The sequence below is a fragment of the Streptomyces sp. NBC_01077 genome (assembly GCF_045162855.1).
Lineage (GTDB): Bacteria > Actinomycetota > Actinomycetes > Streptomycetales > Streptomycetaceae > Streptomyces.
Map to the genome: position 1 here is coordinate 1,094,748 of NZ_CP108669.1, position 458,230 is coordinate 1,552,977.

Genomic DNA, 458,230 nt, shown 5'->3' on the forward strand with positions numbered 1-458,230 from the left:
TCTAGCTAGGCGCGAGGCGACCGGCCGTAGCGGCTAATCAGAACATGCGTCTCGACACGGACCGATCAGGCCCAGGATGGCCGTCGTGTCAGCTGTGCCTGTCACCACGACGTCGGCGCAGGTCCTGCGGGCTCAGCAGCCCGGACAGATGTCGGCGTACTCGTTTCTCTCACGTGTACGCCATAACAGGACGGCCTCGAAGTGCCGGCGGCCGATTGCTACGATGTCCGGCTGGCGCTTCACCCGGTCGAGCGCGGGCTGGTGTAGCCGCTCAGGCATCACCAGCGTTCACAATATCCTCCAGTATCGGGGCGAGGCGTGCCGACATGCGAGGTGCCAGCGTCAGCATGTCCTGTGCGATCCGTGCCACGTTCTTCGCTTCGGCGCCCTTTCCAGCGTCAACGAGGGCACCCGCTGCGTTGGTCTCAGCGGTCACGACCTCCTCCCACAGCCCCACGGACTCCCACTCCGCACAGGCCCGAAGATAGTAGTCAGCCGCCTGCTCCGCGGTGCCGGTAACCTGCATCAGAAGGCCAAGATTATTGAGAGCAGATGCCCGGATATTGGGGTTATTTGCTCCCGCACTGCTCGCTAAGAACAGGGAGGCTCGCGCTTCATCGACGCGCCTTCTATCCAAGGGCGCACCATCTCTCAGCTGCTCGACAATTGCAGTGCCGATACTTAGCTTACATTGAAAGACGAGCGAATCCTCCATAAAGCCGAATTCCGACAGACTGCTCAGGGCGGCCCGAGCATATTCCTCACATTTCGAAAGGTTGCGCATCTCCGGAACATTGAAGTACGCTTGCGCGATTGCGAGTTGCACGTCCACAAGTCGGAGTTTGTCGGACATGCTGTGGGCCATATCGCAGGCCTCTAGGTAGAATCCGAGACAGGTTGGCGACCCGTCATACGCCGCCTCATCACCCTTCTGGACAAGTGCCGAGTACCGCCTGTTAGTGGAAATCCGATAGGCCGTGGCATGACTGGAGTCGGTGTCGGGCTCGCCAGCCGGCTCCATGGCTGCATGTTCGCTGAACGAGATTCGTGCAGCGATGGCATAAAGCCGCGAAGCCAAGGCGTGGTCGCCCTGACGCTCTGCCTCCAAGGCAAGGATCCTCGTAATGTGAAGCGGAGCACTCTCCGGCCCCATATCTTGTTCCTCCGGCGGGAAAGCGTGAAGCGCTGCCAGGGCACGCTGCAGGAAAGCCGACCACTCCTCGGGGCGCTGTTCGGCGAGGAGATCGTCCCGCAGCACTTGCATCGCTGGTAGGGCCAAGCCCCAGACAGCCCCGCTCAGGAGCAGTTCCATTGCATGCCACAAGTTCTGGCGCTCCAGCAGTCTCGGGCCGACGGACCGCTCTAGGTTGCCAAGAAATGACCGAGTCCTCTGCGAGACAGTGATCGCCTGCGAGTAGACCAGCCAAAGTAGCTTGAAGAGCTGGGCACGTGCCTCCGAATCCCGCCCGCTGAGCGCTGCGACGGTGATGTCGAAACCATCTCGTAGGGCCAGTGGTGCGAGCGGGTGAATCATGTACGCGCCATCAGCACGCAAGGATGCGAGTCCGGCAGACGCTGCTGGTCGAAGCTCCCGGGCCAAGGTGTCCAGGGGCGCATCGCCGCCGATATGTAGCCCCTTGAGATCCAGAAGCCCACAGAACAATTGCCAGTCAAAGGCAGAAATGAATCCCTGAAACAGGCCCAGAGCAATTGGAAGCGCCGGAGCGGTCGTCAACCGGACATCATAGGTAGAAATTCTCGATGAGCCAAGAAGTTGGGCGCCGAGCCGATCGCTTCCGACAGACCCCATACGCAACTCGTCCAGGAGTTCATGGACGTCATTGATAGTCGCCGAGTTTATGGCGGCCACGATGGTCGGCAGTTGCAGCACGACGGCTGGAAGGCCCTGCGTCCATTCCAATAGTGCAGCTGCTGCTGGAAAAGCCTCTGAATTCAAACCGGCGACTGCTGCAAGGGATTTTCTTTCTTCGGCGTCGAGCCCGTCAAGTAGAATGATGTCCAAGTTCGGAAGGTCGATCGGCGAGCGCCCTGTCAACAGCACTCGCGCCTGGCCTTCGCCCAGCAAATTCAACAGGCGCAGCAACTCGCGCCGGTTCTTCTCGTCCCATCGCGCATCGGAGTTCTCACTGAAGGCCCCATCAATGTCCTCGAAGATCCACAGGACATTTTTGCCTGGCGTCGGCTGTACTTGGCAATCCTGCGTAGACATGCGCACTCGATCTTTAATCATTCTCTTTAGCGCGGTGTAGGACGAGCACTCCCGCATGTCCACAATCACAGCAGACCGAACCAATTTGGTCGCTGTAGCCCACCGGGCAAACTCTCCCACCATCGCGCTCTTTCCGACACCAGCGAGTCCCGCAATTTCAACGTACGTGTGATTTCGGAATGCTCGTTCAAGGTACAGAAAGACATGGTCGTAGCCAACGAAAGGCCTCTTGGCAGATCGCGGCCCATCGCCCCCGGCCGGATCCACGACCCAAGCGTTGGCCGGCGTGGCTGTGCTCACTCCGATGTCCAGTGCTGGAACCTCTGAACTGCTGCCGAGGATTGGATTGTCCTCAAACCCGTAGACCACCGGCACAGCCCAGGCCAAGTCGCTAGGGCTACTCCCTCGACCTGCCTCTCTTCGGCGCGCGTACGACACGGACTCACCGATCGATCGGCCCGCTGCCAGAGCGGCGTAGGTATCTGTGATCAACCGACTGGCGTTGGCCACGTAGATGTTGTAGCTCATCGCCAGCACATTCTGAACGCCGGCGTCGAGAACATCGGTTGCAACAGATCCGAAGGCGTTCGTGGTCGGCTGCCCAGAGGCATCGCCAGGCACCCGTTCCCCGTAACCTGACCGGCAGGCGTTGAGAAGAAGAAAGCGGACTCCGCAGTCAGCCAGTAGATTACCGACTTCACGCCCTGTCCTTTCATCAGCCCCGCCGGTCTCACCCTCGAAACGCAGATAGCCTCTCTTCGCACCGTGAGAGAAGATCGAGGCGCGATATGAGCCATGCCCATCAAAATGGACTGCGTCGTAGGGCTGCCCCGCGGACACCGCCCGCCTGAGGGTAACTTCAAGAGAACTGAACGTAGGGGGCCGCAGCACGGACACCTGCAAGACCGGCGTTGATGCCGCGGCGTTCATGATGCAGGTGGCGACCGAGCGAAACGGTACGTCTTCCTCCCCTGAGGGTCGGGCAATAACGAGTAGGAGGCGTAGACGCTCGGTCACTCGCGTGGTTCCTGTGTCGGTGGTGGCCTGCCCCGCCAAGCGGACGAAGGATGCCACACGCAGCGACAGTGGCTGTTCCTGCTCAGGCTCGAGAAGAAGCTCCCATGGCGTCCAGCCAGGAAACGCCGTATCGTTGATGCGGACATGCAGGCCTGCGACAAGGGCCGAGTCGGCGAGCGCCGTGCGAATCGCAGATGCTTCCCGAGAGCCAAATAGGGCAGACCCCAACGAGCGCCCTACATCCCGAGAGCGGGAGCTGGCCAGTACGGCCATGGCATCCGCCGCAGAGCTGCGCAGCTTCGGATAGTCCTCGATAAGCCACCTCACGTCGGCAAGGTCAGCATCTACGCCCGGCATCACAACGACGAAGTCAGCAGTTAGAGCCCGTCCCGGTGTCTCAAGTGTGAGTTCGCAGCGCGATAATCCCAAGCCCGTACGGGTTACCAGCATCGTCAGCTTATCGGTCGATCCCATCATTTCTCCCTTCTCGGATGACCTCAAGGCTTCCAGACGTTAAGCCATCATCAACCGCTCGCGAACGGGATGCCACTGCAGTAGAAAATGAAGCACGCGGGAGGACGGTGAGGTGCGATGCGCGATGAGCAAACGGTGGCATGGTTTGGGCAGGATCCCCCCATTGGGGATTGGAAAGTCGATGCGGCAGTCACTCTGCTTCGCGATCTAGATGATGGCGTGCTGGCTGACGAACTGGCAGCGGAAAGTGCCGGATCGTTGGTCGACACGTTTGCCGGCGACCGACTCTTCGGGCGGCGCCTATTCAGCCGGTTCATGAGGACGACGCATCTGTGTGGATTCCTCCCTGAAAGCGGCGCAGGTCAGATCCTTCCTGCATCGGCAGCACTGCCCGATCAGAGTCTGCAGACCAAGCGGCTGAAAATCACACTCGACGGACTGCACGTTGCGCGCTATCCAGGCCGGGGCACCCACGAACTATTGTTTGACTTTGTTGTTCAGTATCAGCCCTCCACTAGAGGAACATCTGGGTTTCATTATAATTCCCGCTTTCAGGCAAAGAACGGTGAAACCGTCCCGGTCCACAATTTTCCGATCTTTCATGGACTCGAGCCGCGCGTCGATGGAATTTCTTTTGGGTTTCAGACCATCAATCTTTCCAGCACTTTTGATCAAGGGGTCCTCGACTTCCTTGCGGCCGACGAATTCAAGCTTGGCCTGTCGCTTCTCGGAGCGACAAATTCTCTGCTCGGTCAGCTGTCAGAAATAGCTTCAAGCCTGACCAGGTGGATAGCCAGCCAGAGTAAGAATGTGAAAGTGCAGGAGTTTCGCCAGGGCCTCGATTTCTCGCCCGGACGTCTTGGCGCCGGCCTCGCCGAGGGCTCATATATCATTGTCCAAGTGCCGCAGGAAAACGCAAATGAATGGGACTGGAGTGAATGGTCGGTGGACGGCACGCTCATGAGACTGGTGCACCGCGGCCACCCGTCAACCACTTTGGACTTCAATCACCTCGTTTTCGGAGTTCGCGCGATGGCGGGGTAGGGGCCCTGGCGGTACGAGCAGAGGCGGGAACAACTGGAGGAGCTGTTCACCGACACAGCGCTCGGGCCGCCGTGGACGCTTGCCCGATGACCATGGACAGGGATGAAGCAGCACGGTGGATGACGGAATGGGCGGCCGTCGGCATGGAAGGCATCGTCGCCAAGCCGCTGAACCGACGGTACGAACCGTGGGCCAGAGGGTGGCGCAAGATCAGGCTCCGGCACTCTACGGAGGCGATCGTCGGGGCCGTCACGGGCACCCTGCGACGACCGACGGGCCCGCCTGGATGACACCGGGCACCTCCGGTAGGTGGGCCGCAGCACGGTCCTCTCGAACCACTTGAGCCAGGACATCGGAAGCCAGCTGACCCCGGCAACCGGCACCACGAGCTGGTGTGGCTCCGGCAGCGAGTCGCACTGATCGCGCACTTACGCCACCGCTACCCCGAACCCGCCGCCCGTGTCTCCGACCTGATCTTCGGCTACGAAAATCTTGCCAGAGCCACGTTCACGTGTATGCCGATACCACCCTCCACGACGACACCAACGCCGTGGCCGCCCCGAGGACACTCCCCGCCTCCGGCGTCGGCTGGCCAGCGAGCGCGACGGCAGCACCTCCAACCCCAGGACCCGCCGGGCTGCGCCGCCTGGGTCCAGGTCCGCACCGAGTCCCTCGACCCGGACCAGCTCCTGGCCGCGCTCAAGGCCGGGCACTACTACTCGTCCACCGGCCCCGAACTGCTCGACGTCAGCCTGACGAGCGGGCACATCACCGTCCGCTGCTCCCCCGTCCGCAAGGTACTGATCACCGGCGGTGCCCCCGGGGCACAGGTCGTACAGGGCAAGGACCTGATGGACTGCACCCTCCCGCTGACGATGTTCCGCGGCGGATTCTGCCGGGTCACGATCGAGGACGACACCGGCGGACGAGCCTGGAGCAACCCCATCCACCTGGCGCCCACCGCGGCCGCCGACACGCGATGACTCCCGTCATGCCTCCTGCCCACCTGACGAAGGCAACCCCTGCAATACTCTGGCCCGCCCTGCGCGCACTCGCCTACGGGCACATGGAGAACGACCAGCCGACCTGGCTGCTCGACGACCTCAGCCTCACCAAGAACGTCCGAGCCGAGGGCCCCGGCGCTGCGCAGAGCATCGCCCACCGCCCCTTCGTCGACGAGGAGGGCACCCCCCTTGGTCCTCGACCTTGCCCGGACCGGGGACTCCGGCTGGGTCTTCACCCTCTTCCACACCGGCCAGCACCCACTCCGTCCCGGCCGGCGCCGGATCGGGCTCGACGGGCAGGCCCAAGCCGCGGCGGGCCGTGGACGTCGCGGCCTTCACCGCGGCCAGCACCTCGGCGATCTCCGGCCTGATCTCGCCGACGGCGTCGGCCAGGGTGTCGATCGCGGTGAGTGCGTCGTCGGCAGCCGCAGCGCTCCACCCGCCGCCGCTCGCGACGTCCGCGAGCCGGCAGGCGGCGTCGGCCGCCTGGCCCGCGTGCTCCTCCACGCCGGGCCGCGCCCGCTCCGCCAGTTCCACGACGACTCCAACGCCAACCGCCGCCGCCAGGACACTCACTGTCCCGGCGCTGACCCGTCGGCTACTTGCTCTGTGTGCAGGATCCGTTCGGCGCACTGGAGAAATGTCCAGGCAGCGGGTGGAGCATGCCGGACAGCAGCTGACGGCTACCCCATGTCCGGTGCCTGACGGCGGTCGGCGAGTGGGCGAGTCTCGGCATCGGCCTCAGCCGCGTCGGCGAGGGCCTCGGCCGCAGCTTCCGCGGCCTGCGCAGCGTCGTGGGCGGCCTGGGCGGCTGCCTTGTCCTCCGAGGACGTCTCTCGGGTGGCCGGAGACTGGGGCAGCACCTCGCTGAAGGCGCGCGACACCCCCTGGAGCGCGGAGGTGACCTCGCTGGGGATCACCCAGAAGGTGCTGCCGGCGCCTTGGGCGAGCTGGGGCAGCATCTGCATGTACTGGTAGGCGAGCAGCTTGGGGTCCGGGTCGTTGCGGTGCACGGCCTGGAAAACCTCGTCGATGGCCCGGGACTGGCCCTCGGCCTTGAGGATCTCGGCGGTACGGTTTCCCTCCGCCCGCAGGACGGCGGACTGCTTGTCACCTTCCGCGGTGAGAATCTGCGACTGCCGTTGCCCCTCGGCCCCCAGAATCGCCGCTCGCTTGTCGCGTTCGGCACGCATCTGCTTCTCCATCGCATCCTTGATGGACTGCGGAGGGTCGATGGCCTTGATCTCCACCCGGTTGACCCTCAGACCCCATTTTCCGGTGGCCTCGTCCAGAACGCCCCGGAGTTGGTTGTTGATGGTGTCGCGCGAGGTGAGGGTCTTCTCCAGATCCATCGAACCCACGACGTTGCGCAAGGTGGTGACGGTAAGCTGTTCGACACCCTGGAGGAAATCGGCGATCTCGTAGGCGGCCGCTCGTGGATCCGTGACCTGGAAATACAGGACGGTATCGATCTCGACGACGAGATTGTCCTCGGTGATGACCGGTTGCGGCTTGAAAGAGACGACCTGTTCACGCAGGTCGATCACCGGATAGACCCGGTCGACATAGGGGATGACGAGGTTGAGCCCCGGCCTCAGTGTTCGCCGGTAGCGACCGAGTCGTTCGACATTGCGAGCGCGCGCCTGCGGCACGATGCGTACCGCCCGCATCACGGTGAACACGGCGATCAGCGCGACGATCACGCCGGCTATGAGAAAGCCCGAGACTTCCATCGCTCACTCCCGGGGGTAGACGAGGGCGGTGGCGCCATTGATTTCCATGACGTCGACGGTCGCTCCCGGAGGAATCACCAGTGTTTCGTCATAGGCGCGCGCCGTCCATTCCTCGCCGCCGATGCGAACCCTGCCACCCAGGCCGGTCACCTCCGAGACGACATAGGCAGACCTCCCCACCAGCGCATCCACGCCGAATCGCTCAGTCTGAGGCTTGAGCAGGTGACGCGCCGCGATGGGGCGCACGAAGAGCACGCTGACCGTAGCCAACATGGTGAAGAGCAAGAACTGGAAGGGCAACGGGAGCCCCAGTGCCGCGGCCCCCGCTGTGACCAACGCGGCCGCACTCAGGATCCCGAGCGCGGCAGTGAGAGTGAAGATCTCCGCCACAGCCAGCGCCCCTGCGGCGATCAACCAGATCAACCAAAGATCCATGACACCTCCTGGCCACTGCGGCTCTACGGAGGCCGGGAAAGGAATACCACCTCTTTGACATTTTCACCCCTTCCGTCCGATCTCACCCCTTGTCGCCCTGCTCAGCCTCGTCGACGTCGGCACTGCCGTCGCCCGCGCCCTGCAGCTCTACGACAGCGAACGCACCCACCCCTTCGACCTCGCCCAAGCCACTGCGGCCCCGCGCCCGCCGCCGACTGCGTTGACACTCTGCGCCTCTACGCCGGGCGGCATCCCGACGGCCCAGCTCACCAAGCTGATCGGCGAGCGGTCCCTGCACAGCGACACCCTCCGCAGCCTGTGGCCCGACCACGACTTTCTTGCCCGCACCACTGGCGGATCTAGGCTGCCGCGGGGGCCGCCCGGTGTCACGATGGAGTGGAAGGGTCTTCGTCGCCCGGCGATTCAGGAGGCGATTCATGGGCCGCGAGTATCACTTTCATTGCGAGCACGCCGGTTGCTCGGTCACCGTGGGCCTGCGGATGGGTGGGACGCGGGAGCTGGAGCTCCTCGTGGACGGGAAGCAGGTCGCCGCCGCCATCGCCCATGGCCACCACGCCCAGACGACGGTGCTGACCACGATCCTGCCCACCGACCCGCCTCGCGACATCCAGGTTGAGGTGACGCTCCCGGGCGCGCTCAGCGGCGATCCGGCAAGCACCCTGCTCGCAGGTGGCGAACGCAGGCCCATGCCCGCCCGGGAGGTGCCCCGGCGGGCGCGGCCGACGGAGGCCGACTGGTACGTCTGACCGTGTAGGGGTGCCCGACACGTCGTGTCCGTGACGCCACGGCCGCCGGAGACATCCGTAGCGGGGTGACCCGGGGGTGGATTGCCACGGATCGCTCGCCAATGATGCTGTCACCGCGAGGCTCTGGGTGCGGTGCGCGCAGAGCCGTGGCGGTCGGGGCGACGTCGTTGACCGCCCCGCCGACCGACCCCAGGTGCATCATCGGTGCCGCCGCGACGACGGACGCGAGCGCCTCGGCGCCGGCCGGGGTGAGCTCGCCGAGCAGGCCGGACCGGGAGACGGTGGGCGACTACTGTGCGTGCTGGGGCTCGTGGGTCGCGGGCACCAGCCGGTGGTACGCCGTCTGGACGACCTGGTGCTGCGGTACGGGTCCCACGGCGAGCAGCGGGGCGAACTCGGCCCGGGCAGCGCTGCCGTCGGGCCCCGCGTACACGGCCATCGCCTGCATGCCCGGCCGTCCCGTCGGCCCCCCGAACACCGTGAGGAAGGCGGTGACCGTACGCGGCGCCGCAGCGATCGCGGCCGCCCACCGCATGAGGAACCCGGCGGTGTCCGCGGCGTCGAACGTGCACAGCAGGGCGGTGACCGGATCGGCGCTGGACCGGATCGAGGCCCTGGCACGCACGAGCGGCACCGACTGGGCCGTCGCCACCCACCTCCTCGCGCAGGCGCTCCTGGATCCGGCGTCGCCGCGCACGGAGCGTCGCTACCGGGAAGCCATCGACCTGCTCGCGCAGACGAACGTGCGGGCCTACCACGCCCGCGCGCGACTGACGTACGGGGAATGGCTGCGCCGGGAAGGCCGCCGGGCCGAGGCGCGGGGCGAACTCCGGGCCGCGCACGAGACGCTGAGCACGACCGGAGCCGACGCCCTCGCGAATCGCGCGGCGCGCGAGCTGGCTGCCACGGGCGAACGTCCGCGCCGCGAGGGGACGGACCCGCTCGGGCTGCTCACCGCTCAGGAACGGCTCATCGCCGGGAAGGTCGCCGCCGGCGCGACGTCCAAGGAGGTGGCCGCGACGTTGTTCCTCAGCCCCCGCACGATCGACACCCACCTGCGCAACATCTACGGCAAGCTCGGCATCTCATCCCGGCGCCAGCTCCGCGGCCTCTCGCTCTGAACGCTGGAACCGTGCTGCGCTCCGATCTGCGCATCTACGTAATTCTCACAGACGCAGCCACCCGCGTCGTCGCGGGAAGGTCGACCCGTCCCCGAATCGTCGACCGGACGCAACAGGAGTTCGTGATGCCCCTCCCCACCCCGCGCCGCCGCGTTGCGGTCGCTCGGCCTGCTGTGAGCATGTGCGACCCCACGGCCGTCTCGACGACCTGACGGCAGCGCTCCTGGCCGTCCTGAGTGAGGTGGCCGTATCGGTCCACCGTGACCTTGATCGAACGATGTCCGAGCCGGCGCGATACCTCGTGAATGGACACGCCGTTCGTGAGGGCCACGGTGGTCCACTTGTGGCGCTACTGAACTTGATTGAGTGATGTCGGGGCCGGCCGCCTGGCAGGAGTCGTGAGTCTCGCGGGCCTGTGGGTGTTGCCGAGCTGTCCGTCGGGAGAGGATCCTCCCGTGAACCAGCCCCTGCCGCAGCTGCCGAAACCCGAGTTCGTCTTGATTCCTATCGAGGCCCCACCCGAGGTGCCCACCCAGGTTGCTGTCGATCTCGGGAAGACGGGCATCCCAGGCGGGCTGATCGGATACGAGTACCGACCGCTGAGCGAGCCGGTGTACTTCGCGGGGCTCGGTGAGCGGGGGCTGGTAGGTATCGCGATGAGTGGCCTGTTCGGACGTATCGCCATTGACGTGGCCAGCGGTCACGTGGTGCAGACTCCCGCGATCGAGTCAGCGGCGGTCAGTCACGTGAACAGGGACCTCGCCTCGTTCAACCGATGCGTCGCGGCCGTGATCGCACGCTTCCCGTTCTACGCCGAGGGCGCCGAGGAGACATACGACGTGGCGAAAGAGTTGCGCGACCTCCTCACCGGCATCGACGAGACCGCGCTCGTGCCCGATGGGTTCTGGGAAACCTTCTGCGACGACGTGGAGATGGGGGACTACGCGGACTGGGATGCGTGATCCGGTACTGGTCCCCGGTTACGGTCAGCCATCCAGACTCAAGCCGCTGGCGGCGATGCAGCCGTCGACGAGGGCAGGGCGGTACTGGATCTGCTTGAGGTTGCGCTTCACGGCCCTGGCCATCTGGTCGAGATTCGCGGCGGCGAGGTTGCCGATGGTCCGCTTGACGAGGGCCCAGATGCCTTCCTGCGGGTTGAGATCCGGCGCGTACGAAGGAAGCTGGAAGACGGTCAGCCAGTCGGCGTTCGCCTCGATGAACGCTCTCATCTGCGGCATCAGGTGAGCGCGCAGGTTGTCCCAGACCAGGACGATCGGGCCGCCGAGCTGGATGTGCGCCCTCACGAACGGCGCGAGACTCTACCTTGATCGTTCTCGCGGCCCTCAGCAAGGTTGAGGGGGCATGCGGGCGAACCGGGCAGGATCAGTCGGAATCGGCGGGGGTACGCGGCCGGCGGCCTCTTGTGCGGCCTGGGCGAAGGCGCGGACGGCGGGGGTGTTGTTCGACTTGAGCCAGACCGGTGCCCAGTCGAGCGGCGCGGCATCGGTCAACGGGATGTAGGCGATGTCGGGCCGGGCGTAGAAGCGCGTGACCTGCGCACCCGCGATGGATCCTCCGCAGCCCGAAGCGATCAGCTGCAGGGCTTCCAGGGACGTCTCGTACTCGGGACCGGCGGGGATCGGCCGACCTTGCGGCGTGCGGTCGGGTCGGCGATCGGAGATCCAGTCGCCGGGCTTCACGCCGGCGACGCGCAGGAGCGGGATGTCGGCGAGGTCCTCCATGGACACGCTCTTGCGGCGGGCCAGGGGGTGGTCGGCGGGGGCCACGAGCACTCTCGGTTCGGAGATGATCAACGGGCCGATGACGAGGTCGGGTCCGGGCACCGGCAGAGGCAGGAACAGCACGTCCACGTCGCCTTCGCGCAACCTCGCGACGGCGTCCACGACCTGCACTTCGCGGAGGTGCCCGCGCCAGCCGGGCATGCGTGCGGGAAACAGCTGTTGGGCCTGGTGGGCAACCTGTCCGGCGGCGGCGCCGACGAAACCGACCCGCAGCTCGCCGGCCGTCGGCCGGGCGCTGCTGATCGCGCGGTCGAGGCCGGCCTGGATCTGTTCGTAGCCAGGCCGCACGTCCTCGTACAGGCAGTGGCCCAGCGGCGTGAGACTCACGCTGCGGTTGGTCCGCAGGAACAGCGGTGCCCCGATGCGTCGTTCCAGCTTCTTGATGGTCTGGCTGATCCGCCCAGTTGTCACGTGCAGGCGCTCGGCGGTACGTCCGAAGTGCAATTCCTCGGCGAGCGTGAGGAACGCCTCCATCTCCAGGCGCTCGAGCACCCTGCCTCCTTGTGTTGAGTCTCGCTAAACGTGACTTCCAGTATCAGGCGTTGTTCGACGGATTCTCCAGAGGCAGCCTGGTCAGGGACCGTCCGGCGATCCGGTTCCTGTCTCCACGAACTTCAGCAGCGGCGTACTTCTCCTTGACCTCCGCCCTGCCCACCTTCAGCAAGGACTGGACGACGCAGCGCGTCGTGTCCGGAAGCCCGACCAACTCGACCACGAGAGTCATCACCTTGACCAAGCACGCACATGTCCATCCGCTCCAGCTCCTACTGGTGCACCCGCGAGTTCCAGCTCGACCTGCACGACCTGAGAGCGACTGACACCTCCGGCTCGTCCGCCCATCGCACACCAGCCAAGGAGCTGCCGTGAACGTTTCCCACTCCAGCCTGTCCCTGGCCGTCGCCGACGTCGACGCCTCCCATGACTTCCTCTGCACCCACCTCGGCTACGAAGTGGCCATGGCCGACGACGGCTTCGCCTCCCTGACCCGCGAGGACGCCGCCGTCGACATCGTCCTGCTCCGCAAGGGCACCGAGGTCCTGCCCGCCGAGCAGCGGGACCGGGAGGCGGGCGGCCTGATCATCGCGCTCACGGTCATCGGCATCGACGCCGAGGAGGCCCGGCTGCGTGTGGCCAGCGCCCCTATCACCATGCCGCTGCGCGACGAGCCTTGGGGCGAGCGCCTGTTCCAGATGACCGACCCCCACGGTGTCGTCGTCCAGCTCGTCGAGTGGGCCGTCCCCGGTCACTCCGCCGAACCGAACGCCGACACCGCCGTGCACGTGATCACCCCCGCGGCCGAGCACGTCACTGTCTCCCCGAACGCCACCATGACCGGCCTGGCGGCTCCCAGCCGTGGCAGCACCGAACTGAGCACCTGGACGGTCGGCATGGACGCGGGGGCAACCGGACCCGAGCACTCCGTCACGCGTGAGCAGGTTTGGACGGTCACCAAGGGCGCCCTGGTAGTGACCTGCGGCGGCCACACCCACAAGGTCCTGGCCGGCCAGAGCCTGATCCTCCCGCCCGGCCTCGTCCGTCGGATCCACGCCCTGGAGCGGGCTGAGGCCCACGTCTCTATGCGCTCCGACGGGGTCGCTTCCGTTCCCGGCACCGAGGGCACCCGCGAACTGCCGTGGGCACGATGACCGCGCTTACCGCGAACGGCCCTGCCCCCTGCCCCCTCGAGGTTTCGGCAACGACCCGATCCCTCCCTCAAAAGTCGCCAGCCGAGGCCGGCATCCACAAGGAATGAGAGACACGACATGCGTGTGCTGTTGATGGCGTACGGATCGCGCGGCGATATCGCGCCGCTTGCGGGTCTGGCGGCGCAGTTGCGGAAACTTGGCGCGGAGGTACGCGTGTGCGCTCCGCCGGACGAGGAGTTCGCGGAACTGCTGGCCGGTGTGGGTGCGGAGCTGGTGCCCTTCGGGCGGGACGTGCGCGCGCTGCGGACGGGAGCGCCGCCGTCGGACGCCGCCTCGTTCGCGGCCGAGCTGGTCGCCGCGCACTTCGACACGGTCGGCAAGGCGGCCGAGGACTGCGACGTGATCGTGGCGAGCGGTCTGATGCCGGCCGGCGTCCGCTCGGTGGCGGAGAAACTGGGCATCCGTTACGTGTACGCGGGCTTCCACCCGTTCGAGATGCCCTCCGCGCACTATCGGCCGTCGTCACGGCCCGGCCCGTCGGCTCCGCCCGCCATGACCGACAACCAGGCCCTGTGGGACTTCGACGCCCAGAAGGTCAACGCCCTGTACCTCCAGCCCCTCAACGCCCACCGCTCGGCGCTGGGACTCGCGCCGGTGGACAACGTCCGCGACCACGTCTTCACCGAACGGCCGTGGCTGGCGGTGGACCCGGTCCTCGGACCGTGGGAGCAGCTGACGAACCTCGACGTCGTGCAGACCGGCGCGTGGATCCTGCCCGACGAACGCCCGCTGCCCGCCGACCTGGAGACGTTCCTGGACTCCGGCACCCCACCGGTATACGTCGGCTTCGGCAGCATGCCGATGAGCACGGCCGACGACATCGCCCGGACCACCGTCGAGGCGGCCCGCGCGCAGGGCCGCCGCGTGCTCGTCTCCCGCGGCTGGGCGGACCTGGGCCTGGTGGACGACGCGGACGACTGCTTCGCCGTCGGCGACGTCAACCACCAGGCCCTGTTCCCCCGGGTCGCCGCCGTCGTCCACCACGGCGGCGCGGGCACCACGACCACAGCCGCCCGAGCCGGTGCACCCCAGGTGGTGGTACCCCAGTTCGTCGACCAGCCGCACTGGGCCGCCCGCGTGGCCGACCTGGGCATCGGCGCGGCACACGACCGCCCGACGCCGACCTTCGCGTCCCTGTCGGCCGCGCTCAGGAAGGCCCTGACCCCCGAGACGGAAGCACGGGCGAAGGCCGTCGCCGGCACGATCCGCACCGACGGGGTGGTGGTGGCCGCGAGGCTGCTCCTCGACACGGAGCACGCCGCGTCGATGAGCCGCGAACAGATTTCCAAGATCGCCCATGCCGACCACCCGATCAAATCTCCGCTCGACGACGACTCGGTCGACCGGCTGCTCGAACGCGCCCTGCCGCGGGGCGACGAGCGTGTGCTCGACCTTGGATGCGGCACAGCGGAGTGGCTCCTGCGCGCCCTGGCGACCCGACCGCACCTGTACGCCGAGGGTGTCGACGTCTCCGAAGTCGCCCTGACGCAGGCCCGCCAGGCAGCGAGCAAGCTCGGGGTCGATGAACGCCTGGTCCTCCACCACCAGGAGGCCGCGGCCTTTGGCTCTTCAGAGCCCTTCGGCCTGGTGATCAGCGTCGGCGCCACGCATGCCTTCGGCGGTCTCCTCCCCACCCTCGCAGCGGCCCGCAAGCACCTGGCTCCCGGCGGCCGCGTCCTGATCGGCGAGTCGTTCTGGGACCGCGCCCCTTCGCCAGCAGCCGTCGAGATGTTCGGTGACCTCGCCGACCTGGCGACCACGGTGGACCTGGTCGTCGCCGACGGATGGACCCCTGTCCACGGCCACGTCAGCACCCGCGCTGAGCTGGACGCCTACGAATGGGCCTGCTGGGGTTCGTTGGCCGCATGGGCTCTGGACCATCCTGCCGATTCGGCCGCCGTGCAGGTGCTGGAAACGGCCAACGCCCAGCGTTCGCATTGGCTGGGCGGCTACCGGGACAGCTTCGGCTTCGTCTGCCTGGTGTTGCGTCGGACCTCGGAGTGATCGCGTAGGCCGCCGGTAAGCCCACGTACCCCACACATCCCCCGCACCCGGGGGACCGCCATGGCCGCCGCCGCTCCGCGGTGGTCGGAAAGTGAAGAATGGAATCATGCAACCGACGTTCGTATTCGTGCACGGAGCTTTCGCGAACTCCTTCTCCTTCGCGCCCCTTCAGGCCGAACTCGGCCTCCTCGGGCACCGCTCTGCGGCCGTCGACCTGCCCGGCCACGGGTTCCAGGCGACCTTCACCCACGCCTATCAGGCGCCGCAGGACCCCACGAGTCTCGCGAGCGCGCCCGGCTCGATCAAGGGCGTCACGCTCGCCGACAACGTCGCGCACCTGATCGGGATCCTCGAACGGGCCAAGCGGAACGGACCCGTGATCCTCGTTGCCCACAGCCGCGGCGGTGCGGCGGTCACGGCCGCGGCCAACGCTCGTCCGGACCTGATCGACCGCCTCGTGTACGTCTCGGCCTGGGCCCCGGTCGACCTCGACGTCAACGACTACTATGCCGAGCCGGAGATGGCCACGGTCGACCCTGCAGCCTTCGCCGCGGCGCTGGCCGGGAACCCCGCCGACCTCGGCCTGCTCCGCGTCAACTTCCGTACTGCGGACCCGGACGCGATCGCGGCGTTCAAGCTGGCCTTCTTCGCCGACGGCACCGACGAGCAGTTCCTCACGTTCCTCAACACCTTCCAGCCCGACGAGAACCTGGACGTCGGCGGCTCCGCCGACCGGGCACAGGCCGCGACCTGGGGCCGCATCCCCAAGACCTACATCCGCTTGGCCGACGACACGAGCCTGCCGCTCGCCCTGCAGGACCGTCTGATCCGCGAGGGCAACCAGTTGACGCCCGACAACCCGTACGACGTCCGCACACTGGAGGGCAGCCACCTGAAGTGGCTGGTCGACCCCGCGCCGGCGGCTCGCATCCTGGGCGAACTTGCCATGCTCCCGCCCCGTCTGCTCAGGGCGTGATCGGAATGGGGTGAACGGTTCGGTGGTGGTGGGACGAGGAACGAGAGTGTCCATGTGGGTGCATCAACGATCCCTCCGGCACTGAGATCGGACGCCGACCGGGTGACAGCCTTCGCCACGGCGTCACCCGGGCTTCACGCTGGCCCAGGGTGGTCGGCCACTTCTCGGACCGCGAGGAGTTCCGGAGCTGAGGGCAGGCGAGAGGGGCCGCGGCCTGGTTGGTCTCCACGCGGATACGGCGGTTCCCGAGCAGCAGGACGGCCGTGCCGGAGAGGACGACGAGCCACTCGCGGCCCGGGGGGGGCGCAGGGGTGCGGTGCTTCCGGCGGAGGTTCCGTCATCCGCTGGCATACGACGGTCATGCCCGGTTCCGCCTTGATGGGCCAGCGCATCAGCCCGTGGGCACCGTCAATCATCGGGCTGGTGACGACGTCGTCGGTGGCCGTCTCGACCAGCTGGTCGAGGGAGGTGTCCAGGGCTCGGGCGAGGGTGACGAGCTGGTCAAGCGCCAGGCGGCACCGGCCGTTCTCGATGCGGCTGAGGAAGGACTGGCTGAGGTTCGCACGGGTGGCCAAGTTCTTCGAGGGACCAGCCCCTGAGCGTGGTACACGGACGGCCATGCCCAGCTGTCACATGCCCACCCGTCAAGGCGTGTTCGCGGTGTGCGGGATTGCCGCGGCCCTGCGTTCCCGCCCGCGCAGCAGCGGGGTGAGGCTCTTCTGGACGATGAAGTACTCCGTGACCACGGCGCAGACGAGGATCGAAGCCCAGACGCTGGTCGTGTAGATGTCGTCGAAGGTCAGCCACAGAAGCGACCCTTGCAGGGCCACACCCAGACCCAGGAGGCCGCGCAGCACGACGGCGGCGAAGGACAGCGCGTAGTTGCGGATCATCCAGATGCGGTGCATCTGGACCTGGCCAATGCCTGATGGCGAAGTCCCCCTTGACGAGGGTGTACAGCCACGCGGCCGTGAGCAGGTAGAACGCGTCCTGGACGGAGATTCCGTCGACGGAGAAGGTGGCCGCCACGAGCGAAGCGACCGAGGCGACGAGCATGCTGATCACGTAGACACGGCCGAGTGCGCGGTGGAGTGCCGGCCGGCGTGCGCGCAGGGTGGCCGCGAACTGGAACGGCCCGATCAGCAGCACCAGGCACGCGGGCAGCGCGTGCACCACGATGGACAGGTAGTGCAGTGCGACGTCCGGGTCGATGGGGATCCGGCTCGCCGACCGGTCGCCGGTGAGGTACGCGGGTGCCGAGAAGACGGCGATCCCGACGGCGGACACCGCAAGCAGGGCCCAGTTGATCCTCTTGTCACTGGGCACCTGCGGGCGACCGTACGGAACCCCCTGCCAGCACGAGCACGCCTGCATCCGCTGCCCCGTCCTCCAGATGGATCCTCGCCAAGGGCCACGCCTCATCGAGATCATCCAAAACCTCCGCGAGCGCATCCGCGAGGCCCGCGCCAACGGCTGGCTCGGCGAGGTCGAAGAACTTCAAGTCAGCTTCGACGCCGCGATGGCCAAGCTCAACAGCCTCAAACGGGCTCCGACCGATGGCCGGCCGCAGCTGGTTGACCTTGGCATGCCGGTCTTCACCGACCACGCACCACTGCTTCAGCCAGGATCGGGAGAGCCCGGATACCGGCCCTGATCCTGTCAAGGAGCGAGTTCGGCCTGGAGAAGCCTGCGGAACACCGCCGGGGTCGTCCATCCGCGCAGCGTGGCGTGGATCGACGAGCGGAATGCGGCCTCGGCCGTGGCGGCGTCGAGCGCCCCTGCCAGTTCGAGAGTCACGAGGCCGTGCAGGGTCGCCCAGATCGACAGAGCGATCGCCGTTGCGTCGCCAGTGAAGACGGACGCCGTCAAGGCGCGATCGATCGCCGCGAGGAGCGGACGGATCGGGTCACTGGCACCGACCTCTCCCGACGGGTCGAAGGACTGCACACCACCGAACAGCACCGTGTACAGGTGGCTGTGTCCGCACCCCCAACGACGGTAGGCGACGGCCAGTGCGTAGAGGTCGGCGAGAGGGTCCGCGGAGGTCTGTACCGCCGACAGGTCCTGGAACAGGCCGGCGACGGCTCTGTCGCGCACCGCACCGATCAGCCCGTCCTTGCCGCCGAACAAGGAGTACACCGCCGTCGTCGACGCCTCGGCGGCAGCGGCCACGGCGCGGACCGTGACGGACTCCCGCGGACGGGTGGCGAGCATCTCGGTCGTGCACTCCACAAGCCGCTCTTTGACGGCCTCGTCGTTTGTTCTGGGCCTACCCACGGTCAGCAGCCTACCCTCTCTGATAACGTCGTTTTGAAACAGCGTTCTGGAACTGTCGGAGGTCCGCCGTGCCCACGTCCGCCATACGTCTCGTCCGCTTCACCGGACGCTTACTGCCGGCCCTGGCCGCCGTCGCGGCGCTGGTCGTCGCCTTTCTCGCACTGATCGCCCTCACGGACGGGGCAGGTTCGGGGCTCGCCGCGTGGTTGACGACCCTCGGGGCCGGGACTGTCCTCGCGCTGTGGCGGGGCCGTCACCGCACCTGGCCGGCGCGGCTCGTGCCGTTCCTGCCGGTGGTCGTCGCGGCGGCGTTGACGGCGACGGTCTGCATCCCGACCGTGCCGACGACCCGGCGGTACCCGCCCGCGCTGTCGTTCGTGTCCACTCAGGGCTGGAAATTGGCCACGGGCAGCCGGGTCGCGGTGTATCACTACCCGCCCGCGAACCCCGGCCCCCGGCATCCCGTCCCGTTCGTGTACCTCCACGGAGGACCCGTCCGCGGCATCTCGGTGCAAGACCACCGGTTCCTGGGACTTCTGGCACGCCAGGGCTACGACGTCTACGCCTACGAACAGGCCGGTGGCGGACGAAGCGACCTGCTCTCCATGGACCAGTACACGATCTCCAGGTCGGTCCGTGACCTCGCCGCCTTCGTCGACCGCCTGGACAAGGGCAAGGTCGACATCCTCGGATTCTCCGGAGGCGGAGTCGTGCTCACCCGAGCCCTGGCCGACCCCGGCGTCGCCGCACGCCTGCACCGGGCGATCATCGCCGAGCCCGGGCCCATGGACGGCCCCACCGCACACATCACCGGGAACAAGGGCCGAGCATCCGCACGAGGCCTCGCGCCCGCCCCGACCGGACCGCGATCGACACACGTCCCCCGGTACGCCGTGGCATTCGGCCTCATGCGACTCGGACTCCTCACCCCCGACACCGGACTGATCGGACAGGCCGAAGGCGACAACGCCTTCACCGCCGCAGACCTCGGCAGCGACACCGCATCCGCCTACTGCGCGCGCGACGCGCACCGCATCCCCACCGAGGACACCGCACAGAACTTCTCCTTCAGCCCCGCCGCCAGCCTCCGCGTCCAGCAGACAGTCAAGGACTCGCCCTCCATCGCACCGCTACTGAGGCAGTCCCGGACCCCCGCGATGCTCATGATCGCCGAATGCTCCTCCCAGGTCCGTCAATGGGCGACCGCCATCCTTGCCGATGACCCCGCCATCCAGCGCACGCAGTACATGCCTGGAGTCGGACACCACATGTGGAACGGCCTCGACGACAACAACGACCGGGCCGTCGCCGTCATCACTGCGTTCCTTCAGGACAAGCCAGCCCCCCTGCCGAACTACCCGACCCGCGACGAGATCCCGACCTTCCTGCGCGACCACAAATGAAGACGTTGCAGCCCAGCACCGGCAAAGGCGGGCGAAACCGCGAAGCCGCCTGGGCCCTGCGCGAAGTACAGCCAAGGACGAGCTCTTTAAAGGCCCTAACAGAGGCGCCGGACGTGTCGGTGGGGGATGAGGCAGGTGGCCAGGCCGAGGAAGGCTCCATGGATATCGCCGCGTCGTTCCCATCGGATCCTGAGTCGCCGGAAGCCGTGGAACCAGGCGATGGTCCGCTCGACCACCCAGCGGTGGACTCCTGGTCCCGACCCATGAGGGACACCCCGTCGGGCAATGACGGGCTTGATGCCCATCGCCCAGACCAGGCGGCGGTACTTGTCGTGGTCATAGCCGCGGTCACCAAGCCGACTGTCGGGCCGCTTCCGCAGCCGTCCGACCAGGCCGGCAATCGGCGGGATCTTTTCCAGCAGGGGGATCATGGCATGTCGACCAGCTGAGTCTCAGGCGAGAAGATCCTGCGAGGGGGAGGGCTCAGTGTGCGTGGGAACCGTGGCAGGGAGCTCCGGCTCGCGCAGCGACTCCCGTTGCCGCCAGGCTCCGGGCGGTTCGCCGTGGTGGCGGCGGAAGGCGGCGGCGAACGCGTAGGGCGAGCTGTAACCGATCGTGCGGGCGATGGTCGCCATGCCGAGTTCACCGTTGCGCAGGTGGTCGCAGGCGAGGGCCATGCGCCAGTCGGTCAGGTACCGCATGGGGGTCTGGCCAAGCGCGTCGCGGAAGGTCCGGGCGAAGGCTGCCCGGGACAGGCCACTGATCGCGGCGAGTTCGGGGACCGACCAGTCGCGGCCGGCGTCCCCGTGCATGGCCTGTAGTGCGGCGTTCAGGCGGGGGTCGGCCAGGGCCCGGTACGAGCGGGGAGCAGTGGGGCTGCGGCGGAAGTCGCTGCGGATGGCGAGGACGAGCGGGACGTCGAGGAGCCGGTCGAGCACCGTGGGCTGGCCCGGCTCGGGGGCTGCCAGCTCGTGGGAGAGCAGCGCGATCACGTCCCGCAGCGGGTCGCCGACCCCCGCCTGAAGGGTGAGGACCTGTGGCAGCGCCTCCAGCAGCCCGTTGCCGATGTCGCCGGTGAACCGGTAGGCGCCGCAGAGGAACACGGTCGCCCGGGGGTTCTCGGCCTGCGCATCGTGGGCGTGCCGGGCCCGGAATTCTTCCGGTTCGAGGCAGTCGGTGCCCGGCTCGTGCCCGATGTGGTGGTCCGTTCCGCCGCGTACCAGCGTCACCTCCCCGGGCACGAGTTCCACCGCGCGGCCCGGGTCGGTGAGCCACAGCCATCCCCGGCCGCGGACCACCGTGTGCACGGCCAACTGGATCGAGCCGGCAAGCCGCAGCCCCCACGGCGGCTCGGCGACCGTCCGGGCGAAGGCCGCGCCGCCGGCACGCGCCCGCGGCCTGGTCGCCCGCACCGCAGCACGCCACGGCGCCGACGTCCCCTTCGATTGGGACAACCCCACGACCCACCCCGATGCCCTGACCGGGGTCGACCGCCTCTACCTCGTCACCCCCGTCATGCGCGTCACCTACGCCGACCAGGTCGCCGCCTTCCTCGACCTCGCCGAAGCCGCAGGCGTCCGCCACGTCACCTACCTCAGCATCTACGGCGCCGACCAGGCACCGCCCCAGGTCGACATCAAGGCCGTCGAGGCCGGCCTCGCCGCCCGCGCGGCATCACCCACTCGTTCCTCCGCCCCTCCTGGGTGATGCAGTACTTCGCCGACGCCCACCTGCCGGTCATCGACGGGGCCATCACGGTCCCCACCGGCGGCGGCAGCGAGGCCTTCGTCGACGCGGACGACATCGCCGCCGTCGCGGCCGAGACGCTGCTCGCCCCCACCGCCCCCACCGCCCACTACGCGCCCACCGGCCCGCAGGCCCTCACCGTCGCAGAGGTCGCCGACAGCATCACCGCCGTGACCGGCCGAACCGTCGCGCACCACGACCTCGACCCCGAGGTGTGGATCGAAAGCGCCATCGCCGCCGGCCTCGTCCCCGCCGACTACGCGGTGATGATGCGCTGGCTGACCGGCGCCATCTCGTCCGGCAACGGCTCCACGCCCAACGACGACGTCGAGAAGGTCACCGGCCGGCCCCCGACCGCCTTCCTCGACTTCGCCCGACGCAACGCCCACGCCTGGACGGCGGATCGGTGACCGGGCCCGTGGACGACATCACCGACTCCGCGGCGCTGAACCCGTTCTTCCGCATCATCCACGAGGGCCTGGCGGGCCTGGTCGACGGCGAGCACTTCTTCGACCTCCTGGCCGAGGACGTGGTCGTCGAGTACGTGGTCTCCGTCCCCGGCTACCCGCGCCGCATCCAGGGGCGGCGGGCGGTCGCCGACCCGTACCGCGGCTACGGCGACATCGTGGTCCTGCACAGCGCGGACGGACTCGCCGTCCACCACGACCCCGCAACGTCCATCGTCGTGTTGGAGTACGCCGTGCACGGGAAGGCGGTCCACACGGGACGCGCCTACGACAACCACTTCGTCTCCGTGATCACCATCGAGAACCGTCAGGTGACGCACTGGCGGGACTACCGCGACCCCGTCGCCGTCTTCCAGGCCATCGGGTGGCCCGCCGGGCCTCGCTAGGGGTCTGACCGTGCAGGTTCGCCGGGTTGACGGTGATATTTGATCTCCTCACCCTGGCTGAAGATGGCCTCGGAGTTGCTCGCCTTGAGTCCTCGGACGCGCACGTGCTGATCCCGAACCAGAGGCCCGGCCCGGTGGTTGAGTGGCTGGGCACGACGGCCTGGAAAAGCGGTTCGGGGCGAGCGGGGCCTCTCGCATGAGGCGGCAACGGGTGGCGTGGGAGGGACTCAGGGTTCGATGACGAGGCGTTCGATGAGGTCTTCGCGCAGTGTGAACTGGTAGCGCAGATCGATGGTGCCGCCGGGGAAGTTGCCTTCGAGGTGGTGGGTGGCGATGTAGTGGGTCGCGTCGGTCCGCTGGGCGCGGGTGAGGTGGATGGTGTACATGAATTCGGTGGCGGATCGGTCGAGCCACTCCCCGATCGCCTGGGTGCCCTCGTAGGTGTTGCCGTCGTCGATCACCGTGGCTTCGCGGGTGAATGCCGCGATTGCGGTGGCGGTGTCGTGGGTGCGATGCGCTGCCAGGTAGCGGGTGATCACTTCGGGCAGGGTGTCCGGGGTGGTGGTTCGGGGCTGGTTGTCGTGCATGACGGTCCTTGGGGTGGTGGCGGGTTCAGACGGTGGGGGTGGTGCCGCCGTCGATGACGTGTTCGGCGCCGACGATGGCCGAGGCGCGGTCGGAGACGAGGAAGGCGACGAGCTCGGCGACTTCCTCGGGGCGGTTGGGGCGACCGAGCGGGATGCCGCCCAGGGACTCCATGAGCCGGCCCAGCGCCGCTTCCTGGGTGATGTCCGCGTCGTGGGCGATCCGGGCGACGAGGTTGTCGGCGGCCGAGGTCTGCACGAAGCCGGGCGAGACGGTGTTGACGCGGACGCCGTGCGGGGCGACCTCGTTGGCCAGGCCCTTGCTGTAGGTGGTCAGGGCGGCCTTGGCGGCGGCGTAGGCCAGGGTCCCGTTCCACAGTGGCATGCGGCGCTGGATCGAGGTGACGTGCACGATCGCACCCTTACCCTTGGCGATCATGTGCGGGAGGAGTGCGCGGTCCAGGCGGACGGCGGCCAGCAGGTTCGTGTTCAGCTCCCTGGCCCAGTCGTCCTCGCCGAGCGCCGCGAACCCTCCGGCCGGCGCCTCGGACCCTCCGAGGGTGTTGACCAGGATGTCGACGCCTCCCACACGGGCGTCCACCTCGGCGGCTACGCGGGCTGCCCCCTGGGCGGTGGACAGGTCGGCGGTGATGAACGTCTTCTCCTCGACGCCGTCGGGGCGGCTGCGGGCGGTGACCAGCACGGTCGCGCCGGCCTCTGCGAGACGGCGGGCGATGGCCATCCCGGTGCCCTTGGTGCCGCCGGTCACCAGAGCGCGTCGGCCTTCGAGGGATTCACTGATGGATGTGGTCACGGTGTGCTCCGTTCCCGGACGCGGGCACAGAAGGCACCGCTCCCGTCGTTACTGCTAAAATAGAAGCTAGTAACTTCGACTTTAGCAGTAACAAAAGGGAGATGGTCGCCGTGGCAAGCCGGATCAGGCTGGAGGACCGAGAGTGCCCGCTGTCCACGACGGTGGAACACGTGGGCGAGTGGTGGACGCTGCTGATCCTCCACGACGCCTTCGACGGCTACACACGCTTCGACCAGTTCCAGGAGAGCCTGGGCATCTCCTCCAGCATGCTCACCACCCGGCTGAAGACCCTCGTCGCGGACGGACTGCTGGAGCGCCGGCCCTACCAGACCAACCCCGTACGCCACGAGTACGTCCTCACCGAACTCGGGCACTCCCTCCGGCCGGTGATCATTGCCCTGGCCGCATGGGGCAACTCCCGCCTCACACCGGCCGAACGCAGCATGATCCTCATCGACGCCCACAACGGCGAGGAAGTCGAACCCGTCGTCGTCGACGCCAAGACCGGCCGCCGACTCGACGACAGCGGGACTTACGTCTTCGCCGCAGGCCCCGCAGCCAGCGACGCCATGCGCCACCGTTACGCGACACGACCGACCACCCCCGCGGAGGCGTAGGGCTGCCCCGAACAGGCACCGAACGAGCTTGAGCAGGGCCGGGACGCACAGGTCGCACCCGATCGACCAGGCAACACCGGCTCGCCACCAGCATCACGCATGCGAAGCCCCTGGACCTTGTGGTCCGGGGGCTTCGCGGCCATGACTGGTGTCGGGCCTGCGGACGCCACCGTCACAAGGTGTGTCCGGTCACCGGTCGATGACGGCCATGTTCCCTTCGTCGTGGCGCTCGCCAGCAGCCGGGGTGAGGTTGTTCAGCCTCTCGACCTGCGCGTCGGTCAGCTCGATGGCGTCGGCAGCGGTGTTCTCCTCGACGCGGGCGACGCGCTTGGTACCGGGAATGGGGGCGATGTCGTCGCCCTGGACGAGCAGCCAGGCCAGGGCGATCTGTGCCGGGCTCGCGTCGGCTTCGGCGGCGACGGCCTTGACCTCGTCGACGATGCGCAGGTTGCGCTGGAAGTTCTCGCCCGTGAAGCGCGGGTTGGTCTTGCGCCAGTCGTCGTCGGTGATGTCGTCGGTGGAGCGGATCTGGCCGGTGAGGAAGCCGTGGCCGAGCGGCGAATAGGGCACGAGGCCGATGTTCAGCTCGCGCAGCAGCGGCAGGATCTGCGCCTCGACGTCCCGGGTCCATAGGGAGTACTCGGTCTGCAGCGCGGTGACCGGGTGCACGGTGTGGGCGCGGCGGATGGTGTCGGGGCCGGCTTCGGACAGGCCGATGTGGCGGACCTTGCCCTCGGCGACCAGCTCGGCCAGTGCCCCGACGGTGTCCTCGATGGGAGTGCTCGGGTCGACCCGGTGCTGGTAGTACAGGTCGATGTGGTCGGTGCCGAGGCGCTTGAGGGAGCCCTCGACGGCGGTGCGGACGTTCGCCGGGCTGCTGTCGAGGACGCCAGGACCGCCACCGGAGTGCTGCACAAAGCCGAACTTGGTCGCCAGCACGACCTGGTCGCGGCGCCCCTTGAGAGCCTGGCCGACCAGCTCCTCGTTGGTGTAGGGGCCGTAGATCTCGGCGGTGTCGAGGTGGGTGACGCCCAGGTCCAGTGCACGGTGGATGGTGCGGATCGACTCGGCGTCGCTGCCCTCTCCGACGTTGTAGTAGCCGGACATCGACATGGCGCCCAGACCGATCCGGGAGACGTCCAGACCACCCAGTGAGATGTGCTTCATCAGAAAGTTCCGTTCCTCAGTTTCCGGTTCCCGGGCGATCTCATGCCCGGAGGCGGAGCAGCCGCTCACGGTCGACGCCCGCCGGGCCGACCGTCGAGCGCCATGATCAGCGCGACGCAGTGAGCCCGCCATCCAGGCAACCACCCGCAGCCACCGCGTGAGCCGCCGTACGGGGCACCCTTGTTCCGGGGGTCTGCCAGTACCCCCTTCCAGGACATCCGCGGGCCCGGGCCCGCCGTACGGTGGATGCATGGACCGCAGCGCCGAGATCCGTGAGTTCCTGCGCACCCGCCGAGCCCGGATCACCCCCGAGCAGGCCGGCCTCACCCCGCATCCCGGCGCCCGCCGGGTACCGGGGCTGCGCCGCGAGGAAGTCGCCCAGCTCGCCGGGGTCAGCGTCGACTACTACGTCCGCCTGGAGCGGGGCCGCACTCAGAACGTCTCCGAAACCGTCCTGGACGCCGTCGCCCGCGCCCTTCAGCTGGACCAGACCGAACGCGCCCACCTCTTCGACCTCGCCCAGCCCACCGCTGCCCGCACCCGCAGTAAGCGGCCGCTCAGCCCGCAGCGGGTCCGCCCCGTCCTGTACCGGGCCCTGGACGCCCTCGCCGTCCCCGCGATGGTCCTGGGACGGCGCATGGACATCCTGGCCGCCAACCGGCTCGGCTCCGCCGTCTTCACCGACTTCCAGGCCCGACCCCACCGCGATCGGAACTTCGCCCGCTACGTCTTCCTCGACGAAGCGGCCCACAGCCTGTACGCCGACTGGGAGAAGGCCGCCGGCGACTGCGTGGCCACGCTGCACCTGTACGCAGGACGCCACTCGGACGACCCACAGCTCACCGAGTTGATCGGCGAGCTCTCCCTGCACAGCGATGCCTTCCGCCGCATGTGGGCCGACCACGACGTCCTCGCTCACACCACCGGCACGAAACACCTGCACCACCCGCTCGTCGGCGACCTCACCCTCGACTACGTGGCCCTGTCCGTCGAGGGCGACCCCGACCAGACCCTCATCGTCCTGACCCCCGAGCCGGCCTCCCCTTCCGCCGAAGCCCTCGGCATACTCGCCAGCTGGACCGGCACGCCCACCATCAGGCCGCACACCCCCGAAGAGACACACACCCCAGCCAGCTGACACCCGCAAAGCACTCGTGCTCAGGCGGTTGCACGGCGGCTGCCTGTCCTGGACGCGGCCATCCTTCTGGCGTAGTCATCACGGAAGGGCGGTCAGAACCGTTTCCAAGTATCGCCATCAGCTTCGGGTCGTGCATGCAGCGGTCGCCGACGAGGGCACGCAGAACGGCCATGTTGCCCCGCTGACGGGCGCATTGCCCGGCGGAGAGCGCCATCGGGAAGTCGAGGCATCCGGCGCATGGTGGCCGCGTCGAAGCTGACGTCCAGTGCCCCCGCCCGGTGACGGTCGTCGTGGGGTCCAACACGGGGTGGCCGCGATCGCCACGAGCACGACGGAGGCCGGATCCACCAGCCGCCCGAACCGCGTTCGGGTACTGGCACTACTTGCTCTCCGTCTCCGATGTCGGGTTCTCGGGCAGGGTGGACTCGCGCTGCTGCAGTTGCATGGACAGCGGGTGCGGTGCGCGGACTGCTTGGCCGATGGGGCGGATGGTTTGGCCCGGGGTGGGGCGCAGTTGCCAGCGGGCTGCGATGGTGGCGAGTGCGAGCGTGGCCTGAGTGCGGACGAATGCGTCGGCGATGCATTTGCGCGGGCCGGCTCCGAAGGGTACCCAGGTGCCTGGTGCGGGTCTGCCGATGTCTTCCCAGCGGTCCGGAGCGAAGTGGTCCGGGTCGGAGTAGATGTCAGGGCGTCGGTGGAGCTGGTAGGGACTGAAGGCGATCGTGGTGCCGGCCGGCAGAGAATGCCCGCCGAGTTCCGTGTCGGTGGAGGTGGTCCTGGTGAGCAGGAGGGAGTCCGGCGGATAGAGGCGCAGGGTTTCGGTGACGATGTGGCCGGTAAGTTCGAGGGAGTCCAGGTCGGTGAACTGAGCGGGACGGCCGGCGAGCACGGTGTCGACCTCGGCGTGAAGACGTGTCTGGATCTCGGGGTGTGCGCCGACCAGGTGCCAGGCCCAGCTCAGTGTGATTGCACTGCTTCCGACCCCGGCCAGGAGGAAAGTGACGACCTGGTCGTGTACTTCGGTGTCACTCAGGGACACACCGTCCGTGCCGGGAGCCATCAACAAGGACATCAGGTTGTCGTGGTCGGCTGCGGTGGAGCAGAGGCCGCCGATCAGGCTGTCCGTGAGGTGGCGCACATGCAAGCGTGCCCGCTCGTAACGGCGGTTTGCCGGTGTGGGGAGGCGGTGGAGCAGCGTCACCGGCCACGTCATCCGTCGGGTGATGCCCTCGACGAGGGCGTCAATGCTCGACTGCAGAGCGGGTACTCCGGAAGTGTCGGTGCTGGGGTTGAACAGGCACCGGACGATGACAGCCGTGGCGAGCTGGTGCATTGCGTCGGGCACGTCGAGGACCTGGCCGTGTCGCCACCGCGAGGTGAGGGCGGCGACCTCCTGGGCCATCACCTTTGTATAGGCGGGCATCCGGGCTTGGTGAAAGGCGGGCTGGACCAGTCGGCGTTGTTCCCGGTGCATTGCGGCGGGGCAGGTTCCGACACCGTTGCCCGCGATGTCCCGCAGCTTGTCGTAGAACGGGCCGCCCTTGTCGAATGTGCGGTCGGCCAGGAGCAGCTGGTGGACCAGGGCGGGGTGGCAGACCACGTACGCCGTGAGGGGACCCAGCTTGACGCGTACGAGGTCACCGTGGCCGGAGAGTGACGCGAGGAAGTCGAGCGGCCTCAGAGCGAACCGTGGCGCGTGGCCCAGAAGGGGCAGCGCACCGGGGAGGGCCCCCAGAGTGTAGGAGGGTGACGCTGCCGTCGTCGTCCGGGGTGCGGCGCCGCCTGCAGCGGCCGCGCTGTCGCTTCTCATACGGGGCTCTCAGTTGGGACGCCGGGGCGGCGTCGTGTAGGTGGTCAGGTGCCGTCGGCTGGGAACGCATTGACCCCGACGAGCATGGGGCGGGGGGGGCGGGCACCTGCAGTCTCGGTAGTTCGTCGGCCGTGACCGCGGCGGCGTGTGGGAGTCGCGCGTTGACCAACGTGGTGGCGTCGGCCATGTCACGCCTTGCGGCCTGACGTCACACGCACGGGCGCGGCGCCCGGCGGCCCTTGGCGCCTGATGGAGCCGCTGGGTGCCACAACTGCGATGCGGGTGCCGGGACGTGACCTTTGCCTGCGGCGATCGGTTAGCCCCGCGTACTGGCCCTGGTGGACAGTCATACCGTCGCGGGGCGCTGCCATACGCCTTCGTTCCCCCGTTCGTTTGGTGGCCACGATGATGCAACGCCTGAATCCGGTCGACGGCTGTTTCATCAGGTATGAGGGGGACCAGCCGGGGTTCCGTCCCAACATCGGAATGGTCATGCATGCGAGGGGTGCGGCGCCGGAACTGAGCCGGGTACAGGAACAGGTCGCCGGCCGGATCGAGCGGATGCCGACGCTGACGTGCACCGTGACCAGGCGCGGTGGCCGTACGGTGTGGGAGGCGGACCCTGCCTTCGATCCGCACGACCACGTTCACGAGATCCGGATCCCACCCGGTCCCCATGCCCTGAACGAGGCGGTCGACGGGCTCCTCCGTGCCCCGCTGGACGAGGACTCGCCCCGCTGGGGGGTCTGGCTCATTCACGGCTACTCGGATCACGAGTACGTGCTGTTCTATCGCGCTCACCACGCCGCGCAAGACGGCCAGGCGATGATGGACGCGCTGACCGCCCTGTTCGGTACACAGCCACCCGTCTCCGTCTCCCCGGCTGTCGGCGTACCAGGAGCAGGGAGGGGAACAGGGACAGGCTGGTGGCAGCGGAGCACGGCGCGGGCGGTCACCTGGCTGCTGGCCGATGCGCTGAAGAGCCTGCGCCCTGCGCTGGGCTGGTCGACGCCGCACACCCTGAGCGGCGAGGTCCAAGTGGTTTCGGCAGCCGTGCCCGAGTCTTGGCTGCGCGAAACCGGCCGGGCGCTGGGAGCCAGCCCCAACGACGTATGCCTGGCCGCTCTGGCGGAAGCGGTGCGGAACTGGATGCCGGAGAGCTGGATCGCGCCCGAGCAGCGGGGCCGCGACCTGTATGTGAATCTGCCCATCTCCGTGCGTGCACCGGAGGAGCGGTTCATGATGGGCAACAGGATCTCTGCCGTCCGCATCCCCGTGTCGTTCTGGGAGGAGTCCCCGACCGCACGCGTTGCCGCCATCGCCCGCGCGACTCGTCCAGTCAAGACCGAGGGCATGCGGCGGGCACTGCGGGCACAGCTGAGTCTTCCCGAACCCCTCGTCTACCAGATCTTTCGGAGTGTCGCCGCCAAGGCCGAGGGCAGCCTTGCCACATCTGGTCTGATGCGCCTGCCCGGGCGCCTGGCGATGGGGAAGGACCCGATCGAGACGGTGGTGACGACCGCCTTCCTGGACAAGGATCCGTTCGAGATGGTGTTCCTCGCCTACAGAGGCCAGGCCGTCGCCAGCGTCACCATCGACCGCGCCGTGGTCGAGGTCGGCAATCTCGTCGCCCTGTGGGCGGACGCCGTTGAGCGCCTGCACCGCGAAAGCGTGGCGGGCATGGATGAGCAGCTGCCGGTGACTGCCCCCTCGTGACGGCAGCCCCCGCCGGGATACGCACACATCCATCAGTTACAGCTGCGGAAGTAGCCGGCAGGGCCGGCTGCGGCTTGAGGAGGACGTTCATGTCCAAGGCATTGGTCACTGGCGCGAGTTACGGGATCGGCGCGGACATCGCCCGCACGCTCGCCGCACGCGGCCACGACCTCGTCCTTGCCGCGCGCGGTGGTGAGGCTCTCGACCAGCTCGCCGCCGGCCTCGAAGCCGAGCACGGCATCACCGCGCGGGCCCTGCACGCCGACCTGACCGTTGAAGCCGACCTGGAGCGGGTGGCTGAGGCAGCCTGCGAAGTCGACATTCTGGTCAACAACGCCGGCGCCGGCCTGGGGATTTCCTTCGAGCGCACCGCGTGGGCCGAGGAGCAACGGATGCTGCAGCTCAATGTCGTCGCACCCGCCAGACTGCTGCACGCCGCCTTGCCCCCGATGCTGCAGCGGGGCAGCGGGCGGATCCTGAACGTCTCGTCGGTGGCCGCCGCAGCGCCGGTGTGGCAGGGCACGACCTATGGCGCGTCAAAGGCGTTCGGTCTGGCACTGACCGAGTCGCTGGCCTACTCCCGCCGCCTGCGTGCTTCGCCCGTCGCCATGACGGCGCTGGTGCTGGGGCACACCACCTCGCGCTTCCACGAACTGGCCGGGATCGCCCCGTCACCGCCATTGCTGACCCTCCCGTCGCCGTACGTAGCGGAGCGGGCCGTGCGGGCGATCCACCGGCGCCGCCCGCCCGTCGTCTGCGTACCGAGTCTGCGCTACAAGCTCCTGGCCGGGCTGCTGCGGCACCTTCCCCCCCGGCTCCTGACCCTGCCCGGTCTGGCCGACGACTTCACCACCATCAGGTCGCACGCCCCCAGCACGGCTGCCCGCCGACCCGAGTCAGGCGGGGCCGATGGCGAGCACGGCATTCTGGCCGCCGAAGCCGGTGGACACCGAGAGCGCCAGCTGTAGCGGCATCTCCCGGCACTTGGTCGGGAGGTCGAGGGCCACGGTCGGATCGAGGTCGTCCACATTGGCGGTGGGCGGCACGATGCCCTGCTCGACCGCCAGGACGGTCAAGGCCGCCTCCACCGCACCCGCCGCGCCCATCAGATGTCCGGTCACCGCCTTGGTCGACGTCACCGGGGGACGGTGCGGGAACAACGCGGCCAGCACAGCCGCTTCCACTCTGTCCCCGAGCGGCGTCCCAGTGCCATGGGCATTGACGTGCGAAACGTCTTCCGCTGCCGCGCCGGCCCGGGCGAGTGCCTCGCGCAGGGCCACCGCGAGCCCCGCCCCGTCGGGACTGGGCTTCACCACGTGGTGGGCGTCCGAAGAGGCACCGAACCCCCGGATACGGGCCCGCGCCCTCGCCCCGCGGGTCCGTGCATCGCCGGCGCGCTCCAGCACCAGCATCCCGGCACCCTCACCCATGACGAACCCGTCACGCTGCGCGTCGAAGGGACGCAACGCACCAGCCGGGTCATCGAAACGGTGCGACAGCGCACCGACGCGGTCGAATCCCGCGATGTTGAAGGGCGTGATCGCGGCATCCGCGCCACCCACCAGAGCAATGTCACAGTGCCCCAGGGCCAGCAGATCCAGCGCCGTTCCGATGGCGGTCGCCCCAGACGCACAGGCGGTGTTGACCGTATGACTGGGGCCCGTTGCGCCGAACTCGATCGTCAGCTGCGCCGACACCGAGTTACTCAGAGAAGTCGGCACCGCGTATGGCGATACATCCTGCGCGCCTTTCTCCAGCAGCGCGCGGTGCTCCGACTCCAGCGTTGCAGCCCCTCCGCTGCCGGATCCCACAACGACCGCGACGCGGGCTCCGTCCCACTGCACTGGGTCCAGCCCGGCATCGCTCAGGGCCTCGCGAGCGGCAAGCAGCGCCAGCTGAGTGCATCGATCGGGCCGTCGGGAGCGGGCCCGCCCCAGGCGTACCGGGTCGAAGTCCGCCACCGAGCAAGCGATGTGAGGAACGGGCATCGGCGGCCCCAGCGTCGCGGTCGGCGCTCCCTCGCACACCCGGTCCCAGGTGGCATAGCAGCCGTCGCCAGCCGGCGTCACCATGCCAAGACCCGTCACGCACACATCCGGAACAGCCAGACGGAATGTCATCGCGCGGCCACGAGCGCAGCGACGTCCGCGACCGTCGCAGTGGCCCCGATCTCCTCCTCCGTCACCGCCAGGCCCTTCTCACGGCGCAGGACCAGAGCCAGCTCCACCACGGCGATGGAGTCGAGACCGACGTCCTCGCGCGTGGCGTCCAACCGGATATCCGACTCGGAAATCCCAATAGAGATCATAATATTCTTCAGTTCATCGAATGACATTGTTTTCACCGGCTTCGTAAGGCGGGATGGGCGCGCCAAAATATCACGCATTCCAGCAGTGTGGATCTTCGGCTGGAGTGAACTGGCGCTCCGAAGCGCGGAGATGACATATTGCGGCAGACGCGGCAGCCCGCCTGCCGTTCTGGGGCGTACCGCCCCTGAGCCAACCTGGAGATCGCGCAGATGGACGTGCTGGAGAAATGCCGCTCGTGGACGGCAGAACATCTGCGCGCTCCGGGAAGCGACTGCTACTACCCGGCGATCACCGACACGTTCGGCGGCACAGAAGTCGACTTCCAGGGAAGGCGGGTGATCATGGCCGCCTCCCACGACTACCTCGGACTCTCCGCCGAGCCCCGGGTGAGAGAGGCCGCCGTCGCCGCAGTGAGGCGCTTCGGCACCTCGCTGGGCGGGTCACGCGCGGTCAGCGGATCCCTCGACCTCCACGAGGAGCTCGAGAACCGACTGGCCCGCTTCCTGGGGCAGGAGGCAGCGGCCGTACTCCCCTCCGGATACCAGGCGAACTTGATGCTGGCTCCGCTGCTTACGAAAGACTGCTACGTATTCAATGACCTTTCGAATCACGCCTCACTGGATGAGGTAATCCGTCTGGGTGACGCCGAAGAGCACAAATTCCTGCACGGTGACATGTCCCACCTCGAGGAACTACTCGCATCCGCCGCCGAGACGGCCGGAAAGCTGGTCCTCACCGACGGAATCTTCTCGGTCGACGGAGACATCTGCAAACTCCCCGACCTGATGAAGCTGGCCGACAGATACGGCGCACACGTCGTCGTCGACAGCTCCCACGACCTCGGGGTACTCGGACCCACCGGTGCCGGGGCCGCGGACCACTTCGGACTGCAGCCCCTACTGATCACCAGCGCCCTCTCCAAGAGCCTGGCCTCCGTCGGTGGAGTCATCGCCGGACCAGCCGACGTCATTCACTACCTCCGCTACCACGCCCGCACATCGCTCTTCACCGCAGCAGCCTCACCGGCCAACGTCGCCGCCGCACTCGCCGCACTCGACATCCTGCAGACCGAACCGGAGCACCGTGCGCGGGTGCTCGACCTCGCCGAGCAACTCCACAACGGCCTGAGGGCACTCGGATACGACACCGGCGCCTCCGTCACCCCCATCGTCCCCGTCCTCGCCCGCGGCCGCGAACGGTGCCTGCGCATGTGGCGGGAGCTGCTCCAGGCGGGAGTATTCACCGCACCCATGACCTATCCCGGCGTCAGAACGGGCCGCGAGGTACTGCGCATCACGCTGACAGCCGCACACACGGACCAGCAGCTGGCCGACGTGCTGACCGCGTTCGAGGAGGTCGGCCGGAAGGAGAGCCTCATCCCCCAGACCCCGCACGGCGCACACACCGCGGTCCGGGTCGTCCGACCGGCAGGGATCCCGGCCACCGCCACTGCAGCGTCCACCAGCTAACGAGCTCGTGCACGGTAGGCGGTGAGACGTCGAGCCTTGGGTGGTTGATCATGGTCGGGTGGTAGGGAATGCGTGCGGGATGACGTGCGCCACAGCGAGCGTGGAAGGCAGGTCGTGCACTTCCGTACGCAGTGACCTCTCTGGTAGACGTGTCGGCGTACGTGTTCGATTCATCCCGAAGGCTCCCGCCATGAACCACGGCCCCGGCCCCCGTTCCGCCCTGATCGACTTCAGTATCGACCTCACCGTCGAGGAGGCACGTCGGCGTGCCGAAGTCGTGGCAGCCCTTGGGTCCGACTGGGACCCCGTGGCCGTTCTGCGTGAGGAAGAGGCGGCGCACGCCCTGTTGTACTCGGGCTTGGACGAGGAGCAGCGGCGGCTGTACGCGATGCTGGTCGCGGCCGGTGTGCTGCCCGGGGAGGAGCCGGGCCGTACGTCTTCCGCTTGATCCCCACGCCGATCCGGCTCGGCGGGCCTGGGTCGCGTGCCCCGGCTGCGACGACGCCCGCGGCTGCGGGACCTGCCTGGAGCGCCGAAACTGCCGGAGCCACTGGCGCTATCTGATCCGGAACAACGGGTCCCGGGTCCACCTGCAGTGTCCGAACTGCACTCACACGTGGACCCTCGACACCTCCCGTGAGCGTCACGGCCGCCGGGCCTGAGCTCAGCAGATCCGCGGCAGCTGCTCTCCGAGCGGCATGTCCACGACGCGGGTGCCGCCGAGTCCGGTGCGAGCCACCACCATGCCTGGATGGGTCTCGACCGCCTCGCCGATCACCGCTGCTTCGGTACCCGAGGGGTGGGCACGCATCGCGGCGAGTACGGCGTCTGCGTGGTCTCGCGGGACGAAGGCCACGAGCTTGCCCTCGTTCGCCACGTACATGGGGTCGAGTCCGAGCACCGCGCAGGCGTTGCCGACCGCTTCGGGGACCGGAACGGCACGCTCCTGGATGACGACACCCGTGCCCGACGCCGCCGCGATCTCGTTCAGCGAGGCGGCCAGGCCCCCGCGTGTGGGGTCGCGCAGCACGTGCAGGTCCCGTGTGACGGCGAGCATCGCCTCGACAAGGCCGCCGAGCGGTGCGCAGTCGCTGGTGATCTCGACACCGAATTCGAGGCCCTCCCGCACGCTCATGATCGCCACGCCGTGCATGCCGATCGGGCCGCTCACGATCACCACGTCCCCGGGCACCACTCGTTGCGGCCTCAGGTCGACTCCGTCGGGGATCAGTCCGACCCCCGAGGTGTTGATGTAGATGCCGTCGCCGTGACCGGCCTCCACGACCTTGGTGTCACCGGTGACGACCTGGACGCCGGCCACGCGCGCCGCCGCACCGAGGGCCTGCGCGACGCGGGCGACCACCTGGGTCTCGACGCCTTCCTCCAGGATGAACCCGCAGGACAGGTGGCTCGCCCGGGCGCCGCTCATGGCGAGGTCGTTCACGGTGCCGTTGACGGCGAGGTCGCCGATGCTGCCGCCGGGGAAGAACAGGGGGCGCACCACGAAGGAGTCCGTGGAGAACGCCAGACGGGCGCCGCCGATGCGGATCTCGGCCGCGTCGGCGGTGTGCGCGAGGGCCGGTCCGCCGTAGGCGGGCGCGAAGACGTGCTCGATCAGCTCCGCGGACAGCGCACCTCCGCCGCCGTGGCCCATGACGATGCGCGTTTGGTCGCGCAGTGGCGCCGGGCAGGTCCAGGCGAGCATGTCGGGTGCAGGCTGTGCGGCGTCGACCGCCGGCGTGGTGCTGACGGTGTCAGGCAAGGGTGCTGCCCTCCAGAGAAGCGGTGACCGGGGACGGGGTTCCGGAGGCCACGCGGGCCGCCGCGGGCGGCCGCTGTCCCGGGGTTCCGCCGTCGAGCCGCCGGTAGAGGTAGTAGGCGGCGCAGGCGCCCTCGCTGGACACCATCGTGGCGCCGAGCGGGGAGCGGGGTGTGCAGGTGGTGCCGAACGCCTCGCATTCGTTGGGTTTCAGCAGGCCCTGGAGGACTTCGCCGCTGCGGCACTCGGCGGGCTCGCGGGTGTCGATTCCCTCGACGGAGAAGCGGTACTCGGCGTCGTGGTCACGGTAGCGTTCGGACAGGCGCCAGCCGCTGTCCGGGATGACACCGATGCCGCGCCAGGCCCGGTCGGTGATCTCGAAGACATCGCTCAGCATCGCCTGCGCCGCCGGATTGCCCTCGGCCGTCACGGCGCGCTGATAGGCGTTCTCGACCGTGTGCTCACCCCTCTCCAGCTGGAGCACGGTCCTGCGCACGCCTTCCAGGATGTCCAGCGGCTCGAATCCGGTGACCACGATCGGCACCTGGTGGCGTTGTACGAGCTCGGGGTACTCGTTCGTGCCCATCACGCTGCAGACGTGGCCGGCCGCGAGGAAACCCTGGACGCGGCAGTCCGGGGACCGCATGATCGCGTCGATGGCCGGGGGGACCCGGACGTGGGACACGAGGAGACTGAAGTTGCGGATGTTCCGCTTGCGCGCCTGATGGACGGTCATCGCGTTGGGGGGCGCTGTCGTCTCGAAACCGATGCCGAAGAAGACCACCTCCCGGTCCGGGTTCTGCTCGGCGATCCGCAGCGCGTCCAGCGGGGAGTAGACCACCCTGACGTCGCCGCCCTGCCCGCGGACCTGGAACAGGTCGCGGCCCGTGCCGGGGACACGAAGCATGTCGCCGAACGAGCAGAAGATCACCCCCGGCCGGGAGGCGATCTCCAGGGCCTTGTCGATCATCTCCAGCGGCGTGACGCAGACCGGACAGCCCGGGCCGTGGATCAGCTCGATCTCTGAGGGCAGAAGCTGGTCGATGCCGTGCCGGATGATGCTGTGGGTCTGTCCGCCGCATACCTCCATCAGGGCCCAGGGGCGCGTCACCGTCGCCCGGATCTCGTCGAGCAGCCGACGTGCCAGGTCAGGGTTCTGGAACTCGTCGATGTACTTCACGGCCGTACCTCTCCGTGGACGTCGTCCTGCGTCTGCCACTCGCTCACCGCGGCCTCGGCGGCCTCCCACGGGTCTCCGAACTCCTCCTGGAGCAGGCCGAGGGTCTCGAACAGCTCCAACGTCCGCTTGGCCGACTCCTCGTCGAGCTTCTGGAGGGCGAATCCCACGTGCACGATGGCGTACTCGCCGGGTTTCAGGTCCGGCAGGTACTCCAGGCACACCTCCTTGACCACACCTCCGAAGTCGACCGTGGCCATCCGGGTGCCGTCCCGGTCCTCGACGTCCAGCACTCTTCCGGGTACCGCCAGGCACATGGGTGTCTCCTCACTGTCGCTCTCGTCGCGGCACGGCGGTGGCCGCTCGGTCCGTCGTCCGGGCGGCCACGACGAGTTGGCCGAGGGCCAGACCGCCGTCGTTCGGTGGAATCCGGCCGTGGCGCAGCACGGTGAAGCCGTCCTCCCGCAGCCCTTCGGCGCAGGCCGAGGAGAGCAGCGTGTTGGCGAACACTCCGCCGGTCAGGGCGACGCTCTCCACGCCGGTCTCGCCGCGCGCGGCGGCGCAGACGCTGCGCACCAGTCGGGCCACGGCATGGTGGAACCGCGCCGCGACGACGGCTGCCGGGGTCCCGTCCAGCACGTCGGCGACCACCGCCGTCAGAAGGGGTGTGGGGTCTGCGGTGAGCGGGGCGCCGGACTGCGGCGAACCGAGCCGGAAGACATAGCGTTCGTCCTCGGCCACGCCGGGTGCGCGCAGGGCCGCGGCCTCCAGCTCGATCGCGGCCTGCGCCTCGTATCCCGCGTGCTGGCAGATCCCCGCCAGGGACGAGACGGCATCGAAGAGGCGCCCCATGCTCGACGTGGGAGCGCAGTTCAGCTCTCGCGCCAACTGCCTTTCCAATACAGTCAGTTCACCGGGCGCACAGGCCTGCGTGCAGGGCAGATCCCGGTCGGCGTCGAGGCCCGCGGCCCGCAGGTGGGACAGAGCTATGCGGTAGGGCCGTCGTACGGCCGCGTCACCGCCCGGCAGGGGTACGTAGGCGAGGTGCGCGAACCGCTCGAACCCGGCGTAGTCCGCGAGCAGGAACTCACCGCCCCACACGGCGCCGTCGAGACCGTAGCCGGTGCCGTCGAAGGCAACGCCGATCACGGGATCCGTGCCGTCGAGGCCGTTCTCGGCCATCGCCGCCGCGACGTGCGCGTGGTGATGCTGTACGGGGACGACGGGCCGTCCCGAAGCGTGTTCGCGGGCCCAGCGGGTGGACCGGTAGGCGGGGTGGCGGTCGGCGGCGATCAGTCCGGGGCGTACCCCCGTGACGGACTCCAGCTGCCGTTCGGCGGAGGCGAGGGCGAGCTGGGTGGCAAGGTCGTCCATGTCGCCGATGTGGGCGGAGAGCCAGGCCTGGCGTCCGTCGCCGAGGCAGAAGGTGTTCTTCAGGTCCCCTCCGACGGCGAGGGCGGGCGCGACCTCCACGGGCAGCGAGACCGGCAGCGGCGCATAGCCCCGGGAGCGGCGCAGCGTCAGCTGCTCGCCGTCGCAGACGCGGACGACGGAGTCGTCGCAGGGGACATGGATCGGCCGGTCGTGCAGGAGCCAGGCGTCCGCCAGGCCGGTGAGTCTGGTCAGTGCCTCCTCGTCGTCCGTGACGATGGGCTCGCCCGCGAGGTTGCCACTGGTCATCACGAGGAGCCGGGGCCCCTTCCCGTCCGCCCTGCCGAGGCCGAGGAGGAGATGGTGCACCGGGGTGTACGGAAGCATGAAGCCGAGGTCCGGGCTGCCCGGAGCCACCGCCCGCGCCGGCGCGGCCCCGTGGCGCGGGCGGGCGTCGTCGCGGCGGCGGCGCAGCAGGACGACGGGCCGGGCGCCGCTGGTGAGGAGTTCACGTTCGAGCGTGCCGAGGTGCACGAGGGGCTCGATGTCGGCGAGGTCCGCGGTCATCATCGCGAACGGTTTGTCACCGCGCGCCTTGCGGCGGCGCAGTTCGGCCACCGCGTCGGGGTTCGTCGCGTCGCAGGCCAGGTGGTAGCCGCCGAGGCCTTTGACGGCGAGGATCGCGCCGGAAACGAGCATCCCGCGTGCGGCGGCGACCGGGTCGGCACCGGGTTCGCGACCGGGGTCGGCCCAGCCGGAGTCGGGGGCCGGATCGGAACCGTGGGGGGCGGGGCGGCCGGGTGCCGTGACCAGCCGCAGCCGGGGGCCGCAGTGGGGGCAGGCGACGGGCTGCGCGTGGAAGCGCCGGTCGGTGGGGTCCTCGTACTCCCGGGCACAGTCCGGACACATCGGGAAGCCGGCCATGGTGGTGTGGACCCGGTCGTAGGGCAGTCCCGTGACGATCGTGAACCGCGGGCCGCAGTTGGTGCATGTGATGAAGGGGTGCAGATACCGCCGGTCGGCCGGGTCTGCGAGCTCCGCGAGGCAGTCGTCGCAGGTGGCGGTGTCCGGCGGGACAAGGGTGCGGACGGCGTCGCTCTGGCTGGAGGGCACGATCGTGAATCCGTTGCCGCCGCTCGCGGTCACCTCGGCCGCCTCGACCGACTCCACCCGGGCCAGGGGTGGGGCGTCGGGCGCGAGGCGGGCGCAGAAGGACGCGACGTCTGCGGGGTCTCCCTCGACCTCCGCGACGACTCCGTCCGCCGTGTTGGTGACGTGTCCGGACAGGCGCAGCCCGGTGGCGAGGGCGTAGACGAAGGGCCGGAAGCCCACACCCTGCACGACGCCGCGGACGACCACACGGCTGCGCCGCGGGGCCATGGCGAGGGCGGGTCCGGGCCGCGCCGTGGTCACGCGCCGGCCTGGGCCATCACCGGGGTGTGGACACGGTTGCCCTCGGCCGTCGCGAGGGCCCGGTCAAGGAGGACGCCGGATCCTCGGCCGTCACGTACCGAGCTGAGAACGACCTCGACGCCGGGGTTGACCTGCTGCACGTTGGCGCGGAACGCCGTCTCGTCGAACTCCGCGGCCTCGGCCATGTCGGTCTTGGTGACGATCACCAGCTGGGCGAGACCGAACGCGGTGGGGTACTTGAGCGGCTTGTCCTCCCCCTCGGTGACCGAGGCGAGCACGACGCGGAGGGACTCCCCCAGGTCGTAGCCGGCGGGGCAGACGAGGTTGCCGACGTTCTCGACGAACAGCAGCCGGGTGGACTCCGGCAGCCAGTCGTGCAGGTGCCGGGCGACCATGTCGGCCTCCAGATGGCAGAGGCCGTCGGTGAGCACCTGCTTGACGGGGACGCCCGAGCGGGCAAGGCGGCGGGCGTCGTTCTCGGTGGCGAGGTCGGCGGTGAGCGCGGCGGCGCTGACGCCCCGCTCGCCGGCGAGGCGCAGTTCGCGCTCAAGGAGGGCGGTCTTGCCGCTGCCGGGGCTGGAGAGCAGGTTGATCACGGTGGTGCCGCGGGCGTTCAGCTCGGTGCGCAGGATGTGTGCCGCGGCCTCGTTCTTGGCGAGGACTGCGCGCTGGAGATCGACGGCTCGGCACATGCTCAGTTCTCCTCGGTGATCGGTTGGCGATGTTCCTCGCGCGGCGCCTCCGGATCGGCCCAGCGGACCTCCCGGATCTGGAGTTCGCGGCCGGAGACGAGTCCGTCGGCCGCGGCGCCGCAGCCGGGGCAGAGCAGCCGGGGCGGCATGCCGACCGCCCAGTCCTCGGCGCACGCAGCGCAGCGCGCGGTGCCCGGTACGGTACGGGTGATCAGCTCGGCGCCCTCGACGACGGTTCCGGCGCAGGCGAGTTCGAAGCAGAAGGCGAGGGCGTCGGCGACGACACCGGCCAGTTCGCCCACGTCCAGCTCGATGCTGCTGACCCCGACGGCCCCGCGGGCCTTCGCCGCGGTCTCGACCTGGTCGACGACGGCGACCGCGAGGGACATCTCGTGCATCGGTCTCCGTCCTGGGCACCGGGGTGGGTCTCGGGCGCCATTAGAGAACGGGGGGTGGCGGGCCAACGCCCGGCGCGCCGGGACCGGACGGCTGTGTCGTCCATTCGGTGCAGCCGCCACCGAGCAGGCGGGGGGTCACATCCTGCTGATGCGCAGGTAGCGCCGGAGGTCGGGAAGGACTCCGACGACGACGGCCGCGACGGCCAGGGCGGCGATGGCGGCGGCTGCGGCGCCGAGGACGTTCCTGTGCATGGTGCTCTCCGTTTCGGTCTTCATACGACGGCTTCCTGGCGGACCAGTTCGGTCACCATGCGCACGGCCTCGGGAACGGCCGCGGCGACCTGCGGGCTGAGCCCGATGCCCTCGTCGAGGCAGGCCGGTTCGCAGCCGACGACGAGGATCCGCCGTGGCGGCGCGGCTCCGGTTCCCGCGCACAGGGTGTCGAGCAGGGCGAGGACGGCGTCGGGCGTCATCCGGTGGCCGTCGAGCGGCGCGGGCTCGGTACCGCGGCCTCGGTCGCCGGCCGCCGAGGCGTCGATCAGATAGAGCGTCCCCGGTGCGCCGCCGCGGGCCGTGACGTCGACGAGGACGAGGGTGTCCCAGCCGTCGAGGAGTTCGTAGGCGAGGTGGACGCCCCGGACGCCGACGTCGGCCAGCTCGACGGAGGCGGGGAGTTCCTCGCGGGTGAGTCTCCGCAGGGTCTCCACGCCGAAGCCGTCGTCGCCGAGGAAGATGTTGCCCACCCCTGCCACGAGGGTGCGGGCCGTACCGGGCTCTCCGGCCTCGGGCGCCGGGCCGTTCACATGTCCTCCAGGGCTTCGACCTCGTCGGGCTGGAAGTAGAGGAACCGGCCCTGTTCGCGGCGGATGTCGGCGCCCGGGTCGTCCTCCACGGTGACCGCGATGTGGACTCCTCCGTCGACGTCGTGGAGGACCGCCTCGACCAGAGCGCTGCGCCCGTCGAGGAACAGGTCCTGGGCGTCCGTGTGGCGGAGCCGAGGGCGCAGGACGACCCTGCTGCCCGCGCGGACGGCGCGTCCGTCGACGAGAACATGGTCGTTGCCCGGATCGACGCCGGTGTCGCCGCCCGGGTCCCACCAGGGCGTCTCCGGTTCGAGGATGTTGCCGGCCGGCTTCGGGGTTCCGGTGACGCTCTGGAGGCTCCGGACCGCTCCGTGCAGACGTTCGAGGACTTCGGGCGGCATGGTGTCCGCCAGTTCGATCACCGCCGCCGCGCGGGCGTCGGTCCCCCTGGCCTCGCGCTTCTCCTCGTCGGTGAGGGCCGCCGTGCGCAGGGCGAGGATCTCGTCGATCTCGGTCGCGTCGTAGAGGGCGCCGGGGCTCTCGGGCGCGATGGCCGGATGATCCTCCAGGATGATCGGCGAGGACAGCATCAGGTCGTCACGGCCGGGTTCGCCAGCAAGCACGGGCCAGGTGTGCAGGTTGCGGCAGGCGGCGACGGCGCCCCTGGCCCATTCCGGCGGGTCGGTCATCGACAGGAACGCACCGCCGTCGAGGCGGAGCAGGGTGTGGGTGGCGACGAGGGAGTACGGCAGTGCCGCGTGACGGTCGGTGTCCGGCTCGGCGGTCCAGGCGCTGGTGTTCTCCACCGTGACCGAGAGGCGCTCGACACGGTACGGGCCGTCGAGTTCTGCCGCCGAGATCCGTACGGTGCCGCTGATCTCCTCGCGGCGGCGTACGAGTCGGCCGAGGGCACGTCCGTCGGCGTCGGTGACCTCCTCGGTCTCCTCGGCGGCGGGGCGGGTGAAGGGCAGGGCGAGGCCGTCGCCCCGCAGTTCGGCGACGGGGACGACGAGGGTGACGCGCTCCTCGACGCCCTCGTCCCAGGCCACCAGAACCCGGTCGGGCAGACGGAGTTCGCCGGTCGGAGCGAAGGTCCCGTCTCTGCGGAGTTCCTCGACGGTACGCCGCTGGGCGCACAGGAATCGGACCTCCACGGCGAGTTCGGCGCCGGTCCTGGGCTCCATGAGGCACTCGGTGAGCTGGAAGTCGTGCTCCTCGGCGGAGGCGCTCCAGGACGGCGGGACCAGGACTCCGAACTGCCAGCGGAGCCGGTTCTTCGCTGCGGAAGCACGGTACGGGTAGAGGACGTACCCCTCGAAGAGGACGGCGTCGGCGACGTGTCGGGCGACGGCGAACCGCGCCTCGGTGCCGGGGGTGAAGGCGACGGTGGTCATGCTGTCCTCTCCCCCGCCGCTTCGAGCAGGGACTCGACGGTGGCCTCCCACGACGGGAGGGCCAGGCGCGAGCGGTAGGCGAGCAGGGCGTCCATCGCGTCGCCCGGGAGCCGGATCCATCCGCAGCCGGGGAAGTGCTGGTCGATCATCTCGCGCCACACCTTCACGGGCATGCGGTGGGAGACCTCCCTGTCCCAGGGAACGGGCTCGACGTGGAAGCCGCCGGCGCCGGTGAACGCGGTGCCGGAGAAGAGCAGCAGCAGCGGGACGTCACCGTCGGAGAGCGCCCGGAAGTACCTGGACGCGGCGATGTCGGTGTCGTAGGTGCACGGCACGACGAGGTCGGTCTCGACCTCGCCGGTGAAGCCGGGCACCATGACGGAGACCTGGGCGAACTGCACCGGGTTGAGGCTGCTGCCCCACCGGGAGCGTTCGCCGAAGAGGTCACCCAGGGCCGCGGCCTCGTGGTCGTCGTAGCCGCGTCGGGCGGGTTCGATACGGATCTGGCAGCGCAGGGCCATGGCGTGGACCCGGGTGCCGCCGGTGGCGGTGATCCTCAGCCGGAACACGAGCGTGGGTCCGGCCGCGTAGGGATCGGCGCGGACGTCGGTGCAGCCGAAGGAGAACTCGGTCACGGCCGGCTCTCCTGCGGCTCGCGTGCCAGGCCGCGTACGTGCGTGAAGAGGGCGTCGAGGTCGGCCCGCGCCTCCGCACCCCCGTCGAACCCCTGCCAATGCAGTCGCATGCGGCCCACCAGTTCGTAGCAGAGGTCGATCGGTACGAGGAAGCACTCGGTGCGGCCCTCGTGGCGGCGGAGCAACAGGGCCTCCACGTCGGGTTCGATGTGGGCGGCCAGCCGGGTGGCGTCGAGGACGGACCGCCAGGCGTCGTCCTCCAGCTCGCTCTCGGTGGCGCCGGCGGGGCTCGGGTAGAGCGCCACCGGGCGGTCGAGGGCGGAGTTACGGAAAAAGAACGCGACGGAGACCGGGATCCGCAGCGACTCCCACGCCTGGTCGTCGATCCGGTGCCCCGGGTCGCTCAGGAAGCGGCCGGGTACCGTCCGGAAGCGGCCCGGGGAGGCGGCGGAGCGGTCCATCAGCTGCGCGCACGGGCCGCATGCGCAGACCAGGGCCCGCTTGTCCGTGTCGACGAGGTGCGGGTGACGCACCTCGGCCGCAAGTGCCGCCCCACACAGTTCGCACCGTTCCTCGCGGGGCGGACGCGGGGTGGTGAACCGGCGCAGGCCCGTGGGCCGCGGGGGCCGCACGGCGCCGTTCGGCGGCCCGTTCACAGGGCCGCCGACGAGCGGCCGTCCGCGCCCGCGAGGGACGGACGGGTGCCGATCTGGAGCAGCGCCGGTTCGCGCGGGGCGCCGGTCTCCAGCTCCACCCCGGTGACCTCGGGGGCGAAGCAGGCGAGGGCGTCCACGGCCGCCTGGCGGAGGGACTCCTGGGTGCCGGAGCAGCCGCAGCCGGTCGAGGCGGTGACCCGCAGCCGCAGCACGCCCGTCGCCGTGTCGAACCCGGCGTTCTCCACGGGCTGTGGCAGGGCGGACAAGGCGCGGTCGATACGGGTCGGCGCGTCCTCGGGGTGCAGTCCGTGCAGGTTCAGGAGGCTCGCGACGAGTTCGTCCGCGAGCAGCGGGTCCAGCGGGTCGGCGGGCGGACGGGCGGCGGGGCTTCCGAGGAGCTCGACCATGCGGGAGATGCCACTGCCGTAGAACTCCATGAGGACGCGTACGACTTCCTCCGCGGCCGCGGAGGCCTCGGCGTCACCGTTGTCGGCCAGCCGGTCCAGGACCTCCTCGACGCGTCGGCCCGCCTGTTCGGCGGTGGTCGTGCTCATCCGGCCAGACCGCTCAGGCCGGTGGGCACGTGCATCTGCTTCACGGTCCTGCCGTTGCCCGTGTACATGTGGACGCCGCACGGCAGGCAGGGGTCGAAGCTGCGCACGGCGCGCATGATGTCGATGCCCTTGAAGTTCTCGGGCGTGTTCTCCTCGAAGATCGGGGTGTTCTGCACCGCGTCCTCGTACGGGCCGGGGGTCCCGAACGTGTCCCGTGTGGAGGCGTTCCACGGCGTCGGCGGATAGGGGTGGTAGTTGGCGATCTTGCCGTCCCTGATGACCATGTGGTGCGAGAGGACGCCTCGTACGGCCTCGGTGAAGCCGACGCCGATGGACTCGTCCGGTACTTCGAACTTCTCCCACGTCTGCGTGCGTCCGGCGCGGACCTCCTCCAGGCCCTTCTCGGCGCAGTGCAGGGCGACGGCGGCCGCGTACGCCTGGAAGTAGGTCCGGGCGCGGTTGCGCTCCAGGGCGTTGCTCCACTTCGGGATCTTCCACTCGAAGGTGGTCTCCGGCTTGGTCATCGTCCGGGGGAGGTTGATGACGACGCTGTGCCCGGTGGCCTTGATGTAGCCGATGTCGACGAGGCCGGAGAGCGCGGTGGACCACAGGCGCGCGAGGGGGCCGCCCCCGGTGTCCAGTGCCAGGTGGTCCTTGCCGTCGAACCAGCGTGGGGACATGACCCAGCTGTACTTGTCGTCGAAGTTCCGCTTCTGCGGGGCCGGGATCGTGTGCTGGTTCCACGGGTGGCGCGGGTCGACCGGGTTGCCCATCGGATCGTGGGTGACGAACTGTTCCTGCCCCTCCCAGTCCTCGTAGTACGAGCTGCCGAGCAGGATGCGGATGCCGAGGTTGATCTCGGTGAGGTCGTTGGTCACCAACTTGCCGTCGACGACGACACCGGGGGTGACGAACATCCGGCGGCCCCAGTCGCTCATGTTGGCGTAGGTGAAGTCGCAGTGCTCGGGATCGTTGAGAGCGCCCCAGCAGCCGAGCAGCACACGGCGGCGGCCGACCTCCTCGTAGCCGGGCAGTGCCTCGTAGAAGAAGTCGAAGAGGTCGTCGTGGAGCGGGACGACCCGCTTCATGAACTCCACGTACCGCATGAGGCGGCTCATGTAGTCGGTGAACAGCTGCACGGACGCGACCGTGCCGACACCGCCGGGGTAGAGGGTGGAGGGGTGGACGTGCCGCCCCTCCATGAGACAGAACATCTCCCGGGTGTAGCGGCTGACCTGGAGCGCCTCTCGGTAGAACTCCCCTTCGAGGGGGTTGAGGGAACGCATGATGTCCGCGATCGTGCGGTAGCCGTGCTCGGCGGCGTGCGGCGCCTCGGTGCGCTCGGCAAGTTCCAGGACGCCGGGGTTGGTCTCGCGGACCATCTTCTCGCAGTAGTCGACCCCGACCAGGTTCTCCTGGAAGATGTTGTGGTCGAACATGTACTCCGCGGACTCGCCGAGGTTGATGATCCACTCACCTAGGTGCGGGGGCTTCACGCCGTACGCCATGTTCTGCGCGTACACGGAGCAGGTCGCGTGGTTGTCACCGCAGATGCCGCAGATGCGGCTGGTGATGAAGTGCGCGTCGCGGGGGTCCTTGCCCCGCATGAAGACGCTGTAGCCGCGGAAGACGGAGGACGTGCTGTAGCACTCCGCGACGCGCTTCTGCTTGAAATCGATCTTCGTGTGGATGCCGAGGCTGCCCACGATCCGGGTGATGGGGTCCCAGGCCATCTCCACAAGGCCGGAGCCGTCACCCGTCGTCTTCGCCGGAGATGCCATGGTCGCTGTGGTGCCCTTCGTCAACTCTTCGACTTCGCGAACAGTGGGATGGATGGGAGGTCCTGCGGGGATGGCGCGATGGCGTCACGGTCACCAGGGCGGCCGGTAGCCGGTGGTGATGCGCTCGCCGGTGTGCCGCCACTTCGGCTCCTTGTCCACGGTCTTGGCCGTGATGGTCCGCAGGCGGCGGATGACGGAGCCGTACACGCCGCTGGCGGTGCTGGAGACCTTGCCGCCGGGAGGTTCGTCCATGAACGGCATGAACTTGTCCGGGAATCCGGGCATCGTGCACGCGATGCAGATGCCGCCGACGTTCGGACAGCCGCCGATGCCGTTCATCCAGCCGCGCTTGGGGACGTTGCACTTGACGACCGGGCCCCAGCAGCCGAGCTTGACCAGGCACTTGGGTGAGTCGTACGTCGAGGCGAACTGGCCCTGCTCGTAGTAGCCGGCCCGGTCGCAGCCCTCGTGCACGGTCGCCCCGAACAGCCAGGTCGGGCGGAGCTTGTCGTCCAGCGGGATCATGGGCGCGGAGCCGACCGCCTGATAGAGCAGGTAGGTCAGCGTCTCCGCGAAGTTGTCCGGCTGGATGGGGCAGCCGGGCACGCACACGATGGGGATGCCGGCATGCGACTTCCAGTCCCAGCCGAGGTAGTCCGGGAGACCCATCGCACCGGTCGGGTTCCCCGCCATGGCGTGAATGCCGCCGTACGTGGCGCAGGTGCCGATCGCGACCACGGCGAGGGCCTTGGGTGCCAGCCGGTCGATCCACTCGCTGGTCGTGATGGGCTGACCGGTCTCCGGGTTGTCGCCGAAGCCGCTCCAGTAGCCCTCCTGCTTGATGGCCTCGTTCGGGATGGATCCCTCGACGACCAGTACGAACGGGTCGATCTCGCCCCGCTCCCCCTTGAAGAACCACTCGATGAACGTGTCGGCGCCGCCCACCGGACCGCACTCGAAGTCGATCAGCGGCCAGTGGACCGCGATCCTGGGCAGCCCAGGCAGCCCCGCGAGGGCGATCTCCTCGATGCTGGGCTGCATGGCGGCGGTCAGGGCCACCGAGTCGCCGTCGCAGCTCAGACCCGCGTTAATCCAGAGGATGTGGATCGGCTTCTCTTCGCTGCCGGGTGCGGCACCCTGGGCCTGGTCCTGGACCGGGGCCGGGGCCGGCTTTGCTGCGCTCATGGGTCGCCTCCTGAGGAGGGGTGGGGCGAAGGCCTCATGTCAGGCCTAGGTCTTGCTCAACAGTCGGCCGATCTGCCCCCGCCCGCACCTGGGCCGTCCGGGAGCTCCGCTCGGGGGCCTCCTTCCGGACGAAGGCCCGGCGCCGTGCGTGGTAGCTCGCAGCGGGGTCGTCGAAGATCGACCGCATCCGGGAGAGCTCCTGCTCACGACAGGCCGCAAGGGGAACGACGGACTCCAGGCGCTCGAGCTCCGCCTTCTTCGCCGCGATCCGCGGCTGAAGCCCGCTACGGGATGCCAGACGGAGGGCCAATCGGGTGATCTCGGCAGTGAACTCCCCGGGTCCGCAGTCGACAACCCGGTCGACCAGGCCCATGTCCAGCGATGCCGCGGCGGACACCGGCCGCGCCTCTTCGGTGAGGCGCGCGGCCAGGGCCTCGCCCACCTTTCCGGGCAGGGTGCGGGTCCAGTACTCCGATCCGTACAGACCCATGCGCCGGTAGTGCGGATTGAGCACCGACCCCGAACGGCACCAGACCTCGTCGGCGGCGAGGGCAAGCATCACCCCGCCGGCGGCGGCGTTGCCGCCGATCGCGCTCACGACCAGCCGGTCGGTCGTGGTGAGAACCGCCTCGACCAGGTCGTTCATGGCATTGATGTTGGCCCAGGACTCTGCGGCAGGGTCGGCGGAGGCCTCGATGACGTTCAGATGGATGCCGTTGGAGAAGAAGTCGCGCTGCCCTCCGAGTACCAGGACGGAAGTGGGACGCCCGAGGGCGGTCTCGTACGCGTCCAACAGGCGGCGACACTGGTCGGTGCTCATCGCCCCGCCGGGGAACGCGAAGGACAGAACGCCGACCGGTCCCTGCTCGCGGTACCGGATGTCGGACCAGGTACTCCGGCCCGGCGCCGGGTCGGCGGGCGCCGGCAGTTCGGGGAGCTCCGGCAGCCGGCCGGCGAGGGCCCGGGTGGCGGGGAGCTTGCATGCACGCGGCCTGCCACGGCCGGTGCGGGCACGGAGCTCGGGGATCCAGACCGCTCCGTCCACGGTGGCGCGGCAGACCGCGCCCGCCCGGGTCGCAAGCAGGGCACCGGGCCGACCATGCAGACCGTCCTCCGCGTGGCCGCCGTGCAGGAACCACTCGGCGCCGAGCAGCCGGTCCGGCACACCGGGCTGCGAGTCGGCGGCCCGCAGGGTGCGCAGCACGGTCTCGGTGGTGTCCTCGCCCCACGAGATCCGACGCTCCTCCTGACGGAGTGCGGGACGGGCGCGGATCTCGCCGGTCTGCGGACGCGGTGTCGCCCCGGCGGCGACCCTCTCGACGGCGAGCAGTACGGCGGCCACGGCGGCGTCGGACAGCTCGTTGCGGTACAGATCGCTCTTGCCGACCTCCGGGACGCGGAAGGCGGCGGTCGCCCAGACGTCGCCCGCGTCCATCTCCTCGTCGGCCTGGAGGACGGTGACGCCCCACTCCTCGACCCCGTCGTGGATCGCGTGGTCAAGCGAGGACGGGCCGCGGTCGCCCACGGGCCCCGGGTGCACGATCAGACAACGGTGCGCCGTCCACACGTCACGGGGCACGACAGCCTTCAGCAGGGGGGCCACGACCAGGTCGGGCGCGTGGCGCGCCACGGCCTCGCGCACGGCAGCCCCGTCGGGGGTGACCTCTACGGGAACGGTGTGCCCGCGGTCGCCCAGCTCGACCAGGACGCGCTGGGTGAGGCTGTTGAAGCTGCTGGCGACGAGCAGGATGCGCATGGATGGCCCCTCCGGATTGCAGTGGATGGAACGGCCCTGGAAGGGCCGTCCACCGACCGCCTGCGATCCTCGGACACCGCAGGCCGGGGAGGAGGGCGACGGGGCCCTTACCTCACCCGTTAGAGGCGCGCGTCCGACCGATTGGCGGCCATCCCAGCGGTGCGACGCCCAGGTGACGCGCCACGCGGCTCGTGGAAGAACGGAACTCCAACAGGTACGCGGATGCGCACGCACCGGGGCGCGGCAAGGGACGGAAGGTTGCCGAGGAGGGGCCGACCACAGCGCCCTAGCGGCACGAGGGCGAGGTCTGCTGCGCCATGCGGGTGGCATCCGCTGGGGGCACCTGTCCTTTGCGGCGGCGGTGACTAACCCCTCACAAGCCCAAGGCCGCCTTGGCCGAGGCACTGGCAGACCGTTGCCGTGCAGGAGGGCAGCGTTACTTACGCATGTGGCCCCGGCGGCGAGCCGGGGCCACCAGCAGTGGCCCCCCACTCACCCTCCCTGCCCCCTATGGCTCCCAGAACCCACCCGATCCCCGCCGCTCCGGGCACCGCACTCACCAAGATCCGGACCATTCCCGGACCAGCCGTCTCCAAAGAGTCGCGCGTGCCGCCGTATCCCCTGATCATCGTGGGTGTCACTGCTGTACCACCAGCAGACGAAGAAGCTGCTGGCACCCAGTAGATCACCATGCCATGAGTGACACCGGGCGAGCCCAAGCCGCAACTTGGCAACCCGTCAGTAGAGCCAGCATGCAATGTGCCACCTCCCAACACCGCACCAGCAGCCCCTGCTTTGCCGAAGCAGAGGTGGTCATACAGCCTCGCGGTAGGCCCTGCGACCTCCTGTGTACGTGCGACCCAAGAAGTTCCGCCACACCGGCGGGGAACGCCATTTCCGCATGGAAGCACCCCTTCTTCAAGGCGATGGTGACCCCCGGATTAGGCCATGCTCTCGGAAGAGCCGACCGACAGCCCGGGGCGCAAGGTGACGGCGGGGTGGCACCGGGCGGGTTCCGCCCTGTGGCGGGGGCTTGTAAGCGGCCGCCGCCCCGTCCACCGAAACGGTCGACGACGGCGACGGCCGGCCCGTATTCGGGGCTGGCATGACCGAGTCACGCGAGGCCAAGACGACCGAGCACGAACCTCTGCCTCGATCACCTTCGGTGTCTTACGCACTGATCGGCCGCACCGAGGCCGCACGCGGGGCCTGCTCGTTGCGACGGTGGAGGCCATGCGCCTCACCCTCCTTGCGCCAGCAGTGCCGACCGGCCCCGACATCGCACCGGGACCCGGATTCTTCCACCACGCGCCGAGACGCCGGAACGTCGGCGCCGCCCGCTGGGTATGCAATCACCGCCATCCCGAGCACACCGACTAGCCGCGATTGCATCTATAGCGCGTATGCAACTATTGTGGAGGCGCGTAAAGAGCCTACTCAAGCAATCACAGAAGGGATGAGCCATGCCGCTCGCACTCCTCGCCCTAGCAGTTGGGGCCTTCGGGGTCGGAACGACTGAGTTCGTCGTCATGGGCCTGCTGCCCGAGATCGCCGCCGACTACGGCGTCTCCATCCCCACCGCAGGCCTCCTGGTCACCGGCTACGCACTCGGCGTCGTCATCGGCGCACCGCTGCTGACCGTCCTCGGCAACAAGGTCAGCCGCAAGCGGATGCTCATGCTGCTGATGGGCCTGTTCGTGCTCGGCAACCTGGTCTCCGCCCTCGCCCCGAGTTTCGGGATGATGCTGACCGGCCGCGTGATCGCCTCCCTCGCCCACGGCTCGTTCTTCGGCATCGGATCCGTCGTCGCCGCCGACCTCGTCGCCCCGGACAAGAAGGCCGGCGCCATCGCCACCATGTTCACCGGCCTCACCGTCGCCAACATCGTCGGCGTGCCGCTCGGCACCTTCATCGGGCAGGCGGTCGGCTGGCGCACCACCTTCGCCGTCGTCGCCGCACTCGGTGTGGTCGGTCTGCTCGGCATCGCCAAGCTCGTCCCCGCCATGCCCCGTCCCGAGGCCTCCCATCTGCGCCGGGAGCTGAAGGCGTTCCGCAATCCGCAGGTGCTGCTCGCGATGGCGATGACCGTGCTCGGCTTCGGCGGTGTCTTCGCCGCGATCACCTACATCGCACCGATGATGACCGAGGTCGCCGGCTACTCCGACGGCGCGGTCACCTGGCTCCTCGTCCTCTTCGGCGTGGGGATGTTCCTCGGCAACCTGCTCGGCGGCCGGTTCGCCGACCGCGCGCTGATGCCCCTGCTGTACGCCGCACTCGGCGGGCTCGCGATCGTCCTCGCCCTCTTCACCGTGGTCGCCCACGACAAGGTCCTCGCCGCGATCACCATCTTCCTCGTCGGAGCGCTCGGCTTCGCCACCGTCCCGCCGCTGCAGAAGCGCGTCCTCGACCAGGCGCACGGCGCACCGACGCTGGCATCCGCCGTCAACATCGGCGCCTTCAACCTCGGCAACGCGCTGGCCGCCTGGCTCGGCGGCCTCGTCATCGCCGCCGGCCTCGGCTACACCGCACCCAACTGGGTCGGCGCCATCCTCGCCGCCTCCGCACTCGGCCTCGCCCTCTGGTCTGCCGCACTGGAGCGCCGGGCCCCGGCGACCGACGACGCCCCCACCGTCGACACCGACGCCCGCATCCCCGTACACCACTGACCCTTCCTCCCCCATCCCCCATCCCCCACTACAAGGAAAGCGCCCTCATGAGCCTCACCATCCACGACGCCGAGACCCTGATCACCGCCGTCCGTCACGCAGCCGACGCCGCCGGGGTGACGGTCAGTGTCACCGTCCTCGATGCCGGCGGACACCTGCTCGCCTTCCGCCGCGACGACCGGGCCGTGCTGATCTCCGGCGAGACCAGCACCCGCAAGGCGTACACCGCCCTCCAGCTCGACGCCCCCACGGCCGACCTGGTCGACCTCGTCAAGCCCGACGGCCCGTTCCACTCACTGCCGACCGCCCTCGACCGGCCGCTGCTCTTCATCGCCGGCGGCGTGCCCGTGCACCGCGACGGACGTCTCGTCGGCGCCGTCGGCGTGGGCGGTGGCGCCCCGGAACAGGACCACTCCATCGCCACCACCGCGCTCCAAGAGCTGTCCCGATCCCGATGACGCCCCGCAGGAGGTCTTGCCGACCAGGGCACGCCTGGTCGGCCGGCGTCCTCGACCCGATCAGCCTCAACTACGCCACCGATGTGGTCTCTGTCCGCGATCACGGCTCGTGTTGTTCGTTTGCGCAGGTCAGGTAGCCAATGCGATCTCGAATCGAAATGTCATCTGGCCGAACCGGCCCCTTCGGTATCGGCACCACCGAATTCCTGATCATGGGTGTCCTGCCCCAGGTCGCGGGCGATTTCGGCGTCTCGATCCCACCGCCGGCTGGCTGGTGACCGGCTACACCCTCGGTGTCGTGTTCGGTGCCCCGCTCCTGACCGTGCTGGGCACCAAGGTGTCCCGGAAGAAGATGCTGCTCTCCCTGATGTTCATGGGACTGACCGTCGCCAACATCGTCGGCGTCCCGCTCGGCACCAACATCGGTCAGGACGCCGGCTGACGCGTCACCTTCACCATCGTCGCCGCCCTCGGCGTGATCGGCTTCCTCGGCGTGGCCAAGCTGATCCCCGAGGAGGGCACGCCCGAGACGCAGGACGTCCGCACCGAGTTCGCCGCGTTCAAGAACGTCCAGGTCTGGCTCGCCATGGCGATGACCGTGCTCGGCTACGGCGGAATGTTCGCCGCGATCACCTACATCACCCCGATGATGACCGAGGTCTCCGGCTACACGGAGGGCGCCGTGACCTGGCTGCTCGTCCTCTTCGGCATCGGCATGTTCCTGGGCAACCTGCTCGGCGGCAGGTTCGCCGACCGGCGCCTGATGCCCATGCTGCTCCTCACCCTCGGTGCGCTCTCGCTCACGCTCCTCGCCTTCACCGCCACCGCGCACAACAAGGTGCCCGCCGCGATCACCCTCACCCTGATCGGCGCGCTCGGCTTCGCCACCGTCCCGCCGCTGCAGAAGTGGGTCCTCGACCAGGCCTCCGCAGCCCCCACCCTGGCCTCCGCCGCCAACATCGGCGCCTTCAACCTCGGCAACGCCCTCGCCGCCTGGCTCGGCGGCGCGGTCATCGCCGGAGGCCTCGGCTGGACCGCCCCCAACTGGGTCGGCGCCCTCCTCTCCGCAGGCGCCCTGCTCCTGGCCTTCCTGGCGTCCCGCCTCGACAGGCGCACCCGCGCCGAGGTGTCCGCGACCGAGGCAACGGCCGACCGGTCGCTCGCCGTCGCCGGCCGCCGCTGACACCGGCCGGCACTCCGCCCATCCCCCACCACCGAACGCAGAGAAAGCAGTCCACCCATGTCGCACCTCCCCACCCTCACGCTCAACAACGGCGTGGAGATCCCGAAGCTCGGCTTCGGCGTCTTCCAGGTCCCCGACGACGAGACCACCGCCGCCGTCGGCCACGCTCTCCAGGCCGGCTACCGTTCCGTGGACACCGCCGCGATCTACGGCAACGAGGCCGGCGTCGGACGGGCGCTCGCCGACTCCGGTATCGCCCGCGACGAGCTCTTCGTGACCACCAAGCTCTGGAACGCCGACCAGGGGTACGACTCCACCCTGCGGGCCTTCGACGACAGCCTCGCCAAGCTCGGCCTCGACCACGTGGACCTGTACCTGATCCACTGGCCCACTCCGGCGCGAGACCTGTACGTCCACACCTGGCGTGCCATCGAGACGCTGGTCGCCGACGGGCGGGTCCGCACCGCCGGAGTCTCCAACTTCCAGCCCGCACACCTGAAGCGGCTGCTCGACAGCAGCGACCTCGTGCCGGCCGTCAACCAGATCGAGCTCCACCCCGCGCTCCAGCAGCGGGAACTCCGCGAACTGCACGCCGCCCACTCCATCGCCACCGAGGCGTGGAGCCCGCTCGCCCAGGGTGCCGTTCTCGCCGACCCGGCCATCGCGGAGATCGCCGCCCGGCACGGGAAGTCCCCCGCCCAGGTGGTGCTGCGCTGGCACCTCCAGCTCGGGAACATCGTGATTCCGAAGTCCGTCACCCCCGCCCGTATCCGCGAGAACATCGACGTCTTCGACTTCGACCTCTCCGCACAGGAGATGAGCGCGCTCGGCGGCCTCGACCGCGGGCTGCGCACCGGGCCGGACCCCGACACCCTCAACTGAGCAGCCCGCCCCGGCATCTGCGCTTCCTCGACGTCATTGCGGGCGGACGGCGCGCAGGGCGCCGTCCGCGCGGAGGTCGGCGAGGGTCGGGTAGCCGTCGACCGCCATGATCAGGTCGGCCTCGGCGAGGAGGGAGCGGAGGACGTGGACGATGCCGTCCGTGCCGCCGAGGGCGAGTCCGTACGCGTAGGGACGGCCGACGCCCACCGCCGTGGCCCCGAGGGCGAGTGCCTTGACGATGTCGGCGCCGCTGCGGACCCCGGAGTCGAAGAGCACGGGAAGTCCTTCGGCGGCGGCGACCACGCCGGGCAGGGCATCCAGGGCGGGCAGGCCTCCGTTGGCCTGACGGCCGCCGTGGTTGGAGCAGTAGATGCCGTCCACGCCGCCGTCCCTGGCGCGCCGGACGTCCTCGGGGTGGCAGATGCCCTTGAGGACGATCGGCAGGTCGGTGAGTGAGCGCAGCCAGGCCAGGTCGTCCCAGACGAGCGGCTTGCCGAAGACGCCGACCCACTCCAGGACGGCGGCGCGCGGATCCTCCTCGGGGCTTTTGGCGAGGCGGGCGCGGAAGACGGGGTCGGAGGTGTAGTTCGCGAGCGCGTGTCCGCGCAGCTGGGGGAAGTTGCTGGTGGCGAGGTCACGCGGCCGCCAGCCGGTGATCCAGGTGTCGAGCGTGACGACGATGCCCTTGAATCCGGCGGCCTCGGCCCGGCGTACGAGGCTCTCCGCGAGGTCGCGGTCCGTGGGCGTGTAGAGCTGGAAGAAGCCCGGTGTGTCGCCGAACTCGGCGGCGACGTCCTCCATCGGGTCGACGGTGAGCGTGGAGGCGATCATCGGCACGCCGGTGCGGGCGGCGGCGCGGGCGGTCGCCAGGTCGCCGTGCCCGTCCTGGGCGCAGAGGCCGATCACCCCGACCGGCGCCATGAACAGCGGGGACGGCAGCTTCATCCCGAACAGATCGACGGACAGATCGCGTTGGGCCGCGCCGACCATCATGCGCGGCACGAGCCCCCACGTGCGGAAGGCCGTGACATTGGCCTCCTGAGTGTACTCGTCACCCGCGCCGCCCGCCACGTACGACCACAGCGAGGGCGGGAGCGCCGCCCTCGCCTTCGTCTCCAGTTCGGCGAAGGTCATCGGCTGCGTGGGGAGGACGCCGAAGAGCCCGTCGAAGTAGATCTCGTGCTGGTAGTCGCCGTAGTGCTGGGGCATGGGCGTGACGTGTCCCTTCCGGTTCCTGTCGGCGCGCCCCTCCTGCTGGGAGAGGGTCGCCGCGCTGTGGTGGCCACCATCGTGCCCGCCACCTGCCTCCGTGACCATGGAACGACGGCCGGGAATGTGCGGGAGGTCCAGGCGGGACTTTCCGGACACGACCTAGGAACGCGTCGCGGTCCTGCACCCGCCGTCCGGGCTCCCCGTCCCGTCGGGCATCGACGCACTGCGGTCGTACGGGTCGACGGCCTCGCCGCCGGTCGCGCCGGTGGCCGACCCGTCCGCACCGAACTCCGGGGTGAAGTAGCCGGTGTGGGTGTCGCAGCCGCCGTTGGTCATGTCGACCTTGTACGAGACGAGGGAGAAGGTGCCCGGCTCGGTGATGATCTTCGAGGGGTCGTCCCAGTTCAGCACGACCTCGCGCCGCACGATGGTGCGCACGACCTCGTCGCTGCCCGCCTCCGCCTGCACGACGGGGTAGACGTAGGTGACGTCGGTGGTCACCTGAAGGGCGCCGCGATCGCCTTCCCGGAACGTCATCCGACCGCGGGTCTTGACGGTGTCGCCGACCACGCGCGCGTACGACGTGTCGAAACGGCTGAAGAGGAGGAGCGGGTCGTTCGCCTCGGTCGGGGTGGTACGGAACGCGGCGGCCAGATAGTCCTTGACGTCCTTCTGGTGCGGGTTGATCAGGGCGATCGCCTTCGTGGGGCGCTCGCCGCGCAGCACGGCCGGGTCCAGGCTGGACGCGGCGAGGAAGTCACGGGTCTGCCGGAGCGCCTTCTCCACCTGTGCCTTGCTCATCCATCCGGTCGCCCGTGCGGCAGGGACCGTGATCCCGGCCGTGCCGTCCGCCCAGCGCGCGGCGGGTGAGCCCCTGAACGGCTCGTCGAGCGTGGGGAGTCGGGCCGGCTCCACGGGCGGCGCGCCGGTCGGACGCTCCGACTCCTGGGCGAGCGGCGGTCCGGACTTCCCGTCCCCGTCGGACGAGCCGATCATTTCCCACGGGTCGAACGCCACGACCAGCAGCGCCACGGCGGCAAGGAGCCCGACCAGGTACCGGCCCTTCTTCCGCCGGGGCGGGGCGGGCGTGTACGTACGCCATCCCTCGCCCCCCGCAGGCTCGTCGCGGAGCCGCTCCGTCACGACCCGGGCCCGCGCGGACGGCTCCTTGGGCGCGTCCGCGACACCCTCCACGGAGTCCCGTAGGAACCGCTCCCACTCGTCGTCCGGCACGGACGAATCGCCCGGCCCCCTACCCGCGTTCACACTGCGCTCCTTGCATCGAACACCGATTCCCGGCCCGCCCCAGGGCCTCCGAATGATCGCATGACGGTGATCGCATGACCGCAGCTGGGGGCGGGGCGCTGAGGCCCGGGGGCTATGAGTTCCAGGAGGGCGGCGGGGGTTGTCAGCCCGTCGTCGGGGTCCAGTCGCCCAGCCAATGGGCCGTGTCCTGGGCGGCTGCCTCCGTCGCGGTGAGGTGGGGGCGGTCCGTGTGGGCGGGGCCGGCGCCGGGGCCGGTGTTGCGGAATTCCGCGAAGCGGTCCGCCTTCCAGGAGAAGCCGCTCATGTCCGTCCAGGGAGTGCTTTTCACGGCGCTGCTGAGGACGCTTTCGCGGAACGTCGCCTGGGGAGAGAGCGTCGCGTCTCCGCCCGCGTGCCAGGGGCGGCCGAGGAAGAAGCTTGCTTCGGTGACGTCCCCGTTCACCGTGGAGCGGGTGATCAGGAAGCCCTTGCGGCCCGCCGGGGTGCTCGGGGCCGTCACATAACCCGCCGACGTGCCGTCCCAGCGCTTCTTCAGGGTGAGGACCGACCTGTCGATCACCGCCGTGGCCCGCCCGAAGACGAAGTCGACGTTGCCGATGACGTAGGAGTTGGTGACGTACACCCGGCCGAGTCTGTCCTTCGCGGCGGTGTCGAGCAGGAGGGTGTCCTGGTCGCCGCTGACGATGAGGCCGTCGAGGAGGATCCGGTCGGCTGCCGTGCGCAGGGCGACGGCCTGGTGCCCGCTCAGGTTCCGGTTCGCGGCCTCGTCGAAGTCGTTGGAGACGGTCAGGTTCCGCGCCTGGAAGTCGTCGGCCTCGACCGCGACGGTGGCGCTGCCGCCCGTCCCGTACGTCCCGGAGCCGTCCGGCCTGGTCATTCCGGAGGCGTGGCCCTCGACGATGACGGTGTCCTTGCGGCTGCCGCCCGTGCCTTCGATGGTGACCCGGGGCTTGTTCGCGGGGACCTTCACCGTCTCGCGGTAGACCCCGGGCGCGACCCGGATCACCACCCGCGCGTTGTTGCCCGCCGGTACGGCGTCGACGGCCTTCTGGACGCTCGTGAAGCGGCCGCTGCCGTCCTTGGCCACGGTGAGGACGGTCGGCGCGGCGGCCGGCGCGGCAGTCGGCATCGTGCTCGCCGTGCCGATCGAGGAGCGCGGCCCCGTACCGGACTTGAGCAGCGCCGGCACTTCGGCCGTCGGGTCGAGCGTGTACGAGTAGTACGTCTTCGGGTCGAAGGCCGCGCCGCCGCTCTCGTTGCGGCCCGTCGTACCGGAGAAGACGTTGCCGCGCTGTACCAGCGCCGCCGTCCCGTCCTTGATGACCGGGTTGTTCACGCCCTGGAAGACGCTGTTCTCCAGGACCATCCGCGTCCTTCCGCGCGCGTAGTTCCCGTACGACGACGTGATGTCCGTACCCGGGTCGTCCTGGAGGAGGTTGTTGTAGAGGTGCGCGTGGGCGACGTTGTCGGTGGACGGGTTGCGCTGCTCGGTCTCGCGGAACCAGTTGTGGTGGATCGTGAGGTCGGCCGTGACGTTCTCGGTCCAACCGATGCCGAAGGTCTTGTTGTTGTGGCCGAGCCTGTTCCAGGACACGGTCACGTACGTCGTGTCCTTGCGGCTGTCGATGAGGCCGTCGGCCATGTTCCGCAGGTCGTTGTGGTCGATCCACACGTGGTGCGCGCCGTCCATCTGGACGGCGTCGAAGTCGTGTTCCTTGTCGTTCCAGATGCCCTGGTACGCGTCACGGATCGTCAGGTTCCGGATGATGACGTTGTGGACGCCCTGTCCGAGGAGGAAGCCGCCGCCGACGATGTGGCCGGACGTCCCCGAGCCGACGATGGTCTTGTCGGAGGCGACCTTGATCTCCTTGCCCGTGGGGTTCACCGTGATCGTCCCGGCCACGACGATGACGTACGGCTCCGGGGCGGTCGCGTACTTCTCGAGGTCGGCGAGGTTCCGGACCGTGACCGTCGCCCCGTCCCGCCCGCCGTACGTGCCCTGCTGCCCCAGCGCGTCGACGGACGCGAAGCCGTCGGCGACGGCACGCGCCCAGGCGGGCGCCTCCGCGGCCGTCGCCTCCGCGGCCGTCGCGCCTGCCCGCGCGTCCGCGCCGAACACGCCGAAGGCCGTGCCGTACGCCAGTACCCCCGCCACGGCGAGCACCGCCGGGACACCGATCACCAGCGTCTGGCGCGTCTGCGGTGCCTCGCCCTGCCTCGTACCTCGGTCATGTCGCACGTCCTTCCGCGTGGGGGTGCCCGCCGGGAAGGCGGGCAGACGCTAGTCGCCACGGGGAGGGGAAAGGTTGCCGTCGTGCGATCGATCTCGGTATCGGTATCGGTTTCGGTTCGGTGATCGATCTCGGTTTCGGTGATCGGTTTCGGTGATCGGGCCATCTGCGGCTGAACTACCGGCCGCCCGCCGGCACTCGGGGTGACGTCGGGTCAGGCGTACGGGTCGAAGGGGATGCCGGCGGGCTTGGCCTTGGCCAGGTGGGGGGCGAAGTTGCCGTCCTTCAGGCCGAACACCGCGCTGCCGAAGTTGGCCTGGCTGAGCTTGTCGCGCAGGCCCGCGGGGTAGCCGTTCCAGCCGACGAGGCTCGGGAACTGCCAGCTGTGCTGGTGGTTCTCCGGCGGCTCGTCGTTGGAGTTGGCGGGACGGAAGCAGTGCGTGCCGATGCCGTCCTTGTGGTAGACGACCTTCGGGTGGGTGCCGTCCCAGCGGATCGCGTCCCGGCCGTAGGTGTTGAAGTTGCCGTGGGCGGACGTGGAGACGTACTGCGCCTGGTTGTTCTGCACCCACACCACGACGTGTTCCCAGTCGTGGCGGTGTCCCCCGAGGCCGCTGCCGGCCACGGCCTGGTCCTTCTCGAAGTACAGGCCGTAGATGATCGCGCACCAGCCGTTGTTGCACTTCGCGCGGGAGTATCCGTTGGTCTGGGTGAGGTCCCAGGAGTCACGGCACTGGCCGTTGAGGGCGCCGGACGGGTTGAGCCCGCCGTTGATCGTGCCGTCGGGTCCGATCGCGGGCGTGGAGTAGCAGCCGTCCGTGTCGTAGTCGTAGGCCGGCTGGAAGGTCTGTTCCAGGCCGTCGGCGTTGGGAGGCAGGGCGCCGGGCGGTGCGGCGAACGCGCTGCTGGGCAGGGCGATGATCATCGTGAGGGCGCCGGCGAGGGCGAGCGCGCTCCTGGTGGCGTACACCTGTGTCTTCACTGTGTCCCCTGGGTCGGGCGGCATGACTCGACAGGCGACATCTTGGCATGGACAGCTCACGATAAGTGGGGTTCGATCATGAATTCAGCGGGTCGCGGCCGCGACCAACCGCCCCACCTCCCCGACCGAGACGGATCCCCCGTTGACCAGCCGGTCGAAGACCAGTCCGTCCACGCAGGTCAGCAAGGTGACGGTACGTTCGTCGGCGTCCGCGAGGCCGCGCGCGGCCAGGAAGGCCTGGACGACCCGGCGGCCGGCGTTGTCGCGCGGCACGAGAATCTCCCGCAACTCGGGCTGGTGCACGCTCTCCAGAGCGCAGGCGTAACGCGCGAGGGATCGACGCCGCCCGTCCCCGGTCAGCCGACGCTCGGCGAACGCGGCGAGCCCCGCGGCGAGTTCCTCGGCATCGAGTGGCACCGGGGTGCGCTCCCCCGCCTCCTGGAGCTCCTCCTGATCGAGCGCGACCAGTCGCTGGACGAGCGCGGTGAGCAGCGCCTGCCGCGTGCGGTAGTACGCGGACGTGGTGCCCGGCGGCAGATCGGCGGCCCGGTCCACGGCGCGGTGCGTGAGCCCTCGCATGCCGTGTTCGGCGAGGACGTCGATGGCCGTGTCGGCGAGGAGCATGCGTCTGGTGGCGGACATCCCCCCTTTCTACACCTGTAGAGAGGAGGTGTACGTTTTCCCCGCGACGCTTCTACAGATGTAGAAGCATCGAGGTGCGGCCGACAGGCGGCCGCCGGAAGGGGGTTGAGCATGGGCGGCAACGCCGTGGTGGTCGGAGGCGGCATCGGCGGACTGGCCGCCGCGATCGGACTGCGCCGGATCGGATGGGAGGTGACGGTCCTCGAACGCGCCCCCGTCCTCGACGACGTCGGCGCCGGCATCTCCCTGCACGCCAACGGCATCCGCGCCCTGGACGCCCTCGGAGTCGGCGAGGCGGTGCGCGAAGCCGCCCGGCCGCAGTACACCGGAGGCACGCGCGTCCCGGGCGGCGGCTGGCTGGCCCGGATGGACGGTGCCGCGCTCGAAAGGGAACTCGGCACGCCGATCGTCGGCATCCCACGCGCCGCGCTGCACCGGACACTGCGAGCGGCGCTGCCTGCCGAGTCCGTCGTCGTCGGGGCCGAGGTGACATCGGTGGACCTCACCGATCCGCACCTGATGAGGGTGTTCACCGGGGAGAAGGACACGGACGGCGTACGGGAAGCAGACCTCGTCGTGGCCGCCGACGGCGTGAACAGCCGCCTCCGCACCCGGCTGTTCCCCGGCCATCCCGGCCCCGTCTACAGCGGATCCACCGTGTTGCGCGCGATCACCGACACTCCCGTCCCGCTCACGTCCGACTTCGAACTCACCTGGGGCAGGGGCGCCGAGTTCGGGCACATCGCGCTCACCGGCGGGCGCGCCGAGTGGCACGCCGTGCTCAACTCGCGCCCCGGCGTACGACACGCGGACCCGCTGAACGAAATGCACCGCCGCTTCGGCGACTGGCACGACCCGATCCCCGCACTGCTCGCCGCCACGCACCCCGACGCCGTGCTGCACCACGACATCCACGAACTCACCGCTCCCCTGCCCACGTTCGTCTCCAGCCGGGTCGCCCTGCTCGGCGACGCGGCCCACGCCATGACTCCGAACCTCGGCCAGGGCGCCTGCCAGGCGCTGGAGGACGCGGTGACACTGGCGGCCGCGCTCGCGAGCGGCACCGACTCCCGTGCGACGCCGCCCCCCATCGACTCCCGTACGACGCCGTCCGGCAGCGAGTCCCGAACGGCGACCGCCGACATCGACGCGGCACTCGCCCGGTACGACGCCGAGCGGCGGCCCCGCAGTCAGGCCGTCGCGCGCGCGGCCCGCCGGGCCGGCCGCATGGGCCAGCAGCTCACCCACCCCGTCGCCGTCTCCCTGCGCAACACCGCGCTCCGAGCGGCTCCGTCCGGCGCCACCGTCCGCGCGATCCTGCGGCACGCCGACTGGACCGCCCCGAGCCTGGAACCGGAGAATCAAATAGACGAGACGTCTCGTCTCATCTAGAGTGGCCGTCATGACCGCCACCCCGCCCCCCGCACACATCGCCATGTTCTCCATCGCCGCACACGGCCACGTGAACCCGAGCCTGGACGTCATCCGTGAGCTCGTCGCGCGTGGCCACCGTGTCAGCTACGCCATCCCCGCGTCCTTCGCCGACAAGGTCGCGGAGACGGGGGCCACTCCCGTCGTCCACACCTCGACCCTGCCGACCGACGACGACCCGGACGCCTGGGGAACGGAGCTGATCGACAACCTCGAACCCTTCCTGAGCGATGGCATGCAGGCACTGCCGCAGCTCGCCGAGGCCTTCGACAAGGACCGGCCGGACCTCGTCCTGCACGACATCACCGCCTACCCGGCCCGCATCCTCGCCCACACCTGGGGAGTGCCGGCGGTCTCGCTGTGGCCGAACCTCGTGCCGTGGGAGGGATACGAGGAGGAGGTCGCCGAGCCGATGTTCGCCGAGCTCAAGGCCTCACAGCGCGGCAAGGCGTACTACGCGCGGTTCGAGGCCTGGCTCGCCGGGCACGGCCTCGACACCGACCCGGACAGGTTCGTCGCCCGCCCGCGCCGCGCGCTCGTGCTCATCCCGAAGGCGCTCCAGCCGCAGGCCGACCGGGTCGACGAGTCCGTGTACACCTTCGTCGGCGCGTGCCAGGGCGAGCGCGCCGAGCAGGGCGGCTGGCAGCGGCCGGTGGACGCGGAGAAGGTGGTCCTGGTCTCGCTCGGCTCCGCCTTCACCAAGCTGCCGGGCTTCTACCGGGACTGTGTCGAGGCGTTCGCCGGGCTTCCCGGCTGGCATGTCGTCCTGCAGATCGGGAAGTTCGTCGACCCGGCCGAGCTCGGCGACGTGCCCTCCAACGTCGAAGTGCACTCCTGGGTACCCCAGTTGGCGATCCTGCGGCAGGCCGACGCCTTCGTGACCCACGCGGGCGCTGGAGGCAGCCAGGAGGGCCTGGCCACGGCGACCCCGATGGTCGCCGTGCCTCAGGCCGTCGACCAGTTCGGGAACGCCGACATGCTCCAGGCCCTGGGCGTGGCGCGGCATCTGCCGATGGACGAGGTCACCCCGGAGCGGCTGAGGGAGGACCTGCTCGCGCTCGTCGGCGATCCCGAAGTGGCCCACCGTGCACGGGAGATCCAGGAGTCGATGGCCCGCGAGGGCGGCACGCGCCGGGCCGCCGACCTGATCGAGGCCGAACTCGCGGGCTCGTGACCGGGAGGCCTGCCCGTTTCACCCCTCGTACGGAGTGGGGCGACGGGCAGGCACCGGCCGGGTCAGACCACGGCGCCCGAGCGCTCCCGGTCGCCGGCGCCGCCCGCCCGCCGGCCTGCCCCGGAGCCACTGCCGCTGCCGGAGGCCGCGACCGCCGCCGGGTTCCTGGTCTCCAGGGCGACGGCCAACGGCATCGCCGTGAACACCGTGGACGCCATGCCGAGCACGACCCCCGCGAGCAGTGCGATGGAGAAGTCGGTGAGCGAGTCGCCGCCCAGGGCGGCGAGCGCCACCAGGACGAAGAGCGCCCCCATACCGGTGTTGACCGTACGGGGCAGGGTCTGGGCGACGGCCCGGTCGGCGAGGTCCGCCAGCGGAACACCTCCGCCGCGGCGCCGCAGTTCCCGCAGCCGGTCGAGGACGACCACGGAGTCGTTGACCGAGTAGCCGACGACGGTCAGGAGCGCGGCGAGGAAGACGCTGTCCACCGGCTTGCCGAGCCAGGCGAACAGGCCGATCACGAGCAGCACGTCCTGTGTCATCGCGGCCACCGCCGCCGTCGCGTACGTCCAGCGGAACCGTACGGTCAGATAGAGGAGTTGGGCCGCGACCGCGAGACCGAGCGCGAGCAGGGCGTGGGTGCGCAGCTCCCCTCCCAGGCTGGGGCCGATCAGGTCGTCGCGCTCCACGTCCACCGGGCCCGCGACCCGGGTGAGGGCCTCCCGGATCTCCCCCTGTTCGGCGTCCCCGCTCTCCCGGACGCGTACCGACACGTCGCTGTCGCCGGTCGTCTGCACGACGGCGTCGGGGAATCCGGCGGCCGCGACGGCCTCGCGCGCCGCGTCGGCGTCGACGGGCCGTTCGGCCGTGTACTGGACGACCCGGCCGCCGGTGAACTCGACGCCGAACTCCACGCCCCGGACCCCGATTCCGGCGAGGGCCACCATCAGGAGCCCGGCGCAGGAGAGCAGCCAGCGGCGCCGGTGGGCCATCAGGCGCGGCACCCGGCGGGTCAGCCGGGTCCGCAGCCGGCCGAGTCCCGCCATGCCCGTGACGGCGGGTCGCCGGCGCACCACGGGCAGGCGCAGCGTCAGATCGGCGAGGAGGCGGGTGATCACCATCGCGGTGAGGAGCGAGGTCACGACGCCGATCGCGAGGGTCACACCGAAGCCCTTGACGGGTCCTGTGGCGAAGACGAACAGCAGGCCCGCCGCGAGCAGGGTGGTGACGTGGGAGTCCGCGACCGCGCTCCACACCTTGCCGAACGCCGTCGTCAGCGGCCGCCGCAGATCACGCCCGGTCGCGGCCCGGCCCAGTGCCGCGTACTCCTCCCTCGCGCGTTCGAAGACGAGGACGTTCGCGTCGACGGCGATGCCGATGGCCAGGACGAATCCGGCGAGGCCCGGCAGTGTGAGCGTGGCCCCGAGGGCGACCACCGCGGCGTACGAGATCAGCCCGTAGAGCAGGAGCGCGATCGTCGCGAGGACGCCGAGGAGCCGGTAGATCACCATCACGAAGACTCCGGTGCAGGCGAGTCCGATCAGCGCGGCCAGGGCGCTGGCCCGGATCGCCTCGGCGCCGAGCGTCGGTCCCACGGTGCTCTGCTCGATCGTCGTCACGGGAACCGGCAGGGCTCCGCCCTCGACGAGGGCCGCGAGATCGCGTGCCTCCTGCCCGGAGAATCCGCCGGTGATCTGTGCGGAGCCGCCGCCGATGCCCGAGCCGCACGGGACGCCGCTCTGCATGGCGGGCGCGGAGACGATGCGTCCGTCGAGCACGATCGCGACCCTGCGGGCCGGCTCCCCGGGCGCCGCGCAGGCGGCGGCGCCGGTCAGCCGGGCCCAGGTGTCGGCGGCGCGGTCGCGGAAGGTGAGGTCGACCGTCCAGCCCCGGCCGCTCGTGGTGTCGAGCACGGCCTCGGCGCTCTTGACGCCGTCGCCGGTGAGCGCGGGTGCGGCGAGGCCGAGGAATCGGCCGGGCGCGTCGGGGTCGGCGAGGACGCGTGGCCCGTTCGCCGCAGCCGGTCCGGCGGGATCCCGGGCCTCGCCGGTGACGGCGTGGAAGGTGAGCTGGGCCGTACGGCCGATGACTTCGGCGGCCTGGCGCGGGTCGCGCAGTCCGGGGAGTTCGACGACGATGCGCCGTTCACCGGAGCGGGCGAGCGAGGCTTCGGCGACGCCGAGACCGTCGACGCGCTTGCGGAGCACCTCCAGGGCACGGTCGGTGGACGCGGCGTCGGCTCGGGCGGCGGGTCCGTCCTCGGTCTGGAGGACGATACGGGTCCCCCCTCGGAGGTCGAGTCCGAGGCGGGGCGGGGTGGTGAGGGTGATCCAGAGGGACAGTGCGACGACGGCGAGCGCGAGCAGCGCACGCCACAGCGCGGAACGAGAGGACACGGTTACTCCACGGGCGGCGCACGGCGACGGCGCGCGTCCACGCGGAAGGCGGGAGCGCGCGTCGGCCGTGCCGGACGTACGGGTGGACACGCGTCGTGGTCCGGTCCGAGGACATGCCGATGTCCCGGACGGCGACGCGGGGGAACGTCAGCTGTGCCGGGTGGAGGGAGGGCCGCGAGGGGCCCGTGGGTCGTGAACCGCGCCGGGCGGTGCGCGCTCCCGGCGGGGGTCGCCGGCGAGGACGCCGCGCGCGGGTACGGAGAGGTCGGCGGGAACGGCGGCCGTGGCCGGGGGCGCTACCGGGATCCGTACGGGGTTCTCGACGGCGGCGGGGAGTCGTACGACGGCGGTGGGCGCGAAGTGCGGTTCGGGGGCGGAGGCGCGGTGGGCCGGAGCGGGCGTCACGTTCATGGCCGAGGCCGGGACCGTGTGGCTCGTCGCCCCCGTCGCCGGTGCCGCCGCCGATGCCGGGAGCACCAGGAGGGACCAGATCGCGCAGAGGATCGCGGGCAGAAGGGTCGCAAGTCGTCGCGCCGAACGTCCCACCGCCCCGCCCCCCTCCCCGGTCCCCGCAGGCACGGTGTCACCGCGTGCCGGCCTGTGTCCTGCCGGGCCCAGCGTAGACCGCCCCGAAAAGACCCTGCCACTGCGCCCCTCACCCAGGAGGGTTGGGTACGGGAGCTGAGTACGCGTGCTCATGTGAGGTGTCGCACGGTCTCGCACGATGGGTGGGTCAGCGCCTCGTCCTCGGAACCAGGGGGCCCTTCCGTGCTCAGCCGTCTCGCCGCCCATGTCGTGCCGTTCTTCGGGCGACTGACCGTCACCACCGACCCCGGGGCCCGGCTCGAACCCGGCAGCATCCTGGTCGTGAACCACACGTCGACCGCCGACCCCGCACTCGTCCTCGCCGCGCTCCGCAAGCGGCTCGCCGTCGAGCCCGTACTGCTCGCCACCGCCGGGCTGTGGCGGATCCCCCTGCTCGGCCGGGCCCTGACCCGCGAGGGCCATGTGCCCGTCCACCGCAACTCGGCCCGCGCTGCCGCCGCCCTCGACCACGCGGCCGTCGCGCTCGCCTCGGGGCGGCACGTGATGCTGTACGCGGAGGGCCGCATCCCGCCGAGGCCGGACTCCGCCGAGAATCCGCCGGAGGCGTTCCGCACCGGGCTCGCGCGGCTCGCCGAGGCCACCGGGGCGCCGGTCGTGCCGATCGGTCAGGCGGGTGCCCGCCGGATCACGTCGGGCGGGCGCGTGAAGCAGATCGCCGGGGTGCTCACGTCGCCCGTCCGGAGGCCGGGGCTCCACGTCCACATCGGGGCGCCGCTGCGGCTGCCCGCCGATGTGACCGCCGCGACGGAGCTGGCCCACGGTGCCGTCACGGCGGCGTGGCGGACGGCGGCCGGGGCGCTCGGAGAACCGGCGGCCTCGACGGAACGAAGGCACTGACCGCCGGGCCAGGGGCGCGTCGGAGGACGTGGCGTTCACCTCCGGCCCCCTTGAGAGTTCCTCCGAGGACTCCCGCTGTCACCGAACAGCGCTTTACGATGCGGTGGTTGTGCGTGAGCACGTACAACGGGCGTCAGGGGGAGGCGCGATGGCGGTACGACCCGTACGAGCGCAGGGCCGGATACCGGAGGACATACCGGACCGGGTCGCGCGAGATCTGCCCGGTGGTGTGGAGCTGTACCACCTGAGGCCCGACGGCGGCATTCTGCTCGCCGACCGGGAGGGAAGCCGGGAGCTCGGACCGGAGCGGGAGTTCCTGCGGTTCATCGACGACGGGCAGTTCGCCCACTACCTGGTCGGGGACGCGGCGACCTCGCCCGAACGGCCGTCCAACGCGACCGTCAAACTCGGGGTCGTGGGACCGCGCAGCGCCTTCACGCCGCACGCGCACGGCGGCGAGCACTTCGTCCTCAGCCTCGGCCATGCCGCCTGCGGGCTGTACGACGAGGCCCGCGGGCGCGTCACCGACATCCCGCTCGCGCCGGGGATGCTGATCCGGATCCCGGAGATGATGCCGCACTCCTTCGCCAACCGCGGCGACGTCCCGCTGACCATCCTCGCCGCGAACACCGGGTACGGGATCGACCACGAGGACTACGCGATCACCGCGGCCGAGGCCGAGCGGCGGGCGAAAGCGCCCGCAGGCGGCCCGAGCGGCGGGACCGCTCTGGCCACGGGAGCCCCCTCCGGCCACCGGACCCTGGCCGCCGAACCTGTCACCGACTACCGGGCGCTGGCCGCCGAGCTCCGCGACATCGAGCGCGCCCAGCGGGTCCACGGCATCGCCGCCACCACGGTCCGCGAGCGGCTTGCGGCCCGGCTGCGCCGGGTGGCGGCCGGGCTGGAGGTGCCCCGGTGATCTGTCCGCACTGCGAACGCAACCTGCTCCGCAAGGAACGCACCGGCAACCGCTGCACCCATTGCAACCGCTCCTACGCACTGGACCCGAAGACCAACCCGCTCCGTCTCAACGACCTCCGGGTACGCCGGATCACCGCCGCCCTCAGCGACGAGGGCCGGATCGGGATCGTCCCCGAACAGCTGTGGTACGCCCTCTCCCGCAAGCGTCTCCGGGACAGCGAGTTCGGGCAGGGCTGCCTGGGCGGGGCGTTCGTGGTGGCCGGTTTCGTCACCGTCGTGGCCTTCGTCGCCGAGACTCCGGTCCTCCTGATCGCCTCCGCCGCTCTGCTGCTCGCCGGCCTGGTCATCGTCGTGGCCAGGGCCATGGGCGCGGGCAGGGGGATCCCGCCGGTCGCCCGGGAGGCCTTCCCCACACAGGTGCTCGGCGCCTGGCGGGAGGTGTACGGGACGCTGCCGCCCGGCGTGCTCGACACCTCGGAGCCCGCCGGCGGCACCTCGGAGCCCGCCGGGGGAACGGCGGCCGTCACCGGTGCGGCCGACACGACCGGGGTGCTGGTCTGCCCCGACCGCGCCGTCGTCGCGTTCCTCGTCGCCGACGGCCTGCCCGCCCGCCACGGCCTGGCCGTGGTCCGGAGCGCCGAGGAGGCCCGCGCCGTACCGTCGAACGGTCCGGTGCTCGTGCTCCACGACTCCGACGCGGACGGCGAACTGCTCGTACGGCGGCTCCGGGACGCCCTGCCGGGCCGCACGGTCATCGACGCGGGACCGCCGCTGCGCACCGTACGGGCCCTGCCGCAGGCCGTTCCGTACCGGGACCCGAGGCGGAAGCCCGGCCCGGCGGAGATGCGTCTCCTCACCGAGCCGGGTACGTACACCCCCGAGGAGCTGAAGTGGCTCGGGCAGGGCTGGCGGTTCCCGCTCGTGGGGCTGCCGCCGGCCCGGCTGCTCACCGTCGTCGACCGGATCGCCGGCCAGGTCACGCGCGGTGTCGACGCCGACCGGCGGCGCGCCGCCGACCTGGGTTTCCTCACCTGGCCGGAGACGGCCGGACCGGACCCGGTGGGTGGCCGGTGATCTGCCCCCGGTGCACCGCCGTCCTGGCGGCCAAGGAACGGACCGGGCAGGTGTGTTCGCGCTGCGACCGGCCGTTCGCGATGGACCCGAAGATCCACGGCCGGGGCATGCACGATCTGCGGATCCGGCGGATCGCCGAGCGCGCCACCGACCGCGGCCGTCTGAAGGTGACCGTCACCCAGCTCTGGTACCTCTCCCGCACGTCCAACCATGTCTGGGAGGCGAAGCCCGCACGCGGGATCCGGCCCGTCGTCCGGTGGCTGGTCGCCGCACCCCTCGCCCTTCTCCTCCTGGTCGTCGGCAATCTCACCCACGGCGTGCCGGGGGCGGTCGGCGTCACCGCCGCCGTCGCTGTCGTGGTGGCGGCCTCGGTGATGCGGTACACGGCCGCGAGCTCCGCCTGGTGGACCATCGCCCCCTCGGAGTCCACGTTCCGGCAGCTGATGGGCTCCTGGCGGACCGCCTACGAGGAGCTGCCACCGGGTGTGGTGGACGACGGGCCGCGCGCCCCGGCACCCCGGGAGTCCCTCGCCGGCCGCCCCGCAGCCGTCATCCTCTGCACAGATCACGCGGTCGCCGTGTTCCTCCGGGGCAACGGCATCCCCGCGAAGTTGAAGGCGCGGCTCGTCGAGGCCGCACCTGCCGCCGCGCACGAGGCGCTCGTGGACGTTCCCGACGGGCTCCCGGTGGTGGTGCTCCACGACGCCGACGCCCTGGGGGCCCTGCTCGCCCCACTGCTGCGCCTCGCCCACCCGGACAGGGTCGTGGTGGACGCCGGCCTCCCGGTCGCCGCGGTCCGGACCCGCCGGAGTGCCGTGCACCGGGTCTCGACCGCGTCCACGGTGGACGCCGCGGACCTCCGCTCCGTCGCGGACCTGTCGGCGGACGACGCCGAGTGGCTGGCCCAGGGCCACTGGAGCCCGCTCGCCGCCGTCCCCCCGCCCCGCCTGAAGTCGGTCGTCACGGCGGCCGTGGAACGGGCCCTGTCAGCCCGTCCCGCCGAACTCCGCTCCACCGACGGCTTCCTGACCTGGCCGGCCGAGGTGCCGGCGGACGGCCCGTCCCGTACGAAAGGCGCCCCGGCCGGATGAGCCAGCGACACCTCCCGCCCCCGCGCACCGGCCGGGCCACGGACGCCGGACGGCGTCCCGCCCTCGGGGTCGCCGCCCGGACGATGGCCGGGGTGACCGACCGTGCGATCACCGCGGCCGCGGCCCGCGCCGGCGCACCCGGCGGGCTGCGCTTCACCGAACGCCAGCTGTACTACGAGACCTGCCGCGTCCTGAGCCCCGGCTCGGCCCTCTTCCGCCGGATCCCGGGCACCCCTGCCCCGGTCATGCGGCTGCCCGCGTTCGCCCGCGCCCTGGAGGCACGCGGCCGGGCGACCGTACCGGGACTGCTTCCGCCGCTGCCCGCGCCGCGGCACCGGTCCGACACCCCGGGGGCGGCACCGTCGGAGCCGGACCTCTACGACTACGGGCTGCCCCGCCTGCTGCTCTGCCAGGACCGCTCCATCGCCGGGATGCTGCTCTCCAATCACGTCCACCTGGAGGCGGCCTGCCCGGTGCTCGCCGCCACCGACGCCCTGCCGCTCGACCCGCGGCTGCTCGCCGCCCTGGAACGCGCCGACGGTGCCACCGTGTACGTCCTGCACGACGCGAGCCCGTCCGGGGTCGCGCTTCCGGCCCGGGTCCGGGCCGGACTGGGGCCGGTGCCCGGAGTCCGGGTGGTCTCCCTCGGCCTGGTGCCCCGGCACGCGGCCGCCCTGCGGCTGCCCACCGGCCGGGGCCCCGCACCCGGCTCGGCCGACCTCGCCGCCCTGCCCGCCGCGCTGCGGCCGCGGGAGGCCGACTGGCTGGCGGGCGGACGGTTCACCCAGGTGGCGGCCGTGCCCCCGGACCGGCTGGTGCGCACGGTACTGCGCCTGACCCGGGGGCCGCGGCCGCCCCGCGACTCCCTGTGGAGCGGTCTGCGCGGACTGCGCGGAACCGGCTTCATGACCTGGCCCGCCGCGTGACCCGTCCCGGCGCTCCCTCCCACCGACCCGAGGTACGCACACCATGAACCGTCCCGAAGAGATCGGCTACGCGGACGAACTGCTCGCCGACGGCACCGTCCACCGCCGCTACGAGAACGGTCTGGAGGAGTGGCGGCGCCGCACCTCCGGCCACCCGCACCTCGTGCACTGGCACGACAACCGCGGCGCCTCCGGCACCGACGAGCTGCTCGGCGACCGCATCATCAAGCGCACCCTCGCCGACGGCACCGCCACCTACGCCCGGGACATCGGCTACGGCCGCACCCTGTGGGCGCGCGGCGAGAAGGTCCTGGTCAACCGGAGTTCCTTCGGCGGGCGGATGGGCGTCCTGCTCGCCGGCCTCGGAGTGGCGACCCTCGCCATCACCGCTGCCCAGCTGCCGCCGCTGAGCATGTCCCCCGAGCAGGAGGAGGCGCTGCGGCAGCAACAGGCGCAGGCCCAGCAGTCCTCCGGCGGTGGCGGCGACAGCGGCGGCTCGGCCTCCGTCGACGACGGGTCCGACGGATCCGGGGACGGGTCGGGGGACGGATCCGGGGACGGGAACGACTGGAACGCGAACTGGGACGGTGACGGGGACGCCTGGAGCGACGACGACTTCGGCTGATCCGCGCCCCCGGCGCCACCGTACGAGGAGAACACAAGGAGAAGGAGCAGTTCGTGGCACGTCTGTGCGCCTGTCTGGCCGCCACCACCGGGCAGGCCCGCGCCCATCTCGACGCGATGGGCGCCCTCGGCCCCGGCCATGTCCCGGCCGAGGTCCCCGGCGCCGACCTCGCGCTGATCCCCGGTGAACACGGCCGCGCCGAGGGCCCGTTCACCGCGTACGGGCGGACAGCGGTCGGGGAGGTCACCCTGCACAACCGGCCGGCGCTCCTCGCCGCCCTCGCGGCGCGGGCCGCGGCCCCACCGCCCGACTGCTCGGACGGCGAACTGCTGCTTCGTTGCTGGGCGTTGCTCGGGGACGCGGGGGTGGCACCGGCCGAGGGGATGTTCGTCCTGGCCGTGCTCGACGGTCCCGACCTGGTCCTGATCCGCGACCACGTCGGTGCCCGCACCCTGTTCTACGCGCGCGCCGACACCGCCTGGGCCGCCTCCACGTCGCTGCGCGCGCTGCGCCGCTGGCCCGCGCTCGGCACCTCGATGAACCTGTCCGCGGTCCGTTCCTTCCTCACCTTCGCCTATCTGCCCGGCGAGGAGACCCTGCTGACCGGCGTACGGGAGGTGCTGCCCGGCCGGGTGCTCCGGCTGCGCCGGGACGGGACGTCCACCGAGACCGTCCACTGGGAGCCCCGGGAACGGATCGAGGAGCCTGTGCCGGAGGACCCGAGCGGTCATGTCCTCGCGCTGCGGGCCCTGTTGGAGCGGGCGACGGCGAGCCGCCTGCCCGTCGCCGAGCCGGCCGCCGTGCTCCTCTCCGGCGGGATCGACAGCTCCCTGGTCACGGCCCTGGCGGCGAAGCTCCACGGCCACCCGGTGCACACCTACTCCATCAGCTTCGGCGACGACCTGCCGAACGAGCTGGGCTACTCGGGCCTGGTGGCCGCGCACTGCCACACCCGCCACCGGGTCCTGAACGTCTCGGGCGCGGCCGTGGCCGCCCGCCTCGCCGAGGCGGCCGCGCTGCTCGACAGTCCCGTCGGCGATCCGCTGACCGTGCCGAACCTGATGCTCGCCGAGGCCGTCGCGGCGGACGGCGCCTCCGTCGTCCTCAACGGCGAGGGCGGGGACCCCGTCTTCGGCGGGCCGAAGAACCTCCCCATGCTGGTCCAGGAGATGCACCGGACACCGGGCGCGCCCTGGGACGAGGACCGGGCGACCGCGTACCTGCGCTCGTACCGCAAGTGCTGGACGGACGTTCCGGACCTCCTGACGGCGCCGGCTCTGGAAGCCCTGCGGGGCGCCCCGGATCCGCGGCGCCACGTGGCGCCCTATCTGACGGCCGACGGCGCCGGCCCGTACCGGATGGGACACCTCCTCAACCAGCTGCTCCACTGCAACCTGCGGACCAAGGGCGCCCACCACATCCTCACCAAGGTGGAGCGGCTGACCTCGTCCCAGGGCGTGGAGGGCCGCTCCCCGCTCTTCGACCGGTCGGTCGTCGACCACGCCTTCGCGACCCCGCCCTCGTTCAAGCTCCGGGGTACGGCGGAGAAGTGGATCCTCAAGGAGGCGGTACGGGACCTGCTCCCGGGCACGGTGGTCGACCGGCCGAAGAGCGGAATGCGGGTGCCGGTCCAGCAGTGGCTGACGGGCCCGCTCCGCGACCTCGGCCAGGACCTCCTCCTCGGCCCCAGGTCCCGGCAGCGTGGACTGTTCCGGCCGGAGACCGTCCGCGGCTGGCTGCGGGGTGAGGGCGCCCTGCTGCCCCGGCAGGGCGGCAAGTTGTGGCTGGTGCTCACCCTGGAGCTCTGGCTGAGGTCGTACGACGTCTGACCGGAACCGATCGTGATCCGGAACCGCGCGTGAACCAGGATCGCGTGTGAAGCAGAACCGCCCCGATCCACGAAAGGCCCCTGCCATGACCAGCGACGCGGCCGGCTCCACCGGCGTCACCGGACTGACCGACCCCCGCACCGGGGCGCCGCGCGGTTCGGCCGTGCTCTCGCGGCTCCCCGAGGTGCGGACCGCCGTGACGGGCGCGCGGACCGCGCTGCCCGGCTGGAGTGCCCTCACCCCCAAGGAGCGCGGTCGGCGCCTCGACCGGCTCGCCGGCCTGGTCGAGGTGCACGCGGCCGAGTTCGCGGCCCGCGAGCGGGCCGGGACGGGCAAGCCGGAGGCGGAGACGACAGGAGAGATCGAGCAGGTCGCGGACCTGTTCCGGTTCTTCGCGACGGCGGCCAGAACCCGGACCGCACCGGCCGCGGGCCTCCTCGTGGCGGGCCACGAGAGCTGGGTGCGCTGGGAGCCGGTCGGTGTGGTGGGTGTGGTCGTGCCCTGGAACTATCCGCTGCTGATGGCGGCCTGGCGCTGTGCGCCGGCCCTTGCGGCCGGGAACACGGTGGTGGCGAAGCCCGCCGAGACGACCCCCGACAGCCTCGAACTCCTCACGGAGCACGCGGTGTCGGCGCTGGGCGCCGATGTGCTGCGGTGTCTCCCCGGCGACCGGGAGACGGGCCGGCTGCTCGTCGAGTCGGCGGTGGACATGGTGGCGTTCACCGGCAGCGGTCGGGCCGGGGCCGACGTGGCGGTCCGCGCGGGGACCCGGCGAGTGAGTCTGGAGCTGGGCGGCAACGCCCCGGCGATCGTCCTCCCGGACGCGCCCGCCGACACCTGGGAGTCCCTCGCGGAGGCCGTCACCTACAACGCCGGGCAGAGCTGCGCCGCTCCGGCGCGGGTCATCACGCTGGCCGAGAACTACGAGGCCGCCGTCGCCGGGCTGGCAGCGGCGATGGCCGCCCGCGTGGCCGGCCGGGACTTCGGCCCGCTGAACAACCCCGACCAGGCGGAGCGTTACGACCGACTGGTCGCCGCCTCCGATGCCAAGCGGAACCTCGCTTCGGACATCGCCCCGGCACCGGGCGAGGCGGCGGGGCACTGGCGTCCGGCGCGGCTGCTCGCCGACCTCCCGGACGACGACCCGGCCGTCACCGAGGAGGTGTTCGGCCCGCTCCTCACCGTGCAGCGGGCCGAAGGGGTCGCGGCCGCCCTCGCCATGGCGAACAGCGTCCCGCAGGCCCTCGCCGCGAGCGTGTGGACCACCGACCTCACGACCGCCCTGGAACTGACGGCAGCCCTGGACGCGGGCGAGACCTGGGTCAACTGCCATCTCGTGCAGACGGCGGAACTCCCGCACGGCGGCCGCGGCGCCTCCGGCCACGGCACCGACCTGAGCACGCTGGCGCTCCAGGAGTACCAGCGGCCCAAGACGGTCACGATCCGGCTGGGGCGCCAGGTCTAGGCTTGTCTGCCGATCACGCCGCGAGCCCGGCCTGGTCCACAGGACACCCCTAGCGTTCCAGGTAGGCCGCCCTGGGGGTGGCGCCGGACACCAGGGGGGCCAGGTGGGCGCGGTAGCGGGGCGAGAGGGATTCGAGGGAGGCGATCTTTTCGAGCGGGACCCAGTCGAGGCCGATCTGGTCGACGTCCTGCTCGGCTCCGCCGACGAGCTCGGCGCTGCCGTCCACGGTGCACAGGAAGACGACCTCGACGCGGTGGAAGTTCTCCGTCGCCAGGGGTCCCGGATGGTCCATCCAGCCTTCCAGGACCCAGAGAAGCGGGCCGACCTCCACGGTCAGGCCGGTCTCCTCGCATACTTCTCGGCGGACCGTGTCGGGCAGCAGTTCGCCGGTCTCCTGACCGCCGCCGGGGAGGAAGTGGCCCTCTCTGCCGTTCCAGATGTTCCGGGTGAGGAGCACGTTTCCCTCGTGGAGGACGACGGCCTTCGCGGAGGTGCGGATGCGGGTGGGAGCGGTCATACGGAGGTCTCCTCGGTCCGGGCGGGTCGGCCACCCCGGCAGCATGCCCACGGCGCCCGACGGCATGCCCAGCGCGCTGGCGGCATGCCCACCACGCCGACGCATGCCCCCTCCCTCGCCGGCGAAGGAGGTCAGAAGACCGACAGGCCCGTGATGGTCGTGAAGCGGTCGAGGGCGGTCACGCCCGCCACCGAGTTGCCCCGGTCGTCGAGACCGGGGCTCCAGACGCAGAGGGTGCAGCGGCCTGGCACGACGGCGACGACCGCTCCGCCGACGCCGCTCTTGCCCGGGAGGCCCACGCGGTAGGCGAAGTCGCCGGCCGCGTCGTAGGTGCCGCAGGTGAGCATCACGGCGTTGACCTGCTTGGCCTGACTGCGGGTCAGCAGCCGTGAGCCGTCGGCACGGAGGCCGTGGCGGGCCAGGAAGCCGGTGGCCAGGGCCAGGTCGGCGCAGGACGCTTCGAGGGAGCACTGGCGGAAGTACTCGCGCAGCAGGTCGGGGACGGGACCCGTGATGTTGCCGTACGAGGCCATGAAGTGGGCGAGGGCCGCGTTGCGGTCGCCGTGGGCGGCTTCCGACGCGGCCACGTCGGCGTCGAAGGCGAGGTCCAGGTTGCCGCTCTCGGCGCGCAGGAAGGCGAGCAGGCAGTCCGAGGCGTCGCCGGTCAGCCGGTGCAGGCGGTCGGTGACGACGAGGGCGCCTGCGTTGATGAAGGGGTTGCGCGGGATGCCGTTCTCGTACTCCAGCTGGACGAGGGAGTTGAACGGGTCGCCGGAGGGTTCCCGGCCGACGTGGGCCCAGAGCGCGTCGCCCTCGCCGGCGAGCGCGAGCGCGAGGGTGAAGACCTTGGTGACCGACTGGGTGGAGAAGGGCCGCCGCCAGTCCCCCACCCCGTAGACGGTGCCGTCGAGTTCGGCCACGGCCATGCCGAAGTCGGCGGGGTCGCCGGCCGCGAGGGCCGGGATGTAGTCGGCCGGGGTGCCCCGGTCGCCGAGTTCGGCGATCTCCTCGGCGATGCGGTCGAGGACGGGCTGGAAGGAGGTGGTGGCGTTCGTGGTCACACGCGGTCCCCGGATCCCCGCTCCGCTACGGCCTGCCCGGTGGCGGGAAGGTCCTCAACGGCCTGCCGGGTGGCGGGAAGGTCCTCAGCGGCCTGCCGGGTGGTGGGAAGGCCCTCGGCTGCCTGCCGGGCCGCGGCGAGGCCGAGGTCGCCGCCGGTCGGTGCGGTGAAGAAGCGGGCGACGGACTCGTCCGTGACCTCGGGGAGCGTGGGCGGGGTCCAGCGGGGGTTGCGGTCCTTGTCGACGACCTGGGCGCGGATGCCCTCGACGAGGTCGGGGGTGGTCAGGGCGGCGCAGGAGACGCGGAACTCCAGGTCCAGGACCTCCTCCAGGGTCGCGAGGGCCCGTGAGCGGCGCAGGGTGGCCAGGGTCGCCTTGAGGGCGGTCGGGGACTTCGCGAGGAGGGTGGTGGCCGCCTCCTTGGCGGCGGGCACGCCGGTGTCGAAGAGGCGCTCGACGACGGTCTCGACGGTCTCGGCCGGGTAGCAGGCGTCGATCCACTCCCGCTGCTCGGCGAGGACGCCGGGCAGAGCCGTGGCGGTGTGCCGGGCGACGGCCTCCACGACCGGTAGCCGGGTCAGGTCCCGGACCAGGGCGGGCAGTTCGGCGGAGGGAACGAAGTGGTCGGCGAGGCCGGTGAGGATCGCGTCGGCGGCGCCGACGTGGCCGCCGGTGAGGGCGAGATGGGTGCCGAGCTCGCCGGGGGCGCGGCCGAGGAGGTAGGTACCGCCGACGTCGGGGACGAATCCGATGCCGGTCTCCGGCATGGCGACCCGGGAGCGTTCGGTGACGACACGGACGGAGCCGTGTGCGGAGACGCCGACGCCGCCGCCCATGACGATGCCGTCCATGAGGGCGACGAACGGCTTCGGGAAGCGGGCGATACGGGCGTTGAGCCGGTACTCGTCGCGCCAGAAGCCCTCGGACGCGGAGCCGCCGGCGCGCGCGTCGTCGTGGATGGCGCGGATGTCGCCGCCGGCGCAGAGACCGCGCTCCCCCGCGCCCTCGATGACGACGGTCGTGACGGCCGCGTCGTGCTCCCACTCCGTGAGGGCCGCGTCGACGGCGAGGACCATGGAGTGGGTGAGCGCGTTGATGGCGCGGGGGCGGTTCAGGGTGATGAAACCGGCCCGGCCCTCCGTCCGGAGGAGTACGTCGGCGGTTCCGGTCGGCACGATCACTCGGTCCCTTCGGGTGGCGCTGCTCACTGTCCCGATCACCGTACCGGGCACGTCCGGATGTGCTCGATGCGGATCCGCAGAGCGGTACCGGCCAGTAGGACGAGGAGCTCACCGGGGCCGGAGCGACTGGGCAGCCGGACGCGGTGGACGCGGGTGCCGGCGAAGTCGGCACCACATGCCTTGACGTTGATCATGCGGGCCACTGCGGGCAGGGGGAGATGCCGCGGGCGGGAGGACCGACGGCGCCCCGGACGTGGGGCGGGAAGGACTCATCCGCTTCTCGCGGATCCTGATTGCACGGTGCACGGTCCTGTTACGGCCGCTACCCCGCATCCTCACGTGTCGAGTCCTTCCCGTCCCTTCCATGGAACCACCGCTCCGGCGGGGGCGCGAGCGCCCGCCGGAGCGGTGCGGGAAGGGCTCAGGCCGGGAGCAGATCCTGGGGGACGCGCACCTGGCGGGGTGTGGACAGACGGATTTCGATGATGTCGCGGACGGTCGGCCATTCCTCGTCGAGGATCGAGTAGAAGGCCGTGTCGCGGACGGCTCCGTCGAGACCGCGGGAGTGGGCGCGACGGACGCCTTCGCAGCTCGCGCCGAGGCGTTCGATCGCGATTCTGGAGCGGGTGTTGCGGGCGTCGGCGCGCATGGTGATGCGGCGGACGCCCCAGGCTTCGAAGGCATGCCGGAGCATGAGGTATTTGGCCTCGGTGTTGATGCCGGTCCCCCGGGCGTCGCCCGCGATCCAGGTGTTGCCGATCTCGGCGGCGTCCGGCACGGAGGTCAGCGGATCTCCGTGGGGCATGCCGGGGACGGGCGGCCAGATCAGCGGCCCCCGCCAGTAGTCGAGTTCGAGGAACCGGGTCGAGCCGATGACTCGCTCGTCGGCTGTACTGACCATTGCGAAGGGCAGGCATCGTCCTGCCGCCCGCTCGGTCAGGGCACGGGCGATGTAATCGAGGGCCGATTCGAGGCCGTCGGGTACGGGGGTGAAGGCGTAGGCCGATCGGTCCGCCCCGCCGGCCCGGGCGAGGGCTTCGGCGTGCCGCATCGCCAGCGGCTCCAGGCGCACGGAGCGCCCGGTCAGGAGAACAGGTACTGGCACGGAACCTCGGGTCTTTCACGGGCAGGGAAAGCTTCCGCCGAGAGGTGACCGCGGCGGCAGCAAGGGGGAGGTTCTCGCCGGTGCCGACCACGTCGTGAGAGCGACGAACAAGCAGGTAAAACGGTTCGTCACCGGTGCGAGGAGGACAGTATGCAGCCACAAGCGCTCGGAGAACAGAACCCCCGGCGAACCCGGGTACACGCCTGGGTGAAGGCTGGCGCGCGCCCGGGTGGACCGGTCTCAGACAACGGACGGAGCCGCCCGCCAGTCGGACGGGCGGAGGGATCGGACAGGGTTCAGACGCAGGTGGGATGGCCCCAGCCGTCGGGGTTCTTCGCGATGGTCTCGCCCTTGTCGTAGGCCTTGCCGCAGCGGCAGCGGCCGGAGAATCTCGCCTTCAGCGTGCCGCCGGACGGGCGACTCCGGCCCGTGGCGGAACCACCGGAGGAACCGGCGGAGGAAGCACCCGGGGAGCCGGACGGCGCTGAGGAGCGCGCACGGGGCGCGGAGGCGCGTGTCGGGGCTTCCGGAGGCGGCAGCGGGGCACCGGCGGCGGAGCCCGTGGGCTCCTGCGTACGGGCGGTGTGGCTGGCCGCGCGGTCGGCCGCGTCATTGAGGGGGTCGCCGTCGACCTGGTGCGCGGGCACGTAGACGAAGTCGACGTGCCGGCCGCTCAGGAGCGCGTCGATCCGGACGACCAGGTCCTTGTTGGCGACGGGGCTGCCGGAAGACGTCTTCCAGCCCTTGCGACGCCAGCCGGGGAGCCAGGTCGTGACGGCCTTCATGGCGTACTGGGAGTCCATGCGGACCTCGACCGGCGCCGCCGGGTCGATCGCCTCCAGCAGGCGTTCCAGCGCCGTCAGTTCGGCCACGTTGTTCGTCGCCCGGCCGAGCGGGCCCGCCTCCCAGCGGTCGATCGCTCCGTCGGAGCGGCCGATGACCCATGCCCAGGCCGCGGGGCCGGGGTTTCCCTTCGACGCGCCGTCGCACGCCGCGATGATCTTTTCCACCATCCCACGATCCTGACACGGCCGCGGGGGTGGGCGGTCCCACCCCCGCGGCGCCGGCCGCCGCGGTCAGAAATCGCCGTAGCTGACCTGCCAGGTGGGGAGGCCCATCCGGCGCCAGAGGGCGACGACGCGGTCGCGGTCGTCGAGCGAGACGCGGACGGCGTACCGGTGGCGTACATGGGCGTCGAAGAGCTCGGCCTTCACGAGATCGTCGCCACGGCCGTCGCCGGACGCCCGCATCCACAGTTCGTCGTACGGCACCTCGTGGTGGGCGAGCCAGCTCTCGGTGAGCGCGCGGTGGTCCTCGCTCCGGCCGGACAGCAGGACGATCCGGTCCCGCTCGGCGTGCCGGAAGGCGCGCAGGGCGTCCCGCACCGACACGTTGAGCAGGTCGCGGTCGCACCGCGTGAAGTCGTACGGGCCCCGGTCGACGCGCAGGGCCAGGGTGCCGTCGATGTCGCACATGACAGCGGTGGGGAGGCTCGGGTCGGGGACGTAGGGCTCCCCGACGGTGGGGCGGTCGTTGAGCCAGTCCGCGGTGAGCCGCCAGCCGCCCCGGGTGGCCTTGGCGTGCTTGGCGGCGAGGATGCGGATGATCTCCTCGCCGACGGGCCGCTCACGGGCGGCGTCGCGGCGGACGCATTCGTCGACGGGCACGGCGGTGAAGTCGTGGACGGCGAAGGTGGCGAGGCCCCCCACGGCGGCCTTCAGCCGCTTGGGGACGTGCGGGGTCAGATGGGTGTTGTCGACGACGACGTCGAAGCCGTCGTCGACTGCCGCGCGGACGGCGGCGTCCTGGATGCCGAGCACGGTCTGCTCGTGCCCGTGGGAGCGGCCGCGGTCCTTCGAAGGGATGTCGAGCATGGAACGGAGGTCGTCGAGGTTGACGCGGCGTACGCGTCCGTCGGCGGCGGCCTGGAGGGCGCGGGCGGCCGTCGTCTTCCCGGAGGCCGGGAGGCCGGTCATGACATGGACGACGGGCACGGTCAGTTCTCCTGGTCGTGGGCGAAGGGGTCGGCGGCCTCGGGGCGCAACTGGCGCCAGACGAGGAGGTCGGTGGGGCGCCCGTCGAGGCGCAGGAAGAGGGCGGCGCGCAGGCCGCGGTCGGACACCCCGGCGGCGGCGCGGGCGAAGGCGCCCCGGTCGTCGGCGAGGTGGGCCAGGCGCGCGTACGCCTCGTCGACGGCCCTCTCGCGCTCGGCGGCCGCCGCTTCGAGGCCGCCGATCACCTCGCGTACCCAGGCGTCGAACTCGTCCGGCACCTGTTCGAGGAGGGCGTCGAGCGGCTTGCCGCCGTCGGCCTCGACCTCGGTCACGGAGCAGCCGAGGCCCTTGGCGAGTTCGCCGGCCGGGAGGGCGGCGAAGCGCTGGATGCCGTGGCCGCGCCAGATGTCGCGCTCGGTGACACCGGTCAGCACCTTGTGGAGGCGTACGTACTCGGCGAGCTTGGCCTTGGCGCGCAGGCCGGAGGCGAAGCGCAGCACGAAGCCCTCGGCGTCGGTGCCGGTGGCCCGGTGGCCGCCGGGGAGGGTGTTGGACTCGGTCAGGGCGACGAGCTCGGCGACGCTCATGGCGGGCCAGGTACGGACGACCGAGCCGACGGGCTGCCAGCCGGTGGCGGCCTCGGCGAGCGGGATCTCGGTGCCGTCCCGGTCGAAGGCGGCGAGCAGGACGAGGTCACGGCGCTCGCCGTAGTTCACGACGATGCGGTTGCCCGGGTAGAGGATCTCGGCGAGGTACGTGACACCCGGCGTCAGGCCCGTCGTGTCGGCCGCGTCGAGCCGGCGCTGCGCCCAGGTGGCCTGGGCGCTGGTGAAGGAGCCCTTGGAGGCGACGTGCCAGCGGCCGTCGTAGTGGAAGACCACGGCGAGGCTGCCGTCGACCTTGTCGTACACCTCGAAGGGCTCGTCGGGGAGCGGCGGCGCGTAGGGGCGGCCGATGGCGTGCTCGGCGATGTTGAAGAACTTGGGGAGGGGGAGCGCGACGATCCGTCCGGTGGCGTCGTCGGCGACGAGTCCGCGGCAGCGTGTGGTCGCCCGGTTCCAGTGCTGGGCGTACTGGCACGCGCGCGTGTACGTGTAGATCGACAGCGGCAGCTCGGGGTGCCGCTTGCGCGTGACGTGCCCGTCCGTGAGTGCGGCGGCGAGCTCGTCGGACGGCATCAGGTCGTGCAGAGTCAGGGTCGCCTGGCTCATGGGGTCCCTCCCGGGTGTTCGGTGATCCATTCTCTGCGGTCGGAGGCGTGGGGGACAGCGAATATCCGGCGCGGCGGGGGTGTGCCGGGGGTGATGTGCGGGGACTCGCTCCGGGGCGTGTCGGTGGTGCCCCGTAGACTCGCCGTCTCCCCGTCGGTGACGTCACCGACGCAGACGAAGGAAGCGAGCCCCATGAACCACGCGGACGGCACGGCACCGATCTACGCCGAGCTCATACGGGAGCGGGGGGATGTTCCGGGTGACGTCCGCCAGGTCGCGGAGGAGGTTCTGCGGGACCTGAGCCGGGTCATCCAGGTGCCGCCGCAGGGCGTCCAGGGACCGCAGCAGGGCGTCGTCGCGCACGCGGGTGTGGGCGCACACCCGGGGGCACACCAGGGCGCGGTCGCGCACCAGGGCATCGTCGCGCACCAGGGCATCGTCGCGCACCAGGGCATCGTCGCGCACCAGGGCGTCGGCGGCCCGATGGGCGTCGGCGGACCCACGGGTGTCGTGGGCCAGGCGGGCGCCGTCCTGCCGCACCGGCCGATGCGCTAGCCGAACGCTTCGGGCCGGCCACGCTTCCGGTCGGCCTCGGGCGTCCGTCACGCCTCCCGTCGGTTCCGGACCGTCGTCCGCCCTTTCCGGGCGTTGTCAGTGCCGTACGCGATGCTGCTTCCCGAACGGCCCGCGCCGCAGTGGGGCGGGCCCCGTACGGACACCTGGGGATGACGACATGGCCGAGGTTCTGCTCTTCCACCACGCGCTCGGGCTGACGGACGGCGTCGGCGCGTTCGCCGAGGAGCTGCGTCGGGCGGGGCACACGGTGCACACACCCGACCTGTACGAGGGGCGTACGTTCACCGACCTGGAGGCCGGCGCGGGGTACGCCCAGGAGATCGGTTTCGACACGCTCGTGGCGCGCGGCGAGCGAGCGGCCGCGAAGCTGCCCCAGGAGATCGTCTACGCCGGGTTCTCGCTCGGTGTGCTGCCCGCCCAGAAGCTGGCGCAGACCCGGGCCGGAGCGCTCGGCGCCCTGCTGTTCAGCGCCTGCGTGCCGGTGACGGAGTTCGGCGCGGTCTGGCCCGAGGGCGTCCCCGCGCAGGTGCACGGAATGGACGCCGATCCCTTCTTCGTCGACGAGGGAGATCTCGCGGCCGCCCGCGCCCTGGTGGCGGACGCGGCGGACCGGAGGCTGTTCCTGTACCCGGGGAGCGCGCACCTGTTCGCGGAGCGCGGTGCGTCGTCCTTCGTGCCGGAGGCGGCCGCGCTGTGCGCGGAGCGGGCGGTCTGCTTCCTGGACGGCGTCAAGCGCTGAAGCGGCGGACGTAGCGGCGCTGCCAGGGTGTCTCCACGGCGTGCCGGTCGTAGTGGCGGCGTACGTGGTCGACGGCCTCTCGGGCCGGGATCCCGTCGAGGACGGCGAGGCAGGCCAGAGCCGTGCCGGTGCGGCCCCGCCCGCCTCCGCAGGCGATCTCGACCCGTTCGTCCGCGGCGCGTTCCCAGGCGTCGGTGAGGACGGCACGGGCCGCGTCGCGGTCCGAGGGGAGACGGAAGTCCGGCCAGCGGAGCCACACCGACTCCCACGGGACCTCGGGCGGCCTCTTGCCGAGCAGGTGGACGGCGTAGGTCGGGCGGGTCCCCCCGGGGAGCGGGCGGCGCAGGGCGCGGCCGCGCACCAGCCGTCCGGAGGGAAGTCTCAGGACGCCGGGGGCCGAGTCCTGCCAGGGTTCGGTCATCCCGTCACGGTAATGGCCGGTGGGGGCCTGGGGACGATATCGGGGTCACTTCGGGGTCACTTCGGGGTCATCCGATCGGTCGACCCCGGTGTCGTCCGTCCCGCCGCCGGGCGGGGGCCGGCTGTCGGACCGTGCGGGGCCCTGCGCGGGCAGAGGATCGGTGCAGAGTGCGGGCCGTCCTCCGACGGGGCCGCGCGAGTTCGCCGTACCGAGGAGTCCGTCATGACGAAGTACCGCCGTGCGTCCCGTACCGCCCGGGTGCTCCTGCCCGGAGCAGTGGCCGTGGTCCTGCTCTCCGGGTGCGCGCAGGGGTCCGGCGGGGCGGCCTCCGCGGCGGGTTCGACGCCTCCGGCCGGGGTCTCCCCCGGCAGCGTGCCGTCCTCGTCCGGTTCCTCCGTCACCGTGGCGCCCGCCCCGACCGGCAAGCCCGCGCCGGGCACGCTCCTGGTCGGCGACTTCGGCTCCGACACGGTCACCTTCGTCGGCCCCGCGCGGGGTGCCACCGGCTCGGTGAAGGTCGGCACCGCGCCCTACGGTCTGGTCGTCGGCGAGGACGGGCGGGCCTGGGTGGCGACCGCCGAGGGCGTGGCCGTCGTGGACACCACGACCCGGCAGCGGCTCGCCCTCGTCCCGTACGAGACGGACACCGGGCCCGTGACCACGGGCGAGTACCGGGGCGGCGGCATGGGCATCGCGCTCGCGCCGGACGGGCGCCGGGTGTACGTGAGCGTCAACGTGCCCGGGGGGAACGGCACCCTGGAAGTGATCGACACGACGGCCCTGCGGGTCACGGACACGGTGCCGGTCGGCCGGCGCCCCTTCGACGTGGACGTGTCTCGTGACGGCGCCGAGGTGTACGCGACGAACCACGACTCCTTCGACGTCACGGTCGTCTCCGCGGGGACGCTGAAGCCGCGCCGGGTGGAGGTCGCCCCGTACGGCACGGAGGGCGGGCTCGGTTCCTGGCTGAAGCCGCACTACACGGCCGTTCGGCCCTCGGACGGAAAGCTGCTGCTGCCCTTCGAGGGCGAGCGGCTCGTGGTCGTCGACCCGCGGACGGGCCGGACGACCATCGAGCCGATGACCGCGAACACCCACCAGCACGGCGCCACGGTGACCGCCGACGGCACGTTCCTCACGGTGGGCACGGGGCCGATCGACCCGGACGAGGACCGCGGGCCCTCGCTGACGGTCCGGACCCCCGGCGGCGCCGAGCGGGTCTACCCCCTGGAGGGACCGCACGAGGACGTGGCCGTCTCCGAGGACGGGCGCACCGCCTATGTGACCGGCGGGTTCACCCGGGACGGGTACTGGGACGGCCTGAGCATCGTCGACCTGGACACCGGCGACACCCGTCGGCTGGAGGCGGGCTCGCGGCCGCTGGGGATCGCGGTCCTGTGACGCGCGGCCGTTCGGGGATCGTCAGCGCTGGGGCAGGACCGTCAGGACGCGCTCGACGAAGACCTTGAAGTCGGCCATGTAGTCCGTGAGGAACTGCAGTGTCGTCGGGTCGGTGACCTCGCCGTCGTCTCCGAACAGCCCCGGAGTGAACTGGATGTACGCCTCCGGGGCGTTCATCTGCGGCGAGTTGCAGAAGCTCAGCACCGAGCGGAGGCTCTGCTGGGCGACGGCGGTGCCGATCTTGCCGGGCGAGGCGCCGATGACGGCCGACGGCTTGTGGGTGAAGGAGTTGGTGCCCCAGGGGCGGCTGGCCCAGTCGATGGCGTTCTTGAGGCCGCCGGGGATGGACCGGTTGTACTCGGGGGTGACGAAGAGGACGGCGTCGACGGACGCGATGGCGTCCTTGAGGGCCTGGCCCTCGGGCGGGTAGTCCGCGTCGAAGTCGTGGTTGTAGAGCGGGAGGTCCTTGATGGGGATCTCCCGGAACTCGAGCCCGGCGGGAGCGACGCGGATCAGGGCCCGGGAGAGGATCCGGTTGATGGACTTCGTCGAGAGGCTGCCGACGAAGTAGCCGACCTTGTACGTGGTCATGCGGGCGGTCCTGCCTTCCGCGAAGGGTGCATGAGGACGCGGGGCGGTCCGGGCGCACTTCGGCGGCCGGGGTCCCCGAGGCAACGTATCCCCGTCGCCGCACCCCGGCGACCGGAGGACTCGGGGGCCGATCGGCGAGCCGTGGCGACCCTGGGTGTCCGGAGCGGACCGGGCCGAAGAGCGATCCCGCCGCAATGACGATAAAAAGGGTGAACCACGGATAGTCGGCGAGAACTGCCATATGCGGCCCACTCGGCCATATCCGTTGGTTTCTTGCACGCTCATACGGAAGGGCGGACAGCGTGACGCGACCGAGGATTCTCGTGGTGGGCGCCGGATTCGCCGGAGTCGCCTGCGTACGGAGGCTCGAACGACGCCTCGCCGAGCGGGAGGCGCAGCTCGCGCTCCTTTCACCGTTCTCGTACCAGCTGTACCTGCCGCTGCTCCCCCAGGTGGCGGCGGGGGTGCTGACCCCGCAGTCGGTCGCGCTGTCGTTGCGGCGCAGTGAACGGCACCGCACCCGGATCGTGCCGGGTGGCGTGGTCGGGGTGGACACGGCGGCGAAGGTCTGTGTGGTGCGGACGATCTCGGGCGAGTACGTGACCGAGCCGTACGACCATCTCGTGCTCGCGCCCGGCAGCGTGACCCGCAGCTTCGACATCCCCGGTCTCGCCGAGTACGCGCGCGGGATGAAGACGCTCGCGGAGGCCGTGTACATCCGCGACCACGTCATCGCGCAGCTGGACCTTGCGGACGCGAGCAACGACGAGGAGGAGCGGGCCGCGCGGCTGCGGTTCGTGGTGGTCGGCGGCGGCTACGCGGGGACGGAGACGGCGGCCTGTCTGCAGCTGCTCACCCACAACGCGGTCAAGCGGTATCCGCGGATCGACCCGAAACTCATCAAGTGGCATCTGGTGGACATCGCACCGAAGCTGATGCCCGAGCTGGGCGACAAGCTGGGCGCCGCCGCCATGGACATCCTGACGAAGCGCGGCATCGAGGTGTCGCTCGGGGTGTCGGTGGCCTCGGTGGACGAGGAGGCGGTGACGCTCACGGACGGGCGGGTGCTGCCGAGCCGGACGCTGATCTGGACGGCCGGGGTGGCGGCGAGTCCGCTGATCGGCACGCTCGGTGCGGAAACGTTCCGGGGGCGGCTCGTGGTCTCGGCCGAGATGACGGTGCCGGGGCTCGACGGGGTGTGGGCCCTGGGAGACGCGGCGGCGGTGCCCGATCTCGCGAAGGGCGAGGAGGGCGCGATCTGTCCGCCGACGGCACAGCACGCGATGCGCCAGGGCAAGGCGCTCGCCGACAACCTGGTCTCGACGCTGCGCGGCGAGCCGACCCATCCGTACACGCACAAGGATCTGGGTCTGGTGGTGGACCTCGGGGGGATGGACGGGGTCTCGAAGCCGCTCGGTGTGGAGTTGCACGGGGCGCCGGCGCAGGCCGTGGCCCGCGCCTACCACTGGGCGGCGCTGCGGACCAACGTGGCCAAGACCCGGGTGATGACGAACTGGCTGCTGAACGCCGTGGCCGGGGACGACTTCGTACGGACCGGGTTCCTGGCGTCGAAGTCGGGCACGCTGCGGGACTTCGAGTACACCGACGCGTATCTGACGCCGGAGCAGGTCCTCAGCCACACGGGTGCGTTCCGCGGGGCGGTCGGGACCGGTGGGGGGAACTGACTCCACGCGCGTACGGGGGACCGCCTCCACGCGCGCGGACGGGGGCCGGACGCCGAGACCTTCGTCCGGCCCCCGTCCGCGCGCGGGACCAGCGTCAGCGCCCGACGGGCCGAGTCGGCGGCTCCCGGTGCTCAGCGGGCCAGTTCGGATGCCGGCCCCATGACCACGACGGGCTCCTTGGCCGGGTCGAGGGCGCGGATCAGTTCGCGCAGCGGCTCGCGTTCGAGGGCGATGCAGGCCTGGGTGGGGCCGCCGTGGTCGACATGGATCCAGACGCCGCCGCCCTTCTCGTCGCCGAGCGGGCGTTCCCTGTCGAGCGGGGTCCGGCCGGGGACGCGGTTGTAGTCGATGGCGATCACATGGTCGAAGGAGCCTTCGAGGGGCTCGCCGGAGAAGCCGGTGCCACTGATCTCGAACTCGTCGTCCTGGTCGTACGGGAGCCGGCTGCCCGGGTCGGGCAGCCGGCCGCCCGCGTCGCCGAGCCGGAAGACCCCGATGGGAGTGCGCAGGTCACCGGCGGTGTGGTCGGCGGTCCAGCCCCGCAGCGCGTTGTGGGCCGGCCACGACCCGGCCACCTCGGACCAGCGGCCTGCGGGGTCCCGCTCGTACAGCGTCGCGGTGGAGGTGTTGTCGTCGGCGGTGGCGCCGGTGACGACGAGGGCCTGGGTGGTGCCGTCCGGGACGAAGGCCTGGGTGGCGGGGCCGACGCCGGGGAGCCGGGGGGCGGGTACGGGCGCGGAGGCGAGGCTGTTCGCCGGCTCCCCCGGCGGGCCGCCCTCCCCTGCCGCGCCGGGTGGGACACCTTCGGGGCGCGAGTCACCGGCGGGCGGGGCCGCGGCGGCCGTCCCGGCGGGTGGTGCGGCGGGGGCGGGAGGCGCGCTGCTCGCGCAGCCGCTGAGCAACAGGGCCGCGCACAGCGTGCCGGCGCTCAGCAGCGCGGGGGCGCCCTTGCGTACGGACATGGACGGATCCTCCTGGGCGGGGGCAGTGCTGCGATCCGTACCCGTTCGGCGGGCGGCGCTGCGGCGGCGCCGGTGCCCTCACCCGTACGGCTGCGTCCGGCGGGGTTGCCGTCGCACGCCCGAATGCGGTTGACCGGCCGGGCCGGGCGCGGTTTCCTGCTCGGATGAACGATCTTCGCATCGAGCCGGCCAGGAGCGCGGCCCAGCTCGCGGACTGGCGGGCGGTCCACAACACGATCATCCCCACGGCCGTCCTCTCCCCCGACGAGGTGCGGGAGCGCGCGGGCCGGAACCGGCTGGACGTCGCGTATCTCGGGGAGGTGGCGGTGGGCTGTTCGACGGTGCGGCCGCCGGACGAGGAGACCGCGGCGGCGACCGTCATCGCGCGGACGCTGCCCGGATTCCGGAGGCGGGGCTTCGGGACCGCGCTGTACGAGCGGGGGCTCGCGCACGCGCGGTCACTGAGCGACGAGGGCGTGGAGACGGTGGTCCTCGCGTCGAACGAGGAGGGGCTCCGGTTCGCGCTCGCGCGCGGCTTCGTCGAGGTGGAGCGGTACGTCCTGCCGGGCGACACGGTGCCGTTCGTGACGCTGCGGCTGACCTGACACACTCCGGCCCCGATCAGCAATCTGACGATTCGTCAGATCATGGCGTCACGGGTCTGGGAACCTTCGGGGCCCGGCGCTACCCTCCGCGCATGATTCGGACGGTGGTGTGGGGTACCGGAAATGTCGGGCGCGCGGCGATCCGCGCCGTGGACGCCCATCCAGGGCTCGAGCTCGCGGCCGTGCTGGTCTCCGATCCGGCGAAGGTCGGGCGGGACGCGGGCCGGCTCGCGGGGCTCGGTCACGACCTCGGGGTCGCGGCCGTCGACGATGTCGGCGCGGTGCTCGACGGGCGGCCGGGGGCGGTGGTGTACGCGGCTTCCGGCGACACCCGCCCCGACGGGGCGCTCGACGACGTGGCACGCGCGGTGCGGACGGGCGCGGTGGTGGTCACCCCCGCGCTGTATCCGCTGTACGACCAGCGCAACGCACCGCCCGAGTTCCGGGATCCGGTGCTCGCGGCGGTCGCCGAGGGCGGCGGTTCGCTGTTCGTGTCGGGGGTGGACCCGGGCTGGGGCAACGACGTCCTGCCGCTGCTCGTGAGCGGGCTCGGCAGTACGGTGGACGTGATCCGCTGTCAGGAGATCTTCGACTACTCGACGTACGAGCAGGAGGAGTCGGTCCGCGACCTGATCGGGATGGGCCGGCCACTGGAGTACGAGCCGCCGATGCTGCTGCCGTCGGTGCCGACCATGGTGTGGGGCGGGCAGATACGCCTGATGGCCCGCGCGCTCGGCGCCGAGCTCGACGAGATCCGCGAGACGGTGGACCGGCGTCCGCTGGAGACGACGGTGAAGACCCGGACGATGGGGGTCTTCGAGGCGGGCACGCAGGGCGCGATCCGCTTCGAGGTGCAGGGGATCGTCGACGGGGAGCCCCGCATCGTGATCGAGCACGTGACCCGTATCCATCCCTCGTGCGCGCCGGACTGGCCGGTGCCGCCGGACGGGGCGGGGGCGCACCGGGTGATCGTCGAGGGCAGTCCCCGGATCGAGGTGACGGTGGCGGCCACGGCCGAGGGCGAGAACCGGTCGGCGGGCGGGAACGCGACGGCGGTCGGCCGGCTGGTCGGTGCGATCGACTGGCTGGTGGCGGCGGAGCCGGGACTGTACGACGCGCTGGACGTGCCGTTGCGGCCGGCGGTCGGGAAGCTGGGAAGGAGACCGCGGTGATCATCGACATACCCGAGGGCCAGGAGCCGATCGGACACGTGTGGGGCGACATGGTCCCGGAGATCGGGACGGCGGCGGCGAACTTCTCGCTGTCGGTGTACGCCCATACGACGCTGGGGCTGCGCGAGTTCGAGGCGGCGCGGCTGCGGATCGCGCAGATCAACGGCTGCGGCTTCTGTCTGGACTGGCGTACCGACCGGGACGGGGTGAAGGTCGAGGAGGGCTTCGACGAGGTCGTCGCGGCGTGGCGGGAGACGGAGGTCTCGGAGACCTTCGACGAGCGGACGCGGCTGGCGGCCGAGTACGCGGAGCGGTACGCGCTGGACCATCACGGCCTGGACGAGGAGTTCTGGGAACGGATGACGGCCCGGTACAGCCAGGCGGAGATCGTGGAGCTGACGATGAGTCTGGGCTCGTGGCTGGCGTTCGGGCGGCTCAACCGGGTGCTGGGGCTCGACGAGGTGTGCGTGCTGCCGACGCACTGAACCGGGACGCAGGAGGGGCCGGCCGGGATTTTGGCCGGCCCCTCCTCGTCACGGTCGGTCAGAAGTCCTCGGCGACGATCCGTTCGATGTTGCGTTCGGCGAGGGCCGTGATGGTGACGAACGGGTTGACGCTGGCGTTGCCGGGGATCAGGGATCCGTCGATGACGTACAGCCCGGAGTAGCCGTGGAGGCGTCCGTGGTTGTCGGTCGCCCGGCCCAGGACCGCGCCGCCGAGCGGATGGTACGTGAGGTGGTCGCCCCAGATCTTGTACACACCGAAGAGGTCGGTGCGGTAGATCGTGCCCTCCTTGGCGTTGATCTTGTCGAAGATGGTCTTCGCGGCGTCGATGGAGGTCTGCTTCCAGGCCCTGTCCCAGCTCAGGTCGACCGTGCCGGTGGCCGGGTTCCAGGTGAACTCGGCCCGGTGGGGGGTCTTGGTGATGGAGAGGTAGAAGGAGGCGTAGGTCTCGATTCCGGTGGGCAGCGGGGCGACCTCGGCGAAGGCGCCGCCCGCGTCCCAGTTGTCGATGCCCGCGGTGGGCATGGACGACTGGAGCTTGCCGGTCGGGTCCCACATGTGGTTGGCGCGGCCGCACATGACGTTGCCGTTGTCGCCCCAGCCCTTGCCGATCTCGCCGTTGAGGGCGGGGAGCGCGCCGGTGGCCTTGAGACGGGTGAGGAGCTTGCTCGTGCCGATGCTGCCGGCGGCGAAGAAGACCTTGTCGGCGGTGACGGTCTTGCTCGCGAGGGTGGCGCCCGTCGTGTCGATCTGGTCGATGGCGACGGTGTAGCCGCCGCCGGCCGCCGGGGTGACGGAGGTGACCTTGTGCAGCGCGGAGACGGTGACGCGGCCGGTGGCGGCGGCCTGGGCCAGGTAGGTCTTCTGGAGGGTCTTCTTGCCGGCGTTGTTGCCGTAGATGACTTCTCCGTCGAGGGCCGACTTCGGGACGGCCCCGGCGGCCTCCTGCTTCATGTAGTCCCAGTCGTAGACGTTCGGGACGAAGACGAAGGGGAAGCCGGAGCGCTGGGCGTGCTTGCGGCCGACGCGCGCGTACTGGTAGCAGGCGGTGCTCTCCCACCAGGCCTGGTCCACCTCGGTGACGCCGAGTCCCGCGTTGGCGCGCGGGTAGTAGGTGGAGTACATCTCGGCGGCGTCGACGGTGGGGAGGATGGCCGCGAAGTTCTCGCGGCGCGGGGTGACGGCCATGCCGCCGTTGACGAGGGAGCCGCCGCCGACGCCGCGGCCCTGGTAGACGGTGATGCCGGCGAAGTCCTCGGCGTCGAGGATGCCCGTGTGACGGGGGACGTCCTTGTCGAGGGGGAAGCCGAGGAAGTTGCTCAGGGGCTGCTTGGTGCGGGTCCGCAGCCAGAAGGAGCGGTAGTCGGGCCGGGTGGTGTTGGCGAAGATCTTGCCGTCGGGTCCGGGGGTGTCCCAGGCCATGCCCATCTCGACCATGTGGACGGCGACGCCCGCGCGGGCGAGCCGGAGGGCGGCGACGGAGCCGCCGTATCCGGTGCCGATGACAAGGGCGGGCACGTGGGCACCGGTGGGGAGCGGGGTGTCGGTGAGGCGGGCTTCGGCGTGGGCCGGGGTGCTGTGGCCGACGAGGGCGGCGGCACCGAGAACAGAACCTGTTCCCGCGAGGAATCGACGGCGACTGACGCCGCCGATTCCCCTTGCGGGCAGGGGGTGTTCGCTCATGTGATGTTCCTCACTCAAGGGCGAATGGGAACATGTTCTACTGTCGGCCATCGGGGAAGTCACGAGAAACCGACGGGTAACTTCCGTGCGGCTCCCCTTCTCGAACGAACCCTGCCCGGTTCCGGGTCAGGCGAGGGCGGGCCCCGGGGCGCCGGTGAGACGCTCGGGCGTGAGCAGTTCGGCGAGCCGTTCGGCGGGCAGCAGGCCCTTCTCCAGGGTGAGTTCGACGACCCCGCGCCCGGTGGCGAGCGCCTCCTGCGCGATGGCGGTGGCGGCGGTGTAGCCGAGGTGCGGGTTGAGCGCGGTGGCGAGGCCGATGGAGTTCTCCACGGCGGCCCGGAGCGCCTCGGTGTTGGCGGTGATGCCGCTGACGCAGCGCTCGGCGAGGGTCAGGCAGGCGGCGCGCAGGGAGAGCAGGCTCTTCGACAGCGCGTGGAAGATGACCGGCTCGAAGGCATTGAGCTGGAGCTGCCCCGCCTCGGCGGCCATGGTGATGGTGATGTCGTTGCCGATCACCTCGAAGGCGACCTGGTTGACGACCTCGGGGATCACCGGGTTGACCTTGCCGGGCATGATGCTGGAACCGGCCTGGACCGGCGGCAGGTTGATCTCGTTCAGACCGGCGCGCGGGCCCGAGGAGAGCAGCCGCAGGTCGTTGCAGGTCTTGGAGAGCTTGACCGCGATGCGCTTGAGGACCCCGGAGAGCTGGACGAAGGCACCGCAGTCCTGGGTGGCCTCGATCAGGTTGGCGGAGGTGACGAGCGGCAGACCGGTCAGTTCGGCGAGGTTGCGGCGGGCGGTCTCGGCGTAACCGGGGGCGGCGTTGAGGCCGGTGCCGATGGCGGTGGCCCCGAGGTTGATCTCGTGGATGAGCTCGACGGCCTCGGCGAGCCGGCTGCGGTCCTCCTCCAGCATCACGGCGTACGTGGAGAACTCCTGGCCCAGCGTCATGGGCACCGCGTCCTGGAGCTGGGTGCGGCCCATCTTGACGACCTCGCGGAACTCCAGGGCCTTGGCGGCGAAGGCGTCCTGGAGCACGGCCATGGCGAGGAGGAGTTCGCGGGCGGCGCCGATCGCCGCGATGCGGATGGCGGTGGGGTAGACGTCGTTGGTGGACTGGCCGAGGTTGACGTCCTCGTTGGGGTGGAGGCGGTCGTAGTCGCCCTTGGCGTGGCCGAGGAGCTCCAGGGCACGGTTGGCGACGACCTCGTTGGCGTTCATGTTGGTGGAGGTGCCGGCACCGCCCTGGACGACGTCCACGACGAACTGGTCGTGGAGCTGTCCCGTACGGATCTCCCGGCAGGCGCCGGCGATCGCGGCGGCCTTGTCGGCGGGCAGCAGCCCCAGCTCCTCGTTGGCGCGGGCCGCGGCCTCCTTGACGGCGGCGAGCGCGTCGATCAGGAGCGGGTAGACGGAGATCGGCATGCCGGTGACGGTGAAGTTCTCGGTGGCGCGCAGGGTGTGAACGCCCCAGTAGGCGTCGGCGGGAACGTCCCGGTCGCCGAGCAGATCGTGCTCGCGACGGACGGGAACGGGGAGCGGGGCCGGTGCGGGAACCATGACGTCCTAGAGGTCTTGGCGCGCCCAGGGGGCAGCGGGGTTGCGGTGGGGTGGGGTGTCGCCCGTGGGGGCTGGGCGAGGGGGCGTCCGGAAGCGGTGGGGCGGTGCGGCCCGTGGGGCCGCGGGGCGGTGGGGCCGTGGGGCCGTGGACGTCGCGAACGGCCATGGGGCGTCGCGGCGGGCGCACGGCGGAGGCGGCCGGGTGTACGCGGACCCGTGCGGGCGCCGGTGTCCGCGGGCAAGGTGGGGCGTCCGGCTCAGGGCCGGACAGGCCCCACGGCACCACGGCCGCAGGGGGGCGCTGAGAGGTTGGCTCCGGCTCGCGGGAGGGCGGGGGGGTGCGCCGCCCGCGAGCCGGGGTTCTGGGGTGCGCCGGGTCAGGCGCGGGCGGCGACGGCCGAGGCCGAGCGGGAGCCGCCGGTGGCGAGGGCCGGTTCCGCGCGGACGGGCCCGTCGAGGAGGCGCCGCAGCAGGACGGTGCTGCGGGCGGGGTCGCCCGCGCCGCTGCCACCCTCGGCGAGGAGCGTCGCGAGGAGGGCGATCCGTGCCTGCGCGGCGCGGAGCGTGCCGGTGAGCAGTGCTCCGGCGGCGACGAGGTCGACGGCCCCGCCGCCGGTGTAGATCTCGGCGAGCGGCCCGGCGGGCACGCGGGTGGTCACCGCGACGAGAACGCCCTGGGCGACCGCGTCGGCCACGGCGGCGGCGATCTCGGGGGTGGCGTTGCCCGCGCCGGTGGCGACGAGGACGATGCCCCGGGCGCCGGCGCCGACGGCCGCGTTCAGGAGGAAGGGGTCGCCGTCGGAGTGGTGCGTGACGATGGCGACCCGGGGCAGCGGGACGGCGTCGGGAGCGTCGGGGTTCGCCTTGTACGCGGCGACGGGCAGCGGCAGGGGCGTCGGACGCTCCGGCCGGCGCTCGATGTCGACGCGGGAGAAGCCGACGCGGCCCAGGCGCTCGGCCGAGGGGTCGGAGAAGGCGTCGGCGGCGAGCGTCTGGGTCTTGACGGTGCCGCGGGCGGCGTGGACGCGTCCGTCGAAGACGACGAGGACGCCGAGGTCGCTGACGGTGGAGGCGACCTGGAGCGCGTCGTACAGGTTGCCGGGGCCGTCCCCGTCGCCGGTGCCGAAGGGGCGCTGGGCGCCGGTGAGGACGACCGGGCGGGGGTCGGTGTGGTGGAGGTCCAGGAGGAAGGCGGTCTCCTCCAGGGTGTCGGTGCCGTGGGTGATCACGATGCCGTCGACGCCGGGGTCGGCGAGGGTCTCGTGGACGGTCCGCAGGAGGGCGAGCTGGTGGGCCGCGGTCACGCGGGAGCTGTTGACGTTGAAGAGGTCGACGACCTCGACGGTGACGCCCTCGGGAAGCGGGGCGGTGGCCAGGACGTCGTTGCCGGAGGCGTCGGCCGCGTAGCCGGTGCCCTGCCAGCGGCTGGCGATCGTGCCGCCCGTGCTGATGACGACGATCCGGCGCGCTCCCCCGTCGTTCGTCCGCTTCATGCCTGCCGTCCTTACTCCGTACCGAAATCGCCCTGCGCCGCAACGATAGGACAGAAGGCGCGCAAGGCGATTGCGAAATCAGCCGCCGTGCCGTTTCAGCGTGGTAGATAATTGCGCCATGGACCGAATCGATCTCCACATCTTGCGCGAGCTTCAGGACGACGGCCGGCTGAGCAACCAGGAGCTGGCCCAGCGGGTGGGGCTGAGCCCGTCGCCGTGCCTCCGCCGGGTGCGTCAGCTGGAGCAGGACGGGGTGATCCAGGGCTACCGGGCGATCATCGATCCGGAGGCGGTGGGACGTGGTTTCGAGGTGCTCGTCTCGGTGGAGGTACGGCGGGACCGGGAGACGGTGGAGGCCTTCGAGGAGGCGCTCCAGGACGTGCCGGACGTCATCGAGGCGTACCGGCTGTTCGGCAGCCCGGGTTGTCTGCTGCGCATCGCGGTGGCCGATCTCGCCGCGTACGAGCGGCTGTGGATCGAGCGACTGACGACCCTGACCGGGGTCACCGAGGTCAACTCGCAGATCATCATGAAGCGGATCAAGGAGCCGAAGGGCATGCCGGTGGGCGTCCGGGGCGTCTGAGCACTCCCGAGGCGCCGCAGGCGGATCCCTCGGGGCCGTTCGATGCCGGTTCGGGGGCCATTCGGTTCCGCCATATGCGAACTCGTCATGGAACAGCCTTCTCCCCGTTACATGACAGGTACCTGCCGTGTGCCACTCTCCCGATGACACGAAGTCAACACGCGTAGACAGCGGGATCGTTGAGCCGAGGCCCGCCGCTCCACGCGTACCGTCCCCGGGAAAGGTCCCCCCATGTCCGTTGTGCGGATCGGCAGATGGAAGGTGTGGGCGGCGGCCGTCGCCGCCACCCTCGTCGGCGTCACGCTCCCCACGGTCGCCGCCACCCCCGCAGGCGCCACGACCACCGCGTACGACAGCACCTACTACAAGAACGCGGTCGGCAAGACCGGCACGAGCCTCAAGTCCTCGCTGCACACCATCATCAGCAGCCAAAGCAAGATCTCGTACGACGCAGTCTGGAACGCGCTGAAGGTCGCCGACCAGGACCCCGGCAACACCAACAACGTCATCCTGCTCTACAGCGGCACCTCGCGGAGCAAGAGCCTCAACGGCGGTGACGTCGGAGACTGGAACCGCGAGCACACCTGGGCCCAGTCCCACGGCAACTTCGGCACCTCGGCCGGCCCGGGCACCGATCTGCACCACCTGCGTGCGGCGGACGTCCAGGTCAACAGCATCCGCGGCAACAAGGACTTCGACAACGGCGGCAGCCCGGTCAGCGGTGCGCCCGGCAGCTACACGGACAGCAACTCGTTCGAGCCGCGCGACGCCGACAAGGGCGACGTGGCCCGCATGATCCTCTACATGGCCGTCCGCTACGAGGGCGACGACGCCTGGGCCGACCTGGAGCCCAACGAGTCGACCACCAACGGCAGCGTCCGCTTCCACGGCCGCCTCTCGATCCTGAAGCAGTGGAACGAGCAGGACCCGCCGAGCGCCTTCGAGGAGCGTCGCAACGACGTCATCTACACCACGTACCAGGGCAACCGGAACCCCTTCATCGACCACCCGGAGTGGGTCGAGGCGATCTGGTAGGCCGAGCACCACAGCAGTGAACGGAGCCGGGCCGGGCTCGTCGTACCCGGCCCGGCTCCGACGCGTTCCGAGGAGGGCGGGACGAGACCTTCCCTGGGGGCGGCGGACATCGACCCGTACGCCTGACCGCTCAGGCCGCGTTCAAACGTCGAGCGGCGGATGTTCTCACGCTCTTTGCGCAGGTGGGGGCCCTCCACAGGAGGCGTTACCCACCCGTTATAAACGGTGATTTCGCCCCGTTCTGTTTGTCTTTGCCGTGCAGTGAAGGATCAATTCCCGCCACGAAGGCCGTCGGTGCATCTATCACGTACCGGCGGCGTCGAACAAGCCCTCCGGCCCAGGAAGTTCCGAGATCCACTGGGTAGCTTCGGCGCCCATGACCCCGTTGACCACTGCCCGTACGACGACCACTGTCCGCACGACGCCCCCGACGATCGCGGACGGCGCCGAACTCTGGCGGATCGCACGCGGCTCGGGCGAACTCGACCTCAACTCGCCGTACAGCTATCTGCTGTGGTGCCGCGACTTCGCCGACACGACCGCCGTCGCCCGTGACGCCTCCGGACGCCCGATCGGCTTCGTGACCGGCTATCTGCGACCCGACGCTCCGGAGACCCTCTTCGTCTGGCAGATCGCCGTCGAGGGTTCGCACCGCGGAAGCGGGGTAGCCGGGACCCTGCTCGACGCTCTGTCCGCACAGGTGGCGGCCGAGCACGGGATCAGCCGTGTCGAGGCGACCGTCACCCCGGGAAACCTGGCCTCCGACCGGCTGTTCCGGTCGTTCGCGCGCCGTCACGGCGCGGAGGTGACGCAGGAGGTGCTCTTCCCGTCTGCCGCCTTCCCGTCGGTGGGACACGAGTCCGAGGTGCTGTACCGCATCGGCCCCCTCGGCCACCCGGCGTCCCCGGTGTCCCCGGCATCCCCGGTGTCCTGAGCGTCCGTCCGCCCCCGAACCACGCCCCCCACTCTGGAGAAGAGACTTCGTGACCCTGACCGACATCGCCACGCCCTCCGTCTTCGAGACCGTCGAATCGGAGGTCCGCAGCTACTGCCGCGCCTGGCCCGTCGTCTTCGAACGCGCCAGTGGCAGCAGGCTGTACGACGAGGACGGGCGTCCGTACCTCGACTTCTTCGCCGGCGCGGGCTCGCTGAACTACGGCCACAACAATCCCGTGCTGAAGCGTGCCCTTCTCGAATACCTCGGCAACGACGGCGTCACCCATGGCCTCGACATGTCGACGACCGCCAAACGCGACTTCCTGGAGACCTTCCGCACGACGGTCCTGGAGCCCCGGGCGCTGCCCTACAAGGTGATGTTCCCCGGCCCCACGGGCACCAACGCCGTGGAGGCGGCGCTGAAACTCGCCCGCAAGGTCACCGGACGGCAGACGGTCGTCTCCTTCACCAACGCGTTCCACGGGATGTCGCTCGGCTCGCTCGCCGTCACCGGGAACGCCGCCAAGCGCGCCGGTGCGGGCGTCCCGCTGCACCACGCCATCCGCATGCCCTTCGACGACTACCTCGACGGGCAGCTCCCCGACTTCCTCTGGTTCGAGCGGCTCCTCAACGACGCCGGCTCCGGCCTCGACCACCCGGCGGCCGTGATCGTCGAGACCGTGCAGGGCGAGGGCGGCATCAACGTGGCGCGAGCCGAGTGGCTGCGCGCGCTCGCGGAGCTCTGCCGCCGGCACGACATGCTCCTCATCGTGGACGACATCCAGATGGGCTGCGGCCGCACCGGCGACTTCTTCTCCTTCGAGGAGGCGGGCATCACGCCCGACATCGTCACCCTGTCCAAGTCCATCAGCGGCTACGGCCTGCCCATGGCCCTCTGCCTGTTCCGGCCCGAGCTCGACGTCTGGCAGCCCGGCGAGCACAACGGGACCTTCCGCGGCAACAACCCCGCCTTCGTCACCGCCACGGCCGCCCTCGACGCCTACTGGCGCGACGGCGCCCTGCGCGAGCGCACCCTGAGCCGGGCGGGCCGGGTGGAGCGCGCCCTTCTCGACCTGTGCGGGGGCGACGGTCGCACGGGCCTGTCGGTCCGCGGGCGCGGACTGGTGTGGGGCCTGGAGTTCGCCGACGGGGAGCGCGCCGAGGCCGTGTGCAGGCGCGCCTTCGAGACCGGCCTCCTGGTGGAGACCTCGGGCCCGCGCGGCGAGGTGGTCAAACTGCTGCCGCCGCTGACCGCGACGGACGACGAACTCGACGAGGGCCTCGGCATCCTGGCCCGCTCCGTCCGCCATACCGCCTGACCCACGCGACCCGGACCAGAAAGGCACTACCCATGATCGTCCGTTCCTTCGACGAGCTGGAGAACACCGAGCGGCATGTGAGGGCCGCGTCGGGCACCTGGGAGAGCAAGCGCATCGTCCTGGCCCGTGAGCGGGTCGGCTTCTCCCTCCACGAGACGGTGCTGTACGCCGGCACCGAGACCGCCATGTGGTACGCGAACCACGTCGAGGCCGTGGTCTGCACGGCCGGGGAGGCCGAGCTCACCGACCACGAGACGGGCCGCACGTACACGATCGTGCCCGGAACGATGTACCTGCTCGACGGGCACGAGCGCCACACCCTCAAGGTCAAGGCCGACTTCCGCTGCCTGTGCGTCTTCAACCCGCCCGTCACCGGGCGCGAGGACCACGACGAGAACGGCGTCTACCCCCTGCTCACCGAGCCCGAGCCCGCATCCGGGCCCAAGCCCGGACCCAAGCCCGACACGACCGCTCGCGACGACGTCTGAGCCCGGCACGAAACCGAAGAAGACACCCGTACGAGAAGGGAAGCACGCTCACTCATGCCCTCCGCACCCACTCGCCCCGTCGACCTCTACCCCACCCGCGGCCCCAAGGAGGAACTGATCGGCCGCAAGGACCCCGTCGTGTGGTCCGAGCCCGGCACGGCGGGCCCCTTCTGGGCCCGCGAACTGGAGGAGTACGACCGCGACGGATTCGTCACGGTGGACGAGATCGTCACCCCGGACGAGGTCGACGTGCTCCGGGCGGAGCTGGACCGGCTCGTCTCCGACCCGGCCGTGCGGGCGGACGAACGGGCGGTCGTCGAGCCCCGCTCCCAGGAGATCCGTTCCGTCTTCGAGGTGCACCGGATGAGCGAGGTCTTCGGCCGGCTGGCCGAGGATCCGCGGATCGTCGGACGCGCCCGCCAGATCCTCGGCTCCGACGTCTACATCCACCAGTCGCGGGTCAACGTCAAGCCCGGCTTCGGGGCCAGCGGCTTCTACTGGCACTCCGACTTCGAGACCTGGCACGCGGAGGACGGCCTGCCGAGGATGCGGACCGTGTCGGTCTCGATCGCGCTCACGCCGAACCACACCACCAACGGCAGCCTGATGATCATGCCGGGCTCGCACCGCACCTTCCTCGGCTGCGCCGGAGCGACCCCGAAGGACAACTACAAGAAGTCGCTCCAGATGCAGGACGCCGGCACCCCGTCCCACGAGGCGCTGACCACCTTCGCCGACGCCTGCGGCATCCGCCACTTCACGGGTCCCGCCGGATCGGCCACCTGGTTCGACTGCAACGCCCTGCACGGTTCGGGCGACAACATCACCCCGTACCCCCGGAGCAATGTGTTCCTCGTCTTCAACAGCGTCGAGAACCAGCCGGAGGCCCCCTTCGCCGCCCCGGTGCGGCGGCCCTCCTTCATCGCCGCGCGCGCGTGGGACCGGTCATGACCGGCCCGGCCCGCCTGGACCGGCGCGGTTTCCTCGGCAGAACGGCGCTCCTCGGCGGACTCGCCCTGACCCCCGGCCTGCTGTCGGCCTGCACCCGCACCCAGGTCGGTTCGGGGGCTCCCGAGGACGACGGCGCGCTCCTGGCGAAGCTGCGGAAACAGGGCTTCGTGCGCGTCGGATTCGCCGGTGAGGCGCCGTACGGCTTCCAGGACGGCGACGAGCTGGCCGGCGAGGCCCCGACGCTGCACCGCGAGATCTTCACGGCACTCGGGGTGCGTGAACTGCGCCCGACGCTGACCGAGTTCGGGGCGCTGATACCCGGGCTCCTCGCCGACCGCTTCGACGTGGTGAGCGCGGGCATGTCGATCACGCCCGAGCGCTGCGCCAAGGTGGTCTTCTCCGAGCCGGAGTTCGTCTCCCCCACCGCTCTGATGGTCCGCAAGGGCAATCCGAAGGGGCTCAGCGACCTGCCGTCCTGCGCGGCGAAGGACGCCACCGTCGGTGTGTTGACGGCCGCGGTGGAGGCGTCCTTCGCCCAGGCGGCGGGCGTCCCCGACGGGTCGGTGAAGACGCTCGCCAAGCAGCAGGACGGCCTCGACGCCCTCCTGGCAGGCCGGATCGACGCCTTCGCCCTGACCGCCATCTCCCTGCGCTGGCTCGCGCGGACGAACCGCGACGCCGCGGTGGAGGTGACCGAGGCGTTCGTCCCGGTGGTCGACGGAGTACGGCAGCTCGGCGCGGGCGGAGCCGTGTTCCGGCCGGGCGCGACCGGGCTGCGGGACGCCTTCGACAAGGAACTCCTGAAGATAACCGGCGCTCCGGACCGGTTCGTGGAGCTCGTCGGGCGCTACGGCTTCACCGCGCGCGAGGTGCCGCCCCGTTCCCTGCGGACCGCCGACCTGTGTGCCGGGTGAGGGGCGGCCGGGATGGCTGACTTCCTCCCCGAGCTCCGCCGGACAGTGCCCCGGCTCGCCGAGGGGCTCCTGGTCACGGTGGAGGCCACCGTACTCGGCGCCGTACTCGCCCTGTTCCTCGCGTACGCCCTCGGCCTGCTGTCCCGGTCGGCGCGGCTGCCGGTGCGCGGAGCGACGCGGCTCGTCGTGGAGTTCTTCCGGGGCACCTCGCTGTACGTGCAGCTCTTCTGGCTGTTCTTCGCGCTGCCCATGGTCGGTTTCCGACTGGAACCGCTGGCCTGCGGCGTACTCGCGCTCGGACTGAACTTCGGGGCGTACGGCTCCGAGGTCGTGCGGGGCGCGGTGGCCGCGGTGCCGCGCGCCCAGACCGAGGCGGCGGTCGCGCTCGGCATGGGTCCGGTGCTGCGTCTGCGGCGGGTCGTCCTGCCGCAGGCGCACGCCCTGATGGTCGCGCCGTTCAAGAACCTGCTCGTCCAGCTGCTCAAGGCGACGCCGCTGCTCTCGCTGGTCACGGTCCCGGATCTCACCTTCCAGATCGACCAGTTGCGCTCGTCGACGGGTGCGACGGCGGCCTCGTATCTGCTGCTCCTGGGGCTCTACTTCGGCCTGGCCGTCGTCCTGAGCCTCCTCATGAACGCCCTGGAGCGGGCCGCGAAGGCCCGTCTCGGGCAGGAAGGAGGCGCCTGATGTGGGACGGGGAGGCGGCCCGGGCCGCTCTGCCGACCGTGCTGGAGGGCTTCGGCGTCACCCTGGTCGCGACCGTGCTCGCGTTCGCCGTCGCGGCGGTCCTGGGTCTCGCGCTCGCCCTCGTGCAGCGCGCGGGTCCCGCGTGGCTGGCGCTTCCGGTGCGCGGGGTGACCGGGTTCGTCCGCTCGACCCCGCTCCTGGTGCAGCTGTTCGCGGCCTGGGTGCTGATCCCGGGGCTCGACGCGCCGGCGCTCGGCGTCCTGGTCCTGGGCGTGCACTACGCCACGTACCTCTCCGAGGTGTACCGGACGGGCATCGACGCCGTGCCGAAGGGGCAGTGGGAGGCGTGCACGGCGCTGTCGCTGCCGCGCCGGCGGGTGTGGCGGGCGGTGGTGCTGCCGCAGGCCGTGCGCAACGTACTGCCGCCGCTGGGCAACTACGCGGTCTCCATGTTCAAGGAGACGCCCCTGCTCTCGGTGATCACGGTGCACGAGATGGTCCACGAGGCGAACACCTTCGGCAGCACCCACTTCGCCTATCTGGAGAGCTTCACCCTGGCCGCCGTGGTGTTCCTGCTCGCGAGCTGGCCGACGTCGGTGCTGATACGACGACTGGAGGCACGCCTTGCTCACTGACGACACTGCGAACACCGTGGATGCCGTGGCCACCGAGGTCACCAAGGGCCGTGCGGACCCGGCGGTCCGCTTCGACCGGGTCACGAAGCGGTACGGGGACCACACCGTGCTCGACGGCCTCGACCTGGAGGTCGCCCGCGGGGAGCGCGTGACGCTGATCGGCCCGAGCGGCTCGGGGAAGACCACGATCCTCCGGCTGCTGATGACGCTGGAACGGGTGACCGACGGCGTCATCCACGTGGACGGGAAGCCCTTCTCCCACATGCCGGGCCGAGCGCCCGGGAAGCTGGCGCCGGCGAGCGAGCGTCATCTGGCCGCGCGACGGCGGCGGATCGGCATGGTCTTCCAGCAGTTCAATCTCTTCCCCCACATGAGCGTCCTCGAGAACGTCGTCGAGGCGCCCGTGCACGTGCTCGGCGAGAGCCGGGAGGAGGCCGGGCTCAGGGCCCGGGACCTGCTCGACCTGGTGGGGCTCTCCGACAAGGTCGACGCACGGCCGACGCGGCTCTCCGGCGGCCAGCAGCAGCGGGTGGCCATCGCCCGCGCGCTCGCGATGCGGCCGGAGATCCTGCTCCTGGACGAGGTGACCTCGGCGCTGGACCCTGAGCTGGTGGCGGAGGTGCTGGACGTGCTGCGGGACATCGCCCGGCGGACCGACATCACGCTGCTGTGCGTGACGCACGAGATGGGCTTCGCCCGGGACGTCTCCGACCGGATCATGATGTTCGACCGCGGCCGGATCATCGAGTCGGGACCCGCCGACGAACTCCTGGACGCGCCCGCTGAGGAGCGCACCCGCACGTTCCTGAGTTCGGTCCGCTGAGAGGGCGGTGCGGCCCGGCGCGGGCCGGGCCGCAGCGTCCTCTCAGCTGTCACCCTCCTGCTCGACCATGCCTTTCCGCAGCCGGTCGAGGCTTCGGGCGAGCAGGCGCGAGACATGCATCTGGGAGACGCCGATCCGTTCACCGATCTGCGTCTGGGTGAGTTCCTCCACGAAGCGGAGGTGCAGCAGCAGCCGGTCGCGCGGGGCGAGGGCCTCCAGGAGCGGGGCGAGGGTGTGGAACTCCTCGAAGAGCGCGAGCGCCGGGTCCTCCTGGCCGATCAGGTCGCCCAGGGCGGCGTCCTCGTCCTCGCTGTCGCCGCCGGCGAACGTGGCGTCCAGGGACGTCGAGTGGTAGCCGTTGGCGGCGACCTGGGCCTCGACCACCTCGTCCTCGGACAGGTCCATGACCGGCGCCAGCTCCGCGATCCGCGGGGCCCGGCCGAGCCGCGAACTCAGCTCGTCGGTCGCCTTCGCCAGCTCGACCCGGGCCTCCTGGAGCCGGCGCGGGACGTGCACCGCCCAGGTGGTGTCGCGGAAGAACCGTTTGATCTCGCCCACGATGTACGGCACGGCGAAGGTGGCGAACTCCACCTCGCGCGACAGGTCGAAGCGGTCGATCGCCTTGATCAGACCGACCATGCCGACCTGGAGGATGTCCTCCCTCTCGTCGCCACGCGCGCGGAACCGCCCCGCCGCGTACACCACCAGTGACATGTTCATCTCGATGAGCGTGTTCCGGACGTACTGGTGCCCCTCGGTGCCCTCCTCCCGCGCCGCCAGTTCGCGGAAGAACACCTTCGACAGGGCACGCGCGTCCCGGGGTGGAACCGCGTGCGGGACCTCGGGACAGGGCAGGTCCTCGCCCGTGCCGTTCGTCGCGTACGTCGTCGTCGCCTCGGCCGGATCGGTCCGCACGGGAACAACCTCCTCTGGCTCGCGGTCCGTTCAGCGGTCCCGGTTCTCGTACCCCCGCTTCCCGAAGGCACTCCTCGTCCGCGCCCGGCCTCTTCCGCACGGGAGGGACGCATCACCCCGCTTCGAACGGGCAGGCGAAACCCATCAGCTGTTGATGAACCGGCTGGAACAGGAAGAAAGGGATCCGCCATGAAGACCCGGAGCGACACCCGGTCCCCGGCCCCCGGGGCGGACCCGCTCGGCGCCCGGAACGCCGGATCGCCCCCGGTCCGTACCCCGGCTCAGGCACGACAGCTCGTACGCCATACGCTCGCGGCGCTCGGCCCGCTGCGGCCCTCCCAGGTCGAGGACCTGCTGCTGGTCACCTCGGAGCTGGTCACGAACGCGCACCGCCACGGGGGCGGCGTCACCGGTTTCGGCATCGGGATCGGACGCGACCGGGTGACGGTGTCCGTGTCCGACGCCAGTGCGGAGTCCCCGCTGTACGAGCTCCGCGAGGAGCTGCGTCCCGGCGGCTTCGGCTGGCCGATCGTGCTGCGGTTGTGCCGTGAGGTGACCGTGGACACGGGCCCGGACGGCAAGACCATCCACGCGGCGGTGACGTTCGACCGGTGACCCGCCCCCGGTGAGCCGTGCACGCCGCGGCGGGCACGGCCTGTGGAAGGGTGGGCCGATGACCTCACGCTCGTACGACGTCCTCACCGGCGCCCCGGACTCCCCCGTCCTCCTCCATGTGCCGCACTCCTCCCGGGTGATACCCCCGGACGTGCGTGACGGCATCCTGCTCGGCGACGAGGAGTTGGACCGTGAGCTGGACCACATCACCGACGCCCACACGGCGGAGGTCGCCGCCGTCGCCGCCGCGACCGCCGGCGCGGCGCCCTGGCGGTTCGTCAACCGGCTCTCCCGGCTCGTCGTCGACCCCGAGCGCTTCCCCGACGAGCGCGAGGAGATGCTCGCCGTCGGGATGGGCGCGGTGTACACCCGGACCACGCACCGCGCCGCGCTCCGGCCTGCCGGGTTCGACCCGGCGCCGCTGATCGACCGCTACTTCACGCCGTACGCCGAGGGCATGGCCGACGCCGTGGCCGGGCGGCTCGCCGCGACGGGGCGTGCGGTGATCGTCGACGTCCACTCGTACCCGACCGAGCCGCTGCCGTACGAGCTGCACGGCGAGGGGCCCCGTCCCCCGGTCTGCCTCGGCACGGACGCCTTCCACACCCCGCCGGCCCTGCTCGACGCGGCGCGGGAGGCGTTCGGCGGGTTCGGGGGCCTGGCGACGGACACGCCCTTCGCCGGGACGTACGTACCGCTGCCGTACTACGGCAAGGATCCGCGGGTGAGCGCGCTCATGATCGAGATCCGCCGTGATGTCTACATGAGCGAGCCGGGCGGGCCGGCAGGAGCGGGAGTGCGGGCCCTCGGCGCCGCCCTGGCGGCACTCGTCGACGCCGTGCCGTCGCACCTGTCGGCGTAGAAGCGACGGGGCCGGCCCTTCGTGGTCATGCGTTCGGTCGCCGCCGAGTGGCCCCGGGGCGGGGGTTTGCCCAGGCTGGGAGTGGTCCCGGGAGGGGCCGCCCCAGCATGAGGGCGGTCCCGGGAGGGCCGCCCCCCCGTGTGCGAGGAGACCGTCGATGGCCGTGCCCGATTCCGACCCGTACCGGTACGACGATCTCAGCGCGCTCTCTCTCCACTGCACCCTCAAGCGCTCCCCCGAGGTGAGCAACACCGAGGGCCTGATCGGGCGCAGCCGGTCGGTGGTGGAGGGCCAGGGAGTGACCACCTCACTGGTGCGGGCCGTCGACCTCGACATCGCGACAGGTGTGTGGCCCGACATGACCGAGCACGGGTGGGCGTCGGACGCCTGGCCCGAGCTGTACGAACGGGTGATGGCCGCCGACATCCTCGTGCTGTGCGGGCCGATCTGATTCGGCGATACATGTCATGGCTGTGAGGCCACGCGGGTGATCGGGTAGCCGACTCCGTCAGCACTGCCGTGGCGTTCGGTCATTCCGTCCCACGAGGCGAGAGAGTGGACGGGAATTTCGGCCGGCCCAACCCGGAGCCCCATCGACGTCGGCAACCGGGCGTGTTTCGCCGCCCGACCCGCCCACTCGTCCGCAGGGGAACGCATCCATGACCGACACTGGCACGTCCTACCGTGGTCTCCGCGCCCTGGTGATCAATTGCACGCTCAAGCGTTCGCCGGAGCGGAGCCACACTCAGGGGCTGATCGACATCAGTAGCGGGATCATGGAGCGCCAGGGCGTCGAGGTCGAGGTGCTGCGAGCGGTTGATCTCGACATCGCGACCGGTGTGTGGCCCGACATGACGGAGCACGGCTGGGAGACCGACGAGTGGCCGGTGATCTACTCGCAGGTGATGGCCGCCGACATCCTGACCCTAGCGGGGCCTGTGTGGCTGGGAGACAACTCCTCCATCATGAAGAAGGTGATCGAGCGTCTGTACGCCTGCTCGTCGATCCTCAACGAGCGCGGCCAGTACGCCTACTACGGTCGCGTGGGCGGCTGCCTGATCACCGGCAACGAGGACGGCGCCAAGCACTGCGCGATGAACGTCCTCTACAGCCTCCAGCACCTCGGATACGTCATTCCGCCGCAGGCGGACGCGGGCTGGGTCGGCGAGGCCGGCCCGGGCCCGTCGTACCTCGACCCCGGCTCCGGCGGCCCGGAGAACGACTTCACGAACCGCAACACCACCTTCATGACTTGGAACCAGCTCCACCTGGCCCGCATGCTCAAGGACGCCGGCGGCATCCCGGCCCACGGCAACCAGCGCTCCGAGTGGGACGCCGGCTGCCGCTTCGACTTCGAGAACCCCGAGCACCGTTGAGTGCGGGCCGGAACGGTCGGAGGTCCGGTGGAAGTCAGCTCCGGATCAAGCAGGTCCATCGCGCGGCAGTACCCGCGACGACAGCGGCCTCGGCCTGACGTCCTGCCTCGAAGCCGCGCCGAACAGCTTCCGTCCCGTGCACCATCAGGAAGTGCACGGCGCTGAAGATCTAGCAGCAACACAAGAGGCGCCTGAACTGGACCTTGCCCGTCAGGCGCCTCCCGTCAGCCGCGGAGGGCTTCGGCTGGTTGTACTGAGGAGGCGCGGCGGGCGGGGTAGATTCCGGCCACGACTCCGGTTGCCAGACCGATGAGTGGGGCGGTGGCCAGGATCACCGGGTGCATGACCGGCGTCCAGTCCCTGATCAGTGCCACCGCCAGGACGGCCAGCGTGCCGATGGCCGTACCGACGAGTCCACCGAACGCGCCCAGCGTGCCCGACTCGGCGAGGAACTGGGCGGTGACGTGCCGCCTCTGCGCGCCGAGTGCGCGGCGCAGGCCGATCTCCCCGGTGCGTTCCAGGACTGCCACCAGGGTGGTGTTGGCGATCCCGACCGCTCCGATGACCAGGCACACAGCGGCGAGCAGCAGAAAGAGCTGTTCGAGGTCGGAGGTCACCGAGGACCGCAGGCTCTTCGGGTCGGGCGGTGGAACCGCCTTGAAGTACTCCGGGTGGTCGGGGCGCAGCGCCGTCGCGGCTTCCCCGGCCACCTGACGGGCCGCGCCCAGGTCGGTGGCGATGAGCATCCTGGCGCCCTGGGCGGGCCGCCCCCAGAGCTCCACGGCGGTGGTTTCCGGCACGAGGACGGAGAGCAGCAGATCCGGCTGGCGCTGGACGTCCTCGACGATGCCGGCGACGGTGAACGGCTGCCCCCCGATGAAGATCGCCGGTTTGGTCTCCAGGGTGGTGATCCCCAGGCGTGCGGCGATGCCCGAGCTGATCACGGTGACACGCTGGCGGGTGTCGGTGTGGAAGTCGTCGTACAGCCTGCCCTGCGAGAGCCGGGGCTCGGCCGCCAGCAGGGCACCGGGGGCGGCGGCCACGACGTTGAGAGGTTCCCCCGCGGCGTCGCCCACCGGGGCGGCGGCGACGGTGAGTTCGGCGGTGCTCTGCCGGGACTGCACCGTCCACAGGACGCCGGCGTGCCGCACCCCGTTGAGCCGCTCCACACGGTCCGAGGCGTCGTCCGGGAACGCCGCGCCGGCGAACTCGTCCTGCTCGCGGGCGATGTCCTCGACCGTCACCTCGGTCGCGGACAGCACGTTGAAGCGGGAGTCGATCTGCGAGGAAGCGGTGGCCGTGAGGCCGAGTACGGCGACGAAGGCACCGACACCCAAGACGGTGCCCAGCATGGTGAGCGCGGAGCGGGCGGGGCGCTGCAGCATGCCGGCCAGCGCTTCGGCCAACAGGTCCCGTGGCACGAATGCGGAGCGCCCGATGGGCGGTGGGGGCGCGGCCTGCGTCGCCTCTCGGTGCCGGGTCAGCATGCGCGTGCCTGCTCGCTCTCGCTCAGGATGCCGTCCCGGATGGTGACGGTCCGTCGGCCGCGGGCGGCCACGGCCAGGTCGTGCGTGATGAGGACGATCGTGATGCCCTCGGTGTTGAGGGCCTCCAGGAGCTGGAGCACCGCCTCGGCGTTGCCGGTGTCGAGGTTTCCCGTCGGCTCGTCACACAGGAGCAGCGAGGGCCGGGCGACCAGGGCGCGCGCGATGGCCACCCGCTGGCGTTCGCCGCCGGACATCCGGGTGGGAAACGCGTCGGTCCGGTGACCGAGGCCGACCCGAGCCAGCGCCTCGCGGGCTCTCTGGGAGCGCTCGTTGCGCGGGACGCCGCTGTAGACCATGGCGAGTTCGACGTTCTCGCGGGCGCTGCGGTGCGGCAGCAGGTGGAAGGCCTGGAAGACGAACCCGATACGGCGGCCGCGCAATGTGGTGCGCTCGGTGTCCCTGAGCCGGCCGGTGTCGATGCCGTCGAGGAGAAAGCTGCCCGTCGTGGGGGTGTCGAGGAGCCCGGCGATGTTCAGGAACGTGGACTTGCCCGATCCGGAGGGGCCGACGACGGTGATGAACTCGCCCCTGTGGACCCCGAGGTCGCTGGGTCGCAACGCCTGCATGGGCGGGGGCCCCGGGTAGGTGAGGCCGACCTGCCGGAATTCGATGACGGGTGGTTCGGACGGGGGCGGGGACGCGGTCATCCGGTTGACTCCTGTGCGGCGGCATCCGCCGGGACGCCGGTCACCACCCGGTCCCCCTCGCCGAGGGTCCCGCTGTCCAGGGGGATGACCTCGACATTCCCGTCGCCGGAGGTGCCCGGCTTCACCCGGACGCGGCGCTGCCTGCCGTCGTCCTCGAGCACGGTGACCGCGGTGGAGCCGTCGGCGCCGGCCGACACCGCCGTGACGGGTACGACCAGGACCTTGCCACCGGTCGTTGCGGCCTGGACGGTCAGGCGGACGTTCTGCCCGGTCCATTCGGCCTCCAGCGGTCGGCCCGGCGCCAGAGTCATCAGATAGCCGTCCGCGTCGGCCTGCCCACCGGCGGACTGCCCCTCCTGCGTGTCGCCATCGGGACGCGGCATCGTACGGGTGGTGGCGATGGACCGTACGGAGGCCGTGGCGCCGGCGCCGTTGACCTCGGAGAGGATCTCCGCCTTCTGGCCTGCCCTGATCAGGCCCTTCTGGTGGTCGGGCACGTAACCGTGCACCACCAGCGGACCTGCGGCGACGGTCATCACGGCTCCCTGTACCTTCGCTCCGAGCCGTACGGGGAGGTCCTGCACCCGTGCCGGGAAGCTCTCCAGGAACGCGACTTCGCCGGAGGGGACCATGGGGCCCGCGGCCGCCCGCGCGGCGACGAGGCCCTCGCGTGCGGTGGCCAGGTCCTCGCGGGTACGTGCGACGGCCTTGCGCAGGCCCTCCAGATCGCGGCCGCCGCCCTCCGCCTCCCCGGCCGTCCCCGCGGTCGAGCCGGCCGTCTTGCCCGAGTCCGTTCCGGAGCTACCGGAGCCGGAGCCGCCGGCCCCGGAGCGAGAGCCGGCCTCGGCGGTCTTCAGTGCGTCCTCGGCGTCGTCCAGGGCTCGTTCGGCCGAGGTCATCTGTGCTTCGGCCGAGGTGACGGTGGCCGAGCCCTCGACGCCGCCGACCGGGAGGGGCTCGTACCCGAGCGCGTCGTAGAGCGCGGTGACCGCCGACTTCGTACCCTCGCCGAACCGCCCCCGGTTGTCCGGGGAGGTGGAGTGGCCGAGCCGACGGAGCGCGTCCTGGAGCCGGCCCACGTCACTGCCCTGGGCGCCGGGCTTGAGGTCTCGGTAGAGCGGGACGGTGCCCTGGAGTGCGATCACCGGACGGCCGGAGATCTCGACCAGCAGCCGCCCCGCGCGTACCTGGTCCCCTGCTTTCAGCGGCAGCTTGGAGACCGTGGGGCTGCCTCCCTCGGTCGTGCCGCCGGGCGTGATCTCCACGCTCTGGCCGGCGACCACGGTGCCGCGAAGGATCACCGACGAGGCCAGTGTCCGGTACTCGACCGGCGCGGTGATCACGGACGGTGCGGGGGGCCGGGAGTCCGCAGCAGCCTGGGCGGGCGACTTGATCAGCAGGGAGGCACCGAAGCCCGCCCCCGTGAGCGCGACCGCGCCCGCCGCGATCAGGGCGAGCCAGCGCGGCCTGCCCCGTACACCGTCACCCGCGTTGCCACGGGGCGTCACGGCCACGTCCGTGGAGGGCTGTTCGTCGTTCGGCATTCAGTTCGCCAATGCCTTGTTGGCCGACTTGATGACCGCGCCCTGATCCTTCTTGATCTCGGCGAAACCGGCGGCGTTCCGCTCGATGTAGTCGTTCTGGATCTGCGTTTCGAGGCGGAGCAGCACGGTGGCGAGCTTCGCGTCCTGCTTGCACGTCACATCGGCCTTGGCCACGGCCTTCTCCTGCGAGGACGCGGAGTCCCCCTGGAGGGTGTACTTCTCACCGGGCTGCAGGAAGGCCGTGTGCTGGTAGCCGGCCTTCTTCATGCAGGACACCCAGGCATCCTGCGCCTTGATGAATTCCGGCATCTTCTGGGCCTGCTCGAAGCTGGAGAAGTCGATGCTGAGCAGTCCGATCTTGCCCTTCTTGGGGTTCTGCACCTTCTCGAGCCCCAGCTTGCGCTCGGCCTCCTTCCTGCAGCCGCCCTCGGGGATGTCCTTGCCCCGGTAGCTGCCCGAGCCCGCCTGGGCGCCCTTGGGGCCCTTGGCGCCGAAGACCAAGTACGCCTCGGGCGGAAGCTTGGCCCTGCCGGACGGCGCGCCTCGGGCGTGGTCGTCGCCTGCCAACGGGATCATGTGGTAACCGTGCTCGGCGGCGACCTTCTCGCTGACCACGCCGTAGCGACGGCTCACGACCTCGACGGGCTCGGCCTTCGTGACCGGCCAGTCGAACCCGAACCGCTTCATGCAGTCGGAAGCCAGGGTGGAGTGCGCGGTGTCCACCAGCGCCTGCTGCTCGGGGGTGAAGAAATAGGCGGACACCGGGAGGACGATGTCGGCCTCCGTGACGACCTCCCGGGCCACGGAAGCGCCGGCGTCGGCGCCTTCCGGGGCGTCTTCCGCGCACCCGGTGAGCAGCAGCGTGCCGACCCCGGCGGCGATGACAAGACGTGTGTAACGCAAGGGGATCCCCTGGATAGAGTGGATGTGCTGTGGTGGGGCGGAATTGGCCTCCGCCCCACCACGGTCATGGGCCGGGGATCACGAGTCGTAGACGACGCCCGAGCAGTTGTTGCCGAAGAGGTGCGAGTCCATCACGTCGTTGGCGTTCTGGCCGCCGCTCAGGGTGATGTAGGCCAGGTTGGTCACAGAGCCGTAATTCGCGATCTTGAAGCAAGGACCCATGTGGTAGGGGCTGCGGTACACCGAGATCCTGGTGTCCACGTCCCAGTTGTCGATGGAGCTGACGTTGAAGATGTAGTTGTCACCCGCGTAGAGCGGAATGTTGGGGGATCCGGGGTAGGTGATGATCTCCCAGTTGTGGCGGGAGTTGTAGTCGTCCCGCTTGTATCCGGTGAAGTCGGAGTCCGAGTAGAGACAAGCGTTGTCGGGGGTGCAGGAAGCCGCCTGTGCGGGCGCGGCCATGGTGACTCCCGCGCCGAACAGGGATGCCACGGCGACGAGCATCGCCGAAGTGCGTCGTATCATGAGTGTTCCTCTTTTCGATCCTTGCCGAAATGACGGCTGTTGAGGGTTGATCGACATGCTGCGGCGGGGCGGAATTGGCCTCCGCCCCACCACGATCATGGGCCGGGGATCAGGAGTCGTAGACGATCCCCGAGCAGTTGTTGCCGAAGAGGTGCGAGGCCATCACGTCGTTGGCGTTCTTGCCGCTTTTCAGGGTGATGTACGCGAAATTGGTCACAGAGCCGTAGTTCGCGATCTTGAAGCAGGGACCCAGCCACTGGGAGTTGTAATACACCGAGATCCTGGTGTCCACATCCCAGTTGTCGAGCGAGCTGACGTTGAGCGGATGGTTCTCACTCCAGTAGAGAAAGGCGTCGGGGAATCCGTCGTAGTTGATGGACGCCCATGAGGACTGGGAGTTGTAGTCGTCCCGCTTCAAGCCCGTGAAGTCGGAGGACGAGTAGAGACAGGCGTTGTCGGGGGTACAGGAGGCCGCCTGTGCGGGCGCGGCCGTGGTGACTCCCGCGGTGAACAGGGATGCCGCGGCGACGAGCATCGCCGAAGTACGTCGAATCATCGAGTGTTCCTCTTCTTTCGATCCATGCCGATATGGCGGCCGGTGAACGGTGAGGGACTTGTGCGGTGCGGCGCGATCGGTTCAGCGGGGTATATCGGCGTGCTAGGGAATGTCGCCGGCGTACCAGAGCTGGTTGTCCCCGTAGTGGCAGTCCCACTGGCGGGCCGGAGCACCGTTGGCTCGACTCCAGTCCGCGATCTCGAGGCACTTACCGCTGTTCACGTTGATGAGAGCGATCACGTCGAGTCCGTCGTAGGTGGTGGTGCCGGCCCACTCCCACTGCTGGTTGGCCCCGCCGTGGCAGTCCCACTGCCGGGCCGGAGCACCGTTCGCCCTGCTCCAGTCCGCGATCTCGAGGCACTTGCCGCTCTTGGCGTTGATCAACGTGCCGTTGCCGGCGAACCACCATTGCTGGTTGTACCCCAGATGGCAGTCCCACTGCCGGGCCGCGGCGCCGTTCGCCGTGCTCCAGTCCGCGACCTCAAGACACTTGGTGGCGTTCAGGTTGGTGAGCCTCTGCCAGTCGCTGCCGATCGCCGCGGACGCAGGCGAAGCGGGCAGGCACAGGAACACCAGCACACTCGTCGCGATCAACCCGACAGCGCGGCGAAAGAATCCGCCAGGTCCAGTCGGCATACGCATTCTGTTCTCCTTTCGTCTCAGGGGGTCAGGGGCTGGGTCAGGAGTAGACGGTCGTCCAGTCACCGCTCTGCTCGGCGGGGACCCACACGATCTCGTCGCCGTAATACGTGGCGAAGGAGCAGGAGTTGTTCCTGTAGAAGGTGACGCTGACCTCTCCCTTCCACCACCAGCCGCTGATCCAGGTGTCCCTGCTCGGCGTGATGAAGCATCCCGACACCGATTCGCCGTCCTGGTTGTAGCCCTGGATACGGATGGAGTAGACGACGGTGCTGGTGTCGTGGAAGCGGATCTGCTGGCCGTTCGATCCGGCGAACGACTGGCCCGCGGAGCCCAACACCCCGGCGAAGGCCAGGGCAGCGGCCGCGACGGTGGTGGCAGCCTTCTTGCGCACGCTCATTCTTGTCCCCCATGAGATGGATCTCGGACGCCTCCTCGCGGGAGGGCGAGGGGCATGGAGACGCGAATGACACAGGCCGATGCCACTGTCGATGGCATGCCGGGCGTCGGGCCGGGATTGTTGTCCCGTGGCTCCGTTCACGCTGTGGCGCTGTCCCCAGCGGAAAATGTAGGCCCGAGCAGCGCGCGGTGGTGTGCATGGCCTGCCGGTTCTCTGTCCTCTGCGTGCCACGGGGCGGCCAGGGAGAGGGCGCGGTGTTCGACAGGGGTGATTCCGTAGGCCTCGCGGAACGCCCGGCTGAACCCGGTCGCGCTGGAGAAGCCCCAGCGAGCCGCGATCGTCTGAACGGGCTGACCGCTCAGTTCCCCGCGGGCGAGGTCGGTGTGGGCGTGCTCAAGGCGGCTCTGGCGGATGTGTGCCGCGACGGTCCGGGGCTGGTCGCCGAACAGGCGGTAGAGACCCCGCACGGACATGTTGTGCCGATCGGCGATCAGCTCGGGAGTCAGGCCCGGGTCGCCGAGATTGCTCTCGATGAAGCGGTAGATCCGCTGCAGCGTCTCCTGCGCGCGCGCCTCGGCGGGCGCCTCACCGGGGTCACCGAGCTGCCGCGCGAGAAACGCCGTGGCCAGGTCGAGGGCGACGGACCCCATGGCGCGCAGCTCCTCAGGGCGACATTGCGGGCCTCGTGAGTGCAGCGCCTTCAGGAAGTCGGCGAGGATCGCCCCTGACCCGGCGTCCGTGGCCAGGCTCCGTGCGAGGAGGCGGTTCACCCGGTCGGGTCTCAGCGCCAGCGCCTGGCGGGGGATCTGCAGGACCACCGACTCGATCTGCCGCGCTGTGCACGCCCCCTCGCTCGGCCGTGAGGTGTCCGTGAGCACGAGTCCCCCCGCGACCACCGATTCGTTGCCGTGCTGGGAGATCCACACTTCGCCCTGAGTGACGAGTGCCAGCTGCAAGTGCTCCGGATCGGCACGCCGGACGTGCGTCGGGGTGCGGCGCGAGAGCACGGGCGAGCAGGACACGGCGGACAGCCGCACCGTGCCGAGATCCAGGTACGTCATGCTCGCCCGGAAGTCGGCTGCATGCCGTGTGCTGAGCATGACAGGCATGACGGCACGGGAGACCGTCTCGCAAAACCAGTCGAACCTGTCCTCCCCCGCCCCGGCGGTATCGGTCAAAGCCAGCAAACCCACGCGTTTCCCCAACACTTCTGCGCGCCGCCACCAGCCTCTCACCCGGCTGTCGCACAGCCGCGCTCCACCCCACCGGTGCGCGAGCCCCTGACAGGCTGCCGTGAGGCCGAGTTCGTCAAGGAGACAGCGGACGCGCCGCTCGGTCCGGTCGCGGAGGGGCCGGATCGCGGCGACGCCTTGCCCGACGGGGTCGTCGAGGCTCCAATCGAGCCTCCTCAACGGCGCCGGGCAGTACGCGTACTTGGCCGGCGGCTGTCTGATCACCGGCAACGAGGACGGTGTGAAGCACTGCGCGATGAACGTCCTCTACAGCCTCCAGCACCTCGGGTACACGGTGCCGCCGCAGGCGGACGCGGGCTGGATCGGGGAGGCCGGACCCGGCCCCTCCCATCTGGACCCCGGCTCGGGCGGACCCGAGAACGACTTCACCAACCGCAACACCAGTTTCATGGCCTGGAACCTGATGCATCTGGCCGGGCTGCTCAAGCGGGCGGGCGGGATCCCGGCGCACGGCAACCAGCGCCCGGTGTGGGACGCCGGCTGCAAGCCCGAGTTCCCGAACCCCGAGCACTGCTGACCGGACGTCAAGGGCCCTGGAGGGCGCAGAGGTCACCCCCCGTTTTGGATTGTCGGAGGATCATCAATACGATCCGGCGATGATCACGAGAAAACGGCTGGCGACCGGGGCCTGCGCGCTGCTCGCCGCCCTGAGCGTCGCGCTCCTGCCGACAGGCGCGAGCGCCGACGCGCCGGTGGCGAAGGAATCCCCCAAGGTCGAGCTGGTCCTCGACGTGAGCGGCTCCATGCGGGCCAAGGACATCGACGGCAAGTCCCGGATGGCCGCGGCCAAGCAGGCCTTCAACGAGGTCCTCGACGCGGTGCCCGAAGAGGTCCAGCTCGGCATCCGCACGCTGGGCGCCGACTACCCCGGGCCGGACCGCAAGCGGGGCTGCAAGGACACCCGGCAGCTCTACCCGGTGGGCCCGCTCGACCGGACCGAGGCCAAGACCGCCGTGGCCACCCTGGCCCCGACGGGCTGGACCCCGATCGGCCCGGCCCTGTTGGGCGCGGCCGATGACCTGGAGGGCGGTGACGCCACCCGGCGGATCGTGCTCATCACGGACGGCGAGGACACCTGCGCCCCGCTCGACCCGTGCCAGGTGGCGCGCGAGATCGCGGCGAAGGGCATCCACCTCGTCATCGACACCCTGGGCCTGGTCCCGGACGCCAAGACCCGGCAGCAGCTCACCTGTATCGCGGAGGCCACCGGAGGCACGTACACCTCCATCCACCGCACCGAGGACCTCTCCCGACGGGTTCGGCAGCTGGTCGACCGCGCCGCCGACCCGGTCGTCACCCCGGTGGCCACCGAGGGCGCCCTGCGCTGCGCCGACGCGCCGCAGCTCAAGCCCGGCCTGTACACCGACCGCGAGGCCTTCGGCCAGCACCGCTGGTACCGGGTGGACCTGCTGCCCGGTCAGGAACTGCGCGCCTCCGTCAGCGTGTCGGCGGACCGTGCCGTCAACAACGACTACGGCGTGCTGCTGCGCGCCGTCACCCGTCACGGCCGGGAGATCGTCCGCGGCTCCGAGGCCGGCGACGGACGCACCGACGTGATCTCGACGGGGCTCCGCTACCCGAAGCCGGAGCTCGACGACGAGACCGAGGACGGCAAGCCGGCCGCGGAGACGGTCTGTCTCCAGGTCAGCAACTCGTTCTCCGCTCCCCCGTCGGTGAAGACGACGCCGGGCATGCCGATCGAGCTGACGGTCGACGTCGTCGACGGCCCGTCGGCCGCGTCGGACGTGGCCTCGTTCGGTCTCGGCCGCGGCTGGTGGCTGCTCGGCGCGCTGGCCCTCGTCGGCTTCGTGGCCGGTCTGCTCTGGGGCTGGCTGTCCCGCTGGCGCGTCGCTGTCTGGAGGACCCACTGATGCGTACCGTACGTATGCTCGCCACGGCCGCGCTCACGGGCGCCGCTCTCCTCGGTCTCGCGGCCCCGGCCGCCCTGGCCGACTCCCCCTCCGCCACGGCGGACCCCGAAAACACCCGCTCCACGGCCGGGCCGACGGAGGCGGGCACCACGTTCCGTACCGCCGCGCGGTTCCTCCCCGGGCAGCAGGCCACCGCGCAGGCCGCCACGGGTGACTACCTGTACTGGGTGTTCCCGGCGGACACCGGGCAGCGGCCGACGGTGAACGCCACCGTCACCCTGCCCGACGCGGCCCTGCGGCACGGGCCCGCCACCTGGCGGGTCGACGTGTACGACGGGCTCCGGCGGCGCCAGCCGTGCATGTACGGGACCCAGTCCCGCGCCGCGGCGAAGGAGACCGCGACCGTGCGGCTCACCTGTGTGCTGCGGCCGGTCCGCGCCTCTGCCGACACCTGGTCGAACGACCCGCTGCCGGGCAGCTACTACGTGCGGCTGACCGCCGTATCCCTGCCGGACGACGACCTCGGCCAACCGTTCACCGCCCGGGTCGAGGTGAGCACCGTCGACAAGGGCGGCGCCTACGCCACCGACGGCTCGCTCGCCGCGCCGCTCGTGCCCGGGGCGACGACGGCCGACCAGGCGGAGGCCGACGCGGACGCAGGCCGGCCCTCCGCCGTCGAGGCCGCGGCCCCGGAGGACGGCTGGTCGTCCGGCTGGTGGTCCGACCGCTGGCTCTGGACCGCGGCGGGCGGCATCCTCGCGGCGCTCGCGGGCGTCGGCGGCTATGTGCTGACGCGCGGCGCGGGACGCCCGTCCCGGGTCCCGCCGGCCGCCTGACCGGCCACTGGAACCGACGAAGGCCCCCACCGCGCCGATGCGGTGGGGGCCTTCGCACGCTCCGGACGGACACGGTCCGGAGTCGGTCCCGTTCACCGGCGGGCCGGGAAACCGTGGGCGCGGGCCCCCGCCACGATCGCCACCACCGGAACGAGCAGGACCAGCACGCTCCAGGACAGGGCACCCGCGCCGAGGACATCGAGCAGGACACCGCCGGCGATGCCGCCCGCCGCCATGGCGGCGTTCCAGAGGCTGACCAGCAGCGTCTGGGCGGTGTCGGCGTGCTCGCCGCCCGCGTCGGCGGCAGCCGTCTGGAGGAGGGTGGGCGCACCGCCCCAGCCGAACCCCCAGAGCACGGCGGCCGTCAGGACGAGCCCGGTGCTGCCGGCCGGGACGGCGAGCACGGCGGCCGCCACGGCGACGAGGATCGCGCCGGCGAGGGTGAGGGTCCGGAGCCTGCGGTCGATGTGCCGTCCGGTGAACCAGATCCCCGCGAGCGAGGCGGCGCCGAAGACCAGCAGGACGAGGCCCGTGGAGCCGGCGAGGCCGAGATGGCCGAGGTAGGCGGCGACATAGGTGTAGAGGACGGTGTGGGCCAGGACGAGGGTGAACGTGGCGGCCAGGACCGGGAGGACGCCGGGCACCTTCAGGGTCCGGGCGACCGGGGCGCGCCCGCCGTGCGCCTCGCCCGGCAGGTCCGGGACGGCGAGGGCGATCCAGCCGAGGAGCCCGACGGCGATGACGGTCATGGCGGTGAAGGCGACGCGCCAGCCCACGGCCTCGCCGAGGAAGGTGCCGGCCGGCACGCCGAGGGAGAGCGCCAGGGGGATGCCGGTCATGGCGACGGCGACGGCCCGGCCCTGGAGGTGCGGTGGGGCGATGCGCCGGGCGTATCCGGCGAGCAGGGCCCAGGCGACGCCCGCGGCGACCCCGGCGAGGAACCGGGCGCCCATGGTGAGGGCGTACGAGGAGGAGACGGCCGTGACGGTGTTGGCGGCGGCGAATCCGGCGACCGAGGTGAGCAGCAGGCGCTTGCGGCGCCATCCGGCGGTGCGGGCTGCCAGGGGTACGGCGGTGAGGGCGGTGCCGAGGGCGTAGACGGTGACCGCCTGGCCCATGGCGGCCTCGCCGACGCCGAGGTCGGCGCTCATGCCGGGCAGGACGCCGGCGGGGAGGGTCTCGGTGAGGCTGGTGACGAAGACCGCGGTGGCGAGGGCGAGCAGCGCGAGGAGCGGCAGCCGGCCGGCGGGGGTCTCGGGGGTGGCGGGGCTCTTGGGGGCGGGGGTCTCGGGAGCGGTGGGCGCGTCGGAACGGGCCGCCGCTGTCGTGTGGTTGGCCATGGACCTATGCTCGAACCCTCACATTGATGTGAAGGTCAAGCGAGTCCCTGGAGGGGGCGTCCATGCGGATCGGGGAACTGTCGGAGCGCACCGGAACACCGCGCCGACTGCTGCGCTACTACGAGGAGCAGGCTCTCATCGTCGCGGACCGGCTGCCGAACGGCTACCGGGTCTACGACGAGTCGAACCTGGACCGGGTCATGCAGATCCGCGGCCTTCTGGACGCGGGTCTGCCGACCCGGATCATCAAGCAGATCCTGCCGTGCCTGAACAAACCGCGGATCATCCACTTCCCGGACGCCACCCCTGAGATGCTGGCCACCCTGGAGGACGAACGGGACCGGATGACCGAGCGGATCCGCTGCCTCACCCGGAACCGGGACGCGGTGGCGGAGTATCTGGACGCGGTACGGAAGAAGCCGGCGCCGTCCCTCTGACCGCTGCCCTCAGGTCATCCGGCCGGCGCCCTCCAGGACGGCCTGCCGGATGCGGTGGTAGGTCCCGCAGCGGCAGATGTTGCGGATGGTGTCCAGGTCCGCCTCGGTGATCTCGCGCCCGGCCTCCCGGGCCCGGCGGACCTCCGCGACCGCGGTCATGATCTGGCCCGGCTGGCAGTAGCCGCACTGGGCGACGTCGAGGTCGAGCCAGGCCTCCTGCATGGGGTGGAGGTCGCTCCCGACGGTGTCCGGGAGCCCCTCGATGGTGGTGACCTCGTCGTCCGGGGCGAGGTCCTCGACGGGCACGGCGCAGGGCGTGAACGCCTTGCCGTTGAGGTGGCTCGTACAGGCCCGGCAGACGCCGACCCCACAGCCGTACTTGGGCCCGGTGACGCCCAGGACGTCACGGAGGACCCAGAGCAGACGGACGTCGCCCTCGACGTCGGCGGTGACGGCCTTGCCGTTCAGGATGAAGGTGTGCTGTGGCACGGGTGCTCCAGGTCTCTACAGGGCGCGGTCGCGGCCGTCGGTCGGCGAGGCGGGGACGGGCGGGACGGTCGGCAGGGGGGTGAAGGCGAGCGGCTCGGCGTGGTTGACGGGGAAGACCGTCGGCATCGTGCCGGTGGCCCGGCCGTAGGCGCAGGCGACGGCCGCCATGGCGCCGGCGACCGCGAGTTCGCCCGCGCCGCCCGGCTTCTCGCCGGTCGAGGGCATCACGATGATCTCCAGCTCGGGCGGGGTGTTCCACTGCCGGGTGTAGAAGTACTGGTCCCAGCTGCCTTCGAGGAAGTGCCCGTCGCGGAGATGGAGGCCGGACGTCAGGGTGATGGCGATGGCGTCGGAGATGCCGCCCATCATCTGGGCCTCCAGGCCGCGCGGGTTGACGGCGAGGCCGACGTCGACGGCGCAGACCACCTTGGTCACCCGCGGCCCGGTGACCGCGCCGGGGATCTTCCGCCCGGTGGTCTCGGGGCGGCAGTCGATCTCGGCGAGGACGGCGACGAAGGAGTGGTACTCGGCGTGGACCGCGATGCCCTGGGCCGTGCCGGGTGCCATCGTCCGCCCCCAGTCCCCCGCTTCGGCGACCTTGTCGAGGACGGCGCGGGCCCGCGGGTCCTTCATGAGCCCACGTCGCAGCGCGTACGGGTCCTTGCCCATGCGGCGGGCCAGCTCGTCCATGACGAGCTCCTGGGCGCAGCGCACGTTGGGCGAGTAGATGCCGCGCATGGAACCGGTGTTGAAGCCCTTGTCGGTCTCGGAGAGCAGCTGGGTGGTGACGCCGAGGTGGTAAGGGCTCACCTGGGTGAGCTGGAACATCGTCTCGGAGAAGGCCAGATCGCCGACGGGCAGACGGGCCACCTCCGCCGTGAGGAGCTCGCCGATGCCGTGCCCGAAGTCGGTGGCCACGGAGGTGTGGCGCTGCTCGTAGGTGAGGACCTCGCCGAGCGTGTACGTGGCGCGGACCCGTGAGGTGGACATCGGGTGCGTACGGCCCTGACGGAAGTCGTCGGTGCGGTGCCACATCAGTTTGACGGGCCTGCCCATGGCGCGGGAGATCTCGGCGGCCTCGTGGGCGGCGTCGTGGAAGAGCTTGCGGCCGAAGGAACCGCCGCCCTCGGTGACATGGACGCGGACGGCGGACACCGGCAGACCGAGCTCGATCGCGATCTGCTCCTGGGCGACGATCGGGGCCTTGAGCGAGGCCCAGATCTCCGCGGAGTCCTCGCGCACGTCGGCGATCGCGCAGTTGGTCTCCAGTGCGGCGTTGCTGGCGAAGTGAAAGGTGAAACGGGCGTCGACCGCCTTGGTGAGCAGCGGCAGCGGCGGCACCACCAGCGGGAGTTCGGCCCGGCGGAGCTTCGCGAGCACGGTGGCGTCGGAGGCGCCCTCGGCGGTGCCGGGCCCCCAGTCGACCCGGAGGGCGCGCACCGCGTCGATGCACTGGCCGAAGGTGCGGCCCCGGACGGCGACGCCGGTGGAGACGGTGACGACGTCGGTGACACCGGGCATGGCCCGGACCTCGGCGAGATTGGCGACGGACCGCACGGTGCCGTTGATGGTGGGCGGACGGCAGACCATGGTGGGCAGGGCGTCCGGGACCTGGAGGTCCATCGCGAACCTCTTGCGGCCGGTGACCGCTTCGAGGGCGTCCACGCGGCGCTGCCCGGTGCCGATGACGCGGAAGCGGTCCGGGTCCTTGAGGGTGACCGCGACGGCGGTGTCGGACAGCGCGGCGGCCCGCACGGCGAGTTCGCCGTAGCCGAGCAGCGCGCCGGCCGGGGAGAGGACGGCGCCGGCCTTGGTGGTGAGGGTGCCGACGGCCTCGCCGAGGACGAGGGAGGCGGCGTGCAGGAGCCGGCCACGGGCGACGGCGGCGGCGACGCGGAGCGGGTGGTAGGTGGAGTACGTCGTGTTGGAGCCGCCGGTCAGCTGGTTGAAGAGCAGCTCGGGCCGGGCGTCGGCGAGCGTCGCCTTCACCTTGTCCAGGGGCAGGTCGAGTTCCTCGGCGACGATCATGGCGCTGGAGGTGGTGATGCCCTGGCCGACCTCGGCGCGGGGCAGGTCGAAGTGGGCCGTGCCGTCGCTGTCGAGGCGGATGGTGATGAGGTGGCTGGTGGGGAGGGCCGCGAGGGTGAGCAGCTCGTTGAGGTCGAGGAGTTCGGCGGGCCCCGGGAGCGAGGGGATGAGTGCCGGGGCCGCCGCTGCGGCCTGCCGTGGCGCGAGGGCCTCGGCGCCGAGCTGGGCGGCGACGGTGAGGGTGGGCGCGGCGAGGACGTAACCGAGGAACCGGCGCCGGGAGGTGCCGCGCGTCGCGTCGCCACCGTGCGCACCCTCGGGATGCGCGGTTCCGTCCCCGGTGCCGCTCGTGGGGTGGTCGTCCCGCGCGGGGTGCCGCCTCGCCATTCGTGGTGCCCTTCGTCATGGCCCGGCGCTGCGTCCGGTGCCTCCTCGGATGTGTTGATCATCGCTCATGTGGGTGACCCCCGAGGCCCGTTCTGACGGATGGCTGTCAGGTCACCGTCAAGTCGGGTCCCTCCTCGCCGCCACCGCTGCCCGGAGGGCAGGGCCCGCGGCGACTGGTGCGTGAGCCGAACTCCCAGGAGCAGACGCCGCAGGGCTTCCTCCTTGCGCGCAAACCGCGCGGCTGACCCGGCCGGGCGAGGCAGTGGGGCCGTACGGGAACGGGGGAACGGAGTCGTAAGGGAGGAGCGCGGGAGCGGGGCCGTACGCGCGCGGCCGGTCGGGCGGGCAGCCCTCCGCGTCGCCCGGGAGCGGAGTCGCGCGCCCGAGCGGAGCTGGGTGGACGAGATCCGGGCGCGCTGGCCGCCGCCCGCGATCAGGGCGTTGACGGATGCCATCGGGTCGCCGCCCACCGACCGGGCGAGCAACGCACCGACGACCACCGGGCCGAGGGCGACGGCGAGGGCCGTGCCGGTGGCGGTGACGTGCTGGAGGGGGCGGGTGCGCCGGACGTCGAAGGTCATGGTCACAGTCCAGCAGGGCGCCGGCGTCGGCGTATCGGTCCAGGTACTCAGACCGGCGTACGCGGCTACTCAGGCGTGATCGTGCGAGCGCCCCGAGGGGTCCCGCACGGACGTTTCTTCCGCGATCCTCGGGGATCTGCGAACGCGACGAGGCGTTCCCGGGCCGACCATGGGAGGCGGACCAACCGTGACGACGGAGACGACGTCAGAAACGACGGGGACAACAGGGGCGGCGGAAGCGGCCGGGAGCCAGGTCCCGGTCGGTACCCCGCCCGCACCCCCGCCCGCACCCGCCGCCGTACTCGTGGTGCAGCACGAGGAGGACGCGGGGTCGGGGCTCGTCGGTGAGCACCTCGTACGGACCGGCCTCCGGCTCGACGTGGTGCGCGCCTGGGAGGGCGAGGTGCTACCGGCCGATCTGGGCGGCCACGCGGGGCTGCTGGTCCTCGGCGGGGCGGTGAACTGCGAGGACGACGAGGCCGCTCCCTGGCTGCCCGGGGTCCGGTCGCTCGTCCGCGAGGCCGTGGCCGAGGGGATACCGCTGCTCGGGATCTGCCTGGGCGGCCAGATCGTCGCGCAGACCCTGGGCGGGTCGGTCACCACACGCGCCCAGGGCCCGGAGTTGGGAGCCGTGCCGCTCCGGAGGCTGCCGGCCGTGACGGAGGATCCCGTGCTCGGCGAGGTGCCGGACGGCGCCCTGGCGGCGCAGTGGCACTGGGACGACGTGGACCGACTGCCGCCCGGCGCGGTCCCGTTGCTGACGGGCGACGACTGTCCGTACCAGGCGTTCCGGGTCGGGTGCGCCGCATGGGCGGTGCAGTTCCATCCGGAGGCGGATGGGGACACGGTCGCGGAGTGGGCCGCCGTGGACGGCGAGCGGATACGAGAGACGGGCACCGCCCCGGAGGCCACGGTGGCCGCGGTGCGGGACGCGGAGCCCGAACTCCGCACGGTCTGGGGCGCGGTGGCGAAAGCCTGGGGTGCGGTGGTCCGGGCTCACGCGGTCGCGAGGCCGCGGCGATAGCCTCACGCTCATCGCCGCCCTGTCCTCACCGCGCATCCGTGCGGGAAAGGGCGCGCTCATGTGCTCCTGCCAGCCGCAGGCGATCGTCTGCGGACCCGGTGGTTCTCCTCACGGGGCTCATCATCCTGCGACGTCGGACCCGCACGCTAATTTGTTCGCATGACCTACGGAGAGAGCGGGACCGAGCGCATCAGGCCGCACCAGTTCCACGAGACCGTCGGCGTGGAGGACTGGCGCGTCGTCGGCGAGGGAGCATGTGCGTACTTCAGCACCGGTTCGTTCGCGATCAGCGCCCAGTTCGTACAGGCCGTCAGCGAAATGCCGGGAGTCGGGGACGAGTACCCGGACGTCGACGTGCGGCAGAAGGGCGTGCTCGTACGGCTGATCACGGTCAAGGACGACTACTACGGGCTGACCGAACGGCACGTCGAGCTGGCCCGGCAGATCTCGGCGGTGGCCCGCGCGCTGGACATACCGGCCGACCCTTCCGCCGTGCAGACCGTCCAGATCACCATCGATGCCCTCGCGCGTCCTGGCGTGGTGGCGTTCTGGCGCGCACTGCTCAACTACGAGTACCGCGCGAACAGCGACGAGGACCTGCTGGACCCGCACCGCCGCGGGGCACCGTTCTACTTCCAGCGGATGGATGCACCGCGCCCGCAGCGCAACCGGGTCCACGTCGATGTGTGGGTGCCCTACGACCAGGCCGAGGCCCGGATCGCCGCGGCGCTCGCCGCCGGCGGTCGCCTGGTGAACGACGCGGACGCGCCGTCGAACTGGGTGCTGGCCGACCCCGAGGGGAACGAGGCATGCCTCGGCGTGGCCGGTGCGCCTTCGCATCCGGAACCGCTCGCCTAGGTCGTGTCAGGCGCCGCGGGCCAGGCGGGACTCTCCGGCACCCCCTAGGGCCAGTCGACGAGCCCCAGGAAGAGGAGAGAGAGCAGGACGACGGAGACCGGCGCGAGGGCGGCGATCGTGCAGCGCCGGACCGTGTGGCGGCGGCGCCACGGCAGGGCCCAGCTCGTGACGAGCAGGCCGAGCGGCAGCACCAGGCCGACGAGGAAGGTCCAGAAGGCCGGCATGTAGTCCGCGCTGAACTCGGCGCTCCTCGCCCCGGAGCAGGGGTCGCAGGCCATCGGGGAGAGTGCCACGCAGATGAACGCGACGAACGCGAGCGGCAGGGTGAGGACGGTGGCGACGGTCGGGGCGATCCAGGCACTCGGGGCCGGGTCGTCACCGGTGGGACCGGGGCCGGTGGCGACACGGGTGGTGGTGACGGGAAGAGTGCGGTGGGGCATGCGCCCATCACATCCCCGGGGCCGCGCCGCGCACATGAGTCCGCGTACTCACGTCTGCGGTGAGTGCCTGCCCGGCGCGTCCGCTTGGCCGGGCGGGGGCGGTGGGGTTGCTTGGGCGGGCGGCCGTACCGTACGAGCACGCACCCCAGAACGAAGGAGACCGCCGCCATGGCCGACTACCGGATCGAGACCGTCCGCACCGGGTACCGGAACTGGACCGCCCGCAACGACCGGGGCGCGGAGGTCCGGATGGCCGCCGCCGACGACGCCGACGCGCAGCCCTCGTTCACGCCGGTCGAGTTGCTGCTCGCGGCGATGGGCGGCTGCGGCGGGCTCGTCGTGGACCGGACCGCGCGGGCGGTGGACCACGACGACCTGAAGATCGTGGTGGAGTCGGTCTCCGGGCCCGAGGACGACGGCCGGGTGGGCCGTATCCGGGTCAGCTACGAGTTCGAGCTGCCGGACAACAACCCGAAGGCCGCCGAGGTGTTCGCCCGCGGGGTACGTCTGACGCACGAGAAGTTCTGCACGGTGAGCCGGACCGTGGAGCACGGCGCGCGTGTGGAGGCGATCCTGCCGGACGGCACGGTCGGCTTCGAGGGCTGATCCCCGCCGCACGCCGGGGCGGCGCCCGCCTCCGCGCCGCCGCGCTCAGGCCTTCACTCCTCGATCGCGCCGCCGATCCGGCGCAGATGCTGCCGGAAGGTGTACGCGGGGTCCTCGGCCCGGCCCGCCAGAAAGGCGTCGAACCGGGTCTGGGCGCGGAGCGTCTCCCCCGCCCTGATACGCCGGGCCTGTTCCCGCTCCGTACGGAACAGCGTGCGGGCCACCTGGAGGACGGCGGCCACCCGGGCGGCCGGCACGAAGAGCACGCCGTCGTCGTCGGCGAAGACGACATCGGCGGCGGTCACCTGGTGCTCGCCGATCCGGGCCGTGGTCAGCGCGTCGGGGTCCCGGGGGTCGAGACGTACGGGGCCTGGCGCGTGCCGCCCGTACGAGAAGACGGGCAGCCCGATCTCGACGAGGTCGGGGGTGTCCCGGTGCAGGCCCCAGACGACGACCCCGGCGACGCCCGCCGATTCCGCCTCCAGGACGGCGAGGTCACCGATGCAGGCCTCGTCGCGGCGGCCCGCGTTGTCGATGACGAGGACGTCACCGGGCCCGGCCCGGGTGAAGGCCTCCAGGAAGACGTCGACGCTGCCGTAGTGCCGTACGGGCAGCGCCCGCCCGGCGACCCGCTGCCCGGCGACGACGGGCAGAACCCCGGCGGGCGCGGCGCGCAGCGGTTCCCCGAGGCGCACGCAGGCGTCGGCGACGAGAGGGGTGGAGAGGTCCGCGAAGTCGGCGAGATCCTTCAACATCGGCATCAGGCGTTCCGTTCGGTGACGAGTACGGACGGCGGGCTGCGCGATGCTATCGGGCGACGGTGTGTGACCGGCTGACGTCGGCCGGGTGCTCCTGGCGTGCAGCCCTGGCCCGGCCTCCCTACGATGAAGGCATACCGATCCAGAGCGAGGGACCATGGCCCCAGAGGATGTCGCCTCGCCCGCCGGCCGCCCCGCGGGTCTGAAGGCAAACGCGATCGGGTTCGTCGACGCCCTCGTCATCGGGCTCAACTCCACCTCCCCCGCGTACTCCCTCGCCGCCGTCATCGGCCCGATCGTCGCGCTCGCCGGGATCTACGCGCCCGGCGTGATGTTCGCGTCCTTCGTCCCGATGCTGCTCATCGCGTCGGCCTTCTACTACCTGAACAAGGTCGACCAGGACTGCGGCACGACGTTCTCCTGGGTCACGCGCGCGATGGGCCCGTGGGCCGGCTGGCTCGGTGGCTGGGCCATCGCGATGACCGGCGTCCTGGTCGTCGGCTCGCTCGCCGATGTGGCCGTGAGCTTCGCGCTGCTCTCCGTCGGCCTGGACAGCTGGGTGGACAACGCCTTCGTACGCCAGTCCCTCACCGTGCTCCTGATCCTGGTGATGACGGCCGTCTGCGTCATCGGCACCGAGCTGTCGGCCCACGTGCAGAACGTCCTCATCCTGGCGCAGGTCGCCTTCCTGCTGATCTTCGTGGGTGTGGCGCTGTACAAGGTGTACGACGGCACGAGCGCGTACGACTCCGTCGAACCCTCCCTCAGCTGGCTGAACCCCTTCGGCGCCGGAGGCGCGGCGCTGACCGGCGGCCTGCTGCTCGGCGTGTTCATCTACTGGGGCTGGGAGTCGGCGGTCAATCTCACCGAGGAGGTCGAGAACTCCGCGACCGCCCCGGGCAAGGCGGGCCTCTGGTCGACCGTCATCCTGCTGGTCACATACGTGTCGGTGGGGTTCGCGGTCGTCGCCTACGCCGGTCCGGCGTTCCTCTCGGAGAACGCGGGCGAGGAGGAGTTCATCTTCGCCCAGCTCGCCACCGATGTGCTCGGCGGCTGGGACTGGGTCCTGCTCCTGGCCGTCTCCACCTCCGCCATCGCCTCCACCCAGACGACGATCATCCCGGCCTCTCGCACCGCGCTCTCCATGGCCCGCCGTCGTGCGCTGCCATCGCACTACGGCCACATCAGCCCCCGCTTCCGCACCCCCGACGTGAGTACGTGGTGGGTCGCCGGCATCGCCATCGCCTGGTACCTGGTGGTCAACCAGATCAGTACGAACGCCCTCTTCGACTCGCTGACCGCGCTGTCGCTCCTGATCGCCTTCTACTACGCGCTCACCGGTGTCGCCTGTGCGGTCTACTACCGGCGCCATCTCTTCGAGAGCGTCCACAACTTCCTGCTGATCGGGCTCGGCCCGCTCGTCGGTGCCGGGCTCCTGACCTGGCTCCTGGTGAGGTCGGTCTCCGACATGTCCGATCCCGCGAACTCGTACAGCGGCACCTCGTGGTTCGGTCTCGGGCCGCCGCTGGTCATCGGTATCGGCATCGCCCTCACCGGGGTGCTCGTCATGATCGTGTGGCGGCTGCGGTCGCCGGCCTTCTGGGAGGAGCGCCCGGGCGTGGCCGACCCCGACCTGGTGCACGGGAAGGGGCGCTGAGATGTCGGTCGTGCTCGGTTACGACGAATCCCCCGGCGCGGCCCGCGCGTTGCGCATCGCGGTCGAGGTGGCCACCGCGTTCGACGAGACACTGGTGCTGGTCTACGGCGCGGCGGCGCCCGGCCCGCTGGGCGAGGAGTACCGGTCCCACTACGAGGCGATCCGTCAGACCGGGCGCGCGGGCCTGGAGCACGCGGTCACGGAGGCCGACCGGGCGGGTGTCCCGACCGTGGTCGAGGTGCTCGACGAGAAGCCGGCGCAGGCCCTGATCGACGCGGCGACCCGCCACGCGGCCCGCGTCATCGTGGTGGGCAGCTGGGGGGAGAGTCCGATGCGTGGCGCGCTGCTCGGCTCCACACCCCACAAACTCCTCCACATGTCGACCGTGCCGGTGCTCTGCGTGCCGCCGGACGACGTCTGACGGGCCGGGTCCACAGCTCCGGTGCCGCGGTCGTCCTCCTCAGTCGAGCCAGAGGGCGCGCACCGGGCTCAGCGGGTCCGCCGCGATCCGGGGTTCCGCGTCCCAGATCATCGTGGCGCGCTCCTCGGCCGTGTAGCGCGGCCAGTCGGCGCCCGGGTCCTGGTCCGTCACGAAGGCGACCCAGGCACGGTGCATGGCGTCGGCCAGCCTGCGCGGCGGCGCGTCCCCGGCGACGGCCGGGACTCCCTCGGCGTCGAGGAGGTCGAAGGCGAACGGCAGGTCCACGCAGTGGAAGGCGAGCCCGACGGCCGGTGAGCACCAGGCGAACTCGTAGAGCCAGGTGGGTCGTCCGTGTGCGGCGCGGGCGTCGGCGACGGCGAGGTTCGGGGCGCGGAAGGTCGCGTCGGTCAGCGCCTGGCCGAAGAGCTGCTCCGGGCCGCGCTCCGCGTACGCCTCCGTGAGGGCATCGGTCCGCGCCGGGTCGAGGCCGAGGCCGCCGAGGAGGACGGGAAGCGGCGGGCCCTCCGGGCCGGGCGCGGGGAACATCGTGAACTCGTGTTCGGTGAAGCCGAGCATCAGGGGGACGTCCGCGCCCGCCTCGCCCGTCGCGAGCGCGTCGAGGACGGGCAGGGGGATCAGCTCGCCGTCGGCGAACGGGGCGAGGGCCAGCATCGGCGGCAGGCCCTCGCGGTCGGGGCCCGGCTCGGCCAGGCGGTCCTGGAGGGCGAGGATCTCGTCGTCGGTCAGGTCGCGGAGGGCGGTGACGGTGGCCGGGACGCCGGTGCGGGCGGTGAGGAGGCGGGAGGCGGCGCGGGCGACCTCCGGACCGTCGGGTCGCGGGACGGCGCCCGAGACGGAGAGCGCGCCCCGGAACAGGCCCTTGGCGGCGGGGACGGCGAGGAGGGTCTGGACGGCGCCGCCGCCCGCCGACTGCCCGGCGACGGTGACCTTGGCGGGGTCGCCGCCGAAGGCCGCGATGTTGTCCCGTACCCATTCCAGGGCGGCGATCCAGTCCCGTACGCCCCTGTTGTCGGGGGCGTCCTCCAGGTGCAGGAAGCCCTCGATGCCGAGCCGGTAGCCGACGGAGACGAGGACGACGCCGTCCCGGTTGAACGCGGCCCCGTCGTACCAGGGGCTGGCCGCCGAGCCGGCGACGTAGCCGCCGCCGTGGATCCAGACGAGGACGGGCAGCGCGGCGGTGGGGGCGGTGTCGGGGGTGAAGACGTTGAGGTTGAGGATTCCGGCGCCCGGGACGGTGGGCTCGGGGATGGTGGTGATCTCGGCGAAGGGGCGGCGCTGTGCCGTCGGGCCGTACGCGGTGGCGTCGAGCGGCTCCGTCCACGGCTCCGGCGGTACGGGCGCGGCGAACCGCAGGTCGCCGACGGGCGGCTGCGCGTACGGGATGCCGAGGAAGCGCATGCTGCCGTCGGCGCGGCGCTCGCCGCCGACGGGCCCGCGGTCGGTGGTCACGGTGGTGCCGGTCGTGCCAGTGGTGCCGGTGGTGCTCATGGGGTGCTGCTCCTTCTGCGCGGGGGCACACGAAGCCCGGGGAAGGAGCCTGTCACCGGTTACTTACACGTGTCAATCCCTGTCGTGGCCCGCGCCTCCTCCCTGGGCAGCAGCAGCGGTGTCGCGAGCAGGAGGACGCCCGCCAGGCCGATCGCCGCGCGGGGTCCGACGGCGACCGCGAGGAGTCCCCACAGCGCCGTGAGGGCCGCGATGGAGGCCTTGGCGGTGACGGACCAGGCGGTGAGGGTACGGACGACCCGGTCGGTCGCGGTCAGGTCGAGGCGGTGGGCGGCGAGCACCGGGTTGAACACGGCCGAGCAGGTGATCAGCGCCAGCTCGACCCCCATCACCAGCACCATCCCGGTGACACCGGGATGGACGAAGACCAGCCCCACGGGCCAGCATGCGCGGACCACGCCCGAGGTCCGCAGGACCCGGTGCCGGCCGTACCGCGCGACGAGCGGGCGGGAGAGGCGTGAGCCGATGAGCCCGCCGATGCAGGGAACGGCGAAGGCGATCCCGTACTGCCAGGGGGCGAAGCCGAGGGACCCCAGCATGAGGACGGCGAGGAGAGGCGCGGTCGCCATGATCAGACCGTTGACCAGGACGGCGTTGAGGAACAGCGGGCGCAGAACGGGGTGGGCGAGGATGTGCCGCCACCCTTCGAGGAGGTCACCGGCCCTCATCCGCTGCCCCTCCCTGGGTACGGGACGGGGCTCGCTCCCCCTGATCGCGCGGATGCCGGACGCCGAGAGCAGATAACTCACGGCGTCGACCAGCACCGTCGCCACCGGGCCGAGCAGCGCCAGCAGGGCACTTCCGAGCGGCGGCCCGAGCACGGTCGCGGTCCAGGTCGTGGATTCGAGCCGGGCCTGGGCGACCAGCCGGCCCTCCGGCGGGACGAGCGCCTTCAGACAGGCGCCGGAGGCCGCGCCGAAGGTGATGTCGGCCGACGCGACGACGACGGAGGCGACCACGAGCTGGGTGAAGCCGAGCACGTCCAGCACGTACGCGACGGCGACGCTCAGCATCGCCGCGCACCGGATGAGGTCCATGGCGATCATCACGGGCCGCTTGCGGCGGAACTCCACCCAGGGGCCGAGCGGCAGCGCGACCGCCGCGCCCACGGCGGCCCCCACGGCGGCCAGCGCGGCCACCTCGGCGGAGCCCTTGTGCAGCACGGTGATCGCGAGCAGCGGGAAGGCGTTGAAGGCGACCCAGGTGCCCAGCGTTCCGGCCGCGTACGCCGCCCACAGCCATCCGAAGTCCCGCCCGAGGGACACCCTGCCCGCCATGCCGTACCCCTCTCGCCGACGGGCCACACAATCACGCACCGCCCGCCGGCACCAAAGCGAGCCGGGGTCCGCCGGCCCGAGTGCCGACATCAGGACACCCGCCCGGGCGCGGCCACATGATCACCCTGCCGCGCCCTAGACTCGGAACGCCCGGGGGACGGGCAGGTCCAGGGGAAGGCGGCCGGTGATGCAGTGGAAGGCCGATGCCGTGGTGGGGGTGCTCGTCGTCCTGCTCGGTGCGGGGCTCATGACCGCCGGAGTGCTCTGGAACGGGCGGGCGGTGCGGCCGTTCGCCGCCTCCCGCGCGCGTTCCGCGGCCCAGCGGGAGTACGCGCGCGATCTGCAACGGGCGGCCGACCAGGTGATCGCGGTGGCCCGGCGGTCCGCCGGCGAGGGCGAACCGGCGATCGTCACCGTCGAGGCCGTGGTGCGGACGACACAGGAGCGTTACGGGTACGCCGGGGTGGAGCGGCGGCACGCGGCGGCGGCGCTGCGCCGGCGGTACGAGCAGGGGCGCTGCGCCGTCGACTGTGTGACCGACGCCTACGGCTGAACGTCCGTGCCGGGGACGGGCGTTCCCTGGTGGTAGTACATCCGCAGGCCCGTTCCGACCGGCGCGGCGGGGTCGCGTCGCCAGAGCGAGCTTCGCCGCACCCGGCGCCCGTCGCGGAGCGTCTCGTACGTGAGGTGGACGAGACCCGGGGCGAGCAGCGTCCCGGTGAAGGCGGTGGGCACGTACCGCGATGCGTCCTCGGTGTTGCCTGCCATCTCGGGCAGGTCGGCGAGCATCTCCTCGTACGTCCAGCGCCGGCCGGAGGCGCCGACCTCGACGAACTCCGGGTCGAGCAGTTCGGCGGCAAGCTCCCGGGAGACGCGTACGGCCGGGTCCATGAGGCTCAGTTCACCGGCGAGGGCCGCGGCGACATCAGGGTTCTGGGGAGCGTTCACCCGCGTCACTCCCCCGTCGTTCCGTCGAGGCGTTCGCGCAGCAGGTCGGCGTGGCCGTTGTGCCGCGCGTACTCCTCGATCATGTGGGCGAGGACGTAGCGCACGGAGTACGTCTCCCCCTCGTGGGTTCCGGTGACGTCGAGGGAGTCGGCCGCGGCCACGATCGCACGGGCGCGGGCGCACTCCTCCCGCCAGATGGTGAACGCCTCGTCGACGTCGGCCTCGTCCACGTCGAAGTCGGCCCAGTCGGTGGAGCCGGGCGGTGTCCAGGGACTGCGGCTCCGCTCGCCGTTGAGGGTGTTCCGGAACCAGCCGCGCTCGACCTCGGCGGCATGGCGGACGAGTCCGAGCAGGGAGAGGCCCGAGGGGGTGACCGCCCGCTCCTTCAGCTGGTCGGGGGTGAGCCCCTCGCACTTCAGGGCGAGGGTGTCGCGCTGGAAGTCGAGCATGGCCGTGAGAACGGCGCGTTCGTCCCCGGTGTACGGCACGGACGTGCGGTGATGCTGGATCGTCATGGAGGCATTGTGCCGTCGCCCCGGGCGGGTGGCCCGGGAGTTTCCCGGGCCACCCGCGCGCGGACGCGTCTACTCGAAGGCCGCCGCGGCCTCCTTCAGCGCGGCGGCGACGGCCTCGGGCGCGTCGGGGCCGGGGGCTCCGGGCCGGTAGGTGACGGACTTCAGGCGGCCGGTGAAGCGGAAGGACCGGTGGCGCTCGAAGAGCGGCCAGGAGACGGGGGACTTGCGGTCGACGCCGACGCTGATGCCCTGGAACGGGGCCATGCCGATGAGCTGGTGCACGCTGTCGGGGGCGGCGCGGTGCTCGCCGTTCACGGTGATCGCGAACCGCCAGCGCAGCCCTTCCTCGGCCGTGGCGTCGAGGAGGATCTCGTGCGGGCCGGGGCCGAGGGGGCCGGCGTCGGTCTCGTGGAGGGTTCCGTACTCGTTGTACGCGAGGGCCAGCCGGCCGTTCTCGACGTACAGGCTGTAGCCGCCGCCCTGGTCGCCGTGGGAGACGAGGACACCGTCCCCGGTCTCGTCGACGGCCACGGCGATCTGGAAGGAGCGCAGGGAGACGAGCCGCGAGGAGCGGTAGCGCTCCAGCTCCGGGGTGCCGGGCAGCAGGGCGAGGGGGCGGGTGAGGCGCTCGTCGGCGGGGTTGCGGCGGGCGAGGGCTCCGCTGTGGTCGGGCAGGGGGAAGACGCCGTTGCGCCAGGCGGCGTCCTCCCAGGCCGTGGAGAGTTCCTTGACGAGTTCGGGGTGTGCGGCGGCGAGGTCGTGGATCTCGGTGGGGTCGGTACGGATGTCGTACAGGGCCCATTCGGAGTCGTCGTAGGGGGTGCCGGGCCGGTGGAGGGTGACGAGCTTGTGGCCGTCGCGGTAGTGGCTGCGGTTGCCGGTCATCTCGCAGTACTGCTCGGGGTGGGTGGAGTCGTGGGCGGTGTCGGCGAGGACGGGGGTGAAGCTGATGCCGTCCGGTTCCTGGAGCGGGACACCCCTGCGGCTCTCGGGCCGGGCGAGACCGGCGAGTTCGAGGAGAGTGGGAGCGATGTCGGTGACGTACTGGTACTGGGGGCGGAGGCCGTTGGCGAGCCGGCCGTCCCTGGCGCCCGCGGGCCAGGAGAGGACGAAGGGCACGCGGACGCCGCCCGCGTAGGTGTGGCCCTTGTAGAGGCGGAACGGAGTGTTGGAGGCCATGCCCCAGCCGCGGGGGTAGTGGACGAGGCTTCGGGGGCCGCCGATGAGCTCCGGGTCGCGGTCGACGTCGGGGTCCCAGTCGCCGGGGAGGCGGGGATGGTGGACGAAGCGGCTGAAGTAGGAGCGGGTGCCCTCGGCGCCGCCCTCGCCGGTGCCGCCGTTGTCGGAGGTGAAGACGATGACGGTGTTGTCGAGTTCGCCCAGGGCGGCGAGGGTGTCGGTGAGCCGGCCGAGGTTCTGGTCGATGTTGTCGACGAGGGCCGCGTACACCTCCATATAGCGGGCGTAGAGCCGCGTCTGATCTTCCGTCAGGGAGTCCCAGGCGGGGACGTCGAGTCCGGCCTCGCTGTTGCGGGCGGGGAGTTCGGTGCCGGGCGGGAAGAGGCCGGCGGCGAGCTGGGCGGCGAAGCGCCGCTCGCGCAGCACGTCCCAGCCCTCGTCGTAGCGGCCGCGGTGGCGGGCGATGTCCTCGGCCTTGGCCTGGAGGGGTCCGTGGACGGCGTTGTGGGCGAGGTAGAGGAAGAAGGGCTTGTCCGGCTCGTGGGCGCGCAGCGACTTCACCATCGAGATCGCCTGGTCGGTGATGTCGTCGGTGTAGTAGTAGTCGTCGGGGAACTCGTCGATGTCGAGGGGGCTGTTGTCCCGGACGAGCTGGTGCGGGTGGAAGAGGCTGGTGAGGCCCTCCAGGACGCCGTAGTACTGGTCGAAGCCCTTCTGCAGGGGCCAGTTGCCCCGGTGGTCGGCCGCGTTGGAGGCGGAGTCGCGGACGAGGTGCCATTTGCCGACGGCGTAGGTCGCGTATCCGGCGTCGTGGAGGAGTTCCGCGAGGGTGGGGATGTCGTCGGCTATCTCCATGCCGTAACCGGGGAAGCCGGGGTCGGAGTTGGCAACCATGGCGTACCCGACGCGGTGCGGGTTGAGACCGGTGAGCAGGGCGGCACGGGCCGGTGAACAGAGCGGCATGGTGTGGTAGTTGGTGAGCCGGACGCCCTCGTCGGCCAGTCCGTCGAGGACCGGTGTGGGGATCTCGGACCCGAAGGGGCCGATGTCGCTGAAGCCCATGTCGTCGACGAGGACGACGACGATGTTGGGGGCCTTGGCGGGTGGGGTGGTGCGGGTGGGCCAGGCGGGTTCGGACTCGGCGAAGGTACGGCCGACGCGGCCGGGGAAGCCTTCGTAGGGGTCGCGGCGGGGTGCGGTGCTCATGCGGGGGCGGGTCCTTCCGAGGGCAGCGAGCGGGCGCAGCGGAATCCGCCGTGGCCGGTCGAGGAGTCGGGGGTGTTGTGGGAGCGGGCGGCGACCCGGTAGCGGTTGCAGTAGGAGGTGTGGCAGAGGTAGGAGCCGCCCCGGATGACACGCTCCCCCGGGCCGAAGGCGTCCTGGCACCACTCCCAGACGTTGCCGGAGGTGTTGTACAGGCCGTGGCCGTTGGGTTCGTACGCGGTGACGGGCACGGTGCCGATGTGTCCGCCGGGCCGGTCGGAGCGATGCGGGAAGTCGCCGGTCCAGGTGTTGCACATCTCCTTGCCGCCGGGGGTGAAGTCGTCGCCCCACGGATAGCGGGCGCCGTCGAGGCCGCCGCGGGCCGCGTACTCCCACTCGGCCTCGGTGGGCAGCCGGACGCCCGCCCAGGCGCAGTAGGCGAGGGCGTCGTCATGACTGATGTGGACGACCGGGTGGTCGGCGCGGTCTTCAACGTCGGAGCCGGGGCCCTCCGGGGTGTGCCAGGCGGCGCCGCTGACGCCGAGCCACCAGGGGGCCTGCGGAACGGCGCCGAGGACGTGGCGTTCGGCGACGGGGTGGAGCAGCAGGTGGAAGACGAAGGAGGAGCCGAAGCGTTCGGCGTCGGTGCGGTACCCGGTGGCCCCGACGAACTCCGCGTACCGGGCGTTGGTGACGGCGGTGGCGTCGATCGCGAAGGGCGCGACGGTGACCTCCCGTACAGGTCCCTCGCGGTCGGCCGGGTACCCCTCGCCGAAGGCGTCGCCCATGCGGAAGGTGCCGCCGGGCAGCTCCACCATGGGGTGGGGCGGCCGGGCGGTCCGTACGGTCGGCAGGGGGAGCAGATCGACGGCTCGGGCAGCGCCGGCGTCTCCCGTGCAGCGGCGTCCGGGGGTGCAGCAGGCGTTCACACGGACACCGCCCCGGCGGGTACCCGTACCGGTACGGGGTCGGGCGCGGCGGCGAGCAGCGCGCGCGTGTAGGGGTCGCGGGGGCGCTCGCACAGCTCGTCGGCGCCACCGGTCTCGACGATCCGGCCCTCGTGCATCACGGCGATGCGGTGGCTCACCTGGCGGACGACGGCCAGGTCGTGGGCGATGAAGACGAGGGCGAGGCCCAGGTCGCGCTGGAGGTCGGTGAGGAGGCCGACGATCTGGGCCTGGACGGAGACGTCGAGCGCCGAGACGGGTTCGTCGCAGATGAGGACGTCCGGTTCGGGGGCGAGGGCGCGGGCGATGCCGATGCGCTGCCGCTGGCCGCCGGAGAAGGAGCGGGGGTGCCGGTCGCCGGCGGCCGGGTCGAGGCCGACGAGACGGAGGAGTTCCGCGACGCGGGCGGGGCGCTCCCCGGGGGCTCCGATGCCGAAGGCGCGCAGGGGTTCGGCGACGATCTCCCCGACGGTCATGCGGGGGTTGAGGGAGGCGTACGGGTCCTGGAAGACCATCTGGACGCGGCGGCGCACGGAGTGCAGCTCGGCGCGGCCGGGGCGGGTGACGTCCCGGCCGTCGAGGAGGATCCGGCCCGCGTCGGCGGGGTGGGCGTGGGCGAGGACCCGGGCCAGGGTCGACTTGCCGGAACCGGACTCGCCGACGATCCCGAGGGTCTCCCCGGCCGCGAGGGTGATCGAGACGTCGTCGAGGGCGGTGAAGCGGCGACGGCGGCTCTTGAACGTCTTGTGGAGGCCCTCGGCGGCCAGGACGACGGCTCCGGGTGCGGGGCGGTCGATCCGGGCGGGCGGCGGGGGCGGCGGCAGCGGTTCGGTGCGTTCGGCGGCGGGCAGGCAGGCGGCGCGGACGGGGCCGCCGACGGTTCCGCCGAGGGTTCCGCCGAGGGTTCCGCCGAGGGCGACGAGCGGTGGGGTGGTGGTGAGGCAGCGATCCTCGGCCAGGGTGCAGCGGGCGGCGAAGGCGCAGCCGGTGAGCGGGAGGTTCAGGTCGGGCGGGGTGCCGGGGATGCCGGTCAGACGGGTGCCGGACGGCGCGGAGAGCCGGGGCACGGCGGCGAGGAGTCCGGCGGTGTAGGGGTGGCGGGGCTGGGTGAGGACCTCGGCGGTGGGGCCGTCCTCGACGACCGTGCCGCCGTACATGACGAGGACGCGCTCGCAGGCGCGGGCGACGACGCCCATGTTGTGGGTGATGAGGACGAGCGCGGTACCGGTGGTACGGGTGAGCTCGCCGAGAAGGGTGAGGATCTGGTCCTGGACGGTGGCGTCGAGGGCGGTGGTGGGCTCGTCGGCGAGGAGGACGTCGGGTTCGCCGGCGAGGGCCATGGCGATGAGGACGCGCTGGCGCTGGCCGCCGGAGAACTGGTGCGGGTGGTCGTCGAGCCGGCGCTCGGGGTCGGGGATGCCGACGAGGCGGAGCAGCTCGACGGCCCGGGCGCGCCGGGCGGCCTTGTCGCGTCGGGGACGGGGGGCGACCTTGTCGCGTCCCGCGCGGGGTGTGGCGTTGTCGCGTCCCTCGTGGACGCGTCCCGCAGGAGCGCGTCCCTCGTGGGCGCGGAGGACCTCGTCGAGGTGGCGGCCGATCGTGAGGACGGGGTTCAGGGCCGTCATCGGGTCCTGGAAGATCATGCCGATGCGGACGCCGCGCACGGCCCGCAGCCGCTCCTCCCCGGCCGTGACGAGGTCCTCTCCGTCGAGCCGGACGGAGCCGCCGGCGATCCGGCCGGTGCCGGGCAGCATCCCGAGCAGGGCGAGCGCCGTGGTGGACTTGCCGGAGCCGGACTCACCGACGACGGCGAGCGTCTCTCCCCGGCGGAGCGTGAACGACACGTCCCGGACGGCATGCAGCGTCCCGCCGTCGGGAGTGGTGAACTCCACGTCGAGCCCCTGGACTTCGAGGAGCGGTGGGGTGGTCATCGGCGTATCTCCCGGTTCAGTGCCTCGGCGGTCAAGGAGAGACCCAGGACGAGCGCGGTCACGGTCACGAGCGGTCCGGCGGCGAAGTGCGGGGCCTGGGCGAGATAGGGCATCGACTGACTGAGGACGGCTCCGAGGGTGGGCTCGGGGGGCCGGACGCCCACACCGAGGAAGCTCATCGCGCCTTCGATGAAGACGGCGACGGTGAGGGAGACGGCGATCTGGACGACGAGCGGGTCGGCGGCGTTGGGCAGGATGTGACGCGTGAGGATCCGGCCGCCCGAGGTGCCGCCGACGCGGGCGGCCGTCACGTACTCCCGGCCGCGCTGGACGAGGATGCCGGTGCGCAGCAGCCGTCCGAAGACGGGGATCTCGGCGAGCGCGATGACGAGGATCACGGGGAGCCGGCCGGGGCCGAGGACGGCGGTGACGGCGAGCGCGAGGATCAGTCCGGGGAAGGCGAGGATCAGGTCGAACGTGCGCTGGACGACGGTGTCGGCGATCGGGTGGACGGCGGCGGCCAGGGCGAGGAGGCAGCCGAGGGCGGCACCGAGCGGCACGGCGACGACGATGATGCCGAGGTCCGCGCGGATGCCGTGGAGGAGCCGGGCGAGGAGGTCACGGCCGAGGTCGTCGGTGCCGAGCGGGTGGCCGGGGGTGCCGGGGCCGGCGAGTGCGAGGGCGCTCTGGTCGGTGGGGCCGTGTCCGGCGAGGAGCGGCGCGAGGAGTCCGGCGAGGACGACCAGGCCGACGAGGGCGAGTCCGGTGCGGCCGCGGGCGGTGGCGAGGGCGGCCCGGTAGGGGTGGCGGGGCCTGCGGGTTCGGGCCGTTTCGGCGGTGGCTGGGGACGGTGTGGCAGCGAGGGTGGTCATGGTCACTCCCACCTGATCCGGGGGTCGAGCCAGGCGTGGACGAGGTCGGTGAGCAGCTGGACGAGGACGAAGACGGTGACGAGGAGGAGCAGGAGGTCCTGGACGACGGGGTAGTCGCGGCGGACCAGGGCCTGTTCGGCGAGCTGGCCGAGGCCGGGCCAGGCGAAGATCGCCTCGATGAGGACGGCGCCGCCGAGGAGGTGCCCGGTCTGCATGCCGAGGAGGGTGACGACGGGCGGGAGGGCGTTCGGCAGGGCGTGCCGCCAGAGCAGGCGGCGGGGGGCGATGCCGGCGGCGGTGGCGGTACGGACGTAGTCCTCGGCGAGGGCGCGTTCGATGCCGTCCTTGAGGTAGCGGCCGAGGACGGCGGCGCTGGGCAGGGCGAGGCACAGGGCGGGCAGCAGCAGGTACTGGACGGCGAGGTCGGGTGCGGTGAGGAGCGGGACGCGTCCGCCCGGGGGCAGGACGCCGAGGATGACGGCGAAGAGGAGGACGAGGAGCACGCCGGTGACGAAGGGCGGCACGGCGAGCGCGACGGTGGTGAGGGCCCGTACGGCTCCCTGGACCCAGCGGTTGCGGGAGGTGGCGCCGAGGATGCCGAAGGCGGCTCCGAGGACGACGACGAACAGCAGGGCTCCGAGGGTGAGTTCGACGGTGGCTCCGAGTCCGTCCCCGATGAGGTCGGCGGTCTGTCCGCCGATCGCGTAGGACGGTCCGAGGTCGCCGGTGAGGAGGTCGCCGATCCAGCGGAGGTACTGGGTGTGCAGCGGGGCGTCGAGTCCGAGGCGGGCCCTGATGGCGGCCTCGGTCTCGGGGCTCGCGTCGGGCCCCGCGAGGACGGCCGCGGGGTCGCCGGGGACGAGCCGGAGGACGGCGAAGGCGACGAACGACGCGACGAGGAGGACGAGGAGGGCGGAGGGAAGTCTCCGCAGCAGGTAGCCGCGCATCTCATACCGCCAGGTAGGCGTCGTCGAGGTTGAGGTAGGAGAACTTGTTGAGGGTGACGCCGCGCAGCTTCTTCGCGGAGACCTGGACGGCGCCGCGGATGACGAGGTCGATGATGAACGCCTCGTCGAGGAGGGTGTCGGTGATCTGCTGCCGGAGGGCGTTGGCGCGGGCGCCCGACTCCGGAGTGGTCCAGGCTTCGCGTACGACCTTCGTGTAGGCGGCGGAGCGGAACTTCGAGGTGTTCTTGGCCTCGTTGAAGGGGTACGCGCTGACGGCGAGGGTGGAGGGCTGGACCTGGGCGAAGCCGTGGCTCATGGACCAGAGACCCGGCATCTTCTGGGAGATGAGGTTCTTCTGCGCGGTGGCCGGGTCGGTGGGCTCGAGGGTGACCTGTACGCCGATCTGCTTGAGGTCGTACTGGATCGCCTCGGCGACCGCGGTGTCGCCGGGCAGGTTGATGTGGAGGAGCGGCAGGTCGAGCCGGGTGTGGCCGGCCGACTTGAGGAGCTCGCGGGCCTTGCCGGGGTCGTACGTGTAGTGGGTGCGGCCGGCCTCGGTGAAGGCGGGTGAGGACTTGGGCCAGGGGGTGGCGGAGGCGAGTCCGTAGCCGCCGAGCACCTGCTTGAGGATCCGTTCGCGGTCGATGGCCCGGGCGAGGGCCTGCCGGACGGTCTTGTCGTTCAGCGGGGCCACGGTGGTGTTGACGCCGAGGTAGTAGGCCCCGCCTCCGGTGGTGTACTCGCTGATGGCGAGCTCGGGGGTGGAGGCGACGGCGGCGAGGTTCTTGCCGGGGACGCTGAACGAGAGCTGCGACTGGCCGGTGCGGAGGGAGGACAGCAGGGCGTCGGCCTGGGGTACGACACGGAGTTCGACGCCGTCGAGGTAGGGGCGGCCGGGCTGCCAGTACTTCTCGTGGCGGGTGAAACTGAGGCCGGTGCCGGGGCTCCACTTGGTCAGCTCGAAGGGCCCGGTGCCGTTGAGCTTCTTGCCGGTGACGGCGTCCTCGATGCTGTGCCGGTCGGTGATGATCATGAATTCGAAGAGGTCGAAGAGGTTGTTCACCGGATGGGCGAGCCGGAGGACGAGTTCGTGGTCGCCGCGCTTCTCGAAGCCGGTGACGGCGGCTGCGGTGGCCCTCAACTGGGCGGCTCGGAGCGGGTTCTGAAGGTTCTTCACCGCGAAGACCACATCGTCGGCGGTGAAGGGCCGGCCGTCGTGGTAGGTGACATCAGTGCGGAGCTTGAGGGCGATGCTGCGGCCGTCCTCGGCGTACTCCCAGGAGGTGGCGAGCTCGGGCTGCGGCTTCAGCTGGTCGTCGTAACGGGTGAGGGTGTTGTAGATCAGCCGCTGCTGGAGCGACTGGCCGCTCTGGGCGAAGAGCAGGCTGGGGGTGAAGTCGCTGTTGACGGCGACGGTGACGGTGCCGCCGCGACGGGGCCCCGCACCGGCCTTTCCGGCGGGCGCCTCGGCCTCGGAGACCGCCGAGCGGCAGCCGGCGAGTCCGAGACCGAGCAGCAGGGTGCCGCCGCCCGCGGCGCGCAGGGTGGTGCGCCGGGAGGGGGTGGAGGGCGTGGAGGAGTACAGCTCGGTCATCGATGCCTGCCTGTGGAGGAGAGCGGGGGCGCGCGGACGCACAGATTCGTTCCGCTGCGGAAGGAAGGGGGCGAGGGAAGAGCGGGATACGGGAGGTCCCCGCAGGCGCGGGGCACGCGGCACGGCATACGGCAGTGCGGCGATGCGGTGCGGGAGTACTGCTACCGGTTCGGCGGCCGGGACGCCAGGGGGCGCGATGCGTCAGCGGAGCGACGCCGGGCGACCCGCCGTCGGCAGGTCCGGAGCAGAACGGGTGGGGCCGGCGCGGTGGCCGCCGCCTGGGTCAGACGCGGACGGCACAGACCGCGCTGGCCTGTCGACAGAGGTCGACGTGCCTGCGGGAGATGAGGCTCATGTCCGGATTCACGGGAGCAATATGACAGTGGCTTCGCGGGGCGGTCAACCGCACTTGACCGCATTCTGAGACGACATCAGCTCGCACCCTCGGCGGGAAACAGCTCGCCGATGGTCTCAATAGGCCTCCTGAACAGGGGATTCAACAGAACCGTGCCCGCCGCGACGGGCAGCGTGGCCGGTCCGGCATGTGGACTGACGATCCGTTCGGGATCGTCGCAGACGTGCGAGAGGTCGATCGCGGCCCCACGGATCTCCTCCAGATACTCCGGTTCGAGGACGCTCGCCTGCTCGGTCACGACGACCAGGTCGGGGTTGAGGACGTCGAGGAGGAGGGCGGTGGCGCGGCCCACCGCCCGGGCCCGCTCGCGCAGCAGCCGGTCGGCGCGCCGGTCGCCCGCCGCCGCCGCGTCCACCACGAGGGAGGTGTCGGGTTCGGGAACGATCCCGCGGCGTACGGCGGTGCGGCCGAGCGCGGTGTTCGAGGCGGTCGCCTCCAGACAGCCGGAACGCCCGCACGGGCAGGGGACGGTGGAGTCCGGCACGGGCAGGTGCGCCACATCGCCGGCCGCCGACCCGGGTCCCTGGTGGACGACCCCGGCGAGCCCGACGGCCGCGTCGACGACATTGCCGATGAACAGGTGGACCAGGCTCCGCCGGGCGGCGGGCCGGCCGAAGAGGATCTCCGACTGGGCGATGGAACGGGCGTGGTTGTCCAGGCGTACGGTTCCCCCGCCGAGGCCACGGGCGAGTTCGGCGGCGAGCGGCCGGCGGCGCCAGCCCAGGGCCTGGTGGCGGACGACCACTCCCTCGGCGGGGTCCACCCAGCCGCCGACCGCGGCGCCGACGCCGAGCAGCGGGCGGCCTCGCGTGTGCGCGTCGAGGAAGACGCGGAGTTCGCGGGCGACGGCACCGGGCAGCCCGTCCGGCGTGAGGCCGTCGTGGGGGTAGGTGCGGTGGGCCAGGACCTGTCCCCGCAGGTCGACCAGGGCGAAGGTCGAACTGGGGACGCCGAGATGGACGCCGCCGGCGACCGGCCCGCCGGAGGCACCGATGTGCAGGTCGACGGGGATCTGGGGCCGTCCCACTCCTCCGCCGCCGACCGGTTCGGGCAGCTCACGCAGGAGACCGAGCCGGGTGAGGTCGGTGGCCTGACGCGAGACGGCGGCGGGGCTGAGGCCGGTGAGCCGGGCGACGGCGCTGCGGGCCACCGGTCCGTGGTCGAGGACGGTCCGCAGGACGGTGGCGGCGTTGGCCTCGCGCCGTCCGTCGCCCGCCATCCGGGGACCGTGCGGGGTGTTCCGCGTCATGGGTGCCTCTCTGTTCACTGTTGCGGTGGTGTGAAATCCCGGAGCGGCCCCCGCGGGCACCGCCGACCTCCCGCCCGCGTCGGCCCCGCCCCTTGCCAGGACGGGAAGAGGTCGCAGGTCAACGGCGGTTCGACGGGGCGCGCCAGGTCGGTCCGACGGCGCCGGGCAGGCGCCGATTCAACCATCGGGGGCGGCCGTTCGGGGAGGGGAAGGGCGCTTGACGTACGGCGGCGGCCGCTGCGAGTCTCCGGGACATGTTCGCGACCTCCTCCTGTCCCGCCGTCTCCGGCGTCTGATCCTCGCGACCCTCTGTTGTGAGCGGTACGCCGCTCCAGCTCTCGCACGTCTCGCCCTGCCCCGAGGCCCGTCGGCCGCCGCTCGGCCCGTTGCGGCGCTCGCACGACGCATGAGAACCCGTAGGAACTCACCACCTCTCTCCGGCACTTCTCATCGGCTCATTACTTCCGCTCCGAGATTAATTCCGTCCGGAACCTGTCCGAGACCGTCCGGGACTCGCCCGAGACCGGTCCCGGACCCACGAAAGGACCCACCATGTCGACCGCGACCACCACCGTCACCGTCCAGAAGGTCGGCGGCCGCCTCGGCGCCGTCATCTCCGGCGTCCGCCTCGGCGGCGAACTCCCCGCCGGGACCGTGACCGAGATCCGCGCCGCACTCCTCGCGCACAAGGTCGTCTTCTTCCGTGGCCAGGACCACCTCGACGAGGAGGCCCACGAGGCCTTCGGCCGACTCCTCGGCACGCCCGTCGCCCACCCCACCGTCCCCTCCGCCGACGGCCGTTACTCCTTCCCGATCGACTCGGACTACGGCGGCCGCGCCAACCAGTGGCACACCGACGTGACGTTCGTGCCCGCCTACCCCGCCTTCTCGATCCTGCGCGCGGTGGTCATCCCGCCGTACGGCGGCAACACCCTGTGGGCCAACACGGCCACCGCGTACGAGAACCTCCCCGAGCCGCTGCGCGCCCTGGCCGACAGCCTGCGCGCGGTGCACTCCAACGACTACGACTACGCGGCCCTGCGTCCCGGCGCCCTGCCCGAGCAGCTCGCCCGCTTCCGCGAGATCTTCGCCTCCACGAAGTTCCTCACGGAGCACCCGGTGGTACGGGTCCACCCCGAGACCGGCGAGAGGACGCTGCTCCTCGGCAACTTCGTCCAGCGGATCAGCGGTCTGACGGGAGCCGACTCCCGCGCCCTGCTCGGCCTCTTCCAGTCGCACGTCGAGCGCCCCGAGAACACCGTGCGCTGGCAGTGGCAGGTCGGCGACGTGGCCATCTGGGACAACCGCGCCACCCAGCACTACGGCGTGGACGACTCCGACGACCACGTGCGCAAGCTGCGCCGCGTGACGATCGACGGCGACGTACCGATCGGCGTGGACGGCCGCTCCTCGGTCCTCCTCGCGCCCGAGTCCGTCCCGGACCCCGCGTTCGGCATCGCCTCCGGCGACGCCGCGGAGGAGCCCGCCGCCGTATGACCAGCGTCCTGCCCCGGGTGATCGTGGTGCTCACCGACCAGCAGCGGTGGGACACCACGGGCACCCACGGCAATCCGGCGGGGGTGACGCCCGAGTTCGACCGGCTGGCCCGCGAGGGCACGCTGGTCGAGCAGGCGATCACCCCCAACCCGGTCTGCGCGCCGGCCCGTTCGGCACTGCAGTCCGGCCGCTGGCCGACCTCCACCGGGGTCTTCCGCAACGGCCTCCCGCTTCCGGCGGACACGCCCACCCTCGCCTCGGTCCTCGGTGCGGCGGGCTATGTCACGGGGTACATCGGCAAGTGGCACCTGGCGGGCGAGGACGGGCCCGACGGGCCGGTGCCGCCCGGGCGGCGGGGTGGCTACAGCCACTGGCTGGCCTCGGACCGACTGGAGTTCACCTCGGACGCCCACCGCACGGTGGTGTTCGACGGGGAGGGGGAGCCGGTCCGGTTGCCGGGTTACCGCTCGGACGCCCTCGTCGACGCGGCGATCCGGTTCGTCGCCGACCATCACGACAGGCCGTTCCTCCTCTTCCTCTCCCTGCTCGAACCACACCACCAGAACGCGACGGACGACTACCCGGCCCCCGCCGGGTACCGGGAGCGGTACGAGGGCCGGTGGCTGCCGCCGGACCTCGCCGCACTGAGCCCGTCCGCGCCACAGGGCGGAGCCCACCGCCACCTGGGCGGCTACCTGGGACAGATCAAGCGGGTGGACGAGGGCGTGGGGCGCCTCCGCGACGCCCTCCGCAGCCTGGGCATCGAGGACGACACCGTGCTCGCCTGGACCGCCGACCACGGCTCACATTTCCGCACCCGCAACTCCGAGTACAAGCGCTCGGCGCACGACGCCTCGGTACGGGTGCCGTGGGCCCTGACCGGTCCGGGCTTCCGGGGCGGCGGGCTCGTCCGGCAGCCCGTGTCCACGGTCGACCTGATGCCGACCCTGGTCGAGGCCGTGGGGCTCGACGTACCGGACGGTGTGCAGGGCCGGTCGCTGCTGCCGCTCGTCGGCGGTGGGACGGACCCGGGCCGGCCGGCATCGGTCTTCGTCCAGATCAGCGAGGACCAGGTGGGGCGGGCGGTGCGCACCGAGCGGTGGAAGTACGTGGTGTCGGCGCCGCCCGGGGTGGACCCCTGGCGGGAGGCGGCCGCCGCAATCTACCGGGAGACGGAGTTGTACGACCTGGCCGCCGATCCCTACGAGCTGGAGAACCTGGTGGGTCTCACCTCTCATCGCGAGGTGGCCGACGGGCTGCGCGACGCGCTGGCCGCGTGGCTGCTGCGGGTCGAGGGGGCGAGGCCGGTGATCGAGGCCGCGCCCTCCCGGACCCTCGACCAGCGGCGTCCCGAGTCGTTTCCGGAGGACCGCGTCCCGTGGAAGGGGGTGAAGTTCGGACACCGCTGACCTGGGGCGGCGCCAGGGGGCTCGGCGGCACCGCCAAGGGCAAGGGGTGCGGGTTCGGGCTACGGGGGGCCGGAGCGTCAGGAGCCGGACGGCTTCGCGTAGTCGCCGAAGCCCGTCCAGTCCAGCGCGACGCAGGCCTCGTCACCGAGGACCCAGGCATCGTGGCCGGGCTTGACCTCCATGTAGTCCCCGCCCCCGTACTCGGTCGACTCACCGTCGTCCATGACGACCTTCATCCGGCCGCTGACGATGTATCCCACATGGGACGCCTGGCAACTGTCGGTGCCGGCGATCGGTTTGACGTGCTTGGACCACTTCCAGCCCGGCTCGAACACGGCACGGCCGACCGCGCCACGCTCACCGGTGACCAGGTCAAGCCTGCCCTTGCCGTCCTCGAAGGGACGGGTCTCGTCCGCTGCGTCGAAACTCTTCTTCACGATGCCGGCCATCATCCGCTCCCGGCGGTGGAGAGGTGGAGTCCCCGAGTCCACTTCCAGGCTACGCCGGGGTTCCGGCGGGCACCTCGCATACCGATACGACAGGTGGTTCGCTTTTGCATTGAATTTTTGTTGAACAGGGATCCCCGTTTGGTGGTTCCGCGCATATCCGCAGCTCAAATTCTGTGCGCATCCCTTATCGGGCAGACCTACACATAAAGGCCAGATAAGCGCACAATGAAGCAGCGACAGCATTTGCCGCAAGCTCGGTCAGACGTGCATGACGCCAGAAGGAGGCGAGTCGTATGGCCGACGTCTCTCACCGTCCTGGTGATATCGCAGGACACCCCGATGCGCCGGAAATGCGGGACCGATATGCCCGTATGCTCCAGACCCGGGGTGTCGCGGCGGTCGAGGAGCTCGTGATCCTCGCCGGTATCTACGCCGCGATCTCCGCGTGGACGGTCCACTTCTCCGCCACCCAGCCCGCACTCGCCATCACCAACCTGGTCGTCGGCATCGCCCTCGCGGTCCTCGGCCTGTGCATGTCGATGGTTCCGGAGCGGTCGCAGGACCTCAACTTCGTGGTCCTGTTGATGGGCGCGTGGCTGATCATCGCCCCGTGGGTGGTCGGGCAGAGCCCCGACACCGGCACCATCCTCAGCAACGTGATCACCGGCGCGTGCGTCTGCCTGTTCTCCCTCACCGCCGGCGGACTGCTCATGACCAAGCAAAGGACGTGACGTTCTGATCCTCTCCCGGAACGGCGGCCCCTCCACTCCCGGAAGTGCCGCCGTTCACTGTTTTCCGCCCCGGAACGGCAACTGCCCGGTAACGAATTGACCCATGAGGTTTCAGCCACCTAAGTTCTGCGTAAAGCTTGCTCCACAGGGACAGGCTCTCCCGCTCGCATACCCAGTCCTTGGGGGGACAAAGTGAACTGGTACCTCGAAGTCATCAAGAAGTACGCCGTCTTCAACGGCCGGGCGCGCCGCCAGGAATTCTGGATGTTCGAGCTGTTCAACTTCATCATCGCGATCGTGCTCGCCATCGTCGCCGTGGCGCTCGACTTCTCGCTGCTGAGCACGTTGTACACGCTGGCCGTCCTCCTGCCGTCCCTCGGCGTGACCGTCCGCCGTCTGCACGACACCGGCCGCTCGGGCTGGTGGATCCTCATCGGCCTGGTGCCGCTCGTCGGCTTCATCGTCCTCATCGTCTTCGCCGCCACCGAGGGCGACCAGCACGAGAACGCGCACGGCCCGAACCCGAAGCTGGCCCCGGCCTACTGACGGTCCCGGCCTGCCGAAGGCCCCGCACGCGCACGCACGCGGCCCCTGGGAGGAACACCTTCCGGGGGCCTTCTGCGTACCCGGCCTCGTACCCGACCGCGTACCCGCCTTCGCCGCGCGGCGAACTGCCGCATAGAGCCGGTACGGCGCGTTCGCCCGTACCGGCTTGTGCAGGATGGCGCACGACCGGTGTCCCGGACCCCGCCTAGCCTCGCCGCAACGGCACCAACGAGGGGCGGTACCACCGGTGAACTGGCACATCCACGACTACCGCGAGAGCGATCTCGCCGCCGTCGTCCATCTGATCGACACGACCGCCGAACTCGGTCAGGAGTCCGTGTTCTCGCTGGCCGAGTGCATCAGCGCCCTGACCACCCGCCAGCCCGCCGTGGTGGCCGTCCATCAGGGCGTACCGATCGGGGCCGCGCTCGCCTGTGTCTCCGGCGAGCGGGCGTGGGTCATGCGCATCGCGATCTCCTCGGCCTGGCGCGGCCGCGGTCTCGCCAGCGCACTCCTCGTGGAACTGGAGCGGCGGCTCGTGGCGGCCCGGGTCGGGCGGATCGCGTACGTCCTGCCGGAGGAGGAGCTCCTCGGAGAGGGTCTCCTCAACGCCGGGTACACGCGCCAGCCGGCCGTCGCATACTTCGAGAAGGTGGAGCCGCTGCACGGTCCGGCCGCCGGGCTCCTCGACGATCTGGGCGGCCGGCTCCTCCCTGGCGACCTGTGGGCCAAGGTCGCCGGGATGGAGCGGGAGAAGGACCTGATCGAGCGCCGGGTGGTGCTGCCGCTCGCCGAGCCGGAGCGGGCCGGCCGGCACGGGGTGCGACCGCCGCGCGCGGTCTGCCTGTTCGGCCCGCCGGGCACCGGGAAGACGACGTTCGCACGCGGGATCGCCTCGCGGCTCGGCTGGCCTTTCGTGGAGATCCTGCCGTCCCGCCTGGCCGACGAGGGGAACCTCGCCGCCGCCCTGCGGTCCGCGTTCGCGCGGATCGCAGAGCTGGAGCGGGTGCTCGTCTTCATCGACGAGGTCGAGGAGATCGCGCCCGTACGCTCGGAGCCCGCGCAGCCCGGCGGGATGCACGGGGTGACGAACGAACTCCTCAAGCTGATACCGGGGTTCAGGGAGCGGGACGAGCGGCTGCTCGTCTGTGCCACCAACTCGATCCGCTCCCTCGACCCGGCGTTCCTGCGGCCCGGCCGGTTCGACTACCTCATCCCGATCGGAACGCCGGACAAGGCCGCGCGTGCGGCGATCTGGGCCCGGTACACCGACGGCAGGACGGACGTCGACATCGACGAACTGGTCCTGGCGAGCGACCTGTTCACACCCGCCGACATCGAGCACGCGGCCCGGATCGCCGCCCAGTCCTCCTTCGAGCGGGATCTGCTCGCCGTCGCAGAGCGGGGCGGGGACAGTCCGGTGCCCGGGGCGAGCACCGCGGACTATCTGGCGGCGATCGGGGAGTGCCGGCCGACGGTCACCCCGGAAATGGTCGAGCAGTTCGCCTCGGACATCACCACACACGCCCGGACCTGATGGCGAACTCCTCCCGGGCGGCGTCGAGTTCGGCCCGGTCGGGCGGCTGGGCCCCGGCCCGGGAGACGGTGAGGGCCGCCGCCGTGCCCGCTCTCCGCAGGAGCTCCGCGAGGCACTCGGGGCCGAGTGCGCCCAGGGCGTCCCGCCCCCGCCCGGCGAGCGTGTCGAGGACGGCGGACATGAAGGAGTCACCCGCGCCGACGGTGTCGACGACCGTGACCGGGGTCGCCTCGGCGGCGACCGTGTCGTGCCGGGTGACGGCGAGCGAGCCGGCCGCGCCCCGGGTGACGAGAACAACGGCGGGACCGAGGGCGATCCAGCGGGCGGCGACCGTCCTCGGGTCCTCGCCCGGGTACAGCCAGGCCAGGTCCTCGTCGCTCGCCTTGACCAGGTCGCTGAGCGCGACGCAGCGCTCGACGCGGGCGACGGCCTCGTCGTGCTCCCCCATCAGCTCGGGCCGTACGTTGGGGTCGTAGCTGACGGTGGCGTGCGCACGGAGCCGCCGGGTCTCGGCGAGAACGGTGGCCGCGCCGGGTGCGGTGACGGCCGCGATCGAGCCGATGTGCACATGCGCGGGCGCCAGGTCGGTCGGCGCGCCGGCCTTCAGCGTCCAGGCGATGTCGAAGGTGTACGAGGCCTGGCCGTGCGCGTCGAGACCGACGACCGCCGAGGGCGTGCGTGCGGGCACGTCGCCGGCCTCCACCCGTACGCCCGCGCCCTTGAGGTGCGCCTCGATGAGCCGCCCGGTGGTGTCGTCGGCGAGCTGGGTGAGCAGGGTGACGTCCCTGCCGAGACGGCCCAGACCGTAGGCGACGTTGGCGGGGCTGCCGCCCGGGTGGACGCGGTCGGCGGCGCCTGAACCGGCCGGGGCGCGGACGATGTCGGCGACGCACTCGCCGATCACCAGGAAGGACATGGGTCAGAGCTCCTTGGCGTAGATGTCCTGGTAGCCGGCCCGACCCCCGCATACGGGTGCCCCGGTGGACGATCCGCAGATCGTACGTGGCTCCGCGCTGTACGAGGGCGGGCACCCGGGCGAGCGCGGCCGCATCGTCGGGGGATCCGCCGCGCCTTACGACGAGCCGGACGACCCTCAGGGCGAGCCGGGCGATGTCAATATCCTGGTCACGAGCGCTCCGGACGGCGTCCGCGGGCGACGGTCGACGCGGACCGGCGAAGACCGACGAAGACAGGGGGACCGGCCCGGTGGAGCAGTACGAGGGACTCGAACTGATGACCGTCACGGAGACGGCCGAGCTGGAGGCGTGGCTGGAAAACCACCATGCCGACCGGCCCGGCGTCTGGCTGAGGATCGCCAAGAAGGACAAGGGGGGCGAGTCGCTGACGAACCCGGAGATCCTCGACTGCATGCTCTGCTTCGGCTGGATCGACGGGCAGCGCAAGGGCGGGGACGGGGCCTACTACTTCCAGAAGTACACGCCCCGGCGGTCGCGGAGCCTCTGGTCGCAGGTGAACGTCCGCAAGGTCGCGGTGCTCACCTCGGCGGGCCGGATGCGTGAGCCGGGCCTCGCCGAGGTGCGGGCCGCGCAGGCGGACGGCCGGTGGGAGTCCGCGTACCCGTCGCAGGCGGAGGCGACCGTACCGGACGACCTTGCGGCGGCACTGGCGGCCGACGCGGGGGCGCGGGCCTTCTACGAGGGGCTCGGGAAGACCGATCAGTACCTCGTGATCATGCGACTGTGGCAGGCCCGCACCGAGAAGGGCCGGGCGCAGCGGCTCGAGCGGATGGTGGCGAAGCTGGCGTCCGGCGAGAAGGTCCGGTGAGTCCCGGGAGGTGAGGGGTCAGCGGCGGCGGCGGTAGAGGACCTGATGGGCGTCGTACTCGACGAAGGACGAGACGTGGGTCATGCCGACGGCTTCGAGGAGCCGCCGGGAGCGGTGGTTCGCCTCCTGCGTCAGCGCGACCACGCTGGGGGTGTCGACGAGCGTGGCCTGGACGACGACGGCGACGGCCTCGCGCGCGTAGCCGTGCCCCCAGTACTCGGGCAGGAACTGGTACGAGACCTCCGTCTCCCCCTCCCGCGCCCCGGGCTCCACCGTCACAAGGCCGAGCAGGGCCTCGTCGGCCGCCCGCACCACCGCGTGCACGCCGGGCGCCCCGACGACCCGACGCTGTCGGATCCGTACGACCTGCTCGGTGACCGGCCCGCCCAGATGACGTCTGACCTCGGGGTCCGTCCACAGCCGGGTGACGGCGGGCACGTCGGCCGCCCGCACGGGGCGCAGCAGGAGCCGGTCCGTGGCGAGGGCGTCGTGCGGGTCCGGAGTCGGGTCCGGTGTCGGTGCCGAGGTCGGTGCCGAGGTCGGGGAGGCGGGCATACCTCCGATCATCTCAGCCCCGGCCGGTCGCCGGGAAGATCCTTCTCGACGTCGGCGTCGACTTCGCCCTGCTCTTCATGGGGATCGCACGGGCGACCGGCACCTACGAGTTCGGCATCCGGGTCGTCCTCCCCACCTCGGGCGGGAGCGGCCTCGACCACCAGGGATCCCGGCCAAGGGCCCGCGGGGGGCCCGTCGCATGGACTCACACCACCAGCGGAACAGGACCGACCGCCTCAGAACCCCTGCGCGCCCTTCAGGGCCGCCTCGATCGTGGACCAGTCCGGGGCCATCGGCGCGTACGTCTCCCTCGCTGTGGCCACGTCCTTGTAGCCGCCGGAGGTGACCACGCACACCACCGGGCCGTCGTTCTCACGCGGCCCGTGGGCGCGCAGACCGGCGAGACCGGCGGCCGCCGAGGTCTCGCACCAGAGCCCCTGTGCGGACAACTCCGCTCGTGCAGCCGCCAGGTGATCGTCCGTCACCGTACGGGCCGCTCCCCCGGTGTCGCGGACCGCGACCACTCCGCGATAACTGTTGAACTCGCAGTCGATGGCGTACGCGGTGGTCGGACCCACGGGAACCCGTGCGACGGGCCGGCCGGTGCGGAGCGCCTCGGTGAGAGCGCCGGCCGCGGCGGGCTCGGTGGCGTACATCCGGGGGACGGAGTGGGTGACCCCGAGCCGTACGAGTTCCTGGAAACCTTTGGCCACACCGAAGAGCAGCTCTCCGTAACCCGTGGGGAGATGGACCGCCGCCGGCGCGCGTCCGAGGGCGAGGGCGATCTCGTACGCGAGGGTCTTGTAGCCCTCGGGACCGAAGGGATGCCCGGTGTGGCCCGCATCCGTGACGCTGCTGACGCTCTGGAAGCCGAGTTCCTCGACGATCCGACGCATCAGGGGCCGTACCGACGCGTACGGGACGGTCAGCACCGTCGCCCCGTAGGCGCGGAGGTGGGAGGCGACCGCGGGAGGGGCGTCCGGGGAGGTGAACACGGCGCAGGGCAGTCCGGCGCGGGCCGCGTACGCGGCGGCGGCCGCGCCGTGGTTTCCCGAGGAGGAGACGACGATGCCCCGAGCGCCGGAGGCGACCGCGGCGCTGACGGCGACCCGGTTGAGGCGGTCCTTGTGGCTCCAGGTCGGGTTGCGGGACTCGTCCTTGATCCACACGCCGTCCGGGAGTTCGACCAGCGGGGTGTTGCCTTCGCCGAGGCCGGGGGCGGCGAGCGGCGGGAGGAGCGGCGCCCACCGTTCGAGCCCGTGGGCGGCGGGGCGGGTGAAGAGGTCGGCGGGGACCTCGTCGTAGGCGTAGTCGATGTCGAGGGGGTACGCGACCTCGTCGGTCGAGGTGACCGGGCAGCCCTGGGTGAGCGGGGGCCAGAGCGGGTGGCGCACGGACGGGTCGGCGAGCGAACGCTGGGCGGTGGCGAGCGAGGTCACATGCGGCCTTTCGGGAAGGGCGGGAAGGGGTGAACGCGGGCTCGGTACGGGAGTCCCCGTACGGGGACTCCCGTATGGGCACTCCGTACGGGGACTCCCGTACGAGGGCTCCGCATATGGGCTCCCGCACATACCCTCCGTACGCGGGCTCCCTTACGCAGGCTCAGTCGGCCATGCGGCGCGTCAGGGCGGCCAGGGCTCCGGGCTGGCGGCCCGGGACCCGCTGCCGGAGGGAGACGAGCAGGGGGCCGAGGGCGCGGGCCCGGGCCCGGTCGCCGATCTGCTCCCACTGGTGGTGCGCCCGGTCCACGGCCCCTTCGACATCTGGGTCGTCCGTCCGCTGGCGCAGGGCGAGCCGGGCTTCGGCGGCCGTGAGCCACAGTTCGCAGCTGCGGGCGGGTTCCCCGGCGAGGCGGGCGAGGTCGGCCCGCACCTCCGTCCAGTGGACGGCCTCCGCGGACCGGGGCCCGTGCCGGCGCAGGGCCTCGGACTCCCAGGCCGCGGCCACCGCCGCCGCCTCGCCGTGGCGTCCGGCCATCGCGGCGGCCAGGATCGCGGGGTGCGGGTCCTGCTCCGCTGCCGGCGCGGGAGCGGGGGCGGGTGCCAGGAGGAACGACTCCGGCGCGGTCGAGGCTGCGTGGGCGGCGGACTCCGCGTGGAGCGTGGCGTGCGGGAGGCGGGCTCCGGATCGCCAGAGTTCCGCCCAGGACCGCAGATAGTCGGGTGCCATGGGCTCGCCCCGGCGCGGGGCGGGAGTGACCCTCCCGTAGAGGGTCGGTCCGGGTCCCAGGTGCAGGAGGTCGGGTGTGGTGGCCAGGCGTTCCCATACGGCGGCGTCCGCCGCGAAGTCCGCGACGACGGTCGTGGTGCCGGGTGCCCGGGCGGCGAGTTCGCCGGCGAGCCAGTGCCAGGGCAGGGCCGTGTAGCGAAGGGTCGCCGGGGTGGTGCGCGCGAGGGCGAGGTGGGGCAGCTGTTGCCTGCGGTCGAGATGGAGCTGCCCCGCGAGGCAGAGGACGAGTGGCCCCGGGCTCGCCGCGGCGGCGCGCAGGCGGGTGAGGACGGTCTGCGGGTCGAGCGGATCGGCGAGTTCGACGACCGTGGCCGTGCTGGTGCCGGTGAGGACGCCGGGTGGCACGGCGGCGAGGGCCGGCAGCACGGAGGTGGCATCCATTGCGCGCCCTCGCCCGGCGGGTGCGGCGGCGAGCAGGAAGGCGGTACCGGTGGCGGCGATTCCCGTCCCGCCCGCGACCCCCGTCCCTCCCGTCACGGCCGAAGGCGACGCTGCTCCCGTCACGCCCGAAGGCGACGCTGCTCCCGTCGCTTCCGCCCGACCCGTACGCGCCCCGCCCGTCACTCCCGTAACTGCCGTACCAGAGGCTCCCGTCGCGCCCGTTCCCGTCGTCGCACCCGCCCCGCCCGTGACCGCCGTGCGCGTGCTCACCGTGCCGATTCCGTCGTCGTTCACCACCCCAGCACCGTAACCCGTCGTGCCCTGGCCAATAATCGCTGGGCCTTTGACATATGCCAGAAGCACCACCGGATCGAGTGTTGCCAAATCCCTTACGGGCTGTCGCGGGCTGTGCAACAGTCGTATGCGGGCCTCACTTTCACACCTGGCCTGGCCGTGCCGCGCCTGTATCGGAGTACCACATGCCGTCCCCTCTGTTCGCGGACCGCCCCGCCCAGCAGCCGGAACCGGGCGCGGTGGACGCGCTGATCTCACAGACCCGCCGCCTGCGCGGCGAGCTCGTCGCCGTGCGCCGGGAAGCCGTGGTGAACGACGACGACCCCCAGCAGCGCTGGCAGCGCGCCCTCTGCGACCTGGCCGTTCACCAACTCGACGACCTCGGAGCCCACTTGGGTCAGCTCCGGGCGGGCGTCCCGGAGGAGGTCGCCCCCGAGGAGACCGCGGACGCGGTCCTCGACACGGCACTGTCGACCGACCCCGGCACCGCCTACGGCGAGATCGCCCCGCAGCGCACCGGCTCCCTGCTCTCCCGCGTGGGCAGCGCCGAGTGGAACCTCCTCACCGACGAGGTCAGCTGGTCCGAAGAGCTGTTCCAGATCTTCGGACGCACGCGCGAGAGCGGCCCGATGTCGCTGGACGAGATGCCCACGATGGTCTTCGCCGAGGACCAGTCCGTCCTCCAGGGCATGGTGACGGACTGCCTGATCGACGGGAAGCCGATCGACGGCGAGTTCCGGATCGTGCGGACCGATGGCTGCGTGCGCACCGTGCACATGACGGGCGAGCCGGTCCTCGACGCCGACGGCTGCACCGCCTCGATGTGGGCCGTGCTCCGCGATGTCAGCGAACTGCGGCGCAGTCAGCGGGCGGTCCGGGAGAGCCGGGACAGCCTGGAGCGCAGCCGTCACATCGAGCAGACCGAGCGACGGGTCGCCGTCGAGCTCCAGGAAGCGGTGCTCCCGCCCTGGCGCGGCTCGCTCCGCTTCGCCCACGACGGCCCCGCCCCGCTCGACGTGGCCGCCCACTACCTCCCGGCCGCCAGTACCGGTCTCATCGGCGGCGACTGGTACGACGCGCTGGCCCTGCCCCACGGGGACGCGCTGCTCACCGTCGGTGATCTGACGGGCCACGGGGTCGCCGCGACCTCCTCGATGGCCATGCTCCTCGGCGCGCTGCGCGGTATGGCCGTGGCCGGGATCCGGCCGGCCGCCCTGATGGGCCACCTCAACCAGCTCCTGGAGACCTCCGTACAGCCCGCGCTCGGCAGCGCGATGTGCTGCCGCTACGACCCGGTCGCCCAGACGCTGACCTGGGCGCAGGCCGGACACCCCGCCCCGCTGCTGTTCCGCGACGGGACGGGGCACGTCCTCCGGCGGCCCGAGGGTGTCCTCCTCGGGGCCACGACCGGGGCTGTGTACGGCGAGGCCGAGACCCGGCTGCTCCCCGGTGACCTGCTCGTCCTGCACACCGACGGTCTCACCCGTGGCAGCGGTCCGGACGACGACACGGGCACGCGACGACTGCTCGCGCTCGGTCGGCGGCTCATCTCGGCGCGGGACGCCCAGGACGGTGTCCGTGCGGTGGTCGAGGAGTTCGGCGAGGAGCAGCGCGAGGACGACGCCTGTGTGATGGTGGTCCGGGTCGGACGCTGAACCGCCGGGCACGGGGCGGCCGTTCGGCCTCGGCCGGACGCACCGGGGCAGCCCGGCGCACCATCACGGCCCGACGCGCCACGACGCTGTGGCACGACAGCCCGGTCATCGACTGCCGCTCAGCGACAGCCCGTTGACAGCAGTAGGTGGAGCTCCTCGACCGTGGCCCCGTCGTTCGACCTCGTCGTCCGACCTCTCCTTCGGCCCCCTCAGGCCTGCCCCGTCCTCGGTCGGTTGACCGGTGACCTCGGCAGGGCCAGTTCGATCTCCTCGCGCAGGTGCTCGATCCTCGCGTATCCGGCGTACTGCCCGGTGAGCCGGTACATCTCGCGGAGCCGGTCCCAGGTCCGGTGGGACGAGGTCTCCCCCATGGACATCAGGGCGAGCCGGGCGTACCGGTCGGCCTGCTCGGGGTCGTCGGCGATGAAGCAGGCCGAGGCGAGTGAGATGTGGTCGAAGAGCTTCGAGCGGTCGTGACCACCGCGCCGCAGTTCGATCGCCAGCTTGGCATGGCGCTGGGCGGGGACCGCCGCGGCCGGGTCGTGATCGGCGAGGGTGCGGTAGGCGAGGGCCTGCATGCCGTGCATGTCGGCCTCGTCGAAGTTCTGCATCCAGCTGGGATTCTTCTCGTCGCGCCGGTCTGACACGAACAGGTCCTCGGCCTCGCCGAGGGTGCGGCGCATGGCCTGCCCCCGGCCCATCGAGGCCTGCGCCCAGGCCTCGATCGTGTGGAACATGGCCCGGGTCCGGGGCAGCACGCGTTCGCCCGAGCCGTCCTTGGCGAGCTTCATCAGGTCGAGGGCGTCGTCGGGCCTGCCCAGATGCACCATCTGGCGGGCGGCCCGGGACAGCGCCTCGCCGGCCCGGGGCCGGTCGCCACCTTCGCGGGCCGCGTGGGCGGCGATCACGAAGTACTTCTGCGCCGTGGGTTCGAGGCCGACGTCGTGGGACATCCAGCCGGCCAGGACGGCCAGGTTGGCGGCGACGCCCCAGAGGCGCCGCTGGAGGTGGTCGGCGTGGCGGTAGGCGAGCATGCCGCCCACCTCGTTGAGCTGGCCCACCACGGCCTTGCGCTGGAGACCGCCACCCCGGGAGGCGTCCCAGGCACGGAACACCTCCACCGAGTGCTCCAGAGCCTCGATCTCCTCCGACCCGATGGGGGCGGCCTCGTAGCGGTCGAACCCAGCGGGGTCGGCGTGGAGGGGATCGACGGCCCGCTGGGGGCCGGCCTGGCGGTTGGGGTCGGTCTGCAGCCAGTCGTGCATGGCATTGCTGAGTACGGAGCCGGCGGCAAGCGCGGCACCCGCGCCCACCAGGCCGCGTCGGTTGAGCATGAGGTCCATTCCCGTGAATTCGGTGAGGACCGCCGCCGTACGATCGGGTGCCCAGGGCAGCCCGTCAGGGTTCTCCGTCTTCCTGACGTCCTGCTGCTTTCCGCTGCGCCCGTGTCGTACGAACCCGAGGTCCTCGATGGTCACGACACGGCCGAGTCGCTCGGTGAACAGTGCTGCCAGCACCCGGGGGACGGGATCGCGCGGGGTCTCGCCCCGGTCGATCCACCGCCGCACCCGCGAGGTGTCGGTCGCCAGCTGGGGGTGGCCCATGGCCGCCGCCTGCCGGTTGACGAGTCTCGCGAGTTCGCCCTTGGACCATCCGGCCAGGCCGAACAGGTCTGCCAGGCGGGTGTTGGTTTGTCCGGTCACGTCTAAGCCCCCAGGTTCTCGGCTGAGTTGAATGTAGCCCTCTGTCATAGGCCTGGCGACAATTCGCCAGGGTTCGCCAGGGCACGCTCGATGTTCCGCCACCCGCACGCGGGTGTCAGGTAGGAACGCGCCACCCCGCCCCGCCGACCGGCCCTCATTCCCCAGGGTGCGGACCGGGGGCGGGCGGGGCGACGCACGCAACTCGTCGGCACACGAAGGGATCTGTCACCTCCATGTACACAGCATCGTCCTCCGTGTCCGCCCCGCCCCGGCCTCAGCACCGCATCGTCCCGGCCGGCGCCGGACCCTACCTCGCCCCCGCCCCGCAGGCCGTCCGGCCGAGACGCTGGGCGGCCGGCACGGGTACCCAGCCGATCAGCGGGAGAATCGATCTGTCCGGCCCTCAGGGGGCGCAGCTGAAGATGGCGATCGCCTCGGTCCACCGCATCTGCCCGGAGTTCAACCCGGTCCAGGTGCTGCGGCGCAGCGGGCGTTCCGTACTGATCGTCGGAACGACCGGACGGACCACGGCGGTCGCGAAGTGTTTACTGGACCACTCCCCCGCGTGGGTCGAGCGGTTCCGGCACGAGATAGCTTCCTACCGCTCCTTCGTCCGCCACCGGCCGCCGGTGCGGGCGCCCCGGCTGATCGCGGCCGACCCGGAGAACTGCACGCTGGTGATCGAGCGGATGCCCGGACGGGCGGCCGCGCTCTCGCGCCACCCCGTCGAGGCTCCGCCCCGCGCCGACGTGCGGGCCGCGCTCGGCTCGATCGCCCGGCTCAACGCCTGGCGGCCGCCGGCCGGGACGTTCGACGCACCGCTGGACTACGGCACCCGGATCGCGCGCTACCACGAGCTCGGCCTCTTCACGGACCGGGACCGGGACGACCTGCAGAAGCTGCTGCACGGTCTGGCGCACGCGGGCGGCCGCCAGGGCATGGGGCAGTTCTGTCACGGTGACGCTCTGCTCTCCAACATCCTCCTCTCCCCCGCCGGACCGGTCCTCGTCGACTGGGAGCACGCCGGCTGGTACCTGCCCGGCTACGACCTGGCGACCCTCTGGGCGGTTCTCGGTGACGCGCCGCTGGCCCGGCGCCAGATCAGTCAGCTCGCCCAGCAGGCGGGACCGGCCTCCCGGGACGCCTTCCTGGTGAACCTGATGATCGTGCTGACGCGGGAGATCCGTACCTACGAGACGGCGGTGCAGCGCACCATGAAGGAGGCCCCGCCTGCCGGTTCCGTACCGGTGCCCACGGGCGCGCTCGCCCCCGGTGAGGAACAGCGGCTGCTCCTGAGGCGGCTGCACGACGACTGCGCCATGGCACGGCGGGCCGTGCGCGCGGCGGTCGGGACGCGCTGAGACGGGCGGGCCCGACCGACGACACGGGGGGTGCGCCGTGCGCCCGGTGCCGACACACCGGGACGCGGCGCACCGGCCTCACCGCCACCGCACCGCCGAGCGACTCCGGATCGCCTTCAGGATCCGAGCCAATGGTCCACTCCACTGACGCGTCCCAGGCCCGGGACCCGTCTCCGCGAAACTCCGCCAGATGGCCTCCATTCCCACTCTGACGTGGGAACTTCCTTTCGCGTGCGCGTGATTGACGGATCGTCCGGGAGCCGATACCCCTGTACGGGTTCGGCCCCGCACGCCCCGGTGTCACCCCCCGCCCCTGGAGGCTGCCTTGCTCCGTTCCGTGTCCCTCAGACGTACGCCGTCGCGTCGTCTGCCGAAGACCATGGGCGCCCTCGCGTCCGCCGCCCTGCTGCTCCCCCTGTTGTCCGCCGCCCCGCCGGCCGGTGCCGAGGTGCCCGAGGCTGGTGCCCTGCAGGAGCAGTTCGCGCGGGCGGCCGCGCGGCACGGCGTACCCGAGAGTGTGCTGCTCGCCGTCTCGTACCTCCAGTCGCGCTGGGACGCCCACGGTGGTGCGCCGAGTGTGACCGGTGGCTACGGGCCGATGCATCTGACGGACGCGGTGACGGCGCTGGCCGAGGCCGCACCGCATCACTCGGAGGGTGCGGAGGATGCGCGCGGCGACGCCTCGCGCGCCGTGCGCTCCGGCGTGGAGGCGCCGGTCCCGGCCGCAGGGGCGCTGCCCGCGCGGCTGCGCACGCTGGAGCGGGCGTCCGCGCTGTCCGGGATTCCGGCCGAGGAGCTGCGCAGCCGTACGGCGGCGAACATCGAGGGCGGGGCGGCGCTGCTCGCCGCCGCGCAGCGGGAGTCCGGCCGTCCGGCGAGCGCGGACCCGGCCGACTGGTACGGGGCGGTGGCGCGGTACTCGGGCGCGGACGACTCGGCGACGGCCTCGACGTACGCGAACGATGTCTTCGACGTGATCCGGACCGGCGAGTCGCGGACGACGGACAGCGGGCAGGTGGTGACGCTCCCCGCCGCTCCGGCGGTCGCACCCGCCACGGAGCAGGTCGCGGGCCTCGGGCTCCGCAGTCCCGCCGGCGGTCCCGTGGAGTGTCCGCGCACGGTGGCCTGCGAGTGGATCCCGGCGCCGTACGAGGAGTTCGGCGACGGCGACTACGGCAACCACGACAAGGGGAACCGGCCCGCCTCCCAGTCGATCGACTACATCGTCATCCATGACACCGAGGCCACCTGGGACGTCACCCTGAAGCTGGTGCAGGACCCGACGTACGTGTCCTGGCAGTACTCGCTGCGCTCGTCCGACGGACACATCGCCCAGCACCTGCCGCTCAAGGACGTCGGCTGGCACGCCGGCAACTGGTTCGTGAACGCCAAGTCCGTGGGCCTTGAGCACGAGGGCTTCCTCACCTCGCCGGACTCCTGGTACACGGAGGCGATGTACCGGACCTCCGCGCGGCTCGTGCGGTATCTCGCCGCCCGGTACGACATCCCGCTCGACCGGCAGCACATCCTGGGCCACGACAACGTGCCGGGCACGGTGACGTCCACGATCAAGGGCATGCACACCGACCCGGGGCCGTACTGGGACTGGGCGCACTACTTCCGGCTGCTCGGCCGTCCGATCACACCGAGCGCCGGTCCCCGTGCCGGAGTGGTGACGATCCGGCCGGACTACAGCGCCCATCAGCCGGTCTACACGGGCTGTGTGACGGCGGGCGAGGCGTGTGCGCCCCACGGCAGCGGGGCGGTGCGCCTGCACACCGGGCCGAGCGCCGACGCGCCCCTGGTGAAGGACATCGGTCTGCGGCCGGGCGGGCAGGACTCGACCACCGGGGTCAACGACACCGGGGCGCGTGCCTCGACGGGGCAGAGCTACGCGGTGGCGGAGCGCCTCGGTGACTGGACGGCGATCTGGTACCTCGGGCAGAAGGCCTGGTTCCACAATCCGGCGAAGGAGCCGACCGCGGTCAACGCGCGGGGTCTCGTCCTGACGCCCCGCGAGGGGCTGGCGTCGGTGCCGGTGTACGGGCGGGCGTACCCGGAGGCCTCGGCGTATCCGGCGGGCGTGCCGGTGCAGGCGGTGTCGCCGCTGCCGTACCAGCTGCTCGCCGGTCAGCGGTACGTGGTGGGCGACCGGACCCCGGGCGAGTACTACTTCGCGCCGGTGTTCGACAGCAGCGGGCACAAGGTCGTCCGGGGTCAGGAGGAGTACTTCCAGATCCAGTTCGGCCATCGGGTGGCCTTTGTGAAGGCCGCTGACGTGCGGGTTTCACGGGCCTGAGGAAGGGCTGGCCGAAAACTGTGAGGTGGTGCCGGATGAACGATCCGACACCACCTCTTCGGCGTTCATAGGACTATCCAGGAGATCGCGTGCGCCGTACGGGCGACGGGTAAAGGTGGGCCGGACGACAGCCCATGCTCACCGGAAGGCCCCCCAGCAGATGCCTCAGCCCTTCGTTATGCCGGATTTCTATGTTCCGTATCCGGCGCGGCTCAATCCCCATGTGGAGACCGCCCGCACGCACACCCGGGACTGGGCGCGGGAGATGGGGATGCTGGAGGGTTCGGGGGTCTGGGAGCAGCACGACCTCGACTCCCACGACTACGCGCTGCTCTGCTCGTACACGCATCCCGACTGCGACGAGGAGGCTCTCGACCTCGTCACGGACTGGTACACCTGGGTGTTCTTCTTCGACGACCACTTCCTGGAGATCTTCAAGCGGCCCCAGGACCGGGCGGGCGGCAAGACGTACCTCGACCGGTTGCCGCTGTTCATGCCGGCGGACCCGGCGGCGGGCATGCCCGAGCCCACCAACCCGGTCGAGGCCGGGCTCGCCGACCTCTGGCTCCGGACCGTTCCCTCGATGTCCGAGGGCTGGCGGGTGCGGTTCGCGGAGGCGACGGAGCACCTGCTGTACGAGTCGCTCTGGGAGCTCGACAACATCAACGACGGGCGCGTCGCCAACCCCGTCGAGTACATCGAGATGCGGCGCAAGGTGGGGGGCGCGCCCTGGTCGGCGGGGCTCGTCGAGTACGCGGCCGGGGCGGAGGTGCCGGCCCAGGTGGCGCACTCCCGGCCGCTGCGGGTCCTGCGGGACGCCTTCTCCGACGCCGTCCACCTGCGCAACGACCTCTTCTCCTACCAGCGCGAGGTGGAGGACGAAGGCGAGAACAGCAACGGCGTCCTGGTCCTTGAGCGTTTCCTCGGCTGTACGACGCAGGAGGCGGCGAACGCCGTCAACGACCTGCTGACCTCACGGCTCCAGCAGTTCGAGAACACGGCCCTGACCGAAGTACCGCTGCTCGCCGCGGAGAAGAACCTGAGTGCGGCCGAGTGCGCGGCGGTGGCGGCGTACGCCAAGGGGCTTCAGGACTGGCAGTCCGGCGGCCACGAGTGGCACATGCGTTCCAGCCGGTACATGAACGAGGGCATGGTCGGCGGTCCTTCGCACCTCGAAGGGGTCCTCGGTACCTCGGCGCTCGACATCCGCACCCTCTTCGGGCGCCCGGCCGCCTCCCGGCAGCGGGTGCTCACGCACGTCCCGCACCAGCGGGTGGGGCCGTCGCTGCTGCCCGAGTTCGACCTGCCGTATCCGCTCACGCTCAGCCCGCACCACGCCGAGGCGCGCCGGCTCTCGCTCGACTGGGCCGAGCGGTTCGGTCTCCTGGACGACATCTGGGACCGGCCGATGGCGGAGGGCTTCGACCTGGCGCTGTGCTCGGCCGGGCTCGATCCGGACGCCACACTGGAGGAGCTGGAGCTCAGCGCGGAGTGGCTGACCTGGGGCACGTACGGGGACGACCTCTACCCGTCGGTCTTCGGGCGATCCCGCAACCTCCTCGGCGCGAAGGAGCAGACCGAGCGCTTCAAGTCCTGTATGCCGGTGGCCGATCCGGCCGCCGGGGCGGCGCTCGCCGTCAACCCGATGGAGCGCTCGCTCGCCGACCTCTGGGCGCGGACCGCGGGCCCCATGGCGCCGGAGGCCCGTGCGCAACTGCGGTACGCGCTCGACGTCATGCTGGACAGCTGGCTGTGGGAGCTGCACAACCAGGCGCAGCACCGGGTTCCCGACCCCGTCGACTACATCGAGATGCGCCGCAGCACCTTCGGCTCCGAACTGACCACGCTGATGTGCCGGTTGCGGCACGAAGAGGTGCTGCCGCCGGAGCTGTACCGCTCGGGGACCGTGCGCGCCCTGGAGAACGCGGTCATGGACTACGGGACGCTGATCAACGACCTCTTCTCCTACCAGAAGGAGATCGAGGTCGAGGGTGAGGTGCACAACGGCGTTCTGGTGCTCCAGAAGTTCTTCGACTGCGACTATCCGACGGCGGTGGCCATGGTCGACGACCTGATGCGGGGCCGGCTGCGCCAGTACGAGCATCTGAAGACGCGTGAAGTCCCGTTGATGTACGAGGAGTTCCGGCTCGACGCGGCGGGCCGTGCGGCCTTCGAGGCGTATCTCCGGGAGTTGGAGGACTGGCTCGCGGCCATCCTCAACTGGCACCGGAAGGTCCGGCGTTACGCGGCGGAGGACGTGCACGTGGGCAGCGGTACGGCGCTGCTGCGCCGCGGTCCGACCGGGCTGGGCACGTCGGCGGCCCGGATGGCGGAGCTGCTGGGGCCGGTGAGGGTCTGACGCGGGTGTGGAGCGGCCCCTACGGGCCGCTCCACACTCCGAGGATCAGGTGTGCCGGCCGCGCAGCTCGTCCAGTTCGCGGCGGTCGCGCTTGGTGGGGCGACCGGCGCCCCGGTCGCGCACGGCGGCGACGGCCACGTGCTCGCGCGGCGGCGGGGGCGGACTGTTGTCCACGTACGCCTCGACGGCGACCGGTGGACCGACCCGCTTGGTGTGGAGCTCCTTGACCTCGACGATCCGCTCCCGGCCGCCGTGGAAGATCCGGACCTCGTCGCCGGGCTTCACCGACTGGGCGGGCTTGGCCCGTTCGCCGTTGACCTTGACGTGTCCGGCCCGGCAGGCCGCGGCGGACTGGGCGCGGGTCTTGGTGAGACGGACCGCCCAGATCCAGCTGTCGACGCGTGCGCTCATCGGCCCCCGCTCCCCCCGTCAGCCCTGCTGGAACAGCTCGGCCGGCAGCGGCTTCAGCAGCGCGTACAGGTCGTCGGTGATCGGCCGGTCCCAACTGGCGATCGTGACGAGGACGTTGTCGCTGCGGTCGAACTGGACGCAGGAGATGCGGCTCTCGGAGAGCTTGAGGCGACGGACGATGAGGAGGTTGTCGCCCTGCATCACGGGGCAGTCCTCGGTGTCGAGGACCTCGACCGGCTCGTCGTTCTCGAGGGCCGCGAGGAGCTGGGCCACCTCGAAGGGGATCTGGCCGTCGGCGAGCTCGCGGGCGGGGGAGCCCTCGGGCAGATTGCCGATGATCATCGCGGGACCGCGGCCGCCGAACAGGTCGTACCGGAGGAAGACGCCCTGGCAGGAGCCGTCGGGCGCGGGCAGCAGGCCGGCGCCGAGGTTGCCGGGCCAGTCCCCCGGGTCCATGGCCAGGACATCGAAGTCCGGGCCCGCGGGAGTGGCGGCGCTACGGCGGCGGAGGAAGGACATACGGCCATGGTACGTGCCCCGGCGCGCGATGCGACGCGCCGGGCGGCTCCGGGAGGTCAGCCTTGTCCGGCGGGGTCCCGGGTCTCCCGTGCGGTGTTCCTCAGGGCCTGCGCGAGGCCCGTCCGGTCGGTCCCGAGCTTGCGGTAGACCGCCGAGAGCAGCCGGGCCACCGTGGTGCCGTCGACGCCGAGGACGGCGGCCGCGTCCTGGTCGCGGACGGTGAGATCGGCGGCGGCGCGCTCACGGGCGGTGAGCGTGTCCGTGCCCGCGGGGTGCAGCGCCCGAGGACGGAGTCCGGCCGCCGCGAGCTCGGCCCGGGCCACCTCGGCGAGGGCGTCGGCGCCACAGTCCTGGGCGGCCTCCAGGCCCCGGTAGAGGTGCTCGGCGGCCTCCCCGGCGCGTTCGGTGCGGCGCAGGGCCGCGCCGAGGGCGACGAGCGAGCGGGCCAGCTCGTACGCGGCGGGTGACTGGTCGAGCCAGTCCACGGACTCCTCCAGGAGCTTCACGCGCTCGGAGGGCTCGGACACCTCGGCGGTCACTCGGAGCGCCTGGCCGATCGCGGAGGGAGCCCCGTACTGGCGGGCGCGGGCGACCGCGTCGTGGGCGGTGGCGACGGCCTTCTCCGGGGAGGTCGCCGCCTCGGCGAGCGCGAGGTGGAGCTGCCAGGGACAGCAGGAGGGGTTGCGCTTGCCGCGCGGATCGAGGCGCCTTCCGACGGCGGCCAGCTCCTCGGCGGCCTCCTTGGTGCGGCCGGTGGCGAGCAGCAGTTCGGCGTGGACGGTCTCGCAGTCGGGGATGGTGATGGCGGCGGGGAACGGTTCGCCGAAGTCGTGCTCGCGGGCGACCCGCTCGGCCTCGTCCGTACGGCCCCTGGCGATGAGGACCTCGATCATGACGCCGGTCGCGTACCAGAGGGCCGGGGTGCGGGCGCCGACGCGCTCGGCGAGGCGGAGTCCGGCGCGGGCGAAGTCCTCGGCCTCCATCAGACGGCCGCGCCGGAAGCGGATGTAGCCGATGAGGGTGTACGCGAAGGCGAGGTGCGCCCCGCGCCAGCCCTGCTTCTCGAATTCGGCGGTTCCGGCGGCGAAGAGTTCCTCGGCGCGGCCGGGCCGGTCGGCGTAGAGGTGGAGGAGGGCCACGAGGACCGGCACCTCGAAGCCCCGGCTCTCGTCGGCCCAGGTCAGGCCGCCTTCGAGGGCGCGTTCGGCATGCTTGAGGGCGACGGAGGAGGGTTCGGCGCGCAGGGTGGCGTCCCAGGCGCGGAGTCCGATGATGTACCGCTCGGTGACGTCGCGGCCGGTGAGCCGGTCCGCAAGGGCCGCGAGGCGCCGGGACCGGGCGGGCGATTCGGGTTCGTCGGCGCGCAGGGCGTCCCACATGAACTTCTCGGCCTGCATCCGCAGCCGGCTGCGGGCGTCGGTGGCCTGCCGGGCCTCGCGGCCGAGGAGCTCGGAGGCCTCCACGAGCCTGTCGCTGTGGGCGAGGACCTGGGCGAGGCGGTAGACGATGCCGTGGCGGAGCGCCGGGTCGGCGACGGGCTCCTCCAGGGCGGCGCGCAGATGGTTGACGGTGGTGGCGGGTTCGGTGAGGAGCGAGGAGCAGCCGAGTTCGAAGAGGACGGCGGCCCGGTCGGCGGGGGCGGGCGGTTCGCTCAGGGCGCGGGCGAGGAAGCGGCGGGCGGCGTCAGGGGCTCCGGCGCGGAGGTTCTCGCCGGCGGCGGCGCGCAGCTGGTTCACGACCCAGGGGTCGCCCTCGGGGTGGGTCTCCAGGAGGTGGCGGGCGGCGGCGGTGGGTCCGTGGCCGGCGTCGACGACGCACCAGGCGGCCTGGCCGTGCAGGGCGACGCGGGTGGCGGCCGGGATGGAACGGTAGACGGTGGTGGCGATGAGGGGGTGGACGAACTGGAGCGGGTCGTCCGGTCCTTCGGCCTCGGCAAGGACCCGGGCCTCGCGGAGTCGGGCGGCGCATTCGGCGACCGCCTCGCTGCCGAGACCGGCGACGGCGCCCGCGAGCTGGGGCGAGATCTCGGTGCCGAGGACGGCGCAGGCCCAGGCGAGTCGGACGGTGGCGGAGCCGAGCCGTTCGAGACGGGTGACGAGGCCGGTGCCCTTGAGGGCGGCGGCGAGGTCGCGGAGCTCGTGGGCGCCGTCGGCGGTGGGTTCGAGGCCGTGGTCGCGGACCTTGGCGGCGAGTTCGACCGCCTCGAAGGGGTTGCCGGAGGTGACGGCCCAGAAGTCGTGGCAGAAGGTGTCGTCGGCTTGGGAGCCGACGCGGTCGCGGACGAGCCGGGCGACGGCGTCGGAGGTGAGCGGGGCGAGCCCGAGGGGTCGCTGCCCGGACCTGCGTGCGGTGAACTCGACTCCCTCGGCAGGGAGTTCGTCGGGCCGGTAGGCGACGACGAGGAGCATGGGCAGCTCCTCGGCGCGCGGGGCGAAGGCGGCGAGCCAGCCGAGGGATTCGGGGTCGGCCCAGTGGACGTCGTCCAGGACGACGACAAGGGGTGCCCGTCGTACGGCGAGGTGGGTGAGGACCCAGTCGAGCCCGTCGCGCAGGCCCTGCGGGTCGGGCGGCGAGCCCTCGACGGATGCGCGGAGCCCGAGGGCGGGGCCGACGATGTCGTACCAGGAGCCGAGGCGTTCGCGCAGTTCGGCGTCGGTGGCGTGGGCCAGCTGCGGCTGGAGGAGCTGCCGGGCCACGTGGAACGCGACCCGCTGCTCCTGGTCGCCGCCGCGCGCGGACAGCACGGTGCAGCCACGGGCGCCGGCGCGGCGCCGGATCTCGGCGAGCAGGGTGGTCTTGCCGAGGCCCGCGGGGGCGGCGTAGGCGAGGATGCCGCCGCGGCCGGTGCCCGGGCGACGGCCGGGGGCCTCGCTGGAGGGGTCGGCCGCTCGGGCGGAGTCGCCGGTTCGGGCGTGGTCGGCGGTTCGGGCAGAGTCTCCGGTGCGGGCGGGGTCGCCGGTCCGTGCGTGGTGGGCACCCGATGCCGGCCGAGGGCCCGTTCCCTGCCGGAGTCCGGAGTCGGGTACGACGACCAGGTGGGGGCCGCGGGCACCGCGGGGTGCGGGGACGCTGTCGGGCCACGACGGCTCGTCGGCCAGACCTGTCAGGAGGTCGAGCGCCTCCTCGGCCGCGGTGAGCGCCGCCTCACGCTCGAAGAGGCCGAATCCCTGACGGGCCGACCCGCCGTCCTGACGTGCCACGTTCCACCCCCACACAGGGGGCGCGCGCCCGGCGCACGGTCAGGAGCGTCGAGCGGGTGGCCCCGCGAAAACTCCAGCGTACGCCCGAAGGAGTGGCCTGGGACGGTCAAACACCCAAGCCAGGGCGTCGGATGGCCTCCACAGCTCATTCCGCCCGGCACAGAGCGGTGGAGAGGACCTTCGTCGCGGCCGTCGCGGCAGCGTCGGACATGGTCAGACCGGTGTTGACGGACAGGGTGACCTGCCGCTCACCGTCCGCGGAGGTGAAGCTGAACGTCTGGTATCCGACGACTTCTCCGGTGTGCCCGGTGACCGGCCCGTCGGAGGGGCACGTGTTGGCGTTGCTCTCCAGGCCCAGGCCGTAGGAACGCCCCGGCCGCCCGGGGTTCATGGGCTGCATGGCGCGCATCTCCCTCACCAGGCCGGGCGGCAGCAGCCGGCCGTCGAAGAGCGCCTTGTAGAAGGTGTTCAGGTCGTGAGTGGTGGAGATGAGCGTCCCGGTGGCCCAGTAGGCGGCAGGGCTGAACTCGGTGAGGTCGGTGGGCGCGGCGCCCGGTCCCCTGCCTTCGAGCCATTCGTACCCGTGCAGATGCCGGCCCTCAAGGCTCGGGGTGGTCGGGAAGGTGGTGCCCTTCAGGTGCAGGGGCCGCAGGATGCGGCGGTCGATCTCGTACCGGAGCGACCGCCCGGTGACGTGTTCGACGAGCAGTCCGAGGACGACGTAGTTGGTGTTGGAGTACTCCCAGGTCGTGCCGGGCGCGGGCCGGTTCGGCGCGTCGGCGACGAGCGCGATGAGTTCGCGCGGGGTGTACGTGGCCTTCTGCGCGTCCCGTATCGGGTCCGGCTTCCTCAGCAGCACGTCGGTGTAGTCGGCGAGACCGCTGGTGTGGTGGAGCAGCTGCCGTACGGTGATGTGTTCGCCGCCCGGCACCACGCCGGGGAGCTGTTCCTCGATGGTGTCGTCGAGCCGGACCCTGCCCTCGGCCACCAGCTGCAGGACGAGCGTGGCGGTGAAGCTCTTGGTCACGCTCCCGGCCCGGAACCGGTCACCGGCCTGGGCGGCGCGTCCACTGCCCACATCGGCGGTCCCGCTGCTGCCCCGCCACACCCCTCGCCCGTCCCGCACCTCGGCCACGGCTCCGGGCACGCCGGCGGCGACGGCGGCGTCGAGCGCCTGCTGGAGCGCGGCCCGATCGGCGCCGGGTGCCGGTGCGGCGGCCGCAGCGGGAGTGCCGACGGGCACGAGCAGGGCGACGGAGGCGGCGACGGCGAGCACGGAGGCGGCGGAGGTCCTGCGGTGTGACTTCATGGAATGGAGGCCTCATCTACGGCTGGAGCGGCTTGAGTTGGCTTCAGCGTAGGCCGGTGGAGTGCCCCGACGATCATGACTGGGGAGGAGCGGGTGAACCCGCCGCCCTAGGGGTGACCCCGAGGATCGCCGGGGTTCCCGTCCGCTCCGGGCCTCAGCCCTGCGTGAGCCGCTCCAGTACGGCCAACGCCTCCTCCGCGCGCGCGTGTTCCACGAAGAGGTGGTCGTGGTGGAAGCCTGCCACCACGTTGCAGCTGAGTCCCGCCTCGGCGAGCACCCCGGCGACGGCGGCCGTCAGCCCGACGGCGTCGAGTGCGGAGTGCACCCGCAGCGTGATGCGGCCGGCCACGTAGTCGTACGCGAGGGAGGCGGCGTCCGCCTCCTCCTGGCGTACGACGAGGGTGAGTCCTTCGTCCTCGGCGACGGTGACCACCGGGGCGACCCCGGCCGGGGCGGGGCCGTCCACCGTGGTGAAGACATAGCGGCCGGGGTCGAGCTCCGGGCGCATCCCGGCGAGCAGCCGGGTCAGATCACGTTCCGCGTTCATGCCCGCCAGGGTAGGCGTCCCGGCCCAGGTGGTGTCCGGAAAGTCCCGCCTGGCCCGACCGACAAGACACCCCCTGGGTCAGCCGGTGGGCGGGGTGTCCCCCACGAGCCACATGGAGAAGAACTGGGCGCCGCCTCCGTAGGCGTGCCCGAGCGCCCTGCGGGCGCCGTGGACCTGGTGCTCGCCCGCCTCCCCGCGGACCTGGAGCGCGGCCTCGGCGAAGCGGATCATGCCGGAGGCTCCGATGGGGTTGGTGGAGAGGACTCCGCCGGAGGGGTTCACGGGCAGGTCGCCGTCGAGTTCGGTCACCCCGGCCTCGGTGAGCTTCCAGCCCTCGCCCTCCTCCGCGAAGCCGAGGTTCTCCAGCCACATGGGCTCGTACCAGGAGAACGGCACGTACATCTCGACGGCGTCGATCTCCCGCCGGGGGTCGGTGATGCCGGCCTGGCGGTAGACGTCGGCGGCGCAGTCCCGGCCCGCCTGGGGCGAGACGAAGTCCTTGCCCGCGAAGAGGGTGGGTTCGCTGCGCATCGCACCGCCGTGCACCCAGGCGGGTGGCCGGGGTGCACGGGCCGCGCCCGTACGGTCGGTGAGGATCATGGCGCAGGCGCCGTCCGAGGAGGGGCAGGTCTCGGAGTAGCGGATCGGGTCCCAGAGCATCGGGGAGGCCTGCACCTTCTCCAGGGTGAGGTCGTGCTCGTGGAGATGGGCGTACGGGTTCTTGAGCGCGTTGCGCCGGTCCTTGTACGCGACGAGGGAGCCGATCGCGTCGGGCGCGCCGGTCCGCCGCATGTACGCGCGGACGTGCGGGGCGAAGAAGCCTCCGGCGCCGGCGAGCAGCGGCTGCTGGAAGGGCACGGGCAGGGAGAGGCCCCACATGGCGTTGGACTCGGACTGCTTCTCGAACGCCAGGGTGAGGACGGTCCGGTGGACGCGCGCGGCCACCAGGTTGGCGGCGACGAGCGCGGTGGAGCCGCCGACCGATCCGGCCGTGTGCACCCGGAGCATGGGCTTGCCGACCGCGCCGAGCGCGTCGGCGAGGTACAGCTCCGGCATCATCACGCCCTCGAAGAAGTCGGGGGCCTTGCCGATGACGACGGCGTCGATGTCCGCCCAGGTCAGCTCGGCGTCCGCAAGGGCGCGGACGGCGGCCTCGCGGACGAGTCCGGCGATCGACACGTCCCTGCGGGCGGCGACGTGCTTGGTCTGGCCGATGCCGACGACGGCGACGGGCTCTTTAGGCACGGGCTTCTCCTTCCAGGACGGCGACGAGGTTCTGCTGGAGGCAGGGCCCCGAGGTGGCGTGGGCGAGGGCGCGGTCGGAGTCGCCCCGGTGGATACGGGCGGCGGCCTCGCCGAGCCGGATGAGTCCGGCGGCCATGACGGGGTTGGCGGCGAGCGCGCCGCCGGAGGGATTGATGCGGACGGTGTCGTCGAGGCCGAGGGCCTTGGCGAGCACGACCTCCTGGGAGGTGAAGGGCGCGTGGAGTTCGGCGGTGTCGACGGGCGCCTCGAAGGCTCCGGCGCGTTCGGCGGCGAGGCGGGTGGAGGGCGAGTCGGTGAGGTCGCGGACCCCGAGGGAATGGGCCTCGATGCGGTGGTCCATGCCCCGGATCCAGGCGGGGCGGGCGCAGAGTTCACGGGCCCGGTCGCCGGCGGCGAGGATCACGGCGGCGGCGCCGTCGCCGATGGGCGGGCAGTCGCCGGTGCGGAGTGGCTGGACGACGTACTCGCCCTGGGGGCGGGCGCCGGGCAGCTGGGCGTGAGAATTCGCGGTGGCGTCCTCCCGGCTGCGGGTGGCGATCGCGGCGAGGGCGGGTTCGTCGGTGGCGCCCGCGTCGACGAGCGCCTGCGCCTGGAGGGCGGCGAGGGCGACGGAGTCGGGCCACAGCGGGGCCAGGTAGTACGGGTCGAGCTGGCGGGTGAGGACGTCGCGGACGGAGCCGGGCGAGGACTTGCCGTACGCGTAGACGAGAGCGGTGTCGGCCTCGCCGGTGAGGAGCTTCACCCAGGCCTCGTACAGGGCCCAGGCGCCGTCGGTCTCGACGTGGGACTCGGAGATCGGCGGCCAGGCGCCGACGCCGTCGAGGGCCATGGTGAAGGAGAAGGCGCGGCCGGCCAGGTAGTCGGAGGAGCCGGAGCAGGTGAAGCCGATGTCGGAGGTCTTGAGGCCGGTCTGCCGGAGGACGTCGTGCAGGACGGGCATGACCATCTCGACCTCGGAGAGGTCGTCGGTGCGGCGGCGGTGGTCACTCTGGGCGAAGGCGACGATCGCCACCTCTCGGTCCGGCCTCACAGCAGCTCCTTGTAGGTGTCGTAGTCGGCGTCGGGCTCGCCGGTGGGCCGGTAGTGGTCGGGGTAGCGGCCGTCCTCGCTCCACACAGGTTCGACGCGCAGCCCCATCCGGACCTTGTCGTACGGGATGCCGGCGATGCGGCCGTGGAGGGCGAGCCCGGCGCCGTCGAGGGCGATGTGGGCGTAGACGTACGGCACGTCGATCTCGGCGTTCCGCGCCTTGATGTTGACGATGCAGAAGGTGGTGACGGTGCCGCTCGGACCGACCTCGACCTGGTCGGTGGTGGCGACGCCGCAGGTGGGGCAGGCGCCGCGGGGCGGCACGTACACCTTGGTGCAGGAGGGGCAGCGTTCGCCGACGGTACGACGCCCGGCGAGCGCGTGGAGGTAGCGGGTCTGGGCGCGGCCGGGACTGTAGGTGTAGTCGAGGCGGGCGGGGGCGACGATGCCGGTGACGGGGTCGGTGAACTGCCCCTCGTGCGGGTGCGGTTCGGCCGCCGGGTCACTGTCGTACGGCTCGAAGCAGGCGATGTCCGTGATCGCGCCGGAACGTTCGGCGGCCCAGCGGATGCGGACCCGCATGCCGGTGCGGACGGCTTCGGGGCCGGGGGCGTCGAGAGCGTGCAGGAGGGCGGTGTCGGCGCCGTCGAGACGGACGAGAACCCAGGCGAAGGGGGTCGTGAGGGGCTGCCCGGGGCGGGGCTCGGGGTTCCAGGCCCAGGTGGTGACGGTGCCGGTGGCGCCGACCTCGACGAGGTCGCGGAGCTCGGCGGCGGTGGCGGGGTCGTACTCGACGGGCGGGACGAGCACGTCGCCGGTCTCGGTACGGACTCCGAGGACGGTCTGCTCGCGCAGGCCGGTGAGGAAGGCGGACTGGATGGGGCTCAGGGAGCGGGTGAACGGGAATTCGACGATGAGCGGGGCGTGGAGGGTCTCCGGGGGTGGGGTCATGTGCGGGCTCCTTGGTGGCGGCGGGTGGCTTGGGGCGCTTCAGCCCGCCCGGCGTTTGAGGGCACGGCCGAAGGCCGTACGGGGTCTGGGTGCTTGTCCCCAGTTCGGGAAGGGGCGGGGTGGGGAGAGACCTCACTCCCGCCGATACACCGCCGCCCGCTTCTCCGCGAACGCCCGCGCCCCCTCCTTCGCGTCCGCCGTGTCGAAGATCGGCCACCCCCGTTTCAGCTCGGCCGCCAGCCCCTCCGTCTCGGTCATCTCCGCGGTCTCGTAGACCGACGCCTTGACCGCCTCGACGGCCAGCGGGCCGCACGCGTTGATCCGCTCGGCGACGTCGAGGGCCGCGTCGAGGGCGCTGCCGTCGGGGACGACGCGTCCGACCAGGCCGATGCGGGCGGCTTCCTCGGCGGTGTACGGGCGGCCTGTGAGGAGCATTTCGAGGGCGTGGGTGCGGGCGATCTGGCGGGGCAGGCGGACGGTGGAACCGCCGATGGGGAAGAGGCCGCGCCGGACCTCGAAGAGCCCGAAGGTCGCGGAGGCGGCCGCGACCCGGATGTCGGTGCCCTGGAGGATCTCGGTGCCGCCCGCGACGCAGTAGCCCTCGACGGCGGCGATGACGGGTTTGCGGGGGCGGTGGTGGCGCAGCATCGCCTTCCAGTGCAGATCGGGGTCGGCCTTGAGCCGGTCCCGGTACTGCTCGCCCTCCATCCCCTTGCCGGCCAGGGCCTTGAGGTCCATGCCCGCGCAGAAGGACCCGCCGGCGCCGGTGAGGACGACGGAGCGGATGCCGTCGTCGGCGTCGGCCTCCAGCCAGCCGTCGTAGAGGCCGACGAGCATCGGCAGTGAGAGGGCGTTCTTGGCCTCGGGCCGGTTCAAGGTGAGTACGAGCGTGGCGCCTTCGCGCCGCACGCCGAGGTGTTCGGTGCCACCCATGGGGGTCTCCCGTCTCCAGTTCTGGAACAGGTTGCAGGAGCCGGGGGTCCAGTTCAATAGTTTTCTGACACTCAGTCAGATTCTTCTGCGCACCCCCTTCCCCCTGCCGCCGGTCGGCGCTCTAATGACCGCCGAGCCAGTGCGCACCCGTACGAGTCAGCGCGAGCCGGGGTCAGGAGGAACGGTGGAGTACAACCTTGCCGACCTGTTCGAATCGGTGGTCGACGCGGTCCCCGACCGCGAGGCTCTGGTGTACGTCGATCATCCGGGGACGGGCGAGGAACGCCGGCTCACCTATGCCGAACTCGACGCCGCCGCCAACCGGATCGCCCACCACCTCATCGACGCGGGCATCCGGCCCGGCGAACACCTCGGCCTCCACCTGTACAACGGGATCGAGTACCTGCAGACCGTCCTCGCCTGCCTCAAGGCGCGGATCGTGCCGGTCAACGTGAACTACCGGTACGTGGAGGAGGAGCTCGTCTACCTCTACCGGGACGCCGACCTGGCCGCACTCGTCTTCGACGCCGAGTTCACGGACCGGGTCGCGGCGGCGCTGCCGCAGACGGAGAAGCTGCGGCACCTCGTGCGGGTGGGGACCCCGCCCGAGGGAGCGGCCGGCCTCGACTGCGTGCCGTACACCGAGGCGGAGGCTGCCGGATCGCCGGAGCGGGGCTTCGGGCCCCGCTCGGCCGACGACCTCTTCATCATCTACACCGGCGGTACCACCGGGATGCCCAAGGGCGTCCTGTGGCGCCAGGAGGACCTGTTCTTCGCGGGACTCTTCGGCGGTGACCCCTCGGGCGAGCCGGTGAAGCGGCCCGAGGAACTGGCCGAGCGCGTCGCCGCCGGCGGCGCCGGCATCACGTTCTTCCCCGCGCCGCCTCTGATGCACGGCACCTCCACGCTGACCGCGTTCATCGCCTTCGACTACGGCCAGCGGGTCGTCCTGCACCGCAAGTACGTCCCGGAGGAAGTCCTCCGCACCCTGGAGAAGGAGAAGGTCTCCAGCATCTCCCTGGTCGGGGACGCGATGCTGCGGCCACTCGTGGACGCGCTGCGCGGGCCGCTGAAGGGCACGGACCTCTCCGCCCTCTTCAGCCTCTCCTCGTCCGGGGCGATCATGTCCGACACCGTGCGCGTCCAGCTCCAGGAGCTGATGCCGAACGTACTGCTCCTCAACAACTTCGGCTCCACCGAGTCCGGCTCCAACGGCCGCGCCACCGACGACTCCGGCCCCGCCAAGGGCTTCCGGCTGCACGTCAACGAACGCACCCAGGTCGTCGACCCGGTCACCCGTACTCCCGTCGCCCCCGGCGAGACCGGCCGGCTCGCCCAGCGCGGCCACGTGCCGCTCGGCTACTACAACGACCCGGAGAAGACCGCCGAGACCTTCTTCGAGCGGGACGGGATCCGGTGGGTGCTCCTCGGCGACATGGCTACCGTGGACGAGAGCGGGGTCGTCACCGTCCTCGGGCGCGGCTCCCAGTGCATCAACACGGGCGGCGAGAAGGTCTATCCGGAGGAGGTGGAGCAGGCCCTGAAGTCCCACCCCGACGTGTACGACGCGCTGGTCGCCGGAGTGCCCGACGCCCGCTGGGGCAACCACGTCGCCGCGGTCGTCCAGCTCCGCCCGGAGGCGCCCCCGCTGGACCTGGAGTCCCTCCAGACCCACTGCCGCCCCCGCCTCGCGGGGTACAAGGTCCCGCGCCAGCTGGTCCTCACCGACCGCATCCAGCGCTCCCCCAGCGGCAAGGCGGACTACCGCTGGGCCCGCACGGTGGCGGTCGAGGCGGACACGAACGGCGCGGAACGCGGCTGAAACGGAAGGGGGACCGCCCCGTCCTCACAGGACGGGGCGGTCCCCCTTGGCGTGCGCCGCTCCGCGCCCCCCACCGGACGGGATCCGGATCAGCCCTGCCGCTCGCTGATGTTGACCATCCACGTGATCCCGAACCCGTCCGTGCACATGCCGAAGACATCGCCCCACATCTGCTTCTCCAGCGGGACGGACACGGTGCTGCTGTCGGACAGCTTGGACCAGTAGCCGCGCAGTTCCTCGGCGTCGTCGCCGCTCAGACTCACCGCGAAGTTGTTCCCCGGTGTGTGCTCCATGCCGGGCGGGGTGTCGGCGCCCATCAGCGTGAATCCGCTGGGCGTCTCCAGCATTCCGTGCATGATCTTGTCGGCGTACCCGGGGGGCGCCCCGGCGCCGGAGCCGCCATACGTGTTGAGCGTGAGGCTGCCACCGAGGACCTGCTGGTAGAACTCCATGGCTTGCTTCGCTTCACCGGAGAAGTTGAGGTAGGGGTTGAGGCGAGTGGTCACACGTGGCTCCTGTCATGTCGCGCGGTGGCGGTGTCGGGCACCGACCGAAGCCGCCGCCCCTCCGATCTTCCACCGGCGTCCCCGCGTACGGCCGAGGCGCGCCGCGCGCGAGCCGATCGGCCCATGGGCACGGCCGGCGCGCGGACCCGATCGACAGGAGCCCTCTACAGCCCGAACTCCCGCAGTGCGGCGAGGAATTCTTCGGGCCGGTCCGTGTGCAGGAGATGTCCCGACTCGATCGTCACGAGGCGGGCTTCGGGGATGCGGCCGGCCAGCCAGGGCAGCTGGTCCTGGGGGATGTGGCTGGACGGGCCGCCCGCGACCACGAGGGTCGGGGCCTTGATCGCGGGGAGCTCCTCGCGCCAGGCCGGGTCGGGGGCGTTCAGCTGGGCGTTCGTGGCCGGGACGATCTCCCAGTCGAAGGAGAGGGCCTCCTCGGGGCGCACCACCGGGGGCCGCGGCGGGTCGAGCGGGAAGAAGACCGGCGGCTCCTCCAGGACGAGCCGGCCGATCAGCTCGGGTTCGCGCTGGGCGAGCAGATACGCGGCGGCGGCACCCATCGAATGGGCGACGACGGTGGCGCCGTTGAGACCGAGGGCCTTGAGGAAGCCGCCGAGCTCGTCGCGGAAGATGTCGAAGCCGTAGTGGCCCGGCCGGTCGCTGAGCCCGTGACCGCGCAGGTCGACCGCGTACACCCGGTGCTCGGTGGCGAGCTCCGCCGCGATCCGCGTCCATGTGGTGCTGTTCTCGGTGCGCCCGTGGACCAGGACGACGGGAGGGGCGTCCTCGGCGCCTCGCACCCGGTAGGCGAGGCGTACCCCGTCCACCGTGACCGTGCGGACCTCCGGGTCGAGGAAGGCGGCGATCGGACGGACGAAGGCCTCCGCGTCATCCACCCACGGGTAGTGTCCGGCGCCCGGCAGGACGACGAGTTCGGCGTCGGGGAAGAATGCGGCCGCTTCCGCAGCCTTGGCGGGGGTGGGGCCCGCGTCGTGCTCCCCCGCCAGGACCAGGACCGGTGCCGTGAGCGCGGTGAGCGCGCGGCGGGTCGCCTCCGGGTCGTACGCGCCCTCGCCGTGGTAGGCGGTGACGGCTTCCCAGTGCAGCTGCGTCGCCGCGCCCGCGGCGTGTTCCTGGGCGGTCGCGTCCCAGCGGCCGTAGGAGAAGGGCGCCACGATCTCGACGATGCGCGGCAGCGGGGTGTCCGGGCCGATCGTGCCGAGCGCGGCCCTGGCCTCCGGGTACCAGGGCCGGTCGGCGAAGACCTCGACGGCCTTGTCCCACTCCTCATCGGTGGTGCCGACGCCGACCGCCTGCCCGGCGGAGGTGACGAGGACGAGGGAGCGGACCCGCTCCGGGTGGGCGGCGGCGTACAGGGTGGCGAGGTTTCCGGCGGCCGAGTGGCCGAGGAGGTCGATCCGCTCCAGACCGAGGTGGACGCGGAGCGCCTCGACGTCGCCGACCTGCCGGTCGCAGCGGTACGTGCCGGGGTCGGCGGGCTCGGCGCTGCCCCCGGTCCCACGGGGGTCGAGGAGGACCAGGGCTCGGTGGGCGGCGAGTCCGCCGAGGTCGCCGAGGTAGGCGGCGTCGCGCATCGGTCCGCCCGCCAGGCACACCAGGGGCTCGCCCTCCCCCTGGATCCGGTAGGCGAGTTCGGTCCCGTCGTACGAAATGATCTTGGGCATGGTGTCGATCCTCACCGGCACGGGCGATCTTCGCAACGGGTTTCACGGGGAGCGCGATACGGTGGGTGGACCGTCCCCGATCAGCGAAGGAACCGTTCCACCGTGCCCGAGACCCGGGAACCCGCACTGCGCGGCGACTGCGCCAACTGCTTCGGCCTGTGCTGTGTGGCGCTGCCCTTCGCGAAGTCGGCCGACTTCGCGGTGAACAAGGCGCCCGGCGAGCCCTGCCGGAACCTCCAGGAGGACTTCCGCTGCGGCATCCACACCCGGCTGCGGCCGAGCGGATTCCAGGGCTGCACGGTGTACGACTGCTTCGGCGCCGGCCAGCAGGTCTCCCAGGTGACCTTCGGCGGCGTGTCCTGGCGCGAGGCGCCGGAGACCGCGAGCCTGATGTACGACGTGTTCTACGTGATGCGCCAGCTCCACGAGCTGCTGCGCTACCTCACCGAGGCGCTGGCCCGCCCGGCGGCCCGCCCGGTCCACGCCGAGCTGCGGACGGCCCTCGCCCGCGTCGAGGACCTCACCCGGGGGTCGGCGGACACGCTGGAGAAGCTGAGGGTGCCGGAGGTGCGCGCGGAGGTGAACCAGCTGCTCCTGCGGACGAGCGAGCTGGTCCGCGCCACGGCCGACGGGAAGCCGAAGAGCCGGCGCGGTGCCGACCTGATCGGCAAGCGGCTGCGCGGGGCGAAGCTGCGGGGCACCGACCTGCGCGGGGCGCTGCTGATCGCCGCCGATCTGACGGGTGCCGATCTGTCGCTCACGGACCTGATCGGCGCGGACCTGCGGGACGCCGATCTGTCCGGGGCGGACCTGACGGGCGCGCTCTTCCTGACGCAGCCCCAGCTGAACGCGGCGCGCGGGAACGCCGAGACCCGCCTTCCGGAGGGTTTCGAGCGCCCCGCGCACTGGACGTCCTGACGGACGACCCGCCGGCCGGGGCCCCGACGGGACCCCGGCCGTTCTCCGCTACGACGACGGGGCCGCGTTGCGCCAGACCGTCACGTCGAGCGTCATGTAGGTGCTGGGCGAGTCCTCCGGGGAGATGCCCTTGACGGTGACGAGGCCCATGTGGCCGGTACCTGTCGTGACGCACAGCTGGCGGCCCTGGGACAGCTTGGTCACGTAGACGTTCTGGGTGAACCGGGTCTCCGCGCGGCACACGTCGAGGGAACCCACCTGCCCCGGGTCGAGGAGGACCAGGTTGCCGCCACTGCTTTCGGCATCGAGGTACCCGCCGGTGTCGTAGGAGAGTTCGTACCCGCCGTCCTCACCGTCCTGGGGCCGTACGACCTCGTCCCCGAGGGTCAGGTGGTAGCCGGCGGTGAGGTTGATGTTCGTGAAGTCGGCAGGCTTCGGGGCGGACGCCGTCGGGGGCTTCGCACTCGGCGTGCCAGTGGCGCCACTGGTGCTGCCGGTATCGGTGGTACCAGTGGTTCCCGAAGTCGTCGGGCCCCCCGTGCCGGTCGGCTTGTCGTTGTCCGACGCCTTCGCCTGATCCTTGTCCTTCAGGAGCGTGTAGGCGGTGACACCGCCCACGACACCGAAGGCGAGCACGGCGGCCACGGCGACGAGCAGCCCCTTCTTGGCCGAGCTGCGCGGCGCGCCGGGCGGCGTGGACATCGGCCCGCCCGGGGCTCCGGGGTGCGGGTACGACGGTGGGAACGGCCCCTGCGTCGGCGCGTAGGCGTGGGCCGGCGCCGCATGGCTCGGCGCCGCGTGGCTCGGCGCCGCGTGGCTCGGCGCCGCGTGGCTCGGCGCCGCGTGGGTCTGCGCCGCGTGGGGCGGAGGCGTGGGGTACTGCCCGGGCGGGGGCGTCTGCTGCTGTCCGACGACGGGCCCGTACCCGCCGGGCGGGGCAGCCGGCGGGGCCGGGGTCGACGGAGCGGTCGGCGAGTAGGCCGCGGCGGGCGCGGGCGGCCCGGCCGGAGCCGTGGGCATGTAGCCGCCCGTGGGCGCGGTCGCCGGGGGCGGCGGCGTCTGGACGGGCGCCGGAGCCGCCGCACGTGCCGTGATGTCGGCGGAGACAGGCCCCGGCAGCCAGTCCTCGGGGCGGCGGAGCACCGTCGACGCGTTCGCCGCCTGGCAGAGCTGAATGATCTCGGCGAGCGTCGGCCGTGCCTCGGGGTCCTTCGCGAGGCACCGGGTGACCAGCTCGCTCAGCCGCTCCGGCACCGCGCCGAGGTCGGGCTCCTCGTGCACGATCCGGTAGAGGACACCGTGCGAGGTCCCCTCCCCGAAGGCCGGGACGCCCGTCGACGCGTACGCCGCGACCTGGCCGAGGGCGAAGACGTCGGTGGCCGGGGTCACCCTGCGCCCGGCGGCCTGCTCGGGCGCCATGAACGACGGGGTGCCGATGGTGACGCCGCTGCCGGTGAGCGAGGTCGCGTCGGCCGCGTGGGCGATTCCGAAGTCGATGACGCGGGGCCCGTCGGCGGCGAGCAGCACGTTGGACGGCTTGAGGTCGCGATGCACGATCCCGGCGCCGTGGATGACGTGCAGTGCCTCGGCCATGCCGGCGACGAGCAGCAGCACCGTCTCCACGGGGAGCGCCCCGTGGGCGACGACCGCGTCGGCGAGCGAGGGGCCCGGGACGTAGGCGGTGGCCAGCCAGGGCTGTGCGCCCTCGGGGTCGGCGTCGATCACGGGCGCGGTGAAGAGCCCCTGGACGCGCTGCGCGGAGCGCACCTCCTGCGCGAAGCGGCGGCGGAACTCCGCGTCCTCACCGAACTCGGGGCGGATCAGCTTGATGGCGACGGGCCGGCCGCCGGGGGTGTACGACAGATACACCTTGCCCATGCCGCCGGCGCCCAGCCTGGCGGCGAGCCGGTACCCCGCGACCGTGGTGGGATCGTCCGCCGCGAGGGGCTGGAAGACCTCGCCCGCGCCGCCTCGTCCCGACTGCTGACCACTCATGAACTCGTGTCTCCCCACGCAGACCTCAATTGCCGGACGGCACCTTATCGTTTCCGGACACCCGGCCCGCCTCGCGGCCGCCCCGGCGGCCCTCGACGGGCGGCCTAACCGCCGTACGTGTAAGGAGTCGTGGTGGAAAGCGTGAGGAATCCGAGGCGTTGGAGGATGGGGCGGCTCGTGTCGGCCGCGTCGACCTGGACGTAGCGGTGGCCGCGTTCGGCCGCGATACGCGCGCGGTGGGCGACGAGGGCGCGGTAGAGGCCCCGACCGCGCCAGGCCTCGACGGTGCCGCCGCCCCAGAGGCCGGCGAAGTCGGTGCCGGGGCAGAGTTCGAGGCGGGCCGCGCTCACGGGTTCGCCGTCGGCGAGGGCGACGACGGCGGTGACGGTGTCGGGGTCGGCCGCGAGCCGGTCCAGGAGCTGCCGCCCGATGTGGGTGCTGTCGGTGCCGAAGGCGCGTTCGTGGACCTCGGCCACCTGGCGTACCCCTGCCTCGTCGGTGACGGCACGGAGTTCGACGCCCGCGGGCAGCGGTACGTCGTGGGGCAGTGCGGCGGCCTCGGCGGCCATCAGGGTCTCGGGGTCCTCGGCGGTGAAGCCCGCGGCGAGGAGCCGGTCGCCGAGGTCGGCGGGGGTGTCGTGGGCGTACAGCTTCCACTCGAAGGACAGGCCGGCGGCGCGGTAGTGGTCGATCTGCCCGGCGATGGCGATGTCGGCGGCCGAAACGTCGAGACCGGACCAGAGGACGCCGTTCCAGGCGTGCGCGGGTCCGGTCTGGCGGACGACGTCGCCGACACGCTCGATCCGGCAGCCGGGCCCGTCGGGTCGGGCCTGGCGGCGGAGCTGACGGTCGTACAGGTCACGGAGGTGCTGGGGTTCCATGCGGGTCACTCCAACACCCCTGGTCAGGGCCCGGCAACGGGATTAGCGGGCCGCCTGTGCCCCTTCGGTCCGGCCCGCGAGGCGTACGGACCGGGAAAAGTTTCTCCGACCCCTTGCCAACCCCCGGGTACCTCCGGTTTTACTGACCCGGAACGGATCTACCGAATGATCGGTCGTCCGTTTTCGACCGGGACCGTGGAGGAGTGGCGCGATGACGGAACTGCTGGACAGCGGCGAACGGCTCGGACGCGAGGAGCTGGCGGCACTCCAGCTGGAGCGGCTCCGCGCGAGCCTGCGCCACGCGTACGAGAACGTGGACTTCTACCGGCACTCCTTCGACACGGCCGGGGTGACCCCGGACGACTGCCGTACGCTCGCGGACCTCGCCCGCTTCCCCTTCACCGCCAAGACGGACCTGCGCGACCACTACCCCTTCGGCATGTTCGCCGTCGACCAGTCCCGGATCCGGCGCATCCACGCCTCCAGCGGCACCACCGGCCGTCCGACCGTCGTCGGCTACACCGACGGCGACCTCGACATGTGGGCCGACATGGTCGCCCGTTCCCTGCGCGCCGCCGGGGCCCGCCCCGGACACAAGGTGCATGTGGCGTACGGATACGGCCTGTTCACGGGTGGACTCGGCGCCCACTACGGCGCGGAGCGCCTCGGGTGCACGGTGATCCCCGCGTCGGGCGGCATGACGGCCCGACAGGTGCAGCTCATCCAGGACTTCCGCCCCGAGATCATCATGGTGACCCCCTCGTACATGCTCACGCTGCTCGACGAGTTCGAGCGGCAGGGTGTGGACCCGCGGTCGACCTCCCTGAAGGTGGGCGTCTTCGGCGCCGAGCCGTGGACGGAGGCGATGCGGAAGGAGATCGAGGAGGCCTTCGCGATCGACGCGGTCGACATATACGGTCTGTCGGAGGTGATCGGCCCGGGCGTGGCCCAGGAGTGCGTGGAGACGAAGGACGGCCTGCACATCTGGGAGGACCACTTCTACCCGGAGATCGTGGACCCGTTCACGGGCGAGGTGCTGCCGGACGGGGAGGAGGGGGAGCTCGTCTTCACCTCGCTCACCAAGGAGGCCATGCCGATCGTCCGCTACCGGACCCGCGATCTGACCCGTCTGCTGCCGGGGACCGCGCGGACGTTCCGGCGGATGGAGAAGGTCACGGGGCGCAGCGACGACATGATCATCCTGCGCGGGGTGAACCTGTTCCCCACCCAGATCGAGGAGATCGTCCTCCGCACGCCGGGCGTCGCCCCGCACTTCCAGCTGAGGCTGACCCGGGAGGGCCGGCTCGACGCCCTGACCGTACGGGCCGAGGCCCGCGCGGGGGCGACGGGCGAGCAGCGCGCGGAGGCGGCCCGGACGATCGCGGGGGCGGTGAAGGACGGCATCGGGGTGTCGGTCGGGGTCGAGGTGGTGGACCCGGAGACGCTGGAGCGGTCGGTGGGCAAGATCAAGCGGATCGTGGACCTCAGGGAGTCCTAGGGGTGTCCGGAGAGTCCCGCCCGGCCTGCGGGCAGACGGCGCTACTTTCCGGACACGACCCCAGGTCCACGAGCAGGGGGGGGGCCGCCTGGCGGCCCCTCCGCTCAAGAGAGCCTGACGCCGGCGATCCGGGCGCGGTAGAACCTGCCTTCGTAGCCGTAGTAGTCCAGGCCGCGGCGGTAGCTCGGCTTCCCCGTGGGGTCGAAGAACTGCACGTACTCGTTCCACCACCCTTCCTTGCCCGGGTCCGTCACGTCGATCGCCTGCACCCAGAAGGACTCGCCGTCCACGGCACGGGCGAAGGACTTCACGCCGAGGCTCTGCGGCCGGATGTTCGTGAGCGCGAGGTTCGCCTTGTCGACGGTCCAGATGGCCTGGGCGCCGTTCAGGACGAGGTTGTTCGAGTCGGTGAAGTCCATGTCGAGGCTGTGGCCGCCGAACGGGGTGGCCCACACGTGCTTCTGTACGAGTTCGAGACGGGCGCCCTTCAAGGAACCGGTGATGCGGTACTTGGCGAGCGTCCACGTGCCCAAGGCATACAGGTGGGAGCCGTCCCACCAGAGGCCGTGCGCGCCCGTGTACTCGATCCGGTCGACCGGCTCGGACCCGAGTGTGGCGGGATCGTCGGCGTTCGTGGGGGCGTACACGGACAGGTAGCCCTCATAGGGCAGGGCGGACGACACCGGCGACGACGACGCCACGACCACGACACCGTGGCTGCGGATGTACTCGACCGCGTGCGGGTTCCCGCCCGGGGTCGCCGACCACAACAGGGCGTCGTCGTCACCGAAGTTGACCATGCCGACCTTGCCGCCACCCGCGGCGACCATGCACACCCAGCCGAAGCGGTCGGTCTCACGGAAGCGCGCGTCGCCGAGGCGGGCCCACTCCGTCTGGCCGGGTGCCGCCCACTCCCAACCCAGATTCTCGGGCGTCCACAGATTGATCGCGCGGAACAGCATGACCTTGTTCTTGACCTGCTCGGTCACGAGAACGTCGTAGTTGCCCGCCGCGTGGGCGGGCGTCGCGGCGGCGACGGAAAGGAGCGGTGCCCCCATGCCGATCGCGGCAGCACTCTTCAGCAAAGTTCGACGATTCACGGAAATCCCCCCCGGGATGACTGAATATTTCGGGCGTCAAGCTAACACGCCGGCCGGTCGGCAGCAGTCCCTGACGATCTCTTCTGCCCGGGTCACGACTCGGGCGAGAAGCGGTCGCGCAGTTCCCGCTTGAGGATCTTGCCGCTCGCGTTGCGGGGCAGCTCCGGAGTGAAGTGGATGCGCTTCGGGGCCTTGAAGTGGGCCAGTTTCTCGCGGGCGTGGGTCAGGAGTTCGGTCTCGGTGACCTCTCCGCGCGGGACGACCACCGCAGTGACCGCCTCGATCCAGCGGTCGTCGGGGAGGCCGATCACGGCGACCTCGGCGACGCCGGGGTGGGTGTAGAGCGCGTCCTCGACCTGGCGGGAAGCGACCAGCACTCCCCCGGAGTTGATGACGTCCTTCACCCGGTCGACGATCGTGAGATAGCCCTCGGCGTCGCGGACGGCCAGGTCGCCCGAGTGGAACCAGCCGCCCCGGAAGGCCTCCTTGGTCTCCTCGGGCTTGCGCCAGTACCCCTCGCACAGCTGCGGCGAGCGGTAGACGATCTCGCCGGGGGTGCCGTCGGGGACGTCCTTGCCGTCCTCGTCGACGACCCGGGCCTCGACGTGGCGGACGGGCCGGCCGCAGGAGTCCATCCGGCCCTCGTGCTCGTCGGGGCCGAGGACGGTGGCGAGCGGGCCGATCTCGGACTGACCGAAGCAGTTGTGGAAGCGCAGTCCGGGCAGCCGTGCGCGCAGCCGCTCAAGGACCGGTACGGGCATGATCGAGGCCCCGTAGTAGGCCTTGCGGAGGGCCGACAGGTCGCGGCTCGCGAAGTCGGGGTGGTTGGCGAGGCCGATCCAGACCGTCGGCGGGGCGAAGAGGCTGTCGGCGCGGCCTGCCTCGACCAGGTCGAGGAGAACCGTCGGATCGGGGCCGTCGACGACGGTGTTGTCGGCGCCGACGGCGAGGTAGGGCAGCAGGAAGACGTGCATCTGTGCCGAGTGGTAGAGCGGCAGCGCGTGCACCGGCCGGTCGTCCTCGTGCAGGTCGAGGGCCTCGATCGCGCTCGCGTACTCGTGGACGAGTGCCCGGTGGGTCATCATCGCGCCCTTGGGCAGGGCCGTGGTGCCCGAGGTGTAGAGCAACTGGACGAGGTCCCGGGCGTCACGGTCGGTGTCGTACGTCTCCGGCGCGTCGAGCGCGTCGAGGAGTGAACCGGGCGCGTCCCGCAGCGCCTTGACCGCGAATCCGTCCGGTACGCGCTCCGCGAGGGCGGGGTCGGCGAGGACGAGGGAGGTGTCCGACTGTTCCAGGAGGTACGTGAGGTCCTCACCGGTCAGATGGTGGTTGACCGGCACATGGATCAGGCCCGCCCGGGAGCAGGCGAGGAACGCGATGACGTAGGCGTCCGAGTTGTGGCCGTAGGTCGCGACGCGGGCGGCCTCGGGCAGGCCGAGGTGGTGCGGTTCCCGCAGGACGGCCGCCGCGGTGGAGACGGCCGCGTCCAGCTCGGCGTACGTCCAGGTCCGGTCGGCGTAGCGGAGGGCGATCCGGTCGGGGACGCGCTGGGCGCTCATGCGCAGGACACCGTCGACGGTGCGGCTGAGGAGTCGATCCATGCGGTGATCCTCGGCGCGTACCGGGCGGAAGGTCAAGTACCGTGCGGCGCGCCGCACATGCCCGGACCTCGGATACCGAACGGGATGTTGACAAGCGGGGCGCGCGGCTGCGTGCATGGTCCGACTCACCGTGCTCCACCTTCCGTTGGGAGGCACCTTGCACTTCCGCACCCGCCCGTTCCGTACCGGTCGGCTCGGCACCGGTCCGCTCGGCACCGGTCGACTCGGCGCCGGTCGACTCGGCGCCGGTCCGCTCGGCACCGGTCCGCTCCGTACGCGTCTCACACGCCTGGCGCTCGCCGGCGCCGCCCTCGCCGTCGTCACCGCCACGCTGCCCGGCGCGGCGGTCGCCGACTCCGGGGACCGGGCCCACCACCCGTCCGACCGGGGCCTGTCGGCCGTCATCCGGTACACCGAGCACGGCATCCCGCACATCGTGGCCAAGGACTACGCGAACCTCGGCTTCGGGACGGGCTGGGCCCAGGCCGCCGACCAGATATGCACGCTCGCGGACGGCTTCCTGACGGTGAACGGGGAGCGCTCCCGGTACTTCGGTCCGGACGCCGCCACGGACGGCTCGCTCTCCTCCGCCGCCACGAACCTCTCCAGCGACCTGTACTTCCGCGGGGTGAAGGACGCCGGAACCGTCGAGGCGCTGCTCAGGACCCCCGCACCGGCCGGCCCCAGCCGTGACCTGACGGAGCTCATGCGCGGCTGGGCCGCCGGATACAACGCCTGGCTGCGGAAGAACCGCGTCACGGATCCCGCCTGCGCGAACGCCGACTGGGTCCGCCCGGTGACCGCCCTCGACGTGGCCCGGCGCGGCTTCGCCGTCTCGGTGCTCGGCGGACAGGGTCGTGCCGTCGACGGCATCACCGCCGCCCGGCCGCCGGCGGCTCAACCCGCCGCGCAGTCCGGTGCGCAGACCGCCCCGCAGACCGGCGCGCCCGGCCAGGCTCCCGACCCCGACCGTGCCGCCGAGGCCGCCCGGGAGCTGTTCGCCGCCGAGAACGCCACGATGGGCTCCAACGCCGTCGCCTTCTCGGGGGCCACCACGGCGAACGGGCGCGGGCTGCTCCTGGGCAACCCCCACTACCCCTGGCAGGGCGGCCGCCGCTTCTGGCAGTCGCAGCAGACCATCCCCGGCGAGCTGAACGTCTCGGGCGCCTCGCTCCTCGGCACGACCGTCGTCAACATAGGCTTCAACGACAAGGTGGCCTGGAGCCACACCGTCGCCACCGGGGTCCCGCTCAACCTGCACCAGCTGACGCTCGCCCCGGGCGACCCGACCTCGTACCTGGTGGACGGCCTGCCGGAGCGGATGACCCCGCGTCAGGTGACCGTGCCGGTCAAGGGCGGCGCTCCCGTCACCCGCACCCAGTGGTGGACCCGGTACGGTCCGGTCGTCGGGGGCCTCGGCCCGCAGCTCCCGCTGCCGTGGACGACGAGCACGGCGTACGCGCTCAACGACCCCAACGCGAGCAATCTGCGCGGTTCCGACACCGCGCTCGGCTTCGGCAGGGCGCGCTCCACCCGGGACATCGCCGAGACCCTGCGGCGTACGCAGGGGCTGCCCTGGGTCAACACGATCGCGGCGGACTCGGCGGGACACTCCCTCTTCACCCAGTCGCAGGTACTGCCCCGGATCACGGACGAACTCGCCGCGCGCTGCTCCACGCCGCTCGGCCGGGCCAACTACCCCTCGTCGGGCGTCGCGGTGCTCGACGGCTCGCGGTCGGACTGTTCGCTCGGCTCCGACCCCGACGCGGTGCAGCCGGGCGTCTTCGGCCCGGCGCGGATGCCGGTGCTGCGGGACACCCCGTACGTGGAGAACTCCAACGACAGTGCCTGGCTGACCAACGCCGACCGGCCGCTGACCGGCTACGAGCGGATCTTCGGCACGATCGCGACGCAGCGCTCGCTGCGGACCCGCGGCGGTGTCGAGGACGTGGCGGCGATGGCCGTGCGCGGCGACCTGACGGTGGCCGACCTCCAGCGTCAGCAGTTCGCCAACCGGGCTCCGGCCGGTGACCTGGCGGCGGCCGATGTGGCTCAGGCCTGCGCGACCGCGCTGCCGGACGACCCCGAGGCCTGCCGGGTGATCGGCGCGTGGGACCGGACGGTGAACACGGACAGCCGGGGCGCGCTGCTCTTCGACCGCTTCTGGCGGAAGTTCACGGCGGCGGTGCCGTCGGCCCAGCAGTGGACGGTGCCGTTCTCGCCGGCGGACCCGGTCCGTACCCCGAACACCCTGAACACGACGGCGCCGGGCTTCGCGAAGGCCCTGGCGGACGCGGTGGCGGAGCTACGGGCCTCGGGGATCCCGCTGGACGCACCGCTCGGCGCGCACCAGTTCGTCGTACGGAACGGGGACCGGATCCCGGTGAGCGGCGGCACGGAGTCGCTGGGCATCTGGAACAAGACGGAGTCCGTGTGGAACGCGGCCGGCGGCGGCTATACGGAGGTCGCGCACGGCACCAGCCATGTGCAGGCGGTGGGCTGGGACGGCGGCCGGTGCCCGGTGGCCCGCACGCTGCTCTCGTACTCCCAGTCCTCGAACCCGACGTCGCCGTACTACAGCGACCAGACCCGGCTGTACGCGGGCGAGCGCTGGGTGACCTCCCGGTTCTGCGAGAAGGACATCCTGCGCTCGCCGGCGCTGCGGGTGGTGGTCGTCAGGGGCTGAACGGTTCCTCGGAGCCCGTCGCAGGGCTCGTCAGGGACTGAAGGACAGGAAGACGAAGGCGGCGAAGATCGCGAGATGGACGCTGCCCTGGAGGAGGGTGGCCCGTCCGGGCACCACGGTCAGGGCGCTCACCACACCGGTGAGGACGAGCAGGACCATGTGGAGCGGGCCGAGGCCCAGCACCAGGGGCCCGGACAGCCAGATCGAGGCGAGCGCGATCGCCGGAATCGTCAGGCCGATGCTGGCGATCGCGGAGCCGTACGCGAGGTTCAGGCTGGTCTGGACGCGGTCCCGGCGGGCCGCGCGGACGGCGGCCAGGGTCTCGGGCAGAAGCACCATCAGGGCGATGACGACACCGACGACCGCCTTGGGCAGGCCCGCCGACTCGACGCCGTCCTCGATGGTCGGCGAGATCAGCTTGGCGTTGCCGACGACGGCGACGAGGGCGACGACGAGGAGGCCGAGGCTGGTCCAGGCGTCACGCCTGGTCGGCGGGTCGGCGTGCTCCTCCGCCGAGTCCTGGCCGGGGCGCGGCACGGGCAGGAAGTAGTCCCGGTGCCGGACCGTCTGGACGCCGACGAACACGCCGTACAGACAGATGGAGGCGACGGCGGCGAAGGCGAGCTGGGCGGAGGAGAACTCGGGGCCGGGGTGGCTGGTGGTGAAGGTCGGCAGGACCAGCGTCATCGTGGCCAGGGTGCAGACGGTGGCGAGCGCGCCGCCGGAGCCCTCGGCGTTGAAGACCGCGACGCGGTTGCGGAGCGCGGCGACGAGCAGGGAGAGGCCGACGATGCCGTTGCAGGTGATCATGACGGCGGCGAAGACGGTGTCACGCGCGTAGGTCGAGGTCTTCTCGCCGCCTCCCGCCATCAGTGTGACGATGAGTCCGACCTCGATGACGGTGACGGCCACGGCGAGGACGAGCGAGCCGTAGGGTTCGCCCACCCGGTGGGCGATGACCTCGGCGTGGTGGACGGCGGCGAGGACGGCGGCGATCAGGCACAGCGCGATGAGCCCGACGGCGAAGCCCGGAAGGTCCCGCCCCCAGGCCGCGACAAGCACAAGCGCCGCCACCACCGGCCCCCAGGTGGTCCACTGCCGTGCCAATGACGCCGTGCTCGAACTCATGATCCGCATCCTGCCACAAAGGGGGCTTTCGCCCGGTTCGGTCAATCCAGGGGGTCGCTGAGGCCGCGCTCGTACGCGGTGAGCGTGTCGAGGAACATCCGCCGCTGAGCCGCGTCCAGCGGGGCGAGGGCCGCGCGCCAGGCGTCGGCGCTGCGACCGAGCCAGCCGTCGATGGCGGCGCCGTGCGCCGGCGCGATGGAGACGATCTTGCGCCTGCGGTCGGCGGGGTCCTCGACCCGTTCCAGTACGCCCTTCTTCGCCAGGTCCCCCACCATCAGGCTCACGGTCGTGGGGGCGATCTCCAGCCGGGCGGCGAGCTCGTTGACGCTCAGCGACCCGTCGAACAGGAGATAGGCGAGCAGGGAGAGATGGCGGGGCGCGAGCGTGAGCGACTGCAGCTCGTCGGGAATCCTGATGCGCTTCGCCCGCGACACCATCCGAGGCATGAGCAGCAGCAACGTACGCACGGCCTCGTCGAGTTCCGGCCCGTCGGCGGCCTCGTCCCCCTCGTGTGCGGTTGACACCCTGCACCCCTCCCTTTTAGCTTTGCTTTCAAAGCAAATAGATCTGCCGGAATCGATGCTACCGGAAGGCACAGCCATGTCCGATGTCAACCAACAGGTCATCGAGGAGTTCCGCGCCAACGGCGGCCGCGTGGGCGGAATGTTCGAGGGCGCGGCCCTGCTCCTGCTCACCACGACGGGTGCCCGCAGCGGCCGGGCGCACACCAACCCCGCCGTGTTCGTACGCGACGGGTCACGGCTGCTCGTGTTCGCGTCGAACGCCGGCGGAGCGAAGCACCCGGCCTGGTTCCACAACCTCCGTGCCGACCCGCACGTGACCGTCGAACTGGGCACGCCGGAGGGGACCGTCGAACGGTTCGCGGCGAGGGCGGTGGTGACGGAGGGCGAGGAGCGGGACCGGCTGTACGCGGAACAGGCGGCCCGCGACCCGGGATTCGCCGCCTACCAGGCAGGCACGGACAGGACCATCCCCGTCGTCGCCCTGCACCGCGTGGACCTCACGGACCCGGCACGGCGCCGGGCGATCGCCGACCACCTGACCAAGGTCCACGCCGAACTGCGCGCCGAACTCACCGCGTTACGCGAGGGGCTGGACTCCGCAGCGACGGAGGCGGAGGACGTGGCAGGCGCGGCGGCGCGGGACACTCCGGCCCTCGGCCGCCGGCTCGCCCGCCACTGCCTGACCTTCTGCGGTGCGCTGCACGCCCACCACCACAACGAGGACAGCGTCTTCGACCTCCTGGAGCGCGAGTTCCCGGAGCTGTCCGACTCGCTGGACCGGATGCGCGAGGAGCACAACGTGGTCGCCCGCACCGTGGAGGAACTGGAGGCGCTCCTCACCTCGGGAGTCGCACCGGCGACCCTCCGCGCCGACGTGGACCGGCTGGCGACCCGGCTGGAGGAACACTTCACGTACGAGGAGGCACAGCTGGTCCCGGCACTCACGCGCTCCCGGGTCGTCCCGGGAACGTAGCCTCGGCGGCGGACTGCAGGTCACGCGGCTTCGGCGGCGGACTTCAGGTCGCGCAGCCACGCTTCGAGGCCCTCACGGAGAAGCGCGTTCGCGGTGGGAACGTCCGCTTCGACCTGGGGGCCCGCGTGGGTCTCCTCGGTGCTGACGCGCACACCTCCCCGGACCTTGGTGAAGGTCCACACGTGGACGCCGTCGATGCGCAGCCCTTCGCCGATCGCGGGGCCGGTCCAGCGGATGCACGCGTGGTGCTTGATCTGCCGCACGGTCGAGGTGATCTCCAGGCCGGTGGCGGGAGTCGAGGGGTTGGGCGGGATCGGCAGCGTCCACCGGAAGGCCGAGCCCCTGCGGAGGGGGCCGTGGCCGAGGCGCTCCACGGACTCGACGGGGGCCTGCCAGGACGGCCAGCGCTCCACGTCGGTCTGGAGCTTCCAGATGGTGCGCAGCGGGGCGTCGATCACGATCTCGGTCCGGTGACGGACGAGGGCGTCGGGGACGACGCCCTCCCCGCGGCAGGTGAGGGAGGGGCCGGGGCGGGCCCCGCCGGCACGGGAGTCGACCGCACCGGCGGGTGGGGCCGCGGTGCCGAGGAGGCCGAGGACGACCGGGACCGTGACGAGGGCTGCGCGGATGCCGGTGCTGCGGATGCCGGACATGGAGTTCTCCTCTGTTCTGTCGGTCGGGGCGTGAGCGCCACCCACTCCCGCGATACAGGCTCACGCTTTCGTTAGATGTTGTAACTCACCGCCTGCTGACGGGTCAACAGGAGCGTGATAACTTCTCACCAATCCTTGAGGTTGTAGCCGAATGAACAGGGACGGTGGCGGACCATGGCGGCGACGGGCACGGACACCCCACGGGAGCGCTACCGGGCCCAGGTACGCGCGGAGATCACGCAACGCGCCTGGGAGCAGATCGCCACGGCGGGCGCATCGGCGCTCTCCCTCAACGCGATCGCCAAGCAGATGGGCATGAGCGGGCCGGCGCTCTACCGCTACTTCGCCAGCCGCGACGACCTGATCACCGAACTCGTGCGGGAGGCGTACAGAAGCCTCGCCGAGACCCTCCGTACGGCCTCGGCCTCCGGTGCCGACCTGTCCGGGCTCGCACACGCCCTGCGCGACTGGGCCCTGACGGACCCTCAGCGGTACTTCCTCGTCTACGGCACGCCCGTCCCCGGCTACCAGGCGCCCGCGGACACCACCGCCATCTCCTCCGAGATCATGACGACGCTGCTCGACGCGTGCGCGGCGCTCCCCCGGGCAGGCGCGACGACCGCCTTCGGCAGCCATCTGGAGGACCATCGGGGCTGGGCCGCGGGCCATCCCGCCCCGCCCGGGGCCCTTCACGGGTTCCTGACCTTCTGGACCCGGATGCACGGCGTGCTGTCGCTGGAACTCGCCGGCCACTTCACCGGCATGGACTTCGACCCGGCCCTGCTCTTCGCGGCCGAACTGGACGAGCTGCTGGCACCCCGGCCCTGAGGCCGGAGGCGGGACCCTACGGCGTACGGAAGCCGCGGAAGGTCACGTGCTTGCGCGTCACGAAGCCGAGCTTCTCGTAGAGGGCGCGCGCGCCGGCGTTCGCCTCGGCCACATGCAGGAAGGCCCCTTCGTCCCGCGCCTCGATGCGTGCCGCGAGCGCGCCGACCAGGCGGGCTGCGTGACCCTGCCCACGAGCCTCGGGCGCGGTGCATACGGCGCTGATCTCGGTCCATCCCGGAGGCCGGAGCCGCTCGCCCGCCATGGCCACCAGCGTGCCCTTCTCACGGATGCCGAGATAGGTGCCGAGTTCGGGGGTACGGGACCAGAACGGCCCGGGCCGGGTGCGTTCGACGAGGTCCAGCATCTCGGGCACGCTGTCCGCGCCCAGTTCGACCACACCGTCGTCCGTCTCGTCTCCCGGACGCCCGGACGCGCCGTCGCCCGGCCGGATCATCTGGCGGCCTTCCAGGACGAAGACGGGCTCCCAGTCCGACGGCGGGAGCACGGGGCAGCTGAACATGTCGGCGAACTCGCCCCGGCCGAGGAGTTCGGTGAGGTCGGCCCACCTCGCCGGATCCTGCTCGGTGGACACGGCGGCGAAGGTCGAGACGTCCGGGAGATAGGTGACGGCCCGGCCGACGCGGCGGGCGAGATGCGCGTGACGACTCCGGAGGGACTCGGCCACCGGGTCGTCCAGTACGAAGGGATCGCGGCCCGCCATCGTGTTGTCCCTCTCATACTCCGTGCCGAACAGGGAAGACGGTCACCGTGGGAGACCTCCTCGTGCACGAAGTCTAAGGGGGACGGGACGCCGTCCCGCGGGGCCGGGTCGGGCCCGCCCGGCAGGAGGCGCTCTCGACGGCTCCGCGCTCAACCGTGCCACGCCCTCACCGACGCCTTCACGAAGTCGGTGAAGTCACGCGGTCGTCGGCCGAGAGCGCGCGTCACTCCGTCGGAGATGTGCCGGTCCATGCCCCGTCGGATCGGGCTCACCGCCTCGGCGAAGTCCGCCGCCTCGTCGGCCGCCGATCCCCGCCCGGTAAGTTCCGCGACGAAGTCCTCGGGGGACAGCGGAACATAACGGATGTCCCGCCCGGTGGCCTCGGAGATCTCGGCGACGGCCTGCGCGATGGTCAGGGCCCGAGGCCCGGAGAGTTCGTAGGTCTGCCCGTCGTGACCGTCTTCGGTGAGTGCCGCGACCGCGACCGCGGCGATGTCGTCGGCATCGACGAAGGAGACGGCGCCGTCCCCGGCCGGCAGCCTCAGCTCACCGGCGAGGACGGCATCCAGGAAGATGCCCTCGCTGAAGTTCTGTGCGAACCAGGCAGGTCGCAGGATCGTCCACGCGACACCGCTGTCGCGCACCGCGCTCTCCCCGTCGATGTGTGTGGCACCGGCGATGTTGGCCTCGCCGGAGTACCCCGGCACATCCACGCCGCGCCCCGACAGCAGCACGACGCGTTCGACGCCGAGCTCGACGGCACGCTCGATGAAGGGGCGTGTGAGGAGTTCCCCGTCGACCGGCACGAGGTACACCGTCTTCACGCCGTCCAGCGCGGCATCCCAGGTGGCCCGGTCGAGCCAGTCGAATCGTGGTTCACCGGCGCGCGATGCCGCCCGGACGAGAAGGCCCCGCCTTCGCAGCAGGGTCAGGACCCGGCTCCCGGTCCTCCCCGTAGCACCCGTCACCAGAATTGTCTGTGTGGTCATGAGGCCAGTGAAGACGTCTGCGGCGAGATGATCCATGGCTCGGAGGCTCACTTCGATGTCTGTGCGTCTACGCTGGCGCCGTGGATGTGCTTTCCGAACTGCTCGACGGGGTGAGGGCACGGGGTGCCCTGTTCCGGCGGACCGTCATGGACCAGCCCTGGTCCATGGGCTTCGCCAGCGGTTCACCGCTGACGTTGGCCACCATGCTGCGCGGCCGGGCGTGGATCGTGCCTGCCGATGACGAACCGGTTTCGGTCGGTGCCGGAGACATCGCGGTCATCCGCGGCCGGGCGCCGTACACGGTCGCGGACGACCCGGCCACCCCACCGCAGGTCGTGATCGACAGCACCGAGTACTGTCTTCGCGGCCCCGCCGGCGGTGAGCCCGACAGCAGCGACCTCGGCCCGGACGGCTCGGCCCTCCTGCTCAGCGGCGCCTACACCGGCCGACGCGAGATCAGCGAGCGGCTGCTCCACGCACTGCCCGAAGTGCTGGTGGTCCGCAGCGCCCACGTGCGTCTCCCGCTGCTGGATCTGATGGTCGAGGAGATGATCGGGGACAGCCCCGGCCGGCAGGTGATGCGCGACCGGCTGCTCGACCTGATGCTCCTCTCCACGTTGCGGACCTGGTTCGATCAGTCCGAGGCGCACGCGCACGCGTGGTACCGGGCGATGGACGACCCGGCGGTGAGCCACGCTTTGCGACTGCTTCACGCCGATCCGGCCCATCCGTGGACGGTGGCGAACCTGGCGGCCGGTACGGGACTGTCCCGCGCCGCGCTCGCCCGACGTTTCACCGCACAGGTCGGGGAACCGCCGATGACCTACCTCACTTCGTGGCGCATCGACCTGGCGGCCGACCTGCTCCGCGAGACGGATGCCACCGTCGGCTCGATCGCCCGGAAGGTCGGCTACGCCAACACCTTCGGGCTGAGCGTCGCCTTCAAACGTCTTCGCGGCATCACTCCGACCGAGCACCGTGCCGCGGCGCACCCGCTCTCGGGGCCCGGCCGAGACGGTCGGGCTCGTCGACCCGGGCACTCACCCGCCAGGTGAGACACTCGGCCGAGCAGCCGTGATCCGGTGATCTGCGCCGGTCGGTACCCTTGCAAATACCGGGTCACAGCGGGCGCTCGTGGCCCTCCCAGTACGGATCGCGCAGGCGGCGCTTGTACAGCTTGCCGTTGGGGTCGCGGGGCATGGTGTCGACGAAGTCGACCGACTTCGGGCGTTTGAAGCCGGCGAGGCGGTCGGCGCAGTGGGCCAGGATCCCCTCCGCGAGCGCCGCCCCCGGCTCGTACCCCTCGGCCGCCTCGACGACCGCCTTGACCTCCTCGCCCCAGTCGGCGTGCGGGATGCCGAAGGCGGCGGCGTCGGCGACGGCGGGGTGGGCGAGGAGAGCGGCCTCGATCTCGGCCGGGTAGATGTTGACCCCGCCGGAGATGATCATGTCGATCTTGCGGTCGCGCAGGAAGAGATAGCCGTCCTCGTCGAGGACGCCGAGGTCCCCGACGGTGAAGAAGTCGCCGATGCGGTTCTTCGCGGTCTTCGCCTCGTCCTTGTGGTACTGGAATCCGCCGGTGTTCATCTTCAGGTAGACGGTGCCGAGTTCACCGGGCGGCAGCCGGACCCCGTCGTCGTCGAAGACGGCCAGTTCGCTGATGGGCCATGCCCGGCCGACCGTCCCGGGCTTCTTCAGCCACTCCTCGGCGGTCGCGAAGGCGCCACCGCCCTCACTGGCCGCGTAGTACTCCTCGACGCACCGGCCCCACCAGTCGATCATCGCCCGCTTGACGTGCTCGGGGCACGGCGCGGCGCCGTGGATGGCGTGGCGCATCGAGGAGACGTCGTACCGGTTCCGCACCCCCTCGGGCAGGGAGAGGAGGCGATGGAACTGGGTGGGGACCATGTGGGTGTGGGTGCAGTCGTACCGGTCGATCAGCCGGAGCATCTCCTCCGGCGCCCACCGGTCCATCAGGACGAGCGGGTGGCCGATGTGCAGGGCGGCGGCGGCGAATTGGAGCACGGCGGTGTGGTAGAGCGGCGAGCAGACGAGGTGGACGTTGCCGTCGGCGGGCCGGATGCCGAAGATGCCGAGGAAGCCGCCGAGATGGGTCTCCTCGGGGAGTTTCCCGGGGAGCGGGCGGCGGATGCCCCGGGGCCGTCCCGTGGTGCCGGAGGTGTAGTTCATGACCCAGCCGAGGGTGCGGTCGGCGGGCGCGCTCGCGTCCTGTCCTTCGAGCAGCTCGGCGTACGCACGGAAGCCGGGGATCGTACCGACGGCGTACCGATGGGTGACGGGGAGTCCGGCCTCCTCGGCGGCGAGGGTCACCGCCTCGGCGAACCGTTCGTGGGCGAGCAGCACCTTGGCGCCGGAGTCGGCGACGATCCAGGCGATCTCGGGGCCGACGAAGTGGTGGTTGACGGGGACGAGGTAGAACCCGGCCTGGCTGGCGGCGAGATGGGCGGTGAAGAACTCGGGCCCGTTGGGGAGGACGACGGCGAAGGCGTCGCCGCGTTCCAGGCCTGCGGCCCGCAGCCCGTGCACCAGCCGGTTGGCCTCGGCGTGCAGCCGGCCGGCGGTCCACTCCTCGCCGTCGGGTGCGACCAGGACCGTACGGCCGGGGTCGGCGGCGGCCTGGGCCCAGAATCCGGTGGCTGCCTGGCTCATCACTCACTCCGTCCGGCGATGCGGTTGATGCGGTCGACGGCCTTCTCGAAGCCGCGGGTGAGCTCGTCGACGACCTGTTGGACGCTGCGCTCGGAGTTCATCCGGCCGACGATCTGCCCGACGGGGGTGCCGAGGAGCGGTTCGACCTCGTGCCGCTGGATGCGGGAGACGGCCTCGGCGACCAGCAGTCCCTGGAGCGGCATGGGGAGCGGGCCGGGTCCCGCCGGGTCGTCCCAGGCGTCGGTCCACTCGGTGCGGAGCTGACGGGCGGGTTTGCCGGTCAGGGCGCGGGAGCGGACGGTGTCGCCGGAGCCGGCGGCGAGGAGCTTGGCAGTGAGGGCGCGGGAGTGCAGTTCGGCCTCGGTGGTGGTGAGCCAGATCGAGCCGAGCCAGACGCCCTGGGCGCCGAGGGCGAGTCCGGCGGCGATCTGCTCTCCGCTGCCGATGCCGCCGGCGGCGAGCACGGGCAGCGGGGACACGGCGTCGACGACCTCGGGGGTGAGCACCATGGAGGCGATCTCGCCGGTGTGGCCTCCGGCCTCGTAGCCCTGGGCGACGACGACGTCGATGCCGGCGTCGGCGTGGTGGCGGGCGTGCCGGGCGCTCCCGGCGAGGGCGGCGACGAGGACGCCGTGGTCGTGGGCGCGGGCGACGACGTCCGGGGGCGGGGAGCCCAGGGCGTTGGCGAGGAGTTTGATCGGGTAGTCGAAGGCCACGTCGAGTTGGTTGCGGGCGACCTGCTCCATCCAGCCGGTGATGCGCCAGCCGGAGGCCTCGTCCTCGGCGAGTTCGGGCACGCCGTGCTTGGCGAGCGTGGCGCGGACGAACGCCCGGTGCTCCTCCGGGATCATGGCCTCGACCTCGGCCTCGCTGACCCCTTCGACCTTCTTGGCGGGCATCACGACGTCGAGGCCGTAGGGCAGGCCGTCGGTGTGGTCCTGCATCCAGTCGAGGTCGCGGGCGAGCTCGCCGGGGTCGGTGTAGCGGACCGCGCCGAGGACGCCGAACCCGCCGGCTCTGGTCAGTGCGGCGGCCACCGCGGGGAAGGGCGTGAAGCCGAAGATGGCGTGCTCGATCCCCAGGGTGCGACTCAGCTCCGTCTTCATGGGCGGCAGGATGCCGCAGCGGCGCGACGGAGGGAAGAGGTTTTCTGATGCATCGTCAGATTCTTTGGAACGCCGGACGCTTCCGCGACGCGCCTCGGCTCCGGTAAGAAAGTTTCAGATCTTTCCGGCGTGGCCGAAGTTTTCTTTCAAAGGGCTGTGGGAGAGGGTGGGCATGACGGAGGAGTCCAGGAGGGGCCGGGGCCCGAGCCGCCGGGCGTTCGGCGGCGGAGTCCTCGCCCTGGGAGGTGCGCTGATGATCGGTTCGATTCCGGGGGCCGCGGCGGCGCCGGGACCGGGGAGCCGAGGAGCGGGGACCCCGGGAGCGGCGGCGGGCGGTGCCGCCCCCGGCGCGCGCAGGACCACCCTGCGACGCGGGTCCGCCGCGCGGGCGGGGCTCCTGTCGGAGCACCTGGACCGGCTGGTCACGGACGCCGAGGCCTTCCTCGGCCCCTCCCCCACGCACCCCTGGTACGCGGGCGCCGTCCTGCTCGCCGGGCGGGGCGGGACGGTGGCCCTGCACCGGCCGATCGGCATGGCCGTGCGGTACGCGTCGTACGACGAGAAGACCGACACCGGCGTGGAGTTGCCGCCTCACGAACAGGTCCCGATGGCCGAGGACACCGTCTTCGACCTGGCGTCGGTCTCGAAGCTCTTCACCTCCATCCTCGCCGTGCAGCAGATCGAGCGCGGGGCGCTGGAACTTGAGACGAGGGTCACCGCGTACCTGCCGGAGTTCGGCGGCGGCGGGAAGCAGGACGTCACGATCCGTCAGCTGCTCACCCACACCTCGGGGTTCCGGGCGTGGATCCCGCTGTACAAGGCGCCGACGCGGGAGGGGAAGCTGCGGCTGATCTGGGACGAGGTCCCGGCGAACCCGCCGGGGTCGACGTACCTCTACTCGGATCTGAATCTGATCACGCTCCAGCTGATCCTGGAGAAGATCACCGGTCTCGGTCTGGATGTGCTGCTCCACGACGAGATCACTGCTCCGCTCGGGATGCACCGCACTCGTTTCAATCCCCCGCTCTCCTGGCGGCCGGGGATCGCCGCCACCGAGGACGCCCGCCCGCCGTGGTCCGGTCTCGACCGGGGCATGGTGCGGGGCGAGGTCCACGACGAGAACGCCCACAGCCTGGGCGGGGTCGCGGGCCACGCCGGGATCTTCTCCCGCGCCTGGGATCTCGCGATCCTCGCCCGCACCCTGCTCAACGGCGGGGCGTACGGCCGGGCCCGCATCCTCTCCCCCGCCTCCGTGGAGTTGATGTTCACCGACTTCAACACCGCCTTCCCCGGCGACGAGCACGGACTCGGCTTCGAGCTCTACCAGCACTGGTACATGGGCGCGATGGCCACGCCCCGGACGGCCGGACACACCGGGTTCACCGGCACCAGCCTGGTCCTCGACCCGACCACCGACGCCTTCCTGATCGTCCTCGGCAACTCCGTGCACCCGGTGCGCTCCTGGCGCTCGGGGTCGGCTCCCCGCGTCGCCGCGGCGAACCACCTGGCCCGCGCCGTCCCCGTCCGCCCCGACCGGGGCCGTACGTCCTGGTTCTCCGGCATGGCGAGCGCCACGACGGCCACCCTGACGCTCCCTCACGTCTCGGGCGCCGCACGCCTGGAGTGCGCGCTGTGGTGGGACACCGAGCCGGGCGCCGACCCGGTCGCCCTGGAGGCCTCGGCCGACGGCGGCACGACCTGGCGGCCGGTGCCCTTCACCACCGACGGACACACGGAGCACCCGACGGGCGCGGCGGGCGGCTGGTCCGGCCGCGTCTGGCACACCGTGTCCACCCCACTGTCCGGGACGGACGCCCTCCTGCGCTGGCGGTACACGACGGACCAGCGGTACGTGGGACGGGGCGTGTACGTGGACGGGCTGCGGCTCTTCGACGGAGCGGGACGCCCGCTGTTCGACGAGGCGCGGCCGGCGGACGGGGCGCGGATCGAGGCGAACGGCTGGAGCAGGTCGGCCGATTGAGCCCGCCCGTCCACCTGCTTGGACTGCGTACAAGTGATCATGTGAGGTACCGTCCCGGCGGGAAGTTCTCACCGGGGGATGAGACGAACGCGAGGGCGAGCGTCTGTCGTGTCGCCCGTCCGCGGTGCCCTTCCGTCCGCGGGGGTCGCCGCAACCGGCCCGTCGGCGAGCGGCACGACCGCTTCGAGACCCAGCCGCTCCCACGCCGTTCGCCCTTCCTCAACGAGGTGTTCCTTCATGCTGCCCCTGTCCGAGCGCCGCCCACCGGGCGCGCGCCGCTTCGCGCTGTCCGCATGGCTGTGCGCGCTCTCCCTCGCCGTCCTGGCCGCGGTCGTCCTGGCGGTCACTCCGCAGTCGCCCGCGACGGCGGCGACGCCGGGCGCCACGGCGGCACCGCTGGCCACCCAGGTGTCCAACACGCCGTTCAAGGCTCGCGAGAACTACCACTGCACGCGCATACCCGCCCTCGTCACCACCACGAAGGGTGTCCTCCTCGCCTTCGCCGAGGGCCGCACCCGGTTGACGACGACCGGCTGCCACGACGTCGGCGACAACGACATCGTGCTCAAGAGGTCCCTCGACGGCGGTGCGACCTGGCAGGACCTCCAGGTCGTCGTCGGCGCCGGCGACGAGCTCGCGCACGGCAACCCCGCGCCGGTGGTGGACGCCGTCACCGGCCGGATCACCGTGCTGTACTCCAGCAGCGACTGGAACCGTGACCAGACCAACCCCAAGCGCGACGCCTTCCCCCGCACCGTCCACGCCGTGCACAGCATGGACGGCGGTGCCACCTGGTCGCAGAGCGTGCCGCAGCCGCAGCTCAAGGCCGCCGGCTGGGGCTGGGTATCCACCGGGCCCGGCCACGGCATCCAGCTCGGCCGCGGGCCGCACCACGGCCGGCTGATCGTCCCCGGCGACCACACGGCCGGCGGCGACACGACCGCCGGGGGCCAGCTGTACCTCAGCGACGACGGCGGCCTCACCTGGACGCTCGGCGCGACGTCCGAGTCGAGCAAGTCCGGCGCGTATCCCGCCGAGTTGACGGTCGCCCAGACCACCGGCGGCGGCGTCTACGTCAACGCCCGCAACTCCGAGCCGACGCGCTGCCTGACCAACGAGCACCGCCTGGAGTCCGTCAGCGCCGACGGCGGCGGCTCCTTCGCGGACCCCTTCACCCCGGTGGCCAACCTGGACACCTCCCCGGTCTACGGCTCGCTGCTGCGGCTGCACGCCGAGGACCAGGACGCGAAGCCCGACAGGCTGCTGTACTCAGGTGCCTCCCGGCTCGGCCCCAGCCCGCTGGAGGACCGGCGCGAGCTGGCCGTCCGCTCCTCGTACGACGAAGGCAGGACCTGGAAGACGGTCGGCACCCTGGTCTCGGCGGCCCGCACCGGCTACTCCGATCTGACGGTGCTGCCGAACGGTTCCATCGGCGTCCTGTACGAGACGGCCGGCAACATCCCGCACGGCAACCTCACCTTCAGCGCCTTCACCGAGCAGGCCATGGACGACGCCGGCACCGAACTGCGCCGACCGCGCACCGCCGACACCCGCGTACGGGCACCCGGCGAGGCCGGCAACCACGCCATCATCCACGGCGGGGCCCAGCTCGGGACGCGTCTCGGCGGCGTCGCCATGGAGTTCGACGGCCAGGACGACTACCTGCGCCTCGTCTGCTCGCCCTCCCTGCGGGTCGGCGAAGGGGACTTCACCGTCACGGCCTGGTTCCGGCACACGGCCACCACCGGCACGCTGCCGATCATCTGGGCGTACGGCATGCCGGGCACCGACCCGGCGAAGAAGGGCCGGCACTTCTCGGTCCGGGCCGAACCCGGCGCCGGCAACGTCCTGCGCGCCACCGTCGGCACGGACATCGGCTCCACCGAGGTGACGCTGCCGTCCTCGTACAACGACGGCACCTGGCACCACGTCGTGTTCACCCGGCAGGGTCTCTCCCTCAGCCTGGCGGTGGACGGCGCCGCTCCGGCGACCGCGACCATGCCGGCGGGCACCAAGGCGTCCGACCGGAACGTCACCCCGGGCGCCGAGTTCAACATCCACATCGGGGCCCGGCCCGACTTCCCCAACCAGCCCGCCGGGGTCGCGCAGCTCTTCCGCGGCACCCTGGACGACGTACGGCTCTTCGGGACCGCGCTGACCGACGCCGAAGCGGCCGAGGTGAAGGCAGGATCGCTCGCCGTGGCGAACGACAAGGAGAAGCTCCGTCTCGGCTTCAGCACCATCTGGTAGCCGGCACGGAGCCCTCGGCCGGCGGGCGTACCGCCCGCCGGCCGAGGGCTCCGGTCGCGGGGTTCGGGTCCTGGGGCTCCGAGGCTCAGGCCGCCTCCGCGTACAGCTCCTCGATCAGCCGGACGACCTGCTCCGGCTCCCGCAGCGTCGGGTAGTGGTCGGATGCGGCCAGCCGGACGAGGCGGCAGCCCGGGATGCGTTCGGCCATCTCCTCGTTGCAGCGCACGACCTCCGGCCGGTCCAGCTCGCCGAGCGCGAGCAGGGTCGGCGCCGAGATCTCCCCGAGCCGGTCGAAGGCGGGCGGGCCGGTGAGCTGGTGGCCGATGTTGCTGAACCAGGCGGGCAGCACGGCCCGGCAGAGGGTGGCCGCGACCGGGTCGGACTCGGGGGTGCCGCCGCCGGCCTTCGCCCACGCGCGCAGGCCGAGCCGGACGATGCCCTCCATGTCGCCGGCCGCGGCCAGCGGCTCCAGTCGCTCGAAGAACTCGCCCGTGACCAGCCCCTCGTACCCGGAGACCCCGGGGACGAGGAGGGCGAGACCCGCCACCCGCTCGGGCGCCTCAAGCGCGAAGTCGACCGAGGTGGCCCCGCCCATGCTGGATCCCACAAGCACCGCCCGCTCGATCTCGAAGTGGTCGAGGACCTCGGCCAGATCACGGACCGGGAGGTACTCGGAGGCGGGCGCGGGCGAGCGTCCGTAGCCGCGCACGTCGTAGCGGATCACCCGGCGCCGCGCGGTGAGCGCCGGCAGGACCGGGTCCCACACCGCGGAGTCTCCGACGCCGGGATGGAGCAGGACCAGCGGCAGGCCGTCCCCTCCCCCCGCGTCGTCCGCCCAGACTTCGCCGTGACTGACATGCACCATGGTCTCCACGGTTCCCCAGTCTGGTGGGGCTCACGGGGCTCCGCCAGCACCCGAACGGTGTTTGGCGGACATCGCGCCCGTCAAGCGCCGGATTCCGATGCCACGCCCAGGGCAGTCAGTACGGGGCTGATCAGGGGGTGGTCCTCCGCGCCCCGCCGGACGGCGGCGAAGACCCTGCGGGTCGGGGCGACGCCCTCGATCGGGCGGACCTCCACACCCGTGAGCTCCATGCCGCGCAGGGCCGAACGCGGCACGAGTGCCACGCCGGCGGACGCGGCCGCGAGGGCGACGACGGCGCGGAAGTCGTCGGACGAGTGCTCCGGGTTCAGCGTGAACCCGGCGTACTCGCAGGCCAGGACGGTCACGTCATGGCAGGGGTTGCCGGCGGACTGGCCGATCCAGGCGTCCTTCGCGAGATCGCCGAGCGCGACCCGCTCGCCGGCGGCCAGCGGGTGGCCGGGCGGCAGCACCGCGTCGAAGGGCTCCGCGTAGAGCGGGACGCGGGTGAGGCGGGCGTCGTCCTCGCCCGGCGCGCCCCGGTACTCGACCGCGACGGCCACGTCGACCTGCCGGTCGAGGACCATCATCAGGCTCTCGTCGCCCTCGGCGTCCCGCACCCGGACCCGGATGCCGGGGGCGGAGTCGGCCAGTGCCCTGATGGCGGGGGCCACCACGAGCCCGATGCCGGTGGCGAAGGCGGCGACCGTGACCGTACCGGCCTCGCCGGAGCCGTAGGCGGCGAGTTCGGACTCGGCGCGCTCCAACTGGGCGAGGACGGCGTTGGCGTGGCTGAGCAGGATCTCGCCGGCCGGGGTGAGTCGCGCGCCGCGGGCGCTGCGGTCGACCAGGCGGTGGCCGGTCTCCTGCTCCAGGGCGGCGAGCTGCTGGGAGACGGCGGAGGGGGTGAGATAGAGCGCGGCGGCCGCCGCCGTGACCGTGCGGTGGTCGGCCACCGCACGGAGGATGTGCAACCGCCGCGCTTCGATCATTCCCCTAGTCTCGCAGGCCGCGGGGCCCGCGCTCGCCTCAGCCCTGCAGGGCCGCGCGGGCGTCGACGAAGGCGTCGACGGCCCGGTTCACGTCGTCCGTGGAATGGGCGGCGGAGAGCTGCACGCGGATCCGGGCCTTGCCCTGCGGCACGACCGGGTACGAGAAGCCGATCACGTACACACCGCGCTCCAGGAGCAGCTCGGCCATGCGGCCGGCCTCGGACGCGTCGCCGATCATGACGGGGGCGATGGCGTGGTCGCCGGGGAGGATGTCGAAGCCTTCCGCCGTCATCCGGGTCCGGAACAGCTCGGTGTTGGCGCGCAGCCGGTCCCGCAGGTCACCGGCGGACTCCAGGAGGTCGAGGACCTTGAGGGAGGCGGCGGCGATCACCGGGGCGAGGGTGTTCGAGAAGAGGTACGGGCGGGAGCGCTGGCGCAGCAGGGCGACGATCTCGGCGCGGGCGGCGACGTAGCCGCCGGAGGCGCCGCCGAGGGCCTTGCCCAGGGTGCCGGTGATGATGTCGACGCGGTCCATGACACCGTGCAGCTCGGGGGTGCCGCGGCCGCCGGGGCCGACGAAGCCGACGGCGTGCGAGTCGTCGACCATGACCATGGCGTCGTAGCGCTCGGCCAGGTCGCAGATCTCGTCGAGCGGGGCGACGTAACCGTCCATGGAGAAGACGCCGTCGGTGACGATGAGCTTGCGCCGGGCGCCGCCCTCCGTGGCCTCCTTCAGCTGCTGCTCCAGGTCGGCCATGTCGCGGTTGGCGTAGCGGAAGCGGCGGGCCTTGGAGAGGCGGATGCCGTCGATGATCGAGGCGTGGTTGAGGGCGTCGGAGATGACGGCGTCCTCGGGGCCGAGGATCGTCTCGAAGACTCCGCCGTTGGCGTCGAAGCAGGAGGAGTAGAGGATCGTGTCCTCCTGGCCGAGGAAGGACGACAGGCGCGCCTCCAGCTCCTTGTGCACCTCCTGCGTGCCGCAGATGAAGCGGACGGACGCCATGCCGTAGCCCCAGCGGTCGAGCGCCTCGTGGGCGGCGGCGACCACCTCGGGGTGGTCGGCGAGGCCCAGGTAGTTGTTGGCGCAGAAGTTGAGCACCTCGCCGGGGCGGCCGCCCGAGGTGACGGCGACGGTGGCCGACTGGGGGGTGCCGATGACGCGCTCGGGCTTGTGGAGTCCGGCCTTCTGGATCTCGTCGAGGGTGGCACGGATGTCGTCGCGTACGGAATCGAACATGGGTCAGGCTCCCGCAGTCCAGTCGAGGATGATCTTGCCGCTCTTGCCGGAGGCCGCGTCGTCGAAGGCGGCCTCGAAGTCGGTGTACGCGTAGCGCCCGGTGACGACGGGGGCGAGGTCGAGACCGCCCTCCAGGAGCACCGACATCGCGTACCAGGTCTCGAACATCTCGCGGCCGTAGATGCCCTTGATCGTGATCATGGAGGTGACGATCTTCGCCCAGTCGACGGCGAAGTCCTCGCTGGGCAGGCCCAGCATGGCGATCTTGCCGCCGTGGGTCATGTTGGCGACCATGTCGCGCATCGCGCGCGGGTTGCCGGACATCTCCAGGCCGACGTCGAAGCCCTCCTTGAGCCCGAGGGTGCGCTGGCCGTCGGCGATGGTCTGCTCGGCGACGTTGAGGGCGAGGGTGACGCCCGTCTTGCGCGCCAGGGCGAGGCGCTCCTCGCTGACGTCGGTGATCATGACGCTGCGGGCGCCGGCGTGCTTGGCGACGGCGGCGGCCATGATGCCGATCGGGCCCGCGCCGGTGACGAGGACGTCCTCGCCGACGAGCGGGAAGGAGAGCGCCGTGTGCACGGCGTTGCCGAACGGGTCGAAGATCGCGGCGATGTCGAGGTCGACGGGGACGCGGTGCACCCACACGTTGGACGCGGGCAGCGCCACGTACTCGGCGAAGGCGCCGTCGCGGCCGACGCCGAGGCCGATGGTGGCGCGGCAGAGGTGACGGCGGCCGGCGAGACAGTTGCGGCACCTGCCACAGACGAGGTGGCCCTCGCCGCTGACCAGGTCGCCGACGTTGATGTCGGCGACGTCACGGCCGACCGAGACGACCTCGCCGACGAACTCGTGGCCGACGGTCAGCGGCGTGGCGATCGTCTTCTGCGCCCAGCCGTCCCAGGAACGGATGTGCAGGTCGGTCCCGCAGATACCGGTCCGCTTCACCCTGATGAGCACGTCTCCGGGACCGGTCTCCGGCTCGGGCACGTCCGTGAGCCAGAGTCCCGGCTCAGCCTTCAGCTTGACCAATGCCTTCAATGCCACGGCTCCCGACGTGCGTGTCCTGTGATGTGCGGGGTACGGACGCGACTGTGCGCCCAAGATCCCTGGAAGAGAATCTTCCGTACGGAGCGCTCGCGGTCCATCGAGGATTTCTTAAGCGCGCTCGCAGATCAGCTTCACACCACAGGCGGGGGCGGGGCGACGTCAACGCGGCCGAACGGAGAGGCCACGGTGGGGGAGCTCCGCCACCGTGCGCGTGACGGCCGACGGCCGCGGCGGGCAGCGGGCAGCGGGCAGCGGGCACACAGGCTCACGCGGCGGGCAGCCGGTGAAACTCACTTCTCCGTCATCGCGGGAGGAGCGATGATCTCCACGAGAGAAGACCGATGACGGGCAGGTGATCATGAGCGAGCGACGATCAAGACTGGTACTCCTGTGCGGCCTTCCTGGTGCCGGGAAGACCACGGTGGCCAAGAGGTTGGAGCGGGAACTGTCCGCCGTGCGCCTGTGCCCGGACGAGTGGCTTACGGAGCTGGGCTTCGACCTCTTCGACGGTGAGGCACGGGACCGCATCGAAGGTCGCCTGTGGCAGCACGCCCAGGATCTGCTCGCTTCTGGAGCCGTTGTGATCCTGGAGAACGGGTTCTGGGAGCGTCCGGAGCGCGATGAGAAGCGGCTCCGTGCTCGCGCGCTCGGGGTCGGGGTCGAACTGCGCTACCTCAAGGTGCCCATGGCGGAACTGGAGCGGCGCATCGCACTGCGCAACCAGGAGCCGGGCTCGGTCGTGTTGACGACCGAGCTGCTCAGAGAGTGCCAGAAGCAGTTCGAGGCCCCGACGCCGGCCGAGCTGGATCTGTTCGATCCGCCCCTGTAGACGGCGTGCGGGCTGTGCCCGTCACAGCCACTCATTGATGTCCGCTACGAGGACACGCCGGCCCGCCCACCACGAGACCGGCACCAAACCCCGCCGCGGCACCTGAGTCTCGACCCGGCACCGAGGCCCGCTGCCCCGCCGTGTTGGATGGCCCCGTGGCGAGACGACAGAAGAATCGGCCTCCCTTCGGCCTGCCCAAGGGGATCGTCCTGCTGGCGACGCCGGACGGCTGGCGCCACAGCATCCTCACCGTGGAGGGCGGCATGGTCTGCGGACGCCTCAGCGACGAGTTGCTCGACCCGGAAGCGGCACTGAGCGCTGCCGTCACGATGGTGAGGGAACTCGCACGCGACTTCCACGACACAAGGGTCGACGTGACCTGGGATCCCCGCCGGGAACCCTGGACCTGGACCGGTCAAGTCACCCCTCTCCTGGACGACGAGACGGACCCCGGTCCCGGCGGGAAACGACAAGCTTGAGGGACTCGCCGCTCAGCCGGTGTGATCAGCGCGTACGGTCCGGAGATGGACATGGTCAGCGGTGTCGTCAGCATCGCGTACTCACACTTCTACATCGCCGAGTACGTCGAGCAGGGGTTCGAGAGTGTCGACGATCTGCCGGACTTTCATACCGATGAGCCCGTGATCGTCACACCCGGCAAGCTCACCATCGTCAGTTGCGTCCAGGAGCACCACGCCTGGGTGACTCTCATGCTCGCCGAAGCTCAGCCTGAGCAGCAGACGGAACAGTGGCGATTGCTCGGTTCCTGGCCGTACCGGCCGGTCTACAGGGGCCGGATGGGAATCTCCGGCCCCACCACCGGCCCTGCCGTGCCGGCCGCGGGCTGGCTGCCGGGCAGCCAGGGCTATGCCCCAACGCTGACACTCAACCCAGCGGCGATCTACACGGTCCACGTCTACGCCAGAGGCCGCCAGGACTCACGAGCCCGGTACGAAGCCGCAATGACCCACGAGGAATGGGGTCTCGACGAGGGGTTCGAGGACTATGTAGCCGTCTTCATCCCTGCCGGAGAGCAGGCCGGCCTCGGGGCCGCAGGTCAAACGTCAAGCTAGACGACGTTGTTGAACCTGGTGCCCTCTCCGGTGTGCAGAGAGGTCGTCCGCCGGCTGACGGGGGCGGTCGTCGAGCCGGTGGAGATGTAGACGTACGTGCCACCCGCGCCGACGGCGGCAATGAGGTCGCCGGCCCGGCTGCCCGCGATGTTGCCGACGGCCTCCAGTTGCTTAGGTACCTGCCAGCCAGCGCCGATCTCCGTACGGCGGGCGGACTTGTACTGGCCGCCGACGGGTCCGTCGAACAGGTCGTCGCGCCACAGGACGCCGGCGCACAGCAGTGCGTACCGTTCGATCAGACTCGCACCGAGGGACGGTGGTTGTACGAGCTGGTCGAGTTGATCGACTTCCGCGCGTTCTCTCCGGCTCTCTCCGGTCCTCTCCGGTCCTCTCCGGTCCTCTCCGGTCCTCTCCGGAAAGGAGGATCAGACCGGCGGCGGAGTGGCTGCCCTGAGGTGCAGAGCGGCGGCCTCGGCGTGGCGGCCCAGGCGCTCCAGGCAGTGGGCCTCGTCGTCCAGGGCCGCCAGGGTGTCGGGGTGGGCGGGGCCGAGAAGCCGGGTGCGGGCGGCGGCGACCGCGCGGTGCGACGCGAGCGCCTCCTCCCAGCGATCGAGGCGGCCGAGGGCGACCGCCGACTCGCGGCGGCTCAGGAGGGTGTCCGGGTGGTCCGGCCCGAGGACCCGCTCCCGGTCCGCGTGGACGCTCTCGGATTCGGAGAGGGCATCCTGCCAGCGGCCGAGCCGCCCGAGGTTGACGGCGAGCGCGTGGCGGGCGCGGAGGGTCTCGGGCCCGTCGGCGCCCTGGGAACGGGTGCGGGCGGCGACGAGATCGCGGCAGACGCCCAGCGCGTCCGCGGCCTGACCGAGCCGGCCGAGGAGGACGCCCGTCTCGTAGCGGGCGGTGAGGGTGTCCGGGTGGTCGGGGCCGAGGGCCGCGGCGCGCGCCTCGGCGACCGCGCGGTACTGGGCGAGGGCCTCCTCGCCCCGCCCCAACCGTCCGAGCGTGTACGCCACTTCGCGCCGGGTCACGAGAGTGTCGGGATGGTCCTCGCCGAGGAGTCGGGCCCGTGCCTCCGCGACCTCGTGCGCCGTACGGTACGACTCCTCGAAGCGGCCCAGGCGGCCGAGCGTGAAGGCGAGGTTGTGCCGGCAGCGCAGGGTGTCGGGGTGGTCGGGGCCCACGGTGCGCTCGCGTGCGGCGAGCACCGTGACGTACACCTCGTGTGCCTCGGGGTGCCGTCCGAGGCGGCCGAGCGCGTACGCCCTCTCCTGCCGGGCCGCGAGAGTGTCGGGGTGGTCTCCGCCGAGGACGCGGGCGCGGGTGGCGGCGACCCGGTCGAAGACCCGCAGGGCGTCGGCGGGGCGGTCGAGCCGGGCGAGCGCGAAGCCGACCTCGTAGTGGCTGGCCAGGGTGTCCGGGTGGTCCCCGCCGAGAGCAGCCGTACGGTCCTCGGCGACGGACCGGTGCACCGACTCGGCCTCCCCCCAGCGGCCGAGGCGGCCGAGGCCCATGCCCGCCCGGTACCGGCCGGCGAGCACCGCGATCAGCTCCGCCGAGGCGGCGACACGCGCCGGAGCGGGCTCGTCCCGCGCGGGCGTGGCAGTCGTCCCGGTGGTGGCGGTCGTCCACTCCGTGGTGAGCACCGCCGCCGCCGGGTCGTGGGCGACCGGATGTGGCACGGTGGCGGCATCGGCGGGCCGGTGCCCGGCGGTGATCGCCCGGATCCACGCGGGCGCGGGGGCGGGCGTGCCGGGGCCGGTGCCGGAGAGCGGCCCCGGCCCCGGTACGACGGTGGCCCCGGGGAACGACGGATCGACGGCGGCACCGGCCTGGGACGCGCCGGCGGACGTGCCGGCGGCCCCTGGCAGGGACAGCGCGACCCGCCCCGTCACGATCCGACGACGCAGGTCTCCCGCGTCGGCCGGCCGCTCCTCGGGCACCTTGGCGAGCAGATCGACGACGATCCGGTCGAAGTAGTCCGGGAGTTCGGCCCGGTGCGCGCGCGGCGGACTCGGCACCGTGTCCCGGTGTCCGATGAGGATCGCCCAGGAGTCGCCCAGATCGAAGGGCGGGACGCCGGTGGCGAGTTCGTACAGCACGCACCCCAGCGAGTAGAGGTCGCTGCGGTGGTCGATCTCGCCGCCGCCGATCTGCTCGGGCGACATGTAGTGCGGCGTGCCCATGGCGATTCCGGTCCCGGTGAGGCGGGAGGTGAACCCCATGTCGGCGCCGAGGCGCGCTATGCCGAAGTCGCAGATCTTCACCGTCCCGTCCCGCAGCCGCATGATGTTCGCGGGCTTCAGGTCGCGGTGCACGATCCCGTGGCCGTGCGTGTACGCGAGGGCGTCGGCGACCTGGTCCGCGATCTCGACGACGTCGTGGACGGGCAGCGGGTGCTGGGCGTTGGCGGCGAGGAGCTGGCTGAGGTTGCGCCCTTCGAGGAGCTCCATGACGAGGAAGAGCACGCCGTCGTACTCGCCGAAGTCGTGCACGACGGTGATGCCCCGGTGCTGGAGCGCGGCGGCCACCCGGGCCTCGCGCCGGAACCGCTCGCGGACCACGGTGAGGACCTGGGGGTCCTGCTGCGGTCCGATCGGTTTGAGGCATTTCACGGCGACCCCGCGCCCGAGTGCCTCGTCGGTGGCGCGCCACACCTCGCCCATGCCCCCGCGACCGATGACCTCGTGCAGGCGGTACCGGCCCTGGATCAGTCTCGAGTCCCCCATCGTGTGCTGCCGCCCCCGTCGATTTCCTACGCCTTTTCCGGCTCCTCCAGTATGGACGCCGGTTCGGACAGTGGGTACGGGGCGGGGTACGCGTAAGGGTCGGGTCGCGTCTCCGGGCCGAGCCGGTCCATGGCGCGGAGGATGTGCCGGGGCGGCAGCCGCCAGCGCAGGCGGGCGGGGATGCGGCGGAGCACAGTGGCCGTGGCGACGAGCCGGCGGGTGACGGTCTCCGGCGGCGGGGCGGGGCGGCCGTAGAGCGCGTGGGCGTATGGGGGCAAAGTGTCGTACGCGAGCGCCGTGACGCGCCGCCAGATCACCTCGCGCGCCGGTACGAGCGCGGGTTTCACGGGCGGCCGGCGCAGGAAGTCCTCGACGGTGCGGGCGTCCGCGCCGGCGGCGAGCCGGGGCCGTACGGCGTCGAAGTAGGCGGCGAGTTCGGCGGTGGACCCGGGAACGGTGGCCGGGTCGAGCCCGACGAGCCGCGCGGAGGTGCGGTGCTCGTCGACATAGCGGTCGGCCCGGGCGTCGGTCAGCGGGATGCCGGAGCGGCGCGCGACCGAGAGGTACGAGTCGGTCTCGGCGCAGTGCACCCAGAGCAGCAGCTCGGGGTCGTCCACGCCGAGCAGCCGGTGGATCCGGCGCACCCGGGCCCCGGCCGCCTCCGCGGCCTCGGTGGTCCCGTAGCTCAGCGTCCCGACGAAGTTCGCGGTCCGCATGAGCCGTCCCCAGGGATCCTCCCGGAAACTGCTGTTGATCATGACGCCCCGCACGGCGACGGGGTGCAGGGCCTGCAGCCACAGCGCCCGGACGCCCGCGATCCACATGACCGGGTCGCTGTGCACCTGCCAGGTCACGGAACGGGGCCCGAAGAGCCCGGGGTCGGCGTCCTGCGTCATGGCGCGTCCTCCCTCGTCCCGCTCAGGCTACGCCGGAACCCTCCCCTCCAGACCGGCCTCGTCGAAGGCCGGTCGGTGCCAGGGCGGTCCGCGCTCGCGGCGGCGGCGCGCACAAGACACCCCCTAGCTGTATTGACCCGCAGCGTTGTTGACGCGGCTGATGGGTGGCTTGCCGTCGAGTGCTGTGTGGCAGCGGTGATGGTTGTAGGTGTGGAGGAAGTCTGCCAGGGCTTCGGTCCGCTCGTTGTTCGAGGTGTAGGGCCGCAGATAGGCCCACTCATCGAGCAGGGTGCGGTTGAAGCGTTCGACCTTGCCGTTGGTCTGCGGCCGGTAGGCCCGGGTGAGTTTGCCGGTTGCGCCGAGGTCGGCGAGGACGGTCTTCCAGGCCAGGCCCTTGCGGTAGGCCCAGGCGTTGTCGGTCAGGACCCGTTCGATCCGGTCGATGCCGTGGGTGTGGAAGAACGCGGCCGCGCGGGTGAGGAAGCTCGCGCAGGTCGCGACCTTCTCGTCGGGGTGGATCTCGCTGTAGGCCAGGCGGGAGTGGTCGTCGACAGCGGAGTGGACGTAGTCGAAGCCCATGCCGCGGATTGGCCTGCCGGCCTCGCGGCCGTTGGTTTTGTGGCCGCCGCCGTCGGGGATCCGGCCGAGTTTCTTGACGTCCACGTGGATCAGCTCGCCGGGCCGGTCGCGCTCATAGCGGCGGATCACCGTGCCGGTCGGCCGGTCCAGCCAGGCCAGCCGATTGAGCCCGTGGCGGGTCAGGATCCGGTGGACGGTCGAGGTGGGCAGGCCCAGGACCGGGCCGATCCTGGCGGGGCCGAGCTTGCGGGTGCGGCGGAGATCGCAGACGCGGGCCTCGACGGCCTGGGGGGTGCGATGCGGTGTGTGCTGCGGCCTGCTGGAGCGGTCGACCAGGCCCGCGTCGCCTTCCATCCGCCAGCGGCGAATCCACTTGTGGGCGGTGGGCCTCGATATGCCCATCTCGGCCGCCACATGAGCAACCGGCCGTCCTGCCAGGACGCGTTCGACCAGGATCCGCCTGCCGTGAACGGTCAGCCGGGCATTACGGTGGGACACGAAGACCTCCGTGTGCGGTGTGGAGCCTAGACACCTCCACCACACCGGAGGTCTTCGCCATGATCAAGACCTGCGACTGTCAACAACGCTCGTGATCAATACACCTAGCGGCGGACGCGGGGCATGCCCAAGCCGATCCAGGAGATGATCTCGCGCTGGATCTCGTTGTTGCCGCCGCCGAAGGTGAAGATGACGGCCGAGCGGTAGCCGCGTTCCAGTTCGCCGTGGAGGACCGTGCCCGCCGAGCCCTCCTTGAGGGCGCCCGCGGCGGCGACGACCTCCATGAGGGCCGCGTAGGCGTCGCGGCGGGCCTCGGAGCCGTAGACCTTGACGGCGGAGGCGTCCTGGGGGGTGAGGGTGCCGTGCTGGACGGCGTTCACCATCTGCCAGTTGAGGAGTTTCATCGCGTCGAGCCGGGCGTGGGTGCGGGCCAGGGTGCGGCGGACCCAGGACAGGTCGATGACGCGCCGGCCGTCGGTGAGCGGGGTCGCGGCGGCCCAGCGCTGGACGTCGTGGAGCGCGCGGATCGCCATCGTGCCGTGGGCGGCGAGGGTGACGCGTTCGTGGTTGAGCTGGTTGGTGATGAGGCGCCAGCCCTTGTTCTCCTCGCCGACCCGGCGCGAGGCGGGGACCTTGACGTTGTCGTAGTAGCTGGCGGTGGTGTCGTGCGAGGCGAGGGTGTTGATGATCGTGCAGGAGTAGCCGGGGTCGCTCGTCGGGACGAGCAGCATCGTGATGCCCTTGTGGGGCGGGGCGTCCGGGTCGGTGCGGACCGCGAGCCAGACCCAGTCGGCGGTGTCACCGTTCGTGGTCCAGATCTTCTGGCCGTTCACCGTGTACGTCCCGGTGGTCTCGTCCCCTTCCCGCACCGCGCGGGTCTTCAGGGCGGCGAGGTCGGTGCCCGCGTCGGGCTCGCTGTAGCCGATGGCGAAGTCGATCTCGCCGGAGAGGATCCCCGGCAGGAAGTACGCCTTCTGCTCGTCGGTCCCGAACCGCATGATCGTCGGTCCGACCGTGTTCAGCGCCATGAGCGGCAGGGGTACGCCCGCCTGCGCGGCCTCGTCGAAGAAGATGAACTGCTCCATCGGGGTCAGCCCGCGCCCCCCGTACTCGGTCGGCCAGCCGACCCCCAGCCAGCCGTCGGCGCCGAGCCGGCGGACGGTCTCCCGGTAGAAGCGCTTCTGCGCGGCCGGGTCCGCGTAGCGGGTGTGGACGTCGTCCGGGACCAGCTCGGCGAAGTACGCACGCAGTTCGGCGCGCAGGCGGTTCTGGGTGGGCGTGTACTCGAGGTGCATGGGGGGGCCTCCCGTGGCGGCGGTCCTGCGGCGTCCTCGGCGTCCTCTGGGCGGTGCGACGCACGACGGCGGCCACGGTAGAACGTGTTCCACAAATGCGGAAGCCTCGGAGCGGATCCGGACGGCCCGCGGCCCCGGTTCGCAGCTGCCGAACCGGGGCCGACGGGGTGGTGAGAGGTACCACGGGTACTGAGGGGTACTGCGGGTACTGCGGGAGGGGTCCTGCGGATCGGGCCGGTGCCTGGGCCGGGGCGGCCTACGGCAGTAGCTCGTCCATGGAGGCGCGCCCCTTCTCCGCCATACGGCGTTCCGCCCAGGCGAGGGTCTTCGGAGTCACGTCACGGCCGGAGGCGAGGACCAGGTCCTCGGCCGTGAATTCGCCCTCCGACCCGGAATGCAGCAGCCGGTCGGGCGTCGGAAAGTCCCCCAGGGACGTCTTGTCGGGCTCAGCGTTCATGCCGCCTCCTACGTGTTCTTCCGGCACTGGCCATTCTCGTGTCCGGCCACCGGGACCGCATCCGGGGGACGGGGAACGGGCCCCGGACGCGGCCCCCCGCCTGCCTGGCCCCCGCCTCCCCGCGCCTCCGCCTCCCGCCTCCCCGCGTCCCGTCACCCCTCCCCGCGTCCCCGCCTCCCGTGTCGACGGCGTGTCGGTCCCCTGTCGATGCGGCCCGGGAAGGTGGGGGTTCCCCACCGCCCGTCGCAAGGAGACCCGATGCCCCAGCCCGCACCCGCCCCCGAGCCCCCGCCCCTGCCCCTTCGGCGGCTGCGCGTGGTCGCCGCCCGCCGCGTCACGCCGCGCATGCAGCGCGTCACCTTCGGCGGAGCCTCCCTCGACGGCTTCGTGCTCGCCGGGCCCGATCAGCAGGTGAAGCTGTTCTTCCCCCAGCCCGGGCAGGCCGAGCCCGTCCTGCCGGTTCCGGACCCCGACGGCGACGTGATGCGCTGGTACGGGGCGTACTCGGCGCTCCCCGAGGCCGAGCGGCCGTGGATGCGGAGCTACACCGTCCGGGCCCACGACCCGGCCGCCGGGACCATCGACATCGACTTCTTCCTCCACGGGAACGGGGACGACTCCGCCGGTGAGGGGCCCGCGACGCGCTGGGCGCGGTCCGCGCGGCCCGGGGACGCGGTGGGCATGTTCGGTCCTTCCGCTGCCTTCGCGATGCCCGTCGATCCGGGCGCGGGCGACTGGACGCTGCTGTACGCCGACGCCTGCGCGCTGCCCGCGCTCGCCACCGTCGTGGCCGCGCTGCCGCCCGGGCAGCGGGCGGTCGCCTACGTCCGGCTCTCGGACCCGGCTGAGCTGCAGCCCCTGCCCACCGCCGGCGACCTGACCGTGCGCCCGCGGTACGACGACACTTCGGCAGTCGACACGTCGGCGGACGCCGCCTCCGCGGTCGACGCCCTGCGGGCCGACCCCCTGCCGGACGGTCGGCCGTACGTCTGGCTGGCGGGCGAGGCCTCGACCGTACGGGCGCTGCGCCGGCACCTCGTGGAGGAGCGAGGCGTCGACCGGCGCTCGGTGCACTTCGCCGGGTACTGGCGCCGCCGGCTCACCCAGGACGACGCGCCGACCCCCGAGGACCTCGCGGAGGCGCGGGAACGCCTGGCGGCCGGCTGAGCGGGCGGGGCCGCGGGCACCCGGCCGCCCGACGGGGAGATCGAACGCCTGACCTACGATGCGGCTCGTGAAACCCAGCCATCGCGCCCGCATACTGCCGGCCTGCTGCCTCGTCACCCTCGCCGCGTTCGGGTGGTACGCCACCCAGTCCGTCCGTCCTCCCGACTGCGAGGTCTCCTTCTCCGCGTTCACCGGCGGTGACGGACAGCCCCTCTCCGAGAACGGTGAGGCGGTGACCTGGGACGAGTTGGAGGAAGGCGCCTACCAGGACATGGTCGCCTCGGGACGCTGCGAGCCGCCCGTGGCCCGCTGGCGATCCTGGCTCGGCTGACCGCGTCCGGGTGACGTCCTGGTCATCATGAGGCCGCGGTCCCTCCGAGGTGGCGGACCAGCGCCGCGGCCGTACGGACGTCGAGCTCCGTCCCCTCCTCGTAGGGGCGGGTGTACGACTCCGCGGGGAGCGCCGCGCGGAGGGTTTCCTCGGCTCGCGCCCTGATCAGTGCCTCCGTCTCGGAGGTGAACGGACGGAAGCCACCGCCCGGGTCGGAGCCGGCGTGGGCGTCGTAAGCGCCGAGGAGCCGCGCTCCGGTCTCGGCGTCGCCCCGCCCGCGCCGCCCGCCGAGGGCCCACGCGGCCGTCGCGAACTGGGCGACGAGCAGGTACGGGGCGACCAGGTGGGCGAGGGTCTCCACGTCCGCGACGGCCCGGGCCAGCCGCCCCACGGCCCGGTCGTACGCGCCGTCGAGACAGTCGAGCCAGGCCCACGTCCCCCCGGCGAGGCCCCAGAAGAGCGTCGGGGTCACGTCGCCGAACTCCCCCTCCAGGAGGGAGAGCTGCGCGCGGGCGAGGCCGGTGCGCCCGGTGTGGCCGTAGTGCTGGGTGAGCAGCAGACGTGCGGATCCGGCCGCCTCCGCACCCCACTCCCCCGCCTCGTCGGCGGCCTCGGCAAGCAGCTGTTCGGCCGCCGCGTCCCCCTCCGGCCGGAGCCGGAGCCGTACCGACGCCAGACGCGCCGTGAAGAGGGGTACCTGGGAGCGCGCGCCGACGCGGGCGGCGGCGTCCGTGGCCCGCTCGAAGTCGTCGGCGGCCTCGGCGAGCCGCCCCGCCCGCTCGTAGGCCTCGCCCCGGGCGGCGAGGGACTCCGCGATTCCCCAGTCGTCCCCGGACGCTTCGAAGAGGGCAAGCGCCTCGGCTGCGTCGTCGGGGCCGTGGACGACGAGCTTGGCCCGCATGAGGAGGGCGAAGCCCAGGTTCCAGCCGGGGGCGTGGTCGCGGCAGGCGTCGACGACCGCCGTCAGGGTCTCGTCGAGGGTGGAGAACTCCCCTGTCATGAGGCGGGCGAAGTACCACATCGTCCCCGGCTGACGGCAGGTCTGCGGCAGGCCGGGGCGGTACGCGGAGACCAGCGCGGCGAGCCGGGCGCGGGTCTCGGGGCGTTCGAGCGCGGTGGCGCCCTGGCCGCCCTGGGTCGCGAGCGCGTAGAGCCGCCCGCCGCGCCGGGCCTCCCGGAGCCGCTCGCCGCTCCACGGCGGCGGTACGTCCGTACACCGGCCGTCGAGCGGCTCGGCGGGACGGACGGGCTCCTGGAACGGGTCGGGGCCGAGTCGGCCGGCCTCCACGGCCCACGTCCTGGCGTCGACCTGGTGGTGGCGCAGTTGCCAGAACCAGCTGAGGGAGTGGACGAGGCAGAGCACCTCCTGCTCCTCGCCGAGCGCCACGGCGGCGCGGAGGGCACCGCGCAGGTTGTCGTGCTCGCGCTCCAGGCGGGCGGTGGCGGCGACCTGTCCGGCGCCGCGCAGTTCGGGATCGGTGCGGCGGGCGAGTTCCCGGTAGTACGTGAGATGGCACCGCTCGGCCGAGGCCCGCTCCCCGGACTCGTCGAGCCGCTCCCCCGCGTACTCCGCCACCGTCTCCAGCAGCCGGAACCGCATGCCCTCACCGTCCCCGCCCGGACCCGCCACCACCAACGACTTGTCCACCAGAGCACCCAGCACGTCGAGCACCTCCCCGCCCCCTCCACCGTCGCCCGCACACACCGCCTCCGCCGCCGACAGATCCGCCCCACCCGTGAACACCGCCAGCCGCCGCAACACCCCCCGCTCCGACTCCTCCAACAGCTCCCACGACCAGTCCACCACCGCCCGCAACGTCTGCTGACGCGGCAACACCGTCCGCGCCCCCGACGTCAACAAACGAAACCTGTCGTCCAACCGATCCGCGATCTGCCGCACCGACAACAACCGCAACCGCGCCGCCGCCAACTCGATCGCCAACGGCAACCCGTCCAGACGACGACACACCTCCTCCGCCGCCCCCGCATCCTCCGCCACCACAAACCCAGGACGCGCCGCCGCACCCCGCTCCCCCAACAACCGCAACGCCATCCCCACCGACAACGGCCCCAACGGCCGCACCACCTCCCCCGGCACCCCCAACGGCTCCCGGCTCGTCGCAAGGACCCGCAGGTCCGGGCAGCGCGTGAGGAGTGTCTGCACGAGCCGGGCCGCCGTGGCGACCACGTGCTCGCAGTTGTCGAGGACCAGCAGCATCCGCCGCCCCGCGCAGTGCTCGACGAGCTCGGCGAACGGGTCCTCCGGGTCCGCCCCGGGGACCGAGGGGCGGTGCCAGAGGTGGGTCTCGCGCGCCCCGAGTGCGCTGAGGACGGCCGCGGCGACCGTGGACTCCTCCCGTACGGAGGCGAGTTCGGCGAGATGGACCGGGCCGTCCTGGTACTTCTCGGCCGCCTCCAGGGCGAGCCGGGTCTTGCCGACGCCGCCCGGCCCTGTGAGGGTGACGAGCCGACGGTCGCCCCACTCGGCGGCGAGCTCGCCCAGTTCGTCGTCCCGGCCGATGAACGAGGTCAGCCGGGCGGGAAGGCCGGCCGTCGGCATCCGCCCCGCCACTCCTGCCGACGCCTTCGGCGAGGCGTGTGCATCAGGTGCATCAGGTGCATCGCGTGTATCAGGTGCATCGGGTGCGTCCGTCGCCGTCCCGTCCGTCAGCAGTTCGGCGTACAGGGCGCGTAGTTCGGGTCCCGGGTCCGTTCCCAGCCGGTCCGCGAGGCGCGTGCGCGCCTCCTCGTACGCGGCCAGGGCCTCGGAGGGCCGACCGGCTGCCCGCAGGGCGCGGATCCGCAGGGCATGGAGCGGTTCGTCGAGCGGCCGGCCGGACGCGAGGGCGGCGAGCGGTGCGAGGACCTCCGCGGCCCGGCCAAGGGCCAGGTCGGCGGCGAGGCGGTCGCGTCGCGCCTGGGTGTGCCGCTGTTCGACCCGTACGACGAGGGGGTCGGTGTCCCGGCCGGGCAGATCGGCGAGGGCAGCCCCGCGCCAGAGCCCGAGAGCCTCGTCGAGGAGGCCGGCGGCACGGGCCGGGTCACCGGTGGCCAGGGCGGCGGAGCCCTCGGCGGCGAGCCGTTCGAAGCGGTACAGGTCGACGGCGTCCGGGTCTGCGGCCAGCCGGTAGCCGCCACCGGGCGCGGAGACGACGGTCTCCCGGCCCACAGCCCGGCGCAGGCGCCCGACGAGGGCCTGGAGCGCCGCCGTACGGCTCTGGTCCGGGTCCCCCACCCCGTCTGCGTCGCCCCACACCTGGTCAATCAGCGCGCGCGTGCTCACCTCGCGCCCGCCGGCCGCCGCGAGCGCGGTGAGCAGCGCGCGGAGCCTGGCACCGCTCAGAACGGCTTCCGTCCCGTCGTCGGTACGGAAGGCCTGGCAGGGACCGAGAACACGGTAGGGCGGCTGCACCGGCCCATTCTGCCCCGCCGGGAGCCCGGGCCCCACCGGCATTCACGTGCGTCGGCAGGACGCGCCCGGGCACCCGTCCCGGCAGCTCTCCCGCCCCGCCCCGCCCCATCCGGCCCCGCCCCCGCCGAGGCGAACTCGCGCCACACCGTGTCGTCGCCATGGCGTCTCCGGGGCGCGGGTTCGACAATGGGGAGGATGACCGATGAAGACCGGCGTACGCGCAATGGCGAGATCGGGCCCGCCGAGTGGCTCGCCATGAACCGGACCGGCAGCTTCGACTGGGATCTCGACACGGGCACCATCGATGTCGACAAGTCCGGGCTGCTGGTCTTCGGGGTTGCCCCGGACGCCTTCGACGGCCGGCCGGTGTCGCTGATCGCCCGCCTCGACCCCGAGGAGCGGGCCAAGCTGGAGGACGTCGTACGGCAGGCGGTCACCAGCGGCGAGGTCTCGTACACGGCGCACTTCCCCATCCCGCAGGCCGACGGACCACCCCACTGGACGCATGTGCAGGCGCGGATCCTGCGCTCGCCGGACGCGCGTGCCCGGCGGATCGTCGGCGTCGTGCGGGACACGACCGCCGAGGTCACGCGTTTCGCGTTCGTCCAGGAGCTGGAGAAGCGGCGCGAGGTCCAGACGAACATCGTCGAGCGGACGACGGCCGCGCTGTCGCGTGCGGTGACGGTGGACGACGTGACGGCCGCCCTGACCGGCCCCGGCGGGCTCGCCCGGCTCGGCGCCGACGGGCTGGCGCTCGGACTGGTCGAGAACGGCTCGCTCAACATCATCGCGCTCAGCGGCGAATCCCTGGACGTGCTCAACGATCTCCGGCTCCGGCGTCTCGACCGGGGTCTGCCGCTGGCCGAGGCGGTGCTGAGCGGGCGGCCCCGGTTCGTCTCCTCGTTCCCGTCGCTCGGGCGGGACTTCCCCGAGCTGGTCCCGTACCTGGCGCGAATGGACTTCCGGGCGGCCTGCTATCTGCCGCTGGTGGCGCAGGCGCGTGCGCTCGGCGGCATGGCCCTGTTCTACCGGGGCCGTACCTCGTTCAACGCCGACGAGCGCAACCTGGCGCTCGGACTCGCGGCGATCGTCGCCCAGTCACTCCAGCGGGCGATCCTCTTCGACGAGGAGCGGGAGCTCGCGACCGGGCTCCAGGCGACGATGCTGCCACGCCGGATCCCGCAGATCACCGGTGGCGAGATCGCGGTGCGCTACCACGCGGCGTGGAGCGGGCGGCAGGTCGGCGGCGACTGGTACGACGTGATCGCGCTGCCCCGCGGCCGGGTCGGGATCGTCGTGGGCGACGTCCAGGGGCACGACACCCACGCCGCCGCCATCATGGGGCAGCTGCGGATCGCCCTGCGCGCGTACGCGGGTGAGGGCCATGCCCCGTCGACCGTACTGGCCCGCGCCTCGCGGTTCCTCGCCGAGCTGGACACCAACCGCTTCGCCACCTGCACGTACGCGCAGGTGGATCTGGGGAGCGGCACGCTGCGTGCCGTACGGGCCGGGCATCTCGGGCCGCTGATCCGGCACACCGACGGCCGGGTCGGGCAGCCCAAGCTGCGGGGCGGGCTGCCGCTCGGGCTCGCGACCGTGTTCGGGGACGAGGAGTTCCCCGAGACGCGGCTCGACCTCGTGCCCGGCGAGACGCTGGTGCTGTGCACGGACGGACTCGTCGAACAGCCCGGGGCGGACATCGATGCCGGTCTCACCGCTCTTTCGGAGGCCATCAGCAGCGGCCCTCCGCAGGCGGAGGCGCTCGCCGACCACCTCTCCGAGCGGCTGTGGGAGCGGTGGGGCTCGGGGGACGACGTGGCGCTCCTGGTGCTGCGGCGCAGCCCGGACCCGGGCACGCCCCGGGCGCCCCGCATCCACCAGTACATCCACCAGGCCGATCCGCAGGGCCTGTCGGACGCGCGCGCGGCCGTGGGGCAGGCGCTGCGCGACTGGGGCATGCCGGAACTGGCCGATGACGCCGAGCTGTTGACGGGAGAGCTGCTCGTCAACGTACTGCTGCACACCGAGGGCGGTGCGGTGCTGACCCTGGAGGTGCTGCCCGAACCGGTGCGGCGGGTACGGCTTTCGGTACAGGACCGGTCCAGCGCCTGGCCCCGGCGGCGTACCCCCGGGGAGGCCGCCACGTCCGGGCGCGGACTGCTGCTGCTCGACGCGCTGGCCTCCCGTTGGGGTGTCGAACCGCGTGGCGAGGGCAAGGCGGTGTGGTGCGAGATCGGTCCGGCGGCCGTGCCGGCCGACGCCGCGAACGGTGCCTGAGGAGGGACGTCATGGACCCGGTGGCCGCCCTGAACCGGATCGCGTTCCTGCTGGAGCGCGCCCAGGCCCCGGGGTACCGGGCGCGGGCCTTCCGCACGGCCGCCGCCGCGGTCGCGGCCCTGCCGGAGGGCGATGCGGACCGGCGCGCGGCGGCGGGAACCCTGGAGTCCGTGAAGGGGCTCGGTCCGAAGACGGCGGCGGTCGTCCGCGAGGCGCTCGACGGGCGGGTCCCGGAGTATCTGGCGGACCTTGAGGCGGAACTGGAGGAGTCCCTGCGGACCGCCGAACCCGCGAGCGGGGGCGAGGCGTTGCGGGCGGCCCTGCGCGGTGACTGCCACCTCCACTCGGACTGGTCCGACGGCGGCGCCACGATCGAGGACATGGGCCGGGCGGCGGCGGCCCTCGGCCACGAGTGGGCGGTGCTCACCGACCATTCACCCCGGCTCACGGTGGCGCGGGGCCTGTCGCCCGAGCGACTTCTGGAGCAACTGGACGTGGTGGCGCGGCTGAACGAGGAGTGGGCGCCGTTCCGTCTGCTGACCGGGATCGAGTGCGACATCCTGGAGGACGGTTCGCTCGACCAGGAGCCCGAGCTGCTCGATCGTCTGGACCTGGTGGTCGCCTCGGCCCACTCGAAGCTCCGGATGGACGCCAAGGCGATGACCCGCCGGCTCGAACGGGCCGTGCGCAACCCGCTGATGGACGTGCTCGGACATTGCACGGGCCGCCTGGTGGCGGGCGGCCGGCTGCGGCCGGAGTCGGAGTTCGACGCGGAGCGGGTGTTCGCCGCGTGCGCCGAGTCGGGCACGGCCGTCGAGATCAACAGCCGCCCGGAACGGCTCGATCCGCCACGGCGGCTGCTCCGGCTCGCGGTGGCGGCGGGCACGTACTTCGCGGTCGACACGGACGCCCACGCGCCCGGCCAGCTGGAGTGGCAGATCCTCGGCTGCGCGCGGGCGGAGGAGTGCGGGGTGCCGGAGGAGAGAGTGATCAACACCTGGCCGGCGGACCGCCTGTTGGAGTGGACGCGGCCCTGAGAGGGGCCCATGAGGTTCGGAGCGACGTCAGGCGCGCTGCCAGACCGTCGTCGCGTTGCAGAACTCGCGGATGCCGTGGCCGGAGAGCTCCCGGCCGTAACCGGAGCGCTTGATCCCGCCGAAGGGGAGGGCGGGGTGCGAGGCCGTCATTCCGTTGACGAAGACTCCGCCGGCCTCCAGGTCGCGGACGAAGAAGGCGACGTCCTCCGGGGAACGGGTCCAGACGTTGGAGCTGAGTCCGAACGGGGAGTCGTTGGCGACGGCCACGGCCTCCTCGATGTCGCGGACCGGGTAGACCGTGGCGACCGGCCCGAAGGCCTCCTCCTGGTGGATCCGCATCTCCGGGGTGATGCCGGCGAGGACGGTGGGCCGGTAGTACCAGCCGTTCCGGAGCTGCGGGTCGTCGGGGCGCCCGCCGCCGCACAGGGCGGTGGCACCCCGCCGAACGGCGTCGTCGACGAGCGCCTCCAGGTCGGTCCTGCCCTGTTCGGTGGCGAGGGGGCCGACGTCGGTGGACTCGTCGAGGGGGTCGCCGACGGTGAGGGCGTTCATGGCGGCCGTGAAGCGCTCGGAGAAGTCGTCGTACACGTCCTGGTGGACGATGAACCGCTTGGCGGCGATGCAGGACTGCCCGTTGTTCTGTACGCGTGCGGTGACGGCGGTCTTCACGGCCCCGACGATGTCGGCGGAGGGCATGACGATGAAGGGGTCGCTGCCGCCGAGCTCCAGGACGGTCTTCTTCACCTCGTCGCCCGCGACGGCGGCGACGGCCCTGCCCGCGGGTTCGCTGCCGGTGAGAGTGGCGGCGACGACCCTGGGGTCCCGCAGGACGCGCTCGACGTCGCCGGAGCCGATGAGGAGGGCCTGGAAGCAGCCCTCGGGGAATCCGGCGCGGCGGAAGAGGTCGCCGAGGTAGAGCGCGGTCCTCGGCACGTTGGAGGCGTGCTTGAGGAGACCGGTGTTGCCGGCCATGAGCGCGGGCGCGGCGAAACGGATCACCTGCCAGAGCGGGAAGTTCCACGGCATGACGGCGAGGATCGGCCCGAGGGGCCGGTAGTGGACCCGAGCCACGTCGGCGCCGGAGTCCTGGACGTCGCTCTCCGCCGGGTGCTCGTCGGCGAGCAGTTCCTCGGCGTTACGGGCGTACCAGCGCATCGCCTTGGCGCACTTGCCGGCCTCCGCGCGGGCGGCGGCGATCGGCTTGCCCATCTCCAGGGTCATGGTGTGCGCGATGTCCTCGGTGTCCTCGTCGAGGAGGGTGGCGGCGGCACGCAGGAGGCGGGCGCGCTCGGCGAAGGAAGTGGTCCGGTACTGGCGGTAGGCCTCGTGAGCGGCGGCGATCCGCCGCTCGACCTCCTCGGGCCCGTGCGCCTCGTAGACGCGCAGCGTCTCGCCGGTCGCGGGGTTCACGGTGGCGATGCCCATGACGTGCCTCCTCCTGACATCGGCCCCCATCTGCACGCTTCCGCGAAGCGGGGCACGGCGCAACAGGGGCGGGGCGGTGGGGTGACCGGGGAGCACCGGCAGACTCGGGAGAACGCGACGGGCGGGCGGTTCCTGACGGACGGAGGCACCGGGCTGCGGAAAGCGCTGTCTGCCCGGCGCCGGCCGTAGCCACCGAAAACCCCGGGCCGGGCCCCTCGTCCCTCCGTCACACTGCCCCGATGACGCAGATCCCCACCCGAGCGCACGCCCACGCGCACGCGCGACAGGCCCTCGCCCATGTGACCGACCGTTCCACCGGGGAACCGCTCGACCCGTCCCTGCGGGTCACCCTGAACTTCCACCCGCACTTCGTCCACGCGCTGGCGGACGACGGGGTGTACCGCTCCCAGTTCGTCACCGGAACCAGTAACGGCGGTCTCACCGCCCGCCCCGGCGGCGACCGCTGGCACTGGGAGAGCAGGATCTTCGGCGGAGCGTACGACGAGGCCCCGGCGGACGCACGCCCGGTCTACGGCGCCCTCGACTTCCGCCGCCGCCCCTTCGGTGCCGCTCCCCGCTTCGGCTCCGCCCATCTGCGGCTGACGGCCGGCGCCCTGGGGCGCGCGACCTTCTGCTATCCGGACAGCTTTCTGCAGCCCACCGACTTCGGTGTCGCGTCCCGCATGGGCCTGGTCGCGCTCGCCGAGGCCGACGACAAGGACCTGCTCGACGACTACATCGAGGCGCAGATCCACGGCCCGGTGGTGATCGCGCGCGATGTGGAGGCGCTCGTCCTGGACCCGAGTCATCGGGGTACGGAGGTGGAGGCGGCAGCCCGGCGCCTGCCCTGCCCCGTCGAGTGGCACGGCGGATTCCGCCTCTCCGTGGACGAGCTGCGCCGACACCCCGGGTTCCGGGGGCAGGAGTACGTGGAGCTGGGCGCCCGGATCGCCGTCGACGGGTGGCTCGATCCCCGGATCGTGCAGGAGGCGGCGGGTTCGGGACGGTACGACCCGCAGGACGTGAAGAAGGTCTGGCACTACCTGGCCCGGTTCGGTGCGCCGGCGGCCTGATCGACGTACCCCTCGCCGCGCCGGTGGATGTGCGGGTGGGTCCGCTCCTCGATCCGTTGTCGTATCGGATACATCTCTGTATCTTTTGGCGCCGTGCCCCACCCCTGCCTCACCGCTCACCGAGGAGCCGTCATGAGCACCGTGCCGCCCGCGCTCGCCGCCGCCGTCGGGCCGTTGCCCGAAGGGGTCGTCCTGCCGCTGCCGCCCACCTTCGACTCCGTCGAGGAGGAGCGCCGGTACCGCAAGGAACAACTCGCCGCCGGTTTCCGGATCTTCGGGAGGTTCGGCTTCTCCGAGGGGGTCGCCGGGCACATCACCGTCCGCGACCCCGGCGACCCGAACGCCTTCTGGGTCAACCCCTTCGGAATGAGCTTCGGTCAGATCAAGGCCTCCGACCTGATCCTCGTGGACCACGAGGGGACCGTGCTGGAGGGACGCAGGCCCGTGAACCGGGCCGCGTTCGTCATCCACTCACGGGTCCACGCCGCCCGCCCCGACGCCATCGCGGCCGCGCACTCGCACTCCCTGCACGGCAAGGCGTTCTCCAGCCTCGGCATCCCGCTCGACCCGATCACCCAGGACGCCTGTGCGTTCTTCGAGGACCACGGGATCTACGACGACTACCGGGGCGTGGTCAACGAGACCGAGGAGGGCGAGCGGGTCGCCAAGGCCCTGGCCGACCACAAGGCCGTCATCCTCAAGAACCACGGCCTGCTCACGGTCGGCCACTCCGTCGCCGAGGCCGTGTGGTGGTTCGTCACCATGGAGCGCTCCTGCCAGGCGCAGCTCCTCGCGATGGCGGCGGGCACGCCGCAGCACATCGACCGGGAGACGGCCCTGCTCACCCGCGGGCAGATCGGCGGTCATCTGGCCGGCTGGTTCCAGGCGCGCCCGCTGTGGGATCAGATCACGGCGTCGGACCCGGACCTCTTCGACTGACCTGTGCCGCCCCTGAGTTCCCTGCGTCCCCTGCGTCTCCTGCCCCTTCTGTGTCGTAGCCGGGGCCGATGCCGGGGCCGGGGATGTCCCGCGTCGACGCCTCCAGGAGCGGGGCGAGGAACTGCCGTTCCAGACTGCCCGGCGGCAGCTCCGCCGGTTCCACATAGCTCTGCGCGAGTCCACCCTCGCGCAGGGCGATGAGGAGCCGCGCGAACCGGTCGGCGTCCACGGTCAGTTCGCGCCCCGCCCGGCGCAGGACGAGGGTGAGTCCGCGGGCGATCTCGGCCCGCAGCCGTGCGTCGTGGCGTGCGAGCACCCACGCGGCCTGCGGGTCGCGGATGGCATGCAGGGTGAACTCGGTGGTGACCAGGTACCAGTCCCGCTCGTCCGGCTCGACACGGGCCGCGAGCTCCGCGAGCCGGGTCAGCGTGTACTCCTCGGCGGTCAGCGCGTCGATCGACTCGGCGAGCCGCCGTACGGTCCGGTCGCTGTGCTCGTCGAACAGGGCGAGGAAGAGCTCTTCCTTGCTGGCGAAGTTCGAGTAGTACGCACCCCGCGTGTATCCGGCTCGCTCGCAGATCTGCTCGATCGTCGTCGCGTGGAATCCGTACTCGGCGAAGGTCTCCAGGGCGGCCTTCAGAAGGGCCGCGCGGGTACGGGGCCGCCGCCTGGTGACACCTTTCGGCACGGGTGCTTCCTCCCTGGTCCGGGCCGCGTCCTGCGGCGGACGCCCACCCTACCGGCGGCCTCACCCGGGCACGGATGAGCACCGGCGGATAAAATTCACGCATGGGAGAGCGGCCCGTCGCGCCCGCGGCGCCTGACCTGGTCCTCGAGATCGACGGGGACGCGACTCGCATGAACCCGAGCCGCGTCTATCGCATCGGGCGCGACCCCACCAGCGACGTCGTGCTCGCGGACGCGCGTGCGTCCTGGCATCACGCGGTGCTCAGCGCCGCCGCCGGCCACTGGACGCTGGCGGACGAGGGCAGTACGAACGGCACCTTCACGGACGGTCTGCGGGTGGCCGGGCGGCGGCGGGTGGGCGCCGGGACGGTCGTACGGTTCGGGCATCCGTCGGACGGACCGCGCGCGGTGCTGTCGTCGGGGGCGATCCAGGCCGGTCCGGCGGAGCCCGAGGCCGAGTCCCTGGCGCCCCAGCAGGAACTCCAGCCTCGACCCGCTTCGAAACCCGCGCCGGAACACGCACCGGCACCCGCGCCGGAACACACACCGGCACCGGCACCGGCACCGGAAGCTCAGCCGGAGCCCATGCCCGCACCGGTGACACTCCCACCGGTGACACCCACCCCGGTGAAGCCCGCGCCGGCGGCACCCACCCCCGTGGCCCCTGTCCCCGACCCCGTACCCCCGCACGACGCGCCACCCCGGCCGCCCTCCGTCTCGTACCCCGCCGCCACCGGCACCTTCCGGCAGCCGACGTCCGTGCGGCCGCTGCCCACCCACAGCATCCGGATCGGCCGTGCCCCCGACAACGACGTGGTCGTCTCCGATCTCATCGTCTCCCGGCGCCATGCCGAGCTGCGCGCCCAGCCCGACGGCACGTACTGGATCCATGACCTCGGCAGTCACAACGGCACCTTCCTCAACGGCGCTCCCGTCGTCGACGCCCGGGTGACGCCGGACGACATCGTCGGTGTCGGCCACTGCGCGTTCTGTCTGATCGGCGGGCAGCTCGTCGAGTTCACCGACACCGGTGAGGTCTCCCTCGACGTCCAGTCGCTCGCCGTCACCGTCGACCACGGTCGCAAGACGCTCCTCGACGAGGTGTCGTTCCCCGTGGGCCAGAAGTGCCTGCTCGGGGTCGTGGGGCCGTCCGGCGCCGGGAAGTCGACGCTCCTCGGCGCCCTGACCGGGCAGCGCCCCGCCGACCGGGGCACGGTGCTCTACGACGGCCGTGACCTGTACCGGGACTACGCCGAGCTGCGGCAGCGCATCGGGCTCGTCCCGCAGGACGACATCCTGCACCTCCAGCTCACCGTGCGCCGTGCCCTCGGTTACGCCGCCGAGCTGCGCTTCCCCGAGGACACCGTGCCGGCCGAGCGCCGGGCCCGGGTGGACGAGGTGATTCGGGAGCTGGGGCTCGTGGAGCGCGCCGAGCAGCCGATCCACAGTCTCTCCGGCGGGCAGCGCAAGCGGGTGAGCGTCGCCCTGGAGCTGCTCACCAAGCCGTCGCTGCTCTTCCTCGACGAGCCGACGTCCGGCCTCGACCCCGGCATGGACCGGTCCGTGATGCACATGCTGCGCGGGCTCGCGGACGACGGCCGGACGGTCGTCGTCGTCACGCACAGCGTGCTCAGTCTGGATGTGTGCGACCGGCTGCTCGTGCTGGCGCCGGGCGGCCGCGTCGCCTACTACGGGCCGCCCGGGGACTCCCTCGACTTCTTCGGTTTCGATCAGTGGCCGGAGGCCTTCGAGGCCTTCGAGAACGACCGGGACCGCGACTGGGCCGGCCAGTACCGGTCGTCCCGCTTCCAGCGCCGCTACATCACGGACGCGACGGCCCGACCGAACGTCCCCGTGCCCGTCGGCGGGGTGACCTCCGCCGCACGGGAGCCCGCCCCGCCGCCGAAGGCGCAGAGCTGGGGCTCCCAGCTGCGGACGCTCGTCCGCCGGTACACGGCCGCGCTCGCCGCCGACCGCACGTTCCTCGCCATCATGATCGCGTTGCCGTTCGTGATGGGCGCGATGGCCCGGGCCCTGTCCGAGGGCAGCCTCAACCCCGAGTCGACGTTGAACGTCCTGCTCATCCTCTGTGTGGGCGGAGTCCTCACGGGCGCGGCGAACGCGGTCCGCGAACTGGTCAAGGAGCGCACGATCTACCGGCGTGAGAGAGCCGTCGGTCTCTCCCGGTCCGCGTATCTCGCCTCCAAGATGGTCGTCCTCGGTGTGATCACGGTCGTCCAGGCGGTCGTCCTCACCCTGGTGGCCCTGATCGGCGTGCCGCTCAACGTGCCCGACGGCAAGGGCGTCCTGATGCCCCCGCTCGTCGAGATCACCCTCGCCGTCGCACTTCTCTCCTTCACGGCGATGATGCTCGGCCTGCTCGTCTCCGCCCTCGTCCGCAAGGAGGAGGTGACGATGCCGTTGCTCGTCCTCCTCGCCATCGTGCAGGTGGTGTTCTGCGGGGCGCTCCTGACCGTGCGGGGGACGCCGGTACTGGAGCAGCTGGCGTGGCTGATTCCCTCCCGGTGGGCGTTCGCGGCGATGGGCGCGACGATCGACATCGGGAAGGTCGCGCCGAGCGACAAGACGACGGATCCGCTGATGGAGCACACGGCGACGGCCTGGTTGTTCGACATGGGCATGATGGTCGTGCTCTGTATCGTCCTCGGCCTGGTCGTGGCGCGGCTGCTGCGCCGCCACGAGCCGGTCGTCATGCGGAGGTAGGCCGTGAGCGTCCCCGTACCCGAGTACGTGCCGGACTTCCGGCCCACCCATGTCGTACCGCGTGCCGGTCTCGACACCTGGGAGGCGCCGGATCCGGGGCTGCCCACGACTCCGCTCGACGCGTTCCTGCCGGTGCGTCTGGAGGAGCGGGCCGGTGACTGGGGGCGGATCCTGTGCTCCAACGGCTGGACGGCGTGGGTCGACGCGCGGCTCCTCGTCACCGTCCCGGACGACCCGCCGGCGGCGGGTCGGGGACTCACGAGGACCGCCGACCCGCGCCCGCTGATCGCCCGCGCCGAGGACGCGCTCGGCCGCTACCGGCGGGCCGCCGAGGCGCTGGGAGCGGGTCGTCTGGACGGCGAGAACTTCCGGCTGCGGACACGTGGGCTGCGGGTGGGCATGGTCGTGGACGGCGAGTCGGTCTGGCTGTACGACGCGGAGCACGAACGGTGGGTGTACTGCGACGGGGTGGGGCTGAGTACGTACGCGGCGTCGGCTGCTCCCTCGGTCTCCGCTCCCCCCGCTGAGGCGGCGAAGCCGGAGGAGCCGGCCGACGAAGGGGATGCCGCCCCTCCCCCGGTGCACGAGCCCACCCAGGTGGTGCTGCAGGGCGGTCCGCCACCGGCCGCCGAGCCTCCCCCCACACAGGTGGTACCGCAGGTGGAACCCGCCGCCGGACCCCCGCCCACTCAGGTCGTACCGCAGGTGGAACCCGCCGCCGGACCCCCGCCCACTCAGGTCGTACCGCAGGTGGAACCCGCCGCCGGACCCCCGCCCACTCAGGTCGTACCGCAGGTGGAACCCGCCGCCGGACCCCCGCCCACCGAGGTGGTGCCGCAGGTGGACCCCGCTGCGGCCGCCGGGCCGCCGCCGACGCAGGTCGTGGAGCGGCCGCCGGCCGGGACGGCCGGTGAGGACTGATGGCCGGCGGGCCGCGCGATGAACCGGAGCTGCCGGCGGGCCGTCCCTCCGGACTCCTCGGCAAGGAGATCGCGGGCTATCGGGTGGAGGGCGAGATCGGGCGCGGCGGCATGGCGGTCGTGTACCGGGCACGGGATCTGCGGCTGGACCGGACGGTCGCGCTGAAGCTGCTCGCCCCCGAGCTGGCCCGTAACGACACCTTCCGCAAGCGCTTCGCGCACGAGTCGCGGGTCGCCGCATCGATCGACCACCCGCACATCGTGCCGGTCTTCGAGGCGGGCGAGACGGAGGGCGTGCTGTACATCGCCATGCGGTACGTGGCGGGGCAGGACCTGGTGGCCCTGCTCGACCGCGAGGGGCCGCTGCCGCCCGTGAAGGCGGGGCGGATCGCCGTACAGGTGGCGTCGGCCCTGGACGCGGCGCACGCGCACGACCTGGTGCACCGGGATGTGAAGCCCGGCAACATCCTGGTCGCGGAGGGTACGGACCGGGACCATCCGGAGCACGTGTACCTCACGGACTTCGGCCTGACGAAGAAGTCGTTGTCGCTGACGGGGTTCACCACGGTGGGCGAGTTCGTGGGCACGCTGGACTATGTGGCGCCCGAGCAGATCTCGGGGAAGCCGGTGGACGGCCGGTGCGATGTGTACAGCCTCGCGTGTGTGGTGTTCGAGATGCTGGTGGGGGCGCCGCCGTTCCGCCGTGACACGGACTGGGCGGTGCTGTGGGCGCAGCAGTACGATCCGCCGCCGCCGCTCTCCGAGGTGCGGCCGGGTCTGCCGGAGGCGGCGGACGCGGTCTTCGCCAAGGCGCTGGCGAAGACGCCCGAGGAGCGGTACGGGACGTGCCTGGAGTTCGTGGCCGAGCTGCGCGCGGCCCTGACGGCGGGTGGCGACGGGCCGGTGGTGACGCGGGGTCCTGAGCCGCTCGGCCCGCCGCGGGACCCGCCCTCGTGGGCGAGACCGGTGTTCCGCGACCTGTAGGGGGCCGGAACCCGCGCGGGCGAAAGTACGTCCTTATGGACCGGGGGTCCGGGGGCGGCGCGAACGCGCCGATGGGGCTCGGAGCCCACCGATGGGGTTCGGGAACAGAGTTCGGACCGGGGTTCGGGAACAGGGTTCGGAAACAGGGGGAGAGCATGGATCTGTTCGACGGAGAGCTGGGCGGACGGGACGAGCACCACGTGGGCGCCGAGGGCGGCGGCTGTTCCTGGTTCTACGTGATCCTCATCGGACTCGGGATCCTCGTCGTGGTCGCCATGAACTGGTTCTTCGACTTCGTCAGGAATCTTTTCTGACCGGGTCGGACCCCTGTGACGGCGACGCTGGCGGCGGCTTCTCCGTCTCGCCCCTGCGGTGGACCCTGGTGGCGAGGAGGCCGCCCAGGAAGCCGAAGAGCAAGCCCCAGAGGAGGGCGAAGCCGACCGTCTTCCAGATGTTGGGGCGCAGGATCACTTCGCCGCCCAGGGAGTCCAGGTCGCCGATGCCGAGGACCGAGAGGCCCAGGCGGGCCTCCACCAGGGTCAGGGGGGCCACGACCAGCATCGTCAGGGCGAACGCGATCCCCAGGTGGAGGGCGTGCTGCCAGAGCCTGATCCTGGCCGGGGAGCGGACCGCCGCCACGAAGGCCGCGGCGAGGACCAGAACGGCTGCCACGGGCAGCAGCCACCAGGCCCGGCCGTCCTGTGCGGCGAGCGAGTTCAGGTCGATGGTCGAGAGGTCCGTGCTGTCGCCCGTGCCGCCGCCCTGACGCAGGACGGCGTCGAGGACCTGCGGCATGGGCAGCCCGAAGGGGCCGTCCACCCTGCCCTCCCAGGAGCCGCCGATGCCCACGCCGAGGGCGAGCCAGGCGACGTTGGGCAGGCCGAGCAGGAGAACGGCGAGGGTTTCGGCGGCGTGGCCCTTGGTCGCCGCGACGATCACGCCGATGACCAGGCCCACGGCCACGTACGCGAGGAGCAGGAGGAGCATCGCGTACGCCGCGGGCCGTACGGGTTCGTGGTAGCGGACGAGGCGGGGCGGCAGCGGGGTCCTGCGGGAGACGAGGAGGGCGACGACGAGCACGCCGAGGATCCACAGGAGCCCGTAGAAGAGGGTGGGTCCGAGGTCGGTGCGGAAGCCGACGGTGGGGTTCACGGCGTCGAGAAGCTCCCCGAAGATGTCCATCAGGGAGCCCTGCTCGTCCCCGCCGCCGATGGTGATGGGGAAGTCGTGCCGGGCGACGGCGGAGATGCCCGCGAGCGCCGCCAGCCAGAGGACGACCGTGGTCACGGCGCGCAGCAGGAGTTCGCGGGCGCTGGTCACGGCGTGGTGCCGCAGCGGGCGCAGGAAGCAGTAACCGGTGACGAGTGCGCCCACCAGGGTGACGGTCAGGGGCATGGCGGTCAGTTCGGCCTGGGTTCCGGCGAGGGCTCCGGCGTCTCCGGAGAGTTCGATCTTGCCGCCCGCGGCCATGACGACGACGGCGGCGAGGACGGCGGTGAAGCCGCCGGGCAGGTCGCCCGCGCCGGCGGCCCAGAGGCCGAGGCCCGCGGTGACGCCCATCGCGACGTAACCGGCGACCACCGCGGCCAGGGCTTGGAGGCCGACGCGGGCGAGGAGCCCGGTGGAGGTCGCGGAGGGCCGCGTGGAGGTGGGGAGCCGACTGCTCACCCTGCCCACGCTAGTACCGGTGCCGGTCGGCTGCTTGCGGACGGGACCAATCGGGTAGGCGCCCTCTCGGCCGCTTGCGGACGGGACCGCTCGTGCACGCGCGCGATCGGCCGGTGGCGCACGGGCCCCCTCGTGTACGAGTGCTGCCATGCGGGGTTCTCCGCTTGCGGGCACGCACCGTTCGGCGCACACAATGGGCCCGGAACGGAAGAAAGGGAAAAACGTGACTTCCCACCCGCCGTCCGGCCCTCCGTCGGTTCCTCCCGCAGGTCCCCCCTCCGGCCCCCTCTCGGGCCCGAGCACACGCCCCGGGAGCGCCGGTCCCCCACCACCCCCCGGACCGCCCCACGACGGTTCGGGGGGCGGCTCGGGCGGTGGCGGTTCGTCGGGCGGCTCCGGGGGCGGCGGGGCCGGGGGCGGCGACTCGGGCGCTCCCGGAAACCGGGGCCCCGACAAGGGCCCCTGGTGGCGTTCCGTCCCCAAGGTCGCCGCGGTCACCGCCGTGCTGGTCGCGGCCGCCGCCCTGGCCGTCGTGCTCACCAACCGCCCCGACGGCGGGAACGACACGGCGGGTTCCGGTGGCGGCGAGGTGTTCCTCCAGAACGCGGCCGCGTCCGGCCCCGACCCGTTCACCAAGTCGACGGCCCGCGCCGACACCGCTTCCGCGTCTCCGGCCTCGCTGCCTCCCCGTACCGCCTCGGCCACGCCCGAGGTGTCGGGCTCGACGCCCGGCCTCTACGGCGGAACGCAGTCCGTGGCCAGTTGCAACGTGGAACAGCAGGTCCGCTTCCTCTCCGGCGAGCCTGCGAAGAACACAGCCTTCGCCTCTGTCCTGGGCATCTCCGCGAACGAGGTGCCGGGCTATCTCCGCTCCCTGACCCCGCTTCAGCTCCGTGCCGACACCCGGGTGACGAACCACGGCTTCCGGGACGGCTCCGCCACCACGTACCAGGCGGTGCTCCAGTCCGGCACCGCGGTCCTGGTCGACGGTCGCGGGGTGCCCCGGGTGCGCTGCGCCTGCGGCAACCCACTGACCGATCCCGTGGCGCAGAAGTCGCCGCGGACGTCGGGCACGGCATGGCAGGGCTACAGCTCCGACCAGGTGGTCGTGGTGGCGCCCTCGGTGACGGTCGTGAACGTCTTCGTGGTGTACGACCCCAAGGACGACAGCTGGTTCGCGCGGCAGCACGGCGACCACGGCCGTCACGACAAGCCGACCCCGCCGCCTCCCCCGCCGCCCACCAAGTCCCCGTCGACGTCTCCGTCGACCTCCACGTCCCCGTCCGTCTCCCCGTCGTCGCCGGTGCCGTGCGTGACGGTGACGGGCACGGAGACCCCGACGCCGAGCGGTGGGGTGACGCCGTCACCGTGCCCCTCGACCCTCTCCCCCTCGGCGCCGACGTCCTCGCCGCCGACATCGCCCTCGGACACGTCCCCGTCCACCGACACGTCCCCGCCGGACACCTCTCCGTCGGACGACACGTCGCCGTCGACCGAGTCGTCGGGTCCCGAGTCCGCGCCGGTCACGGAGAGTTCGGGGGCCGTCAGCCCGTGATCTGAGCGTCCTTCGGGCTTCCCGCGCCGCCCCAGGAATGGATCTGCACGCCGTGCTCGCGCATGAGGTCCTGGTGGTCGGCGCGCTGGAAGAAGGACCGCAGCGCCCGCAGCCAGGCTCCGATCGGCACGGGGCGGGCCGCCCGCTCCTCCGCACGCTGCTGCCACATCCGCTCGTCACGGTCGGTGAAGTGTCCGGACATCAGTCGTCTCCCTTCCCTGGTGAAGGTGGCCACCAGGCCACTGAAAGGGAGTCTGTAACCTTATTGGCCTGGAGAGCAGAGCCAATAAGGAGTGATTGGCATGGCGGTGGCACGCGTGGTCCATACAGCGGACCGGACCCTCACGGGCCGTCAGCTGGCGTCGCTCCTCACCCCGCCTCCCGAGGGCCGGTTCGGCTACCGGGAGCTCGCGCGGGCCGTACGGGAGGCCCTGCTCGACGGGCGGGTGGCCCTGCGGCTGCGGCTGCCGGCCGAGCGGGAGCTCGCCACGGTGCTCGCCGTGAGCCGGACGACGGTCACGGGGGCGTACGACCTGCTCCGGGAGAGCGGGTACGCGCACAGCCGACGTGGCGCGGGCACCTGGACGGCGCTCCCGGAGGGCCAGGCCCCGACCGCGCTCGGGGCCTTCCACGACAACGCCGGGGCGACCGTCGACCTCGCCCTGGCCTCGCCCGAGGCGCCGGCCGAGGAACTCTCCGCCGCGCTCGCGGCGGCCGCCGCCGAGCTCCCCCGGTACACCGGCTCGCAGGGCTACCACCCGTACGGACTGCCCGCGCTGCGCGCCGCCGTCGCCGCGCGCTACACGGCGCGCGGCCTGCCGACCCGCCCGGAGCAGATCCTCGTCACCACGGGTGCGCAGCAGGCGCTTTCGCTGGTGCTCACGCTGCTCGGCCGGGCCGGCGACCGGGTGCTCGCCGAGAACCCCTCGTACACCAACGCCCTCGATGCGATGCGGGGCCGCATGCTCCGCATCACCCCGGTGCCGGTCACCGAGACCGGCTGGGACACCGGGCTCGTCGACGCGGCACTCCGGCAGGCCGCGCCGCGCCTGGCCTATCTGATCCCCGACTTCCACAATCCGACCGGGCACCTGATGCCGCACGAGCAGCGCCGGGACCTGGCGCGGGCCGCGCGCGCCACCGGGACCTGGCTGGTGGTGGACGAAACGCTGACGGACATCGCGCTCGACGTGCCCGCGCCGCTGCCGTTCGCGGCGGCAGCGTCCGGGGGTGACAGCGAGCAGATCGTCTCCGTCGGCTCGCTGAGCAAGAGCTGCTGGGGCGGTCTCCGGGTCGGCTGGGTGCGGGCCGCGTCCCGGGTCGTGACCGAGCTGGCCCGGGTACGGATCACCGCCGACCTGTCCGGTTCCGTCCTGGACCAGCTGGTGGCCGTCGCCCTCATGGACCGGCTCGACGTGATCCTGCCGAAGCGGCTGGCGGAGCTGCGGCTGCGCCGGGACGCGCTGACCTCGGCCCTGGCCCGCCATGTGCCCGAATGGCGGTGGACGGTGCCGCCCGGCGGGATGTGCCTGTGGATCGACCTGGGCCGCCCCGCCGCCTCGGCCCTCGCGGCCCGTGCTCTGCGGCACGGGGTACGGGTGGAGGGCGGCGCCCGGTTCGGCGTGGACCCCGGCACGCACGAGCACCGGCTGCGCCTCCCGTACACGCTGCCCGAGGACGTCTACGAACCGGCGGCGGAACGGCTCGCGGCGGCGCTCGACGGGGCGCCGGGGCGCTTCGCCGACCCGGCGCTTCCGGACTGGGTGGCCTGAGACGGGCGGCCTGAGAACCGGGCCGCGCGCCGCCTGCTCCGCACATATTCGGATGCCCGCTCAGCAGGGTCCATGTACGGTCCACCGAGTGGAACCATTGACCGACAAAGAGATCCGCTCGTCCTTCGTGAACTGCACCAAGGGTGAGGCGGCACGCCTCAAGCTGCCGCTCGACTTCGCCGAACTCCCCTGGGAGGACCTGGACTTCCTCGGGTGGGTCGACCCGGGCGCGCCGCTGCGCGCACACCTGGTCGTCCCCCGCACGGACGGACCGGTCGGCGTGAGTCTGCGGGTCCCTGCCGCGGGGCGGACCAGCGCCATGAAGTCGAGCATGTGCCAGGTCTGTCTGACCGGGCACGCCTCCTCGGGCGTCACGCTCCTCGTGGCGCCGCTCGCCGGCCCCCGGGGCCGCGAGGGGAACACCGTCGGGATCTACTTCTGCGCCGACCTCGCCTGCTCCCTCTACGTCCGGGGCAAGCGGCAGCCGAAGCTGCGCGGCCGACGGCAGGAGGAGTCCCTCACGGTCGACGAGCAGGTCGCCCGGCTCGCGGGCAACCTGGACGCCTTCGTCGGCCGGGTGACGTCGGGCTGAGCCGCCCGGCCTGTTTCGGCGCGGCTCGGCTCAGCTCGGATCGATTCGGGTCAGCTCAGCTCGGCTCGGATCGGCTCAGCGGAAGGCCTGTTCGCCGGTGAGCGCCTTGCCGATGACCAGGGAGTGGACCTCGCTCGTGCCCTCGTAGGTGAGCACCGACTCCAGGTTGTTGGCGTGGCGCAGCACCGGGTACTCCAGGGTGATGCCGTTGGCGCCCAGGATCGTGCGGCACTCGCGGGCGATCGCGATGGCCTCGCGGACGTTGTTCAGCTTGCCGACGCTGACCTGCTCGGCGGTGAGCGTGCCCGCGTCCTTGAGCCGGCCGAGGTGGAGGGCGAGCAGCATGCCCTTGCCGAGTTCGACGGACATGTCGGCGAGCTTCTGCTGCGTGAGCTGGTACGAGGCGAGGGAGCGGCCGAACACGATCCGGTCGCGGGCGTACGAGATCGCCGTCTCCAGGCAGTCGCGGGCGGCGCCGAGCGCGCCGAACACGATGCCGAAGCGGGCCTCGTTGAGGCAGCCGAGCGGGCCGGAGAGGCCCCGGGCCTCGGGAAGCATGGCGTCGGCCGGGAGGCGGACGTCCTCCAGGACCAGTTCGCTGGTGACGCTCGCCCGGAGCGACAGCTTCATCTTGATCTCCGGGGCGCTGAACCCGGGGGTTCCGGCCGGGACGAGGAAGCCGCGTACGCCGTCCTCGGTACGGGCCCAGACGACGGCGACATCGGCCACCGAGCCGTTGGTGATCCACATCTTGGTGCCGTTGAGGATCCAGTCGGTGCCGTCGCGCTTGGCGTTGGTCCGCATCGCGCCCGGGTCGGAGCCCGCGTCGGGCTCGGTGAGGCCGAAGCAGCCGATGTACTCGCCGGCCGCCATCTTCGGCAGCCAGCGCTGCTTCTGCTCCTCGGAGCCGTACTTCCAGATCGCGTACATGGCGAGGGAGCCCTGTACGGAGACGAGCGAACGCAGTCCGGAGTCGACGGCCTCCAGCTCCAGACACGCGAGGCCGTACGCGACGGCGTTGGTGCCCGCGCAGCCGTAGCCCTCCAGGTGCATGCCGAGCACGCCGATGCCGCCGAGGGTGCGGGCGAGTTCGCGGGCGGGGATCTCGCCCTTCTCGAACCAGCCGGCGACGTGCGGGCGCAGCTCGCGGTCGGCGACGGCGCGCACGGTGCGGCGGATCTCGCGCTCCTCGTCGGTCAGCAGTCCGTCGACGGCGAGCAGGTCGAAGGGGTGGACGGGGGCGGAGCTGGACTGCGACGACGACTGCGACGACTTCACGGACGGCCTCCTGGCGGCTGTGGCAACTCGGCGAGCCGAAGCGTAGCCCCAGATCAGATATTGGATCCAGTATTGAAAATCCGAAATCCCCGCCGTACGGTCCGACTGGATCCGATCGCCAGTGAGGGAGAACGGAATGCGCGCAGATCAGCCGGGCACACCGGAGCCTCCGGAGGGCGGCGCCCTGTCCGGGATCGTCGTCGCCGACTTCGGCCGGGTGCTCGCGGGGCCGTACATGACGATGCTTCTCGCCGATCTGGGCGCGGACGTGATCAAGATCGAGCGGCCCGGTTCCGGCGACGACACGCGCGCGTGGGGGCCGCCGTTCGCCGACGGCGAGGCCACCTACTTCCTCGGGGTGAACCGCAACAAGCGCTCGGTCGCGCTCGACCTCACCGACCCCGAGGACCACGCGACGGCGCGCGCGATCGTGGACCGCGCGGACGTCCTGGTGGAGAACTTCCGCCCCGGCACGATGGAGAAGCTGGGCCTCGGGTACGAGGCCGTGCGGGCGACCAACCCGGGCCTCGTCTACTGCTCGGTGACCGGCTTCGGTACCGACGAAGGCGCCCGGCTGCCCGGCTACGACCTGCTCGTCCAGGCCATGGGCGGCCTCATGAGCGTGACGGGTGAAGCGGGCGGCCAGGGGACGAAGGCCGGGGTCGCCCTGGTCGACGTCATCACCGGGCTGCACGCGGGCCTCGGTGTCCTGGCCGCCCTCCGGCACCGGGAGCGCACCGGCGAGGGCCAGCGGGTCGAGGTCTCCCTGCTCTCCTCCCTCCTCTCGGCGCTCACCAACCAGGCGGCCGCCCACCTCGGGGCCGGGGTCGTGCCGCGCGCCATGGGCAACCAGCACCCGAGCATCGCCCCGTACGAGGTGTTCGAGGCCGAGGACCGGCCGCTGGTCCTGGCCGTGGGCAACGACCGGCAGTTCCGCGTCCTGGGCGAGCGGCTCGGCCTGCCCGGGCTCGCCGACGATCCGCGCTTCGCGACGAACTCGGCCCGGGTCGCCCACCGGGAGGAGCTGGTCGCGGCCCTCGCCGGGCCCCTGGGCAGCCGTACCGCCGACGCCTGGTTCGAGGAGCTCACCGCGGCCGGGGTGCCGTGCGGGCCGATCAACGACCTGGCCGCCGCCTTCGGTCTCGCCGACCGGCTGGGCCTCGCACCACGGGTCCCGGAGTCCGCGGCCGGTCCCGGCCAGGTCGCCCATCCGGTCCGGCTCGGCGCGACGCCGCCCACGTACCGCGCCGCTCCCCCGCGTCTGGGCGAGCACACGGAGGACGTGCTGGCCTCCCTGGGGCGGGCGGAGGCGACCGCCGCGCGGAATCCGTAGCCACGCGCGCGTAGGAAGATGGTCGGCACCGGTGGAGAGATCATCCGGTGGGCAACGTGAGGGAACGGAAGGTCACAGGCGATGAGCAGCGCGGTGCAGAGGCGGCGGCCGCAGACCGCCCAGCAGTTCGTCCTGGAGGAACTGCGGCGCGCCATCACCAGCGGGGAGCTCAGGCCCGGCGGGCAGATCCGGCAGGACGCCCTCGCGGCCCGGTTCGAGGTGAGCCGGGTGCCGCTGCGCGAGGCCCTGAAGGCCCTGGAGGCCGAGGGTCTGGTCGTCCATCACATCCACCGGGGCTACTTCGTCGCGGAACTCTCGCTCGCCGACCTGGAGGAGATCTACCGGATCCGTGAGCTCCTGGAGACGGAGGCCGTGCGGATGGCCGTACGGCGGATGCCGGACGGCATCGTGGCCGCCCTGGAGCGCGTCCAGCGAGAGGTGGAGCGGGCGGCCGACGAGGGCGACGTGCCGGCGATGGCCGCGGCGAACCGGCTCTTCCACTTCACCCTCATCGAGGCGTCGGGGATGCCGCGCCTGGTCCGGCTGATCGCGACCCTGTGGGACTCCACCGACGCGTACCGCTCGCTCTACTACACCGAGGATCCGCACCGGAAGCAGGCCGTGCGTGAGCACCGCGCCGTCATCTCCGCGCTCCGGCACGGCGACGAGGAGGCCACCGTCCGGTGGCTGGACGAGCACCGGGCGCACGCGGTGGCGGCGCTGCGCGAGGTCCTGGGCCTGGAGCGGGGCTGAGCCCCGTGCGAGCGCCGGAGCGTAAACCTGGGGAAAGCCGGGGGGGTAAAGCGGGGGGTAAGGCGGGGGGTAAGGCGGGGGGTAAGCCGGGCGTAAATCGGATGCCCGGGGCCATGTCTCCCTCCTAGGCTCCTCCTCATGCATCACGGGGGAATGATCAACATCGTCGACGTCGAGGCGACCTGCTGGGAGGGCGAGCGCCCGCCCGGCGCGGTCAGCGAGATCATCGAGATCGGGCTGACGGTCGTCGACCTGGGCGCGGGTGAACGGGTCTCACGGCACCGGATCCTGGTGCGGCCGGTCCGCTCGAAGGTCAGCGCCTTCTGCACCGAACTGACCGGGCTCACGCAGGCGGAGGTCGACACCGGCCTGGACTTCGCCGCCGCCTGCCGTCTGCTCGCCACCACGTACGAGGCCGGTGTGCGGCCCTGGGCGAGCTGGGGCGACTACGACCGCAACCAGTTCACCCGCCAGTGCCGGGCCACGGACACCGCGTACCCCTTCGGGCGGCACCACACCAACGCCAAGGCGGTCTTCACCGAGGCGTACAGACTTCCCAAGCGGCCCGGTATGGCGCGTGCCCTGGAGTTGGCGGGTCTGCCCCTGGAGGGTCGTCACCACCGGGGCGAGGACGACGCCTGGAACATCGCGGCGCTGGTCCTGCGGCTGGCGCGGCGTGGCGCGTGGCCGACCGCCGGGGCCGGGGCCGTTCCGTAGGCGGCTGTGGAGCCTGCGGTTACCCTGGCGCCGGACGCGAGGGAGGATCCATGGGGCGGATGCCGTCGGCACAACGACGCAGGCAGCTGGTCGAGGCGGCGATCAGGGCGATGACCAGGGACGGTGTCGCCCGGACCACCACCCGGTCGATCTGCGCCGAGGCGGGCGTCTCGCTGAGCGTCTTCCACTATTGCTTCGAGTCCAAGCAGGCGCTCCTCGAAGCCGCGATCGAGACGATCAACGGCAACTACGTGGCGCGGGTGATGTCGGCGGTCGAGCCGGGAGCCACCCTGCGCGAGACCGTGCGGGGCGCGCTCCAGTCGTACTGGGACCACGTCACGGCCCGTCCCGGCGAGCACATGCTGACGTACGACCTCACCCAGTACGCCCTGCGGGAGCCGGGGTTCGAGCATCTGGCACGGGCCCAGTACGAGCAGTACGTGCTGTCGGCGGGCGCGCTCATCGAGCAGGTCCGCGCGATGCGGGACATCGAACCGCGGGTTCCGGTGGAGACGATCGCGCGGTACCTGGCGGCGGCGATCGACGGTCTCACGCTCCAGTTCCTGGTCCTCGGCGACGAGAAGACGGCCACCGACCTGCTCGATCTGACGGCCGATCAACTGGTGTCGATGATCGACGGATAGGCCTTCTGGCAGGTCCGCGGTACCCACCCCGGCCGGACCTCTGTTCTCGCCAACAGGTCATCTGTCCCGGACTATTGACTCACTCCTCCAACACCGCGATTCTCGGGGCGCCCGGTACTCCCCCACCGTCCGGAGGCATCGCTGACCATGATTCGACCCATTTCGCGCGGGACCGGCGGCAGAGCCGCCCTCTTGGCGCTGTTCCTCGCCCTGGCCGCCGTCCTCTTCGGCTCCGGTCCCGTCCCCGCGGCCGCCGCCGGCGACGCGTGGTGGGATCCCACCTCCCGGCCCGCGGCCGACTCGCAGATCAACGTCACCGGCGCACCGTTCAAGGGAACGGACGCGCAGGGGAAGGTGCGCGGCTTCGTCGACGCGCACAACCACCTGATGTCCAGCGAGGGCTTCGGCGGCCGGATGATCTGCGGCAAGCCGTTCTCCACGGCGGGCGTCGCGGACGCGCTCAAGGACTGTCCGGAGCACTACCCGGACGGCTCGGGTGCCCTCTTCGAGCACCTCACGGGCGGTGACAACGGCAAGCACGACCCGGTCGGCTGGCCCACGTTCAAGGACTGGCCCGCCAACAACTCCCTGAGCCACCAGCAGAACTACTACGCATGGGTCGAGCGCGCCTGGCGCGGCGGCCAGCGCGTCCTGGTGAACGACCTCGTCACCAACGGTCTGATCTGCTCGCTGCTGCCCCGCGACCGCGGCTGCGACGAGATGGACGCCATCCGGCTCGAAGCCCGCAAGACGTACGAGATGCAGGACTACGTCGACGGGATGTACGGCGGCCCCGGGAAGGGCTGGTTCCGGATCGTCACCAGCGCCGCCCAGGCCCGCTCGGTGATCGAGCAGGGCAAGCTCGCGGTCGTCCTCGGCGTGGAGACCTCGGAGCCCTTCGGCTGCAAGCAGATCCTCGATGTCGCCCAGTGCAGCAAGGAGGACATCGACAAGGGGCTCGACGAGCTGTACTCGCTCGGCGTGCGCAGCATGTTCCTCTGCCACAAGTTCGACAACGCGCTGTGCGGTGTCCGGTTCGACAGCGGGACCACGGGCGTGGCCGTCAACATCGGCCAGTTCCTGTCCACGGGCACCTTCTGGGCCACCGAGAAGTGCGCGGGTCCGCAGCACGACAACCCCATCGGTCTCGCCGCCGCGCCCGCCGCGATGGCGGCGAAGCTGCCGGCCGGGGTGAGCGTCCCCTCGTACGCCTCCGATGCGCGGTGCAACACGCGCGGGCTCACCCGGCTCGGGGAGCACGCCGTGAAGGGCATGATGCAGCGCGGCATGATGCTGGAGCTCGACCACATGAGCGTCAAGGCCGCGGGCCGGGCGCTCGACATGCTGGAGGCCGAGGAGTACCCGGGCGTGCTCTCCAGCCACAGCTGGATGGACCTGGACTGGACCGAGCGGCTGTACCGCCTCGGCGGCTTCGCCGCCTCGTACATGCACAACGCCCAGGGGTTCGTCGGCGAGGCGGGACAGAAGGCCGCGCTGCGCAAGGAGTACGGCGTCGGGTTCGGCTACGGCACCGACATGAACGGGGTCGGCGGCTGGCCGGGCCCGGTGGGCCCCGACGCGCCGAACGCCGTGAAGTACCCCTTCCGGAGCTTCGACGGCGGTTCCGTCCTCGACCGCCAGGTCACGGGTGAGCGCACCTGGGACCTCAACACGGACGGAGCCGCGCACAACGGCCTCGTCCCGGACTGGATCGAGCAGATCCGGCTCACCGACGGCGGCCAGGGCGTCGTGGACGAACTGTCCCGGGGCGCGGAGTCGTACCTCACCACGTGGAAGCGGACCGAGGACCACGAGCCGGGGGTGAACCTCGCGTCCGGACAGCCGGCGGCGGCCAGCACCACCCAGTGGTGGAACCCCTTCGTCGACTTCTCGCCGGGCCTCACGGTCGACGGCGACACCGCGACGCGCTGGGCCAGCGAGTGGTCGGACGACCAGTGGCTCCGGGTGGACCTGGGCTCCGTGCGCCGGGTCGGGCGGGTCACGCTGGACTGGGAGCGGGCCTACGCGCGGGCGTACCGGATCGAGCTGTCGGACGACGGCGTGAACTGGCGGACCGCGTGGTCCACGGAGGCGGGCGACGGCGGCTACGACACGGCGGAGTTCGCCTCGCAGTCGGCCCGGTACGTGCGCGTCCATGGGGTGAAGCGGGCCACGGAGTGGGGCTACTCGCTCCACGAGGTGGCCGTCAACAGGTCCTGAACACGCACGGGTGGGGGCCGGTCGGATCACCTCGTGATCCGACCGGCCCCCACTGTCGGTTCTCAACTCCCGGTGGGACCTGCCCAGTCGGCGGGGATGTGGGCGAGCCGTACGCGCTGCGGGTGGTCGCCGACGGCCACGGAGGCCACGCGCCGGCCGGTGGCGAAGTCGATCGCGGTCACCCGGTCGGCGCCGCTCTCGGAGACGACGCAGGACCGTCCGTCGCCGCTCACGGTCGCCCAGTAGGGCTTGGACGCCTCGACGAGCGGGCCCTCCTGGAGCGTGGCGCGGTCGACCACCGCGGCGTAGTCGTCCATCGTCCCCGCGACGCAGAGCTTGGTTCCGTCGGGGCTCATCGAAAGGCCGTGGTGGCGCGAGTCGTTGACCCAGGTGGTGCGGTCGGGGTCGGTCTTCGGGTTGCCGGGGAGCACCTTGGCCCGGGTGATCCGGTCGGCGGCGATGTCGTACTCCAGGAAGCCGTTGTAGAACGAGACCTGGAAGTAGAGCTTCTTCTCGTCCGGGGTGAAGGCGACGGGGCGGACGGCGTCGGAGAGGTCGCTCCGGCCGAAGGCGTCGAGGCGCTCGCGCATGTCGATGACCCGGACGGTCTCGAACGTGGCGGCGTCGACGACGGTGATACGGCGGTCGCCCTTGGTCCAGTCGAGCCAGGGGGCGTCGAGGGCGGTGGTGACCTCGCCGATGGACATGTTCCACAGGAGTCCGTCGGAGGTGAAGACGTTCTCGTGCGGCTTGTCGCCCGTCGTGAACGAGCCGATCTCACGGCCGGTGCCGATGTCGAGGACGTGCACGGTGTTCGCCGTGGAGGCGGAGACCGCGACCCGGGTTCCGTCGGGCGAGACGGCCATGTGGTCGGCGCGGTAACCGGCCACGGGGAAACGCCAGTTGACCCGTCCGGTGCGCAGGTCGAGGGAGACGACGTCGGCGAAGCTGGGCCGGGAGACGACCATGGAGGAGCCGTCGGGGGTCGCGTACATGTCGTCGACGAACTGGTCGTGCCCCTCTCCCGGGCCACTGCGGACGCCGAGGAAGAACGCGAGCTTGATGGGGTTCAGATGGATCTCGCGGAGGCGTTCCTCCTTGTCGGGGACGACGTTCACGCGGCCGATGCGGTGGAAGTCGCCCTGGGAGGCGATGACGTCGGCCGTCCCGTCCCAGTTGTTGCCGACGAACATCGCCTCGCGGAGCCCGGCGGTCGCCGGCCCCTCGGGGGCGGCCGATCCGGTGCCACCGGCCGTGGCGACGAGAGCGACGGCGACCGCGAGGGCGGCGGCGAGGCGTCGGGGGCGGGTGGTCGACGTACGGGGAGAGGGCATGCGGGGGTCCTTCTTCCGGCTCGCGGGGGTGAGTTCAGGGACGGCTTCAGGGATGACTTCAGGGACGGCATCCGGGGCGGCTACAGGGGCGACTTACCCGAAGTAACCATGTACATGACAAGACTTGCAAGTCCTTGTCGCATCCCGATCAGCGCCATGCGCGGCCCGTGCAGGTCGGCCGTCGCGCTCCGCGCGATCCACCCCCTTGCCCCACTCCGGCGCCCGGTAGGAGATCATGGACTCCGGACCCCAGAAGGGACGGAACGGACGATGAGGCACCGCAGTGTCGCCGACCTGATGACGCCGACCGCGGTTGCGGTGCAACCCGGCACATCGTTCAAGGAGATCGCGCGGCTCCTCGACGAGTACGGCATCACCGCCGTCCCGGTGGTCGACGACGAGAACAGGCCCGTGGGCGTGGTCTCCGAGGCCGACCTGCTGCGGCGGCACACCGCGAAGGACGGGCCGAGCACCGCGGAGGCCATGATGTCGAGCCCCGTCGTGACGGCCCGGCCCTCCTGGACGGCCGTCGAGGCAGCGCGCCTCATGGAGCGGCACCGGGTGAAGCGGCTGCCGGTCGTGGACGCGGAGGGGCGGCTGATCGGCGTGCTGAGCCGCAGCGATCTGCTCCAGCTGTTCCTGCGGAGGGACCGCTCGATCCAGGAGGAAATCCGGGAGGACGTGGTCGTCCGCATCCTCCGCCTCTCCCCCTCCGCCGTACACATCGACGTCGACGAGGGGCGGGTGACCCTCAGCGGCACGCTGGACCGCGCGGGAATCGGCCCGATCCTCGTCCGGCTGTGCGAGACGGTGGACGGCGTGGTGGAGGTCGCGGACCGGCTGACGTACGAGGACGCGGAGGGCGACGGGGCGGCGTAGGGGTTACATCAGGGCAAGCGCATCAGGGCACGGTTCGGGCCAGCGCAGGGTTCGGGTCAGGGCAAGGTCCGGGTCAGGGCGAGGTCCGTGGTCAGCGCAGGGTTCGGGTCAGGGCGAGGTCCGGGTCAGGGCGAGGTCCGTGGTCAGGCAGGGTTCGGGTCAGGGCAGGCTCCGCCCCGGGCCCGGCAGGACGGGAGACGTCCTACCGGGCCCTCGCCACGGGCGGCTGTGCCGTCAGGAGACCGCCTCGGGCCAGCCGTAGCCGGGGCCGGTGTGCTGGGGTACGGTCCCCGCGCCCACCGCCTCCATCTCCCGGTTGGCCTCGTGCATCAGCTTGCCGGCCAGGTCCTTCATCGCCCGGCTCGCGGCCAGCTCGTCACCGATCGCCGGCACGTCGACGTCCGCCGGGTTGCAGCGGGCGGAGCCGTGCCCCGTGAGGGTCGAGTTGCCGGTCATGAGCCGGGCCTCGGCCTTGGTCCTGCCGTCCTCCTCGACCAGTTCCACGCCGACCGTCCATTCCAGGGTGCGGGTCATGGTCTGCCTCCTCGCACAGCCGGCCGCGCGCGACCGAGGCGCGGCCCCTTCCGATACCTCCAGGATCCATCGGCGGGGGCCGAGCGGCACGCCACGAGAAGGGGACGGCCACAGATCGACGGTCACGGTCACACGCTCGGTGACCGTGAAGGAAGAACGGACCGTGTCGGCCGTGCCCTGCCTAAGGAGCGCGGAAGAGGCGCGGGAAGCGGGGGGCGAGCCAGGGCTTGCGACCCCAGCCGAGCGCCTTGCCACGGGCGATCACGGGCCAGGGGTCGACCCGGCCCAGGCCGAGGAGGAGGAAGGCGACCGGCTCGGTGAGGATGGTGCAGTCCGGGCGGGCAGGCGGCTCGTGGGTGGTCTCGACTGCGCCGTCCGTGACGATGACGCCGAAGGTCGGGCCGCTGCGGAGCCGTACCGCGAACCGGGCCGTCAGCCCGTCGACGGCGGCCGGGTCGGTCACGCGGGGCATCGCCTCGATCATGAACGGCAGAGTGAGGTCGACCCGGTTCGCGTCCAGCATGTGGGGGCGGCCGACGGCGAGGGCCAGGTCGTAGCCGTGGCCGAGCATGTGGGTCAGCAGGTACGAGCCGAGCACGGCCGGGCGCATGGCGCCGAGCGGGGAGGAGAGGAGCGCGTCCGGGTCGCGCTCCTCCACGGATACGAGGAAGGCCTCGGCCTGGGCGGTGATCATCTCGGCGAGTGGTCCGGGCGCCCGCTCCTCGAACCCGGCGAGGGCGCGTTCGTTGGCGTCGGCGAGGCTGCCGGGGGTGCCGTCGCCGTAGGGGCGCTCGTGTCCGGCGGCCAGGTCGGCCATGAGGGTGTTGGCCTGCGCCAGGTGGGCGGCGGCCTCTCCAAGGGTCCAGGTGGACCGGGGCACGGCAAGGCCGGAGCCGTGTCCGCCGGGTGCTGCGCGCAGCACCGAGGCGATGTCCTCGGCCGTGCCGCGTATGGCCTCCGCAAGCCCGTCGGGCAGCACCCCACCCACTCGTCCCGCCATCACTCCACCCCTCCCTTGACCCGGTGGCCCCACGCGACTCACCGGTTGGTCAGGGACCGTACCAGTGAGTAGGTCCATCGGCACCGGTCACGGCGTCGGCAGACTACAGACCGACGTCCCGGGCCCTCAGGTCCTCCAGGGTCTCCCGGCGCACCAGGAGTCGAGCGTGGCCGTCGAGCACGGCGACCACCGGGGGTCGGCCCACGAGGTTGTACGAGGAGGCCATCGACAGGTGGTACGCGCCGGCCACCGGTAGCGCGAGCAGGTCGCCCGGGTGGGTGTCGGCGGGCAGCCGCACGTCCTCGGCCAGGACGTCGCCGGCCTCGCAGTGGCGGCCGACGACCGTCACGCACTCGGTGTCGGCCGCCGAGCGGCGGCCGATCAGGCGGGGGGCGTAGCGCACCCCGTACAGCGCGGGTCGCGGGTTGTCGCTCATCCCGCCGTCCACCGCCACGAAGGTCCGCCCGGGCGTGCGCTTCACCGCGAGCACCCGGTACACGGCGACTCCGGCCGGGCCGGTGACCGCACGGCCCGGCTCGATGATCAGGCGCGGGACGGGCAGGCCGGCCGCCGCGCAGCTCTCGGCCAGCTCGGCGCGGACCTTGCGGGCGAGCGTGGTGAGATCGAGGGCGGGCTGGCCCGGTCGGTAGGCGATCCCATGGCCGCCGCCGAGGTCGAGCTCCGGCAGCGTGACGCCGTGGGTGTCGCGGATCCTGGCCATGAGACCGACGACCCGTCGTACGGCCACGAGGTACGGCTTGACGTCCGCGATCTGCGAACCCAAGTGGCAGTGGATGCCCGTGAGTTCGAGCTGCGGTTGGTCGAGAATCCGGGCGATCGCGTGCTGGGCGTGGCCGTCCCGGAGGGAGAGGCCGAACTTCTGGTCGTCGGAGCCGGTACGGATCTTCCGGTGGCCGCCCGCGCTGATGCCCGGCGTCACCCGGACCATGACCTTCTGATGACCACCCGTGCCGACAGCGGCGGCGATGCGGGCGATCTCGGCAGGGGTGTCGATCACGATCCGGCCGACGCCGAGGCGCAGCGCCGTGGCCAGGTCCTGCGGTGACTTGGCGTTGCCGTGGAGCAGGATGCGGTCGGCCGGGAACCCGGTCGTGACGGCGAGTTCCAACTCACCGGCGGAGCACACGTCCAGGCCGAGTCCCTCCTCCTCGACCCAGTGGGCGAGGGCGCGGCACAGGAAGGCCTTGGCCGCGTAGTGGATCTCGGCGTCGGGGAAGGCACTGCGGTAGGTGCGGCAGCGCTCGCGCACCTCGGCCTCGTCGAGGACGTACACGGGGGTTCCGTGGCTCTCGGCGATCCCGGCGAGAGCCACACCGCCGACGAGGACGCCGCCGTGGGGCTGCTCGGTGGTGGTCGCGGGCCAGACGGAGAGCGCGTCGCCGTCGGCGGCGGATCCGGTCGCGGCGCGGGGCCGGGTGGGGACGGGCTGGGCGGCGACGGGCCGGGCGGGGATCGTGGTCATCTCCGGATCCCCCTTCAGCCCGCGAGGACGGTCAAGGGCCGTCGCAGCGGCTCGGCCATCGGCAGGGAGGCGGAATGCGGCACGGGTGCCGTGAGCGCCGGGTCGATCCTCAGCTCCCGGATGTCCAGCGGTGCCGTCAGCGCCCGCAGTGCGGGCTCCGACAGCCGGATCCAGGGCTGGTCCGCTCCCAGCACGGCCGTCAGCCGCGCCGGGTCGGTGAACGCGACGGCGGTCCTGCCACCGACCGGCGTGCGGAACAGGCGGGTCACCCAGCCACAGGTGCCCGGCCGGACGGGCACGCAGAGGCGTCCGGCCGGGAACTGTTCCGCAGGCTCCGGATCGTCTCCGTACAGGGCGTCTGCCATGGGTTCCTCCCGAGGAGCGAAACACGATCCCCGGCACGGTCGCGCCGGGGGGGGTGTCCCCGACGCTATGCCCGGTGATCCCTGCTCCCGGGTCCGCCCTGACGCACCCCTGACGTACGCGGGCCGAATGCATACACCCCGCTGACACGGAGCGGCCCGCCGCCCCGTGTCAGCAGGGACGGCGGGCCCGAGCAGCACCCGAAGGTCTCACTCCACGACGAGCACGATCTTGCCCGTCGTGCGGTCGGTCTCGCCGAGGGCGTGCGCCTTGGCGGCCTCGGCCAGCGGGAAGACCGCTTCGACGTGGACCCGCAGAGCACCGGACTCCACCAGGGCGGCGACGGCGTTCATACCGGCGTGGTCGGCCTCGACGAGGAGCGTCTCCACCCGGACGCCCCGGGCGGCGGCCTTCGCCGGCTCGTCCGGGTCGGTGCCCGGGAGCAGGGAGACGAGGGTGCCGCCGGGCCGGAGGACGTCCAGGGACCGGGCGCGGGTGTCTCCGGACATCGGGTCCAGGACCATGTCGACGTCCTCGACCACCTCGGCGAAGTCGACCGAGCGGTAGTCGACGACCTCGTCCGCGCCGAGGGACCGCACGAAGTCGTGCTTGGGCGCGCTCGCGGTGCCGATGACGTACGCGCCACGGGCCTTGGCGATCTGGACGGCGAGGTGACCGACACCGCCGGCCGCCGCGTGGACGAGGACGCGCTGACCGGGGCCGACACCGGCGGTGTCGACGATCGCCTGGTACGCGGTGAGGGCGGCGAGCGGCAGGGCGCCGGCCTGGACGTGGTCGATGGCGGCGGGCTTGAGCGCGAAGGCGCGGGCGGGGCCGGTCACGAACTCGGCGTGGGAGCCGACGCCGAACGGGTAGGGCAGCATGCCGAAGACCTCGTCGCCCGGCTTGAAGACGGTCACGCCGTAGCCGACCGCCTCGACGACGCCGGAGACGTCCCAGCCGAGGACGAGCGGCAGGCGGTCGAGGAAGAAGCCGGCGGAGCGGTGCTTCCAGTCGGTGGGGTTGACTCCGGCGGCGCGTACGGAGACGAGGATCTGGCTCGGGCCCGGCTCGGGTCGCGGCAGCACGACCTCCTGGAGCACCTCCGGGGTGCCGTGGGTGTCCTGGCTGATGGCTCGCATGGTGGCGTTGTTCGTCATGCGTCCAGCGTCGCCGCAGGCCCCGGGCCGGTACCATGGCATGATTGCCATCTTTCAATGAGATCGTGCCAGAGATCGCGCCGAGGATCGCGCCGAGAAGCCCCAGGAGGGTCAGCCGTGGGAAAGCTCCATCGTGTCGTCGTCCTCGCCCTCGACGGGGTGTACCCCTTCGAGCTGGGCATCCCGAGCAGGGTGTTCGGGTCGGCGGACGGGCACTACGAGGTCCTCACCTGTTCGGTGGACGGCGGGCCTGTCCGTACGAACTCCGACTTCTCGGTGACCGTCGAGCACGGGCCGGAGGTGCTGCGTACGGCCGACACCGTCCTGCTGCCACCCTTCGACATCTCCCTCCTCACCCGTGAGCCGCCTCCCGCGACCATGGAGGCGCTCGCGTCCGTACGGGCCGGGGCGCGGCTCGTGTCCATCTGCACCGGCGCCTTCGTCCTCGCCGCCGCCGGGCTGCTCGACGGGCGTCCCGCCACGACCCATTGGTCGCTCGCGGACACTTTCCGCTCGTGGTTCCCGCAGGTGGCGCTCGATCCGGACGTGCTCTTCGTCGACGACGGCGACGTGCTGACCTCGGCCGGCGCCGCCTCCGGAGTGGACGTCTGCCTGCATCTCGTACGGAAGGACCACGGCACCGCCGTCGCCAACCACGTGGCGCGGGTGTGCGTCGTACCGCCGTGGCGGGACGGCGGGCAGGCGCAGTACATCGAGCAGCCGGTGCCCGAGGCCACGGCGAGCGGGACCTCGGCGACCCGCCAGTGGGCGCTCGAGAACCTGCGGGAGCCGCTCCCGCTGAGCCAGCTCGCCGATCACGCGCGGATGAGCATGCGGACCTTCGCCCGCCGGTTCGGCGAGGAGGTCGGGATGAGCCCGGGGAAGTGGCTGATCCAGCAGCGGGTGGCCCGGGCCCGGCATCTGCTCGAATCGACCGATCTGGCCGTCGACGACATCGCCGGGGAGGTCGGCTTCGCCACCGGTACCTCGCTGCGCCAGCACCTCCATGCCGCCATCGGGGTCACTCCGCTCGCCTATCGGCGTACCTTTCGCGGCATGGCGACGACGGCGGTCGAGGCGGCGGCCGTCTGACTCTTTCCGCAGGCCAGGGGGATGGGGGTATTCCCGTGGAGCCATCGGAGTTCCCATGGCTGCCATTGGATTCCGCATTGGAAAGCTCTTCGGGACGGGGCTACGTTCGAGGACATCGCCACACCGACGGCCCCGAACCGGGGCGCCGGGTGGGCGATCACCGCTCTTCGGGCCGGACCCCGGCCCGTACCCTCCCGGGAGAATCCCCATGCCCAAGATCCTTTTCGTGATGACCGGCACCGACTTCTGGACCCTGGCCGACGGCACGAAGCACCCGACCGGCTTCTGGGCCGAAGAGGCCGCCGCGCCGTACGAGACGTTCACGGCCGCCGGGTACGAGGTCGTCGTCGCCACCCCCGGCGGGGTCGTCCCCACGGTCGACCGGAGCAGCCTCGCCCCGGAGTTCAACGGCGGACAGGAGGGTGCCGACAAGGTCGCCGCCGTCCTCGACTCGCTCACCGCGCTCCAGCACCCGATCCGCCTGGAGGACGTGGACCTGGCCGACTACGCGGCCGTGTTCTACCCGGGCGGCCACGGCCCGATGGAGGACCTCGCCGTCGACGCGACCTCCGGCCGGCTGCTGATCGACGCGCTGGACTCCGGCAGGCCGCTGGCCGTCGTCTGCCACGGCCCGGCCGCGCTGCTCGCCGCCACGAAGGCCGACGGCACGAACGCCTTCGCCGGCTACAAGGTCGCCGCGTTCACAAACGACGAGGAGACGCAGTCCGGTTTCGCCGACAAGGCGAAGTGGCTCCTGGAGAGCCGTCTGGTCGAGGCCGGCGTCGACGTCCAGGTCGGCGAGCCGTGGGTGCCGAACGTGGTCGTCGACCGCAACCTCATCACCGGCCAGAACCCCGCCTCCGCCGCCCCGCTCGCGGACCGGGTCCTGAAGGAACTGGGCTGACGACCACGGTCTGACGAGCGAGGACCGACGACACGACCCGCCGGACGCCCCCGTACCCCATGAGGGTGCGGGGCGTCCGGCCCCGTGGAGGTACGGGACGTCCGGCTCCGTGAGGGTGCGGGGCGTCCGGCCGACCGCAGGTGACCTCCGCCGCCCCGTGGTCCGCCGGAGGCTCCGAGCTCGCGACCTCCACGCCGGCCCGACCCCGCCATAGGGATACGAGTAGTCTTCCCGCGTGAGGCATACGAATCCTGATGAGGCGGTCGGCGTTTCCCGCTCCGGTGCGGCGCCCGGCGGCAGCGCGGGGGCGGCGGACCTGAACCTGCTGCGTACCTTCCTCGCGGTCTACCGCTCCGGCTCGTTCACCGCGGCCGCCGGGCTCCTGGGCCTGTCGCAGCCCACGGTGACCACCCAGATCCGTGCCCTGGAGCGGCAGACGGGCCGGGAGCTGTTCGAGCGCCTCCCGCGCGGGGCCGCCCCGACCACGGTCGCCCACGACCTCGCGGCCCGCGTCGCCGCTCCCCTGGACGCGCTCGCCGCCGCGACCGGCCACGACTCCGCACCCCATGAGCGGGCCGCTCCCGTGCATCTGGCGGGCCCCGCCGAACTGCTCTGCACCCGCGTCCTGCCGGCCCTGGCGCCACTGGCGGCCGAAGGGGTACGACTCCGGATCACCCCGGGCCTGACCGAACCGCTCCTCGAAGAACTCCGTGCGGGACGGCACGACTTGGTGATCGCGACCTTCCGGCCTCGTGGGCGAGCACTCACCTCCGTACCGCTGATGGACGAGGAGTTCGTGCTCGTCGCAGCCCCCGTCTGGGCCGACCGCGTCCGGGAGCGGCCGGCCGAGGAGGGCCCGGCGGCACTGCACACCGTCCCACTGATCGCGTACGCGGAAGACCTGCCGATCGCCCGACGCTACTGGCGCCACGTCTTCGGCACCCGGCTCTCCTGCCCCGCCGCCGTCACCGTCCCCGACCTGCGCGGAGTCCTCGCGGCGGTCACCGCGGGGGCGGGCTTCACCGTCCTGCCCCGCTACCTCTGCGAAGCGGAACTGGCCTCCGGCGCCCTCGTGCCCCTCCGCCATCCGGACGACCCGCCCATCAACACCGCGTACCTCGTCCAACGCCCCGGCCGCCCCACCAACCCCGACGTCACCCGTGTCCGGGACCTCCTGATGGAGGCCGGACGCGCCTGGTGACGCCGGACGACGCCGCCCGGCAGGCCGTACCCGGGCCGGTGTGGCGGGCTGGGCCGGTGTGGCGGTCTCAGCGGCCGGTCGCGCCGAGGAAGACCACCGCGCCGATGATGACGAGCACGGCGGAGAGGAAGGTGTGCCGCCGTGCCTTGCGGAGCTTCTCCCGCACGATCCAGGCGTGGGCGGTCGCCAGCAGCCATCGCAGATACGGGTCGGTCCGAGCAATGTTGCGGTGGGCCGTGGCCAGTCCGCGTTCCAGCGCCGCCCGTTCCTCCGGACCGGCGGTCGGCATCCGTCGGGAGATCTCCGTGGCGACCCTGCGGTGCCGCAGCAGGCCCTCGACGTCGGTGGCCGCGGAGCCGAAGTAGTAACCGGGCGCGGCGTCGAGCTGCTCGCGCAGCCCGCGCAGGTCCGGCGAGGTGAGAACCTCGGGTGTGGTCAGCGGTGGTACGAGCACCTCGCTGGTCTGCCACATGGCCCAGGCGACGCCGAGCAGGGCCACGAACAGACCGCCGCCGGCCCAGGCCGCCTGCGCCCAGTCGCCGATCCGCCCCACCGCGAGCAACGGGCCGCCGCCGAGCAGCAGCGCGCCCACGGCGCCGGTGGACGCGAGGGTCCATCGCGCGGCCTCCCGGCTGTCGGCGACGGAGTCCAGCGGCGAGGGCAGGGCGTCGAGGACGGCGCCGCCGGGATCCCCGGCCGCCGACGGGGCGCTCACGGCGAGTCCCTGCGGAACACGACGCCGAGCGGACCGGGATCGTCGTCCGGCAGGTCCACGTACGGCGCCCACTCCTCCCCGTCGAAGTATTCGAGCAGGCCGGCCTCGTTGACGCGCACCGCGTTCGACTGCGGGGGCTCTTCCGGGGTGTCCGACATGAACTCAGTATGAAGGGATGCGGAGTTGGCGTCATTGTCTCGTGGACGTCCGCCCCGTCATCCTGGTCACGCAGGACGAGGACACAGGTGAGAGCGAGACGGGGGGCTCACATGATCACTCTGGCCATCGGCACGACGAACGTGACGTGCGACATCGACGGTGTGCGAACCGCACAGACACCGAAGGCGGCGAGTCAGCGCACGGCGGATCTGCTGTGGCGGCTGCGCCGGGAGCCGTCGGACGAGCTGCTGCGGGAGGTGGGCGCCGCACTAGCGGACCGCTTCCTGGACGGCCCGGTCGGCCGCGCGCTGTCGGAGGAGTTACGCCGGCCGGGCCGGCACCGGGTCGGCGTCGAGGTGACCGATCCCGCGGTGGCGGACCTGCCTTGGGAAACGCTCTTACCGCCCGGTCACGGCGTACCGCTGGCGCTCGACCCCGGCGTCGATCTCTACCGGACGACGCGGCGCACCGGCGGGCCGGCCCCCGCCGCGGCCGGCGGCCCCCTGCGGATCGTCGCCGCGGTCGCCGCCCCCGACGACAGCTCGGGCGACCTCCTCGACTACGAACGGGAGTGGGCGAGGATCCTGGACGCCGTGGAGCCCGGTCGCCGCTCGGGCCACCGGGTGCGCGTCCTGGAGTGGGGCAGCGCAGCGGCGATCCGGTCCGCGCTCGACGCGGAGGCCTGCGACGTCCTGCACATCTCCTGCCATGCCCGCCCCGGCGCGCTGCTCCTGGAGACCCCCACGGGCGAGGAGGACGCGGTGGACGCGGCCCGGTTCGTACGGGACGTGATGCCGTCCGACGGCGGGGTGCCGCTCATCGTGCTGGCAGGCTGTTCCACCGCCCTGGAGGGACAGGACGAGCTGCCCGGCCTGGCCAGGAGCCTGCTGGACAACGGGGCCCAGGCCGTCCTGGCGATGAACAGCCTGGTCAGCGACGACTACGCCATCGAACTGTGCGCGCGCCTGTACGAGGGGCTGGCGAGCCGCCCGGACACGGACCTCCTCACCGTCTTCTCGGAGGTGCGCCGGGAGCTCGCGCGCGAACCGCGCCCGCTTCCCGAGTGGGCGACGCCGGCGTTGTTCCTCGCCGATCCGGAGTTACGTCCGGGCGGCAGCCCCTCCGCCGCACGACACGCCACCGACTCCGCCGCACGGGGCCTCGCCGGCCCCCTCGAAACGCCCGGTGCCTCCTCCGGCGAACCCGGCACACAGGCGGTCGTGGTCGACGGCACGGTCCGCGGACGGCACGACTTCGTCGGCCGCAGAAGGACCCTGCGGCAGCTGGCCGGGGCAGCGCCGCGGGTCCTGCTGCACGGCATCGGCGGCATCGGCAAGACGAGCCTGGCCGCCGAACTCGTCCACCGTTTCACGGCGGCCTTCACGGACGGAGTCGTGGTGGCGGTCGCCGGTGAGACGGCCGTCGACACGGTCCTGGAACAGCTGCGCCGTCGGCTGGCCGCCCACTGCGCCCGGAAGGGGCTCGACGAGACCGATCCGCTGCACCAGTGGGTGATCGCGCTGAACGAGCCCGGACGCGACTGGCGGGAGCTGCTCGACGCGTCCGCGGGGGCCGCCGTACCACCGTTGCTGCTCGTTCTCGACAACGCCGAGGACAACCTGGAAGCGGAGCACCACCTCGTCGACGCGGAGCTCGCGGAGTTCCTTCAGGTCTGGGCGGAGCGCCACAGCACCCTCGTGACCAGCAGGTATCCCTTCCCGATCGCGGGCGTCGAGAGTCTTCATCTGGGACCGCTGACCTGGCAGGAGACCCGGAAGCTGATCTGGCGCCTGCCCGGCATCGACGCCCTGTCGCCGCCCGAGCAGGCCCAGGTGTGGGCGCGGCTGGGCGGTCATCCGCGTTCCCTGGAGTACCTCGATGCGCTGCTGCGGGACGGCGCGGCCCGCTTCGACGAGGTGAGCGCCCGGCTGGGCGCCGCGCTGGCCGGGCGCGGGATCGCCGCGGGCGGGGGTCTCGGGCGGAAGTTGTACGAGACCGGTGCGCTGATCGCGCAGGACGTGCTCCTGCCGGAGCTGCTGGCCCGGCTCGACGCGGTCCCGGCGGCGCGGAGGTTGCTGCTGGGTGCCGCGGTGTACCGACTGCCGGTGGACCGGACGGGCCTCACGTGGCAGCTGGCGGACGCGTCGCCGGACCGGTCCGGCGCGACCGGCGCGATCGGCGCGACCGGTATGGCCAGCCCAGCCGGCGCGGCCGACCCGTCCGGGGCGAGCCAACCGACCGGCGCGGCCGACCCGTCCGACCCGTCCGAAGCGCCGGAGCCGCCGCCCGATCCGGACGGCCTGGACGAGGCCGTGGCACGGCTCCTGCACCTCGGGCTCCTCGCGCCCGCCGGTGACGGATACCTGGTGCACCGCTGGACCGCCGCGGCCCTGGCGGGCGTCGCCGGCCCGGAGCTGCTGACGCGTGCCCACCGCAGGGCGGGCGCGTACTGGGCGTGGCGGTGCGGCTCGACGACGGCGCAGGACACCTACATCGGCTACGTACTGGAGGCGAGGTTCCACGAACTGGCGGGCGGCCGCGTGCCGAGGGCCCTCGAACGCACGCATCAGGCCTGCCGCGAACTCGAGCGGAGCGGCCAGTGGGCACGGGAGGAACGGCTGCGTCACGAGTCGGTGAAGATGGCCGCACCGGGGTCGCTCGCCGCCGCCGAGTGTCTCTCGGAACTCGGCGCAGTGGACGCGCGCAGGGGGCGGTACGCGCTGGCCGAGAGCCGCTACCGGCAGTCGCTGGCCCGCTTCCAGGAGCTGGGGGCCGACGCCCTGGTCGGGGGCGTGCTGCACAACCTGGGCCTGCTCGCCGAGCACCGGGGCGACCACACCCAGTCCGAGCGCCTGTACCGGCAGTCGATCGCGATCACGGAACGCATCGGCGAGCGGGGCCGGGTGGCCATCACCCTGCACCAGCTCGCCCACCACACCAGCCGTCGGGGCGACGATCGTCTCGCGGAGCAGCAGTACGTCGAGGCGCTGGCCATCTGCGAGGAGCTGGACGATCTCGCGGGGATCGCGGCCGCCCAGCACCAGATCGGCGTCCTGGCCTTCCGCGCGAAGGACTATGTGAAGTCGGAGCAGTGCACCCGCGTCGCGCTCTCGCACCACATCACGCTGGGCGACCGGCTGAACGAGGGAAACGGCCGGCTCAGGCTGGCGAAGACAGCCCTCGCCCGGCACGACCACGCGGCGGCGCAGGCGAACGCGAGGGCGGCCCTGGAGATCTTCGAGGCGATCGGGAGCAGCACGAGCATCGCCGAGGGCTGCGAACTGCTCGGTGAGATATCCCGCGACCTCGGGGACATGCCCTGGGCCGAGACGTGCTTCTCCCGCGCGAGGGCCGTGTTCGCGGCGCTCGGGGAGAGTGAGCGTCTCGCCGCGTGCAACCGGCAACTCGGCGCCATACGAACGGTCCTGGGGCGCGTCGAGGAGGCCGTGCCGTGCACGCTCGGGGCATGGCTCGACGACCAACAGCATCCGGGTGGCCACGAGGACCTCGACTGGCTCGCCGTGCAGCGTATGGAGCTCGGCGCCGGCACCTTCGACCGGATCGTGCGCCGGCATCTCGGTGGCCCGGCCGCGGACGACGTCACGGATCTCACCGCGCGCTACTGCCGGTTGCTCGACTCCACCCCGGGCCCTTCGCCGTTGGGCGCCGCATACGTGCAGCGGGCGATCGCCGCGAGCGCGCGGGGCGCGTACGGCACTGCTCGGATGCTCCTGCTGCGCGCGCTGCCGGTGTGCGAGGCGGCCGGCGACATCGAGGCCCTCGCCAAGTGCCACGAGGACCTCGGGCTCGTGAACCTGAAGACCCGGCACCTGGAGGCTGCCGAGCGCGGCTATCTGGCCGCGCTCCGTCTCTTCGAACAGCTGGGGAACGACACCAACCGGGCCATCGTGCTCCACCAGCTCGGCCAGGTCTGCCAGGAGCGGGGTGCCTACGGGGAGGCGGAGGAGTACCTCCGCGCCTCGGTGGCCCTGAAGCGCCGTCTCGGCAACCGGGCGGGGGTCTCCAACAGCACGTTCCACCTGGGCCGGGTGGCACAGCTGCGGGGCGATCCGGAGCTGGCCGAGCAGTGCTACCGCGAGTGCCTCGCCATCGACGAGGCGCAGGGCGCGTGGGAGGAGGTGGCGCTCGACTACGGCGAGCTGGGCAACCTGAGGGCGGAACAGGGGCTGCCCGAGGAGGCGGTGCCGCTGATGGTGCGGGCGCTCTCCCTCAACCAACAGGTCAAGTCGGGCAACGCGGTGCTCAACATCACGGCGCTGCGCCGGCAGCGCGCCGAACTCGGCGACGAGGAGTTCACCCGCCTGCTCCGCCGCCACTACGACGCGGCGTCGGTCTCGGCCGTCCTCACCCTCACCGCGGTGCTGCCGACGACGGGGGGTCGCACGGGGTAGGGGGTGTCGTGTCGATCAGGCCGCGAGCCCGGCCTGATCGACACGACACCCCCTGAGTACGCCCGTCCCGGTCCGCCGGCTTCGGCGCGGCAGCGCGACAGTGCCCCGGAACCCGTCCTTCCGGGCGGACAGGCGTTCTAGCGTGCCGGTCATGACCTCGCTCAGGTACAGGCGGGCGCCGTTGCTCGCCTTCGCGGCCGTCCTGCTGCTCGTCCCCCGGACGGGCGTGGCGCAGGACTCCGCGGCGCGTCTGCGGGCGGCGGCGCCCGAGAGCGTCTCCTCCGTCGCCCGGCCGCCGGGCGACGCCGCCCGGGAGGCGGCGACACCGGACCGCCCCTCGTACGACGTGGCGCTGCGCGCCGACGACGACGGCTCGCACTGGACCGGCCGCCAGACCGTGTCCTTCCGCAATGCCGACCGGACGCCGCTGAGCTCGGTCGACGTACGGCTGTGGGGCAACGGCGCCGACGGCTGCGGAGCTCCGGGCAGGCCGTCCCCGGTCCGGGTGGGCGAGGTCGCCGGAGGCACCGCGCGACCGCTCACCGTCGACTGCACCGCGCTGCGGATCGACCTGTCCGCGCCGCTGCCGTACGGAGCGCGTACGAGCGTCTCCTTCGACGTCTCGATCGCCGTCCCTGACCGCGTCCACCGCTTCGGCAGGGACGGCGCGCACCGCTATCTCGGCAACGCGCTGCCCCTGCTGTCCGTACACGACGCACAGGGCCGGCACCTCGACCCGGACGTCGGCTTCGGCGAGAGCTTCCACACCCTGGCCGGTGACTTCCGGGTCGTCCTCGACCACCCCGGCACGCTCGTCGTTCCCTCGACGGGCACCACCACCCGGCACGCGGGCGCACCCGGCCGCACGGTGACCACCGGTGTCGCGCGCGGGGTGCGGGACTTCGCGTGGGCGGCGGGCCCCTTCCGGTCGAGGACGGTGACGACTCCGGGCGGAATCCGGCTGAACGCGTACTGGACCGCCACCACGTCCCCCGCGGGCGTCGCGACCGATCTGAGGGACGCCGCCGGCTCGGTCGACGCGTTCGGGAAGCGGTTCGGGCGCTACCCGTACGGCGAGCTCGACCTCGTCATGAGCGACACCCTCGACGCGTTCGGCAACATGGAGTTCCCGGGCCTCGTCCTGCTGTGGACCGAACCGGAGGGGTCGGCCGCCGTCCACGAGATCGCCCACCAGTGGTTCTACGGCATCGTCGGCAACGACCAGTTCACCTCGCCCTGGCTGGACGAGTCCTTCGCCCAGTACGCGAACCAGCTGTACTACCGGGAGGACACGGCCACGTGCCGGGACGGCCAGGGCGCGTGGCCCAGCGACACGGCCGCCCTCACCCACCCCCTGACCTACTACGCGGGCGGTCACCGTCCGGAGTACGTCCGCGTCGTCTACTGGCGCGGTGCCTGTGCCCTGCACGATCTGGAACGCGTCCTGGGCGGCCCGGCGATGACGGCCATGCTGCGCGGCTACGTGCGAGACCACTGGCTCGGCGTGTCCACGACCGCGGACTTCAAGCGTGCGGCCCAGGCGGCGACGTCGAAGGACCTCGGCCCTTTCTGGACGGAGCACAGGATCCACTGAGCGGGCGGGAGGCGATCGGGTCGCGACCCGGCTTGCCACCTCTGTTGTCGTGGCGCCTTCGAGCGACCGCCGAGATCCGCACGGTCACTCGGTGCCGGTGGCGGGCACGTCGTCCCAGGCCAGCGAGGCCATCCTCCATCCCGCCGGGGTCAGGAGGTACTGGGTGGTCTTGTGGCCGGAACCCTCGAACCACTCGCCGTTGTGGTAGCCGGACTTGCGGTACTCACTGAAACGGTGCGCGATCGATCCGAAGATCTCGGTGCGCGCGGCGACCTCCCGTTCGGAGAACTCCGTCAGCGTCCCGTCGGTGAGCATCCTCTGACGGGGTTCGATGAAGGCGTCGAGATCGTAGATCACCGGTTCGGTTCCGACGTTCGCGATGATCCTCCCCTGCGGAATGAAGACGTCGCGAATGACGCCGAGGTCGGGCCGGCTGCCGCCGGTGTTGGTGAAGGCGCCGACGAACACGCCCATCAGCCGGTCGAGTTCGGCCTGGACACCGGACACGGACGCTTCTCCGGCAGCGGGCCACTCCTCGGAGAGGACCGACCAGACCTCGATGTCGTGCCGCACGCCTCGGTACGGAGAATGACGCCGCAGCACACCGTCGCGCGTCATGCCGAGCCGGCGCGCGGCCCCGATGCTGCGGGTGTTGCCCGCCGCGACCCACCATTCGACCCGGCTCATGCCCCGCTCCGTGAAGGCCCAGTCGATCAGCGCCCGGCAGGCCCGGTTCACCAGGCCCCGCCCCTCCCCCGCCTTCTCGAGCCAGCAGCCGATCTCACACACCCCGGAGGTGCTGTCGAAGCGGGTGAACATGACGCCGCCGACCAGAGTGCCGTCCAGCCAGATACCGAAGATCCCGCCGTTGTCCGTGGCCAGCCGGTCGGCGTAGCGCTGGAGGGTGGCGGTCGCGGAGGGCAGGTCGGTGCTGAAGGTCGCCCAGGGGATCCACGGGTCGACGGTGTCCCGTGCGCGGTCGATGTGGGCGAGGAACTCCGGCGCCTGCCAGGGCCCCAGGGGGCGGAGCCGGGCACCCTCACCTATGGGCAGAGTGAACATGTGAGCATCGCTCCCTCGGTGCGTAACAAGCGTTCGGTACGTAAGCTAGCAGCATGCCGCCTGCACCTGGAGACCGCGCCGCCCGCCGCGAGGACGTATCCGAGACGGTGTGGCAGGTTCTCGCCGACAAGGGGTTCGGCGGGCTGACCCTGCGCGCCGTCGCGGCCGCGATGAACGTCTCGACCGGGATGCTCATGCACTACTTCCCGACCAAACGGGCCCTCATCACGCACGCCCTGGACCTGCTGGAGAAACGCACCGCCGAACGCCCCCGTCGCGCACGTCCCGGCGCGGGCCTCGCCACCGTGCGCGTCATGCTTCTGGACATCCTGCCGCTGACCCCGGGCGACACCGCCCGCAACCGCATCTGGGTCAGCTCCTGGGACCTCTCGCTCGCCGACGACGCCCTCGCCACAGAGCAGGCCGACCGCTACACCCGCCTGCGCTCGACTCTCCTCCCCCATCTGGAAGCGGCACGCGACCTCGGTGAGCTCTCGGCCCTCACCGACCTGGAACACCTCGCCGCCAGTGCCGTCGCCTTCACGCACGGCCTTGTCGTCCAAGCCCTCTTCGACCCCGCCCGCTTCCCCGGGGAGGTACAGACCGCGATGCTCGACGACTTCCTCGCGTCGACCGCGCGGTCCCGCCCCGACACCACCGGCGACAGCCCGCCGACCCCCGGCCGGCAGGACGGCGCTCCGGCCGCGCGCTGAGCCGACCACCCTTCCCGGCATGCCGTGCACGCATTGCTTTCACCGCCTCCCATTGCAATGCAGCGTTGCATTCGGCTCCAGCGTCATTGCATCAATTTACCGATATCCACCTGGGGAAATGGATTTCGAGTGATTGACGATATTTCGAATGCAACGTAGCTTTCGCGATGCGTCAAACACGCAATGTCGCGAGATGAGGAATGGCCATGAGCGAATCCCTCCACACCGTCACGACGCTGCCGACGGAGCGCCCGCGCGGCTGCCCCTTCGACCCGCCGACGGAACTGACCGACGCCCGCCGGCACGGCCCCATCAGCCGCTACACCCACCCCGGTGGAAAGCCCGGCTGGATGATCACCGGATACGACCTGGTCAGGCAGATCCTGGCCGACCCGAGGTTCAGCTCGCGCAAAGACCTCCTGAACGTGGTCGACTTCGAGATCCCTCCGGCCCCGCCCGGCGAGTTCCTCCTCATGGACGAACCACAGCACGGTCGCTACCGGAAGCCCCTGGTGGGCAAGTTCACCGCGCGCCGGATGCGGCTGCTCACCGAACGCATCGAGCAGATCACCACCGAATGCCTGGACGCGATGGAGGAGACGGGGCCGCCGACGGACCTGGTGACCGCGTTCGCCAAGCCCATCCCCACCATCATCATCTGCGAGCTGCTGGGCGTGCCGTACGAGGACCGGGACTCCTTCCAGGAGCAGATCGACACGTTCATGAACGGGGAGACGAACGACGAGGACCTGATAGCGGCCTACACCGCGACCCAGGACTACCTCGCACAGCTGGTGGCCGCCAAGCGCGCGAACCCCACCGACGACGTGCTCAGCGAACTCGCCGACAGCGACCTGACCGACGAGGAACTGCAGGGCATCAGCCTGATCCTGCTGGCGGCCGGGTTCGACACCACCGCGAACATGCTGTCCCTCGGCACGTTCGCGCTGCTGCAGCACCCGGCGCAACTGGCCGCACTGCGCGCCGATCCCGCGCTCACCGACCGAGCCGTGGAGGAGCTGCTGCGCTATCTGAGCGTCGCCAAGACGTTCATGAGGACGGCACTCGTGGACGTCGAGGTGGGCGGCCGGACCATCGAGGCCGGCACGACCGTCGTCCTGTCGTACAACACCGCCAACCGCGACCCCGAGCGCTTCACCGATCCCCACCTGCTCGACCTCCACCGGCAGCACGGCGGGCACCTGGCCTTCGGGCACGGCACCCACCTCTGCCTGGGGCAGCAGCTGGCCCGCGTCGAGATGCGGGTCGCCTTCTCCGCACTGCTCGACCGCTTCCCCACGCTGCGCCTGGCCGTACCGGCCGAGGAAGTCGGCCTGCGCCCGGAGACCGCGGACATCTACGGGGTGAAGAGCCTCCCCGTCACCTGGGACGTGTGACGGCGAACCGGTGAGGCCTTCCGCGCCGAGCTGGAGGCGGCGGGCTGGAGCAACGGGCGTAGTCACCCGCCCCTGAGCGTCGTCACCCGCCCCTGAGCGTCGTCACCCGCCCCTGAGCGTCGTCACCCGCCCCTGGGCGTCGTCACTCGCCCCTGAGCGTCATCGGCGCTGTCCCCGGGTGGGCGGATCCCCGTTCCCGGCCGAGGTCTCCGCCGCCGAACCGTCCACAGCCGCGCCACTCGGCGCGTCGTCCGGCAGCCCCAGGTAGTGACTCAGCGGCGGCTCCTGCGCCAGCACCGCCCCGATGGTGAACGCGAAGGTGATCGCCGCGCACACGACGATCAGCCAGGACAGCACGGTGAGGACGAGCCCGAGGGATCCGTAGTCCGCCAACGCCTTGTTGAGCGCGTTCGGCATGTACAACCGAGCCGTCAGCGCCAGCGCACTCGTGGCCGTCGCCGCCAGGATCCCGCCGGGCAGCAGGGGCAGCCAGGGAACGCGGTTGGCCAGCAGCAGGTGCTGCGTCCACATCCAGATGCCCACGCTCACGAGGAAGAAGACCGGAATGCCGACCCACAGGCCGGCGCCGAAGCCGTCCCGCAGCGGCCCCTGGACAAGGAGGACCAGGAACAGCGCGAGCAGCCACACCACCCATCGCCAGGCCGCGAGCCGCGTCTTGGCCTTGGGCAGCGCCCAGGCCCGCTCGCAGACGCGCGCCATGGCCCGGCTGAAGCTGGTGGCCGAGGCCAGCGCGATGACCAGACCGACCACACCCGTCGTCTCCCGCAGCTCGTCGTCGGCGGAGTCGCCCAGAACCTGCTGCAGCTCGACGTCGGAACGCCCGCTCAGCCCGAAGATGGCGCGCAAGGATTCCCGCAGCTGGTCCCGTACGGAGGCGGGGGCGAACGCCGCGACGGCGAACAGGAGCGGCACGGAGGCCAGGAAGGCCTGAGCCGCGAGCCGGGTCCCCGCGTCCAGCAGGTTCCCGGACAGCAACCGGTTCGCGATCTCGGTCAGGACAGGCAGCCGCTGCTCGGCCGTCGCACGCAGATGCCGCCATCGTGTCGCCCAACTCGCCATCGAGACTCCTCCAGGCACCTTCCCTTACGCCTGGACAGGCGCTTCCTCGTCCGGCACGGGCATCTCCTCACAGTCGCGCCCAGACAAACCCGCCGGCGCGGTTCCGGCCAGACAGAGTGGAGCAAACGGGTGAGTGCACGCCGACGCGTGATGCCGGTCCTTCCACAGGCCACGTCCGCTGATCGACGCCAGAAGGCCGTTCCTCTTTCTGCGTGAGGAGTTCGGCCCCACCCGGACACGGCTGTGTGACACGGCCGAAACAGCCCGTCCCTAATTTCTGTCACCCGACAGGTATCTGCCAAGTGACAGGGGCCGCCATGACCACCACCGCTCCCAGTGAAACCAGCGAGGTGCGGCCCGCCCCCTCCGGCGGCTCCGGAGAACTGGCGGGCTTCGGCTACCAGCAGGAGCTCCGCCGCCGGATGGGGCGGTACGCATCGTTCGCGGCGGGATTCTCGTTCATCTCCGTGCTGACGACCGTCTTCCAGTTCTTCGCACTCGGCTACTCCTTCGGCGGCCCGGCCTTCTTCTGGACCTGGCCGGCCGTCCTCACGGGACAGCTCCTCGTCGCGGCCTGCTTCGCCGAACTCGCCGCCCGCTACCCGATCGCCGGCGCCGTCTACCAGTGGTCGACCAGGCTCAGCACGCCCGCCTTCGGCTGGTACGCGGGGTGGATCATGGTGATCGGCCGGGTCGTGGTGGTCGGGGCGGCGGCCCTGGCCCTCCAGGCCGTGCTGCCCGCGATCTGGCCCGGCTTCCAGCTCGTGGGCGACGACCCGTCCCCGGCCTCGGCGAGCGGAGCGGCCAACGCGGCGCTGCTCGGTCTCGTCCTGCTCACCCTCACCACCCTGGTGAACGTGCTCGACAACCGGGTCCTGACGGTCGTCAACACCATCGGCGTCACGGCCGAGATCGTCGGCGTCGGCCTCATCGTCACCCTGCTGCTCACCCACTCCCGACGCGAGCCGTCGATCGTTCTCGACACGGGCGGGGCGGGAGCCGGGGCGCTGCTCGTGGGCGCGTTCACGGCCGCGTACGTCCTCATCGGCTTCGAGAGCGCGAGCGAGATGAGCGAGGAGACGATCGATCCGAAGCGGACCGCGCCCCGCACGACGTTCTCCGCCCTGACGACCTCGGGCGTCTGCGGTGGGCTGCTCCTGCTCGGCGGTCTGCTCGCCGCTCCGAGCCTCGCCGACGGCCGACTGGGCACGGAAGGGCTCTCGTACGTCCTGACGAGCACGCTCGGGGACGGGATGGGCAAGATCCTGCTGGCGGACGTGGTGATCGCGATCTGTGCGGCCACCCTGGCCATCCAGACCTCGGCGACCCGCATGCTCTACTCGATGGCCCGCGACCGGCAACTCCCCTGCTCGGGCGCCCTGTCGAGGGTCCCGCGCCGCACGGGCATGCCGGCGACGGCCGCGGTGGTCGTCGGTGTCCTCGCCGCGCTGCTGCTCCTCCTCAATTTCCTCTCCCCCGAGGCGCTTCTGGCCATCGGCACCACGTGCATCGTGATGGTCTACCTGGCATACGCGATGGTCACCGGCCCCATGCTCCTCAGCCGCCTCCGCGGCCACTGGCCCCCGCCGCCGTCCACCGACGAGACCGGCCGCCCTGCCTTCTCCCTGGGCCGCTGGGGCCTCCCGGTCAACGCCCTGGGTCTGGCCTACGGCCTCTTCATGACCGTCAACCTGGCCTGGCCCCGCGCGGAGGTCTACGACCCGACCGGCGGCCACTGGTACTTCCAGTGGTTCTCGCTCCTCTTCGTGGGCACGACGGTGGCCCTGGGGGCTGCGTACCGCCTGACGAGGCGCCGCCCGGGCTGATCCCGCGCGACCGCCCACCCGCGCGGCTCCCCACCGCGCAACCGGCCGCCGGCACGGCTCCCCACCCGTGCGGGTGGCCATCCGTGCCGGCGGTCACCCGTGCGACCGGCCACCCGCGTCGCCGTCAGACCCCGACGATCCTCAGCGCCGCGTCCGCCACCGCCGGCGGGAAGCCCTCGTCCGCACGCCCCACCAGGATCACCCCTTCGATCAGCCCGAACACCAGGTCCGTCCGGACGCCCAGCTCCTCCTTGTCCAGCCCCGCCCCCGCCCGCGTCGCCGCCACGAGCTGCCCGTACGCGTCCTTCAGGTCCTCGCGCACCCGGTGGAACCCCGCGAACCGTTCCGAGCTCCGCACCTCCGGCAGCACGTACAGAACGCCCAGGTTGTGCGGGCCCCCGCACAGCAGCTCCACGTCCGAGCGGCACAGCTCCCGCAGCCGTTCCTCCGCCGGGCGCGCGTCGTCCGCGAGCAGGGCGCGCGCCACGGCCAACGACGGCGTGACCGTGGACTCCAGGAGCTCGGCGAGCAGGTCCTCCTTGCCGCCGAAGTAGTGGTACATCGTGGCCTGCCGCATCCCGGCCCGTTCCGCGACCGCCCGCGTCGTCGTCGCCGCGTACCCCTTGGTCGTGAACAACTCGGCGGCGGCGAGGAGGAGTTCATCCCGCGCCGACAGTCCGCTGTCCGGCCGCTGCTCGGCCCTCGGCCGCCCGACCCGCCTGCCGCTTGTGCTGCCCATGCACCGATCCTCGCACAGCCCGCAGAGGTCACCCCGCTCCCGCCCGACGGCTCCGCCGGCACTCCGCCGGGGCCCGATCCCGGTGAGTACTCGGTAACTCCCGCGCAATCGACGGGCAATGCCCCCGACCCTCCCCCGCCCTAATTTCTGTCATCCGACAGAAATGGAGGCCGACCCCCCATGGGAACCGGAACCGACACCCCCCACGGCGCCCGCGCCCACGCCCGCGCCCAGCACGGCACCCGCACCGCGACCATGCCCGTCGTCCCCGCCACCGACTGGCCGGACCCGCCCTGCGCCGCCGGGCACCTCGTCTGGGCCGAGACCGTCGCCGGCGGCGGCTACACCCACAAACTCGTCGCCCGCGGCACCGAACTCCGCCTCACCGACCTCCAGGGCGACGCCTGCGCCCACCTGCTGCTCCACTCCCGCGCCCACCCCTGGGAGCGGCTCAACATCGCCGACACCGTCAAAGTCCAGTGGAACGCCTACCTCCGCGCCGGGCACCTCCTCCTCTCCGACCAGGGCCGCGTCCTCGCCACGCTCGTCGCGGACACCACCGACGGCCGCCACGACACGCTCTGCGGCACCTCCACCCTCGTACGGAACACCCGGCGGTACGGAGACGGGGCCGCGCACTCCGCCACCCCCGCCGGCCGCGAACTGTTCAAGCTCGCCGCCGTCAAGAACGGCCTCGACGCCCGCGACCTCCCACCCTCGCTCTCCTTCTTCCAGGGCGTTGAGGTTCGCTCCGAGGACCAGGGGGACGGCGGCTCGCTCCACTTCACCGGCTCCGCGGGCCCCGGCGGCTCCGTCACCCTGCGCGCCGAGCAGGACCTGATCGTCCTGATCGCCAACGTGCCCCACCCCCTCGACCCGCGCCCCGCCTACATCAGCACGCCCCTGGAGGTGCTCGCCTGGCGTGCCGGGCCGACCCGTCCCGGCGACCCGCACTGGGACGCCACGCCCGAAGGCCACCGCGCCTTCCTCAACACCGCCGAGTTCCTCGCCGCGAAGGGCCAGTCATGACCGTCGTCCCCGCCCGCGCCGCCTGGTCGGCCACCGTCCGCACCGGCCAGTTCCTCACCCTCACCGACCTCCACGGCAACCAGGCCGTCGACTTCCTCGTCTACGACGCCCACGACACCGCCGTCCGGTACAGCGCCCCGGACACGCTCCAGGCCGGGTCCGGGATCTTCCTCACCACCGGCAGCGTGCTCATGTCGAACGAACACACCCCGCTGATGACCGTCGTCGAGGACAACTGCGGCCGCCACGACACCCTCGGCGGCGCCTGCTCCAAGGAGTCCAACACCCTCCGCTACGGCCACCACACCTGGTCCCAGCACGCCTGTGTCGACAACTTCCTCGCCGAGGGCGCCCGCCGCGGCCTCACCAAACGCGACCTGGTCTCGAACATCAACTGGTACATGAACGTCCCCGTCGAGAAGGACGGCACCCTCGGCATCGTCGACGGTCTCTCCGCCCCCGGCCTGAAGGTCGTCCTGCGCGCCGAGACGGACGTCCTGGTCCTCGTCTCCAACTGCCCCCAGATCAACAATCCCTGCAACGGCTTCGAGCCGACCCCGGTCGACCTCACCATCACGGACGGAGCGGCCGCGTGACCACCACCGGGTTCGACACCCTCCTCGTCGCCAACCGCGGCGAGATCGCCGTCCGGATCATCCGGACCGCCCGCCGCCTGGGCCTGCGTACCGTCGCCGTCTTCTCCGACCCCGACCGCTCCGCGCCCCACGTCCGGCTCGCCGACGAAGCCGTACGGCTCGGCCCCGCGCCCGCCAAGGAGTCGTACCTCGACGCCGATCTCGTCCTGCGCGCCGCGAAGGACACCGGCGCCGGGGCCGTCCACCCCGGCTACGGATTCCTCTCCGAGGACGCCGAGTTCGCCCGGCGCTGCGCCGCCGCCGGCATCGTCTTCGTCGGACCCACCCCCGAACAGCTCGAACTCTTCGGCGCCAAGCACACCGCCCGCGCCGCCGCCGAGGCCGCCGGCGTCCCGCTCGCCCCGGGCACTGGCCTCCTGCCCGACCTGCCCACCGCCCTCACCGCGGCCGAGACCATCGGCTACCCCGTGATGCTCAAGGCCACGGGCGGCGGCGGTGGCATCGGCATGCGGGCCGTGTACGGACCCGAGGAACTCGCCGACGCCTGGGACCGCGTCCAGCGCGTCGCCGCCGCCTCCTTCGCCTCCGCCGGAGTCTTCCTGGAACGGCTCGTCGAGCACGCCCGGCATGTGGAGGTCCAGGTCTTCGGCGACGGACACGGCCGGGTCGTCACCTTCGGCGACCGGGACTGCTCCCTCCAGCGACGCCACCAGAAGGTCGTCGAGGAGGCCCCGGCCCCCGGCCTCCCGGACCACGTCCGCACACGGCTCACCTCCTCCGCCCGCGAGCTGTGCGCCTCCGTCGGCTACCGCTCGGCCGGCACCGTCGAGTTCGTCTACGACGCGGCGCGCGAGGAGGCGTACTTCCTGGAGGTCAACACCCGCCTCCAGGTCGAGCACCCGGTGACCGAGGAGATCTACGGCGTCGACCTCGTCGAGTGGATGCTCCGCCTCGCCCGCGGCGAGACGTCCGTCGTCGAGGACCCGGGCGCGCCCCGCGGCCACGCCGTCGAAGCACGCGTCTACGCCGAGGACCCGGCCCGCGAGCACCGCCCGAGCGCCGGACGCCTCACCCGCGTCGCGTTCCCGCCCGGCGTCCGGGTCGACGGCTGGATCGAGACGGGTACGGAGGTGACGACGGCGTACGACCCGATGCTCGCCAAGATCGTGGCGCACGGGGCCGACCGTGCGGAGGCGCTGCGGCGGCTCGACGCGGCGGTGGCCGCGACCCGGGTGGACGGCATCGAGACGAACCTCGGGCTCGTCCGGGCCGCGCTGGCGGACGTACGGTTCCTCGACGCGACCCACTCCACCGCGACCCTGGCCGGTGTCACCGACCCGACCCCCCGGATCGAGGTCGTCTCACCGGGCACCCTCACCACCGTCCAGGACTGGCCGGGCCGGACCGGCCACTGGCAGGTCGGCGTCCCTCCGTCGGGGCCCATGGACGACCGTTCCTTCCGCCTCGGCAACCTGGCCCTCGGCAATCCGGAGGGCGCTCCGGGCCTCGAATGCACCCTGCGGGGGCCCTCGTTGCGGTTCACCCACGCGACGACGGTCTGCGTGACCGGCGCACCTGGCAGCGCGGACGTCGACGGCGCGGTCGTCCCCCTCTGGGAGCCGTACACCGTCCCGGCGGGCGGCACGCTGACGGTCGGCGCACCGGAGGGAGCGGGCCTGCGGACGTACGTGCTCGTGGCGGGCGGCCTCGACGTGCCCGCCTTCCTCGGCAGCGCGGCCACCTTCACCCTCGGCGGCTTCGGCGGGCACGGCGGACGTGCACTGCGCCCCGGCGACGTCCTGCACGGCGGCGTCGAGGTGCTGCGACGCGGCGGCGGAGACGTCCTGCGCGGCAGCGGTACGGTCGCGGGGGCGGCGGCGCCCGTACCGCCCGCCGACCGCCCGGTCATCGGCACCACCTGGCACATCGGCGTGGCCGAAGGACCGCACGCCGCACCGGAGTTCTTCACCGAGGAGGACATCCACGACTTCCACGCGGCCGAGTGGTCGGTCCACTTCAACTCGGCACGCACCGGCGTACGGCTCGTGGGCCCCAAGCCGCGCTGGGCACGGCAGGACGGTGGCGAGGCCGGGCTGCACCCCTCGAACATCCACGACACGCCGTACTCGGTCGGCGCGGTCGACTACACCGGCGACATGCCGGTCGTCCTCGGCCCCGACGGACCCTCGCTGGGCGGCTTCGTCTGCCCGGCGACGGTCGTCCGCGCCGAACGCTGGAAACTGGGCCAACTTCGCCCCGGGGACACCGTGCGCTTCACGCCGGTGGTGGTCGGGGCGGACGGGACGCTGTCCGCCCGGCCGGAGATCGTGGACGGTGGAATCCTCGCGCGGCGCGGTGACGTCACGTACCGACGCAGCGGGGACGACAATCTGCTGGTGGAGTTCGGTCCGATGCAGCTTGATCTGGCGCTGCGGATGCGGGTGCACGCGCTGATGGAGGCGGTGGAGGGAGCTCGCCTCCCCGGCGTCACCGACCTCACACCAGGCATCCGCTCCCTCCAGATCCAGATCGACCCGGGCGTGCTGACGCAGTCCGAACTGCTCACGACCGTAGGGGAGATCGAGGCGTCGCTGCCCGCGGCGGAGGAGCTCACCGTGCCGTCGCGCACGGTCCACCTGCCGCTGTCATGGGACGACCCGGCGACACGGGAGGCGATCGCCCGCTACATGGCGGGGGTCCGCGACGACGCCCCGTGGTGCCCGTGGAACATCGAGTTCATCCGGCGCGTCAACGGCCTGGACTCGGTGGACGACGTCTACCGGACGCTCTTCGACGCCGAGTACCTGGTGCTGGGCCTCGGCGACGTCTATCTGGGCGCGCCTGTCGCCACCCCGCTGGACCCGCGGCACCGGCTGGTGACGACCAAGTACAACCCGGCCCGGACCTGGACGGCGGAGAACTCGGTCGGCATCGGCGGCGCCTACCTCTGCGTCTACGGCATGGAGGGGCCCGGCGGCTATCAGTTCGTCGGCAGGACCACCCAGGTCTGGTCGGGCTGGCAGCAGCGCGGCGCCTTCGAGGCGGGCCGGCCGTGGCTGCTGCGCTTCTTCGACCGGATCCGGTGGTACCCGGTCGGGGCGGAGGAACTCCTCGACCTGCGGGCCGACATGGCTGCCGGGCGCTTCGCCCCACGTATCGAGGAGGGCACGTTCTCGCTGGCCGAGTACCGTCGCTTCCTCGACGACCACGCCGACTCCATCGACGCCTTCCGTACGCGCCAGGCGGCCGCGTTCGGTGCGGAACGGGACGCCTGGGAGGCGGCGGGCGAGTTCGCCCGCGCCGAAGCCGTCGACGGCCCGGCCGCGGAGCCCGCGGTGGTGACCGTGCCGCCGGGCTGCGAGCTGATCGAGGCCGAGTTCACCGCCTCGGTCTGGCAGCTGAACGTCGCCGAGGGCGACCGGGTCACCGCCGGCCAGCCGCTCCTCACCCTGGAGGCCATGAAGATGGAATCCCGCGTCCCCTCCCCCCGCGCGGCCACGATCACCCAGGTCCTCACCCACCCCGGCGCCCAGGTGGAACCGGGCACCCCGCTGCTGATCCTGACACCCCACCCCAGCTGACCCGTCCGCCTCTTCGGACCCCTCCTCCCTTTCCCTCCCCCTCCCCCTCCCCCTCCCTTCAAGGAGTCCCATGGCCGACACCGCACTCGCCCGGTCGCGGGCCGCGTACGACCGCATCGAGGCCGTCGACCGGCCCGAGATCTGGATCGATCTGCGGCCGCGCCCCGACGTCGAGACCGAAGCCCGGTCGATCGACGCCCGGGTCGCCGCCGGCGAGCGGCTGCCCCTGGCCGGGTGGACCCTCGCCGTCAAGGGCAACATCGACGTGGCCGGCCTTCCCACCACGGCAGCCTGCCCCTCGTACGCCTATCTCCCCGAGCGGGACGCACCGGCCGTCGCGGCCCTCAGGGCGGCCGGGGCGGTCGTCCTGGGCACGACCAACCTGGACCAGTTCGCCACCGGTCTCGTCGGCACCCGCTCCCCCTACGGCGCCGTCCGCCACGCCCACGCCCCCGAGCGGGTCAGCGGCGGCTCCAGTTCGGGTTCCGCCGTCGCCGTGGCTCTCGGGATCGCCGACCTGGCCCTGGGAACCGACACCGCCGGCTCGGGGCGCGTGCCTGCCGCGTTCAACGGAATCGTCGGACTCAAGCCCACCCCCGGTCTGGTCTCCACCGACGGCGTGGTCCCGGCCTGCGCGAGCCTGGACTGCGTCAGCGTCTTCGCCCGTACGCTCACCGAGGCCGAGACGGCCCTCGCCCACCTCGCCACCCGGCCCGCGAGCCCTCCCGGCAGCCCACGCCCGCCGGGCCCGCCGCGGATCGCCGTCGCGGACCCCACCGCCCTCGGCGAGCTCGACGACGGCTGGTCGGCCGCCTATGCCCGCGCCGCCGACCGTCTCGCCGCCTCCGGCGCCGAGCTCACCACGATCGACATCACCCCCTTCCTCCAGGCCGCCGCCCTGCTCTACGACGGCGCCTTCGTCGCCGAGCGGTACACCGCCGTCGGCACCTTCGTCGACGAACATCTCGCCAAGCGGTCGCCCGAGACGTCCGCGTCGTCCGATCTGGATCCGACCGTGGCGGGGATCATCTCCCGCGCGGGTGAGATCCCGGCCCACCGCCTCTTCGCGGACCGGGCGCGCCTCGCCCGGCTCGCCGCCCGGGCCGAGTCGGTCCTCGGTGACGCCGACGCGCTGCTCCTGCCCGTCACCCCCGGGCATCCCACCCTCACCGAGGTGGCGGCCGACCCCCTGGGCGCCAACGCCCGCCTCGGACGGTTCACCAACTCGACCAATCTGTTCGGCCAGTGCGCACTCGCCGTCCCCGCGGGCACGGTCGACGGACTGCCGTTCGGCGTGATGCTGATCGGCCGGCCGGACACGGAGGACCGGCTCGTCTCGATCGCGCGACGCTTCACCGCCACCATCGAGCTCGTGGTCGTCGGAGCCCATCTGACCGGCCAGCCGCTCAATCCCCAACTCCTCGCACTCGGCGCCCGGTTCGTCCGCGCCACGACCACCGCCCCCGTCTACCGGCTGTACGCCCTGGACACCACTCCGCCCAAGCCGGGCCTGGTCCGCACGTCCGGCGCCGACGGCACCACCGTCGAGGCCGAGGTGTGGGAGCTGCCCGCCGAAGGCCTCGGAACACTGATGGCCTCGCTCCCCCGGCCGATGGCGATCGGTCACGTCGAACTGTCCGACGGCTCCTCGGCCCCCGGCTTCCTGTGCGAGCCGGCGGCCCTGGAGGGCGCCGAGGACATCACCGCGTACGGAGGCTGGCGCGCCTACCGTTCGGACCGCCCGGGCTTCTAGACGCGCCTGGCGACCCACCGTCCGTGGGGCGGCGGTGCCGGTCAGGTGAGTGTCTGGACGGCATAGAGCGTGCCGACGGCGGTGGCGAGGGTGCCGAGGAGGAGCCGTAGGAAGGTCTCGGGGAGGCGGGGCTGGACGTGGGCTCCGAGGTAGCCGCCGACGAGCCCGCCCAGCCCGCAGGCGATCCCCAACGGCCAGTCGGGGGCGACGGAGCCCTCGGTGGTCAGGGACAGCAGCGCGTACGTGCCCGCGCCCACGACCGAGGTCACGAACGTGGACGCCAGGGCGGCCGGGGCGACCTCGGCGACCGGCACCCCCCGTCCGGCGAGGATCGGGCCGAGGAGGGAGCCGCCGCCGATGCCGTAGATCCCGCCGACCGTCCCCACCACCAGGGCCAGACCGCCGGTCGCCCGCGCCGTCAGCCCGCGCACCGGCCGCTCCCCGGCGGCCGGTCGCAGGGTCCGCGCGCACAACCACAGGCCGAGCGGCAGGAGGAAGGCGGCGATCAGCAGGCGGAACACCGTCGGACCGGGGATCGCGAACACGCGGATGACCGCGCCGACCACGACCCCGGGGACGGTTCCGGCCAGCAGGAGCCGGGTCAGCGGCCCGCCGAGCCTGCCCGCGCGGGCATGCCGGACCAGGGCGCCGGGACCGGCGACGACGTTGTAGAGCAGATTCGTGGGTGTCACCGCGGGAGACGGCACGCCCAGGACGCTGACCTGCACCGGCAGCAGGAACACCGCGCCGGACACCCCGGCCGGAGCCGTCACCACCGAGATCACCAGCCCGGCCGCGAACCCCAGCAGTCCCGAGTACCAGTTCACCGCACAGCCGTTTCGCAGATCACCGGTCAAGTATCCGCAGGCGCAAGGTGAGTTCGGCACGGAGGGGTAGGCGTCGGTTGTCTGTGCTCCGAACGCGCCGCGTGCCTCTCCCCGGCTCTTCGCTCCTGCGGTGGGTCAGTGGTCGCCCTTTCCCACGTCGGCGTCCTCGTCCTCGTCGTGTTCACGGTGGCGGCGGAGGGGGCGTAGGAGCGCGGTGAGGAGGACGGCCGTCAGTGTGCCGGCGACGACGCCGCTGCCCAGGATCGTACGGGCCCAGGCGGGGAACCCCGCGTACAGGTCCGGGGTGAGCAGCGGCAGCAGTCCCGCGGTGAGTGCGAGCGCGGCCGTCAGACTGCCCGTGCCCGTGCCGGACAGGTCGGCCCGGCGGAGCATCTCGACGCCCATCACGGCGATGACGGCGTAGACGACGAGGGACGAGCCGCCGACGACGGCCTCCGGTATGCCGGCCAGGGCGCGGGACACCGGCGTGGCGAGCCCGAGGCCGATGAGGAGGACTCCTGCCCCGGCGGTCACGAAGCGGCTGCGGACTCCGGTGAGCCGGCCGATGCCGATGTTCTCCGCGCTGGTGACCATGAGCGACGTGCCGAACAGTCCGCCCACCATCGAGACGAGGGCATCGGCGCGGGCGACGCGCGGAACGTCCCGCTCGGGGGCGGGAGTCCGGCCGACGGTCTCGCTGTTGAGCACGGTCTGTCCGGTGATCTCGGCCAGGGTGGTGAGGCTGAACACGAGCAGCGGCAGGGCGGCCACGAGATCGAACCGGGGCGACCCGAACGGCAGGAGGTCCGGCAGGGCGAAGCCGCTGCCGACCGCCGGACCGAAGGTCCCGAGGCCGGTCGTCACCGCCACGACGGTGCCGGTCGCCATCCCGATGAGGACGGAGGTCTGGCGCCAGACGCCGCGAAGGAACACGTACGCGGCGACGGTCGCCGCGACCGTGAGCGCGGCGAGGAGCACCGCGCGCGGTTCCCCGGTCCCGTCCGGGCCGGTGATGAGCCGGGCGGCGACCCGGATCATCGCGATCCCGATGAGCAGCACGGTCACGCCCATGACCAGGGGCGGGAACAGCCGTACGACCCGGGCGTACAGGGGCAGTACGGAGAGCAGCAGCGCCGCCGCCAGGAGGACGGCACCGGTGGCGGTGGGCGCGCCGTGTTCCTGGGCGATCTGGAGGAACAGCGCGGTCGCGGCGCCGCCGGGCAGCATGACGAACGGCAGGCGGCCGCCGATCCGCCACACGCCGAGGGACTGGAGCAGGGCACCCGCGCCACACAGCAGCAGGACGGCGCTGAGCAGCGAGGCCGTGGCTCCCGGCGGCATCTTCAGGGTGCCGGCGACGAGGAAGACGGTGGAGACCGGCGCGGCGATCATCGCCAGGACGTGCTGGGCCGCCAGCGGCGCGAGTCGCCGCAGCGGAACGCGCGCCGGGTCGGGTTCGGCGGGCTCGGTGGCCTTGACGGGCTCGGTGGCCTGCGCGGGTTCGGTGGCCTCGGCGGACCGGGGCGAGGCGGAGGCGGAAGCGGAGTCGGTGTCTCGGGTGGCCGTCATGCCGTCGCCTCCAGCCACGGGATGTCGGCCGCGGCGTAACGGTAGGCGCGGAAGACGGCGTTGGGTTCGGACGGGAAGAGGCCCCGGACCTCGCTCTCGTCGTATCCGGCGAAGTGGGGGACGACGTACTCCCAGCAGAGATAGCCGTCCTTCGTCACCTCGAAGAGCCGCCCGGACGGGGAGTCGGTGATGAGGGTGTTGCCGTTGGGCAGTCGCTGTGCGGAGCCCATGAAGGGCGCGAAGAAGAACTCGCGGGCCGGGTCGTGGTATTCCCAGACGACGTCGCCGCCGGCCCGGTCGATCTCGATGACGCGGGAGTAGGGCACGTCGTGTCCGGGGCGGAAGACGCCGTTGTCGAAGACCAGCAGCCGCCCGTCGTCCAGCTCGGTGGGCGCGTGCTGCTGGCTGACCGTGCCGGGTCGGCTGCGCCAGAGGATCTCGCCGGTGTCGCGGCTGATGACGACGACCGCCGAGACGCTGCGCAGGCTGGCGAGGATGTTGCCGTCCCGTAGGGGCGTGACACTGTTGATCAGGGGCCAGTGCTCGCGGGCGTAGGCCTCGTGGAGCGCGAAGGACGCGCGGTCGAGGTGCTCCGCGGCGCGCCAGGACCACAGGAGTTCACCGTCCGGGCCGACTTCCCTGATGGTGTCGGCCCAGACCACGCCGTCCGCGGCTTCGGAACCGGGCACCCCGCCTCGTACCGTCGCGGCTTCGGCCCCGGTCAGGGCCTCCAGGGCGGTGTAGAGGATGCGGCCGTCCTCGAGATGGTGGGCGTCGTGGTGCTGGAGGGGATCCCGGTGCTCCCGGAGGACGGATCCGTCGGGTGCTGCCCGGAGCATGACGCCGCCCCGGTACTTGTGCCACATGGGGAAGAGGGCGCTCTCGCCCGGGAGTACGCCGTTGTAGGCGAGGGTTCCGTCGGTGAGCAGCCGGGCGTGGCGGCCGGGCCGGTAGGGAAGGTCCCAGCGGTGGACGGCACGGCCGTGGATGTCGACGAGGTGGACCTCCCCCGTGCCCGTGAGCGGCGCGTAGAGGGTGTAGCCGTCGTACACGGCCGTCTCGTCGCAGGCGATGAGGCCGGTGGGGCGTCGGCGGCGTGAGTTCTGGTCGATCGGGGGCATGTCGGAACTCCAGTCGTCAGTCTTCGTCGGGCGTCGTCAGCAGTCGGGCGTCGTCAGCAGTCGGGCGTCGTCAGCAGTCGGGCGTCGTCAGCAGTCGGGCGTCGTCAGTAGTCGGCTGTCGTCGCCAGTCAGGCTGTTGTCAAACTTTCTTTGATGAGATCAATCGACTTTGACGGTAGAGCCGTTGTGTGACGGGCGTGTGTCGGCAGTACGAAACCGTCGCCGGGTTCCCGGCGCGCGCCGCGTAAGGTGCCGTCAGGCGCCGTCGACCAGGGTGAACGGCACCGCGGGGTGGGGAAGGACGGGACATCCATGGAGGCCGTGAACACACCGCGGGTGGGTGCCGCTGTACGCCGACGGCGACGGGCACTCGACCTGACGCTCGCCGACGTGGCCGGACGCAGCGGGCTCTCCTCCCCGTTCCTCAGCCAGATCGAGAACGACCGGGCGCGCCCGAGCATGCGGTCCCTGCAGCGGATCGCGGACGCGCTCGGCACGACGGCGGTGCATCTGCTCGCGACCTCGGACGAGACCCGCACGATCGACGTGGTGCACGCCGGTGACGACAGCGGCCTCGACCGGGAGGCACGCGTCCGGCCGGTGGTACGCGGCCGCCATCAGCTGCACGCCCTGGAGTTCGTCGGCGAGCACGAGGCGGACCGCGAGTTCCGGCACCGCAACGACGAGTTGATGTACGTGGCGGACGGCGCGGTGGAGGTGGAGGCCGACGGCCGGATCCACCGACTGGCGCGCGGGGACACCCTGCTGCTGTCCGGCGGCGTCCGGCACCGCTGGCGCACCACCGAACCCGGCTCGCGGGTCCTGGTGGTCGCGATCGGCGACCACGTGGAGGTACTGGGGTCCTGAGGGGCGGTAGCCGCGGGGCCGTCTCCGGCGATCTGTGCGAGGGCGGGCACGGCGATGGCTGAACGTCTGTTTGATCAACGTCGGGGTCGCCGGGCATCATGCCTGAGGCAGCGGCAGGCCGTCGCGTCGGCCGCCTGACAGATGACGACCGACGGGGAGTTGGGCTTTGAGGTTCGGCATGCAATCGAGTGCGGTGGCGCTGGCGACGCTGGCGGCCTTCGCATCCGGCTGTGGAAACAGCGCCGACACGACCGCGGAGAAGCCGCTCACAGCGGACGGCACCACAGCGGGCAGGGCAACGAGTTCGGGCGAACAGGCAGACGGCGCGATGGGTTTCGATACGGTCTTCAAGACCGAGGAGAGGTTCAAGCAGGCGCTGCCGGATCCGGCGTCCATGGCCGGGTGGACTCCGAAGCGGGCCGGCGCGAACATCGAGGAAGAGCCCAAGCCCGCGGCGAAGTGCGGAGCGGACACGCACTGGGACTGCACGAGTGTCGCGCGCGGCGGCGCGAACTTCGAGGCGGCCGGCGAAGAGGCCGACTTCGACGTCGTGGCCTACGCCGACAACAAGGCCGCCCAGGACGCGTGTCGCAAGGAGAAGGACTGGTCAGCCAGGTACACACGGGCGGAAGTCCCTCCCGTCCCCGGCACCGAAAGCCACGCGTACTACCGCAACGCCGGCGGCTTGGACGGCCTCGACCTCACCCTGTGCCTGGGCACGGTCATCGCGCAAGTGAGGCTGGAAGGGGAAGGCAGCTCCCTGGACCCCGCCACCGCGCACTCGCTCGCCCAGCTCTTCGTCCCCCGGATCCAGAGGGCCGCAGCTTCCTGAACCCGTCCGTCGAGGCGTGAGACAGCCCGCCTCGCGGGCTGCCCCCGCCGTCTGTCGTGGGGTCGCCGCGCCACCGCCGAGCCTGCCCCACGGCCAGGACACCCCCTAGGGGGTGAGCCAGTTGCGCAGGAGTCGGCTCACCGCGGGCATCGCCACGTAGGTCATCAGCACGTTGAAGACGCAGGCCACGACCGCGCTGCTGAGCAGGAGGGGAAGCCCGGTCAGGCGTGGCACGAGGAAGAGACTGCCGAGCACGGAGATCGGATAGATCGCCAGGGTCGCGCTGATCGCCATCTTCCACCGGGGCGGCGCGGGCCGTGTCGAGCCCGGCTTGGCGAACCACGTCTCCATGCCGGTCAGTTCGCGCCGGGCGACCTCGGTGTGGTGGTGTCCCCGGCAGTCGGCGAACCATGCCGCCCGCTCGGGCGACTCCTGCCAGGCCCGGCATGCTTCCGCGTCCCGGAAACGGTGGACGAGGAACCAGGGGGCGTCGCCGCCGGAGGAGCGGAAGAGGCCGTATCCCAGGTGTCCGGAGAAGGCGGCCGCGCTGTCGAGGATGCCCTTCGCCCACACCTCGAACGCGGCTTCGTGGCCGGGCTCCAACCGGCGGGCTATCAGCAGGGTCACCTCGCCGGCGTCGGCGGGGACGGTGGCATGCTCAAGGCTGACCGCGGTCACGGGTACTCCTCATGATCACGCCGCGCCCTCGCACACTCTACGCGTCACCCGGCGCCCCACTCGGCGCCCACTCGGCGCCTCACCGGGCGCGTCACCCGGCAGGTCACCCGGCGCCGAACAGCGCTCTGCCCGCCGCCCTCTCCCCCGGGTCGGTCGCTCGACAGAAGCCGACGACGGTCTTGGTCGAACCTCTTGCCGGGGCGACTCCGCCTCTCTAATGTGAACCTTCAAATCCCACGACCAGCTCACAGTTGGCCTCTCATAGGGACTTAATTTGAACGCTCCAATTCCAGGGCCACCCGAGGCCGTCACCCCCGTGGCCCCCGGCCCGGCCACCGGTCCGACCCCCGCCCGAGGCCCCATGCCGGGCTACGTCGACTTCGCCAGGATCGGCCCGCTCTCCCGCCGGGCCGGCGCCGCGCTGGCCGCCGCGACCGCGCTGGCCGGCCGCGCCGACCCCGCCGACCTCGACCGGCTGTTCGCCCTCAGCGACGCCGCCCGGTCCTCCGCGGCGCGGCTCCTCGACGCCCGGCCCCACGAGATCGCCCTCGCCCCGTCCACCAGCCATGGCCTGTTCACCGTGGCCGCGGCGCTCCCCGGCCCCGGCACCGTGCTCGTGCCCCGCGGCGAGTTCCCCGCCAACGTCTATCCCTGGCTCCGCTTCGCCGGCCGCGGCGGCCCGGACGTCCGTCTCATCGACCCGGACGGGGAGCGCCACATCACCCCCGACCTTCTGCGCCGGCATCTCACGCCCGACGTGACCGCCTTCACCGTCAGCGCCGTCGACTCGCTCACCGGCCATGTGGCCCCGCTCGCCGCGCTCAAGGAGGTGCTCGGGCCGGGCCGGCTCCTGATCGTCGACGCGATCCAGGGACTCGGTGCCGTACCGCTCGAAGCCGACGCCGCCGACGTCCTCGTCAGCGGCGGCCAGAAGTGGCTACGGGCAGGCTGGGGAGCCGCGTTGATGCTGATCCGCGACCGGTGCGGCGAGCGGCTGACTCCCGGGCTCGGTGGCTGGGCCGGTGTCACGGAGCCCTTCGCGGTACGCCATCCGGCGCCGTCACTGCCCGGAGCCGCCGCCCACCTCGCCACCAACCCGGACTTCCCGGCCGCCGCGGCGATCGGCGCGGCCGTCGACGACCTGCTCCACCAGGGCGGCCCGGCCGCCGTCGGTGCCCGGATCCGGGCCACCCTCGCCGAGCTGCTCGACCGGGCGCGGCAGGCGGGCGCCGAGATCCTTTCGGACGGGCTCGACCACCAGGAGCGCGCCGGAATCGGCACCTTCCGCCTCCCCGGTCATGACCCCGGCACCGTCCACCGCGCCCTTGAGGCGGTCGGTGTGATCACCACCCGCCGGGACGAGTGGATCCGGCTCTCCCCGCATGCCTCCACCCCGGCCGCCGCGGCGGACCTGTTCGCGGAGGCGCTGCGCACCCTCACCCACCGCACGACGCGCACCCACGGCACGACCCACAGCAGCACCGACGCCCAGGAGTCGACATGTCCCACCAGCTGACCCGCCGCCAGATCCTTCACCTCGCCACCGCCTCCGCCGCCGGGCTCGGTCTCGCCGCCTGCGGCGGCGGCGGATCGGGCGGCGCCACCGACGGCGCCGACGGCGACAGCGGGAAGATCACCGTCTGGAGCTGGACCACGGCGGCCGAGGCCCTGCGCGGCGTCGTCCCCTCCTTCGAACGGGACAACCCCGGCATCAAGGTCGACGTCCAGGACCTGGGCAACCCCGCCATCTGGGACAAGATCACCGTCGGTCTCGCCTCGGGCGGCAAGGGCATCGCCGACGTCCTGCACATCGGTGTCGACTACCTGCCCGGTTACCTGGAGAAGTTCCCCGCAGGCCTCGCCGACCTGTCCAGACTCGGCGCCGACAAGCACAAGGACGCCTTCGTCGAGGGGCTGTGGCCGACCGTCATGGGCAAGGACAGAGCCGTCCACGCCCTCCCATGGGAGGTCAACCCCCTCGGGCTGTTCTACCGGAACGACTACTTCGAGAAGGCCGGTGTCGACCCGGCCTCCCTCACCAGCTGGGACGACCTGATCGCCGCGGGGCCGAAGATCCGTGCCGCCACCGGCGCCCAGCTGCTCGGGCTCGACAAGCCCGGCACCACCCAGGACATGGATTTCTTCCAGAACCTGATGCAACTCCAGGGCGCCTTCTACTTCGACCGTGAGGGCAAGGTCACGCTCGCCTCCCCGCAGGCCGTACAGGCCCTCACCATCATCAAGCGGCTCAACGACGGGGGCCTGCTCGCCGACACAGCCGGCCAGGGCACCTGGAAGCGGCTCGTCGGCCAGGGGAAGCTCGCCACCGCCCCGTACCCGGCCTGGGCCATCGAGTACCTGGCCACCAAGTTCCCTGCCCAGAGCGGCAAGTGGCGCGTCATGCAGCCGCCCGCCGCCGTCCCCGGGGGAGGGCGCAGCGCCATCGTCAACTCCACCTACCTGACCGTCTCCGCCACCAGCAAGCGCCGCAAGGCTGCCTGGCGCTTCATCGAATACGCACTCACCAAGCCGGCCGAGATCAACCGGATGTTCGCCTCCGGCGGCGTCTTCCCCGCTCTCAAGACGGCCTACGCCGACCCGAAGTTCAGCGCGCCCCACCCCTTCTACGGTGGCCAGCAGGTACTGCGGTCGTTCGTCGCCTCGCTCGACTCCGGATCGGAGGCGACCAACTTCACCGGCGACTACAGCCGCGCCCTGAAGCTCGCCGCCGACGCCCAGAGCCAGGTGCTGATCAAGGGCGCCGACCCGGCCGAGGCGCTGAAGGTCGCGGCCAAGCAGCTCGCCCAGCAGACCGGCCGGCAGCAGGCGGCCTGACCATGTCCCTCGCCCCGTCCGAAAGCGCCCCCGCCGGCGCTCCCGCCACGGCGACCGGCACCGCGACCGGCACGCCCGCCGGTCGCGGCGCCCTCCGCCGCCCCGGCCGCACCCGCCCGGGCCGGCGCCGGCTCCTGACCCGCGACTCCGTTCCGTACCTCCTGATCATGCCCGCGGTCCTGGGTTTCGCGGTCTTCAAGGCGTACCCGATCGCCGCCTCGTTCTGGATCAGCCTCACCACCGGGAACGGCGACGCCCGGCGGTTCGCCGGACTCGACAACTACCGGCGTCTGGTGGACGATCCGCTGTTCTGGACCGCGCTCAGGAACACCGCGTTGATCCTGGTCGTCCAGGTGCCGCTGATGCTCGGCCTGGCCCTGCTCGTCGCCCTCGGGCTCAACTCCACCAAGGTGTGGCTGCGCCCGCTCTGGCGGCTCGGCGTCTTCGTCCCCTCGCTGACCGGCCTGGTCGCCGCCGGCGTGATGTTCTCCGTCATCCTCAACCACGACGCGGGACTGCTGAACTGGGTCCTCTCCCTGTTCGGCATCGACCGGGTGAACTGGCTCGGCAGCCCCTTCTGGGCCCGCGTCGGTGTCGTCCTCGTCATCACCTGGCACTACACCGGCTACAACGCCGTGATGTACCTCGCCGGCCTCCAGGGCATCCCCAAGGAGCTGTACGAGGCCGCGATGGTCGACGGCGCCGGGCCGGTCCGCCGTTTCTTCGCCATCACCCTGCCCCAGCTGCGGCCGATCCTCCTGCTCACGGTGGTGCTCTCGACCATCGGCACCCTGCAGCTCTTCGACGAGCCGTACGTCCTCACCGGCGGCGGCCCCGACAACGCCACCCTCACGGTCACCATGTACCTCTACAACAACGGCTTCAAGTACTTCGACTTCGGCTACGCCTCGGCCCTCGCCTACGCGCTCGCGCTGCTCGTGTCCGTGCTCGGGATCCTGCAGGTCCGCCTGATGGGAGAGCGTCGATGAAGCTCCGCGGCCCCCTGCTCACCGTGCTGCTCGCGGGCGCCTTCGGGCTCTGCGTGGGCCCCTTCTACTGGCTCGCCATGGCCGCCACCCAGGACGACAAGGACGTGTTCTCCTGGCCGCCGAAGCTGCTGCCCGGCGGTCATCTCTGGGAGAACCTCCAAGGCCTCCAGGAGTCCATCGGTCTCACGCGGGTCCTCGTCAACACCCTCGTGGTGGCGGGTCTCCAGACCGTCGGCGCGGTCGTCGTCTCGGTCCTCGCCGGCTACGCCTTCGCCAAGTTCGACTTCCGCGGGCGCAACCTGTTCTTCGTCCTGCTGCTCAGTACCCTCGTCATCCCCGACACGGTGATGCTGATCCCGATCTTCCAGATGATGATGGACCTGGGCCTGATCGACTCGTACCAGTCCGTGATCCTGCCCGGCCTGGTCACTCCGTTCGGCATCTTCCTCATGCGGCAGGCGCTGCGGTCGATGCCCGACGAACTCCTGGACGCGGCCCGCGTCGACGGCGCGGGCGAACTGCGCGTGCTGTGGCGGATCGTCATCCCGGTCAACCGGCCGATCATCGCGGCGCTCGCGCTGTTCGTCTTCCTCGGCGGCTGGAACCAGTTCGTCTGGCCGCTGATCGCGCTGCGCAGCCCCGAGATGTACACGCTGCCCGTGGCCACCGCCACTCTGCAGGGTCTGTCGACCACCAACTACGCGCAGGTGCTGCTCGCCGGCGCCATCGCCGCCATCCCCGTGATGGCCCTCTTCCTCGTCCTGCAACGCCAGTTCATCTCCGGCCTGCTGGCCGGGGCCACCAAGGAGTGACCGCCGTGACCACCGCACCACAGCCGCCCGCCCCGCAGCAGCCCGTCCCGGCCTGGAGACCGGGCGCGCCGACCGGGGACACCACTCCCGGCGCCGTCGTCCACCGCCGGCTCGACACGGGGCTGTTCCACTCTACCGGGGAGCCGCTCGCCCTCCACCTCACCGGGCTCGGCGGCGACCGGTGGGAGACCGTCGTCGCCCGGGTCGAGGACGGCGTGGCCCTGATCGAGGTCTCGGCGGCGGAGGCCGTCACGCTCCGTGCCGAATGGCGCGTCCCCTGCGTCGGGGCCACCGCCTACTGGACCCCGGCCACCGACGCCTCCCGCTGGCTGCCGCCGTCCTGGATCGCCCCCCGGACGGTGTCGCTCGCCCTCGGCGCCCCCGTCGCCAGCCTGGTCGGCGCCCACGACCGCGCCCTGTGCACCGCCGCCGCGGGAGAGACCGCCGCGCCCGTACGCGTCGGCGCCGGTGTCGTGGAGGAGAGCGGGGAGTTCGCGTTCACCGTCGAGCAGGAGCTCGCCCCGGACGGGCCGCCGATGCGGCTGCGGATCGACCTCAGCGGGCGCCACTTCGCCACCACCCTGCGGGCCGTCACCGCCTGGTGGTCCGAGGACGTGGAGCACCCCGGCGTCGCCTCCGCCGCGCGGATGCCCGCCTACTCCACCTGGTACAGCCTCCACCAGAACGTCGACGCCGGTGCCGTCGAACGTCAGGCGGCCCTCGCCGCGGCCCTCGGCTGCGAGAGCATCATCGTCGACGACGGCTGGCAGACCGCCGACCGCACCCGCGGGTACGGCCACTGCGGCGACTGGGAACCCAACACGGAGGCCTTCCCCGACGTCGCGGGCCACGTGGCCGAGGTCCACCGGCTCGGCCTCGCCTACCTCCTCTGGTACGCGGTGCCGTTCATCGGCCGGCACAACCACGCCTGGGACCGCTTCAAGGGCATGATCCTGCGCGAGGAGCCCCACCTGGAGGCGGCCGTCCTGGACCCCCGCCACCCCGAGGTCCGCGCCTACCTGATCGACAAGGTCTCCCGCGCCGTCGAGGAGTGGGGCATGGATGGGGTGAAGCTCGACTTCATCGACCGTTTCGCCGTCGCCGATCCCCCGCCCGCGCCGGCCGGTGCCGACCGCGCCACCGTCCACGAAGGCGTGCTCCAGCTCCTCGCCGAGCTCGACGCCCGCCTGCGTCGCACCCGGCCGGACGTGATCGTCGAGCACCGCCAGCCGTACGTCGGCCCGGGCCTCTGGCCGTACGCCACCATGGTCCGCGCCACCGACTGCCCGCTCAGCCCCGCCGAGAACCGCCAGCGCATCGTCGACTGCCGGCTCACCGCGGGACCGCTCGCCGTCCACGCCGACATGATCATGTGGAACTCCGCCGAGACGCCCGAGTCCGTGGCCGTCCACCTCGTCAACGCGCTGTTCTCGGTACCGCAGATCTCCGTCGACCTCGCCGCGCAGACCCCCGGCCAGCTCGCCGCCCTGCGCTTCTGGCTCGACGTCTTCCGCCGCCACGCCGACGTCCTGCAGTCCGGCGACCTGGAACCCGCCCGCCCGGACCTCGGCTACCCCCTGGTCAGCGCCCACGGTGACCGCACCACCGTGGTCGCGCGCTACGCGCCGCTGCCCGTCGCCCTCCCGGACCGGGACGGCACGGACGGCACGCTGACCCTGCTCGTCGCCAACGCGGACCGCGACCCCGTGGTGCTCCTGACGGCCACCCGGCAGGAACAGGCCCTCGCCCGCGTACAGAACTGCCGTGGTGAGATCCTGTCCGAGACCGTGCTCGACCTCGTGCCCGGGGTGAACCCGGTGACCGTGCCGACCGGCGGCCTGCTCACCCTGACCCGAGAGCACTGAACGACGAGAGGGCTGGGGACGGCCGTCCGCCGTCCCCAGCCCCTCCGACCGCCCCCAGAGGAACGATGACCGCTCGACAGGTGACCATCGAGGACGTCGCACGCGCGGCGGGAGTCTCCCGCCAGACCGTCTCGAACGCCCTCAACGCCCCCCACCGGCTGCGCGCCACCACCCTCGCCCGGGTCACCGCCGCCATCGACGAGCTCGGCTACCAGCCCGATCAGTCCGCCCGCAGTCTGCGCAGCGGCACCCGCAAGGTCATCGGCTATCCCGCCCCCGCCGACAACCCGGCCGACCCCAATCCCCTGATGGGCGGCTTCCTCCAGGCGCTGGTGAGCGCCGCCGACGCCGTCGGCCATCGCATCCTGCTGTTCCGCTGCGACCCCCAGCAGGGCGCCGCGGCGGTCGCCAAGTCCTTCAACGGGCTGATCGCGGCCCGCCAGGTCGACGGGTTCATCCTCTCCGACGTGGTGCACGACGACCCTCGCGTCGACGTGCTGGCCGAAGCCGGCTTCCCGTTCGCCGCCTTCGGCCGCACCGCCCCCGGCCGCCCGCAGAACTGGGTGGACATCGACTCGGCGGCGGCCACCGCCGCCCTGGTCGGCCTCCTGCTCGAACAGGGCCACCGCAGGATCTGTTACGTCAATTCCGCCGCCTCGCTGCCCTGGCTCGCCGACCGGCGGGCCGGCCTGCAACAGGCCGCGGCCGCTGCACCCGACGGCGCCTTCGAGGTCGCCGTCCCCGACGACGACCCGGCCGCGCTCTCCCAGGCCGTGCAGCGCCTGCTCGTCGGCCCCGACCGCCCGACCGCCCTGGTGTGCGCGAACGACTGGCTCGCCCTGGCCGCCTATCATGCCGTCCGCGCGTCCGGCCTCGCCGTCGGTGTCGACGTCGCCGTCGCCGGCTTCAACGACATGCCGCACTGCACCTTGCTCCAGCCCGCCCTCACCAGCGTGCGCATGCCCCTGTCCGGCATCGCCCACGCCCTCGTCACCCGGCTGATCACCGCCGTCGAGGACCCCGCCGCCACCCCCACGAGCGGGCTGCTGCTCCCGGCGGAGCCGGTCGTACGCGACAGCACACCGGCGCGGTAGCCGCGCCGGTGTGCTGTCCCGCCGTGATGCGCAGGGGCCCGGCCTAGCCTTCGGCCGGTCCCTCGCTCTTGGCCCACAGGGATCGGACGTGGCCCAGGTGCCGGGTCATGCACGCCTCCGCCCCCTTGGCGTCCCCGGCGAGCATCAGGTCGAGGAGCTCCAGGTGCTCCTCGGCCGACGGGATGAGGTCGCCGCTCTCGTCCAGGGCGGTGAGCCCGTACAGGCGCGACCGCTTGCGCAGATCGCCGACGGTCTCGACCAGGCGCTCGTTGCCCGCGAGGCCGAGGAGGGTGAGGTGGAAGAGCCGGTCGGCCTCCAGGTAGCCGATGAGGTCGTGCTCGCGGGCGGCGCGCACGATCTCCTGCGCCACCGGCCGCAGCGCCTCCAGGTCCTCTCGGGTGGCGGACGTGGTGACGCGGCCGACCGTCGGGATCTCGATGAGCGCGCGGATCTCGGTGTACTGGTCGAGGTCGCGTTCGTCGACCTCGGTGACCCGGAACCCCTTGTTGCGGACGGGCTCGACCAGCCCCTCGCGGGCCAGGTCGAGCATCGCCTCGCGCACGGGAGTGGCGGAGATCCCGAAGTCCTCGGCCAGTGTGGGGGCCGAGTACACCACGCCCGGCCGCAGCTCACCGGAGATGAGGGCGGCGCGCAGCGCATGGGCGACCTGGTCGCGCAGCCGCTCGCGGGAAGCGTTCAGGTCGCGGTGGGTCAGGTGCCCCATGGCGGTGGTGATCCCTTCGGTTCGGTCTGCGTCACCACCGTACGATGTCACGTTGCGGCGCCCGCGGGTGCCAGGGTGTACGTCCGGGAGGACGTGTAGAACTCGAGGGCCGCCCTGCCCTGCTCGCGCGGGCCGTGACCCGACTGCTTGGCCCCGCCGAACGGCAGGTGGAAGTCGACGCCGGTGGACGGGGCGTTGATCCGGATCATGCCGGTGTCGACGAGGTCGAGTCCGTACAGGGCCGCGTCGAGGTCGGCCGTGTGGACCGAGGTGACGAGGCCGTACGGCACGGAGTTGGTGATCCGGACCGCGTGGGCGAGGTCGTCGGCGGGGAGCAGGGCGGCGACGGGCCCGAAGACCTCCTCGTTGAGCAGCCGGTGCCCCGGCGGGACCTTCTCGACCAGGGTCGGGGCCGCGTACCAGCCCGGTGTCGCCGGGACGGTGGCGCCGGCGAGAGCGGAGAGCCCCTGCCAGGACTCGGCCACCCGCTCGCGCGCGCTCTCGTGGACGAGCGGTCCGCACACCGTCTCCGGATCGGCCGGGTCACCGACCCGGACCGCCCGGAAGGCCTCGGAGAGGGCCTCGCGCAGGGGGTCGAGTGCGGCGCCGACCGCGACGATCCGGCTGGTGGCGGTGCACTTCTGGCCCGCGAACCCGGCGACGGCGGCGGCGATGTGGGCCGCTGCCAGGCCGATGTCCGCGCCGGGCAGGACGATGGCCGCGTTCAGGCCACCCATCTCGGCCTGCGCGGGGATGCCCCGTGCCGTCGCCGCGCGGACGACGGCCCGGCCCACGGGGGTGGAGCCGGTGAAGGAGACGACGTCGGCGGCGGAGACGAGGGCGTTGCCCTCGGTGGGGCCGCCCGGCAGGACGGTGAACACATGCTCCGGCAGGGCCTGTCGGACGATCTCGGCGAGCCGCTGGGCGCACGCGGTGGCTTCGGGGGCCGGTTTGAGGACGACCGTGTTGCCGACCGCGAGTGCCGGGGCGGCCTTCCAGCTCGGGATGGCGAAGGGGAAGTTCCAGGGCGTGACGAGCCCGGCCACGCCGTGGGGGCGGCGCCGGGTCAGGAGCAGCCCGGGGCCTGCCGCGGTCTCGTGCACGGTGCCGGTGGGCTCGAAGGGCGCCTGGGCGTAGTAGCGCCAGATCGCGACGGTGCGCGCGACCTCGGCCCTGGCCTCGGTGAGGGGCTTGCCGACCTCGCGCACAGCGAGGGCGGCGAGCTCGTCGGCCGTCGCCTCCAGGGCGGCGGCGACGGCGCCGAGCGCGGCCGAGCGGGCGGCGGCCCCGGCCCGCAGCCAGCGGGGCTGGGCGGCCCGGGCCCGCTCGACGGCGTCGGCGGCTGCGAAGGCGCCCGGGGCCGGGAGGCGTACGAGCACGTCGTGCGGGTCGGCAGGGTTGCGGGAGACGAGGGTGGACAGGTCGGTGATCACAGGAGGAAGCCTCCGGGGAAGGGGTCGTCCGGGTCGAGGAAGTACTGGGCGGTGCCGGTGATCCAGGCGCGGCCGGTGACGGTCGGGATGACGGCGGGCAGGCCGCCGACCTCCGTCCCGGCGGTGAGCCGGCCGGTGAACCGGGTGCCGATGAAGGACTCGTTGACGAAGTCGCGGTCGAGCGGGAGTTCGCCCCGTGCGTGGAGTTGGGCCATGCGTGCGCTGGTCCCGGTGCCGCACGGGGAACGGTCGAACCAGCCGGGGTGGATGGCCATCGCGTGCCGCGAGTGCGCGGCGTCGGAGCCGGGGGCCGCGAGATAGACGTGCTTGAGACCGGCTATCTCGGGCCGGGTGGGGTGCACGGGCCGGTCCGGGGAGGCGTTGATCGCGTCCATGATCGCGAGTCCGGCGGCGAGGAGGTCGTCCTTGCGGTCGCGGTCGAACGGCAGCCCGAGGTCGTCGAGGGAGACGAAGGCGTAGAAGTTGCCGCCGAAGGCGAGGTCGTAGGTGACCTTGCCGAGTCCGGGGGCGTCCACCGTGCGGTCCAGGCCCACGGAGAAGGCGGGCACGTTGGTGAAGGTGGCGGACTTCGCCGCGCCGTCCTCCACCTGGACGTCGACGGAGACGAGACCCGCCGGGGTGTCCAGGCGGACGGTGGTGACCGGTTCGACGACCGGCACCATGCCGGTCTCGACGAGGACCGTGGCGACGCCGATGGTGCCGTGACCGCACATCGGCAGGAGGCCCGACACCTCGATGTAGAGGACTCCGTAGTCGGCGTCGGGGCGGGTGGGCGGCTGGAGGATGGCGCCGCTCATCGCCGCGTGCCCGCGCGGCTCGAACATGAGGAGCGTCCTGAGGTGGTCGAGGTGCTCGATGAAGTGGAGCCTGCGCTCGGCCATGGTGGCCCCGGGGATCACACCGACGCCGCCGGTGATGACCCGGGTGGGCATTCCCTCGGTGTGGGAGTCGACTGCGTGGAAGACATGTCGCGTACGCACGGAGTTCCTTTCGGTGGGCGGTCGGGACGGCCGGTGGCCGGGTCGCCCCGGCGACCGGCGGTGGTCCCGTCGGCGGTCCCGTCGGCGGGTCCCGTCGGCGGGTCCCGTCAGCGGGTCCGGTCGGCGGGTCCCGTCAGCGGGTCCGGTCGGCGGGTCCCGTCAGCGGGTCCGGTCGGCGGGTCCCGTCAGCGGGTCCGGTCGGCGGGTCCCGTCAGCGGGTCCGGTCGGCGGGTCCCGTCAGCGGTGACCGTCGGCGACGGCCTTCTCGGTGGCGGTGCGCACGGCGGCCTCGGTCGCACCGGCGAGCGGGAGGCGCGGGGGGCGGGCGGGGCCGCCGCGGCGACCGGCGATGTCCATGGACAGCTTGATGCACTGGACGAACTCGACCTTGGAGTCCCAGCGCAGCAGGGAGTGCAGCGAGGAGTAGAGCGGCCGGGCGGTCGCCAGGTCGCCCGCCACGGCGGCCCGGTACAGCTCGGTGCAGCTCGCGGGGAGGGCGTTGGGGTAGCCGGCGATCCAGCCGACCGCACCGGCCAGGGCCAGCTCCAGGAGGACGTCGTCGGCGCCGATCAGCAGGTCGAGTTCCGGGGCGAGTTCGGCGATCTCGTAGGCCCTGCGGACGTCGCCGCTGAACTCCTTCACGGCGACGATGCTGCCGTCGGCGTACAGGTTCGCCAGCAGGCCGGGGACGAGGTCGACCTTGGTGTCGATGGGGTTGTTGTACGCGACGACCGGGATGCCGACGCCGGCCACCTCCGCGTAGTGGGCGAGGACGGAGCGCTCGTCGGCGCGGTACGCGTTGGGCGGCAGGAGGAGCACGGAGCCGCAGCCGGCCTCGGCGGCCTGCTCGGCCCAGCGGCGGGACTCGGCGCTGCCGTAGGCGGCGACGCCCGGCATGACCCGCGCACCGTCGCCCGCGGCCTCGACTGCGGTACGGACGACCCGGGCGCGCTCGTCGGCGGTGAGGGTCTGGTACTCGCCGAGGGAGCCGTTCGGGACGACGCCGTCGCAGCCGTTGGCGATCAGCCAGGCCACGTGCTCGGCATAGGCGTCGTAGTCGACGGAGAGGTCTTCCTTGAACGGCAGGGTGGTGGCGACCATGATGCCGCGCCAGGGGCGGTCGGTGGTCCAGGTGGTGGCGTTCATCTCAACGGCCTTTCGGTGATGTGTGACGTTCTATGAGGGGACTGGGTCTGTCGGACCGTCGCACGCGACGGTCGGGTCCGGCGGCCCGTCGAGAGCCGCCAGCGTCGACAGCGGGACGGGGACGGCGAACGGGCGGCGCTCGGGGGGCGGTTCGGGAGGGCCTCCGTCTGCCGCGAGACACGCCACGGCCGTCCCGCACATCCGTCCCTGACACCACCCCATGCCGGCCCGGGTGAGGAGTTTGACGGTCCGGGCGTCGCGCGCGCCGAGCTCGGCGACCGCCTCGCGGACCCTGCCCGCCGGGACCTCCTCGCAGCGGCACACGTCCGTGTCGTCGGTCAGCCATCCGGGCCAGCCGGGGCCGGGGGCGTGCGCGGCGGACATGACGTCGGCGAAGACGCGCATACGGTCCCGGCGCCGCCGGAGTCCGGCGATCGCGCCGGCTCCGGCGGGGCGGCCGAGGAGCCGCGCGGCGATCGCACGGCCCGCCAGCTCCCCCTCGGTACGGGCGAGTTCGGCGCCGCCCACGCCTCCGGTCTCGCCCGCTGCCCAGAGGCCGGGCACCGAGCTCTCCTGGAGGTCGTCCAGGGCCAGACCCGAGGTGCCGTCGGGCAGCGCGCGGGTGGTGCAGCCGACCGCCACGGCCAGCTCGATCTGGGGCACGAGGCCGTGACCGACAGCGAGGGCGTCGCACGCGATCCGGCGGCCCGTCCCCGGTACGGGTCGCCATTCGGGATCCAGGCGGCTGACCGTGACGGCCTCCACCCGGTCGGTGCCGTGCACTTCGGTCACCGCGCTGCGGAGCCGTACGGGCACCCGGTGACGGACCAGTGCGGCCGCGTGGACGAGGGCCTCGACCGCCTTGCGCGGGTTGGTGACGAGCGCGCGGGGGGTGCTCGCGTACCGCAGGTACCCCGCCGCCTCGACCACCGCCGGCACCCGCGCGCCGGCCGAGGCGAGCGACGAGGCGACGGCGAGCAGCAGCGGGCCGCTGCCGGCCACGACGATGCGCCGGCCGGCCAGCACGAGCCCGGACTTGAGCATGGCCTGTGCGCCCCCGGCGCCCACGACACCGGGCAGGGTCCAGCCGGGAAAGGGCAGTTGGCGCTCGTAGGCGCCGGTGGCGAGGAGCAGCGAACGGGCCCGGATCCGGACGGGTGCGTCCACGCTTCCGTCCGCGCCGGTGAGGGCGTGCGCCGCCCAGGTCCCGTCGGTCTCCTTCACGACGGACCACACATGGTGCCCGGCCAGGTGGTCGACACCGCTCTCCGCCAGGCGCCGGCGCAGGTCGGCGAAAGCGGACCAGTCGTGGTGAAGGGCCTCGGGACGAACCGCGCCGAGGGCGGGTGCCGGGTGCCGGTAGAACTGCCCGCCGGACTGCGGTGACGAGTCCAACAGGGCTACGGAGAGGCCGAGTTCGGATGCGGTGACGGCACCGGCGAGCCCGGCGGAGCCCGCGCCGATGACCACGAGGTCGTACGGCGCGCCGGAGGGTCGATGCGCGTCCGGCAGGCCTGAGCGTCGGGCTGCCTCCGATGCGGGGACGGAGACGATCCCGGCCGTGCCCTCCGGCCCGGGGACCACGACGATCCCGGCCGTGTCCCCGGCCGTGTCCTTCGGTTCAGACGCCGAGGCTGTCATGGCCGTGCCCCTCCTGGGTGGTGATCGCGTCACCGGGGCGGGCCGGGACCAGGCAGGCGCGGCGGTTGGGCTCCCCGTTGACGGTGGCGAGGCAGTCGTAGCACTGGCCGATGCCGCAGAACGCGCCGCGCGGGCGGCCTCCGTCCCGGGTGGTGCGCCAGGCCAGGATGCCCGCACCCCACAGGGCGGCGGCGAGGGTCTGGCCGGGCAGGGCGGGGACGCGCCGGCCGTCGAAGGTGATGTCGAACGGCGGATCGGGCTGTGCCCCGACCAGGCCGATGGGGGTGCGGGCCACGGGCCCTCCTCTCCTGACGATGGGTGCGCGTCTCACGGTGCGGTGGCGTCGAAGCGCTCGGGTCGGAACGGGTGGAGGTCGAGGGGAGGTTCGCCGCCGGTGATACAGGCGGCGATGATCTGTCCGGTCACCGGTGCGAGGCCGATTCCCGCGCCCTCGTGTCCGCAGGCGTGCAGCAGTCCGGGGACGCGCGGGTCCGGGCCGATGGCGGGCAGATGGTCGGGCAGGTAGGGGCGGAAACCGGGGTAGGTCCGGATCGCCCGTACGGCGGCGAGGACGGGGAACAGCGCGGTGGCCCCGGCGGCGAGTCGGCGCAGGACCTCCGTGGAGAGCGTCCGGTCGAAGCCGACGCGCTCGCGGCTGGCGCCGATGAGGACGGGTCCGGCGGGGGTGCCCTCGACGACGGCCGAGGTCTGGAGCGCGGCGGAGCCGCTGGCCACGTCGGCCACGTAGTCGGCGGCGTACACCTTGTGGCGGACGACGCGCGGCAGGGGTTCGGTGACGAGGACGAAGCCGCGGCGGGGCAGGACGGGCAGGTGGACCCCGGCGAGGTCGGCGAGGGCGCCGCCCCAGGTGCCGGCGGCGTTCACGACGTGGGGGGCGTGGAGTTCGCGGGTGGCGGTCCGCACTCCGCGGACCGCTCCGCCCGCGCCGGTGAGGAGGCCGGTGACCTCCTCGCCCGGCGCGAGGCGGACCCGGTCGCCGGCGGCTCGGAGGAGCTGCGCGGCGGCGTGGGCGGGCATCACCTGGGCGTCCTGGGGGTAGTGGAAGCCGCCGGTGAGGCCCGGTGCGAGGTGGGGCTCCAGGTCGTGGAGCCGGTCACCGGGCACCTCGTGCGCGACGACACCCGCTTTCTCCTGGCGGGCCGCGAACTCCCGGAGGGCACGCAGACCCGTCTCGTCGGAGGCGACGACGAGACCGCCCTTGGCCTCGTACTCGACGGTCGGCGGGAGCCTGTCGGCGAGTTCGGTCCACAGCGCGGTGGAGAGGAGGGCGAGTCGGAGTTCGGGGCCGGGTTCCTTGTCGGAGACGAGGAGATTACCCTCGCCCGCTCCGGTCGTGCCGCCCGCGACGTAACCTCGGTCGACGACGGTGACGGTGAGGCCGGCGAGGGCCGCGTAGTGGGCGCAGGCGGCACCGACGACGCCGGCGCCGATGACGATGACGTCCGAGGTTTCTCTCGTGGGCACGGCAGTAATATTTCACATTGCACTCCCCCTGCCAAGACCCCGACCCAACCCCGATCAGACCCCAACCGACCCCTTCCGGACACGGATGGATAACAGGACTGCCGACACCTTGTCAGTGCAATTTCACATTACTATGTTACCGGTCACATTCCAGCTGCCCGAGGCTGTCCGACTGCTCCCCCGGAGTGACCCGCATGAACAAGCGCACGCGCACCCTGGCCACGGCCCTGGTGACCACCCTGACCCTCGCCGTGACCGGCTGCTCCGGCGGAGGCACGTCCGGGGGCGCCCGGAACGGCAAGAACCCCGCGACCTCCAACAGCGGAGCGGTCCTCGGCGGCACCCCGCAGAAGGGCGGCACGCTCACCGTCCTGTCCAACCAGGACTTCACCCATCTCGACCCCGCGCGCAACTGGGTGATGGGCGACATGGACTTCGGCACCCGCCTGCTCTACCGCACCCTCGTCACGTACAAGGCGGAACCCGGCACCAAGGGCGGCGAACTGGTCCCCGACCTCGCGGAGGACCTGGGCGTCTCCTCCGACGGCGCCAAGACCTGGACCTTCAAGCTCAAGCCGGGGCTGACGTACGAGGACGGCACACCGATCACCTCCCGGGACATCAAGTACAACGTGGAGCGGTCCTTCTCCCCCGACCTGCCCGGCGGCCCCGACTACGCGGCCCGCTACCTCGCCGGCGCCGAGGGCTACCAGGGCCCGGCGGGCGGCAGGCACCTCGCCTCCGTGAAGACCCCCGACGACCGCACGATCGTCTTCGAACTCCGCACACCCTTCGCCGAGTTCTCCTTCGCGGCCGCGCTGCCCACCTTCGCGCCCGTGCCCGCGTCCCAGGACAAGGGACCCCAGTACGACAACCGGCCCTTCTCCTCCGGGCCGTACAAGATCGACTCCTACGCCCGCGACAAGCAGCTGGTCCTCGTCCGCAACACCCACTGGGACCCGAAGACCGACCAGGTGCGCAAGGCGTACCCGGACAAGATCGTCGTCACCATGGGCCTCAAGGCCAACCAGATCGACGACCGGCTCATCGCCGCCACCGGCCCGGACGCCTCCGCCGTCCCGTGGGACAAGCTCCGCCCGGAGTCCACCCCCAAGGTGCTCACCAAGCCCGACATCAGGGCCCGGCTCCTCGCCGAGTCGACCAGCTGTACCGAGATGGTGCAGATGCACACCGGGCGCGCGCCCTTCGACGACGTCAAGGTCCGGCGGGCCGTGCAGTACGCCCTGGACCGGGAGGCCGTCCTCACCGCCTCCGGCGGACCCGCCGTCAACGACCCGGCCACCGCGCTCATGCCCGGCTTCCTGTTCGGCGGCAAGCAGCCCGACACCCTCGGCATCCCACTCACCGGCGACGTACCCAAGGCGAAGGAGCTGCTCAAGGAGGCGGGCAAGGCGGACGGCTTCACCACCCGCATCACCGTCTCCAACGGCGACAAGGCCGTCGGCGAGGCCGTACAGCAGTCCCTCGGCCGGGCCGGGATCAAGGTCACCATCGAGACCGTCGACCCTTCCGCCTTCTACGACACGATCGGCGACACCAAGAACCGCACCGACCTCGTCTACACCGGCTGGTGCCCCGACTACCCCTCCGGATCGACGTTCCTGCCGTTCGTCTTCGACGGCCGCTTCATCAAGGAGAAGGGCAACTCCGGCAACCACTCACTCTTCCGCGACGACGCCACGATGAAGCGCATGGACGAGATCGCGACGATGGCCGACGCCGCCCAGGCCGCCAAGGCCTGGCGGGAACTGGACGGAGAGATCCTCGCCAAGGCGCCCACAGCGCCCGTCGTCGTCGAGCGCAAGCCCCTCCTCATCGGCACCAACATCGCCGGCGCCTTCGGCCACACCTCCTTCGGCGGCCAGATCGACTACGCCACGGTCGGCCTCAAGGACCCCTCGAAGAGCGCGAACTGAGGCGCCCCGTGACCACCACCTCACCACCCGCCGTCCGCACGGCCAACGGTCCCTGGCAGCTCGTCCGTGCCGAACTGCGCCGCCGTCCCGCCGCCCGCCTCTCCCTCGGTGTGGTCGCCTTCTTCGCGCTCCTCGCCGCGGCCGCCCCGCTGATCGGCGCGCTCGGCGGCTGGGGCCCGGACGAGTTCGACAAGAGCGCCGTCGACCCGTACCTGGGCGGTCTGCCCATCGGCCCGCTCGGCGGTGTCTCGGCCGAGCACTGGCTCGGTGTCGAACCCGTCACCGGCCGCGACCTGTTCGCCCGGGTCGTGCACGGCGCCCAGGTCTCGCTGCTCATCGCCTTCTCCGCGACGGCGATCGTCGTCGTCGCGGGGACGGCGGCCGGCATCGCCGCCGGCTACTTCGGCGGCCGTACCGACACCGCGCTGTCCCGGCTGATGGACCTCACGATGTCCTTCCCGTCCCTCATCTTCATGATCGCGATGATGTCGGTGGCCCGGGACGTCAACCGCATCGTCCTCATGACCGCCGTCATCGGTCTCTTCGGCTGGCCGGGCATCGCCCGGATCGTCCGCGGCCAGACCCTGTCCCTCAAGCACCGCGAGTACGTCGACGCCGCCCGCGTCAGCGGCTCCGGCCCCCTGCGCATCCTCGTCCGCGACATCCTCCCGGGCGTCGCCGGACCCGTCATCGCGTACACGACGCTGATCGTCCCCGGGATGATCGCCACCGAGGCCGCCCTCAGCTATCTGGGTGTCGGGGTACGGCCGCCGACACCCTCGTGGGGCCAGATGATCGCGGAGAGCGTCGCCTACTACGAGACGGACCCCATGTACTTCGCCGTCCCGAGTCTCTGTCTCTTCCTGACGGTGCTCGCGTTCACCCTGCTCGGCGACGCGCTGCGCGACGTCCTCGACCCGAGAGGAGGCGGCGCGTGATCCTCTACCTCGGCCGCCGACTCCTCGGCGTGCTCGGCGTGCTCATCGCCGTCGCCGCCGTCACCTTCGCCGTCTTCTACGTCCTGCCCTCCGACCCCGCCGCCGCGGCCTGCGGCAAGTCGTGCAGCACCGAACGCCTGGAGGCGATCCGCGCGAACATGGGCCTGGACGCGCCGGTCTGGCGGCAGTTCGCCGACTTCGTCACCGGCATCTTCACCGGCCGCACCCTGGGCACCGGCCAGTACGCCCTGCACTGCGACTTCCCCTGCCTCGGCTACTCCTACGAGAACAGCCAGGGCGTGTGGGACCTCCTCGTCGACCGGCTTCCGGTCTCCGCGTCGCTGGCCCTCGGCGCCGCCGCGATCTGGCTGCTCCTCGGCCTCTCCGCGGGCGTCACCGCCGCACTCCGCAAGGACACGCTCACCGACCGCGTCCTGATGGTCGGCGCGGTCGCCGCCGCCTCGCTCCCCGTCTACTTCACCTCGGTGATGCTGATCTACGGGCTGATCCGGGTCACGGGCCTGCTCCCCTATCCGCAGTACGTGCCCTTCGGCACCGACCCCCTCGCCTGGGCCTCCAACCTGTTGCTCCCCTGGCTGGCGCTCGCCCTTCTCTACGCCGCCATGTACGCGCGGCAGAGCCGGAACTCGATGATCGAGTCCATGGCCGAGCCGTACATCCGCACCGCCCGCGCCAAGGGGCTGCCGCGCCGCACCGTGGTCGTCAAGCACGGCCTGCGCGCGGGGATGACGCCGATCCTGACGATCTTCGGGATGGACCTCGGCGGACTGCTCGCGGGCGCCGTCATCACCGAGTCCATCTTCGGACTGCCCGGCATCGGACGGCTCTTCTACGGCGCCCTGTCGACCGCGGACCAGCCGGTCATCCTCGGGGTGACCCTGCTCGCCGCCACCTTCATCGTCGTCGCCAACCTGGCCGTCGACCTGCTGTACGCCGTCGTCGACCCGCGAGTGAGGTACTGATGGGCGACTCCGCACCCCTCCTGTCGGTACGGGACCTCACGGTCACCTTCCCGACGAAACGCGGCCCCGTCCGGGCCGTCGACTCCCTCGCCTTCGACGTGCTGCCCGGTCGGACCCTCGGCATCGTCGGCGAGTCCGGCTCCGGCAAGTCGGTCACCTCCCTCGCCGTGATGGGCCTGCACACGGGCGCCGAGGTCAGCGGCTCCGTCACGCTGGCCGGGCAGGAGCTGATCGGCCTGTCCGACCGCGAGCTGAACGGGCTCCGCGGCCGGAGGATGGCCATGATCTTCCAGGACCCGCTGTCCAGCCTGCACCCCTACTACACCGTCGGCGAGCAGGTCGCCGAGCACCATCGGGTCCACTTCGGATCGCGCCGGGCCACCGCCCGCGAACGGGCCGTCGAAGCGCTCGCCGAGGTCGGCATCCCCGAACCCCGGCGCCGGGCCGGCGAGTACCCCCACCAGTTCTCCGGCGGCATGCGCCAGCGGGTGATGATCGCGATGGCACTCGTCTGCGAACCCGACCTGCTCATCGCCGACGAGCCCACCACCGCGCTCGACGTCACCGTCCAGGCCCAGATCCTGGAGCTGATCGCCCGCCTCCAACAGGAGCGGGGCCTCTCCGTCGTCATGATCACGCACGACCTGGGAGTGGTCGCCCGGGTGGCCCACGACGTGCTCGTCATGTACGGCGGCCGGGCCGCCGAACACGCCCCGGTGGACGCCCTGTTCACCTCCCCGGCCCATCCCTACACCCGTGGCCTGCTCGACTCGCTGCCCCGGCTCGACGACCCCGACGACGCCCCACTGCGGGCGATCCCGGGCAGCCCGCCGTCGCTGCTCGAACCGTCACGGGGCTGCGCGTTCGCACCCCGCTGTCCCCGCGCCGCCGCCGGCTCCGAAGAGGAGCGGGCCCGCTGCGCGACCGAACGCCCGTCCCTCGGCGGCCCCGACGGGCACCCGGCCGCCTGCCACTTCCCCGCATACGAAGGCGTCGCCTCATGACCACGACCCCACCTCCACCCCTCCTGCGCGTACGGGACCTCACGATGACGTTCCCGGGACGCCGCAGGGGCTCGGCCCCGGTCCGGGCCGTCGACGGCATCGGCTTCGACGTGGCGGCGGGCGAGACCCTGGGCCTCGTCGGCGAGTCCGGCTGCGGCAAGTCGACCACGGGCCGCACCATCGTGCGGCTCCTGGAACCCACCGCCGGCTCCGTCTCGTACGAGGGACGGGACATCAGCCACCTCTCGCAGCGGGCGCTCAAACCGCTGCGCCGCGACCTCCAGATGGTCTTCCAGGACCCGCACTCCTCCCTCAACCCCCGGCAGACCGTGGCCCGGATCATCGCCGACCCGCTCCTCGTGCAGGGCGGCACGGCGGCCGGCGCGCGCAAGCGGGCCGTGGAGCTGATGGAACTGGTCGGCCTCATACCGGAGCACATCGACCGCTACCCCCACGAGTTCTCCGGCGGGCAGGCACAGCGCATCGGCATCGCCCGCGCCCTGGCCACGAACCCCCGGCTCGTGGTGGCCGACGAGCCGGTCTCCGCCCTCGACGTCTCCGTGCAGGCGCAGATCGTCAACCTGATGGAGCGTCTCCAGCGCGAACTCGGGCTCGCCTACCTCTTCATCGCCCACGACCTCTCCGTCGTGAAAAGGGTCTGCGACCGGGTGGCCGTGATGTACCTGGGCCGCATCGTGGAGATCGGTGCCAAGGAACGGGTGTACACCGCCCCGGCCCACCCCTATACGCGGGCGCTGCTGTCCGCCGTACCGCTTCCGGACCCGGCGGCCGAGCGCAGCCGGGAGCGCATCACGCTGCTCGGTGATCCTCCGAGTCCCGCCGCTCCCCCGCCGGGCTGCACCTTCCACCCGCGCTGTCCCAAGGCGCGGGAGATCTGCCGGACCGAGGCGCCGCCGCTGCGGACACTGGTACCGGGCGAGGGCCGCGAGGTCGCCTGTCACTTCCCCGAGGGCGTCTGAGCACGCGCATGCCCCGGTCCCGCGTGCGCGCGGGACCGGGGCACCGGCGTGTTCAGGCGGAGAGGGCCGCCCGGTACAGGGCGGTGGCGACGGCGAGGTCCTCCCAGGCCATGCCCACGCTCTTGAAGAAGCGCGGACGCCCGGCCGACGGTTCCCGGCGTCCGGTCACCAGGTCGGCGAGGTCGCCCGCGATGTGGTCGGCCCCGATCTCCCCCTCGGACACGGGGACGAGCAGGTCACCCGCCTCCCGCAGCGCGGCGGAACGCGCCTCGACGTACACCTCGGACCGGACCACGAGCGCGGTGTCGGTCTCGCGGGCGGCCGGCTCGTGCGAGCCGACGGCGACGACGGTCGCGCCGGACGGCACGAGGGTTCCGTCGAAGAGCGGTTCGCGGGCCGTGGTGCAGCAGACCACGAGGTCGGCCTTGGCCACCTCGTCGGGCGCGCCGGTGCGCGCGAGGACGCCGAGGGTCCGCGCGTATCCGGCGAGGGCGCGCCCCGCGACGGGCTCGCGCGCGACGACGACGGCCTCGGCGACCTCGCGGACGGCGAGGACGGCCTCCAGGTGCCCGTACGCCTGGGGGCCCGCCCCGAAGAGGACGAGGCGCAGGGGCCGGTCGGCCGGTGTGAGACAGCGGACGGCGAGGGCGGAGACGGCCGGCGTGCGCAGTTCGGTGAGCGCGGCTCCGTCGAGGAGGGCGAGCGGCTGGAGGTCGGCTCCGTCGAGCAGGAGGTAGGAGCCGGTGATGCGGGGCAGACCGAGCGCCGGGTTGCCGGGGGCGACTCCGGCGACCTTGACACCGGCGAAGGAGCCGAAGGCCGCGGGCATCAGGAGGAGTTCACCGGCCGGGACGGGCACGGCCGTGCGGGGTGGTCCGGCGTCGGGGTCGAGTCCGGCCCGCAGGACCTCGGCGAGGACGTCGGTCACCGCCGCCGGGCCCATGAGGCGGGCCATGGTCGCGGCGTCGAGGATGAGGGGCCGGTTCACAGGAGGAACCCCGCTCCCAGCTCGTCGTGGGGGTCGAGGACGAAGGCGTGGGTGCCGGTGCGGTACGTCGTGCCGCCGACCTCGGTGATCCCCTTCGCGAGGAGGCGCCCGGTGAAGACGGTGCCGACGACGGACTCGTGCCGCAGGGAGTCCCCGACGGCGAGGCGTCCGTCGTCGCCGAGCAGCGCGAGGCGGGCGGAGGTGCCCGAGCCGCAGGGTGAGCGGTCGATCTGTCCGTCGGCGAAGACGGTGACGTTGCGCTGGTGGAGCCCTTCGGGGGCGCCGGGGAGCTCCTCGTGCAGGATGACGCCGTACACGTCGTGCGCGGGGAGCGCGGCGCGGATCTCCCGTCCGGCGCGGACGAGTTCGGGCAGGGTCCGCAGGGAGACGTCGAGGCCGAGGTCGCGGGCGGCGACGGAGGCGTAGCAGGCGCCGGAGTGGGCGAGGTCGACGTCGACGGTGCCGAGCGTGGTGGTCACCTTCACGTCGCGGGCGATGACGCGGGTCGGGACGTTGCGGAAGGTGACGCCGGTGGTGCGGCCGTCCGCGCGGTGCACGGCGGCGGTGACGCGCCCGGAGGGCACGTCGATCCGTACGGAGACGTCGCCGTTGTCGGGGGCGGGGACGCGTCCCGTGTCGACGGCCCAGGCGCCGAGGGCCATCGTGCCGTGGCCGCAGGCGGTGGAGTAGCCGTCCTTGTGCCAGAACAGCACGCCGAAGTGGGCACCGTCGTCGTCGGGCGGCACGATGAAGCCGCCGTACATGCCCGCGTGCCCGCGCGGCTCCCGGGACAGGAGGCGGCGCAGGTCGTCGAGGGGGCCGGGCCGCGGGTCCGTGCCCGATCCGCCGGTCGCGAGGGCGGTGGCGCGGCGTTCGGCGACCGTGTCACCGGGGATCGGGGGCAGGTCCTCGTCGACGATCCGGAAGGGTTCGCCTGCGGTGTGGTAGTCGGTGGTGCGGACCGTGTGCGGGGTGGTGCTCACGAAGTACGGCCTCCGGGATGGGATTTCGGGATGTGCGCCGGGCCGGTCCCTCCCCGTGGAGGGACCGGCCCGGACAGGGTGGGTCAGCTGCGGAGGGGGCCCTCACAGCTGAAGCTCGACGTGCCGGCGACCTTGGTGGACCAGATCTCGACGGGTCCGAAGGAGCAGTTCATGTCGGCCAGGTTGTTCGAGGCGGCGCCCGCGCGGTCGAGGAGGAAGTAGTCGACCGTCTCGGACATGTCCTTGAAGTTCTGGTCCGCGCTGCCCCAGTTGGACAGGTTGGCGGTGATCCGGCCGGTACAGGCGAACCGGCGCTTGCCCGGCTCGCCGTTCTCGATGCAGTCGGGGGTGTTGTAGGTGGCGGTGGCGAAGGTGGACTTCACCGCGTCCAGGGCCGCGTCGCGCAGCTGGGCGTTGGGCGTGAACGTGGTGTTGGGGACGTAGAGCGTGTCGACCTTGGCGATCTGGGTGTCGAGGAAGCGGTCGTAGTCGCTCTGGAGGTTCGTGTCGGAGCCGAGGCGGACGCGCCAGGCGTCGTACCCCGCGACGTCGTTGTTCCGCAGGTGGGTGTACATCTCGCGGATCAGGGAGGGCTTCTCGTTCCAGAGGAACTCGAAGAACGTTCCCGCGTAGTTGTAGAAGCGGAAGCCGTCGCCGTTGTAGGTGGCGTTGAGGATCTGGCGGAGGTTCATCCGGGGGCCGCCGCCCGCCGTGTCGTTGATGACGCCGCGGACCAGGGACTTGCGGACCTTGATGCCGTCGTCGCGGGTGGCGCCGTCGAAGAACTCGGCGGTGCCCTCGTCCATGAAGGTGGTGCGGTCACCCTGGTACCAGGGGCCCTCGCCGAAGAAGCCCGGTACCGCGTAGCGGCCGTTGAGGTAGTGGGTGTACTCGTGGCGGAAGAGCTCCTCGAGCGTCAGCGACGAGTCCTGCGGGACGCGGCGCTGGTAGGTGTAGAAGGTGGCGCCGCGCTCGATGTAGATGCCGCCGTTGTTGGTGTCCATCCCGGTCAGGATCGGGTGGTAGTTCTCGTAGTCGGCTCGCGAGCCGTACAGGACGATGGTGAGGGTGGTGTTGGGGTCGCCGGCGAGCGGCTGCTCGGTGCCGAGCACGCGGTGGAACTGTGCCTTGACCTGCTTGCTCGCGTAGTAGAGCTGGTCGACGGTGGCCCGGTCGAGCCCCGTGCGGACCTTGATCGCCCCGTTGTCGTAGCTGTACGTGTAGGGGAAGATCTGCGCCTCGATGTCCGCCTTGCACACGCCGTACGGCTTGCACGCGTCGAAGTAGTTGAGCCAGGAGACGATCTTGGCCCACTGCTGGCTGCCGCGGCCGAAGGTGGTCACGGTGGTGCCGAGCACGCCGCCGAGTTCGGCGGTGATCTCCGTCCGCAGGCTGGGTATCTCGCCGAAGCGGCCGTACTCGCTGAGGGCGTCGCGGGCCACCCAGTCGTTGGCGGTGCCCTTCAGGTGGCTGTAGCCGGCGAAGGCCTTGAAGAGGGCGCGGTACGCCGGGTCGGCGGCGGCCGCGGCCTGGAAGGCGGCGTCCCGGTTGCCCGGGTAGACGCCCAGGTAGTTGACGGAGAGCGCGGAGAGCGCGGCCCCTGCCCAGGACGGGTCGAGGTGGGTGGCGGTGTGCGAGGGGTCCATGGTGGCGAGGACCCGCTTGATCAGCCCGAGTTGGTGCTGCCGGAGTCCGGGGGCGCTGGCCGCGTTGAGGGCTTCGCGCAGGGTGACGGCGTTGCTCTTCGTGACGTCGAAGGTGCGGGCCGCGTTGCCGAAGTCGGCGACGGCCTGGCGGATCGCGTTCACGGTGGGCGCGTCGGTGGTGTCGATCTCGTCGCGGGAGAAGTCGTGGTACGCGACGGCGTGCAGGTAGGTGAACATCTCCTCCAGGTGCGAGGAGTTGCGGCCGTCGTGGGAGGCGGCCAGGCCGGATATGCGGCGGGCGACGGCCTGGACGTGGGCGTCGGACATGACGGGCGCGAGCCGGGCGTCCCAGGTCCAGATGAGTCCGCGCAGACAGCCGTCGGCGAGGACCGCGGGGTCGGCGAGGAAGTCGGCGAACTGCTCGGGGCCCAGTCCGGTGATCCCGTCGAGCGTGCACGGAACGCCGGCGGCGGTCGTCGGGGTGGCGGCGAGGGTCCGCGCGGCGGAGGCCTTGGCCGGGGCCCGGCCGGGGACGCGCCCGGTGGCGAGGCCACCGGGGGCGGGCGCGGGCCCGAAGGTCTTGCGGGGAGCGGTGGCGAGGTGCTCCACCTCGTCGAAGGGGTTGGTTTGCTCGGCCCGGGGGGCCGGAGCGCCGGTCGACGCTGCGGGGACAGCGGTGGCGCGGGCGTCCGTGTCGGCCGCGGAGGCCCCGGTCTGGCCCGAGGAGGCCAGGAGGGTCACCGCTATGGCGGAGGTGAGCAGGGACGAACGCACACGTCTGTGGATGGACAACAGAACTCCATGAGTGGTGGGGGAACGTCAATGGGGTGTGACGAGAACTGTTGTGGTGCGCACGGCGTTTGACGAAGGCTCATCGAACCGTGTGCGGTGTAACATAGTAATGTGAAATTGCACTGACAACCCCTGTGCAGTCACGAGTTACCCGAGGTTCACCCAGGGGGCGCCGCCGCCGGGCCTCCGTGATGTCCGAACCACGGAGCGCGGGCAGAATTGACGTGAGAGTCCCGCTCCACCGCTGAGCAGCACACTCACCCTTCGTCTGCGCCCGGAAAGGGGGCCCGGTGTCCTCGCCTCGACCGGGGGGTCGACCGGAAGACGAGCAGGCCCCCGGGCCGCTCTGGTCGGAGCCCGGTTCGCTGCTGGAACACGTGGCCGTGGCCGTGCTCGGCATCGACGAGGAGGGCCGGATCTGCTACTGGGGGCCCGGCGCGCGGCGGCTCTTCGGCTACGACGCCGCGGACGTCCTGGCCAGGCCCGCCGCCCTCCTCTTCCCCGCCGCTCCCCTCGACGGTGCCGGTGCGGCGGAGCGCCTCGCGGAGCGTGGCCGCACGTTGGGCTACTGGCGGGCGCGCGTGCCGACGCTGCACCGGGACGGCAGGGTCTTCGACTGCGGCTTCCGGGTCTTTCCGGTGACCGGCATCGAGGGCCGCTCCGTCATCGTGGGGCTGGCGAGCGAGAGCGAGGGGCTCGACCGGGTGAAGACCAACCTCGCCTTTCTCGACGCGCTGTTCGAGACGTGCCCGATCGGCCTGGTGATGCTCGACGAGAACCTGCGCTACGTCCACCTCAACCAGGCCCTGGCGGACATGGACGGGATCCCGATCGAGGAGCACGTCGGGCGGACCATGGAAGAGTTCATGATCACGTCCGACGGGGGCGAGTACCAGCGCATGCTGCGGGCCGTCGCCGACGAGGGCCGGACCGTCGTGAGCACGCTCGTCGTCCTCCGTACGCCGGGCCGTCCCGACCGGGACCAGGTGCGCTCCGTGAGCTTCTTCCCGCTCAGCCAGGCCGTCGGCTCGCGACCGGGAGTGGGCGGTCTCCTCGTGGACGTCACCGACCGTGAGCAGGCAATCGTGGAGGCGGCGGCCGGGCGGCAGCGACTGGCGCTGCTCGACCGGGCCGCGGCCCGCATCGGCACCACGCTGGATGTCGAGGTCACCGCCCGCGAACTGGTCGAGGCGGTCGTTCCCGAGTTCTGCGACGGCTCCGTGGTGGAGGTCGTGGAGTGGAAGGACGAACGCGAGACATTCGATCCGGAATCGGTGCTGCTCACCCGTCGCATCGCGGCCGGCACCTCACTGCCGCCTCCCGCCCCCGAGCTGGTCGGCGGCCTGGAGAGCGTGACCTATCCGCCCGGCTCCAGCATCCACCAGGCCCTCAGCACGGGCCGGCCCGTCTGCGTCCCCGTGAACGCCGATTTCATGACCCGTACGGTCATCCACCAGGCCCGTGCCCAGCTCCTGATCGACAGCGGTCTGACGTCGCTGCTCATCGCTCCGCTCATCGCGCGGGGCACGGTGCAGGGAATCGCCATGTTCGGCCGCGCCGGAGGCCGCCCGGACTTCACCGAGCAGGACCTCAGCCTGGCCGGCGAACTCGCCTCGCGAGCGGCGCTGTGCCTGGACAACGCGCGGCTCTACAGCCGGGTCCAGGACATCGCGCTCACCCTCCAGCGCGCGCTGCTGCCCACCGCCCTCGCGAGCAGCCCGTCCGTGCACGTCGCCCACCGCTACCTGCCGGGCAGCCAGGTCACGGAGGTCGGCGGCGACTGGTACGACGTGATCGATCTGCCGGGCGGCCGGGTGGCCCTGGTGGTCGGCGACGTGATGGGACACGGCGTGCCCGCGGCGGCGGCCATGGGCCGCCTGCGCATCACCACCAAGGCGCTGGCCCGCCAGAACCTGGAACCCGACCGTCTCCTCGAAGAGCTCGACGTCTGCGCCCAGGACGCCGGCATCGCGTACGCGACCTGCCTCTACATCCGCTACGACCCGGCGACGGGCCTCGCCCGCATCGCGAACGCGGGTCACCTGCCGCCGCTGCTCCGCCGGGCGGACGGCACGGTCGAGTCGATCGACGAGGTGCTGGGGGTACCGCTGGGCGTCGGCGGCGTGCCCTTCCGTACCACCGAGATCGAGCTCCACGACGGCGACACCCTCGCGCTGTACACCGACGGCCTCGTCGAGGCGCGCGGCGTCGACATCAGTGCGGGAATGGCCGCGCTCCGCTCGCAACTCGAAGGCGCGGACGGCACGTTGGAGGAGACGGCGGACGGCATCCTGGCACGACTGCTGCCCGGCGCGCCCACCGACGACGCCGTGATCGTACTGGCCCGGATCGGGCGTCAGGGCCCCGACCCCGGGCCGGGCGGCCGGGACCCCGGGCCGGGCAGCCGGGACCTCAGGCCGGGCGGCCGGGGCTGAAGTCGGATACGCCGCCGGGACACCGGGGTGCGGGCCGCCGCGTCACGCGGCGAGGCGCGGCCACCCGAGACTCAGCCGCCGCTGGACGAGCGCACCCGCAGTCGCGGAAGGACGAACAGCCGGTGGCGGGGAGCGTCCGGCTGCTCGATCCTGCGCACCAGCAACTCCACGGCGGACGCGCCGACTTCATGCTTCGCCGGGGCGATGGCGCTCAGCGGGATGTCGGCGAGCCCCGCCACCTCGTCGTCGTACGCCACGATCGCGACGTCGCCGGGGACCTGGACGGATCGCGCGCGCAGCCTCCTCAGCAGCGCGAGCGCGTGGTTGTCGGGATGGGCGATGACGGCGTCGACGCGGCCGGCCGCCGCGGCGTCGAGCAGCTCCTCGACCGGGTCGTCGTACTCCGGACTCCCGGGGCCCGCGTCGGCGGTGTCCAGGACGGACGTCGCGAGGGGTGCTTCGACGCCGGCCGCGCGTACGCCGGCCTCGAAGCCCTCGATGATCCACTGCGCGGTCGGGCTCGTGCCGCGTACGAGCAGCGCGATCCGAGTGCGGCCCGCCTCCGCGAGATGCCGCACCGCCAGGCGCGCCCCATGGACATGGTCGGACACGACATGGTCGATCCCGGCCATCTCGTCCGCCTCGGGCCGGCGCTCCACGATCACGACGGGGACGGGCAGTTGCTCGTACCAGCCCCGCGGTCCCGTCGGAACGACCAGCAGCCCGTCGACGCCGTCGCCGATCATCCTTTCGACCTGCGTGCGCTCCTCGTCCGGGTCGTATCCCGAGATGTCCAGCACCAGCCGGGCGCTCCGGGCGGCGGCCGCCTCGCGCGCACCCTTGATCACCTCGGGGTAGTAGTAGTCGGCGGACGGCACGATCAGGCCGATGACGCGCTCCCGGCCGCGGGCCGGTGCGACGGGATCCGTGTCGGCGGGCGCGGTCTCCGCCCAGGTCTCGGGCAGCATGGCCCCGCCGTGCACCCGGGCGACCAGGCCACGGTCGGCGAGGACCTCCACGTCCCTGCGGATCGTGACCGGGGAGACGCCCAGCTCGGCGGCGAAGTCGCTGACCCGCAGGGAGCCCTCTTCCCGCAGCCTGCGCAGGATCGCCTGATGCCTGTGTTCCGCGTGCACTTCCCCGCTCCCCTCGAGCGACGGCCCAGTTCAGACGCAGTGTAGCCACCCTGCGATCGATCCTGTCTGTTCTTTATCGAATGGACAGGTGATGACGGTTCTTGTCCAAACTGTTGCCCTCTTGCTTTTCTGCGTGTTAGAAACCCCACGCTTACGAGCCAGCGAAAGCGCCGAGGCAACGACGCGCTCCTTCCGTAAAGGTCGTCTCCCATGTCATCTCCCTGGCGTCGCCGCACCTTCCTCCACGCCGCCGGTGGGGGCGCGCTCGCCCTCGGACTCACCGGAACGCTCGCGCACCCGTCCCGAGCCTCGGAAGTCCTCGGGTCCGACGGCACGTTCGGAACGCCCGACATGCTCGGCACGGCGTCCGACGCGGAGTTCGACGCGCTGCGCGGCAAGTGGCGCGACCTCATCCTCGGTACGGGCTTCAGCCCGACGGCGGAGCCGTACCGGACCATCCTCAGCGGCCTCGGCACGACCGCGGCCGGCTACCGGGCGACCATGGCCCCGGCCGGCGGTTCGCTCTGGCCCGGCCGCTCCTGGGCCGACCCGGAGCCCGATCTCGACGCGGAGTCCTACGCCTTCTCGGCGACCATGAACGACAGCTACAACCGGCTGCGCACCATGGCCGAGGCGTACTCCCAGCCGGGCACCGGACTGACCGGGGACACCGAACTGCGTGACGCCGTCCTCACCGGACTCGACCACCTCCACTCCGAGGTCTACAACGAGAACACGACGCGGTACGGCAACTGGTACAACTGGCAGATCGGCGCTCCGCAGGCGCTGATGGACACCTGCGTGCTGATGTACGACCACCTGTCGGCGACGCAGATCGCCGACTACTGCCGGGCCGTGGACGCGTTCGTGCCGGATTCGGTCTTCGCCTCGTACACGGGAACCAGTACCGGCGCCAATCGGGTCGACCTGTGTCGCGGAGTCATCCTGCGCGGGATCGTCGGCAAGGACACGGGCAGGATCGCGCTGGCGTCCCAGGCACTGGCCCCGGTGTTCCCCTACGTCACCACGGGCGACGGCTTCTACGACGACGGATCGTTCGTCCAGCACCGCAACGTCCCCTACATCGGCGGCTACGGCGCGGTCCTGCACGACGGTGTGGGCCGGCTGCTCGCCCTGTTGCGCGGGTCGAGCTGGGAGGTGAAGGACGCCGGCACCCAGCTCTTCCTCGACACGATCGAGAAGGCGGTCGCACCGTTCATCTACAACGGCCTGATCATGGACAACGTCAGCAGCCGGGGCATCAGTCGCATCGGCACCAACGAGCACCAGCGCGCCCACGGCCTCATGGCGACCATCCTGCTGGTCGGCCAGGGGGCGAGTCCCGAGGAGAACGCCCGCTGGCGGGCGATGGTCAAGGGCTGGCTGCAACGCGACTACTACTACCCCGCGCTCAAGAACCCGGGTCTCAGCCTGATCAGGGCGTCGCTCCTGCAGGCGCTGCAGGACGACACCTCCGTGAAGGCCGCCCCCGAGCCCGTCGAGCACCGGCTGTTCCCCAACATGGCGCGAGCCACCCACCGACGGCGTGACTGGGCGGCCTCCCTCTCCATGGCCTCGAACCGCATCGCCCACTACGAGTTCGGCAACGGCGAGCACGCCCGTGGCTATCACACCGGCGCCGGATGGCTCTCCTGGTGGGGCAGCGACTTCGGCCTGGAGCAGTACTCGGACGCCTACTGGCCCACCGTCGACCCGTACCGCCTGCCCGGCATCACCGCATCGCGCAAGCCGCTCGCCGACGGCGAGGGCGGCAACTGGGGACAGCCCATGCCGGACGCCGCCTGGGTCGGCGGCACCACCGACGGCGAATACGCCGCCATCGGCCAGCATCTCAAGGGCCTGTCCAGCACCATGAACGCCAAGAAGTCCTGGTTCTGCCTCGACGACTCCATCGTCTGCCTCGGTGCCGGCATCACCGCCACGGACGGCCACGCCGTGGAGACCACCGTCGACAACCGCGCCCTCGGCGCCACCGGCGCCCCGGTGCTCACGGTCGACGGCAGGACGCAGCCGCTGACGCAGGGCTGGACGGCCACCTTCGACGACGCCGAGTGGGCCCACATCGCCGGGCAGGCGGGCTACGTCTTCCCCGGCGGCGCCAGGCTCAGCGCGGTACGCGAGGAGCGCACCGGCTCCTGGAGGGACATCAACACCGGCGGCTCCCCCGACCCCGTCACCCGCCGCTACCTGACCCTCTTCACCGGCCACGGCATCGATCCGACCGGCGGCGACTACGCCTACATCCTGCTACCGGGCGCCGGCGCCGGGACCACAGCCCGCCGCGCCCGTGACAAGGGGTGGCTCCGGATCCTCGCCAACTCCGGCGACCAGCAGGGCGTCCGCGTCCCGAAGCTGGGCCTCACCGCGGTGAACTTCTGGAGCGCGGGCACCGTCGACAGGCTCCGGGCGAGCGCCCCCGCCTCCGTCCTCGTACGGGAGCACCGCAACGGCACGGCGACCATCGTCGTCTCGGACCCCGCGCGGCAGGCCACGTCCCTGGACATCGTCTGGAACCGCAGGGTGAGCAAGGTGCTCTCCAAGCCCGCCACGGTCACCGCCGCAACCACCGGCTCGACGCTGAAGCTCATCTTCGGCGACCTCACCGGCCAGGCCGGCGCACCCCAGAAGGTCACCGTCCGCCTCGACTGACCCCCGGACCGGAGGCGCCTGCCACAGCCCGGGTGCGCGCCTCTCGCCGAAGTCCCGCGCTCCCCCCACCGGAGGAATCCATGCATCACCTCAACACCCGAGGCGTCCCCCACATGTCCCTCTCGGGCGACCGTCCGCACCCCGCCGATCGGCAGCCGCCGCCCCGCAGGCGGAGGCGGCTGTCGGCCCCCACGACGCTGGCCGCGGCGCTGTCGCTCGTACTGGCGACGCCCGCGCATGCCTCGGTCGAGTGGAACGGCGACGCGGACAACGGAGGCACCGCCGTGTTCGACTCGATCCTCTGCGACTCCCCGTCGTACGTGTACCAGCCGGACTGGGGCGACGGCCGCGGGAAGATCTTCGGCTTCACCAAGGCAGCGGGCTCCGAACGGTGCGAGGGACACGGCATCGCCGGCCGCACCCTCACGTCCGGCAGGACGTACTGGTTCGGCTGGGAGTCCATGACCAAGACGGGCAACGCCCAGACCGTCTTCCAGTGGAAGTCATGGGGCACCGGCGCCGAACACGACCAGAACTACCCGGTGATCATGAAGGTCGAGGACAGCCGTCTGAAGATCTGGTACGTCGCTCCCGGCGAACAGTGGATCTCCGTCGGCAGCGTCGCCTGGACCCCGGGCACCTGGAACAAGATCGAGCTGGGCATCGACGCCCAGACCACCATGACCGGCTCCGTCTCCCTGTACGTCAACGGCCAGTTGGTCGCCGACCGCCGGAACGCGCGGACGTGGGACCTCAAGGGCAACGTCCCCCGCTGGGGCTCGTACGGCTCCACCATCATCGACGTCGAGTCGGTCCACTGGGTCGACGGCCTGAAGATGGGCACGACACGGGCCGACGTCGACTGACGCGCGCGCGGGACGCTTAGCCACGCCGGACCAGCGACGTGGCAGCGGGTGGCTCCTGGCGCCGGCCTGGAGCGCGCTCAGCCGCCATGAGGAGCCTCAGGGTTGGCGCGTGCTGCTCAACGTGAACGCGACCTTTGCGGCGCTCCTGGCGATCCTTCTGGCCCTCGCCGCCGGAGTGGTCGCGGTCGCCCGGCTCGGCCGCCCCCGCGCCACCCTCCTCGCAGGGGCTCGCGCCGCCGCCCAGCTCATCGCCGTCTCGCTCGCGATCGGCTGGGTGGTCCGCGCGCTGCCGCTCCTGCTCTGCTTCCTGCTGCTGATGTACGCGGTGGCGGTACGCACCGCCGGCCGCCGCGTCGTCCCCGCGCCCGGCCGCGCCTGGCCGTGGACCGCGGTCCCGATCGCCGCGGCAGTGCTGCCCACGGTCGTCGCGCTGCTGCTCACGGGAGTCGTCCCTGCTCAGGGCATCGCACTCGTGCCCGTCACCGGCATCCTCATCGGCGGTGCACTCACCGCCACCGTGCTGGCCGGACGCCGTTCCCTCGACGAACTCGCCACGCGCTGGGGCGAGGTGGAGGCCGGTCTCGCGCTCGGGCTGACCGACCGCGAGGCGCGCATGGAAGTCGCACGCGAGGCCGCCTCCGACGCGCTGATCCCGGGCATGGACCAGACCCGTACCGTCGGGCTGGTCACTCTTCCGGGCGCCTTCGTAGGCATGCTCCTCGGCGGCGCGTCGCCGCTCCACGCAGGCGCGGTACAGCTTTTCGTCCTCGTCGCACTGCTCCTGGTCCAGGCAGTCGCCGTGGCCGTCACACTGGAACTCGTCACCCGCGGCCACCTCGTCCGGGCCAGGCCCTAGGGGGCGTCTTGTCGATCATGTGTGGGACGTGCTGCACGCGGAGGAAGCGGACTTCCTGCTCGTCGTCGCGGGCGACAGGGTTGCCATGCGGATCGGCGGCTCTCGCCGAGCACGTCCTCGCGACGGGCCACGGACAGTGGTGGACCGACCGGGCCGACCGTCCGCGCGTGGTGGCGGTCTCGTGCGGCGATCACGTCCTCCTGGCCGGCGATCCCACCGCCGTGACCCCGGCGGAGCTGGCCCCGCTCGCCGGGCACTACATCGAAACGGCCGACCGCTTCCTGCCCGCCCTGGGCGCCGCCTTCGAGCAGCTCGTACCGTGGGAGCGGATGCTCTACGTCCACCGCGCCGAGGCCATCGCGCCCCGCGTCCCCAGAGGCGTGACCGTCCGCCGCCTGATCCCCGAGGACGCCCCTGCGCTCGCCGCGCTCGACCCGTCCATGGCCTGGATCCATGGGAGTTGGGAAGGACCTACGGCCCTCGCCGCATCGGGCGCCGGCTGGGTGGCGGTGCGCAAGGACCGGGTCCTCGCCGTGGCGTGCAGCCGGTACGTCGGCAGCCGCTACGAGGACGTCGCCTGCGCCACCGCGCCCGACGAGCGCCGTCAGCACCTCGCCCTCGCCTGTGTCTCCGGGCTGACCGCCGACATCGCGGCGCGCGGCCACCTCGCCAGCTGGTCCTGCTCCCGCGACAACCGCCCCAGTCGCCTCCTCGCCTGGACCGCGGGCTTCCGGCTGGCCCACGAATACGTCCACCGCATCGCCGGCCCCGTCAGCCACGCGTCAAAATTGGACGAGGCGGCATAGACACCCCGTCAAGGCGCACCGACAGCGGATGGCCGGGGTTCTAGCGTCCGTTCCATGGAGCCCCGTTTCGTCCCGTGGTCACAACCCGGCGAGCTCACCGTCCACGACAGCAAGTGGGCCGACGAGGCCTGCGCCGCCACCGGCTGCGCCGGCCTCCTGCTGGCTCTGTCCCTGGTCGTGGACGCCTGCGACGGCGGGCTGACCCTGCCGGCCGCACTGCTGTGGATCTCCCTCTCCGTCGCGCTCTTCGTGGTCCTGCTGCCCGCCAGGGTCGTCGCGTCACCGGGCCGGGTGACCGTCCAGAGCTTGTGGAGCCGGAGGACCGTATGCACCGACCGGCTCGCCGCCGTCCGCTGGCCGGACGGGATCGAACAGCGCCTCGTGCTGACCGACACGGAGTGTGGCAGGGCCCAGATCGACGTGCGCGTCCTCCTCGCCAATCCGCCGCTCTGGCTGCTCCTGGAAGCCGACGCACGGACCTCGTACGAGCAGGGCACCCTCCGGGACGGCGTACGGGACCTCGACCGGCTCGCGCACCGCGTCGAGCGGGACACGGCTCACTCGGTCTTCACGATCTCGGGCCTGCATTGACCCCGTCGTCGTCCAGGGCGGCGGCTGCCTGAGCCGCCAGGTCGGCGGCGACCAGCCGGGCCTCCAGCGGTGGTGGAACGGAGCCGGGTTCGGGGGTCAGCAGGAAGCGGCCCTGGTATCGCCCGTGGACGATGGCGCGCAGTTCGATCTCGCCCTCCGGCCAGCCCTGCCGCTCCACGTCCCAGATCCAGCCGTCCACCTTCACCGTCCCGTCCGGGTCGAGCCGCGGCGGACGCCCGATGAGCGTGCCGTACTCGAAGCGGCACGCCCGCAGCTCCAGTACCTCGATGAGTTCCTGGCGGACCCGTCGGACGACGTCGTCGGAGGAGGTACTGGAGCGGGCCAGGCGGGTGGTGCCGTGCAGCCGCTCCAGATGTATGGCGTCCGTGACCGCGACCCGCTTCATCGTCCGGCCGCGCGCGGCCAGCTGGGACACGATCAGGCCGACGACCAGGAGCAGGACGGCGGTCTCGATGTCGGCCCGGTCCTGGATGTGGAAGCTCTGGTACGGCTCGGTGTGGAAGAAGTCGAACCACGCGGCGGCCGACAGGGCGGCGAGCGCGCCGGCGAACCGGTTGCCGAACGCCGAAACAGCCACCACCACGACGACCAGTAGCAGCGCGACATTGGTGTGCGTGACGGACGTCCGCAGCGGCATCAGCACGAGGGCCGCGGCAAACGGTGCCAGGGCTCCGGCCGCCACCGTGACTGTGTCCCGAAGCGGAATCTTCATGATCCACCTCGCAGGATTCAGCCCCCCGCTACCTCTGACACGTCAAGCCTCCGCCCGGTGCGGCGTGGATGGCACCGGGCGGAGGGGGCTTTGACACATCCCTGACGGCTGGCAGCGGGAGCGGTCAGCAGCGGAAGCGGAGCCTGCAGACGACGGCGTTCGTGTCGCGGCGGACGGCATGGGCGACGACCGCCCCCCGTTGGTTCTGCAGGGCACGCTGCCACAGGTGCTCGGGTTCGGCCTCGGGGACGAGGACGGTGACCCGGGTGCCCGGTTCGGTCGCCTCCAGGTCGCGGACGTAGGCGGTGATGGGCCGGCCGAGGGAGCGGCGTTCGGAGGGGAGCCGTACGAGGGTGACGCCCTGGTTCCACAGGGCCCAGTCGCGTTCCAGGGCCTCGGTGGCAGCCAGGTCCTCGGGGTCCGTGTGGCAGACCGTGAGGGCGCGGACCTCGTCGCCGAGGGAGACGGCGGCGGTGAGGGCCTCGCTGGTGAGCCGGGTGAGGGAGGACACGGGAACCAGGACCAGGGAGCGTTCGCGGTGCGGCGGCTCGGGGATCCGGCCGACGCCGAGGCGCTCGCCGATCCGCCCGTACGCCCGGTGCACGGCCTCGAAGACGAGGACGAGGACCGGCAGGGCGATCACGATCAGCCAGGCGCCGTCGTGGAACTTGGTGGCGGTGACGACGATCGCGGAGACCCCGGTGAGGACGGCGCCGAGGCCATTGAGCAGGGCCTTCGCCGCCCAGCGGGGGCCGCGTTCGCGGCGCCAGTGCAGGACCATGCCGGTCTGGGCGATGGTGAAGCCGACGAAGACGCCGATCGCGAAGAGCGGTACGAGGGTGTTGGTGTCGCCGCCGGAGAAGATCAGCAGCGCGGCCGAGACGACGGCCAGCCAGACGACGCCGTGCCGGTGCACCTGGCGGTCGGCCTTGAGGCCGAAGACATGCGGCAGGTAGTTGTCGCGGGCGAGCAGCTTCAGCAGGACGGGCAGCCCTCCGAAGGAGGTGTTCGCGGAGAGCGCGAGCAGCACCATGGTCGCGAACTGGATGACGTAGAAAGCCCAGTTGTGGCCGAGGGAGGCGTCGGCGAGCTGGGCGAGGACGGTGACGCCCTCGACCGGTTGGAGGCCGAAGCGGGAGATCAGGACGGACAGGCCGATCAGCATCACACCGAGCAGCGCACCGAGCGCGACCTCCGCGCGCATCGCCCGCTTGGCAGCGGGGGCGCGGAAGGACGGCACGGCGTTGGCGATGGCCTCGACGCCGGTGAGGGCGGAGCAGCCGGAGGCGAACGCCTTGAGGAGCAGCAGCGCGCCGACGGTGGTGGCGTTGTCGGCGAGGACGGAGGCGTGTCCGGCGGACGCGGCCGTGGAGCCGGGGGCGTCGCGGAAGAGGCCGACGACGATCAGTACCAGGATCGCGCCGATGAAGACGGCGGTCGGGGCGATGAACACGCGGGCCGACTCGACGATGCCCCGCAGGTTCACCCCCGTGATCAGCACGAGAACCGCAAGGCATATCCACAGCCGGTCGCCGTACAATTCGGGGAACGCGGAGGTCAGGGCGGCGACGCCGGCCGTCACGGCCACGGCCACGTTCAGGACGTAGTCCAGGACGAGCGAACCGGCGGCGACCAGACTGGTGCGCCGGCCCAGGTGCGCCTTCGCCACCGCGTACGACCCGCCGCCGTCCGGGAAGGCGGCGATCACCTGCCGATACGAGGCCACGAGGACGGCCAGCAGGCCCGCGATGGCCAGGGTGACCGGGAGCGTGAAGCCGAGACCGTAACCGCCGGCCGCCGCGAGGACCAGGACGATCGCTTCGGGGCCGTACGCCACGGATGCCATCGCGTCGAGCGAGAGCGCGGCGAGCCCGGTGACGGCGGTCAGCTTGTGGCGCGCTCCGGTATCCGGGGGCTCCTCGACGGCGGGCGTGGCACCGTTCTCGGTGGTCAGAGCGGACATGCGAGTGGTCTCCTTCGTGCTCAGGTCCGCTCAGGGTGTGCCCCGATCAGCCTGCTCCCCCCTGTTCCTGGCGGGTTCTTGCCGCCCGGCGGCGCTCTCTTCACACCTTCTTGACGCGAGCGTTCGAGAGCCCGCCTGTCATCGAGCACTCCGGGGGACCCGCGGGGCTGCGGTCATGCCATGAACCGGAACAGCGCGCGGACGACCGCCGACAGCCGCATGCGACGCATGACTCTGTCGTTCGCCTCCGCGGCGCTTCAGCAGGCATGAGCCCGACCGGTGCATCTTGACGCTTTCCTGACGCGCCCGCCCCGATCGCTCGTTGACGCGTTGCTTACGCTGGCCCGGCCCGTCCGCACGATGGGCGGCCCCCCACCCAGCAGCAGCTCAGGAGCACCCCCATGGCCACCACACCGGACGCACGCACCGGACGACTGCGCGCGTGGATGCTGGAGGGCCTCTCCGACATGGGGAAGGGCAAACCCTCCCGGCCCAGGGAGGCGGCGCCGGACGCCGGACACAAGGGGCAGCGCTGGTGGCGGGTCATGTGCCTGACGGGCGTCGACTACTTCTCGACCCTCGGCTACCAGCCCGGCATCGCCGCCCTGGCCGCCGGGCTCCTCTCGCCCATCGCGACGATCGTGCTCGTGATCGTCACCCTGGCCGGCGCCCTGCCCGTCTACCGGCGGGTGGCGGAGGAGAGCCCGCGCGGTGAGGGCTCGATCGCGATGCTGTCGCGGCTGCTCTCCTTCTGGAAGGGCAAGCTGTTCGTCCTCACCCTCCTCGGCTTCGCCGCGACCGACTTCCTCATCACCATCACCCTGTCCGCGGCGGACGCCTCCACCCACCTGGTGGAGAACCCCCACCTGGCCGAAGCCCTGCACGACAAGCAGGTCGTGATCACGATGGTGCTCATCGCGCTGCTCGGCGCGGTGTTCCTCAAGGGCTTCCTCGAAGCCATCGGCGTCGCCGTCGTCCTCGTCGGGCTCTACCTCGCGCTCAACGCGGTCGTCGTGGTCACCGGCTTCTGGCACGTCCTCACCGAGGGCCACGTCGTCACCGACTGGACCGCGGCCCTGACAGCGGAACACGGCAACGTCTTCGCCATGGTCGGAGTCGCCCTCCTCGTCTTCCCCAAACTCGCACTCGGCCTGTCCGGCTTCGAGACCGGCGTCGCCGTCATGCCGCATGTCCAGGGCGACCCCGGCGACACGGAGGAGAAGCCCACCGGCCGCATCCGGGACACGAAGAAGCTCCTGACGACCGCCGCGCTGATCATGAGCGTCTTCCTGATCTGCACGAGCTTCATCACCACCGTCCTCATCCCCCACGAGGAGTTCGAGTCCGGCGGCCAGGCCAACGGGCGCGCGCTCGCCTACCTCGCCCACGAGTACCTCGGCAACACCTTCGGCACGATCTACGACGTCTCGACCATCGCGATCCTCTGGTTCGCGGGCGCCTCGGCCATGGCCGGTCTGCTGAACCTGATGCCCCGCTACCTGCCCAAGTACGGCATGGCCCCGCACTGGGCACGCGCCGTGCGCCCGATGGTCATCGTCTTCACCCTGGTCGCCTTCCTGGTGACCTGGATCTTCGACGCCGACGTCGACGCCCAGGGCGGCGCGTACGCCACCGGTGTCCTCGTCCTGATCTGTTCGGCCGCCATCGCGGTGACGATCGCGGCCCGCAAGGCCGGCCAGCGCGGCTGGACGATCGGCTTCGGCGTGATCTCGGCCGTGTTCCTCTACACCACCGTCGTCAACGTCATCGAGCGCCCGGACGGCGTGAAGATCGGTGCCTGCTTCATCGCCGGCATCATCCTCATCTCCCTCCTCTCCCGACTCGGCCGCGCCTTCGAACTGCGCGTCACCCACGTCGACCTCGACGAGATGGCCGAACGCTTCATCCAGGACATCTCCCGCCGCACGCCGCGCTTCGTCGCCAACGAGCCGGACAACCGGGACATCGCCGAGTACCGCGACAAGATCGAGCAGATCCGCGCCGACAACGACCTCCCCACCACCGAGGACTTCGTCTTCGTCGAGGTCACCGTCACCGACCCGTCCGAGTTCGAGGCGGGCCTGACGGTGAGGGGCGAGGTCCTGCACGAGCGATTCCGCGTCCTCACCGTGGAATCCTCCTCCGTCCCCAACGCCCTGGCCGCCCTCCTCCTCCACGCTCGCGACCTCACCGGCGTCAGCCCCCACGTCTACTTCGAGTGGACCGAGGGAAACCCCTTCGCCAACTTCCTCCGCTTCTTCCTCCTCGGCCAGGGCGAGGTCGCCCCGGTCACCCGCGAGGTCCTGCGGGAAGCGGAACCTGACCGGGACCGCCGCCCGCGCGTCCACGTCGGCTGAGAGATGGACGCGGGCGGTCGGCGGCCGACGCACCAGGCGACTGCCATCCGTGATTTCCTGAATTCTGGAATCTCCTGAATTCAGGAATCCCTGTACTGCCACGGGGTGCTGACCGCCGCAGCGAAACCGTCACCCAGGCCGTCCAGACCCCTTCTGACCTGCACGTGTTCAGGCCAGAAGGGGTTCAGTGCTCGCAGAGGGAGAATTCTCGTTCGTAGAGCTGCTCGTTGTGTTCGTCGACGAAGAACCTGCGTTCCTGCATGAGTTGTTCGCGGTAGTTCCTGGCCTGTTCAAGCGTCATGGTCGAGGTGTCGGACCATGGTTGCTGCGGTGGCACATCGGATGTCGAGACGATCTCTTCCGACGGGTCGACCAGGAAGAACGCAAGAATCTTGCGGTGTCCCGGGCGGGTGGGATCCGTGAGGCGGAATGAGCCGACGCGGTGTTGCAGGATGTTCGGGAACGCCAGGCAGCGGCCCGCTGGGGTCGATGTCGATCCCAGCATCTGGTTCAGTGCGTCTTCGTCCTCCAGGCCGTAGACCTCACGCAGGCCGTTGTCGTCGTTCTGTTCGTAGTCCGGGCCGTCGAGCGCCGCCCGGAAGCTCAGCCGGCTTTCGGTGATGTTCTCGCTGTCCCAGTAGTAGATGCCGGTCGAGACGATCCGCTCGTTCAACATCCCCTCGACATGCCAGGAACCGCCGGGGTACTCGGGCTTGTCCGGGGTGAGATGAATGGTGGCGAGCTTGACGATGACCTGCAGACGACGTCCGCGCAGGTCGACTCGGGCGGCTTCGTCGGGCAACTCGGGCGGGGTGAAGGCCGGGGCGTCCGGGACGGCCGGGCGGCGGTTCTCCCACCAGTCGTCCTGGGCCGCTTCCCATGCACGGACGGCTTCTGCGTAGGCCGCGGCATCAGCGTAGGAGGACTTGTCCGGATGCTCCGGTTCCGAGTCGTACCACCCGTAAGGATCGGCCTCGATCCGCAGGGGCCTCGGATGGCGCAGATCGGTGAGCACGTTCTCCAGCAGCGGGCGCATGCGCGCGAACAAGTCCGGCAGGACGGAGGCCAGTTCGTGATGCGTCTCGGGGTGGACGTTGTTGACGTACGAACGGAAGGCGACATCGCCGTCGTCACGGACGTCGACGTCCGTGGGCAGCCACTGGAACTTCTCCGAGAATTCGTACTTCGAGTAGCGGTCCGTCTGGTTCTGCCAAGCCCGCTCGGGGGCGCCGCTCACCTCTCTCACCAGGCAGAACAGCGAGGGATGAACCAGATCCAGTACCTGACCGTCGGATCCGGGATGCCAGTCCTGTGCTGCTTCAGGGACCTGTTCCAGAACCCGAACCGCCGCGCGCAGCCGGGAATTGAGCTTGTCGTCGACCAGTGTGTCCGACTGCCACACCCCGTCGACGGCGGACACCTCGACGCCGGTACGTCCGTCCCGCAGCGCGGCGTAGTACAGGAGTTCGGCAAGCACGTGACGAACCTGCGCTTCGGTGAGGCCCTGGGCGACCGCTTCCTGCGTCCACCGGGCGACGATGTCGGCATCGTTCATCTTGTCGAACCACCCCGGCTTCGCCCGAATGTGTGCGCTGCACTGCATCATCTGAAGTTCCCGCAGCGTTCGGGGTGTCGCGAACGCTATGGAACGGGAAGCACGAAAGGGCAGCGGGAAGGCAGACAGGCCAGTCAACTCTCTTGGTCCTCCGAGTCGGTGTGCGGTGGCCGGAAGGATACTTCAGCGGAAGGCGGTGGCGTTCTCTGACGCCCACTGCCGGAACAGCCGGGCCGGAATTCCGGTGACCTGTGAAACCGTGTCCCGCACCGTCAGCAGCTCGTCGTTGACGTCGCCGCCCGTGACGTCGAGCACCGCGTCTGCGTTGCGGCCTCGTCCCCGAAGACCGCGGCCATCTGTGCGTGGGCCTTCTCGCGGCTGATCTAGGCGCGTGCTCCACACCCGCCTCCCGGGCGGCTGCGAGGATGTGGGCGTCCGGGCCCAGACGCGACACAAGGAACATGGAACGCACCCCCTCCAGCGCGGGCTTCAACGACGCCGGCTCCGCGAAGCGCCCTCCGCGGCCTCCACCCCCTCGGGGAAGGTGTCCTGTGCGGCATCACGGGTGAGCTGCCAGGACGGCGCGCCGGCCTTCGATCCGGAGGCGCTCGTCAAGGTCCTGCGCCGATGAGCGCCGCACGCACGCCTGTGGCCCCCCGGGGAGTTGGGAGGTGGGCGCGGCCCTGGCCCCCGCGGGCGACGCAGGGCAGGGCCGGCGAACGGACTGGTACCCGGCGTGGTGATGGTGAGCACACCGGCGATCTCAGCCAGCTGAGCGGGATCCCTTCGGTCGGCCCCGTGTCGACGTTCCCGCAGCACGAGCAAGCCCAGAGATCCGAGGATCGTCAGGGCCATCGTCCACACCAGAGCCGCGGCCATGCCTGGACCGGATCGCCTGTGGCGCAAACCCCGTCCGATAGCCCGCCCGTAGCCCGCCCAATCCTGATCACTCCCAGGCCGTCCAGGCCGACGCCGATTCGCCCTGCGGAGTTCGGCCAGGAGAACCTCGTGGAGCCGTGGCCAGAGTGCTGAGCCCGCCGCGGGACCGGGCGAGCGCGTGGTCGGCCGGCTCGCTGCGGCCGGACTCACCCCTTGCGGGCCCCGGCAGCATGCTGATGGCCCGGCAGACCGTGGAGTCGACCAAGATCCTCACGAGAACAGGTCGCTGCCAGGTCTTCCGGAGCTGCCTGACGTTCCCGGGAGGGGTTTACACGGCATCAGTCGACCCGATCCGACGTCCAGACGGTGCCGCGTGCCTCATATTCCAGCATCGTCTCGAGGCTGGTCGCCGCGTCCGGCCCGATTTCGCGGCGGACGAGCCAGAGAGCGAGTTCGAGGCCGGAGGTGACGCCCCCGGCGGTGACGAGGTCGCCGTCGTCGACGACGCGGGCGTTCTTGGGGAGACCGCCCTGCCGTTCGAGGTCGGGCTTGGCCTTGTGATGGGTGGTGCAAGGGCGGCCCCGGGTGAGGCCGGCGGCGGAGAGGATCATGACTCCCGTGCAGAGGGCGCTGACGATGAGCCCGGGGCGTACGGCGGTCGCGAGGGCGCGGGGCAGGGCGCCGCGGTCGATCTCCGCCCAGACGCCGGGGCTGTCGCGGCGGGCGTAGCCGCCGCCGGGGACGACCAGCACGTCAGCCTCGTCGGGGGCCCATCGGTCGATGCCGCGGATGACCGTGCCGTACGCGCCGGTGACGGTACGGGCGCCGGTGGCCGAGACGTAGCGGACCTCGACGGGCCGCTGGGTGAAGAAGCCGGCGGCGGAGAAGACCTCGTACGGGGCGGCGAAGTCGAGTTCCTCGACGCCGTCGAACATCACGACGTGGATGCGCAGTGTCCCGGGCGTCTCGGCAGCGGCCGCGGCGGAGGTTGTGGTGGCGGTGCCGGCGAGCGCGCCCGTGGCGCCCAGGGCCGTGGTGGCGCGGAGTAACTGCCTGCGGTTCATGCGGTGCTCCTGTTCCGGTGGGCTTCCGTGGAGGGGGTCGGGCGGCGATGCCCTCCGGTTCCCGGCCCCGCGCGGGAACCCGGCAGCCCGTCCGTCCGACTCCTTCACCGCACGAACAGGGCAGCGGTGAAGGGCACGGGATGGGCGGACTGGACATACGCATGCGGGGTGTCGCGTGTCGGCATGGCCGCAACGAGGCGGTCGTCGGTGTGGATCTGGAGATCGCCGCCGGTGAGCGCGTCGCTCTGACCGGGACGAACGGGTCCGGGAAGACGACGTTGCTGCGCGCGGCCCTTGGACTGCACCGGCACACCAGCGGCACCATCGAGGTCGGCGGGCGCGAGGCGCGCTCGGCCGCCGAGTGGGCGTGGCGGCGCAGGTCGTGTGCGTGGGTCCCGCAGAAGCCGGCCGCCGGGCGGTTCCCGCTGCGCGGGGACGAGCTCCTGGCGAGCAGTGGGGCGCCGGTGGAGGCGGCCGTGGCCGCGGAACGGCTCGGTGTCGGTCCGTTGGTCTCAAGGCCCGTGGACACGCTGTCCGGCGGTCAGCTCCAGCGCATGTACCTGGCGCGGGCCATCGGCTGCGTGGCGGCGGGGGCGCAGGTTCTGCTCGCCGACGAGCCGACCGCTGCGCTCGACTTCGAGGGTCAGGAGGAGGCCGCCGACGTGCTGACCGCGCTTCCGGTCACGCTGGTGGTCGTGACCCATGACCGGACGCTCGCCGAACGCTGCGACCGCGTCCTGGAGATGGCCGCCGGGCGGCTGCGGGAGGTCCGGTGAACGCGCTCGCGGCCGCTGACCTCGGCGCCGTGCTCCAGCTCGTACCGGTGCAGCGGGCGGGGCTCGCCCTGCTCCTCGCGGCCGTCGGGTTGCCCGTGATCGGCGTCGTCATCGTGGGGCTCGACATCATGCCGGTGCGGTTCGCGATGATGCACGTGGCGCTGCTCGGCATCGCGGTCGGGCTGCTGACCGGGCTCGATCCGATGCTGTGCGCGCTGGTGGCTTGCGCCCTGTCGGGTGCGGGGGTCGCCCCACTGGCCCGTACTCCGGCCGGACTGTCGGGCGCGATGGGCCTGTTGATGAGCCTGGCGATCGCGGCCGCCCTCCTCGTTCTCGCCGTCTCCGGCGTCAATGCCTCGGGTGCCTTCGCGCTCCTGTGGGGCTCGATCCTCTCGGTCGGCACCGACGACCTCGTGGTCCTCGGCGTCCTCGCCCTGGTCGTGCCGTCCCTGTTCTGGTGGCGGCGCCGTGAGGTGGCGCTGCTGCTGTACGACCGCGAGCTCGCCCAGTGTTCGGGCGTACCGGTCCGCTTCCTCACCACCGTGCTCCTCGTCCTTGTGGCGGTGGCGGTGGCCGGGGCGATCAAGCTGACCGGCGCCCTGCTGGTCGACGCCCTGACCCTGCTGCCTGCCCTGGCCGCACGGCGCCTGGGCCGTTCGCTGGGGTCGATCACCCTGTGGGCGGTCGGCATCGGCGTCGCCGTCAACCTGACGGGCTTCCTGCTGGCCCTTTGGTCGGACTGGCCTCCGGGCCCGGTCCTCGTCCTGACGGCGGGGGCTGTCGTCCTCGCCGCGCATCTCATTCCTGAACGGAGAAACAGCTCATGGCGCGCACCCGCGTCCGTACCGCCCGCATCGCTTCCCTCCTCGCACTGAGCGTGGCGCTGCCGCTCGTCACCGGATGCGGGGGCGAGGACGCCTCTTCCTCCGGTACCGATCACAAGGCGGCTGGTCACAAGCCGGTGGTGGTCGCGACGACCACTTGGGAGGGGGCCTTCGCCAAGGCCGCCGGGGCCGAGGACGTCACGGTGATCGTTCCGCAGTCGGTGCACCACGCGCCCGACTACGACCCGAAGCCCTCGGACCTGGCCGCCGTCGCGAATGCGGATTTCGTGTTGTACGCGCCGTTCGAGCCGTACGCCGCGAAGATCAAGGAGGCGGCCGGCTCGAAGGCGAAGCTGGTCGAAGTGAACCTCGACAACGACCCGGCGAAGGCCGGTGCCGAAGTCACGCGTCTGGGTGGCCTGTTCGGAACGAAGGACGCGGCCGAGGGGTTCAACACCCGGCTCGACACGGAAGTCACGAAGCTGAACGGAGAGCTCAAGGGCACCTGGCCGGGCGGGAAGAGCCCGGCCGTCGTCACCCAGGTCTTCACCGCCTGGGCGGCCGGCCTCACCGGCGCCACGACGGTGGGCACGTACGGCCCCGAGCCGGTCACCCCCGCCCAGCTCGCCTCCCTCTCCGCCAAGAAGCCCGCCTTTGTCCTCGACAACGCACACATGTCGACGGGCACGGTGCTGCCGGATTCGGGCGCGCAGCAGGTGAAGATCGTGAACTACCCGGGCGAGGACCTGGACCTGCTGGCGGTCTACCGCAACGCGGCGGCCGAGTTGAGGAAGGCCATGAGCGGATCCTGACCGACAGGTACGAGGAGGGGGAGGGCCGCGAGGCGCGGCCCTCCCCCCTCCGTCGTGCTGTCATGCCTCGACGAGCGCAGACTCCTGCTCCTCCACGATCCGGCACCGGAGGGCGGCACGGTCCGGTTTGCCCGCGGCGGTGAGCGGCAGCCCGGCCAGAACCAGAAGGTGCTCGGGGTGCTTGTGCGGGTCGAGCCCGCGCTCGGACAGATGCGTGCCGAGTTCGGTCAAGGTCGGCACCCGCGTCCCCTTGGCCACCAGGCAGGCGGCGAGCCGCTCCCCCATCAGCGGGTCCGGGACGCCCACACACACCGCGTCCCGGACCTGTGGGTGGGCGACGAGTGCGCGCTCGACCTCGGCGGGGCTGATGTTGGCGCCGCCGCGTATGACGATGTCCTTCAGGCGGCCGACGACGTGGAGGACGCCCTCGTCGTCGAGGAGGCCGAGGTCGCCGGTGCGGACCCAGCCGTCGGGTGTGCGGTAGCGGGCGTCGAGGTCGGGGGAGGCCACGTAGCGGAGCGGGGTCATGGGGCCGCGGGAGACGATCTCGCCGATCGAGCCGTCGGGCAGCGGCTCGTGGGTGTCGGGATCTGCGATCCGGATCTGGGCGACCCGGGGGTCGGGCCTGCCCGCGACGACGCCGGAGCCGGCGGTCGGCGGCACGGTGTGCTGCAGTCCGGTGTGGCAGTTGACGCCGTCCGCCGAGCCGTAGAGGTTGACGACGGGGCAGCCGAACGCCTCGGCCGCGGCCTTGGCAGTGGCCTCGTCGAGGGGAGCGCCGCCCAGGACGAGCGCGGTGGGGGCCGGCAGTGGGTCCTCCTCCTTCTCCAGTGCCTCCAGCATCATCCGGATCATGGTGGGCACGCCGAGGATGTGCGTGGGGGCGTGCTCCCGTACGGCAGCCAGCGCGGCCTCGGGCGTGAAGTGGTCGAGCAGGACGAGGGTGCCGCCGTGGCGGGCGAGCGTGACTGCCGTGCCGTTCGACCCGAAGGCCGAGGCCAGAGGCACGAGGAAGAGGCAGCGGGGCGGGGTTCCGTCGGGCATGAGGGAGGCGAGGAAGTTGCCGCGTCCGCCGGCCAGGGCGTTGTGGGAGTACGCGATCATCTTCGGCTCCGCCTCCGATCCGGAGGAGACGAGGATGCGCGCGGCGCTGTCGGGGTCGGGGCGGGCCGGCACGAATCCGGTGGGGTCGGTGCGCAGCAGCTCTCTGAGCTGAATCGTTCCCTCGGGTGCGGTGCCGGGTCCGGCGGCGATCACGTGCCGCAAGGCGGGCAGTGCCGGGGAGCGGATGAGGAGCTCGGCCGCGTGCGCCTGGCCGCGGTGGTCCGTGGCCGCGATGACCGCCACGGCCTCCGCCCGGCGCAGCAGGCACTCGGCCTCGACGGCGCCGCGGCCGGCCGGGAAGGGGAGGGCCACCGCGCCGAGGGCGGCGAGGGCCAGGTCCGCGATGACGGCGTTGCGGTTGTTGGGGAGCTGTACGGCGACGACGTCCCCGACGCCGATGCCGAGGCCGCGCAGGCCCTCGGCCAGACTTCGGACCTTGCGGTCGAGGGCCGTGTAACAGAGCTTGCCCTTGGCGTCGAGGACGGCCGTGCGGTGCAGGTCGGCGATCTGCCGGGCCCGGAACAGGCTGTAGAGGTCGAGGTCGGGACACGTGCCGTCCACCACCCAGGAGCGGCGGAGTTCGGCGGGCAAGAGATCGGTGAGGGTGACGGTCACGCGAAGCTCCAGGGGTCGGGAACGGCGGGGGCACCGTGCGCGTCACGGCTGATCGAGCCGGACAGGCGCAGGTCGTGGGGCAGGGCGGACAGGTCGGTGGTGACGGCGGTGGCCGTCAGTCCGTGGGAGCGCAGCTGGTGCAGGGCCTCCTCCGTGCACATGCCGCGCAGGTCGTACGCCGCGGCGGCCACGGCACAGTCGTCGCTCGGGGCGATCCAGCCGTCGGAGGTCGGGAGCGGGTGCCGGAAGCCGGCGGCGCGCCGGGGGTCGGAGCCGGTGGCTGCCCGGTGCAGGGCGGGGGCGAGCAGGGTGTCGGCCGCGCCGAGGAGGGAGGAGTCGACGCGTACGCCGTGGCCGGTGCGCTCGCGCAGGAGGAGACCGGCGAGGACGGCCTCGGTGCCGTGCAGGCCGCCGAGAACGTCGAGGAGCGTCATGAGGGACGGTACGGGCGATTCGCCGGCCGGGTGGACGGCCTCCCCCACGCCGGTGCGGGCCTGCACCATGAAGTCGGTGCCCATGGGGGCGTCGTCGAGCCGATCGGCCCAGCCTCCGGTGTACGCGTACACCAGGGCCGGGTTGGCGCGGGTCAGGTGCTCGGTGTCGAGTTCGAGCTCGGCGGCCTTGCCGGGGGCCCAGTTGTGCAGGAAGACGTCGGCTTCGGCGGCGAGTTCGCGCAGGCGGCGCCGGTCCTCGGACGACTTGATGTCGATCTCGACCGCCTCCTTGCCCCGGTTGAGCGCGAGCCAGCGGGCGGAGATCCCGTCACAGGCAGGCGGCATGCCGCGGAGGGGGTCACCGCCCGGCGGCTCGATCCGGATCACCCGGGCACCGAGCAGGCCCAGCAGGTGGGCGGCTAGTGGCGCTTGGATGCGGCGGCCCGCCTCCAGGACGGTCAGGCCGGCCAGCGGCCGTCCGGGTGCGGGAGCGGGGCCGGTCGCCGCGTGGCCCGGATCGAGCGCCTTCAGGGTCCACGGGTCGGCACCGTCGTCCTCCCCCGCCCGTTCGGCGAGCGTGCGCAGCCGGCAGACCTCGGCGCCGGACAGTGCGGCCGCCTGCCGGATCCCCTCCCACGCGTGGCACCGGGTCACCTCGTGCAGGACGGCGGGGAACGGCGCGCAGGCGGTGGCATACCGGAACTGGAAGGGCCGCCAGCCCGCGCGTATCGCATCGGCGGGAGCCTCCAGTGCGCGCCAGAACACGGCCCACGCCCCGGGGTCGAGCGTCTCCAGCTCGAAGAGGACGCCGTCGACGGAAGTGAACGGCGGTCCGCCGGGGGCGGGTTCGACGGCCTCCGGCTCGTCGGCCCCAGCGGCGGCGAGGTACTGGGAGACGGCGAGCAGGCCGGTGCGGTCGGCCGTCGTGCTCACACGTGGCGCCGGGCCGCCGCCTCGGGCCTGGCCGATGAGCCCGGCGAGCAGGCCCTGGACGGTGAGTACGCCGGTGGCGGTGGCCAGGTAGTCGACGCCCAGGCCACGCGGGGCCCCGTGACGGCGGCCGTGCACGGCCATCAGGCCGGTGGCCGCCTGGGCGGTGGCCTCGTCCTCGAGCCCGGAGCAGGCCGCGCCCCAGACGGTATGGGCCGTGACGGGCACGAACCCGGCGCCGTCGAGCGTGATCGCCCCGGCGTCCTCGCCGTGTGTCCGCGCCCCGAGCCGCCGCAGGTGGTCGGCGACGACCCGGGTCAGGGCCTCAGGCCCGGCGACGCCAAAACGCAACCCGTCGAGCGGATGCGATACGTCGAGCGGGCGGCGGGCCGCGGTGTGCGTGGTCACTGGTGACGCCATGCCTCTCCTCTGTCACGGTGGCGGGAACTGGTGGGCCGGTACGCCCGACCACTTCCACGGGCAGGCAGTCGGACGCGTGTTCTGTCGAGTTCCCGAGATGGAGGAAATACAGTGACGGATCATGACGTAACGGATGCCGACCTGCTACGGAAGCGGGTGTCGGCGTTCGTCCGCGACCGGGTGTTCCCCTGCGAGTCCCGGCTCGACGCCGGGGGACCGGTTGCCAAGGAGCTGCGGGAACGGCTGCGCGCGGAGGCGCGCGAGGCCGGCCTGTGGGCGCTGCCACTGCCGTCCGAACTGGGTGGCGGCGGGCTGACGTTGAGCGCGTACACGTCGCTCGCCGAGGTGGAGGGCGCGAGCGACCACGGTCCGGCCGCTGTGGGGTCGGCGTCTCTGCTCGACGTGACCATGCTGTCCCGGCACGGATCGGGGCGGGTGCGCTCGGACTACCTGCGCCACCTGGTCTCCGGTGACCTCCGTACCTGTTACGCGATGACGGAGCCGGACACTCCCGGAACGGAACCCGCGCTCACCGCGACCCGAGCGGAACGGCGGGCCGGCGGCGGCTGGAGCATCACCGGGCGCAAGTGGTTCGCGTCGAACGCGGGAGACGCGGACCTGGTGTCCGTGCTCGCCCGCACGAGCGGATCGGATGGCGACCGCGACGGACTGTCCCTGTTCCTCGTACCCACAGATTCCCCCGGCTTCCGCGTGGTGCGCGAGTTGCCCGTCCTCGGCGCGACCGGGCAGTACGAGATCGAGTTCGAGCACGTGGACGTCGACGAGGACCAGCTCGTCGGAGAACCGGGCCGCGCGCTCGCCGTCGCGGGTGAGCGCCTCCAACTGGGGCGCATTCTGAGGGCGTTGCGCTGGATCGGCCAGGCCCAGCGGGCCTTCGACCTCATGTGCGAACGCGCCACCGTACGACAGGGCGCACGCGCACCGCTCGCGGACCGGCAGCTCGTCCAGCAGCACGTCTTCGAGGCGCTGTTGGCGCTGCGGACCACGCGGCCGCTCGTGTACGAGGCGATGGCGCTGGTCGCGGACGGGCGCGACGCCCGGGTGGAAGTGGGCTTGGCGAAGACGGCTGCGGCGCGCACGCTTCATCAGGTGGCGGACCGTGCCGTCCAGGTGTTCGGCGCCGCCGGGCTCGGTCCGGACACGCCGCTGCCCGCCCTGTTCCGCACGGGACGGACGGCCCGGATCCTCGACGGTCCCGACGAGCTGCACGTCTCCTCGGTCGCCCGGCGCGTACTGCGGAGCCGGCAGGGCTCGGCGGTCACACCCGCCTGAGGTCGGCGCGGCCCAGGGACGCGGACAGGCCGAGGGCCAGGAAGAAGTCACCCCAGACAAGTTCGTGCCGGACGGCTGTGCCGCTGTGCGCGTCGTAACAGCCGTCGAGGAGCATGCCCGGCGGGCGGGAGCCGCCCGGCCGGGTGAGGTGGGCTTCCACGAGCCGGCGCAGAACGGCCTCCGCGCGGGCCGCGCACGCCGAAGCCCAGCCGACCTCGGGGACGAGGGCGAGCTTCAGCAGGGCTACCGCGGTGATGGCGGCGGCCGAGGTGTCCAGGGGGCCGTCCGGCTGACGGGCTCCGGCAGGCGGGACGAGCGGGCCGGTGAGGAACGCGCAGCGTTGGAGGAGCCGTTCGGCCGACTCGGCCAGCCGGTCCATGCGCGATGACGAGGCGTCCATGTGGAGAAAGGAGTCCGCGACGGCCAGAAGGAGCCACGCCTCGCCCCTGGTCCAGCCGGGCGCCGGGTCAGGTTCGGCCGCCCAGCCGCTCGCCTCGTCCCAGCGCCATGCCGGGAAGGGCCGCTGGGCATGATCGCCGGGCAGGCACAGGTCCAGGTGGCGGCGCAGGTGCCCCGCAGCCGCCTCCTGCCCCTCAGGCCCGGCGGACGCCAACAGGGGGACGAGGCCGGGAACGCCGTCCGCACGCGCCCGCAGCCGTGGGCCGCCGAGCGCCGCGCCCCAGGGAACCAGGCCGAGCCTCGGCTCCCAGGCGGCGAGTGTGGCCTTCACCGTGCGCTCGCGCAGGTCAGCGGCAGTGCCGGCCGTGTCGTCCCCGGCGGCCAGGGCCGTGCCGTACCAGAGGACCAGCCCGCGGGTCGCGGTGTCCGCATCGATCCAGGGGGCGAGCCGGGCGGTGACGGCCGCCGCCGCCGAGCGGTCCGCGTCGCTGCCGGTGTGCCGGGCGCGCAGCCAGAGGAGTCCGGCCCAGAAGCCGCCCGTCCACGACCCTCGCCCGGTGGTCGCCCACCGGCCGTCGACCGGGTCCGCGTACAGGGGGAACCGGTCCCCCACCTGCTCGGCGGTCTCCCCCACACGCTGGAGCACAAGGTCGAGGGCTTCATCAGCCCAGTCGCCGGCGGTCACGCCGGAACGCCCGTGCTCGCACGGCGGTCCCGCAGCGCCCAGGCGAAGGCGACGGTCCCGGCCACGGCGAACTCCACCGCGACCAGGATCCAGCCCTCGCCGTACCGGCCGCGCTCAGCGAGCAGTCCGAACAGCGGTGGGCCCACGGCGAATCCGGCGAAGAACCCGGCCGCGACCAGCGCCGAGTCCTGCCCGGCACGGCCGGGTGCGGAGCGCTGCATCACCAGGACCATCGAGACCGCGTTTCCGGACACGGCGAACAACCCCACGGCCACGGCGGCCACCCATACGAGGGGCTCGAACCGGGGGGCCACGGCCAGGAGTACGGCCGCGCCGATGGCCCCGCCCGCGAGCAGCCCCGGAAGCCACGGAGCCCGGCCGGGCGTGGCGGCACGTGACCAGCCGACGCGGCCGGCGATCCCGGCGACGCCGAGGACGGCGACCAGTGCGCCCGCCACCGCGGGCCCCATGCCGAGGCGTTGGGCGCCGAACAGCGCGAGGTACGTGTTGACGGAGGCGATGCCCGCACCCAGGAAGAACGAGAAGGCCGCGAGCCAGGGCACGGGACCGCTGGGACGGGACGGCGTACGGAGGGTGGTGCCGCCCTTCGCCGGCGCGTCGGCCGGCAGCGCTCGCCGAGCCCACAGGGCCGCGAGGAACGCCGCCCCGGCAGCCACCCACACGGCACCGCGCCAGCCGAGGAAGCCCGCCGCCGCCGCGAGGGGCAGCCCGGCCGCGAAGGCTCCGAACTGGACCCCGGACTGTTTGGCGCCGGTCACCGCGCCCCGCTTCGGGGCCGGGACCGCGGCCAGGATCGCCTTGTTCGTCGCCGGGTTGGCGAGCGCCTGTGGCAGGCCGCCGAGCGCGACGGCCGCCAGGAGCAGGGCAGGCCCGGGGGCCGCGCCGATCAGGCCGAGCGCGACCGCCGACACCGCAAGCAGCGCCACGAGCGCACGCCGGGGTCCGACACGGTCCACGATCCGGCCGCCGACGGGCGAGAGAACGGCGGCCGTGCCGAACCCCACCGTTGTGGTCAGGCCGAGCACCGTCTCCGACACCCCGAGCCGGTCGACGAGGCGCGGACCGAGTGCACCGATCAGGAAGAGCTGCATCATCGAGAAGGCCATGGCGGTCGTCAGCAGCGCGGTCAGCCCGCGCACCGTGTGATGCCCGGCCTCGGCTGGTGCCGCCGTCCCTGCGGTGCTCACGTGATGCCCCTCCCCGCACGACGCCCGGGCCGTCCGTCGTCGACATCGAGAAGTCGTCGCTACCGTGCCGGAAGTTCCCGAGGCGCTCTTGTGGGACGAACCACAGTCGCGTACTCATGTCCCGACAGGTCGAGGGGCGGCCTCATGACAGCCGTACCCGCCCTCATGCCTCCGGAGAGGGGTGCAAGGATGGGCGCGCCATGACACCAGGCCGATGTTCGCGAGGAGTGCGGGCCGCGACGTTCGCGGCCGTCTGCGTGCTGCTCGCGGCGACCGGCCACATCCTGATGTCCGGGCAGGCCGTGCCCGGTTGGGCGCTCGGCCACGCCTTCGTGGGGACCGCGGCCGCAGCTTGGGCCCTGGCGGGGCGCGAGCGCGGCCTGTTGGCCGTCACGGCGGTGACCGTGGCCGTCCAGAGCGTGCTGCACACGGTGTTCTCCTGGTCGCAGCCGGCCGGCGCCGTGCCCACGCACGCCGCTGACACGGCCATGGATCACACGCACATGGGGCACGCGACCATGGGCCACGAGGTCCTCCCCCAGGCCGCCGCGGCGATGCCCGGGGCACCCGCCACCCACGACATGACGAACATGTCCTCGTCCCTCGGCATGCTGTCGGCGCACCTGTTCGCCGCGCTCCTGAGTGGTCTGTGGATGGCGTACGGCGAGCGGGCCGTCTTCCGCCTGCTGCGGGCCATGCCTCTGGGGCTCTTCCGGCCCCTGCGCCTGCTGCTCGCCGTCGTCGTCCCCGTACGACCGCGCCCCCGTCTCCGGCCCGTTCGCGCCGGTGACGAGCGCGTTCCTCGGCAACTGTTCCTCGCCCATTCCGTCATCTCACGGGGTCCTCCACGGGCGCTCGCTGTCCTCTGACAGCCGGCTCCCCGAGCACCACGGCACACGTCCGTCGCTCGGGCATCGGCCATGCCGTCGCGTTCCGCTCCGGCCGGCCGTATCCGTCACCGGCGCCGCCCTCCGCGCGCCGCCGGATCTCCCTTGCCTCGTAAGGACTTGTGGCGATGACTCCTGCCCACGACACACCCCACCAGGGACCGGCGAGAACGTCCCGCTCCGCCCACACGCCCGACGCCGACACCGACGCGGCGACGACCCTGCTCGCGCTGGCCGCCCGGGACGGCGACCCGGCCAAGGCCGACCTCTTCGTACGCGCCCTGCACCGCGACGTCTGGCGCTATGTGGCTTACCTCAGCGCCGACAAGCAGGCGGCCGACGACCTCACCCAGGAGGTCTTCCTCCGCGCTCTCGCCGCGCTGCCCCGCTTCGAGGGGCGTAGCTCGGCCCGCACCTGGCTGCTGTCCATAGCCCGCCGGACGGTGGTCGACAGCCTGCGGCGCGCGGCGGCCCGGCCCCGCATCTCCGACCGGGACGACTGGCAGACGGAGGCAGAGCACACCCAGCCCCGGGGGCTTCCCGGCTTCGAGGACGGCATCGCCCTCGCCGAGCTACTGGCCTCCATCCCGGCCGAGCGGAAGGACGCCTTCGTCCTCACCCAACTCCTGGGCCTGCCCTACGCCGAGGCCGCCGAGACCATCGGCTGTCCCGTCGGCACGGTCCGCTCGCGCGTCGCACGAGCCCGCGGCTCTCTGATCGCGCTGCTGCGGAGCGAGGAGGCCCTCCCGCCGACGCCCGCCTCGGACGAGGGCCCGACGGCCCGCAGGAGGTTCACGCGGGCACCCGCTCTCGCCTGATCTCTCGCGTCTCGCGGGGGACGGAGGCGGGCCGGCAGTGCGCTGCCGGCCCGCCTCACCCGGGGGAACCGAACCGACCCACCGTCCGACTCCTCCAGAGACGCGCCCGATCCGAGCGGCGCTGTACGTCCTGCTTCGGAGAGGCGGCCGATGGACACACCCCGAGACTCGTCATCGCGCGTGCGCGCGGTGCTGCGGACGCCGACGCCCCTCGCCTCCTTGTGGGGGTTCCTCCTCCTGCTGGCTGTGGTCTTCGTGGGGTCGTACGCGCTCGGAGCGGCCGTGGGGCCGATCGGGCCCGGAACGCGCCCGCCCTCGACGAGCGGTACCGGTGGCGAATCGGCGCCGGAGGACACGCACGACACGCGGCACACGCACTCGGGAGACCACCGGTGACGGCCGAACCCCTGGCGATCCTGGTGACGACGGACCTGGTCGTCAGCGGCATGACGTGTGCTGCGTGCGTCAACCGGGTCGAGAGGAAGCTCTCCCGGCTGGAAGGCGTCACAGCCACCGTCAACCTGGCGACCGGACGGGCCCGCGTGAACCATCCTGCCGCGGTTTCGGTCGATGACCTCGTCGCGACCGTCGAGAAGGCCGGCTACACCGCCGCGCTCCCCGAACCGCCCGTCGAACGGCGGCGCGGCCCCGAAGCGAAGCCCCCGGACCCGGACCCGGAGCGCGAAAGGCTCGTGATCACGGCGGCCCTGGCTCTGCCGGTACTGGTCCTGTCCATGGCGTCGGCGCTGCAGTTCCGCAACTGGCAGTGGCTGTGCTTCGCGCTGGCGGCGCCGGTGGCCGTGTGGGGAGCGTGGCCGTTCCACATGCGTGCGCTGCGTGGACTGCGGCACTCGGCGTCGACCATGGACACCCTGGTGTCGCTCGGCGTGGCGGCTTCGTTCGGGTGGTCCGCGTATGCGCTCTTCCTCGGTGGCGCCGGGGACCCGGGGATGCGGATGCCGTTCACCCTGACGCCCTCGGCCGCGGAGGGCATGGCGCACGTCTACCTCGAAGCGACCGTCGGAGTACCGCTGTTCGTGTGGGCGGGCCGTGTCCTGGAGGCTCGGGCCCGGCGCGGGACGGGGGCGGCGTTGCGGTCACTCGCCGAACTGAGTGTGAAGGACGTGTCGGTACGCGAAGAGGACGGCGAACGTCTCATCCCTCTGGGGCTGTTGCGCGTCGGACAGTCGTTCGTCGTGCGCCCCGGCGAGCGCGTCGCCACCGACGGCGAGGTGGTGGAGGGCAGTTCCGCGGTCGACCTGTCCCTGGTCACCGGGGAGAGCGAGCCGGTCGAGGTCGAGCCGGGCTCCGCGGTCGTCGGAGGCTCGGTCAACGTCGTCGGCCTGCTGCTCGTACGGGCCACTGCGGTCGGCGCGGACACGCGCCTCGCCCGCATCGCCCAGCTGGTGACCGAGGCCCAGACCGGCAAGGCTCGGACACAGCGGCTGGCCGACACGGCGGCCGGCGTGTTCGTCCCCGTGATCCTGGCCCTGGCCGTCGGCACCCTCGGATTCTGGCTCGGCACCGGCAGTGATCCGCAGGCCGCAGTGACAGCGTGCGTCGCGGTCCTGGTCGTGGCCTGCCCGTGCGCGCTGGGCCTCGCGACGCCGACGGCGCTTCTGGCCGCGTCCGGCCGGGGCGCCCAACTCGGTGTTCTGGTCGGAGGCCCGAAGGCCCTGGAGGGACTGCGGCACATCGACACCGTCGTGCTCGACAAGACCGGCACACTCACCTCGGGTCGGATGAGTGTCGTCCGTGTCAGCACCGTTCCCGGTGGCCTCGACGCGAAGGCCGTCCTGCGGCTCGCCGGGTCGGTCGAACAGGGATCGGAACACCCGCTGGGTCGGGCGATCGTCGCCCACGCCCGGCGCACGGCGACCGAATCGGCTCTGCCGAGCGTCGCCGACTTCCGCGCCCTGCCGGGCCGGGGCGCGCGCGGCGCGGTCGACGGCAGGCTGGTGATCGTCGGCGCACCGGACGGCGAGTTGCCCGCCGCGCTCGCGGACGCGCTGACGTCCGCCGAGGCCGGTGCTCGTACCGTCGTCCTGGTCCGCGTCGACGGGGAGGCCGTGGCCCTGATCGAGATCGGGGACGCCGTGCGCCCCGGGAGCCATCGCGCCGTGGACACGCTCCGCCGCCTCGGCGTGCGCCCGGTCCTGGCCACCGGCGACGCGAAGGCGCCGGCCCTGGCGGTGGCCGCGGAGCTGGGTATCGAGGAGGTCCACGCCCGCTGCACGCCCGAGGACAAGGCAGCCCTCGTACGGGCGCTGCGCGAGCGGGGACATCGGGTCGCCGTCGTCGGCGACGGGATGAACGACGCCGCCGCGCTCGCCGCCGCGGACCTGGGCATCGCCCTGGGCAGCGGCACCGACGTCGCCATCGGGGCGGCGGACGTGACGCTCGTGCGGACCGGCGTCGAGGCCCTGGCCGACGCCGTCCGCCTCGCCCGGCGGACCCTGGGCACGATCCGCGCCAACCTCGTCTGGGCCTTCGGCTACAACGTGGTGACCGTGCCCCTGGCGATGGCCGGCCTGCTCAACCCGATGGTGGCGGCCGCCGCGATGTCGGCGAGTTCGGTCCTGGTGGTCGGCAACAGCCTGCGGCTCCGCGCCTGGCAGCCCTCGGCAGCAGCTCGGCGCGGGACTCGTTGACGTCACCGGCCCCGTCGGGCCCGCCTCGCGTCGTACGCGAAGGCGGGCCGACGGCGGTTCCGCCCCTCAGCAGATGCCGCCGCCCCGGCCGCTGACGTCTTCACAGATCTTGAACTTGGCGCTGGTGCCCTTCTCCGCGGTGTTCCCTGCGGCCACCCGCCCCTTCATTGCTCGCCGGGTCCTTCTGCTGGGCCAGGCCGCCAGGTGCCGGGCGATGACCACCCGCGGCGCCCGCAACCGGATCGGCTGGGCCGTCCAGTTCGGCACCCCTGACCTCCCCACTGCTCACCGACTCCGAGTTGTCACTGGGCCACAAGCTCTGGCGAGCGTTGAACGATCCGCTCCTCAGGGACGCCGAAGTTCATTGAAGATCCACTCGCTTCGATCCCACCATGGGCACATTGAAAATGGTCGTCGTTTTCATATACCTTCGTGTCGAACGCCCTCGACACCTCAGGAGATCCCGATGGCCGTCCCCAAGCGGAAGATGTCCCGCAGCAACACCCGCCACCGCCGGGCCCAGTGGAAGGCCACGACGACGCAGCTCGTCCCGATCACGGTCGACGGCTCCGTGTACCAGGTCCCGCAGCGGCTGGTGAAGGCCTACGAACGCGGCCTGCTGCGCCCTGAGGGCTGAGCCGGACGACCGACACGAAGCCCGCCCCGCTGCCTGTCACCGTCCTGTCCGGGTTCCTCGGAGCCGGCAAGACCACCCTCCTCCACCACGTGCTCGGCAACCGCGAAGGCCTGCGGGTCGCGGTCATCGTCAACGACATGAGCGAGGTCAACATCGATGCCGCGCTCGTACGCGGCGGAGAGGCGGCGCTGTCACGGCCCGAGGAGCGGCTCGTCGAGATGACCAACGGGTGCATCTGCTGCACCCTGCGCGACGACCTGCTGGAGGAGGCGGACCGGCTGGCCCGCGAGGGGCGCTTCGACTAACTCCTCATCGAGTCCAGCGGGATCTCCGAGCCGATGCCGGTGGCGGCCACGGTCTCTTTCCCGCGCGGCGACGGCGCCACCCCGGGCGACCTGGCCCGGCTCGACACCATGGTCACCGTCGTGGACGCCGCGAACTTCCTGCCGGAACTCACCAGCGGCGACGAACTCGCCGCACGCGGACTCGACCAGTACGAGGACGACGAGCGCACCGTCAGCGATCTCCTCATGGATCAGATCGAGTTCGCGGACGTCATCGTCCTCAACAAGCTCGACCTCCTCGGGCCGGCGCAGGTCTCCCGACTGCGCGCGACTCTCTCGCGGCTCAACCAGGAGGCCCGGATCGTTCCCGCCATCCGCGGGAAGGTGACCCTTGAGCAGGTACTGGGCACGGGCCTGTTCGATGTCGAGCGCGCACAGCAGGCCCCGGGGTGGGTCAAGGAGCTGAACGGCGACCATGTCCCGGAGACCGAGGAGTACGGGATCTCCTCGCTCGTGTTCCGCTCGGACCTGCCGTTTCACCCCGACCGGCTGTGGGCCTTCGTCACCAAGGGCCTCGGCAACGGAACCTTCGGACAGATCCTGCGCTCCAAAGGCTTCATCTTGCTCGCCAGCCGCCCCCGCGTGACTAGCCTCTGGTCCCCAAGCCTGCGCCGCCGCCCGCTTCGAACCATCGGGAACCCGCGCACCGGGCACCACGCAGAGCCAGGAGCTCGTCTTCAGCGGCACAGGCCTGCGCGCCGACGCCCCGCGGGCGGCCCTCGAAACCTGCCCCCTCGGCCCGGGCTAAGCCGTGCCCGCCCTGGACGACTTCCCGGCTTGGGAGACGTAAGGCATCGACGACGCCTGCGAGCACGAGCACGCCGACCCGGAGGCGGCCTGAAGACCAAGATCCGGGCCATTGACGGACCAAGGCCCGCCCGATGTCCGCCATCGGCATCGTTTTCGCTGGTCAACGAAGTCCTGAGCTGTGTACCACCAGCACACGAAGAAGGTGCTGCGTGACCTCGGCCGCGAGCACCCGCGACCGAGGTCGTGATCACGACTTCGACGTTGGTGCAGGTTTGCCCGCCGACGTCGACAGGCGGTTGCGTGATCCCGCGGTTCTTCGAACCCGCAGGCGTCATGGAAGCGGCATCACCCGGATCCGATCGCCGACGCACCGGTGCGCGACCGCGGCCTCGCGTCGATAATTGCGCCATGATGCGCATTCGCAAAGGGCATCCGCCGACGCCCTGACCCGACGCACCATCAGGAAAGTCGGCATCAGTCCGCACGAAGCCGCCCTCGGGCGCCACGAACCGCCGAGATCAACAATTGCACCTACGCGCCCCTGACCTGCAAAGACCCTGCTCAGCGACTTGCCTGCTCATCTCACCAGGAGGTATCCGCGAGGATGCTCGGCTTCGTCCGTGATGGCACCCTCCGCGAGGACTGCGTCGTCAACGGCGCCGTCTCCGATTCCTGGGTCTTCGGCCTCCTCCGCCGCGCGTGGCACCCGACGGCCACGCCGACGGTCGGCCGCTAGGGCCGAGAACTGCCCGCCTTTCGGTCCGCAATCCCCACCGAGGTCACCGTGGGCCGGTCCGGCGAGCTCAACGTCTTCGCTTGCCCCATCGATCCCGACCATCCACACCGCTGGAGCGTCCAGTGGCTCGTCGGGTCCGCCTGGAGCGGCAACATTCTCATCGGCGTGCGCGGGTGTTGTCGCTTCTCGGGTTCTGGCTCAACTTCTATGATTCCGACGTCTCGATCGCGAGATCGGCTCGTCGCACGCGCGGAAGCAGCAGGCCAGGGGGATCACCCCGGCCCTCCACCGGAGACTTTCGGCGGGGAGGTACGAGGTTGCGAATGCACCTGTCGAAGCCCGACATCGACTTCCCGACCGGCGACGCTCCCACCGAGTTGCAGATCGTGGCTTGGGCAGCCAGTGCATGGACGGTGGGTGCCGTCCAGAAGCGGTGGGCTGTCGCGAATCCCGGCAGGTCGACGGCCACGACCTCGCGTTCACGAGCTAGCAGGTCGATGGCGGGTGCCCAGGCCTCCCGGTCAGACGGCGGATCACGACAGGACCGGGCCGCTGCCGCGACGGCTGCTGACGAGCTGGACATTCGACATACCGGGATTGAACGGCGATGGGTGGTATCGAGCGAGTTGGTTGGGGGTTGCGCGCATCGGGCGGGTGTCCACACCCGTCGATCGGCCCACGCCAGCGCTTCTTGCCAACAGCTTGGACTCAGCCCTGCGACGTGATGTGGTTGATGACCGCGGTGAAGTCATCAGTCGGCGAGAAGTCCACGTATTCGCAGTCCTCGAGGGCCACGGGGGCGTGTCCGGGCGGCCAGTAGAACGCCTGTCCCGCCTCGTAGACCTCCTCACCGTCCTTCGTCACCATCTTCAGCCGGCCCTTGAGCATGTACCCCCAGTGCGGGCACTGACAGAGATCATCGGTCAGTCCCTTCAGAGCCGGCCGCAGGTCCGTCCCCTGAGGCAGCTGCACGAAGGCCACGGACAGGTCTCCGCCGACCGCTCGCGTACGGAGTTCGACGCCTCCGCCCTCGATTGCGACTGGTGTGTCCTGTCGGGTTGTCCCGGTCATGGCTGCCTCGCTTCGTTCGTACTGCGGCCGTGTGCCTCGCTTCCAGGCTGGCCCCGGCGGTCGGGGCTCGCCAGGCGGGCCCACGGGCTGCCGACCCCATCCCCCTCCCGACTCTCCACTCGCCACGATCCAGCTCTGGCCGGCATCTGCGCCAGGACGGATGGAGTCGCTCCGCTTCGACGTGGAGCCGTACAACATCCACACCACAGTGAACGGCCAGCAGCCCGGCGACCCCGCCGAACTCGCCCGCGCCCTGCTGACCATCGCCGACCAGGAAGAGCCGGGCGAACGCGGCGATGTACACCAGCGCCGCGACCTTCTCGTGGTTGCCGGCCTCGCGGCATGAGCGTCACCGGGCCAAGCTGACCTCTCGGCGCGGAAGCGTGCTGTGGGCGCCGGTGCGAAGCGCCGGTTCGTGTTCGTCGACCGACTTCTGGCCGCCCTCGTCCATCTCCGTCACGGTGCCACTCATGACGCGCTGGCCTGCTGGTTCGGAGTCGTCCGCTCCACCGTCACCCGGGCCATCGGCGAGGTGCGGCCGTTGCTCGCCGAGCGGGGGTGCACGATCAGCCCCGGCGTCCGGCTGCGAACACTGACCGAAGTCATCGACCACCTCGGCGCCAGTGTGCAGACCGGGATCATCGACGGCACCGAGATCCGAGTCGGCCGGCCGGCCGCTGGACGCAAGGACCGGGACACGTTCATCTCCGGGAAGAGCAAGCAGAACGCCGTCAAGACCATGGTCCTCACCGACCAGAACGGGCGGGTGCTGTTCTGCAGCCCGGACAGGCCACCCAGACGTAGCGGAGGTCGGTCGGTCAGCTCGCCGCCCATACCGCGTCCCTGATCAGGTCGGCGACCCGTGTGGGCTCGGAGAGGACGACGGCGTGGGAGGCGTCCGGAAGTTCGACGACGACGGCTCCTGCCCGTGCGGCGCCGAAGCGCTGGACCTCGGGACTGATCGTGCGGTCCGCCCCGGCCACCAGGGCCCAGGACGGTTTGGACCGCCACGCCGCCACGGACGCGGTCTCGGTGAAGGCAGCTGTGGCGAGCGGGCGTTGGGTCGCTGCCAGAGCACCGGCGACGTCCTCGGGCACGTCCGCCGCGAAGACGGAGGGAAAGGCCGTCTCCTCGATGGTGACCTCGACCGCCGAGTCACCGTCGAGGAGCGGGTACGTCCACTCCTTCAGGTTGCCCGTCAGGGGGGATTCGGGAAAGCTCGCCTGGAGCCGGCCTAGGCTCTCGCCCTCGTTGGGCACGTAGGCGGCGACGTAGACCAGCGCGACGACGTTCTCCGCGGTGCCGGCCACGGTGATCAGCGCACCGCCGTAGGAGTGGCCGACGAGTACGGCCGGGCCGTCGACCTGCGCGAGGACGGAGGTGAGGTAGGCGGCGTCCGATGTCAGCCCCCGCAGCGGGTTCGACGGAGCGATCACCGGGATACCGCTGCTCCGCAGTTCCGAGATGACGCCTATCCAGCCTGTCGCATCGGCGAAGGCGCCGTGTACGAGGACGACGGTGGGGTGGGTCATGCGAGTTCTCTTCTCGGTGTCGGGCCACGTGTGGGGCGTCGTCACGACGGGCAGGTCGCGGCCCGGAATTCGGCAAGAGGTCCGTACGATGGTTACTCACGGTAGAGCCGTGGAAGTGGCTCCTCTTGTACGTGCGCGCAGCCGCGCTGTCATGACAGCGCACACGCGCCTCAGCGGCTTCACTCGTCCTGGGCGCCGGCGGTCGTCGTCGCGAAGGCCGAGGTCGCCAGCGCCTGCCATTCGCTGGGGCTCATGCCATAGGCCCCGCGGAACGTGCGGCTGAAGTGCGAGGGGCTGCTGAACCCCCAGCGGTGGGCCACCGCGGCCATGGTGATTCTCCGGTTGGAGCGGCCCAGCTCCAGCCGGCAGAACTCAAGCCTGCGCTGCCGCACCCATTGGCTCACCGTGCTGCCGTCGTTCTGGAAGAGCTTCTGCAGGTACCGGACGGAGATGTGGTGGGCGCGTGCGATCGACTCCGGTGAGAGGTCCGGGTCCATCAGATGTTCCTCGATGTAGCCGTGGATACGGGACAGCATCTCGTTGACGGTCCCGGACGCGTCATCGGCCTCGTCCGTCGTGTCCGCTTCGAGGAGCTCCATGACCAGGACGGAGAGGAGGTGTACGGCCGTCCGGGCACGTCGGTCCCCGATCATGGACCGGCGGAACTCCTCCTTGGCGGCGAGCGCGGTCAGGAAGTCGGACGCCAGCGCCCCGATCCCCTCCCCGCCGCGTACGGGTACGCCAAGCACCCGGTTCAGTTCCGACTCCGTGACGCCCAGGTAGCAGCGGGGCACCCGGAAGAAGATCATCTGGCAGTCTTCTCCGAACTGCAGCAGATGCCGTCGGGCCGGGTCGCAGAAGACCAGGTCGTTCGGCTCCAACAGGGTCTTGGTGCGCTCGTGGACAACGGTGACGGGCCCACGGACATGGACGCCGAGGTAGACGTGGGTCCGGTCGTTCGTGTCCGGCACCTCGGAAAGCATCTGGACCAGCCTCCCCGAGCGGGAGGAGGACGAGGTCGAATCGGGCGCTTGCCGGGGCGCCCGTTCGGGCGCACGTGACATCAGTGTGAGAGGCATGGGGATTCCTAGCCGTAGGTGCGTGCGGGCGGAGGGCGGATTCACGCCCCGTTCGCCGGCTCCTCGGCCAGGAACTTCTCCACCACGGCATTGAAGGCCGGCGGGTTCTCCAGGAAGGGGAAGTGCGAGCTCGCCACGTCCGAGGCGAAGACGTGCAGGCGTGCGCCGGGAATCCGCTCGGCGACGAAGCGCTGCGAATCGGGGTGCACATGGCTTCCCTCGCAGCCGATCACCAGGGTCGGCACATCGATGCGGGGAAGCACGTCGCGCCAGTCCTGCGCGCAGTGGTCGAACAGCAGCGGTACGCCCGCGTAGGCGGGTGTCGACCGGATCTCCTCGCCGACGAAGGCCAGCACCTCGGGGTCGGGCTCGCCGGAGAACATGCCGCGCACGAAGTCGGCGCGGACCGTGTCGCCCTCCGGCCCCGCGAGGGCCGCACCCAGGTACAACAGCCCCGACACATCGAAGATGGCACCGGAGTCCCGCTGTTCCCGCTCGGTCATCCAGGGCACGGCGGCGACCGCCGCGGGCTGGTCGACGGCGACGAAGCGCCGGATCCGTCCGGTCCCGTACAGGTCGATGAAGCTCCACCACACCGAGACGCCCATGGACCAGCCCAGTGCGTCGAAGCGGTCGAGACCGAGATGGTCGACGAGTTCGAGCACATCGCGGGAGAGCCGGGCGATGCGGTAGCCGTGCCGCGGCTTGCCGGACTTCCCATGGCCGCGGAGGTCGACGGTGACGACGCGACGGCCGGGCGCCAACCCCTCGATCTGGTGGCGGAACATCGCCTGCGTCTGCCCCCAGCCGTGCAGCATCACCAGCGGGACGCCCTCGCCGCCGGTGTCCTGGTACGCGAGCCGTGCGCCGTCCGTCGTGATCAGTTCCTTCATGACCTCTCCCCTGGTCAGAGGGCGGTACATCGTTCCCGCCCGTCCCGAACATCATCGAATGGGGCCCGCCGCCCGCACCACCGCGAGCTGTAGGAATCGGGCCGTGGATCCTCCTCGCTTTGTCGAAGCGAGTCCGTGGTCAGACGGCCCCGTCGCCGCCCGGCGCGAGGAGTTCCTCGATCCTGAGGCCGAGGTGGAGAGTGAGCCGGTCGGCGCCGTCGTCGAGGTCGAGTCCGGTGATCTCCTGGATCTGGCGCAGGCGGTAGTAGAGCGAGGTGCGGTGGATTCCCAGCGTGTCCGCGGTCCGGGGAATCGATCCCGCGTGTTCGAGGAAGCAACGCAGGGTGTCCCGCAGGCGGTCGCCGCCATGAGTGTCGCTCAGGGTACGGAGCGGCTTCGGGACCAAAGACGCGTTCAGGGCGTGCTCGGGAAGCTGGAGCAGCACCGCGAGCTCCCCGAGCAGCTCCCAGTCACCGGCGCTCTTCAGGGTGGGCAGTCGGCGTGCCGCGCGTGCCGCCACGAGCGCCTGCTCGTACGACGTCCATGCGTCGTCCAGACTGGAGTGCCGGCCGCCGACGCCGATCACGGGGTCCGCCGACGGGCCCAGGAAGGTGCGGAGTTCGTCCAGGATGCGAGCGGACTGTGCGGTGATCTCGTCCTGGCCGGGTGGGCGGTCGCGCAGCTGGAGCAGTGTCGCCCGCTCCTTGCCGATCGCGACGAGGCCCTGGGCGGAGCGCGTCTGCCGGAACCCCTCCAGCGCCCCCCACAGGGCCGCCTCGGACTGCCGCACGAGCTCGGTCGCGCAGCTCAGCTGGACGACGGTGACCAGGACGTGCTCCGCCGCTCCGAGCAGTCCGAGTTCCCTGCCCCGCCGCCGTGCGGTGGTGCGGGCGGCGACGTCGGTACCGACGAGTTCGAGGACCAGGTCCCGCTCGTCGGCCTTCGGGGTGTCGGCGGCGATGTGCTCTCCGTGCATCTGGGCGGCCATGGCGTCCGCGGCCCGGGCGATGGCACGCGTCTCCTGCTCCCCGAGCGCCTTCTCGGGCACGACCACCATGAGCAGCCCGAGGAGATGCCCGCGCTCGCGCAGCGGCACGACGTAACGGGGCAGCAGCCCGAGATCGTCACGGCCGTCGACGAATCCGGCTCTGGACCACTGGGTCACGCCCTGGGCGAGGATGTAGCGGATGGTCGCGTTGTCGGCGCGGCCCTGCAACAGGGTGCCGATGCGTACCGGGTCCTCGTCGCCGAAGTGGCGGCTCGTGCAGACCAAGCGGACCAGCGGGTCATCGACGGCGACGGACCGGCCGAGCCGCTCCGCGAGCTCGTCGACAAGCGCCTGGAGCTCGGGGCTGCCAGGGCGGGCTCGCTGGAGCCTTACGGTCATGCGCTGTTCCTCTCTCGACCAACTGTCCCCGCGAACTTCTCCATTCCGCGGCTCTTGATCATTCTGAGGAAGCGACGACGTCGGCACATCACACGAATCGTCCATTGCCCTGAGGCCCGCATGGGATCCGAAGCGACTACTCTCCGCTGTCGCGGTCCTTCACCAGCCGGGTCAGCTCCCCGCGCGAGGTGACGTCCAGCTTGGTGAAGGCCCGGCGCAGGTGCGAGCTCACCGTGTGCGGCGAGAGGGAGAGGTGCTCGGCCACCTGTTGGTTGGTCAGCCCTTGAGCCACGAGCCGTACGACCCGTATCTCCGCGGCCGTCAGCTCGGGCCACGCACCGGGGTGTCCGGCCGTCGAGGGCCGGCGGCGGACACCGGCGGCCCGCAGGCGCCGGCGGACGCGTGCGACGTCCCGCTCGGCGCCCGCTCGCGCGTAGAGCGCGAGGGCCGTGTCGAAGTACGGCACCGCTTCGGACGTGCGGGTGGCCGCCAGCTTCCGTCCGGCGTCCTCCAGTGCCGACGCCCGGGCCAACGGCCGAGGGCAGTCCTCGTACAGCCGGACGGCGCGTACGAGAGGGGTGAGGTCGTTGTCGAGGAGCCCCCGGGCGTGCGCGGCAGTGGCGGCCAGGAACGTGAGGTCGGGGTTGAGCACGGCCAGTCGCTCGGCCAGGGCCACTGCCTGCGCGGCCCGTTCGTGCGCGCCGGCACGCAGCGCCAGGCGGACGAGGACCGGGGCGTCGGCCGGGTCGACCAAGCCGGCGTAGGCCGGCCGGTCCGCGGCGGGCGACGTCATCACCTCGTCGAGTTCGGCCATGGCACGGTCGGGGCGGCCTTCGAAGTCGGCCATCAGTGCCAGCATCCAGGAGCCGAAGTGCCGGACGACGGGTGCACCGTCGCTCCGCATGCGCCTCGCCTCCGCCGCGTACGCTCGCGCGGTCTGCTGGTCGTTGGTGTGGAGGGCGACGCGCATCATCACGTACCGGAGCGTGACGTCGGCGAGGTTGCCCGGGCCGAGATCGTCGGTCGTCGCGGCCGCGGCTTCGGCGTCGGCCCGGGCGTCCGCCAGCCGTCCGGCCTCCAGAAGGATGCGGGAGCGGGTCATGAGCCACATCCCGGTGGCCGCCGTCCGGCCCTGCTCCCTGGTGATCCGGATGCCGTCCTCCGCGGCGGCGAGCGCCTCCGCGGAGCGTCCGGTGGTGTTCGACAGGAGAGCGTGCCACAAGGCCTCCGGAACCCACAGCGAGGTGCTGACGCCCAGGGCGTCGGCCAGCGCGGCGGACCGCTCGGCCTGCCGGAACGCCTCGGTCAAGTCCATGCGGTGGAAACTCACGGCCGAGCGGACCGTCGTCAGCGTGGCCTCGGCGGAGCGGTCCCCCGCTGCCGCTGCGGTCTCCCACGCCTCCGCGGCGACCTGCTCGGCCGCCGAGTGGTCGCCCGACATCGACAGGCCGACAGCGAGCATGGCGAGCAGTCGCCCCCTCAAGTCCACGGGGATCCCGGGCAGTGCCGACCCGGCGCGGGCCTGGCGGACCGCCTCGGAGAAGTCGAACGGTACGGCGAGGCGCGCCAGGGCAAGGCGTATGCGCGCCTCGTCCTCTGGTCCGAGAGCGCCGGTCGCCAGGGCGGAGGCCCCCAGCTCACGCGCCTGGGCGGCCCGGCCCGTCTGCCAGAGCAGCGGGATCGTCTCGGCGATGACCCGCGGCCGCTCCGGAGCGTCCGCCGTGGTGAGCTCCAGGGCCTTGAGACTGCGTTCCGCGGCGGGACCGGGAGCGGTGGCCGCGAGTTCGGCCGCGGCGGTGCGCAGCCGGTCGGCCTCCGCCGCGTCTCCCCGCCCCGCTCTCCCGGCCTCCGCCGCACCTGCCGGTGCTCTCCCGGCCGGCGGCCCGGGACGCTCGACGGGGGAGGTCGCGCTCCCCGGCGGCAGCTCGGCGGCTTGACCACGCAGGGCTTGACGCAGGGGCAGGGGGAGGCCGGCTTCCACTGCCTCGCGGATCAGGTCGTGGCGGAAGGCGAGGTGATCGCCGCTTTCGATGAGCAGATCGGCGTCGAGGGATTCCCGTACCGCTGTGATGAGCGCCGCCGAGGACCTGCCGAGCAGTTCGGCCAGCAGCGCGACGGTGACCGGGCCGCCCACGGCGGCCGCCGTCTGCACCAGCGCCCGTGCCTCGTCGGACAACTGGTCGAGGCGGCGCACGACGGAGGGGAGTTCCCGTGGGGCGGGGGGTCCGGCCGACAGCCTGGCCGTGCCGCTCTCGATCGTCACTGCCTCCCGCAGCGAGCCGAGCAGCGCGACCAGCAGCTGCGGGACCCCTTCGGCGCGACGGACGACGCGGAGGACGTCCGGGCCGGGAGCGGCGCCGAGGACGTCCTCGGTGATCCGTGTGGTGGCCTGGTCGTCCAGCGCTCCCAGCGCCAGCTCGTGTGCGCCTGCCTGCCGGATCCTGTCCAGGGTCGTGCGCACTCCCGACGGCACACTGCCGCCGCGCACGGCGACCAGCCACAGGATGGCGTGCGACGAGAGTCCGGCCGCGAGGGTGTTGAAGGTGAGAAGGGTCAGATCGTCGCACCATTGGAGGTCGTCGAGGACGACGAGCAGCGGGCCGTTTCGAGCCGTCTCCCGCAGGCGGTCCCCCAGTTCCTGGAGCAGCCAGAAGCGCTGGCCGGGGGTCGTGGCGAGGTCCCTGAGGCGGACGGCGCCCGACAGCGGTTCCTCGCCGGAGAGCAGACCGTCGAGGAGCGGGCCGAGCGGCACGAACTGTTCGTCGGGGTCCGCCGCTCCCTCGAACACCCTCGTCCCGCGCCGCCTCGCGGCTGCCGCGGCCTCCGCGAGGATCCTGGACCTGCCGATGCCGACGGGGCCTCCGAGGCGGATGATCCCGCCTTCGCCCCGGTCGAGCGCGTCGAGCCGCGCCTCGATGAACGCCAGTTCGGCGTCCCTGCCGCGGAGGGGCGTCCGTACACCCCCGAGTTCCTCGGGCACGGTCCTTGTCGTCACTCGGTTCACGCTCATACGGCGCAACAGTATGAACCATATGAACCACCCCGCCGTCGCCCGGCCCGAGGGGCCCGTCTCAGTCGAAGCGCAGGTCGGCGAGTTGCCGTTCGAGGACGGTGATGTCGTCCTCGGGCTCTTCACCGACCGGGCGGGCCGCCATGAGCGCGGCGAGCTCGACGCCCGCCCGGCGGACGCGGCCCGGCAGGCCGTCGGTGTACTCGTCTCCCCCCGAGCCCCAGTCCTCGGAGGCCGCGAACACGGCGGTGGGGACGACGACGGCGCGGAGATGGGCGAAGAGCGGGCGCACGGCGTGCTCAAGGACCAGGGAGTGGCGGGCGGTACCGCCCGTCGCCGCGATCAGGACCGGCTTCCCGGTGAGGGCGTCCGGATCGATCACGTCGAAGAAGGACTTGAAGAGACCGCTGTAGGAAGCCGCGAACACGGGAGTCACCACGATCAGGCCGTCAGCCGCCGTCACCGCGTCGATCGCGGCGCTCAGTCGCGGCGGCGGAAAGCCGGTCACGAGGTGGTTGGCGATGTCGCCGGCCAGTTCCCGCAGCTCCACGACCTCGGTCGACGGCGCCTGCCCCCGGGCGGCGAGTTCGTCGCGGGCCGCCTCGGCCAGCCGGTCCGCGAGCAGGCGGGTGGAGGAGGGGGTGCTCAGCCCCGCGGAGACGACGATCAGCTTCATGCGGCGGACACCTCCCGGACAACTCGGAGCGACGTGTGCGTGGGGGCCTCCGGCACGTCGGACGGACGCCCCTTCGCGAACTCCCTCCGCAGGACGGGCACGACCTCTTCGCCGAGGATGTCCAGCTGTTCGAGGACGGTCTTCAGAGGCAGGCCCGCATGGTCCATCAGGAACAGCTGGCGCTGGTAGTCGCCGACGCTCTCCCGGAACGACAGGGTCCGCTCGATGACCTGTTGGGGAGAGCCCACCGTCAGCGGGGTCTGCTCGGTGAAGTCCTCCAGCGACGGGCCGTGGCCGTACACGGGAGCGTTGTCGAAGTAGGGACGGAACTCCCGTACGGCGTCCTGGGAGTTCTTGCGCATGAAGACCTGTCCGCCCAGGCCGACGATGGCGTCCTCCGGCCGGCCGTGGCCGTGGTGCGCGAATCGACGCCGGTAGAGCTGCACCATGCGCCGGGTGTGGTCGGCCGGCCAGAAGATGTTGTTGTGGAAGAAGCCGTCGCCGTAGAAGGCGGCCTGCTCCGCGATCTCGGGGGACCTGATGGATCCGTGCCAGACGAAGGGCGGTACGCCGTCCAGGGGGCGGGGTGTCGAGGTGAAGGCCTGGAGCGGCGTACGGAACGTGCCCTCCCAGTCCACGACGTCCTCGCGCCACAGCCGGCGCAGCAGCGTGTAGTTCTCCTTGGCGAGGTCGATGCCCTGGCGGATGTCCTGTCCGAACCACGGGTAGACCGGGCCGGTGTTGCCGCGCCCCAGCATGAGGTCGACCCGGCCGTCGGCCAGGTGCTGGAGCATCGCGTAGTCCTCGGCGATCTTCACCGGGTCGTTGGTGGTGATCAGCGTCGTGGACGTGGACAGGATCAGCTTCTCGGTGCGTGCGGCGATGTGGCCGAGCATGGTCGTCGGCGACGACGGGACGAACGGCGGGTTGTGGTGCTCGCCCGTCGCGAAGACGTCCAGGCCGACTTCCTCGGCCTTGAGGGCGATGGCGACCATCGCCTTGATGCGCTCGTGTTCCGACGGAGTACGGCCGTTGGTGGGGTCGGGGGTCACGTCCCCGACGGTGAAGATGCCGAACTGCATGGGGTGTCTGCTCTCCTGAGCTCGTCCGGTTCCCGCGCCGGGGATCCGGAGGCCGGGGGGACGCCGGGGGCTCCGGCGTCCCCGGCGGGTCAACGGTGCGGCGTCACTTCGCCAGGAAGGCGAGGAGGGCGGTGTTGACCTCCTCGGCGTGGGTCCACAGCAGACCGTGCGGGGCGCCCTCGATCTCGACGTAGTCGGCCGACGGGAGCGCCTTGTGGAACGGGCGCGCCGTGCCCTCGGCCGGCAGGATGCGGTCGGCGGTGCCGTGCAGGATCAGAGCCGGCACGTCGACGGCGGGGATGTCGGCGCGGAAGTCGGTGTACCAGGTCGCCGGCGCGGCGGACGCGGCGAAGGAGCCGCCGCGGGCTGCGGTGTTCCAGCTGTTGCGGACGGCCTCCTCGCTGATGCGGGTGCCCAGGTTCTCGTCGAGGTTGTAGAAGTCGTTGAAGAAGGCCGTGTAGTAGGCGTAGCGGTCGGCCTTGACGGCGGCGACGACGCCGTCGAAGAACTCCTTCGGGGCGACGCCGTCCGGGTTGTCGTCGCTCTTGAGCAGGCAGGGCTCGAGCGAGGCCAGGAAGGCGACCTTGGCGACGCGGCCGGAGCCGTACGTGGACACGTAGCGGGCGACCTCGCCGGTGCCCATGGAGAAGCCGACCAGGACGGCGTTCTTCAGGTCGAGGGTCTCCAGCACGGTGTTCAGGTCGGCCGCGAAGGTGTCGTAGTCGTAGCCGATGGTCGGCTGGGAGGACTGTCCGAAACCGCGGCGGTCGTACGTGATCACTCGGTAGCCGGCGTCGAGGAGCGCGGCGCTCTGGCGCTCCCAGGAGTGGCCGTCGAGCGGGAAGCCGTGGATGAGGACGACGGGCTGACCGGCACCCTGGTCCTCGAAGTACAGCTCGATGGGGTTGGTGTTCTCCTGGCCCACGGTGATGTACGGCATGGGGATGCTTCCTCGATTCGGGTCGGCTGGTCCGCGCGTCGAAACGGCGCGGTATGCCCGTCACGCTAGGACCGGTCCTGCACCTCCTGTTGCCGTACAACGCACCACACCTTGCACGGGGGCGCAGAGGGCACTCAGCCGCCGGCGGCTGTTCCGGCGTCGCCCTCCGCAAGCACGATCCGGGCCAGATGGACCGGATCGAGCGCACCGAGAGCTTGCGGAAGATCGACGCCAGATGAGTGTTGACCGTGTGCGGGGAGACGACGAGGGCCTCCGCGGCCGACCGGTTGGTGTGGCCCGCGGCGATCAGCCGGGCGACCTTGCGTTCCGAGGCCGTGAGCGCGTCCCAGCCCTGGCCGGGGCGCGGCCGGAGACCTCCGGTGCGCCGGCCGGAGCGGCTGGTGGCCCGTTCCAGATCGGCCCGGACCCGGTCGGCCTCGACATCGGCCCCCGCCTGGGCGTAGATGTCGTGTGCCCTGGTCAGAGCGGGTGTCGCGGCGGGGTCGCCCGCTGTGAGGAGTGCGCGCCCGAGGTCGGCGGACGCGGAGGCGAGGGGCAGCGGCCGGGGGCCGGTGAGGAGGATGCGGACCGACCGCTCCAGGAGTCCGGGGTCGGCGTTCGCCAAGGCGGAGGCGTGGGCGGCCACCCCCTGGGCGGTCGGCGCTCCGGGGTTGCGGGTGGCGTGTTCGACAGCCTGGGCCGCGAGGTCCTCGGCCAGGTTCCGGTCCCCGCCGCGCAGGGCGATCCGCACGGCCTGGACGACATGGGGGCGCAGCAGCCGCCACCGGAGGAAGGGATGGTCCCGCTGCACGGATCGGACCAGTGTGGCCGCTGCCGCGTGGTCGCCGTCGGCGTCGGCGACCAAGGCCTCGAAGTACTGGTGCGTGGCGTGGTTGCCCGTGTTCGGCCGCTCGGCCACGGTCGCCCGCACGACGTCCAGGTGTTCCCGCACGGCCTCGCGGTCGCCGCGCAGCATCGCGAGGAGGCCGCGGTTGACACGGATGTTGACCAGGTTGCCGGGCACGTGGAGGTCCGCTTCGAGCCGCTCGGCGGTGACGAGGTCGGCGTCCGCGTCGTCGAGCCGGCCGAGCCCCATGTTCAGGGTTCCCTGGACCCAGCTCAGCATGGCGGGGCGCAGGGGAGCGTCGCCCGTCGTCCGGAGCAGTCGCCGTACGGTGTCGAAGTCGTCCATGTGGATCCGGGCGACGGCCTCCTCGGGCAGGAAGGCCGCGTCGAACACGCTCAGCGCCGTGTGGTGTTCGACGGCGGCGGCGCAATCTCCCGCATTGAGGGCGATCTCGCCGAGGCCCCACAGCGCGAGGACACGGGCCTCCCGGTCACCGGACCGCTCCGCCTCGGCGAGCGCCCGTTCGCCGGTCTCGCGAGCGGCCCCGAGGTCGCGCCCGCGGGACCGGGCGAGGGCCTGCCGGGCGGTGAGCCGGGCGCGGATCGTCGGGTCGGTGACGGCTGCCAGTGCTGCCGCCGAGCGGCGGGTCAGCTCGTGGACGTCGTCGAGGTGCCACAGCGTGTCGCCGAGTACGGACTGCAGACGGGCGAAGACGTCCAGGGGCGGCTGCCGGGCGAGCAGCCTGTCGCCGGTATCCCGTGCCTGGGTGTACCGGCCCGCGCGGGTCAGCGCGACGATGGCCTGTTGTCCCACGTCGAACACCATGGGCGCATGGGGCGGTACGAGTTCCAGGGCGCGTACGGCCAGGTCGGCGGCGAGGTCGGGCATCACGGCGATCACGTCCGCGGCGGCCGTGCCGAGCAGCCCGATCGCCTCCTGGTCGCCGGGTTCGGCGCTCTTCAGCAGATGCGGGACCGCGTCGGTGGAGCTCCGGCCCGCCGCGACGAGCCGGCTCGCGGCCTCACGGTGGAGCGCCCGGCGTACGGAGGGGGCGAGATCGGCGTACACCGCCTGACGGAGCAGGTCGTGGCGGAACAGGAGGCGTTCGCCGTCGTCGTGGAGGAGGGCGGCGGCGATCGCCTCGTCCACTTCGGCGCTGAGTCCGGAGGCGGGCCGGCCGCACAGGGCGGCGGCGTCCGCGAGCGAGAACGCGCGGCCGAGGACCGAGCCGATCCGCAGGAAGTGGAGGGTGTCCGGCCGTAGGTCGGCCAGCCGGTCGCGTACACCGAGGACCAGCCGCTCCGGCGGCTCCGGCGCGTCCGCGCCCGACGCCGCGATGCCCGCGAGCATCTCGGCCGCGAGGAAGGGGTTGCCTCCCGCCCCGTCGAGCAGTTCCGCGACCTGCGTCGGCACGTCCCCGCCGAGAACGTCCCGTGCCAGGTCGGCCAGGGCCGTGTCGGACAGCGGCCGGAGGGGGAGGGTCGTCGTCCGCGGCCCCTGCCCGTACAGTTCCGGGTCGTTCCTGCCCGTGAGCAGCCAGAGGACCGGGGAGCTGAGCAGCCGTGCCGGCATGACACTCAGGGCGAACCGGCTCAGCGGGTCGGCCCATTGGACGTCGTCGACAGCGATCAGTACGGGCGTGCCCGCCGAGCGTTCCTCGATCAGCTGGGCCAGTCGTTCGACGAGCCAGATGCGCTGGCCGTGATGGCCCGCGAGCTCTGCGAAGTCCGTGCTGGACAGCAGCGGCGGGTCACCGTGCAGGAGGCCGGAGGCCAGTGAGGCGAGCGGTGCCAGCTCGTGCAGTTCCTCGGCGCGTCCATGGCTGACGACGAACCCGTGAGCCCGCGCGATCGAGACGGTCTCCTGCAGCAGTACGGTCTTCCCGATCCCGGGCTCGCCCAGGAGCAACGCGATCGCTCCTCCCTCGCCGTCGCGCACCGCCTCGACCAGGGCGCGCAGCCGCTCCAGCTCGGCTTCGCGGCCCCGCAGCCCGGGCCGGCTCAGCGCCGCGCTCCCGGGCACCGCCATGCCTTCCCCCTCGGGCCGGTCGGGGCTCATCCCTTGACCGATCCGGCGAGCAGTCCCCGTGCGAAGTGCCGCCGGAGGGAGAAGAACACGAGCAGCGGGACGAACGCCGCCACGAAGGCTCCTGCGGTGAGCCGCTGCCACTCGTTGCCGTACGTCCCGGCCAGGCTCGCCAGTCTGACCGTCATCGGCGCGGTCTCGGCCGTCCCGCCCGACAGCGTCAGTGCCACGAGGAGGTCGTTCCACACCCAGATGAACTGGATGATGGCGAAGGAGACCAGGGCCGGGCGGGCCAGGGGCAGCACGATCCGGAGGAGCAGCGTCCCGTGCGACGCTCCGTCGACGCGGGCGGCCTCGATCAGGTCCCGGGGCAGCGCCGCCAGGAAGTTGTGCAGGAGGAAAACCGCGAACGGCAGTGCGAAGACCGTGTGGGCGAACCAGATCTGGCCGAAACGCGCGGGACCGGGGAGGTTCCACGCGGGCAGGAACAGCCAGCCCTGGGAGAACAGCTTCAGGAGGGGGACGAGCGCCATCTGGAGCGGCACGACCTGGAGCGCGAAGATGCCGACGACGAGCGCGTCCCGCCCCCTGAAGTCGACCCACGCCAGGGCGTACGCCGCGAAGAACGCCAGCACGAGCGGGAACAGCACCGAGGGAAGGGTGATGACGACGGAGTTGACGAAGTACTCCGCAAGCGGCCCCGACCCGTTCCCGCCGCCGGACAGCACCTCGCCGTAGTTGTCGAGCGTGAGATGCGGCGTACCGAACACGGTCCACCAGCCCGTCGTCTTGATCTCCTCCTCGGGACGGAACGAGGAGAGCAGCAGACCGAGGGTCGGTGTCGTCCAGAGGACCGCGATCACCACGGCGATCGACGTGAAGGCGCGGGAGGCCAGACGCTCCCGGACGCCGCTCACCCCGCCCTCCTCTGTGCCCGGACCTGGTGGGCGACGAAGGGCGTGACGAGGACGAAGAGGAGCACGGCGAGCGCGGCGCCGCGGCCTGTCTCGCCGTAGCGGAAGGCCTGGTCGTACATCTCGTGGGCGATGACGCCCGTGCCGAACTGTCCTCCGGTCATGGTCTTGACGATGTCGAAGGCCTTGAAGGTGCCGATCGCCTGGACGAGGACCACGACGAGCAGAGTGGGCCTGATCGACGGCACGGTGATCCGCCAGAAGATCTGCCGGGGGGACGCGCCGTCGAGTCGGGCCGCCTCGGTCAGCTCTCCGGGAACGGCCCTGATCGCGCCGGCCAGCAGGACGGCCGCGAAGCCCGCCTGTGTCCACACCATCACCACGATGAGGAACAGAACGTTCCAGGGAGAGTCCACGAGCCATTGCCTCGGTTCGCCGCCGAACGCGACGACGAGCTGGTTCAGCAGCCCGATCTGCCCGGCCTCCGCGGGACGGTAGGCGTAGACGAACTTCCAGACGACACCCGCGCCGACGAAGGAGATCGCCATCGGCATCAGGACGAGGGACAGCGCGAACGCTCTGAACCGCGACCGTACGACGGCCGCCGCGTAGAGCAGACCGACCGAGGCTGCCAGCAACGGCACGAGCACCACCCACGCCAGGGTGTTGCGCAGCGCCACCGTCGCCCGGGGGTCGGTGACCATCCACGCGTAGTTGTCGAAGCCGGCCCACCCGTCTCCCCCGTTCTCCGTGAACGACAGCGCCAGGGTGCGCAGACCGGGCAGGAGGAGACCCACCGTGAGCAGCAGCAGCGCGGGGGCCAGCAGGAGAAGGGCCGCGGCCCTTCTCCGAACCGGCCCCCGGTGCAGCGCCAGCAGGATCAGGGAGACCACCGCCGCGAAGGCGGCGACGCCCTGGAGCAGGTACAGCAGCTTGGGCTGCTGGGCGACGGCGTCGAACGACATCAGTGGCTCGGCCAGGACCGTTCGACGGAGTCGGCGACCTGATGGGTGCTCGCGCCGCCGATCCAGTCGACGGCTCCCTTCCAGAACGTCCCGGCGCCGACCGAAGCGGGCATCAGGTCCGAACCGTCGAACCTGAACTGTGTCCTGGGATCCTGAAGCAGCTGGATCGAGAGCCTGTCGACAGGGGTGGCGGCATTCGCCGGATCCACGCCCTTGTTCGCCGAGACGAACGGGCCCTTCTTCATCCGCGCGTTCGCGAAGTCCGCAGAGGCCAGATATTCCTGATAGGCCCGCACTTCGGGTCGGTCGGCGAACGCCGCGGTGAACACTCCACCGCCCAGTACGGGGCGGTTGGCCGGTTCGGCCCCCGGCAGGAGGAAGGCGTAGACGTCCTTGTCCGGTCCGATCTCGGTGCCCTTCGGCCACATGTCGGCATAGAACGAGGCCTGGCGGTGCATCGCACAGTCGCCGGAGAGAATCGGTGTGCCGGCCTCTTGGAAGGAGATCGACGCCATCGAACGGGCCGGACCGAAACCACCGTTGGCGTACCGGTCGTTCTTGAGGACGGACCCCACGGTGTCCATGGCCTTGATCACCCGCGGGTCGTTGAACGGGATCTTGTGGGCGACCCACTGGTCGTAGACGTCCGTGCCCTGCTGACGCAGCAGGACGTCCTCGATCCAGTCCGTCACGGGCCAGCCGGTCGCCTCGGCGGACTCGATGCCCGCGCACCACGGCTTGACGCCCGACGCCGCGGCCTTCTCCGTCACGGCCATCAGCTCGGACCACGTACGGGGAACACTCAGTCCCCTGTCGCGGAAGAACTTCGGCGAGTACCAGACGAACGACTTCACGTTCGCGACCAGCGGCGTGCCGTAGAGGGTGCCGTTCACGGTCGCGTAGCTGTTCCAGTCCGCCGACCAGCCCTGCTTCGCGAGGGCCACGACCCCGGCGCTCGCGGGCTTGAGCTCGCCCTCCCGCGCAAAGCGTTCCAGGAGCCCGGGCTGAGGGAAGAACGCCACGTCAGGCGCACTCCCGCCGTCGACCCGGAGCTGGATCTGGGCCTCGAACTCCCCGTCCCCCTCGTAGTGGACGTCGATTCCCGTGCAGTCCGCGAAGTCCGCCCAGGTCTCTTCGAACAGGTCGGCCTCCCGGTCCCGGTTCTCCGCGTAGACGGTGACCTTGGTGCCGGGGTGCTTGCCGTACCTGGCGTACGGCCCACAGTCCACGGCCGTGTGCGACTGCGAACCACTGTCCTGCGGAACACCGCAGGCGGTGGCAAGGGCGGCGAGGGCGATGACGGCGAGCGCGAGCCTCGCGCCGAACCTCATGGGTGTAGCTCCTCCGATCGCCCGCCGAAGGATCCTCGGGGGCGATCAGAAGCTACCAGCGCGCGAACATTATCGACTAATCGTTCGATCCTGAACGATCGGGTCAGTGGGCGGTGGACCGGACCGCGTCCTGGATCAGCTCCGCCACGGCCTTGGGCTGGGCGAGCATGACCAGGTGGGAGGAGTCGACCTCGACGGTGGTCATGCCGGCGCGCTCGTACCCGTAGCGCTCCACGTCGGGGTTGATCGTGCGGTCGGACGAGGCGACCAGGCCCCACGAGGGCTTGGTCTTCCAGGCCGCGACAGGCGCCGCCTCCGAGAAGGCCCGTGCGGCCAGGGGGCGCTGGGAGACGGCGAGCACCGCGGCGAGGTCGGGGTCGACGTCCGCCGCGAAGAGGGCGGGGAACTTCTCGATCTCCACCGAGACGTCGGTGCCGGTCTCGGTGGAGCCTGCCATCGGGAACGGGGTGTAGACGAGCGCGTCGGCGAGACCGGAGTCGGGGAAGCGGCCCTGCAGCTCGCCCAGGCTCTCGCCCTCCTCCAGTGCGTATCCCGCGAGGTACACCAGTGCGCGGACGTTGTCCTCCGTCCCGGCGAGGGTGATGACGGCACCGCCGTAGGAGTGCCCGACCAGGATCACGGGGCCTTCGACGGCGCGGATCACCGAGGCGATGTACGCGGCGTCGTCGACGAGGCTGCGGTTGGGCACCGCCGGGGCGACCACTTCCATGCCGGCGGCGGTCAGCTCGGGGATGACGCGGGCGAAGCTGGAGGCGTCGGCGAAGGCGCCGTGGACCAGGATGACGGTGGGGCGGGCGTGTCGGGGCATGGGGGAACTCCTCTGTGCGTGACGGGGGATGGGGCTGGGGAAGCGGGAGAGGATGCGCGGTGCTTCACAGGCCGAAGCGGGCGCGCCTCGCCTCGGGCACCAGGTCGGTGTACTCGGGGTGCTTGCCGATCCAGCCCCGGACGAAGGGGCAGTACGGCAGGACGCGCAGCCCACGGGCCCGGGCGTCGTCGAGCGCTCCCCGGGCAAGGAGACCGCCCAAGCCCTGGCCGGCGAACCGGCTGTCGATCTCGGTGTGGATGAACGCGATCTCGCCCTCCGAGAGGTGGTACTCGGCGAAGCCCGCGGTCTCGGTGCCGTCGTCGCCGGCGAGGATCTCGTACCGGGACTTCTGGGGCCGGTCCGTCACCTGCGGTTCCATGGGGTACTCCTGTGCGGTCGTGGTGTGACGGGGTGGGTGGATGGGCTCGGTCAGAGCGTGCGGCGTACGCCCGCCTGGCGTTCCAGGTTGCGGAGCTGGACGGCCAGGTCGCCTTCCACGGCGAGGTGGGCGGGACCGCTGCGGCCGATGGGCAGGACCTGCTCGCTGCGCATGTCCTCGAGCATCAGGGCGAACGCCGTGTACATCGCGACCAGCGCCACCACGAGGCCGAGCGCACCGGACGTACGCGTCAGCCATCCGGCGCCGGTGATGCCCCCGAGACCGGTGGCCGCCCAGCGAGGCAGGGAGACCGCGAGAACGAGCCACAGCGCGCGCTTGGGCCGGGTCACGGCGGTCATCAGGGCCCCGAAGCAGAGGAGCGCCAGGTTGAACACGCCGAGAACCTGAAGGCCGTCGGCCGCACCACTGAGCATGATGAGCGAGTAGGGCAGCCAACTGCCGGCGAAGACCGCCATCAGCGTCGCCGCGATCACGTCACGGGCGCCGAAGGCCAGGAAACTCACCAGGAGTTGGAGGACGAAGGCCGGCAGCACGGTATAGGCGACGGCGGCGCGGGCCGCCTCGTCGAAGAGCCCGAGCTGGAGGCAGCCCGTCATCACGGAGGCGATGGCTATCGTGAAGAAGCCGAGCGGCATGGGTGAGGCGATGGGGCGCAGGTTGATCCGTGTCATCGACCGTAGGTCCGGTTCGAAACGGCGTCCCGGGGGCGCGTCCGGCGAGGTCGCCGGGGTGTCGCCGCTGTCGGCGGCGGGGGAGGCTGCGGACATCGGGGGAATCTCTCTTTCAGTGGTCGAAGCAGGGGTCGACGAAGGACGGCGTCGTGTCGGGGACGGAGCCCCGGGCGACGCGCCAGCGGCGGTGCTGCTCGGACTCGGCGACGGCCTCGGCCACGGCCGATGCCTGGCGGGCGCCGCTCTGGTAGCCGCCGAAGTGGACCACGGGGCTCCACTCCGGGGTGACCGGCGGGACGGCCTCGTCGAGACCCTCGTACTCGGCGGAGGCGTAGACGATGCGGCCGCCGACGACGGTGAGGACGGACTCGATGTCGGGAATGACGTCCTCGGGCACAGTGAGGAAGTCGTCGGAGAGGATCGTGAGGTCGCCGTAGCAGCCCTCTCGAAGGGTTCCCTTGACGTCCTGCTCGCCGGTGAGCTGCGCTCCGCCCCGGGTGTAGAGGCCGAGGGCGGTCTCCCGGTCGATCAGGTTCCCGGCCGGGTAGAGGGCCGTGCCGCCTACGGTGCGCCCGGTGACCAGCCAGTGGAGTGCGACCCAGGGGTTGTACGAGGAAACGCGGGTGGCGTCGGTTCCGGCGGCAACGGTCAGGCCTCGGTCGAGCATGGCCCGGACGGGCGGGGTGTGGGCGGCGGCCTCGGCGCCGTAGCGGTCGAGGAAGGCGGCGCCCTGGAAGGACATCCGGTTCTGCACGGACAGCGCGCCGCCGAGGGCCGCGATCCTGTCCAGACTGCCGGCCGAGACGGTCTCGGCGTGGTCGAAGAGCCAGCGGTTGCCGCCAGGGAACAGCCCTTCGGCCGCGAGCTTCTCGAAGACGGCCAGATCGCGGCGGATCGTCTCGTCGTAGGTCGCGTGGAGCCGGAAGCCCCAGCCGTTCTCAAGGAGAAGACGGACGGCGCTCTCGAATTCGGTCTCGTAGCCGGCGGCGAGTTCGGGCCGGGGTTCGGAGAAGTTCTCGAAGTCGGCAGCGGCCCAGGTGAGGTTCTCGCCCGCGCCGTTGAGCCGGAGCCACTCGTCCCCGTCCCCGGGCTTGACCATCTCGGTCCAGCGCTCCAGGTCGGCGAGCTCCTGCCCGGCCGTCTGCGGGAAGAGGTGGTAGGCGATCCGGAGGGTCAGCTCCCCCGACCTGGCGAGGTCGACGACCGTGGCGTAGTTGTCGGGGAAGTTCTGGAACCCGCCGGCGGCGTCGACCGCGGACGTCAGTCCGAAGCGGTTCAGCTCGCGCAGGAAGTGGCGTGTCGACGTCCGCTTGTCGGCCTCGTCGAGGGCCGGCGCCTTGGCCAGGGTCGAGTACAGGATGAGGGCGCTCGGGGCGGCGAGGAGGACGCCGTTGGGTTCGCCGTCCCGGCCGCGTACGATCTGCCCGCCGCGCGGGTCGGGGGTGTCGCGGGTGAATCCGGCGGCTTTGACGGCGGCCCGGTTCATCAGCGCCGACTGGTACAGGTGAAGGACGAACACGGGGGTGTCGGGGGCGGCGGCGTTCAGCTCGGCGACGGTCGGCATCCTGCGTTCGGCGAACTGTTCGGCGGTCCAGCCGCCCACGACGCGGATCCACTGCCCCTTGGGGGTGCGACCGGCCTGCTCGCGCAGCATCGCCAGGGCGTGGCGCAGACTGCGCACCCCGTCCCAGCGCAGTTCCAGGACGTAGTTCAGGCCGCCCCGGATGACGTGCAGGTGCGAGTCGTTGAGACCGGGGATCACCCTGCGGCCGAGGGCGTCGACGACCTTGGTCCCCGGACCGACGAGGTGGGCGAGGTCGTGGTCGTCGCCGAGGGCCGCGACCCGGCCGTCGCGGAGCGCGACGGCGCGAGCCTCGGGCCGGTCGGGGTCACCGGTGAAGACCTTGGCGTTGCGGACGAGGAGGTCGGCGTGCTCGTGCTCCCGACGCGGGGCGGGGACGAGGCCCGCCACCGGCATGCTCGTCGACGGCGCGGTCATGCGAGGGCCTTGCGCAGGGCGTCGGTGGCGAGACCGATGGCGAGTTCCGCGCCCTGCGTCTCGCGCAGCGCGTTCAGCATGACGAAGTCGTGGATGACCCCCTGGATGCGAAGGGCGGTGACGGGGACTCCGGCGGCGCGGAGCTTCGCCGCGTACGCCTCGCCCTCGTCGCGCAGGACGTCGGCCTCGGCGGTGACGATCAGGGCGGGCGGCAGGCCGGTGAGCTGCTCGGTGGTGGCGCGCAGCGGGGAGGCGGTGATCTGGGCGCGCTCGGCCTCGGCGGTCGTGTACTGGTCCCAGAACCACTTCATGGCGTCACGGCGCAGGAAGTAGCCCTCGCCGAACTGGTGGTACGAGTCGGTGTCGAAGCTCGCGTCCGTGACCGGGTAGAAGAGGACCTGCTGGACGATCGTGACGTCGCCTCGCTGCTTGGCCATGAGGGTGAGGGCGGCGCTCATGTTGCCGCCGACCGAGTCGCCCGCGACGGCGATGCGCGTGCCGTCAAGGTCCTTGTGGTGTCCCTCGCGGGCGACCCACTGGGCGACGCTGTAGTTCTGCTCGATCGCGACGGGGTAGCGCGCCTCGGGCGACAGGTCGTACTCGGGGAAGACCACGGCCGCCCCGGTGCCGACGGCGAGTTCGCGGACGAGCCGGTCGTGGGTGTGGGCGTTGCCGAAGACCCAGCCGGCGCCGTGGATGTAAAGGATGACGGGAAGCGGGCCGGTGGCGCCGCGTGGGCGGACGATCCGGGCGCGGACGTCGCCGGTCGGGCCTCCGTGGACGGTGGTCCACTCCTCGTCGACGTCCGGCAGGGGGACGCCCTCACCGTTCTGGACGTCGTCCACGGCCTTACGGCCTTCGGCGACGGGGATCTGGTAGAGGTACGGCGGCTGGGCGGTGGCATCGGCGAAGGCCTGGGCTGCGGGTTCGAGGACCGGACGGTTCTTCATGAGGGGCTCTCCTTCAGGGGATGTACGGGGCGGGTCGGAGCGTCAGCGGGTCGCCCGCACGGCGGCGAGGATGACGTGGGTGACCACGGCCGGGCGGGAGACCGCCACTGCATGGGACGCGTCCACTTCGGTGATGTGCGAACCGGCACGCCGGGCCATCCACCGTTCGGCGGCGGCCGGGATGTTCTTGTCGGCGGTGGCGATCAGCGCCCAGGACGGGATCGTCTTCCAGGCCGCCTCCCCGGCCTTCTCCTCCAGCGCGGCGGTGGCGACCGGGCGCTGGGTCGCGGCCATGACCGCCGCTTCGGCGGCGGGTACGTCGGCGGCGAACTGCCCGTGGAACTTGGCTCGTTCGATGACGAGTTCGGTGCCGGTGCCACCGCCGGGCAGCGGGTACGACCGCGGGTTCACGGTGTCGCCGAGGGTGGAGCCCGGGAACTTGGCGGCGAGCTCGGCCGCGCTCTCCCCCTTGTCCGGGGTGAACGCGGCGATGTAGACGAGGGCCTTCACACGGCTGTTGCCCACTGCGGCGCCACTGATGACGGCGCCTCCGTAGGAGTGGCCGACCAGGACGACGGGCCCGTCTACGGCGGCCAGCACGCTGCGCAGGTAGGCGGTGTCCGCGGCGAGACCGCGCAGCGGGTTGGCGGGCGCCAGGACGGGGTAGCCGGCGTGCTGCAGCCGCCGGATCGTGCCGCTCCAGCTGGAGGCGTCCGCGAACGCTCCGTGGACCAGGACGATCGTCGGCTTGGGGTCGTGCCGGTCGGTGTCGGCCGCGGCCGGGCGGCTCGCGGGTGCGGCGGGTACGGCGCCGATCAGGGCGGCCAGCGTCGCGGGCATGGCGAGGGCGAGGGTGCGCCTCGTGAGCTGCATGGGTGGGTGTTTCCTTGTCGGGTGGGGAAGCGTGGGGGTGTGCTCGGTCGAGCGGGAGGGGTGCGCCGCTCGGGCGGAGGGAGTGCGCCGGCCGGGCGGACGGGACCGGGCTCGGGAGAAGGGGGCCAGGCCTCAGAGGCCGTACGCCTCCAGGAGCCGGAGCCAGACCTCGCTCACCGTCGGGAAGGCGGGCACGGCGTGCCACAGGCGCTCCAGGGGGACCTCACCCACGATGGCCACGGTGGCCGTGTGGATGAGCTCGGTCGCCATCGGACCGGTGAGCGTGCAGCCGACGACGACCCCTCGGGTCTCGTCGACGACGAGCTTCGCGAGGCCGCGGTAGTCGTCCGCGTGGAGCGCGGCACCGGCGACGTCGTCGATGCGGTACTCGACCACGCGTACCGCGAGACCCGCTTCGCGTGCGGCGCGTTCCGTGAGACCGACGCTCGCGACCTCGGGACGGGTGAAGACGGCCTGGGGGACGGCAATGTGGTCGGCCTCCGCGCTCCATGGCTGTCGGCCGCCGGTGACGGCCGGTCGCCCTGCTGCCCGCTCGGCGATCGCCGCCGCGCAGGCGCGGGCCTGGTACTTGGCCATGTGGGTCAGCGGGGCACGGTGATTCACGTCGCCGACGGCGTAGAGCCATCCGCCATCGACGGCGGTGACCCGACAGGTGTCGTCGACCGGGAGCCAATCGCCCGCCGGAAGTCCGACGGAGTCCAGGCCGAGGTCCGCGGTGCGCGGGCGCCGGCCGACGGCGGCGAGGACCTCGTCGCAGACGAGAGCGGTGCCGTCGTCCGTGTTCACGGTCACCGTGCGGGTGTCGGCGTCACGGGCGACCCGGACGGCCGACACCCCGAAGCGGATCGTGACGCCCAGATCGCTCAGCCCCCGGGTGACCTCTTCGCCGGCACACGGCTCCCAGCCGGTCAGCAGGGCCTGGTCGCGGACCAGCAGGGTGACGGCGGCGCCGAGCGAGCACCAAGCGGTGGCCATCTCGCAGGCCACCACTCCCCCGCCGATGACGACGAGTCGCTCGGGCACCGCGTCGGCCGTGGTGGCCTGCCGGTTGGTCCACACACCGATCCGGTCGAGCCCGTCGACCGGCGGAAGTGCGGGCTCCGTGCCGGTGCAGACCACGACCGCGTGCCGGGCCCGCAGGGTACGGACCGTGCCGTCGGCCCCCGTCACCTCCACCCGGCGCTCACCGGCGAGCCGTCCGTGCCCCCGTACGAGCGCGATGCCCGCACCGTCGAGCCAGTCGGCCTGGCCGGTGTCGTCACCGCGCCCGGTGAAACGGTCACGCCGGGCCAGGACGCGCGCCGGGTCGAGTGCCGCCGTGACCGCCTGCCGGGCTCCGTCGACCGACCGTGCCGCAGCTCGGGCGGCGCCGGGTCGCAGCAGGGCCTTGCTCGGCACGCAGGCACGGTAGGAGCACTCGCCGCCGACCGCCTCGGCCTCGACGACGACGGCGGTCAGCCCCGACCGGACGGTCCGGTCGGCGGCGACCTCGCCGGCCGGACCGCCGCCGACCACGACGACGTCGTACGTGTCCATCAGCCGCGCACCAGTGGGGTGTCCACGAGGTGCTCGGCCAGGAACCACACCTGCGCCTCGCCGGTGCGAATGACCTCGGAGACGAGCAGGTCGGTGCTGCCCTCGTCGCCCTCCGCCGAGATCCGGGCGGCAGCGTCCCTCGCGTCGATCAGGATCCGCTCGTGCGCGTCGAGGAGCCGCGACAGCATGACGGGCACCGGCTCGACGCCGTCCGGCGGACGGGGGATCGCCGTCAGTTCCGCGACGTGGCGCGGGTCCCCGACAGCGACGCCGCCGAGGCTCTGGACCCGCTCGGCCAGCGCGTCCACGATGGCCAGTTGGGCCTCCGCGTGCTTGTCGAGCATGAGGTGGAGCGAGTAGAAGGTCGCTCCGCGCATGAGCCAGTGGTGCTTCTTGTAGAGGGAGTAGAGGATCTGCGTGTCGGCGAGAACACGGTTCAGCCGCTGGCAGGCGTACATGCGGCTGTCGTGGCCGAGGCCGATCGGCAGCTGCTTGAGCGTGCCGAACGCCTGGGTCTCGGCGCCCTTCTGGTGCAGCAGCGGCTGGCCGCCGCCGTGCGGGGTCGTGAGGGTGTCCATCGGGTGCTCCTGTTCGGGAGAGAGGGTGGGAAGGGCCCGGCCGCCCGGTCGGGGGTACGCGGACGGCCGGACCGGTCTGCGCGGCTCGCGCTCAGCGCTCGGCGATCGCCGGGGCGGCGGGCCGGTGTAGGACGAGCCTGGTGAGCAGCCCGCTGCCGAGACCGGCCACCAGCGCGAGGGCCGCCCACCACAGCGGGTACGGCGTGAGACCGAGAACCGCGTCGAGGGACCAGGCGCCGGGGCCGGTGGCGGCGAGGGCGGCGGCGGTGCCGATGAGGACGAGCGGGTACTCGTACCCGTCGTTCTGCACCCAGAGCCCGTGGCGCCACTTCACGGAGAGCGCGACCGTCATGACCCCGATGGCGCCGGTCGCGGCGAGCGGGGTCAGGAGGCCGGCGGCGAGCAGCAGGCCCGATCCGATCTGACCAGCGCCCGCCGCCAGGGCGGTGAGGGCACCGCCGCGGAAACCGTCGGCGCGGAACTCCTCGGTACCACCCTCGAGCCCCTTGCCGCCCAGGTGTGAGCTGATCTTCTGCACACCGTGGCCGGCGACGAGCAGTCCCACCAGCAGACGCAGGATCAGAATGCCGGTGTCCACGGGGGTCAGCCGGCGGCGTGAGCGCCGATGACGCTCTGCGCGTAGACGACGCCCAGGCCGTACGCGCCCGCGTGGGCCTTGACGATCTCCATGACCGCGCCGTACGTCTCCTGTCGCGCCCAGTCGCGCTGCAGTTCCAGGAGCACCTGCACCCAGGTCACCGGCACCGCGCCGGCGGCGATCATCCGCTGGAGCGCGTGCTCGTGGGCGGCCGGGCTGACGCCACCGGAGGCGTCGGAGACGACGTACACCTCGTATCCCTGCTCGAGCGCGGACAGCGCGGGCAGCACCAGGCAGACCTCGGTCCACAGGCCGGACAGGATGATCTTCTTGCGCCCGGTCGCCTTGACCGCCGCCACGAGCGCCTCGTCCTCCCAGGCGTTCATGGTCGTACGGTCGATGACCTCGTTCTTGGGGAACACCTCGGCGAGCTGCGGCAGCAGGGGCCCGGAGAACGACTCGGCGGCGACCGTGGTCAGGACGGCCGGCACATCGAATGCCTGAGCCGCCTTGGCCAGACCCACGGTGCTGTTGATGATCGCGGCGCGGTCGCCGCTGCCGGTGCCGAAGAACATCTGCGGCTGGTGGTCCACGAAGAGCATGACCGAGTTGTCGGGCGTGAGCAGATCCTTGCTCGGGGCGGCCTGCACCTTGTTGATGTCGAACATGAGGGGTCCTCTCGAAGCAGTCGGAACGTGCCCACCACCTCCGCGGCTCGGCACTTCTTCAAGCTACGAGCGACCCGACCGACCGCATTGACCTCCTGCGCCCAGGGGTTGGCACGACAGCGCACAACCGGTCAAGGGCGAGATCCGCGCAGTGTCACGGGCGCGAACGCGCGAGGCCGCGACTCCGGCACACTCGCCCCGAGACCCCTCCGAAACGGCGCGTAGCCACACCCCAACCCCACGAAGGGCCATCTCACCAGCGGGAACGCTGCCAGGAAGTACGCCTCCTCCGCAATCCGCGCAGGTCAGCGCGGTGAGGGCGAGGGCTTCAAGAGATCTCCTCCTGACCAACCCAGATCAAGCCGCGGTCTACGACAGACACACCCACAGTTCGCGACACCGCCCACCAGGAGCAACCCGCATTCGGGCTGACGAGCCGACGCCTGCGGATCCCCCAGAGGCACCCTGAGGGCACCCGGCCTCGACGGCTGAGGCCTCCTGGCACCGCCCGGTCCAGCGAGAAGGCACTCGCTCGGAATCGGCCATGCCCACGTGACCTTCGCGTCGGCAACGTCGATACTGCCGAGGATGAGAGCCCCATCCACCGCCTACCAGACGACCACACCACTTGACGCATCGTCATAGAAGTCAGCATCAGGTCAGCGTCAGCACCGACAGAAGGCACCCTCAGCCGCCACCGACCACCAAGATCATCTATTCCGGGGACGCAATCCGACCTGCGAAGACCCGGCAGGTACGCCCCTCCGCCAAAATCTCAAGGAGATACCCGTGAGGATGCTCATCAACGCCCCCGAGACAGTCGTCGCCGACGCGTTGCGCGGGATGGCCGCCGCTCATCCCGAGCTCGCCGTCGACGTGGAGCAGCGGGTCGTGATGTGGCGGGACGCGCCCGTGGCCGGGAAGGTCGCGCTGGTGTCCGGCGGCGGGTCCGGGCACGAGCCGTTGCACGGGGGGTTCGTCGGGCCCGGGATGCTGGCGGCCGCGTGTCCGGGGGAGGTGTTCACGTCTCCGGTGCCCGACCAGATGGTGCGGGCCGCGACGGCCGTCGACAGTGGCGCCGGGGTGTTGTTCGTCGTCAAGAACTACACCGGTGACGTGCTGAACTTCGAGATGGCGGCGGAGCTCGCCGAGGACGAGGGCATCCAGGTCGCCAAGGTGCTGGTCGACGACGACGTCGCCGTCACGGACAGTCTCTACACCGCCGGCCGGCGCGGGACCGGCGGCACGCTCTTCGTCGAGAAGATCGCGGGAGCCGCCGCCGAGGAGGGCGCGCCCCTTGAGCGGGTGGAGGCGATCGCCCGCCGGGTCAACGAGCGCTGCCGGTCCTTCGGGGTCGCCCTCAGCGCGTGCACCACCCCCGCCAAGGGCAGCCCCACCTTCGATCTCCCCGACGGCGAGCTGGAGTTGGGCATCGGCATCCACGGCGAGCCGGGCCGTGAGCGGCGGCCCATGATGACCTCACGGGAGATCGCGGACTTCGCCGTCGACGCCGTCATCGAGGACCTCCGCCCGTCCGGCCCGGTCATCGCCCTGGTCAACGGGATGGGCGCGACCCCGCTCCTGGAGTTGTACGGGTTCAACGCGGAGGTGCAGCGCGTGCTCGGCGAGCGGAGCGTGCCGGTGGCCCGGACCCTCGTCGGGAACTACGTGACCTCGCTGGACATGGCCGGCTGCTCGGTGACGCTGTGCGAGGTGGACGAGGAGCTTCTTCGTCTCTGGGACGCGCCCGTGGAGACGCCCGCGCTGCGCTGGGGCCGGTGAGACGAGCGATGGGAGAGGGAACCGACATGACGGAGACCTTCGGCGCGGACTTCCTGGTGCGCTGGCTCGCCGCGGTGGCGGAGGCCGTCGACCGGGAGGCGGACCGGCTCACCGAGCTGGACTCGGCCATCGGCGACGCCGACCACGGCGCCAATCTCAAGCGCGGGTTCGCCGCCGTGACCGAGACCCTGGCCAAGGAGCCGCCGGCGACGCCGGGCGCCGTGCTCACCACCGCCGGACGGCGGCTGATCTCCACGGTCGGCGGTGCGTCGGGACCGCTGTACGGCACGCTGCTGCGCCGTACCGGCAAGACGCTGGGCGACGACGAGCGCGTGACCCGGGAGCAGTTGGCCGAGGCCCTCGCTTCCGGTGTGGCCGCCGTGTCCCAGCTGGGCGGCGCGCAGGTGGGCGACAAGACCATGCTCGACGCGCTCGTGCCGGCCGTGGAGGGCCTGCGGGGCTCGTTCGGCGCGGCCCGCGCGGCCGCCGAGGAGGGCGCCCTCGCGACCGTACCGCTGCGGGCACGCAAGGGCAGGGCCAGCTATCTGGGCGAGCGGTCGGTGGGGCACCAGGATCCGGGGGCCACGTCCTCGGCGCTGCTGTTCGCCACGCTCGACGAGACCGCCCGTACGGAGGCGTCGAGCACCGAGGGGGCTTCATGAGCGCCGGGACCGGGACGGGGGCGGGGACCGGGTCCGGGACCGGGACCGGGACCAGCCCCGGCTCCAGCTCGGGCTTCGGCGCCGGTTCCGGTCTCGTCGGCATCGTGCTCGTCTCGCACAGCGCCGCCGTCGCGTCGGCCGTGGCCGAGCTGGCCCGGGGGCTCGCCGGCGGCGGCGAGCTCGCCCCGGTCCTCCCGGCCGGTGGGACTCCCGACGGTGGTCTGGGGACGAGTTCCGAGCTGATCTCCGAGGCGGCGAAGGGCGTCGACCGCGGTGCGGGCGTGGCGATCCTGGTCGATCTGGGGAGCGCGGTACTCACGGTGAAGGCGCTCCTCGCCGAGGGCGACGAACTGCCCGAGGGCTCCCGCCTGTTGGATGCCCCGTTCGTCGAGGGCACGGTCGCCGCGCTGGTCACGGCGAGCGCGGGCGGGGACCTCGACGCCGTGGCGGCGGCGGCCTCGGAGGCGTACGCCTATCGCAAGGGGTGAAGGCGACGAACGACGGTTCTCCGACGTCAAGCGGCTGAGTCTCAGGCGCTGTTTGGCCGAAACTCAGCCGCTGTGGCGGCATGGGTGCGACCTACCCTGGGAGATCACAACCGCGATCCGGTTGTGCGGCGGGCCTCTCCGGGAGCCGGCTTTCATCCGTGCGCCACCTGGCCCGGCCAGGTGATGGAGGAGGGGCGATGTCGGGCAGTCTGTCCGCTGTAGTGATTCTCGCGCTCGTGTGGTTCCTGGTCGCGCTGGTGCCCCTGCGCACCCCGTCCGCCCGCAAGGCATGGGCGAGGGGCGTACTCGGCGTCTCGGTCCTCCTGGTGGTCGGCGCGGCTCTGTTCGGCGCCAATGCGGACGTGGCGTCCGACTACGACGGCCCGGACCCCATGCTGCTCGCGGCGCTCGCGGCAGCGGTCGTCGTGGCGCCGGGTGCCATCGCGGCCCTCGTGCGGAGCGGCAGGAACAGCTAGGCCGGGGAGATCGGGGAGATCCACGGCGCCGCCACGGGACCCTACAAGCACCCACATTGTGATGTACCTGGTCAACGCACTAATGTCGCAGGGCCTTGGTGTACGGGAAACCGGTGAAGTACCGGTGCGGCCCTCGCCACTGTGATCGGGAGGTCCGGCTCCACCCCCGCGGGAGACACCCACGGGGAAGCCACTGGACCGCGATGGGAAACCGTCGTGGTGTGGGAAGGCGGAGTCCGGCGTATGACCGTCAGCCAGGAGACCGGCCAGGGTGCGTTGTCCATCCACGAGGTGCTGGAGAGGGTCTCCCGACCATGCATATAGCCGAGGGGTATCTGCCCCCTGTGCACGCCGCCGCCTGGGGCGTAGCGTCCGCGCCGTTCGTCGTCCACGGGGTCCGCGCGCTGACCCGCGAGGTGCGGTCGAACCCCGAGTCCACCCTGTTGCTCGGCGCCGCCGGCGCCTTCACCTTCGTCCTGTCGGCGCTCAAGTTGCCCTCAGTGACCGGTAGTTGCTCGCACCCGACCGGTACGGGTCTGGGTGCGATCCTGTTCCGGCCGCCGATCATGGCGGTCCTGGGAACGATCACCCTGCTCTTCCAGGCCCTGCTGCTCGCGCACGGCGGGCTGACCACGCTCGGCGCGAACGTCTTCTCGATGGCGATCGTCGGGCCCTGGGCGGGGTTCGGTACCTATCTGCTGCTCCGCCGGTTCGGTGCGCCGCTGATGGTCGCCGTCTTCTTCGGTGCGTTCGTCGCCGACCTGTCCACATACTGCGTGACCAGCGTGCAGCTGGCGCTCGCCTTCCCCGACCCAGGCAGCGGCATCCCCGGCGCGCTCGCCAAGTTCGGCGGGATCTTCGCCGTGACCCAGATCCCGCTCGCGGTGAGCGAGGGCCTGCTCACCGTGCTCGTGATGCGACTGCTCACGCAGTCGAGCAAGGGCGAGCTGATCCGGCTCGGCGTCCTCGCCGGGCGCAAGGCCGAGCGGCGCGAGGAGGCGACCGCGCGATGAGCCGCAACGCGAAGATCAACACCCTGCTGCTGCTCGTCGTCGCCGTGCTCGCGGTCCTGCCGCTCGCGCTGGGGCTCGGGGACCACAAGGAGGAACCGTTCACCGGGGCCGACGCGGAGGCGGAGACCGCGATCACGGAGCTCCAGCCGGACTACGAACCGTGGTTCAGCCCGCTGTACGAGCCGCCGTCCGGGGAGATCGAGTCGGCGCTGTTCGCTCTTCAGGCGGCCCTCGGCGCCGGTGTCCTGGCGTACTACTTCGGTCTGCGGCGTGGCCGCCGACAGGGGGCCGCCCGGGCGGAGGCGGCCGGGACGGCTGGGGCCAGGACGGAACCGGCCGAGGCGGCCGAGGCCAGGACGGAGGCCGAGGCGGCCGAGGCCATGACGGCTGAGGCCGGGACCGCGGCGAACGAAGGCGGCTCCGGCTCCGGCGGCGGGTCCGCCGGCGGGGCGGGCGCGTGGCCGCCGATGCTGCCGATCGACGCGGCGGCGCACAGCAGTCGCTGGCGCCGCCGACATCCGGCCGAGAAGTCGTTTCTCGGCTTCGGTCTGACGCTGTGCGCGGTGAGTCTGCCGCCGTGGCCGGGTGCGGTACTCGTGGCGGTGGCCACGCTCACGGTGCTGCTCGGTCCGGCCGGTGTGCCGGGCCGGGCGCTGTGGCGGGCGTTCCGCGTCCCGCTCGGATTCTGTGTCACGGGAGCGATTCCGCTGCTCTTCGAGGTGGGCGGTACGCGGGGGCTCGTCGCTCTCGCGCCGGGCGGCCCGGTGCAGGCGGGCGAGTTGCTGCTGCGGACCGCTTCGGCGTCGCTCGGGGTGCTGCTCTTCGCGTTCACGACGCCGGTGTCCGACGTCCTGCCCCGGCTCGTACGGGCGGGGGTGCCGGCGCCGGTGGTGGACGTGGCGCTGGTGATGTACCGGATCATCTTCCTGCTCCTCGACTCGCTGTCCAAGATCCGGCAGGCCCAGGCGGCCCGCCTCGGGCACACCACGCGGGCCGCGACCTGGCGTTCGCTCGCGGGCCTCGGCGCGACCACGTTCGTACGGGCCTTCGACCGGGCGCAGCGCCTGCAGTCGGGGCTCGCGGGGCGGGGGTACGACGGGACGCTGCGGGTCCTGGTGCCCGCGTGCGCGGTCTCCCGCCCGTTCCTCGCCGCGACGGGCGCGCTCCTTGCGGGGCTCGTCGCCCTCACCCTCGTACTGGAAAGGTTCCTTCCGTGACGTCTCCGGCCCCTCCGGCCCCTCCGCGTCCTCCATCGCCTCCGACCCCTGTCGTGGAACTGGTGAAGGCGGGCTTCGCGTACGAGGACGGGCCCCCGGTCCTGTCCGGCGTGGACTTCGCCGTCGCGGAGGGGCAGGCGGTCGCCCTGCTGGGCCGCAACGGCAGCGGCAAGACGACGTTGCTGCGGCTGCTCAGCGGCGGGCTCCGGTGCGGAAGCGGGTCGCTGCGCCTGGACGGTACGGAGGTGGCGTACGACCGGAAGGGGCTGACCCGGCTGCGGACGACCGTGCAACTGGTGGTGCAGGATCCGGACGACCAGTTGTTCGCCGCGTCGGTCGGCCAGGACGTGTCGTTCGGTCCGATGAACCTGGGGCTGCCTGAGGACGAGGTACGGCGACGGGTGCGGGAGGCCCTGGAGGCGCTGGACATCGTGGCGCTCGCGGACCGGCCGACGCATCTGCTGTCGTACGGGCAGCGCAAGCGGGCGGCGATCGCGGGCGCCGTGGCCATGCGGCCGCGGGTCCTGATCATGGACGAGCCGACGGCCGGCCTCGACCCGCACGGGCAGGAGCGGCTGCTCGACGCGCTTGAGCGGCTGCGGGAGGCCGGGACGACGGTGCTGATGGCCACGCACGACGTGGATCTGGCGTTGCGCTGGGCGGACGAGGCGGCGGTGCTCGCCCCTTCGGGCCTGCGGACCGGCCCGGTCGCGGAGCTCCTCGCGGACGACGCGCTGCTCGACGAGGCCCGGCTGCGGCACCCCTGGGGCACGGCGGTGGCACGGCTGCTTCGCACTCACGGCCTGCTCGCCGCGGGCGCTCCGGAGCCGCGCACCCCGGAGGATCTGGAGGCCTGGAGCGGTACGGGGATGACGGGCGGGGCCCGCCGAGCGCGGTGAGCCGGGCTTCCGGGGCGTCCGATCGCGCGGCGCCCCGGTCCGCGCCCGCCCTTGCCCCGTCCTTTGCTACTGAGTAGTAGACATCACGTCCCGAATCTTCTGCAACTAGTTGCACAAAGGGTGGGGGTCCCCTAGAACTGAGACCGACGTTCCTGCGCGAGGAGGCGCCCGCATGACCCCGTACCCGCACCTGCTGAGCCCGCTCGACCTCGGGTTCACCACCCTGCCCAACCGGGTGATCATGGGGTCGATGCACGTCGGCCTCGAGGAGACCGAGCACGGCTTCGAGCGCATGGCCGCCTTCTACGCGGAGCGCGCCCGGGGCGGCGTGGGCCTCATCGTCACCGGCGGCATCGCGCCCAACGACGCCGGACGCCCCTGGGACGGCGGCGCCAAGCTCACCACCGACGGCGAGGTCGCCGAGCACCGGCTGATCACCGACGCCGTGCACGAGGCCGGTGGCCGGATCGCGATGCAGATCCTGCACTTCGGCCGGTACGCGTACCACCCCGCGCTCGTCGCGCCCAGCGCCCTCAAGGCCCCCATCAGCCCCTTCGTACCGAACGAGCTGACCGACGCCGAGGTCGAGCAGACCGTCGAGGACTACGCCCGGTGCGCCGAGCTCGCCAAGGAGGCCGGGTACGACGGCGTCGAGGTGATGGGCTCCGAGGGCTACCTCATCAACGAGTTCATCGCCGCCGCCACCAACCAGCGCACCGACCGCTGGGGCGGCTCCTACGAGAACCGCGTCCGCTTCCCGCTGGAGATCGTCCGCCGGATCCGCGAGCGCGTCGGCGAGGACTTCATCCTCGTCTACCGCCTCTCCATGCTGGACCTCGTGCCCGGCGGCTCCACCCTGGAGGAGGTCGTCCAGCTCGCCAAGGAGATCGAGGCGGCCGGCGCCACCATCATCAACACCGGTATCGGCTGGCACGAGGCACGCATCCCCACCATCGCGACCTCCGTGCCGCGCGGCGCCTACACCTGGGTGACGAAGAAGCTGATGGGCGCGGTCTCCGTACCGCTCGTCACCAGCAACCGCATCAACACCCCCGAGGTCGCCGAGGAGATCCTCGCCGACGGCCGCGCCGACCTGGTCTCGCTCGCCCGCCCCTTCCTCGCCGACCCGGACTTCGTCGCCAAGGCCACGGCCGACCGCGCCGACACCATCAACACCTGCATCGGCTGCAACCAGGCCTGCCTGGACCACACCTTCAATCTGAAGATCACCTCCTGCCTGGTCAACCCGCGCGCCTGCCACGAGACCGAGCTGGTCCTCTCCCCCACCCGCCGCGCCAAGCGGATCGCCGTCGTCGGCGCGGGCCCGGCCGGCCTCTCCTGCGCGGTGTCGGCGGCCGAGCGCGGACACGCCGTGACGCTGTTCGACGCGGCGGCCGAGATCGGCGGTCAGCTGAACATCGCCAGGAAGGTCCCCGGCAAGGAGGAGTTCGACGAGACGCTGCGCTACTTCCGCGTGCAGCTCGCCGAGCGCGGGGTCGACGTCCGCCTGAACACCCCGGTCTCCTCGTCCGACCTGGACGACTTCGACGAGGTCGTCGTCGCCACCGGCGTCTCCCCCCGCACCCCCGGCATCGCGGGCGTGGACCACCCGAGCGTCCTCAGCTACCTGGACGTGCTGCGGGACGGCGCGCCCGTCGGCGAGCGGGTCGCGATCATCGGCGCGGGCGGCATCGGCTTCGACGTCGCCGAGTTCCTCACGGACGGCGGGGAGGGCGCGAGCCAGGATCCCGAGACGTATTTCCGCCAGTGGGGTGTCGACACCTCCTACGAGAACCGGGGCGGACTGCGCGCCCCCGAGCGCGGCGCGCCGCCGCGCCAGGTGCACCTGCTGCAGCGCAAGGAGTCCAAGGTCGGCGCGGGCCTCGGCAAGACCACGGGATGGATCCACCGCACCGAGCTCAAGCACCGGGGCGTGGCGATGGTCGCGGGTGTGTCGTACGACCGGATCGACGACGAGGGTCTGCACGTCACGATCGACGGCGAGGCACAGCTGCTGCCGGTCGACACGGTCGTGCTCTGCGCGGGCCAGGAGCCGCGCCGGGACCTGTTCGAGGAGCTGGTGGCGGCAGGCAGGGTGGCGCACCTGATCGGCGGCGCGGACGTGGCCGCCGAGCTGGACGCGAAGCGGGCCATCGACCAGGGCACCCGGCTCGCGGCCACCCTGTGATCACCGTGGCCGGCCACTTCTAGGATGCGTCCATGTCCCTCCCGCACGCGATCCTCACCGCGCTGCTCGAGAAGCCGTCCTCCGGCCTCGAACTGACGCGCCGCTTCGACAAGTCGATCGGCTACTTCTGGTCGGCCACGCACCAGCAGATCTATCGCGAACTGGGCAAGCTGGAGCAGGCGGGGCACATCCGTGCCCTGCCCGCCCCGGTGCCGGTACGGGGGCAGCGGAAGGAGTACGAGGTGCTGCCGGCCGGCCGCGCCGAACTCGGCACCTGGGTGGCGAGGTCCGAGGACCCGAAACCGATGCGGGCCGCGCTGCTGCTCCGGATGCGGGCGGCAGCGGTGGTCGGCGCGTCGGGCCTCCGCGCCGAACTGGCCCGTCATCTCGCGCTGCACCAGGAGCAGTTGGACGAATATCTGGCGATCGAGACCCGTGACTTCCCGACCGAACGCCGCACGTCGGAACCCGACCGACTGCGCCATCTCGTCCTGCGCGGCGGGATCGAGATGGAACGTTTCTGGGTGGAATGGCTGACGGGCGCGCTGGCGGAACTCGGGACGGATTAGCCCGACCCGGGCGGCCGAAACCGTGTGGCGGTGGCCTCCCCCGGCGCGCACCTGCGTGGATACTGGGCCGTTGGAGTTCCACGACACGAAGGGGCGGGTATGGCCGACGACTTGGGGCGCCGTGCGACACGTCACGCGGTGGTCATCGGGGGAAGTCTCGCTGGGCTGCTTGCCGCTCGGGTACTGGCCGAGCACGCGGAGAAGGTGACGGTCGTCGAACGCGACCGGTACCCCGAGGGCCAGGAGGCGCGTCCGGGCGTCCCGCAGGGCCGGCACCTGCACGTGCTGATCGCGGGTGGACAGCAGGCGCTGGACGAGCTTCTCCCGGGGTTCATGGACGAGTTGACCGCTCTCGGCGCGCCCAAGGTGGGTGTCCCCGAGGACATGGTCCAGTGGCAGAACGGCAAGTGGTTCCGCCGGACGACCGCGACGGTGAACTTCTACACCGGCCCGCGCCCCCAGCTGGAGTGGCTGGTGCGGCAGCGTGTCCTCGCCGACCCGCGGATCGAGCTCATCGAGGGCACCGAGACCGTGGGCCTGACGGGTGACTCCTCGCGCGTCCGGGGCGTACGGCTGCGCGAGCGCGGCGCGGGGGCCGGGAAGGAGCCCCGTACCCTCGCGGCCGATCTGGTGGTGGACGCGTCCGGGCGGTCCACGAAGGCCGCCGACTGGCTCGCGGGCATCGGCGCCGAGGCCCCGCACGAGGAGACCCTCGACACCGGCCTCGCGTACGGCACCCGGGTCTACCGCTCCCCGGACGAGGAGCCGGGCACCGACGCGCTCGGGTACTACATCGTCCCGAACCACGCCCAGGTGTACGGCGGTGTCGTCCTGCCGCTCGGCGACGGGCGCCACCTGGTGACCCTCTCGGGCCTGCGCGGCGACGAACCGCCCACCGAAGAGGGCGCGTTCGAGGAGTACGCGAAGCGGCTGCCGCACCCGGTGGTCAGCGACTGGCTCTCGCGGGCCGAACCGGTGTCCCCGGTGTACGGCTTCCGCAGAACGGCCAACATCCGGCGCCGGTACGACCGTCCGGGGCGCCGCCCGGCCGGTTTCCTGGCGACCGGCGACGCGCTGTGCGCCTTCAACCCGATCTACGGGCAGGGCATGGCCGTCGCCGCACTGAGCGCGGTCGCGCTGCGCCGGGCCCTCGCGGACCCACGGCGCACCCCGACGACCCGCACCGTGCAGCGCTCGCTGCTCGACGCCTCCCGGCAGGCCTGGGACATCTCGGCGGGCGCCGACAAGAAGATGCCGGGGGCGACCGGTGACGCGGCCCGCCCGGGTCCGATGGACAAGGCGGTCGGCTGGTACCTGAGCCGGGTGCAGGCCCGGGCCGCCGGCGACCCGACGGTGGGCACGCCGTTCCGCGCCGCCCTCACCCTGACCGCCCCGCTCACGAGCCTGTTCGCCCCGTCGGTGGCGCGGGCGGTGCTCTTCGGGCCGGCGGCCGAGACGCCTGCGGGACCGCCGCTGCGCCGCGACGCGTAGGGAGTGTTCGTACGGTGGGGCCGGAGCCATGAGGCCTCGGCCCCGCCTTCAGGCCCCCGGCGCCGCCGCCACGATCCCCGCGGCGATGGCTCCGCCGAGTGCCGCGTAGTCGTCTGCGTTCTGCCCCGCGTAGGCGAGGGCGAAGTCCGCTACGGCGCGGTCGAAGACGTCCGAGCCGCCGAGGTAGGCAGCGATCGCGATGCGGTCGCCCGAGCGGGCGTGGGCGCGGGCCAGGGCGCGGCCGCAGAGCCGCGCGTAGTCCCGTAGCCCGGCCGGGGACATCGTCTCGACCTCGGCCGAGCCCTTCATGTCGCGCAGCTGCCGCCAGTAGAAGTGGCGCTGCTCGGGGCCAGTCATCCAGCCGAGGAAGATGTCGCTGGCGGCCTGGGTGAGGCGCTGCCCGCAGACGACGCGGCGCCCCTGGTGGGCGTACGCGCTCGGCGCCAGGTACGGCTCCAGGACCGAGTGGCCGGCCTCCTTGATCTGGAGGATGAGCGGGTCGCCGTCGTCCCGCCCTTCGAGGAGGAGGACGAAGCAGCGGGTGCCGACGCTGCCGACCCCGACGACCTTGCGGGCGGCGTCGAGGAAGCGGTAGCGGTCGAGGAGGACCCGCCGTTCCTCGGCGAGCGAGCTGCGGTAGTCGTTGAAGATCTTGCCGAAGCCGACCCGGTCGAGGCCCGTGGTCCGTTCGAGGAGCGGCGGGTCGTCGATGATGTGCCGGACTCCGGTCCCGTCGATCTCGGTGAGCCTGGCGAGCGCGTGGAGGCTGGTCCGGCGGCGGGCGCGGGCGAGCCGGTTCTCGAACCGGGCGCGTTCGTCGCGGCGGACCAGGGGGACGAGGTCGTCGGCGGCGATCCGCTCGTACCAGACGGTGAGTTCGCCGAGGTCGGCGAGACGGCGGACGGTGGTGCGGTACGACTCGACGGCGACGAGGGCCGCGCGGTGGGCCTTGGGCTTGCTGCTGCCGTTCTGGAGGGCGGCCACGGTGACGCTGGCGGCGAGCCGCTTCACGTCCCATTCGAAGGGTCCGGGGAGCGTCTCGTCGAAGTCGTTCACATCGAAGAGGAGCGTCCGTTCGGGTGAGGCGTAGACCCCGAAGTTGAGGAGGTGGGCGTCGCCGCAGAGCTGGACGGTGAGTCCGGTGTGGCGCTGGGCGCCGAGGTCGGCGGCCATGATCGCGGCGGCGCCGCGGAGGAAGGCGAAGGGGGAGGTCGCCATCCGGCCGTATCGGAGGGGGGCGAGGCCGGGCAGCCGGTCCAGGGCCTGGCGTTCGAGCACGTCGATCGGGTCGGGGCGCTGGGAGCTGGGTATCCAGCGGCCGTGGGAGGAGCGGGGGACGCGCTTGCGGGCCGCCCTGCCCCGTGCGGCGCGCTCCGACGGTGTCGTCATCCGGCCTCACCCGCCTCTTCCGCCGCCGCTGTCTCGTGCCCGTCACGTGGTCCTCATTACAAGGCGCCTCGCTCGTTTCGGCCACTCTGCCGGACAGCCCTGGCGAAATGGTTTAGACCAATGATAGAAATTGGTCACCCGCACGACCCATGCGGTCACGCTGAGCGAAGAGAGGGTTTGATCATGGCCGAGCCCGAATCCGAGGCGGCGGCAGACGCGCCGCTCTATCTCCGGGTCGCCGCCGCGCTGCGCGAGGACCTCGCCCACCGCCGCATCTCCCCCGGCAGCAGGCTCCCTTCGGAACGATCCCTGTCCCAGCGCTACCACGTCAACCGGCAGACGGTACGCAGTGCGCTCCAACTCCTGCGGGACGAACGGCTCGTGGTGACCGACCGGCGCGGCACCTTCGCCGCCGCCGGAGCCGGCGGCGAACCCCTCGTCCCGGCCCTGACGGCCCGCCGGCCGACCTTCCCCGGCGGGCCCCGCGCGGCCGAGGCACTGGTGCGGGCCTCGCTGACCTGGGAACCGCCGCCCACGCCACTGGCGCCACGGCTCCTGCTCACTCCGGGCGAGCCGACGCTCGTCCACCGGCACGTGGTCCTCGGGCCGCAAGGAGCGGCGCTCCAGCGGGCGGTGTCGTGGTTCTCCCGGCCGGCGGTCGCCGAGATCCCCCAGCTGGCCCGCTACCGGCGGGGCCGGGACTGCCGTCAACAGCCCGACCTGCGGCTGCTCTACCACTGGATGCACCAGGCGGGACTGCGGATCACCCACCGGGAGTCGGTCGGCGTGCCGCCCGGCCCGACCACGACGCCGGCCGGCGGCGCGGCCCGGCTGATCGTCCACCGGGTGGTGAGCGATCAGCACGGACACGCCCTGGAGATCACGGACATCGACTTCTCGGCCCAGTCGGCGGCCTGGACGTACGAGTTCAGCGCGTGAGGGTCCGTCGGCGTCCGACCGTCGTCCCGGTCTGACGGTAGGCCGGCTCCTGTCCGGTACGGGGACAGGAGCCGACTTCTCCGTCAGACGATGCCCTCCGCGATGTCCGCCTCCTCGCGGGCCGTGCCGTACGCCGTCGGCGTGCCGTACGAGCGGCGGGCGACGTACCACCAGACGCTGGCCAGGACGAGCACGACGGCCAGCGCGATCACGGCGTAGTTCATGGTGTCGACCGTCACCGGGGACTTCTGCGGCAGACAGAACAGCACGGTCACGATCGCCACCCACACGACGGCGGTCCAGCCGATCGGCTTGCTCCAGCGGCCCAGGCTCCACGGGCCGGGGGTGAACCGGTTCCCGGCGCGCAGCCGCAGATAGATCGGGATGGCGTAGGCGGGCGTGATGCCGATGACGTTGATCGCGGTGACGGCACCGTAGGCGGTGGCCGAGTAGAGCGAGGGGAGGGCGAGCACCGCGGCCACGGCCACCGCGAGCCAGACGGCCGGCACCGGGGTCTGGGTGCGGCCGCTGACCTTGCGCCAGATCGCCGAGCCCGGCAGGGCGTTGTCACGGCTGAAGGCGAAGACCATCCGGCTGGCGGCGGCCACCTCGGCGTTGCCGCAGAAGAGCTGGGCGACGATGACCACGAGGAGCAGGGCGGTGGCGCCGCCGGTGCCGAGCGCGTCCAGGAAGATCTGGGCGGGCGGGACGCCGGTGGCGCTGTTCTGCGTGGCGGCGTAGTCCTGGATGGCGAAGCTCAGGCCGGCGAGCAGGGCGAATCCGGCGAGCCAGGAGACCCAGATGGCCCGCACGATGCCCTTGGAGGCGGCGACGGAGGCATTGGAGGTCTCCTCGGAGAGGTGGGCCGAGGCGTCGTAGCCGGAGAAGGTGTACTGGGCGAGGAGCAGGCCGATCGCGGCGACGTAGAAGGGGTTGGCCCATCCGGTGTCGTTGACGAACTCGGTGAACACGAAGTCGACGGACTGGTGGCGGTCGGGGACGAACGCGAGGGCGCCGACGATGATCGCCACGCCCGCCAGGTGCCACCAGACGCTGATCGAGTTGAGCACGCTGACCAGGCGGACGCCGAAGAGGTTGAGGACGGCGTGGAGCAGCAGGATCGCGAGGAAGATCAGGAAGGTGGAGCCGGCGGTGGGTTCGAAGCCCCACTGGAGGTTGAGGAAGGCGCCGGTGAAGAGAGCGGCGCCGTAGTCGATGCCGGCGATGGCTCCGAGCAGACCGAGCAGATTCAGCCAGCCGGTGTACCAGCCCCAGCGGCGCCCGCCGAGCCGGTCCGCCATGTAGTAGAGGGCGCCCGAGGTCGGGTAGGCGCTGGTGACCTCGGCGAGGGCGAGGCCCACGCACAGCACGAAGAGACCGACGCCGACCCAGCCCCACAGCATGACGGCAGGGCCGCCGGTGCCCATGCCGAAGCCGTACAGGGTCATGCATCCGGAGAGGACGGAGATGACCGAGAAGCTGATCGCGAAGTTGCCGAAGCCTCCCATGCGGCGGGCGAGGACCGGCTGGTAGCCGAGCTCTCTCAGCCGCGCCTCCTCGTCCTGGGCCGGGGGTGGCTTGCGTATCGCGTCGGTGGGGTCGGGGGCGGTGCGGGACATGCGTTCCTCCGGGGACGGGGGGGTGAGCGGGGTCGGGGGGGAGCGGGTTGGGGGGCGTTCGAAGGGGCTCGGCTGCGGGACGTACAAGGGCCTTCAGCCGCTGAGACAGCGGGCGCGGGCGCGCAGGAAGACCTCTTCGGCGAGTACGCGGTCGTCCGGATGAGGGGTCCGGTACGCCCACGGGAGGGTCGTGTAGTACGGGCCGAGCGACTCCAGGACCCGGGCCGCGTCGGTGAAGCGGAGGGCCCCGAAGAGGGCGTGCGCCAGGTGGTTGAGGTCGAGCAGGGAGGCCTCGTCGGTGGCGCAGAAGAGGAACCAGGTGTCGAGGGCGCGCTGGGCTTCGCGTACGGCGTCCTCGGCGACCCAGTGGAGGTCGAGGGCCCGCTCGTGGCCGCGCTCGCGCCGGTAGCGCTCGACGCGCACGTACAGCGGGAGGACGTGCAGGGCAGAGCCCACAGGTGCCGAAGAGGCCGCCCAGTGCGCGTAGTTGACGGCCTCGGAGAGCGGTCCCGGGCGCCGGGCGTAGACGAACTGCAGCATCCGGTGGTGCGCCTCGCGGTTGTACGGGTCGCGCTTCTCCGCCTCCGCGAGCAGGCCCCAGGGGCCGGGCGGCAGCATGGGGGCCGGCGGGGACAGCCGGTGCTCCTCCATGCGCTGGCGGCCGTCGAGGGCGGCGAGGGCGATCAGGCCGACCCAGGGGACCGGGTCGTCGTGGGCGAGATCGGCGGCCTCCCGGCAGGCGGTCCAGGCCTCCTGCCAGAGTTCCCGGGTACGGGCGTGGCCGGCGCGGTGGGCGCGTACGGCCCGCTCGACGGTCACACGGCTGTGCATCACGGTGGCGGCGAGGCTCCCGGGCTGTTCGGTCCGCCACATGTGGACGACGTCGGTGCCCGCGGCGACGGCCGCGAGGACCTGGGTGCGTCGGGTCCAGCTGTCCCAGCCCTCCGTCTCGTCGAGGAGCCGCGCCATCGCCACCCAGCGGCCGGTCCGCAGGTCCTGGACGGCGTTGCGCAGGGCGTGGTCGTGGCCTGCCGGGTGGTAGACGGGCCGGAAGCCGTGTCCGGCCATCAGGGGGTGGGGCGTGGTGTGGGTGACATGGGTCCTCGGTGGATGGAGGGGGTGGTCAGTCCCCCGGCGGGCGCGTCCCGGCCGTTGATCGGCGATCACTATAGAGGGCTCTGGATGCGACCGGTCCACTTTCTTTTCCGACAGTAATTATCAAGCCAACGACTGAATTTGACTTACCGTCAGGTATGTCGGCGAACCTGACGTGATCACCCTCCGAGGCTTGACGGACAGCCTCGGCGACGGCACCCTGACCCTTTTCGGTGATCGGATGATCACTGAACGTCCAGGGACAGGAGCAGTGCGATGACGGCCGGCCCGGTACTCGCCGTCGACCAGGGCACCTCGGGCACCAAGGCCCTCGTCCTCTGCCCCGAGCGCGGAGTCATCGGCAGCGGCACGGCCCCCGTACGGCCCCGCTATCTGCCCGGCGGCCTGGTCGAGGTCGACCCCCGTGAGCTGTACGACTCCGTGGTCGCCGCGGGACGCGCGGCGCTCGCGGAGGCCGACACGCCGGTCGCCGCCGTGGGTCTCGCCAACCAGGGAGAGACCGTCCTCGCGTGGGACCCCGCGACCGGCGAACCGCTCACCGACGCCCTGGTCTGGCAGGATCGCCGAGCGGCCTCCGTCTGCGCCGAACTGGGCGCGCACGCCGAGCAGTTGAGGCAACTTACCGGCCTCCCGCTCGACCCCTACTTCGCCGCGCCGAAGATGGCCTGGATCCGCCGCCACGCCACCGGCGCCGGCGTCGTCACCACCAGCGACGCCTGGCTCGTCCACCGGCTGACCGGCGCCTTCGTCACCGACGCGGCGACCGCCGGACGGACCGGACTCCTCGACCTCGACACCGTCGCCTGGTCGGAGACCGCCCTCGACCTGTACGGCCTGGGCGGCGAACGACTCCCCCAGGTCGTGGACTGCGACACGCCCGTCGGCACCACCACCGCCTTCGGCCCGCCGCTCCCGCTCACCGGCCTCCTGGTGGACCAGCAGGCGGCGCTGCTCACCCAGAGCGCCGACGACCCGGCCGCCGCCAAGTGCACGTACGGCACCGGCGCCTTCCTCCTCGCGCAGACCGGCCCCGAGCCCCGGCGCGCCTCATCGGGCCTGGTCAGCTGTGTCGCCTGGCGGCTCGGCGGCCAGGTCGCCCACTGTCTGGACGGTCAGGTGTACACCGTCGCCTCGGCCGTGCGCTGGCTCACCGACCTCGGCGTCATCGGCGGGGCGGCCGAGATCGACCCGGTCGGCGGCGGAGTCCCGGACGCGGGCGGGGTCACCTTCGTGCCCGCGCTCGCGGGGCTCGCCGCTCCCTGGTGGCGGGGCGACGTACGCGGCTCGCTCACCGGTCTCGGCCTGGACACCACGCCGGGCCATCTGGTCCGCGCCCTGTGCGAGGGCATCGCCGCGCAGGTCGTGGAACTCGCCTCGGCCGTCGCGTCGGACCGCGGCGGGCCACTGACCTCCCTGCGCGCCGACGGCGGCCTCACGCGGTCCGCGCTGCTCATGCAGACACAGGCGGATCTCCTCCAACTCCCGGTCGAGGTCTCCTCGTTTCCTGACGCGACGGCGCTCGGTGTCGGCGCGGTCGCCCGGCTCGGGCACGACCCGGGGCTCACCCTGCGCGAGGCCGTACCCGAGTGGAAGCCATCGGCCGTGTACGAACCCCGGATCTCGGCCGGTGAGGCGGGCGAGCGCCTCGCGCGGTTCCGCACCGAGGTGTCGGCGCTGGTCGAGCGGGCGGGGTCGGAGGGCGGTGGTTCCGGCCCCGGTTCTGGTTCCGACGCCGGATCCAATCCCGACCATGCCCCCAGCTCCGGTTCCGGTTCCGGTTCCGCGTGAGCGTCACCCGTAGCGGCCCCCTCCCCTCGGGCGCCGCGGCGACGTACGACGTCGTGGTCGTCGGTGCGGGGGGCGTCGGCTCCGCGATCGCCCGGATGCTGGCCCGCCACCCCCTGCGAGTCGCGCTCGTGGAGGCCTCGAACGACGTCGGCGACGGTACGTCGAAGGCCAACACCGCCATCCTGCACACCGGTTTCGACGCCTTGCCCGGCACCCTGGAGGCGCGGCTCGTCCGCGAGGGATATGGTCTGCTCTCCGCGTACGCGGAGGAGACCGGCATCCCCGTCGAGCCTCTCGGCGCCCTGCTCGTCGCCTGGGACGAGCAGCAGCGCGCCGCCCTCCCCCGCCTCGCGGAGAAGGCCGAGCGCAACGGACACCGCACGACCCGGGTGCTCGCGCCCTCCGAACTCCAGGCGAGGGAACCCCACTTGGGTCCCGGCGCGCTCGCCGCGCTCGAAGTGCCGGGCGAGTCGGTGATCTGCCCGTGGACGACGACCCTCGCGTATGCCACGCAGGCCGTCCGCTCCGGGGCCGATCTGCACCTCAACTGCCGGGTGGAGAAGGTCCGTCCGGGCGATCCCCACCACCGCCTCGTCACCCGGCGCGGGGTGCTGCGGACCCGTCATCTCGTCAACGCCTGCGGGCTCCACGCCGACGCGTTCGACGCGCTGGTCGGCCGCGAGGACTTCACGGTCACCCCGCGTCGGGGCCAGCTGCTCGTCTTCGACAAGTTCGCGCGCGACCTGGTCCGGCACATCCTGCTCCCCGTGCCGGGCCCGCTCGGCAAGGGCGTGCTCATCGCGCCGACGGTGTACGGGAACGTCATGCTCGGGCCAACCGCCGAGGACCTGGACGACAAGACCGCCACCGGCACGACGGCGGAAGGGCTCGCCGGGCTCCGTGAGCAGGGCGGCCGGATCCTCCCGGCGCTGCTCGACGAGGAGGTCACGGCCGTCTACGCGGGGCTGCGGGCCGCCACCGGGCAGGAGGACTACCGGATCGCCGCCCACCCGGGACTCCGGTACGTGACGGTGGGCGGGATCCGGTCCACCGGACTCACCGCATCCCTGGCCATCGCCGAGCACGTCCGCGGACTGCTCGCCGACTGCGGGCTCGACCCGGGGCCCGAGCGACCACTCGCCCGGCTCCGGATGCCGAACCTCGGCGAGGCCTTCCCCCGGCCGTACCGGGACCCCCGCCTCATCGCCCGGGACCCGGATTTCGGCTCGATCGTCTGCCACTGCGAGCGCGTCACCCGGGGTGAGATCCGGGCGGCGCTCACCTCCACGATCCCGCCGGGAGGCCTCGACGGGCTACGCCGCCGCACGCGCGCGCGTGGAGGCCGATGCCAGGGCCACTACTGCGGCGCGGAGGTACGGGCGTTGTTCGAGGAGCACGAGGAGCACGGGGAGGGCGCCCGGTGAACCGCTCGGACGTTGCTCCGCGAGTACGGGAAGGGGCCCGGTGAACCGTACGGTCGACGTGCTCGTGGTGGGCGCGGGACCCGCCGGGCTCGCCGCGGCCGCTCGCCTCGCGGCGGCGGGCGCGGGCCGCGTCGAGGTCCTGGAGCGGGAGCAGGCCGCCGGCGGGGTCCCCCGGCACTGCGTCCGTCCGGGATTCGGCGCGGACGCCCGGGGCCGCCCCCTCGACGGCCCGGCCCACGCGCGACGCTCGGTGCGAGCGGCGCTGCGGGCCGGGGCCACCGTCCGTACCGGTGTGTCGGCCACCGGCTGGGCGGGGCCGCTCACTCTCGACGTCACGGCCCCGACCGGGCTCGAACGCATCCGTGCTCGCGCGGTGGTCCTTGCCACCGGGGCCCGCGAACGCGCCCGCAGCGCACGGCTCGTCCCGGGGTCGCGACCCGCCGGGGTGCTGACCACGGGCGAGCTTCAGCGGCTGGTCCTTCGGTTCGGGTCACGGGCGGAGCACATCGGGCGGCGGGCGGTGGTCGTCGGTGGCGACCCCGTGGCCCGCAACGCCGTGCGGACGCTCCGCGCGGCCGGGGTGGAGGTCGTGGCCGTCGTCACCGAACACCCGTCGCGACGAGCGTCGTTCGGGGCCGTTCCGGTGCTCACGGGATCGGTCGTGACGGAGCTCCTCGGACGCGGACGGCTCACCGGGGTCGAGGTCAGGGGCGAGGACGGCCGGGCGACCCGGCACACCCTGCGGTGCGACACCGTGGTCTTCACCGGGGACTGGATTCCGGACCACGAACTCTCCCGCGCCTGTGGGCTGCCGCTCGCCCGGGGCACCCGGGGCCCCGTGACGGACGGTGCCTTCCGCACCGCCGCGCCCGGAGTCTTCGCGGTCGGCAACCTCCTGCGCGGCGTGGAGCCGGCAGCGGTGGCCGCCGCCGAGGGGCGCGCGGCGGCGGAGGCCGTACGCGACCTCCTCGACGGACAGCTCTGGCCCGATGCCGGAGTGCCGGTGGAAGCGGCGGGGCCGCTTCGGTGGGTGACGCCCGGTCTGCTCGGTCCGGTGGCCGCGCCCCTGTTCGTACGGACCGAGCACCGGCTCGTACGACCGCTCCTGACCGTCACCCAGGACGGCGCTCCGCTGCGGCGGGAGCGGCTGAACGGCTCGCTCGTCCCCTGGCGTTCGGTACGGCTCCCGGCGCACTGGACGAGCGGGGTGGACCTCGGAGGCGGGCCGGTGGTGGTCGGCGCCGAGGAGTGACGCGCGCCGGGCGCGTGCGGGCCGGGGGCGTTTGCGCGGGGCGCTCGGGCAGGAGTGTGCGCGGCCACGGCGGAACGTGCGCGGCTGCGGTGGCGGGGCCCTTCGGCGAGACTGGTCTGCATGCCGGACAAGCGCAGTGCGGGTCTTCTGGTCTTCCGCCGTTCGACGGACGGTGGCGTCGAGGTTCTCATCGGTCATATGGGCGGGCCCTTCTGGGCGTCCCGCGAGCAGTCGGCCTGGTCGATCCCCAAGGGCGAGTACGAGCCGGACGAGGCCCCGGAATCGGCGGCGAGCCGCGAGTTCCTCGAGGAGCTGGGCCTTCCGGCCCCCGAGGGCGAGTGGCTCGACCTCGGCGAGTCCCGGCAGCGCAACGGAAAGCTCGTCACCATCTGGGCCGTCGAGGGGACACTCGACCCGGCCGAGATCGTGCCGGGCACCTTCACCATGGAGTGGCCGCCGCGGTCCGGCGTCCAGGGGGAGTTCCCGGAGATCGACCGGGTGGGCTGGTTCGCCCCGGAGGCGGCCGCTCCGCTGCTCGTGGAGGGTCAGCGGGTCTTCCTGGAACGGCTGGTGGAACGGCTCGACGGGCAGGGTTGAGGGCGATTGTCAGACCCGTACGAGAGGGTGGTGAGCGCCGAACTGTCGAGAGGGAGCCCGACAACATGACCACGATCACCGCCAGCGAGCGCGCGGCCGCCCAGGCGTACCTGCGGTTGCTCGAATCCACCCAGGCCGTGCTGACCGATCCACAGCTCGCCCCGTACGCGGGGGTGATGCTCACCCATCCGATGGCCGAGGCGGACGAGGCGCTCCGCGCCGCGGGCCTCGTGGGGAACGAGGCCCGGCTGCTGCGGCTCGTCTCGTCCCTGCGTGCCTCCCCAGCGACCGCTTGGGGGCGTGCCGGGTGAGGAGCCGGGTCCGGGAGGTGGCGGGCCCCCGGAGGTGGCGGGGCCGGTAGGTGGCGGCCCCGCACGGCGCGTGGGCCGTCAGCCGCTGGTGGGGCCGTCAGCCGCCCAACCGGACGGGGAGCGCCCGGACGCTGTTGCCGACGAATCCGGTGTGGCGGGGCAGCTCGGACTCGGGAACGGCCAGGTCCAGGTCCGGGAAGCGGGTGAAGAGCGCCTCCAGAGCGAGGGTGGCCTCCATCCGGGCGAGTGGGGCGCCCAGGCAGTAGTGGGCGCCGTGGCCGAGGGACAGGTGCTTCACCGTCGCCGTTCGCGTGAGGTCGAAGCGGTCGGCGTCCGGGCCGTGGGCCTTCGTGTCCCGGCCCGCCGCCGAGTACCCGGCCAGGACGGGGGTGCCCCGCGGAACGAGGGTGCCGTCGACGGTGAGGTCGCGGGTGGGGTAGCGGAACGGGAAGTAGCTGACCGGGCTGTTCCAGCGGAGGGTCTCCTCCACCACGTCCGCCCAGGTCGCGCGGCCCTCGATGACCAGGGCCAGCTGGTCGCGGTGGGCGCAGAGCGCCCGGACCGCGTTGGTGACCAGGTTCAGGGTGGTCTCGTGGCCCGCGATGATCAGCAGGAGCACGGTGCCGATCAGCTCGGCCTCGCCGAGCCGGTCGCCGTCCTCGTCCCGGGCGGCGATGAGCGCGCTGGTCAGGTCGTCGCCGGGGGCGGTGGCCTTGTCGCCGGCGATGGAGGCGAGGAGTTCGACCATCTCGCGGTTGGCGGCCACGGCCTGAGCGGGTTCGGTGTCCGTTGCGACGATCAGGCCGGAGAGACGGTGCAGCCGGTCCTGGTGGACGGGGTCGACGCCGAGGAGTTCGCAGATGACGCCGAGCGGCAGCGGAAGCGCGTAGTGGCGGCGCAGGTCCGCGACGCCGTCACCGGCCCCGGCCGCGTCGGCGAGGTCGTCGAGGAGTCCGGCGGCGACCGCCTCGACACGCGGGCGGAGTTCCTCGACCCGGCGGGCGGTGAAGGCGCTGCTCACCAGGGTGCGGAGGCGGCGGTGGTCGGCACCGTCCGCGGTCATCATGCCGGGCACGGTGGCGAACGTCCGCAGCGGCCAGCCGTCGGGTATGCGGCCCTCGGTGAGCGCGGTGAAGTGCTGGGGGCCCTTGGCGACGTCGGGATGCGAGAGGAAGTCCCGGAGGGCGTCGTGGCCGAGTACCACCATGCCGTCGATCTCGCCGGGGAGGATCACCGGAGCGACGGCGCCTTCGGCGAGCAGGCGGGCGTTGTCGGCGTGGGGGCAGCCGCCGGACGGGTCCATGCGGTGGGGCGGACGAGGGGCTGGCACGGGCAGTGCGTTCACTTCGGGAGCTCCTGACTGCGGGCCCTTGCGGGCGGGACCAGGCCGGTGCGGGCCCCCGGGGTTCAGCACATCCTACGGTCAACCCCACGCTGCTCACGGTGAGTTGTCGGGCGTGCTGTCGTCGCCCGGTGCGGCGGCGCGGCCGCCGCGGCCCAGGAGTTCGGCCAGGCCTCGGCGGGTTGCGGCCACCACTACCCGGTCGGCCGGTTCGAGGATGCGCTCGGGGGCCAGGCGCCAGCCCTTGTCCCGGCCGGCCGTACCGGACTTCGTGCCGGTTCCGTCCAGGGCGATGACCCGCCATTTGCCCGGGTGGAAGGCCTCGGCCACGGTCAGTCCGTTCAGGAGCGGATGGTCGGCGACGTCCACTGCGGCGAAGAGGAGGACCCGACGCTCGACCGGGACGGCGCCGAGTACCTGACGGCCCAGCATGGCGCCGGCGAAGGCGGGCGCGGCGAGGTAGGAGACGCTCCGGCTGCGGGTGAGGGCCGCGGGGTGGGCGGTACGGAGGGTACGGAAGACGGCGGTGGCGAAGTCGTCGTCGTACAGGCGCAGCACGACCCGCAGGTCGGGGGTGACGGCGCGGGCGGAGAGCGCTGCCTCCAGGTTGGTGATGTCGACGCTGGTCAGGGCGAGAAGCGCGTGGGCGCGGTCGATGCGGGCGGCCTCCAGGACGCCCTCCTCCGTGACGTCGCCGATGACGGTGGGGACGCGCAGCCGTCTGGCGACGGCGATTCCACGGGCCTCCGGGTCGGACTCGACGCAGACCACGGGGATGTTCAGCCGGCGGAGCCGGGCGAGGACTCGGGTGCCGACCTTGCCGAGGCCGAGGAGGACGACATGCCCGGAGAGCCCGCGCGGGGGCCGTCGCAGGGTGGTCGCCGTACGGAAGGTGCCGAGGCCTTCGATGAGGGCGGCGACGATCACCGGCAGCAGGAGCAGTCCGACGAACCCGGCGAGGATCTGGAGGACCTGGCGGCTGGTCGACTCCCCCACGGCCGGGTCGCCGATGGCGAAGATGTCGAGAAGCGTCAGATAGGCGGCGTGCAGCGGGTGGTCGCCGGTGGTGAAGGTGGAGGCGAGGGCGAGCGCGAGGACGGCGGCGGCCGCACCGCTCAGGGACCAGCGCAGCCGGCGCGAGAAGAGCGAGGCGACGGGCAGCGCGGAGGCCGCGAGGCGGGCGGACGCCAGGGCGGGGCCCGCCGCGGTGACCGCTTCGAGGGTGACGGCCGCGCGGCCGGTGGCGGCGGCCACCGTACGGTCGTCGGGCAGGAGCCGTGGGCCCGCGTCCCCGCTGCGTTCGGAGCCCTCGCAGCCCGCCGGGTCGCCGGCCGTGGCGGAGAGCAGGGCGAGCGTGCAAAGACCCGGGTCGGGGGCCTCTCCGGCGGCGGGCAGGCGCTCCACGGCGTGCAGGAGCAGTCCCCCGGCCTGCACCACCTTGCTGGTGCCCGCGACTGCGGCCGCGGCGAGGCCGGGGGCGGCGGTGTCGACGTCGGAGAGGACCGTGGTGGCGGCGTCGAGCTTCTCGGGGTCGAGGCCCGGTTCGGCGACGGCCGCGGCCTGGTCGAGGAGTGTTTCGAGGTGCTGGCCGAGCTTGCGGTTGTAGAGCCGGATGACGAGGCGCAGTCGGGGGTTGAGGCGGCGGGCGGTGAGTGCGGCCCGGATGTTGGTCTCGTCGTCCTCGTGGACGAGGGCGAGCGCGGCGGCCCGCTCCACCCCGGCGTCCGTCAGGGCCCGGTCGTCGGCGTCCGGGGACTCGACGACGCGCAGGGTGCCGGTGGGTTCGCCGCCGTCCGTGCCGGTCCCCGCCGGGGTGGCCGGGGCGGTGGTGCCTGAGGTGCCTGCGGTGCCGGTGGTGCGGATGACGGCGGCCGTGACCCGTCCGAAGAGGGCCAGCGCCCGGCCGGTGCGGGCGGTGGGCGTGCGTGGGGCGTCGGGCCGTACCGGCACGAGGAGGGTGACCTGCTCCCCGTACACCTCGTGGAGCTCGCCCGCGAGGCGGTGGGCGAGGGCGTCGTCCCCACAGACGATCATGTGCCCGGCGGGGGCCTGGCGCGGCTGCCGCTCGGTCCGGAAGGCGGGCGCGCCGAAGGGGCCGCCGCCGGAGATCCCGGGCGACCTGGTGGGGCCCGGGACGGACCGGGATGCCGGTTCGACGGGAGGCGCTGCGGCACTGTCGGCCGGAACGGCGTTGGTCTGGTGCGGGTGTGAGGGCACGTCACAAGGATGCCCTGCGCCACCGACAGCGGGCCGGGGAGGCCGTACCACCCGGGCGGGCGCACGACGCGCCGCCGTACGCCACACCCGCTACGCCGGTCGGCGCACTCCGATCTGCGCGTCCCGCGCCTCCTTCCTACGGTGACTGAATGATCGTCACGTCAGCTGTCCGTCATGCCGCCGCCGGTACCGCTGCGGTGCTGTTCGTGCTGCCCGCTCCGGCGGCCACGGCGTCTCCCGTCACCTCGACCGAGACCGTCACTTCGGCCATGGCTGTCACTTCGGCCGCTTCCGTCACATCCGTAGCAGCTGCCTCCTCGGTCTCCCTCCGGGAGCCCACGCCGCCCGCGCCCCGGTACCTCGACCGTGCCCGGCTGGACCGGAAGGGCACGCAGGTGCAGCCGCTGCGGGACGCTCCCGACGTGCCCTCCGTCTCGGCGCTGTCCTGGGTGGTCGCGGACGCGTCCTCCGGTGAGGTGCTCGCCGCGCGCAACGCCCACCGGAAGCTGCCGCCGGCCAGCACCCTGAAGGCGCTGTTCGCCCTCACGGCGCTCCCCGGTCACGAACCCTCCGAGCAGCACACCGTGGCCGATTCCGAGCTGACCGGGATCGGGGACGGCAGCAGCCTGGTGGGGGTGAAGGAGGGGTACACGTACAAGGTCTCGGACCTGTGGAACGGCGTTTTCCTCAGCTCCGGGAACGACGCGGTGCACGTCCTGGCCGCGATGAACGGCGGCTGGGAGTCGATGTCCCGGCAGATGCAGGAGAAGGCGAAGTCCCTGGGGGCCCTGGACACCCATGTGGTGTCCCCCGACGGTTACGACGCCCCGGGGCAGGTGTCCTCCGCGTACGACCTGGCGGTGTTCGGCCGGACCGGGCTCCAGGATCCGGCGTTCACCCGGTACTGCTCGACGGCGTACGCGGACTTCCCGGCGGGCTCCTGGTCGTACGGCATCGCCAACACCAACCGGCTCCTGACGGGGGCGAACGGTGTGGCCCGCTATCCCGGGCTCATCGGAATCAAGAACGGATACACGAGCAACGCGGGCAACACGCTGATCTCGGCGGCCCGGCGCGGCGACCGGACCTTGGTCGTCACCGTGATGAACCCACAGGGCGGGGGCGGGCTCGCCGTCTACGAGGAGGCGCGCGAACTCCTCGACTGGGGCTTCGAGGCGGCGGGACGGGTCCAGCCGGTGGGCTCGCTGCTCCCCGTACGGACGAAGGCGGCGGCCGGTTCGGGCAACCGGGCCGTGTCGGTGGCCCGTGGAGGCCGTGATCCCCGTGAAGGCGGCCTTGCGCGCACGGACGCTCAGCCGCCCCGCGCCGGAGCGGAAACGGCGGCCACGCCCGGCAAGGACCCCACGCGCGGGGCGGCGCCCTCGGGCGCGTCGGCCGGCCTTCCGCTGGCCCTGGTGGCCTCCGCCTGCGCGGCGGCGTTCGCGCTGTGGGGCTGGCGGCGCCGGGCGGCCCACAGGGTGAGCTGACTCCGGACGGCGGCCGGTGGGCGCCGCACGGTCCGGCGGCCGGCCCGGCGGCGCGAACCGCCGGGCCACCGCTCCGTCGGACACGGGACAGTCCGACGCGGTGCGGTCGGACGCGGGGCAGTCCGACGCGGGGCAGTCCGACGCGGGACAGTCGGACGCGGTGCGGTCGGACGCGGGGCGGTCCGACGCGGGGCGGTCGGACGCGGGGCGGTCACGCCCCCACGTACGCCGCCAGGTGCTCGCCCGTGAGCGTCGACCGCGCGGCCACGAGGTCGGCGGGGGTGCCCTCGAAGACGATCTTGCCGCCGTCGTGACCGGCGCCGGGGCCGAGGTCGATGATCCAGTCGGCGTGGGCCATGACGGCCTGGTGGTGCTCGACGACGATGACCGACTTGCCGGCGTCCACGAGCCGGTCGAGCAGCCCGAGGAGCTGCTCCACATCGGCGAGGTGCAGACCGGTGGTCGGCTCGTCGAGGATGTAGACACCGCCCTTCTCGCTCATGTTCGTGGCCAGCTTGAGCCGCTGGCGCTCGCCGCCGGACAGCGTGGTGAGCGGCTGGCCGAGGCTGAGGTAGCCGAGACCGACGTCCGCGAGCCGGGCGAGGACGCGCTGCGCGGCCGGGGTGCTCGCCTCGCCCGAACCGAAGAACTCCACGGCCTCGGTGACGGACATCGCGAGCACCTCGCTGATGTCCCGGCCGCCGAGGAGGTATTCCAGGACCGAGGCCTGGAACCTCTTGCCCTCGCAGTCCTCGCAGGTGGAGGAGACCCCGGCCATCATCCCGAGGTCGGTGTAGATGACGCCGGCGCCGTTGCAGGTGGGGCAGGCGCCCTCGGAGTTGGCGCTGAAGAGCGCGGGCTTCACGCCGTTGGCCTTGGCGAACGCCTTGCGGATCGGGTCGAGCAGTCCGGTGTACGTCGCCGGGTTGCTGCGGCGCGAGCCGCGGATCGGGCTCTGGTCGATCGACACGACGTCGTCGCTGACCGGGATCGAGCCGTGCACGAGCGAGCTCTTGCCGGAGCCGGCGACGCCGGTGACGACGGCGAGGACCCCGAGCGGGATGTCGACGTCGACGTCGCGCAGGTTGTGGGTCGTCGCGCCCCGGATCTCCAGGGTGCCGGTGGGCTCCCGCACGGTGTCCTTGACCGAGGCCCGGTCGTCGAAGTGCCGGCCGGTGACGGTGCCGCCGGTCCGCAGGCCGTCCACCGTGCCCTCGAAGCAGACGGTGCCGCCCTCCGTACCGGCGCCGGGGCCGAGGTCGACGACGTGGTCGGCGATCGCGATCGTCTCCGGCTTGTGCTCCACGACGAGCACGGTGTTGCCCTTGTCCCGCAACTGCAGGAGCAGTTCGTTCATCCGCTGGATGTCGTGCGGGTGCAGGCCGACGGTGGGCTCGTCGAAGACGTAGGTGACGTCCGTGAGCGAGGAGCCGAGGTGCCGGATCATCTTGACGCGCTGCGCCTCGCCGCCGGACAGCGTGCCCGCGGGCCGGTCGAGGGAGAGATAGCCGAGGCCGATCTCCACGAACGAGTCGAGGGTCAGCTGGAGCGCCGTGAGCAGCGGGGCGACCGAGGGCTCCTTGAGGCCGCGGACCCACTTGGCGAGGTCGCTGATCTGCATCGCGCAGGCGTCGGCGATGCTGATGCGCTTGATCTTCGACGCCCTGGCCCCCTCGGCGAGGCGGGTGCCGTCGCACTCGGGGCAGGTGGTGAAGGTGACGGCCCGCTCCACGAACGCGCGGATGTGCGGCTGCATGCCCTCCTTGTCCTTGGCCAGGAACGACTTCTGGATCCGGGGGATCAGCCCTTCGTACGTCATGTTGATGCCCGCGATCTTCATGCGGGTCGGCTCGTGGTGGAGGAAGGCCTGCAGTTCCTTCTTCGTGTACTTACGGATCGGCTTGGCCGGGTCGACGAGGCCCGACTCGCTGTAGAGGCGGTAGTTCCAGCCGCCCGGGGTGTAGCCGGGGATGGTGAGCGCGCCCTCGTCGAGCGACTTGGAGTCGTCGTAGAGCTGGGTGAGGTCGATGTCGGAGACCGCGCCGCGGCCCTCGCAGTTCGGGCACATGCCGCCGGTGCGGTTGAAGGTCGCCCTGACGGTCTTCCTGTCACCGCGCTCGACGGTGATCGCGCCGCTCGCCTTCACCGAGGGGACGTTGAAGGCGTACGCGCCGGGCGGGCCGATATGGGGCTTGCCGAGCCGGCTGAAGAGGATGCGGAGCATCGCGTTGGCGTCGGTGGCGGTGCCGACCGTGGAGCGGGGGTCGGCGCCCATCCGCTGCTGGTCGACGATGATCGCGGTCGTCAGGCCGTCGAGTACGTCGACCTCGGGCCGCGCCAGGGTCGGCATGAAGCCCTGGACGAAGGCGCTGTACGTCTCGTTGATCAGGCGCTGGGACTCGGCGGCGATCGTGTCGAAGACGAGGGAGCTCTTTCCCGAGCCGGAGACCCCCGTGAACACCGTGAGCCGGCGCTTCGGGATCTCGATGCTGACGTCCTTGAGGTTGTTCTCCCGCGCGCCGTGCACACGGATCAGATCGTGCCGGTCGGCCGGGTGCGGCTGCTCGTCCGCCCTGGGGGCCTTGCTCATCGTCTCTCCAGCTGTCGCGCGGGGCCGAAAAACGGACCGGCGCGGCGCGTCGTGGCCGACGGCGGCTGTATCGCGGGGTCCATGGCAGCCACGCTAGCGGCGGCCGGATGACGACGCTTCTCAAATCCTGATCGAGGTTCCGGCCACGTACTGCTCGGCGGCGTGGACGGCCTCGCGGGCGGTGCGTTCTCCCATCAGCACGCACAGCGTGTACGCCGTGTCCTCGAAGCGCCGGCGCGCCGACAGGTCGCACGGCCTGGCCAGCACGGTCCGCTCCTGGGCGCGGTAGTGCCGGAGCAGCCGGTCGACCGTGTTCCTGTCGGGCAGCAGCATGGCGTCCTCCCTCTCCTGAGTCGCTCCATACTCCCGGTCGTCGGCCACGCTCGCGACCTGCACGGACACGCTGTGTGACGGCCTCGTGCGCGGGAGGCCCTCGGAGTGCGCTTCCGACGCCCATGGCGGAGGGTCGGAGACATGAACCCGAGCGCGATTTCGCGGGTGGTCGTCACCGGCGCCACCGGCAACGTGGGCACCAGTCTGGTACGGCTCCTGGCGCGCGAGCCGCGCGTCGGCTCGGTCCTGGGTCTTGCCAGGCGCCGGCCGGGACTCGAACTTCCGGGGGTGGAGTGGGCCGAGGTCGACCTGTCCCGGGAGGGCGACGAGCCGCTGCTCGCGCAGCACGTCGCCGACGCGGACGCCGTGGTGCATCTGGCCTGGCGGTTCGGGCCGACGCACGACCCGGTGGAGACGTGGCGGACCAACGTCCTGGGCTCGGTGCGCGTCTTCGAGGCGGTCGCGGCGGCGCGGGTGCCGGTCCTGGTGCACGCCTCCTCGGTGGGGGCGTACTCCCCGGGCCCGGCGGGCGGTGCGCCGGTGTCCGAGGCGTGGCCGACGCACGGCTGGCCGGGGGCCGCGTACACGCGGGAGAAGGCCTATCTGGAGCGGGTCCTGGACACGTTCGAGCGGGACCATCCGATGATCCGGGTGGTACGGATGCGTCCGGCGTTCCTCTTCAAGGAGGAGTCGGCGAGCGGGCAGCGACGGATCTTCGCGGGGCGCTTCTTCCCGGGGCAGCTGATGCGGCCCGATCTGCTGCCGCTGCTCCCGGAGTTCGACGGGCTCCGTTTCCAGGTCCTGCACACCGAGGATGCGGCGGACGCCTACCGGCGGGCGCTGCTGCGGGACGTCCGTGGCGCGTTCAACCTGGCGGCGGAGCCGGTGATCGACGGCGCGGTCCTGGGCGAGCTGCTGGACGCCCGGCCGGTGCGTGTGCCGGCGGGCGCGGTGCGGGGCGCCCTGTCGGCGGCCTGGCGTCTCAGGCTCGCCCCGGCCTCCCCCGGCCTCTTCGACGCGCTGCGGCACATGCCGCTGCTGGCGACGGAGCGGGCGCGGCGGGAACTGGAGTGGGAGCCGGAGAGAAGCTCCCTGGAGGCCCTGGAGGCGTTCCTGCGCGGTGTCCGCGCGGGCGCGGGCGACGACACGGGCCCCTTGGCGGGCCACCGCATCGGCTGACGCGGGGGCGTGGCCGGGGGCATCGACCCCGGGCCACGCGTCGTGCCGCAGGCGCTGTTTCGTGCGAGCCCCGTGTCAGTGGGCCGGGGTCGGCCAGTCGACGAGGCGGATGGCCGCGCCTGCGGCCTCGCGGCCTCGGCAGTGGGTGCGGTGGCGGCGCATGAGCGCTTCGATGTCGAGGCGGCGGCCGAACTCGGGGCGCGCGGCCAGGCGTCGGGCGTAGGCCCAGAGGGCCGGGTATCCGGCGACCCGGTCCATCGCGGCGGCGTCCAGGTGCCAGCGGTGGACGGTGTCGAGCTGGACCAGGGTGACCCAGACCTGCACATCGGCGGCGGTCGGCGCGTCGCCGAGCACGTACGGGTGGCGGGCGAGGCGGCGTTCCAGGGAGCCGAGGGCCGCGAAGAGGACGGTGAGGGGGTCGTGGTGGGCGGCCTCGCCGTCGAGTCCGAGCTCACCGGCCCGCTGTGCGGCCCGGTTGATGCTGCGCTCGCACAGGTCGGTGATCGCCTCCATCTCGCTCCGGTGCTCCTCGGGCAGCAGCTCGGGGCCGTCGCCGCGGAAGCGGAGGGCGAGGTCCCGGAGGATGTCGGGGACGTGCGTGCTGACGATCCGTCCGGTCCACCCGTCGCTGAGGACGGGGGCCGCGGCCGGCCCGTCGTAGAGGTGCGCGCTCGCCTCGTACAGCGGGCGGAGGGCCGCGTACCCGCCGTCGGGCGTGTCGGGGCTCTCGGGCAGTACGGAGAGCGGGAGCGTGTCGTCCAGTCCGAGCAGGCTGTGGGTCAGGGCGATGCTCAGACAGCCGGGGTCGTACGGGGCGACGTGGAGGCGATAGCGGTGCGGCACGGCGTAGTGGCCGCTGTGCACGTCGCTGCCGATCCGGCCCCGGAAGGCGGGCACGGCGGAGGCGGGCAGCAGCGAGGACGGAACGACGGACATGCTTCTCCCTTGAGGGTGCTCGGTGCTGGGTCCGGGCGGCGCACGGCACGGCGACGGTCGCGGAGGCGAGACGGCGGCACCGGCAGCACGGGGCCCGGAGGCAGCAGAGGTACGGGAAGAGGAGGAGGTCGGCGCGGCGCCCGCGGGGGCGGCGGCCTCGGCGAACAGAACCTCAGCGAGCGGGGTGGACCACCCGGCGGTCACCGCGACTCGCCGCGCTGCAGACCCGCAGCAGGTCGATGTGGCGGCGGGACGTGAGGGGCAGGGAGCGCGGGAGGGGCGCGGTGAGTGACGTGTGCCGTCGACCGCTGCGTCCCATGGTTCCCTACCTGTTCGCTCGGTTTCCCCGTCCTGAGTGTCCGACCGGCCTCGGACGACGTCAAGGGTGCGGTACGGGCCACTCCGTGAAGCGTGCGGAATAATGCGCGCATGCGCATTTCAGCCAGGGCCGACTACGCGGTGCGTGCCGCCCTCCAGCTCGCCGCCGCCCAGGATTCGGGTCCGCTGAAGGCCGAGGCCATCGCCGAGGGCCAGGGCATCTCGCACAAGTTCCTCGAAGGCATCCTCGGCGACATGCGCAAGGGCGGCCTGGTGCAGAGCCAGCGCGGCGGCAACGGCGGTTACTGGCTGGCCAGGCCCGCGGAGTCGATCTCGGTCGCGGAGGTCATCCGCTGTGTGGACGGTCCGTTGGTCTCCGTCCGCGGGGAGCGGCCGCCGGACCTGTCGTACACCGGTCCGGCCGAGTCGCTGCTCACCCTGTGGATCGCGCTCCGGGCGTCCGTCCGTGAGGTGCTCGGGGTCTCGCTCGCGGAGGTGGCGGCGGCCCAGCTGCCGGAGGGGATCGTTGCGCTCGCGGACGATCCGGAGGCCTGGACCAACCCCTGAGTGCCGGGCAACCACCCGCGAGCTGCATCGATGTGACCCTGTCTCACTCGCCAAGACAGCCTTGTCCAGTCCGCGGACGCCTCTTGGGGCGACGCCATCCCGTCTGCCACTATCCCTACTATTCCAGTGGGAATACTAGGGATCATGTGAGGTGACGTGAGTACGCCGAGGAAATCGCCGAAGAGACCAGCGATACGTACCACCTCCGCACCGAACGCCGGGCCCGTCGACCGGCCCGCCGGAAGGCCGGGCGACACCCCTGTCGACCGGCCCGCCGACGACGCCATCTGGCCCCGCGTCACCCGCGAACTCGCCGACGACCTCGCCGTCGACGCCCTCGCCAGGGACCGGGCCGGCAAGGTGCCGTTCGACGAGGTCGCCCGGCTCCAGGAGGCCGGGCTGCCCGCCCTGCTGACGGCGCCGGGTCCGAACCGGCGCGGCGCCGACTGGCAGGCGGCGTGTGCGGTCGTACGGGAGATCTCCGCCGCCGACAGTTCGGTGGGCGAGCTCCTCGCCCACCACTACGCCCTGTCCTGGAGCAGCCGCTTCTTCGGCGGCCCCGCGCGGGAGCCGGGCACCCTCCCCGCGAACGACCTCCCCCTCGACGTACGCACCGCCGAGGAGCGGTGGCTCCTCGCCGGTGGCGTCGAACCGCCGCGCGGCGAGACCGGACCCGGCCTCACGCTCACCCCCGCCGACTCCGGCGGTGGCTGGATCCTCGACGGGAGCCGTACGTTCGGCTCCGCCGTGACGGTCGCCGACCGGTTCGTCGTCGGGGCCCGCCCCGGCGGCAGCGGCGACCTCTTCGTCGTCCTGGTGGACCCGGCGGAGCCCGGGGTGTTCACCGACGCCGGAACCGAACGGGTCGGGCAGCGGCTCGCCGGCGCGGGCACCGTCACCTTCGACCGGGTACCCGTGGCGCCCGAGGACATCCTCGGCGCGCTCCCCCATGACGAGCACGCCGTCGCGCCCTACTCCACCCTCGCTCCGCTCGCCCTGCGGCTGCTCCTGGTCCATGTCGGGCTCGGCATCGCCGAGGGGGCGCTCGCCGAGGCCCGGGACATCAGCCGCGCCGGGCAGGCGGGGCCGGCACCGGCAGGTCGTTCCGGGGGCGCCTCGGAGAGCTCCGTACCGGCCGGCACCGGGGACGATCCGTACCTCCTCCTCGCGTACGGCGAGCTGGCGACGGCCGCGCACGCCGCCGCCGCGGTGGTGGAGCGGGCGACGGACGCCCTGACCCACGGCCTGCTCGCCGGCTGGTCGCTCGGCGTGGAGGAACGCGCGGACATCGCCGTCCTGGTGGCGGCGGCCGAGACGGTCACCGGCCGGGCGGCCGTGCACATCACCACCCGCATCCTCGAACTCGTCGACGGCACGGCGGGCGCCGACGCCCGCGCCGGCGGTCCGGGATTCGACCGTTTCTGGCGCAACGCCCGCGCGCTCACCGCTCCCACCCAGGCCGCCCACCGGCTCCGCGACATCGGGGACCACTACCTCAACGGCACCCACGCACGGCTCACCCTGCTGGCCTGAAGGGCGTCGGTGCCGGGGGGTGCCTCTCCGGGGGACGAAGGGACGGACGGACCGGCATGTCGGGACGTCCGGCCCTCTCGTCGAGCGGCCGAAGGACCCAAGCTGGGAGGTGAGGGTCCGGCCGTCCGGCGGGCCCGGCACCGCACCCACGGAGGCAGCCTGATGAGTCGTGAGATCGTCGCAGGAGTGGACGGATCCCCGGAGAGTCTCGCCGCGGCGGACTGGGCCGCCCGCGAGGCCCTCCACCGGGGCCTCCCGCTACGGCTCGCGCACGCGTGGCGCTGGGAACCGCTCGATCTCCCCCTGGTCCAGGACCGCGCGACCCAGGAACGCGCCGCGGACTCGGTCCTGCGCGAGGCGGAGGCCACGATCGCCGCCCGCCACCCGGAGCTCACCCTCACGGCCGAGGTGCTCCGCGACACACCCGTCGCCGCGCTGCTCGGCACCGGGGAGGAGGCCGAGATGCTCGTCATCGGCTCGCGCGGACACGGAGCCGTCGCCGGATTCCTGCTCGGCTCGTACGGCCAGCAGATCATCGCCGACGCCACCCGCCCCGTGGTCGCCGTCCGGTCCCGTGACGGCGATCCGGCCGAACCCCCCACCGGGCACGTGCTCGTCGGGCAGCTCGGCAGCGCGGAGGACAGCGCCGCCGCGCTGGGCTTCGCAGTCGCGACCGCCGCCGCGCGCGGGGCGTCCGTGCGGGCCGTGCGCGCGTGGAGCCTGCCGGCGCTCTACGCGTACAGCCCGGCCTCGATGCGGCTCGCCGACGAGGCCGGCGGGCTCGTCCCGTACGAGGAGAAGTCGCTGCGGGAGGCCCTCGCGCCCTGGCGCGAGCGGTACCCGGACGTGCCGGTCACCGAGCACGTCGAGCTGGGCAGCGCCGGTCAGGTACTGCTCTCCGCCTCGGGGGCGGCCCAGCTCCTGGTGGTCGGCCGGCGGGCCAGGCGGGGGGCGGTCGGGCCGCGGATCGGGTCCGTCGCCCACGCGGCACTGCACCTCGCGCCGTGCCCGGTGGCGGTCGTCCCGCAGGGCTGAAAGGGTGCGATACAGGTTGACGCGCAAGGTTGACGCGTCGCGTTGACGAGGAGTGTCGGGGTGGCCGGGGCCGGAAAGTGTTACCGCCGTCGCCCCGGTGGCTCTCCCCAGCGCCGGACCGTTCGGCGACCACGGCGAGAGAGCGGAGCTCCATGCGGCACCAGGACGACCCCGGCCACCCCGAAGACCCTGAACACACCGCGCACCCCCACGATGTCGTACGGGACTTCGCGGCGGATCCCGCGGCGGCGCAGGACCCGGCGGCGCGCGTGAGCGGGCGGCACCGCAAGAGCGGCGGCGCGGGACGACGCCCCTCGCGACGGCCGTCCTTCCGGACCGCCGTCACCGTCGCCGGCACCGCGGCCGCGGTCCTGACGGTGGCCACCGGGGTGTACGTCGCCTCCACCGGGACCGGCGGCACGACCACCACCCCCTGGGCCGCGGAGGCGGCCGCGTCCCCGCGTTCCTCCACCGCCGCCGGGTCCGCCGACACCGCGTCGGAGACCGTACGGGAGGTGGAGACCGTACGGGAGGTGGAGACCGTACGGGAGGTCCGGCGGACGTCCCCGGCCCCGTCGACGCCCTCGACCGCGTCCACGCCCTCCCCTCGTACGGCGAAGGTGATGCAGGCAGGATCCGCGCCCCCGAACTCCCGGCCGGAGGATCAGCCGGAGACCCGGTGGAAGAGCAGGCCTTCGGACCGGCCGGAGACCCGTCCGAAGGCGGAGTCGGAGCGACAGCGGGAGTCGCTGCCCGAACAGGCCCCGGAACAGCCGCAAGGGCAGCAGGGTGCGGCCCCCGCGGCGGAGGCGCCCGCCGGGAAGGCCGCGCGGTTCGTCGAGGACGTCGTCGCGCTCGCCAACGTCGAGCGGGAGAAGGCAGGTTGCGGGCCGCTGCGTTCCGAGGGCCGGCTGCGGAGCGCCGCGCAGGGGCACGCCGACGACATGTCCGCCCGCGACTACTACGAGCACGACGATCCGGAGGGGCGTGACGCGGGCGACCGGATGAGCGGCGCCGGGTACACGTGGTCGACCTGGGGGGAGAACATCCACCGCGGGCCGAAGACCCCGGCCCGGGCCATGGAGGACTGGATGGAGAGTCCCGGCCACCGGGCGAACATCCTCAACTGCTCCTTCAAGGACATCGGCGTGGGCGTGACCCTCACCGCCAACGGCCCTTGGTGGGTACAGAACTTCGGCGCCAGACGCTGAGCCGGCGACCCCGGCCGTCAGGAGGCGGGAGCGGCCAGCTTCTGCACCCAGATCGTGCCGCCGGGACCGGGCACCGACGCCACTCCGGTGTCCCGGTACCGGCAGTCGAGCATGTTCTCCTCGTGCATCGACCCGTCCGTCCAGTCGTCCACGACGGACGCCGGGTCGGCCGAACCACGGTCCAGGTTCTCCGCCCAGGCGCTCCAGTCGTAGCCGGCGGCGGTGATCCGGGCGTCCGCGAACTCGCCCTCGGGGCTGGCGTGTCCGAAGTAGCCGCGCGCGGCCATGTCGCGGGCGTAGCCGCGGGCCGCCTCCGTGAGGCGGGGGTCGATGCGCAGCGGGGCACAACCCGCAGCCGCCCGGAGCCGGTTGACGAGTCCGGTCACCCGCTCCTCACCGGAGGGCGTCGGCGTGGGGCGCGGGGTGTGGCGTGGGGTGGGAGGCGTGGTCGTCGGTGTGGGGGTGGCAGGGGTGGCCGTCGGTGTCGGGGAGGTCGTCGCGACCGCGGCGGGGGTCGCCGGAGGCGCGGCGGCCGGCTTGCCGGGCTCCACGCGCGCGTGGGGTTCCTGGGGTACGAGCAGGGCGACCGCGCCGAGGACCGCGACGGCGGCGGCTCCGGCGACGCCTACGCGGCGGAGCGGTGTCCACCGGGAGCCGGTGTCGGACCCGACCGTGTCCGGCGCGGCCGTATCGGAAGGGACCGTGTCGGAAGGGACGGTGTCCGAAGCGTCCGTATCGGACGCGACCGTGTCGAAGGCGACCGGATCGGGGGTGTGGCCGTCCATGGCCGCGAGGGCGAGCGGCGGTACGAGGCCGAGACCGACGAGCAGGCCCTCGACGGGCGCGAGGCCACTGCGGCCGGACACCCTGGCCGCGCAGGCCGCACAGGTCCGCAGGTGGCGGGCGACACGTTTGCGCCAGAGGGGGGAGGGTCGGCCGTCCCAGGCCGTGACGGTCTCGGCGAGGTCGGGGCACCTCGGTACGGCGTCCAGGGCGCGGACGACGGCCCGGCCGGTTTCGAGGCGTTCCTTCATCCGCTGGACGCGGACGGCGGCGTGCTGCGGGGAAATCCCGCCGAGGCCCTCGGCGAGTTCGGCGCGGGTCAGTTCGCCCGCGGCCTCCAGCCACCAGAGGGCGAGCAGTTCGCGGTCCTCCTCGTCGAGCCAGCGGGTCGCGCGGGCCACGTCGCGACGCTGTCCGGAGAGGCCGAGCCGGAGGATGGTGGCCTCGGTGAAGTCGCCGGCGGCCGGGTCGGCGAGATCGGTGGCCCGGTCGAGGCCGGGCACGGGGGCCTGCTGGCGTTCGCGCCAGCGGCGCCGTATCCCGTTCATGGCGATGGCGACGAGCCAGGACCGGAAACGGGCGGGGTCGCGGAGACCGGTCAGGCCATCGAGGGCGCGGACCATCGTCTCCTGGACGATGTCGTCGGTGTCGGCATGACCGTCGAGGGCCCGGCCGACGATGTTGTGGACGAGGGGCAGATAAGCGCGGACCAGCGCGTCCCTGGCATCCGCGTCACCGGCCCTGGCCGCCTCCACCAGTGCGGTGGTGCGGCGCTCGTCGCTGTGCATGGATCTGCTCCCTCATCCCTGGTGCGAGTCCCCCGTGGTTCGGAGACCCGTGGGTGCGGGAGGGATAACACTTATCGGTGATCGACGCGGCGTGGATCACACCGGTGGTACGGGCAGGGTCGGGACCGTGGCCCCGTTCCCCTCCCGGACGGCTGCCACGACGGCGTCGTGCAGATCGCGGCTCTCCTCCTCCGACGCGCACGGAACGGGACTGCCCGACATGGTGAACCAGTCGGACGCGCCGCTGTACTGCACGGCCACGCGTGCTTCGCTCTCGGCCCAGGTCGTGTGCACGGTCAGATCGCCCGTGACGACTCCGGCCTCGACGGTCAGCACCCCACCTCGCCCGGTGTAGACACCGGCGGTCGTCCAAGATGCCCAGCTCATCCATCCAGGTTCACACCCGAACGGCGGATGCGCCACCGACGGGACCGCCCCGGTCGGAAGGATTCCGTCCGGGGCGGTCCATGGCGCGTGCTCGATCGGACGGGGAGGCCACGGCCTCCCCTGCCGGATCAGGCGAGGGAGGCGACGGCCTCGTTGAAGGTGGCGGACGGACGCATCACGGCCGCGGCCTTGGCCGGGTCGGGCTGGTAGTAGCCACCGATCTCGACCGGGGAGCCCTGGACGGCGACGAGCTCGTCGACGATCTTCTGCTCGTTGGCCGCGAGGGTCTCCGCCAGCGGCGCGAAGGCCTTGGCCAGCTCCGCGTCCTCGGTCTGGGCGGCCAGCTCCTGGGCCCAGTACAGGGCCAGGTAGAAGTGGCTGCCGCGGTTGTCGATACCACCGACGCGACGGGTCGGCGACTTGTCCTCGTTGAGGAAGGTGCCGGTGGCGCGGTCGAGGGTGTCGGCGAGGACCTGGGCGCGGGAGTTGCCCGTGGAGGTCGCGAGGTGCTCGAAGCTGGCGGCCAGGGCGAAGAACTCGCCGAGGCTGTCCCAGCGGAGGTAGTTCTCCTTGACGAGCTGCTGGACGTGCTTCGGGGCGGAGCCGCCGGCGCCGGTCTCGAAGAGGCCGCCGCCCGCCATCAGCGGGACGACCGACAGCATCTTGGCGCTGGTGCCCAGCTCCAGGATGGGGAAGAGGTCGGTCAGGTAGTCGCGGAGCACGTTGCCGGTGACCGAGATGGTGTCCTCGCCGCGGCGGATGCGCTCCAGGGAGAACTTGGTGGCCTCGACCGGGGACAGGATCTTGATGTCCAGGCCCTCGGTGTCGTGCTGCGCGAGGTACTCGTTGACCTTGGCGATCAGCTGCGCGTCGTGGGCGCGGTTCTCGTCCAGCCAGAAGACGGCCGGGGCGCCGGTGGCGCGGGCGCGGGTGACGGCGAGCTTGACCCAGTCCTGGATGGGCAGGTCCTTGGTCTGGCAGGCGCGGAAGATGTCGCCCTCGGCGACCTCCTGCTCCAGGACGACGTTGCCCTCGGAGTCGACGAGGCGGACGGTGCCGGCCTGGGCGATCTCGAAGGTCTTGTCGTGGGAGCCGTACTCCTCGGCCTTCTGCGCCATGAGGCCGACGTTCGGGACGGAGCCCATGGTCGACGGGTCGAAGGCGCCGTGGGCGCGGCAGTCGTCGATGACGACCTGGTACACGCCGGAGTAGCTGTGGTCCGGGAGGACGGCGAGGGTGTCGGCCTCCTGGCCGTCCGGGCCCCACATGTGACCGGAGGTGCGGATCATGGCCGGCATCGAGGCGTCGACGATGACGTCGGACGGCACGTGCAGGTTGGTGATGCCCTTGTCGGAGTCGACCATCGCCAGGGCGGGGCCCGCGGCGAGCTCGGCCTCGAAGGAGGCCTTGATCTCCTCGCCCAGGTGCGGGACGGAGTCCAGGCCGTTGAGGACGGTGCCGAGACCGTCGTTCGGGGAGAGGCCGGCGGCGGCGAGCGCCTCGCCGTACTTGGCGAAGGTCGCGGGGAAGAAGGCGCGCACGACGTGGCCGAAGACGATCGGGTCGGAGACCTTCATCATCGTGGCCTTGAGGTGCACGGAGAAGAGCACGTTCTCGGCCTTGGCGCGGGCGACCTGCTCGCTCAGGAAGGTGCGCAGGGCGGCGGCGCGCATGACGGCGGCGTCGACGACCTCGCCGGCGATGACCTTCAGCGGCTCGCGGAGCTCGCTGGTGGTGCCGTCGGCGGCGGTGAACTCGAAGCGGAGGGTGTCGTCCTTGGTGACGACGACGGACTTCTCCGTGGAGGCGAAGTCGTTCTCACCCATGGTGGCGACGTTGGTCTTGGACTCGGAGGTCCAGGCGCCCATGCGGTGGGGGTGGTTCTTGGCGTAGTTCTTGACCGAGCCGGGCGCGCGGCGGTCGGAGTTGCCCTCGCGCAGGACCGGGTTGACGGCCGAGCCCTTGATCTTGTCGTAACGGGCGCGGACGTCCTTGTCCTGGTCCGTCTGCGGGTCGTCCGGGTAGTCCGGGAGGGCGTAGCCCTGCGCCTGGAGCTCGGCGACCGCGGCCTTGAGCTGCGGGATGGACGCCGAGACGTTCGGCAGCTTGATGATGTTGGCGCCGGGCGTCTTGGCCAGGTCGCCGAGCTCGGAGAGGGCGTCGGCGATGCGCTGGCCCTCCTCCAGGAACTCGGGGAAGACGGCGATGATGCGGCCCGCGAGGGAGATGTCCCGCGTCTCGACCGTGACGCCGGCCTGCGAGGCATACGCCTGGATCACGGGCAGGAACGAGTACGTCGCCAGGGCAGGCGCCTCGTCAGTGTGGGTGTAGATGATGGTCGAGTCAGTCACCGGGTGCTCCGCTCCACGTCTGCGTATGCGAGATTGCTCGACATCAAGATATCTCGTGATCGAGGTCCTCGGTGAAGGGGCCCACGAGCTCGCTGTCCCGGGGCACTCCGGCGGCCTCCACGAAGGGTCCGCCGAGCCGGTACGGGGCGGCGGCACCGTCGAGGTCGACGCGGCGCAGCAGACCGAGCAGAACAAGGCCGGCGGCGGCGACCACGCCCGCGGCGAGGGCCTGGCCGCAGCGGTGGGCGATCCGGAGCTCGGCCGGGTCGTAGGGGGCGGTGGCCGGCAGGGCGAGGGTGCCGCCGAGGAACCACAGGCCCGCACCGAGCCCGCCGACGGCGAGCAGGGCGAGCGGCACGGTCACCGGGAGGCCGGGGAGTGCGGGCCCCCGTCGGGCGCCGGGGCGCACCTTGCCCTTGCGGGCGAGGACGGCGAGAAGGCCGCAGAAGACGGCCAGGACCACCAGGGCGGCGGCGATGACGTCGCCGGGCCGGTGCTGCCCGGCGGCGACGGTGTACGCGCCGACGGCGACGGCCCAGAGCGTGGCGGCGCCGACGGCGACGCTGCGCAGCCGGTACGGGACGACGAGTGCGAGCCCGAAGGCGAGGCCCAGGGCGAGCGTGGTCTGGGCGCTGGGGAAGCCGGTGGACATGAGCCCGCCGGTGTCGGCGAGCCGGGGACGGGGTGCGTACCGCTGGAGCAGTCCGGTGAGGGCGAGTGCGGTGACGACCGCGCCGGCGGCTATGCCGGTGACGGCGTACCGCTTGCGTATCAGGCCGACGGCGAGCAGCAGGGCGCAGCCGAGGACCAGGGAGAGGGTGGCGAGCCCGGCGAGCGAGGGGTGCTCGCGGAGCACGGTGACGGCGGCGGCGTCGGCGCGCCGGCCGGTCAGGGCCGCGTCGCCCCAGCGACGGCCGGTCGCGGTGAGCACGAGGCCCGCGTAGACGACGGTGAGGAGGAGTACCGCCCCGAGGCAGCCACGCCGGGTCCGGGTGCGGACACGGGTGCTGAACGATCCGGCGGCCTCGCCTGCCACGGCGGCGTACCACCAGGTGTCACCGGTCTCCAGCGGCCTCGGGGAGCCGCCCGCGCGGGGCCTGTCGTAGGAAGCCATGCCCCGATTCGAACCCACGCGCGGCTGCCTCGCCCGCTGGACGCACCCGAACGACACGCGGGAGAGGCTTCCGCGGGCCGGGCCCGCTCGGCAGCCGGGGCCCGGGCGCCTGCCCGCTCAGCGGTCCGGCCTCGGGCGCTGGGCCAGGGTCAGGAGAACCAGTCCGCAGAGGAGGACTCCCCCGCCGAAGACCCCGACACCGGAGCGAGCCGCGGGGCCGCCCGAGAACGCTCCGCCCGCCTGGATCGCGAACGCCGCCGCCATCACCAGCTGCGCCCGGCCGAAGAGCCCGGTCCGGCGGACGTGCCTCCGCTGCCAGGGCAGCAGCCGGCCGGTGCGGAGTACCGCCACCCCGCTGATCGCGAACAACACACCGAGCAGCGCGATGGGTACGGCGAAGTACCAGGACACGATCCGCCCCCTGCCGCTCCGGCACGGTGCCGGGAGTCGGCGCGATCATGCCACAGCGAGATGGTGGGAGGCCGTGCGGTCGTGGCGCCGGGTCCCGTACAGCGTGAACGCCGTGTTCACCAGAGCCACATGGCTGAGCGCCTGCGGCATGTTGCCCAGCTGTCGGCCCGCCACCGGGTCCCATTCCTCGGCGAGGAGGCCGACGTCGTTGCGGACGTCGAGGACCCGCTCGAAGACGGCGCGGGCCTCGTCGGGGCGGCCGGTCATCGCGAGCGCGTCGGCGTACCAGAACGTGCAGGCCACGAAGGACCCTTCGGTGCCGCCGAGGTCGTCGAGTTCGTGCGTGCCACCGTCCCGGACGTCACCGTAGCGGCGCAGGAAGCCGTGGTCGTCGAGCCGTGCCATCGCCCGTACGGTGCCGAGGACGCGGGGGTCGTCGGCGGGGAGGAAGCCGAGCCGGGGGATCAACAGGGCGGTGGCATCGACCTGGTGGCCGCCGTAGTACTGGGTGAAGGACTGCTGTTCCTCGCTCCAGCCCAGGGCACAGACCTCCGCGCGCAGTTCGCGGCGCAGGGCCTGCCAGCGCCCGAGCGAGCCGCGGAGCCCGGCGACCCGGGCGAGGCGGACGGCGCGGTCGGCCGCGACCCAGGCCATGACCTTGGAGTGGACGAAGTGGCGGCGCGGGCCCCGGACTTCCCAGATGCCCTCGTCGGGTTCCTGCCAGCGTTTGCCGAGGTAGTCCAGGAGCGAGGCGACCAGCGCCCAGTCCGGGGCGTCGAGGGCGACCCCGGCCCGGACGGCCGAGTAGACGGTGTTGAGCACCTCGCCGTAGATGTCGAGCTGGAACTGGCCGACGGCCGCGTTGCCGAATCTGACGGGCCGTGAGTTCTCGTAGCCGGGAAGCCAGTCGGCGTACGTCTCGGGGAGCCGGCGCTGGCCCTCGACCCCGTACAGCGGCTGGAGGTCGGCGGGGTCGCCGGCGACGGCGCGGACCAGCCAGTCCTTCCAGGCGAGCGCTTCTCTGCGATAGCCGCCGCGCAGCAGGCAGGAGAGGGTGAACGTGGAGTCGCGCAGCCAGCAGAAGCGGTAGTCCCAGTTGCGCTGCCCGCCGAGGGACTCGGGGAGGGAGGCGGTGGCCGCGGCGACGACTCCGCCGGTGGGGGCGTACGTGAGGGCCTTGAGGGTGAGCAGGGAGCGGATGACGGCCTCACGCGCGGGCCCCTCGTAGCGGAGTGCGGCGGCCCAGTCGTTCCAGAAGGCGAGGGTACGGACGAGGGCGGCGTCGATCTCGGCGGGCGGGGCGGCGGCCGGCACGGGGGTGTGCGAGGGGCGCCAGCCGAGGACGAAGGCGACCCGGCGGCCGGCCGTGACGGTGAACTCGACGGTCGTGCGGTCCGGGGTGACGACGGGTTCGACACCGGGCCCGCAGGAGAGGTAGGCGGCGTCCGGTCCGGCCACCCAGGCGACGGTACGGCGGTCCACCGAGCGGGTCCAGGGCACGATGCTGCCGTGGTGGAAGCGGACACTCAACTCGCTTCGCACGTCGACCCGTCCGGCGATTCCCTCGACCACGCGGACGATGCGCGGGGCATCCTCGCTCGGGGAGCGCGGGGGCATGAAGTCGGTGATCCGTACGGTTCCGGCGAGGGATTCCCAGAGGGTGTCCAGGACGAGCGTGTCGCCCCGGTAACTCCTGCGGGTGCAGCGGGTTCTGCCGACGGGGGCGAGGAGCCAGCGGCCGTGCCCCGGATCACCGAGGAGGGCCGCGAGGCACGCGGGCGAGTCGAAGCGCGGCGCGCACCACCAGTCGACGGACCCGTCGGCCCCTACGAGCGCGGCGGTCTCGAGGTCACCGACGAGGGCGTAGTCCTCAATTCGCCCTGCCATGACGGGATTGTATGCCTTATAAAAATCTCATGCAGAATCAGCGGGGAATCGATTCCCGGGGAGCCGCATATTCTTCCGAGATTCTTGACGGCATCGCCTCCGGCGCAGGATTCTGAAGAACGCGGGTCCGCCGCACGGAAGGCCGTGCCGATGAGTACCGAACGATGAGTACCGATGAGTAGCGATTCGCATCCGCTGCGCCGGTCGACCGATCGCGCGCCCGGATCCGGCAGACCGACGGTGAGCCTCGTTCTCACGGTCCGCCCCGGGGAAGGCGACCCGGGACCGGCGCTCGACCTGCTCCTCGGCCAAGTGCCGTCGAGCGTGGGGGACGTGGTCCTGGTCGGCGGTCCGGCCGGAGACGGCGAGACGCGTGCCGGGCTCACCGTGCGCGGACTCGGGGCCTGGGACTCCTCCCGGGGCGACATTCCCCATGCGGGGCTGCTCGCGGCGACCGGCGATCTGGTCGTGCTGATGAACGCCGACGGCAGCATGTCGCCGCACGAGATCCCGCACTATCTGCACTATCTGGAAAGCGGCTACGACTTCGTCAAGGGATCACGCTTCATCGCGGGCGGGGACTTCGCCGACTATCCGCTCTCGCGGCGACTCGGACATCGCGCGCTGCTGCGGGTCGCACGGCAGGTGTACGGCCAGCACCTGACCGATCTCTGGTACGGATTCTGTGCGTTCCGGCGCTCTTTCGTGGACCTCCTGGACCTGCGTGAGGACGGTGTGGAGCTGGGGGCCGAACTGGTCACGCACGCCCTGCACTACGGCCTGCGCGTCGCCGAGGTGCCCAGTCTCGAACGGCCACGCCTCCACGAGCCCTCGCACCCGCGCACGATCCGTGACGGCGCCCGCATCCTCGGCACGCTCCTCGACGAGCGGCCGCACAACGCGTTGTCGCGGCTCGCGCACCGGCGGCGCGGGCACGGGTCCCGCCACTCCTCCGGTTGACGTATCACACCAAAAGGTGCTAACGCTGGAAGAAGCACATTTTTGAACAGACCACTTCAGAACAGACCATCGACATCAGGACAGACCCTCGGCAGGGTCGGTTGTCGGAAGAGGCTCGTCGTGACCTCCACCCATCTCAACCGAACGCCGGCGGCATCCGGACCGCATCCTCTGCGGCGGACGACCGACTGGCCCCTCGCCGATGCCCGGCGCCGCTCGCTCTGCCGCCCCGCACACCAGCCGACCGCCCACCCGGCACGCCGGGCGGCCGACCGGATCACCGCCGCCCCTCCCTCACGGAGCCGGGCGTGCAGGCCCCGGGGTGCGGCCCGCAGGCGGCGTAGCCGTACGACCCACACCCGCACCGCGCTGCGAAGCCGTGGCTCCGACGGGTCGTCCGAACCATCACCAGCCGGGTCGTCCGAACCACCCCGACCGGGTGGAGCGCGTCACCACCGACCCACCCCCGCACTGATCCCCCGCGCGCCCGTGCGCCCCGCGCCCCGCGCCTTCCCCCGAGGAGGCGAGGCGTGATGGCCACCGCCCGCGCCCACGCACCGCTCCCCCGCCGGCTCGTCCGCCCGCCGGTGGAGCTCGAACTGCTCATCCCGGCCTACAACGAGCAGCGCAGGCTGCCCTCGACGGTGGCCGCCACGGTCGACTTCCTGGCCGGGCGGCCCTGGTCCTCGGCGGTCGTCGTGGTCGACAACAACAGCGCCGACGGCACCCTCGACGTCCTGGAGCGCTTCGCCGACTCCCCCGTCCCGGTCCGCGCCATCGGGTGCAGCGACCAGGGCAAGGGCGCGGCGGTCCGGCGCGGCATCGAGACCTCCTCGGCGCGGTTCATCGGCTTCGCCGACGCGGACAACGCGACCCCCGTCGAGACCCTGGACCGGGTGATGGCGCTGCTGCGGGCGGGCCACGGAGCGGTCATCGCCTCGCGCCACGCGCCGGGCGCGCACCTCGACGTGGAGCAGTCGGCGCTGCGGCGCGGCGGGGGGCTGCTGTTCCGTACGCTCGCGCATCTGTCGCTGCCCGGCGTGGCCGACACCCAGTGCGGGTTCAAGTTCTTCTCCGGTCCGCTGGCCCACGCGATCGTGCGTGACTGCCGCATCGACGGTTTCGCCTTCGACGTGGAGCTGCTCGCCCATGTGGTGCGGGCCGGGCGGGACGTCGTGGAGGTGCCGGTGGTGTGGCACGACGTACCCGGTTCGACGTTCTCGGCACGGCGCGACGGTCTGCGCTCGATGGCCGATCTCCTGCGGATCTCGCTGGCCCGGTGATGACCATGACCGCTCTCGACCGGCTCGCCCGTACCGACCTCGCCTTCCTCAACTGGCGCGACCCCGCACACCCCGACGCGGGCGGAGCCGAGGCGTACTGCTGGGAGATCGCCCGGCGGTTCGCGGCGGCCGGAGCCCACGTCACCCTCGTCTCGTCGCGGTACCCCGGCTCGCGTGCCCGCGAGTACCGCGACGGGATCCGCGTCGTGCGCGGCGGCGGCACCTTCGGCGTGTACGCCGCCGCCGCGGCGCACCTGCTGCGGAACCGGCACGCGTACGACGCCGTGGTCGACTTCCAGAACGGGATCCCGTTCTTCTCGCCGATGTTCACGCCGCGCTGGACCGCGGACATCTGCGTCATCCACCACGTCCACCAGCACCAGTTCGACACGCGCTTCCGGTGGCCGATGAACGCCGTGGGGCGGGTCCTGGAGAAGCAGGTCAGCCGGCGGGTCTACCGGGGGCGGCCCGTGGTGGTCGTGTCGCCGTCCACCCGCGAGGGCACCCGGCGCGAACTCGGCTTCGGCAACCCCATCCACATCGTGCCCAACGGTCGCCCCTGCCGGCCGCTCACGGCCCCCGCCGGGCAGCGGTCCGCGACCCCGTCGCTCACCGTGGTCAGCCGGCTCGTGCCGCAGAAGCGGGTCGACCTGATCCTGCGGGCCGTGCCCGCGCTGCAGCGTCGTTGGCCGGACCTCCGTGTCGACCTCTGCGGGGACGGGCCGGAGGGCGAGTCCCTGCGGAAGCTCGCCGCCGGTCTCGGGATCGGGTCCGCCGTCGAGTTCCACGGATACGTCTCCGACGAGCGCCGGGAGGAGCTGTTCCACCGGGCGTGGCTGACGGTCGTCCCGTCGGTCGCCGAGGGCTGGGGCCTCGCGGTCATCGAGGCGAACGCCGTCGGCACCCCCGCGCTCGCCTTCGACGTGCCGGGGCTGCGGGACGCGATCCGGCCCGGGGTCAACGGCTGGCTCCTCGACCCGGACGCCGACCTGGCGGCCGGTGTCGCCTCGGCCCTCGAAGCGCTGTCCACGCCCGAGGCGCGGTCGCTCAGTGCGGCCCGCTGCCGTGCCTGGGCCGCCGCCTTCTCCTGGGACGCCAGCGCCGAACGACTCGCCCAGGTCGTGCTCGAGGACCTCCAGCGCATCCACCGGCACCAGCGCTCCCGCCGCTCGGCCAGCGACCTGTCCGTGGTCACCCGCTTCACCTCCCCCGACCCCGAGACCACCGAGCATGCGGTACGCAGCTCCCTGCGCCAGACCGACGTCTGGCACCGGGACGGCGACGCCTTCCGTCTGCTGCTCCACGGCTGCGACGAGGTACGGGCGTTGAGCGCGCTGCGCCGGCTCGACGTCGCGGAGGCCGACATCGCCCTGGCGAGCGGCCACGACGTCCTGCTCGGTGCGGCGGAGCCGGGCGACGGCTCCGCTCCGGGCCCGGCCTCCGGGCGGCGGCCATGACCGGCGCCGGGCGGGTCGCGGAGCGGGCGGCCGTCCTCCAGGACGAGGTCACTGCGGTGCACGGAGCCCGCTGGATCGCGACCGCCGTGGTGCTGGTCGGCGCGCTGAACTACGCGTACACCCTGGTGCTCACCCGGCTGCTCGACGTCTCCGGGTACGCCACCTTCGCCGCCGGTCAGGGCCTCGTCGTGTGCACCGCGGCGGTCGCCGTGGTCACCGTGCCCTGGATGCTGGCGCAGGCGCTGGCGCGGGCCCGTTCGGACACCGAGCGCGGCGAGGCGGTCCGTTTCGCCGTGATCACGGCGATCGCGGGCGGCGGCGTCGCGGCTCTCGCGGTGGGCTGTGTGGCGATGGAGTTCGCGAGCACGCCGACGACGCTCGTCATCGCGGGCTCCACCCTCGCGATCTACATCACCCGGGTCAGCGCGGGCTGGCTCCAGGGCACCGAACGGCTGCGGACCCTCGCGGTCCTCACCACCGTGGAGGCCACCCTCAAGTTCGGCATCGGCCTGTTCTTCGTGTGGGCGCTCGGCCTCGGCGAGACCGGCGCCCTCGCCGCCTTCGGGATCGCCGTCCTCCCTTACGTCTTCTTCCGGCCGCGCCGATTCGGCAACGGGCCGCGCCGCCCGTGGCGGGCGTTGACGGCCGACCGGGACCTGTGGCGGCGGGCGGGCGGTGTCGCCTCGCTCCAGGGCGTGGTGGCGCTGCTCGCGGCCATGGACATCGTCCTCGTCGCGATGCTGCCCACCGACCGCGCGGCGGCCGCCAGTTACCAGGCGGCGGTCATGCTCGGCCGGGTCCCGCTCTTCCTCGCCGGGGCCGTCTCGATCGCCTTCCTGCCCGCGCTCTCGCGGCGGCGGTCGGGCGATCCGCTGACGGCGAGCGCGCTCCGGATGTACCTGACCGTGGCACTGCCTCTGACGGTGGTGGCCGCGACGGTGCCCGGCGCACTGATCACCAAGATCTTCCCGCCCGGGTACGCGATGGTCTCGACCCTGATGGCCTGCACGGCCACCTCGGGCCTCGCGCTCGGCGCGCTCGCCCTGCTCGTGACCTTCGCGCAGGCGGTCAACGACTACGCCTGCCTGCGGACGCTGCTCGTGGGTCTCGGCCTGTACGTGACCGCCCTGGCGGTCGGCTGGACCACCGGTGGTGTGCTCGGCATGGCGATCGGCGGGCTGTGCGGGACGGTCGCCGCCCTGGTCCTGCTGGCCGTGCGGCACGCCCGCCGGCACGGATTCGGGGTCGCTGAGCGGCCGTTCGGCCGGGTCGTACTGCCGGTCCTCGCGCTCGCCGGCGGCCTCGCTCTGCTCCGCCCGTACACGATCGTCTGGTTCGTGGCCGCGCTGGCGGTCACGGTGGTCGCGCTGTGGCGCTTCTTCGGACGGCGTCACGAAGGTCCCGTGTCCGCCCCCGCACCCGATTCCGCGGACGGCCCTCCGGGCGGTACCGGCGGGGAGGGCCCGGACGGGGAACCCGTACCGGACCCGCCGAAGGAGTTCGTACCGGACCCGCCAATGCCGCCGGCCGGGGCGCGAGGGACCCGGGCCGCGGTCCACGACGAGCGTTCCGCGCCGCTTCTCGTCGACGCCGTCTGGCGGGGCCGGGTCCGGCCCGCCGACGACGAGGAGCTGCGCGGGGCGCTGGCCGCGGCCCGGCGCAACCAGGTCGAAGGGCGACTGGCCCGCGCGTACCCCCGTCAGCTCGCGTCGACGCTCACCGAGGTGGAGAGCGCGACCGGGCTGTTCCGGCGGAACCTCGTCGAGTCCACGGACCGGCTGCGGGCGGCGGGCATCCCGACCGTCCTGATCAAGGCCGACCTGGCGGGGGACTACGTGTACGGCAACTTCGACCTGGTGGTGCCCCCGGGGAGCCTGCGGGCGGCCCAGGCCGCGCTCGACGGCTGGTACGCGCACCGCTCGGTGTACTGGCTCGAGCGCTCGACGAAGGTGCTCCTCGAACCCCCGAACGGCCCGGCGGCCCATCTGCACGGCTCGGTCTCCTGGTTCGGAGTGCCGGTGGTGCCCACCGACCGGCTCTTCGCGCGCGCGGATCGGCCCGAGCACGCCGACGCCCGGGCCAACGGCTCCCCGGCCGACCACTCCGGCGGCCGCGCACAGGGCCACGCCGGCGATCGCTCCGACGGCCCCGTCGACGGCCGCCCGAACGGACACGTCAGCGGCCCCGCGAACGGCCACGGCACGATCCGCACCGACGACTACGCCTGGCTGACCCCGTGCCCCTCCGACCGGCTGCGCATCTGGCTGGCGCACGCCCTCTTCCAGAACCTGACCCTGGACCTGTCCGAACTCCTCGCCCTGCGGTCGCTCCTCCATCCCGACGTCGTGGCGGAGGCACACCACGAGGCCGCCCGCGAGGGCTGGTGCGCGGGCGGACGCGAGGCACTCGCCACCGCCGTCGAGGCGATGGCGCGGCTCGACCGGGGCGAATCCGTCCCGCTGCCCCTGCCCCTCCCGGTGCGGACCTCGCTCCGGGTCGGGGCGGAGCACTCCGGCCACCTCCTCGGCGAGGGCCGGCTGCGGACCGCGACCCGCGAGGCGTCCCTGCGGGTGCCGCTCGTGCTGACCAAGAGACTGCGGAGGCGGGTGCCATGACGACCCCACGAGGCCCCTTCCCCGCCGACCCGCGAGGCACGTTCCTCTCCGGCCCGCGAGGCCCTCTCCTCGTCGCCGTGTCCGGGCCCGACGGCGCCGGCAAGTCCTCGCTGGTCGGCCGCCTCACGGTGCTGCTCAGTGAGCGCGGGCTCACGGTCGTCAGCCTCCACTGCTACGGCTGCTTCCTGTGCCGCAGGTTCCCGGTTCCACCGCGGGTGAGGGAGACGGGGGAACCGGGTGGGGACGAGTGGGCACGGCGCGCCACGGATCCCGAGCGCCGGGGATCCTGGCTGCGCCGTGCCCACGCGTTCCTGGACGCCTCCGAGCTCGCGGCCCGGATCACGGTCGCCGGGCTCCGGGCCCGTGCACGCGCGCGGGGTCGTGAGTCCGTGGTCCTGACGGACCGGGGGCCGCTCGACGGCCTGGTGAAGTTCGACCTGCCGGCCGGTTCGGCGGCGGCGTCCGTGTTCCGCCGGATCGCCGACCGCTACGCGCTGACGCTGCTCGTGGAGACGGGGCCCGACACGCTGCGGGGCCGGGGCTGGGAGGAGATCGCCGGTCCCCCGACGCTCTGGTGGGCCCGCTACCGGAGCTGGTCGCGGCGACTGCCGCGGATCTCACGGCTCGACGGCGAGCGGCCTCCGTCCCTGGTGGCGGGCCAGGCGCAGGACCGCATCCTCGACGCGGTACGGGAGCGGGAACGGGCCCGCACCGAAGCCGGGCCGCGGCCGCACGTGGTGATGTCCATCTACGACGACGCGGAGAACCCCGCCTACCGCGGCGGCGGCGCCCTGGTCATCGGGAAGGTGGCACGCCGGCTCTCCGAGGACTTCCGGGTGACCGTCGTGACGGCGGGCCGGAGCGGCGGCAGCGAGGAGCGGAACGGCATCCGGTACGTCCGACTGCCGGTCTGCCGGGCGGGCCCCCGCGCCGGACAGCTGCTGTTCCTGACGCTGTTGCCGTTCGTGGCCCGCCGGATCCGGCACGACCTGTGGCTGGAGAGCTTCACTCCCCCGTTCTCGACGAGTTTCCTGCCCCTGACGACGGGCGCCCCCGTCGTGGGCATCGACCAGGGCCGCAGCGCCGAGGCCCTGTGGCGGCGCTACCACATCCCCTTCTTCCTGGTCGAGCGGCTCGGGCTGCGCTGCTACCGGCACATCGTCGTGATGAACGCCGCCGACGGGTCGGTGGTCCGGCGGCTCAGCCCCCGCGCCGACGTGCAGGTGATCGCGAACGGGGTCGAGCAGCGTCTCCTCGACGAGAACCGGCTCGGGTCCGGGCAGTTCATCCTGTTCCTGGGGCGGATCGACACCTGGGTCAAGGGCCTCGACCTGCTGCTCGACGCGTACGGGCGGGCGGCGCCGCCGATGGAGCTGTTGCTCGCGGGCAGTGGCACCCCGGCCGAGGAACGCCGGCTCGCCGCGCTCGTCGCCGCCCACGACCACGGGCCGGAGCCCCGGATCCACTGGGTGGGGTACGCCGGGGAGGAGCGCAAGCGCCAGCTCTTCCTCGACAGCGCCTTCCTGGTGATGCCGTCCCGGCACGAGACCTTCGGCCTGGTGGCCCTCGAAGGGATGTCGTACGGCAAGCCCGTCCTCCACTTCGACCTGCCGGCGCTGCGCTGGATGCGCGACGGCGGCGATGTGGCCGTCCCGCCGTTCGACGTGGCGGCCTTCGGGGAGCGGATGAGCGAGCTGGCCACGGACCCGGCGCTCCGCCGCCGCCTGGGACGGCGCTCCGGACTCGCCGCCCAGCACTACACGTGGGACGAGATGACGGGCCGCTATCTGGCCCTGGCCCACCGGCTTCTGGACACTCCCGCCTCCGCACGGCGGCCGAGGAAGAGGGGTGCGTCATGGCTGACGACCCGCTGACCAGCTTCGTCCGGACCGTCGTCGGATCGGGCGTCCCGATCCTGGTGCTCTCGCCGCACCTGGACGACGCCGTGCTGTCCTGCGGCGGGCTGCTCGGCTGGGCGGGGCGTCGGGCGCCGGTGACGGTCGCCTCGCTGTTCACGGAGGCCACGCCACCGCCGTACACCCTCTCCGGCCGGCAGTACCTGAAGCAGATCGGCACCGACGACGCGGAGGAGCTGTTCGCCGAGCGGCGCGCCGAGGACCGGCGGGTCCTGGACCGGCTCGACGTCGGCTGCCGCCATGTCGGTCTGGTCGACGGGCTGTTCCGGCGGCTGCCCGGGCCCCGGCCCGGCACGCGGCGGCTGGCCCGACGGCTGCCCGAGCTGGCCCATGTGTATCCCACGTACCGGCTGCACCTGTCCCGGGGCCGGGTCTCCCCGCACGACGCCGAGACCCTGCGCCTGGTCGGTGCCACCGTCGACGAGCTGCTGCCCGGTCGCTCCGGCGGTCTGGTCCTGGCCCCGCTGGGCGTCGGCGGGCACGCCGACCACGTCCTGGTCCGCACCGCCGCCGAACGGAGCGGCCGCCGGGTCGTGTACTACAGCGACTTCCCGTACAACCAGCACGCCACCCCCGACGCCCGCTTCACCGCGCGGCACCGGCTGGTGGCCCGTGCCTGGGAGCGGGGCCTCGACCGGAAGGCCGAGCTGATCCGGGGGTACGAGACCCAGGTCGACGCCCTGTTCCCCGAGGGCCGCGTCCCGCGCGTGCCCGAGGTGTACCTGCTGCCGGAGACGGGGTGGACCGCGACGAGGCCGGCCCCCGCACGCGGCCCCGGCATCGGGGTCCGGACCGCCGGAGGTGTGCCGTGACCGTTCCGCGCACCGCTCCCTCGTCCGCCCGGACCGAACCGGCCACACCGGTCCCGGCCTCGTCCGCGCGTCCGCGCATGTGGCGCGGCCCCGTGCCGACCGTGGTGTACGCGGCCGGGGCGGCGCTGCTCACCGTGGTCCTGCGCCTGATCCAGAGCAGTCGGGCGGGCGACCTGTTCATCGACGAGCCGATCTACCGGCAACTCGGGGACAGCGCCGCCGCGGGCGGCTTCCCCCGTACCGACGAGGGGCTGTTCTTCCTCCACCCGCCCGGCTACTTCTACGTGGAGGCCGGCTGGACGAAGCTCGTCGGGGGGCACGCCGACATCATCGCGGGCGTGCACTCCTCGCGGGTGCTCAACGCGCTCCTCGCCGGGGTCACCGCGGCCCTCATCGTCTTTCTCGTCGCCCGCGTGCGGTCGCGCGGCGCGGGCGCGGTCGCCGGGCTGGTGTTCGCCCTGGACCAGTTCTGCATCCGGCAGAACAACCGCGTGCTCCTGGAGACCGGGACGATGGTGTGGATCCTCGCGGGCTATCTGGTCCTGGTGGGACTCACCCGGTCCGATCCGCCGCGGCCCCGGGCCCGGGCGGTGCTCGCCGGGATGTTCTTCGGGCTGGCGATCCTGACGAAGGATCACGCGATCCTGCTCACCGTGCTGCCGCTGCTGGCCGCCCTGCTCCTCGGCTGGGGTCCGCCCCGGAGGCTCGTCGCCCTGACCGTCGGGGTGACCGCCCTCTCGTACGCCGTCTACATGGCGCTGATCGCCGGATTCGGGCACTTCGACGAGTTCTGGGAGGCGAAGACGTCCGGCGTCCGCCGGCTCCTCGGGATCGTGCAGGAGACCGGGTTCAACGCGGAGGGCACGCCCTCGCTCGCCGGCCGGCTCCTCGACGAGATGCCGGCGTACGCGGGCACGTACGTGCTGCTCGCCCTCACCCCGGTGGCGCTCTTCCTGCTGCTTCGCCGCAAGGAGCCCGTGTACCGGCTGCTCGCTCTCTTCCACGCCTCGGCGATCGTCACCCTGGGGTACGCGCTCGGTGTGGGCACCCTGGAGGAGCAGGCGCTGTACCTGCTGTTCGTGCCGAACCTGGTGGCGCTCGCGGTCACCTTGCCCATGCCGTCCCGGCACCGGCGCGGACTGCGCCTCGTGGCCTGCGGCGCCCTCGTCGCGCTCCTCGCCACCCCCGCCGCGGTGTACGCGCGCGACCGGTGGACACCCGACGACGGCTTCGACCGCCTCCGCACGTATCTGCTCACCCAAGTACCGGTGGGCACTGGGATCGTCACGGTGGACGGGCAGCGGACCCGGGGGGTCACCAACTGGGCGCTGAACGACACGTACCGGCTCGGGAACTGGACGACCCCCGAGGAGCAGGCGGCCAACGACGCCCGGTACGTGATCGTGCCGTGGCGGGTCATCGAGCAGGGGTACGGGCGTTCCTCGCTCGCGGAGGTGCAGCGGCTCACGGACGGGCTGCGGCCGGTGTTCGCGTTCGACGGTCCCACGTACGGCACGCTCGCCCTGTACCGACTGCCGTCGTCCCTGCCCGGACCGAGCGTGACCGCACTCGCGGTGCCGGGATCGGCGGTGCCCGGCCCGCTGCGGCCGGCGCCGCAACCGCCTCCGGCAGAGCGGGGCGACAGCGCCCCCGTGACGGGAGAGCGTGATGCGCCACGGTGAGCGGCGCCCCCGTGTCCTCCTCCTCACCAGCAGCCCGCTGGACGGGGCGGAGGGGTGTGACGTGCGGCTCGCCGCCGACGTCCTCGGGGCCCTGCCCGACGTGGACTTCGTCTGGTTCTCCCAGTGGCCGGGCCGCCGGCAGCCCCCGCCGGGGCGCGGCCGGCCCGTGCGCATCCTCTCCCGCGACGGTGTGCCGCACATTCCCGAGCGGGTGCAGTCCGCCCTCTTCGGTGCGTTCCTGGCCCGCCGGGTCGACCTGGTGCATGCCTTCCTGACCGTCGGCCGTACGTTCCCGGCCTTCTCGTGGCTGCGCCCGCTGCTGCTCGGGGGGCGGCCGGTCGTCCACACCGTGCCCGGAGTGATGGACGCCCGTTTCCTGAAGCACATCCGGCCGCTGGGGACGACGGTCGCCCTGTCGGAGTCCATGGCACGGCGGCTGCGGGCCTCGAACTTCGGGGACGTACGGGTGATCCCGCCCATGATCGGCCTGGACGAGTGGCCGTACCTGCCGCGCCCGGAGGGATTCCCGGTGGTGCTGTTCGCGGGGCACCACGATCCGCACGGCGGCGCGGAGACGGCTATCGACGCGGCGGCGGAGGCCGTACGGACGGGGGCGAGGTTCCGTCTCGTGCTCGCGATGCGCGGGCGGCCGGGGCAGGACAACGCGATGCTCGACGAGGCGCTGCGGGAGCGGGCCGGCGCGGCAGGGCTCACCGACTTCGAGGTGCGCGGTTATGTTGAGGACATGCACGCGCTGCTCGCCACCGTCCACGTGCTGCTGTTCCCGCCGGCCGTGCTCGGCGGCAAGGCCGACATCCCGCTGACCGTCCTGCAGGGGCTGGCCTCGGGGCGGCCCGCGATCCTCAGCGACCTCCCCCAGTTCGCCGACTTCGGGCACGCGGTGCTGCGGGCCCCGGCGGGCGACGCGCGCCGCACCGGGCAGCAGTTGGCCTGGCTGCTCGACCAGCCGCGCTCCTGGGACGTGCTCGCCGATCGGGGCCGGGCGCTCGTGGAGGACCACTTCGGTCCCGAGCGGTTCGCGGCCCGGTACGGAGCCCTGTACCGGGAGCTGCTGTCGTGACGGCACGGTGGTGGACCGGATCCCGGGGTGTCTCGGCCGCACTCGCAGTGCTCGCGGTACTCGTGCTGCTCGTGGGGGCGTTCGCTGTGCTGCGGAACGAGCCGACGGACCCGGAGCCGGAGCCGTACTGGTACGGCACGCTGCAGACCGATCCGGACCGGGCGCTCACCGAGTACGAGCACGGCATCCGGGTCGCCCATCTCCAGATCGACTGGAGCAGGCTGGAGCCTGAGCAGGGTGTGTACGACGAGGTGTACGCGCGCGAGGTGCGGGACCGGCTCGACGTCTTCCGGGAGGCGGGGCTGCGGGTGGAGGCGGGACTCGGTCTCAACCATCCGCCGTCGTGGCTGCCGGACGCCTTCCCGGAGTCGGACTTCGTGAACCAGTTCGGCGAACGGTCCACCAGCGTCCCGAACATCGTGTTCAGCGAACCCGTACGGGAGCACGTCGCCGAGTACGCGCGCGCGGTGGACCGGCTGATCGGCCTGGAGAACTTCTGGGCGGTCCGGGTCGGCGTCAACGAGACCGGCGAGTTCGCCTATCCGACCCCGCTGTCGGAGAGCGGCGGTCCCGCCGAGTTCTGGGCGTACGACAGCCACGCCCAGGACAGCAGCCCGTACCCGGGGTGGCGGCCCGGGGAGGCCACGTACCACGGGAAGCCGTTCACCCGGGCGCAGGTGGCCCGGTGGTACGACTGGTACGCCGGGGCCCTGGCCGGGGCGGTGAACTGGCAGCTCGACCTGTACACCTCGCTCGGGTACGAGGGGGCGCTCAAGGTCCTCGTCCCGGGGGCCGGTTTCTACCCCTCCGACCTGCGGGCGGCCGTCGGCGCCCGGCTCGTCGGCACCCCGTCGATCCGGCTCGTCGCGCGCGGCGCCGGGTTCTTCCTGACGCTCCCGCTGGTCGAGCACCGGGACGCGGTACGGATCGTCACCACCGCCCTGGTGGACGGGACGGGCGACCCCGTCGACAACGGCTGCACGCCCGCCGACGCACGGACGGACGTCGCCGCCCCGAACGACGCGCTGGTGCGCGACTGGTCCTCGGCACGCTGGGTGGTGGCGGTGGCCAGGAGCGCCGGCTTCACCCGGCTGACCGGGGAGAGCGCCGGGCCGCAGGTGTCGCCGTACCGGCCCGGGGTGACGGAGACGGCGTACCGGCAGATGGCGTCCTGCGGTCTCGAGGGCATGATGTGGGCCTTCGACCGGCAGCTGTACGACGGGACACCGGGCTCGTCCCTGGAGGATTACGCGCAGACGATCCGGCGTCATCCCTGAGGCGCTGCTGCGCCGGTCGCGGTGGCGGGCCGCTCGGCGGTGAGGAGAAGGATGCCGGTGTCCCCGTACTCGGGCAGCGTGAGGTCCTTGGCGACCCGGGCGATCCGCAGGCCGGTGGTACGGGGTGCGAAGACGGCCCGCAGGGCGGCCTCGTCGACCGGGCAGGCGGGCCAGAGCGGTCCCGCGCCGATCCGGTAGCTGGGCATGCGTTCCATGAACGCGGCGAGGAGCCGCCCGCCGGGGCGGACCGCGTGGACGAAGGCGTCGCAGAGCGCGGTGAATTCGGCGTAGTCCTCCGTGACGCTCTCGGCGACGAAGTTCATCGAGGCGAGGTCGTACGTGCCGGGGACCAGGTCGTCGACGGCGCCGGGCATGACCCGCACCGGGCGCAGCGCCTCCGTACTGCTCTCCGGGAGGGCCGGGTCGAGGGAGCGGCACAGGGCGTAGAAGGGCTGCCAGCTGGCGTCGGGGCCCTCGTCGAGCTGGCGGCGCAGATAGCCGATGCCGGCGGCGCTCGGTTCGAGGGCGTCGATCCGGCGGCTCGCGGCGCCCGCGAGCATCAGGGGGTAGAGGTTGGGGCCCGCGCCGAGTTCGAGGGTGCGGGCCAGGCTGCCGGGGGCGTAGCGCCGGTAGACGGCGGCGTGGTGGTGGATGACGCCGATGTCGCAGGGGTGGAGCCGGCGGTAGTTCTCGGCGAGGTAGTCGGCGACGGGCCAGGCGTCCCAGTCGGCGTCCCGGTTGCGGCGCACTCACGGCTCCGGTGTCCGGCCGGCGGTGACGGCGGAGGGGCGGACGGCGCCGGCGGGCTGCAGGGGGAAGCGTCCGGCGAGCGCGGTGAGCACCGCGCAGAGCTCCTCGATCTCCTCGTCGGTATTGGCGGCGGTGACCTGGACGCGGAAGCCGACCCGATCGCGCGGGACGAGCGGGTAGGAGGCGAGCGTCACGTAGATGCCGTGCTCCCAGAGGAAGGCGGCGACCGCGTCGAGGTCGTCGGAACGGGCGAGCGGGATCTCGATGATCGGCAGTCCGTCGGTGTTGGGGGTGGCGATGCCCAGGGAGCGCACATGGGCGAGGACGCGAGCCGTCTTGCGGTAGAGATCGGCCCGGATCTCGTCCCCGCGCTCGTCGTTGACGTCGAGTCCGGCGAGGGCGGTGGCGAGCGAGGCCGTCGGCGAGGGGCCGGAGTACAGATACGGGGCCGCCGCCACCTTGAGGTGGTCCTTGAGCCACTTCGGGACGGCGAGGAAGGCGAGCAGCGAGGAGAACGCCTTGGAGAAGCCGCCGACCAGGATCAGGTCGTCGTAGGTCTCGCCGAGGTGGCGGACGATGCTGTTGCCGCGCGAGCCGTAGGGGCTGGTCTCGCCGGGGCGGTGCTCCCCGATGACGCCGAAGCCGTGGGCGTCGTCGACGTACAGCAAGGCGCCGTTCTCGCGGGAGATCCGGGCCAGGGTGGGGAGATCGGGGAAGTTGCCGGTCATGCTGTTGACGCCGTCCATGCAGACGAGGCGGCTCGCGTCGGCGGGCGCACCCCGCAGCAGCGCCGACAGCTCGTCGGGCCGCTCGGCGTGGAAACGGTGGACCTCGGCGCCCTGGCCTCGGGCGGCGACGCAGCCGTCGTACACGGTGCGGTGTGCCTGTGCCTCGACGAAGACCTGTCCGGTGCCGGCGAGGAGCGGGATCACCGACTGGTGGATGAGGGTGATGGTGGGCAGCAGCAGCGTGTCGGAGGCGCCGAGGAGTTCGGTGAGCCGCTCCTCGATCCGGGGGTAGAGCCGGGGGCTGCCGATGAGCCGTGACCAGCTGGGGTGGGTGCCCCAGCGTCTGACCTCGGGTTCGATCGCCGCGATGACCGTCGGGTCGAGGTCGAGACCGAGGTAGTTGCAGGAGGCGAAGTCGATGAGCCAGTCGTCGCCGACCCGGATGCGACGGCCGTCGATCTCGTCGATGACGGCGTCGCACATGCGGCTGGTCCGCTGGAGGTGTTCGAGGTCGCGCCAGCGGGACGCGCGCGGGGGGTGCCCCGCCCTGGCGGCCGGTCGGACCGCGGGCCGGGCGGGCGGGCGGGCGGCGGACGGCGGGGCGCGGTGCAGATACGACTCGGCCTGGTGGGCCGTCATGGGGCGGGCGAAGAGATAGCCCTGCCCGTAGCGGCAGCCCATGTCGGCGAGGAGTGCCCTCTGTTCCTCGTACTCGATGCCCTCGGCGACGACCTGGAGGCCGAGGACGTCGGCGATGCGCACGATGCCCTCCACGAGCGCCACCTGCTGCGGGTCGGTCGTGATGTTGTCGATGAACGACTTGTCGACCTTGAGGACGTCGATGGGGAACTCACGGAGGTAGCTGAGCGAGGAGAAGCCGGTGCCGAAGTCGTCGATGGCGATGGAGACGCCCAGGTCCTTGAGGGCGGCCATGGTGGTCCTGATCTGGGCGTCCCTGCGCATCAGGACGGTCTCCGTGAGTTCCAGGACGAGCGAGCCGGGCGCGAGCCCCGAGGAGCGCAGCGTGCGGCGTACGCTTTCGAGGAACCCCGGGTCGCGGAACTGGCGGGGGGAGACGTTGACGCTGGCGTACAGGGGGGCCTGCCGGGGGCGGGCGCGCTGCCACCGCGCGATGTCGAGCGCGGCGTGTTCGAGCACCCAGGCGCCGAGCGGCATGATGTGGCCGCTCTCCTCGGCCAGGGCGATGAACTGGTCCGGCGGGACCATGCCGCGGCGGGCGTGCGGCCAGCGGATGAGCGCTTCGAGGCCGGCCGGTGCTCCGTCGCGTACCTCGACTATCGGCTGGTAGCGCAGGGCGAACGCATGGTCGGCGATGGCCGTGTCCATGCCCGCCTGGAGCTCGTGCCGGGCGACGAGCCGGGAGTGGAACTCGGGGTGGAAGAGCCGCCAGCGCTTCTTCCCGGCCGCCTTGGCCGCGTACAGCGCGAGGTCGGCGTGGCCGAGGAGTTCCTCGGCGTGGGCGCTGTCGAGCACGGTCGCGATACCGACGCTGGTCGATACGGAGACGGCTCCGTCGGTGAGGTGGAAGGGCTGACTCAGGGAGTGCACGATCTCCGCCGCGAGGGTCTCGGCGTCGCGGGGTTCCCGCGCGCCCTCGATGAGGACGGCGAACTCGTCTCCGCCGAGCCGGGCAGCGGTGTCGGTGAGCCGCAGGACGGAGGTGAGGCGGCGGGCGACGGCGACCAGGAGTTCGTCGCCGACGGAGTGCCCCATGGTGTCGTTGACGACCTTGAAGTCGTCGAGGTCGACGAAGAGCATGCAGGTCAGGGTGGATTCGCGGCGGCCCCTGAGCAGGGCGCGCTCGACCCGTTCGAGGAGGAGGACGCGGTTGGGGAGCCCGGTGAGGGAGTCGTGGAACGCCCGGTGGGTCAGCTCGCGCTCCAGTTTCCGCTGTTCGGTCACGTCGCGGAGGGTGAGGACGAGTCCGTGCACGGTGTGCTCGTCGCGGAGGTTGCTGCAGCGGACCTCGACCTCCAGGTCGGCGGAGCCGCCGTGGATCAGTTTCCAGTCGTCCCGGGCGTCGACGGCGCCTCGGGTGCGCGCGTCGGCGAGGACGCGCAGGGCGGCGGCCGTGTCGGCGGGGGCGACGAGGTCGGTGAGGGGGGTGCCGGGGAGCAGGGAGCGGCCGAACATGGACTCGGCGGAGGGGCTGGCGTACCGGACGGTGTCGTCGTCGTCGACGATGAGGATGACGTCCGAGGTGTTGTGCACGAGGGTACGGAAGTAGGCCTCGCTGGTACGGCGGTTCACCTCCTCGCTGAGTGCGAAGCGTTCGAGGGCGAGGGCCGCCTGGGAGGCGAGGGACTGGGCGGAGCCCGAGATCTCGGCGAGCTTCTTCTCGGGGCCGGCGAGGAGCAGCACACCGAGCAGCGGTTCGGAGCCCGCCGGGGCCTGGAGTTCCAGGGGGCAGAGCAGGGCGAAGGGCTCGGGTGCGAGCTCCGCGGCGACGGCGGGGTCGAGGCGGGACACGGAGAGGAGCCGGGTGCCGTCGGAGACGGACTCGGGCCAGGCGGACCCGGGAGGCGTGTCGGTGGCGGGCCGCGGTGGATCGGTGGGTGGACGCGTCGGATCGGGCCCGGTGGTGGTGAGGTGCCGGGTCGGCTCGTGCGACGGCCGGGACGGCGATGTCGGGGGCCGCGTCAGCTCGTCCGTACGGCAGCTCCAGGGGTGGCCGGCGGTGGTCACGCCGCTCAGGCCGCCCCTGCGGTCCCGGGTGAGGAGGAGGACCCGGTGCCCGGTGCCGGGGCCGAAGAGGGTGGCGGACGCCGTCTCCACGGCGCCGGCGACCTCGCGGGGGCTCAGGGCGGCGACGAGGGAGGCGGCGGCCATCCGGAGGCTGCGTTCGCGGGCCTCGGCCTTGCCGTGGTCGTTCATCATGCCCCAGAGCCGGGCGAGGACCAGCAGGAACATGAGGGCCGAGAAGATCGCGATCACCGCGATGTCCTGGTCCCGGTCGTGGCGCAGCGACTGGAAGAGGAGCAGGGCGGGCGCGACGAGCGAGGCACCCGCGAGCAGGGCGAGCCGGCGCTCGGCCACGTGCGGCGCCGGTTCGGGCGCGCGCTCGGTGAGACCGGTCATCGAGGGGTGGAGGGCCGCGAGGCCCCAGGCGGTGAAGAAGACGACCCAGCCCAGGTCCCAGGGGGTGCCGACCTGCCAGGTGCCCCTGAGCTGGAGGGTGCCGTAGATGACGTCGGAGGCGAGGATGCCGCAGGTACCGAGGGTGAGGAGCTGCACGGACCGGGATCTGAGGCCGCCGGGGACCAGGAGCCGGGCCAGCATCGCGAGCATCAGCACGTCGCCGAGGGGATACGCGATGGAGATGGCCTTCTCGATCCAGCTCATGTCCTCGCTCCTGGCCAGCGGGGTGATGAGGTTGACCCAGGAGAGCAGCGCGAGGCCCGAGGTGAGGATCAGCGCGTCGAGGACGACGCCGAGGTCACGGCCGACGGCCCGGTAGCGGATGAACCCGAAGAGGCCGATCGCGAACAGCGGGTAGGTGACCAGGTACAGGGCGTCGGCGACGGAGGGGAAGGGTCTGATCTGGCCGAAGAAGCCCTCGAGCGCGTTGTAGGCGGTGTCGCCGCCCACGAAGGCGAGGTTGGCGGCGGCGAGCACCAGCCAGGGCCAGCGCCGGGCGGGCTTGTGCAGATGGACGCCGACGAGGATGGCGGCGACGCCCCCGAGCCCGATGAGCGCCCACAGGACGGTGTGCCGGGCGGGGAACTGCAGGTAGGCGACTGTGAGCAGGGCCACGATCAGGAGGTACAGAAGGGTCCATCGGCGCAGTGCCCCGGTCGCGGCGAGCGGCCGGTTCGGCTGGCGCAGCGACATCGTCGACCGCCCCCTTGCCGGGTCGGACGGACGCCGTCGGGAGCGCCCTGGTCGCGGATAGGACCCCGTACGGTGTCCATTCTCCGGGGCGCCCGGGGCGCCTGCATCTCGGCGTGGATCGTGTGCGGGCCGGCCCCGCGTCAGATGCGGCGGCCCGGCGTCAGGAGGAAGCCCGGACCACGAGTTCCGTCGGGAGCATCCTGCGGGGCTGCTCGTCCGGGTCGCTGGGCGCGGCGATCTCCTGGAGGAGCAGCCGGGCCATGGTGCGGCCCATCTCCTCGATGGGCTGGCGGACGCTCGTCAGCGGCGGGTCCATGTGCCGTGCCACGGCCGAGTCGTCGACGCCTACGAGCGCCACGTCCTCCGGGACCCGGCGGCCCGCCTCGCGCAGGACGCCGCGCGCGCCCGCGGCCATGACGTCGGAGGCGGCGAAGACGGCGTCCAAGTCCGGTCTGCGGTCCAGGAGTTCCCGCATCGCGCGCCGACCGCCCGCCTCGGTGAAGTCGCCGGTGGCGACGAGCGCCTCGTCGGGGCTGAGGCCGGCCTCCTCCAGGCCCTCCCGGTAGCCGTCGAGGCGGCAGCGGGCCACGTACATGTCGAGCGGTCCGGTGACGGTGGCGATCGCGCGCCGGCCGCGCGCGGCGAGATGGGCGACGGCGGTCCGGCCGGCGCCGGTGTTGTCGGAGTCGACGAAGGCGACGCGCTCGTCCTCGGTGCGGCGGCCGTTGAGGACGGCGGGCAGGCCGAGGGCGCGGACCTGGTCGGGCAGCGGGTCGGAGGCGTGCACGGAGACGAGGAGGACGCCGTCGACGCGCTGGGCGGCGAGGTACTGCTCGAAGCGCTGCCGCTCCTGCTCGCTGCGGATCAGCGTGAGGAGCAACTGCTTGTCGGCGTCGGCGAGTTCACTGCTGACGCCGCGGATGATGTCGAGGAAGTACGGCTCCGCGAACAGCCGGGCCTCGGTCTCGGGGATAACCAGGGCGACGGCGTCGGTCCGGCTGCCCGCCAGGGCGCGGGCGGCCCTGTTGGGTACGTAGCCGAGCTCGGCGACGGCCCGCTCGACGGCGGCCTTGGCCTGTTCGCTCACCCGGGGGGAGCCATTGATGACCCGCGAGACCGTGCCGCGGCCGACTCCGGCCCTGGCCGCGACCTCCTCAAGGGTGGGCCTGCCGGTCTGCCGCCCGCTCACCGCCATGTGCCGCTTCTCCCCTCGGGCCGCCGCCCCGCCTGCGTGTGCACGCGAACCTATCAGGCGGGACGACACGCCCCAGGGGCGCCGGGGAAGGGCTCGGGCACGGCGCCTCGGGCTGCGGGGAACGGCTCAGGCGCCCGTCGGGGCGAGCTCCGCCATGGCGCCCCAGCCCTGCTGCGGGACCTCGACGTTGATGATCTCGGGGGTGGTGGCGATGGCTCCGGCCATGGCCGCGAGACCGGCCGTGAAGTGCGGGGAGGCGACGTGGGCCGCGCCGGCCTCGGCGTCGGCGAAGGCCTCCAGGAGGACGAAGACGTTCGGGTCGTCGACGCTGCGGGACCAGTCGAAGAAGAGGTTGCCGGGCTCCTCACGGGTGGCGCGGGTGAAGTCGGCGACCAGGTCGAGCCAGCGGTCGGCGTGGTCGGGGCGGGCGGTGAAACGCACGGCGATGAAGATCATGCGACAAGCCTGCGGCGTCTCTCCGAGCGCGGCCAGTCGGGCCGGTCAGGATTCCGGCAGGGCCGGAAACTCCGGTACGGCACGGGCGAGCGCGGCCCGGATCTCCCCCTGCCGACGCCCGAAGTCGGCGGTCGGCAGCGAGACGGAGAGGGCGTGCACGATGCCGTCGCCGCGCTCGGGCAGCGCCACGGCGAGACACGTGTACGCCAGGTCCGCCTCGCCCACCGACACGGCGAAGCCCTGGCCGCGCACCCGGTCGGCCTCGGCCTCGAAACGCTCGGCGCTGGTGATCGTCCGCTCGGTGAAGCGGGCCATGCCGTGCTCCGCCAGGTAGCGGCGTCGCAACGGGCGCGGCAGTGCGGCGAGCAGGGCCTTGCCGTGGGCGGTCGCGTGGGCGCGCTCCTCCGGCCCCGGCGTGAAGGGGTGGGCGGCGTCGGTGACCGGGGCGGTGGTGTCGACGACCGTGATCAGGCCGTCGCGGTAGGCGGTGTGGTACGCCTCCGCGCCCGTGCCCGCCGCAGCCGGCCGAGGAGCTCGCCCGTCCCGGCGCCGAGTCCGTGGTGCCGCTGGTGGGAGCGGTGCAGGGCGGGCACGCGGGGCCCGGGCGCGTACCCCTCGGCGGTACGGACGAGGTAGCCGCGCGCGAGCAGGGGCCCGGTGAGGTGGTAGACGGTCGAGAGGGCGCAGCCGAGCCGCCGCGCCAGCACCTTCGCCCCGACGGGCCGGTCGGCGTCGGCGACGGCGTCGAGGACGGCGAGGGCCCGGTCGACGGACTGGGGCCCGGGGCTCGGGGACGAGGCAGGCATCGGTCCAGCTTAGGCGGGCGGGGGACCCGACGGGGAGGGCTTCGATGCGCGGGCTCGCGGGTGGGGGCACCCGACCGCGAGGCCTTCGATCCGCGGGGCTCGCGGGCCACGCTCCACGGGCTCCCGGGGGCACGCTCCGTACCCCCTCCGCTCCCCTCCGTATCCCCGCAGGTCAAACCCCCCTTATGTGCATAAGACACTCTTTCGGCGTACCGTCGAGTGGTTCCCCTGATCCTCGACGCCCCGGGAGAGCGTGTGCCCCGCTCCACGATCGACCATGCCCCGACGCCCCGCGAGGGGCGCCGCCCGCGTCTCCGGACGGCTGCGATCGCGACGGGTGTGGTCGCCGTCGCCGCGGGCGGCCTGTACGTGGCGGGGCTCCTGGCCACCGGTGACGACATATCCGCCGGCACCCGTGTCGGCGGCGTGGACATCGGCGGCATGAGCCGTGCCGAGGCCCAGGCCAAGCTGGCGGCCGAGGCTCCCGCCTCGTGGAGCGCGCCGATACCCGTGCGGGTGGGCGACCGCGCGTCGACCGTGGAGCCGGCCTCCGCCGGGCTCACCGTGGACCTGGCGAAGACCGCCGACCTGGCGGCCGATCCCTCCCGCGATCCGTTCACCGTCATCGGGCGGCTCTTCTCGTCCGGCGAGCGCGAGATCCAGCCGGTCCTCGCGTACGACGCGGACAAGGCGAACGCCGCGTTGGCCGAGCTGGCCAAGAACAACGACCGCTCGGTGCGCGAGGGGTCCGTGGCCTTCCGCGAGGGCAGGGCCGTCGCGACCCAGCCCGTGACCGGGCAGAAGCTGGACGCCGGGAAGGCGGTCGAGACCCTGCGCGCGGCCTACCCCGCCACCGGCGCCGCGCCCGTCACGCTCCCCGTGGCCGTGACCGAGCCGAAAGTGCCCGCGGCCGAGGTGACCCGTTTCCTCGACACGTACGCGAAGCCCGCGGTCTCCGGCCCCGTGACCCTCATGGCGGGCGAGGACCCGCTGCGGATCTCCGCCGCCACGCTCGGCGACCACCTCACCGTGAAGAGCGAGAACGGCCGCCTCACCGCCGCGCTCGACGCCGAGGCACTGCTGCGCGACCCCGACGTGGCCGACCCGATCGCCTCGCTGACGGGCGCGCCCGTCGAGGCCGCCCTCGGCGTACGGGACGGCAAGGTCGTCGTGGAGTCGGAGGGCCGGCCCGGTCACGAGGTGACCGCGAAGGCCCTCGGTGACGCCGTACGCCCGCTGCTCACCGAGTCCGGCGCCGCCGCCCGTACCGCTCCGGTGGCCACGTCGGTCACCCAGCCCGAGCTGTCCTCCGAGTCCCTCGCGCGTCTCGGCATCACCGAGCAGATGTCGACGTTCACGGTGAACTTCCCGAGCGCTCCGTACCGGACGACGAACATCGGCCGGGCCGCCGAACTCATCAACGGTTCGATCGTGCAGCCCGGCGAGGTGTGGAGCTTCAACAAGACGGTCGGCGAGCGCACCCCGGACAACGGCTTCGTCGACGGCACGATGATCCTGGACGGCCAGTACCGCTCCGCGCCCGGTGGCGGTGTGTCGGCCATGGCCACCACCATGTTCAACGCCATGTTCTTCGCCGGGGTGAAGCCCGTCGAGTACGGCGCCCACTCCTTCTACATCGAGCGCTACCCGGCCGGCCGCGAGGCGACCGTCGCCTGGGGCTCGCTGGACCTGAAGTTCCGCAACGACTCCGGGAAGCCGATCTACATCAAGGCGGGCGCGACGGACTCGTCGGTCACCGTGAGCTTCCTCGGCACGAAGAAGTACGACACGGTGGAGGCGGAGGCGGGACCGCGCACCAACCTCACGAAACCCGAGAAGCGCGAGGGCACCGGCAAGGCCTGCGTGCCGCAGCCGCCCCTCGAAGGCTTCGACATCTCGGTGGACCGGGTGTTCAAGGACGGCGGCGCCGAGGTCAAGCGGGAGACCTTCAAGACCCACTACACCCCGCGCGACGAGGTCACCTGCAAGTGACCCGCGGGTGACCGGCGGTTGAGCGGCAGGGACACGCCCTGTCGGAAGGGTGTCTTCCCGTCCGGCCGGGGCATGTCTCCGGAGCACGGCCCACCAGGCCGGGGCCGCACACGGCCCACCGGGCCGGGGCGGGGCGGCCCGCAACCCGTCGGAGGCACGCCTTGGCTCAGCGCAGCGACCCGTTCGAGCGGCTCCTCGGCGACGCCGTGCGCGCGGGCGTGTGCCCCGGCATGGTCTGGGCGGTGGGCGATGCCCGTACGACCGTGCACGACGGGGCCGTCGGTCTCCTCGACCCGACGCGCCCGGGTGAACCGATGCGCCACGACACGTTGTTCGACGTGGCGAGCCTCACCAAGATCCTCGCCGTCTGGGCCGTGATCGGCACTCTCGTCGACGCCGGGAAGCTCGATCCGGCAGCCCCGCTGGGCAGTTACTGGCCCGAGGCCGCGGGACGGCCCCTGGCCCGGGCCACGGCGCACCACCTCCTCACACACACCGCGGGCCTGCCCCTGCGTGCCAACCTCCGCCACCTGTACGGCTCCGATCCGCAGGACGTCCGGGACGGCGTACTCGCCGAGCAGCTCCGGCACCGTCCCGGGGAGGCCGTCGCGTACACCGACCGGGCGGCGCTGATCCTCGGCTACCTCGCCGAGTACCTCACCCGCCGGCCCCTCCCCCTGCTCGCCGAGGAGCGGGTCTGGGCCCCGCTCGTGATGACGGCGACCCGGTACGGCCCGCTGCCCGCCACGCTCAGGGAGCGGTGCGCGCCCACCGAGTACGACGAGGAGAGCGGCGCCCCTCTCAAGGGCGTCGTCCACGACTTCTCGGCCCGGCTCCTCGGCGGCGCGTGCGGGATCGCGGGGGTGTTCACGACCACCGCCGACATCGGACGGTTCCTTCGCCACCTCCTCGCCCCGGCGCCGGGCACCTTCTCCGCGGAGTGGACGGCGGACTCGCTCCGCGTCCACACCGGCGAACTCGACCCGCCGCGCGGCCTGTTCTGGCATCCGGCGCCGGGTACCGAGCCCGCGGACGGCATCTGGTCGCACTTCGGTTTCACCGGCACGGGCCTGTGGGTGTCACCGGCCCGCGGCCGCTGGGCGGTCCTGCTCACCAATCGCCTCCACCTGACCCGCGACCCCGGCCCGCTGGCCCGCGTCAGGGACGTGTTCCGGACCCTCGCCTTCGCGTGACCGCCCCGCGAAATTGACGTGCCTCCCCGCGGCGACTCTGCGAGCCTGCACCCCGATCGAACGATCTTTGACGGGCTCGACGCGTACGGAGTGCGGAACGATGGGTTTCACCCTTGAAGGACCGGTCCTGGAGGGCGCGTTCGTGCGCCTGGAGCCGCTGGGGCATCACCATGCCGCCGGTCTCGCCGAGGCTGCGGAGGAGAAGCGCGACTCGTACGGCTTCACGCTGGTGCCGGAACGGGAGGCGGTCGATGCGTACGTCGAGGCGCGGCTGGCCGACGCCGCCGACGGTCTCCTGGCTCCGTACGCGCAGGTGAACGTGGCGACGGGCCGCGTGATGGGCCACACCTCCTTCCTGGCCCCGCGCCCGTGGCCCTCCGGTGAGGGTCTCTGCGCGGTCGAGATCGGCTACACCTGGCTCGCGGCCTCCGCGCAGGGCACGGGCGTGAACACGGAGGCCAAGTACCTCCTCTTCCGACACGCCTTCGAGAGCTGGGACGTGGCCCGGGTGGACCTGAAGACGGACTCCCGCAACGCCCGTTCGCGGGCGGCGATCACGAACGTGGGCGCGACCTTCGAGGGTGTCCTGCGGAACTGGTCCGTCTCCTGGGCCCCGGGCGAGGGCGACCGCCTGCGCGACACCGCGTACTTCTCGATCACCGCCGAGGAATGGCCCGAGCGCCGAGCGGCGCTGGAAGAACGCCTCCGCGGCATCCGGGAGCGACGGGCCGCCCGGTCGGGAACGGGCGGCGCGTAGGCCCTGTGCGACTGCGGGAGGGCGGCATGTCGTCCGGTCGGCCGCGGGAAGGGCGGCGTGTCGCCCAGTCGGCTGCGGGGAGCAGGGCGTGTCGTCTAGTCGGCGTCGGGGAGCGCGGCGAGCCCTTCGAGGCTCTCGTCGATCCGCGTGGCCAGGTTGTGCGTGCGGGCGAGCTCCAGACAGGTCTCCCAGGTCGCGCGGGCGGCGTCCCACTCCCCGAAGTGGTGGTGGGCGCGGGCCGTGAAGACCAGACAGTCGGCCGTCCCTCCGGCGTCCTCCATCCGGTGCCGGATGCCGAGCGCCTCCGTGAGGGCGGCGAACGACTCGTCACGGCGTCCGAGACCGCGGAGGATGTCGCCGTACTTGGTGAGACTCGTGGCCAGGAACAGCCACCGGCCCTCCGTCCTCAGCAGCTCGATCGCCCGCTGGCAGTCCGCGGCCGCCCCGTCGAGGTCGCCGACCAGCTGCCGGGCGTCCGCGATCCTGGTGAGCACGAGCAGCTCGCCCCGGGTGTTGCCGGCTTCCCGGTACAGATCGCGCGAGAGCTCGGCGTGGGCGAGCCCACGCTCCGCGTCCTCGATCTGCAGGTAGAGCGACGACATGTTCCCGAGGATGGAGGCCCGGGCCAGCACGTCACCGCGCGCGGTGAAGAGTTCCAGGGCGATCCGGAGGTGCGCGAGGCAGGCCTCGTTGCGGAACGCCATGCCGTGGGCGACGGCCATCCGCCGGTACAGCCACGCCTGGCCGAGCGTGTCGTCGTGGGCGCGGGCGATGTCCATCGCCTGGCCGAGGCAGGCGTCCCACTCCGCGGTCCACCAGTGCGTACCCGCGTACCCGAAGAGTCCCACCGCGAGCCGCCACGCCATGTCGGAGCGGCCCAGCTCCCCGGCGCGGGTGAGCGCGTCCCGGATGGCGGGGAGCTCCTTGGCGGTCCAGCGGATCGCCTCTTCGTCGTCGGTGAACTCGGGGAGCGACAGGGGCACCCCGGTCTCCCGTTCCAGCGGCGGCGGGGACTGCGTCTCCCGGGTGGCCGCGAGCGACGCGGCCGCGAGCGCCGTGACGTACCAGGAGAGCAGCCGCAGGGCGGCGGCGGTGCGCTCGGCCTCCGTGTCCTCCTCCTCGCCCCGCCGCCACGCGTACTCGCCGAGGAGGTCGTGGAGCACGTACCGGTCGGGCTCGGGGTTGAGGACGAGGTGGGCGTCGGCCAGGACGTCGAGCACGGCGGCGGCGCGGGTCTCCGTGACGTCGAGGAGCGCGGCGGTGGACTGCGGGGTGAGCTGGTGACCCGACCACACCCGGCCGAGGAGCCGGAAGGCCCGCGCGGCCTCGCGTTCCAACGGCTGCTCGCTGTCGCGCATGGCCACGTAGCTCATGGCGAAGGTGCCCTGGACGTCGAAGGTGCCCATGGTGAGGGTCTCCAGGCGGCCCTGGTGGGGCGTCAGCCGTTTCGCGAGGAGCGCGAGGGGCCAGGAGGGGCGGGAGGCGAGCCGGCCGCCGACGATGTGCAGGGCGAGCGGCAGTCCCCCGCAGGCGGCCATGATGTCGGCCAGCGCCTCGGGCTCGTGCCGTACGCGCTCGGCGCCGGCGAGTGCGGCGAGCAGCGCGTGCTGGTCGGGCTCCGGCAGCGGGGACAGCGGGACCGTGACGGAGCCCGGCAGGTCGGCGAGCAGCTGCCGGCTGGTGATCAGGGCGGCGCTCGGCCCGCCGGCCGGGAGGAGGGGCGCCACATGGGCGGCGCCCCGCACGTTGTCGAGGACCAGCAGGACGCGGCGCTCGGCGAGCGCGGCGCGGAGGAGGAGGGCCCGGTCGTCGGTGTCGTCCGGCAGGGTGTCGTGCCGCAGGCCGAGGTCCGACAGGAAGCGGGCGAGCAGCTCGTGGGCCGTGCGCGCGCCGTGGACGCAGTAGCCGCGCAGGTCGGCGTAGAGGACACCGTCCGGGAAGGCGTCGCGCACTCGGTGGGCCACGTGGACGGCGAGGGCGGTCTTGCCGACACCGCCCATGCCGGAGATGACGACGGGTCTGATGTGGGTGTGCGGCCCGGTGGTCTCCCCGAGAAGCGACCGGATCTCCGCCACCTCGGCCTTCCGGCCCGTGAAGGCCTCCCCCTCGCAGGGCAGCTGGAACGGTGGCCGGGGTGAGGCGAGGCCGGTGTGGGCGCGGGGCCGGGGTGCCGGTTCGCCGGTGAGGACCTCCTGGTGGGCCTGCTGGACGGCGGCGCCCGGTTCCGCGCCGAGCTCGTCGACGAGGCTGCGGCGCAGCCGGTGGTAGACGGAGAAGGCCTCGGCCTGGCGGCCGGACCGGTGCAGGGCCAGCATGAGCCGCCGGTGGAAGCCCTCGCGGAGGGGGTGTTCCGCCGCCAGGGTGCTGAGCGGGGCGACGGCCTCGTGGTGGCGGCCGAGCCGGAGTTCGGCGTCGAAGCTCCATTCGAGGGCCTGGAGGCGGGCCTCCGCGAGCTGGTGGACCCGGAGTGCGGGCCCCTCGGTGTCGGCGAAGGGGGCCAGGTCGGCGAGGGGTGCGCCGCGCCACAGGGGCATGGCGAGCGCGGTCTCGCGCCGGACCTCCTCCCAGTCCTCCCGCCGGTGGGCGTGCCGTACGGCCCTGACGCGGGCCTCGAACACGTCGGCGTCGAGCTCGTCCTCGTGGACGAGCAGCTGGTAACCGGGGGCCACGGTGCGCAGCCGCTCCTCGGACCCGTGGTCCAGGGCGGCGAGGACGCGGCGCAGCCGGGTGAGGTGGTTGGCGAGGGCGGCGTCGGCGCTGGCCGGCACGGACGTGCCCCAGAGGGCCTCCTTGAGGGCGTCCCTGGACACGGCGCGATTCGCCTGGAGCAGCAGCGCGGCGAGGAGGACGCGGACCTTGGGTCCGGTGACGGGAAGCGGTTGCTCCCCGTCGTGGACGACCAGTGGTCCCAGCAGCCCGAACTTCACCACCATGCCCCCGCATCAAGGTAGGCGGGCCGCCCGACCTGGGGCGGATCCCGACGGTCCCCATCGTACGGTTCGGCACCCCTTGATTGATCAAACCGGCCGGGGGTTACCATATGAGCGCCGCCTAGCTCGAAAGATAAACTTGTGACTGTCAATGACGACTCGTTCACCAGCTGGAAGAACCGCGAGGAGATCGCGGAGTCGATGATCCCGATCATCGGGAAGCTGCACCGGGAGCAGGACATCACCGTCCTGGTCCACAGCCGCTCCCTGGTGAACAAGTCGGTGGTCAGCATCCTCAAGACCCACCGTTTCGCCCGGCAGATCGACGGCGAGGAACTCTCGGTCACCGAGACGCTCCCGTTCCTGAAGACGCTCACCACCCTCGATCTCGGTCCGTCCCAGATCGACATCGGCATGCTGGCCGCCGAGTACAAGACCGACGACCGCGGTCTCTCGGTGGAGGAGTTCACCGCCGAGGCCGTCGCCGGCGCCACCGGTGAGAACAAGATCGAGCGCCGTGACGGACGCGACGTCGTCCTCTACGGCTTCGGCCGCATCGGCCGCCTCGTCGCCCGCCTCCTCATCGAGAAGGCCGGCTCGGGCAACGGTCTGCGCCTGCGCGCGATCGTCGTCCGCGGCGGCGGTGAGCAGGACCTGGTGAAGCGCGCCTCGCTGCTGCGCCGCGACTCGATCCACGGCCAGTTCCAGGGCACGATCACCGTGGACGAGGCGAACAGCACGATCGTCGCCAACGGCAACACGATCAAGGTGATCTACGCCAACGACCCCTCCGAGGTCGACTACACGGCGTACGGCATCGAGAACGCCATCCTCATCGACAACACCGGCAAGTGGCGCGACCGTGAGGGCCTGTCGAAGCACCTGCGGCCCGGCATCGACAAGGTCGTCCTGACCGCGCCCGGCAAGGGTGACGTGCCGAACATCGTGCACGGCGTCAACCACGACACGATCAAGCCGGACGAGCAGATCCTGTCCTGCGCCTCCTGCACCACCAACGCGATCGTGCCGCCGCTGAAGGCGATGGACGACGAGTACGGCGTGCTGCGCGGCCACGTGGAGACGGTCCATTCGTTCACGAACGACCAGAACCTCCTGGACAACTACCACAAGGCCGACCGTCGCGGCCGATCCGCGCCGCTCAACATGGTCATCACCGAGACGGGTGCCGCCTCGGCCGTCGCCAAGGCCCTGCCGGACCTCAAGGCCCCGATCACGGGCAGCTCGATCCGCGTCCCCGTCCCGGACGTCTCGATCGCGATCCTGAGCCTGCGCCTGGGCCGCGAGACCACCCGCGAAGAGGTCCTCGAGTACCTCCGCGACGTCTCGCTGCACTCGCCGCTGAAGCGTCAGATCGACTTCACCACGGCCCCCGACGCGGTCTCGATGGACTTCGTGGGCTCGCGTCACGCGTCGATCGTCGACGCCGGCGCGACCAAGGTCGACGGCGACAACGCGATCCTCTACCTCTGGTACGACAACGAGTTCGGCTACTCGTGCCAGGTCATCCGGGTCGTCCAGCACGTCTCCGGCGTGGAGTACCCGACCTTCCCGGCACCGGCGGTCTGATCCCCCGCTCCACAGCACGGCGGCGCGCCGCACTCCCTCCGGGGGTGCGGCGCGCCGCCGTTCCGTTCCCCCCGTTCAACCCGTTCCGCCCCCTCTCCCCCTCCCCCTCTCCCCCCGGCTCTCCCCGCTCTCCCGCGAACCGACCGCCGCCGCCCCGGCGTCCCTCCCCCCATGGACACGTTCACGCGCGGGATACGTCAGCTGCTGCGGTTCGCGGTGCTGGAGGCGCGGTGCTGCGCCTTCGCCGTCGCGCTCGTCGGGGGGATCGCGGTCTCGACCCTGCTGCCCGGGCTGCCGGTCGCCCGTTACGACCTGCTGTTGCTGTACGGGATCGGGCTCACCGTCCTGGCCTGGAGGCTCGGGTGGGACAGCGGGCGGGACGTCGCCGTGATCGCCGGCTGCCATGTCATCGGTCTGCTCTTCGAGTTGGTCAAGGTACGGATGGGCTCGTGGAGTTACCCGGAGGAGGCGCTGGCGAAGGTCGGCGGGGTGCCGCTGTACGGCGGGTTCCTCTACGCGGCGCTCGGGAGCTACGTCTGCCGGGCCTGGCACCTGTTCGACCTGCGACTGACGGGCTACCGGCCGCGGGCGACGGCCGTGCTCGCCGGTGCCGTGTACGTGAACTTCTTCAGCCACCACTGGCTGCCCGACGCCCGTTGGGCCCTGGCGGCCCTGCTCCTGGCGGCGACCGCGGGGACCTGGGTGCGGTTCCGGGTGGGCGAGCGGGACCACCGGATGCCGCTGGCCCTGTCGTTCGTCCTGATCGGCTTCTTCCTGTGGGTCGCGGAGAACGCGGCCACGTACGTCGGCGCCTGGAGCTACCCGGACCAACTGGACGGCTGGCAGCCGGTGTCGCTCGCCAAGTTCGGCGCATGGGCGCTGCTGATCACGGTCACGTTCGTCCTGACGGCCGACCGCGCGAGGGGGCCCGCTCCCGGCCCGCGGGGAAATGTGTTCCCGGCGGGCCGGGCGTGAAATTCGACAATTTCGTCCGCCCCCGCAGGTTCGTGCACCCCCGCAGGGGACGTGGTACAGTCGACAGCAGTTGCAGTTGTGGTTCCCAAAGAAACTTACAAGTGCCTTCGACGATTCGACATCGTCAGGCACTTTCTGTGTTTTCGGTGCAGTTTTCCGGACGGGGCAATCATCACGGCGACTCCGGGTTCCGCACAGTGCGGCCCCCAGGGCTACGCCCCGAAGGAGAATTGACATGGCTAACGGCACCGTGAAGTGGTTCAACGCTGAAAAGGGCTTCGGCTTCATCGAGCAGGAGGGTGGCGGCCCGGACGTCTTCGCCCACTACTCCAACATCGCCACCTCTGGCTTCCGTGAGCTCCAGGAAGGCCAGAAGGTGACCTTCGACGTCACGCAGGGCCAGAAGGGCCCCCAGGCGGAGAACATCCTCCCCGCCTGACGTTGACACGTCCGACGCAGCTGGGGTCCTCACCCGTGTGGTGAGGGCCCCGGCTCGTTGCATTTTCCAGGCATTTTCAAGCATTCCCAGGCTTTTTTACGGACCGGCGCCCGATTTCATCCCCTCGGTATGGCCGGATCCGCACGCTTGTGGCGTTCGGTACGTTCCTGTAATTCATCGGGCCCCGCGGCCCTTCGCGAATTCCTCGAAGCGCACCGTTTCGAGGAAGGTCCCCATGAACAACACGAACAACACGAACAACACGAACCGTACGGACCGGGCACGACGCGGCACCCCGGCGAAGGACGAGTTGGCGACGCTGCCCGCCGGCACGCCGGCCCTGCCGCCCGCCGCGACCTTCGCCGAGCTCGACCTGCCGGCCGAGGTCCTCGACGTCCTCACCCGGCTCGGTGTCGACGAGCCGTTCCCGATCCAGTCCGCGACCCTGCCCGACGCCCTCGCGGGCCGTGACGTCCTGGGGCGCGGCCGCACCGGCTCCGGCAAGACCCTCGCCTTCGGCCTGCCCCTGCTCGTCCGTATCGCGGGACGCCGCGCCGAGGCCCGTAAGCCGCTCGCGCTGATCCTCGTACCCACACGTGAACTGGCCCAGCAGGTCACGGACGCCCTCGACCCCTTCGCCCAGGCCCTGAAGCTGCGCCTGGCCACCGTGGTGGGCGGCATGTCGATCGGCAGGCAGGCCACGGCGCTGCGCGACGGGGCCGAGGTCCTGGTCGCCACTCCGGGCCGGCTCATGGACCTCGTGGAGCGCAAGGACTGCCGGCTGGAGCGGGTGGGCGTCACCGTCCTCGACGAGGCCGACCAGATGGCCGACATGGGCTTCATGCCCCAGGTCACCGAACTGCTCGACCGGGTGGGCGGCGAGGGCCAGCGGATGCTGTTCTCCGCCACGCTCGACCGCAACGTCGACCTGCTGGTCGAGCGGTACCTCGACGACCCGGTCGTCCACTCCGTCGACCCGTCGTCCGCCGCGGTGTCCACGATGGACCACCACGTGCTGCAGGTGCACGGCGCCGACAAGTTCGCCACCGCCACGGAGATCGCGGCCCGCGACGGGCGGGTCATCATGTTCCTGGCGACGAAGGCGTCCGTCGACCGCTTCACCAAACATCTCCTCGGCAGCGGCGTCCACGCCGCCGCGCTGCACAGCGGGAAGTCCCAGCCGCTGCGGACCCGCACCCTGGACCGCTTCAGGTCCGGCGAGGTCCCGGTCCTCGTCGCCACCAACGTGGCGGCGCGCGGCATCCACGTCGACGAGCTCGACCTCGTCGTCAACGTCGACCCGCCGGCCGACCACAAGGACTATCTGCACCGGGGCGGACGTACCGCGCGCGCCGGCGAGTCCGGCGTCGTCGTCACCCTGGTCACCTCCGACGAACGGCGTGACGTGGCCCGGCTCATGGCGGACGCGGGCATCCGCGCCCAGGTCACCCAGGTCCGCTCGGGCGAGGCCGAGCTGAGCCGCATCACCGGCGCCCGTACCCCCTCGGGCGTGCCCGTCGCCGGCGCCGCGCCCAGCCAGGAGGGCATCAAGCGCGGCGGCGCGGCCTTCCGCGGCATGGGCACCGTCCCGGGCCGCCCCGGCCGCGCCAAGAACGAGTCCCGCAAGGCCGCCGACGCCCGCAAGGCCGCCGAGGCCCGGCAGGCCGCGCGGATCCGCCGCGGCAAGTAGGCCCCCCTCAGGGACCTGGGGCTCACGCCGCGCCCCGCCGACGCACCCGGGTTCTTCGCCCCCGTACTCGCCCGGAAGGCGGCCACGTTCCTCCCGCAGAGCGGCGACCCGGTGGCCGCCGCCCCATCGGTGCGAGCGGGACTCACGTCGCGTTGAGTGCCACCGTCGGGTGGAGGCGGGAGGCGCGGATCGCCGGGTAGAGGCCGGCGATCATCCCGATCAGGAGGGTGGCGGCCAGGCCGCCCGCGAGGGACCAGGGCGGGACGACCGCCGTCCAGCCCTGGAACCGCGCGAAGCCGTACGTCGCCGTCGCGCCGAGCAGCGCGCCCGTCGCCCCGCCGAGCGCCGACAACAGCAGCGACTCGGTGAGGAACTGGAGCCGGATCGCGTTGCGGGTCGCGCCGAGGGAGCGGCGCAGGCCGATCTCCTGGCGGCGTTCGAGGACGGAGATGACCATGGTGTTGGCGACGCCGACACCGCCGACCAGGAGCGCCACCGCGCCCAGGCCCAGCATAAGGGTCGTCAGGCCCTTGTCGGTGGCGGCTTTGGCGGCGAGCGCGTCCGAGGGCCGGGAGACCTTGACGCCCGCCTCGCCGCCGGGGCTGATCGTGCGGGCCAGGATCGCCCGTACGTCCTCCACCGAGGCGTCCGTGGAGCGCTCGAAGATCGTGGTCGGGTGGCCGTCGAAGCCGAAGTGGCGCTCGGCGGCGGGGAATCCTACCATCGCCACCCGGTCGAGGTTCGGGACCAGTTCCAGCGGTTTCAGGATGCCGACGACGACCACGCGGGTGTCGTTCATCATGATCGTCTCGCCGGTGCGGGTGATGCCGAGGCGGTCGGCGGCCACCGCTCCGAGGACCGTGACCGGAAGCCGTTCGCCGGCCGGGTCCAGCCAGGCGCCCTTGTCGACCTCGCCGCCGAGCGCGGCCAGGAGGTCGGTACGGACGGCCTGCGTGGTGACGCCGGCGGTGCGCTCCTCGGGGACCAGATCGCTGCGGCGGATCCGGGCGTCGACGTCGCCGGTTCCGGTGGCGTGCCGGACGGGGCCGATGCGCTCGACCATCGCGACCGCGTTCTTGGGGAGTTTGACCTCCTTGCCCAGGGTGTCCTTGCCCGCCTCGGCGGTGAGGAGGTTGGTGCCGAGCCGGTCGAGCTGGGCCATCAGGTCCGCGCGGCTGGACTCGGAGAGGCCGACGACCGCGACCATGGTCGCGATGCCGATGGCGATGCCGAGCGCGGAGAGCACCACGCGCGCGCGGCGCGCGCGGAGACCGACGGCGCCGACCCGGAGGATGTCGCGGGCGGAGAGACGGGAGGGCTTGAGGCTGCCTTTCACGGCGAGACTCCTTCCCCGGGGAGGGCACCGCGCTCGTCCGCGACGATCTCGCCGTCCTTGAAGCGCACCCGGCGCGGCAGCGAGTCCGCGATCTCGTTGTCGTGGGTGATCACACAGATCGTGGTGCCGGAGGCGTTCAGCTCGTGCAGCAGCTCCATGACGATCTCCCCCGAGGCGGTGTCGAGGGCGCCGGTCGGCTCGTCCGCGAGCAGCAGCCGGGGCTCCCCCACCAGCGCGCGGGCGATGGCCACGCGCTGCTTCTCGCCGCCGGACAGCTCGTTCGGCGTGTGGGAGTGGCGGTGGTCGAGGCGGACCCGGTCGAGCGCGGCCCGCGCCCGCGCCCGGCGTTCGCGCAGCGGCACGCCCGCGTACAGCAGCCCGTCGGCGACGTTGTCGACGGCGTCGCGTCCCGCCGCCAGATGGAAGTGCTGGAACACGAAGCCGATGTGGCGGGCGCGGAGTGCGGAGAGGCGGTTGTCGGAGAGTGCGGACACGTCGTACCCGGCGATCCGGACGGTGCCGCTGGTGGGCTTGTCGAGGGTGCCCATGACGTGGAGCATCGTGGACTTGCCGGACCCGGAGGGTCCGACGACGGCGAGCAGTTCGCCCTCGTCGACGGTCAGGTTCACTCCGCGCAGGGCGTGGACGCCGCCGGGGTACGACTTGGTGGCGTCCCGCAGTTCCACGACGGGGGCCGGGGACACGGTGGGGGCCGGTGACGCGGCGGTCTCGGTGGGGGCCGGGGTCATGAGGCCGCCATCCCGACCTGCAGGCCTTCCCTCACGTCCGGGCCGCTGACCTCGATCTGCCCGTCGGCGGTCATGCCCGTCTCCACCCGTATCGTCCGCGTGGTGGTGCCCTGGACGATCTGGAGGCCGTAGCCGCCGTTCTCGCCGCGCAGGGCGAGGACCGCCTCGACGGGGACCGCGAGGACTCCCTTGCGGGCCTCGCTGACGAACTTCACACTGGCCGATGCCTTGGCGTCCTCCCCGGACGCGGCGCGCGCCCCGCCGTCGAGGACGACCTCGACGACGATGCCTTCCTGCGCGGCCGCGCCGTCCCCGGAGCCGGTCCCTTCGGGGCGTACGGTCCCGGCGACCCGCCCGGGCACGGTCTTCCCGCTGGGCAGGGTGACCTCGACCCTGGTGCCGGCGGCGGTGAGCGCGCCGTCGGTCTGGTCCAGGCGGGCCCGGACGACGGGTTTGGTGGAGGCGATCGTCAGGACGGGTTCGCCGGGTCCGACCTGGTCGGCGAGTGCGGCGTCGACGGAGACCACCTTGACCTGGCCGGGCTGGAAGACGACGTCTCCCCTGCCGACCTTTCCGGTGGGCTCGCGGTTCAGGGACTTCTGCCACTGCTTGACCGCTGTCTCGGTGTCCTTGTCGTACCGCGTGTCGACGTAGAGGCCCGCTCCGTATCCCAAGTCGCGGAGGTTGCGCTCCAGTTGGAGCACGTCACTGCCTCTGTCGCCCGTCTTCATCTCGCGGAACATCGGGACGGGCCCGTACAGGAGGGTGACGGGCTTGTCGTTCAGCTCGTACAGGGCCTGCCCCATGGTCAGCGTCCTGCCCTCGGAGGCGGCCACGGTGACGGTGCCGTCGACGGCGGACTTGACGGGGCGGCGCTGCGCGAAGTCGAGCCTGCCGTCGACGGTCTTGGACTGGACGAGGTCGGTACGGACGACGGTCGCGGTGGCGGGCGGCAGATCGCCGCCCTTCCCGGAGGCTCCGGAGCCACTCGCGCCGCCGATCCCACCGAGGATCCCGAGGTCGCCGAGGTAGACGACTCCCCCGGTGACGGCGGCGGCGACCGTCACCGCGCCGAGTGCGCGGAAGGCGGTGCGGCGCTTCACTGCATGCCGTCCAGACCGTCGAGGAGCTTCGTCTTGCACGCCTCGCGGGCCTGCTCGTACGCGGGTGAGTCGTGGTCGATGGTCGGGGAGGCCGGGTTCGGGTCACCGCCCGGCTGGGCGTTGCCGCCGCTCATCGTCGGATTGGTGAACTGGGAGACGCCGTTGTCGCGCATGCACTTGGCGTGCGCCAGCATCGACTCGTAGTCCTTCTGCTGGTCGCGCTTGGGCTCGGCCATCATGGCCTTCTGGAGTTCGGGAGCGCAGACGCCGTTCTTGCCGCCCTTGGATGCCTCCATCTGGCCGGGCCGCGAGGCGATCTCCTCGATCTTCCCCCAGTCGAGGTGGCCGCTGAGCTTGGGGTCCGGGTAGTCCTTGTAGCCGCCCTTGACGCGCATGCACCGGACGTAGAGGAGCTGCGCGTCGTAGAAGGCGCTCTTCCCGGCCGGCCGGGTGCTGGGGGTGCTGTCGTTCTTCGTGGACGGCGAGGCTGTGGTGGTCTCCGGCACCGAGGCGATCTCATCGTTCTTCCGGTCGCCGTCGGCGCTGTCGTCCCCGCTGCCGCACGCCGCGGAGAAGGCGAGGACGGGGAGCACGGCGAGGGCGGTCAGGCGCAGCCGGGCGGTGGCACGGGAGGTTGTCTTCGGGCTCATGAGCACCACCCTGGTCAGGCCACGTGATGGCGATTCCATGGCGACATGATGAAAACGTAACAATGCCCCCGACCTGGGCATCGGCCCCCTGCCCGGGCGACGGACCGGCGTGCGCGGCACCCATAATCGACCGCATGCCGCATGTACTGCTCATCGAGGACGACGCGTCCGTACGGGACGGAATGGAGCTCGTGCTGCGCCGGCACGGGTACGACGTCGACACGGCGGCCACCGGCGAGGAGGCGCTCGCGCTGCTCGACGGCCCCGGCGGCGCGAGGGTCGAGCTGGCCGTCCTCGACCTGATGCTGCCGGGGATGGACGGGTTCGAGGTGTGCCGCCGTATCCGCGCCCGTACGACCACGCTTCCCGTCATCATGCTGACCGCGCGCGGGGACGACCACGACATCGTGACGGGCCTGGAGGCGGGTGCCGACGACTACGTGGTCAAGCCGGTCACCGCGCCCGTCCTGGAGGCCCGCATCCGGGCCGCGCTGCGGCGCGCGGAGCCGTCGGGACCGTCGCGGACCGCCGACGCCGACCTCGCGGGCCTGGTGATCGACCGCGCCGGCCTCACCGTCACCAAGCACGGCGTCACGATCCCGCTGCCGCCCACCGAGCTGCGGCTCCTCCTGGAACTGTCGGCCTCCCCCGGCCGGGTCTTCGGTCGCGAGCAGCTCCTGTCGTCGGTCTGGGACCACACCTTCCTCGGTGACTCCCGGCTGGTGGACGCGGCGGTCGGCCGGCTGCGGGCGAAGCTGGAGGACGTACCGGCGAGGCCGCGGTACGTCCAGACCGTGCGGGGCTTCGGCTACCGCTTCGGCCCGCTGTGAGCCGTACGCGCGGCGCGGGCGGTGCCGCCCCCGCCGGGAAGCCCCCGAAGCGGCGCTCCCGGCGGCTCGTCGGGGGGCTGCGGACCCGGCTCGTGGTGACCTTCGTCGTCGTCGCGCTCATCAGCGCGGTGACCGCGACCGCGCTCGCCTACCGGGACGCGCGGACAGCCGTCCTCCGGCGCACCCAGGACGCCGCCGTGAACGACGTACGGACGCGGGTCACCGCGGTCGCCGCCGACTTCGACCTGCCGCCCGACCAGCGGTCGCTCTCCCGGTTCGCGGCGAAGGTCTCGGACGGTCTCGGTGCCCGGATCGTGGTCGCGCGCTACCACGATCTCGTCGCGGTCTCCGACCCGCTCGCCGCCACGGAGGGCCGGATCACCGCCGAGCTGCGGACCGCCGTACGGGCCGGGGACGGGACCCGGTTCCAGCGGGTGACGTGGCGGGACGAGCCGTATCTGGTGGTCGGCATGCCCGTGACGTACGCGGACGGGGACCGTCGATTCTCCGGTCTGGAGGTCTTCGCGATCACCGACCTCCGGGCCGAACGCGACGACACCGCCGCCCTGCTGGACTCCGTACGGGCCGGGATCCTGCCGGTGGTGGTCCTGGCCGCCGTCCTGGCGCTGCTCGCCGCCGGTACGGTCCTCCGACCCGTACGGAAGCTGGGGCGGGCCACGCGTGAGCTCGCGGAGGGCGACCTCGGCAGCCGGGTCTCGGTCAAGGGGCACGACGAACTCGCCGATCTGGCGCGGACGTTCAACGAGACGGCGGACGCCCTACAGACCTCCGACGCGCGCCTGCGCGAGCAGGAGGCGAAGGCGCGCCGCTTCGTCGCGGACGTGTCGCACGAACTGCGCACCCCCCTCGCGGCGATGACGATGGTGGCGACCGTCCTGGAAGAGGACGCCGACCAGCTGCCGCCGGACGCGGCGCGGGCGGCCCGCACGGTGGGCGCGGAGACGGCGCGGCTCTCGCGGCTCGTCGAGGACCTGATGGAGATCTCCCGCTTCGACGCGAACGCGATCCGGCTGAACGCGGCCGAGACCGATCTCGCCGACACGGTACGGGCGTCCCTGGCGGTGCGCGGCTGGACCGAGCGGGTGGAGGTCCACCTCGACGAGGGCGTACGGGCGGTGGTCGACCGGCGCCGTGTCGATGTGATCGTGGCGAACCTGGTGGGCAACGCGCTGCGGCACGGAGCCCCGCCGGTCACCGTGACCCTCGGTACGAGCAGCGCGACGGACGGGGAGTGGGTGACGGTGGAGGTCGCCGACCACGGCCCGGGGCTGCCGCCGGAGGCCCGGGAGCGGGTCTTCGACCGGTTCTACAAGGCGGACGCGGCCCGCACCCGGAGCGCGGCCGACACCGGCGGGCAGGGCAGCGGCCTCGGCACGGCGATCGCGCTGGAGAACGCGCGACTGCACGGCGGCACGATCGACGTCGCCGAAGGAGCGGAGGGCGGCGCGGTGTTCACACTGCGGCTGCCCCTGCGGCGCACCGGAGAGGACGCGGAGTGAGAGTACGAGCGGGAGTACTGGTCTCCGTCCTCGGGATCGCCCTGGTGGGGTGCGGTGTGCAGCCGACCGGGGTGATAGGGGCGGGCGAGCCGGCGACCGGGCTGACGCGCGGGATCCGGCTGTACTACGCGTCGGACAGCGGGCTGCGGGGCGTACCGGTGCTCGACAGGAAGGTCGAGAGCCTCAACTCGGTGGTGAAGCTGCTCGCGGGCGGCCCGCCTCCCGCCGAACAGCGTGACGGCCTCACCAACCTCGTCCAGCTGGGCGGCTACACGGTGACCGGTCAGGGCGCCCGGGTCACGGTGCACCTGGAGGACCCGTACGCGGCGACGGGCCGCGACCAGGGAACGGGACAGCTGGTGTGCACGCTGGCCCGCGCCCAGTCCGTGCTCGACCCGGAGGTCAGGACCGACGACGTGGAGGTCACCCTGCGCCAGCCGGTCGGCCCGTCCCTCGGACCCTACCGGTGCGCCGAGTTCCTCGACGGCTAGCGCGGACTTCCCTCGCTCGCCCCGGCGTGGGGCACGGGACCGCCGGCGCCTGGGTCGGCCTTGAGCAGGTCCAGGAGGCCGGTGATCTCGTAGTCGCCCTCCAGCGGGTGCCGGAAACGCTTGCCGGGGGCCAGGCGGTAGCGGTTGCGCCGGCCTTCACGCGCGTGCGTGAGGTAGCCGGCGGCCTCCAGATCGGCCACGATCGCCTGCACCGTGCGCTCGGTCACCCCGCACGCGACGGCGACATCGCGCAGGCGCACATCGGGATCTCGGGCGATCACCACCAGTACTCGGGCGTGATTCGTCAGGAAGGTCCACTGACGATCGCCTGAACTGTCACCCATGCACCCATTATGTGGTGTTTTACTCATGAGTCGCAAGACCGGAAATCGGTCTCATGTGATTGTTGACGCATTACTGAAGAAAAGAGGACGATAGGGACGGAAAGACCAGGTTCGGCCGGCCCGTGGGAGCACACCATGCACCCCCTTCCAGACCGCGCCACCGACCTCCGGGCGCCCGTCGGCGACACCCGCCCCCAGCCGCCCGTGACCGGCCAGGACGCGCAGATGACCGTGGACGTCACACCGGGCGGCACCGTCGTCGTCAGCGGCGAGATCGACCGTGCCACCGCCTCCCAGCTGCACCAGAGCCTCATCGCGGCGCTGCACGCCCACCCGGAAGGCGTCACGCTCGACCTCGCCGCCGTCACCTTCTGCGACTGCGTCGGCCTGCGTGCCTTCCTGGCCGCTCGGCACCAGCACCTCGATGGCGGGCGCTGTCCCCTCACGCTCGGGCCCGTGAGCCCCCGGATGACCCGCCTGCTCCAGCTGACCGGCACCGGGGAACTCTTCGCACCGCCGAAGACGGGACCGGTCCGGGGGAGGACAGGACAGCGTCAATGAAGGGGCAGCCGCACCTCGATCGTCTTGCCGCCCTCCGGTGGCAGAGACAGCCTGATCTCCTGCGCGAGCAGCCTGACCAGGGGCCAGCCGAACCCACCCTCCGCCAGGCCGGAGGCCCGCTCACTCCTGCCGGCGTCCGTGCCGGCGTCCGTGAGGTGCGGCAGCTCGCCGCTCGCGTCCGCGACGGTGATCGTCACCGCGCCCGGGTCGAGTTCCACACCGAATCCGGTGAGACCTCCCCCGTGCCGCAGCGCGTTGGTCACCAGCTCGGACGTCACCAGCAGCGCGTCCCCGACGGCCGTGGTGGACGGCGGGCTCCCCGTCCCCGTCGCGGCCACCGCCAGCACTTCCGCCACCTGGGCGCGCGCCTCGGCCGCGTCCTGCGGAACGAGGGGCCTGTTCCTGTTCGGCGTGCGTTGCCCTGTGGTCACTGTTCTTCCCGCCCTGTCTCCGCTCGTCCCCACCCTCTTCTCGTCCCCACCCTCTTCACATCGGTCACCAGGCCCCTGCCCCGACGATCCGTTCGCAATCCCCCGCCTTCTCCCCCTCCGTCGCCCACGCCGCTTGTGGGGCGTGGGAGCGGGTATGAGGCCAGAGGGACCTCGCACGAGGAGCCTTCATGTCGAACCACCGCACCACCGTCGGGAGCAGCGGCCCTTCCGTCCGTCACGATCCGAAACCACCGGCCGGGCTGCCGGAGATCGCGGATCCCCTGGCGGTGAGCACCACGGACGCCCGCGCGCTCTCGACGACCCTGTTCGAGCGGCTGCGGTCACTCGAGGAGGGCACGGCCGACCACTCGTACGTACGCAACACCCTCGTCGAGCTGAACCTCAGCCTGGTCAAGTACGCGGCTACCCGGTTCCGCCGCTCCAGCGACTCCTGGGAGGACATCGTCCAGGTGGGCACCGTCGGCCTGATCAAGGCGATCAACCGGTTCGACCCCGACCGGGGCAACGAGTTCATGTCCTTCGCCCTGCCGACCGTGCTCGGTGAGATACGGCGGCATCTGCGGGACACCAGCTGGAGCGTCCACGTACCGCGCCGCCTACAGGAGCTGCGCCTGGACCTGGCGAAGGCGAACGACACCCTCGAACAGCAGCTGGGCCGCCCGCCGACGGCCGGCGAGCTCAGTGCCCACCTCCACATCACCGAGGCGGAGCTGCGCGAGGGCCGGATCGCCGCGAACGGATTCACCAGCCGCTCGCTCGACGTTCCCGTGGACGACGAGGACGGCGGTCCCGGCATGCTCGCCCGCTGCCTCGGCACCGACGACGACTCCTTCGAGAAGGTCGAGAACCTGGAAGCGCTCAAGCCGCTCGTCGCCGCCCTCTCCGCACGCGACCGGACGATCCTGGCGCTGCGGTTCGGCGACGAACTGACCCAGGCGGAGATAGGCGAGCGGCTCGGCCTCTCCCAGATGCACGTGTCCCGTCTCCTCAGCCGGATCCTCGGCGGTCTGCGGACGGCCCTGACGGCGGAGGAGCCGCCGGAGGCCGTGATCGCCTAGGCAAACCGGTCACGGGCCGCCGGGGAGTGCCGGAGGCCGTCCGGTCGCCGGGACCGGTGTGGCCAGCTCCATCCAGAAGGACTTGCCCGCCTCCCCGGGGACGGCTCCCCACGCGCGCGCGAGCCGGTCGATCACGATCAGGCCGTTGCCGCCCGGCTGCCCCGGCGCACCCCGTGGCCGGAAACCCGGGATCCGGCTGCTCCGGTCGCTCACCTCGATCCGCAGGTCGCCCGCCGCACCCGACGCCGCACCGTTCTCCGGCGACTCGGCGGGAGAGAGCCGGATCACCAGCTCCGTCGGGCCGCCGGCATGGAGACAGGCGTTGGTCACCGCTTCCGACACCACAAGCAGGACGTCCTCGATCGCGAGGTCCCGCTCCTCCTCCGTGAGCCCCGTGGTCTCCGGTGGTCCGGGCCAGTCCCAGTCGGTGAGCGCCGCACGGCAGAAGTCACGGCATCGCGCCACCACCGACTCCCCGCTCCGCAGGACGAGCCGTCTGATCTGGCCCCTCGACCGGGCCGGTTCGCTCATCCCTGCCTCCACCGTGCCCGGTGGCGCGCCGCGTTCACGGGTGCTCCCCTCCGACCAGGTCCTCGGGCAGCTCGTCGTACACCGTGAACACCGCCACGACGCCGGTGATGTCGAAGACCCGGTCGACGGGCGGGCGCAGTGCGGCGAGCTCCAGCCGGCTGCCGGCCTCCACCGCGTCCAGCCTCGTGGTGAGCAGCAGATTGAGCCCGGTCGAATCGCAGAACGTCAGCCGTCCGCAGTCCACCACGATCCGCTCGGGCCGCCGGTCCAGGGCCTCGGTCAGGGCCGCGTGCAGGGGCTCCTGGGTGTCGCGGTCGAGCTCCCCCGCCACCGTGACGACGGCCGTGGCTCCGCTCCACCGGACCGCGGCCGTCAGGCGTGGGCCGACAAGCCCGGCATCACCCGTCCCCGTCGCATCCCTTGGCATCCGGCACTCCGGTTCCCGTCGGCGCAGAATTCCGAGCTGAGGCCGACGATACGCCGGGGTCTCCGGGCACGGCGAGCGGAAGCCCGCCCGGCCGCGCGGAGGGCGCGGCGCAGCCGCCGGACCGCTCGCGACCGGGCTCTCGTGTGATACGACGAAGACGCGCGGCGGAACGGCTGTGACCGGGCAGGCCGGGAAGACGCGGCGTACGGCCTCCGCGGCCGCGCGGGCCCTCGGGACCGGAAGGTGAGGCGGATGACTGACCGCGAGAGCGGGCCGGGACGGGAGAAGGCAGGGGGAGGTCACGAGCCCACGCGGGGCCGCCGGGAGACCGCGGACGAACGCGCCGACCGGCAGTGGCAGGACCTCATGCAGGAGATCCGAGTGGTCCAGACGGGTGTCCAGATCCTCCTCGGCTTCCTGCTGACCGTCGTCTTCACCCCGCGGTACGAGAGTCTCCCTTCGACCGACAAGGGGATCTACGTCCTGACGGTGATCCTCGGATCGCTGGCGACAGGCGCGCTCATCGGCCCCGTCCCCTTCCACCGCCTCGTCGCGGGGCGGCAGATCAAACCCCAGGCGGTCACCTGGGCGTCCCGGCTGACCTTCATCGGGATCCTGCTCCTGCTCGCCACCCTCACCAGCGCGCTCTTCCTCATCCTGCGGGTGGCCACCGACAACGCGATCGTTCCCTGGCTCGTGGCCGGGGTCGCGGCCTGGTACCTGCTGTGCTGGTTCGCCCTGCCGCTGTGGACCCGGCATCGGCACACGACGAGGAGGGAGGAGTGACCGGAGGGCCGGCGGGTAGCCGCACGGATGAAGCGCCCGGCACACGGGAGACACCCGGAACACGCGGGAAGGAGCACGTCATGCCTCGCGGATCCAGCCCGAAGCGGGAACGGCAGTACGAGCACATCAAGGAGAGCGCGGAGCAGCGCGGCGAGAGCGAGAAGCGCGCCCAGGAGATCGCGGCCCGCACGGTGAACAAGGAACGGGCCCGGCACGGCGAGTCCCGGACGTCGAGTCCGCTGTCCCGGGAGGACATGTCGTCCGGCGAGCGAGGCGGCCGGCGCTCCCACAGCGGCGCCGAGGGACGCACGTACGACCAGCTCTACGAGGAGGCCAGGCGCCGTCACCTGGACGGCCGCTCGAAGATGAACAAGGCACAGCTGCTGCGCGCCCTGGGCGGCGGCAGCTGAGGACACCCCTTCGGCCTCCCGGGATCAGACGTCCTGGATCCGCCGGAACGGGTGGTCCGCCTCCAGTGCGAACGCGATCTCGAGAAGGGTCCGTTCGCTGCCGGGGCGGCCGGAGAACATGACGCCGATGGGCAGCCCGTCCTCCGTCGCGCTCGTGGCCGGTAGCGAGATCGACGGCGTGCCGACGACGTTGTTGACCGGTGTGAAGGCGACGTACGCGAGGATCCGCTCGACCAGCGTCACGTACGGCACGGTCGGGCTGAGGTGACCGATCCGCGGCGTGGTGTGCGCCAGTACGGGCGTGAGGACGAGGTCGAGTCCGCGGAACGCCGCCGCGTACGCCTCCCTCGTCCGCTTCAGCCGCCGCAGGACGCCCGGCGTGCGCCGCCAGCTCTTCAGGTACTCCTCGCGCAGCCCCCGGCTGAGGCCGTCCATGCGGTGCCGGTCGAAGTCCGCGCCGAAGGTCCGGCCCGTGATGCCGAGGAGGAACGACAGCATCCCCCAGTACGTGAGGAAGTCGTCGGTGAAGCGGGGGTCGAGGTGCAGCTCCACCGGCTCCACGCTGTGGCCGAGCCGTTCGAGCGTCGCGACGGTGTCCATGACGGCCGCCCGGGTCGCCGTGTCGGCGTGGGCACCATTGGGCGAGTCGACCAGGAACCCGATGCGCAGGCGCCGTTCCGAGGGGCCTTCGACCAGGCCGAGGGGCGGCAGCTTCGGGTTGCGCCAGTGGGTCTCGGCGGCGGCGAGGAACGCGGCGGTGTCCCGTACCGAACGGCTCACGATGCCGTCGGAGACGATGTCGAGGGGCAGTTGGCGGCTCTGGGCGTTCGTCACGACGCGGCCGCGGGTCGGCTTGAGACCGACGAGTCCGCAGCACGCGGCGGGTATGCGTATCGATCCGCCGCCGTCGTTGGCGTGGGCGATCGGAACCGCCCCGGCGGCGACGAGCGCCGCGCTGCCGCCCGACGAACCCCCCGCCGAGTAGCCGGTGTTCCACGGATTGCGGACCGGTTCGGCGGTCTCGTACTCCGTCGCGGGGCTGAATCCGAACTCGGGCAGCCGGGTCTTGCCGAGGACCGTGACACCGCTGCTCAGGAGCTGGCGGGCGAAGGGCGCGTGCCGCCGTGCGACGCGCGGGGTGAAGGCCGCGCTGCCGTGCCCGGTGGGCAGGCCCAGGTAGTCGGTGTTGTCCTTGACGAAGGTCGGCACTCCCGCGAAGGCACCGCCGCCTCGCCCGGTGACGTACGCGGGGGCGTCGATGTGCACCTGGACCGCGTGGAGCCGGTCCTCGACCTCCCGTACGCGCGCGGCCGCGTCCCGGGCGACCTCTGCGACGCCGACCTCGCCCCGCCGGATCGCCGCGGCGAGCCCGACGGCGTCGTGCTCCCCCAGCGCGTCGTCCCGGAAGGCGTGCACCGTGGCCCGTTCCTCGAAAGTCGTCACCGCTACCTCAGCCCCCGGCCGTGTGGTTGGTTGGCCGCCAGCATGCCTTACCAACCAGTAACACGCGAGTGGTTGAGCGTGGGGGAGCTCCCGGGAGGGCCCTCCTGGAGACGGGCGAGCCCCTGCCCGCCGTCTGAAAAAGAGAAAGGCAAGGAGATGAAAACTCTCCTTGCCACTCTCAATGTATAGCGCACAGGGGGCCTTGCGGCAAGGCCCCGGTCGTGCGGCAGAATCTCCAGCCGTAGCCAGTGACCTGCGGAAATCGGTGTGTTCGCACGATCCATGCGCTCGTGGGGCGCAGGGATCCCGCGACGGGCGGCTGGCTGGATGCAATCTAAGAAACGGGGCGGTTCTCATGTTTGACGTGATCGTTGTCGGCAGCGGTCCTACCGGCTTGATGCTGGCCGGCGAGCTGCGGCTGCACG

General features: G+C 72.0%; 402 protein-coding genes, 15 pseudogenes and 1 riboswitch (1 of these 418 running past the window's edge). Of the genes and pseudogenes, 199 read left to right on the forward strand and 218 right to left on the reverse strand.

Features of this window, described 5'->3' with window-relative positions:
- Window positions 1–271 precede the first annotated feature (271 nt).
- Window positions 272–3,724, reverse strand: coding sequence for a CHAT domain-containing protein (locus OG462_RS04905; protein ID WP_406054789.1), 3,453 nt, complete (start codon window positions 3,722–3,724; stop codon window positions 272–274).
- Window positions 3,725–3,838: 114 nt separating this feature from the next.
- Here OG462_RS04905 and OG462_RS04910 point away from each other — a divergent pair, with 114 nt between their 5' ends.
- Both OG462_RS04910 and OG462_RS04915 read left to right on the forward strand, forming a co-directional pair.
- Entirely contained in the window at window positions 3,839–4,765 is a 927-nt protein-coding gene (locus OG462_RS04910) for a hypothetical protein (protein WP_406054791.1), read from the forward strand.
- Between the two features lie 515 nt (window positions 4,766–5,280).
- Window positions 5,281–5,748 (forward strand): hypothetical protein, encoded by a 468-nt coding sequence (locus OG462_RS04915; RefSeq protein ID WP_406054793.1) that lies wholly within the window; start codon window positions 5,281–5,283, stop codon window positions 5,746–5,748.
- Window positions 5,749–5,874: 126 nt separating this feature from the next.
- Here the strand turns inward: OG462_RS04915 and OG462_RS04920 are convergent, their stop codons facing one another.
- The 3 genes from OG462_RS04920 to OG462_RS04930 all read right to left on the reverse strand — a co-directional run bounded on the left by OG462_RS04920 (window position 5,875) and on the right by OG462_RS04930 (window position 7,937).
- Window positions 5,875–6,306 carry a hypothetical protein gene (locus OG462_RS04920; protein WP_406054794.1) on the reverse strand — a complete coding sequence of 144 codons (432 nt, stop codon included), beginning with the start codon at window positions 6,304–6,306 and terminating at the stop codon, window positions 5,875–5,877.
- 146 nt (window positions 6,307–6,452) lie between these two features.
- Window positions 6,453–7,502, reverse strand: a complete 1,050-nt coding sequence (locus OG462_RS04925; protein ID WP_406054796.1) for an SPFH domain-containing protein — start codon at window positions 7,500–7,502, stop codon at window positions 6,453–6,455.
- Window positions 7,503–7,505: 3 nt separating this feature from the next.
- A complete protein-coding gene (locus OG462_RS04930; RefSeq protein ID WP_406054798.1) occupies window positions 7,506–7,937 on the reverse strand; it encodes an NfeD family protein in 432 nt (143 codons plus the stop codon).
- A gap of 437 nt (window positions 7,938–8,374) precedes the next feature.
- Here OG462_RS04930 and OG462_RS04935 point away from each other — a divergent pair, with 437 nt between their 5' ends.
- The gene (locus OG462_RS04935; protein ID WP_406054800.1) at window positions 8,375–8,704 is read left to right on the forward strand and encodes a hypothetical protein; all 330 of its coding nucleotides are present in this window, start codon (window positions 8,375–8,377) and stop codon (window positions 8,702–8,704) included.
- A gap of 289 nt (window positions 8,705–8,993) precedes the next feature.
- Here the strand turns inward: OG462_RS04935 and OG462_RS04940 are convergent, their stop codons facing one another.
- Window positions 8,994–9,152, reverse strand: coding sequence for a hypothetical protein (locus tag OG462_RS04940; RefSeq protein WP_406054802.1), 159 nt, complete (start codon window positions 9,150–9,152; stop codon window positions 8,994–8,996).
- Between the two features lie 43 nt (window positions 9,153–9,195).
- Here OG462_RS04940 and OG462_RS04945 point away from each other — a divergent pair, with 43 nt between their 5' ends.
- Together OG462_RS04945 and OG462_RS04950 are read left to right on the forward strand one after the other, a co-directional pair.
- Window positions 9,196–9,825, forward strand: coding sequence for a LuxR C-terminal-related transcriptional regulator (locus OG462_RS04945; RefSeq protein WP_406054803.1), 630 nt, complete (start codon window positions 9,196–9,198; stop codon window positions 9,823–9,825).
- A gap of 455 nt (window positions 9,826–10,280) precedes the next feature.
- A complete protein-coding gene (locus tag OG462_RS04950; RefSeq protein ID WP_406054805.1) occupies window positions 10,281–10,787 on the forward strand; it encodes an SUKH-4 family immunity protein in 507 nt (168 codons plus the stop codon).
- Between the two features lie 24 nt (window positions 10,788–10,811).
- On the opposite strand, the gene OG462_RS04955 is transcribed toward OG462_RS04950, so the two are convergent.
- Genes OG462_RS04955 through OG462_RS04965 form a run of 3 tightly spaced genes read right to left on the reverse strand, consistent with a single transcriptional unit; the run spans window position 10,812 to window position 12,342 of the window.
- Window positions 10,812–11,129, reverse strand: coding sequence for a transposase (locus OG462_RS04955; RefSeq protein ID WP_406054807.1), 318 nt, complete (start codon window positions 11,127–11,129; stop codon window positions 10,812–10,814).
- A 39-nt stretch (window positions 11,130–11,168) separates the two neighbouring features.
- Window positions 11,169–12,119 (reverse strand): LysR substrate-binding domain-containing protein, encoded by a 951-nt coding sequence (locus OG462_RS04960; RefSeq protein WP_406054809.1) that lies wholly within the window; start codon window positions 12,117–12,119, stop codon window positions 11,169–11,171.
- A gap of 43 nt (window positions 12,120–12,162) precedes the next feature.
- Complete coding sequence (locus OG462_RS04965) at window positions 12,163–12,342, reverse strand: hypothetical protein (RefSeq protein ID WP_406054811.1); 180 nt, start codon at window positions 12,340–12,342, stop codon at window positions 12,163–12,165.
- A gap of 29 nt (window positions 12,343–12,371) precedes the next feature.
- Between OG462_RS04965 and OG462_RS04970 the strand changes: the two genes are divergently transcribed.
- The 5 genes and pseudogenes from OG462_RS04970 to OG462_RS04990 all read left to right on the forward strand — a co-directional run bounded on the left by OG462_RS04970 (window position 12,372) and on the right by OG462_RS04990 (window position 16,313).
- Window positions 12,372–12,494, forward strand: coding sequence for a hypothetical protein (locus OG462_RS04970; RefSeq protein WP_406054812.1), 123 nt, complete (start codon window positions 12,372–12,374; stop codon window positions 12,492–12,494).
- Window positions 12,491–13,273 (forward strand): cupin domain-containing protein, encoded by a 783-nt coding sequence (locus tag OG462_RS04975; RefSeq protein ID WP_406054814.1) that lies wholly within the window; start codon window positions 12,491–12,493, stop codon window positions 13,271–13,273. Before OG462_RS04970 ends, OG462_RS04975 begins: the two co-directional genes overlap by 4 nt.
- A gap of 117 nt (window positions 13,274–13,390) precedes the next feature.
- Window positions 13,391–14,581, forward strand: a pseudogene (locus OG462_RS04980) (glycosyltransferase); the annotation flags it as partial.
- Window positions 14,582–14,599: 18 nt separating this feature from the next.
- Window positions 14,600–15,337, forward strand: a complete 738-nt coding sequence (locus OG462_RS04985; RefSeq protein WP_406066369.1) for an SAM-dependent methyltransferase — start codon at window positions 14,600–14,602, stop codon at window positions 15,335–15,337.
- Between the two features lie 106 nt (window positions 15,338–15,443).
- Complete coding sequence (locus OG462_RS04990) at window positions 15,444–16,313, forward strand: alpha/beta hydrolase (protein ID WP_406054816.1); 870 nt, start codon at window positions 15,444–15,446, stop codon at window positions 16,311–16,313.
- 208 nt (window positions 16,314–16,521) lie between these two features.
- Here OG462_RS04990 and OG462_RS04995 read toward each other — a convergent pair.
- From OG462_RS04995 to OG462_RS05005, 3 genes and pseudogenes are all read right to left on the reverse strand, one after another.
- Window positions 16,522–16,961, reverse strand: a pseudogene (locus OG462_RS04995) (helix-turn-helix domain-containing protein); the annotation flags it as partial.
- Window positions 16,958–17,221 (reverse strand): hypothetical protein, encoded by a 264-nt coding sequence (locus OG462_RS05000; RefSeq protein ID WP_406066925.1) that lies wholly within the window; start codon window positions 17,219–17,221, stop codon window positions 16,958–16,960. The gene OG462_RS05000 and the pseudogene OG462_RS04995, both read right to left, overlap by 4 nt.
- 25 nt (window positions 17,222–17,246) lie before the next feature.
- Window positions 17,247–17,765 (reverse strand): annotated as a pseudogene (locus OG462_RS05005) (DUF2306 domain-containing protein); the annotation flags it as partial.
- Here OG462_RS05005 and OG462_RS05010 point away from each other — a divergent pair.
- Window positions 17,707–17,967 carry a hypothetical protein gene (locus OG462_RS05010; protein ID WP_406066926.1) on the forward strand — a complete coding sequence of 87 codons (261 nt, stop codon included), beginning with the start codon at window positions 17,707–17,709 and terminating at the stop codon, window positions 17,965–17,967. The pseudogene OG462_RS05005 and the gene OG462_RS05010 overlap by 59 nt on opposite strands.
- Before the next feature lie 5 nt (window positions 17,968–17,972).
- Here the strand turns inward: OG462_RS05010 and OG462_RS05015 are convergent, their stop codons facing one another.
- Window positions 17,973–18,590: a TetR/AcrR family transcriptional regulator gene (locus OG462_RS05015; RefSeq protein ID WP_406054818.1), complete on the reverse strand. Its 618-nt coding sequence runs from the start codon at window positions 18,588–18,590 to the stop codon at window positions 17,973–17,975.
- 68 nt (window positions 18,591–18,658) lie between these two features.
- Here OG462_RS05015 and OG462_RS05020 point away from each other — a divergent pair, with 68 nt between their 5' ends.
- A complete protein-coding gene (locus OG462_RS05020; RefSeq protein WP_406054820.1) occupies window positions 18,659–19,993 on the forward strand; it encodes an alpha/beta hydrolase in 1,335 nt (444 codons plus the stop codon).
- A 95-nt stretch (window positions 19,994–20,088) separates the two neighbouring features.
- On the opposite strand, the pseudogene OG462_RS05025 reads toward OG462_RS05020, so the two are convergent.
- A pseudogene (locus OG462_RS05025) lies at window positions 20,089–20,424 on the reverse strand (transposase); the annotation flags it as partial.
- Window positions 20,425–20,445: 21 nt separating this feature from the next.
- Window positions 20,446–21,405: an AraC family transcriptional regulator gene (locus tag OG462_RS05030; protein WP_406054822.1), complete on the reverse strand. Its 960-nt coding sequence runs from the start codon at window positions 21,403–21,405 to the stop codon at window positions 20,446–20,448.
- Between OG462_RS05030 and OG462_RS05035 the strand changes: the two genes are divergently transcribed.
- Genes OG462_RS05035 through OG462_RS05045 form a run of 3 tightly spaced genes read left to right on the forward strand, consistent with a single transcriptional unit; the run spans window position 21,293 to window position 22,592 of the window.
- Entirely contained in the window at window positions 21,293–21,700 is a 408-nt protein-coding gene (locus OG462_RS05035) for a hypothetical protein (protein WP_406066927.1), read from the forward strand. The genes OG462_RS05030 and OG462_RS05035 overlap by 113 nt on opposite strands.
- Window positions 21,700–22,149 carry a hypothetical protein gene (locus OG462_RS05040; protein ID WP_406054823.1) on the forward strand — a complete coding sequence of 150 codons (450 nt, stop codon included), beginning with the start codon at window positions 21,700–21,702 and terminating at the stop codon, window positions 22,147–22,149. Before OG462_RS05035 ends, OG462_RS05040 begins: the two co-directional genes overlap by 1 nt.
- Complete coding sequence (locus tag OG462_RS05045; RefSeq protein WP_406054825.1) at window positions 22,146–22,592, forward strand: nuclear transport factor 2 family protein; 447 nt, start codon at window positions 22,146–22,148, stop codon at window positions 22,590–22,592. The genes OG462_RS05040 and OG462_RS05045 overlap by 4 nt, the downstream gene beginning before the upstream one ends.
- Window positions 22,593–22,819: 227 nt before the next feature.
- Here OG462_RS05045 and OG462_RS05050 read toward each other — a convergent pair whose 3' ends face one another.
- Window positions 22,820–23,179 (reverse strand): nuclear transport factor 2 family protein, encoded by a 360-nt coding sequence (locus OG462_RS05050; protein WP_406054827.1) that lies wholly within the window; start codon window positions 23,177–23,179, stop codon window positions 22,820–22,822.
- A gap of 25 nt (window positions 23,180–23,204) precedes the next feature.
- Window positions 23,205–23,990, reverse strand: coding sequence for an SDR family oxidoreductase (locus OG462_RS05055; RefSeq protein ID WP_406054828.1), 786 nt, complete (start codon window positions 23,988–23,990; stop codon window positions 23,205–23,207).
- A 101-nt stretch (window positions 23,991–24,091) separates the two neighbouring features.
- Between OG462_RS05055 and OG462_RS05060 the strand changes: the two genes are divergently transcribed.
- Window positions 24,092–24,607, forward strand: a complete 516-nt coding sequence (locus OG462_RS05060; protein WP_406054830.1) for a winged helix-turn-helix transcriptional regulator — start codon at window positions 24,092–24,094, stop codon at window positions 24,605–24,607.
- Between the two features lie 189 nt (window positions 24,608–24,796).
- Here the strand turns inward: OG462_RS05060 and OG462_RS05065 are convergent, their stop codons facing one another.
- The gene (locus OG462_RS05065) at window positions 24,797–25,774 is read right to left on the reverse strand and encodes an aldo/keto reductase (protein WP_406054832.1); all 978 of its coding nucleotides are present in this window, start codon (window positions 25,772–25,774) and stop codon (window positions 24,797–24,799) included.
- A gap of 250 nt (window positions 25,775–26,024) precedes the next feature.
- Here OG462_RS05065 and OG462_RS05070 point away from each other — a divergent pair, with 250 nt between their 5' ends.
- Window positions 26,025–26,912, forward strand: a complete 888-nt coding sequence (locus OG462_RS05070; protein WP_406054834.1) for a helix-turn-helix transcriptional regulator — start codon at window positions 26,025–26,027, stop codon at window positions 26,910–26,912.
- A 379-nt stretch (window positions 26,913–27,291) separates the two neighbouring features.
- On the opposite strand, the gene OG462_RS05075 is transcribed toward OG462_RS05070, so the two are convergent.
- Window positions 27,292–28,722, reverse strand: a complete 1,431-nt coding sequence (locus OG462_RS05075; RefSeq protein ID WP_406054836.1) for a cytochrome P450 — start codon at window positions 28,720–28,722, stop codon at window positions 27,292–27,294.
- A gap of 405 nt (window positions 28,723–29,127) precedes the next feature.
- Here OG462_RS05075 and OG462_RS05080 point away from each other — a divergent pair, with 405 nt between their 5' ends.
- Together OG462_RS05080 and OG462_RS05085 are read left to right on the forward strand one after the other, a co-directional pair.
- Complete coding sequence (locus OG462_RS05080) at window positions 29,128–30,438, forward strand: wax ester/triacylglycerol synthase domain-containing protein (protein ID WP_406054838.1); 1,311 nt, start codon at window positions 29,128–29,130, stop codon at window positions 30,436–30,438.
- A gap of 89 nt (window positions 30,439–30,527) precedes the next feature.
- Window positions 30,528–31,406 (forward strand): SDR family NAD(P)-dependent oxidoreductase, encoded by an 879-nt coding sequence (locus OG462_RS05085; RefSeq protein WP_406054840.1) that lies wholly within the window; start codon window positions 30,528–30,530, stop codon window positions 31,404–31,406.
- Here OG462_RS05085 and OG462_RS05090 read toward each other — a convergent pair.
- Together OG462_RS05090 and OG462_RS05095 are read right to left on the reverse strand one after the other, a co-directional pair.
- Window positions 31,335–32,558 carry a beta-ketoacyl-[acyl-carrier-protein] synthase family protein gene (locus OG462_RS05090; RefSeq protein ID WP_406054842.1) on the reverse strand — a complete coding sequence of 408 codons (1,224 nt, stop codon included), beginning with the start codon at window positions 32,556–32,558 and terminating at the stop codon, window positions 31,335–31,337. The genes OG462_RS05085 and OG462_RS05090 overlap by 72 nt on opposite strands.
- A complete protein-coding gene (locus OG462_RS05095) occupies window positions 32,555–32,824 on the reverse strand; it encodes an acyl carrier protein (RefSeq protein WP_406054844.1) in 270 nt (89 codons plus the stop codon). The genes OG462_RS05090 and OG462_RS05095 overlap by 4 nt, the downstream gene beginning before the upstream one ends.
- A gap of 132 nt (window positions 32,825–32,956) precedes the next feature.
- Here OG462_RS05095 and OG462_RS05100 point away from each other — a divergent pair, with 132 nt between their 5' ends.
- Window positions 32,957–34,216, forward strand: a complete 1,260-nt coding sequence (locus OG462_RS05100; protein WP_406054846.1) for an aminotransferase class I/II-fold pyridoxal phosphate-dependent enzyme — start codon at window positions 32,957–32,959, stop codon at window positions 34,214–34,216.
- Window positions 34,217–34,406: 190 nt separating this feature from the next.
- On the forward strand, window positions 34,407–34,664 hold the full coding sequence (locus OG462_RS05105) for a DUF6400 family protein (RefSeq protein WP_406054848.1): 258 nt from the start codon (window positions 34,407–34,409) through the stop codon (window positions 34,662–34,664).
- 216 nt (window positions 34,665–34,880) lie between these two features.
- On the opposite strand, the gene hypE is transcribed toward OG462_RS05105, so the two are convergent.
- The 15 genes from hypE to OG462_RS05180 form a co-directional block, all read right to left on the reverse strand.
- A complete protein-coding gene (hypE, locus tag OG462_RS05110; protein ID WP_399221951.1) occupies window positions 34,881–35,921 on the reverse strand; it encodes a hydrogenase expression/formation protein HypE in 1,041 nt (346 codons plus the stop codon).
- A gap of 49 nt (window positions 35,922–35,970) precedes the next feature.
- Window positions 35,971–37,155, reverse strand: coding sequence for a hydrogenase formation protein HypD (gene hypD / locus OG462_RS05115; RefSeq protein ID WP_406054849.1), 1,185 nt, complete (start codon window positions 37,153–37,155; stop codon window positions 35,971–35,973).
- A complete protein-coding gene (locus OG462_RS05120; protein WP_266976137.1) occupies window positions 37,152–37,469 on the reverse strand; it encodes a HypC/HybG/HupF family hydrogenase formation chaperone in 318 nt (105 codons plus the stop codon). The genes hypD and OG462_RS05120 overlap by 4 nt, the downstream gene beginning before the upstream one ends.
- 10 nt (window positions 37,470–37,479) lie before the next feature.
- Window positions 37,480–39,903, reverse strand: coding sequence for a carbamoyltransferase HypF (hypF, locus tag OG462_RS05125; RefSeq protein ID WP_406066371.1), 2,424 nt, complete (start codon window positions 39,901–39,903; stop codon window positions 37,480–37,482).
- Window positions 39,904–39,932: 29 nt separating this feature from the next.
- Window positions 39,933–40,628 (reverse strand): hydrogenase nickel incorporation protein HypB, encoded by a 696-nt coding sequence (gene hypB / locus OG462_RS05130; RefSeq protein ID WP_406054851.1) that lies wholly within the window; start codon window positions 40,626–40,628, stop codon window positions 39,933–39,935.
- A 2-nt stretch (window positions 40,629–40,630) separates the two neighbouring features.
- The gene (locus OG462_RS05135; RefSeq protein WP_406054853.1) at window positions 40,631–41,026 is read right to left on the reverse strand and encodes a hydrogenase maturation nickel metallochaperone HypA; all 396 of its coding nucleotides are present in this window, start codon (window positions 41,024–41,026) and stop codon (window positions 40,631–40,633) included.
- Between the two features lie 135 nt (window positions 41,027–41,161).
- Entirely contained in the window at window positions 41,162–41,302 is a 141-nt protein-coding gene (locus tag OG462_RS05140; RefSeq protein WP_399221532.1) for a DUF6893 family small protein, read from the reverse strand.
- Window positions 41,299–41,829 (reverse strand): hydrogenase maturation protease, encoded by a 531-nt coding sequence (locus OG462_RS05145; protein ID WP_356683199.1) that lies wholly within the window; start codon window positions 41,827–41,829, stop codon window positions 41,299–41,301. Before OG462_RS05145 ends, OG462_RS05140 begins: the two co-directional genes overlap by 4 nt.
- Window positions 41,826–43,223 (reverse strand): hypothetical protein, encoded by a 1,398-nt coding sequence (locus OG462_RS05150; protein WP_406054856.1) that lies wholly within the window; start codon window positions 43,221–43,223, stop codon window positions 41,826–41,828. The genes OG462_RS05145 and OG462_RS05150 overlap by 4 nt, the downstream gene beginning before the upstream one ends.
- Window positions 43,220–43,858 (reverse strand): DUF6084 family protein, encoded by a 639-nt coding sequence (locus OG462_RS05155; RefSeq protein WP_406054858.1) that lies wholly within the window; start codon window positions 43,856–43,858, stop codon window positions 43,220–43,222. Before OG462_RS05155 ends, OG462_RS05150 begins: the two co-directional genes overlap by 4 nt.
- Window positions 43,855–44,514, reverse strand: coding sequence for a DUF5947 family protein (locus tag OG462_RS05160; protein WP_406054860.1), 660 nt, complete (start codon window positions 44,512–44,514; stop codon window positions 43,855–43,857). The genes OG462_RS05155 and OG462_RS05160 overlap by 4 nt, the downstream gene beginning before the upstream one ends.
- On the reverse strand, window positions 44,511–45,068 hold the full coding sequence (locus tag OG462_RS05165) for a hypothetical protein (RefSeq protein ID WP_406054861.1): 558 nt from the start codon (window positions 45,066–45,068) through the stop codon (window positions 44,511–44,513). Before OG462_RS05165 ends, OG462_RS05160 begins: the two co-directional genes overlap by 4 nt.
- Complete coding sequence (locus OG462_RS05170) at window positions 45,065–46,849, reverse strand: nickel-dependent hydrogenase large subunit (RefSeq protein WP_406054862.1); 1,785 nt, start codon at window positions 46,847–46,849, stop codon at window positions 45,065–45,067. Before OG462_RS05170 ends, OG462_RS05165 begins: the two co-directional genes overlap by 4 nt.
- Before the next feature lie 90 nt (window positions 46,850–46,939).
- Window positions 46,940–48,034: a hydrogenase expression protein HypE gene (locus OG462_RS05175; protein WP_406054864.1), complete on the reverse strand. Its 1,095-nt coding sequence runs from the start codon at window positions 48,032–48,034 to the stop codon at window positions 46,940–46,942.
- Window positions 48,035–48,068: 34 nt separating this feature from the next.
- Window positions 48,069–49,790 (reverse strand): enoyl-CoA hydratase-related protein, encoded by a 1,722-nt coding sequence (locus tag OG462_RS05180; protein WP_406054866.1) that lies wholly within the window; start codon window positions 49,788–49,790, stop codon window positions 48,069–48,071.
- A 1,463-nt stretch (window positions 49,791–51,253) separates the two neighbouring features.
- Between OG462_RS05180 and OG462_RS05185 the strand changes: the two genes are divergently transcribed.
- From OG462_RS05185 to OG462_RS05200, 4 genes and pseudogenes are all read left to right on the forward strand, one after another.
- On the forward strand, window positions 51,254–52,456 hold the full coding sequence (locus OG462_RS05185) for an MFS transporter (RefSeq protein ID WP_406054868.1): 1,203 nt from the start codon (window positions 51,254–51,256) through the stop codon (window positions 52,454–52,456).
- Between the two features lie 47 nt (window positions 52,457–52,503).
- A complete protein-coding gene (locus tag OG462_RS05190; RefSeq protein ID WP_406054870.1) occupies window positions 52,504–52,914 on the forward strand; it encodes a heme-binding protein in 411 nt (136 codons plus the stop codon).
- A 158-nt stretch (window positions 52,915–53,072) separates the two neighbouring features.
- Window positions 53,073–54,097, forward strand: a pseudogene (locus OG462_RS05195) (MFS transporter).
- A gap of 57 nt (window positions 54,098–54,154) precedes the next feature.
- Window positions 54,155–54,979 (forward strand): aldo/keto reductase, encoded by an 825-nt coding sequence (locus OG462_RS05200; RefSeq protein ID WP_406054872.1) that lies wholly within the window; start codon window positions 54,155–54,157, stop codon window positions 54,977–54,979.
- 33 nt (window positions 54,980–55,012) lie between these two features.
- On the opposite strand, the gene OG462_RS05205 is transcribed toward OG462_RS05200, so the two are convergent.
- From OG462_RS05205 to OG462_RS05225, 5 genes and pseudogenes are all read right to left on the reverse strand, one after another.
- Window positions 55,013–56,188, reverse strand: a complete 1,176-nt coding sequence (locus OG462_RS05205) for an alpha-hydroxy-acid oxidizing protein (protein WP_406066373.1) — start codon at window positions 56,186–56,188, stop codon at window positions 55,013–55,015.
- Between the two features lie 162 nt (window positions 56,189–56,350).
- Entirely contained in the window at window positions 56,351–57,457 is a 1,107-nt protein-coding gene (locus OG462_RS05210) for a hypothetical protein (RefSeq protein ID WP_406054874.1), read from the reverse strand.
- Between the two features lie 142 nt (window positions 57,458–57,599).
- Window positions 57,600–59,689 (reverse strand): annotated as a pseudogene (locus OG462_RS05215) (pectinesterase family protein).
- Between the two features lie 213 nt (window positions 59,690–59,902).
- A complete protein-coding gene (locus OG462_RS05220) occupies window positions 59,903–60,613 on the reverse strand; it encodes an NPP1 family protein (protein ID WP_406066374.1) in 711 nt (236 codons plus the stop codon).
- 141 nt (window positions 60,614–60,754) lie between these two features.
- Complete coding sequence (locus tag OG462_RS05225) at window positions 60,755–61,312, reverse strand: TetR/AcrR family transcriptional regulator (protein WP_406054876.1); 558 nt, start codon at window positions 61,310–61,312, stop codon at window positions 60,755–60,757.
- A 111-nt stretch (window positions 61,313–61,423) separates the two neighbouring features.
- On the opposite strand from OG462_RS05225, the gene OG462_RS05230 reads away from it, so the two are divergent.
- Window positions 61,424–62,704 (forward strand): FAD-dependent monooxygenase, encoded by a 1,281-nt coding sequence (locus OG462_RS05230; protein WP_406054878.1) that lies wholly within the window; start codon window positions 61,424–61,426, stop codon window positions 62,702–62,704.
- 10 nt (window positions 62,705–62,714) lie between these two features.
- Window positions 62,715–63,917 carry a macrolide-inactivating glycosyltransferase gene (gene mgt, locus OG462_RS05235; RefSeq protein WP_406054880.1) on the forward strand — a complete coding sequence of 401 codons (1,203 nt, stop codon included), beginning with the start codon at window positions 62,715–62,717 and terminating at the stop codon, window positions 63,915–63,917.
- A 62-nt stretch (window positions 63,918–63,979) separates the two neighbouring features.
- On the opposite strand, the gene secD is transcribed toward mgt, so the two are convergent.
- The gene (secD, locus tag OG462_RS05240) at window positions 63,980–66,313 is read right to left on the reverse strand and encodes a protein translocase subunit SecD (RefSeq protein WP_406054882.1); all 2,334 of its coding nucleotides are present in this window, start codon (window positions 66,311–66,313) and stop codon (window positions 63,980–63,982) included.
- 147 nt (window positions 66,314–66,460) lie between these two features.
- Window positions 66,461–66,859: a hypothetical protein gene (locus OG462_RS05245; RefSeq protein ID WP_406054883.1), complete on the reverse strand. Its 399-nt coding sequence runs from the start codon at window positions 66,857–66,859 to the stop codon at window positions 66,461–66,463.
- A gap of 222 nt (window positions 66,860–67,081) precedes the next feature.
- Here OG462_RS05245 and OG462_RS05250 point away from each other — a divergent pair, with 222 nt between their 5' ends.
- The 8 genes from OG462_RS05250 (at window position 67,082) to OG462_RS05285 (ending at window position 75,687) form a co-directional block, all read left to right on the forward strand.
- Window positions 67,082–67,756: a lysophospholipid acyltransferase family protein gene (locus OG462_RS05250; RefSeq protein ID WP_406054884.1), complete on the forward strand. Its 675-nt coding sequence runs from the start codon at window positions 67,082–67,084 to the stop codon at window positions 67,754–67,756.
- 148 nt (window positions 67,757–67,904) lie between these two features.
- Window positions 67,905–68,675 carry a cupin domain-containing protein gene (locus OG462_RS05255; protein ID WP_406054886.1) on the forward strand — a complete coding sequence of 257 codons (771 nt, stop codon included), beginning with the start codon at window positions 67,905–67,907 and terminating at the stop codon, window positions 68,673–68,675.
- Window positions 68,672–69,751, forward strand: a complete 1,080-nt coding sequence (locus tag OG462_RS05260; protein ID WP_406054888.1) for a hypothetical protein — start codon at window positions 68,672–68,674, stop codon at window positions 69,749–69,751. Before OG462_RS05255 ends, OG462_RS05260 begins: the two co-directional genes overlap by 4 nt.
- Window positions 69,748–70,842: a hypothetical protein gene (locus tag OG462_RS05265; protein WP_406054889.1), complete on the forward strand. Its 1,095-nt coding sequence runs from the start codon at window positions 69,748–69,750 to the stop codon at window positions 70,840–70,842. The genes OG462_RS05260 and OG462_RS05265 overlap by 4 nt, the downstream gene beginning before the upstream one ends.
- Complete coding sequence (locus OG462_RS05270; protein WP_406054891.1) at window positions 70,839–71,768, forward strand: hypothetical protein; 930 nt, start codon at window positions 70,839–70,841, stop codon at window positions 71,766–71,768. Before OG462_RS05265 ends, OG462_RS05270 begins: the two co-directional genes overlap by 4 nt.
- A 43-nt stretch (window positions 71,769–71,811) precedes the next feature.
- Window positions 71,812–72,393, forward strand: a complete 582-nt coding sequence (locus OG462_RS05275) for a hypothetical protein (RefSeq protein WP_406054893.1) — start codon at window positions 71,812–71,814, stop codon at window positions 72,391–72,393.
- 53 nt (window positions 72,394–72,446) lie between these two features.
- Window positions 72,447–74,222 (forward strand): asparagine synthetase B family protein, encoded by a 1,776-nt coding sequence (locus OG462_RS05280; RefSeq protein WP_406054894.1) that lies wholly within the window; start codon window positions 72,447–72,449, stop codon window positions 74,220–74,222.
- Between the two features lie 85 nt (window positions 74,223–74,307).
- On the forward strand, window positions 74,308–75,687 hold the full coding sequence (locus OG462_RS05285) for an aldehyde dehydrogenase family protein (RefSeq protein WP_406054896.1): 1,380 nt from the start codon (window positions 74,308–74,310) through the stop codon (window positions 75,685–75,687).
- A gap of 49 nt (window positions 75,688–75,736) precedes the next feature.
- On the opposite strand, the gene OG462_RS05290 is transcribed toward OG462_RS05285, so the two are convergent.
- The 8 genes from OG462_RS05290 to OG462_RS05325 all read right to left on the reverse strand — a co-directional run bounded on the left by OG462_RS05290 (window position 75,737) and on the right by OG462_RS05325 (window position 82,756).
- Entirely contained in the window at window positions 75,737–76,204 is a 468-nt protein-coding gene (locus tag OG462_RS05290; protein WP_406054898.1) for an NUDIX domain-containing protein, read from the reverse strand.
- 131 nt (window positions 76,205–76,335) lie between these two features.
- Window positions 76,336–77,265 carry a glutaminase gene (locus tag OG462_RS05295; protein ID WP_406054899.1) on the reverse strand — a complete coding sequence of 310 codons (930 nt, stop codon included), beginning with the start codon at window positions 77,263–77,265 and terminating at the stop codon, window positions 76,336–76,338.
- Window positions 77,262–78,440, reverse strand: a complete 1,179-nt coding sequence (locus OG462_RS05300; protein WP_406054900.1) for an enoyl-CoA hydratase/isomerase family protein — start codon at window positions 78,438–78,440, stop codon at window positions 77,262–77,264. The genes OG462_RS05295 and OG462_RS05300 overlap by 4 nt, the downstream gene beginning before the upstream one ends.
- 41 nt (window positions 78,441–78,481) lie before the next feature.
- Entirely contained in the window at window positions 78,482–78,640 is a 159-nt protein-coding gene (locus OG462_RS05305; RefSeq protein WP_406054902.1) for a hypothetical protein, read from the reverse strand.
- 227 nt (window positions 78,641–78,867) lie between these two features.
- Window positions 78,868–79,551: a GNAT family N-acetyltransferase gene (locus OG462_RS05310; protein ID WP_406054904.1), complete on the reverse strand. Its 684-nt coding sequence runs from the start codon at window positions 79,549–79,551 to the stop codon at window positions 78,868–78,870.
- A 296-nt stretch (window positions 79,552–79,847) separates the two neighbouring features.
- Entirely contained in the window at window positions 79,848–80,564 is a 717-nt protein-coding gene (locus OG462_RS05315; protein WP_406054906.1) for a ribonuclease H, read from the reverse strand.
- A 63-nt stretch (window positions 80,565–80,627) separates the two neighbouring features.
- Window positions 80,628–81,545: an AAA family ATPase gene (locus OG462_RS05320; protein WP_406054908.1), complete on the reverse strand. Its 918-nt coding sequence runs from the start codon at window positions 81,543–81,545 to the stop codon at window positions 80,628–80,630.
- Between the two features lie 2 nt (window positions 81,546–81,547).
- Window positions 81,548–82,756, reverse strand: a complete 1,209-nt coding sequence (locus OG462_RS05325) for an RNA ligase (protein ID WP_406054910.1) — start codon at window positions 82,754–82,756, stop codon at window positions 81,548–81,550.
- 192 nt (window positions 82,757–82,948) lie between these two features.
- On the opposite strand from OG462_RS05325, the gene OG462_RS05330 reads away from it, so the two are divergent.
- The gene (locus OG462_RS05330) at window positions 82,949–83,311 is read left to right on the forward strand and encodes a hypothetical protein (RefSeq protein WP_406054912.1); all 363 of its coding nucleotides are present in this window, start codon (window positions 82,949–82,951) and stop codon (window positions 83,309–83,311) included.
- A gap of 178 nt (window positions 83,312–83,489) precedes the next feature.
- Window positions 83,490–84,071 carry a dienelactone hydrolase family protein gene (locus OG462_RS05335; RefSeq protein WP_406054914.1) on the forward strand — a complete coding sequence of 194 codons (582 nt, stop codon included), beginning with the start codon at window positions 83,490–83,492 and terminating at the stop codon, window positions 84,069–84,071.
- Here OG462_RS05335 and OG462_RS05340 read toward each other — a convergent pair.
- Window positions 84,061–84,492 (reverse strand): protein-tyrosine phosphatase family protein, encoded by a 432-nt coding sequence (locus OG462_RS05340; protein ID WP_406054916.1) that lies wholly within the window; start codon window positions 84,490–84,492, stop codon window positions 84,061–84,063. The two genes, OG462_RS05335 and OG462_RS05340, sit on opposite strands and share 11 nt — an antisense overlap.
- 222 nt (window positions 84,493–84,714) lie before the next feature.
- On the opposite strand from OG462_RS05340, the gene OG462_RS05345 reads away from it, so the two are divergent.
- Entirely contained in the window at window positions 84,715–85,893 is a 1,179-nt protein-coding gene (locus OG462_RS05345; protein ID WP_406054918.1) for a hypothetical protein, read from the forward strand.
- A gap of 21 nt (window positions 85,894–85,914) precedes the next feature.
- Here OG462_RS05345 and OG462_RS05350 read toward each other — a convergent pair whose 3' ends face one another.
- Entirely contained in the window at window positions 85,915–86,484 is a 570-nt protein-coding gene (locus OG462_RS05350; RefSeq protein ID WP_406054920.1) for an NADPH-dependent FMN reductase, read from the reverse strand.
- A 302-nt stretch (window positions 86,485–86,786) separates the two neighbouring features.
- On the opposite strand from OG462_RS05350, the gene OG462_RS05355 reads away from it, so the two are divergent.
- On the forward strand, window positions 86,787–88,169 hold the full coding sequence (locus OG462_RS05355) for an NAD(P)/FAD-dependent oxidoreductase (protein ID WP_406054922.1): 1,383 nt from the start codon (window positions 86,787–86,789) through the stop codon (window positions 88,167–88,169).
- Between the two features lie 131 nt (window positions 88,170–88,300).
- Here the strand turns inward: OG462_RS05355 and OG462_RS05360 are convergent, their stop codons facing one another.
- Entirely contained in the window at window positions 88,301–89,131 is an 831-nt protein-coding gene (locus OG462_RS05360) for a hypothetical protein (RefSeq protein WP_406054924.1), read from the reverse strand.
- A 164-nt stretch (window positions 89,132–89,295) separates the two neighbouring features.
- On the opposite strand from OG462_RS05360, the gene OG462_RS05365 reads away from it, so the two are divergent.
- The 3 genes from OG462_RS05365 (at window position 89,296) to OG462_RS05375 (ending at window position 91,393) form a co-directional block, all read left to right on the forward strand.
- Complete coding sequence (locus tag OG462_RS05365; RefSeq protein ID WP_406054926.1) at window positions 89,296–89,736, forward strand: GNAT family N-acetyltransferase; 441 nt, start codon at window positions 89,296–89,298, stop codon at window positions 89,734–89,736.
- 92 nt (window positions 89,737–89,828) lie between these two features.
- On the forward strand, window positions 89,829–90,908 hold the full coding sequence (locus OG462_RS05370) for a dihydrodipicolinate reductase (protein ID WP_406054927.1): 1,080 nt from the start codon (window positions 89,829–89,831) through the stop codon (window positions 90,906–90,908).
- On the forward strand, window positions 90,905–91,393 hold the full coding sequence (locus OG462_RS05375; RefSeq protein ID WP_406054929.1) for a carboxymuconolactone decarboxylase family protein: 489 nt from the start codon (window positions 90,905–90,907) through the stop codon (window positions 91,391–91,393). Before OG462_RS05370 ends, OG462_RS05375 begins: the two co-directional genes overlap by 4 nt.
- A 58-nt stretch (window positions 91,394–91,451) precedes the next feature.
- Here OG462_RS05375 and OG462_RS05380 read toward each other — a convergent pair whose 3' ends face one another.
- The 3 genes from OG462_RS05380 to OG462_RS05390 form a co-directional block, all read right to left on the reverse strand.
- A complete protein-coding gene (locus tag OG462_RS05380; RefSeq protein ID WP_406054931.1) occupies window positions 91,452–93,095 on the reverse strand; it encodes a GMC oxidoreductase in 1,644 nt (547 codons plus the stop codon).
- 126 nt (window positions 93,096–93,221) lie between these two features.
- Complete coding sequence (locus tag OG462_RS05385) at window positions 93,222–94,655, reverse strand: aspartate ammonia-lyase (protein WP_406054933.1); 1,434 nt, start codon at window positions 94,653–94,655, stop codon at window positions 93,222–93,224.
- A gap of 377 nt (window positions 94,656–95,032) precedes the next feature.
- The gene (locus OG462_RS05390; protein ID WP_406054935.1) at window positions 95,033–96,148 is read right to left on the reverse strand and encodes an asparaginase; all 1,116 of its coding nucleotides are present in this window, start codon (window positions 96,146–96,148) and stop codon (window positions 95,033–95,035) included.
- Window positions 96,149–96,266: 118 nt separating this feature from the next.
- Here OG462_RS05390 and OG462_RS05395 point away from each other — a divergent pair, with 118 nt between their 5' ends.
- From OG462_RS05395 to ehuA, 10 genes are all read left to right on the forward strand, one after another.
- Complete coding sequence (locus OG462_RS05395; RefSeq protein ID WP_406054937.1) at window positions 96,267–96,731, forward strand: Lrp/AsnC family transcriptional regulator; 465 nt, start codon at window positions 96,267–96,269, stop codon at window positions 96,729–96,731.
- Between the two features lie 231 nt (window positions 96,732–96,962).
- Complete coding sequence (locus OG462_RS05400) at window positions 96,963–97,766, forward strand: endonuclease I family protein (protein ID WP_406054939.1); 804 nt, start codon at window positions 96,963–96,965, stop codon at window positions 97,764–97,766.
- A gap of 376 nt (window positions 97,767–98,142) precedes the next feature.
- On the forward strand, window positions 98,143–98,700 hold the full coding sequence (gene ectA, locus OG462_RS05405) for a diaminobutyrate acetyltransferase (protein ID WP_406054941.1): 558 nt from the start codon (window positions 98,143–98,145) through the stop codon (window positions 98,698–98,700).
- A gap of 49 nt (window positions 98,701–98,749) precedes the next feature.
- On the forward strand, window positions 98,750–100,021 hold the full coding sequence (ectB, locus tag OG462_RS05410) for a diaminobutyrate--2-oxoglutarate transaminase (RefSeq protein ID WP_406054943.1): 1,272 nt from the start codon (window positions 98,750–98,752) through the stop codon (window positions 100,019–100,021).
- Between the two features lie 32 nt (window positions 100,022–100,053).
- Window positions 100,054–100,509, forward strand: coding sequence for an ectoine synthase (locus OG462_RS05415; protein WP_406054945.1), 456 nt, complete (start codon window positions 100,054–100,056; stop codon window positions 100,507–100,509).
- A 54-nt stretch (window positions 100,510–100,563) separates the two neighbouring features.
- On the forward strand, window positions 100,564–101,460 hold the full coding sequence (gene thpD, locus OG462_RS05420) for an ectoine hydroxylase (RefSeq protein ID WP_406054947.1): 897 nt from the start codon (window positions 100,564–100,566) through the stop codon (window positions 101,458–101,460).
- Complete coding sequence (ehuB, locus tag OG462_RS05425; protein ID WP_406054949.1) at window positions 101,457–102,374, forward strand: ectoine/hydroxyectoine ABC transporter substrate-binding protein EhuB; 918 nt, start codon at window positions 101,457–101,459, stop codon at window positions 102,372–102,374. Before thpD ends, ehuB begins: the two co-directional genes overlap by 4 nt.
- A gap of 12 nt (window positions 102,375–102,386) precedes the next feature.
- Window positions 102,387–103,061, forward strand: coding sequence for an ectoine/hydroxyectoine ABC transporter permease subunit EhuC (ehuC, locus tag OG462_RS05430; protein ID WP_406054951.1), 675 nt, complete (start codon window positions 102,387–102,389; stop codon window positions 103,059–103,061).
- Window positions 103,061–103,696, forward strand: coding sequence for an ectoine/hydroxyectoine ABC transporter permease subunit EhuD (gene ehuD, locus OG462_RS05435; RefSeq protein ID WP_406054953.1), 636 nt, complete (start codon window positions 103,061–103,063; stop codon window positions 103,694–103,696). Before ehuC ends, ehuD begins: the two co-directional genes overlap by 1 nt.
- Before the next feature lie 25 nt (window positions 103,697–103,721).
- On the forward strand, window positions 103,722–104,519 hold the full coding sequence (gene ehuA, locus OG462_RS05440) for an ectoine/hydroxyectoine ABC transporter ATP-binding protein EhuA (protein ID WP_406054955.1): 798 nt from the start codon (window positions 103,722–103,724) through the stop codon (window positions 104,517–104,519).
- A gap of 42 nt (window positions 104,520–104,561) precedes the next feature.
- Here the strand turns inward: ehuA and OG462_RS05445 are convergent, their stop codons facing one another.
- Entirely contained in the window at window positions 104,562–105,434 is an 873-nt protein-coding gene (locus OG462_RS05445) for an RNA polymerase sigma factor SigF (protein WP_406054957.1), read from the reverse strand.
- Between the two features lie 189 nt (window positions 105,435–105,623).
- Here OG462_RS05445 and OG462_RS05450 point away from each other — a divergent pair, with 189 nt between their 5' ends.
- The 4 genes and pseudogenes from OG462_RS05450 to OG462_RS05465 all read left to right on the forward strand — a co-directional run bounded on the left by OG462_RS05450 (window position 105,624) and on the right by OG462_RS05465 (window position 108,287).
- The gene (locus OG462_RS05450; RefSeq protein WP_406054958.1) at window positions 105,624–106,049 is read left to right on the forward strand and encodes an ATP-binding protein; all 426 of its coding nucleotides are present in this window, start codon (window positions 105,624–105,626) and stop codon (window positions 106,047–106,049) included.
- Window positions 106,050–106,107: 58 nt separating this feature from the next.
- Window positions 106,108–106,911 (forward strand): N-formylglutamate amidohydrolase, encoded by an 804-nt coding sequence (locus OG462_RS05455; RefSeq protein WP_406054960.1) that lies wholly within the window; start codon window positions 106,108–106,110, stop codon window positions 106,909–106,911.
- Between the two features lie 157 nt (window positions 106,912–107,068).
- Window positions 107,069–107,359 (forward strand): annotated as a pseudogene (locus OG462_RS05460) (flavodoxin family protein); the annotation flags it as partial.
- Window positions 107,360–107,570: 211 nt separating this feature from the next.
- Complete coding sequence (locus tag OG462_RS05465; RefSeq protein ID WP_406054962.1) at window positions 107,571–108,287, forward strand: flavodoxin family protein; 717 nt, start codon at window positions 107,571–107,573, stop codon at window positions 108,285–108,287.
- Between the two features lie 224 nt (window positions 108,288–108,511).
- On the opposite strand, the gene OG462_RS05470 is transcribed toward OG462_RS05465, so the two are convergent.
- The 9 genes from OG462_RS05470 to OG462_RS05510 form a co-directional block, all read right to left on the reverse strand.
- On the reverse strand, window positions 108,512–109,774 hold the full coding sequence (locus OG462_RS05470; RefSeq protein WP_406054964.1) for an ABC transporter permease: 1,263 nt from the start codon (window positions 109,772–109,774) through the stop codon (window positions 108,512–108,514).
- The gene (locus tag OG462_RS05475) at window positions 109,768–110,481 is read right to left on the reverse strand and encodes an ABC transporter ATP-binding protein (protein ID WP_406054966.1); all 714 of its coding nucleotides are present in this window, start codon (window positions 110,479–110,481) and stop codon (window positions 109,768–109,770) included. The genes OG462_RS05470 and OG462_RS05475 overlap by 7 nt, the downstream gene beginning before the upstream one ends.
- The gene (locus OG462_RS05480; protein ID WP_406054968.1) at window positions 110,478–112,025 is read right to left on the reverse strand and encodes a hypothetical protein; all 1,548 of its coding nucleotides are present in this window, start codon (window positions 112,023–112,025) and stop codon (window positions 110,478–110,480) included. The genes OG462_RS05475 and OG462_RS05480 overlap by 4 nt, the downstream gene beginning before the upstream one ends.
- Window positions 112,026–112,928, reverse strand: coding sequence for a hypothetical protein (locus tag OG462_RS05485; RefSeq protein ID WP_406054970.1), 903 nt, complete (start codon window positions 112,926–112,928; stop codon window positions 112,026–112,028).
- A 78-nt stretch (window positions 112,929–113,006) separates the two neighbouring features.
- Window positions 113,007–113,453 (reverse strand): hypothetical protein, encoded by a 447-nt coding sequence (locus tag OG462_RS05490; protein WP_406054972.1) that lies wholly within the window; start codon window positions 113,451–113,453, stop codon window positions 113,007–113,009.
- 109 nt (window positions 113,454–113,562) lie between these two features.
- A complete protein-coding gene (locus OG462_RS05495) occupies window positions 113,563–114,009 on the reverse strand; it encodes a hypothetical protein (protein ID WP_406054974.1) in 447 nt (148 codons plus the stop codon).
- A gap of 102 nt (window positions 114,010–114,111) precedes the next feature.
- The gene (locus OG462_RS05500; protein WP_406054976.1) at window positions 114,112–114,645 is read right to left on the reverse strand and encodes an RICIN domain-containing protein; all 534 of its coding nucleotides are present in this window, start codon (window positions 114,643–114,645) and stop codon (window positions 114,112–114,114) included.
- Between the two features lie 43 nt (window positions 114,646–114,688).
- Window positions 114,689–115,048 carry a hypothetical protein gene (locus tag OG462_RS05505; RefSeq protein WP_406054978.1) on the reverse strand — a complete coding sequence of 120 codons (360 nt, stop codon included), beginning with the start codon at window positions 115,046–115,048 and terminating at the stop codon, window positions 114,689–114,691.
- Window positions 115,049–115,185: 137 nt separating this feature from the next.
- The gene (locus OG462_RS05510) at window positions 115,186–116,505 is read right to left on the reverse strand and encodes a helix-turn-helix domain-containing protein (RefSeq protein WP_406054980.1); all 1,320 of its coding nucleotides are present in this window, start codon (window positions 116,503–116,505) and stop codon (window positions 115,186–115,188) included.
- Between OG462_RS05510 and OG462_RS05515 the strand changes: the two are divergent.
- The 3 genes and pseudogenes from OG462_RS05515 to OG462_RS05525 form a co-directional block, all read left to right on the forward strand.
- Window positions 116,447–116,818, forward strand: a pseudogene (locus OG462_RS05515) (flavodoxin family protein); the annotation flags it as partial. The gene OG462_RS05510 and the pseudogene OG462_RS05515 overlap by 59 nt on opposite strands.
- Before the next feature lie 79 nt (window positions 116,819–116,897).
- Window positions 116,898–118,172: a VWA domain-containing protein gene (locus tag OG462_RS05520; protein WP_406054982.1), complete on the forward strand. Its 1,275-nt coding sequence runs from the start codon at window positions 116,898–116,900 to the stop codon at window positions 118,170–118,172.
- The gene (locus tag OG462_RS05525) at window positions 118,172–119,008 is read left to right on the forward strand and encodes a hypothetical protein (RefSeq protein WP_406054984.1); all 837 of its coding nucleotides are present in this window, start codon (window positions 118,172–118,174) and stop codon (window positions 119,006–119,008) included. The genes OG462_RS05520 and OG462_RS05525 overlap by 1 nt, the downstream gene beginning before the upstream one ends.
- 92 nt (window positions 119,009–119,100) lie before the next feature.
- On the opposite strand, the gene OG462_RS05530 is transcribed toward OG462_RS05525, so the two are convergent.
- Entirely contained in the window at window positions 119,101–120,348 is a 1,248-nt protein-coding gene (locus OG462_RS05530) for an MFS transporter (protein ID WP_406054986.1), read from the reverse strand.
- Window positions 120,349–120,410: 62 nt separating this feature from the next.
- Here OG462_RS05530 and OG462_RS05535 point away from each other — a divergent pair, with 62 nt between their 5' ends.
- Entirely contained in the window at window positions 120,411–120,785 is a 375-nt protein-coding gene (locus OG462_RS05535; RefSeq protein WP_406054988.1) for a MerR family transcriptional regulator, read from the forward strand.
- 9 nt (window positions 120,786–120,794) lie between these two features.
- On the opposite strand, the gene OG462_RS05540 is transcribed toward OG462_RS05535, so the two are convergent.
- The 3 genes from OG462_RS05540 to OG462_RS05550 form a co-directional block, all read right to left on the reverse strand.
- Entirely contained in the window at window positions 120,795–121,274 is a 480-nt protein-coding gene (locus OG462_RS05540) for a (2Fe-2S)-binding protein (protein WP_406054990.1), read from the reverse strand.
- A gap of 15 nt (window positions 121,275–121,289) precedes the next feature.
- Entirely contained in the window at window positions 121,290–123,689 is a 2,400-nt protein-coding gene (locus OG462_RS05545) for a molybdopterin cofactor-binding domain-containing protein (RefSeq protein WP_406054992.1), read from the reverse strand.
- 65 nt (window positions 123,690–123,754) lie between these two features.
- Entirely contained in the window at window positions 123,755–124,270 is a 516-nt protein-coding gene (locus tag OG462_RS05550; RefSeq protein WP_406054994.1) for a hypothetical protein, read from the reverse strand.
- A 187-nt stretch (window positions 124,271–124,457) separates the two neighbouring features.
- On the opposite strand from OG462_RS05550, the gene OG462_RS05555 reads away from it, so the two are divergent.
- Together OG462_RS05555 and OG462_RS05560 are read left to right on the forward strand one after the other, a co-directional pair.
- Window positions 124,458–125,294, forward strand: coding sequence for a type 1 glutamine amidotransferase (locus OG462_RS05555; protein WP_406054996.1), 837 nt, complete (start codon window positions 124,458–124,460; stop codon window positions 125,292–125,294).
- Window positions 125,295–125,453: 159 nt separating this feature from the next.
- Window positions 125,454–126,152: a VOC family protein gene (locus OG462_RS05560; RefSeq protein ID WP_406054998.1), complete on the forward strand. Its 699-nt coding sequence runs from the start codon at window positions 125,454–125,456 to the stop codon at window positions 126,150–126,152.
- Between the two features lie 44 nt (window positions 126,153–126,196).
- Here OG462_RS05560 and OG462_RS05565 read toward each other — a convergent pair whose 3' ends face one another.
- Window positions 126,197–126,592 (reverse strand): hypothetical protein, encoded by a 396-nt coding sequence (locus tag OG462_RS05565; protein ID WP_406055000.1) that lies wholly within the window; start codon window positions 126,590–126,592, stop codon window positions 126,197–126,199.
- Between the two features lie 168 nt (window positions 126,593–126,760).
- Between OG462_RS05565 and OG462_RS05570 the strand changes: the two genes are divergently transcribed.
- Window positions 126,761–127,198, forward strand: a complete 438-nt coding sequence (locus tag OG462_RS05570) for an OsmC family protein (RefSeq protein WP_073902499.1) — start codon at window positions 126,761–126,763, stop codon at window positions 127,196–127,198.
- Window positions 127,199–127,251: 53 nt separating this feature from the next.
- Here OG462_RS05570 and OG462_RS05575 read toward each other — a convergent pair whose 3' ends face one another.
- Window positions 127,252–127,959 carry an RraA family protein gene (locus tag OG462_RS05575; RefSeq protein WP_406055002.1) on the reverse strand — a complete coding sequence of 236 codons (708 nt, stop codon included), beginning with the start codon at window positions 127,957–127,959 and terminating at the stop codon, window positions 127,252–127,254.
- 154 nt (window positions 127,960–128,113) lie between these two features.
- On the opposite strand from OG462_RS05575, the gene OG462_RS05580 reads away from it, so the two are divergent.
- On the forward strand, window positions 128,114–129,613 hold the full coding sequence (locus OG462_RS05580) for an APC family permease (RefSeq protein WP_406055004.1): 1,500 nt from the start codon (window positions 128,114–128,116) through the stop codon (window positions 129,611–129,613).
- A gap of 1 nt (window position 129,614) precedes the next feature.
- Window positions 129,615–130,034, forward strand: coding sequence for a universal stress protein (locus OG462_RS05585; RefSeq protein ID WP_406055006.1), 420 nt, complete (start codon window positions 129,615–129,617; stop codon window positions 130,032–130,034).
- 39 nt (window positions 130,035–130,073) lie between these two features.
- On the opposite strand, the gene OG462_RS05590 is transcribed toward OG462_RS05585, so the two are convergent.
- Both OG462_RS05590 and OG462_RS05595 read right to left on the reverse strand, forming a co-directional pair.
- Entirely contained in the window at window positions 130,074–131,543 is a 1,470-nt protein-coding gene (locus OG462_RS05590) for a carboxylesterase/lipase family protein (RefSeq protein ID WP_406055008.1), read from the reverse strand.
- 59 nt (window positions 131,544–131,602) lie between these two features.
- On the reverse strand, window positions 131,603–132,838 hold the full coding sequence (locus tag OG462_RS05595; protein ID WP_406055010.1) for an MFS transporter: 1,236 nt from the start codon (window positions 132,836–132,838) through the stop codon (window positions 131,603–131,605).
- A gap of 187 nt (window positions 132,839–133,025) precedes the next feature.
- Between OG462_RS05595 and OG462_RS05600 the strand changes: the two genes are divergently transcribed.
- A complete protein-coding gene (locus tag OG462_RS05600) occupies window positions 133,026–133,391 on the forward strand; it encodes a hypothetical protein (protein WP_406066376.1) in 366 nt (121 codons plus the stop codon).
- On the opposite strand, the gene OG462_RS05605 is transcribed toward OG462_RS05600, so the two are convergent.
- The 10 genes from OG462_RS05605 to OG462_RS05650 form a co-directional block, all read right to left on the reverse strand.
- Entirely contained in the window at window positions 133,382–133,729 is a 348-nt protein-coding gene (locus OG462_RS05605; protein ID WP_406066378.1) for a DUF4440 domain-containing protein, read from the reverse strand. The genes OG462_RS05600 and OG462_RS05605 overlap by 10 nt on opposite strands.
- A 62-nt stretch (window positions 133,730–133,791) precedes the next feature.
- Entirely contained in the window at window positions 133,792–134,301 is a 510-nt protein-coding gene (locus OG462_RS05610) for a DinB family protein (protein WP_406055012.1), read from the reverse strand.
- A gap of 69 nt (window positions 134,302–134,370) precedes the next feature.
- Window positions 134,371–136,686 carry an arylsulfatase gene (locus OG462_RS05615; RefSeq protein WP_406055014.1) on the reverse strand — a complete coding sequence of 772 codons (2,316 nt, stop codon included), beginning with the start codon at window positions 136,684–136,686 and terminating at the stop codon, window positions 134,371–134,373.
- Entirely contained in the window at window positions 136,683–137,501 is an 819-nt protein-coding gene (locus tag OG462_RS05620; RefSeq protein WP_406066380.1) for a formylglycine-generating enzyme family protein, read from the reverse strand. Before OG462_RS05620 ends, OG462_RS05615 begins: the two co-directional genes overlap by 4 nt.
- A 107-nt stretch (window positions 137,502–137,608) precedes the next feature.
- Entirely contained in the window at window positions 137,609–139,561 is a 1,953-nt protein-coding gene (locus tag OG462_RS05625; RefSeq protein ID WP_406055016.1) for a dipeptide ABC transporter ATP-binding protein, read from the reverse strand.
- A complete protein-coding gene (locus OG462_RS05630; RefSeq protein ID WP_406055017.1) occupies window positions 139,558–140,433 on the reverse strand; it encodes an ABC transporter permease in 876 nt (291 codons plus the stop codon). The genes OG462_RS05625 and OG462_RS05630 overlap by 4 nt, the downstream gene beginning before the upstream one ends.
- 2 nt (window positions 140,434–140,435) lie before the next feature.
- Window positions 140,436–141,380, reverse strand: a complete 945-nt coding sequence (locus OG462_RS05635) for an ABC transporter permease (protein ID WP_406055019.1) — start codon at window positions 141,378–141,380, stop codon at window positions 140,436–140,438.
- Between the two features lies 1 nt (window position 141,381).
- Complete coding sequence (locus tag OG462_RS05640) at window positions 141,382–142,974, reverse strand: ABC transporter substrate-binding protein (RefSeq protein ID WP_406055022.1); 1,593 nt, start codon at window positions 142,972–142,974, stop codon at window positions 141,382–141,384.
- A gap of 283 nt (window positions 142,975–143,257) precedes the next feature.
- Entirely contained in the window at window positions 143,258–143,329 is a 72-nt protein-coding gene (locus tag OG462_RS05645; protein ID WP_327166350.1) for a putative leader peptide, read from the reverse strand.
- A 76-nt stretch (window positions 143,330–143,405) separates the two neighbouring features.
- A complete protein-coding gene (locus tag OG462_RS05650) occupies window positions 143,406–144,638 on the reverse strand; it encodes an ROK family transcriptional regulator (RefSeq protein ID WP_406055024.1) in 1,233 nt (410 codons plus the stop codon).
- A 552-nt stretch (window positions 144,639–145,190) separates the two neighbouring features.
- On the opposite strand from OG462_RS05650, the gene OG462_RS05655 reads away from it, so the two are divergent.
- Together OG462_RS05655 and OG462_RS05660 are read left to right on the forward strand one after the other, a co-directional pair.
- Window positions 145,191–146,135, forward strand: coding sequence for a TauD/TfdA dioxygenase family protein (locus OG462_RS05655; RefSeq protein WP_406055026.1), 945 nt, complete (start codon window positions 145,191–145,193; stop codon window positions 146,133–146,135).
- A complete protein-coding gene (locus OG462_RS05660; protein WP_406055028.1) occupies window positions 146,132–147,544 on the forward strand; it encodes a sulfatase-like hydrolase/transferase in 1,413 nt (470 codons plus the stop codon). Before OG462_RS05655 ends, OG462_RS05660 begins: the two co-directional genes overlap by 4 nt.
- 77 nt (window positions 147,545–147,621) lie before the next feature.
- Here the strand turns inward: OG462_RS05660 and OG462_RS05665 are convergent, their stop codons facing one another.
- A complete protein-coding gene (locus OG462_RS05665) occupies window positions 147,622–147,993 on the reverse strand; it encodes a cupin domain-containing protein (protein ID WP_406055030.1) in 372 nt (123 codons plus the stop codon).
- 371 nt (window positions 147,994–148,364) lie between these two features.
- On the opposite strand from OG462_RS05665, the gene OG462_RS05670 reads away from it, so the two are divergent.
- The 3 genes from OG462_RS05670 (at window position 148,365) to OG462_RS05680 (ending at window position 150,807) form a co-directional block, all read left to right on the forward strand.
- Window positions 148,365–148,724, forward strand: a complete 360-nt coding sequence (locus OG462_RS05670) for an SPW repeat protein (RefSeq protein WP_406055032.1) — start codon at window positions 148,365–148,367, stop codon at window positions 148,722–148,724.
- Window positions 148,725–148,916: 192 nt separating this feature from the next.
- Window positions 148,917–149,270 (forward strand): DUF805 domain-containing protein, encoded by a 354-nt coding sequence (locus tag OG462_RS05675; protein ID WP_406055034.1) that lies wholly within the window; start codon window positions 148,917–148,919, stop codon window positions 149,268–149,270.
- 247 nt (window positions 149,271–149,517) lie between these two features.
- Window positions 149,518–150,807, forward strand: coding sequence for an ATP-binding protein (locus OG462_RS05680; RefSeq protein ID WP_406055036.1), 1,290 nt, complete (start codon window positions 149,518–149,520; stop codon window positions 150,805–150,807).
- On the opposite strand, the gene OG462_RS05685 is transcribed toward OG462_RS05680, so the two are convergent.
- On the reverse strand, window positions 150,785–151,723 hold the full coding sequence (locus OG462_RS05685) for a carbohydrate kinase (RefSeq protein WP_406055038.1): 939 nt from the start codon (window positions 151,721–151,723) through the stop codon (window positions 150,785–150,787). The two genes, OG462_RS05680 and OG462_RS05685, sit on opposite strands and share 23 nt — an antisense overlap.
- Before the next feature lie 317 nt (window positions 151,724–152,040).
- On the opposite strand from OG462_RS05685, the gene OG462_RS05690 reads away from it, so the two are divergent.
- Window positions 152,041–152,592, forward strand: a complete 552-nt coding sequence (locus OG462_RS05690; RefSeq protein ID WP_406066382.1) for a YdeI family protein — start codon at window positions 152,041–152,043, stop codon at window positions 152,590–152,592.
- 18 nt (window positions 152,593–152,610) lie between these two features.
- On the opposite strand, the gene OG462_RS05695 is transcribed toward OG462_RS05690, so the two are convergent.
- The 3 genes from OG462_RS05695 to OG462_RS05705 all read right to left on the reverse strand — a co-directional run bounded on the left by OG462_RS05695 (window position 152,611) and on the right by OG462_RS05705 (window position 155,853).
- Entirely contained in the window at window positions 152,611–153,147 is a 537-nt protein-coding gene (locus OG462_RS05695; protein ID WP_406055040.1) for a GNAT family N-acetyltransferase, read from the reverse strand.
- A 236-nt stretch (window positions 153,148–153,383) separates the two neighbouring features.
- On the reverse strand, window positions 153,384–154,586 hold the full coding sequence (locus OG462_RS05700; RefSeq protein WP_406055042.1) for a pyridoxal-phosphate dependent enzyme: 1,203 nt from the start codon (window positions 154,584–154,586) through the stop codon (window positions 153,384–153,386).
- A 163-nt stretch (window positions 154,587–154,749) separates the two neighbouring features.
- Entirely contained in the window at window positions 154,750–155,853 is a 1,104-nt protein-coding gene (locus OG462_RS05705) for a hypothetical protein (RefSeq protein WP_406055043.1), read from the reverse strand.
- 383 nt (window positions 155,854–156,236) lie between these two features.
- Here OG462_RS05705 and OG462_RS05710 point away from each other — a divergent pair, with 383 nt between their 5' ends.
- Window positions 156,237–157,706: a PP2C family protein-serine/threonine phosphatase gene (locus tag OG462_RS05710; RefSeq protein ID WP_406055045.1), complete on the forward strand. Its 1,470-nt coding sequence runs from the start codon at window positions 156,237–156,239 to the stop codon at window positions 157,704–157,706.
- A gap of 209 nt (window positions 157,707–157,915) precedes the next feature.
- On the opposite strand, the gene OG462_RS05715 is transcribed toward OG462_RS05710, so the two are convergent.
- Window positions 157,916–159,409, reverse strand: coding sequence for a hypothetical protein (locus OG462_RS05715; RefSeq protein WP_406055047.1), 1,494 nt, complete (start codon window positions 159,407–159,409; stop codon window positions 157,916–157,918).
- A gap of 233 nt (window positions 159,410–159,642) precedes the next feature.
- On the opposite strand from OG462_RS05715, the gene OG462_RS05720 reads away from it, so the two are divergent.
- The 3 genes from OG462_RS05720 to OG462_RS05730 all read left to right on the forward strand — a co-directional run bounded on the left by OG462_RS05720 (window position 159,643) and on the right by OG462_RS05730 (window position 165,428).
- Window positions 159,643–160,770 carry an aminoglycoside phosphotransferase family protein gene (locus tag OG462_RS05720; protein WP_406055049.1) on the forward strand — a complete coding sequence of 376 codons (1,128 nt, stop codon included), beginning with the start codon at window positions 159,643–159,645 and terminating at the stop codon, window positions 160,768–160,770.
- Between the two features lie 379 nt (window positions 160,771–161,149).
- Complete coding sequence (locus OG462_RS05725; protein WP_406066383.1) at window positions 161,150–163,069, forward strand: N-acetylmuramoyl-L-alanine amidase; 1,920 nt, start codon at window positions 161,150–161,152, stop codon at window positions 163,067–163,069.
- Between the two features lie 160 nt (window positions 163,070–163,229).
- Window positions 163,230–165,428 (forward strand): terpene synthase family protein, encoded by a 2,199-nt coding sequence (locus tag OG462_RS05730; protein ID WP_406055051.1) that lies wholly within the window; start codon window positions 163,230–163,232, stop codon window positions 165,426–165,428.
- Between the two features lie 45 nt (window positions 165,429–165,473).
- Here the strand turns inward: OG462_RS05730 and OG462_RS05735 are convergent, their stop codons facing one another.
- From OG462_RS05735 to OG462_RS05775, 9 genes are all read right to left on the reverse strand, one after another.
- Window positions 165,474–165,839, reverse strand: coding sequence for an RNA-binding S4 domain-containing protein (locus OG462_RS05735; RefSeq protein WP_406055053.1), 366 nt, complete (start codon window positions 165,837–165,839; stop codon window positions 165,474–165,476).
- A gap of 18 nt (window positions 165,840–165,857) precedes the next feature.
- Window positions 165,858–166,358 (reverse strand): hypothetical protein, encoded by a 501-nt coding sequence (locus tag OG462_RS05740; RefSeq protein WP_406055055.1) that lies wholly within the window; start codon window positions 166,356–166,358, stop codon window positions 165,858–165,860.
- Between the two features lie 56 nt (window positions 166,359–166,414).
- A complete protein-coding gene (locus tag OG462_RS05745; protein WP_406055057.1) occupies window positions 166,415–169,558 on the reverse strand; it encodes an ATP-binding protein in 3,144 nt (1,047 codons plus the stop codon).
- A gap of 145 nt (window positions 169,559–169,703) precedes the next feature.
- Complete coding sequence (locus OG462_RS05750) at window positions 169,704–170,867, reverse strand: serine hydrolase domain-containing protein (protein ID WP_406055059.1); 1,164 nt, start codon at window positions 170,865–170,867, stop codon at window positions 169,704–169,706.
- Between the two features lie 154 nt (window positions 170,868–171,021).
- On the reverse strand, window positions 171,022–171,414 hold the full coding sequence (locus OG462_RS05755; protein ID WP_406055061.1) for an ACT domain-containing protein: 393 nt from the start codon (window positions 171,412–171,414) through the stop codon (window positions 171,022–171,024).
- Window positions 171,415–171,492: 78 nt separating this feature from the next.
- On the reverse strand, window positions 171,493–172,659 hold the full coding sequence (locus OG462_RS05760; RefSeq protein ID WP_406055063.1) for a thiolase domain-containing protein: 1,167 nt from the start codon (window positions 172,657–172,659) through the stop codon (window positions 171,493–171,495).
- Entirely contained in the window at window positions 172,652–173,710 is a 1,059-nt protein-coding gene (locus OG462_RS05765; protein WP_406055065.1) for a thiolase domain-containing protein, read from the reverse strand. The genes OG462_RS05760 and OG462_RS05765 overlap by 8 nt, the downstream gene beginning before the upstream one ends.
- The gene (locus tag OG462_RS05770) at window positions 173,707–174,660 is read right to left on the reverse strand and encodes a Zn-ribbon domain-containing OB-fold protein (RefSeq protein WP_406055066.1); all 954 of its coding nucleotides are present in this window, start codon (window positions 174,658–174,660) and stop codon (window positions 173,707–173,709) included. The genes OG462_RS05765 and OG462_RS05770 overlap by 4 nt, the downstream gene beginning before the upstream one ends.
- 132 nt (window positions 174,661–174,792) lie before the next feature.
- On the reverse strand, window positions 174,793–175,593 hold the full coding sequence (locus OG462_RS05775; protein WP_406055068.1) for a crotonase/enoyl-CoA hydratase family protein: 801 nt from the start codon (window positions 175,591–175,593) through the stop codon (window positions 174,793–174,795).
- Between the two features lie 184 nt (window positions 175,594–175,777).
- Here OG462_RS05775 and OG462_RS05780 point away from each other — a divergent pair, with 184 nt between their 5' ends.
- On the forward strand, window positions 175,778–177,415 hold the full coding sequence (locus OG462_RS05780; protein ID WP_406055070.1) for an acyl-CoA synthetase: 1,638 nt from the start codon (window positions 175,778–175,780) through the stop codon (window positions 177,413–177,415).
- Between the two features lie 89 nt (window positions 177,416–177,504).
- Here the strand turns inward: OG462_RS05780 and OG462_RS05785 are convergent, their stop codons facing one another.
- Both OG462_RS05785 and OG462_RS05790 read right to left on the reverse strand, forming a co-directional pair.
- A complete protein-coding gene (locus OG462_RS05785) occupies window positions 177,505–177,921 on the reverse strand; it encodes a VOC family protein (RefSeq protein WP_406055072.1) in 417 nt (138 codons plus the stop codon).
- 164 nt (window positions 177,922–178,085) lie between these two features.
- Entirely contained in the window at window positions 178,086–179,606 is a 1,521-nt protein-coding gene (locus tag OG462_RS05790) for an alpha/beta fold hydrolase (protein ID WP_406055074.1), read from the reverse strand.
- A 102-nt stretch (window positions 179,607–179,708) separates the two neighbouring features.
- Here OG462_RS05790 and OG462_RS05795 point away from each other — a divergent pair, with 102 nt between their 5' ends.
- On the forward strand, window positions 179,709–180,524 hold the full coding sequence (locus tag OG462_RS05795) for a pentapeptide repeat-containing protein (protein ID WP_406055076.1): 816 nt from the start codon (window positions 179,709–179,711) through the stop codon (window positions 180,522–180,524).
- Between the two features lie 48 nt (window positions 180,525–180,572).
- On the opposite strand, the gene OG462_RS05800 is transcribed toward OG462_RS05795, so the two are convergent.
- Both OG462_RS05800 and OG462_RS05805 read right to left on the reverse strand, forming a co-directional pair.
- The gene (locus OG462_RS05800; RefSeq protein ID WP_406055078.1) at window positions 180,573–182,519 is read right to left on the reverse strand and encodes a serine/threonine-protein kinase; all 1,947 of its coding nucleotides are present in this window, start codon (window positions 182,517–182,519) and stop codon (window positions 180,573–180,575) included.
- 104 nt (window positions 182,520–182,623) lie between these two features.
- The gene (locus OG462_RS05805) at window positions 182,624–183,400 is read right to left on the reverse strand and encodes a GNAT family N-acetyltransferase (protein ID WP_406055080.1); all 777 of its coding nucleotides are present in this window, start codon (window positions 183,398–183,400) and stop codon (window positions 182,624–182,626) included.
- A gap of 211 nt (window positions 183,401–183,611) precedes the next feature.
- Between OG462_RS05805 and paaK the strand changes: the two genes are divergently transcribed.
- Complete coding sequence (gene paaK, locus OG462_RS05810) at window positions 183,612–184,898, forward strand: phenylacetate--CoA ligase PaaK (RefSeq protein ID WP_406055082.1); 1,287 nt, start codon at window positions 183,612–183,614, stop codon at window positions 184,896–184,898.
- 104 nt (window positions 184,899–185,002) lie between these two features.
- On the opposite strand, the gene OG462_RS05815 is transcribed toward paaK, so the two are convergent.
- A complete protein-coding gene (locus OG462_RS05815) occupies window positions 185,003–185,983 on the reverse strand; it encodes a hypothetical protein (protein ID WP_406055084.1) in 981 nt (326 codons plus the stop codon).
- Between the two features lie 107 nt (window positions 185,984–186,090).
- Entirely contained in the window at window positions 186,091–187,599 is a 1,509-nt protein-coding gene (locus tag OG462_RS05820; RefSeq protein WP_406055086.1) for a fatty acyl-CoA synthetase, read from the reverse strand.
- Between the two features lie 289 nt (window positions 187,600–187,888).
- Here OG462_RS05820 and OG462_RS05825 point away from each other — a divergent pair, with 289 nt between their 5' ends.
- On the forward strand, window positions 187,889–190,285 hold the full coding sequence (locus OG462_RS05825) for a penicillin acylase family protein (protein WP_406066385.1): 2,397 nt from the start codon (window positions 187,889–187,891) through the stop codon (window positions 190,283–190,285).
- Between the two features lie 30 nt (window positions 190,286–190,315).
- Here OG462_RS05825 and OG462_RS05830 read toward each other — a convergent pair whose 3' ends face one another.
- Entirely contained in the window at window positions 190,316–191,413 is a 1,098-nt protein-coding gene (locus OG462_RS05830) for a calcium:proton antiporter (RefSeq protein ID WP_406055088.1), read from the reverse strand.
- 41 nt (window positions 191,414–191,454) lie between these two features.
- Complete coding sequence (locus tag OG462_RS05835; protein WP_406066386.1) at window positions 191,455–191,859, reverse strand: MarR family winged helix-turn-helix transcriptional regulator; 405 nt, start codon at window positions 191,857–191,859, stop codon at window positions 191,455–191,457.
- A gap of 154 nt (window positions 191,860–192,013) precedes the next feature.
- Here OG462_RS05835 and OG462_RS05840 point away from each other — a divergent pair, with 154 nt between their 5' ends.
- The gene (locus OG462_RS05840) at window positions 192,014–192,910 is read left to right on the forward strand and encodes a nitroreductase/quinone reductase family protein (protein WP_406055090.1); all 897 of its coding nucleotides are present in this window, start codon (window positions 192,014–192,016) and stop codon (window positions 192,908–192,910) included.
- Window positions 192,911–192,930: 20 nt separating this feature from the next.
- Here OG462_RS05840 and OG462_RS05845 read toward each other — a convergent pair whose 3' ends face one another.
- Window positions 192,931–193,563 (reverse strand): SRPBCC family protein, encoded by a 633-nt coding sequence (locus OG462_RS05845; RefSeq protein ID WP_406055092.1) that lies wholly within the window; start codon window positions 193,561–193,563, stop codon window positions 192,931–192,933.
- A 174-nt stretch (window positions 193,564–193,737) separates the two neighbouring features.
- Here OG462_RS05845 and OG462_RS05850 point away from each other — a divergent pair, with 174 nt between their 5' ends.
- The gene (locus tag OG462_RS05850; protein ID WP_406055094.1) at window positions 193,738–194,391 is read left to right on the forward strand and encodes a TetR/AcrR family transcriptional regulator; all 654 of its coding nucleotides are present in this window, start codon (window positions 193,738–193,740) and stop codon (window positions 194,389–194,391) included.
- Between the two features lie 16 nt (window positions 194,392–194,407).
- Here the strand turns inward: OG462_RS05850 and OG462_RS05855 are convergent, their stop codons facing one another.
- Window positions 194,408–195,112 carry a GNAT family N-acetyltransferase gene (locus OG462_RS05855; RefSeq protein ID WP_406055096.1) on the reverse strand — a complete coding sequence of 235 codons (705 nt, stop codon included), beginning with the start codon at window positions 195,110–195,112 and terminating at the stop codon, window positions 194,408–194,410.
- Window positions 195,113–195,261: 149 nt separating this feature from the next.
- The gene (locus OG462_RS05860; RefSeq protein WP_406055097.1) at window positions 195,262–196,101 is read right to left on the reverse strand and encodes an NAD(P)H-binding protein; all 840 of its coding nucleotides are present in this window, start codon (window positions 196,099–196,101) and stop codon (window positions 195,262–195,264) included.
- An 80-nt stretch (window positions 196,102–196,181) separates the two neighbouring features.
- Here OG462_RS05860 and OG462_RS05865 point away from each other — a divergent pair, with 80 nt between their 5' ends.
- Window positions 196,182–197,156: an AraC family transcriptional regulator gene (locus OG462_RS05865; protein WP_406055099.1), complete on the forward strand. Its 975-nt coding sequence runs from the start codon at window positions 196,182–196,184 to the stop codon at window positions 197,154–197,156.
- 64 nt (window positions 197,157–197,220) lie between these two features.
- On the opposite strand, the gene OG462_RS05870 is transcribed toward OG462_RS05865, so the two are convergent.
- Window positions 197,221–198,771, reverse strand: a complete 1,551-nt coding sequence (locus OG462_RS05870) for an acyl-CoA synthetase (protein ID WP_406055101.1) — start codon at window positions 198,769–198,771, stop codon at window positions 197,221–197,223.
- A complete protein-coding gene (locus OG462_RS05875) occupies window positions 198,771–199,877 on the reverse strand; it encodes an NAD(P)H-dependent flavin oxidoreductase (protein WP_406055103.1) in 1,107 nt (368 codons plus the stop codon). Before OG462_RS05875 ends, OG462_RS05870 begins: the two co-directional genes overlap by 1 nt.
- 172 nt (window positions 199,878–200,049) lie before the next feature.
- Between OG462_RS05875 and OG462_RS05880 the strand changes: the two genes are divergently transcribed.
- Both OG462_RS05880 and OG462_RS05885 read left to right on the forward strand, forming a co-directional pair.
- Window positions 200,050–201,858, forward strand: a complete 1,809-nt coding sequence (locus OG462_RS05880; RefSeq protein ID WP_406055105.1) for a serine hydrolase — start codon at window positions 200,050–200,052, stop codon at window positions 201,856–201,858.
- 237 nt (window positions 201,859–202,095) lie between these two features.
- Window positions 202,096–204,108, forward strand: a complete 2,013-nt coding sequence (locus tag OG462_RS05885; protein ID WP_406055107.1) for an exo-alpha-sialidase — start codon at window positions 202,096–202,098, stop codon at window positions 204,106–204,108.
- Between the two features lie 85 nt (window positions 204,109–204,193).
- On the opposite strand, the gene OG462_RS05890 is transcribed toward OG462_RS05885, so the two are convergent.
- From OG462_RS05890 to tdh, 4 genes are all read right to left on the reverse strand, one after another.
- On the reverse strand, window positions 204,194–204,973 hold the full coding sequence (locus OG462_RS05890; RefSeq protein WP_406055109.1) for an alpha/beta fold hydrolase: 780 nt from the start codon (window positions 204,971–204,973) through the stop codon (window positions 204,194–204,196).
- Between the two features lie 80 nt (window positions 204,974–205,053).
- The gene (locus OG462_RS05895; protein WP_055603340.1) at window positions 205,054–205,962 is read right to left on the reverse strand and encodes a LysR family transcriptional regulator; all 909 of its coding nucleotides are present in this window, start codon (window positions 205,960–205,962) and stop codon (window positions 205,054–205,056) included.
- Between the two features lie 37 nt (window positions 205,963–205,999).
- Window positions 206,000–207,199 (reverse strand): glycine C-acetyltransferase, encoded by a 1,200-nt coding sequence (locus tag OG462_RS05900; protein ID WP_406055111.1) that lies wholly within the window; start codon window positions 207,197–207,199, stop codon window positions 206,000–206,002.
- A 3-nt stretch (window positions 207,200–207,202) separates the two neighbouring features.
- Window positions 207,203–208,237 carry an L-threonine 3-dehydrogenase gene (gene tdh / locus OG462_RS05905; protein ID WP_406055113.1) on the reverse strand — a complete coding sequence of 345 codons (1,035 nt, stop codon included), beginning with the start codon at window positions 208,235–208,237 and terminating at the stop codon, window positions 207,203–207,205.
- A 367-nt stretch (window positions 208,238–208,604) separates the two neighbouring features.
- Between tdh and OG462_RS05910 the strand changes: the two genes are divergently transcribed.
- The 3 genes from OG462_RS05910 (at window position 208,605) to OG462_RS05920 (ending at window position 210,148) form a co-directional block, all read left to right on the forward strand.
- Window positions 208,605–209,075 (forward strand): AAA family ATPase, encoded by a 471-nt coding sequence (locus tag OG462_RS05910; protein WP_406055115.1) that lies wholly within the window; start codon window positions 208,605–208,607, stop codon window positions 209,073–209,075.
- Window positions 209,076–209,230: 155 nt separating this feature from the next.
- Window positions 209,231–209,554, forward strand: a complete 324-nt coding sequence (locus OG462_RS05915; RefSeq protein ID WP_406055117.1) for a hypothetical protein — start codon at window positions 209,231–209,233, stop codon at window positions 209,552–209,554.
- A 45-nt stretch (window positions 209,555–209,599) separates the two neighbouring features.
- Window positions 209,600–210,148 carry a hypothetical protein gene (locus tag OG462_RS05920; protein ID WP_406055118.1) on the forward strand — a complete coding sequence of 183 codons (549 nt, stop codon included), beginning with the start codon at window positions 209,600–209,602 and terminating at the stop codon, window positions 210,146–210,148.
- A gap of 425 nt (window positions 210,149–210,573) precedes the next feature.
- Here OG462_RS05920 and OG462_RS05925 read toward each other — a convergent pair whose 3' ends face one another.
- The 5 genes from OG462_RS05925 to OG462_RS05945 form a co-directional block, all read right to left on the reverse strand.
- Window positions 210,574–212,874 (reverse strand): tetratricopeptide repeat protein, encoded by a 2,301-nt coding sequence (locus OG462_RS05925; protein ID WP_406055120.1) that lies wholly within the window; start codon window positions 212,872–212,874, stop codon window positions 210,574–210,576.
- Window positions 212,875–212,900: 26 nt separating this feature from the next.
- Entirely contained in the window at window positions 212,901–213,770 is an 870-nt protein-coding gene (locus tag OG462_RS05930) for an oxygenase MpaB family protein (protein ID WP_406055122.1), read from the reverse strand.
- A gap of 123 nt (window positions 213,771–213,893) precedes the next feature.
- On the reverse strand, window positions 213,894–214,847 hold the full coding sequence (locus OG462_RS05935) for an IS481 family transposase (protein ID WP_406055124.1): 954 nt from the start codon (window positions 214,845–214,847) through the stop codon (window positions 213,894–213,896).
- Window positions 214,848–214,951: 104 nt separating this feature from the next.
- A complete protein-coding gene (locus OG462_RS05940; protein ID WP_406055126.1) occupies window positions 214,952–216,142 on the reverse strand; it encodes an acyl-CoA dehydrogenase family protein in 1,191 nt (396 codons plus the stop codon).
- Between the two features lie 256 nt (window positions 216,143–216,398).
- Complete coding sequence (locus OG462_RS05945) at window positions 216,399–216,599, reverse strand: hypothetical protein (RefSeq protein WP_030314702.1); 201 nt, start codon at window positions 216,597–216,599, stop codon at window positions 216,399–216,401.
- A gap of 258 nt (window positions 216,600–216,857) precedes the next feature.
- On the opposite strand from OG462_RS05945, the gene OG462_RS05950 reads away from it, so the two are divergent.
- Complete coding sequence (locus OG462_RS05950) at window positions 216,858–217,766, forward strand: siderophore-interacting protein (RefSeq protein ID WP_406055129.1); 909 nt, start codon at window positions 216,858–216,860, stop codon at window positions 217,764–217,766.
- A 67-nt stretch (window positions 217,767–217,833) separates the two neighbouring features.
- Entirely contained in the window at window positions 217,834–218,097 is a 264-nt protein-coding gene (locus OG462_RS05955; protein ID WP_406055131.1) for a hypothetical protein, read from the forward strand.
- A gap of 25 nt (window positions 218,098–218,122) precedes the next feature.
- On the opposite strand, the gene OG462_RS05960 is transcribed toward OG462_RS05955, so the two are convergent.
- Complete coding sequence (locus OG462_RS05960) at window positions 218,123–221,551, reverse strand: AfsR/SARP family transcriptional regulator (protein ID WP_406055133.1); 3,429 nt, start codon at window positions 221,549–221,551, stop codon at window positions 218,123–218,125.
- Between the two features lie 153 nt (window positions 221,552–221,704).
- Here OG462_RS05960 and OG462_RS05965 point away from each other — a divergent pair, with 153 nt between their 5' ends.
- Both OG462_RS05965 and OG462_RS05970 read left to right on the forward strand, forming a co-directional pair.
- Window positions 221,705–223,786, forward strand: coding sequence for a SpoIIE family protein phosphatase (locus OG462_RS05965; RefSeq protein WP_406055135.1), 2,082 nt, complete (start codon window positions 221,705–221,707; stop codon window positions 223,784–223,786).
- 11 nt (window positions 223,787–223,797) lie between these two features.
- The gene (locus OG462_RS05970) at window positions 223,798–224,823 is read left to right on the forward strand and encodes a PHP domain-containing protein (RefSeq protein WP_406055137.1); all 1,026 of its coding nucleotides are present in this window, start codon (window positions 223,798–223,800) and stop codon (window positions 224,821–224,823) included.
- A 27-nt stretch (window positions 224,824–224,850) separates the two neighbouring features.
- On the opposite strand, the gene OG462_RS05975 is transcribed toward OG462_RS05970, so the two are convergent.
- Window positions 224,851–226,248, reverse strand: a complete 1,398-nt coding sequence (locus tag OG462_RS05975) for an NADP-dependent succinic semialdehyde dehydrogenase (protein ID WP_406055139.1) — start codon at window positions 226,246–226,248, stop codon at window positions 224,851–224,853.
- Between the two features lie 239 nt (window positions 226,249–226,487).
- Here OG462_RS05975 and OG462_RS05980 point away from each other — a divergent pair, with 239 nt between their 5' ends.
- Window positions 226,488–227,321 (forward strand): DUF3626 domain-containing protein, encoded by an 834-nt coding sequence (locus tag OG462_RS05980; protein WP_406055141.1) that lies wholly within the window; start codon window positions 226,488–226,490, stop codon window positions 227,319–227,321.
- A 132-nt stretch (window positions 227,322–227,453) separates the two neighbouring features.
- Window positions 227,454–228,260, forward strand: a complete 807-nt coding sequence (locus OG462_RS05985; RefSeq protein ID WP_406055143.1) for a class II aldolase/adducin family protein — start codon at window positions 227,454–227,456, stop codon at window positions 228,258–228,260.
- On the opposite strand, the gene OG462_RS05990 is transcribed toward OG462_RS05985, so the two are convergent.
- Window positions 228,229–228,948, reverse strand: a complete 720-nt coding sequence (locus OG462_RS05990) for a TetR/AcrR family transcriptional regulator (RefSeq protein WP_406055145.1) — start codon at window positions 228,946–228,948, stop codon at window positions 228,229–228,231. The genes OG462_RS05985 and OG462_RS05990 overlap by 32 nt on opposite strands.
- 101 nt (window positions 228,949–229,049) lie before the next feature.
- Here OG462_RS05990 and OG462_RS05995 point away from each other — a divergent pair, with 101 nt between their 5' ends.
- The 4 genes from OG462_RS05995 (at window position 229,050) to OG462_RS06010 (ending at window position 233,889) form a co-directional block, all read left to right on the forward strand.
- Complete coding sequence (locus OG462_RS05995; RefSeq protein WP_406055147.1) at window positions 229,050–231,671, forward strand: FHA domain-containing protein; 2,622 nt, start codon at window positions 229,050–229,052, stop codon at window positions 231,669–231,671.
- A 3-nt stretch (window positions 231,672–231,674) separates the two neighbouring features.
- Entirely contained in the window at window positions 231,675–232,592 is a 918-nt protein-coding gene (locus OG462_RS06000) for a hypothetical protein (protein WP_406055149.1), read from the forward strand.
- Complete coding sequence (locus tag OG462_RS06005; RefSeq protein WP_406055151.1) at window positions 232,592–233,575, forward strand: serine/threonine-protein kinase; 984 nt, start codon at window positions 232,592–232,594, stop codon at window positions 233,573–233,575. Before OG462_RS06000 ends, OG462_RS06005 begins: the two co-directional genes overlap by 1 nt.
- Window positions 233,576–233,730: 155 nt before the next feature.
- Entirely contained in the window at window positions 233,731–233,889 is a 159-nt protein-coding gene (locus OG462_RS06010; protein WP_406055153.1) for a hypothetical protein, read from the forward strand.
- Here the strand turns inward: OG462_RS06010 and OG462_RS06015 are convergent.
- Window positions 233,873–235,243 (reverse strand): streptophobe family protein, encoded by a 1,371-nt coding sequence (locus tag OG462_RS06015; RefSeq protein WP_406055155.1) that lies wholly within the window; start codon window positions 235,241–235,243, stop codon window positions 233,873–233,875. The two genes, OG462_RS06010 and OG462_RS06015, sit on opposite strands and share 17 nt — an antisense overlap.
- Before the next feature lie 223 nt (window positions 235,244–235,466).
- Here OG462_RS06015 and OG462_RS06020 point away from each other — a divergent pair, with 223 nt between their 5' ends.
- Window positions 235,467–236,798 carry a DUF6777 domain-containing protein gene (locus tag OG462_RS06020; RefSeq protein WP_406055157.1) on the forward strand — a complete coding sequence of 444 codons (1,332 nt, stop codon included), beginning with the start codon at window positions 235,467–235,469 and terminating at the stop codon, window positions 236,796–236,798.
- Here OG462_RS06020 and OG462_RS06025 read toward each other — a convergent pair.
- A complete protein-coding gene (locus OG462_RS06025) occupies window positions 236,788–237,000 on the reverse strand; it encodes a hypothetical protein (RefSeq protein WP_406055159.1) in 213 nt (70 codons plus the stop codon). The two genes, OG462_RS06020 and OG462_RS06025, sit on opposite strands and share 11 nt — an antisense overlap.
- A gap of 100 nt (window positions 237,001–237,100) precedes the next feature.
- On the opposite strand from OG462_RS06025, the gene OG462_RS06030 reads away from it, so the two are divergent.
- Both OG462_RS06030 and OG462_RS06035 read left to right on the forward strand, forming a co-directional pair.
- The gene (locus OG462_RS06030) at window positions 237,101–238,570 is read left to right on the forward strand and encodes a PLP-dependent aminotransferase family protein (protein WP_406055161.1); all 1,470 of its coding nucleotides are present in this window, start codon (window positions 237,101–237,103) and stop codon (window positions 238,568–238,570) included.
- Window positions 238,571–238,658: 88 nt separating this feature from the next.
- Window positions 238,659–239,162 carry an FBP domain-containing protein gene (locus tag OG462_RS06035; RefSeq protein WP_406055163.1) on the forward strand — a complete coding sequence of 168 codons (504 nt, stop codon included), beginning with the start codon at window positions 238,659–238,661 and terminating at the stop codon, window positions 239,160–239,162.
- 75 nt (window positions 239,163–239,237) lie between these two features.
- On the opposite strand, the gene OG462_RS06040 is transcribed toward OG462_RS06035, so the two are convergent.
- Window positions 239,238–240,440, reverse strand: a complete 1,203-nt coding sequence (locus tag OG462_RS06040) for an acyl-CoA dehydrogenase family protein (RefSeq protein ID WP_406055165.1) — start codon at window positions 240,438–240,440, stop codon at window positions 239,238–239,240.
- A gap of 136 nt (window positions 240,441–240,576) precedes the next feature.
- On the opposite strand from OG462_RS06040, the gene OG462_RS06045 reads away from it, so the two are divergent.
- From OG462_RS06045 to OG462_RS06065, 5 genes are all read left to right on the forward strand, one after another.
- A complete protein-coding gene (locus OG462_RS06045) occupies window positions 240,577–241,773 on the forward strand; it encodes a CaiB/BaiF CoA transferase family protein (RefSeq protein WP_406055167.1) in 1,197 nt (398 codons plus the stop codon).
- An 81-nt stretch (window positions 241,774–241,854) separates the two neighbouring features.
- A complete protein-coding gene (locus OG462_RS06050) occupies window positions 241,855–242,526 on the forward strand; it encodes a GntR family transcriptional regulator (protein ID WP_406055169.1) in 672 nt (223 codons plus the stop codon).
- Between the two features lie 138 nt (window positions 242,527–242,664).
- The gene (locus OG462_RS06055; protein WP_406055171.1) at window positions 242,665–243,243 is read left to right on the forward strand and encodes an exonuclease domain-containing protein; all 579 of its coding nucleotides are present in this window, start codon (window positions 242,665–242,667) and stop codon (window positions 243,241–243,243) included.
- A gap of 50 nt (window positions 243,244–243,293) precedes the next feature.
- Window positions 243,294–243,887, forward strand: a complete 594-nt coding sequence (locus OG462_RS06060; protein ID WP_406055173.1) for a TetR/AcrR family transcriptional regulator — start codon at window positions 243,294–243,296, stop codon at window positions 243,885–243,887.
- A gap of 147 nt (window positions 243,888–244,034) precedes the next feature.
- Window positions 244,035–246,107: a discoidin domain-containing protein gene (locus OG462_RS06065; protein WP_406055175.1), complete on the forward strand. Its 2,073-nt coding sequence runs from the start codon at window positions 244,035–244,037 to the stop codon at window positions 246,105–246,107.
- A gap of 62 nt (window positions 246,108–246,169) precedes the next feature.
- Here OG462_RS06065 and OG462_RS06070 read toward each other — a convergent pair whose 3' ends face one another.
- Window positions 246,170–247,441: a YncE family protein gene (locus OG462_RS06070; protein WP_406055177.1), complete on the reverse strand. Its 1,272-nt coding sequence runs from the start codon at window positions 247,439–247,441 to the stop codon at window positions 246,170–246,172.
- A 270-nt stretch (window positions 247,442–247,711) separates the two neighbouring features.
- Between OG462_RS06070 and OG462_RS06075 the strand changes: the two genes are divergently transcribed.
- Window positions 247,712–248,320: a CBS domain-containing protein gene (locus tag OG462_RS06075; protein ID WP_406055179.1), complete on the forward strand. Its 609-nt coding sequence runs from the start codon at window positions 247,712–247,714 to the stop codon at window positions 248,318–248,320.
- 234 nt (window positions 248,321–248,554) lie between these two features.
- On the opposite strand, the gene OG462_RS06080 is transcribed toward OG462_RS06075, so the two are convergent.
- The 5 genes from OG462_RS06080 to OG462_RS06100 form a co-directional block, all read right to left on the reverse strand.
- Window positions 248,555–248,854 carry a DUF1876 domain-containing protein gene (locus tag OG462_RS06080; protein ID WP_406055181.1) on the reverse strand — a complete coding sequence of 100 codons (300 nt, stop codon included), beginning with the start codon at window positions 248,852–248,854 and terminating at the stop codon, window positions 248,555–248,557.
- A gap of 181 nt (window positions 248,855–249,035) precedes the next feature.
- Window positions 249,036–249,854 (reverse strand): maleylpyruvate isomerase family mycothiol-dependent enzyme, encoded by an 819-nt coding sequence (locus OG462_RS06085; protein WP_406055182.1) that lies wholly within the window; start codon window positions 249,852–249,854, stop codon window positions 249,036–249,038.
- A gap of 103 nt (window positions 249,855–249,957) precedes the next feature.
- Window positions 249,958–251,337: a diaminopimelate decarboxylase gene (gene lysA, locus OG462_RS06090; protein ID WP_406055184.1), complete on the reverse strand. Its 1,380-nt coding sequence runs from the start codon at window positions 251,335–251,337 to the stop codon at window positions 249,958–249,960.
- A 14-nt stretch (window positions 251,338–251,351) separates the two neighbouring features.
- The gene (locus OG462_RS06095; RefSeq protein ID WP_406055186.1) at window positions 251,352–251,702 is read right to left on the reverse strand and encodes an SAV_915 family protein; all 351 of its coding nucleotides are present in this window, start codon (window positions 251,700–251,702) and stop codon (window positions 251,352–251,354) included.
- Window positions 251,703–251,909: 207 nt separating this feature from the next.
- Window positions 251,910–252,860: an NADP-dependent oxidoreductase gene (locus tag OG462_RS06100; protein ID WP_406055188.1), complete on the reverse strand. Its 951-nt coding sequence runs from the start codon at window positions 252,858–252,860 to the stop codon at window positions 251,910–251,912.
- A 117-nt stretch (window positions 252,861–252,977) separates the two neighbouring features.
- On the opposite strand from OG462_RS06100, the gene OG462_RS06105 reads away from it, so the two are divergent.
- From OG462_RS06105 to OG462_RS06115, 3 genes are all read left to right on the forward strand, one after another.
- Window positions 252,978–253,952, forward strand: coding sequence for a GlxA family transcriptional regulator (locus OG462_RS06105; RefSeq protein ID WP_406055190.1), 975 nt, complete (start codon window positions 252,978–252,980; stop codon window positions 253,950–253,952).
- 208 nt (window positions 253,953–254,160) lie between these two features.
- On the forward strand, window positions 254,161–254,856 hold the full coding sequence (locus tag OG462_RS06110; protein ID WP_406055193.1) for a type 1 glutamine amidotransferase domain-containing protein: 696 nt from the start codon (window positions 254,161–254,163) through the stop codon (window positions 254,854–254,856).
- 235 nt (window positions 254,857–255,091) lie between these two features.
- Window positions 255,092–256,057 carry a LysR family transcriptional regulator gene (locus tag OG462_RS06115; protein WP_406055195.1) on the forward strand — a complete coding sequence of 322 codons (966 nt, stop codon included), beginning with the start codon at window positions 255,092–255,094 and terminating at the stop codon, window positions 256,055–256,057.
- 67 nt (window positions 256,058–256,124) lie between these two features.
- Here OG462_RS06115 and OG462_RS06120 read toward each other — a convergent pair whose 3' ends face one another.
- Both OG462_RS06120 and OG462_RS06125 read right to left on the reverse strand, forming a co-directional pair.
- A complete protein-coding gene (locus tag OG462_RS06120) occupies window positions 256,125–256,772 on the reverse strand; it encodes a hypothetical protein (protein WP_406055197.1) in 648 nt (215 codons plus the stop codon).
- On the reverse strand, window positions 256,769–256,930 hold the full coding sequence (locus tag OG462_RS06125; protein WP_406055199.1) for a hypothetical protein: 162 nt from the start codon (window positions 256,928–256,930) through the stop codon (window positions 256,769–256,771). Before OG462_RS06125 ends, OG462_RS06120 begins: the two co-directional genes overlap by 4 nt.
- 111 nt (window positions 256,931–257,041) lie before the next feature.
- Here OG462_RS06125 and OG462_RS06130 point away from each other — a divergent pair, with 111 nt between their 5' ends.
- Window positions 257,042–261,343 (forward strand): tetratricopeptide repeat protein, encoded by a 4,302-nt coding sequence (locus tag OG462_RS06130; protein ID WP_406055200.1) that lies wholly within the window; start codon window positions 257,042–257,044, stop codon window positions 261,341–261,343.
- Window positions 261,344–261,494: 151 nt separating this feature from the next.
- Entirely contained in the window at window positions 261,495–262,937 is a 1,443-nt protein-coding gene (locus OG462_RS06135) for a M1 family metallopeptidase (protein ID WP_406055202.1), read from the forward strand.
- An 84-nt stretch (window positions 262,938–263,021) separates the two neighbouring features.
- On the opposite strand, the gene OG462_RS06140 is transcribed toward OG462_RS06135, so the two are convergent.
- Complete coding sequence (locus OG462_RS06140) at window positions 263,022–263,999, reverse strand: GNAT family N-acetyltransferase (RefSeq protein WP_406055204.1); 978 nt, start codon at window positions 263,997–263,999, stop codon at window positions 263,022–263,024.
- A gap of 53 nt (window positions 264,000–264,052) precedes the next feature.
- Between OG462_RS06140 and OG462_RS06145 the strand changes: the two genes are divergently transcribed.
- Both OG462_RS06145 and OG462_RS06150 read left to right on the forward strand, forming a co-directional pair.
- Entirely contained in the window at window positions 264,053–264,712 is a 660-nt protein-coding gene (locus tag OG462_RS06145; RefSeq protein WP_406055206.1) for a TetR/AcrR family transcriptional regulator, read from the forward strand.
- A 206-nt stretch (window positions 264,713–264,918) separates the two neighbouring features.
- A complete protein-coding gene (locus OG462_RS06150; protein ID WP_406055208.1) occupies window positions 264,919–266,109 on the forward strand; it encodes a cytochrome P450 in 1,191 nt (396 codons plus the stop codon).
- A gap of 159 nt (window positions 266,110–266,268) precedes the next feature.
- On the opposite strand, the gene OG462_RS06155 is transcribed toward OG462_RS06150, so the two are convergent.
- The gene (locus OG462_RS06155; RefSeq protein WP_406055210.1) at window positions 266,269–267,189 is read right to left on the reverse strand and encodes a YhjD/YihY/BrkB family envelope integrity protein; all 921 of its coding nucleotides are present in this window, start codon (window positions 267,187–267,189) and stop codon (window positions 266,269–266,271) included.
- A gap of 317 nt (window positions 267,190–267,506) precedes the next feature.
- Between OG462_RS06155 and OG462_RS06160 the strand changes: the two genes are divergently transcribed.
- Window positions 267,507–269,015 (forward strand): amino acid permease, encoded by a 1,509-nt coding sequence (locus OG462_RS06160; protein ID WP_406055212.1) that lies wholly within the window; start codon window positions 267,507–267,509, stop codon window positions 269,013–269,015.
- A 124-nt stretch (window positions 269,016–269,139) separates the two neighbouring features.
- On the opposite strand, the gene OG462_RS06165 is transcribed toward OG462_RS06160, so the two are convergent.
- Window positions 269,140–269,754: a TetR/AcrR family transcriptional regulator gene (locus OG462_RS06165; RefSeq protein ID WP_406055214.1), complete on the reverse strand. Its 615-nt coding sequence runs from the start codon at window positions 269,752–269,754 to the stop codon at window positions 269,140–269,142.
- 180 nt (window positions 269,755–269,934) lie between these two features.
- Here OG462_RS06165 and OG462_RS06170 point away from each other — a divergent pair, with 180 nt between their 5' ends.
- The 4 genes from OG462_RS06170 to OG462_RS06185 all read left to right on the forward strand — a co-directional run bounded on the left by OG462_RS06170 (window position 269,935) and on the right by OG462_RS06185 (window position 276,713).
- On the forward strand, window positions 269,935–270,783 hold the full coding sequence (locus tag OG462_RS06170) for an urea amidolyase associated protein UAAP1 (RefSeq protein ID WP_406055216.1): 849 nt from the start codon (window positions 269,935–269,937) through the stop codon (window positions 270,781–270,783).
- The gene (locus OG462_RS06175) at window positions 270,780–271,379 is read left to right on the forward strand and encodes an urea amidolyase associated protein UAAP2 (RefSeq protein WP_406055218.1); all 600 of its coding nucleotides are present in this window, start codon (window positions 270,780–270,782) and stop codon (window positions 271,377–271,379) included. Before OG462_RS06170 ends, OG462_RS06175 begins: the two co-directional genes overlap by 4 nt.
- Window positions 271,376–274,960: a 5-oxoprolinase/urea amidolyase family protein gene (locus OG462_RS06180; RefSeq protein WP_406055220.1), complete on the forward strand. Its 3,585-nt coding sequence runs from the start codon at window positions 271,376–271,378 to the stop codon at window positions 274,958–274,960. Before OG462_RS06175 ends, OG462_RS06180 begins: the two co-directional genes overlap by 4 nt.
- A gap of 70 nt (window positions 274,961–275,030) precedes the next feature.
- A complete protein-coding gene (locus tag OG462_RS06185; RefSeq protein WP_406055222.1) occupies window positions 275,031–276,713 on the forward strand; it encodes an allophanate hydrolase in 1,683 nt (560 codons plus the stop codon).
- Window positions 276,714–276,754: 41 nt separating this feature from the next.
- On the opposite strand, the gene OG462_RS06190 is transcribed toward OG462_RS06185, so the two are convergent.
- The 3 genes from OG462_RS06190 to OG462_RS06200 form a co-directional block, all read right to left on the reverse strand.
- The gene (locus tag OG462_RS06190; protein WP_406055224.1) at window positions 276,755–277,540 is read right to left on the reverse strand and encodes a sulfite exporter TauE/SafE family protein; all 786 of its coding nucleotides are present in this window, start codon (window positions 277,538–277,540) and stop codon (window positions 276,755–276,757) included.
- 135 nt (window positions 277,541–277,675) lie between these two features.
- On the reverse strand, window positions 277,676–279,109 hold the full coding sequence (locus OG462_RS06195) for a uracil-xanthine permease family protein (protein WP_406055226.1): 1,434 nt from the start codon (window positions 279,107–279,109) through the stop codon (window positions 277,676–277,678).
- Entirely contained in the window at window positions 279,106–280,230 is a 1,125-nt protein-coding gene (locus OG462_RS06200) for an aryl-sulfate sulfotransferase (protein WP_406055228.1), read from the reverse strand. Before OG462_RS06200 ends, OG462_RS06195 begins: the two co-directional genes overlap by 4 nt.
- 312 nt (window positions 280,231–280,542) lie before the next feature.
- On the opposite strand from OG462_RS06200, the gene OG462_RS06205 reads away from it, so the two are divergent.
- Window positions 280,543–281,097, forward strand: coding sequence for a helix-turn-helix domain-containing protein (locus tag OG462_RS06205; RefSeq protein ID WP_406055230.1), 555 nt, complete (start codon window positions 280,543–280,545; stop codon window positions 281,095–281,097).
- Between the two features lie 193 nt (window positions 281,098–281,290).
- Entirely contained in the window at window positions 281,291–281,929 is a 639-nt protein-coding gene (locus OG462_RS06210) for a hypothetical protein (protein WP_406055232.1), read from the forward strand.
- Window positions 281,930–282,034: 105 nt separating this feature from the next.
- On the opposite strand, the gene OG462_RS06215 is transcribed toward OG462_RS06210, so the two are convergent.
- Entirely contained in the window at window positions 282,035–282,607 is a 573-nt protein-coding gene (locus OG462_RS06215) for an antibiotic biosynthesis monooxygenase (RefSeq protein ID WP_406055234.1), read from the reverse strand.
- A 274-nt stretch (window positions 282,608–282,881) separates the two neighbouring features.
- Between OG462_RS06215 and OG462_RS06220 the strand changes: the two genes are divergently transcribed.
- From OG462_RS06220 to OG462_RS06245, 6 genes are all read left to right on the forward strand, one after another.
- Complete coding sequence (locus OG462_RS06220; protein ID WP_406055236.1) at window positions 282,882–284,123, forward strand: aminotransferase class V-fold PLP-dependent enzyme; 1,242 nt, start codon at window positions 282,882–282,884, stop codon at window positions 284,121–284,123.
- Window positions 284,108–285,442 carry an ABC transporter substrate-binding protein gene (locus tag OG462_RS06225; RefSeq protein ID WP_406055238.1) on the forward strand — a complete coding sequence of 445 codons (1,335 nt, stop codon included), beginning with the start codon at window positions 284,108–284,110 and terminating at the stop codon, window positions 285,440–285,442. Before OG462_RS06220 ends, OG462_RS06225 begins: the two co-directional genes overlap by 16 nt.
- 2 nt (window positions 285,443–285,444) lie before the next feature.
- On the forward strand, window positions 285,445–286,431 hold the full coding sequence (locus tag OG462_RS06230; RefSeq protein ID WP_406055240.1) for a carbohydrate ABC transporter permease: 987 nt from the start codon (window positions 285,445–285,447) through the stop codon (window positions 286,429–286,431).
- On the forward strand, window positions 286,428–287,243 hold the full coding sequence (locus OG462_RS06235) for a carbohydrate ABC transporter permease (protein ID WP_406055242.1): 816 nt from the start codon (window positions 286,428–286,430) through the stop codon (window positions 287,241–287,243). The genes OG462_RS06230 and OG462_RS06235 overlap by 4 nt, the downstream gene beginning before the upstream one ends.
- Before the next feature lie 5 nt (window positions 287,244–287,248).
- The gene (locus tag OG462_RS06240) at window positions 287,249–289,108 is read left to right on the forward strand and encodes a glycoside hydrolase family 36 protein (protein ID WP_406055244.1); all 1,860 of its coding nucleotides are present in this window, start codon (window positions 287,249–287,251) and stop codon (window positions 289,106–289,108) included.
- A gap of 65 nt (window positions 289,109–289,173) precedes the next feature.
- Window positions 289,174–290,202, forward strand: coding sequence for a LacI family DNA-binding transcriptional regulator (locus OG462_RS06245; protein WP_406055246.1), 1,029 nt, complete (start codon window positions 289,174–289,176; stop codon window positions 290,200–290,202).
- 43 nt (window positions 290,203–290,245) lie between these two features.
- Here OG462_RS06245 and OG462_RS06250 read toward each other — a convergent pair whose 3' ends face one another.
- The 7 genes from OG462_RS06250 to OG462_RS06280 all read right to left on the reverse strand — a co-directional run bounded on the left by OG462_RS06250 (window position 290,246) and on the right by OG462_RS06280 (window position 297,632).
- Window positions 290,246–290,926 carry a GntR family transcriptional regulator gene (locus OG462_RS06250; protein WP_406055248.1) on the reverse strand — a complete coding sequence of 227 codons (681 nt, stop codon included), beginning with the start codon at window positions 290,924–290,926 and terminating at the stop codon, window positions 290,246–290,248.
- A gap of 47 nt (window positions 290,927–290,973) precedes the next feature.
- Window positions 290,974–292,356 (reverse strand): aldehyde dehydrogenase family protein, encoded by a 1,383-nt coding sequence (locus tag OG462_RS06255; RefSeq protein ID WP_406066388.1) that lies wholly within the window; start codon window positions 292,354–292,356, stop codon window positions 290,974–290,976.
- Entirely contained in the window at window positions 292,356–293,360 is a 1,005-nt protein-coding gene (locus OG462_RS06260) for a proline racemase family protein (RefSeq protein ID WP_406055250.1), read from the reverse strand. The genes OG462_RS06255 and OG462_RS06260 overlap by 1 nt, the downstream gene beginning before the upstream one ends.
- 237 nt (window positions 293,361–293,597) lie before the next feature.
- Window positions 293,598–294,506, reverse strand: coding sequence for a dihydrodipicolinate synthase family protein (locus OG462_RS06265; RefSeq protein WP_406055252.1), 909 nt, complete (start codon window positions 294,504–294,506; stop codon window positions 293,598–293,600).
- 30 nt (window positions 294,507–294,536) lie between these two features.
- Complete coding sequence (locus OG462_RS06270) at window positions 294,537–296,147, reverse strand: NAD(P)/FAD-dependent oxidoreductase (protein ID WP_406055254.1); 1,611 nt, start codon at window positions 296,145–296,147, stop codon at window positions 294,537–294,539.
- The gene (locus OG462_RS06275; protein ID WP_406055256.1) at window positions 296,128–296,442 is read right to left on the reverse strand and encodes a (2Fe-2S)-binding protein; all 315 of its coding nucleotides are present in this window, start codon (window positions 296,440–296,442) and stop codon (window positions 296,128–296,130) included. The genes OG462_RS06270 and OG462_RS06275 overlap by 20 nt, the downstream gene beginning before the upstream one ends.
- Window positions 296,443–296,474: 32 nt before the next feature.
- Window positions 296,475–297,632, reverse strand: coding sequence for an NAD(P)/FAD-dependent oxidoreductase (locus OG462_RS06280; RefSeq protein WP_406055257.1), 1,158 nt, complete (start codon window positions 297,630–297,632; stop codon window positions 296,475–296,477).
- Between the two features lie 194 nt (window positions 297,633–297,826).
- Between OG462_RS06280 and OG462_RS06285 the strand changes: the two genes are divergently transcribed.
- From OG462_RS06285 to OG462_RS06305, 5 genes are read left to right on the forward strand one after another with little or no spacing between them, the layout of a single operon-like run.
- The gene (locus OG462_RS06285) at window positions 297,827–299,569 is read left to right on the forward strand and encodes an ABC transporter substrate-binding protein (RefSeq protein WP_406055259.1); all 1,743 of its coding nucleotides are present in this window, start codon (window positions 297,827–297,829) and stop codon (window positions 299,567–299,569) included.
- An 8-nt stretch (window positions 299,570–299,577) separates the two neighbouring features.
- Window positions 299,578–300,507, forward strand: a complete 930-nt coding sequence (locus OG462_RS06290) for an ABC transporter permease (protein WP_406055261.1) — start codon at window positions 299,578–299,580, stop codon at window positions 300,505–300,507.
- Window positions 300,504–301,490 carry an ABC transporter permease gene (locus OG462_RS06295; RefSeq protein WP_406055263.1) on the forward strand — a complete coding sequence of 329 codons (987 nt, stop codon included), beginning with the start codon at window positions 300,504–300,506 and terminating at the stop codon, window positions 301,488–301,490. The genes OG462_RS06290 and OG462_RS06295 overlap by 4 nt, the downstream gene beginning before the upstream one ends.
- A complete protein-coding gene (locus OG462_RS06300) occupies window positions 301,490–302,494 on the forward strand; it encodes an ABC transporter ATP-binding protein (protein ID WP_406055265.1) in 1,005 nt (334 codons plus the stop codon). The genes OG462_RS06295 and OG462_RS06300 overlap by 1 nt, the downstream gene beginning before the upstream one ends.
- Complete coding sequence (locus tag OG462_RS06305) at window positions 302,491–303,474, forward strand: ABC transporter ATP-binding protein (protein ID WP_406055267.1); 984 nt, start codon at window positions 302,491–302,493, stop codon at window positions 303,472–303,474. Before OG462_RS06300 ends, OG462_RS06305 begins: the two co-directional genes overlap by 4 nt.
- A 52-nt stretch (window positions 303,475–303,526) precedes the next feature.
- Here the strand turns inward: OG462_RS06305 and OG462_RS06310 are convergent, their stop codons facing one another.
- The 3 genes from OG462_RS06310 to OG462_RS06320 all read right to left on the reverse strand — a co-directional run bounded on the left by OG462_RS06310 (window position 303,527) and on the right by OG462_RS06320 (window position 307,883).
- The gene (locus OG462_RS06310) at window positions 303,527–304,462 is read right to left on the reverse strand and encodes an ornithine cyclodeaminase family protein (RefSeq protein WP_406055269.1); all 936 of its coding nucleotides are present in this window, start codon (window positions 304,460–304,462) and stop codon (window positions 303,527–303,529) included.
- Window positions 304,459–305,445, reverse strand: a complete 987-nt coding sequence (locus OG462_RS06315) for a proline racemase family protein (protein WP_406055271.1) — start codon at window positions 305,443–305,445, stop codon at window positions 304,459–304,461. Before OG462_RS06315 ends, OG462_RS06310 begins: the two co-directional genes overlap by 4 nt.
- Window positions 305,446–305,528: 83 nt before the next feature.
- Window positions 305,529–307,883 (reverse strand): collagenase, encoded by a 2,355-nt coding sequence (locus tag OG462_RS06320; RefSeq protein ID WP_406055272.1) that lies wholly within the window; start codon window positions 307,881–307,883, stop codon window positions 305,529–305,531.
- A gap of 290 nt (window positions 307,884–308,173) precedes the next feature.
- Between OG462_RS06320 and OG462_RS06325 the strand changes: the two genes are divergently transcribed.
- A complete protein-coding gene (locus tag OG462_RS06325; protein WP_406055274.1) occupies window positions 308,174–310,318 on the forward strand; it encodes a SpoIIE family protein phosphatase in 2,145 nt (714 codons plus the stop codon).
- Window positions 310,319–310,389: 71 nt separating this feature from the next.
- Here the strand turns inward: OG462_RS06325 and OG462_RS06330 are convergent, their stop codons facing one another.
- Window positions 310,390–311,454 (reverse strand): LacI family DNA-binding transcriptional regulator, encoded by a 1,065-nt coding sequence (locus tag OG462_RS06330; RefSeq protein WP_406055276.1) that lies wholly within the window; start codon window positions 311,452–311,454, stop codon window positions 310,390–310,392.
- Between the two features lie 210 nt (window positions 311,455–311,664).
- On the opposite strand from OG462_RS06330, the gene OG462_RS06335 reads away from it, so the two are divergent.
- The 5 genes from OG462_RS06335 to OG462_RS06355 all read left to right on the forward strand — a co-directional run bounded on the left by OG462_RS06335 (window position 311,665) and on the right by OG462_RS06355 (window position 317,243).
- Window positions 311,665–314,124 (forward strand): polysaccharide lyase 8 family protein, encoded by a 2,460-nt coding sequence (locus tag OG462_RS06335; RefSeq protein WP_406055278.1) that lies wholly within the window; start codon window positions 311,665–311,667, stop codon window positions 314,122–314,124.
- A gap of 80 nt (window positions 314,125–314,204) precedes the next feature.
- The gene (locus OG462_RS06340; protein ID WP_406055280.1) at window positions 314,205–314,990 is read left to right on the forward strand and encodes a heparin lyase I family protein; all 786 of its coding nucleotides are present in this window, start codon (window positions 314,205–314,207) and stop codon (window positions 314,988–314,990) included.
- A 109-nt stretch (window positions 314,991–315,099) separates the two neighbouring features.
- On the forward strand, window positions 315,100–315,846 hold the full coding sequence (locus tag OG462_RS06345) for an ABC transporter permease (protein ID WP_406055282.1): 747 nt from the start codon (window positions 315,100–315,102) through the stop codon (window positions 315,844–315,846).
- Between the two features lie 80 nt (window positions 315,847–315,926).
- On the forward strand, window positions 315,927–316,652 hold the full coding sequence (locus OG462_RS06350; RefSeq protein WP_406055284.1) for a GNAT family N-acetyltransferase: 726 nt from the start codon (window positions 315,927–315,929) through the stop codon (window positions 316,650–316,652).
- Between the two features lie 54 nt (window positions 316,653–316,706).
- Window positions 316,707–317,243 carry a hypothetical protein gene (locus OG462_RS06355; protein WP_406055286.1) on the forward strand — a complete coding sequence of 179 codons (537 nt, stop codon included), beginning with the start codon at window positions 316,707–316,709 and terminating at the stop codon, window positions 317,241–317,243.
- Here OG462_RS06355 and OG462_RS06360 read toward each other — a convergent pair.
- Both OG462_RS06360 and OG462_RS06365 read right to left on the reverse strand, forming a co-directional pair.
- A complete protein-coding gene (locus OG462_RS06360) occupies window positions 317,221–317,976 on the reverse strand; it encodes a DUF4118 domain-containing protein (protein ID WP_406055288.1) in 756 nt (251 codons plus the stop codon). The two genes, OG462_RS06355 and OG462_RS06360, sit on opposite strands and share 23 nt — an antisense overlap.
- A gap of 124 nt (window positions 317,977–318,100) precedes the next feature.
- Window positions 318,101–319,939, reverse strand: a complete 1,839-nt coding sequence (locus OG462_RS06365) for an APC family permease (RefSeq protein WP_406055290.1) — start codon at window positions 319,937–319,939, stop codon at window positions 318,101–318,103.
- A 401-nt stretch (window positions 319,940–320,340) separates the two neighbouring features.
- Here OG462_RS06365 and OG462_RS06370 point away from each other — a divergent pair, with 401 nt between their 5' ends.
- A complete protein-coding gene (locus OG462_RS06370) occupies window positions 320,341–322,296 on the forward strand; it encodes an amino acid transporter (RefSeq protein ID WP_406055292.1) in 1,956 nt (651 codons plus the stop codon).
- Between the two features lie 184 nt (window positions 322,297–322,480).
- Here OG462_RS06370 and OG462_RS06375 read toward each other — a convergent pair whose 3' ends face one another.
- From OG462_RS06375 to OG462_RS06390, 4 genes and pseudogenes are all read right to left on the reverse strand, one after another.
- Window positions 322,481–323,989 carry a DUF4246 domain-containing protein gene (locus OG462_RS06375; RefSeq protein ID WP_406055294.1) on the reverse strand — a complete coding sequence of 503 codons (1,509 nt, stop codon included), beginning with the start codon at window positions 323,987–323,989 and terminating at the stop codon, window positions 322,481–322,483.
- Window positions 323,990–324,034: 45 nt separating this feature from the next.
- Window positions 324,035–324,466: pseudogene (locus OG462_RS06380) on the reverse strand (hypothetical protein).
- A gap of 382 nt (window positions 324,467–324,848) precedes the next feature.
- Window positions 324,849–324,998, reverse strand: a pseudogene (locus OG462_RS06385) (IS5/IS1182 family transposase); the annotation flags it as partial.
- A gap of 70 nt (window positions 324,999–325,068) precedes the next feature.
- Window positions 325,069–325,794 carry a DJ-1/PfpI family protein gene (locus OG462_RS06390; protein ID WP_406055296.1) on the reverse strand — a complete coding sequence of 242 codons (726 nt, stop codon included), beginning with the start codon at window positions 325,792–325,794 and terminating at the stop codon, window positions 325,069–325,071.
- A 140-nt stretch (window positions 325,795–325,934) separates the two neighbouring features.
- Here OG462_RS06390 and OG462_RS06395 point away from each other — a divergent pair, with 140 nt between their 5' ends.
- The 3 genes from OG462_RS06395 to OG462_RS06405 are packed head-to-tail and all read left to right on the forward strand — an operon-like array spanning window position 325,935 to window position 328,206.
- On the forward strand, window positions 325,935–326,570 hold the full coding sequence (locus OG462_RS06395) for a metal ABC transporter ATP-binding protein (RefSeq protein WP_406055298.1): 636 nt from the start codon (window positions 325,935–325,937) through the stop codon (window positions 326,568–326,570).
- The gene (locus OG462_RS06400; protein WP_406055300.1) at window positions 326,567–327,445 is read left to right on the forward strand and encodes a metal ABC transporter permease; all 879 of its coding nucleotides are present in this window, start codon (window positions 326,567–326,569) and stop codon (window positions 327,443–327,445) included. Before OG462_RS06395 ends, OG462_RS06400 begins: the two co-directional genes overlap by 4 nt.
- Window positions 327,394–328,206: a metal ABC transporter solute-binding protein, Zn/Mn family gene (locus OG462_RS06405; protein ID WP_406055302.1), complete on the forward strand. Its 813-nt coding sequence runs from the start codon at window positions 327,394–327,396 to the stop codon at window positions 328,204–328,206. The genes OG462_RS06400 and OG462_RS06405 overlap by 52 nt, the downstream gene beginning before the upstream one ends.
- Before the next feature lie 60 nt (window positions 328,207–328,266).
- Here OG462_RS06405 and OG462_RS06410 read toward each other — a convergent pair whose 3' ends face one another.
- Complete coding sequence (locus tag OG462_RS06410; RefSeq protein WP_406055304.1) at window positions 328,267–329,925, reverse strand: class I adenylate-forming enzyme family protein; 1,659 nt, start codon at window positions 329,923–329,925, stop codon at window positions 328,267–328,269.
- The gene (locus OG462_RS06415) at window positions 329,922–331,709 is read right to left on the reverse strand and encodes a CoA transferase (RefSeq protein WP_406055306.1); all 1,788 of its coding nucleotides are present in this window, start codon (window positions 331,707–331,709) and stop codon (window positions 329,922–329,924) included. The genes OG462_RS06410 and OG462_RS06415 overlap by 4 nt, the downstream gene beginning before the upstream one ends.
- A 111-nt stretch (window positions 331,710–331,820) precedes the next feature.
- On the opposite strand from OG462_RS06415, the gene OG462_RS06420 reads away from it, so the two are divergent.
- The gene (locus OG462_RS06420) at window positions 331,821–333,002 is read left to right on the forward strand and encodes an acyl-CoA dehydrogenase family protein (protein ID WP_406055308.1); all 1,182 of its coding nucleotides are present in this window, start codon (window positions 331,821–331,823) and stop codon (window positions 333,000–333,002) included.
- On the opposite strand, the gene OG462_RS06425 is transcribed toward OG462_RS06420, so the two are convergent.
- Together OG462_RS06425 and OG462_RS06430 are read right to left on the reverse strand one after the other, a co-directional pair.
- Entirely contained in the window at window positions 332,989–334,035 is a 1,047-nt protein-coding gene (locus tag OG462_RS06425; RefSeq protein WP_406055310.1) for a sugar ABC transporter permease, read from the reverse strand. The genes OG462_RS06420 and OG462_RS06425 overlap by 14 nt on opposite strands.
- Before the next feature lie 47 nt (window positions 334,036–334,082).
- Window positions 334,083–335,294, reverse strand: a complete 1,212-nt coding sequence (locus OG462_RS06430; RefSeq protein WP_406055311.1) for an MFS transporter — start codon at window positions 335,292–335,294, stop codon at window positions 334,083–334,085.
- Between the two features lie 200 nt (window positions 335,295–335,494).
- Between OG462_RS06430 and OG462_RS06435 the strand changes: the two genes are divergently transcribed.
- The 3 genes from OG462_RS06435 (at window position 335,495) to OG462_RS06445 (ending at window position 339,650) form a co-directional block, all read left to right on the forward strand.
- Window positions 335,495–336,163: a hypothetical protein gene (locus OG462_RS06435; RefSeq protein ID WP_406055313.1), complete on the forward strand. Its 669-nt coding sequence runs from the start codon at window positions 335,495–335,497 to the stop codon at window positions 336,161–336,163.
- A gap of 146 nt (window positions 336,164–336,309) precedes the next feature.
- Window positions 336,310–336,999 (forward strand): sigma-70 family RNA polymerase sigma factor, encoded by a 690-nt coding sequence (locus OG462_RS06440; protein ID WP_406055315.1) that lies wholly within the window; start codon window positions 336,310–336,312, stop codon window positions 336,997–336,999.
- A gap of 446 nt (window positions 337,000–337,445) precedes the next feature.
- A complete protein-coding gene (locus OG462_RS06445) occupies window positions 337,446–339,650 on the forward strand; it encodes a heavy metal translocating P-type ATPase (protein WP_406066390.1) in 2,205 nt (734 codons plus the stop codon).
- A 66-nt stretch (window positions 339,651–339,716) separates the two neighbouring features.
- Here OG462_RS06445 and OG462_RS06450 read toward each other — a convergent pair whose 3' ends face one another.
- A complete protein-coding gene (locus OG462_RS06450) occupies window positions 339,717–339,917 on the reverse strand; it encodes a hypothetical protein (RefSeq protein ID WP_406055317.1) in 201 nt (66 codons plus the stop codon).
- Window positions 339,918–340,116: 199 nt separating this feature from the next.
- Between OG462_RS06450 and rpmF the strand changes: the two genes are divergently transcribed.
- The 3 genes and pseudogenes from rpmF to OG462_RS06465 all read left to right on the forward strand — a co-directional run.
- Complete coding sequence (rpmF, locus tag OG462_RS06455) at window positions 340,117–340,287, forward strand: 50S ribosomal protein L32 (RefSeq protein WP_406055319.1); 171 nt, start codon at window positions 340,117–340,119, stop codon at window positions 340,285–340,287.
- A pseudogene (locus OG462_RS06460) lies at window positions 340,284–341,421 on the forward strand (GTP-binding protein). The gene rpmF and the pseudogene OG462_RS06460 overlap by 4 nt, the downstream one beginning before the upstream one ends.
- A 567-nt stretch (window positions 341,422–341,988) precedes the next feature.
- A pseudogene (locus tag OG462_RS06465) lies at window positions 341,989–342,117 on the forward strand (GNAT family N-acetyltransferase); the annotation flags it as partial.
- A gap of 708 nt (window positions 342,118–342,825) precedes the next feature.
- Here the strand turns inward: OG462_RS06465 and OG462_RS06470 are convergent.
- On the reverse strand, window positions 342,826–343,188 hold the full coding sequence (locus OG462_RS06470) for a hypothetical protein (RefSeq protein ID WP_406055321.1): 363 nt from the start codon (window positions 343,186–343,188) through the stop codon (window positions 342,826–342,828).
- A 160-nt stretch (window positions 343,189–343,348) separates the two neighbouring features.
- On the opposite strand from OG462_RS06470, the gene OG462_RS06475 reads away from it, so the two are divergent.
- On the forward strand, window positions 343,349–343,534 hold the full coding sequence (locus OG462_RS06475) for a hypothetical protein (RefSeq protein ID WP_406055323.1): 186 nt from the start codon (window positions 343,349–343,351) through the stop codon (window positions 343,532–343,534).
- A gap of 42 nt (window positions 343,535–343,576) precedes the next feature.
- Window positions 343,577–344,035, forward strand: coding sequence for a transposase family protein (locus OG462_RS06480; protein WP_406055325.1), 459 nt, complete (start codon window positions 343,577–343,579; stop codon window positions 344,033–344,035).
- Here the strand turns inward: OG462_RS06480 and OG462_RS06485 are convergent.
- The 9 genes and pseudogenes from OG462_RS06485 to OG462_RS06525 all read right to left on the reverse strand — a co-directional run.
- Window positions 344,007–344,720, reverse strand: coding sequence for an alpha/beta fold hydrolase (locus OG462_RS06485; RefSeq protein WP_406055326.1), 714 nt, complete (start codon window positions 344,718–344,720; stop codon window positions 344,007–344,009). The genes OG462_RS06480 and OG462_RS06485 overlap by 29 nt on opposite strands.
- Before the next feature lie 179 nt (window positions 344,721–344,899).
- A complete protein-coding gene (locus OG462_RS06490; RefSeq protein ID WP_406055328.1) occupies window positions 344,900–345,703 on the reverse strand; it encodes a helix-turn-helix domain-containing protein in 804 nt (267 codons plus the stop codon).
- A gap of 137 nt (window positions 345,704–345,840) precedes the next feature.
- On the reverse strand, window positions 345,841–346,692 hold the full coding sequence (locus tag OG462_RS06495) for an alpha/beta fold hydrolase (protein WP_406055330.1): 852 nt from the start codon (window positions 346,690–346,692) through the stop codon (window positions 345,841–345,843).
- 139 nt (window positions 346,693–346,831) lie between these two features.
- A complete protein-coding gene (locus tag OG462_RS06500; RefSeq protein ID WP_406055332.1) occupies window positions 346,832–348,079 on the reverse strand; it encodes a PucR family transcriptional regulator in 1,248 nt (415 codons plus the stop codon).
- Between the two features lie 136 nt (window positions 348,080–348,215).
- Window positions 348,216–351,089: a helix-turn-helix transcriptional regulator gene (locus OG462_RS06505; protein ID WP_406055334.1), complete on the reverse strand. Its 2,874-nt coding sequence runs from the start codon at window positions 351,087–351,089 to the stop codon at window positions 348,216–348,218.
- 61 nt (window positions 351,090–351,150) lie between these two features.
- Window positions 351,151–351,765, reverse strand: coding sequence for an FMN reductase (locus tag OG462_RS06510; RefSeq protein WP_406055336.1), 615 nt, complete (start codon window positions 351,763–351,765; stop codon window positions 351,151–351,153).
- Window positions 351,762–352,847, reverse strand: a complete 1,086-nt coding sequence (locus OG462_RS06515) for an LLM class flavin-dependent oxidoreductase (protein ID WP_406055337.1) — start codon at window positions 352,845–352,847, stop codon at window positions 351,762–351,764. Before OG462_RS06515 ends, OG462_RS06510 begins: the two co-directional genes overlap by 4 nt.
- Window positions 352,848–352,950: 103 nt before the next feature.
- Window positions 352,951–353,787, reverse strand: a complete 837-nt coding sequence (locus OG462_RS06520; RefSeq protein ID WP_406055339.1) for an alpha/beta fold hydrolase — start codon at window positions 353,785–353,787, stop codon at window positions 352,951–352,953.
- A 253-nt stretch (window positions 353,788–354,040) separates the two neighbouring features.
- Window positions 354,041–354,538 (reverse strand): annotated as a pseudogene (locus tag OG462_RS06525) (LuxR family transcriptional regulator); the annotation flags it as partial.
- Between OG462_RS06525 and OG462_RS06530 the strand changes: the two are divergent.
- Window positions 354,470–355,897 carry a hypothetical protein gene (locus OG462_RS06530; protein WP_406055341.1) on the forward strand — a complete coding sequence of 476 codons (1,428 nt, stop codon included), beginning with the start codon at window positions 354,470–354,472 and terminating at the stop codon, window positions 355,895–355,897. The pseudogene OG462_RS06525 and the gene OG462_RS06530 overlap by 69 nt on opposite strands.
- A 333-nt stretch (window positions 355,898–356,230) precedes the next feature.
- Here the strand turns inward: OG462_RS06530 and OG462_RS06535 are convergent.
- The 14 genes and pseudogenes from OG462_RS06535 to OG462_RS06600 all read right to left on the reverse strand — a co-directional run.
- Window positions 356,231–356,692, reverse strand: a pseudogene (locus OG462_RS06535) (ATP-binding protein); the annotation flags it as partial.
- On the reverse strand, window positions 356,689–357,576 hold the full coding sequence (locus OG462_RS06540) for a carbohydrate ABC transporter permease (protein ID WP_406055343.1): 888 nt from the start codon (window positions 357,574–357,576) through the stop codon (window positions 356,689–356,691). The gene OG462_RS06540 and the pseudogene OG462_RS06535, both read right to left, overlap by 4 nt.
- The gene (locus tag OG462_RS06545; RefSeq protein WP_406055345.1) at window positions 357,573–358,538 is read right to left on the reverse strand and encodes a carbohydrate ABC transporter permease; all 966 of its coding nucleotides are present in this window, start codon (window positions 358,536–358,538) and stop codon (window positions 357,573–357,575) included. The genes OG462_RS06540 and OG462_RS06545 overlap by 4 nt, the downstream gene beginning before the upstream one ends.
- Window positions 358,538–359,869, reverse strand: a complete 1,332-nt coding sequence (locus OG462_RS06550) for an ABC transporter substrate-binding protein (RefSeq protein WP_406055347.1) — start codon at window positions 359,867–359,869, stop codon at window positions 358,538–358,540. The genes OG462_RS06545 and OG462_RS06550 overlap by 1 nt, the downstream gene beginning before the upstream one ends.
- A gap of 103 nt (window positions 359,870–359,972) precedes the next feature.
- A complete protein-coding gene (locus OG462_RS06555) occupies window positions 359,973–360,698 on the reverse strand; it encodes an alpha/beta fold hydrolase (protein WP_406055349.1) in 726 nt (241 codons plus the stop codon).
- A gap of 64 nt (window positions 360,699–360,762) precedes the next feature.
- The gene (locus tag OG462_RS06560) at window positions 360,763–361,077 is read right to left on the reverse strand and encodes a GNAT family N-acetyltransferase (protein WP_406055351.1); all 315 of its coding nucleotides are present in this window, start codon (window positions 361,075–361,077) and stop codon (window positions 360,763–360,765) included.
- 50 nt (window positions 361,078–361,127) lie between these two features.
- Window positions 361,128–361,865, reverse strand: a complete 738-nt coding sequence (locus OG462_RS06565) for a GPR1/FUN34/YaaH family transporter (protein WP_406055353.1) — start codon at window positions 361,863–361,865, stop codon at window positions 361,128–361,130.
- Window positions 361,866–361,881: 16 nt separating this feature from the next.
- Window positions 361,882–363,768 carry an amidohydrolase gene (locus OG462_RS06570; protein ID WP_406055355.1) on the reverse strand — a complete coding sequence of 629 codons (1,887 nt, stop codon included), beginning with the start codon at window positions 363,766–363,768 and terminating at the stop codon, window positions 361,882–361,884.
- A complete protein-coding gene (locus OG462_RS06575; protein WP_406055357.1) occupies window positions 363,765–364,718 on the reverse strand; it encodes an alpha/beta hydrolase in 954 nt (317 codons plus the stop codon). Before OG462_RS06575 ends, OG462_RS06570 begins: the two co-directional genes overlap by 4 nt.
- 42 nt (window positions 364,719–364,760) lie before the next feature.
- Window positions 364,761–365,591: an alpha/beta fold hydrolase gene (locus tag OG462_RS06580; RefSeq protein WP_141299877.1), complete on the reverse strand. Its 831-nt coding sequence runs from the start codon at window positions 365,589–365,591 to the stop codon at window positions 364,761–364,763.
- Window positions 365,592–365,723: 132 nt separating this feature from the next.
- Entirely contained in the window at window positions 365,724–367,148 is a 1,425-nt protein-coding gene (locus OG462_RS06585; RefSeq protein WP_406055359.1) for a dihydrolipoyl dehydrogenase family protein, read from the reverse strand.
- Window positions 367,148–367,726, reverse strand: coding sequence for a Dps family protein (locus OG462_RS06590; protein ID WP_406055361.1), 579 nt, complete (start codon window positions 367,724–367,726; stop codon window positions 367,148–367,150). Before OG462_RS06590 ends, OG462_RS06585 begins: the two co-directional genes overlap by 1 nt.
- Before the next feature lie 91 nt (window positions 367,727–367,817).
- Window positions 367,818–368,324, reverse strand: a complete 507-nt coding sequence (locus OG462_RS06595; RefSeq protein ID WP_406055363.1) for a DoxX family membrane protein — start codon at window positions 368,322–368,324, stop codon at window positions 367,818–367,820.
- Between the two features lie 5 nt (window positions 368,325–368,329).
- Entirely contained in the window at window positions 368,330–368,992 is a 663-nt protein-coding gene (locus OG462_RS06600; protein WP_406055364.1) for a hydrolase, read from the reverse strand.
- 789 nt (window positions 368,993–369,781) lie between these two features.
- Here OG462_RS06600 and dhaK point away from each other — a divergent pair.
- The 11 genes and pseudogenes from dhaK to OG462_RS06655 all read left to right on the forward strand — a co-directional run bounded on the left by dhaK (window position 369,782) and on the right by OG462_RS06655 (window position 379,777).
- The gene (gene dhaK / locus OG462_RS06605) at window positions 369,782–370,774 is read left to right on the forward strand and encodes a dihydroxyacetone kinase subunit DhaK (RefSeq protein WP_406055366.1); all 993 of its coding nucleotides are present in this window, start codon (window positions 369,782–369,784) and stop codon (window positions 370,772–370,774) included.
- 26 nt (window positions 370,775–370,800) lie between these two features.
- Complete coding sequence (dhaL, locus tag OG462_RS06610) at window positions 370,801–371,436, forward strand: dihydroxyacetone kinase subunit DhaL (protein WP_406055367.1); 636 nt, start codon at window positions 370,801–370,803, stop codon at window positions 371,434–371,436.
- The gene (locus tag OG462_RS06615) at window positions 371,433–371,924 is read left to right on the forward strand and encodes a PTS-dependent dihydroxyacetone kinase phosphotransferase subunit DhaM (RefSeq protein ID WP_406055368.1); all 492 of its coding nucleotides are present in this window, start codon (window positions 371,433–371,435) and stop codon (window positions 371,922–371,924) included. The genes dhaL and OG462_RS06615 overlap by 4 nt, the downstream gene beginning before the upstream one ends.
- Window positions 371,925–372,121: 197 nt before the next feature.
- Complete coding sequence (locus OG462_RS06620) at window positions 372,122–372,400, forward strand: hypothetical protein (RefSeq protein ID WP_406055370.1); 279 nt, start codon at window positions 372,122–372,124, stop codon at window positions 372,398–372,400.
- A 51-nt stretch (window positions 372,401–372,451) separates the two neighbouring features.
- Window positions 372,452–372,686: riboswitch (cobalamin riboswitch) on the forward strand.
- A gap of 28 nt (window positions 372,687–372,714) precedes the next feature.
- Complete coding sequence (locus OG462_RS06625; RefSeq protein ID WP_406055372.1) at window positions 372,715–373,413, forward strand: energy-coupling factor ABC transporter permease; 699 nt, start codon at window positions 372,715–372,717, stop codon at window positions 373,411–373,413.
- Window positions 373,410–373,658 (forward strand): annotated as a pseudogene (locus OG462_RS06630) (energy-coupling factor ABC transporter substrate-binding protein); the annotation flags it as partial. The gene OG462_RS06625 and the pseudogene OG462_RS06630, both read left to right, overlap by 4 nt.
- Window positions 373,659–373,880: 222 nt before the next feature.
- Complete coding sequence (cbiQ, locus tag OG462_RS06635) at window positions 373,881–374,630, forward strand: cobalt ECF transporter T component CbiQ (RefSeq protein WP_406066392.1); 750 nt, start codon at window positions 373,881–373,883, stop codon at window positions 374,628–374,630.
- 53 nt (window positions 374,631–374,683) lie between these two features.
- Entirely contained in the window at window positions 374,684–375,529 is an 846-nt protein-coding gene (locus OG462_RS06640) for an energy-coupling factor ABC transporter ATP-binding protein (RefSeq protein WP_406055374.1), read from the forward strand.
- Window positions 375,530–375,701: 172 nt separating this feature from the next.
- Window positions 375,702–377,717 (forward strand): FAD-dependent oxidoreductase, encoded by a 2,016-nt coding sequence (locus OG462_RS06645; protein WP_406055376.1) that lies wholly within the window; start codon window positions 375,702–375,704, stop codon window positions 377,715–377,717.
- Between the two features lie 32 nt (window positions 377,718–377,749).
- Window positions 377,750–378,286: a PadR family transcriptional regulator gene (locus OG462_RS06650; RefSeq protein ID WP_406055378.1), complete on the forward strand. Its 537-nt coding sequence runs from the start codon at window positions 377,750–377,752 to the stop codon at window positions 378,284–378,286.
- A 99-nt stretch (window positions 378,287–378,385) separates the two neighbouring features.
- Window positions 378,386–379,777 (forward strand): NAD(P)/FAD-dependent oxidoreductase, encoded by a 1,392-nt coding sequence (locus tag OG462_RS06655; RefSeq protein ID WP_406055380.1) that lies wholly within the window; start codon window positions 378,386–378,388, stop codon window positions 379,775–379,777.
- Window positions 379,778–379,825: 48 nt separating this feature from the next.
- On the opposite strand, the gene OG462_RS06660 is transcribed toward OG462_RS06655, so the two are convergent.
- Window positions 379,826–381,166: a DUF2252 domain-containing protein gene (locus tag OG462_RS06660; RefSeq protein WP_406055382.1), complete on the reverse strand. Its 1,341-nt coding sequence runs from the start codon at window positions 381,164–381,166 to the stop codon at window positions 379,826–379,828.
- Between the two features lie 183 nt (window positions 381,167–381,349).
- Here OG462_RS06660 and OG462_RS06665 point away from each other — a divergent pair, with 183 nt between their 5' ends.
- On the forward strand, window positions 381,350–382,105 hold the full coding sequence (locus OG462_RS06665) for a GntR family transcriptional regulator (protein ID WP_406055384.1): 756 nt from the start codon (window positions 381,350–381,352) through the stop codon (window positions 382,103–382,105).
- Window positions 382,106–382,188: 83 nt separating this feature from the next.
- Here the strand turns inward: OG462_RS06665 and OG462_RS06670 are convergent, their stop codons facing one another.
- Entirely contained in the window at window positions 382,189–383,724 is a 1,536-nt protein-coding gene (locus OG462_RS06670) for an amino acid permease (RefSeq protein ID WP_406055386.1), read from the reverse strand.
- Between the two features lie 93 nt (window positions 383,725–383,817).
- Window positions 383,818–384,792, reverse strand: a complete 975-nt coding sequence (locus OG462_RS06675) for a hypothetical protein (protein ID WP_406055388.1) — start codon at window positions 384,790–384,792, stop codon at window positions 383,818–383,820.
- A 303-nt stretch (window positions 384,793–385,095) separates the two neighbouring features.
- On the opposite strand from OG462_RS06675, the gene OG462_RS06680 reads away from it, so the two are divergent.
- From OG462_RS06680 to OG462_RS06700, 5 genes are all read left to right on the forward strand, one after another.
- Window positions 385,096–386,628 (forward strand): FGGY family carbohydrate kinase, encoded by a 1,533-nt coding sequence (locus OG462_RS06680; RefSeq protein ID WP_406055390.1) that lies wholly within the window; start codon window positions 385,096–385,098, stop codon window positions 386,626–386,628.
- Entirely contained in the window at window positions 386,625–388,052 is a 1,428-nt protein-coding gene (locus tag OG462_RS06685) for an FAD-dependent oxidoreductase (RefSeq protein ID WP_406055392.1), read from the forward strand. The genes OG462_RS06680 and OG462_RS06685 overlap by 4 nt, the downstream gene beginning before the upstream one ends.
- 40 nt (window positions 388,053–388,092) lie before the next feature.
- A complete protein-coding gene (locus OG462_RS06690; RefSeq protein WP_406055394.1) occupies window positions 388,093–389,304 on the forward strand; it encodes an FAD-dependent oxidoreductase in 1,212 nt (403 codons plus the stop codon).
- Window positions 389,305–389,424: 120 nt separating this feature from the next.
- Complete coding sequence (locus OG462_RS06695; protein ID WP_406055396.1) at window positions 389,425–389,901, forward strand: NUDIX domain-containing protein; 477 nt, start codon at window positions 389,425–389,427, stop codon at window positions 389,899–389,901.
- A gap of 65 nt (window positions 389,902–389,966) precedes the next feature.
- Window positions 389,967–390,212: a hypothetical protein gene (locus OG462_RS06700; RefSeq protein ID WP_406055398.1), complete on the forward strand. Its 246-nt coding sequence runs from the start codon at window positions 389,967–389,969 to the stop codon at window positions 390,210–390,212.
- Between the two features lie 97 nt (window positions 390,213–390,309).
- Here the strand turns inward: OG462_RS06700 and OG462_RS06705 are convergent, their stop codons facing one another.
- Complete coding sequence (locus OG462_RS06705; RefSeq protein WP_406066394.1) at window positions 390,310–391,515, reverse strand: cytochrome P450; 1,206 nt, start codon at window positions 391,513–391,515, stop codon at window positions 390,310–390,312.
- Window positions 391,516–391,650: 135 nt separating this feature from the next.
- Window positions 391,651–393,588: an NAD-binding protein gene (locus OG462_RS06710; protein WP_406066396.1), complete on the reverse strand. Its 1,938-nt coding sequence runs from the start codon at window positions 393,586–393,588 to the stop codon at window positions 391,651–391,653.
- A 332-nt stretch (window positions 393,589–393,920) separates the two neighbouring features.
- Between OG462_RS06710 and OG462_RS06715 the strand changes: the two genes are divergently transcribed.
- Window positions 393,921–395,258, forward strand: a complete 1,338-nt coding sequence (locus tag OG462_RS06715) for a D-alanyl-D-alanine carboxypeptidase family protein (RefSeq protein WP_406055400.1) — start codon at window positions 393,921–393,923, stop codon at window positions 395,256–395,258.
- 211 nt (window positions 395,259–395,469) lie between these two features.
- On the opposite strand, the gene OG462_RS06720 is transcribed toward OG462_RS06715, so the two are convergent.
- Window positions 395,470–397,848 (reverse strand): ATP-binding cassette domain-containing protein, encoded by a 2,379-nt coding sequence (locus OG462_RS06720; RefSeq protein WP_406055402.1) that lies wholly within the window; start codon window positions 397,846–397,848, stop codon window positions 395,470–395,472.
- Window positions 397,849–397,968: 120 nt separating this feature from the next.
- The gene (locus OG462_RS06725) at window positions 397,969–398,181 is read right to left on the reverse strand and encodes a DUF5133 domain-containing protein (protein WP_406055404.1); all 213 of its coding nucleotides are present in this window, start codon (window positions 398,179–398,181) and stop codon (window positions 397,969–397,971) included.
- 141 nt (window positions 398,182–398,322) lie between these two features.
- On the opposite strand from OG462_RS06725, the gene OG462_RS06730 reads away from it, so the two are divergent.
- Window positions 398,323–399,360: an NAD-dependent epimerase/dehydratase family protein gene (locus tag OG462_RS06730; protein ID WP_406055406.1), complete on the forward strand. Its 1,038-nt coding sequence runs from the start codon at window positions 398,323–398,325 to the stop codon at window positions 399,358–399,360.
- 75 nt (window positions 399,361–399,435) lie between these two features.
- Here the strand turns inward: OG462_RS06730 and OG462_RS06735 are convergent, their stop codons facing one another.
- On the reverse strand, window positions 399,436–400,296 hold the full coding sequence (locus tag OG462_RS06735) for a glutathione S-transferase C-terminal domain-containing protein (RefSeq protein ID WP_406055408.1): 861 nt from the start codon (window positions 400,294–400,296) through the stop codon (window positions 399,436–399,438).
- A gap of 429 nt (window positions 400,297–400,725) precedes the next feature.
- Here OG462_RS06735 and OG462_RS06740 point away from each other — a divergent pair, with 429 nt between their 5' ends.
- From OG462_RS06740 to OG462_RS06755, 4 genes are all read left to right on the forward strand, one after another.
- On the forward strand, window positions 400,726–401,181 hold the full coding sequence (locus OG462_RS06740) for an RrF2 family transcriptional regulator (RefSeq protein WP_406055410.1): 456 nt from the start codon (window positions 400,726–400,728) through the stop codon (window positions 401,179–401,181).
- A gap of 156 nt (window positions 401,182–401,337) precedes the next feature.
- Entirely contained in the window at window positions 401,338–402,714 is a 1,377-nt protein-coding gene (locus OG462_RS06745) for an acyl-CoA dehydrogenase (protein ID WP_406055412.1), read from the forward strand.
- 162 nt (window positions 402,715–402,876) lie between these two features.
- Window positions 402,877–403,749 (forward strand): universal stress protein, encoded by an 873-nt coding sequence (locus OG462_RS06750; RefSeq protein ID WP_406055414.1) that lies wholly within the window; start codon window positions 402,877–402,879, stop codon window positions 403,747–403,749.
- Window positions 403,750–403,901: 152 nt separating this feature from the next.
- Entirely contained in the window at window positions 403,902–404,960 is a 1,059-nt protein-coding gene (locus OG462_RS06755; protein WP_406055416.1) for a CAP domain-containing protein, read from the forward strand.
- A 17-nt stretch (window positions 404,961–404,977) separates the two neighbouring features.
- On the opposite strand, the gene OG462_RS06760 is transcribed toward OG462_RS06755, so the two are convergent.
- From OG462_RS06760 to OG462_RS06785, 6 genes are all read right to left on the reverse strand, one after another.
- The gene (locus OG462_RS06760; protein ID WP_406055418.1) at window positions 404,978–406,531 is read right to left on the reverse strand and encodes a sigma-70 family RNA polymerase sigma factor; all 1,554 of its coding nucleotides are present in this window, start codon (window positions 406,529–406,531) and stop codon (window positions 404,978–404,980) included.
- Window positions 406,532–406,627: 96 nt separating this feature from the next.
- Complete coding sequence (locus OG462_RS06765) at window positions 406,628–406,918, reverse strand: hypothetical protein (RefSeq protein ID WP_406055420.1); 291 nt, start codon at window positions 406,916–406,918, stop codon at window positions 406,628–406,630.
- Between the two features lie 128 nt (window positions 406,919–407,046).
- Window positions 407,047–409,269, reverse strand: coding sequence for an NADP-dependent isocitrate dehydrogenase (locus OG462_RS06770; protein WP_406055422.1), 2,223 nt, complete (start codon window positions 409,267–409,269; stop codon window positions 407,047–407,049).
- Between the two features lie 43 nt (window positions 409,270–409,312).
- The gene (locus tag OG462_RS06775; protein ID WP_406055423.1) at window positions 409,313–410,383 is read right to left on the reverse strand and encodes a phosphatase PAP2 family protein; all 1,071 of its coding nucleotides are present in this window, start codon (window positions 410,381–410,383) and stop codon (window positions 409,313–409,315) included.
- Between the two features lie 117 nt (window positions 410,384–410,500).
- Complete coding sequence (locus tag OG462_RS06780) at window positions 410,501–410,794, reverse strand: hypothetical protein (RefSeq protein ID WP_406055425.1); 294 nt, start codon at window positions 410,792–410,794, stop codon at window positions 410,501–410,503.
- Window positions 410,795–410,839: 45 nt separating this feature from the next.
- A complete protein-coding gene (locus OG462_RS06785) occupies window positions 410,840–412,681 on the reverse strand; it encodes a glycoside hydrolase family 15 protein (protein WP_406055427.1) in 1,842 nt (613 codons plus the stop codon).
- A gap of 240 nt (window positions 412,682–412,921) precedes the next feature.
- Between OG462_RS06785 and OG462_RS06790 the strand changes: the two genes are divergently transcribed.
- The 9 genes from OG462_RS06790 to OG462_RS06830 all read left to right on the forward strand — a co-directional run bounded on the left by OG462_RS06790 (window position 412,922) and on the right by OG462_RS06830 (window position 425,764).
- Complete coding sequence (locus OG462_RS06790) at window positions 412,922–413,641, forward strand: glycosyltransferase family 2 protein (protein ID WP_406055429.1); 720 nt, start codon at window positions 412,922–412,924, stop codon at window positions 413,639–413,641.
- 533 nt (window positions 413,642–414,174) lie between these two features.
- On the forward strand, window positions 414,175–414,924 hold the full coding sequence (locus OG462_RS06795) for a glycosyltransferase (protein ID WP_406066397.1): 750 nt from the start codon (window positions 414,175–414,177) through the stop codon (window positions 414,922–414,924).
- 5 nt (window positions 414,925–414,929) lie between these two features.
- Window positions 414,930–416,381 (forward strand): glycosyltransferase family 4 protein, encoded by a 1,452-nt coding sequence (locus tag OG462_RS06800; RefSeq protein ID WP_406055431.1) that lies wholly within the window; start codon window positions 414,930–414,932, stop codon window positions 416,379–416,381.
- Window positions 416,378–418,996, forward strand: coding sequence for a lipopolysaccharide biosynthesis protein (locus OG462_RS06805; RefSeq protein ID WP_406055433.1), 2,619 nt, complete (start codon window positions 416,378–416,380; stop codon window positions 418,994–418,996). Before OG462_RS06800 ends, OG462_RS06805 begins: the two co-directional genes overlap by 4 nt.
- Window positions 418,993–420,870 (forward strand): glycosyltransferase, encoded by a 1,878-nt coding sequence (locus OG462_RS06810; protein WP_406055435.1) that lies wholly within the window; start codon window positions 418,993–418,995, stop codon window positions 420,868–420,870. Before OG462_RS06805 ends, OG462_RS06810 begins: the two co-directional genes overlap by 4 nt.
- Window positions 420,852–421,724, forward strand: coding sequence for a PIG-L deacetylase family protein (locus OG462_RS06815; RefSeq protein ID WP_406055437.1), 873 nt, complete (start codon window positions 420,852–420,854; stop codon window positions 421,722–421,724). The genes OG462_RS06810 and OG462_RS06815 overlap by 19 nt, the downstream gene beginning before the upstream one ends.
- The gene (locus OG462_RS06820) at window positions 421,721–423,406 is read left to right on the forward strand and encodes an ArnT family glycosyltransferase (protein WP_406055439.1); all 1,686 of its coding nucleotides are present in this window, start codon (window positions 421,721–421,723) and stop codon (window positions 423,404–423,406) included. Before OG462_RS06815 ends, OG462_RS06820 begins: the two co-directional genes overlap by 4 nt.
- Window positions 423,393–424,487: a glycosyltransferase family 4 protein gene (locus OG462_RS06825; RefSeq protein ID WP_406055440.1), complete on the forward strand. Its 1,095-nt coding sequence runs from the start codon at window positions 423,393–423,395 to the stop codon at window positions 424,485–424,487. The genes OG462_RS06820 and OG462_RS06825 overlap by 14 nt, the downstream gene beginning before the upstream one ends.
- Complete coding sequence (locus OG462_RS06830; protein ID WP_406055442.1) at window positions 424,484–425,764, forward strand: beta-galactosidase; 1,281 nt, start codon at window positions 424,484–424,486, stop codon at window positions 425,762–425,764. Before OG462_RS06825 ends, OG462_RS06830 begins: the two co-directional genes overlap by 4 nt.
- Here the strand turns inward: OG462_RS06830 and OG462_RS06835 are convergent.
- The 6 genes from OG462_RS06835 to OG462_RS06860 all read right to left on the reverse strand — a co-directional run bounded on the left by OG462_RS06835 (window position 425,755) and on the right by OG462_RS06860 (window position 433,551).
- Window positions 425,755–426,513 (reverse strand): class I SAM-dependent methyltransferase, encoded by a 759-nt coding sequence (locus OG462_RS06835; RefSeq protein ID WP_406055444.1) that lies wholly within the window; start codon window positions 426,511–426,513, stop codon window positions 425,755–425,757. The two genes, OG462_RS06830 and OG462_RS06835, sit on opposite strands and share 10 nt — an antisense overlap.
- Window positions 426,514–431,094 carry an aminotransferase class I/II-fold pyridoxal phosphate-dependent enzyme gene (locus OG462_RS06840; protein WP_406055446.1) on the reverse strand — a complete coding sequence of 1,527 codons (4,581 nt, stop codon included), beginning with the start codon at window positions 431,092–431,094 and terminating at the stop codon, window positions 426,514–426,516.
- A 160-nt stretch (window positions 431,095–431,254) separates the two neighbouring features.
- Entirely contained in the window at window positions 431,255–432,289 is a 1,035-nt protein-coding gene (locus OG462_RS06845; protein WP_406055448.1) for a LacI family DNA-binding transcriptional regulator, read from the reverse strand.
- 126 nt (window positions 432,290–432,415) lie between these two features.
- Complete coding sequence (locus tag OG462_RS06850; RefSeq protein ID WP_406055450.1) at window positions 432,416–432,745, reverse strand: putative quinol monooxygenase; 330 nt, start codon at window positions 432,743–432,745, stop codon at window positions 432,416–432,418.
- Between the two features lie 45 nt (window positions 432,746–432,790).
- Window positions 432,791–433,090 (reverse strand): IclR family transcriptional regulator C-terminal domain-containing protein, encoded by a 300-nt coding sequence (locus tag OG462_RS06855; protein ID WP_406055452.1) that lies wholly within the window; start codon window positions 433,088–433,090, stop codon window positions 432,791–432,793.
- Window positions 433,091–433,212: 122 nt separating this feature from the next.
- Window positions 433,213–433,551: a helix-turn-helix domain-containing protein gene (locus OG462_RS06860; RefSeq protein ID WP_406055454.1), complete on the reverse strand. Its 339-nt coding sequence runs from the start codon at window positions 433,549–433,551 to the stop codon at window positions 433,213–433,215.
- Between the two features lie 255 nt (window positions 433,552–433,806).
- On the opposite strand from OG462_RS06860, the gene OG462_RS06865 reads away from it, so the two are divergent.
- From OG462_RS06865 to OG462_RS06875, 3 genes are all read left to right on the forward strand, one after another.
- A complete protein-coding gene (locus OG462_RS06865; RefSeq protein ID WP_406066398.1) occupies window positions 433,807–435,543 on the forward strand; it encodes a VanW family protein in 1,737 nt (578 codons plus the stop codon).
- A gap of 161 nt (window positions 435,544–435,704) precedes the next feature.
- Window positions 435,705–436,736, forward strand: coding sequence for a serine hydrolase domain-containing protein (locus tag OG462_RS06870; RefSeq protein ID WP_406055456.1), 1,032 nt, complete (start codon window positions 435,705–435,707; stop codon window positions 436,734–436,736).
- A gap of 100 nt (window positions 436,737–436,836) precedes the next feature.
- Window positions 436,837–437,493: a GNAT family N-acetyltransferase gene (locus OG462_RS06875; protein ID WP_406055458.1), complete on the forward strand. Its 657-nt coding sequence runs from the start codon at window positions 436,837–436,839 to the stop codon at window positions 437,491–437,493.
- 95 nt (window positions 437,494–437,588) lie between these two features.
- On the opposite strand, the gene OG462_RS06880 is transcribed toward OG462_RS06875, so the two are convergent.
- Complete coding sequence (locus OG462_RS06880; protein WP_406055460.1) at window positions 437,589–440,426, reverse strand: AfsR/SARP family transcriptional regulator; 2,838 nt, start codon at window positions 440,424–440,426, stop codon at window positions 437,589–437,591.
- A gap of 138 nt (window positions 440,427–440,564) precedes the next feature.
- Between OG462_RS06880 and OG462_RS06885 the strand changes: the two genes are divergently transcribed.
- The 4 genes from OG462_RS06885 (at window position 440,565) to OG462_RS06900 (ending at window position 445,114) form a co-directional block, all read left to right on the forward strand.
- Complete coding sequence (locus tag OG462_RS06885; protein ID WP_406055462.1) at window positions 440,565–442,010, forward strand: glyceraldehyde-3-phosphate dehydrogenase; 1,446 nt, start codon at window positions 440,565–440,567, stop codon at window positions 442,008–442,010.
- Between the two features lie 171 nt (window positions 442,011–442,181).
- On the forward strand, window positions 442,182–442,985 hold the full coding sequence (locus OG462_RS06890) for a DUF817 domain-containing protein (RefSeq protein ID WP_406055464.1): 804 nt from the start codon (window positions 442,182–442,184) through the stop codon (window positions 442,983–442,985).
- A 235-nt stretch (window positions 442,986–443,220) separates the two neighbouring features.
- On the forward strand, window positions 443,221–443,424 hold the full coding sequence (locus OG462_RS06895) for a cold-shock protein (protein WP_030218719.1): 204 nt from the start codon (window positions 443,221–443,223) through the stop codon (window positions 443,422–443,424).
- Window positions 443,425–443,659: 235 nt separating this feature from the next.
- Window positions 443,660–445,114 carry a DEAD/DEAH box helicase gene (locus OG462_RS06900; RefSeq protein WP_406055466.1) on the forward strand — a complete coding sequence of 485 codons (1,455 nt, stop codon included), beginning with the start codon at window positions 443,660–443,662 and terminating at the stop codon, window positions 445,112–445,114.
- A gap of 142 nt (window positions 445,115–445,256) precedes the next feature.
- Here OG462_RS06900 and OG462_RS06905 read toward each other — a convergent pair whose 3' ends face one another.
- The 4 genes from OG462_RS06905 to OG462_RS06920 are packed head-to-tail and all read right to left on the reverse strand — an operon-like array spanning window position 445,257 to window position 448,952.
- The gene (locus OG462_RS06905) at window positions 445,257–446,450 is read right to left on the reverse strand and encodes an ABC transporter permease (protein ID WP_406055468.1); all 1,194 of its coding nucleotides are present in this window, start codon (window positions 446,448–446,450) and stop codon (window positions 445,257–445,259) included.
- Complete coding sequence (locus OG462_RS06910) at window positions 446,447–447,199, reverse strand: ABC transporter ATP-binding protein (protein WP_406055470.1); 753 nt, start codon at window positions 447,197–447,199, stop codon at window positions 446,447–446,449. The genes OG462_RS06905 and OG462_RS06910 overlap by 4 nt, the downstream gene beginning before the upstream one ends.
- Window positions 447,196–448,302 carry a peptidoglycan-binding protein gene (locus OG462_RS06915; RefSeq protein WP_406055472.1) on the reverse strand — a complete coding sequence of 369 codons (1,107 nt, stop codon included), beginning with the start codon at window positions 448,300–448,302 and terminating at the stop codon, window positions 447,196–447,198. The genes OG462_RS06910 and OG462_RS06915 overlap by 4 nt, the downstream gene beginning before the upstream one ends.
- Window positions 448,299–448,952 carry a hypothetical protein gene (locus tag OG462_RS06920; RefSeq protein WP_406055474.1) on the reverse strand — a complete coding sequence of 218 codons (654 nt, stop codon included), beginning with the start codon at window positions 448,950–448,952 and terminating at the stop codon, window positions 448,299–448,301. The genes OG462_RS06915 and OG462_RS06920 overlap by 4 nt, the downstream gene beginning before the upstream one ends.
- Before the next feature lie 134 nt (window positions 448,953–449,086).
- Here OG462_RS06920 and OG462_RS06925 point away from each other — a divergent pair, with 134 nt between their 5' ends.
- From OG462_RS06925 to OG462_RS06935, 3 genes are read left to right on the forward strand one after another with little or no spacing between them, the layout of a single operon-like run.
- Entirely contained in the window at window positions 449,087–449,782 is a 696-nt protein-coding gene (locus OG462_RS06925; RefSeq protein ID WP_406055476.1) for a response regulator, read from the forward strand.
- Window positions 449,779–451,302, forward strand: coding sequence for an ATP-binding protein (locus tag OG462_RS06930; RefSeq protein ID WP_406055478.1), 1,524 nt, complete (start codon window positions 449,779–449,781; stop codon window positions 451,300–451,302). Before OG462_RS06925 ends, OG462_RS06930 begins: the two co-directional genes overlap by 4 nt.
- A complete protein-coding gene (locus OG462_RS06935) occupies window positions 451,299–451,793 on the forward strand; it encodes a hypothetical protein (protein ID WP_406055480.1) in 495 nt (164 codons plus the stop codon). The genes OG462_RS06930 and OG462_RS06935 overlap by 4 nt, the downstream gene beginning before the upstream one ends.
- Here the strand turns inward: OG462_RS06935 and OG462_RS06940 are convergent.
- Window positions 451,790–452,137, reverse strand: coding sequence for a helix-turn-helix transcriptional regulator (locus OG462_RS06940; protein WP_406055482.1), 348 nt, complete (start codon window positions 452,135–452,137; stop codon window positions 451,790–451,792). The two genes, OG462_RS06935 and OG462_RS06940, sit on opposite strands and share 4 nt — an antisense overlap.
- 135 nt (window positions 452,138–452,272) lie before the next feature.
- Between OG462_RS06940 and OG462_RS06945 the strand changes: the two genes are divergently transcribed.
- Window positions 452,273–452,698 (forward strand): STAS domain-containing protein, encoded by a 426-nt coding sequence (locus tag OG462_RS06945; RefSeq protein WP_406055484.1) that lies wholly within the window; start codon window positions 452,273–452,275, stop codon window positions 452,696–452,698.
- Here OG462_RS06945 and OG462_RS06950 read toward each other — a convergent pair.
- Entirely contained in the window at window positions 452,692–453,129 is a 438-nt protein-coding gene (locus tag OG462_RS06950) for an ATP-binding protein (protein WP_406055486.1), read from the reverse strand. The genes OG462_RS06945 and OG462_RS06950 overlap by 7 nt on opposite strands.
- A gap of 188 nt (window positions 453,130–453,317) precedes the next feature.
- On the opposite strand from OG462_RS06950, the gene OG462_RS06955 reads away from it, so the two are divergent.
- Entirely contained in the window at window positions 453,318–454,208 is an 891-nt protein-coding gene (locus OG462_RS06955) for a SigB/SigF/SigG family RNA polymerase sigma factor (protein WP_406055488.1), read from the forward strand.
- 9 nt (window positions 454,209–454,217) lie between these two features.
- Here the strand turns inward: OG462_RS06955 and OG462_RS06960 are convergent, their stop codons facing one another.
- Together OG462_RS06960 and OG462_RS06965 are read right to left on the reverse strand one after the other, a co-directional pair.
- Entirely contained in the window at window positions 454,218–454,739 is a 522-nt protein-coding gene (locus OG462_RS06960) for an ATP-binding protein (protein WP_406055490.1), read from the reverse strand.
- A 34-nt stretch (window positions 454,740–454,773) separates the two neighbouring features.
- On the reverse strand, window positions 454,774–455,166 hold the full coding sequence (locus tag OG462_RS06965; RefSeq protein ID WP_406055492.1) for an STAS domain-containing protein: 393 nt from the start codon (window positions 455,164–455,166) through the stop codon (window positions 454,774–454,776).
- Between the two features lie 252 nt (window positions 455,167–455,418).
- Between OG462_RS06965 and OG462_RS06970 the strand changes: the two genes are divergently transcribed.
- Both OG462_RS06970 and OG462_RS06975 read left to right on the forward strand, forming a co-directional pair.
- Window positions 455,419–455,952 carry a DUF6328 family protein gene (locus tag OG462_RS06970; protein WP_406055494.1) on the forward strand — a complete coding sequence of 178 codons (534 nt, stop codon included), beginning with the start codon at window positions 455,419–455,421 and terminating at the stop codon, window positions 455,950–455,952.
- An 80-nt stretch (window positions 455,953–456,032) separates the two neighbouring features.
- Window positions 456,033–456,362 carry a plasmid stabilization protein gene (locus OG462_RS06975; protein WP_406055496.1) on the forward strand — a complete coding sequence of 110 codons (330 nt, stop codon included), beginning with the start codon at window positions 456,033–456,035 and terminating at the stop codon, window positions 456,360–456,362.
- 24 nt (window positions 456,363–456,386) lie between these two features.
- Here the strand turns inward: OG462_RS06975 and OG462_RS06980 are convergent, their stop codons facing one another.
- Window positions 456,387–457,805, reverse strand: coding sequence for an amidase (locus tag OG462_RS06980; protein ID WP_406055498.1), 1,419 nt, complete (start codon window positions 457,803–457,805; stop codon window positions 456,387–456,389).
- Between the two features lie 355 nt (window positions 457,806–458,160).
- On the opposite strand from OG462_RS06980, the gene rox reads away from it, so the two are divergent.
- A protein-coding gene (rox, locus tag OG462_RS06985) for a rifampin monooxygenase (protein WP_406055500.1) crosses the window boundary here: on the forward strand, window positions 458,161–458,230 show its beginning. Its footprint extends 1,358 nt past the window's final position; 70 of the gene's 1,428 nt are visible here — the first part of the coding sequence; the start codon lies at window positions 458,161–458,163; its stop codon lies off the right edge, out of view.

Coding starts and splice junctions, on each gene's coding strand:
- OG462_RS05665 (WP_406055030.1), bottom strand. CDS start 147,993: ATGGCCGGCATCGTGAAGAAGAGTTTCGACGCAGCGGACGAGACCCGT.
- OG462_RS06875 (WP_406055458.1), top strand. CDS start 436,837: ATGGGTTTCACCCTTGAAGGACCGGTCCTGGAGGGCGCGTTCGTGCGC.
- OG462_RS06715 (WP_406055400.1), top strand. CDS start 393,921: ATGATCGTCACGTCAGCTGTCCGTCATGCCGCCGCCGGTACCGCTGCG.
- OG462_RS05000 (WP_406066925.1), bottom strand. CDS start 17,221: ATGCACCGCATCTGGATGATCCGCAACTACGCGCTGTCCTTCGCCGCC.
- OG462_RS04935 (WP_406054800.1), top strand. CDS start 8,375: ATGGGCCGCGAGTATCACTTTCATTGCGAGCACGCCGGTTGCTCGGTC.
- OG462_RS06730 (WP_406055406.1), top strand. CDS start 398,323: ATGAACCCGAGCGCGATTTCGCGGGTGGTCGTCACCGGCGCCACCGGC.
- OG462_RS06155 (WP_406055210.1), bottom strand. CDS start 267,189: ATGGCGAGTTGGGCGACACGATGGCGGCATCTGCGTGCGACGGCCGAG.
- OG462_RS05925 (WP_406055120.1), bottom strand. CDS start 212,874: ATGGGGGACTCGAGACTGATCCAGGGCCGGTACCGCCTGCACGAGGTC.
- OG462_RS06940 (WP_406055482.1), bottom strand. CDS start 452,137: ATGGGTGACAGTTCAGGCGATCGTCAGTGGACCTTCCTGACGAATCAC.
- OG462_RS05985 (WP_406055143.1), top strand. CDS start 227,454: ATGAGCACCGTGCCGCCCGCGCTCGCCGCCGCCGTCGGGCCGTTGCCC.
- OG462_RS06955 (WP_406055488.1), top strand. CDS start 453,318: ATGTCGAACCACCGCACCACCGTCGGGAGCAGCGGCCCTTCCGTCCGT.
- OG462_RS05855 (WP_406055096.1), bottom strand. CDS start 195,112: ATGGCGGGCCGCGATCCCTTCGTACTGGACGACCCGGTGGCCGAGTCC.
- OG462_RS05475 (WP_406054966.1), bottom strand. CDS start 110,481: ATGACCGCGTCCCCGCCCCCGTCCGAACCACCCGTCATCGAATTCCGG.
- OG462_RS05710 (WP_406055045.1), top strand. CDS start 156,237: ATGCCGTCCCCTCTGTTCGCGGACCGCCCCGCCCAGCAGCCGGAACCG.
- OG462_RS06750 (WP_406055414.1), top strand. CDS start 402,877: ATGAGTCGTGAGATCGTCGCAGGAGTGGACGGATCCCCGGAGAGTCTC.
- OG462_RS06505 (WP_406055334.1), bottom strand. CDS start 351,089: ATGAGCGTGAACCGAGTGACGACAAGGACCGTGCCCGAGGAACTCGGG.
- dhaL (WP_406055367.1), top strand. CDS start 370,801: ATGACGGAGACCTTCGGCGCGGACTTCCTGGTGCGCTGGCTCGCCGCG.
- OG462_RS05330 (WP_406054912.1), top strand. CDS start 82,949: ATGAACCACGCGGACGGCACGGCACCGATCTACGCCGAGCTCATACGG.
- OG462_RS06805 (WP_406055433.1), top strand. CDS start 416,378: ATGACCGGCGCCGGGCGGGTCGCGGAGCGGGCGGCCGTCCTCCAGGAC.
- OG462_RS06195 (WP_406055226.1), bottom strand. CDS start 279,109: ATGACGGCCACCCGAGACACCGACTCCGCTTCCGCCTCCGCCTCGCCC.
- OG462_RS06250 (WP_406055248.1), bottom strand. CDS start 290,926: ATGGGGCACCTGACCCACCGCGACCTGAACGCTTCCCGCGAGCGGCTG.
- OG462_RS06010 (WP_406055153.1), top strand. CDS start 233,731: ATGGATCTGTTCGACGGAGAGCTGGGCGGACGGGACGAGCACCACGTG.
- OG462_RS04940 (WP_406054802.1), bottom strand. CDS start 9,152: ATGCAGGCGATGGCCGTGTACGCGGGGCCCGACGGCAGCGCTGCCCGG.
- OG462_RS05255 (WP_406054886.1), top strand. CDS start 67,905: ATGGCGGTACGACCCGTACGAGCGCAGGGCCGGATACCGGAGGACATA.
- OG462_RS06795 (WP_406066397.1), top strand. CDS start 414,175: ATGGCCACCGCCCGCGCCCACGCACCGCTCCCCCGCCGGCTCGTCCGC.
- OG462_RS05150 (WP_406054856.1), bottom strand. CDS start 43,223: ATGACCACCGTCGCCTTCACCCCCGGCACCGAGGCGCGGTTCGCCGTC.
- OG462_RS05650 (WP_406055024.1), bottom strand. CDS start 144,638: ATGACGCGGAACACCCCGCACGGTCCCCGGATGGCGGGCGACGGACGG.
- ehuB (WP_406054949.1), top strand. CDS start 101,457: ATGACCGGCCCGGCCCGCCTGGACCGGCGCGGTTTCCTCGGCAGAACG.
- OG462_RS05775 (WP_406055068.1), bottom strand. CDS start 175,593: ATGGGTGGCACCGAACACCTCGGCGTGCGGCGCGAAGGCGCCACGCTC.
- OG462_RS05495 (WP_406054974.1), bottom strand. CDS start 114,009: ATGATTCGACGTACTTCGGCGATGCTCGTCGCCGCGGCATCCCTGTTC.
- OG462_RS05200 (WP_406054872.1), top strand. CDS start 54,155: ATGTCGCACCTCCCCACCCTCACGCTCAACAACGGCGTGGAGATCCCG.
- OG462_RS06550 (WP_406055347.1), bottom strand. CDS start 359,869: ATGAGGTTCGGCGCGAGGCTCGCGCTCGCCGTCATCGCCCTCGCCGCC.
- OG462_RS06230 (WP_406055240.1), top strand. CDS start 285,445: ATGTCCCTCGCCCCGTCCGAAAGCGCCCCCGCCGGCGCTCCCGCCACG.
- OG462_RS06245 (WP_406055246.1), top strand. CDS start 289,174: ATGACCGCTCGACAGGTGACCATCGAGGACGTCGCACGCGCGGCGGGA.
- OG462_RS06860 (WP_406055454.1), bottom strand. CDS start 433,551: ATGCCTGCCTCGTCCCCGAGCCCCGGGCCCCAGTCCGTCGACCGGGCC.
- OG462_RS06705 (WP_406066394.1), bottom strand. CDS start 391,515: ATGGACCCGTCCGGCGGCTGCCCCCACGCCGACAACGCCCGCCTGCTC.
- OG462_RS06145 (WP_406055206.1), top strand. CDS start 264,053: ATGCCGCCTGCACCTGGAGACCGCGCCGCCCGCCGCGAGGACGTATCC.
- OG462_RS06405 (WP_406055302.1), top strand. CDS start 327,394: ATGGCGCGCACCCGCGTCCGTACCGCCCGCATCGCTTCCCTCCTCGCA.
- OG462_RS05950 (WP_406055129.1), top strand. CDS start 216,858: ATGCCCCAGCCCGCACCCGCCCCCGAGCCCCCGCCCCTGCCCCTTCGG.
- rpmF (WP_406055319.1), top strand. CDS start 340,117: ATGGCCGTCCCCAAGCGGAAGATGTCCCGCAGCAACACCCGCCACCGC.
- OG462_RS06545 (WP_406055345.1), bottom strand. CDS start 358,538: ATGTCGTTCGACGCCGTCGCCCAGCAGCCCAAGCTGCTGTACCTGCTC.
- OG462_RS06165 (WP_406055214.1), bottom strand. CDS start 269,754: ATGGGCAGCACAAGCGGCAGGCGGGTCGGGCGGCCGAGGGCCGAGCAG.
- OG462_RS06760 (WP_406055418.1), bottom strand. CDS start 406,531: ATGCACAGCGACGAGCGCCGCACCACCGCACTGGTGGAGGCGGCCAGG.
- OG462_RS05850 (WP_406055094.1), top strand. CDS start 193,738: ATGGCGGCGACGGGCACGGACACCCCACGGGAGCGCTACCGGGCCCAG.
- OG462_RS05345 (WP_406054918.1), top strand. CDS start 84,715: ATGACGAAGTACCGCCGTGCGTCCCGTACCGCCCGGGTGCTCCTGCCC.
- OG462_RS05835 (WP_406066386.1), bottom strand. CDS start 191,859: ATGCCTCGGATGGTGTCGCGGGCGAAGCGCATCAGGATTCCCGACGAG.
- OG462_RS05770 (WP_406055066.1), bottom strand. CDS start 174,660: ATGACCCCACCCCCGGAGACCCTCCACGCCCCGCTCATCGTCGAATTC.
- OG462_RS05800 (WP_406055078.1), bottom strand. CDS start 182,519: ATGAGTGGTCAGCAGTCGGGACGAGGCGGCGCGGGCGAGGTCTTCCAG.
- OG462_RS06130 (WP_406055200.1), top strand. CDS start 257,042: ATGATCACTCTGGCCATCGGCACGACGAACGTGACGTGCGACATCGAC.
- OG462_RS06880 (WP_406055460.1), bottom strand. CDS start 440,426: ATGGTGGTGAAGTTCGGGCTGCTGGGACCACTGGTCGTCCACGACGGG.
- OG462_RS05450 (WP_406054958.1), top strand. CDS start 105,624: ATGAAGACCCGGAGCGACACCCGGTCCCCGGCCCCCGGGGCGGACCCG.
- OG462_RS05305 (WP_406054902.1), bottom strand. CDS start 78,640: ATGATCAACGTCAAGGCATGTGGTGCCGACTTCGCCGGCACCCGCGTC.
- OG462_RS05695 (WP_406055040.1), bottom strand. CDS start 153,147: ATGCCCGCCTCCCCGACCTCGGCACCGACCTCGGCACCGACACCGGAC.
- OG462_RS06815 (WP_406055437.1), top strand. CDS start 420,852: ATGGCTGACGACCCGCTGACCAGCTTCGTCCGGACCGTCGTCGGATCG.
- OG462_RS05640 (WP_406055022.1), bottom strand. CDS start 142,974: ATGACCGAGCTGTACTCCTCCACGCCCTCCACCCCCTCCCGGCGCACC.
- OG462_RS05105 (WP_406054848.1), top strand. CDS start 34,407: ATGAACCACGGCCCCGGCCCCCGTTCCGCCCTGATCGACTTCAGTATC.
- OG462_RS05860 (WP_406055097.1), bottom strand. CDS start 196,101: ATGACCACACAGACAATTCTGGTGACGGGTGCTACGGGGAGGACCGGG.
- ehuD (WP_406054953.1), top strand. CDS start 103,061: ATGTGGGACGGGGAGGCGGCCCGGGCCGCTCTGCCGACCGTGCTGGAG.
- OG462_RS05635 (WP_406055019.1), bottom strand. CDS start 141,380: ATGCGCGGCTACCTGCTGCGGAGACTTCCCTCCGCCCTCCTCGTCCTC.
- OG462_RS05940 (WP_406055126.1), bottom strand. CDS start 216,142: ATGCACCTCGAGTACACGCCCACCCAGAACCGCCTGCGCGCCGAACTG.
- OG462_RS05600 (WP_406066376.1), top strand. CDS start 133,026: ATGCAGTGGAAGGCCGATGCCGTGGTGGGGGTGCTCGTCGTCCTGCTC.
- OG462_RS05755 (WP_406055061.1), bottom strand. CDS start 171,414: ATGAACGCGGAACGTGATCTGACCCGGCTGCTCGCCGGGATGCGCCCG.
- OG462_RS06675 (WP_406055388.1), bottom strand. CDS start 384,792: ATGGCCGGACACGGCTTCCGGCCCGTCTACCACCCGGCAGGCCACGAC.
- OG462_RS06075 (WP_406055179.1), top strand. CDS start 247,712: ATGAGGCACCGCAGTGTCGCCGACCTGATGACGCCGACCGCGGTTGCG.
- OG462_RS06965 (WP_406055492.1), bottom strand. CDS start 455,166: ATGCCAAGGGATGCGACGGGGACGGGTGATGCCGGGCTTGTCGGCCCA.
- OG462_RS05670 (WP_406055032.1), top strand. CDS start 148,365: ATGCTCCAGACCCGGGGTGTCGCGGCGGTCGAGGAGCTCGTGATCCTC.
- OG462_RS06095 (WP_406055186.1), bottom strand. CDS start 251,702: ATGGCAGACGCCCTGTACGGAGACGATCCGGAGCCTGCGGAACAGTTC.
- OG462_RS06305 (WP_406055267.1), top strand. CDS start 302,491: ATGACCACGACCCCACCTCCACCCCTCCTGCGCGTACGGGACCTCACG.
- OG462_RS06555 (WP_406055349.1), bottom strand. CDS start 360,698: ATGCCCCGACACGCCCGCCCCACCGTCATCCTGGTCCACGGCGCCTTC.
- OG462_RS05920 (WP_406055118.1), top strand. CDS start 209,600: ATGGACATGGTCAGCGGTGTCGTCAGCATCGCGTACTCACACTTCTAC.
- OG462_RS05370 (WP_406054927.1), top strand. CDS start 89,829: ATGATTCGGACGGTGGTGTGGGGTACCGGAAATGTCGGGCGCGCGGCG.
- OG462_RS06840 (WP_406055446.1), bottom strand. CDS start 431,094: ATGTCGCTGCGCCAGCCGAACCGGCCGCTCGCCGCGACCGGGGCACTG.
- OG462_RS05070 (WP_406054834.1), top strand. CDS start 26,025: ATGGACCGCAGCGCCGAGATCCGTGAGTTCCTGCGCACCCGCCGAGCC.
- OG462_RS06650 (WP_406055378.1), top strand. CDS start 377,750: ATGTCCCTCCCGCACGCGATCCTCACCGCGCTGCTCGAGAAGCCGTCC.
- OG462_RS06655 (WP_406055380.1), top strand. CDS start 378,386: ATGGCCGACGACTTGGGGCGCCGTGCGACACGTCACGCGGTGGTCATC.
- OG462_RS05395 (WP_406054937.1), top strand. CDS start 96,267: ATGGACCGAATCGATCTCCACATCTTGCGCGAGCTTCAGGACGACGGC.
- OG462_RS05870 (WP_406055101.1), bottom strand. CDS start 198,771: ATGAGCCAGGCAGCCACCGGATTCTGGGCCCAGGCCGCCGCCGACCCC.
- hypF (WP_406066371.1), bottom strand. CDS start 39,903: ATGGCCCCGCGGCGCAGCCGTGTGGTCGTCCGCGGCGTCGTGCAGGGT.
- OG462_RS06100 (WP_406055188.1), bottom strand. CDS start 252,860: ATGACGAACAACGCCACCATGCGAGCCATCAGCCAGGACACCCACGGC.
- OG462_RS06670 (WP_406055386.1), bottom strand. CDS start 383,724: ATGTCCCGCACCGCCCCCGACCCCACCGACGCGATACGCAAGCCACCC.
- OG462_RS05590 (WP_406055008.1), bottom strand. CDS start 131,543: ATGAGCACCACCGGCACCACTGGCACGACCGGCACCACCGTGACCACC.
- OG462_RS06580 (WP_141299877.1), bottom strand. CDS start 365,591: ATGCAGCTCACGAGGCGCACCCTCGCCCTCGCCATGCCCGCGACGCTG.
- OG462_RS06490 (WP_406055328.1), bottom strand. CDS start 345,703: ATGCTTTCCGAGGTGCCGGACACGAACGACCGGACCCACGTCTACCTC.
- OG462_RS06765 (WP_406055420.1), bottom strand. CDS start 406,918: ATGAGCTGGGCATCTTGGACGACCGCCGGTGTCTACACCGGGCGAGGT.
- hypE (WP_399221951.1), bottom strand. CDS start 35,921: ATGCTCGCCTGGACCTGCCCGGCGCCACTGCGCGACCAAACGCGCATC.
- OG462_RS06365 (WP_406055290.1), bottom strand. CDS start 319,939: ATGTCCGCTCTGACCACCGAGAACGGTGCCACGCCCGCCGTCGAGGAG.
- OG462_RS06945 (WP_406055484.1), top strand. CDS start 452,273: ATGCACCCCCTTCCAGACCGCGCCACCGACCTCCGGGCGCCCGTCGGC.
- cbiQ (WP_406066392.1), top strand. CDS start 373,881: ATGCTGCCGATCGACGCGGCGGCGCACAGCAGTCGCTGGCGCCGCCGA.
- OG462_RS06135 (WP_406055202.1), top strand. CDS start 261,495: ATGACCTCGCTCAGGTACAGGCGGGCGCCGTTGCTCGCCTTCGCGGCC.
- OG462_RS05325 (WP_406054910.1), bottom strand. CDS start 82,756: ATGAGCCAGGCGACCCTGACTCTGCACGACCTGATGCCGTCCGACGAG.
- OG462_RS05175 (WP_406054864.1), bottom strand. CDS start 48,034: ATGAGCGCAGCAAAGCCGGCCCCGGCCCCGGTCCAGGACCAGGCCCAG.
- OG462_RS06890 (WP_406055464.1), top strand. CDS start 442,182: ATGGACACGTTCACGCGCGGGATACGTCAGCTGCTGCGGTTCGCGGTG.
- OG462_RS05820 (WP_406055086.1), bottom strand. CDS start 187,599: ATGGATCGACTCCTCAGCCGCACCGTCGACGGTGTCCTGCGCATGAGC.
- OG462_RS04990 (WP_406054816.1), top strand. CDS start 15,444: ATGCAACCGACGTTCGTATTCGTGCACGGAGCTTTCGCGAACTCCTTC.
- OG462_RS06435 (WP_406055313.1), top strand. CDS start 335,495: ATGACACCAGGCCGATGTTCGCGAGGAGTGCGGGCCGCGACGTTCGCG.
- OG462_RS06785 (WP_406055427.1), bottom strand. CDS start 412,681: ATGGCAGGGCGAATTGAGGACTACGCCCTCGTCGGTGACCTCGAGACC.
- OG462_RS05595 (WP_406055010.1), bottom strand. CDS start 132,838: ATGGCGGGCAGGGTGTCCCTCGGGCGGGACTTCGGATGGCTGTGGGCG.
- OG462_RS05095 (WP_406054844.1), bottom strand. CDS start 32,824: ATGCGTGATATTTTGGCGCGCCCATCCCGCCTTACGAAGCCGGTGAAA.
- OG462_RS05290 (WP_406054898.1), bottom strand. CDS start 76,204: ATGACCGCTCCCACCCGCATCCGCACCTCCGCGAAGGCCGTCGTCCTC.
- OG462_RS06510 (WP_406055336.1), bottom strand. CDS start 351,765: ATGAAGCTGATCGTCGTCTCCGCGGGGCTGAGCACCCCCTCCTCCACC.
- OG462_RS06590 (WP_406055361.1), bottom strand. CDS start 367,726: ATGGACACCCTCACGACCCCGCACGGCGGCGGCCAGCCGCTGCTGCAC.
- OG462_RS05505 (WP_406054978.1), bottom strand. CDS start 115,048: ATGAGCGTGCGCAAGAAGGCTGCCACCACCGTCGCGGCCGCTGCCCTG.
- OG462_RS06270 (WP_406055254.1), bottom strand. CDS start 296,147: ATGACAGCCTCGGCGTCTGAACCGAAGGACACGGCCGGGGACACGGCC.
- OG462_RS05180 (WP_406054866.1), bottom strand. CDS start 49,790: ATGCGCATCCTGCTCGTCGCCAGCAGCTTCAACAGCCTCACCCAGCGC.
- OG462_RS06440 (WP_406055315.1), top strand. CDS start 336,310: ATGACTCCTGCCCACGACACACCCCACCAGGGACCGGCGAGAACGTCC.
- OG462_RS05945 (WP_030314702.1), bottom strand. CDS start 216,599: ATGAACGCTGAGCCCGACAAGACGTCCCTGGGGGACTTTCCGACGCCC.
- OG462_RS06625 (WP_406055372.1), top strand. CDS start 372,715: ATGCATATAGCCGAGGGGTATCTGCCCCCTGTGCACGCCGCCGCCTGG.
- OG462_RS06005 (WP_406055151.1), top strand. CDS start 232,592: ATGGCCGGCGGGCCGCGCGATGAACCGGAGCTGCCGGCGGGCCGTCCC.
- lysA (WP_406055184.1), bottom strand. CDS start 251,337: ATGACCACGATCCCCGCCCGGCCCGTCGCCGCCCAGCCCGTCCCCACC.
- OG462_RS04985 (WP_406066369.1), top strand. CDS start 14,600: ATGAGCCGCGAACAGATTTCCAAGATCGCCCATGCCGACCACCCGATC.
- OG462_RS06695 (WP_406055396.1), top strand. CDS start 389,425: ATGCCGGACAAGCGCAGTGCGGGTCTTCTGGTCTTCCGCCGTTCGACG.
- OG462_RS05415 (WP_406054945.1), top strand. CDS start 100,054: ATGATCGTCCGTTCCTTCGACGAGCTGGAGAACACCGAGCGGCATGTG.
- OG462_RS05890 (WP_406055109.1), bottom strand. CDS start 204,973: ATGGTGCATGTCAGTCACGGCGAAGTCTGGGCGGACGACGCGGGGGGA.
- OG462_RS05500 (WP_406054976.1), bottom strand. CDS start 114,645: ATGCCGACTGGACCTGGCGGATTCTTTCGCCGCGCTGTCGGGTTGATC.
- OG462_RS05040 (WP_406054823.1), top strand. CDS start 21,700: ATGCAGTACTTCGCCGACGCCCACCTGCCGGTCATCGACGGGGCCATC.
- OG462_RS06150 (WP_406055208.1), top strand. CDS start 264,919: ATGAGCGAATCCCTCCACACCGTCACGACGCTGCCGACGGAGCGCCCG.
- OG462_RS05730 (WP_406055051.1), top strand. CDS start 163,230: ATGCCTCAGCCCTTCGTTATGCCGGATTTCTATGTTCCGTATCCGGCG.
- OG462_RS05545 (WP_406054992.1), bottom strand. CDS start 123,689: ATGGCGAGGCGGCACCCCGCGCGGGACGACCACCCCACGAGCGGCACC.
- OG462_RS05205 (WP_406066373.1), bottom strand. CDS start 56,188: ATGCCCCAGCACTACGGCGACTACCAGCACGAGATCTACTTCGACGGG.
- OG462_RS06810 (WP_406055435.1), top strand. CDS start 418,993: ATGACGACCCCACGAGGCCCCTTCCCCGCCGACCCGCGAGGCACGTTC.
- OG462_RS05085 (WP_406054840.1), top strand. CDS start 30,528: ATGTCCAAGGCATTGGTCACTGGCGCGAGTTACGGGATCGGCGCGGAC.
- ectA (WP_406054941.1), top strand. CDS start 98,143: ATGACCCCGTTGACCACTGCCCGTACGACGACCACTGTCCGCACGACG.
- OG462_RS06495 (WP_406055330.1), bottom strand. CDS start 346,692: ATGAAGGAACTGATCACGACGGACGGCGCACGGCTCGCGTACCAGGAC.
- OG462_RS05075 (WP_406054836.1), bottom strand. CDS start 28,722: ATGAGAAGCGACAGCGCGGCCGCTGCAGGCGGCGCCGCACCCCGGACG.
- OG462_RS06680 (WP_406055390.1), top strand. CDS start 385,096: ATGACGGCCGGCCCGGTACTCGCCGTCGACCAGGGCACCTCGGGCACC.
- OG462_RS05080 (WP_406054838.1), top strand. CDS start 29,128: ATGATGCAACGCCTGAATCCGGTCGACGGCTGTTTCATCAGGTATGAG.
- OG462_RS06355 (WP_406055286.1), top strand. CDS start 316,707: ATGGAGCCCCGTTTCGTCCCGTGGTCACAACCCGGCGAGCTCACCGTC.
- OG462_RS06600 (WP_406055364.1), bottom strand. CDS start 368,992: ATGTTCGACATCAACAAGGTGCAGGCCGCCCCGAGCAAGGATCTGCTC.
- OG462_RS06045 (WP_406055167.1), top strand. CDS start 240,577: ATGCGCGCAGATCAGCCGGGCACACCGGAGCCTCCGGAGGGCGGCGCC.
- OG462_RS06200 (WP_406055228.1), bottom strand. CDS start 280,230: ATGCCCCCGATCGACCAGAACTCACGCCGCCGACGCCCCACCGGCCTC.
- OG462_RS05750 (WP_406055059.1), bottom strand. CDS start 170,867: ATGAAGTCACACCGCAGGACCTCCGCCGCCTCCGTGCTCGCCGTCGCC.
- OG462_RS06845 (WP_406055448.1), bottom strand. CDS start 432,289: ATGGCGGTGAGCGGGCGGCAGACCGGCAGGCCCACCCTTGAGGAGGTC.
- OG462_RS05230 (WP_406054878.1), top strand. CDS start 61,424: ATGGGCGGCAACGCCGTGGTGGTCGGAGGCGGCATCGGCGGACTGGCC.
- OG462_RS06660 (WP_406055382.1), bottom strand. CDS start 381,166: ATGACGACACCGTCGGAGCGCGCCGCACGGGGCAGGGCGGCCCGCAAG.
- OG462_RS05605 (WP_406066378.1), bottom strand. CDS start 133,729: ATGGACCCGGCCGTACGCGTCTCCCGGGAGCTTGCCGCCGAACTGCTC.
- OG462_RS05995 (WP_406055147.1), top strand. CDS start 229,050: ATGGGAGAGCGGCCCGTCGCGCCCGCGGCGCCTGACCTGGTCCTCGAG.
- OG462_RS05285 (WP_406054896.1), top strand. CDS start 74,308: ATGACCAGCGACGCGGCCGGCTCCACCGGCGTCACCGGACTGACCGAC.
- OG462_RS05185 (WP_406054868.1), top strand. CDS start 51,254: ATGCCGCTCGCACTCCTCGCCCTAGCAGTTGGGGCCTTCGGGGTCGGA.
- OG462_RS05090 (WP_406054842.1), bottom strand. CDS start 32,558: ATGACATTCCGTCTGGCTGTTCCGGATGTGTGCGTGACGGGTCTTGGC.
- OG462_RS05470 (WP_406054964.1), bottom strand. CDS start 109,774: ATGCTGACCCGGCACCGAGAGGCGACGCAGGCCGCGCCCCCACCGCCC.
- OG462_RS06445 (WP_406066390.1), top strand. CDS start 337,446: ATGACGTGTGCTGCGTGCGTCAACCGGGTCGAGAGGAAGCTCTCCCGG.
- OG462_RS04910 (WP_406054791.1), top strand. CDS start 3,839: ATGCGCGATGAGCAAACGGTGGCATGGTTTGGGCAGGATCCCCCCATT.
- OG462_RS06585 (WP_406055359.1), bottom strand. CDS start 367,148: ATGGACACGTACGACGTCGTCGTGGTCGGCGGCGGTCCGGCCGGCGAG.
- OG462_RS05565 (WP_406055000.1), bottom strand. CDS start 126,592: ATGCCCCACCGCACTCTTCCCGTCACCACCACCCGTGTCGCCACCGGC.
- OG462_RS05570 (WP_073902499.1), top strand. CDS start 126,761: ATGGCCGACTACCGGATCGAGACCGTCCGCACCGGGTACCGGAACTGG.
- OG462_RS06700 (WP_406055398.1), top strand. CDS start 389,967: ATGACCACGATCACCGCCAGCGAGCGCGCGGCCGCCCAGGCGTACCTG.
- OG462_RS05630 (WP_406055017.1), bottom strand. CDS start 140,433: ATGACCACCCTCGCTGCCACACCGTCCCCAGCCACCGCCGAAACGGCC.
- OG462_RS06110 (WP_406055193.1), top strand. CDS start 254,161: ATGCCCAAGATCCTTTTCGTGATGACCGGCACCGACTTCTGGACCCTG.
- OG462_RS05220 (WP_406066374.1), bottom strand. CDS start 60,613: ATGATCATCGCCCTGCCCAGCAGCGCGTTCGCCGCACCGCCCGGCGCC.
- OG462_RS06125 (WP_406055199.1), bottom strand. CDS start 256,930: ATGTCGGACACCCCGGAAGAGCCCCCGCAGTCGAACGCGGTGCGCGTC.
- OG462_RS05580 (WP_406055004.1), top strand. CDS start 128,114: ATGGCCCCAGAGGATGTCGCCTCGCCCGCCGGCCGCCCCGCGGGTCTG.
- OG462_RS06415 (WP_406055306.1), bottom strand. CDS start 331,709: ATGGCGTCACCAGTGACCACGCACACCGCGGCCCGCCGCCCGCTCGAC.
- OG462_RS06900 (WP_406055466.1), top strand. CDS start 443,660: ATGAACAACACGAACAACACGAACAACACGAACCGTACGGACCGGGCA.
- OG462_RS05560 (WP_406054998.1), top strand. CDS start 125,454: ATGACCTACGGAGAGAGCGGGACCGAGCGCATCAGGCCGCACCAGTTC.
- OG462_RS05900 (WP_406055111.1), bottom strand. CDS start 207,199: ATGTTCGATTCCGTACGCGACGACATCCGTGCCACCCTCGACGAGATC.
- paaK (WP_406055082.1), top strand. CDS start 183,612: ATGACGGAACTGCTGGACAGCGGCGAACGGCTCGGACGCGAGGAGCTG.
- OG462_RS05190 (WP_406054870.1), top strand. CDS start 52,504: ATGAGCCTCACCATCCACGACGCCGAGACCCTGATCACCGCCGTCCGT.
- OG462_RS04970 (WP_406054812.1), top strand. CDS start 12,372: ATGTCCATCCGCTCCAGCTCCTACTGGTGCACCCGCGAGTTCCAGCTC.
- OG462_RS06185 (WP_406055222.1), top strand. CDS start 275,031: ATGGCCGACACCGCACTCGCCCGGTCGCGGGCCGCGTACGACCGCATC.
- OG462_RS05140 (WP_399221532.1), bottom strand. CDS start 41,302: ATGAAGACCGAAACGGAGAGCACCATGCACAGGAACGTCCTCGGCGCC.
- OG462_RS05970 (WP_406055137.1), top strand. CDS start 223,798: ATGGACCCGGTGGCCGCCCTGAACCGGATCGCGTTCCTGCTGGAGCGC.
- OG462_RS06175 (WP_406055218.1), top strand. CDS start 270,780: ATGACCGTCGTCCCCGCCCGCGCCGCCTGGTCGGCCACCGTCCGCACC.
- OG462_RS06360 (WP_406055288.1), bottom strand. CDS start 317,976: ATGAAGATTCCGCTTCGGGACACAGTCACGGTGGCGGCCGGAGCCCTG.
- OG462_RS06395 (WP_406055298.1), top strand. CDS start 325,935: ATGGGCGGACTGGACATACGCATGCGGGGTGTCGCGTGTCGGCATGGC.
- OG462_RS05170 (WP_406054862.1), bottom strand. CDS start 46,849: ATGGCATCTCCGGCGAAGACGACGGGTGACGGCTCCGGCCTTGTGGAG.
- OG462_RS06370 (WP_406055292.1), top strand. CDS start 320,341: ATGGCCACCACACCGGACGCACGCACCGGACGACTGCGCGCGTGGATG.
- OG462_RS06065 (WP_406055175.1), top strand. CDS start 244,035: ATGATTCGACCCATTTCGCGCGGGACCGGCGGCAGAGCCGCCCTCTTG.
- OG462_RS05380 (WP_406054931.1), bottom strand. CDS start 93,095: ATGAGCGAACACCCCCTGCCCGCAAGGGGAATCGGCGGCGTCAGTCGC.
- OG462_RS05830 (WP_406055088.1), bottom strand. CDS start 191,413: ATGAGTTCGAGCACGGCGTCATTGGCACGGCAGTGGACCACCTGGGGG.
- OG462_RS06710 (WP_406066396.1), bottom strand. CDS start 393,588: ATGATCGTCTGTGGGGACGACGCCCTCGCCCACCGCCTCGCGGGCGAG.
- OG462_RS05455 (WP_406054960.1), top strand. CDS start 106,108: ATGACCTCACGCTCGTACGACGTCCTCACCGGCGCCCCGGACTCCCCC.
- OG462_RS06740 (WP_406055410.1), top strand. CDS start 400,726: ATGCGCATTTCAGCCAGGGCCGACTACGCGGTGCGTGCCGCCCTCCAG.
- OG462_RS05790 (WP_406055074.1), bottom strand. CDS start 179,606: ATGCCCAAGATCATTTCGTACGACGGGACCGAACTCGCCTACCGGATC.
- OG462_RS05895 (WP_055603340.1), bottom strand. CDS start 205,962: ATGATCGAAGCGCGGCGGTTGCACATCCTCCGTGCGGTGGCCGACCAC.
- OG462_RS05880 (WP_406055105.1), top strand. CDS start 200,050: ATGACGGAGGAGTCCAGGAGGGGCCGGGGCCCGAGCCGCCGGGCGTTC.
- OG462_RS05885 (WP_406055107.1), top strand. CDS start 202,096: ATGCTGCCCCTGTCCGAGCGCCGCCCACCGGGCGCGCGCCGCTTCGCG.
- OG462_RS06170 (WP_406055216.1), top strand. CDS start 269,935: ATGGGAACCGGAACCGACACCCCCCACGGCGCCCGCGCCCACGCCCGC.
- OG462_RS06285 (WP_406055259.1), top strand. CDS start 297,827: ATGAACAAGCGCACGCGCACCCTGGCCACGGCCCTGGTGACCACCCTG.
- OG462_RS04915 (WP_406054793.1), top strand. CDS start 5,281: ATGCCGATACCACCCTCCACGACGACACCAACGCCGTGGCCGCCCCGA.
- OG462_RS05805 (WP_406055080.1), bottom strand. CDS start 183,400: ATGGAACCCCAGCACCTCCGTGACCTGTACGACCGTCAGCTCCGCCGC.
- OG462_RS05465 (WP_406054962.1), top strand. CDS start 107,571: ATGACCGACACTGGCACGTCCTACCGTGGTCTCCGCGCCCTGGTGATC.
- OG462_RS05720 (WP_406055049.1), top strand. CDS start 159,643: ATGTACACAGCATCGTCCTCCGTGTCCGCCCCGCCCCGGCCTCAGCAC.
- OG462_RS06775 (WP_406055423.1), bottom strand. CDS start 410,383: ATGGCTTCCTACGACAGGCCCCGCGCGGGCGGCTCCCCGAGGCCGCTG.
- OG462_RS05840 (WP_406055090.1), top strand. CDS start 192,014: ATGTCCGATGTCAACCAACAGGTCATCGAGGAGTTCCGCGCCAACGGC.
- OG462_RS05655 (WP_406055026.1), top strand. CDS start 145,191: ATGTCGACCGCGACCACCACCGTCACCGTCCAGAAGGTCGGCGGCCGC.
- OG462_RS06030 (WP_406055161.1), top strand. CDS start 237,101: ATGGCGGTGGCACGCGTGGTCCATACAGCGGACCGGACCCTCACGGGC.
- OG462_RS06725 (WP_406055404.1), bottom strand. CDS start 398,181: ATGCTGCTGCCCGACAGGAACACGGTCGACCGGCTGCTCCGGCACTAC.
- OG462_RS05960 (WP_406055133.1), bottom strand. CDS start 221,551: ATGCCGGTGGGGCCCGGGCTCCCGGCGGGGCAGAATGGGCCGGTGCAG.
- OG462_RS06665 (WP_406055384.1), top strand. CDS start 381,350: ATGGCCGAGCCCGAATCCGAGGCGGCGGCAGACGCGCCGCTCTATCTC.
- OG462_RS06050 (WP_406055169.1), top strand. CDS start 241,855: ATGAGCAGCGCGGTGCAGAGGCGGCGGCCGCAGACCGCCCAGCAGTTC.
- OG462_RS05980 (WP_406055141.1), top strand. CDS start 226,488: ATGACGCAGATCCCCACCCGAGCGCACGCCCACGCGCACGCGCGACAG.
- hypB (WP_406054851.1), bottom strand. CDS start 40,628: ATGTGCCGAGCCGTCGATCTCCAGCGCGCAGTCCTCGCCAAGAACGAG.
- OG462_RS06500 (WP_406055332.1), bottom strand. CDS start 348,079: ATGACCGTAAGGCTCCAGCGAGCCCGCCCTGGCAGCCCCGAGCTCCAG.
- OG462_RS05930 (WP_406055122.1), bottom strand. CDS start 213,770: ATGACGCAGGACGCCGACCCCGGGCTCTTCGGGCCCCGTTCCGTGACC.
- OG462_RS05065 (WP_406054832.1), bottom strand. CDS start 25,774: ATGAAGCACATCTCACTGGGTGGTCTGGACGTCTCCCGGATCGGTCTG.
- OG462_RS05270 (WP_406054891.1), top strand. CDS start 70,839: ATGAGCCAGCGACACCTCCCGCCCCCGCGCACCGGCCGGGCCACGGAC.
- OG462_RS06140 (WP_406055204.1), bottom strand. CDS start 263,999: ATGTTCACTCTGCCCATAGGTGAGGGTGCCCGGCTCCGCCCCCTGGGG.
- OG462_RS06085 (WP_406055182.1), bottom strand. CDS start 249,854: ATGGCGGGACGAGTGGGTGGGGTGCTGCCCGACGGGCTTGCGGAGGCC.
- OG462_RS05530 (WP_406054986.1), bottom strand. CDS start 120,348: ATGGCCAACCACACGACAGCGGCGGCCCGTTCCGACGCGCCCACCGCT.
- OG462_RS05910 (WP_406055115.1), top strand. CDS start 208,605: ATGAGCGAGCGACGATCAAGACTGGTACTCCTGTGCGGCCTTCCTGGT.
- OG462_RS05685 (WP_406055038.1), bottom strand. CDS start 151,723: ATGTCCTTCCTGGTGATCGGCGAGTGCGTCGCCGACATCGTCCGCGCC.
- OG462_RS06960 (WP_406055490.1), bottom strand. CDS start 454,739: ATGAGCGAACCGGCCCGGTCGAGGGGCCAGATCAGACGGCTCGTCCTG.
- OG462_RS05615 (WP_406055014.1), bottom strand. CDS start 136,686: ATGAGCACCGCACCCCGCCGCGACCCCTACGAAGGCTTCCCCGGCCGC.
- OG462_RS05365 (WP_406054926.1), top strand. CDS start 89,296: ATGAACGATCTTCGCATCGAGCCGGCCAGGAGCGCGGCCCAGCTCGCG.
- OG462_RS06975 (WP_406055496.1), top strand. CDS start 456,033: ATGCCTCGCGGATCCAGCCCGAAGCGGGAACGGCAGTACGAGCACATC.
- OG462_RS06070 (WP_406055177.1), bottom strand. CDS start 247,441: ATGCCCTCTCCCCGTACGTCGACCACCCGCCCCCGACGCCTCGCCGCC.
- OG462_RS05625 (WP_406055016.1), bottom strand. CDS start 139,561: ATGACCACCCCACCGCTCCTCGAAGTCCAGGGGCTCGACGTGGAGTTC.
- OG462_RS06515 (WP_406055337.1), bottom strand. CDS start 352,847: ATGCAGTTCGGCATCTTCACCGTCGGGGACGTGACCCCCGACCCCACC.
- OG462_RS06470 (WP_406055321.1), bottom strand. CDS start 343,188: ATGACCGGGACAACCCGACAGGACACACCAGTCGCAATCGAGGGCGGA.
- OG462_RS06520 (WP_406055339.1), bottom strand. CDS start 353,787: ATGCCGTACATCACCGTGGGCCAGGAGAACACCAACCCCATCGAGCTG.
- OG462_RS05610 (WP_406055012.1), bottom strand. CDS start 134,301: ATGACGATCCAGCATCACCGCACGTCCGTGCCGTACACCGGGGACGAA.
- OG462_RS05315 (WP_406054906.1), bottom strand. CDS start 80,564: ATGGTGGAAAAGATCATCGCGGCGTGCGACGGCGCGTCGAAGGGAAAC.
- OG462_RS05010 (WP_406066926.1), top strand. CDS start 17,707: ATGGATCCTCGCCAAGGGCCACGCCTCATCGAGATCATCCAAAACCTC.
- OG462_RS06390 (WP_406055296.1), bottom strand. CDS start 325,794: ATGAACCGCAGGCAGTTACTCCGCGCCACCACGGCCCTGGGCGCCACG.
- OG462_RS06575 (WP_406055357.1), bottom strand. CDS start 364,718: ATGAAGAACCGTCCGGTCCTCGAACCCGCAGCCCAGGCCTTCGCCGAT.
- OG462_RS06565 (WP_406055353.1), bottom strand. CDS start 361,865: ATGTCCGCAGCCTCCCCCGCCGCCGACAGCGGCGACACCCCGGCGACC.
- OG462_RS05575 (WP_406055002.1), bottom strand. CDS start 127,959: ATGCCGATGTTGAAGGATCTCGCCGACTTCGCGGACCTCTCCACCCCT.
- OG462_RS05975 (WP_406055139.1), bottom strand. CDS start 226,248: ATGGGCATCGCCACCGTGAACCCCGCGACCGGCGAGACGCTGCGCGTC.
- OG462_RS06335 (WP_406055278.1), top strand. CDS start 311,665: ATGTCATCTCCCTGGCGTCGCCGCACCTTCCTCCACGCCGCCGGTGGG.
- OG462_RS05735 (WP_406055053.1), bottom strand. CDS start 165,839: ATGAGCGCACGCGTCGACAGCTGGATCTGGGCGGTCCGTCTCACCAAG.
- OG462_RS05875 (WP_406055103.1), bottom strand. CDS start 199,877: ATGAAGACGGAGCTGAGTCGCACCCTGGGGATCGAGCACGCCATCTTC.
- OG462_RS06300 (WP_406055265.1), top strand. CDS start 301,490: ATGGGCGACTCCGCACCCCTCCTGTCGGTACGGGACCTCACGGTCACC.
- OG462_RS06340 (WP_406055280.1), top strand. CDS start 314,205: ATGCATCACCTCAACACCCGAGGCGTCCCCCACATGTCCCTCTCGGGC.
- OG462_RS05120 (WP_266976137.1), bottom strand. CDS start 37,469: ATGTGCCTGGCGGTACCCGGAAGAGTGCTGGACGTCGAGGACCGGGAC.
- OG462_RS05660 (WP_406055028.1), top strand. CDS start 146,132: ATGACCAGCGTCCTGCCCCGGGTGATCGTGGTGCTCACCGACCAGCAG.
- OG462_RS05050 (WP_406054827.1), bottom strand. CDS start 23,179: ATGCACGACAACCAGCCCCGAACCACCACCCCGGACACCCTGCCCGAA.
- OG462_RS04905 (WP_406054789.1), bottom strand. CDS start 3,724: ATGATGGGATCGACCGATAAGCTGACGATGCTGGTAACCCGTACGGGC.
- OG462_RS05165 (WP_406054861.1), bottom strand. CDS start 45,068: ATGAGCACGACCACCGCCGAACAGGCGGGCCGACGCGTCGAGGAGGTC.
- OG462_RS06615 (WP_406055368.1), top strand. CDS start 371,433: ATGAGCGCCGGGACCGGGACGGGGGCGGGGACCGGGTCCGGGACCGGG.
- OG462_RS06560 (WP_406055351.1), bottom strand. CDS start 361,077: ATGGAACCGCAGGTGACGGACCGGCCCCAGAAGTCCCGGTACGAGATC.
- OG462_RS05525 (WP_406054984.1), top strand. CDS start 118,172: ATGCGTACCGTACGTATGCTCGCCACGGCCGCGCTCACGGGCGCCGCT.
- OG462_RS05725 (WP_406066383.1), top strand. CDS start 161,150: ATGGGCGCCCTCGCGTCCGCCGCCCTGCTGCTCCCCCTGTTGTCCGCC.
- OG462_RS06225 (WP_406055238.1), top strand. CDS start 284,108: ATGTCCCACCAGCTGACCCGCCGCCAGATCCTTCACCTCGCCACCGCC.
- OG462_RS05400 (WP_406054939.1), top strand. CDS start 96,963: ATGTCCGTTGTGCGGATCGGCAGATGGAAGGTGTGGGCGGCGGCCGTC.
- OG462_RS05535 (WP_406054988.1), top strand. CDS start 120,411: ATGCGGATCGGGGAACTGTCGGAGCGCACCGGAACACCGCGCCGACTG.
- OG462_RS06025 (WP_406055159.1), bottom strand. CDS start 237,000: ATGTCCGGACACTTCACCGACCGTGACGAGCGGATGTGGCAGCAGCGT.
- OG462_RS06055 (WP_406055171.1), top strand. CDS start 242,665: ATGCATCACGGGGGAATGATCAACATCGTCGACGTCGAGGCGACCTGC.
- OG462_RS06645 (WP_406055376.1), top strand. CDS start 375,702: ATGACCCCGTACCCGCACCTGCTGAGCCCGCTCGACCTCGGGTTCACC.
- OG462_RS05100 (WP_406054846.1), top strand. CDS start 32,957: ATGGACGTGCTGGAGAAATGCCGCTCGTGGACGGCAGAACATCTGCGC.
- OG462_RS06735 (WP_406055408.1), bottom strand. CDS start 400,296: ATGTCCGTCGTTCCGTCCTCGCTGCTGCCCGCCTCCGCCGTGCCCGCC.
- OG462_RS06265 (WP_406055252.1), bottom strand. CDS start 294,506: ATGAACGCCACCACCTGGACCACCGACCGCCCCTGGCGCGGCATCATG.
- OG462_RS05135 (WP_406054853.1), bottom strand. CDS start 41,026: ATGCACGAGATGTCCCTCGCGGTCGCCGTCGTCGACCAGGTCGAGACC.
- OG462_RS06160 (WP_406055212.1), top strand. CDS start 267,507: ATGACCACCACCGCTCCCAGTGAAACCAGCGAGGTGCGGCCCGCCCCC.
- OG462_RS06800 (WP_406055431.1), top strand. CDS start 414,930: ATGACCGCTCTCGACCGGCTCGCCCGTACCGACCTCGCCTTCCTCAAC.
- OG462_RS06620 (WP_406055370.1), top strand. CDS start 372,122: ATGTCGGGCAGTCTGTCCGCTGTAGTGATTCTCGCGCTCGTGTGGTTC.
- OG462_RS06895 (WP_030218719.1), top strand. CDS start 443,221: ATGGCTAACGGCACCGTGAAGTGGTTCAACGCTGAAAAGGGCTTCGGC.
- mgt (WP_406054880.1), top strand. CDS start 62,715: ATGACCGCCACCCCGCCCCCCGCACACATCGCCATGTTCTCCATCGCC.
- OG462_RS05390 (WP_406054935.1), bottom strand. CDS start 96,148: ATGAAGCGGACGAACGACGGGGGAGCGCGCCGGATCGTCGTCATCAGC.
- OG462_RS05740 (WP_406055055.1), bottom strand. CDS start 166,358: ATGTCCTTCCTCCGCCGCCGTAGCGCCGCCACTCCCGCGGGCCCGGAC.
- ehuC (WP_406054951.1), top strand. CDS start 102,387: ATGGCTGACTTCCTCCCCGAGCTCCGCCGGACAGTGCCCCGGCTCGCC.
- OG462_RS06825 (WP_406055440.1), top strand. CDS start 423,393: ATGCGCCACGGTGAGCGGCGCCCCCGTGTCCTCCTCCTCACCAGCAGC.
- OG462_RS04930 (WP_406054798.1), bottom strand. CDS start 7,937: ATGGATCTTTGGTTGATCTGGTTGATCGCCGCAGGGGCGCTGGCTGTG.
- OG462_RS06755 (WP_406055416.1), top strand. CDS start 403,902: ATGCGGCACCAGGACGACCCCGGCCACCCCGAAGACCCTGAACACACC.
- OG462_RS05350 (WP_406054920.1), bottom strand. CDS start 86,484: ATGACCACGTACAAGGTCGGCTACTTCGTCGGCAGCCTCTCGACGAAG.
- OG462_RS06720 (WP_406055402.1), bottom strand. CDS start 397,848: ATGAGCAAGGCCCCCAGGGCGGACGAGCAGCCGCACCCGGCCGACCGG.
- OG462_RS05965 (WP_406055135.1), top strand. CDS start 221,705: ATGACCGATGAAGACCGGCGTACGCGCAATGGCGAGATCGGGCCCGCC.
- OG462_RS06970 (WP_406055494.1), top strand. CDS start 455,419: ATGACTGACCGCGAGAGCGGGCCGGGACGGGAGAAGGCAGGGGGAGGT.
- OG462_RS05585 (WP_406055006.1), top strand. CDS start 129,615: ATGTCGGTCGTGCTCGGTTACGACGAATCCCCCGGCGCGGCCCGCGCG.
- OG462_RS06475 (WP_406055323.1), top strand. CDS start 343,349: ATGGAGTCGCTCCGCTTCGACGTGGAGCCGTACAACATCCACACCACA.
- OG462_RS04925 (WP_406054796.1), bottom strand. CDS start 7,502: ATGGAAGTCTCGGGCTTTCTCATAGCCGGCGTGATCGTCGCGCTGATC.
- OG462_RS05275 (WP_406054893.1), top strand. CDS start 71,812: ATGAACCGTCCCGAAGAGATCGGCTACGCGGACGAACTGCTCGCCGAC.
- OG462_RS06060 (WP_406055173.1), top strand. CDS start 243,294: ATGGGGCGGATGCCGTCGGCACAACGACGCAGGCAGCTGGTCGAGGCG.
- OG462_RS06850 (WP_406055450.1), bottom strand. CDS start 432,745: ATGATCTTCATCGCCGTGCGTTTCACCGCCCGCCCCGACCACGCCGAC.
- OG462_RS05340 (WP_406054916.1), bottom strand. CDS start 84,492: ATGACCGAACCCTGGCAGGACTCGGCCCCCGGCGTCCTGAGACTTCCC.
- OG462_RS05490 (WP_406054972.1), bottom strand. CDS start 113,453: ATGATACGACGCACTTCGGCGATGCTCGTCGCCGTGGCATCCCTGTTC.
- OG462_RS06485 (WP_406055326.1), bottom strand. CDS start 344,720: ATGACCCACCCCACCGTCGTCCTCGTACACGGCGCCTTCGCCGATGCG.
- OG462_RS05060 (WP_406054830.1), top strand. CDS start 24,092: ATGGTCGCCGTGGCAAGCCGGATCAGGCTGGAGGACCGAGAGTGCCCG.
- OG462_RS06235 (WP_406055242.1), top strand. CDS start 286,428: ATGAAGCTCCGCGGCCCCCTGCTCACCGTGCTGCTCGCGGGCGCCTTC.
- OG462_RS05620 (WP_406066380.1), bottom strand. CDS start 137,501: ATGGTGGAGCTGCCCGGCGGCACCTTCCGCATGGGCGACGCCTTCGGC.
- OG462_RS05690 (WP_406066382.1), top strand. CDS start 152,041: ATGACCGTCACGGAGACGGCCGAGCTGGAGGCGTGGCTGGAAAACCAC.
- OG462_RS05360 (WP_406054924.1), bottom strand. CDS start 89,131: ATGTCCGTACGCAAGGGCGCCCCCGCGCTGCTGAGCGCCGGCACGCTG.
- OG462_RS05520 (WP_406054982.1), top strand. CDS start 116,898: ATGATCACGAGAAAACGGCTGGCGACCGGGGCCTGCGCGCTGCTCGCC.
- OG462_RS05385 (WP_406054933.1), bottom strand. CDS start 94,655: ATGGTTCCCGCACCGGCCCCGCTCCCCGTTCCCGTCCGTCGCGAGCAC.
- OG462_RS06205 (WP_406055230.1), top strand. CDS start 280,543: ATGGAGGCCGTGAACACACCGCGGGTGGGTGCCGCTGTACGCCGACGG.
- OG462_RS05225 (WP_406054876.1), bottom strand. CDS start 61,312: ATGTCCGCCACCAGACGCATGCTCCTCGCCGACACGGCCATCGACGTC.
- OG462_RS05845 (WP_406055092.1), bottom strand. CDS start 193,563: ATGTCCGGCATCCGCAGCACCGGCATCCGCGCAGCCCTCGTCACGGTC.
- OG462_RS06910 (WP_406055470.1), bottom strand. CDS start 447,199: ATGACCCCGGCCCCCACCGAGACCGCCGCGTCACCGGCCCCCACCGTG.
- OG462_RS06080 (WP_406055181.1), bottom strand. CDS start 248,854: ATGACCCGCACCCTGGAATGGACGGTCGGCGTGGAACTGGTCGAGGAG.
- OG462_RS05550 (WP_406054994.1), bottom strand. CDS start 124,270: ATGACCTTCGACGTCCGGCGCACCCGCCCCCTCCAGCACGTCACCGCC.
- OG462_RS05335 (WP_406054914.1), top strand. CDS start 83,490: ATGGCCGAGGTTCTGCTCTTCCACCACGCGCTCGGGCTGACGGACGGC.
- OG462_RS06570 (WP_406055355.1), bottom strand. CDS start 363,768: ATGACCGCGCCGTCGACGAGCATGCCGGTGGCGGGCCTCGTCCCCGCC.
- thpD (WP_406054947.1), top strand. CDS start 100,564: ATGCCCTCCGCACCCACTCGCCCCGTCGACCTCTACCCCACCCGCGGC.
- OG462_RS06920 (WP_406055474.1), bottom strand. CDS start 448,952: ATGAGCCCGAAGACAACCTCCCGTGCCACCGCCCGGCTGCGCCTGACC.
- OG462_RS06925 (WP_406055476.1), top strand. CDS start 449,087: ATGCCGCATGTACTGCTCATCGAGGACGACGCGTCCGTACGGGACGGA.
- OG462_RS05480 (WP_406054968.1), bottom strand. CDS start 112,025: ATGCCGAACGACGAACAGCCCTCCACGGACGTGGCCGTGACGCCCCGT.